Raw genomic sequence first — 459,487 nt, forward strand, 5'->3', positions numbered from 1 at the left:
CTGTACGGCCACGGGTTCGCGGGCCGGTCCAGCGCCGGGTCCGGGGTGCAGAAGATCAGCCGCGCCTTCTGCCGCGCCAGCGACGTCCGGGTCGGCCCGAGGATCCGCTCGAACAACCGGAGCGTGGAGGTGTGGATCTCCTTCACCATTCCGGTGCCGACGACCACGGTGCCCGCGTGCACGGCGGGCGCCAGCCGCAGCAGCTGGTCCTCCAGCATCGCCAGGCTCTTGGGCACCCTGACGAGCAGTACGTCCACGCGCTCCGGCGGCGGGTCCTGCGTGGTGAGGAGCCGTACACCCCCGGGTTCCACGCCGGCCCGCGCCAGGTTCGCGCGGGTCGCCTCCTGGCTCAGGAAGGAGTCCGTGATCTGGGTCGGCCGGTGCTCCGCCAACGCCGTGACCAGCGCACCCCACCGGTCCCCGACCACCACGACCGTGCCCGTGAGCGGCACCTGCTCCTCGGCCAGGTGACGCAGCAGATACGCGTCGGAGGCGTCCCAGGCACGCAGCCGGTCGCGGGGATCCTCGGGGAAACGGGTCAGCTCGACCTCGCCCCACGGTGTCGTCATACGGTCGCTCATCGTGCGTCCAGGCTAGCGGAGCCGCAGATCAGGGGTGGTGGGACGGGCATGGGGCAAGATGGAGCGCGTGGACGCGGAGCTGTTCGGCAGGGAGCGCGCGGAGGTCGCGCCGGGCGCCGTGCACGCCCCGGACTGGCTGGGCGCCGACCGGCAGCGCGAGCTGCTGGCCGCCTGCCGGGACTGGGCGCGGCCCCCGGCCGGGTTGCGCACGGTCCGCACCCCGGGCGGCGGCACGATGACCGCCCGGCAGGTCTGCCTGGGCTGGCACTGGCACCCGTACGCCTACGCCCGCACGGTCGTCGACGGCGACGGGACGCCCGTCAAACCCTTCCCGGCCTGGCTCGACGCGCTCGCCCGCGGCGCGGTGGCCGACGCCCTCGGCCCGGCCGCGGTGCCGGCGGAGCCGTACGACATCGCGCTGATCAACTTCTACGACGGCGACGCCCGGATGGGCATGCACCGCGACGGTGACGAGCGGTCCGACGCACCGGTGGTCTCGCTGAGCCTCGGCGACGGCTGCGTGTTCCGCTTCGGCAACACCGACACGCGCACCAGGCCGTACACCGATGTCGAACTGCGCAGCGGCGACCTGTTCGTGTTCGGTGGCCCCTCCCGGCTCGCCTACCACGGCGTGCCGCGCGTCCACCCCGGCACGGCGCCGCCCTGGCTGGGCCTGGCCGGACGGCTGAACATCACCCTGCGGGTGAGCGGCCTGTGACGGCGACGCAGGCCACCGATGATCCGGATCATGGGAGACTCCCCCTCATGAGCGGCAACGCGGATCCCCGGACGGCGGGGGAGAGGACCCCCTCGAGGGCACGGCTGGACCGGGGACGCGGTGCCCTGGGACCCGCGCTGGAGCTGGTGCACACCGGACGGGCGCCGACCCGTGCCGTGCTCACCGCCGAACTCGGCGTCACCCGTGCGACGGCGGGCGCGGTGGCCGCCGAACTGGAGGCGCTGGGCCTGATCCGGGTGGACGCCCGGCCGGGGGCGGCGGCGGGCTCCCAGGGCCGCCCCTCGCACCGGCTGGAGATCGCCGACGAGGGCCCGGTCGCCCTGGCGGCGCAGGTCCACGCCGACGGGTTCCGGGCCGCGCTGGTCGGGCTGGGCGGGCGGATCGTGGCTACCGCGCCCGGCTGCGAGACCGTCGACGCCGACCCGGCGAAGGTGCTGCGGTCGGTCGTCGAGGCGGGTGCCGAGCTGCTGCGCACCACCGGCCGCCACTGCGTCGGCGCCGGACTCGCCGTGCCGTCCGCCGTCGCCGAACCCGACGGTCTCGCCCTCAACCCGCTGCACCTCGCCTGGCCGGTCGGCGCCCCTGTGCGGCGCACCTTCGCCGAGTGCGTGCGCGCCGCCGGCATCGCCGGACCGGCGTTCGCGGGCAACGACGTCAACCTCGCCGCGCTCGCCGAGCACCGGCACGGCGCCGGCCGGGGCGCCCGCGACCTGCTGTGCGTGGCCACCGGGCACCGCGGCGTCGGCGGCGCCCTGGTCCTCGACGGCCGCCTGCACACCGGCAGTTCGGGCCTTGCCCTGGAGGTCGGCCACCTCACCGTCAACCCGGAGGGCCGGCCCTGCCACTGCGGCAGCCGGGGCTGCCTGGACGTCGAGGCCGACCCGCTGGCCCTGCTGGTGGAGGCGGGCCGGGAGCCGGGTCCCGAGGTGTCCCTGCTCCAGCAGGCCAACGACCTGCTGCGCACCCAGTACGGCGATCCGGCCGTCCGCCGGGCCGCCGAGGCCCTCATCGACCGCCTCGGCCTCGGCCTCGCCGGGCTGGTCAACATCCTCAACCCCGACCGCATCATCCTCGGCGGCCTGCACCGCACGCTCCTGGACGCCGACGCCGGGAGGCTGCGGGCGGTCGTCGCCGACCGCAGTCTGTGGGGCCAGAGCGGCGGCGTACCGATCCTGCCGTGCACCCTCGACCACAACAGCCTGGTCGGCGCGGCCGAGTTGGCCTGGCAGCCGGTACTGGACGACCCGCTGGGGGCGCTGACCGCCTAGACCGGGGACTCGCCGCCGGAGTGCGCGCGAGCCACCCGCGCGGGCGTGCCGGCCGTGCGCCGCGGCCGGGGCACCGGTTCGCCGCCGCAGTGGGGGCAGATCCGGTCCATGGCCTCGGCGCAGGGCACGCAGAAGGTGCACTCGGACGAGCAGACGCGGGCCGGTCCGTCCGCCGGCAGCGCGGTGGGCGTACGTACAGCGCTCGCATCGCTCACGCATCTGAAGCGACATGTGCTCGGGGTCTCCTCGGTCGGGGCCGGCCGGGGTCGGTCGGTGTCCGCCGGTCGCGGGCCGGCGGTGCTCCGCCTCCCCTCCTCCGGGGGCCGCCCCGCTCCGGAACCGCGCGGACGGGCAGGGATCCGCACGATCGGGCCACGCCGGCCGAGTCGCCCCGTGCGCCCGTCGTCGTAGACCGTACGCGCCCCGTCCACCACCGCCGGCCGTGCGGGAGCCGGGAGGCGGAGCGGCCCGCCGCCGGGGACGCGACCGTGCTCGCGGCGGACATGCCTCCCCGCGCACGTGTCGCGTGCCCGGTCCGCCTCCGTCGCACCGGCCCGTCGGCACGCCACGAGGAGCAGCGTGCCCGCTCCCGCCTACTCCCCGGGAGGTACGCGTACTGCCGCCGGCCGCACGACGACTCGGAGCCCCTTGCGGAGGGAGCCTCTTGGCATCACCCGAAGACCGACGCCGACGAGGGAGACGACCGACATGCAGACCCTGGCCGACTGGGACGGCGGACCCGGCCCCTGGATCCTGTTCTTCCCGCTGATCTGGGCGGCCGTCGTGCTCGGCGCCGTCAGCTTCCTGCGCCGCACCGGCCTGCGCGGCCGCGGCGGACCCTGGCGCACGCCGGACGGCGGACGCCCGGCGGGCGACTCGCCGCTCGCCGTCCTGGGCCGCCGCTTCGCCGCCGGAGAGATCGACGAGGAGGAGTACTGGCGCCGCCTCTCCGTCCTGGAGGAGCACTTCGGCCGCATCGGCAAGGGCGGTGCGGCATGACCACCACGACCGCACCGCGCGCCGCGGCCCGCGTGACCGACGCCGTGAAGGTGTACGGCGCCGGTGGCACCGCCGTACACGCCCTGGACGGCGTGGACGTGGCTTTCCCCGCAGGACGCTTCACGGCGATCATGGGCCCCTCGGGCTCCGGCAAGTCCACGCTCATGCACTGCGCGGCCGGCCTCGACACGCTCACCTCCGGGACCGCCCACATCGGCGACACCGAGCTCGGCGCGCTCGACGACCGCCGCCTGACCCTGCTGCGCCGCGACCGCATCGGCTTCGTCTTCCAGGCGTTCAACCTGGTGCCCACGCTGACCGTCGCGGAGAACATCACGCTGCCGCTGGACCTGGCCGGCCGGACCGGCGACCACGAGTGGATCGACGCGCTCGTCGACGTCGTCGGACTGCGCGACCGGCTGCACCACCGCCCCGCCGAGCTCTCCGGCGGTCAGCAGCAACGCGTCGCCGTGGCACGGGCGTTCGCCGGCCGGCCGGACGTCGTCTTCGCCGACGAGCCGACCGGCAACCTCGACTCCCGTTCCGGCGCGGAGGTGCTCGGCCTCCTCGGCCGGGCCGTACGGCACATGGACCGCACGGTCGTCATGGTCACCCACGACCCGGTGGCCGCCGCCCACGCCGACGAGGTGCTCTTCCTCGCCGACGGACGGCTCGTCGACCGGATGGAGTCCCCGACCGCGGACAGGGTCCTGGACCGCATGAAGGCCTTCGAGGTGCGGACATGAGCACGACGCTGCGGCTCGCCCTCACCTCCCTGCGCGCGCACCGGCGTCGCTTCGCGGGCACGTTCCTCGCCGTGTTCCTCGGTGTCGCCTTCCTGACCGGCACCCTCGTCATGGGCGACACACTGCGCGCGAGCTTCGGCAGCATGTTCGGCGAGGCCACCAGCGGCACCGACGCCGTGGTGCGCGGCGCCGACGCCATCACCACGCCCGGCGAGGCCCAGGGGGTCCGGCGGCCGGTTCCCGCCTCCCTGGCCGAGACGATCGAGCGCGTCCCCGGTGTGGCGGCCGCCGCCCCGGACATCCAGGGCGCGGGCCAACTCGTCGGCTCCGACGGGAAACCCGTCGGCGGTCAGGGCCCGCCCACCCTCGCCGGCAACTGGATCACCGACGCCGGACTGAACCCGTACCGGATCGCCGAGGGCCGTGCCCCGGCGAGGTCCGGTGAGGTCGTGGTGAACCGGGGCGCCGCGAAGAAGGGCGGCCTGAAGGTCGGTGACACCACCACCCTGCGCACCCCGGACCCGGTGCGGGTGACCATCGTCGGCCTCGCCACCTTCGGCGGGCAGGACGGCATGGCACAGGTGACCTTCACCGGCATGACCACCGCCGACGCCGGGAAATACCTCACAGCGCGCCCCGGACAGGCGGCGAGCATCGCGGTGCGGGCCGGGCCCGGAGTCGGCCAGCGGCAACTGGTCGACCGGCTGACTCCCGTCCTGCCCGCGGGTGTCGAGGCCATCACGGGTCAGCAGTCGGCCCGGGAGAACACCGACATGATCTCCAGCCAGTTCCTGACCGTCTTCACGACCTTCCTGCTGGTCTTCTCCGGCGTCGCCCTGCTCGTCGCCACCTTCTCCATCCACAACACGTTCGCGATCGTGGTCGCCCAACGCACCCGAGAGAACGCCCTGTTGCGCGCACTCGGCGCCGCGCGCCGCCAGGTCACCACCTCGGCCCTCGCCGAGGCCGCCGTGGTCGCGTTCGCCGCGTCCCTCACCGGTCTCGCCGGCGGCGTCGGCATCGCCGCCGGTCTGCAGGCCCTGTTTCCCGCGATCGGATTCCCCTTCCCCGACGGCGACCTGGTCGTCAAGACGCTCTCGATGACCCTGCCGCTCGCCGTGGGCGTGCTGGTCTGCCTGGGCTCCGCGCTGCTGCCGGCCAGGCGCGCCGGACGGACGGCTCCACTCGCGGCCCTGCGCGAGACGGCCGTCGACGGCTCCGGCGCCTCCCGCGCCCGCGCGATCGCCGGCGCCGCCCTCGGGGCGGCGGCCCTCGCCGCGACCCTCACCGGCGTCCTCGTCACCCCCTCGGTGTGGCTGGCGGGAACCGGCGCCCTGCTCGCCCTGGCGGCCTTCGTGGTCCTCGGCCCGGTCGCCGCCGGCACCGCGGTACGCCTGCTCGGAGGCCCCCTGGACCGGCTGCGCGGCGTCACCGGCGGCCTCGCCCGGCGCAACGCCCTGCGCAGCCCCGGGCGGACGGCCGCCACCGCGAGCGCGCTCATGATCGGCGTGGCCGTCGTGTCGCTGTTCACCGTGTTCGGGGCCTCGCTGAAGGCCACCATGGACCAGACGGTGTCGCGGTCCTTCGCGGGCGACGTGGCCGTCAGCACTCCGTCCTTCGGGGCGGGCGGCAGCGGACTCAGCCCCCGGCTCGCCCCGGCCCTGCAACGGCTGCTGGAGGTCGACACCGCGGTCGGCCTCGGCCGTGGGGTCGCCGAAGTCAACGGCAGGGGACGTGCGTTGACGGCCACCGACCCGGTGGCACTCGGCCGCACCTTCGACCTCGGTGGGGTCACCGGTTCACTGCGCGACCTCGGCCGCGACGGGCTCGCGCTGACCCGGAAGGAGGCCGACCGGCAGCACCTGCGCACCGGTGACACCGCCCGGCTCACCTTCACCGACGGCACGAGCGAGACCTTCACCGTCCGCGCCGTCTACGGCCGTTCCGAACTCGCGGGCGACTACGTCGTCACCCGGTCCGCCTGGGCCCCGCACCGCATGCAGGACTCGGACAACCTGATCGCCGTCACCTTCGAGGACGGCGTGGGCGCGGACGCGGGCAAGGCGGCCGTACGCAAGGTCGCGGCACAGTACGGCAACCCCGAGGTCCAGACCCGGGACGAGTACGCGCGGTCCTCGGCGGGCGGGATCGACATGATGCTGACCCTCGTCTACGCGCTGCTCGCCCTGGCGGTCGTCATCGCCCTGCTCGGCATCGCCAACACGCTGACCCTCGCGCTGCACGAACGCACCCGGGAACTGGGGCTCCTGCGGGCGGTCGGGCAGACCCGCGCCCAGTTGCGGGCCATGGTGCGCTGGGAGTCGGTCCTGGTCGCCGCCTTCGGCACGGTGGGCGGGCTCGGCCTCGGCGCCTTCCTCGGCTGGGTGCTGGTGAAGGCCTCCGACAGTGCCGGTGACTCCGCGTTCGTCTTCGCCCTCCCGCCGGTACGGCTCGCGGTGATCCTGCTCGTGGGCCTCACCGCGGGGGCCCTCGCCGCCCTCCGCCCGGCCCGGCGAGCGGGTCGCCTGGACATCCTGCGGGCGATCGGGACGGAGTGAGCACGGCCGGGACGCGGGGTGGACCCGGGGCCGCCCCGCCGCCCGGTCCCGGAAATGGTCACCGCCCGGTCGGGCGACTGCGGCCGACCGGGCGGAGGTCTGGCGCCCCACGAACGCGGGGCCGGGGTGGGGGAGCGGCTCCCGGCGGCGGCCCGCCTCCGGGGGAGCGGGCGGCTGTGACGTCCGGAGCCGCCGCGGCGGCCGTCGCGTCCGCCGGACCGGCGTCGGTCGATCCGATGCGGCACGGGGCAACAGTCTCAGGGCACCCGGTGCGCACCGCAGGCCGCTGTCACGGCTGCCCGGCCGTCACCCGAGTCGTGGTTCCGGAGTTCCCCGCACCGTCGTGCGAAGCGGACCTGGCGCCCGGAGCACCGGCGCCCACCGGAGCACGGACCGGAGTCCCGGCACCGGCCGGAGCCCCCGCGTCCACCGAGGCCCGGGCGCCCACCGGGGCGCCCGCACCGACCGGAGTCGAGGCACCCCGCTGAGCACTCGCGCCGACCGGAGCCGCCGCGCCCACCGGAACCCCAGCCCCCACCGGAGTCCGCGTCGCCCCGCCGAGGGGCACAGTCGTACCGATGACGACCGGAGGGCCGGTCCGTACGGGCTCGGTCGCCGGAGCCGGCCGCGTTTCCGGCCGGGCCGCCGCGGGCTGCCGCTCCGTCGCACGGTGCGGCGCGCGTTCCGCGTGGGTGCGCACCGCGGCCGGAGCGGGCAGCGTGAACCACACGATCTTGCCGTCGTCGCCGTCCGGCCGCGCTCCCCAGCTCGCGCTCACCGCGGCGACCATCGCCAGGCCCCGCCCGCAGGTGGCCAACGGGGTCGCGTCCGGCGCGTCCTCGGCGTCGGCCAGCACGGGAAGGCGCGGATCGTGGTCGCGCACCGAGACCGTGAGCCGGTCCGGCAGCAGCTCCAGCTCGACGGTGCACGACTTGTCGGGCCTGGCGTGCCGGTGGACATTGCTCAACAGCTCGGTCACACCGAGCGCGGCCCGGTCTATCAACGGGTCCATATGCCAGTAGCGCAACTGCGCAGATACGATTCTGCGGACCTGGCCGATCCGCGACGGCAGGGCTTGGAGCTCCACCGTGCAGTGCCTGCTTGGGTGACTGATCACGGCTGCGACTCCCCGATGTGAGGTCCGGAAGGAACCGAAATCCGGAGGACCGGAAGAACACGGAGAACAACGGATCCAGCAGGGTGCTTGCGTCCAAACGTCCGCCTGCTGTCGTGGCCGGCGGGCTGGTTCGCAGCGTTATCGCCGGTAAACCCAGAGTGACGTGGGACCAGCGTGACGCAGCGGAGGAACTCCCGCAACTCGCCGCGACCGACCGCTGCTCCGCGTACCCGCCCCGGCCTTTCAGCCGCCGCGGCCGGCCGCCCGGCGCACCGCCTCGATGAACCGCCACGCGGCCGGCGGACCCGCCTGGCCCGGCGCCGGATCGTGCTCGCCCAGCGTCAGCAGGTACCGGTTGCCGTTGAGGTCGGCCAGTGCCCGGTCGTCCGGCGCGAACCACGGCTTGGACGCACGCACCGCCTGCACGGGCGCGCTGTCTATCTCGCTGCCGTAGCTGGTGAGCAGCTCCAGCCTGCCGTCGTTGATCCGGACCTGTCCGGCCCGGGTGAGCGAACGCAGCCGTTTGCCGATCCGCACGCCCGTGGCCGTGAATTCCGGCTCCGCCATCCTTCGCCGCCCCCTTGCGCGTGTCTTGGTGGTTCCGTGCGCGCCCCTGTTCGGGGCGATCGTCCCGACGCGTGCAGTCTGCCCCGATGCGGCGTGGAGCACCAGTACGCACGGGGCCCGTGCGACGACCCGCCGGAGCACTCGCGCCAATGCGCCCCCGTAATCCTCGTACGTCTGTGCCTCAGGGCGTCTTTGAGTGGCTCAAAGATGCGTTTATGCAGGTGGGAAGCGGTATGAAAGATGCCTATGCTCGAAGGGTCGGGCGCGTGAAGCGCCGTCGGCGCCCAGCGTAAGGAGCACCGTCGTGAGCACCATCCCCCAGGCCCGGACCGGCGCCACCCTCGACGTCGACTGCAGTGACGCCGCCTACCGTGTGTGGCTGAAAGAAGCCGTCCGCAAGGTACAGGCGGACGCCAACCGGTCGGCGGACACGCACCTGCTGCGCTTTCCGCTGCCGGAGCGGTGGGGCATCGACCTGTACCTCAAGGACGAGTCGACCCACCCCACCGGCAGTCTCAAGCACCGGCTCGCCCGCTCCCTGTTCCTCTACGGCCTGTGCAATGGCTGGATCCGTCCGGACCGGCCGGTGATCGAGGCGTCCAGCGGCTCCACGGCCGTCTCCGAGGCCTACTTCGCGAAGTTGATCGGCGTGCCCTTCATCGCCGTCATGCCGCGCACGACGAGCGCCGAGAAGTGCCGTCTCATCGAGTTCCACGGCGGTCGATGTCACTTCGTCGACGACTCACGGAAGATGTACGAGGAGTCCGCCCGTCTCGCGGTGGAGACCGGCGGCCACTACATGGACCAGTTCACCTACGCCGAGCGGGCCACCGACTGGCGCGGCAACAACAACATCGCCGAATCGATCTTCCGGCAGCTGGAGTTGGAGCGGTTCCCGGAGCCGGCGTGGATCGTCGCCACCGCGGGCACCGGCGGCACGTCCGCGACCCTCGCGCGCTATGTGCACTACATGCAGCACGACACCCGCGTCTGCGTCGCCGACCCGGAGAACTCCTGCTTCTTCGAGGGCTGGACCACCGGCGATCCGGACGTCACGTGCGACTGCGGCTCCCGGATCGAGGGCATCGGCAGACCGCGCATGGAGCCGAGCTTCGTGCCCGGCGCGATCGACCGGATGATGAAGGTCCCCGACGCGGCGAGCGTCGCCGCGGTACGGGCCCTGGAGCGGGCCATCGGCCGCAAGGCGGGCGGTTCGACCGGCACCGGACTGTGGAGCGCGCTGAAGATCGTCTCGGAGATGGTGGCCGAGGGGCGCCGGGGCAGCGTGGTGACGCTGCTGTGCGATCCGGGCGACCGGTACCTCGACAAGTACTACTCGGACGCGTGGCTCGCCGGTCAGGGCCTGGACATCACCCCGTACTCGACGGCCATCGAGACCCTGCTCGCCACGGGCGTCTGGCCCGGCTGAGGCCGGCCGGGGACCGGGCACCCCGAGCGGCCTGAGTCCGTGCGCGCCCAAAGGGGAGCGGGGCTACCGCAGTCGCCGGTCCAGTGCCGTCATCGCGTTGCGGAACGCGCGGCCGACGCCCGGCCGGATCAGGCGGCAGACCAGGCGGAACGTGGCCGTGCCGTCGAGCGCGAAGGTCATCCGGACCCGGGTCCCGGTGCCCGCCGGGGCGAGCCGCCACTCCTCGACCCAGGCGCGGGCTCCCGGCGTGTTGGTCACGTCGACCCGGTAGGCGTACAGCTCGGGCGCCTTCGCCGCGAGGATCGTCTCCTCGAAGCGGGTGCCGCCGCGCAGCCGGACCTCACGCCCGCCCTCGGTCGGCCGGGCCGAGGACACGGCCGAGAACCACTCGGGCCAGCCGGCCAGGTCCTCGGCGAGGGCCCGGTGGACGGCGCCGGGGGCGGCGGCCAAGTCCCGGGTGAACACCAGCCGCACCGGCGCGGTCTCGACGAACTCCGGACCGACCGGGCGCAGACGCCGAGCCATGACGACCCACCCCTCATGAAGTCCCGTACGGGACAACGAATTGACGGCCACTATAATTGACGAGCCGTCAGATGTCGTCGTCGCCCTCGTCGGTGCCCTCGTCGTCCTGCTCGCCCGCCACGATCAGCCGCGGCAGATGCTCGGAGATCTCCGCGCGCGCGTCCCCCGGCAGGCCCGCGTCGGTGACGAGCGTGTCCACCTGATCCAGCGTCGCGAAGGAACTCAGGCCCACCGTCCCCCACTTGGTGTGGTCGGCGACCACCACGACCCGGCGCGCGGAGTGCACCAGCCGCCGGTTGGTCTCGGCTTCGGCGAGGTTCGGTGTGGACAGGCCGGCCTCCACCGATATGCCGTGCACACCGAGGAAGAGCACGTCGAAGTGGAGCGCGGCGATCGCCTGGTCGGCGACCGGTCCCACCAGCGAGTCCGACGGGGTGCGCACACCGCCGGTCAGCACCACCGTGGCCGCGCCCTGCCGCTGGCCCGAGGTCCGCTGCGCCGCATGGAAGACGTCGGCGACCCGCACCGAGTTCGTCACCACGGTCAGATCGGGCACCTCCAGCAGGTGCTGCGCGAGGGCGTACGTGGTCGTACCGCCGGACAGGGCGATCGCCGTACCCGGCGCGACCAGCCGCGCGGCGGAACGCGCGATGTCCTCCTTGGCGGTCAGCTCCAGCCCCGACTTCGCCTCGAACCCCGGCTCGTGGGTGCTGGCCTCGACCACCGGCACCGCGCCGCCGTGCACCTTCTCCAGCACACCCTGGCGGGCGAGCGCGTCGAGATCACGGCGCACGGTCATGTCCGACACGCCGAGCTTGCGGGTCAGTTCGTTCACCCGCACACCGCCCCGGCGCCGGACCTCGTCCAGGATCAGGGCGCGGCGCTGCTCCGCGAGGAGGTTCTGATTCTCGCTCACGTACGCTCCGGTCCTTTCGCCGACAACCGTCCGACACGACCCCGGCACCAGCTCCGACCAGGACCTTCCCGCCGCCCGGAAAGGCGCGGGCGTCCCATCTTTTCACGGGTCGGTACCGGTTGCGCCACCGCCTGACGCGACGCGCACATGCCAATCCGGTGGCTCCCGCCCCGCTTGCCCTTCACCCGGATCGGGGAGATTCCCTGACAACCGCTGTGCGCCGCCGGGCGACCCGAGATCCTGGAGCGCGCACGGACAGGCCTTCAGGTGTCACGGGGGAAGTGCGAGAACAGTGGAACGCGCGCGGGAAAGGACCACCGGGCAGCCGACGACCGGGACACCGGACGGACCCGTCCCCACCGGGCACCCGGCCGCCACGGCGCCGGGCGGGCCGGAGACCGATCTGGAACTCCTGGTGCACGGGGTCGGTGGCACGACCCCCGGGAAGATGCTCGGTGACCCGCGCACGGTCCGGATCACCGGCGACGACACGGCCGCCGTCTTCCGCCGCGCCGAGGACGCCGAGCCCGGGACGCGCCCTCGGCAGGGGCCCGTCCAGGAGGCGTACGTCTGGTGCAACCTCACCTCCGGCGACGGCAGCCGTGCCCTGTGGCTGTTGCTGCTGCCCTTCATGGTGGTGAACCTCGCCCACTGGATGCGTCCCGCCGCACCGGGCCGGCCACGCGTCGTCCGGCTCTACGGCCTCCTCGTGCGCCTGGCCGCCCTCACCCTCACCGTGCTGCTGGTCGCCGCCGCCTGCGAGGTGGCCCTGGACCTGGTGGCCTGGCAGTGCGCCGGTGTCCGCGCCTGCGCCCGCCGCCACTCCTGGCTGGGCTTCCTCGCGCCCGGCCCGGTGAGCGCCGCCTGGTGGACCGCCCCCGGCCGCCGGCTCGCCCTCGCCGCCACGATCCCGGCCACGCTCGTCGCCCTGCTCTGGTACCTCTCCCACCGCACCTGGCACGCGTACGAGTCCCACCAGCCGATGTCCCCGGCCCCGCTTCCGGCCGCCGAGGACATCGGCCCCGGCGGCACGGTGACACCCCCGCCCGGAGCGGCCCCGGGCGCAGGCCCCGTCCCGGGCCCCGAGGACGCTCAAGGGGGCGGCGCGAGCGAGGCGATCGGCGCCGAGCCCGCCGGTGACGGGAGCGCCCTGGCCCGGCCCGGGTTCTGGTACGGCCGGCGGCTGGTGGCACGGCTGCGGGCCGCGCACACCGCGGCCGGGCTGCTCACGGTGGCCTCCGCCGTGGCCACACCCGCCGTCCGCTTCGACCACCGGCCCGGTGGCCCCGCCGTCCCGGGCGTCCTGGGAGGGCTGCTCACCGTCGCGCTGGTGGCCTGGGCGGCGGCCGTGGTGGGCGTGGTCTGCGGACGGGGCCGCAGCGAGAACCGTCTCGACCGGCGCATCGACCGGCACCTCGTACGAGGCCTGCCGCTCGGCGCCCTCGGCCTGCTGCTGCTCACCCTGGTGTACGCCGGCTGGACCCGCCCCGGCTGGCAGTCCGCGGGCCGGCTGCCCGGGGACCCGGCCTTCGGCGCCCTGATGTCGGTCCAGGGGCTGCTCGTGGTCGCCCTCGCCGTCGTCGCCGGATACCTCCACCGGCGCCGTCCCGATCCGCGCGCCGGGATGCGCGGTCTCGGCGGCCCGGCCGTCACGCTGCTCGCCTGCGCCCTGGGGGGCGTGATGGCCGGCGGGGTCGCGCAACGTGTCGCCGACTGGCTGGACGGCACCCGCGCTTTGCTGCCCGGGCCGCCCGTCCTGCTCACCTGGCAGGCGTCCACGATCCCCGCCCTGCTCGCCGTCCTGCTGCTCCTGGCCGCCCGGCTCGCCGTGAGCACCGCCCGGCACGCCCGCGCCGAACGCGCCCGGGTCCGCCACGAGCACCCCGGCGAACCCGAGGACCCCGCCCGCACCCGCGCCATCGCCCACGCCCGGGCCATGGCGGGCCTCACCGACCGGGCGCCGCTCGTCCTCGCCGTGCTCACCGCCACCACCCTGCTGCTGGGCGCCTCGGCCCTGGCCGGCGCCCTGCTCACCGGCCGGACGCCCGACGGCGCGGCCCACCGCGCCCACCACGCCGTCCAGGCCGTCGCGCAGACCTCGCAGGCCCTCGGGTCCTGGCTGGTCGGGCTCGGCTTCCTGCTGTTCGTCACCTGGGGCAGACGCGCCTACAAGGACGCCGCCGCCCGGCGCACCATAGGCATCCTCTGGGACGTCGGCACCTTCTGGCCGCGCGCCGCCCACCCCTTCGCACCCCCCTGCTACGCCGAACGCGCGGTGCCTGACCTGACCTGGCGGATGGCGACCTGGACCCGGCGCACGGGAGGACGCCTGGTGCTCTCCGGGCACTCCCAGGGCAGCGTCCTCGCCGCCGCCGCGGCCTGGCAGCTGACCCCGCCGGCACGCGGCCTGGTCGCGCTGCTCACCTACGGCTCCCCGCTGGAGCGCCTGTACGGCCGTTGGTTCCCGGCCCACTTCGGCCCGCCGGCACTCGCCGCCCTGCACCGCGACGTGGCCTGCTGGCGCAACCTGCACCGACGCACCGATCCCATCGGCGGACCCGTCCGCGTCCCCGACGACAGCACCCCGGAGGTGGACCTCGAACCCCTGGCGGACCCCCTCGCCTACGGCCGGACCCCCGACCACCCGCTGCCGGCCCCGATCCTCGGTCACTCCGACTACCAGGCGGACCCGGTGTTCACCCGGGAACGCGCCCGGCTGCTCGTCCGGCTGCGCCCCGGACTGCCGGGTCAGCGCCCGGAGCCGGCCGCGCCGGACCCGGGCAGCGCGAACATGCCGACGGGCCAGGACGTTCAGGACAGCTCGGGCAGGTCCTCCGCGTAGAGCAGGGTCAGGTCGTCGGTGGTGGGGTCGGAGACCTGCGCGACACGGCTCGCGTGCCGTTCCACCATCGCCTCGAACGTCTGCCGGGCGGTACGGCCGTTGCCGAACGCCGGGCCCTTGGGAATCGCCGTGAAGTACTTCAGCAACGCCTCGGACGCGGCCGGCGTCAGCCGGTACTCGTGCTCGTCCGCCTGCTGGCCGACGATGCGCAGCAGCTCGTCCGGGCCGTAGTCGCCGAAGGTGATGGTGCGCGAGAAACGGGAGGCCACGCCCGGGTTGACGGACAGGAAACGGTCCATCTCCGCGGTGTAGCCGGCGACGATCACCACCACGGCGTCCCGGTGGTCCTCCATCAGCTTCACCAGCGTGTCGATGGCCTCCTTGCCGAAGTCCCGGCCGGCGTCCTCCGGCGAGAGCGCGTACGCCTCGTCGATGAACAGCACACCGCCGCGTGCCCGTTCGAACGCCTCCTGCGTGCGGATCGCCGTGGAACCGATGTGCTCGCCGACCAGGTCCACCCGGGAGACCTCGACCAGGTGTCCCTTCTCCAGCACCCCGAGCGAGGCGAGGATCTCGCCGTAGAGCCGGGCGACCGTCGTCTTGCCGGTGCCGGGGGAGCCGGTGAAGACCAGGTGCCGTTTGACCGAGGCCGCCTTCAGCCCGGCCTGCCGGCGGCGCCGGCCCACCTCGATCATGTCGGTCAGCGCCCGCACCTCGCGCTTGACGCTCTCCAGGCCCACCAGCGCGTCGAGTTCCCCGAGCACGTCCGTGGAGGTCCGGACCGGCTGCGCCGGCTCGGCGGTGGCCGCCGGCTCCTGTTCGGTGCTGCGCTGTCCCGGGATCGAGCCGAGCAGGCCGGGGGACTCCGTCACCGTCTGCACGGCCGTCTCGCGGGCCGCCGACGGCCGCAGGCTGCCGCTCTCGTCGCTGGTGCAGTCCTCCACGACCGGACCCGTACCGCTCCCGCCGCCGGAGCCTCCGTCGGCGAACTCGTAGCCACCGCGCGCACACCGCTCCGTACGGCACTTGCGCAGCGTCGTACGGCAACCGTCGATCACATGGAAGCCGTAGCCCCCGCTGCCGCTGACCCGGCAGTTCAGGAAACTGCCACGGCCGCCCGCCGACACGTAGAAGCCCGCCTCGGAGGGCGAGTCGACCGTGCAGCGCTCGATGGTCGGGTCGGCGCCCTTGGTCACGATCACACCGGTCTGCGTGCCGTCCACGGTGCAGTTGTTGAGCGTGCCGCCGCTGCCGTGGTCGCGGAACCACGCGCCGGTGGCGGCCTCCCTGATCCGGCAGTCGTCGAGCTGCGCGGTCGCTCCGTCACTGACCGACACCGCCGTGTTGCGCACCTGGGACAGATCGCTGTCCACGACGTCCGCGCGGGACCCCCGGTCCAGCACGAACAGCGCGTCGGGGACGTCGTGGACCCGGCAGGAGTCGAGCACGACCGTGGCGCCGTCGCTCACCCACACCGCCGGGTAGTCGCCGGTGCTGTCGAAGATCTCGCACTGGTTGGCGTCCACGCGGGTCCCCGGGTCCCACACCGAGAGGCCGTTGCGCCCGAACTGACGGACCGTCGTCCGCGTCAGGGTGAGCACCGACCGGGAACGCAGGTCGACCGCGTTCTCCGGGATGTCGTGGATGCGGCAGTCCGCGAGCGTGAGCACCGCGTCCGTGTCCAGCGTGACACCGTCGGCGGTGGTGCGGTGCACATCGCAGTCCGTCAGATGCGCGGTGGCCCGCTGGGTGACCTGCACCCCCGAGCCGCGGACCTCGTAGATCTCGCAGCCGACGGCCTCCAGGGCGGAGTTCTCGCCGGTCGCGGTCAGCCCGGTGCCCGAGGCGTGGTGCACCCGGCAGCGCTCCAGGCGCGGGTGGGCGCCGCCGCGGACCGCCACGCCCGCCTGGCCGGCGGCGACGACCTCGCACTCCTCGAACACCCCGCCACCGCCGTCGAGCACGGCGATGCCGATGCCGGCCGGGTTGTCGACGGTGCAGCGCCGCACGGTCGGACGGGCGCCGCCGCGCACCTCGATGCCCGCGGCGGAACGCGTGACGATCCGCACGTCCATCAGCTCGGGCGTGCCCTCCTCGACCAGCAGCGCGGGCGCGGCCGAGTCCTGGCCCTCCACGTGCAGGTCCTGCACCACCGCGGAAGCCCGCACGGTCAGCGGCACCCCGTCGGCGGGCGCGATCCGCACGGAGCCCGGGGACCCCTCGGGGCCACGGAGCGTCACCGCCCGCTGGACGACGAGGTTCTCCCGGTAGGTGCCGGGGGCGATGGTGAGGACGTCACCGTCGGCGGCGGCCTCCAGGGCGGCGGCGAGCGATGCGTACTCACCCGTGCGGCGCCGCCACCGCGAAGTACCGGTGTGCGTCACCTGGACCGTGCCCTGTGCCATGGCGTTGCCGTGCCCCCACTTGTCGTACTGATGGCTCGCTCCCGGCGGGGCGTCGCCGCCGGTGCCGGGACCGCGGGCGTGCCCGGCCCTCGGCCCGAACGCGTCCGTGCTCCCGCATACCTGCACGCCCCTGGGTTCGCTCACCCGCGGGTCCTCGCCGAAAGCGCTTCGGCCGGTCCACCGTAGCGTGTGCGTGCACGGTGGGTTGACCAGAGCCGGAAGGCCGTCAACTGCCGGTGCCCGCCTTGCCCCAGTCCGGACCCGCGCGGTCCCAGGCCTGGTCCCAGCGTGTGTACCGGCGGCGGACCATGCGCCAGACGGCCATGCGCCGACCGCATTCGACCAGGGCCGCGGTCACCAGGGCGGCGCCGATTCCGGCGAGCACCGCATGCGTCGTCGCCGTCGGGGAGTCCATCGGGCGGGTCGTCATCCGGCCGTGCCGGTCCGTCCAGAGCCGGAAGTGCTCCCCGGCGTGCGGGGACTTGAGGTCCACCAGGACCGGGCCGTGTCTGCGGGTGCCGTCCGGTGCGGTCCAGCCGGCGACGACGCGGCTGCGCGCCTCGTGGGCCGGTGTGGTGTCGGGGTCGGTGTCCAGCGGGGCCTCGCCCAGGTCCCGTATGACGGTGGCCGTGACGAGATGGCGGTCGTGCCGCTGCTCGCGCACGGACCGCTGCAAGGAGTCCTGGGCGGCGACGCCGACCAGACAGCCGAGCACGGGCGCGGCCACGGCGATCAGCACCAGTGCCACGAGGGCCACCCATGACTCGGCCAGATCGGTCGCACGGCGCAGCGGATTGTGCCGCCAGCGCCACAGCCCCCTCAGTGCACGCATCTCCCCAACCCCCTTTTCACGCCGTCAGGACACCCGGCGCAGGCGGTCGTCCCCGGTCCGGGCCGGGGGGTGAGCGGTCGATCCCGGCCGGGACCCGCGACGAACGCGGTCTCTCAAGAATCTCTCATGCCCTCCCAACGACCGGGGGCCGTTCCCGGGTTCCCGGTCGCGGGACCGACCGGCGGGCGGCCGGGGAGGCGCGGCCGTCCGTCACCCCAGGACCCTGACGGGGTCCCCGATCCTGATCGTGCCGGTGGAGAGGGGAACGAGGTTCTGGCCGAAGACCAGCCTGCCGTCGACCCTGCGGTGACGTGCCAGGGTGCGCAGCGGTTCCCGGCCGCGGACGCCGGTGTCCTGGTCGGTGGTGGTCACCACGCAGCGCGCGCTGGTCTTGGCGGCCCGCAGGACCACCTCGCCGATGGAGATCCGCGACCAGTGGTCCTCGGCCCAGGGCTCGGTGCCGGCCACGACGACGTTGGGCCGGAAACGGTTCATGGGCAGGGGCCCCTCGTGGGCGTGGTCGCCCTCGGCCACCAGAGAGTTCAGGGCGTCGAGGGAGGCCGTCGTGGTGACCAGCAGGGGGTAGCCGTCGGCGAAGCTCACCGTCTCGCCGGGCAGCGCGAACCCGGGGTCGACCGGGCGGCGGGTGGCCGGATCGTCCAGGTGGACGAGGCGGACCTCCGCCTCCAGATAGGCGCTGCACCAGGCGTGCGCGGCCGCCGCCGCGGGGACCGCCTCGACCTTCGTGCCGAAGATGTTCACCGGCACGGTCGCTACCGGTTCCGGGACCATGACGGTCAGCGGGGCGCGGCCGGGCGCGGACAGACGAACGCCGCCGCCGGCCAGAGGCTCGGCGGCGGCAAGCGCCAGGCGCGGCTGCTCGCGCTGCGTGACGACCTTTCCCCCGTCGTCGATCAGTGTCCAGCGCCGGTCGCCGGCCAACCCCCAGGGCTCCACCACGGCCTCGCGGGGCGACAGGCCCCGGAACGCTTTGACCGGATGGACGTGGATCGACTGCACTTCGGCGTTTCCCATGCCGTCATCGTGCCAGGCGGCACCGACGGCACGGGGCGCCGGTCAGTAGCCGCGGTACTGCTGGTTGTTGTACGGGTCCTGGTAGGGAGCCGGCGCGGGCCGCGGCGCTGCCGGGCGCATCGCCTCGTACCCCGTGCCCGCCGCCATCGGGCGCTGCTGCTGCGGGGCCTGCGGACCGGGGTAGCCCCGCGGCGCGCTCGCCTGCTGCGGGATGTACGCCGTGGGCGCCTGCTGGAAGGGAGCGGGCTGCTGCATGTGCGGGTAGCCGTAGCCCTGGGGCTGCGGGGAGGGGGCAGCCGGCAGGGCGGGCAGGGCCGACGGCAGGGCCGGAAGGTTATTGCCCGTGTCGTAGGCGGCGGGGACCCGGATCGGGGCGATCTGCGGGGTGCCCCGCTCGGCCACGAGGGAGTCGTAGATCGGGGTGTCCGGGAAGGAGGCGGAGTAGTAGCCGCCACCATAAGTGGAGCGGGGGGAGGTCATGGCACATAAGTTAAGCCCACGATGTGCTGGTTGGGGAGACCGATAAGAGGGTTGTTTTCCGTGTCGGCAGTGACCCGGGATCCCCAATCCGAGCGAACTTGGCAAAAAGGGACGGCGACCGGCCTTCAGATCGTATAAAAGGCCAAGTCTCAGCCGGGTTACCGGCGGTTGACCGGCGATCTTTCCTGTGCGGGCCGTGGGAGTTCCGGGTGCCGAGGAATACGTTGTGCGGGTAGGGATGCCCCGGACCGCCGGGGTGGCCCGGAAGCCGATCTGTGATGGGGGCGGACATGACCATGTCGAAGGGATCGAACGTGCCGGTGCCGACCACGGCCCTGCGCGTGGAACTGGGCTGGCGCCCCGGACCCGGCGTGCCCGACGCCGACGCGTCGGCGCTCCTGCTCGCCGGGGGAAAGGTCCGCTCCGACGGAGACTTCGTCTTCTACAACCAGCCCGCCCACTCCTCCGGCGCGGTCCGCCACGAGGGCAAGCGCACGGCCGGGGGGAAGGTCACCGACACGCTCACGGCCGACCTCGCGCGCGTGGAGGGCACCGTCGAGCGGATCGTCCTCGCCGCCTCCGCGGACGGCGGCTCGTTCGGGCAGGTGCCGGGCCTCTACATCGAGGTGGCCGAGGCCGCGACCGGCCAGGTGGTCGCCCGCTTCGACAACCCCGGCGCGACCGTGGAGACGGCCTTCGTGCTCGGCGAGTTCTACCGCCGCCAGGGCAGCTGGAAGTTCCGCGCCGTCGGACAGGGCTACAGCAGCGGACTCGAAGGCCTCGCAACGGACTTCGGTATCACCGTGGACGAACCGCAGCACACCGCGCCGCCCACGGCGACCGCCCCGCGGACCGCCCCGCCGGTCTCGCCGCCCCCGCCGGTCGCGCTCCCCAGGACCGTCCCGCCACCGCCCGCCGCCCCGCCGGCCGCTCCACCGTCGCCGCCGGTCCGCCTCTCGAAGGTCACCCTCACCAAGGCGGCCCCCTCCGTCTCGCTGGCCAAGCAGGGCGGCACGTCCGGAAACATGCGGGTGAACCTCAACTGGCAGACGCGCAAACAGACTCAGAGCCGGGGCGGCCGATGGGGCGCCCGGCAGAGCGACATCGACCTCGACCTGTGCGCCCTCTACGAACTCACCGACGGCCGCAAGGGGGTCGTACAGGCCCTCGGCAACGCCTTCGGCTCGCTGCACCGGCCGCCGTACATCCACCTCGACGGCGACGACCGCACCGGCGCCGTGACGAGCGGCGAGAACCTCACCGTCAACCTCGACCGCACCGGGGACTTCCGGCGCATCCTCGTCTTCGTCACCATCTACGAGGGCGCCAGCTCCTTCGCCGACCTGCACGCCACCGTCACCCTCCAGCCGCAGCACGGCGCGCCCATCGACTTCTCGCTCGACGAGTGCACCGTCCCCTCCACGGTGTGCGCGCTCGCCCTGATCACGAACACCGGCGGCGATCTCGTCGTCCAGCGCGAGGCGCGGTACCTGGTGCCGGACCGCGGCGTGAGCCCGCAGCGGACCGTGGACCGCGCCTACGGCTGGGGCATGAACTGGACGCCCGGCCGCAAGTAGCCGGGCTCAGCCCTCGTCGGGCACGGCGCCCGGGCGGGCGTAGGTGCGGCCCTTCCAGGCGGCGCCACGCCCGCGGTAGTGCTGCACGGCGGAGTCGACCGTCATCAGCAGATACAAGAGCGCGGTGAACGGCAGCAGCGGGGCGAGCCACGGCGGCTGCCGGTAGTAACGCAGCATCGGCAGGTAGGTGCCCGCCATCACCGCCCATGCCGACGCACCCAGCACCGCCGTCGCCGTGTCCCCGCCGGCCGCGCCCACGACCGCCGCGGCCGGCGGCACCAGGTACACCAGCGCCAGTCCGGCCACCGTGCCGAGGAGCAGCAGCGGGTGGTGCCGCAGCTGCGCGTAGGCGCTGCGCGAGACCATCCGCCACAGGTCGCCCAGCCGCGGGTACGGCCGCACGCTGTCCACCCCTTCGGCGAGGCCCAGCCACACGCGGCCGCCGGCGCCCTTGACCGCGCGCGCGAGCGCCACGTCGTCGATGACGGCGTGCCGGATCGAGTCGGGGATGCGCGCCGCCTCCGCCATTCCGGCGCGCAGCAGGACGCAGCCGCCCGCCGCCGCGGCCGTACGCGACCCCTTCCGGCCGATCCGGCGGAAGGGGTAGAGCTGCGCGAAGAAGTAGACGAACGCGGGGACCACGAGCCGTTCCCACGGACTCTCCACCCGCAGCCGCGCCATCTGGGACACCACGTCGTAGTCCCCGGTCCCGGCCGCCGCGACCAGGGCGCGCAGACTGTCCGGCGCGTGCGCGATGTCGGCGTCCGTCAGCAGCAGGAACTCGGGATCACGCGCGCGTGCCAGTCCGATGCCGTACCGCACCGCCCACAGCTTGCCCGTCCAGCCCGCCGGCGGCTCACCGGGCGTGCCCACCGTCAGCGGCAGTCCGCCGGACCGCCGGGACAGTTCACGGGCCAGCTCCCCGGTGCCGTCCGTGCTCCCGTCGTCCACCAGGAAGACCTCCGCCCGCCCCGGATAGTCCTGCGCCAGCAGCGACGGCAGGCTCGCGGGCAGCACGGCGGCCTCGTCCCGGGCCGGTACGACCACGCACACGGACGGCCACTCCCGTGGTTCCCGGCGCGGAGGCAGCCGGACGTCGGTGCGCCAGAAGAAGCCCTGGCACAGCAGCAGCCAGCACCAGGCGGCAAGCGAGACAGCGGTGATCCACATCAGGGCGCTCACGGCCGCAGTCTGCCCCACCGGACCGGCCCGCGGCGGCGCATCGTCTATCGTGACCGGGTGAAGATCGCGCTCATGGACTCCGGAATCGGCCTGCTGGCGGCCACCGCCGCGGTACGGCGACTGCGGCCCGACGCCGATCTCGTGCTCTCCCTCGACCCCGAGGGCATGCCCTGGGGGCCGCGTAGCCCGGAGGACCTCACCCGGCGCGCCCTGGCCGTCGCCGAGGCCGCCGCGGCCCGCCGGCCGGAGGCCCTGATCGTCGGCTGCAACACGGCCACCGTGCACGCCCTGCCCGCGCTGCGCGCCCGGTTGGAGCCCGGTATCCCGGTCATCGGCACCGTCCCCGCGATCAAGCCGGCCGCGGCCGGCGGCGGCCCCTTCGCCATCTGGGCGACCCCGGCCACCACCGGCAGCGCCTACCAGCGCAATCTCATCGAGAACTTCGCCGACGGGGTGCGGGTGACCGAGGTGCCCTGCTGGGGGCTCGCCGAGGCCGTCGAGCACGCGGACGAGGCGGCGATCGACGCGGCCGTCGCCGCGGCGGCGGAACTGACCCCGGACGACGTGACGACCGTCGTCCTCGGCTGCACCCACTACGAACTGGTGGCGGAACGTATCCGCACCGCCGTGCAGCGCCCCGGCGCCGCCCCGCTCGTCCTGCACGGCTCGGCGGGAGCGGTCGCCGCCCAGGCCCTGCGCCGCCTGGGTGAGCAGCCGGCCCCGGACGCCTCCGCGGACGGCACGCTGACCGTGCTGCTGAGCGGCCGCGAGGGCGTGCTCCCCGAGCCCGCGCTGCACTACGCCGAGGGCCGGCTGCTGCCCTCCGCGGTCCGGGTCGCCGACCGCGGCTGACAGCTCCGCCGTCCTTGTCCACCGGCCCGCCCCGGGTGGCCCGGCGGAGCGCTTCCGGCTGGGCCGCATGGAGCAGTCACCCTCCGCGAGCGGCTACCGGCGCAGCGAAACCTGAGTAACCTCATAGACATGAGGGACGACCCCCACGCCGGCGACACCCCGCATCCGGACGTCTGGACCGGTCGTGCGACCAACCGGGTCCAGTGGCTGCTCGCGCTGGTCGGCGCGGCCTGCATGGCGCTCGGCATCGAGCTGGCCGTCGAGTCGGCCTGGACCTCGGGCATCGCGCCCCTGGTGATGTCCGTCGTGGGCTGCATCGCGGCCGGCCTGCTGGTCCTGTTCGGCACGCTCGCCTTCGTGCACGTGGATCTCAGACTCGACAAGGAGTCCCTCGAAGTGCGCTGCGGCCACATCGGCGTGCCGCGGCGCCGCATCCCGCTGTCGCACGTGGCGGGAGCCGAGTTCGCCGCCTACGTCACCCCGCGGCAGTGGGGCGGGTGGGGTTACCGCTGGCGTCCCGAGAAGGGCACCGCCGTCGTCGTACGCTGCGGCGAGGGGATCGTGCTGAGCCTGTGGGACGGCCACACTTTCACGATCACCGTGGACAACGCGGAATCGGCGGTGCGGGCCATCAGGGAACGGCTGCGCACCATCACACCCGGCTCGGCCCGCTGAGGTCACCTCCGCGTGACGGCGCCGGCACCCGCCCGCACCGTCAGAGCGGGGGCTCCACGCTCTCACCGGTCCACGGCCGGGCCGTCGCCCATCCGGCCAGCAGCCCCGCGCCCACGGTCACCGTGGTGAAACTCAGCGCGTTGCCCGCCGAGGCCAGCCCGGCCAGAGCCGTCAGGGCCGCGCCGGCGGTGAGCGCGACCGGGGTGGAGCGCGGGCTGCGCCACAGTGCGTGGAGCACCCAGAAGAACGGGGCCATCAGCAGCAGGACCCCGATGAAGCCCTGCTCCGCCGCCTGCTGCAACAGGGCCGAGTGCGGCTTCCCGTCGGACAGCGGGGTGTGCGCGGCCGTGTCGCTCACCTCGCCGAACCGGCCCGGGCCCACGCCCAGGCCGTCGTCGCGCCCGGCCAGCCGCACGGCGTCCCGCCACAACAGGCTCCGGTGCGGGGCGAGACGGTCCGTGACCAGCGCGGAGACGCCGCCGGGCAGCCAACCGGCGGCGACCGCCCAGACGGTGCCCGCCGCAAGGGCCGCCACCACGGCCAGCGCCACCAGACACGGACCCCGGCCGTGCACCCGGCCCGCGGCGAGCGAGCAGAGCAGGACGGCCGCGCCGGCGCAGCACCCCGCCATCGATCCCAGGGCCGCGCCGCTCAGCACGATCACCACGGCCAGCACCCGCAGCACCAGACGCAGCGCCGGTACGGACGTCGCCCAGGCGGCACCGCACGCGGCTCCGGTGGCCAGCACCAGCAACGCGGCGGTGGCCCCGGCCTGCCCGAGCGGCGCGGCGTACCGGGGGCCCGGGGAGAGGGCGGGGAGGGCGACGGCGAGCGCGAGTCCGGCCGCCGCGCCGGCGCCCGGCGCGGCCACGGGCAGCAGCGCTCCCGAGACACGGCCCGCCGCGTAGCCGGCGGCCACGGCGAGTACGGCGAGGAGCACACCCTCGGGCCGGCCGCCCCGCGCGGCAGCCATGATCAGCGACCAACCGGCGCAGACCCCGAGCAGGATCATGCCCACACCGTCAGAAACGTTTCGTCTCGCGTTCGCCGCGTCCGTACCGGCCGCGGATCTCATCTCCGTCGCCCCCACCGTCGCCCCTCGTACACACGGTCCCCCGACCTGTGGCAGGCCAAGGCCGCGCGCCGGGTCCGGCCGCACCGCCGAGGCTGGGCACACCGTAACGGCTGTTGACCCGTTTGTGGACGAGGTGCGGAGGATCGTCGTGGTTTCCCCCGGGTCCGAGGGAGGCGGGTGGCCACCGGTGGTCCCGGCCGGCGGCCAGGCGGAGCGCGTACGTCCGGGGACGGCCGCGAGCGCGGTGCCGACCGGGCCTGCGCCGCGCGCCCCAAGCGCGTCATCGGGCCCGGAACGGGCGTCCACCAGTGGGAATCCCGGCCGCTCGGGGCCGGCTCCGGAGCCCGGCCGCGCTGTCGGCGGCCGGGCCGCCCGCCGTACACTCACCCGGGTGACCGTCACCGCAACTTCCGTCGACCAGCCGGAACAGCTCCAGCCGTCCCACGCGCCCGCCGCGCTCCGCGGCCGGCTCATGCGCCTGGTTCCGGCCGTCGTCTCCGCGCTCTGCGGGGTGCTGCTCTACGTCAGCTTCCCGCCGCGCGTCCTGTGGTGGCTGGCCCTGCCCGCCTTCGCCGGCTTCGGCTGGGTGCTGCGCGGCCGCAGCTGGAAGGCGGCCCTGGGGCTCGGCTACCTCTTCGGGCTCGGCTTCCTGCTGCCGCTGCTGGTGTGGACCGGCGTGGAGGTCGGTCCGGGCCCGTGGATCGCGCTGGTCGCCATCGAGGCGGTGTTCGTCGCGCTGGTCGGCGTGGGGGTCGCCGCCGTCTCCCGGCTGCCGGCCTGGCCGGTGTGGGCCGCCGCCCTCTGGATCGCGGGCGAGGCGGTACGCGCGCGTGTGCCCTTCCGGGGCTTCCCCTGGGGCAAGATCGCGTTCGGTCAGGCGGACGGCGTCTTCCTGCCGCTCGCCGCGCTGGGCGGCACCCCGGTGCTCGGCTTCGCGGTGGTCCTGTGCGGATTCGGCCTCTACGAGGCGGCGCGGCTGATCGTCGAGGGACGCCGCACCCGGGCCGTGCGGCGCGGCGCGGCGGCCGCCGCGCTGCTGAGCGTGGCCGTGCCGGTGGTGGGCGCGGTCGCGGCCCGCGCGCTGGTCAGCGACAAGGCCGAGGACGGTACGGCGACCGTGGCGGTCATCCAGGGCAACGTGCCGCGTGCGGGCCTGGAGTTCAGCGCGCAGCGCCGGGCCGTTCTCGACCACCACGTGCGCGAGACCCTGAGGCTCGCGGCCGACATCAAGGCGGGCAAGGTCGAGAAGCCGGACTACGTGCTGTGGCCGGAGAACTCCTCCGACATCGACCCCTTCACCAACCCCGATGCGGCCGACGTCATCGACGGCGCCGCCAAGGCGGTCGGCGTGCCCGTATCGGTCGGCGCGGTCGTCGAGCGGGACGGCAAGCTGCTCAACGAGCAGGTGCTGTGGGACCCGGTCAAGGGCCCGACGCAGACCTACGACAAGCGGCAGATCCAGCCCTTCGGCGAGTACCTTCCGCTGCGCGGGCTCGTCGGCGCGATCAACGAGGACTGGACCGGCATGGTCCGCCAGGACTTCAGCCGGGGCGCCACGCCGGGCGTGTTCGACTTCGACGGCGTCAAGGTCGGCCTCGCCACCTGCTACGAGGCCGCCTTCGACTGGGCGGTGCGCGACACGGTCACGCACGGCGCGGAGATGATCTCCGTGCCCAGCAACAACGCGACCTTCGACCGCAGCGAGATGACCTACCAGCAGCTCGCCATGTCCCGGATCCGCGCCGTCGAGCACAGCCGCACCGTCACCGTGCCGGTGACCAGCGGGGTCAGCGCGTTCATCATGCCGGACGGGCGGATCACCCAGAAGACCGGCATGTTCGTGCCCGCCTACCTCGTCCAGCAGGTGCCGCTGCGCACCTCCGAGACGCCGGCGACGAAGCTGGGCATCCTGCCGGAGATCGCCCTGGTGCTGGTCGCGGCGGGCGGCGTCGGCTGGGCAGTCGGCTCGGGTCTGCGCGGCCGGCGCACCGGTGGCGTGTAGCCGTACGAGCGCGTACGCCGACCGAACCTGCGGGGGAGCCGTGCACCGGCCCGTTAGGGTCGGGACATGGCTACCCCCGACTTCATCCGCACCCTGCGGGCCTCCATCGCCCACCAGCCGCTCTGGCTGCCCGGGATCACCGCGATCGTCTTCGACGACGAGGGCAGAGTGCTCCTCGGCCGGCGGTCCGACACCCGCAAGTGGGCGGTCGTCGGAGGCATTCCGGAGCCGGGGGAGCAGCCGGCCGCCTGCGCCGTGCGTGAGGTCTACGAGGAGACCGCGGTGCGCTGCGTCGCCGAGCGGGTCGTCCTCGTCCAGGCGCTGGAGCCGGTGACCTACCCCAACGGCGACGTCTGCCAGTACATGGACATCACCATCCGCTGCCGCGCGGTGGGCGGCGAGGCCCGGGTCAACGACGACGAATCGCTCGAGGTGGGCTGGTTCACCGTGGACGCGCTGCCGCCTCTGAACGAGTTCGGCCTCTTCCGGATCAAGCAGGCCATGTCCGAGGCACCCACATGGTTCGACCCTATGACTGCCGGCTGAAGTATGGGTGGTCACCACATGTGGGGAGGAGTGGGCTCCGCCTAGGGTCGCCCCATGACCTCGCCCACCCCCCTGCCCGGCCCGGGCCCCCACGTACAGCCCCTCAGTCTCGACCTCGGTGGCCGCACCGCGCTCGTCACGGGTGCCGCCAGCGGGATCGGCCGCGCCTGCGCGCTGCGTCTCGCCGCCGCGGGGGCCGAGGTGCGGGCCGTGGACCGGGACGAGGCGGGCCTCGCCGAACTCGCGCAGCAGGCGGAGAGGGCCGGAGAGCTCGCGGGCACCGTCCTCCCGCACGCCGTGGACCTCACCGACCTCGACGCCGCCGAGCGGGCCGCCGCCGGTGCCGACGTGCTGGTCAACAACGCGGGTCTGCAACTCGTACGGCCCCTGGAGGAGTTCCCGCCGGAGGTCTTCCACACCGTGCTGACCGTGATGCTGGAGGCACCGTTCCGGCTGATCCGCGGCGCCCTCCCGCACATGTACGCACAGGGGTGGGGCCGGATCGTCAACGTGTCCTCCGTCCACGGTCTGCGGGCCTCCGCCTTCAAGTCCGCCTATGTGGCCGCCAAACACGGCCTGGAGGGCCTGTCCAAGACCGCGGCCCTCGAAGGCGCCCCCCACGGGGTGACCTCGAACTGTGTGAACCCCGCCTATGTGCGCACCCCCCTGGTCGAGAAGCAGATCGCCGACCAGGCGCAGGCGCACGGCATCCCCGAGGAGCGGGTGCTGTCCGAGGTCCTGCTGAAGGACAGCGCGGTGCGGCGGCTCATCGAACCCGAGGAGGTCGCGGAGGCCGTGGCCTACCTGTGCAGCCCGCAGGCGTCCTTCGTCACCGGCACCTCCCTGGTGCTCGACGGCGGATGGACGGCCCACTGAGCGGTACGTCCGCGCCGGGACCGGGAGTTTTCCACAGGCCCGGCCGGCCGGGCGGCCGATGCGTAATCCTTTGACCATGTCCCGCGATCACGTTCAGCCGGCACCGAACGGCAGCGCCGAGGCCGAGTACCTCGAGCTGCTGACCCGTGACGCCTCCGTGGAGGCCTATGAGCGGCCGGTGCTGGTGGCCCGCGCCGAGGGCCGGTCCGCCGATCGCATCGCCGCGCTGGAGCAGGCGAAGCGGCTCGCCCTGCGCGTCCGGGCGGAGCTGGAAGGCCGCCGGCGCCGTGAGGCGGAGCTGTCTGCGCTCTTCGAGACGGCCCACGACCTCGCGGGCCTGCGGGACCTGGACGCGGTGCTGCAGGCGATCGTGCAGCGCGCCCGTTCCCTGCTCGGCACGGACGTCGCCTACCTCACGCTGCACGACCCGGCGCGCGGCGACACCTACATGCGGGTGACGGAAGGGTCCGTCTCCGCCCGCTTCCAGCAACTGCGCCTCGGCATGGGCGAGGGGCTCGGCGGGCTGGTGGCGCAGACCACCCGGCCCTACGTCACCGACGACTACTTCGAGGACGCCCGTTTCCAGCACACCCTCACCATCGACTCGGGCGTCAGCGACGAGGGCCTGGTCGCCATCCTCGGGGTCCCCCTGATGCTCGGCCCGCACGTGATCGGCGTCCTCTTCGCCGCCGACCGCAGGGCCCGCGTCTTCGAGCGCGAGCAGATCGCGGTGCTCGGGTCGTTCGCCGCGCTCGCCGCGGCCGCCATCGACACCGCCAACCTGCTCACCGAGACCCGGGCGGCGCTCGCCGAGCTGGAGCGCGCCAACCAGATCATCCGGGACGGCAGCGCGGTCATCGAGCGGGCCTCCGACGTCCACGACCGGCTCGCCGAACTCGTCCTGCGCGGCGGCGGGGTGCACGACGTGGCGGCCGCCGTCTCCGAAGTCCTCGACGGCACGGTGTGGTTCACCGAGGCCGGCGCGGCACCGGCCGAAGCCCTGGAGGCGTCCCGCGCCGAGGGCCATGCGGTACGGCACGGCGGCGAGTGGATCGCGGCGGTGGCCGCCGGCGGTGAACTGCTCGGCGCGCTCGTGCTGCGCGGGCAGCGGGCGCTGGACCCGGTCGACCAGCGCACGCTGGAGCGGGCGGCCATGGTCACCTCGCTGCTCCTGCTGGCCCGCCGTTCCGCCGCCGAGGCCGAGCACCGGGTGCGGGGCGAGCTGCTGGACGACCTTCTGGACGCCCGCGACCGGGACCCCCGGCTGCTGCGGGAGCGTGCCGTCCGGCTCCACGCCGACCTGGACGCCACCCATGTGGTGCTCGCCGCCCGTCTGGACGGCCCCGCGGCCGACGCCGACGAGGAGGCCGCGGCCCGCCGACGGCTGTGGTCCGCCGCGTCCCACCTCGCCGCCACCCGGCACGGCCTGGCCGCCGCACGCGACGGCGGCACCGTCCTGCTGCTGCCCCTCGGTGCCGGCGACACCGCCACGGAGCTGGCCGGCCGTACCGCCCGCCACCTGGGCACGGCCGTGCACCAGCCGGTCACGGTCGGCGCCTCCGCCCCCGTCACCGGCCTCGCCGCGCACCCGGAGACGGTGGCCGCGGCCTATGCCGAGGGCCGCCGCTGCCTCGACGCGCTGCACCTGCTGGGCCGGGCCGGGGACGGAGCCGCGGCGGAGGACTTCGGTTTCCTCGGCCTGCTCCTCGCGGGCGAACGGGACGTGGCCGGTTTCGTCGGCCGCACCATCGGCCCGGTCGCGTCGTACGACGAGCGGCGGGGCACCGATCTGCTGCGCACCATGGACGCGTACTTCGCCTGCGGGATGAGTCCGGCCCGTACCAAGGACGCGCTGCACGTCCATGTGAACACGGTCGCGCAGCGGCTGGAGCGGGTGGGCCGGCTGCTCGGCGAGGACTGGCAGACCCCGGCCCGCGCCCTGGAGATCCAACTCGCGCTGCGGCTGCACCGGCTGGCGGTCCCGGACAGACGGTGACCCCCGTACGGGCGTGCCGTACGGGGGCCGGGTCGCGCGCGGCCCGTGGGGGCCGCGTCGCTCAGACCGTCCGTGCCTTCCGTGCCTCGGCGGCCGGAGCAGCGTCGGCTGTTCCGTCCCGGCCCGTCGTGACCTCCGCCAGGTCCCGGTGCCGCGTCTCCCGCGAGACACCCACCGCGATCAGGGTCAGCACCACGGCGCCGATCACGTACAGGGAGATCGGGGTGGAGGTGCCGTAGCTCTCCAGCAGCGCGGTGGCGATGAGAGGGGCGGGCGCACCGGCCGCGACGGAGGCGAACTGGGCGCCGATGGAGGCGCCCGAGTAGCGCATCCTGGTGGCGAACATCTCGGCGAAGTAGGCCGCCTGGGGCGCGTACATGGCGCCGTGCAGCACCAGCCCGACGGTCACGGCCAGGATCAGGTAGCCGAACGAACCGGTGTCCACGAGCGAGAAGAACGGGAACATCCACAGGCCGACACCGGCCGCGCCGAGCAGGTACACCGGCCGGCGCCCGACCCGGTCGGACAGCGCGCCCCAGGCCGGGATGACGGCGAAGTGCACGGCGGAGCCGATGAGGACGGCGTTGAGCGCGGTCTGCTTGGAGACGCCGGCCGAGGTGGTGGCGTAGACGAGGATGAAGGCCGTGATGACGTAGTAGCTGATGTTCTCCGCCATGCGGGCGCCCATCGCCACGAGCACGTCCCGCCAGTGGTCCCGGAGCACGGAGACGAGCGGCAGCTTCTCCGGTTCGGTGGCCCGCCGGGACTCGGCGCGCTCCAACGCCTCCTTGAAGACCGGCGATTCATCGACAGAGAGACGAATCCACAAGCCGACCATCACCAGTACCCCGGAGAGCAGGAACGGTATGCGCCAGCCCCAGGTTCCGAAGGCTTCGTCGGAGAGCAGGGCGGTCAGCAGCGACAGCACTCCGGTGGCGAGCAACTGGCCCGCCGGTGCGCCGGTCTGCGGCCAGGAGGCCCAGAAGCCGCGCCGCCGGGCGTCCCCGTGCTCCGACACCAGCAGGACTGCGCCGCCCCACTCGCCGCCGAGCGCGAACCCCTGGATCAGCCGCAGCGTGGTGAGCAGCACGGGGGCGGCGGACCCGACGGTCGCGTGCGTGGGGAGCAGGCCGATGGCGAAGGTCGCTCCGCCCATCATCACCAGGCTGAGCACCAGGAGTTTCTTGCGTCCCAGCCGGTCACCGTAATGGCCGAACACGAGCGCCCCCAGCGGGCGGGCCGCGAATCCGACGGCGTACGTCAGGAACGAGAGCAGGGTTCCGACGAGCGGGTCCGAGTCAGGGAAGAACAGCTTGTTGAACACGAGCGCGGCCGCGGAGCCGTAGAGGAAGAAGTCGTACCACTCGATGGTGGTGCCGATGAGGCTGGCGGCGACGATGCGGGGGAGGCTGGCGGGGGGTGGGGGAGCGGTGGTTCCGGATGCCATGTGCGCCACTTCCTCGTGTGCGGTGGGGACGGGTACGTGTCGGCACACCGTAAGAAGACGCACGTCGGGCGCACATGTGGCGGGACAACATAGTTCGGGGGGTGGTTGTGCGTGTGGCCACCATGCCGACTCGCGAAGAGTGGGTCACGGGCGGGAAAGCGGCGCGTGGAAGGGCCTGGCGGATGCCTCGGCCCACCCAGGGCTACGGCGAGGTGGGCAGGTGCGGGGAGCGGAGCACGAGCAGGGTGATCTCGCTGGGGGCGAAGACGCGGAACGGCGGGCCCCAGAAGCCGGTGCCGCGGCTGGTGTAGAGGAGGGTGCGGGTGCCGTGGCGGCTGAGGCCGGCAAGGGCGGGCTGGTCGAGGCGGACCAGGTGGTGGAAGGGCCAGATCTGGCCGCCGTGGGTGTGGCCGGAGAGCTGGAGGTCGATGCCCTCGGCCGCCGCCCGGTCGACGAACTTCGGCTGGTGCGCCAGGAGCAGGACGGGCAGGTCGGGGTCGGCTCCGTCCAGGGCACCGGCGAGGTGGGCGCGGTGGCCTGCCAGGCCGGAGGACTCGGCGGTGACGTCGTCCACGCCCGCGACCACGAGGGTGTCGCCCCCGCGTTCGAGCAGCAGATGGCGGTTGCGCAGCGGCTCCCAGCCCAGCTCGTCCATCAGGTCGACCCAGCCCTGCGCCTCGCTGTAGTACTCGTGGTTGCCGGTGACGTACACACGGGCCCGGGTGGCCCGCACGGTGCCGAGTGGGAGGGCCTGGGCGCGGCGGCGTTCGGCCGTGCCGTCCGCGATGTCGCCCGTGTGGCACACCAGATCGGCTTCCAGCGTGTTCACCGTCTCGCACACCCGCTCCGACCAGCGAGCGCGATCGAGCGGACCGTAGTGGGTGTCGGTGACGAGGACGACGCGCAGGCCGTCCAACCCCGCTCCCAGCCGCGGGAGTCGCACGTCGAGTCGGCGCACGCGCGGCACGCGGCGTGCCTCGGCGTACCCCCAGGCGAGCAGTACGGCGCTCCCGCCGAGGACGGCCCAGGTGACGATGCGGGCACGGTCCTCGCTCCCGCCGACGCCGGCGACGGTCAGGGCGAGCCGCAAGAGGACGCCGAGCAGCACGGACCAGGTGAACAGGACCCAACTGGCGCCCAGCAGGGTGTCACCGACGATCGCCGCCCGGTCCCGCTGGCGCCGGCCGTGTCCGCGCACCATCGCGAGCGGCATGGCGACGAGGCCGAGGGCGAACAGGGCGGTGCCGGCCGACGTGACGGGCAGCGGCCAGCGCTGGCCGGTGTACAGGAGCACCCCGCAGGGCACGGCCCACAGCAGGACGGGGGCGATCAGGGGGACGTACCGCATCAGGCGGTGCAGCCGGCTCGGCCGCGGCGCTCGCGCCTCACTGCCGGTGGGCCGGATGTTGTCGGTGTCGGTCACGCTCGTCCTCCCTGACCAGGCTGCCGTCCCGCGCACTGTGTCCGGTGGTTCCCGGGCCGGCCGGACGGGCGTTCAAGGGTACGGCCCCCGGGGCGCGGGGTTCTCCGCGACGCATGGCACGGCCTTCGGGCGCCACGGCCCGGGACACCCGCGCAGGTTTTGCCGTTCCGTGGTTGCCGCCTTCAACGGTCCGTCGGATTCTTGGTCACCATGCCGTAGGGGCAGCTGGTTCTGCTGGTCACGGGGGTGCACGGACACCTCCGCGCTGAGCGGGGATGGTTCATGCACCTCGAGTTCCGGCACCTGCGTGTCCTGCTCACCGTCGCCGAGGCCGGCAGCATCCGCAAGGCCGCCGCACGGCTGCAACTGTCGCAGCCGGCCACGAGCGCCCAGCTGAAGCGGATCGAACAGGAACTGGGCGGCCCGCTCTTCGCCCGCGGCGCCGACGGGGTGCAACCCACCGAGAACGGGCAGTACGTCCTGCGCTGCGCCCGTGACCTGGTCGACGGCTTCGACCGGCTGCGCGAGCACGCGCGCTCGGCGGCGGAGGCGGACCGGCAGGCCACGGCCCCACTGAGGGCGGGCGGAACCGCCGGCCCCCTGGTCTCCCTGCTGGTCTCCGCGCTCTTCGAACTCGTCCCGGAACGACGGCTCACCATAGACGCCCGCCGGTCGGTGCACACCCTGGTGAAGTCGCTGAGCCTGGCGAAGTGCGACATCGCGGTGCTCGCCGAGTTCCCGGGCTTCCCCCTTCCGGTCGGCGAGTCGGTAGCGACCCGCACACTGCTCCGCGAGCCGGTCTTCGTGCTGCTCGCCGAGGATCATCCGCTGGCGCGTCAGGAGAGCGTCCGCCTGCATGAACTGGCCGGCGAGGACTGGGTGATGCCGGAGGCCGACGAGAGCGGGGTGCACGCGTACCTCCATCTCACCTGCCAGTCGGCGGGATTCACCCCGCGCATCGCCCATGTGACGCCGGACCTGTCCGTGGCGCAGCTCCTGGTCGCCGGCCGGCACGCGGTCTGCGGGGTGTGGCCGACCGCCGACGTCTCCGCCCGCGGCACCGTGCAGCGGCCGCTCGTGGACGTCCCGTTCCACCGGCGGCTGCTGCTGGCCTGGAACACGGAATCGGTTCCGCCGGAACTCGCCGACGCGGCGAGCGAGCGTCTGCTGGCCGCCTATCTGTCCCTGGTGCGGGAGCGGCCCCGGTATCTGGCCTGGTGGGAGGACGGGGGACGGGAGTTCGCCCTCGGCGAGGGCGGGTGACCGGCCGGGCCGGGGATCCGTGCGCCCTATAACTCCGCGGTTATAGTCCAGATGAAGTCACGTCAGGGGCATGTCACCTGTTGAACACTTCGCGTCAACGTCCAAGGACGTCGTCACCCCACGACGAGCGAAGGAACTCCCCCTCATGTCCCGTCCTCTTCTCGCCCTTTCCGCGATGGTCGCAGCCGGTGTCATCACCACGGGTGCGACGGCGATACCCGCGCACTCGCAGACGGACACGGCGCGGCACGCCGGCTCCCTCCACGACACGGCGATATCCAGAGCCAAGGCCAACGTGACCCGGCACGCAGGCACCTTCGGGTTCGGCGCGGGCCAGAAGCTCCAGGCGAAGGACGTCGTCATCGACGCCGACGGCACCCAGCACGTGCGCTTCGCGCGGACCTACCACGACCTCCCCGTCGTCGGCGGCGACTTCGTCGTCCACCAGAAGGCCGACGGCTCGCTCAAGGGATCGACCCGCGCCAAGGCCCACGGGATCGCACTCGGATCCCTTACCCCCGCCGTCGGCGCCAAGGGGACCGCGGCCGGCGCCCTGAAGCGCGCGCACGGGTCGGTGCGCAACGCCAAGTCCACCCCGCAGCTGATCGTGTGGGCCGCCGACGGCCACCCCCGCCTGGCCTGGCGCACCACCGTGCAGGGAGTGGGCGACAAGGGCCAGCCGCACGGCGAGGTCTTCGTCACCGACGCCTCCACCGGCGCCGCGATCGAGCACTACGACGCCGAGCGAGAGGCGACCGGCACCGGCCACTCCGAGTACACCGGTGACATCGGCATCGACACCACCCAGCAGGCCGACGGTACGTTCGCGCTGATCGACCCGGTGCGCGGCCACATCACCAAGGACGCCCACAACCTCTCGTCCTCCTCCGTGAAGAGCTCCTCCGGCACTCTGTTCACCGACGCCGACAACACCTGGGGCGACGGCCGGAAGTTTTCCACCGACCGCGCCACCGCCGCCGTCGACGCGCACGCCAACACCGCGAAGACCTTCGACTACTACAAGACCACCTTCGGCCGCAACGGCATCAAGAACGACGGCCGCGGCGCCACCGTCTTCGTCCACGTCGGCACCAACTGGGACAACGCCCAGTGGTCGGACACCTGCTTCTGCATGCTGACCGGCGACGGCGACGGCACCACCGACCCCGAGCAGGTCGACCTCGACACCATGGGCCACGAGATGACCCACGGCGTCACCTCCGCCACCGCCAACCTGCGCTACAGCGGCGAGTCCGGCGGCCTGAACGAGGCGACCAGCGACATCCTCGGCACCATGGTCGAGTGGTACGCGGCCAACCCGGTCGACACCCCCGACTACCTCTTCAGCGACCAGTCCACCCCGCCGTGGCTGCGCCGCTTCGACAAGCCGTCCCTGGACGGCCGTTCCGCCGACTGCTGGTCGAAGTCGGTCGGCCGGCTCGACGTGCACTACTCCTCGGGCGTCGGCAACCACTGGTTCTACCTGGCGAGCGAGGGCAGCGGCGCCAAGACCGTCAACGGCGTCTCGTACAACAGCCCCACCTGCAACGGCTCCACCGTCACCGGCATCGGCAACAAGAAGGCCTCCGCCATCTGGTACCGGGCACTGACCGTCTACATGACCTCCACCACGGACTACAAGGGCGCCCGCACGGCCACGCTGAACGCGGCCAAGGACCTCTACGGCGCCACCAGCCCCGAGTACGCCACCGTGGCCGCGGCATGGAGCGCGGTCAACGTCTCCTGACACACCGCGCCCACGCCGCGGGGACCGCCTCGCCCGCCGGTGACGGCGCAAGCGTCTGCCGCCGAACCGGCCGTCAGGGAACGGCCAGTTCGGCCCAGATCGTCTTCCCGGACGAGGTGTACCGCGTGCCCCAGCGCTGCGACATCTGGGCGACGAGGAACAGGCCGCGGCCTCCCTCGTCGTCCCGGCGCGCGCGCCGCAGATGGGGGGCCGTGTGCGCGTTGTCGGACACCTCGCACAGCAGACAGCGGTCCCTGATCAGCCGCAGCATCACGGGCCCGGTGGCGTACCGGATGCCGTTGGTGACCAGCTCGCTCACCACGAGTTCGGCGGTGAACGACAGTTCGGACAGGCCCCAGTCCGCCAGCTGGCGCCCGGCGAGCGTGCGGGCGCGCGCCACCATCGCCGGGTCGGGGGGCAGCTCCAGGTCCGTCACCCGGTCGGGGCCGAGCCGCCGGGTACGGACCAGCAACAGGGTGGCGTCGTCCGCCTGCGGTCCGGGGGGCAGCGCCGCCAGCGCCCGGTCGCACAGCTCCTCCACCGGGCAGCGCTGCCAGGCGAGGATCTGCGCCAGGTGGTCGATGCCGCTGTCGATGTCGGTGCGCCGGTCCTCCACGACACCGTCCGTGAACAACGCCACCACGCTGCCGCCGGACAGGCTCAGCTCGACGTTCTCGTACGGCAGCCCGCCCAGCCCCAGGGGCGGTCCGGGCGCCAGCGCGGACAGGGCCACCGCTCCGTTCGCGTCGGCCACGATCGGCGGCGGGTGGCCCGCGCTCGCCCAGACGCACCGGCCGCTGACCGGGTCGTAGATCGCGTAGAGACAGGTCACCCCGAGTGCCTCGGCGCTCATCCCGTCGTCCGCGCCGGACTCCGAGTCCTGCGCGACCAGGTCGTCCAGCCGGGTCAGCAGCTCGGCCGGATCCAGGTCCAGCAGGGCCAGCGTCCGTACGGTGGCCCGCAACCGGCCCATGGCCGCGGCCGCGTGTACGCCGTGGCCCACCACGTCGCCGACGGTCAGACCCACGCGGGCACCGGACAGCGGGATCACGTCGAACCAGTCGCCGCCCACGCCCACACGGCTGTCCGCCGGCAGATAGCGGTACGCCACGTCGACCGCGCTCTGCTCGGGCAGGCGCTGCGGCAGCAGGCTGCGCTGCAGTACCAGGGCCGCGGCGTGCTGGCTGGTGTAGCGGCGGGCGTTGTCGATGCCGACGGCGGCCCGCTCGGCCAGTTCCACGGCCAGCGCCTGCTCCTCGGCGCCGAAGGGGTCGGGATTGCTGCTGCGCCGGAAGGTGGCGAGACCCAGGACCGCGTCGCGGGTGATCAGCGGGACGAAGAGGCAGGAGTACGAGCCGTCCGATTCCGGACCGCCCAGCGAGCCGGGCGGGCCGACGTCGACGACGGGACGGCTGGTGGCCAGACTCGTGGCCTGCAGGGACGACGGGGGATAGGAGACGGGACTGGTCCGGAACTCCTCCGGGGTCCGGCCGTGCATCCGGAGCAGACTGTGCCCCGGGGCCGAGCCGGTGGGCGGCTGCCGTCCCTCGATGACCGCCGGCGGCAGGTCCACCAGCACCTCGTCGGCCAGCTGCGGCACGGCCACGTCGGCGAGTTCCGCGGCGGTGCGCCGGACGTCCAGCGAGGCCCCGATGCGTTTTCCGGCCCGCACGAGCAGGGACAGGCGCTCCTGGGCGCGGTAGCGGTCGGTGATGTCCAGGGACTCCTCGAACAGACCCAGCGGTTCGCCCCGGGCGTCCACCAGCCGGTGGTAGGAGCAGGACCACACGTGCTCACGCACCGGGTCGGCGGGGGCGCGGCCGCGATAGTGCATGCCCATGATCGGCTCCCCCGTCGTCATCACGTGCTCCATGATCTGGTCCTCGTCCGGAGGGTGGTGGCGGGAGATGAACTCGCCCTCGGGGAAGAGATCCGCCGCCGGCCGGCCGATGTACTGGGCGATCCCCGCGAGTTCCAGATCGGTGGAGACGTTCCCCCAGACGACGCGCATGTCGTTGTCGAAGATCGTCAGGCCCACGGGGGACTCGGTCGCCAGTCCCTGCAGCATGGCCAGCTGCACCTCCCAGCCGCGCAGCGTCTCCAGGCCGGCCGCGACGACGACGGTCGCGGCCTCGCCCCGGTGCGAGAGCGGGCAGAAGGTCACGGCCGCGCGCAGGGTGCCCCCGTCGACGCAGCGGAGGTCCAGGACCGCGCTGCGGGTACTGGGCGCCTTGCAGAGGGTGGACAGCCGAGGCGTGGGGGCCGCCGCCAGCAGCCGGGCGGCGGGCCGGCCGAGCACGTCCTCGGCCGCGTGTCCCAGGAGGCGCTGGGCCGAGGAGCCCCATCCGGAAACGCGGCCTTCGGCGTCCAGTACCGCCGTGGCGGCCTTGGAGAGGTCCAGCGGACTGCGGAAATCCACGTTGGCCGCATGCGGAAAACGATCCATGGCACCGCTTCCCTCCGTGCTCCCTCAGCATCCCGTGCCGCACGACGGACGACAACCGCACACGTGATCACCCCCGGGCCCGGCGGTCACCGGTCGGGGGACCGCCACCGCGAGGGGGCCGTGGCGGGGTGAGCCGCGTCGCATCGGGGCGGGCGACGCTTGCTATGCAACGAGTTGCATAGAAGTATCGGTGTCATGGCGCTCGAACACGCGATCCTGGTGTCGCTCCTGGAGAAGCCGGGATCCGGCTATGAGCTCGCGCGGCGGTTCGGCCGGTCCATCGGCTACTTCTGGACCGCGACCCACCAGCAGATCTACCGCGTGCTCAAGCGCATGCAGGACGACGGCTGGGTCGACGTCCGGGACGTCGCGCAGCAGGGCCGGCCGGACAAGAAGGAGTACTCCGTCGCCGATCTCGGCCGGGCCGCGCTGTCCTCCTGGCTGCACGATCCGATCGAGCCGGAGAGCGTCCGCCACGACCTGGCCGTGAAGATCCGGGGCGCCGCCTTCGACGACCCGGCCGCCCTGATCCGCGAGGTGGAGCGGCACCGGCAGGCGCACCGGGACCAACTGGCGCACTACCTCGCCGGTGAGGCGCGCGACTTCCCGGCGCCGGAGCCGGGCTCCGCCGCCGCGAAGGCGCCGCTCGACGCGGAACGCGAGCTCCAGCACGTCGTGCTGCGCGGCGGCATCGCCTACGAACGCATGATGATCGACTGGCTGGACGACGTGCTCGCCACGCTGGCCGGGTTCGGGCCCGGCCGCTGACCGCCGCACCCCCCGACCGCCGCGCCGGTCCGGCACCCGCGCCGCCGGACCTCCCCCTTCCCATCCGCCCACCGGCCGAAAGGCGTTACACCCATGGCTGACCAGCTGCTGTTCAACCCGCGCACGTACGACCCCGCGCACTTCGACCCCGAGACGCGCCGCCTGCTGCGGGCCACCGTCGACTGGTTCGAGGAGCGCGGGAAGCGGCGGCTGATCGAGGACTACCGCAGCCGCGCCTGGCTCGGCGACTTCCTCGCCTTCGCGGCGAAGGAGAACCTCTTCGCCACCTTCCTGACGCCGTCCTCCACCGCGGCGGAGGCGGAGCCGGACAAGCGGTGGGACACCGCCCGGATCGCCGCGCTCAACGAGATCCTCGGCTTCTACGGCCTCGATTACTGGTACGCCTGGCAGGTCACCATCCTCGGCCTCGGCCCGGTCTGGCAGAGCGACAACGCCGCCGCCCGCGCCCGCGCCGCCGAACTCCTCGCCGAGGGCGAGGTGTTCGCGTTCGGACTGTCCGAGAAGACCCACGGTGCCGACATCTACTCCACCGACATGCTGCTGGAGCCCGACGGCGACGGCGGCTTCCGCGCCACCGGCTCCAAGTACTACATCGGCAACGGCAACGCCGCGGGACTCGTCTCGGTCTTCGGCCGCCGTACCGACGTCGAGGGTCCCGACGGCTACGTGTTCTTCGCCGCCGACAGCCGCCACCCGGCCTACCACCTGGTCAAGAACGTCGTCGACTCCTCGAAGTTCGTCAGCGAGTTCCGCCTGGAGGACTACCCCGTGGCGGCCGGGGACGTGCTGCACACCGGCCGCGCCGCCTTCGACGCCGCCCTCAACACCGTCAACGTCGGCAAGTTCAACCTGTGCACCGCGTCGATAGGCATCTGCGAGCACGCGATGTACGAGGCCGTCACCCACGCCCACAACCGGGTCCTGTACGGCCGTCCCGTCACCGCCTTCCCGCACGTGCGGCGCGAGTTGACCGACGCGTACGTCCGGCTCGTCGGCATGAAGTCCTTCAGCGACCGCGCCGTCGACTACTTCCGCTCCGCCGGCCCGGACGACCGCCGCTACCTGCTCTTCAACCCGATGACGAAGATGAAGGTGACCACGGAGGGCGAGAAGGTCATCGACCTGATGTGGGACGTCATCGCGGCCAAGGGCTTCGAGAAGGACAACTACTTCGGCCAGGCCGCCGTGGAGATCCGCGGTCTGCCGAAGCTGGAGGGCACGGTCCACGTCAACCTGGCGCTGATCCTGAAGTTCATGCGCAGCCACCTCCTCGACCCGGCCGACTACCCCGCCGTACCGACGCGTCTCGACGCGGCCGACGACGACTTCCTGTTCCGGCAGGGGCCGGCCCGCGGTCTCGGCTCGGTGCGCTTCCACGACTGGCGGCCCGCGTTCGACGCCTACCGGCACCTGCCCAACGTGGTCCGCTTCCGCGAACAGGCGGACGCGCTGTGCGAGTTCACGACCACGGCCGCTCCCGACGCGGAGCAGAGCCGCGACCTCGACCTGCTCCTCGCGGTCGGACAGCTCTTCGCGCTCGTCGTGCACGGGCAACTCGTCCTGGAGCAGGCCGCCCTGACCGGACTGGACGAGGACGTCCTCGACGAGCTCTTCGCCGTCCTCGTGCGGGACTTCTCCGCGCACGCCGTCGAACTGCACGGCAAGGACTCGGCGACCGAGCCGCAGCAGGCCTGGGCGCTGGCCTCGGTCCGGCGGCCGGTCGTCGACGAGGCGCGCACGGAGCGGGTCTGGCAGCGGGTCGAGGCGCTGTCCGGCGCCTACGAGATGGCCCCGTGACCCGGTGAGGCGTCGGCCGGCGTGATCAGCACGCCGGCCGCCGCGAAGTACCCCTGCCCTCACCGCCGTTCGGGAGGCGGACGGGTCAGCGGAACTTGAGCAGGCCGGCGTCGACCACGGTGCGGCCGTAGGGGCGCGCGAGTTCCGCGAGGCGCTCACAGCCGGCGTCCCCGAGGGCGGCGTAGGCGGGCAGGGCCAGGCGGTCGGTGCGGTCCTCGATGTACGCGCGTAGGCGTTCGCCCTCCGGGCTGAGGCCGTCGCCGTCGAGGAGGCCGCGCTCGCGCAGCCGCTCCCGGGTGCCGGTCCACTCCTCCTCGGGCCAGGCGCGGGTCGCCTTGAGCGCGCTGACGGACATCTCCCCGGTCGCGGCGTGCAGGAGCAGCGCCTCCAGGCCGCCGACGCCCTCGCTCAGCAGGGACGCGACATGGCCGTCGCCACGGAACTCCCGGAGCAGCGTCTGGGCGTGCCACAGCTGCAGGAGCGGCTCCTCGGGCCAGGGCAGCGCGGCGTGCGCGGCGAACAGCGGGCGGCCCTGCGGGTGTTCGCTGGCCGCCTCGGCGGCGCGGCGGGCCAGCGCCACGACCTCGTCCAGGTGGGGCAGCTCGTGGACCCCCGCACGCCGCAGGGCCTCGTCCGCCGCCGCGTACCGCGCGTCCAGCACCTGCCGCGGTGTCGTCGTGTCCCAGACCCCGTCAAGGGCACCGCGCACCAGGCCGGGGTGGAAGTTGTAGAAGGCCGAGACGACCAGCTCGGCGGGCGCCGACCCGAACGCGGCGCTGCGCGAGGCGAAGTACCCGGCGGGTCCGCTCAGTCCGAGGTCCGCGTACCGCCGCCTCCCCTCGGGGACGAAGTAGATCATGGCGTGCACGGGCTCGAGGCGGCGCCAGGCGGCACGCGCTGTCTTCATGGGGTACCTCTTCGGTCGGTGGGCGAACAGGTCGGTGGCCGCGGATCAGTGCGCGTCGTGGGCGCGCAGGTGGTCGAGCAGCAGGCGGCTCAGCGCCTCGGGTGCCTCCTCGGGGACCCAGTGGCTGACGTCCCGTAGGGTTTCGAACCGGTACGGCCCCTCGACCCACCGCTCGGTCTCCCGGGCCGCCGCCGGGCCGAAGGCGATGTCCCCGGTGCTCCAGACGTACAGGGTGGGCACCTCGACGGCGCCGATCGCGGCGCCCTGGCGGCCGGCCCGGTACCAGTTCAGCGCCGCGGTGAGCGCACCCGGCCGGGACAGCCGGCGCAGGTAGGTCTCGGCGTGCTCGGGCGGGACCTTCCCGGCGTAGAGGCCGCGCAGCACCCGGGCGGCATGGGCGAGCATGCGCTCCTCGGTCGCGGGCGTCTCGCGCCAGTCGATCATGTACCGGGAGCGTTCGCGCTGGTCCTCGTCGGTGCGCAGGGCGGTGGCCAGAGCGCCGGGATGCGGGGTGGAGACGACCGTCAGGGTGCGGACGCGGCCGGGGTGTGCGTGCGCGGTCCACCAGGCCACCGCGCCTCCCCAGTCGTGGCCGACCAGGTCGAACGACGCCCAGCCGAGCGCGTCGGCGATCGCGGTGACGTCGTCGACGAGGAGGTCCATGCGGTAGTCCTCGGGCCGCTCCGGGCGGGCGCCGGGGGAGTACCCGCGCTGGTCGGGTGCCACGGCCCGGTGCCCCCGCGCGGCCAGTGCCTCGAGCTGCCGCCGCCACACCAGCCCGGTCTGCGGGAAGCCGTGCAGCAGCAGCACCGGGCGCCCCTCGGGCGGACCCACCGCGACCGCGTCGAAGACGCCCGTGCCGGTGGCGATGCTCAGCTCGGTCACGATCCACCTCTCCATACCTACTGGTCGGTAGCCTCCAGGTGCGGGGAGCGGCTGTCAAGGCGGCGGGCGCGTGCCGGGTCCAGATGTGTGCTGCCGGGTGTCCGGTACGACGATGGAGAGCGGCGGGCGAACCGTCGACGCGCACGAGCCGGGTGAGCCGGGCGAGCGGGAGGACAATGAGGCATGGGCACGACGGAGTCCTCCCTGACAGGTGACGGCCGGTCGGCGGCCCGGCCCGCCGCGCCGCCCAGCGGCCTGCTGGACCTGCTCAGCGTCGCCGCGGTGGTCCTGAACGCGGACGGGCAGGTGGTGTTCTGGAGTCCGAAGGCCGAGGAGCTGTTCGGCTACACCGCCGCGGAGGCGCTCGGGCAGCACGCCGCCGCCCTGACGGTCCACGAGGAGGACCGGGAGCGGGTGATCAGGCTGTTCGCCGAGGTCATGGAATCCGGCACCGACTGGGCCGGTGTCTTCCCCGTCCGGCACAAGGACGGCACGACGCGGCTGGTCGAGTTCCGCAACATGCGGCTGCTGGACGACCTCGGTGAGGCCTACACCCTGGGTCTCGCCGCGGACCGGGCCAGTGTGGCGCGGGTCGAGCGCGACGCGGCCCTGGCCATGCGCCTGGTTTCCCAGTCCCCGGTGGGGTTGGCCATCCTGGACCCCGACCTGCGGTACGTGGCCGTGAACCCCGCTCTCGAACGCATCACCGGCCAGTCCGCCGCCGACCGCCTCGGCCGGTCCGCCGGGGAGATCCTGACCTTCCTGAACACCGACCCCGAGGCACGTCTGCGCCGCGTCCTGGAGACGGGCGAGTCGGTGGTGAACCGGGAGATCGTCTGCCGTCCGCCCAACGACCCGGACCACGAGCACGCCTGGTCCGTCTCCTACTACCGGCTGGAGGACTCCGCCGGCAAGGTGCTGGGCCTCGCCTACTCGGTGATCGACGTCACCGAGCGTCACCGGGCCACCGTGGAGGCGGCCCGGGCACGGCAGCGGCTGGCGCTGATCGCCGAGGCCTCGGCCTGCGTGGGGAGCACCCTCGACGTGGTGGCGACGGCGCGTGAACTCGCCGAGATCGTCGTGCCGGTCCTCGCCGACGTCGCCGCGGTGGACGTGCTCGACAGCGCGCTCGACGGCCGGGCCGAGCCGGGCGAGGGGCCCGCCGTCTTCCGCGCCCTCGCCGTCAGCTCCGCCTGCACCTCCGACGCGGCCCGTGCTGCCGACCCGCCCGGAGGACTGGCCGGCTACGACAGCGACCGCCTGATCACCCAGTGCGTGCGGACCCGCAAACCGGTGCTGGTGCCCCGGACCACGCGCGGGGACCTGGAGCGCATCGCCCGGCACGGCGAGGCCGCCGCCCTGCTGGAGTCGGCTGGCGTGCACTCCTACCTTGCCGTACCCCTCATGGCCCGGGGCGAGGTGCTGGGCGCCCTCGACCTCGTACGCACCCGCACTCCCGCGCCGTTCGACGACGACGACGCCTTCCTCGCCTGGGAACTGGCCGCGAGGGCCGCGGTCTGCATCGACAACGCCCGTGGATACCAGGCACAGCGCCATGCGGCCCTCACCCTCCAGCGCAGTCTGCTGCCCGAACTCCCCTCGCACCTGCCGGGCCTGGAGGTCGCCTGCCGCTACCAGCCCGCCGGTGCGACGAGCGAGATCGGCGGTGACTGGTACGACGCCATACCGCTGCGGGGCGACAAGACCGCCCTGGTCGTCGGGGACGTCATGGGCAGCGGCATCAACGCCGCCGCCGCGATGGGGCAACTGCGCAGCGCCGCACGGGCCTTCGCCGAACTCGATCTCGCCCCCGCGGAGGCCCTGCACCACCTGGACCATCTGACCGAGGGCATCGAGCAGACCATCGCCACCTGCATCTACTGCGTCTGCGATCCGCACCGCGCCCAGTGCGACATCTGTCTCGCCGGCCATCTGCCCCCGGTCCTGAGACGCGCCGGCGGCGCGGCCCGGCTGCTCGAGCTGCCCACCGGAGCCCCGCTCGGCGTCGGTGGAGTGCCCTTCGAGGCCGCCACCGTCGCCTTCCACCCGGGAGACGAACTCGTCCTCTACACCGACGGCCTGGTCGAGACCCGGAGCGAACCCATCGACGCCCGCCTGGACGTCCTCCTCGACGCCTTCACCACCACCCGTGGCCACGAGCTGGAGGACACCTGCGACCGCGTCCTGGAGATCCTGCGCAGGCCCGGCGGCGAGGACGACGTGGCGCTGCTCATCGCCCGCGCGCGGCCCTGAGCGCGCGCGGGCTTCCGTGACGGACCGGCCGTCACTCCCCGCGGAGGTCCTTCACCCGGCGGAGCTTGCCGAGCGAGCGCTCCAGGGTCTCCGGCTCGACGATCGCCACGTCCACGGTGACGCCGACGCCGTCCTTGACCCCCTTGGCGATCAGCCCCGCGGCGGCCTCGCGCCGCTCGGGCGGGCAGTCGACGCGGGCCTCCACACGGACCGTCATGTGGTCCATGCGGCCGCGCCGGCCCAGCTGGATCTGGAAGTGGGGCGCGACGCCCGGCGTGCGCAGGACGATCTCCTCGATCTGGCTGGGGAAGACGTTCACCCCGCGCAGGATGATCATGTCGTCGCAGCGGCCGGTGATCTTCTCTACGCGGCGGAAGGCCGGGCGTGCCGTCCCGGGCAGCAGCCGGGTCAGATCGCGCGTGCGGTAACGGATGACGGGCAGCGCCTCCTTGGTGAGCGAGGTGAAGACGAGCTCTCCCGCCTCGCCGTCGGGCAGGACCTCGTCCGTGACGGGGTCGACGACCTCCGGGCGGAAGTGGTCCTCCCACACGTGCAGACCGTCCTTGGTCTCCACGCACTCCTGGGCCACGCCCGGCCCCATCACCTCGGAGAGGCCGTAGATGTCGACGGCGTGGATGTCCATGCGCTCCTCGATCTCGCGGCGCATCTCCTCCGTCCACGGCTCCGCGCCGAAGATGCCGATCCGCAGGGACGTGGAGCGGGGGTCCACGCCCTGACGCTCGAACTCGTCGAGCAGCGTGAGCATGTAGGACGGGGTGACCATGATGATCTCGGGCTGGAAGTCCTGGATGATCTGCACCTGGCGGGCCGTCATACCGCCCGAGGCGGGGATGACGGTGCAGCCGGCGCGCTCGGCGCCGTAGTGGGCTCCCAGTCCGCCGGTGAACAGGCCGTAGCCGTAGCTGATGTGCACCTTGTGGCCGGGGCGGCCGCCCGCGGCGCGGATCGAGCGGGCGATCAGGTCGGCCCAGGTGGAGATGTCGTTCTCGGTGTACCCGACGACGGTGGGACGCCCGGTCGTGCCGCTGGACGCGTGGATGCGGCGGACCTCGGACATGGGGACGGCGAACATGCCGAAGGGGTACGTCTCCCGCAGGTCGGCCTTCGTGGTGAAGGGGAAGCGGGCCAGGTCCTCCAGCGTCCGGCAGTCGTCGGGGCCGACGCCGGCGTCGTCGAACTTCTTGCGGTACAGCTCCACGTTGTCGTAGGCGTGCCTCAGCGTCGACCTCAGCCGGCGCAGCTGGAGATCCCGCAGCTCGTCCTGCGTCAGGTTCTCCGCGGCGTCCAGCAGTTCCGGGGGACAGGGCTCGCCGCGGCGCCCACCGGCGGCCGGGGTGGTCTTCAGCTCGATACTCATCGCGACTCCTCGGAAGTGCTGCCCCTCAGGACGCGGCTGCGGCCACGGAACTCCGCGACCACCTCGTCACCGCGCCTCACCGTCACGTCGTAGATGCCGCTGCGGCCGAACCGGGTGCGCTCCTCGGCGGTGGCCTCCAGGACATCACCCTCGTACACCGGGGCCACGAAGTCGATGCCGGCTCCCGCCGCCACCGTCACCGGGCCGTGGCTGTTGCAGGCGCAGGCGAAGGCGCTGTCGGCGAGGAGGAACACGTACCCGCCATGGGCGATCCTGTGGCCGTTGACCATGGCGGCAGTCACGGTCATGCGCAGCACGGCGGTCCCCGGGCCGTGCCGCACGAGTTCGATTCCCAGTCGCCGGGAGGCTTCGTCCGCGAAGAACATCGCCTCGACCGGTCCGTCTGCACTGCCGGCGGCCTGCGTCACTGTATCCACCATCTTGTGTCCCGACCGAACATTCGGTTAGCGTGCGGCACGGCCAAGTAATCCAGCAACATCCGGGCATGTCAAGAGGTGGCCGCAGGGCGCGGGGATCCGCTCCCGGCCCCGCTCCACGCGTCATCCACACCCACGTTCAGCACGTCTTCCGAGGAGGCCGTCCGTGTCCGACGAGGTATTCCTGATCGACGGTGCCCGCACTCCGCAGGGGCGCTACGGCGGCGCCCTCGCCACCGTGCGCCCCGACGACCTCGCGGCCCTGGTCGTCGGCGAGGCCGTACGACGCTCCGGCATCCCCGGGGAGGCCGTGGACGAGGTGATCCTCGGCGCCGCCAACCAGGCCGGCGAGGACAACCGCGACGTGGCCAGGATGGCGGTGCTGCTGGCCGGCCTCCCGCACACCGTGCCCGGCTACACCGTGAACCGGCTGTGCGCCTCCGGTCTGACGGCGGTGGCCTCGGCGGCCCAGGCGATCCGGGCGGGTGAGGCCGACCTGGTCGTCGCCGGGGGAGTGGAGTCGATGACCCGGGCGCCCTGGGTCATGGAGAAGCCGGGCACCCCGTGGGCCAAGCCGGGCGCGGTCCACGACACCGCCCTGGGCTGGCGCTTCACCAATCCCCGGTTCGCCGCGGCGGACCGCGAGGTGCCCCGCGGCGCGGGCCCGGAGACGGTCAAGGTCACCCTGTCCATGGGCGAGACGGCCGAGGAGATCGCGGCCCTGGACGGCATCGGCCGCGCCGAGTCCGACGCCTTCGCACTGCGCAGCCACCAGCGCGCCGTCGCGGCACAGCGGGCCGGGCACTTCGACCGGGAGATCGTCCCGGTCGCCGTCAAGGACGGCGAGGTCACGCGCGACGAGGGGCCGCGCCCCGGCACGACCCTGGAGAAGCTGGGCACGCTGCGCACCATCTTCCGGCCGGACGGCATCGTGACCGCGGGGTCGTCCTCGCCGCTCTCCGACGGGGCCTCCGCGCTGGTCGTGGCCGGTGCCGCGGCCGTGCGGCGGTACGGCCTCACCCCCCGGGCCCGCATCGTCACCTCGGCCTCCGCCGGTGTCCAGCCGAACGTCATGGGACTCGGCCCGGTGCCCGCCACCCAGAAGGCACTGGCCCGCGCGGGCTGGGAGACGGCGGACCTGGGCGCCGTCGAACTGAACGAGGCGTTCGCCGTCCAGGCCCTGGCCGTCGTCCGCCGGCTCAAGCTCGACGAGGAGAAGGTCAACGCCGACGGCGGTGCGATCGCCCTCGGCCACCCGCTGGGCTGCTCCGGCTCCCGCATCCTGCTGACCCTGCTCGGCCGCATGGAGCGGGAGGACGCCCGCCGGGGCCTGGCCACCCTCTGCGTGGGCGTGGGGCAGGGCGTGGCCATGCTCGTGGAGCGCCCGTGACCCCCGCCGGGTACGACACCGTCCTGCCGGCGGAGTCCGGGGACCGGCTCGTCGTCTCGCCGTGCCGTCCGGACGCCCGCAACGCCGTCGACGCGCGGCGCACGACCCGATTCCTGGAGAAGGGGACTGGAACATGACCGCAGCACCGGCAGTCGTGGGAGTGATCGGCGGCGGCCGTATGGGCGCCGGCATCGCCCAGTCCTTCGCGACGGCGGGATCGGCCGTCACGATCGTCGAGAGCGACGCGCGCTCGGCGGCCCAGGCGCTCGAACGGGTGGCCACCGGGCTGAAGCGGGCCGCCGAACGCGACCGGCTCACCGAACCCGCGGACCGGGTGCTCGGCCGCGTCACGACCGTCGCCTCGGTCGCGGACCTGCCCGCGCACGCCGATCTCGTCGTCGAAGCCGTTTTCGAGGACGCCGCCCTCAAGGCGGGCCTGCTGGCGGCGGCGGAGCAGGTCGTGGCCACGCGGACCGTCCTGGCCAGCAACACCAGCTCCCTCTCGGTCGCCGAACTCGGTGCCGCGCTCACCACGCCCGGCCGATTCCTCGGCATGCACTTCTTCAACCCGGTGCCGGCCTCCGAACTCGTCGAGATCGTCGTCGCCCCCGCCACCGGCGACGACACCCTGCGCAGCGCCCTCGACTGGACCCGCTGCCTGGGCAAGAAGGACGTCGTGGTCAAGGACTCCCCGGGCTTCGCCAGCAGCCGGCTGGGCGTGGCCCTGGGCCTGGAGGCGATCCGCATGGTCGAGTCCGGGGTCGCCGAGCCCGAGGCCATCGACGACGCCATGCAACTGGGTTACAAGCACCCGATGGGCCCCCTCCGGCTCACCGACCTGGTCGGACTGGACGTGCGCCTCGCCATCGCCGAGCACCTGCACGCCACCCTCGGCGAGCGCTTCGCCCCGCCGCGGCTGCTCCGCGACAAGGTGGCCCGCGGGGACCTCGGGAGGAAGACCGGGCAGGGCTTCTACACCTGGGAGTGACCGCCGGCCCGGCGGGCACGGCCCCGGCCGAACGGAACCCCTCCGGCCCGGCCGACGGGAACCTCTCCGGTCCCGCGGCCGGGTTGCGGGCGGTCACCACTTCCAAAATCGCGGGAACTCGTCATATCATGAACCGAACGAACGGTCGGTTGGGATTGGTGGTAGGGATGACTGCACGGCAGGCCGGGTCCCCGACGGCGGACGGAGCGCCGCCCGAACTCCAGGAGCGGTTCGAGGACACGATCGCCCGCGACCAGCGGATCGAGCCCCGGGACTGGATGCCGGACGGCTACCGCAAGACGCTGGTCCGGCAGGTGGCGCAGCACGCCCACTCGGAGATCATCGGCATGCAGCCCGAGGGCGAGTGGATCACCCGTGCGCCGTCCCTGCGCCGCAAGGCGATCCTGTTCGCCAAGGTCCAGGACGAGGCCGGCCACGGGCTGTACCTGTACTCGGCGGCCGAGACCCTCGGTGTCGACCGCGCCGACCTGACCGAGCGGCTGCTCGAAGGCCGTCAGAAGTACTCCTCGATCTTCAACTACCCGACCCGCACCTTCGCCGACGTCGGCGTCATCGGCTGGTTCGTCGACGGCGCCGCCATCTGCAACCAGGTGCCGCTGTGCCGCAGCTCCTACGGGCCCTACGCCCGCGCGATGGTCCGCATCTGCAAGGAGGAGTCCTTCCACCAGCGGCAGGGCTTCGAACTGCTGATGACGATGATGCGCGGCACCGACGCCCAGCGCGAGATGGTCCAGGACGCCGTGGACCGCTGGTGGTGGCCGTCCCTGATGATGTTCGGCCCGCCCGACGACGACTCGCCCAACTCGGCGCGGTCCATGGCCTGGAAGATCAAGCGGCACAGCAACGACGAGCTGCGCCAGCGGTTCGTGGACATGACCGTGCCGCAGGCCGAGAAGCTCGGCGTGACCCTGCCCGACCCGGAACTGCGCTGGAACGAGGACCGCGGCCGGTACGACTTCGGCACCCCCGACTGGTCCGAACTCAAGCGGGTGATCACGGGCGACGGGCCGTGCAACGAGGAGCGGATGGCGCGGCGCCGGGCCGCGCACGAGGAGGGTGCCTGGGTGCGCGAGGCGGCAGCCGCGCACGCCGCCAAGCAGGCCGCCAGGACGCAGAACGGAGCAGTGGCATGAGCGACACGCAGGCGAAGAAGGACGGGTGGCCGCTGTACGAGGTCTTCGTACGGGGCAAGCGGGGACTCAACCACGTCCACGTCGGCTCCCTGCACGCGGCCGACGACCGCATGGCTCTCACCCACGCCCGCGACCTGTACACCCGGCGCAACGAAGGCGTGAGCATCTGGGTGGTGCGCTCCGAGCACATCACGGCCTCCACCCGCGACGAGAAGGACCCCTTCTTCGACCCGAGCGCCGACAAGGTCTACCGGCACCCCACCTTCTACGACATCCCCGACGACGTCCCGCACATCTAGGAGCAGGTCATGAGCGACGATCACGTCTACCTGTCCCTGGCCGAGGGACACGAGGACAGCGACGCCCGCTGGGCCTTCGGCACGGGGTTCGAGGACCCGCTGTACGGCGTGAGCACGGACGTCCCCGAGGGCGTCGACCGGGCCGAACTGGCCGCGTGCTGCCTCGCTCTCGGCGACGACGCGCTCGTCACCGCCCAGCGGCTCGCCGAGTGGACCACCCGGGCCCCGGAGCTGGAGGAGGAGGTCGCCCTCGCCAACATCGGGCTCGACCTCCTCGGCCAGGCCCGGCTGCTGTACGCCCGCTGCGGCCAGGTCGACGGCACCGGCCGGAGCGAGGACGCCTACGCCTACTTCCGCGACGCGGACGACTTCCGCAACGTGGCCCTGGCCGAACTGCCCAACGGCGACTTCGCGTTCTCCATGGCCCGGCTGCTGGTCCTCGCCACCTCGCGGCTGGCCCGCTTCGAGCGCCTCGCCGGCTCCGCCGACCCGGTGCTCGCCGCCATCGCCGCCAAGGGTGTGAAGGAGCTGACGTACCACCGGCAGTACGCGGCCGAGTGGGTCGTCCGGCTCGGCGACGGCACCGCGGAGTCGCACCGGCGCATGCAGGCCGGACTCGACGCGGTGGCGCCGTACCTGCGCGAGGTGTTCGCGGCCCACGACGCCGAGGAGAGCGTCCTCGGCGTGCTGCACCAGGTCATCGAGGCCGCCACGCTGTCCCTGCCGGAGGTGCCGGAGGCGGCGGCCGGTTCCGGGCGCGACGGCGAGCACACCGCGCACCTCGCCCCGCTGCTGACGGAACTGCAGAGCGTGGCCCGCGCGCACCCGGAGGCGACATGGTGACCGTCCTCACCGACGTCCGGCGCGCCCGGCACATCGCCGAGCAGGTGCCCGACCCCGAGCTGCCCATGCTCACCCTCGCCGACCTCGGCGTGCTGCGTGAGGTGCGGGTGACGCCCGAGGGCACGGTCGTCGCCGACCTCACCCCCACCTACTCCGGCTGCCCCGCCATGTCCGAGATGCGGGCCGAGGTGTCCGCGCGGCTGAAGGGCGCCGGATACGAGCGCGTGGAGGTGCGCACGGTCCTGGACCCGCCGTGGACCACCGACTGGATCACCTCCGAGGGCCGCCGCAAGCTCGCCGAGCACGGCATCGCCCCGCCCGGGCCGGCGCCCCGCCCGGCGGCGGGCCCCGTGCCGCTGGTGCTGTCGGCCACCCGCAAGGCGGTGACCTGCCCGCGCTGCGGCGCCACGGACACGGAGGAGACCTCCCGGTTCGGCGCCACCTCCTGCAAGGCGCTGTGGCGCTGCCGCGCCTGCCGCGAACCGTTCGAGTACGTCAAGGAGATCTGATGGAGGACCTGTTGGCCCCCGCCGACGCGGCCCCCGCCCCGGTGCGGCGCACCCGTCGCCGCCCGGCGTTCCACACCTTGCGGGTCGCGGCGATCGAGCGGCTGTGCGAGGACGCGGTCGCGGTGAGCTTCGACATCCCCGACGAGCTGGCGCAGGAGTTCGCCTTCGAGCCCGGCCAGTCGCTCACCCTGCGCCGCGAGGTCGAGGGGCGCGACGAGCGGCGCTCGTACTCGATCTGCTCCGCGGCCGGTTCCCGGCCCCGGATCGGCGTCCGGGTGGTCCCCGGCGGCCTGTTCTCCTCCTGGCTGGTGAACGAGGTCGAGCCCGGTGACACCGTCGAGGTGATGGGCCCGGTCGGTGCCTTCACCCCCGACCTCACCACCCCCGGACACCACGTGCTCGTCGCGGCCGGCTCGGGCATCACGCCCATGGTCTCCATCGCCGAGTCGGTCCTCGCCGCCGACGAGTCCTCCCGGGTCACCCTGTTCTACGGCAACCGCCGCACCGGCTCGGTGATGTTCGCCGACGAGCTCGCCGACCTGAAGGACCTCCACCCGGCCCGGTTCCAGCTCGCCCACGTGCTGTCCCGCGAGCCGCGCGAGGCCGAACTGCTCACCGGCCGGCTGGACGCCGAGCGGCTGGCCGCCCTCATCGACGGCCTGGTCGACGTCTCCGAGGCGGACCACTGGTGGCTGTGCGGCCCCCACGGCATGGTCCTCGACGCCCAGCGGGTCCTGGCCGAGCTGGGCGTGCCGGACGACCGGATCCACCAGGAGCTCTTCTTCGCCGGGGACGAGCCGGTGGTGACGGCCCGCCACGAGGAGCCCCGCGCGGACGGCCCGGTCAGCCAGGTCACCGTCGTCCTGGACGGCCGCTCCACCACCTCCGCGCTCTCCCGCGAGTCCACCATCCTCGACGCCGCGGCCCGGGTCCGCCCCGACCTGCCCTTCGCCTGCAAGGGCGGCGTCTGCGGCACCTGCCGCGCCCACATCGCCGACGGCAAGGCGGACATGCGCCGCAACTACGCGCTGGAACCGGCCGAGGTGGACGCCGGATACGTCCTGACCTGCCAGACCTACCCGGTCTCCGAGACCCTGACCGTCGACTACGACAGCTGAAGGGCGGGGAGTCCGGGAGCGACGGCGCCCGTCAGTCCTCCCACGGCCGCCAGTCGTCGGCCTCGTCGTCCCTCCGCCACAGGCTGATGTCGCGGTCGCGCAGCGCCGTGCGTAGTTCGGGCGGTGTCAGCCAGGATCGGAGCGGGACGAGGCCGGCGGTGTGCAGCCGGCCCGTCAGCAGGTGCTCGACGGCGATACCGGCGAGCAGCGAGGGGATGCGGCCGCCGTCCTGCCGGGCCGTCATCCCCATCCGCCGGGTGACCGCACGCCCGTCCCGCCACCCGCTCACGGAGACCGTGAAGCCGCCCGCCTCGTCGCCGACCCGGCCGACGAGCCACGACAGCGCGCGCACCAGCGGGGTCCAGCGCCGGGCGGCGCGGGGCCGCCCGGTGCGCGCCCGCACCGCGGCGAAGAGCCCCAACGCCCGGTTGACGGCGGTGAATTCGGTGCCGGCCTTGAAGGCGATCGTACGGGCACCGTACAGCCCGGCCAGGACGTCCAGGTCCGCCATCTCGTACACCTGGTGGACCAGGCGGCGGCCGACCGGCGGCGGGAACAGCGTCCACTCGGGTTCCGACCAGCCGTGCACCACCGTGGGCACGCCCCCGCGGGGAGCGGTGAAGGGGAGTCCCGCGCCGTGCATCATCGCCTCGAACATCGCCGGCCCCCGGTGCCGGCGGGTGTCGGGGGCGGCACAGCACAGGACACCGTCGACGCGGTCCATGCCCCGGGCGAGGTCGTCGACGATCAGTGCCTGCAGGCCCGGTACGACGGACGCCCCGGTCAGGACGGGAGCCGTCGCCGGACCGGCAGCCGTGGCGGCCGCGCGCAGGAAGCCGCGGTCCTCACTGATGTCGACGTAGGGGACGCCCGCGGCCACCGCCGCGCGCAGCGGCCCGAGCGGATGGGTGCCGGGGCCGTCGAGGGCCTGGAACGGCCCCGCGCAGTGCACCACCGCGGCCGCGTCCCCCAGGAGGCCGGCCAGCCGCTCGGGCGCGTCGCGGTCCCCGGCGACCCAGTGGACCCGCTGGGAGGGGAAGGGAGGCCGCGGCGGTGTGCGGGAGACGACGGTGACGCGGACGTCGGGCCTGCGCAGCAAGTCGGCGACGACGTAACGGCCGTAGAAGCCGCTGCCCCCGACCACCACGATGTTCGATTCCCCCATGCGGCGGATGCTATCGGCGCGTGGACACGACAATAAGGCCGTGTTCACCTCATGTGAGACTTCTCCCGTTCCCCGCGAACGGCTGCACCGGCGGGTCTTCGCCGTGGCCGGCGTCTACAACGTCCTGTGGGGCTGCTACGCGGTCGTCGACCCGCAATGGGTGTTCCGCGTCGCCGGGATGACCCCGCAGAACCACCCGCAGATCTTCGTGACCCTCGGCATGGTGCTCGGCCTGTACGGGCTGCTCTACCTGGACGTGGCCCTGCGGCCAGCCGAAGGCCTCACCGTCGCCGCGGTCGGCCTGGCCGGCAAGGTCCTGGGGCCGCTCGGCTGGCTGTGGCTGTACCTCACCGGCCAGTGGCCCCTCGCCTCCGGACTCCTCCTCGTCACCAACGACCTGATCTGGTGGCTCCCCTTCACGCTGTACCTTCACGACTGCCTGCCGGGGTGGCGGGCCAGGTACCTGACCTCGAGGCGGGGGTAGTACCCGGGAGTCGGGGGAGCGAAGGGGGGCGGAGCCATGGCCGCACAGGTGTCGGGGACCTTCGAGTACCGGATCACGCACATCGTCGGCAAGGAGGCGCCGAACCGGGGGACCCGGACGGTCGCCGTCACCAATGCCGACGTCAGCCGGATCCGGCGGTCGGACGAGCGCGGCAGCGAACGCGCCGAGACGTGCGACCACTGTGGCGCGCGACTCCGGGTCGTCCTCCCGTCGTTCGCGGAGGTACGGCGCCGGCGGCGGCTGCACGCCGTGCTGTGGAAGGTGTGGGCCCTGCTGACCCTCGCCGGCCTCTACGCCTTCGTGCACGTGCTCCGCACCGCCGCCGGCACCGGGTACGGCCCCGGGATCGCCTTCGCCGTGACCGTGGCCGCGACCCTCTTCTTCGCCTACCGCACACTGGTCAGCGCACTGCTCTCGCGCAGCGACGGGGGGCCGGGCATCGCTCGCGTCGACGGCCGGGACCGCACGGGCGTGCGGCACGGCTGGACCGTCGTGGTGGAGGCCGCCGAGGAGTCGTGACACGCGGGGGCCCGCCGCACGGATCAGGCCGTGGCGGCCTCGTACTGGCCGAGGAAGCGGAAGCGGCCGCCGGACGCCCGGAAGAGGTAGAGCGCCTTCGTGGTGTACCCGGTGCTCGACGACGTGTAGCGCAACCGTTTGGTGATGCCCCGGTAGTCCGTCTCGCGCAGCCGTGCCACGAGTGCCCCCCGCTCCGCCCGGGCGGCCCCGAGCGTCGCCATCGCCCGGCCCACGAAGAGCATCGCGTCGTACGCCTCGGCGGAGTACCAGGGCGGGTCGGTCCCGAAGCGCTCGCGGTACGCGGCGACGAAGGACCTGGCGGCCGGCACACCGGACGGATCGAGGAAGGCGGCGGCGAAGACCCACCCTTCGGCGGCGTCACCGGCCGCCTGCAGGAAGGCCGGATCCAGGGCGCGTTGGGTGGCCAGCCGCGCACCGGACCAGCCGGCCGCGCGCAGCGCATGCGCCAGTCGCGCCGCGCGGGCGGGTCCGCCGGCGAACAGCACGGCGTCCGCGTGCGCGTCCGTCACCGACTCGGCGAGGGCACGGAAGGCCCCGGCCCCGTCCGCCCGGGCGGCGAGGGTGCGCCGGATCGTGGTGCGCCGTGCCGAGCCGACCGCCTCGGCGACGGCCGCGCAGATCCCCCAGCTGAAATCGCCCTCGGCCGCGTCGTCGATCAGCACGGTCCGCCGGGCCCGGACGGTGCGGACGAGGTGGGTCGCCAGGGGTGCGGCCAGGTTGCGATCGGGGGGCCGGGTGGCCGCGTACGCGCGATAGCTGCCGGCCGCCTTCGCGCCGAGCTCGTCGAGCCCGACCGACACGGACACCAGGGGCAGCAGCGCCCGCTGGTACTGCGCGCACACGGCCTCGGCGCAGGCATCGGTGGTCGGCCCGATCACCGCGCGCACCCGGCCGTCGGCCGCGAGCCGCCGCGCCACCTGCCGCGCCCGGGACGGGCTGCCCGCGTCGTCGTGCACCTGGAGGGTGAGGCCGAAGCCGCGCCCGGGACGGGAGTTGAGGTGCTCGACGGCCAGCCGGACCCCGTTCTCCTGCGCCAGCCCGGCCGCCTTCCGGTCACCCGTCAGATCCCCCTGCAGGGCGACCGTCAGACGCGGAAGCGGCCTGCCGCCGCGCGGCGAGGCGCGGCCGGGGCGATCAGCCGTCCACCAGGCCGCCGTGGCTCCCGCGGCCACCACCCCGGCGGCCGGGCCCAGCACCAGGAAACGGCGTCGTGTGGTGCCCGTCGGCCGTCCCGCGGCCACCGGCAGCGTGTCGGCGCCCGCCGGAGCGCCGGACCCTTCTGTCGCCCCGGCCGTCACCTGGGTCGCCTCGACGGCGGGCAGCGCGAGGACGGCGGCGGAACGCCGCGCGATCAGCCGGGTGACCGAGTCCGGGAGCCAGTTCCCGGCCCCGCTCCCGGCCTCCAGCGCCGCACGCACCTCGGACACGGCGGGGCGCGCGGCGGGCTCCTTCGCCAGACAGCCCCGCAGCAGCGGCACCAGCGACGCCGGCACGCCGTCCAGGTCCGGTTCGTCGTGGACGGTCCGTACCAGCACCTCGGCGGCCGAGCCCCGGCCGAAAGGGCGTTCGCCCGTCGCCGCGTACGCCAGCAGACAGCCGAACGAGAAGACGTCGCTCGCCGGTCCGATCTCCCGGCCCCGCCCCCGGGCCTGCTCGGGGGAGAGGAAGCCGGGGGAGCCGACCACCATCCCGGTGGCGGTGAGCGCGTTGTCCTCGGGCATCCGGGCGATACCGAAGTCGATCATCCGTGGGCCGTCGACGGCGAGCAGCACGTTGTCCGGCTTGACGTCCCGGTGCACCAGGCCCGCCCCGTGCACGGTGCCCAGCGCCTCGGCGAGCCGGTCGCCCAGGAACCGCACCGACGCCTCGGGGAGCGGTCCGCACTCCTCGACCGCCGCCGCCAGCGAGGGGCCCGGCACGAACGCGGTGGCGAGCCACGGCGGCGAGGCGTCCGGCTCCGCGTCGAGCAGGGCTACGACCCAGGGGCTGACGACCCGGCCCGCGGTCTCCACCTCCCGCCGGAACCGCGCCCGGAAACCCGGATCGTCCGCGTACGCGGCGCGGATGACCTTCACCGCGGCGAGCGAACCCGCACCCGACCGGGCCAGGTACACCACTCCCATGCCGCCCGCGCCGAGCCGGCGCAGCAGCCGGTACCCCCCGATCCCCGCCGGGTCGGCTCCGCGCAACGGTTCCATCAGCGGGCTCTCAGGTGGACACCTGGAAGGGCGCCACGCCCCGGTACCCGAACCGGCCGTCGACGACCTGCCACAGGTGGACGCCGGTGCCGTCGACGACGAGCGCTCCCGTCTTCGCGTCGAACGCCAGGTTCCGGCTGATCCCCCGGTACTTGGCCGAGCGCAGGGCCGTCGTCAGGTTCCCCCGGGTGCGGTGCCGCGCGGACAGCGAGCGCAGGCTCCCGAGGACGAGCTGCGCCACGTCGTACGCCTCGACCGCGTACCGTTCCGGCTCCGCGTCGAACCGCCCGCGGTACGCGGCCGCGAACGCCTTCGCGCCCGGCGCCACGGCGGCGTCCATGACGGGCGCGACGATCGTCCAGCCCTCGGCCGCGTCCCCGGCGGCGGCGAGGAACCGGTCGTCGAGCAGCCCCTGAGCGGCGGCCCGCGCGCCCGGGAAGTCACGGCGGCTCAGTTCCCGGGCCAGCAGCGCGGCCCGCTCGTGGTACCCGGCGAAGACGACGGAGTCGGCGCCCCCTTCCAGCAGGGCGTCCAGGGTCGGTGCGAAGTCGGTCCGCAGCACGCTGACCACCTTCGGCACGACGGGCCGCCGGTTGTTCCGCAGGATCTTGCCCAGGGTGCTGGCGATCTCCCAGCCGTAGGTGTCCGCCGCCCGGTCGTCGACGATCCCGACGGTGCGCGACTTGGCGGTGCCCCGCAGATACGCGTCGAGGTAGAACGGCAGGACGGTGTCGGTCACCCGGGCGTGCAGGAAGGAGCGGCTGCCCGTCACCGTCAGCACGGTGGCGCCCGGAGAGACCGCGATGAGGGGCAGCGACGCGGCGTCGTACGTGGCGAGCGACGCCAGTGCGGTGGCGTCCGTGGTGGGTCCGACCACCGCGAGGACGGCCGGGTCGGCGACCAGCCGCTTGGCCGCGGCCGCTGACCGAGTCCGGTCGCCGCCGTCGTCCACGGTCTTCACGGCGAGCGTGAAGGGCTTGTCCCTACGGGAGTTGAACTCCTCGACCGCCAGCCGGAGCCCGCGCTCCTGAGCCCGGCCGACCGCCTCCTGGTCCCCGCTGAGGTCCGCGTGCAGGCCGATGGTGTGCACGTGCCCGGTGCCCGTCCCGGCGGCACCGGCGCCCTTGCCGTCCCGGTCACCGGAGAACGCAGCCCAGGCGGCCGCACCGCCGCCGGCCGCCACCACGGCCGCGCCGCCTGCCAGGAGCAGCAACCGCCGTCTGCCGACGGCGCGGTCGGGCGGTGCCACCGCCTCCGTGTCCGCCGCGGCGGTGTCCCCGGCCACGACGTCCGCGGCCGCCGGGTCGACCTCCGTGTCGTCGACTCCGGGCAGCGCGATGCCGAGGGCGGCCCGTTCGGCGATCAGCCGCACCAGCGACTCGGGCAACCAGGCGCCGTCGGCCGGTACGTCGCCCGCGGTCACGGCGCCGGACGCGCCTGTCCCCTCCTGACTCGCGGGAGGCCCCGCGCGCAGGGCCTCCCGCGGGTCGGCAGGCGCGTCCGGCGCGGGAGCCGTGAGCGTGTCCCACAGCGCCGCAGCCGTGGGCCGCAGCCGCGGCTCCTTCTCCAGGCAGCCGCTCACCACCCCGGCGAGTTCCCGGGGCACCCCTTCCAGATCCGCCGCGTCGTGCACCGTGCGGTACAGCAGCGCGTCCAGCGAGCCGGTGCCGAACGGCGGACGCCCGGTCGCCGCGTGGGCGAGCACACAGCCCAGCGCGAAGACGTCCGCGGCCGGCCCCGGCTCCTCGCCGCCCCCGGCCTGTTCCGGTGCCATGAAGCCCGGGGTGCCCACCACCACGCCGGTCGACGTCAGCGCGGTGTCCCGCGGATCTCGGGCCACACCGAAGTCGATCAGCCGCGGCCCGTCGAGGGCGAGCAGCACGTTGCCCGGCTTGACGTCCCGGTGCACCAGACCCGCCGCGTGCAAATCCCGCAGCGCCCGGGCGAGCCGCGCCCCCAGCACGCGCAGGGTCCGTACGGGCAGGGGACCGTGCGCCGCGACGGCCTCGCCCAGCGAGGGCCCCGGCACGTACTCGGTGGCCAGCCACGGCTGCGGAGCCTCGGGGTCCGCGTCCACGAGGGCCGCCACCCAGGGACTCGTCATCCGGCGCGCCGTCTCCGCCTCCCGCCGGAACCGCTCCCGGAATCCCGCGTCCTCGGCGAACTCGGCCTGGATCACCTTCAGCGCGACCAGCGAACCACCGGACGAGCGGGCCAGGTACACCACACCCATGCCGCCCGCGCCGAGCCGGCCGAGCAGCCGGTGGCCCGCCAGCCGGGACGGGTCGGACGTACGCAGCGGCTCCATCACTTGCCTCCCAGCTGCTGCTTGGCGCGTGCCAGCATCCGGCCCAGGGTGTCGGCGCCCAGGGCCTGGAGCTCCTGCTCGCTGTGCCCCTTCCCGCCCGTCACCGAGACGGCCGCGACGATCGTGCCCAGCCGGGCGACCATCCACCGGTACGACTGCGCCTTGCCGCCCTTCTCGACGTACGTGCCGGCCTCCAGCACGGAGTCGTCGGCGTAGTCCTGCTCGCGGGCGCCGAAGGGGGTGCCGAGGGAGTTCAGGCCCGTGATCCGCTCGCCGTCCCGCGGCTGCTGCTCCGGGCAGCGCAGCACCTCCTCCAGGGTGGTGCTGAGCTGTTCGTCGGCGCCGAGAGCGGAGGAGTGCGCGGTGGCCGCCGCCGTCACCTTGACGGCACCGCGGCCCTTGCGGGCGGGCAGCACGCTGTACCGGGACAGACTGGTCAGCACCCCCTCGGGCGTCTTCCGCCGGGTCCAGCGGCAGTCGCCGTCCAGCACGGCCCAGGTGCCCGGGGTGCTCTCGGCCGGGTCCTGTGCGACGAACCCCCGGCCCCAGTCGTCCGCTGCGAACACGACCGAGTCCAGCAGCCTCCGCCCCTCCCCGGCCGTCCTGGGGACGAGGGCGGTGTCGGGCGTGAAGGCGGCCGTGGCGCTCGGGCCGCCCGACGGGGTCGCGTCCCCGGTGACCGCGGCCTCCCGGGGGACGGCGTGCGCGGATGCCCCGGCCCGTCCGGCCGGCCCGCCGTCGGCCCCCGCTGCCGTACACCCGGCCAGCAGACCCCCCGCCACCAGCAGTGGCATCCAACTTCCCCGCGCACTCCGGGCGTTGCCGCTCACACAGTCCCCTCTGAACCGCTCCGAATCCGTCCGACCGACCGAACGTAGACGCCGGCGGGGGAGCCGGCCTCCGGGGAAACACGTATCCGCCTACGTGTTCCGCGTGGCGCACCGGGCGGGGGCGGCGCTCAGGATCCGGTTCCCAGCCCGACGCGGGTCATGAGCCCGGCCAGGGCCGCACGCGACGGCACCGACGCCTTGCGGTAGATCGAGGACAGATGGGTCTCGACGGTGCGGCGGCTGAGGTGGAGCCGCGCGGCGATGTCCTGGTTGGCGAGCCCTTCCGCCACCAGCCGGGCCACCTCCAGCTCACGGGCCGTCAGCTCCGCGAGCTGCGGGGGTACCTGGGGTGTCTCCGCCAGCACCTGGGGACGGACGAGTTCGGCGAGGTCCACCAGCAGGCGGGCGCCGCCGCCGACGGCGATCCGGTGGGCCCGGTGCCACATCGCGGCGGCGCGCGCTCCCTGCCCCGCCCGCCGCACCAGGGGCGCCGCCCGCAGCAGGGTGTACGCCTCCCACAGGGCCTGACCGCAGGTGACGTACTCGCCTGCCGCCGCGTCGAGGAGCCGTACGGCACGGTCGGTCTCCCCGTGGTGCTCCGCCAGACCGGCCTCGGCGCGCAGGGCGGCCGCGCGCTGCCCGTCGAGGCCCAGCCGTTCGGCCTCGTCCGCCGCCTGGGCGACCCGGCGGGCGGCCTCCGCCACATCGCCGGCGGCGAGGGCCGCGGCCGCGAGGGTGTCGAGCTGGCCGGGACGGATCGACGGTTGCAGCGAGGGCAGTTCCGGACCGCCCCCGGCCCGGACGATGGCCTGCTGGGCGCCGTAGGGATCGCCGATCGCGTACGTCGCGTGCCCGAGCATGCACGAGGCCAGCGACGACCACCAGCCCTTGCCGCCGCCCGCCGCGGTGACGGCCTCCTCGCCGGTGGCCAGGGCGCTGCCGTCGCCCAGGGGACGGGCCAGCAGCAGCACCAGTGTCTTGACGGCCAGGGTGAATCCGAGCAGGCCGTCGCTGCCGGCCGCCCGGGCGATGGACTCCGCCTCCTCGGCGGCCTCCAGCGCGGACGGCAACCGGCAGGTGGTGACGTGGATGAACGCCCGGCACGTCAACAGGTGCGGCAGCACGTGCAGTTGCCCGGTTCGGCGGGCTATCCCGAGCCCCCGTGCGAGATGGCGCTCGGCGTCGCCGTACCGCTCCAGCAGGGTCTCCGCCCAGGCGAGCCACACCAGCGCGTCGCACGGATCGGTGAGACCGGGATCGGTCAGCGCGTCCGTGAGCGATGCGGCATCGTCGGCGAACCGGGCCGCCGTCCCCGTCTCGCCCTCGTACGCCTCGCCCAGCGCGGCAAGGGCCAGTGCCGCCGCCTCGCCGGCGGGATCGTCGTCGGCGCGGGCGAGCGCGAGGGCGTGCGCGACGTCCGCGCGTGCCTGCGGATAGGACGCGGTCAGCAGGGCGGACATGCCGAGGGCCAGCCGCAGCGACACCGCCTGGGCGGGGGACGGCCCCGGATCGCGGGACAGCTCCCGCCGCAGCAGTGCGCCGGCCTCGGGGGAGTGGCCGAGGTACCGCTCCATCACGGCGCACTGGGCGACGGCCCGGGTGCGCAGTTCGGGATGGTCCTTGCCGGACGTCTCGATCAGCGTGTGCAGCAGGTCCCGGCTCTCCCGGAGGTTCCCGCCGACGCCGAGCGCACGGGCGCGCGCCAGGACCAGCTCGCCGCGCCGGGCGAAGCGGTCGGGGGTGTCCGGCATGTGGGTCAGGACGACGCCCAGCAGATGGGCGGCGGTGGCGGGGGCGGTCGGCGCGAACCGTGCGGCGGCCTCGACGAGCACCTCGGCGGCCCGGGGGTCCCAGCCGGTCAGCGACGCCTCGACGTGGCGCGCCCGTTCGGTGGCGGGAGCGCCGCGCCGGGCCAGTTCCCGGGCGGCGCGGCGGTGGAGTTCGGCACGCAGCGCGGGTGCGGTCCGCTCGTGGACCAGGGCGCGGACCAGGGGATGGCGCAGGGCCCATCCGCCGCCCGGTCCGGCACGGAGCACGTCCAGCACCGCCAGGGCAGCGGTCTCGCCCTCCAGGTCCCCCGGGGAGAGCCCGGTCACCGAGCTCAGCAGGTCGGGTGTGGCGTGGTCGCCGAGTGCCGCCGCCGCCTCGACGACCCGGAGCTGCGGCTCGCTGAGCGTGGCCAGTTCCTCCAGCAGCAGCGCCGCGAGGCCGCCGGGCAGGCCGGCCGGGTCCAGGGCGGCGCGGTCCGGCCCTGCCGGGTACGGGTCGGCGGGGTGGGTGCCGGGGGTGAGGCCGCGCGGTGACGTCCCGGTGCGGTGCGCGTGCACCAGGGCGAAGAGATAGAGCGGGTTCCCCTCGCTCGCGGCGTGCAACTGCCTGGCCCGGTCCTCCGGGACGTCCGGCCCGAGCGCCTCGGCGGACTCCCGCTCGGAGAACGGCTCCAGGGCCAGGTGGAGCACGGTTCCGCTGTCGGCGGCGCGCGTCAGGGCCGCGGTCAGCGCCGTCGGTGTCTGCCGCTCCCGCCGGGCCACCACCAGCAGGACCTTTCCGCGGGCGGGGTGCCGGACGAGGTGGTCCACGAGCTCGCGGGACGCGGGATCCGCCCAGTGCAGATCGTCCAGGGCCAGCACCAGGCCGGGTCCGCCCAGGTCCGTCAGGAGTTCGGCGATCCTCCGGTGCAGCCCGAACCGCGCGGCGGCCCCGGCGGCGGACGGATCGCCCGGCGCGTGCCGGCCTCCGCCGTGCAGCAGCGAGCGCGCCCCGGCGAGGGCCGGTCCGGCGGCCGGGGTGCCGGGCCCGGTGTCGGCGAAGGCATCGCTGAACAGCTGGAAGGGGACGTGCTGTTCGTACTGCGTGGCCCGGCCGCGCAGTACGGTGAGCCCGGTCCGGCGGGCCCGCGCGCACACCTCGTCCAGCAACCTGCTCTTCCCGATGCCGGGTTCACCGACGACGTCGACGACCCGGGGCAGTTCGGGCCGCCCGGGCTCCGCGAGGAGGGCGTCCAGCCGCGCGAGTTCCGCCGATCTGCCCACCAGTTCCGCCACGCCCTCGTCCCCCCAGCCGGTGACCGACCCGCTTGCCCGCTTCGGTCTTCGTTCCCCCAGCTCACCTTATGGGGCACGGCGGTCGGCACCGTCGGGAACCGGACGGCCCGGCAGCACCTGGGGAGGAGCCGCCGGGCCGTCGCGGTCGCCGAAGCGGTGCCGGTGCCGATTCCGGTGCGGGCGGGGCTCAGTGAGCCCCGGCCCCCTCGGGACGGGCGTGGCGGGGCAGGAGGAAGGCGAGCAGGAAGGTGAGGGCGAGCATGCCGTCGACGATCCACAGCACCGTCTTCATGACCGATCCGAAGCCGCTCTGGAAGGCCGACGAGGCGGTGGACTTCAGCGCGCCGGGTATCCGGGCGGCGGCCTGCGGCGAGGTCACGGCCGACCGGGTGTCCTTCTCCAGGCGCACACAGGACGCCGGGGTCGCGGCGGGGTCCTTGGCGACGGCGCGGTCCGAGGCGCAGGTGCGCAGGTCCGCGACGAGGCGGTCCTGGGTGGCGGGCGCCACGTGCGCGGCGGCCAACTGCCCCCGCAGACCGGCCGAGTGGTGGTCCACGGCGGTCGCGATGCCGCCGCCGAGCAGGCCGAAGAAGGCGGTGCCGAGGACGGCCACGCCGAAGGCGCCGCCGAGCTGCTGCATCGCGGTCATCGTGCCCGAGGCCGAGCCCGTCTCGTGCTGCTCGACACTGGCGAGCACGATGTCGAAGAACGGCGCCATGAGCAGGCCCATCCCGATGCCGGTGAGGAGCAGGGACGGCAGGAGCTGCCAGGGCCCGACGCCCGAACCCACCATGTCGAGGGTCAGCCACAGGCCGAACACGCCGACCGCCATGACCAGCGCGCCCGCCTGGAGCACGGCCCGGCCGAAGCGGGCCACGCCCTGGGCGATCCCGAAGCCGACGATCATGCCGCCCGACCAGGGCACCATCACCAGTCCCGCCTTCAGCGGCGAGTAGCCGAGGCCGAGCTGGGTGTACAGGTTGAAGACCAGCATGAAGCCCTGCATGGTCGAGAAGAAGACGAGTCCGAGCGTCATACCGCCGCTGAAGCCGCGCTTGCGGAACAGGCTGGGGACGACCAGCGGATCCCGGCCGGCCCTGCTGCGGCGCGCCTCGTACCAGGCGAAGACGGCGAAGACGGCCACCGACGCGGCCATCATCGCGAACGTCCACCCGGGCCAGTCGTACTCACGGCCCTGGACCAGCGGGAAGATGATGAGCAGGGCGGCCAGCGAGACCAGCAGCATGCCGGGGATGTCGAGGCGCGGACGGTGCTCGGAGCGGCCCCTCGGCAGATAACGCAGGGCACCGAGGAAGGCCGCGGCACCCAGCGGCAGGTTGATCAGGAAGATCATCCGCCAGCCCGTGCCGAAGTAGTCGGCGTCGACCAGCCAGCCGGCCAGGATGGGCCCGCACACCGCCGACAGTCCCATGACGGGGCCGAACAGCCCGAAGGCCTTCTGCGACTCCTGCGGCGGGAACATCTCCTTGATCATGCCGAGGCCCTGAGGCAGCATCACCGCGCCGAACAGCCCCTGGACGACGCGTGCGCCGATCAGCATCTCGGGCGACGCGGATATCGCGCACAGCAGCGAGCCCACGGTGAAGCCGGCGGCACCCACCAGGAACATCCTGCGGCGACCGTGGATGTCCCCGAGCCGGCCGCCGGTGACGAGGCCGACGGCCATCGAGAGGGTGTACGCGGCCGCCAGCCACTGGAGGGTGGAGGCGCCGCCGCCCAGGTCGGCCCGCATCGAGGGACCGGCGATGTTCGTGACCACGGCGTCGAGGAGATCCATGACCTCGGCCGCGAGGATCACGAAGAGCGCGGCCCAGCGCCACCGGTAGGGCGCCGGGGAGTCGGTGGGCGCCTCGGCGGACGCGACACCGGTGGTGGACATCGGAACTCCTCGCGGAAGGGCCGCGCGCCGCGAGGGTGCGGGCGCGGGAATGGACGGAACGTGGCTCAGAACACTGTTCACCTTAACAGAACAGTGCTCACCCAGAGAACGCTGTTCATCAAGATATAGCGCGCACCGTGGAAGCGAACAAGATATATCGCGTGTCGAGGGGCGGGTCGGGGTCCGGGTCGTACGCCGCTCACCGGCGGAGAACACTGTTCTCCCGGCGCCTAGACTGAACGCATGACCGACGCGGACGCCGCCACCCCCGCACCCCTTCCGCCGTCCCCCTGGGAGCGCGAGCGGCCCACTCGCGAGCGCACCGCCCCGGCGCGCGCACCGCTGTCGCGCGAACGGGTCGTGGAGGCGGCCTTCACCGTGCTGGACCGGCAGGGACTCGACGGTCTGTCGATGCGCCAGGTGGCCGCCGAACTGGGCGTCACGGTCTCCGCGCTCTACGCCCACGTCAGCTCGAAGGACGACCTCCTGGAGCTGATGTACACCCGGCTCTTCGACGGCTTCAAGCTGCCCGAACCCGACCCCGAGCGGTGGCGCGAGCAGCTGCGGGACTTCGCCCGCTCCGTCCGGCGGCGCCTGCTGTCCCACCGGGACATGGCCAGGATCTCCATGGCCCACGTCCCCTTCACCGCCGAACTGCTGCCGCACGTCGAGTCGTTGCTCGCCGTCTTCCGCACCGCCGGACTGCCCGACCGCATCGCCGCCGAGGCCGGCGACCTCATCTCCACCTACATCGACGGGTTCGTCCTGGAGGAGGGGATGTGGCAGGACCGCGCCGCCCAGCAGCACACCGGCGCCTCCTCCCTGGCCCGCCCCGACTGGCGCGAGATGGCCGACGAGATGCAGAACTACTTCGCGTCCCTGCCCCCCGACGACTTCCCCCACCTGCGCGCCCTGTCCGGGCTGATGGTGACGGACTCCTCCGACGAGAGGTTCGACATCGGCCTGGAGATCATCCTGCGCGGCCTGGCGAGCTACCTGCCGGAGACGGGGGCCGAGGGCGGCCACCCGTCGGAGACGGGGGGCGAGGAGGGCCCGGACGCGTGAGGCGCCGCCCGCGAGCGCGGGCACGGGCGCGGGATCGCGGGCGGGAGCCGGGCGGGACGGGGACGGGAACGGGAGGCCCCAGGGTGCTGGAGTAGTTCTCTCCAGGAGGAGTCTCCAATGAAGCATCCCCCGGACCGGATCGACGTCGCCGTGGGGCTACGCCGCGTCCTTCAGGACCTGTCCGCCGTGGAACGGTGGGCCGAGGGTGACGCCGGGGCCGCGCCACCCGAGCCGTACGCGGACGAAGAACCGTGGGACGGGCCGGAGTTCAGTGTCGAGACCGTCAGTGACAGCAGCATGCACACCGTCGTGGACATCACTCTCCGGTGCGGCCACGACCGGTCGCTGCCCGGCCCGGACCGGCCGGGCGAGGACGAGGTCGCGGCGCTGCGCTCCACCGTGCGGGCGCTGCTGGATCTCGCGGGCGTCGGCTCCGGCCGTGCCTGGACCACCGTCGTGCTGACCGACCGAGGTCCACGGGTCGTCAGTTGCCGCCTCGACGCCGGCGAGACCGTGTTCGCCCGCGAGCCCGTACCCGGACGGGACTGAAGGGAGGGACAGGTCAGGTCGGGAGGAAGGTGGGCCGCGGGAGCCGGGGCGGGTGCCCGCCGACCCACGCGGGCCGAGCGGCTGTCCTGCCCCGGCCGTGGACTCCGCCGGACACCTCACCGGGATCACGTGCGCGTCCCCCCCCCGCACCGGTGCTGGGTCGGCGGGCATCGGCGCGGTGAGCCCGTCGGCCGAGGGCCGCAAGCAAGGCGGGCTGCCGGAGCGCGGGCGAGTGCCCGGCGACGGGTGCCGTCCGGCGAGCGGGAACGCGCGTGCGGCACCGCCGGCCCGTCATGGCCCCGGTACCGGCCGCTCGGTACCGGCACCGGCGTCAGCGTGCGCCGCCCCGCGCGCAAGGGCCGCCCAAGTGCGTGGTGCCCGCTGTCGATACCGGGCCTGACCTGCCGTTACCGTCCGCCTTCCCGGACCGGTCCGGCGGGCGGTATCGACGTGGGAACGGTCCGGGAACGGGCCCCGGGAGAGTTCGTGGTGTCGGGAAGAGGAACCGGGAGAAACCCGGGGACACCACGTAAAGGGGATACATCATGGGACGCAAGTCGGCCGGTCTCGTCGGAATCGTCGCCGCTGTCCTCACCCTCGGCCTGGGAGCCTCGATCGAGGCGGGTCACTCGCAGGACCGCCCCGCCGGTGCGCGGGTCGTCGCCGACGACCGCGGCCCCACCGTGATCACGCAGGGTTCCCCCACCGCCACCCCCGCCGACGACCGCGAACCGACCGGCACCGGCGCCTGATCCCCGGCACACACCACCGCGCCCCGCACCAGGACCCCGAGTCCGGTGCGGGGCGCGGTCGTACGCGCACGGCGCGATCGCGCGTCAGCGGCGCCGGTCCGCCGGTACGCCCATCGCGGTGAACAGCTCCTCCGCGGACCGCTCGTGCCCGGCCGCCACCTCGGTGCGGCCGAGCGCCGCCTGCGCCCGGGCCATGCCGGACAGCGCGTAGGCCACCTCGATCCGGAAGTCCAGTGAGGACGCCACCTCGTGCGCCCGCTCGTGCAGACCCAGTGCCGTCGTGTGGTCGCCCCGCCGGCACAGATACCGGCCGACCGTGTTCTCGACCTTGGCCCGACGCAGCGGAGAAACGTTTGCGCTGACGGTGTGCAGCGCCCGGTCCCCGTACTCGACGGCCTGCTCGGTACGGCCCAGCCGGTGGCAGACCTCCGCCGAGAGCGCGAGGGCGAGCGCCACCTGACCGGGATCCCGGTTCTCCTCGCACAGGGTCCGCGCCTGCTTGAGGCTCACCTCGGCCGACTCGTCGTCCCCGAGGCAGGCCTGGGCGAACGCCAGGTCCGTCAGCGCGACCACCTTGTTCTCGTGCCGCCCGAGTTCGTCGCAGAGCACGATCGCCCTGCGGGCCGCCGCCGCGGCCTCCTCGTGCCGTCCCCACTGCTCGTACAGCGTGCTGAGCAGCGTCAGACTCTCCGCCTCCGCGCGGCTCGCGCCCAGCTTCCGCTCGTGGGCGATCGACTGCTCCAGGTGCGACAGCGCCTGCGGGAAGTCCCCCAGCAGACTCTTGAGCTGCCCCAGCGTGCTCTCGCTGTGCGCCAGGGTCTGGAGGTCGCCGAGCCGCTCGGCGACGTCCCGGCCCTCCGTGGCGATCTCGACGGCCTCCGTGAACCGCCCCAGTTTCCAGCAGGCGACACCCAGGTTGGACAGGCTGACCCCGAGCAGCGGCAGTTCACCCAGCCGCCGCGCGGCGGACACCGCCTCCAGGCCCATCGAGCGGAACTCCTCCAACTGCCCACGGGCACTGAGCTGGAACGCCAGATTGCGGGTCAGGAGCACGGTGTGCCGGTCCCGCCCGAGCCGCCGGGAGAGGCCGACCATGCCCAGCAGCGCCCCCTGCTCCCGTGCGAACCAGTGCTCGGCCGGTCCGCGCCCGTCGAACCGCGGTGCCTGCGCCGGCCCTTCGTCCGTGCCGGTCGCAATCCGGCGCCGTCCCGGGAACATCACCTGGCACGCCGACTCCGTCGCCGTCAGGTAGTAGTCGAGCAACCGGTGCACCGACGCCTCGTCGTCGTCCTCCGTGGCCACCGACCGCAGGCTGTGCGCGAAGCTGCGCACCAGGTCGTGGAAGGTGTAGAGACCGATCTCCGGCTGCTGCAACAGATGCACGTCCAGCAGGATCTCCAGGATGTCCTCGGCATCGCGGGGGTCCGTGCCGAGCAGCGCCGCGGCGGCATGCACGTCGATCTCGCCGCCCGGGTGGAGCGCCAGGATGCGGAACGCGGTCCGGCACTCCTGGTCCAGGGCCTGGTACGACAGACGAAGAGTGGCTGCGACACTGCGCTGCCCCGAACTCAGCTCGTCCAGCCGCCGCGCCTCGTCGCGCAGCCTGTCGGCCAGGTAACGCAGCGTCCACCGCGGCCGGTTGCGCAGCCGCGCGGTGGCGATCCGCAGGGCCAGCGGCAGATGTCCGCAGAGGCGGGCCAGCTCGGCGGCGGCGTCCGGCTCGGCCGCGTACCGCTGCTCGCCCAGTGTCTCCGCGACCAGCTTCGCGCACTCCTCGGGCGACATCACGTCGACCGAGATCCACTGGGCCGAATCCAGGTCCACCAGCCGGGCCCGGCTGGTGACCAGCACCAGGCAGCCCGGCGCGGTCGGCAGCAACGGCCGTACACCGTCCGCGTCGGCGGCGTTGTCCAGCAGGAGCAGCAGCCGTCTGCCGGTGATCGTCGCCCGCCACAGCGCCGTACGCCCCGCGAGGTCCTCCGGGATCCGCTCGCCCGGCACCCCCAGCGCACGCAGCAGGCTGTCGAGCGCCCCGCCCGGGGTGACCGGCTGCTCGCCCGGGGTGTATCCGCGCAGGTCGATGTAGAGCTGGCCGTCGGGGAAGTCGCCCGCCAGACTGTGCGCCGCGTGCACGGCGAGCGAGGTCTTGCCGCTGCCGCCCATGCCGTCCAGCGCCACGATCCGCGAGTGACGCGCGTAGTCCCGTCCGGCGCAGTCGAGGAGTTCGCGCAGCTCGCGCTCGCGGCCGGTGAAGTCCGCCAGATCGTACGGCAGGGTGCACGGAGCGTCGGCGGGCGCGCTCACCACCGGCGCGGGGACGGGCACGGGGGCCGGCGGGGGAGCGGGCGCGGCCAGCTCCGGACTCTCGCGCAGGATCCCCTCGTACACCTTGGTCAGGCCGGGGCCCGGGTCGACGCCCAGTTCCTCCACCAGGAGTTCACGGACCCGGCTGTACTCCTCCAGCGCCTCCGCCTGCCGACCCGAGCGGTACAGCGCCAGCATCAGCTGGGCGCGCAGCGTCTCGCGCAGCGGGTGGCTCTGCACGAAGTCCCGCAGATCGACGACGAGTTCACCGCTCTCGCCGAGGCCGAGCCGCAGGTCGAAGAGGTGCTCGGCGGCGGCGAGCCGGCGCTCCTCGAACGAGGTGGCCGCCGCCTCGATCACGGGACCGCCCGCCCCGGACAGGATCGGGCCGCGCCACAGGCCGAGCGCCCGGCGCAGCGCCTCGACGGCCTCGGCGGGCCGGCCCTCTCCCGCGGCCCCCCGGGCGGCCTGCACCAGCATCCCGAACTCGGTCAGGTCCAGCTGTTCCTGATCGAGCGTCACCCGGTAGCCGGGGCCGTCGGTGACGATGACCTCGCCGCCCGCCGGGATACGCCGCCGCAGGTCGGCGACGGCCTTGCGTACCTGGTGGGACGCGGTCGCGGGCGGATCCTCGGCCCACGCCGACTCCACGAGCCGGCCGATCGGCAGCACCCGGCCGGTCTCCAGCAACAGCGTGCCGAGTACACGTTCCTGGATCAGTCCGCCCAGCCGGAGCCGGGAACCGTCCGCCCAACCCTCCAGCGGCCCGAGCACATTGAAACGCAGTGAACCCGCTTCGGCATCGGTCATGCCGGTGAGCCTCCCCCAGGTCACGAACTCCACCGATTCCGTCCGCGTCCCGGATCATAGCCCGTTCCCTGGCTCTCGGTAACGAGCCGGTACGCGTTCGGTAAGCACCGCCGCCACCTTGGGATCCAGCAGGCGGCACCGGATGCAAGGCACCGCCTCCAGGCCCTCGCCGTGCGGGCCCCACACGCAAGCCAAGGAGAGTGGTCATGACCGAGCAGGCAGCGACGGACGGACTCGCGAAACAGTTGCGGGCGGCACGCCGGTGGGCGGGAATCACCCAGGAACAGCTCGCCGGCCTGTCGACCGTCAGCGTGCGGGCCATCCGCGACCTGGAGCAGGGGCGGGTGCGGCACCCGCGCCGCGAGACGCTCCGGCTGCTCGCCGACGCCATGCGACTGGGCGACGCCCGCCGCGCGGCGCTGGAACTCGCCGTCGAGGGCGCCCCCGCCGACACCGTGATGCGTGAGGCGTTCGGAGCCGAACTGGCGCCCCCGCCGAAGCCGTTGCGCCGCCTGGTCGGCCGTACCGAGGAACTGCGCGCCCTGACCGGACTGCTGGCCACCGAGCACGAGCGGCTGCTGACCGTGGTCGGCCTGCCGGGCGTGGGCAAGACCCGGCTCGCCCAGGAGGCCGCCCTGCTGCTGCACACCCGCGACCGGATACCCGTCCTCTGGGCCGACATGAGCCAGACCGCGAGCGCACCGGCGGCCGGCGACGCCCGCAGCCCGCGCGCGGCACTGACCGGCTGGGCCCGTTCCCTCGCCACCGGCGGGCCGGGACTGGAGGAGCTGGCGTCCGTCGTACGGGGCCGCGCCGCCCTCCTGGTCCTCGACGGCCACGACGCCGTGCCCGGTCTCGTACCGCACCTCATGGAGCTGCTGCACAGCTGCGAACGTCTGAAGGTGCTGATCACCGCACGCGAACCGCACCGCACCCCCGGCAACCGGCTGCTGCCGCTCGCCCCCCTGCCGCTCCCCGCTCCGGAACCGCCCGCCGACGCCCCCACCCCCCTGCCCGGGGAATCCCTCACGGCCGGCGAACCCGCGCTGGAACTGATGCTGTCCTACGTCGGTCACATGCGTCCCGACCTGCTGCCCACGGACTCGGTCGTGCGCACGGTCGCCCGGATATGCCACGCCCTGGACGGGGTGCCCCGAGCAATGGAGTCCGCCGCGTCCTGGCTGCTGCTGCACTCCCTGGAGGAACTGCTGCGAACGGCCCGGACCAGTCCGCTCGACATCGTGGACGACGCCACCCTCCCGGACGCGAGCGGCGAGGGACTGGCCGCTCTCCTCGCCGCCGCCGTGGACCGCCTCGACGACGCGCAGACCACCCTCCTCGGCGACCTGGGCGCGCTGGCGGACGGCTGGACCGCCGACCAGGCCGCCGCCGTACTGGCGGTCCCCGCCACCACGGTGGCCCGCGAGGTGCACGCGCTGATGCTGCGGGGCCTGGTCCGCCGGCTGCCCGCCGCGGAGGACAGTGCCGGCCGGTTCGGCGTCCTCAACCTGGTCCGCCGGCTCGCGGCCGACCGCGCCGGGGCGGCGGCACACCGGACCGAAGCGCTCGTCCACTGAACCACCGACCCGCGCTCCCGCCCCCTCCCACGACCTCCCCCTCCCTTCTCCTCCCGCCTTCCTTCTCCTCCCCTCATCGAAAGGTCTTCGCCATGCGCAACCTGATCTCCCTCGCCGACCTCACGCCCGAGCAGCTCGCGCGGATCGTCGCCCGTGCCGTCGCGTTCGGCCGCGGTGACGTCGAGGACCGCCCGCTGACCGGGCGTCAGGTGGGTGTCTACTTCCGCAAGTCGTCCACCCGGACGCGCACCTCGTTCTGGAGCGGGGCCACCCGGCTGGGCGCCGACGTGATCACCTTCGGCCCGGACGAACTCCAGCTGACCACCGGCGAGACGGTGGAGGACACCGCCCGGGTCCTCGGCCAGTACCTGGACGCGCTCGTCGTCCGGACCAACGGCGACGTCGAGGAGATGCGCCGGCTCGGCGGCAGCCCGGACCTCGCCGTGGTCAACGCGCTCAGCCTGGACGAGCACCCCACCCAGGCCATCGCCGACCTGACCACGCTCAGCGAGCACTTCGGGGAGCTCGCCGGCCGCCACGTACTCGTCGTCGGTGAGGGCAACAGCTCCGGAGCGGCCCTCGCCCTGGCCGGCGCGCTCACCCCCGGTCTGCGCGTGACGCTGTTGTGCCCGGAGGGCTACGAAGTGGCCAAGAGCACCCTGGACCTGGTCGACGAACTCGGCGGCGGCGACCACCAGGTGCGCCAGATCACCGACCCGGCCGGGGTGGACGGCCCGGTGGACGCGATCTACACGAGCCGCTGGCAGACCATGGGCGTGCCCAAGGCCGACCCGAACTGGCTCGCGGCGTTCGACGGGTTCTGCGTCGACCGCGCGTTCTTCGACCGCTTCAGCGGCTCGCACACCGTCTTCCTGCACGACCTGCCCGCCGTGCGCGGCCAGGAGGTCACCGACGAGATCCTGGACGGCGAGCGCAGCCTCGCCTGGCGGCAGGCCCACCACAAGATGACGGCCGCGATGGCGGTCCTGGAGTGGTGCGTGGTGGGCACGCGGGACTGACGGCCCGCGGGCGGCCACACACAGCGGGGCGGCGTCGGTACGGCTCGTCAGAGCCGGTACCGACGCCGCCCCGCTGTGCGCCGGGCGGGTCAGCCGCCCATCGCGGCCACCACCGAACGAGGGCGCAGATCCGTCCAGTTGGCCTCGATGTACTCGGTGCACTCCTGCTTGCTGCCCTCCTCGCGCATCTGCTGCCAGCCCTCCGGGCGCCGGATGCGGGCCGGCCACAGCGAGTGCTGGCCCTCGTCGTTGACCAGGACGACGAAACGGCCGTCGGCGTCGTCGAACGGGTTGGTTGCCATGAAAGTCACCTCTGTCGGGTCCGTGGAACAGGGAATCGTTATCGCACCGCTGACTCGAAGCTAGGCGGCACGGCCGGGGAAATCGGGCAGCACGGGCGGCAGTTGGGCGGCACCCCGACGCCGGCCCGGGTCAGGCCGGCACGGCGGAGACCTGACGGGCCCGCGTCACCGCGACCCCGGCCGCGACCGCGGCGGCCCGCACCGAGCCGAGCGCCTCTCGCAGCAACTCCGTGCGCAGCTGCGGCTGGTCGGCCAGCTCGGGCCGGTCGGCGTCGATCAGCTGCACCGCAGCCTCCAGCACCGCGAATTGCGCCTCGCCGACGGGCTCACGGCGGTCGGCCCGGGACATGGCCTCACGCAGAGCCGCGGCCAGCAACTCGTTCGCGGCGGCGACAGGGGCGATCTGGGACATGGGTCCACTCCTTCGCAATTGGGGGATACGCCGGCCACCCGCGCGTGCGCCGTTCTTCTCGCCCGCGTCCGCCGGCTGTGCGGGCGGGCGCTGCATTTCGCCGCGACCGCGTTTTCTCCGCACCGGTGCGGCGCCGGAAAACGACTGTACGCCGGGCCGCCGGGGCCGCATCGACAGGCAATGACAACTGCCGCTCGGCTGCCGCCTCGGGCGCCGGTGAGCGGCCCGCCGCGTTCCTACGATCGATGGCGAAAGGAAGTTCCGAGCCATCCAGGACCTCCTTCTCCCATTGACATCCCATGATGTGGACGAAGTGATGACGCAGCCTGCGGAATTGGCGCCCCGAGATCCCTCCGGGACGCTGGACGTCGTGGTCACCGGACTGCCGTCCGATGCACACACCTGGAATCTCGTATTCATTCAATTGCTGCTCGAAGACCTCGGGCACCACGTCGTCAATCTGGGGCCGTGCATTTCTCAGGACGAAATCGTCGAGTCGTGCTGCAAGTACCAGCCCGACCTGCTGGTGGTGAGCAGCGTCAACGGCCACGGGGCCCATGACGCCGAACATCTCGTCCGGGCACTCAGGGCCCGCTGGGAACTGGCCGGGCTCCCGGCCGTCGTCGGCGGCAAGCTCGGCGTGCGGGGAGCCGACGGGCGTGACGGGCACGGCCGGCGACTGGTGGACGCGGGCTTCGACGCGGTGTTCCACGACGAGCAGGGCCTCGGGCCGTTCGAGGCGTTCGTCGGCGCGCTGGCCGCGGACCGAACCCCGTGCGGGTCGGCGCACCTCCCGGAAGGAGCGGCACGATGACGTCCTTCGGACGGTTCGTGGCCGCCGCCCGGGCCCGCGGCACCCTCGTGGTGCAGCCCCGCATGGGCTTCTCCGAACCCGCCCGCATGCGGGCCGGGCTGCTCGCCACCAAGCGCGCGGCCGACGCGGTGGCCGGCACCCTCACCATCGACAGCTACACCCGCGTCGGTGACGAGCCGGCCGCCGTACGCGCCCTCAACGAGGACGTGTCCCTCAACGGCTACCCCATCACCTCCTACAGCCCGCACACCTCCCACTGGGTCCTGGACGGCGTCCCCGACCCGTCCTTCCCCGTCCAGGTCCGGCACGGCTCGGCCGGCCCGCAGCGGATCGTCGCCGCGCTCGCCCGGCTCGGCCTGACCGCCACCGAGGGCGGACCCGTCTCCTACTGCCTGCCCTACGGCCGCACCCCCCTCGTCGACTCGGTCCGCAACTGGCAGGAGGCCTGCGAACAACTGGCCGCACTCCGCGCCGACGGGGCCGAACCGCACCTGGAGAGTTTCGGCGGCTGCATGCTCGGCCAACTGTGCCCGCCCGGACTGCTGGTGGCGATCAGCGCCCTGGAAGGGGTGTTCTTCCACCGGGCCGGACTGCGCTCCATCTCCCTGAGCTACACCCAGCAGACCAGCCCCGAGCAGGACCGGCAGGCGGTGCGCGCGCTGCGCCGGCTCGCGGGCGAACTCCTCCCGGACACCGACTGGCACGTCGTCGTCTACACCTACATGGGCGTCTACCCCCGTTCCCGGCACGGCGCCCGCGCCCTGCTGGAACGCTCCGCCGAACTGGCCGTACGGGCCGGCGCCCACCGGCTCATCGTGAAGACCGCCGCGGAGGCACACCGCATCCCGACCGTCGCCGAGAACGTGGAGGCACTGCGCATCGCCGCCCGGGCCGCCGCCCGCACCGCGGCGACGGCACCCGGCGACGCGGCGGCCGGCGACCCCGACACGGCGGACAACCCCGTATACGCCGAGGCCCGCGCACTCGTGGACGCGGTCCTCGACCTGGACGCCGACCTGGGCAGCGCGCTGCTCAAGGCGTTCGAGCGCGGCTATCTCGACGTCCCCTACTGCCTGCACCCCGACAACGCGGGCCGAACCCGCAGCCACATCGACGCCACCGGCCGCCTGACCTGGTCGGACATCGGAGCCCTGCCCATCGGCCGGGTCACCGCACGCCGCGGCGCCCGGCTCACCGCCGCCGGCCTGTACGACGCCCTGACGTACGTGCAGCGCCGGTACGACCAGACGCCCGACCACCGTTCCGCACCGGACCCGCACCGCGGACCCGCCGACGAGCACGCCCACGACCACGACCTCCTGGAGGTATGACCATGACCGTGACCACCACCGAGGCCGTGGACGAGGCACTGACGCCGTTCCCGTCCTCGCCCGACGCCCACCTCACCGACCCCCGCACCCGGGCCACCCTGCGCGTGCAGAGCCGCATGCTCACCGCCACCCGCGCCTTCCTGACCGCACGCGGCTTCCAGGAACTGCTGCCGCCCCTCATAGGCCCGGTCACCGACCCCGGCATCCGCGGCTCCAAGCAGGTCGACGTCGACTTCTACGGCCACAAGTACAAGCTGATGACCAGCGCCATCCTCTACAAGCAGGCCTCGCTGCTCGCCTTCGACAAGATCTTCTACATCGCCCCCAACGTCCGGCTGGAACCCGTCGAGACGGCCGTGACCCACCGCCACCTCGCCGAGTTCCACCAGATCGACGTGGAGATCCGCGACGCCCGCCGCGAGGACGCGATGGAGCTCGCCGAGCGGCTCGTCTCCCACGTCGTCGCCGACGCCGTCGTGGCCGTGCCCGCCGAGCTGGAACTCCTCGGCCGCGACACCGACACCCTGCGCCAGGCCGTCGCCGAGGCCTTCGGCCGGGTGGGACACGGGGAGGCCACCGCCGGCCTGATCGCCGCCGGGCATCCGCAGGACCCGGCCGCCGAGATCGACTGGCAGGGCGAGGAGATCGTGTCCGCCCGCGCGCACCGCCCCTTCTTCATCACCGACTACCCCAAGGGCTCCCGCGGCTTCTACGACAAGGAGAACGCCGAACAGCCGGGCGTGCTGCGCAACTTCGACCTCATCGCAGCCGAGGGTTACGGCGAACTCGCCAGCGGCAGCGAGCGCGAGCACGACTACGCCACCCTGGTCACCCGCATGCGCGAGACCGGCGAGAACCCCGCCAAGTACGGCTGGTACCTGGACCTGGCCCGCCGCGGCATCCCCGCCAGCTCCGGCTTCGGCATCGGCCTGGAGCGCTTCACCCGGTACGTCACCGGACGGCAGGCCGCCTGGCAGACCAGCGCCTACCCGAAGCTCCCCGGGGTGGTGTCCGCATGAGCAGCGCACTCGCCGCGAACGGGTTCCCCGAGGAGCAGGTCCGCGCCCGCGCCCGGCACGGAGCCGCGGCCGTCTTCCCCGCCGAGTCCGGCTACGGCAGCGGACTGCTCGGCGCGGCCCCGGCACCGTACTCGCCCGCCCCGGACGACGACCTGGAGCGCATCAGGATCGTCCCGCCGGTCTTCATGCCCGATCGGCTGAAGAAGCTCATCGACCTCGGCCGCGAACCCCTCTACAGCGACGTCGGACTGGAGACGGTCATCGGCGGGTTCACCAGCCGCCTGCCGGTCTACGTGTCCGCGTTCGGCTCCACCCAGGTCGCCAGCCACGACCTCGGCGAGGCCGCCGGCCGGCAGGCCGCCGAGCTCGGCATCCCGCTGGTCATCGGTGAGAACGTCGTCCCCGTCAACGGCTACCGCACCGCCGACGACGCCGGGGTCTCCCCGCTGCTCGGCCGGATCGCCGCCTACGCCGGGGCCGCCGACGACGAACACGGCGGTGTCGCCGTCCAGCAGTCCACCGAGGACGCCGACGCCGAGGTGTGGAATCTCGTCTACAGCGACCCCGTCAGCGAGCCCCTGCTCGCCACCGGCCGGCTCGCCTTCGAGCTGAAGGTCGGCCAGGGCGCCAAGCCCGGACTCGGCGGCCTCACCGTCCTCGGCCGCGACACCGCGAGCCGGGTCGCCGAACAGTACGCCATCGACGAGGTGTTCGGCGCCGACAGCGACAAGGTGCTGCGGGTCAGCAGCCCCGGCACCTTCACCGAGGAGATCCTGCGCCAGCAGATCCGGCTCATGCGCAACAACTTCCCCCGCGTCAGGGTGTGGGTGAAGCTCCACCCCGGCCGGGACGTGGCCCTCGCCGCCGCCACGGCCTGGGCGGCGGGCGCCGACGCGGTGACCGTCGACGGCGCCGAGGGCGGCACCGCCTGGGCGCCGACGGGATTCCTCGGCCACGTCGGACTGCCCCTCGCCGACTGCCTGCGCCGCGTCGGCCGCAAGGACCGCTGCCTCCTGGCCAGCGGCCGCGTGTGGGAGGGCACCCGGGCCGTCAAGGCCCTCGCCCTCGGCGCCCGCGCCGTCGGCCTCGGCCGCGCCGCCCTCCTCGCCGTCGACGAGGACCGCGAGGCCGGTCTGCGCCGCCTCGTCGAGGCGTTCGCCCTCGAACTGCGGATGCTGACCAGCGCGGTCGGCAAGTACCACGTCAACGCCCTCGATCCCGAGGACCTGTTCCTCCCGGCCGGCTGGTGCACGCCGCCCGCCGCGCCCGGCGCCGCCTGACCCGGCACCGCGCACCACCGCTTTTCCGCACCGCACACGCGCTTCCTCAGTCGTGGCAGCACCGGTTTCCCGGCACGCCGCGAGACCCGTGCAGGCCCCGAACTTTCGAGAATGGTGTCGAGAAGATGTCTCACCAGCACTCCGCCCAGGCCACTGCCGTCGACATCGACGCGTACAACAGCACCGCCGTGCGGCTGCCGGAGGGTGCGCTGCACGAGCTGTTCGCCGCGCAGGCCGTGCGCACGCCGGACGCGGTGGCGCTGGTGTGCGGCGACCGTGAACTGTCGTACCGCGAACTGGACACGGCCGCCGCCGTCCTGGCCCACCGCCTCCTGGCACGGGGCGTGCGCCCCGGCGACAGCGTCGGCCTGTTCCAGGACCGCTCCCTCGCCTATGTCGTCGCCGTCCTCGCCGTCCTCAAGACGGGCGGCGCCTACATCCCCCTCGACCCGCGTCAGCCCGAGGAGCGGCGGGCGTTCATCCTCGCCGACACCGGCGCCGTCCTCCTCCTCACCGACCGTGACGAGCAGGCCACCGCCTTCGCGGGCACCGTGCCCGTCCTGCGCATCACCGACGACGTCATCGCGCCGGCGGAGCAGGCCCCACCCCTAGAAGTAGCGGTCCATCCGGACCAGTTGGCGTACGTGATGTACACGTCGGGGTCGAGTGGGACGCCGAAGGGTGTGGCGAACACGCACCGCAATGTGGTGGAGCTGGCGCTGGACCCGTGGTGGGGTGCGGAGGGCCGGCATGCGCGGGTGCTGGCGTACTCGCCATTGGCGTTCGACTCCTCGACGTACGAGCTGTGGGTCCCGCTGCTCAGCGGCGGCACCGCGATCGTGCTGCCCGCACCGAAGCTGGACATCGCCGAGCTGGCCTCGGCGATCACCGAACACCGCGCCACGGCCATGTACTTCACGACGGCGTTGTTCGACGCGATGGCGTCGGAGGCGGTGGGTGCGCTGGCGGGGCTGCGGGAGATCTGGACGGGCGGGGACGTGCTGTCGGCGCCGGCGTTGCAGCGGGTACTGGACGAGTGCCCGGACACGACGGTGGTGCACGCGTACGGTCCGACGGAGTCGACGGTGTTCTGCAGCTATCAGGTGTTCGGTCCGGGGCAGCGGTCGGTGGAGCGGCTGCATCTGGGTGTTCCGATGGCGAACACCCGGATGTATGTGCTGGACGAGAGGCTGCGTCCGGTGGTGCCGGGTGTGGTGGGCGAGCTGTACGTGGCCGGCAGTCATCTGGCGTGGGGGTACGTGGGGCGGCCGGGGTTGTCGTCGGAGCGGTTCGTCGCCGATCCGTTCGGTCCTTCCGGTGAGCGCATGTACCGCACCGGCGACCTGGCGCGGTGGAACGAGCACGGCGAGGTCGTCTTCGAGGGCCGCGCCGACCAGCAGGTGAAGCTGCGCGGCTTCCGCATCGAACTCGGTGAGATCGAGACCGCGTTGGTCGCCCACCCCGCGGTGTCCCAGGCCGCGGTGATCGTCCGCGAGGACCGCCCCGGCGACAAACGCCTCGTCGCCTACGTCGTCGGGGAGGCCCACGCCGACACCCTGCACGACCACTGCGCCGAGCGCCTCACCGAGTACATGGTGCCCTCCGCCTTCGTCGTCCTCCCCGAACTGCCGCTGACCGCCAACGGCAAGCTCGACCGCCGCGCCCTGCCCGCCCCGCAGGCCGGCGGCGCCGAGGGCCGGGCGCCGCGCACCCCCGCCGAAGAGGTGCTGTGCGGACTGTTCGCCGACATCCTCGGCGTGCCCGCGGTCTCCATCGACGACGACTTCTTCCGCCTCGGCGGCCACTCCCTGCTCGCCACCCGGCTCGTCGGCCGTGTACGCACCGCCCTGGCCACCGAGCTGTCCCTGCGGGACTTCCTCCAGTACCCGACCGTCGCCCGCCTCGCCGAGCACATCGCCACCGGCGCGGGCCGGGCCCCGCGCCCCCAGCTCACGGTCGCCCCCCGCGCCGACGACCACCTGCCGCTGTCCGCCGCCCAGCGGCGGCTGTGGTTCCTCGACCAGATGGAGGGCCCCTCCGCCACCTACAACATCCCCCTCGCCGTCACGCTGAGCGGCAGCGTCGACCCCGAGCTGCTGCGGCAGGCCCTCGGCGACGTGATCGCCCGCCACGAGGTGCTGCGCACCAGCTACCCCGTGCACGACGGCGAACCCCGGCAGCACATCGCCCACCCCGACGAGGTGAGCGTGCCGCTGACCGTCGCCTCCGTCACCGCGGACGACCTGACCGACCGGATCGCCGGGGAAGCCGCCCACCTCTTCGACCTGGCGACCGAACTGCCGCTCCACGCCGCGCTGTTCCAGCTCGAGCCGACCCGGAGCGTGCTCGTCCTGGTGGTCCACCACATCGCCTCCGACGGCTGGTCCAACACCCCGCTGATGCGGGACCTCGGCACCGCCTACGCGGCCCGCGCCGAGGGCGACCAGCCGGGCTGGGAGCCGCTGCCGGTCCAGTACGCCGACTACGCGCTGTGGCAGCGGGACCTGCTCGCCGAGCACGCGGAGACGCAGCTCGACCACTGGCGTACCGCGCTCGCCGCCCTGCCCGCCGAGTCGACCCTCCCCGCCGACCGGCCCCGGCCCGCCGTCGCCTCCTACCGCGGCACCACCCACACCGTGCACTGCCCGACCGAGACCCACCAGGCGCTCACCGCCCTCGCCAGGGAATCCGGCGCCACGCTCTTCATGGTGGTCCAGGCCGCCACGGTCGCCCTGCTCTCCCGCTCCGGCGCCGGAACCGACATCCCGGTCGGCTCCCTCGTCGCGGGCCGCACCGACGAGGCCCTGGAGGACCTGGTCGGGTTCTTCGTCAACACCCTGGTCCTGCGCACCGACGCGGGCGGTGACCCCACCTTCCGCGAACTCCTCGACCGGGTCCGCGAGACCGACCTGGCCGCCTGGGCCCACCAGGACCTGCCCTTCGACCGGCTCGTCGAGGCGCTCAACCCCGAGCGGTCCGCCTCCCGCCACCCCCTCTTCCAGGTCATGCTCACCCTGGCCGAGGCCGCCGAACCCGCCCCCGCGCTGCCCGGCATCCGCAGCGAGACCGGTCAACCCGAGCTGGGCATCGCCAAGTTCGACCTCACGGTCAACTTCTACGAGCACCGCGACCGCGCCGGCCATCCGAACGGCCTGGACATCGTCCTCGAGTACGCCACCGACCTGTACGACCCCGCCACCATCGAGACGGCCGCCGACCGGCTGACGCGGGTCCTGGACGCCGTGATCGCCGACCCGGACGTCAGGGTTGCCGACATCGAACTGCTCACCACGGCCCAGCGCCGTGCCCTGCTCGACGACTACAACGACACCGCCGCCGCCCTGCCGGAGGGTGCGCTGCACGAGCTGTTCGCCGCGCAGGCCGTGCGCACGCCGGACGCGGTGGCGCTGGTGTGCGGCGACCGTGAACTGTCGTACCGCGAACTCGACCGCGCCTCCGACGCGTTCGCCCGCCGGCTGGCCGGCCGCGGTGTCGTCCCCGGCGCCGCCGTGGGCCTCTTCCTCGACCGTTCGACGGAGTACGTCGTCGCGGTCCTCGGCATCCTCAAGGCGGGCGGCGTCTACGTTCCCCTGGACGCACGCCAGCCCGCGGAGCGCCTGGCGTTCATCCTGGCCGACACCCGCGCCGCGCTCGTGGTCACCGACCGGGACGCCGCCCCGGCCGAGGGGCTCACCCTGCTTCCGCCGCCCGACGTGCGGAGCCTGCCGGACGAGAACGCCGAAGCCGTGCAGGTCCCGGTACATCCGGACCAGTTGGCCTACGTGATGTACACGTCGGGGTCGAGTGGGACGCCGAAGGGCGTGGCGAACACGCACCGCAATGTGGTGGAGCTGGCGCTGGACCCGTGGTGGGGTGCGGAGGGCCGGCATGCGCGGGTGCTGGCGTACTCGCCACTGGCGTTCGACTCCTCGACGTACGAGCTGTGGGTCCCGCTGCTCAGCGGCGGCACCGCGGTGATCCTGCCGGTGACCAAGGTCGACGTGGCCGAACTCGGCGACGCCCTGACCCGCCACGGCATCACCGCCGCCTATTTCACGACGGCGTTGTTCGACGCGATGGCGTCGGAGGCGGTGGGTGCGCTGGCGGGGCTGCGGGAGATCTGGACGGGCGGGGACGTGCTGTCGTCGCCGGCGTTGCAGCGGGTGCTGGACGAGTGCCCGGACACGACGGTGGTGCACGCGTACGGTCCGACGGAGTCGACGGTGTTCTGCAGCTATCAGGTGTTCGGTCCGGGGCAGCGGTCGGTGGAGCGGCTGCATCTGGGTGTTCCGATGGCGAACACCCGGATGTATGTGCTGGACGAGGGGCTGCGTCCGGTGGTGCCGGGTGTGGTGGGCGAGCTGTACGTGGCCGGCAGTCATCTGGCGTGGGGGTATGTCGGTCGTGCTGCGCTGTCGTCGGAGCGGTTCGTCGCAGATCCGTTCGGTCCTTCCGGTGAGCGCATGTACCGCACCGGCGACCTGGCGCGGTGGAACGAGCACGGCGAGGTGGTCTTCGAGGGGCGCGCCGACCAGCAGGTGAAGCTGCGCGGCTTCCGCATCGAACTCGGTGAGATCGAGACCGCGTTGGTCGCCCACCCCGCGGTGTCCCAGGCCGCGGTGATCGTCCGCGAGGACCGCCCCGGCGACAAACGCCTCGTCGCCTACCTGGTGGCCGCCGGTGACGCCCGCGTCGACACCGACGCCCTCCACCGGCACGCCGGCGCCGCCCTGCCCGAGTACATGGTCCCGGCCGCCTTCGTGGAGCTGGACCTGCTCCCGCTGACCGCCAACGGCAAGCTCGACCGGCGCGCGCTGCCCGAACCGAGGCTCGGCACCGGGCCCGGTGGCCGGCAGGGACGCACCCCCGTCGAAGAGGTCCTGTGCGGACTGTTCGCCGACGCGCTCGGCCTCCCCGCGGTCTCCATCGACGACGACTTCTTCCGCCTCGGCGGCCACTCCCTGCTCGCCACCCGCCTCGTCAGCCGGATCCGGCGCACCCTCGGCGCCCAGGTGTCGGTGCGGGACATGTTCCGCCACCCCACCGTGGCCCGGCTCGCGGTGTTCCTCGCCGACTCCGGCGACACGGACCGGCGGCCGGCCCTGGTGGCGGGCGAGCGGCCGGAGCGGGTGCCGCTGTCGGCGGCCCAGCGGCGGCTGTGGTTCCTCGACCAGATGGAGGGCCCCTCCGCCACCTACAACATCCCGGTCGCCGTACGGCTCACCGGGACACTCGACGCCGACGCGCTGCACCTCGCCCTGGCGGACGTCGTCGCCCGGCACGAGGCGCTGCGCACCGTCTTCCCGGCCGAACAGGGCACCCCGTACCAGCAGATCCTGCCCGCCGAGGACGCCCGGCCCACGCTGGCGCTCATCCCGGCGACCCGGGAGGCACTGCCGGCGGTGCTCCGCGACCTGTCCGCCACCACCTTCGACCTGGCGCGCGAACTGCCCGTGCGCGCCGACCTGGTACAGATCGCGGACGACGAGCACGTGCTGCTGCTCGTCACCCACCACATCGCCTCCGACGGCTGGTCCCACACGCCCTTCATGCGGGACCTGGCGGCCGCCTACACCGCCCGGGTCACCGGCGCGGCACCCGGCTGGGAGCCGCTGCCGGTCCAGTACGCCGACTACGCGCTGTGGCAGCGGGCCCTGCTCGCCGCGGACGAGGAGCGGCAGCTCGACCACTGGCGGCGGGTGCTGGCCGGGCTGCCCGACGAGGTGACACTGCCCGCCGACCGGGCGCGGCCCGCCACCGCCTCCTACCGCGGCGCCTCCCTGACCGTGCGCTGCCCCGCCGGCCTGCACGCCTCGCTCACGGCACTCGCCCGGGAGAGCGGCGCCACCCTGTTCATGGTGGCGCAGGCGGCCACCGCGGCCCTGCTGGCACGCTCCGGCGCGGGCAGCGACATCCCGATCGGCTCCCCGGTCGCGGGCCGCGGCGAGGAGGCCCTGGAGGACCTGGTCGGCTTCTTCGTCAACACCCTGGTGCTGCGCACCGACGTCAGCGGCAACCCGACCTTCCGCGAACTCCTCGACCGGGTACGGGAGACCGACCTGGCCGCCTGGGCCCACCAGGACGTGCCGTTCGACCGGCTGGTGGAGGACCTCAACCCCGAGCGGTCCGCCGCCCGCCACCCGCTCTTCCAGGTCATGCTCTCGGTCACCGACGCCGCCAACCCGGTGCCCGAACTGCCTGGTCTGCGCGCCGAGTCGGAGTTCACCGCCCTCGACATCGCCAAGTTCGACCTCACCTTCACCTTCCACGAGCACCGCGCCCCCGACGGCGGCCCCGCCGGACTCGGCATCACCGTCGAGTACGCCACCGACCTGTACGACCCGGCGACCGTGTCCGCCGTCACCGCACGCCTGGTGCGACTGCTCGGGGCCGCGGCCGAGACCCCCGACGTCCCGATCGGCGCCCTCGACGTCCTGGCCGACGACGAGCGCACCCGGCTGCTCGACACCTGGCACGGCACCCCGCGTACCGCTCCCGCGGCGGCGCTGCCGCAGCTGTTCGCCGAGCAGGCCGCCCGCACCCCCGACGTCGTGGCCCTCTCCCACGGCACACAGCGGCTGACGTACGCGGAACTGGACCGGCGCGCGAACCGGCTGGCCAACCGACTGATCGCCGAGGGAGTGCGGCCCGGCTCCCGGGTGGCCCTCTTCCAGGAGCGCTCGCCGGAGGCGGTCGTCGCGATCCTTGCCGTGGTCAAGGCCGGCGCGGTGTACGTGCCGCTGGACACCCGCTACCCGAAGGACCGCATCGACCTCGTCGTGCGGATGTCCGGGGCGCAGGTCTTCCTCACCGACCGCGACCTGACCGGCTTCGAACTGCCCGGCGGGGCTCGCGCCCTGTCCGTGACCGACCCGGCCGGCTCCGCGCCCGACACGGCCCCCGAGGTCGCCGTCCACCCCGACCAGCTCGCCTACGTGATGTTCACCTCGGGCTCCACGGGCGTGCCGAAGGGCGTCGCCGTCACCCACCGGAACGTCACCGAGCTGGCCGCGGACAACCGCTTCACCGGCGGCGCCCACCGCCGGGTCCTGCTGCACTCGCCGCTCGCCTTCGACGCGACGACCTACGAGCTCTGGGTGCCGCTGCTGTCCGGCGGGACCCTGGTGGTCGCCCCGCCCGGTCTGCTGGACACCGCCGCACTCACCCGCGTCCTCACCGAGGAGTCCATCACCGGACTGTGGCTGACGGTCGGCCTGTTCCGGCTGGTCGCCGAGGAGGACCCGGTCGCGTTCGCCGGGCTGCGCGAGGTGTGGACCGGCGGCGACGTGGTGCCTCCCGAGGCGGTGCGGCGGGTCATGGACGTCTGCCCGGGTCTCCAGGTCGTCAACGGCTACGGCCCCACGGAGACGACCACCTTCGCCACCTCGCACCTGCTGCACCGCCCGTTCGACTACGCGGGCGCGCTGCCCATCGGCCGTCCGCTGGACAACACTCGCCTCTACGTCCTCGACGAGCACCTGGAGCTGGTCGCCCCGGGCGTCCCCGGCGAGCTGTACATCGCCGGCACCGGACTCGCCCAGGGCTACCTGGACCGGCCGGCGCTCACCGCCGAGCGGTTCGTCGCCGACCCGTACGGTCCGGCCGGGTCGCGCATGTACCGCACGGGCGACCTGGTGCGCTGGTCGCGGGACGGCGAGATCGAATACCTGGGCCGCGCCGACCAGCAGGTGAAGCTGCGCGGCTTCCGCATCGAGCCCGGGGAGATCGAGTCGGCCCTGGCCGCCCACGCCTCGGTCGCCCAGGCCGCGGTCGTCGTCCGCGAGGACCGGCCCGGCGACAAACGCCTCGTCGCCTATGTCGTCGGCAACGGGGACACCCCCGTCGACCTCGACGCGCTGCACGCCCACGCGAGCGAGCGTCTGCCCGACTACATGGTCCCGGCCGCCTTCATGGCCCTGGACGCCCTGCCGCTGACCGTCAACGGCAAGATCGACAAACGCGCACTGCCCCAACCCCCGGCCTCGGCCGGCAGCGGCGGCCGGGCACCGCGCAACCCGCGCGAGGAAGTCCTGTGCGGCCTGTTCGCCGAGGTCCTCGGCCTGCCGTCCGTCTCCGTCGACGACGACTTCTTCCGCCTCGGCGGGCACTCCCTGCTCGCCACCCGGCTCGTGAGCCGGATCCGCACCGTCCTCGGGGCCGAACTCCCGGTCCCCGCCCTCTTCGAGAACCCGAACGTGGCCAGGCTGGCGGAGCGGCTCGACCGCGCCGAGAGCGCGCGCCCCAAGCTGCGGCCGATGCGCCGGATGGGAGCCTCCCAGTGATCCCCTTGTCGTACGCCCAGCAGCGCCTGTGGTTCCTCGCCCAGCTGGAGGGCCCCTCGGCGACCTACAACATCCCGCTGGCCCTGCGTCTGTCCGGCGATCTCGACACCGAGGCGCTGATGGCGGCCCTCGCGGACGTCGTCGCCCGGCACGAGAGCCTGCGCACCGTCTACCCCGAACGCGAGGGCACCCCGTACCAGCACATCCTGCCCGCCGAGGACGCACGGCCCGCCCTGCCCGTCCTGACGGCCGGCGAGGACACCCTCGCCGACGTCCTCGCCGCCGAGTCGGCGCACGTCTTCGACCTCGCCACCGAGCTGCCCCTGCAGGCACGGCTGATCCGGCTCGGCGAGCGGGAGCACGTCCTGCTCGTCGTCATGCACCACATCGCCTCCGACGGCTGGTCCATCGCCCCCCTGCTGCGCGACCTCGCCCACGCCTACCGGGCCCGCACGGAGGGCCGGGCGCCCGGCCAGGAGCCGCTGGAGATCCAGTACGCCGACTACACCCTCTGGCAGCAGGAGGTCCTCGGCGAGCCGGACGACGAGGACAGCCTCATGAACCGGCAACTGACCTACTGGCAACAGCAGTTGGCCGATCTCCCGGAGGAGGCGACGCTGCCCGCGGACCGGCCGCGCCCGGCCGTCGCCTCCTACCGCGGCGACACCGTCACCGTGCACTGCCCGCCCGGGACGCACACCGCCCTCGCCGACCTGGCCCGGGAGAGCGGCGCCACCCTCTTCATGGCCGCACAGGCCGCCCTCGCGACCGTGCTCGCCGCCTCCGGCGCCGGACCCGACATCCCCGTCGGCTCCCCGGTCGCCGGCCGCACCGACGAAGCCCTCGACGACCTGGTCGGCTTCTTCGTCAACACCCTCGTGCTGCGCACCGACGTCAGCGGCGACCCGACGTTCCGGGAGCTGCTGGAGCGCGTGCGGGCGACCGACCTCGCCGCCTGGGCGCACCAGGACCTCCCCTTCGACCGGCTCGTGGAAGTCCTCAACCCCGAGCGCAGCGGCGCCCGTCACCCCCTCTTCCAGGTCATGCTGACCCTGGTCCAGGCCGGCTCCACCGACCCGGGGGCCGACTTCCCGGGGCTCCGGACGCGGGCCGAGTACTCCGCCACCCGCACCGCCAAGTTCGACCTCACGATCGGCTTCGACGAACACCTCACCCCCGACGGCCGCCCCGCCGGTCTCGACATCACCGCCGAGTACGCCACCGACCTGTACGACCCCGAGACCGTCGAGGCGCTCCTCGGCCGGCTGCTCCGGCTGCTCGGCGAGGCCGCCACCCACCCCGACACCCCGCTGTCCGGACTCGACCTGCTCGACCCGGCCGAGCGCACCCTGCTGCTGGAGACCTGGACCGGCCGCACCACCCCCGTGCCGGACGCCTCCCTCGCCGGCCTCTTCGCCGAGCAGGCCGCCCGCACCCCGGACGCCGTCGCCCTCTCCCACGCCGGCCGCGGCTACACGTACGCCGAGGTCGACGCCGTGACCAACCGGTTCGCGCACCGCCTCGCCGGCCTCGGCGTCGGCCCGGAGACCGTCGTCGCCGTGCTGATGGAACGCTCCGCCGACCTGGTCCTCGCGCTGCTGGCCATCGTCAAGGCGGGCGGTGTCTACGCGCCCCTGAACGCCGTCGACCCGGCCTCCCGCCTCAGCCGCATCCTCGCCGACACCGCCGCCCCGCTCCTGCTGGTCGACCCGCACCTCGCCGACCACGAGATCGTCGGGGAAGCCGGTGACACCCGCGTCCTGCTGGTCGACGACCTCACCGCCGACGCCGAGACGGAGGCACACCCGGCGACCGCCCCCGAGGTGCCCGTCCACCCGGACCAGTGGCTGTACGTCATGTTCACCTCCGGTTCGACCGGCGTGCCCAAGGGTGTCGCCGTCACCCACCGCAACGTCGCCGAACTCGCCCTCGACCACCGCTGGACCGGGCCCGCGCACCGCCGTGTCCTCTTCCACTCCCCGCACACCTTCGACGCCTCCACCTTCGAGCTGTGGGTGCCCTGGCTGACCGGCGGGACCGTGGCCGTCGCACCGGCCGGCGTCCTGGACACGGCCGCCCTGGCCGCCGTCCTCGCCGAGGAGTCCGTCACCGGACTGTGGCTGACGGTCGGCCTGTTCCGGCTGGTCGCCGAGGAGGACCCGGCCGCGTTCGCCGGGCTGCGCGAGGTGTGGACCGGCGGCGACGTGGTGCCTCCCGAGGCGGTGCGGCGGGTCATGGACGTCTGCCCCGGCCTGCGGATCGTCAACGGCTACGGCCCCACGGAGACGACCACCTTCGCCACCTCGCACCTGCTGCACCGCCCGTTCGACTACGCGGGCGCGCTGCCCATCGGCCGCCCGCTGGACAACACCCGTCTCCACGTCCTCGACGACCACCTGAACCTGGTCGCCCGCGGTGTCCCGGGCGAGCTGTACATAGCGGGCGCCGGGCTGGCCCGCGGCTATCTGCGCCGCCCCGCCCAGACCGCCGAGCGGTTCGTCGCCGACCCGTACGGTCCGGCCGGGTCGCGCATGTACCGCACGGGCGACCTGGTGCGCTGGTCGCGGGACGGCGAGATCGAATACCTGGGCCGCGCCGACCAGCAGGTGAAGCTGCGCGGCTTCCGCATCGAGCCCGGCGAGATCGAGTCGGCCCTGGTCGCCCACGAGCCGGTCGCCCAGGCCGCCGTGGTCGTCCGCGAGGACCGGCCCGGCGACAAACGCCTGGTCGCCTACGTCGTCGGCGACGCCGTCGACCTCGCCGCCCTGCGCCGCCACGCCGGCGAGGCGCTGCCCGACTACATGGTCCCGGCCGCCTTCGTCGTCCTCGACACCTTGCCCCTGACCGGGAACGGCAAGCTCGACCGCCGGGCCCTGCCCGCACCCGACCTGAGCACCGACAGCGACGGCCGCGCCCCGCGCGACCCCGCGGAAGAGGTGCTGTGCGGGCTGTTCGCCGACGTCCTCGGCCGCCCCTCGGTCACCATCGACGACCACTTCCTGCGGCTCGGCGGGCACTCCCTCCTCGCCACCCGGCTCGTCAGCCGCATCCGCACCGCCTTCGGGGTCCGGATCACCGTCCGCGACATGTTCCAGCACCCCACCGTGGCCCAGCTCGCCGAACTGATCCAGGCGAGCAGCGGCGACCAGCGGCGCCCTGCACTCGTGGCGGGGGAGCGGCCCGAGCGACTGCCGCTGTCCTCCGCGCAGCAACGGCTCTGGTTCCTCGACCAGATGGAGGGCCCGTCCGCCACCTACAACATCCCCCTGGCGCTCCGCCTCTCCGGCCGGGTCGACACCGACGCCCTGCGCCGCGCCCTCACCGACGTCGTCGTACGCCACGAGGCCCTGCGCACCGTCTTCCGGGTCGAGGACGGCGAGGCGTACCAGCTCGTCCTGCCCGCCGACGGCGTCGACGTGCCTCTGCCGGTCGTCCCGGCCACCGAGGACACCCTGGCCGGACTGCTCGCCGGGGAGAGCGCGAAGGTCTTCGACCTGGCGGCCGAACTCCCGGTGCGGGCGGCCCTGCTGCGGTTGTCGGCCGAGGAGCACGTACTCGTCGTAGTGACCCATCACATCGCCTCCGACGGCTGGTCGAACGCGCCCTTCTTCAACGACCTCGCCACGGCGTACGCGGCCCGCACCGAGGGCGCCGCACCGCAGTGGGCGCCGCTGCCGGTGCAGTACGCCGACTACACCCTCTGGCAGCAGAGGCTGCTGGCGGACGAGCAGCACCCCCAACTCGACTTCTGGCGCGAGGCGCTGGCGGACCTCCCGGAGGAGGCGACGCTGCCTGCGGACCGGCCGCGGCCCGCCGTCGCCTCGTACCAGGGCGCGACCCTGACCCTGTCCTGCCCGGCGTCGACGCACGCCGCGCTGACCGGGCTGGCGCGCGAGACCGGAACCACTGTCTTCATGGTCGCCCAGGCCGCCGTCGCCACTGTGCTGGCGCGGTGTGGTGCCGGTGTGGATGTCCCGATCGGTTCGCCGGTCGCGGGCCGTACGGACGAGGCTCTCGACGATCTCGTGGGTTTCTTCGTCAACACGTTGGTTCTGCGGACGGATGTGGGTGGTGATCCCACCTTCCGTGAGTTGTTGGGCCGGGTGCGGGAAACGGATCTTGCCGCGTGGGCCCATCAGGACCTTCCGTTCGACCGGCTCGTCGAGGTGCTCAACCCCGAGCGTTCGGCGTCCCGGCATCCGCTGTTCCAGGTGATGCTCACCGTCGGCGACACGACGGTGAGCGAACCTGAACTCACCGGCCTGACAGCGCGGTTCGTCGCCCCCGAGATCCGCGTCGCGAAGTTCGACCTGACCTTCGCGTTCGGTGAGCGGCGTGCCTCCGACGGCAGCCCGGACGGGCTGGACATCACCGTCGAGTACGCCACCGACCTGTACGAGCGCGACACCGCCGCATCCGTCGCCGGCCGGCTGGTGCGCCTGCTCACCGCCGCCGTGACCACCCCCGACCTGCCCGTCTCCACCCTGGACCTGCTCACCGAGGACGAGCAGGAACGCCTCACCCACTGGTCCGGGCCGCGCACCCGGGCCCCGCGACTCGGCCTGGACGGGCTGTTCACCGGGCAGGCGGCGCGGTCACCGGAGGCCGTGGCGCTGGTTTTCGAGGACCAGGAGGTGACGTACGAGGAGCTGGACGTCTGGTCGAACCGTCTGGCCCGGTATCTGTCGGGTCGGGGTGTGCGGCCGGGTGATCTGGTGGGTGTGCACGTGGAGCGTTCTGCGCACATGGTGGCCGCCATGCTGGCGGTGCTGAAGGCGGGTGCCGGCTACACCATGCTGGACCCGCAGTTCCCCCAGGAACGGCTCAACGGCGTACTGGAACAGGTGCGGCCCGCCGCACTCCTCACCCAGTCCCATCTGCCGGCGCTGCGGACCGACGCGGTGTGCGTCGATCTGACGCGTGAGGTGGCGGAGATCAGTGCCGTGTCGGGTGCGGGGGTGGAGACGGGTGGGTCGCCGGAGTCGGTGGCGTGTGTGATGTTCACGTCGGGTTCGACGGGTGTGCCGAAGGGGGTGGCGGCTTCGCACCGGGCGCTGGCGGCGACTTTCGTGGGCCCGGACTATCTGGCCTTCGGTCCGGAGCAGACGTTCCTGCAGTGCTCTCCGGTGTCGTGGGACGCGTTCGCGCTGGAGGTGTTCGGACCGCTGCTGCACGGCGGACGGTGCGTGCTTCAGCCGGGGCAGCACACGGACCCGCATCAGATCGCCGAGCTGGTCGAGCGTCATGAGGTGACGACGCTCCAGATGTCGGCGAGCCTGTTCAACCACATGCTGGACGAACACCCCGCCGTCTTCGGCCGGATCACGGAAGTCATGACGGCGGGGGAGGCGGCCTCGCCGGCACATGTCGCCCGTGCCCTGGAGACACACCCTCGACTGCATCTGCTGAACGGGTACGGGCCTGCGGAGAGCATGGGCTTCACCACGACGTTCACCATCGAGCCCGGGTTGGCGGAGGGTGCGGCGAGTATTCCGGTCGGCGGTCCGTTGTTCGGCAAGCACGCCTATGTCCTCGACACCAACCTGGAGTTGGTGCCGCCGGGTGTTCCGGGTGAGTTGTATGTGTCGGGTCATGGCCTGGCCCACGGTTATATCGGTCAGCCGGGTCTGAGTGCGGAGCGTTTCGTGGCCGACCCGTACGGTCCGGCCGGCTCGCGGATGTACCGCACGGGTGACCTGGCGCGTTGGAACAAGCAGGGTGCGCTGGAGTACCTCGGGCGGGGCGACGAGCAGATCAAGCTGCGTGGCTTCCGTATCGAACCGGGGGAGATCGAGGCGGCGTTGGCCTCGCATCCGCAGGTGCAGCAGGCGGCGGCCGTGGTCCGCGAGGACCGCCCCGGCGACAAACGCCTGGTCGCCTATGTCGTCGGTGCCGGTGCCGACAGCGCTGCTCTGGTGCGGCACACCGCGGCCCGGCTGCCCGAGTACATGGTCCCCTCGGCCGTCGTGGTCCTGGAGGAGCTTCCTCGGACGGTCAACGGCAAGCTCGACCGCCGTGCCCTGCCCGCACCCGATGTGACCGCCGTGTCCGAGGGCCGTGCCCCGCGCAACCCGGCCGAAGAGATCCTGTGCAGCCTCTTCGCCGACACCCTCGCACTGCCCTGCGTCACCATCGACGACCACTTCTTCCACCGCGGCGGACACTCCCTCCTCGCCACCCGCCTGACGTCCAAGATCCGGGAGGCCTTCGGCGTACGACTCGGGGTGCGGGAGATCTTCCAGTACCCGACGGTCGTACGGCTGGCCGAGCTGATCGCGGTCAGCGGCGGCGCGGACGAGCGCCCGGCGCTGGTGGCGGGGGAGCGGCCGGAGCGTCCGCCGCTGTCCTTCGCCCAGCAACGGCTCTGGTTCCTCGACCAGTTGGAGGGGCCGTCCCCGACGTACAACATTCCGCTGGCCGTCCGGCTCACCGGCACGCTCGACACCGCGGCACTGCGCCGCGCGCTGGTCGACGTGATCGGCCGGCACGAAGCCCTGCGGACCACGTTCCCCTCCGAGACCGGCACGCCTCACCAGGCGGTCCGCTCTCTCGCGGAGAGAGACCTCGCGCTCCCGGTGACCCCGGTGACGGAGGAGTCCCTGCACCAGGCGCTGGCCCGGCTGGCCGGCGTCACCTTCGACCTCGCCGCCGATCTGCCCATCCGCGCGGATCTGCTGGCGCTGTCCCCCGAGGAGCATGTGCTCCTGGTGGTGATGCACCACATCGCCTCCGACGGCTGGTCGAACGGCCCGCTCCTGCGGGACCTCGCCACGGCGTACGCGGCACGCTCGCGGGACGCGGCCCCCGAATGGGCGCCGCTGCCGGTGCAGTACGCCGACTACAGCCTGTGGCAGCGGAGCCTCCTCGCCACCGAAGAGGAGCGCCAACTCGAATTCTGGACCGCGGAGTTGGCCGAGCTGCCCGAGGAGGCGACGCTGCCGGCGGACCGGCCGCGGCCCGCCGTCGCCTCCTACCGCGGGGCCACCCACAAGGTGACCGCCCCCGCGTCCACGCACGCCGCCCTGACCGGGCTGGCGCGCGAGACCGGAACCACCCTGTTCATGGTCGCCCAGGCCGCCGTCGCCACTGTGCTGGCGCGGTGTGGTGCCGGTGTGGATGTCCCGATCGGTTCGCCGGTCGCGGGCCGTACGGACGAGGCTCTCGACGATCTCGTGGGTTTCTTCGTCAACACGTTGGTTCTGCGGACGGATGTGGGTGGTGATCCCACCTTCCGTGAGTTGTTGGGCCGGGTGCGGGAAACGGATCTTGCCGCGTGGGCCCATCAGGACCTTCCGTTCGACCGGCTCGTCGAGGTGCTCAACCCCGAGCGTTCGGCGTCCCGGCATCCGCTGTTCCAGGTCATGCTCACCGTCGGCGACACCGCCGTCGACGTCCCGGACCTGGCAGGCCTCGAAGCGGCCTTCCTCGACCCGGAGCTGAGCATCGCGAAGTTCGACCTGACCTTCGCGTTCGGTGAGCGGCGTGCCTCCGACGGCAGCCCGGACGGGCTGGACATCACCGTCGAGTACGCCACCGACCTGTACGAGCCGAGGACGGTCGGACTCCTGCTGGAGCGTACCCTGCTCCTGCTGGAGTCGGCCGCGGCGGACCCCGACACCGCCGTGGGCTCGATCCCGCTGCTCGCCCCCGAGGAGCGGCAGTTGCTGGACTCCTGGTCCGGGCCGCGCACGCGGGCCCCGGAACTCGGCCTCGACGGCCTGTTCACGCGGCAGGCGGCACGATCGCCACAGTCGGCAGCCCTGATCCATGAGGACCAGGAGGTGACGTACGAGGAGCTGGACGTCTGGTCGAACCGTCTGGCCCGGTATCTGTCGGGTCGGGGTGTGCGGCCGGGTGATCTGGTGGGTGTGCACGTGGAGCGTTCTGCGCACATGGTGGCCGCCATGCTGGCGGTGCTGAAGGCGGGTGCCGGCTACACCATGCTGGACCCGCAGTTCCCCCAGGAACGCCTGAACAAGGTGCTGGAGCAGGTCGGAGCGGTAGCGGTGATCACGCAGACGCATCTGGCCGACCTGCGCACGGGGCCGTCGCTCGTCATCGATCTGACGCGCGAGGTGGTGGAGATCAGTGCGGTCTCGGGTGCGGCGGTGGAGACGGGTGGGTCGCCGGAGTCGGTGGCGTGTGTGATGTTCACGTCGGGTTCGACGGGTGTGCCGAAGGGGGTGGCGGCTTCGCACCGGGCGCTGGCGGCGACTTTCGTGGGCCCGGACTATCTGGCCTTCGGTCCGCAGCAGACGTTCCTGCAGTGCTCTCCGGTGTCGTGGGACGCGTTCGCGCTGGAGGTGTTCGGACCACTGCTCCACGGCGGCGTCTGCGTTCTCCAGCCCGGTCAGCACACCGATCCGCATCAGATCGCCGAGCTGGTCGAGCGTCATGAGGTGACGACGCTCCAGATGTCGGCGAGCCTGTTCAACCACATGCTGGACGAACACCCCGCCGTCTTCGGCCGGATCACGGAGGCCATGACGGCCGGCGAGGCCGCGTCCCCGTCCCACACGGCCAAGGCACTCGCCCACTTCCCCGGTCTGCGTCTGCTGAACGGGTACGGGCCTGCGGAGAGCATGGGCTTCACCACGACGTTCACCATCGAGCCCGGGTTGGCGGAGGGTGCGGCGAGTATTCCGGTCGGTGGCCCGTTGTTCGGCAAGCACGCCTATGTCCTCGACACCAACCTGGAGTTGGTGCCGCCGGGTGTTCCGGGTGAGTTGTATGTGTCGGGTCATGGTCTGGCCCACGGTTATATCGGTCAGCCGGGTCTGAGTGCGGAGCGTTTCGTGGCCGACCCGTACGGTCCGGCCGGCTCGCGGATGTACCGCACGGGTGACCTGGCGCGTTGGAACAAGCAGGGTGCGCTGGAGTACCTCGGGCGGGGCGACGAGCAGATCAAGCTGCGTGGCTTCCGTATCGAACCGGGGGAGATCGAGGCGGCGTTGGCCTCGCATCCGCAGGTGCAGCAGGCGGCGGCCGTGGTCCGCGAGGACCGCCCCGGCGACAAACGCCTGGTCGCCTATGTCGTCGGTGCCGGTGCCGACAGCGCTGCTCTGGTGCGGCACACCGCGGCCCGGCTGCCCGAGTACATGGTCCCCTCGGCCGTCGTGGTCCTGGAGGAGCTTCCTCGGACGGTCAACGGCAAGCTCGACCGCCGTGCCCTGCCCGCACCCGATGTGACCGCCGTGTCCGAGGGCCGTGCCCCGCGCAACCCGGCCGAAGAGATCCTGTGCAGCCTCTTCGCCGACACCCTCGCACTGCCCTGCGTCACCATCGACGACCACTTCTTCCACCGCGGCGGACACTCCCTCCTCGCCACCCGCCTGATCAGCCGCATCCGCACCGTCTGGGACACCCGGATCACCATCCGGGACCTGTTCCAGAGCCCCACACCGGCCCTGCTCGCCGAGCACATCGCGGCGGGCAGCGGGGGCAACCCCCTCGACACCGTGCTGCCCATCAGGGCGGCGAAGGGACGCGACGCGGGCGAGGCACCCCTCTTCTGCTTCCACGCCGTGTCCGGAGTGAGCTGGGGCTACGCCGGACTGCTGCCGCACCTCGGCGCCGGCCGGCCGGTCATCGCCCTCCAGGCCCGCCGGCTCGGCGGTACCGAGGGAGCGCCGGACTCCATCGAGGAGATGGCGGACGACTACCTGGCGGAGATCCGGGAGGCCCAGCCGCACGGCCCGTACCACCTCCTCGGATGGTCCTTCGGCGGACTCGTCGCGCACGCCGTCGCCGCCCGGCTGGAAGCGGCCGGCGAAGAGGTGGCCCTGCTGGCCCTCCTCGACTCCTACCCGCTGCCCGACGGGTTCCGGGCACCCGAGATCGACGGCAGACATGTGCTGACCGCCCTGCTCGGCAGCCGGGGCGAAACCGTGCCGGTGCGCTGCGCGGACGCCGCCCCGGACGTCGCCGAACTCGCCGAGGCCCTAAGGCGGTCGGACCCGGTGCTCGCCGGTCTGGACCACGCCCAGGCGGCGGCCGTGGTGGCGGCCACCCTCGACAACCTGCGCATGCGCTACCGGTACGTGCCGGACGTCCGGTACGGCGGCGACGCGCTGTTCTTCGACGCGACGGGCACACCCGCGGCACAGTCCGGCGCGGCGGCCTGGGCGCCGTACGTGACGGGCCGGGTCGAGGAGTTCGCCGTCGACTGCGAGCACGCCCGGATGACCGAGGCGGAGCCGCTGCGGACGATCGGGGAGGTGCTCGCCCGCCGGCTGCGGCCGGCCCGCATCTGACGCACCGCACCCACAGGGGCCCGTACGGCCGACTCCGGTCCGTACGGGCCCCGCCGCATGCCCGCACCCGCCCCGACAACGGCCGCGCACAAGGGTGTTCGGGCCGACCGGCCCGCTCGTCCGTCTCCCGCTTCCGTCCCCTCGACGCCGAACTGCCCGCATACTGCCGCTTCACCAGCCGGATCCGCACCCCGCCACTGCCTAGCGTGAAGGGGTCCGCATGATCGGCCAGGCCCAGTGAGCGGTCCGGTCCGGCCCCCAGAGGAAGTCAAGGACATGGTGGATCATTCCGGTTGGCGCGTCGGCGTCGCTTCCGCGCCGATACATCACGGCGAAATTCTCCAGGGCGTCTTTCCGCACCAGGGCCAGCTCACCCGGGGGCTGGTCACGATGCCCTGCACCGTCCACACCACCCAGGCGTCCTTCATCCCCGCCCGGGGCGAGGAACTGACCGTCTCCCCGGCCTGGAAGACCAAGGCGCGGCGCGCCGCGCAACTGGCCGTCGAGGCCTGTGTCCCGCCCGGTGACCGGCCGGTCGGCGGCCACCTCGAACTGACCGGCGACGTCCCGCTGTGCCGCGGCTTCGGCTCCTCCACCAGTGACGTGCTGGCCGCGATCTGGGCCGTCCAGGACGCCCTGGTCCGTCCGCTGCCGCCCGAGGAGACCGCACGGATCGCGGTGTGCGCCGAGACGGCCTCCGACTCCCTCATGTTCAAGGAGAGTTCGGTGCTGTTCGCGCAGCGCGAGGGCAGGGTCATCGAGGACTTCGGTTACCGGATGCCGGCCCTGCGCGTCCTGGGCTTCGGCTCCCGGCCCGAGAACGAGGGCAAGGGCGTCGACACCCTGGCCTTCCCGCCGGCCCGCTACGACGGCACGGAGATCGGTGTCTTCGCCGAACTCCAGGCGATGCTGCGGGAAGCCATCCACACCAAGGACGTCGCGCTGGTCGGCGCGGTGGCCTCGGCCAGTACCGAGATCAACCAACGGCACCTGCCCATCCCGCTCCTGGACGGCCTGCGCGCCATCGAGCGGGAGACCGGCGCCCTCGGCATCCAGACCGCGCACAGCGGGGACATCGCCGGACTCCTCTACGACCGCGACGACCCCGAGGTCGAGGCACGCACCGAGCACGGCCGACGACTGCTGCACAACATCGGCATCCACGAGCAGTGGATCTTCACGACGGGTGACTGACATGACTACGACCACGATCGCGGGCGCCGCGCGGGTGCACGACTCGGTGGTGGACGCCACCGAGCTGCCCCGCATCATCCAGGTGACCGAGAACCTCTACGCGGCCGCCTTCAGCCTGATGAAGCTGCTGCCCGCGCGCTTCATCGTCGACCGTGCGGAGGCCGCCGGGCAGCTGCGGCCGGGCACCCGGATCATCGAGACCTCGTCCGGTACCTTCGCGCTCGGCCTGGCCATGGTGTGCCGGCTGCGCGGCTACGACCTGACCATCGTGGGCGACTCCGCCATCGACCGGGACCTGCGCACCCGGCTGGAGATGCTGGGCGCCACCGTCGAGATCGTCGAGTACGCCGGCCAGCCCGGCGGCATCCAGGGCGCCCGACTGGCCCGGGTCGAGGAACTCCGCCGGCTCCACCCCGACAGCTTCGTGCCGGGACAGTACGACAACCCCGACAACCCCGGCGCCTACGCGGCCGTGGCCGAACTCGTCGGTGAGACCATCGGCTCCGTGGACTGCCTGGTCGGCCCGGTCGGCTCAGGCGGCTCCACCGGGGGCCTGGCGGCCGCGCTGCGCCCCGCCGACCCGGCCCTGCACCTGGTCGGTGTGGACACCCACGGCTCGATCATCTTCGGCACCCCCGACGGACCGCGCACCCTGCGCGGCCTCGGCAGCAGCATCCACCCCGGCAACGTGCGCCACGCGGCCTACGACGAGGTCCACTGGGTCACCGCCGCCGAGGCCTTCCACGCCACGCACGAGCTGTTCCGCACCCACGGGCTGTTCATGGGCCCCACCAGCGGCGCCTCCTTCCAGGTCGCCTCCTGGTGGGCCGCCCGCAACCCCGGGAGCAAGGTCGTCATGGTGCTGCCCGACGAGGGCTACCGCTATCAGTCGACCGTCTACAACACCGACTGGCTGCGCGAGCAGGGCATCGAGCCGGCCCCCGCCCCGGGCGGCCCCGTGACCGTCGAGCACCCGCTCGACGCCCCGCCCGCCTGGGCCCGGCTGGTCTGGGCGCGCCGCGGATTCGACGACGTGATGATGCCGGAGGCGGGCGCATGAACACCCCACTGCTGCTGCTCGTCGAGTCCAACACCACCGGTACCGGACGCCAGTTCGCGCAGCGGGCCCGTGCCTTCGGCGCCGAGCCCGTGCTGCTGAGCGCCGACCCCGGCCGCTACCCCTACGCGGCCGAGGACGAGCTGCGCACGGTGGTCGTCGACACCGCGGACGGCGACGCCCTGTGGGCCGCCGTACAGCGGCTCGCCGCCGGGTCGCGGATCGCCGGTGTGCTCTCCAGCTCGGAGTACTACGTCGCCACCGCGGCGGACCTCGCGGCACGGCTCGGGCTGCCCGGGCCGTCTGCCGACGCGGTACGCGCCTGCCGGGACAAGTCCGTGCAGCGCCGCACCCTGGCCGAGGCGGGCGTGCCCGTCCCCTGGTTCTCCGTGGCCGGCGAGGTCGCCGAGGCGGTCGCCGCCGCGCAGTGGCGGCGCGGCCCGGTGGTGGTCAAGCCGGTCCAGGGCTCGGGCAGTCTGGGCGTCCGCCTGTGCCGGGACACCGGTGAGGTCGCCGCGCACGCCCGTGGCCTGCTGGCCGCGACGGTCAACGAGCGCGGGCTGACCACGCCCGCCCGCGTCCTCGTCGAGCAGTACCTGACCGGTCCCGAGTTCTCGGTCGAGGTGTTCGGCGAGCACGCCGTGGTGACGGTCGCCAAGCACGTCGGCGCACCGCCCGTCTTCGTGGAGACCGGACACGACGTACCGGCCGTGCCGACCGCGCCCGACGCCGCGGCCCTCGTCGACAGTGCCGTGCACGCCGTCAAGGCGCTCGGCCTGGGCTGGGGCGCGGCCCACGTCGAACTCCGCCTCGACGCGGGCGTGGCCCGCGTCATCGAGGTCAACCCCCGCCTGGCCGGCGGGATGATCCCGGAGCTGGTGCGCCGCGCCCGCGGTGTCGACCTGGTCGGCGCCCAGGTGCGCGCGGGCCTCGGCCTGCCCGTCGACCTCACCGACGCGACCGACGCGGCGGGCGCCGCCTCGATCCGGTTCCTCACCGCCGGCACCGACGCCGTCCTCGCGGACACGGACGCCGGCGAGGCGGCGGCCCGCGCCGTGCCCGGCGTCGTGGACGCCGCCCTGTACCGCCCGCCCGGCACCCGTGTCGGACCGGCCGAGGACTTCCGCGGCCGGCTGGGGCACGTCATCGCCGCCGGAGCGACGCCGCAGGAGTCCGCGCGGGCGGCCGACACCGCCCTCTCCTTCGGCCTGTCCACCGCCCTGGAGCACACCCCGGCGCGGGAGGCGAGGCCGGTATGAGCACGACCCCGTACGCCGCCGACGCGGTCGCCGGCCCGGCACCGGACCGCACGCCGGACATCGGCGGAGTGGACACCGGGAGGCTGCGCACCGCTCTCGACGCGACCGCCCACCGCATCGTCTACGACCAGTACGGTTCCGGCGCCGACGACCCGATCGGCCGGGAACTGCGGCTGATCAGCGAGGTGGACCGGGCCCACCTGGTGATGCTCACCGAGCGCGGCATCGTCGACGCGGCCCGCGCCGGCGCGCTGCTCGACACCATCGACGCCCTGCGTGCCGCGGACTTCGGCCCCGTCCGGGACCGCCCGATGCCCCGCGGCCTGTACCTGGCCTACGAGGGCTGGCTCGTGGACCGGCTCGGCCAGCGGACCGGCGGTGTGCTGCACACCGGCCGCTCGCGCAACGACCTCAACGCCACCACCGTACGGCTCCGGGCGCGCGCCCCCTACGCCCGGCTGCTGGACGAGGTCCTGGAGCTGGCCGGGGTCCTGCTCGACCGGGCCGAGCGGTACCGCGACGTCGTCATGCCCGCCTACACGCACGGCCAGCCCGCCGTGCCGATCTCCTACGGCCACTACCTGTGCGGGGTCGCCGGCGCCGTACTGCGCTCGGCCGCCGGACTGCTCGACGCAGGACGGGAGATCGACGTCAACCCGCTCGGCGCGGGGGCCGTCGGCGGCACCTCGGTGCCCGTCGACCCGGCCCGCACCGCCGAACTCCTCGGCTTCACCGCCGCCACGCCGAACTCCGTCGACGCGGTCGCCTCCCGGGACTTCGCGCTGCGGATGCTGTCCGCCTCGGCCGTCCTCGGCGTGCTCATGGCCCGGGTCGCCCGCGACCTGACCTGGTGGACCACCGAGGAGTTCGGGCTGCTGCGGATGGCCGACGACCTGGTCGGCTCCAGCTCGATGATGCCGCAGAAGCGCAACCCGTTCCTGCTGGAGCACGTCCAGGGACGCTCGTCCGCCGCCCTCGCCGGCTTCACCGGAGCCGCCACCGCCATGTCCACCGCCGGCTACACCAACGCCATCGCCGTCGGTACCGAGGCCGTACGCCACCTGTGGCCCGGTCTCGCGGGCACCGAGGAGGCGGCGACCCTGCTGCGGCTCGTCGTCGCCGGTGCCGAACCCGACCGCGACCGCATGCGCGCCCGGGCCCGGGACGGCTTCACCTCGGCGACCTACCTCGCCGAACGCCTCGTCGTGGACGGCATACCCTTCCGCACCGCCCACCATCTCGTCGGGGAGACCGTCCTCGCCGCTCTGGACGGCGGTCTCCCGCTGTCCGAGGCGTCCCGTGCGCAGCCCGACGTGGCCGGCGCCGCCGCCGGATACCCCGCCGACTGGCTGGACCCGGAGACGGTGGCCACCGCCTGCGCCCACGGCGGTGGCCCCGGCGGCACCGCGCCGGACGCCGCGCTGATCCAGGCGCGCTCCGAACTCGCCTCCGTGGAGACGGAGTTCACCGCACGCCGGGCACGCTGGGCCGGCGCCGCCGACCGGCTGACCGACGAGGTCGCCAAGGTGGTGGCCGACCGATGAGCGCACCCACCGGAGCCACCGCACCACGGCCCCGGGGCGGACTGCTGCGGCAACGGGACTTCCGGCTGCTGTGGGCGGGGGAGACCGCGAGCCGGTTCGGCAGCAACGTCACCGGTGTCGCCATGCCACTGGTCGCCGTCGTCAGCCTCGACGCGAGCACCTTCTGGGTGAGCGCGCTGGCCGCGGCGGCCTGGCTGCCCTGGCTGCTGGTCGGACTGCCCGCCGGAGCCTGGGTGGACCGGCTGCCGCGCCGCCCGCTGATGCTGGTGTGCAACCTGGGCTCACTGGTGCTGCTGGCCAGCGTGCCCGCCACCGCCTGGCTGGACGCGCTGACCATGACCCAGCTGCTGGTGGTCGCCCTGCTCACCGGACTGGCGAACGTCTTCTTCTCGATCGCCTACCGCGTCTACCTGCCGTCCGTCGTGGAGCGCGAGGACCTCGCCGAGGCCAACGCCAGACTCCAGGGCAGCGAGTCCGCGGCACAACTCGCCGGGCTCGGCGGCGGCGGCATGCTGGCCGGGCTGTTCGGAGCGGTCAGCGGCCTCCTCGTCGACGCCGCGACCTTCCTCGTCTCCACCCTCTGCCTGCTCGGCATCCGCAGGTCCGAACCCCGTCCGGAGAAGTCCGCGGCCCCCCGGGCCCTGCGCCAGGACGTGCGCGACGGCCTCCGGTACACGGTGCGCGACCCGTACCTGCGCGTCCTCACGACGTACGGCACCGTCACCAACCTGCTCCTCACCGGCTACCAGGCCCTCCTCACCGTCTTCCTCGTACGCGACCTGGGCGTCGAGGCGGCCGCGGTGGGCTGGCTGCTGGCCGGCGCGAGCGTCGGCGGGCTGCTCGGCGCCGTCCTGGCCGGCGCGCTCTCCCGGCGCTTCGGCTCGGCCCGCGGCATGCTGCTGTGCAAGTTCGCCACCGCGCCGTTCGGGCTGCTCGTGCCGCTGGCCCAACCGGGGTGGCGGGTCGTCCTGCTCGCCCTCGGCGGGGCGGTCCTCGCCCTGGGCGTGGTGTCCGCCAACGTCATCCAGGGCACGTTCCGCCAGCAGTACTGCCCCCCGCACCTGCTGGGCCGGATCACCGCGAGCATGTCCGTGGCCAACTTCGGTGCCATCCCCGTCGGTTCGCTGCTCGGCGGTGCCCTCGGCGCCACCCTCGGCGTGCGGCCCGCGCTGTGGCTGCTCACCGGAGGCCTCGCGGTCAGCTCCGCGCTGCTTCTGGCGGGACCCCTGCGCGCGCACCGCGACCTGCCCACCGAACCACCCACACCACCCGAGGTCCAGGACCGGCCGGTCGGCGTCCTCGGACGGAGCTGAGCCGCCCCGGCGGCGGCCCGCGTATCGTCATCGAACAGGAGGGGTCCGGTGAGTGATCCCATGAGCGGTTCCCCAGCCCCCGCGAGCGGCACCCTGCTGCACGCGGCGGCGCCCCCGGGACTGGCACTGCCCCGGCCCGGTTCCCTGGACCTCTGGCTGCTCAGGGTCCCCGACGTCCGGGGGGCGGGACTCGACCCGACCGTGCTGGACGCGACGGAACGGCGGCGCGCCGCCGAACTGGCCCACGGCGGCGACCGGATCCGCTTCACCGCCGCCCATCTGGCCCTGCGCCGCCTGCTGGGCACCTACCTCGGCACCCGGCCGCAGGACATCCGCTACGGCCGTGAGACCTGCCCGTGCTGCGGTGGCCCCCACGGCCGGCCGACCGTGCTGGGCGCCACCCGCGAGCTGCACTTCTCCCTCTCCCACCGCGGCGATCTCGTCCTCATGGGCACCGCGGTGGCACCCATCGGCGTCGACGTGGACCTGGTCGCCGATCCGGGCAGCGCCGCCGAACTCGCCGCCATGCTGCACCCGGCCGAGCGGGCGGAGATCGAGGCGCTGCCGCCCATGCGCCGGCCGCGCGCGCTGGCCCGGCTGTGGACCCGCAAGGAGGCGTACCTCAAGGGTCTGGGCACCGGCCTGGGCCGGGACCCGGCGGCCGACTACGTGGGCTCCGGGCAGCCGGACGGCCCGTATCCGCCCACCGGGTGGACCCTCCTCGACGTGCCCGTCGACCGCGGCTACGCGGCGGCCGTCGCCGTGCACGGCAGGCTGACGGCACCCGTGCCCCGGGTGAACCGTCTCTCGGACCACGACATCCGCGGCGGGCCCCCACCGGAAGCACCGGAGCCTTGACCCGGAGCACCCGCGAGGGGCCGGCCCGGCACGCCGTCACGCGGCTGCCGGGCCCCGGCGATCCCCGCCGCCGACCGTCAGCGGGCGGGCCGGCCGAACCAGCGGCGGAGATGGTCGTCCAGGTCCCGCTGCTCGTCGCCGATCCAGGCGACATGGCCGTCGGGGCGCAGCAGGACGCACGGGACATCCAGTGCGGCGGTGGGATCCGCGAGCTGATCGACCCGGTCCGACCAGCCCCCTGCGGTCAGCCGTCCGGTGCGGTCCAGCAGCAGTCCGCGGCCGCGACGCAGCAGATCGTAGAGGCGGCCCCGGGCCACGTCGATGTCACGCAGTCGGCGGCCGAGCAGATCGGGGCCGTCGCCGAAGTCGTAGCGGACGCCGACAGCGGTGATCTTCTCGATCAGACGGCGGTTCACCTCGTCGAGGTCCATCAGTTCGGTGAGCAGCCGGCGCACCGCCCGCGGGCCCGGTTCGGTGGACAGCAGTTCCATCTGGGCGCGCGTGTTGTCCAGCACGTCCTCGGCGACCGGACGACGTTCGGCCTGGTAGGTGTCCAGCAGTGACGCCGGCGCCCAGCCGCGGATCCGTGCCGCCAGTTTCCAGCCGAGGTTGAACGCGTCCTGGACACCGAGGTTGAGGCCCTGCCCGCCGGCGGGCGGATGGATGTGTGCCGCGTCGCCGGCCAGCAGCACCCGCCCGACCCGATAGCGTTCGGCCAGCCGGGTGGCATCACCGAAGCGGGACAACCAGCGCGGGGAGTGCACGCCGAAGTCGGTTCCGGCGACCGCCCGCAGCCGTTCCCTGAAGTCCTCCAGGGTGGGCGGTTCCGCGCGCTCACCGACTGCCGCCCCAGGGACCACGACGCGATGGACCCCCTCGCCGAAGGGCCTGAGGCTGAAAGTCCTGTAGGTGTCCTTGACTTCGGCGACCTTGGCGGCGATCTCCGCCTGCGGCACACCCACTTCCATCTCGCCCATCAGCGTCTCGGTCCGCGAGGGCTCGCCGGGGAAGCCGACGCCGAGCAGTTTGCGCACGGTACTGCGTCCGCCGTCACAGCCGACGAGATAGCGCGAGCGCAGCCGTTCGCCGTCGGCCAGTTCGACGGTCACACCCTCGTCGTCCTGCTGGAGGCCGGCCACCGCACCACCGCGCCGGACCTGCGCGCCCAGTCGCCTCGCATGCTCTTCGAGCAGGCGAACGACGACCGGCTGCGGGATGCCCAGCAGATAGGCGTGTGCGGAATCCAGGTCCTTCGGCGCGGGTTTGTCGATGGCGGCGAAGAATCCGCCGGCCGGACGCCGCCGCCCGTGTTCGAGCATGCGGTCCAGCAGCCCGCGCATGGCCATCAATTCGATACTGCGCACATGCAGACCGACCACGCGGGCGAACGACACGGGCTCGGTCTCCTTCTCCAGAACGAGTACCCGCACATCGTGCAGCCGCAGTTCAGCGGCCAGCATCGCGCCGGTCGGCCCGCATCCGGCGATGATCACGTCGAACATAGGTGTTGCCTTTCGGGAGTGCCTTGTGGGCGGGGCACTCCCAACGACACCTACGTCGATCGCCCGACCGTGACGGAAAGGGGGAGCACCCACAGCGATACAGCGTTCATGGGTCTCACCTCCTCGGGCGGTGTCACGGACAGCCGCAAGCTACAAGCCGGCCATCACCGCGTCCAACCCTTTTCGGTCGGCGCGAGCTGAAGACCGGGGTCCAGCGGCCCGGGTGGTCGGCGCTCGCCCTGCGGGAGCCGCTCAGGGGCACCACCTCGCCGCTGCCGATCGTGACCAGCAGCAACTGGTTGTGGAACTCCCCCTTGCCGGAGCACTTCTCGGGATCGCACCCCCAGGCGATGAGACGGTCGTCGCCCCGGGCGAGGACCTGCCGTCATGTCGGCGGGGCCCTTCTCGTCCGCCGGCCGATCCGCCTTCGCGCCGTCCGGACTGTAGTAGTCGCGGAAGGGTTTCATCGGGGTCTCGGCGTGGACGCCTCCGTGGCCCACCGCTGTGCCCCCGAGACGCGTGCCACCGCGCCTGGCCATGCCTCCCGGGATGATCAGCGCCGAGAAATTTCCCGCGACCCCACAGCGTGCCATCACTACGAAATGTAAATGCTATGTAACAGTCTGTGCATGTTGCGTCCCAACCCTTTCACTGTGACCGGGAGCCGTCGCACCTCTCCGCGAGGACTGCGCACGGCTTTCCTCTCCCTGTCCGCCGTCGCGGCCCTCGCCACCGGGCCCACGGCGACCGCCCTGCCCTTCAGTCCCTTCGGTGCCGACTGGGACTCCATCGCCGCGTGCGAGTCCGGGGGCAACTGGCGGGCGAACACCGGCAACGGATACTTCGGCGGGCTGCAGTTCAGGCAGTCCAGCTGGGTGGCGGCCGGCGGTCTGAAGTACGCGAGCCGGGCCGACCTGGCCACGCGCAGGGAACAGATCGCCGTGGCCGGCCGTCTGGCCGCCATCCAGGGAATGTCCGCGTGGGGCTGCGCCTGAGCGGCGCCGCGTGCCGCGCCCTCGGCAGGGGAGGCCGCGGGTAGGGCGGGTACCCCGGCGGCCGGGAGGACCGGACACCCGGCACGTGCCTTTCCGTCCGTGATTCCTGGGTACACCGGTCCGTATGGACGGCCCGGCTCCCTGGGAGGCACCGTCGCGGCGGTTTCCCCCGCGGCCGGAAAGCGTCGTGTCGGCCCGGCGATTCGTACGGTCGGCGCTGGCCGGCACCGCACCGGAGGTGGCCGAGACCGCCGAGCTGCTGGCCGGGGAACTCGTGACCAACGCGGTCCTGCACGCGCGTACCGAGGTGGAGGTCCAGGTGGACCGCACCGCGGACCGGGTGCACGTCGCGGTCGCCGACCGGCGGCCGGACCGCGGACCGATACCGCACGCCTGGCTGCCGTACGCCGGCACCGGACGCGGACTGAAGCTGCTGGAGGAGCTGTCCGCCCTCCACGGCGTCCGCATCGGCGACAGCGGCAAGACGATGTGGTTCGAGCTGTGGCCGGACATGCCGGTGCCGCCGTCGTCCCCCTGGGACACCGTGCCGGCGGCCGGCCGTACCGTCACGGTCGCCCTGATCGACCTGCCCTACGCGCTCCACGCGGCGGCGCAGCAGCACCGCGAGTCCCTCCTGCGTGAGCTGGCCCTCGTCTCCTTCGCCCCGGCCGCACACGCCCTGCCCGGCGATCTGTCGAGGCAGGAGCTCCTCACCGCCCTGGACACGAGCAACTTGATCAGCGCCTGTACGACGGCCGCCGTGCAGGAGGAGGCCCCGGACAGCTCCACCCTCTGCCTGCGGGTGGCGTTCCCGGCGGACGCCGGGCCCGCCGTGGCCGCCCTGCGCCTGACACTCGACCTGGCCGACTCCGCGGCCCAGCAGGGAAGCCTCCTCACCCTTCCCGCGCTGCCGCAGGTGCGGTCCTTCTGCGGCTGGCTCTTCGACCAGATCGCCGGCCAGCTGTCCGGCGAACCCCCCACCGCCTGGACGCTCTTCCCCCACGCGCCGAGCGCCTCCTCCACCGAGCTGGCGCCGTGGGACGCCGCCGACGTGGAGGCGAGCAGGGTCCCGACGATCGCCGCCGACGACGGCAACCGCATCATCGCGGTGAACGCCGCCGCGGCGCACCTGCTGGGCTGGCAGCCGGACGACCTCGTCGGACGCCGGCTGACCGTGCTCGTCCCCGAACACCTGCGGGACCGCCATGCCGCGGCGTTCGGGTCCCTGCTGCTCACCGGGCAACCGCGCATCCTCGGCCGCTCCATACCGCTGCCCGCGCTGCACCGGGACGGCCGGCTGATCCCGATCCGGCTGCGGATCCAGACCCAGGAGGCCCTGGACGGCCGTACCGTGTTCGTCGCCCAGCTGGGTGCCCGCACGGCCCCGGCCGCGCCGCCGGGCGGCGACCACACCGGTCACCACGCGATCCGGCCGCAGCCGGGCCCCCCGCACCGGCCGGCCGTGCGGGCACGGGAACGGCCCGCCGGGAACCCGTACGAGGGCGACGCGACGCTGAACCGGCTGAGCCTGCTCGTGGACGCCACCAGCGCGCTCACCAGCACCCTGGACCTGACCGAGGGCCTGCACCGGGTGTGCCGGGTCCTGACCCGGCAGCTCGCCGAGTGGTGCGTGGTCGAACTGCTCGGCGAGCACCAGCGGGTGGAGCGGGTCTGCGTCGTCCACCGCACGCCCGAGGCGCTGAAACCGGGGGTACAGCTGGGCGCACTGCCGCCGATGTCCGACGAGACCGGGGGACCACTGCCCCGGGTGCTGCGCGGCGCGGGCCCGCTGCGGCTCGCGGACGTCTCCTCCCCGGCGCGGCTCGGCAGCCCGCTCGACGAGAGTCAGGAGGAACTGTTCCAGCAGCTGGGGGCCCGGACCGCGATCATCGCCCCGCTGCGGGCCCGCCGGGAGGTACTCGGCGCCCTCACCCTGGTCCGCGGCCGGGACGACCCGCCGTTCACCGACGACGACCTCCCGCTCGTCACCGACCTGGTCCGCGGCATCGCCCTCGGCGTCGACAACGCCCGCCTCCACGAGCACACCCGGCGCACCTCCGAACGCATGCAGCGCGCGCTCCTGCCCCACCTCCCGGACGTCGACCACCTGGAACTCGTCGCCCGCTACGCCCCGTCCGGGGCGGACGCGCAGATCGGCGGGGACTGGTTCGACGCCTTCGTCCTGCCCAAGGGCGACACGGCCCTCGTCATCGGCGACGTGACCGGGCACGACCTGCAATCGGCCGTCGCCATGAGCCAGTTGCGCAACCTGCTGCGCGGTATCGCCGTGGACCGGCAGGAACCCCCCGCGGAGGTCGTGCACCGCTTCGACCTGGCCTGCCACACCCTCTACCCGCACGCCACCGCGACGTGCGTGTACGCCGTGGTCAAGGGCCCGGAGGGCGGTCCGTGGGAGCTCCGCCACTCCTCGGCCGGGCATCCGCCGCCGCTGCTGACCACCGAGCAGGGTGACACCGGCTACCTCGACGGGGGAGCCGGACCGTTGATCGGCCTCGACCCGAACCTGCCCCGCGTCACCGCCGACGACCCGCTCCCGCCCCGCTCCACGCTGCTGATGTTCACCGACGGCCTCATCGAACGCCGGGGAGAGTCCTTCGGGGACGCCATGACCCGGCTGCGGCAGCACACCGCAGCCCTGGCGCGCGCCCCGCTCGACGTCTTCTGCGACGAGCTGGTCCTCGGCCTCGGCACCGACACCACGGACGACATCGCCCTGCTGGCCCTGCGCACCCCACCACCGGGCTGACCGGGCGCACCGGCCGACGCGGGCCGCGCGGAAACCCCGTGGACGGGCCGACGCGGTCCTGTACCAGGTTCCTTCCGGAACGCATCCGGTGAGGTGGGGGGAATCCGTGGTGACTGGGCCGACGCCGGCCGATCCGGCCGACGCGACGATTCCGGACACTCCCGCGGGCGGCACGGTCGTGCTGCTCAACGGCACGTCGAGTTCGGGGAAGTCCAGCATCGCCCGCGCCCTGCTCGACGTGCTCGACGGAACGTGGTTCCACCTTCCCGTCGGCGCCTTCCACGCCATGCGCTGCCACCGTCCCATCGCCGACGAGGACCTCCAGGCGGAGATCGACCGCGCCGTCAAGGGCTTCCACCGCGCGGTCGCCGGGATGGCCGCGGCGGGCAACAACCTCGTCGTGGACCATCCGCTGAGCCGTCGCTGGCGGCTGACGGACCTCCTCGGCCTGCTCGACCCGGCGGACACGGTCCTGGTCGGCGTCCGCTGCCCGCTGCCCGAACTCCGGCGGCGCGAGCGCGAACGCGGTGACCGGCAACCGGGACTGGCCGCACTGCAGTACGACCACGTCCACGCACCCGGACTGCACGACCTCGACGTCGACACCAGCCTGCTCTCCCCAGAGGAATGCGCCCTGCGCATCCGGGACTTCCTGCCGCACCGGCCCCGCCCCACCGCCTTCGAACAACTCCGGCCGGCCCTGCTGACGCCGCGGGAGCCCGCCGGGCAGCCGGGACCTCGATGACCGGGCGCGGGCGCCGGCAGCCGTTCCCGGACGGCTCGCTCCTCGCCGTACGGGCCCTGACCCGAGCGCCGTCGGAGGACGAGCGGGGAGCGGCGCGGGTCAGGGCCGCCAGGACGCGTCCTCGGGGGCCGGCGGCAGGGCCAGGTGGGCCAGGTCCCCGGGCGGTGGAGTGGTCACCGGCCACAAGGGCGCGGCGGTGCCGTCGGCCAGTGCGGCCGGCGCGTCGGTGAGGTTCATCCGCTCACGCAGCCGGCCGTAGAAGTCCATCGGACCCAGCCGGACCGCCTTGAGCCGTCGCGGAGCGGCGTACACGCCGATCCAGTCCCCGGGGCTCAGCACCCCGCGCAACTGGCCGTCGATGCTGACGGCGGCCTGTCCGGACCGCTCCAGCACCCGGAAGGCGATGGGCTCGTCCGGGGCGGCCACGACCGAGCGGTTGAACACCATGTGCGGGGCGACCGGTGTGAAGACCAGGCCCTCGGCGCGGGGCGAGACGACCGGACCGCCGGCGGCGAAGCTGTAGGCGGTGGAGCCCGTGGGCGTGGCCACCAGCAACGCGTCGGCGGAGTAGGAGGCGAGGAGCCGGCCGGCCAGGTAGACCCCGACCGACACCTGCCGGTCCCGGGCCAGCTTCTCCAGGACGACGTCGTTCAGCGCGGTGACGTTCAGGGCGACACCCCAGTCGCTCCCCGTCTCGCACTCCACGCGCACACGGGGCGGTGGCAGCATCGGACCACGGCCGTACCGCAGCAGCGTCTCCACCTGTGCGGGCACCTCCAGCCGGCACGAGGCCCGCATGGTGAGCAGCATCCGGCTCTCGACGTTGATCCGCTCCCCGAGCACCGCGTCCAGCGCCGCGCGCACCGCCTGCGCGGGCACCTCCGTCAGGAAGCCGACCCGGCCCAGGTCGACGCCGAGCACCATGGCGTCGTTCTCGGCGGCCAGCCGCGCACCGCGCAGGAAGGTGCCGTCACCGCCGAGCGTGACGATGAGGTCGGGATCGCCCGCGGCGTCGACCTCCTCCCGCGCGCTGTGCCGCGAGCCCTCCTGCCACACGTCGATGTCGGTGCACCCCACGGCGTGCTCGGCGCACCACTCGTGCACGGCGGCCGCGGCGGCCACCGCCTCGCCGCGGCCGCCGTGCACGACCAGACCGACCCGGTTCACCGTCATAGCCGCCTCCCAGCCGTCGCTCCGCACCTACCGTCATCCTCGTCGGGGACCGGGCCGTCCCGGCGCGCGCCACGCCGCCGGCGCCGCGGCACGACGACGGCCCCGGAACCGGGTGACGTACCCGCACGCTGGCAGGAAGAGGAACATCCACGACGTCGGGCCCGTCAGCAGGAACGCCCACACGGCGGCGAAACCGGGGTCCCCGAACAGCACGAGGCCCGCGATCCAGCCGAGGACTCCGGCACCACCGCCGGGTAGCCGAGCGCGAGCGGACTGAGCAGGTGGTGGCGCACCACCGTGCCGAAAGAGCGCCGCTTCCCCGCCCGGTCCGCTCCTGTGGCCCCGCTTCGGTCGTCAGCGCCCTCTTCCAGGCCGCGGTGCTCGGCGCCGCCCACCGCCGGCTCTCCGGCCGCTCCCACCGGCGGGCCGCCGGCCCGCACGGCGCCCGACGTCCGCCTTGCCCCCACGGCACGACGGCGGGCGCCGTGCGCGGCACCCTGTCGGTGCCGCGCACGGCGCCCGCCGTCACGTCCTGCTTCTTCCGGGACCGCGGCTCACCTGGCCGTGCCGAAGTCCTGGGTCCAGTAGCTGTTCGGCTGCGCGAGACCGACGCCGATCTCCTTGAACGAACAGTTGAGGATGTTGGCCCGGTGCCCCGGGCTGGACATCCAGCCGTCCATGACCTGCTCCGGGGTGGAGTAGCCGTAGGCGACGTTCTCGCCGTAGCTGCTCCAGGTGTAGCCGGCGCGCGTGATGCGGTCGCCCGGGGCCGACCCGTCGGATCCGGTGTGCGACATGTTCTGGTGGGCCGCCATGTCCGCGCTGTGCGCCTGCGCGGCCTTCGTCAGGGCCGAGTTCAGCGTCAGCGGCTGGCAACCGGCCTTCGCACGCTCGGCGTTGACGAGCTGCACGATCCGGGCGGTGACCCCGGACGCCGTGGCGGTCGGCTTGGGGGTGCTCGGTGAGGAGGGCGCCGCGTGGGTGGCCGGGGCCGTGGGGGCGGCCGGAGCCGCCGGAGCGGTGGGCACGGTGGCCCGAGGCGCGCTCGGAGCGGTGGTGTTCCTGGGCTCGGGTGCCTCGGCCTTCTTCGGCGCACTCGGATGGGCGGTGGCCGGGGGCGCGGACGACGCGGAGGACTGCGGCGCCGCGGGGAAAAAGTTGCGGTGGTGATGCCTGTGCGTGTGGTGCCACCGCGCCACGGGCGTACTCGTCGGGGCGGCGTACGACGGCTCCTGCGCGCCGGACGGCCACTCGGAGCACGCCAGGGCGACCGACGGCACGCCCACGGCTCCGATGGCGGCGGCGGTGATGACTATCCGCCGGTAGTGCTGCTTCCTTCGATGCTGGCCCATACGTCAACCTCACTCGGTGATCGCCGAGCGCTCATTCTCAGGACGGCCTCACAGCGAGCGCAAAGTGGTCCATCTACTACCGCGCTTCGTAGCCGCGCGCGCCCCTTGCCAGGCGTCGTCGGAGATGTGGGGTTCGCGTCCGCGACGTTTGCGAACTGCTGTCGGGTCGTCAGGAACGCGCATGCGGCGCAGAATGCGGAACGACGCCGGGCCGCTGTCGCGCTGACCCCGGAGAGCCGCTTGGCACGCCCGGCAAGACGGACAAATCCTTTATGTCAGCGGAGCGGCATCTACTAACCGTGGCGCCTAGTCGCCGCCGGGGCTGTGAGGGATGTCACCGCCAGGTCCTGCAACCTCTTGGCGAAGAGGCGGCTCATGTCTCCGCCGGGGGGCCGCAGACATGTGCGTTCCGGCCCGGGTCCGGCATCCCGGGCGGCGGTGGGGCGCGGGCGGGGTGGGTACCCGGATCTGGATGCCGAGAACGGACGAGGAGCGTGGGAGGCCCCATGAGTGAGAGCACCCCTTCCCTGGCCGAGGGCGAGCGGGACGGTCCGGAGCCGGATCAGCCGCCGCGCACCACTCCGTCGCAGGCGGAGGGCTCCGACACCGATGAGCAGGACGCCGGGGGCGCGCCCGGGGAGTGACAGGGGCGCGGTCCACCCGGCACCGGCGCCGGGATCGACTCCGGCCGGTGTCGGACGAGGTGAACGAGGAAACAGGAGGTCCCCCGCATGGCCCGTACCAGCGTCCCCGAAGTGCTGCACGCGCTGAAGGACGTCACCTACCCGGCCGACAGGGACCGGCTGGTCACGGCCGCGCGCGAGGCCGGCGCGTCCGGCGGGGTCGTCACGGCCCTGCGCGGGATCCCGGCCGAGGAGTACCCCAGCCGCGAGGCCGTGGCGAGGTCGGTCCGGGCGGCCCCGGACCCGGATCCCGGCCGCCGCCGCACGCAACGGGCGCGGCACGGCGGCAAGCCCGGCCTCTCGCAGCATCTGAGGGAAGAGCCGAGGACGCCGATCCAGGAGGAGTTCGGCCGCTGAGCCGACTCAACTCCACCCATGAGCGGCCCGGTTGATCGTTCAGCGGTCATGTTCTTGACGCTCTCCGGGCACCGACCTAGCGTGAGCACACTTGGCATGATCGGACAGGTCCGGACAGGCAGGGCAGGTGGGCGCCGCGATGACCCGACCGCAGGACTCCGGTGACGAAGGACCCGCCGACCGTCCCCTGCGGATGGAGACCCACGGGCTCGACGTGATCCGGGACGCGGAACGCAAGGGCACCCCCCGCACGTTGTTCTGGCCGTGGTTCGGCGCCAACGTCTCCGTCCTCGGGCTCAGCTACGGCGCCTTCGCCCTCGGTTTCGGCATCTCCTTCTGGCAGGCGCTCGCCGCAGGCGTGCTCGGCATCGTCGTCTCCTTCCTGCTGTGCGGCTTCATCGCGGTCGCCGGAAAGCGCGGCTCGGCACCCACGATGGTGCTCAGCCGAGCCGCGTACGGGGTGCGCGGCAACCGGCTGCCCTCCCTCGTCTCCTGGATGCTCACCGTCGGTTGGGAGACGGTCCTCACCGCGCTCGCCACCATGGCCACCGCGACCGTCTTCGGGCGGCTCGGCTGGGGCGGGGGCACCGGGACCCAGGCGGTCGCGCTCGCGGTGGTCGCCGCCCTGACCGTCGTCGGCGGGGTCATGGGCTTCGACCTGATCATGCGGCTGCAGACCTGGATCACCCTGATCACGGGCGTGCTCACCGTCGTCTACATCGCCCTGGTCGCCGACCACGTCCACTGGGACACGGTCCGCGCGATCCCGTCCGGCTCCGCCCAGCAGCTCATCGGCGCGCTGGTGTTCATGATGACCGGCTTCGGCCTCGGCTGGGTCAACGCGGCCGCCGACTACTCCCGCTACCTGCCCCGAAGCTCGTCCGGCCGGGGCGTGATCGGCTGGACCGCCTTCGGCGCCTCCGCCGCCCCGCTGCTCCTGCTGGTCTTCGGTCTGCTGCTGGCCGGTTCCTCGCCGGAGCTGAGCAAAGCCGTCGCGGCCGATCCCATCGGCGCGCTGACGACGATCCTGCCGACCTGGTTCCTCGTGCCGTTCGCCGTGGTCGCGGTGCTCGGCCTGGTCGGCGGGGCCGTCCTCGACATCTACTCCTCCGGCCTGGCGCTGCTCTCGGCCGGCCTGCGGGTGCCCCGGTACCTGGCCGCGCTTGTGGACGGCGTCCTGATGATCGCCGGCTCCGTCTACATCGTGTTCTTCGCCGACGACTTCCTCGGCCAGTTCATGGGCTTTCTCACCACGCTCGGCGTCCCCATCGCCGCCTGGTGCGGGATCATGCTCGCCGACCTGGCGCTGCGCCGCCGCGACTACGACGAGGGCGACCTGTACCGACCGCACGGCCGCTACGGCGACGTCCCCCCGGCTCCTCTCGTGCTCACCCTGACCGCCACGGCCGTCGGCTGGGGCCTGGTCACCAACACCGCCGCCGACTGGCTGACCTGGCAGGGCTACCTCCTCGGGCCGCTGGGCCTCGGCGGCAAGGACGGCGCTTGGGCGTACGCCAACCTGGGCGTCCTGGCGGCCCTGGTCCTCGCCTTCCTCGGCACCCTGGTGCTGAGCCGGGGCCGGGTGCGCGAGCAGGAGACGCAGGCGCCCAGCCCGGCCTTGGACGAGGGGACGTACCGCACATGACCCCCGCGCCCGGCCTGCTCGCCGTCATCGACATGCAGCGGGTCTTCGCCGACCCCGCGAGCCCCTGGGCCACGCCCCGGTACGCCGACGCGGCGGCCGGCGTACGGGCCCTGCTGCCGGCCTTCGCCGGACGCGTCACCTTCACCCGCTTCATCGCTCCCCGTGAGCCGAGCGGCGCCTGGCGCGCCTACTACGCGCGGTGGCCCTTCGCCCTCCAGCCGCCGGACGCCGGGCTCTGGCAGCTGACCGACGGGTTCGGGGACCACCCCGAGCATGTCGTGGACGCTCCCACCTTCGGCAAATGGACCCCGCGACTCGCCGCACGCCTCGCCCCGGACGAGCGTCTGGTCCTGGCCGGCGTCAGCACCGACTGCTGCGTACTGTCCACCGCCCTGGCCGCCGCCGACGCCGGTACCCGGGTGACGGTCGTGGCGGACGCCTGCGCGGGCGTCGACGACGACTCCCACCTCAGGGCCCTGCGGGTGATGGCGCTGTACGGACCGCTGATCGAGATCACCACCGTCGCCGACCTGCTCGCGGAGCCCGGACCCTGAGCACCGCCCGCCCGGGTCAGGTGCGCCCCGTGCCCCGGTAGAGGTCCAGCTCACCGTCGAGTTCCCCGGCGAGTCCGGTGGCGTACTCGTCCACGTCCGCCGCCGGCGCGTCGAGCCAGGTCACCCCCGGCACCTCGAGCAGTCCGCCGGTGGCCTCGTGGCCCAGCTCGGCACCCGTGCCAGCACGCTCACCCGGCGCACCCGGTTGCGCGGCCCGCGCACGGACACCGTCTCGCGCCGCACGTCGAAACCCAACCTGCTGCTCGGCGTGGGCCCGCGCGCCGACGGCACGATCCCGGTGGAGCAGACGGCACGGCTGGCGGGGCTGCCGCCCGCGCCGATCGTCTCCGTGAAGTGGCGCTCCAGCTGCCCGACCGACGTGTGCCGGTGGTCCCGGTGCTGGAGACCCCAGGAGTCGTTGACGGTCAGGCACAGTTCCCGTGGCGTAGTCGCCGTGGCGCAGCACGCGGGCGTTGAGGACCGTGTCCGGGTTGCCCGCCAGGTCCGGCCGGTACCGCTCGACCAGCTCACCGACCTGACCGTCCCGGCGGGTGAGGTACCGCGCCCAGGCCGCCGGGTCCTCCGCACCGGGGCGGGCGTACCGGACGCTCGCGTAGTCGGGATGGCTCCTGTCCGAGTGCGAGTAGTAGAGGCCCACGCGCAGCCCGCGCTCCCGCAGGGCTTCGGCGTACCCGGCGATCAGGTCGCGTCCGGCCGGGCTCCGGCGGGCCACGTCCAGCTCGCCGTGGGCGCTGTCCCACAGGGCCACGCCGTCGTGGTGTCGTGCGGTGAGCACCGCGTAGCGGGCGCCGGCCCGGGCGAACAGATCCGCCCAGGCGCGCGGGGTCGTGGCGGGACGCCGTGAAGCCGTCGACGACCAGGACTCCGGGGCTCCGTCCACCGCGGAGACGCCCCAGTGAACGAAGATGCCCAGCTCGACGTCGCGGAACCAGGACTGCATCGGCATACGGTCACGCTGGGCCGCGCCGCCGGAACGGCGCGGGGGCGACGGTCACCACCGCTGGTCGATTCTCACCGTCCCCGTCCCACCGGAACCGGCGTCCCCATCCGTCCCCCACGGGACCTCCCGCCGATCCTCACGCATGCCCCGGACCCCCTTGGGTACGCGAGGCGGAGCACGCCCGGCTCCAACCGTCCGGGTGGCCCGTACGACCGCCGCTACCAGGGGACCTGCCATGGAGACACCCGCACACGACGACCTGCCCACGCCGGCCCAGCAGGCGCTGGACGCGCTGACCCTGAACGCAGAGGACCAGGCCGCTCTGGACACCCTCGCCCACACCGACGTGCTCGTGCCCGTGCCGGACGACACCGTGGACGGTGAGGGTGCCGACGCCACCACGGTGGCGCTGCCCGTCCTGGAACAGCCCGACGGCGACCCGGTCGTCCCGGTGTTCACCTCGGAGGGCGAGATGGCCGAGCTGCTGCCGTTCGTCTCGCGCTACCGTCTGATCCCGCTGGGCGCGCTCGCCTCGCAGTGGCCGGAGGAGGACCTCTCCCTCGCCATCGACGGCAGCTCCGCCCACGCGCTGACCCTGACCTCACGGGGCGTACGCACCCTGCTGGCCCGCTGACACCGCGGGGTGAGCGGCGCCGACCTCCGCTCACCCCGTGCGGTGATCCCCCGATCACCGAGAGCCACACGGTAGGCGTAGCGGCCCCGTCTGGCTCGCCGAATCGCGCGGTACCTGTCCGCTTCCCGCACCGCCCCGGCGCCGCGGGAGCCGCCACCGGCCACCACGCCCTCGCCGCCGGCCGCGAAACCCGGGGGCCGCCAGCCGCGAAACCCGGGGAGCGGGCACTCGCGGCGCCAGAATGAGCGCATGGCATTGATCTCCGGCGTGGCCGGGGCCCTGATCCTCGCATCGGTGCTGAGCAGCATCCTCCGCACCCTCGTCGTGCCCCGGGGCCTCTACTCCGGGCTCGTCTTCCGTCTCTGGTGGCTGCTTCGCCGCGCGCTCCGGCTCGCCGCCCTGCGCGGCGGCTACGACGCCGTCGACCGCGCGCAGACCTGGCTCGCCCCGCTGATGCTCATCGGCATGCTCGCCGGCTGGCTGGCGGGTGCCCTCCTCGGATACGGGCTGCTGCTGTTCGCCCTGTCCCCGTTGTCCTGGGCCACCGCGTTCCGGGAGGCCGGCTCCAGCCTGTTCACGCTCGGTTTCGCCGGCGGCGCCCGCCTGAAGCTGTCGGCGATCGACTTCCTGGCCGCGGCCACCGGGCCGGTCCTCATCGCCCTCCAGATCGCCTACCTGCCCACCCTCTACGCCGCCTACAACCGGCGCGAACTGGAGGTCACCCTGCTCCAGGCACGGGCCGGCGAGCCCGCCTGGGGGCCGGAGATCCTCGCCCGGCAGTGGCTGGTCGAGACCGAGACCGCCCTGCCCGAGCTGTACCGGGCCTGGGAACGACTCGCCTCGGACATGGGCGAGAGTCACTCCACGTACCCGATCCTGCTGACCTTCCGCTCCCCGCGCCCGCACCGCAGCTGGCTGGTGGGTCTCGTCGCCGTCATGGACGCGGCGGCCCTGCAGCTCGCCCTGGACCCGCGGCTCGCCCCGCCGGAGGCCCGGCTGGTGCTGCGCGCCGGATTCACCGCCCTGCGGGACATCGCCCGGGTCCTGCGCATCCCCTTCGACGTCGACCCGTCGCCCGCGGCGCCCGTCCGCCTCACCTTCGCCGAGTTCGAGGCGGCGGTGGCCATGCTGGGGACGGCCGGGTTCCGCGCGCAGTGCTCACCGAAGGACGCCTGGCCGCAGTACCGGGGCTGGCGGGTCAACTACGAGGCGATCGCCTACGAGCTGTGCCGCCGCTGCGACGCCGTACCGGCCCTGTGGACCGGGCCCCGTGACTTCGGCGGCGAGCCGATCCCGCCGCAGCGCCCGGCGGACCGGCGGCCCGGCGAAGGACGGCCGGATCTGCCCCCCGTCCAGGGGTAGCACCCACCCCTCGGCAGGGAAGATCCCAGCGGAAGAAATGAAGGGAATCCGGGCGAGCGGGAAGGAGCCGATGGCCGTGAGGGTCGTCCTGTTGGGCACCGCCGCCGGCGGCGGCTTCCCGCAGTGGAACTGCGCCTGCGAGCCGTGCTCCGCGGCCCGTGGCGGCCGGCTGCCCTCCCGGACCCGTGAGTGCGCCGCCGTCACCGGCAACGGGCGCGACTGGTGGCTGCTGAACGCCTCACCCGACCTGCGCACCCAGCTGGCCGCGACCGGTGCCCTGTGGCCCGGACCCGGCCTCCGGGACACGCCGGTGCGCGGGGTGCTGCTGACCGACGCGGAGTACGACCACGTCACCGGGCTGACCGAGCTGCGCGGGGCGACGGGTCTGAAGGTGTACGCGGCCCCGCCGGTGCGGGCGGCCCTGGCACCGGCACGGGCCGCCCTGGACCGCCACACCCCGTGGGAATGGCCGGACAGTCTCGCCGACGGCGGCTTCGTGCTGGCCGGCGGGCTGGTCGTCACGGCCCGTCCGGTGGGCGCGAAGGTCCCCGCGTACGTTCCCGTGCAGGCACCGCTGCCCGAGCGCGCGTGGGTGACGGCGTACCGCATCGAGGATCTGGCCAGCGGGGGAGTCCTGCTCTACGCCCCGTGCGTCGGTGCCTGGAGCACGGAGTTGGACGACCTGTGCGCCGAGGCCGACTGCGTGCTGGTCGACGGCACCTACTTCGCGGCCGAGGAGGGGGGTTCGGCGGTCCGGGCCGGCGCCGGGTGGGCCGCCGGGACCCATCTGCCGGTCACGGGCCCGGGCGGCACTCTCGGCGAACTCGCCCGCCACCTCGGCGCACGCCGGATCTACAACCACCTCGGGCACACGAACCCCCTGCTGGATCCCTCCTCGCCGGCACGCGCGCGGGTCGCCGCGGAAGGCGTCGAGGTCCTCGCGGACGGAACGGAGCTGGTGCTCTAGGAGCGGGGCGCGGAGCCCTCCTGCTCGGCCAGCATGCGCTGGAGCACCGCCCGCTGGAGGGGCAGCACCCGGGCGTGCAGCTCGCGGCCCTTGCGGGTGAGGGCGACCCACACCCCGCGCCGGTCCTCCGCGCACACCGAGCGCTCCACCAGACCGTCCTTCTCCAGCCGGCCGATCAGCCGGGACAGCGCGCTCTGGCTGAGATGCACCCGCCCGACGAGGTTCTGCACCCGGCACTGGTCGCCCTCGGCGGAGGACTCGGACGCCAGGATGTCCAGCACCTCGAAATCGCTCGCGCCCAGCCCGTGCGGGTGCAGCGCGCGGTCGATCTCGCACATCGTGCGGGCGTGCACCGCGAGGATGTCCCGCCAGCGTTCCTCGAGCCGGGCGTCGGCCGTCTTGACTGCCATATCCGCACGGTAGCACCGATCCGGCCAGTCATTGAGTGTGCAACTAGTGCGCTGCGCAGGGGGCCGGGCGGGCCTCAGGCCGCGGGGTCCTGGAGCAGCCCCACCAGATTGCCGTCGGGGTCCTTCACCGAGGCGATGAGCCGCCCCCCGCCCACGTCCTGCGCGTCCTGGAGGAGCTCGGCACCGGCCGCCAGCAGGGCCGCGAGCCGTCCCTTCAGATCCGTCACGTGCCAGTACGGCACCGGACCGGTCATGCCCTTGGCGTGCCCGTTCGGGTCGAGACCGACGTCCTGCCCGGCGGCCTTGAACCCCACGTAGTACGGCTCGTCCGCGTACGGCTCGACGCCGAGCAGGGCGGCGAACAGGGGCTTGGCCCGCTCCAGGTCCTTCACGGGGTAGATGATCGTCTGCACGCCGGCGGTCATGGCACTCACTCCTTCTAGCTGCGGGAACCGACGGATTCCCCGTCGGTGCTCTCAACGTAGGGCCGGGGAGCCCGCCACGGCTTCTCCGATCCTGACCGGTTGGCGCCCCCGTCGCCGTCCGGCCATCGCCGCACCGCCCGGGCAGGCGACGGCAGCGGTGTGCGGCCGGGTCCTCCCCGTGTTTCCGGGGGGTGCCGCCCGCCTTCCGGTCGTACGGCCGTTCGGTACCGGACAACGGTCGCGGACTGCCGGACGCGACGGGGCCGGCCGCGCCACAGTGGGAGCAGCGTGTAGGAGGAGGCCGGGGACGGAGGGCGGACGGACGATGGGCATTCCCTCGGGCCGCGTACGGCAGACCATCCTCGAATGGCTCAAGGACCCGGCGGCCCACTTCCCGGCCGCGGGCCGGTGCCACCCCGCCGACACCGGCGTCACCGCCGGGGCCGTCGCCGCGAAGCTGGGCGTACCGCGCCGGACCGCCCTCGCCCACCTGGACCTGCTGACCCGCCTGGGCCTGCTGCGCACACGGCGGTTCCATTGCCGTACGTACTACCGGCGCGACGAGGTCCGCATCGCCGAGGTGGCCCGCATGTTCGAAAAGGGCTGGTGAGCGTCGAGTCTCCCGGGAACGCGGTCCCGCCCGCCGATCGGCTGCCAGGATGGGCCGACCGACGGCGAAGGGCATCGCACATGGACCGCTCCACGGAACTCGTCCCGCTGCACTACGTCTCCCTCGGCGCCCGCGGCCCCGAGGACGTGGTGGCCGACGCGCAGGGACGCGTGCTGACCGGAGTGGAGGACGGGCGGATCCTCCGCGTCCACCACCTCGGCGACCGGCTCACGGCCCGGGTGGAGGTGCTGGCCGAGACCGGTGGCCGCCCCCTCGGTCTCGAACTCCTCCCGGACGGCGGCCTCCTGGTGTGCGACGCCGAGCGCGGACTGCTGCGCGTCGACCCGGAGGACGGCACCGTGCGCGTCCTCGCCGACTCGGTGGCGGGGGAGCGGCTCCGCTTCTGCAGCAACGTCGTCGCCCTGTCCGACGGCACCGTGTACTTCACCGTCTCCAGCCGCCGCTACCCCCTCGGCCAGTGGCTGGGCGACATCGTCGAACACACCGGAACCGGGCGGCTGCTCCGGCTCGCCCCCGGGTCCCGCGAACCCGAAGTCGTGCTGGAGGGACTGCAGTTCGCCAACGGGCTCGCCCCGAGCGCGGACGGCTCCTTCCTGGTCGTCGCCGAGACCGGCGCCCGCCGCCTCACCCGCTACCACCTCACCGGTCCGCGCGCCGGGCACACCGACCTCTTCGCCGCCCTCCCCGCGATGCCGGACAACCTCTGGCGGGAGGGCCCCGACGGGCCGATCTGGGTGTCCCTGGCCGGCCCCCGCGTCCCCCCGCTCGACCTCCTGCACCGCGCCCCGGCCGCCGTCCGCTCCGCCGCCGCCCGTGCCGCCGTCCACGCGCCGTTCCGGCCGGGCCGGATCGTCGGCGTGCTGGCCGTGGACGACACCGGCCGGACCTTGCACCACCTCACCCGCCGCAGCTCCCGCTTCCGCATGGTCACGAGTGTCTGCACGGCCGGCGAGCACCTGATCCTCGGCAGCCTCTGGGAGCCCGGCGTCGCGGTGTGCGCGCGGCCCGCCGCGGGGTAGGCGGGCCCGGTCCGGCGGTACCCTGGTGCCCGGCCGTGATCACCCGTCGGGGCAGCCCGAACAGGAGACGTACGAGCATGACAGCCCCGGAAGCAGAGAACGTCCGCGTCCGCCCCGCACCTCGGCGGCGGTCCGAGTGGCGCACCCAGGCACCCGTCGTCGCGGTGGTCGCCGTCGGCGGTGCCCTCGGCGCGTCGGCCCGCTACGGGCTCACTCTCGCCTTGCCCACCCCCGAGGGCGGCTTCCCCTGGGCCACCTTCCTGACCAACGTCGTCGGCTGCGCCGTGATCGGTGTGTTCATGGTGCTCATCACCGACGTGTGGGCCGCCCACCGCCTCGTCCGCCCGTTCTTCGGCACCGGCGTGCTCGGCGGGTTCACGACCTTCTCCACCTACGCCGTCGACATCCGCAGGCTCGTCGGCGCCGGCCGCCCCGGCCTGGGGTTCGGCTATCTCGCCGCGACGCTGGTCGCGGCCCTCGCTGCGGTGTGGCTCGCGTCGGCCGCCGCCCGCCGGGTGCTCATCAGGAGGCAGCGATGACGTCACTCACCGGCCGCGCCCTCAGGCTGACCGTCTACATCGGCGAGGACGACACCTGGCACCACAAGCCCCTCTACTCCGAGATCGTGCACCGCGCGCATGCCGCCGGACTCGCCGGAGCCAGCGTCTTCCGGGGCATCGAGGGCTTCGGCGCCTCCTCCTGCGTCCACACCTCCCGGCTGCTGTCCCTCAGCGAGGACCTGCCGGTCGCGGTGGTCGTCGTGGACACCGAGGAACGGGTCCGGGCGTTCCTGCCGCAGCTGGACGAGCTGGTCGGCGAGGGCCTCGTGACGCTGGACGAGTGCGAGGTCGTCCGGTACGTGGGCCGCTCGCCGGGCCCGGACGAGGCGGATCCGAAGGGTGAGAATTCGTTGTGAACTGGCTGCTGGTCATCGCGGGTGCCGTGGTCGGCGCCCCCCTGCGCTACCTTACCGACCGGGCCGTGCAGGCCCGCCACGACTCGGTCTTCCCCTGGGGCACCTTCGTGGTGAACGTCACCGGCTGCCTGATCCTGGGAACGCTCACGGGCGCGGTCTCCGCCGGGGCCGCGGGCCCGCACCTTCAGCTCCTGCTGGGCACGGGCCTGTGCGGGGCGCTGACGACGTACTCGACCTTCTCCTACGAGACCCTGCGGCTGACCGAGGCCGGTTCCGGCCTCTACGCTGCCGTGAACGTCGTCGCGAGCGTGGTGGCGGGCCTCGCGGCCGCCTTCGCCGGGGTCGCGCTCGCCGGTGCGCTCTGGGCCTAGGCGGCTCGCGCACGGCCGGGCATAGTGAGTACTGTCTACAGCACTGTCGACCAACTACCTCTTTTCAGAACTGGATCCCATGAGCGCCATCTCCGTCGGTCAGGCCGTCGTCCTCGGGGTAGTCGAGGGGGTGACCGAGTTCCTCCCGGTGTCCTCCACCGGCCACCTGAAGATCACCGAGGGGCTCATGAACATCCCCGTCGACGACAAGTCGGTCGTCGGCTTCTCCGCCGTCATCCAGGTCGGCGCCATCGCCGCCGTGCTCGTGTACTTCTTCAAGGACATCAAGCGGATCGTCTCCGCCTGGTTCCGCGGTCTGACCAACCGCGAGGAGCGCTACCACCACGACTACAAGTTCGCCTGGTGGGTGATCGCCGCGACCATCCCGATCGTCGTGGTCGGCCTCGCGGCCAAGCCCCTGATCGACGGCCCGCTCGCCTCGCTCTGGGTGGTCGCCGGCTCGCTGATCGCCGGCTCGGGCGTCATGTGGGCCGCCGACCAGATGGGCCGCCACAAGCGTGGTGAGGACGACACGTCCTTCAAGGACGCCATGTGGGTCGGCTGCTCCCAGATCCTCGCCCTGCTCTTCCCCGGCTTCTCCCGCTCCGGCGCCACCATGTCCACCGCGCTCATCCTCGACCTGGACCGCGTCGCCGCCACCCGCCTGTCGTTCTTCCTCGGCATCCCGGCCCTGACCGGCGCCGGCCTGTACGAGCTCAAGGACGCCCTCGGCGCCGGTGTGGGCGCGGCCCCGCTGGCCGTCGGCACGATCGTGTCCTTCGTGGTCGCCTACGCCTCCATCGCGTGGCTGCTCAAGTTCGTCGCCAAGCACTCCTTCAACGCCTTCGTGATCTACCGCATCGTCGTCGGCGTGCTCCTGCTCGGCCTGCTCGGCACCGGCACGCTCAGCAGCTGAGCCGGCCCGCCGCCCACCCACGGGGTGCGGCCGCCCGACCCCGGGCGCCGCACCCCGTCGCCGTCTCCGCACCCCGCGGCTTGACACTCCCGGTCCGCAGCGCGCAGGATCGCTCCCGTGAACCTGTCAGACAGCCAGACAGGTGGTCTGGGTCCGCGGCGCGTCAGTGCCATGGAAGCGGTCCTCGCCCACCTGCGCGGCGCCATCGAACGTGGCGAGTACGCCATCGGCGACAAGCTTCCCTCCGAGGCCGAGCTGTGCCGGACCCTCGAGGTGTCCCGGCCCGTGCTCCGCGAGGCGCTGCGCGCGCTGCAGACGATGGGCCTGACCGTCTCCCGGACCGGCAAGGGCACCTTCGTCGTCGCCGGCTCGGTCGAGGACCCCACCTTCGGCGACTACGCGGCCAGCGACCTGCTCGAAGTGCGCCGCCACATAGAGATCCCGGTCGCCGGATACGCGGCCCTGCGCCGCACCCCGGAGAACCTGGACCACCTGGTGCACATCCTGGACCGCATGGAACGGGAGACGGACACCACCGCCTGGGTCGCGATGGACACCCTCTTCCACCTCGCCGTGGCCGAGGCCGCCCAGAACCCGGTCTTCCGCCGGGTCATCGAGGAGATCCGCGACGCCCTCGCGCGTCAGTCGGCGTTCCTCAACGAGCTGGGCGGGCGCCGCGAGCAGTCCAACCGCGAGCACCGGGCGATCGTCGAGGCGCTCGTCGACGGTTCCGAGCTCGACGCGGTGGAGGCCATGAGCCACCACCTGGACCGCGTCGAGACCTCCCTCACCGACATCGTGCGCCCCCGGCGCACCGACCTTCCCGCGCCGTCCGGACCTGAGACGTGAGCGGGCGGCACTTCGCGGACCCGCCACGGCTCCCGACCGGTGCCGTGGCGCTCCCCGCCCACACCCACGGCGCCGGGCGCACCACCGGGCCCGTTCCGCCGGCGATCGTCGCGGCGCCGCCCACGGGCCCGTACGGCCTCCCCGGCCGAATAACGCGCCAGTCCACCGGTGCGGACGCGTGACCCGCGTACCGGCCGAAACCGACCCCGAGATGCAGGCAGTGATGCTCAGCAGTTCCCCCGTGGACGCGCCCGTCGTCCGCGAACCCCTCCACGCCCCCGTCGCCCACCTCCTGCGCAGCGGCGTCGTCGAGGGCATCCACTACGGCTCGGTCGTCGTCCTCGACGGCGACGGCCAGGTGCGGTTCCAGCTCGGCGACATCGAGGCCGCCTTCTACCCGCGCTCGGCCGTCAAGCCCCTCCAGGCCGTGGCCATGCTGCGTGCCGGCCTGCCCCTCGACGGCGCGCTGCTGTCGCTGGCGGCCGCCAGCCACTCCGGCGAGGAGCGCCACCTCGACGGCACCCGCCGCATCCTCGCCCTGGCCGGACTCGGCGAGGACGACCTGCGCAACGTGCCGGACATGCCGTTCGACCCGGCCGTCCGCGACGCGTGGGTCCGCGCGGGCCGGGCGCCGTCCCGCCTCGCCCAGAACTGCTCCGGCAAGCACGCGGCCATGCTGTGGACCGCCAAGCTCAACGGGTGGACCCTCGGGGACTACCTCGACCCGGCACACCCGCTCCAGCAGGCCGTCGCGCGGACCGTCGAGGACCTCACCGGCCAGCGTGTCGCCCGTGTGAGCGTCGACGGCTGCGGGGCCCCGCTGTTCTCCATCTCGCTGCACGGCCTCGCCCGCGCCCTGGCCCGCATCACCTCGGCCGCGCCCGGCACGCCCGAGGCCCGGGTCGCCGACGCCATGCGCGAGCACGCCGAGATGGCCTCCGGCTCCGGCCGCGACGTGGCCGCACTCATGCGGGCGGTGCCCGGACTGCTCGCCAAGGACGGCTTCGAGGGCGTCCAGGTGGCCGCGCTGCCGGACGGCACGGCCGTCGCCGTGAAGATCGCCGACGGCGCGAACCGGGCGCGGATCCCGGTCGCCGCGGCGGCGCTCGCCCGCGCGGGTGTGGACCCCGGCCTGCTCACCGCCTTCGCGGGGGAGCCGCTGCTGGGCGGCGGGGAGCCGGTGGGGTCCGTACGGACGGTGCGCGCGCTGGACCCCGTCCCGACCCCCGCCTGCGTGTAGGGCTCCGCCGGGTGCCGGGTGCCGGGTGCCGGGCGTCGCGTGGCAGGTGGTGGGCGCCGACTGACGCTGACCGTCGGCTGCCGAGCCCAGCGCCGACGGCCACCGCCTGAGCCGGGCGCCGATTGCCGACCGGATGTCGACGCCGACGGCTCATCGCCCAGTGCCGGCCGCCGACGCCAATGGTCGACCACCCAAGTCCGTTCCCGATCGCCGACCGCCATCGCCCAACGTCGAACCCGATTGCCGACCGCCATCGCCCAACGTCCAGCGCCGACCCTCGATGGCCATCGCCCCAGCCGACAGCTGCCGCCGACCGTCGACGGCCGGCCGGACTGCCGGTTGCCGGTGCCGACGGCTGAACGCCCGAGGCCCAGCCCCGCCCCCGCCCCTCGACCGCCACCGCCCCGGCCGACTGCCGCCGCCGACCCGGGATGGCCGGCCGACTGCCGACGGCTGACCGCCGACCGCCCCCCTGAGCCCACTGCCCGACAGGAACACCGACCGCCTGCCCCCAACCGCCGACCGCGCCGCCCGTCATCACCAGCCGGTGGACATGCCGGCCGCGCAGTTCCCCGCGCCCTCCGAGAGGGCGCCGCCTTCACCTCCGTACCTCAGAAAGAGGCCCGTACCCTCATGCTCGCGCCCACCCGTTCCGAACACGATCTGCTCGGCGACCGCGAGGTGCCCGCCGACGCGTACTGGGGTATCCACACCCTGCGCGCGACGGAGAACTTCCCCATCACCGGCACCCCGATCTCCGCGTACCCGCACCTGATCGACGCCCTGGCCGCCGTAAAGGAGGCCGCCGCCCTCGCGAACGAGGAACTCGGCCTGCTCGCGCCGCCAAAGGCCGCCGCGATCGTCGCCGCCTGCCGTGGGATCCGCGCCGGCGGCCTGCACGACCAGTTCGTCGTGGACGTCATCCAGGGCGGTGCCGGCACCTCCACCAACATGAACGCCAACGAGGTCGTTGCGAACCGCGGGCTGGAGCTGCTCGGCCACGCCAAGGGCGAGTACACCCACCTGCACCCCAACGAGGACGTCAACCTCGGCCAGTCCACCAACGACGTCTACCCGACCGCCGTGAAGATCGCGACGGTGTTCGCGGTACGCGGCCTGCTCAAGGCGATGGCCGTCCTCCAGGACGCCTTCGCCCGTAAGGCCGTCGAGTTCCGTGACGTGCTCAAGATGGGCCGCACGCAGTTGCAGGACGCCGTGCCGATGACGCTCGGCCAGGAGTTCTCCGCCTTCGCCGTCATGATCGAGGAGGACCGCAGCCGGCTCGCGGAGGCCGTCGAGCTGATCCAGGAGATCAACCTCGGTGCCACGGCCATCGGCACCGGCCTCAACGCCCCGCAGGGATACGCCGAGGCCGCCCGCAGGCACCTGTCCGTCCTCACCGGCCTGCCCCTGGTCACCGCCGCCAACCTGGTGGAGGCCACCCAGGACTGCGGTGCGTTCGTGCAGATGTCCGGCGTGCTCAAGCGGATCGCCGTCAAGCTCTCCAAGAGCTGCAACGACCTGCGCCTGCTGTCCTCCGGGCCGCGCGCCGGGCTCGGCGAGATCAACCTGCCGGCGGTGCAGGCCGGTTCGTCGATCATGCCGGGCAAGGTCAACCCCGTGATCCCCGAGGTGGTCAACCAGGTCGCCTTCGAGGTCATCGGCAACGACGTCGCCATCACCATGGCCGCCGAGGCCGGACAGCTCCAGCTGAACGCCTTCGAGCCGGTCATCCTGCACTCGCTGTCCGAGTCGATCACCCATCTGCGGAACGCCTGCCTCACCCTGGCCGAGCGCTGCGTGTCCGGTATCACCGCCAACACCGAGCGGCTGCGCGCGACCGTCGAGAACTCCATCGGCCTGGTCACCGCCCTGAACCCGCACATCGGCTACACGGCGGCCACCGACATCGCCAAGGAGGCCCTCGTCACCGGCCGGGGCGTGGCCGAACTGGTCCTGGAGAAGGGTCTGTTGCCGGCCGAGAGGCTCGCCGACCTGCTCCGCCCGGAGGTCGTCGCGGGCAGCGGGGCCCGGCTCGCCTGACCAGCGGCGAGGCCCGCACGACTACGCTCGGGGACCGGCCCGGAGGCACAATGGTGATCATGACAACGACGTCGTCCCTCACCTTCCTGCCGGTCCTGGAGCGCATCGCCGAGGAGATGAGCCGCACCCCCGGGCGCGGCCGTCCCGCCGACTACATCCCGGCGCTCGCGGCCCGCGACCCGCGCAGCTTCGGCATGGCCGTCGCGGAGCTGGACGGCACGGTGTACGGGGTGGGGGAGTGGCGGCAGCCGTTCTCCACGCAGTCCGTCACCAAGGTCTTCACGCTCGCCCTGGACCTGGCCCGGGAGGGCGACGAACTCTGGGAGCACGTGGGCCGCGAGCCCTCCGGCAACCCCTTCAACTCCCTGGTGCAGCTGGAGTACGAGAACGGCATCCCGCGGAATCCTTTCATCAACGCGGGCGCCCTCGTCGTCACCGACCGCCTCCAGACCCGCACCGGTGACGCCGCAGGCGAGCTGCTGGCCTTCCTGCGCGCCGAGAGCGGCAACCCCGCCCTCGACTTCGACAAGGAGGTCGCCGCCTCCGAGACCGCGCACGGCGCCCGCAACGCCGCCCTCGCCCATTTCATGGCGTCCTACGGCAACATCGACAACGACGTGCCGGTCCTGCTCGACCAGTACTTCCGGCAGTGCTCCATCGCCGCCTCCTGCGCCGACCTGGCCCTGGCCACCGGCTTCCTGGCCCGGCACGGCATCCGCGCCGACGGCTCCCGGCTGCTCACCCGCAGCGAGGCCAAGCAGGTCAACGCGGTGATGCTGACCTGCGGCACGTACGACGCGGCCGGCGACTTCGCCTACCGGGTGGGCCTGCCCGGCAAGAGCGGTGTCGGCGGCGGCATCATCGCGGTCGTACCGGGGCGCTGCACCCTGTGTGTGTGGAGCCCGGGGCTGGACGAGCGCGGCAACTCGGTGGCCGGCGTGGCGGCCCTGGACCGCTTCACCACCCTCACCGGGCTGTCGGTGTTCTGACCGCCCGGGCGGTCAGAACAGACCGCCGCCCGACGGCCGGGCCACCGGCCTGGTGGTCCGCACGCGCCGGTCACGTCCGGGCCGCTCGCCGGTGGAGGGGGCGTCGCCTTCCGGCCATCCGGCGTCGACACGCTGAACCAGTGTTGGCCATGGCCTTTCCCGTCGATCTCCGCCGCTGCCAGGTGCTGGGGCTGGCCGGCACCGCCTCTCTCGCGCTGGGCGGTGAGACGGCCGGTGCCCTGCCCGTCCAGGACCTCCTGGCGCCGGCCTCGGTGCGGGCCGCGCTCGGCCTGGTCGGCGTGTACTTCGGCGTCGTCCTGCTGATCGCGGCCTGGGTCCTGCTCGGCCGCCTCGTCCGCGGACCCCGGCCGCCCACCCCGCGCGCCCTGCTCCTGGTGCTCGCCGTCTGGACCGCGCCGCTGCTGCTCGCCCCGCCGCTGTTCAGCCGGGACGTCTACAGCTACCTCGCGCAGGGCGCCATGGTCGACGCCCACATGGACGTCTACGCGCACGGGCCCGCCCAGCTCGGCGGCCCGCTCGCCGACGAGGTCGCCCCGATGTGGCGGCACACCGGAGCCCCCTACGGCCCGGCCTTCCTGGCCCTGGCGTCCGCCCTGTCCGGGCTGACCCGGGGCGAGCTGCCCGCCGGCCTGCTCGGCATGCGCCTGATGGCCCTGCTCGGCGTCGCCCTCATGGCGGTGGCGCTGCCCCGCCTCGCCCGGCACAGCGGCGCCGACCCGGCCGCCGCCCTGTGGCTCGGCGCCCTCAACCCGCTCGTCCTGCTGCACCTGGTCGCGGGTGCCCACAACGACGCGCTCATGCTCGGCCTGCTCGGGCTCGGCCTGGTCGCGGCACGCGGCCGCGGACCCGCCGTCGGCGCCGTACTCGTCACGCTCGCCGCCCTCGTCAAGGCACCGGCGGCGCTCGGCCTCCTCGCCGTCGTGGCCCTCCAGGTGCGCTCCGGCCGCCGCCCGCTGCCCGCCGTCCTGACCGCGGCGGCGGCCGCCGCCGCGACCACGGTCGCCGCCACCGCCGTGGCCGGCACCGGCTACGGCTGGATCGGCGCCCTGGACACCCCGGTCTCACCGCGGAACTGGGCCCTGACCAGCCTCCTCGGACGGGCCACCGGCGCCCTGCTCGACCACCTCGGCAGCGGCCTGGCACCGCTCGCCGTCCCGGCCTGGCACCTGCTCGGCCTCGCGGCCACCGCCGCCGCCGTCCTGCTGATATGGCTGCGGCTGCGCCCGAGACCGGTGTACGCGCTCGGCCTCAGCCTGCTGGCCGTCGCGGTGTTCGGTCCGGCGATCCGTCCCTGGTACGTGCTGTGGGGCCTCTTCCTCATCGCCGCCGGCGCGCCCAGTTCCTCCGTACGGCACCGGGTGGCCGCCCTGGCGGTCGTGCTCGCGCTCGCCGTGCTGCCCAGCGGCGGGCCCGCCGACCTCGGCCAGCTGGTGCTCGCGGTCTCCGGCGGGGTGCTCGGGGTGGTCGTCCTGTGGCAGGCGCACCAGGCGGCGCAGGCCCCGGCACCGGGACGCACGGCATGACCGGGCCGGCGGGGCGCCTGGCGCGGCTCGCCCCGCGTACCGACCGGGGCCGCCTCCTGCTCGTGTCGTGCCTGGTGGCCGCGGTGACGGTGTTCACGGCCACCGTGCCGCTGCTGCGCGACTTCTTCGACCTGCGCGTCTACTACGGGACCGTGCACACGTGGGCGCGCCACGGCGGCCGGATCTACGACTACCGGGTCCCCGGCACCGCGTACGGCTTCACATACCCGCCGTTCGCCGCCGTCGCCATGCTGCCGCTCGCCATGGTCGGCCGGAACACCGCGATCGTCGCCTCGCTGCTGGTGAACCTGGCCGCGCTGGCGGCGGTGCTGCGCGTCCTGGCAGGCCCCGAGTGGCGACGGTACGGCTGGTACCGCTGGTCGCTGGTGCTGTGCCTGCTCGCACTGTTCGAACCGCTGCGGGACACCTTCAGCTTCGGTCAGGTGAACCTCGTCCTCCTCGCCCTGGTGCTCGGCGACGCCCAACTGCTGGCCACCGGCCGGGGCCGCTGGGCGGGGGCGGGCATCGGGCTGGCCGCCGCCGTGAAGCTCACGCCCGCGCTCTTCATCGGCCTGCTGCTGCTCGCCGGGCGCCGGCGGGCCGCGGCGACCGCGACGGCCGTGGCCGCCGCGGCGACGGCGCTGGCCGCCTGGGCCGACCCGGGGGCGTCGCGCCACTACTGGACCCAGGCGCTGTGGGACACCGGGCGGGTGGGCCGGCTCGACTACGTGTCGAACCAGTCCCTGCAGGGCGTGCTGGCCCGCCTCGGCGAGCCCGGCCGCCCGCTGTGGGCGACGGCGGTCCTGCTGACCCTGTGCGTCTGGGCGTGGCGCAGCCGCCGCGCGGTCGCGGCTGGCGACTGGACGGCGGCCTTCGCACTCACCGGCGCGGCGGCCTGCCTCGTCAGCCCGATCACCTGGGTGCACCACCTGGTGTGGCTGCTCCCGTCCTTCGCCGTGCTGTGGCGCGCCGGGCCTCGGCGGGTCTCGGGCGCCCTGTTCGCGGTCCTGTGCACCAGCGTGGTGTGGCTGTGGTTCGACGACGCGTCCGGACCGGTCGGCTTCCTCGGCAGCAACGCCTACACGTGGATCGCGCTGGCCCTGCTGCTCCGCCTGCCCACGGGTCAGCTCCGCTCGGCCCGGTTGCCCTTGGACCGCAACGCCAGCGCCACGGCCACGGCGCCGAGCCCCGAGAGCCCTCCGACGACGGCGGTGCCGGACCAGCCCTCCTCCTCGTCGGTCGATCCGGAGGTGGCCGCTGCCACGGGGACGGCCGCCGGCCGGGACCTGGCGCGCAGTCCGTCCAGCGAGCCGACCGGGTCGACCCGCCCGGCCGCCTCGAATCCCCAGTCCAGCAGCTGCCGCGCCTCCTCGTACACCGCGAGTCCGCCGCCCTCCTGAGGGTTCATCACGGTCACCACCAGGGTGCGCCCGCCGCGGCGGGCGGCGGCCACGAGCGTGTTGCCCGCGTTGCTGGTGTAGCCGTTCTTGATGCCGAGGAGACCGGGGTACGGTGCCACGCCGTCCTCGCCGGTCAGCAGCCGGTTGGTGTTCTCGATCGCGTACGGCGACCCGTCACCGGGGAAGTCGGCCTGCGCGGTGCCGCAGTACCGGGCGAAGTCGGCGTTGTGCAGCCCGGCGCGACCGAAGACGGCCAGGTCGTACGCGGAGGAGACCTGTCCGGGGGCGTCGTAGCCGTCGGGGGAGACGACGTGGGTGTCCATGGCGCCGAGCGAGCGGGCCTTCTGCTGCATGCGGTCGGTGGTGGCCCGCCAGCCGCCGTTCAGCGAGGCCAGTACGTGCACGGCGTCGTTGCCGGAGCTGAGGAAGACCCCGTGCCACAGGTCGGCGACCCGGTAGGTGTGCCCCTCCTCGACGCCGACGAGGCTGCTGCCCTCGCCGACGTCGGCCAGCTCCTGGTAGCGCACGGTGTGCTGGAGGCCGCTGGGCAGCGCGGGCAGCACGGTGAGGGCGAACAGGGTCTTCATGGTGCTCGCGGGCGGCAGTTGGCGGTGTGCGTGGTTCGCCGCCAGCACCTCTCCGCTGTCGGCGTCCGCGACCAGCCAGGAGAGCGCCGAGACCTCCGGCACCTCGGGCGCGCCGCGGTGCGGCCGGACCTGCGTGTCGGAGCCGTAGAGCAGGGAGGGCCCGGGCATCGCCGTCCGGGGCTGCGGCGGCGCGGGTTCCCCGGCGCGGGGCCCGGCGGCGGCGGTGGCCGGCGACAGCGCCAGCACTCCGGCCACGCAGAGGGCACAGGTCGAGACAACCGCCCGATGAGAAAGTCCGGTGATCATATGATTCAACGTACGAACGGGAGCGCCGCCCAACGCGCTGCCAGGGCCGTTCGGCCCACGGGAGCAACCCGGACGATGCACCGGGCCGTCAGCCGGCGGGCAGCGTGGGCAGGATCCGCCGCAGGAACGTGGCGTTGTCCGGAGTGCTCCGCAGCCGCTCCAGGAGGGTGTCCAGGGGGGCCGGTCCGCCCTCGCGCGGGCGCAGGGCTCGGCGCAGTCCGTGTGCGGCGGCCAACTCGGCGGGTTCGAGGAGGAGTTCCTCGCGGCGGGTGCCGGTGGTGTCGATGTCCACGGCGGGGAAGACACGGCGGCCGGCGAGCTCCCGGTCCAGACGCAGTTCCATGTTGCCCGTGCTCTTCAGCTCCTCGAAGAAGTAGCCGTCGGCGCGGGATCCGGTGTCCACCAGCGCGGTGGCGAGGATGGTGAGGGACCCGCCCTCCTCGGCCTGGCGCGCAGCGCCGAAGAACCGCTTGGGGCCGAGCAGCGCGCCGGCGTCGACGCCACCGCTCAGGGTGCGCCCTCCGGCGGCGGAGGCGTTGTTGTGCGCCCGGCACAGCCGGGTCAGCGAGTCCAGCAGGACGACGACGTCCTCGCCGGCCTCCACCAGGCGTTTGGCCCGCTCGACGACGAGTTCGGCGAGGGCGATGTGCTCCTTGGCCGGCCGGTCGAAGGTGGAGGCGTAGACCTCGCCGCGTACCGACCGGCGCATCTCGGTGACCTCCTCGGGGCGCTCGTCCAGCAGCAGGACCATCAGCCGGCACTCCGGGTGGTTGCCCGCCACGGCGGCGGCGAGCTGCTGGAGCAGTACGGTCTTGCCGCTCTTGGGCGGGGCCACGACAAGGCCGCGCTGGCCCTTGCCGACCGGCGCGAAGAGGTCGGTGACCCGTCCTGCGAGGCCGGACGCGGGGTGTTCGAGGCGGAGCCGCCGGTGCGGGTGGAGCGGGGTGAGGTCGCGGAAGTGCCGACGGGAGCGGAGGTCGGCGGGGACGCGCCCGTCGACGCGGGCGATGTCGGTCAGGGCGCGCCGGGCGTCGTGGACGCCCTCGACCAGGTCGCCCTTGCGCAGTCCGTACCGGCGGATGAGTGCCACGGGGACCTGCGGGTCGGCGGGGGAGGGCAGGAGGCTCGCGCCCCGCAGGTGCCCCTTCCCTTGTGCGTCGACGTCCAGGGCGCCGGTGACGAGTCGGGCGGCCGGGGGCTGCGGGGCCGCGGGAGGGTGTTCGAGTGTGGTGGTCATGCGGTGTCCTTTCACGGACGGAAGGGAGGAGCAGAAGGGGGGGAGGCCGCGATCGGGAGGCGTGCACACCTGTCTCCGGCGGCGGGAACGGCACCTGGGGCACGGCGGCGAGAGCCCGCCGACGAGATGGTGCGAAAAAGCTGACGCGCCGAGAGCCGGAGATCCGGGACAACGGCGGAACGATCAGCGTGAAGAGAGGAACCTGCACCGGCGTCCATGGAGGGACGTTCACGAGTGCTTCCGGCACAGTACCACTGGACGGGTCGCTATGTCCGTGACTCTCCCAACAAGGCGCCGCACCGGGGTATTCCCGCGGTCGGGAGAGGCAGGCCGGGCGTACGACACCGCCGGCGCGGTCCCGGCGGCCTGCCGGTACCGCCCCGGCGACCCTACGATCGACCTGTCTTGTCATGGGAACGTCAGGAGATTCCGTGGAGCACCCGCCGGCCCGTACCCCGCACCGCCTCGACCCCTCCGGTGGCTGCCCGCACGCCGTCAACGCGCGCCTGCTGTCCGGGGGTGCCGTCGCCCCGGTCGAGCTGCCCGGCGGGATCGAGGGGATGGCCGTCCTCGGGCACGAGGCGCTGAAGGAGTTCCTGCAGCACCCCGAAGTCGCCAAGAGCGCAGCGCACTTCACGGCGCTGCGCGAGGGCCGGGTGGCGGAGGGCTGGCCGCTGCTGACCTTCGCGACGGTCCAGGGCATGACCACTGCGGACGGCGACGACCACCGGCGTCTGCGGTCGCTCGTCGGCCGCGCCTTCACCCCGCGCCGCGTCGAAGAACTTCGGCCCCGCGTCGCGGAGTTGACCGCTCAGCTCCTCGACGGGCTGGAGCGGGCCGCCGCGGCGGGCGGTGGCACCGCCGATCTGCGGCGGCACTTCGCACTGCCCCTGCCGATGGACGTCATCAGCGAACTGCTCGGCGTGGACGTCGAGTTCCGGGCGCGGCTGCACCAGCTGAGCAGCAAGGTCGTGGCCACCGACACCGAGCCCGCCGACGCCATCGCCGCCAACCGCGAACTCGTCGCCGTCCTCGGGGAGATCGCCGCGGCCAAGGCGGCCCGTCCGGCGGACGACCTCACCAGCGCGCTGATCGCCGCCCGGGACGAGGGCGGGGACCGGCTCAGCCACCAGGAGCTCATCGGCACCCTCGTGCTGATGATCATCGCCGGCCACGAGACGACCCTCAACCTCATCACCAACGCCGTCCGCGCGCTGTGCGCCCACCCGGCCCAGCTCGGCCTGGTACGGGCCGGCACGGCGAGCTGGGCCGACGTGGTGGAGGAGACCCTGCGCTGGGACGCGCCGGTCAGCTACTTCCCGTTCCGCTACCCGGTGCGGGACCTGACCGTCGACGGGACGGTCATCCCGGCCGGCACACCCGTGCTCGCCGGCTACTCCGCGGCCGGCCGCGACCCGGCGGCGCACGGCCCGGACGCCGACCGCTTCGACCTCACCCGCCCGGTGCGGCCCGACGCCGCACGCCATCTCTCACTCGGGCACGGCGCCCACTTCTGCCTGGGCGCGCCGCTGGCCCGGCTGGAGGCGACGGTCGCGCTGGAGCGGCTCTTCACCCGCTTCCCGGCACTCGAACTCGCCGTACCCGAGGCCGAACTGGCCCCCCACGCCGGTTTCGTCGGCAACAGCGTGCGCAGCCTGCCGGTCCGCCTCGCGCCCGCCGGAGCCTGAGCCGCGCACCGGCCACGCGCACCCCGGCCCGGTTCATGACCGCTGTGTCACGGAACGGCACCGGATGACCCCGGTCGTCGACGATCGCCGATCCCGGGGGACTTGACCGGCAACCGTCCACTATGTTCAGGACATGTCCACGCCACCGCAGTCCCCGCAGCCGGCCGACCAGACGCCGCAGCAGCCCGCTCCGCAGCCGGCCGTCCCGTCGCAGCCGACTGCCTACCCGTACCCCGGCCCGCAGTCCGCTCCGCCGGGGAACTTCTACGCGCAGCCCACGCTGGTCGGCCACCCCGGTCAGCCGCAGCCGCCGGCCAACCCGTACACCCAGGCGCCCCCGTACGGTCCCGCACCCGCCCCGCCGCCCGCGACCGGTGGTGGCGGGGCCGGAAGAGCCGTCCTGTGGGCGGCCGTCGGCGCGGTCGTCGCCTCCGCCGCGTGGGCCGGCGGGGTCTTCCTGCTCGGCGGCACCGGCGGCAGCGCGGACCTGCGCGGCTACTCGGCGCCCGCGAACATGTGCTCCAGCGCCGACTACTCCTCCTTCAAGGACGAGTACACCCAGGACGACTCCGCACCGACCCGTACCTCGCTCAAGGACCAGGCGCTGGACGAGAGTTACTGCAGCGTCAATCTGAAGAAGACCGGCTCCAGCTACGCCGACGCGTACCTGTACATGCAGCTGGACCTGCACAAGAAGACCGACCCGGGGCCCGAGTTCACCGCGACCTGGAAGAACTACGGGGACAGCCACAAGGACTACGACGTCGACCCGGTCGAGGGCATCGGCGACGAGGCCTACCTGGTCAGCCAGGACACCAGCAGCGGCTCCTCCAGCAGCGGCTCCCGGTACGCCACGCTCGCCGTCCGCGACGGCTGGGTGACGTACACGATGAGCTACAGCGCCTACCTGAGCTCCTACAGCCAGGACAAGACCCCGCCCGCCCTGACCGACGTCACCGACTGGCTGAAGACGGACGCCAGGGCGACCCTGAAGCAGCTCAGGGACTGACGCCCGCGTCTCCTCCGGTCGGCCGGCGCCGCGCTCAGGCCGACCGGGCCTCCGCCTCCTTCGCGATCTGCTCGAAGCGCGCGCCCATGGCCTCGGCCAGGGCGTGCGCGCCCGACAGCGGCCGAACCATGACCATGAAGTCGTCGATCAGGCCGTCCTCGTTCACGTGCAGGAAGTCGCAGCCGGTCAGCCGGCGGTCGCCCACCCGGGCGGTGAAGACCAGCGCATGGTCGTGGCCCGCCGGGTCGCCGATCTCCCGCTCGTACCGGAAGTCCTCGAAGACCTGGGCGACCGCGCGCAGGATCGCCGCGGTGATCGCCTTGCCCGGGTACGGCTTGAAGACGACCGGGCTGGTGAAGACGACGTCCTCGGCCAGCAGCGCCTCGGCGGCGTCCATGTCCCCGGCCTCGACCGCCTCGCGGAACGCGCGCATCGGATCACCTCGCATACTCAACTTTTTGAATAGGTGCGGATGACATTAATCAATGGCTGCTAGCCTGTCCACATGTCGCTCAGGTACGCCGTCCTGGCCGCCCTGCTGGAGGGCGAGGCCTCGGGCTACGAGCTGTCCAAATCGTTCGACGTCTCGCTCGCCAACTTCTGGCCCGCCACTCCCCAGCAGCTCTACCGGGAGCTGGAGCGGCTCGCGCAGGACGGGCTCGTCGAGGCGCGCACCGTGCAGCAGGAACGCCGTCCCAACAAGCGGATGTTCACGCTCACCGGGACCGGCCGGTCGGAGCTGGCCGCGTTCGCCGCGGATCCGCCGAAGCGGCCCACGGCCGTCCGCGATGAACTCCTCATCAAGATCCAGGCGATGGACGGCGGCGACCCCGACGTCACCCGGGCGCTGATCGAGGAGCGCATGGGCTGGGTGCGCGGCAAACTCGACCGCTACCGGCGGGTACGCGACCGCCTCCTCGAGGGGCGCACCGAGGACGAGTACCTGCGCACCTCCGACCGCGTCGGCCCGTATCTCACCCTCATGGCCGGGATCGGCTTCGAGGAGGAGAACCTGCGCTGGTGCGAGCGTGCCCTGGCGGTCCTCCGGCAGCGCGTGACCCTGGGCTGACGGCATGTACGGTCCCGACGGTCCCACCTTGCGCGAACTCGCCGTACAGGCGCTGTCCTCCGTCGAGCACGGGTACGACCTGCTGGCCCCGAAGTTCGACCACACCCCGTTCCGGACGTCCGACTCGATCCTGGAGTCCGTGGCAAGGGCGCTCGCCCCGGCGGGACCCTTCGAGGACGGACTCGACCTGTGCTGCGGCACGGGCGCCGGCACGGAGGTGCTCACCGGGCTCTGCCGGAACAGTGTCACCGGGGTCGACTTCAGCGCCGGGATGCTCGACGTCGCCCGGCGCCGGGTCCGGCCGGGCGCCGGGCCCGCGATCGCGTGGGTGCGCGGTGACGCCCGGGCCCTGCCCTTCACGGCCGCCTTCGATCTCGTCGTCTCCTTCGGGGCGTTCGGCCACTTCCTGCCCCGTGAACTGCCGACTCTCTTCCGTCAGGTCCACGCGGCCCTGCGCCCCGGCGGCCGCTTCGCCTTCCCCGTCCTCGCCCCGCCACGCCCCACGCACCCCGCCTACTGGACGCTGCTCGGCTTCGACGCGGTGATGCGGGTGCGCAACGCGCTGTGGCGGCCGCCGTTCGTCATGTACTACAGGGCCTTCCGCCTCGGGGTGGTGCTGGAGGAGCTGGGCCGCGCCGGGTTCGCGGTCGAGCTGTCCGCGCTTCCCGGGTACGGGCGGCGCGACGACGGCAGCCCGCGGGCCCGCCTGGTGGTGGCACGCCGGCTCAGCCCGCCGCCGGCAGCGTGAACTCGTAGACCAGGGCGTCCCGTTCGGCGTTCACCACCAGATCGGTGATCTCCAGTGGGCGGGCGTACTGGTCGTGCACCCGCCGCGTGACCCGGACCGAGGCCGTGTCCCCCACCTGCGAGATGGCGTCCCGGTGGTGCAGGGTCAGACCGGCCCTGCGCATCCAGTCGTAGGCCCGCCGCAGCTGCGCCGGGGTCGCGCCGTCCGCCCGGTCCCGGTAGCGGGCCAGCTCCGCCACCTCGGCCAACGCCACCGCCGAGAACGACGTCACCGCCGCCCGCAGCGAGCGACCGTCCGGCGCGACCGACCGGTAGCGGTGCACCAGGGTCGGCCGGTGCGGGGCCAGACCCAGTACCTCGGCGTGCCCCGCCGGGGGCACCTCCCAGGTCACCGTGGCCCGGTCGACCGCGCACGGGTCCGCCGAGCGGGCGCCCACCGGGAAGGCGAGCGACTCGGGGGCCTCGACCGGCCCGCCGGGCAGCGTGGCGTGGCTGCCCCGCCGGTCGGTGGCGACGACGCCGCTGCGGCGCAGCATCTCCAGCGCCTGCCGGACGGTCTCCCGGCTGACGCCGAAGTGCGTCGCCAAGTGCCGTTCGGACGGCAGTCGTTCCCCGGGCGGGACGACGCCGTCACGTAGTTCGTCGAGGAGCAGTGTCGCGACCTGCGCGTAGAGGGGCCGGTCGGTGCTCTGCGGGGACTGGTTCGGGGTGGTGCGGGCCATGCCGCGCCCTCCTGTGGTGACAAGACGTAGCCGTGCGGGCTCATTGCGCGACCACAATTAGCATTGGTCTAAACCACAAGGGAAGAGCGGCCGGGTGGTTCGGCCGAAAGAGACCCGCGCCCGGCTCGCGTCGGCCCCGGTGTCACAGAGCCTGGTACAGAGCCTCGACGAGTGCCGTCTTCCGTGGGTCGTCGGCGATACGGGGGCCCATCCGGTTCATGACGTAGCCCAGCGACACCCCCGCCTCCGGGTCGGCGAGCCCGCACGAGCCCCCGAACCCGTCATGACCGAAAGCCCGCGGGTTCGGGCCGTACGACCCGTGCGCCCCGCTGAGCCACAGCCCGAGTCCGATCTCCGTCTCGCCCTCGAAGCCGGCCCCGAGCACCAGATCGCGACAGCTTCCCTGCCCCTCGCGCACCCGCTCGGCCGCCTCGGGCGACAGGATCCGCCGGCCGCCGTACGTGCCGCGCCCGGCCAGGACGCCGTACAGCGCGGCCACGGCCCGGGCGGTGCCGTGCCCGTTCGCGGCCGGGATCTCCGCCGCCCGCCACTCGGGCGAGTTCGCCTCGGCGGCACCGACCAGCGGATTGGCCAGGGCCGCCAGAGCCGCCGGCGCCAACTGCTGGAACACCGCGCTCTGTTCGCCGGCCGTCGCGGGTGAGGGGCGCACCAGCTCGGCGACGCGGCCCGCCTCCTTCGCCGGCAGCCCGAACGTGAAGTCGATCCCGAGCGGCCCGGTGACCTCCCGTTCCAGGAAGGCCCCCGGCCGCAGCCCCGAGATGCGCCGGACGACCTCGCCGACCAGGAAGCCGTACGTCAGCGCGTGGTACCCGGACCGCGTGCCCGGCTCCCACCAGGGTTCCGTGCGCGCCAGCCGGGCGGTGGTCAGCTCCCAGTCGTACAGCTCGGACAGGGAGTGCGGCTCGCGCAGCCCGGACAGTCCGGCCCGGTGCGACAGCAGATGGCGTACCAGCACCCGTTCCTTGCCCGCCGCCGCGAACTCCGGCCAGTACGAGGCCACGGGGGCGTCCAGGTCGAGCAGCCCCCGGTCCGCGAGGATGTGCGCGCACAGCGCCACCGGGCCCTTGCCGGTCGACCACACGTTCACCAGTGTGTCCCGCGCCCAGGGCCGGGTGCGGTCCGCGTCCGCCCACCCGCCCCACAGGTCCACCACCGTCTCCCCGCCGACGGTGACCGCCACCGCGGCGCCGAGTTCGCCCCGCTCGCGGAAATTCGCCTCGAAGACCTCGCGGACCGCGGCGAACCGCGGGTCGCAGTGTCCCTCGACCCGGGCCCGCGCCGTCTCCTGCGTCTCGGTCCTCTGCGGTTCGTGCACCGACATGCGGCCTCCGTCGTCGCCGTGGAGCCCCGGCCGCGACGCTGCGAACGGGGCAGAGTGAACGTACCGACTGGTCGGACTGGAGGGAAGGGGGAAAGGGCGGCGGGGACCGCCCCCGCACTGCTCCGCGCTACGCGTACGACCGCAGCCAGTGCAGCTGCGCCGCCTCCTGATAGGGGCCGCCGCCCTAGTGGTCGTTGAAGTCGTAGACCTCGATCGCCTTGTCCTCGTGCGCCCAGGCGTTGAACGCGGCGAACACGGTCGACGGCGGGCAGGTCTGGTCCTCCAGGGCGGCCGAGAACAGGGCCGGGGCCCGGCCGCGTGCGGCGAAGTGCACCCCGTCGAAATAGGACAGGGTGCGCAGCACGTCCGCCGCGCGGCCTCGGTGCGTCTTCAGGAACAGGGCGATCTCCCGGTACGGATGACGGTCGGTCAGTGTCGCCGCGCGCGGGAAGTCGCACAGGAACGGCACGTCCGGGGCGACCGCGACCAGGTCCGGGACCAGGCCGCCCACCGCGAGGGAGATACCGCCGCCCTGGCTGGCGCCGAGCGCCACGGTCCGCGTCGCGTCGGCCGGCGGATGCGAACGGGCCGCCTCGACCGCGCGGACGGCGTCCGTGAACACCCGGCGGTAGTAGTAGTTCTCGGGGGCGTCCACGCCCCGGGTCAGGAACCCCGGGTAGGCCGGCGCCGCTCCCACCGGGTCCGCGGTGCCGCCACCGCCGTCCCAGGCGCTGCCCGCGCGTGTCCATCATGAAGTGCGCCCGGCCGCTCGACGCCCACAGCAGGTTCTCGTGCGGCAGCCCACGCCCGCCGCCGTAGCCGAGGAACTCGACGACCAGCGGCAGCGGTTCCGTCGCGCCGGCCGGCAGCCGCAACCAGCCCTTGACGGGGTGGCCGCCGAAGCCGGCGAACGTGACGTCGTACACCTCGACCGTGGACAGTCCGCTCTCCACCCGCTCGAAGCGGGCGCCCAGTTCGTGCTCACGCGCCTCCTGGAGGGTTCCGTCCCAGAACGTGTCGAAGTCCTCGGGCGCGGTGGACTCACCGCGGTACGCGCGCAGTTCGTCGAGGGGGAGGTCGAACAGGGGCATCAACAACCGCCTTTCAGGTACTTGCCGTCCGGGGCGAACGAGTGGGTGAAGGTGAAGGCGTGCGGCGCGGAGCCGTGGTCGTGGAGGTGCTCCAGCCGGGAGACCCCGTCCTGCCAGGTGGGTGTCGCGCCGTCGGAGACCCACCAGCTCACGTGACTCGGGTGCCCTGTCCTCTCGAACCAGTCGTGACGTGTGTTCAGCGCCGCGCGGTGCAGACCGGTGTAGACGGCGTCGAAGGCGGGGCGCAGGCCGGTCCAGAGCGAGAGGGTCGCGGCCAGGGCGGTCGTCTCCGCCGTACGGCCCTTGCCGTACCAGGTCGGTACGACGAACTCTCCCCACGCACCCCAGTCCGCGCCGAAGAGCACGCCCCGTTCCGCGTCTGCCGCTTCAGCACGCGCGAGGTAGCCGGGGTGCTGACCGATCATCTGGTAGACGGCCTCACCCATGTCGTAGAACTCTTGCGTGAGAGGTGCGGGATCGGCGAGAGGTGCCTTCAGGACGCCGAAGGTGTACAGCGCGAGATGGGGCATGCGTCTCTTCCTGGTCGGGGGTGCCTGGTGTGGGCTTACGTCCTGGGGGCGAGGATCCGCGGGGCGTGATGGACTCATCCCGTCGCGGGGGGCTCAGCCCGAAGGAACTCCTGTGTGAGCGTGGGCGATCGCCGAGGACCAGGTGAAGGTAGCTGCCTCCGCGGGCCATGTCGAAGTTGCGTTTTCCGGGTGCAAGTGGCCTCTCGCACCGGCCATCCCGGGGGCCGGGGCGGTGATGGTCGGGGCAGGCCGCGGGGTGCAAGTGACCCACTTCGCCGGGCGGTTCGCCCGCCCCGCCGGTCCGTCCACTTCTCCGCCGTCCGGTGAGTCAGCCCGCGTCGGCCCGCCGTACGCGGACGTGTCACGTCCTCGGCTGGGTCCACCTCGGGCCCGTCCTGGCCCATTCCCGCTCCCACTCGGCCAGCCGGTGGCGGAGCGCGAACCGCCGGGCGATCGCGTGCCCGAGGAGCACCGCGCCGGCCGCGCCGCCCGCCGCGCACAGGCCGAACGTCACCGAGTGCTGCCAGACCGCCACGTCGTCGGGCGGCGGTGCGACACTGCGGCCCCTGGAGTCGAGCCACACGGGAACGACCTCACCGGTGTGCGTCCCCGCCGGGACACGGGCCCACGCCGTTCGGGGTGCCTTTCCCGGCTCCGTCCAGCGCACCTGGGCGCGATGGGGATGCCGGCCGTCGCCCTGCTTGGAGGCCAGCCGATCGGGCGGGTCGCCGATCACCGTGGCCCGCACCTGGTGACGTTCGGCCCGCTGAGCCGCGGCGAGCGACCGTGCCTGATCGTGGGCGTGCAGTCCCGCGGCGATCCCGACCAGCGGTACGACCACGGACAGCAGGACGGCGACCACCAGCACCGTCCACGCCTCCACGACGTCCGACCGGCGTCGCAGCGGATTGCGCCGCCAGCGCCAGCCACGCACCCGGGTACGCATGTCCACCTCCTCGCCGGGGCGGGAGGGTTGGAGCGAGCCGGTCCTCGGGCCCGGCGCCCCCTCCGCCCGCGCACGCGCGTCCACACCCGTCTCGTACCCCGTACGGGGCAGCTCGCGCATGCCGCGAACCGCGAGTTCGAGCCCGCGTGAAGCACGGAACGCGCCATGCGCCCCACCATCGCGCGACCGACCTCCTCGCGCGACCGGAGTACAGGGCGCAGGCACGCGGCTACGGACAGTCGCTGGCTGCTGGGGTCTCCGGGCGGGGGCGAGCGACGGCTGCCGGCCGAAGGGCCGGGGTCTCGTCCCGGCGAGAACCCGGGGTGGCCGAGGGTCTGTGAGGGCGTCGGATTCCGGCTGAGGCAGGTCCCCAGCGGGCGGGAGCGTTCGGCTCGAAAGGGGGCTCGTCTCGGCGGAGATGTGCGGTGGTCGTCCGTGCCGAGGCGGTGCCGCGCTCTCTCCCGCGTCCTGGGACGCCGGAAGAGGTGCGGGATTCCCGTCCCGCGCGGGCGGCGGCCCGTGTCGGGAGGCTATGACGGCTCTGGTCCGAGGCGTCGAGCCGGGCGACCGACGCGGTCGGGGCCTTCGGCCTGCGCCCACGTCCTGGGCCGTGCGCGAGGGCCTCCGCCGCGCCCGCCTGATCTCGCCTGAGGCGACCGGCTGATCTCAGCCGAGGCCTCCGCTGATCTCAACTCAAGCGCCGGCCGGAGGTCGGCCGAAGCGCACAACTGCCTCAGCCGAAGCGTTCGATGCGGATGCGTTCCGCCGGCTGGCCCGCCTCGACCAGGAGGCGGGAGGCGTGTTCGGCGAAGCCGTTGGAGCCGCACACGTAGGCCTCCCAGCCGTCGGTCGGCCGCTCGGTCAGGAGCGATGCGACGTGTGCGGCCGTCATACGCCCCACCGGAACCCCCGCCGGGGCGCTGCGGGTGTACACCGGCGTCGTCTCCGTACCCAGTTCCCGCGCGTAGATCAGTGCTTCGGGGGTCCGCGCGGACACCAGCATCCGCAGCGGCACGGTGAGGCCGCGCCTGCGGTGGTGGCGGACCATCGACATCAGCGGCACGATCCCGGAGCCGGCCCCGAGCAGCAGCGCGGGTCGGTCGCCGGGCCAGGCGAAGAAGCCGCTCAACGGGCCGCGCACCTCGATCGTGTCGCCGGGCCGGGCCACCGTGTGGAACCACCCGGAGACCTCCCCGTCCGGCACCCGGTCCAGGGTCAGCTCGATGTGCCCGGAGTCGTCGGGCGCCGACGCGATCGAGTAGTGGCGCTGCGCCACATAGCCGTCCGGGGCGGTAAGCCGCAGCATCAGGTGCTGGCCGGGCAGATGGCCCGCCCACCGCGGCACCGCGAGCCGGAAGGTCGAAGCGTGGGGGGTCTCGCGCCGGATCTCCGTCAGGGTGGCGGTCTGCCACGTCGCGGCCACCTGACCGCTCACCTCGATGCGCCCGGGCACGGCGAACCGCGGCACGCCGGCGCCGGCCGGGGCGGGGGAGTTCGCGCTGCTCGTCACCGTCTCAGTCACCGGAGTACCGCTGCTCCTCCCAGGGGTTGCCGCGGGCGTGGTAGCCGTTCTTCTCCCAGAAGCCCGGCTCGTCGTGGTCGAGGAGTGTGATCCCCGCGATCCACTTGGCGCTCTTCCAGAAGTACAGGTGCGGCACCACCAGCCGCGCGGGACCGCCGTGCTCGGCCGGCAGCGGCGCGCCGTCGTACTCCCAGACGATCCAGGCCCGTCCGCCGGTCAGGTCGGCGAGCGGCAGGTTGGCGGTGTACCCCGTGTGGGAACGGGCGACGGCATGTGTGGCGGACCCATGGGGCCGCACCACATCGAAGAAGGCGTCCAGCGAGACACCGCCGAAGCGCACGCCGAACTTCGACCAGCCGGTCACGCAGTGGATGTCACCCTCGTACGCCGACGCCGGGAGTGCGTGCGCCGCGTCCCAGTCCCAGGTGTGCGGCTGCTCGACGAGGCCGTCGATGCGGAAGGACCAGTCGGTGGCCGCGAGGGCGGGCGTGACCTCGGCGGACAGGACGGGCCAGTCGTCGCGTGCGTCGTACTGCCCGGGCGGCAGTCCCGGGTCGTGGACGCGCGGACGGCCCGTGAAGCCTCGCGTGACGTTCATGGTTCAACCGTACTGTGTCGTTCCGCGTGCCCCGGCCCTGGTCATCGGTGTGCGCCGGCCGGATCATTGCGGCCGCGTGAACTCTCCCCCGGCGGGGGAATAGGGGTCCGCCGCTCCTGCTTGCCCTTCAGTGCGGCGCTCAGTGCCGGCTCCGGTGGCCGGTGACGATGCCGGAGGAGCGAGGAGAGGAAGAGGATGCGCAAGGCCCCCGTCTGCAGGACCGTGATCGAGGTGACCGCGTGAGCCTCACCACCGGTTCCGGCGACCCCGGCCCGAGTGCCGCCGGCGTCCCCCACGTCCTCGACAACCCCGCCCTCGCCTCCCTGACGGGCCCGCACGCCCATTTCGCCGAGCGGCGCGGCCGGGTGCTGCGCTACCCCGTCGACGTGTCGCCGTGGCTGGCGCTGCCCGCCGATCCGGACGCGCGGGACTGGGCGGACCTCGCCGCGCTGGCCGGTCCGGGGGCCGAGGTCCCGCTGCCCGGTTTCCGCGGTCAGGTGCCGGCGGACTGGGAGATCACCTTCCGGATCGAGGGGGTGCAGCTCGTGGACGACGGCCTGGCCGCCGCACCGGACGCGGAGGCGGTCCGGCTCGGCCCGGCGGACGTACCCGAGATGCTCGACCTCGTCGCGCGCACCCGGCCGGGCCCGTTCCTGCCCCGCACCGTCGAACTCGGCACCTACCTCGGCATCCGTCGCGACGGCGCGCTGATCGCCATGGCGGGGGAGCGGCTGCACCCGCCGGGCTGGACCGAGATCAGCGCGGTCTGCACGGACCCCGCGTTCCGCGGGAAGGGGCTGGCCGGCCGCCTGATCCTCGCGGTCGCCCACGGCATCCGGGAGCGGGGCGAGACACCGTTCCTGCACACGAGCGCCGAGAACGCGAGTGCCATCCGGCTGTACGAGTCCCTCGGCTTCCGGCTGCGCCGCCGTACGGCGTTCCTGGCCGCGCGGGCGCCCGAGCGGCTGGCGGACGGCCTGGCCGCGGTGCCGGTGGCGTAGCCGGACGCCGGGCGGGCTCCGTCAGTCGGAGTCCGCGCCGGCCGGCCCGGCGTTGTACCGCTCCAGATAGGCCGCGAACCGGATCAAGTCCTCCGCCGGCCAGGTGGCGAGCCGCTCCCGGAACGCGGCCCGGCGGCTGCGGGTGACCTGGGCGAGGATCTCCTCGCCGGCCCCGGTCAGATGCAGCACCTGGACCCGGTGGTCCTCCGGGTCCAGCCGGCGTTCGATCAGCCCGGCCCGCTCCAGCGCGGCCACCTGGCGGCTCACCGTGGACTTGTCCAGGGCGTAGTGGGCCGCCAGATCGGTGGCCCGGCAGCCGCCGCGCTCCTCCAGGTGCCCGAGAAGGGTGTACGACACCAGGGACAGCTCGGGGTGCATGCGTCCCGCCGAGGCGCGGGCCCGGCGCGCGAAGACCGTCATCTCGCGCTGGATGGTCTCGACGGCCGACTCCGACTCCGCTGTGCTCACGGGAATACCTCCTCCGGTGTTCTAGTTGTATAGTACAACTGAACTGAGAGTTGCATAAGCCAACCATTTGGAGGTCGTGCGCGATGAGGTCACCGGCACTGCGCCATGTGCTCACGCACCTGGTCACCCCGCTGCTGATGTGCATAGGCATGGGGCTGGCGTACATGGGGGCCTTCGTCACCCCCGAGCCGCACCACCTGCCGGTGGCGGTCGTCGGCAGCGGCCCCCGGGCCAAGGTCTTCGCGCAGACGGTGAAGGACACCGCGGGGGACAGGCTCGACGTCCGTACCGTCGCCACCCGTGCCGACGCCATCGGTCTGCTGAAGTCGCGCGAGGTGACCGGCGCCTACGTGACCAGCGCCAGGACCCCCGAGCTGATGGTGGCCACGGCCGCCTCCGACATGGGCGCGACGGCCGTGGAGAAGGTGTTCACGCCGGTCGCCGCGAAGGAGGGCGCGCCGCTGAAGGTCACCGACGTGGCCGCGCCGGTCGCCGACGACCCCACCGGGCAGGGGCTGTTCTTCCTGCTGATCGCCCTGAGCATCGGTTCCTACGCCTCGGTCGCCGCGCTCGGTGCCGCGGGTGCCGCCCTCGCGATGCGGGTGCGCGCACTGCTCGCCGTCGGCGTCTCCGCCGTGGTCAGCGGCATCGGCGCGCTGCTCGCCGGGCCGGTGTTCCACCTCGCGCACCACGATCTCGCCGGCGTGTGGGGGATGGCCTGGCTGTACTCGGCGGGCATCCTCCTGATCGGCGTCGGCCTGCACACCTTCCTCAAGCGCTGGACCACGCTGACCATGATGGTGCTGTTCGTGATGCTGAACTTCACGAGCTCCGGCGGGTTGTTCCGGCCCGAGCTGCAGAACGGCTTCTTCGGCTCCCTGCACGCCTTCTGGAACGGCGCGGGCCTCGTCGAGGGCGTCCGCAGCCTGCTGTACTTCGACGGTGACGGCCTTGCGTCCAACGCGTGGACCCTGGTGGTCTGGCTGCTCGTGGGCCTCGCGGTGACCGGCCTCGCGGCCCTGTACGAGCGGCCCCGCCGGGCTCGGCACGCGGCCGCGACCGGGAGCCCGCTCGTGCCCGGGACCACCACCGGGTCCCCCGAACCCGTCGCGGAGCCGGACGCCGTACGGGCGGCGCGGGCGGCCGAGGAAGAGGCCGAGGAAGAGGCCGAGGAGACGGTCGGCGTCTGACCTTCGGGCCGGCACCGGCCGGGAAGCCCGGCGCCCGACCTGCTGGCCGGCACCGGCCGGGACAGGGGTCCGCGCCCACCCGGGGCGGGCACCCTCGACGTCTCCGGCCGCGGCCCGGCCCCCCGCACCGGTGGCCGCGCCCCGTCATCCCCCCGTCGCCCCGATCGTCACCACCCGGGCCCACGCCGGGGGTGTGTCCGGCCGGTAGTCGGGGTTGTTCTCGTTCGGGGTGCGGCCGGTGCGGGGGAACAGGCCCACCACCGTGCGGCAGGGCGGGCGTGCTTCCGGCCATGGCGTCTGCCCGTCGGTCAGGACCACGATCACGTCGGGGCGTGCCTTCAGCGCGCGGGCGAACCCCTGGCGCAGATCCGTCCCGCCGCCGCCCACCAGCTCGATGCCCTCCGCCCGGCACAGGGGCAGCACGGTGCCGGCCGCGGCGTCGCACGACACCACACCGACCAGCTCCCGCCGCCCGCCCACGGCCCGGCAGATCGCCGTGACCTCCAGCAGCGCGCTGCCCAGTTCGGCGTCGCTGACCGATCCGGACGTGTCGACGACCACGCACACCCGCGGCGGCCTGCGCCGCAGGCTCGGCAGGACGACACCGGGCAGTCCGGCCGAACGCCGCGCCGGCCGGCCGTAGCTGTAGTCCTCACCCGCACCCGGGCCGGAGACCGCGGAGCGCACGGCCGCCCCCAGCAACTGCCGCCAGGGCTGCGGCGGATGGAACGCCTCCTCGGCCCAGCGACGCCATCCCCGCGGAGCGCTGCCCGGCCGGCCGTTGATGGCCTGCGCCACCCGGAACCGGACCGCGTCCCGCTCCTGGTCGCTCAGCCCGTGCGCGCCGTCCGGGCCCACGTCCCACTCCCGCGCGAGCCCGTCGACCCCGCTGCCGCAGTCCAGCCAGGCCAGCCGCGCCAGGTGCGGCCCCAGCCGGAACAGGTGCAGATAGTCCTCCATCAGCTCGCCCTCGGGCAGCCCCAGGCTTCCCGGGGTCACGGCTCCCTCAGGGCGCACGAGGCCGTCGCCGTACACGTCGTCGTTGATCTCGCAGTCCGCGGCGATGTTCATCCGCAGCCGCTCCCCGGCCCCGGTCAGCCCCCGTTGCCGGGCGACCCGGTCGCCGCGCCCGTGATGGTCGCGCAGCAGATGGGCGATCTCGTGCACCCACACCCCGGCCAGTTCCTCCACCGGCGTGCGGTCCACGAACCCGGGGGAGACGTAGCACCGCCAGTGCCGGTCCACGGCCATCGTCGGCACCTGCCGCGACTCCACGGGATGCAGTGCGAACAGCGCCGTCGCCAGATAGGGCCGTACCCGCGCCGCGTGCAGCCGTGCGGCGAACAGCTTGCCGAGGTCCAGCGCCCCCGCCGCCCCCGGTGTCATCGGCTTCCCCGGCCGGCGGCCGTTGTCCGGCGGGCGGCGTCGTCCGCCCGCCGGGACAGGGTCACGACCCCGGACAGCTGCTCGATCGCCGCCGGTACGTCCCAGTCGTCGCGGCGCAGGGAGGCCAGCGTGGACGCCGGTACGACCACCACGTCCGGCGCACCCGTCTCCATCGCCCGCACCAGCAGCTCCCAGGCCGCCTCCCAACGGGCGCGTTCCGGCCGGTTGCGGACCGCGTCCACCACCCCGTCCAGGACGGCCTGCCGCAGATCCCCGCGCTGGGGCAGCTCGGCGCCCGCCGGGTCGGCGAGCAGTGTCTCCGGGTCGGGCAGGTCCATCCGGTCGAGGGCGGCCAGCAACTCCAGGCCCGGACCGTCCCCGACGGTGCCCCGGACCAGCAGCGACAGCACATCGCGGGACGCGCCGGCGGCGGTCGCGAAGGCGAGCAGCCGCAGGGTCGCCTCCCAGCTGCGGGGCGACGGCCATGCACCGCCCCGGCGGCTCTCACCGCCGGGCAACCGGTGGACGAGCCCCGGACGTGCGGTGAGGAACGCGCACACCGCGCGCCGGGCGAAGGAAACGGCACCGGTCAGGCGCTCCGGCTGGAGCCGGGGCAGGGTGGCCCGCGGCCAGGTCCCGCCGAGCCCGCGTACGACGACGTCGTGGTCGTGGGTCCACTGAAGGTGCACGAACCGGTTGGCCAGGGGAGGGCTCAGCTCCCAGCCGTCGGCGGCCGAGGAACGCGGATTGGCGGCGGCCACGACGCGTACCCCGGGCGGCAGGCGCAGCGTACCGATCCGCCGCTCCAGCACGAGCCGCAGCAGGGCCGCCTGGACCGCGGGCGGGGCGGTGGACAGCTCGTCCAGGAACAGCAGCCCGCGGCCGGCGCGCACGAGCCGTACGGCCCAGTCCGGCGGGGCCATCGGAACGCCCTGGACGGCGGGGTCGTCGCCCACGACGGGCAGCCCCGAGAAGTCGGACGGCTCGTGGACGCTCGCGATCACGGTGGTCAGGGGCAGGTCGAGGGCCGTCGCCAACTGGGTCAGGGCCGCCGTCTTGCCGATGCCGGGCTCGCCCCACAGCAGTACGGGGAGGTCGGCGGTCACGGCCAGGGTCAGCGCCTCCAGCTGGATGTCGGCCCGCGGTTCGGTGGTGGTCTCGTGCAGCAGGGCCAACAGGGCGTCGGCCAAGCCGAGTTCGGTGGCTCCGGAGGGATCGGGCATCGTGGCGGAAGGAGTGCGTGAGGGCATGGGGGATCACCTTTGGGTGTGAAGTGGGCGGCGGGGGAGTGGAGTTCAGCGGGCGGAGGCCGCGTGGCGCGGGCGCCGGCGGGCCCGACGTACACGGCGGTCGGCGGCGCCCGGCGTGACGGGAACGACGCGTCCGGGGTCGTTCAGTCCGGCTCGGTAGAGGCCGTAGGCGATGTGCCGCTCGGCGGCCGTCGCCAGGGTGTCCCGCAGGGGGCCCTCGCGGAGTACCGCCTCGGGGCCCAGCAGGGCCTCGACCACCGCAAGGGCACCGGCGGTGTCGCCGTGGTCCAGCCGTTCCCGGACGCCGGAGAGGCAGTCCGGGTGCCGGTGCGCCGCGTCGACGGCCCGCAGGCAGGGCAGCGGAGGACCGCCGAGGGCGGCCAGCAGCTCCTCGCGCCGGATCTCGGCCGGGTCGTGGTCAAGCGCGGAGAGCACGCCGTCGACCGGACCGATCCGGTGCGTCGCTCCCCGGCACTCCACGAGCCGCGCCCCGTGCGCCGGATCCGGGTCATCGGGCGGACCGGGGGCCGGGTGACCGGGCGCGAGCGCGGCGGCGACCAGCGGGTGCAGCCGGCCCGGGGCGAGCAGTCCGGCCCGCAGGAGTTGCAGGTCGGGCGAGAGCCGGGTCGCGGCGTCCGGCAGGACGGGCAGTGCGCGGAACCCGCCCGCCGGGTCCCCGGCCACCACCGCCAGTCCGAAGCCACCGCCGTCCGGGACGAGTTGCAGCGCCACCCGGCCCGCCCCGCCGAAGCGCACCGCGAAGGCACCGGGGCCGCGCCCTTCGGCGCGGAGCAGGAGGGCCGCCTCCGCCGCCCAGCGGCCGACGGCACAGCCGAGGCCGGCCGGTACGAGCCCGAGGGGGTCGTGATCCGGAGGCGCCGGCCCGTCGGCCCCCGATCTGACCCCCAGTTCGGCGGCCCGGCCGGCGTCCCACAGATGGCGGTGCAGGTCGAGCCGGTACCGGCGGTTCGGCCGCGGGTGCGGATGGTTGCCGGCCTCGGGGCGGTCCGGGTCCCACAGGGCGAGACCGATCCGCTGGCCGGCGTCCGCCGAGGCGGGCGGGGTGCGCGCCACGAGGTGCACGGGAGACGCCCGGCCGGGCTCCCCGTAGCGGGCCAGCGAGAGGGTCAGGCCCGGGCGCAGCAGCCCGTCCGGCGCGATCCTCGGCATGTGCCAGCGCAGCAGGTCCGGGGCGAGCCGGCGGAGGTCGGACCGGACGCGGGCGGCGAGTTCCCGCCCGTGGACGCGGGCGACGGAACGCAGATCGAGATCGACGTCGACGCGGGCGGCGGCACAGGCGCCCGCCCAGTCGCCGGCGCCGCGGCGGACGGCCGCGGTCTCGATCATGGACGGCGGCACGGCGTACCGGCGTACGCGCAGCCACAGGGCGAGCCGGGAATCCCCGTACGCGGTCGAGGTGGGCATCAGCACTCACCTGGCGCGGACGGGACCCCCCATCGATATGAGGTCTGAGTCGTCATCGCGGCGAGCGTAGCCGCCCGCCCGGCGCGGGGCACGTGGTTTTCCCCGGACTCCGTTCGGTCGACGGTCCGTGCGGACCGCTGGGGTAAGGTGGCCGTCCGGTCGCGGACGTCGCGGCCCGACGAGCCATGACGAGGGGGAGGTGAGACCCATCACCGCTGTGTCAGCCCGGGTGCTCTCTCCTCATGACGGCGCGGTACACCGGCAGCGGTGACCGCGGGAGCGCCACTGGGCCCCGCGCTCCCGAAAGGCCTTCGGCTTCCATGCCTGCATCGCCCTCATCGTCTTCATCACCCGCGGATCCGTCCTCGCGTACGCCGTTGTCTCCCGCCCGGGTCGTCTCCGTGCTCCGCGCCGCCGGATGCGTCTTCGCCGAGGACGAGGCGGAACTCATCCTCGCGACCGCCCGTTCCCCGGAGGAGGCGGCCTCGATGGTGGACCGGCGCGCCGCCGGGCTCCCGCTCGAACAGGTCCTCGGCTGGGCCCTGTTCCACGGACTGCGCATCACCGTGGAGGCGGGGGTGTTCGTGCCCCGCCGCCGTACCGAGTTCCTCGTCGACCAGGCGCTGGCCGCGGCGCCGCCGGCGAGCGTGGTCGTGGACCTGTGCTGCGGTTCCGGCGCGCTCGGCGCGGCCCTCGCCGCCGCCCTGGACGGTGCCGAGGTGCACGCCGCCGACATCGACCCGGCGGCCGTCCGCTGCGCCCGGCGCAATCTCGCGGCCGTCGGCGGCCGGGCCCACCAGGGCGACCTGTACGACGCCCTGCCCGCCGGACTGCGCGGCCGCGTCGACGTCCTGGCGGCCAATGTGCCGTACGTCCCCACCGCCGAGGTCCCCCTGCTGCCGGCCGAGGCCCGCGACCACGAACCACTGGTCGCCCTGGACGGCGGCGCGGACGGTCTCGACGTGCTGCGCCGGGTGGCCGCCGGGGCGCACGAGTGGCTGGCACCGGGCGGCTGTCTCCTGACCGAGACCGGTGAGCATCAGGCGGCGGCGGCCGGGGAGGTGCTCACCCGGGCCGGTCTGACGACCCGTCTGGCGGTCTCCGAGGAGCTGTACGCCCATGTGCTGATCGGCGTACGACCCTGACCGGTGTGCGGCCCCGGGCCCGCTCCGCCGGGTCCGGAGACCCGCCGTGCCCACCCCGACGCCCGCTCGACGGCGCCTGCGCGGCCGTCACGGCAGCTGCTGCGCCCGGGCGATGAGCAGGGCCACGTCGTCGTGGTTGTCGGGGTGGTGCAGCGTCCGCAGGAGGAAGTCGCAGACGTCCTCCAGCGGGCGTTCGGGGTCGTCGAGCAGGGACAGCAGCAGGTCCAGCCGTTCGTCCAGCGAGTGGCGCCGGGTCTCCACCAGACCGTCGGTGTAGAACACCAGCTCGTCGCCCGGCTCGAAGTCGACGGTCACGGTGGTGAAGCCGACCCCGCCCACGCCGAGAGGCACCCCGGTGGGCAGGTCGAGCAGTTCCGGCGGGCGGCCGGGCCGGACCCGGACGGGCGGCAGATGGCCGGCGTTGGCGATCCGGCACTGCCGCAGATGCGGGTCGTGGACGGCGTAGACACAGGTCGCGATGGAGTGGTCCAGGGCCGACGTCGTCTTGTCCAGGTGCTCCAGCAGCAGGGCCGGGTCGAGTTCGAGCGAGGCCAGCGTGGTCGTGGCGGTACGGAGCCGGCCCATGGTCGCCGCCGCGCTGATGCCGCTGCCCATCACGTCGCCCACGACGAGCGCGGTCCGGCCGCCCTCCAGTGGGATCACGTCGAACCAGTCGCCGCCGACCTCGCTGGTGGCGCCCGCCGGCTGGTACCGGGAGGCCACCTCCAGGCCCGTGGTGACCGGCGGATGGCTCGGCAGCAGGCTGCGCTGGAGGGTGAGCGCGGTGTTGCGGGCGTTCTGGTACCAGCGCGCGTTGTCGATCTGCACGGCGGCACGGGACGCCAGTTCCCGTGCCAGCAGCAGGTCGTCCTCGTCGAACGGCGCCGGATTCCTGGTCCGCTTGAGGTCGAGCGCACCCAGCACCTCGCCGCGCGCGATCAGCGGCACCGCGAGGTAGGAGTGCAGGCCCGCGCGGCCCAGCAGCACGGCGGCCTCGGGAGAGCGGGCGATCCGGGGCAGGTCCTCGTCCTTGACCTGGGGCACCAGCACCGCCTCGCCCGACCGCACGCACTCGGTGACCAGACGGTCGGGTGCGTACCGGGCCATGTGGCCGGGCGGATCGGCGGCCCGTACGGCGTCCGAGCCGTCCTCCGGGCGGAGCGCGAAGGCCCGGAGCATCGCGGACTCCGAGGGTCCGAGCGTGCTGGGCCGGCCCTCCACCACCGCCTCCAGCAGGTCCACGGCCACGACGTCGGCGAGTTCCGGCACGGCCACCTCGGCCAGCTCGCAGGCCGTGCGGTCCAGTTCGAGCGTCGTCCCGATCCGGGCCGAGGCGTCCGCGATGACGGCGAGCCGGCGCCGCGCCCGCTCCGCCTCCACCGAGGCCCGGTACTGCTCCGTGATGTCGACGAGCGACACCGCCACCCCGAGCACGTTGCCCATGGCGTCCTCGAGCCGGTACAGCGAGTGCGACCAGATGTGGTCCTGGTCGGGATCGGCGGACGTGCGGCCGACGAGCGTGTCGTCGATCGAGGGCGTGCCCGTCTCCAGCACCCGCCGGGCGGCGGCCTCCAGCGCCTCGGTCTCCACCAGCGGCAGTACTTCGCGCGGCGTCCTGCCCACGTGCTCGGCGGCCGGCAGACCGCTGATCCGCTCCAGGGCCGGGTTGACCGAGACGAACCGCAGCCGGATGTCCAGGACGCCGTAGCCGATCGGCGCCTGCTTCACCATCCGCTCGGACAGCGCCACGTCCTGCTCCAGCCGCCGCACCGTCGACTGGTCGGCGGCGAGCCCGAGCGCGTACACCTCGCCGCGGTCGTCCAGCAGCCGCATGTTGCGGAACTCCACCACACGGGTGCTGCCGTCCTTGTGGCGGATCGGGAAACCGCCGGCCCAGCTCTGTCCGGTCCGCATGACGTCCGCGAAGAGCGTGCCGACCAGATCCAGATGCCGCTCGTGCACCATCAGCCGGGCGGCGAACTCGCCGAGCGCCTCCTGCGCGGTGTACCCGAACAGCTCCTCCGCCTGCGGGCTCCACAGAACGATGCGGCCGTCGGTGTCCAGCACCACCGAGGCGACGCCCAGCACGTCGAGCAGCCCGCCCGGCCGCATCGCGCCGCGCGCGGGCCCGTCGCCCTCGGCCACCGGAGCCTCGGCTGCACTCATGCCACGCACCGCCTTCGCCCGTCCGCACGGCACGCCGTCCCCCGTGCCGACTCCCCTTGTTCTACCGCGCTCACACCCGACTCTCCGAGGCCTTCGCCGTCCACCTCCACCATCTCTCGACACGACGGCGGACGTCCGCCGCGGCCGCCACGCCGGCGGTGGTCGCGGCGCGGGCCTCCTGCGGAGACCGTACAGGCCGGTTCCGCGGTCCGTGAGAGTTCACGCTCATGTTGCTGTATTGGCCTGTACATGACTACGACGCCACGCCAGACTGTCCGCCGACCGAGTGCCCCACACCCCCCGCGCCCGAGGAGTCGGCCATGCCCGCACGCATCCGGCAACGTCGTCACACAGCCCTCGCCGGACTCGTCACCCTCGCCACCGCAGCCACCCTGTCCCTCGCCCTGTCCCCGCCCGCCACCGCGGCTGGCACCTGGACCGAGACCGGCTCCGACCGCGCCGACCCGCTGACCGAGAGCCAGGGCCTGACCTCGGTGGAGGTGCCGGCGAACAGCCCCAACCGCTACACCGGCATCGGCACCATCCCCCTCGGAGTCTCCAGCCGCGGCTGGAACCACGTCGGCGACCCCGACGCCTCGTACAACGGCTACTACATCGAGCCCTACCAGCGGGACTCCGGCAACTCGAAGATGTACCGCGTGCAGGCGCCCGGTGGCACCTGGTCGGAGTACGTCCACACGCTCGGCCCCGGCGAGGCACTCAACAACTCCTGGGACGCCGTCTCGCCCGACGGCCAGTGGATGCTCTCGGGGGAGTGGGGCACGATGACCCGGCTGCTGGTCTTCCCGACCCCCGGGATCAACGCCGCCACCTCGCCCTCGGCGAACCTGCCGCAGGTCTCGACGGTCCGCCTGGACCACGCCGTGCGCGACGTCCAGGGCTGCGACTTCTCCGGCCCCACCACCCTGCTGTGCTCCTCCGACGACCCCGAGGGCAGCCTCTTCGGCATCACCAAGCCGCTGCTCCAGATCGACCTGTCGGCCGCGCCGAACGGTTCGTCGGACGTCACCGGCCATGTCACGGCCCTGCGGCAGCTGCCGCTGCGCAGCTCCTGCTCGGGCGGCTTCGAGGCGGAGGGCATCGACTACGACCGGCGCACCGGCGTGCTGCGCGTGATCGTGGTGTCGCCGGGCTTCTGCGTGCTGACCGACAGCAAGACGTACAAGTTCTCACGCGGCTGAGGTGTGCTCTCGGGACCGCGGTGCTTTCCTGGGGATGGACGCGGTTCGGCGGGGTACCCCGTTCTACCGCAGCGCGGCCACGAGAGGAGCGATCAATGGCAGACACGGAGCGGTCGCATCCGGAAAAGGTCACGGTGGAGATCAGCGGCTCCAAGGAAGACGCCCGGCTCGTCTTCGAGGCCCTGAGGTCCTGCTTCGCGTCCGACCGGGGCGCCGACGAGGATCCGCAGCAGCTCCACAAGACCCGTCCGATGGTATGGCTCGGAACGTACGACGTCGCGGACAGCCGTGAACACGGGTGTCCGCCGGTCCACCTCGACTCGTCCGTCCAGGCGGACATCCAGGGCGGCTACTGGGCCGTCGACCGGTTCCGCACCACCCTGGACTCGATGTTCACCGTCGAGGAGACCTGTGCGGCCTCCGGCGACCAGGAGAGGGACTTGCACCTCCGCCTGGAAAGCCGCTGACGCCACAGGTCCGTACGACGCCCACGCCCCGGTCCGGCCCACCGCCGGCCGGGGCGTCTGCGTGCCGTGCCGTGGCCGCCGTCCGGCGGGGAGTGGTCCGAGTCACCTCCACGCGGTTGTGCAACTAGTTGCATAAAGAGTCGGGGTTCCTCTACAACAAGAGGCGACGACACCGCGCACGGAGGGCCCCATGAGCCGTTACCCCCACCTGACGACCCCGCTCGACCTGGGCTTCACCACGCTGCCCAACCGCGTGCTCATGGGGTCCATGCACGTCGGCCTGGAAGAGGCCGAGCGCGGTTTCGAGCGGATGGCGGCCTTCTACGCGGCACGCGCGCGTGGCGGCGTCGGCCTCATCGTCACCGGTGGCATCGCGCCCAACGACGAGGGCCGGCCCTACGAGGGCGGTGCCAAGCTCACCACCGAGGACGAGGCCGGGCAGCACCGCACCATCACCGAGGCCGTGCACCGCGAGGGCGGCCGGATCGCCATGCAGATCCTGCACTTCGGGCGGTACGCCTACCACCAGGACCTGGTCGCCCCGAGCGCGCTCCAGGCGCCCATCAGCCCCTTCGTGCCGCGCGAGCTGTCCGACGCCGACGTCGAGCGGACCATCGACGACTACGCGCGCGCCGCCCGCCTCGCCCGGCAGGCCGGCTACGACGGCGTGGAGATCATGGGCTCCGAGGGCTACCTCATCAACGAGTTCATCGCCGCGCAGACCAACCGGCGCGAAGACCGCTGGGGCGGCTCGTACGAGAATCGGATGCGCTTCCCGGTGGAGATCGTGAAGCGGGTGCGCGAGGCGGTCGGCGAGGACTTCATCATCATCTACCGCCTGTCCATGCTGGACCTGGTGCCGGGCGGCTCCTCCCTGGCGGAGGTCGTCACCCTCGCCAAGGAGATCGAGGCCGCCGGGGCCACCATCATCAACACCGGCATCGGCTGGCACGAGGCCCGCATCCCCACCATCGCCACCTCCGTACCGCGCGGGGCCTACGCCTGGGTCACCAAGAAGCTCATGGGCGAGGTGTCCGTGCCGCTGGTGACCACCAACCGCATCAACACCCCCGAGCTGGCGGAGGAACTGCTCGCCGAGGGCTACGCGGACATGGTGTCGATGGCCCGTCCGATGCTCGCCGACCCCGACTTCGTCGCCAAGGCCGCCGCCGGGACGCCCGAGGCCATCAACACCTGCATCGGCTGCAACCAGGCCTGCCTGGACCACACGTTCAGCCTCCAGATCACCTCCTGCCTGGTCAACCCGCGCGCCTGCCACGAGACCGAGCTGGTGCTCGCCCCGACGCGGCTGAAGAAGCGCGTCGCCGTCGTGGGCGCCGGCCCGGCCGGTCTCGCCTGCGCGGTCTCCGCCGCCGAACGCGGCCACGCCGTCACCCTGTTCGACGCCGCGAACGAGGTCGGCGGCCAGCTCAACGTGGCCCGCAAGGTCCCGGGCAAGCAGGAGTTCGACGAGACGCTGCGCTACTTCCGGCACCAGCTGGACGCCCACGGCGTCGACGTACGCCTCGGCACCTGGGTCACCCCCGAGACCGTCGCCGACTTCGACGAGGTCGTCGTCGCCACCGGCGTCACCCCGCGCACCCCGGACATCCCCGGCACCGACCACCCCCGGGTCGTCGGCTACCTCGACGTACTGCAGGGCGGCGCCCCCGTGGGCGACCGCGTGGCGATCCTCGGCGCCGGCGGCATCGGCTTCGACGTCGCCGAGTTCCTCACCGACGGCGGCGACAAGGCGAGCGAGTCCCCGGAGACGTACTTCCGCCACTGGGGCGTCGACATGGACTACCGGGCGCCGGGCGGCCTCGCCGCGCCGCGGCGGCCGGCCCCGCCGCGCACCGTCCACCTGCTCCAGCGCAAGACCACCAAGGTCGGCGCGGGCCTCGGCAAGACCACCGGGTGGATCCACCGCGCCGAGCTGAAGCACCGCGGCGTGACCATGGTCCCGGGCGTGCGCTACGACCGGATCGACGACGCCGGCCTGCACATCACCGTCGGTGAGGAGAGCACGGTGCTGGAGGTCGACACCGTCGTGCTGTGCACCGGCCAGGAGCCGCGCCGCGACCTGTTCGACGCGCTGGTCGCCGCCGGGCGCAGCGCCCATCTGATCGGCGGCGCGGACATCGCGGCCGAACTGGACGCCAAGCGGGCGATCAAGCAGGGCACGGAGCTGGCGGCGGCGCTGTAGGGCCGCGAGTGACGTACCTAGGATGAGCCCATGTCACTCCCGCACGCGATCCTCACCGCCCTGCTGGAAAGGCCGTCGTCGGGGCTGGAGCTGACCCGCCGCTTCGACAAGTCGATCGGCTACTTCTGGTCCGCGACGCATCAGCAGATCTATCGCGAGCTGGGGAGGCTGGATGCCGAGGGGCTCATCCGCACCCTGCCGTCCCCGCAGCCGGCCCGAGGGCAGAAGAAGAGCTACGAGGTGTTGCCGGCGGGCCGTGCGGAACTGGCCCGCTGGACCGCAGCGGCCCAGGACCCCAAGCCGCTGCGGGACTCCCTCCTGCTGCGGCTGCGGGCGGCGGCCGTGGTCGGCACGGCGGGCCTCGAGGACGACCTGCGCCGCCATCTGGAGCTGCACCGGCGGCAGTTGGCCGAGTACCGGGAGATCGAGAAGCGGGACTTCCCACCGGACCGCGACGCCCCGCAGGACCGGATCCGTCATCTGGTCCTGCGGGCGGGCATCGACCTGGAGACGTTCTGGACGAGGTGGCTCGCCGACGCCCTGACCGACCTCACCGGTCCGGCCGGTCTCGGTGAACTTCCGGACGGCGTATCGGCGCCCGCCGATCCACCGGAGAACTGACGCGTTCCACGGGCCGGTTCGACGACCGCCGACCGTCGGGCCGACCGACGCCGGACGGCCGGCGGTGATCGCCGGCCGGCCGTCGGAACGGTGCCGCTTTCTCAGAGGCGGTACGGCCTGGAGCGGCGGCGCAGGTACCAGGCCGTCGCGACGATGCCGGCGCCGACCAGCGCCCCGCCGACCCCCAGGGTCAGCGGGCCGTAGTCACGGGACGCGCCGCCCAGACCGCCCGCGACACCGCGGGAGGGAGCCGCCGTCGCCGTCGACGAGGTCGTCGGCGGCCTCGCGGCGGAGGAGACGATCACCGACTGGCTGCCCGCGGTGCTGCCGCTGGAGCAGACCACCACCACGGTGTAGGTTCCGGGGCTCACGCCCGACCAGGCGGCGGACTGACTGATGGTGGTGCCCGCCAGGGCCACTTGACGGCCCTGCGAGAAGCTCGCCTGGCTGCTGGTGAGCAGCGCGGCGTTGCCCCAGCTGCCGTTGATCTGCGAGCACGCGCTGGTGACCACCGAGACCGTGGTCCCGGTGGTGCTGACCGAGATGCCCGAGGCGGCGGCGGACGTCCCGGCAAGCGCGGCCGGGAGGGTGGCGGCGGCCGCCAGGATCAGGCCGGCGCGGAGGAGATGACGCGTTTTGTCCATGGGCTTAGGCCTCCGGCGGCACGGTTGGCGGTACGTCCCATGCGCCGCCGAGGGTCGGGAAACGCCCGTGCTGCCTCCACCGCAGCCAACGCGGTCCCGGCCCCACCCGCACGCGGGAGGCGCCCGGTCAGGTGACGGGTTCCTACGTCCGGCGCAAGACGACACGCCGTGGAGGTGCGCCCGTCAGCCGCCCGTGGTCACCGTCCGTTCCGCCGAGTAGCCGCCCCAGGTCCCGTCCGGCAGCCGGGCCCGCAGCCGCACCCGGTGTTCCTCCCCGGCGGCCCGGCCCAGGTAGAAGCTGTACTTCGCCCGGCCGCGCGGCGGATCACCGCCCCAGACCAGCGAGGTGGCCGCAGCGCCGTCGAGCCGGATGCGGTACTCGGTGATCACGCCGTCCGTGCGCGGCGGATCCCAGGACAGATCGAGGTAGTAGGCCCCGCCGGTCCGGTGGGTCGCGGCCGTGAAACCGGTGGGCGCGGTGCCCCGGCCGTCGTCCGTGCCGGGGGTCCGCAGGCGGACCGCGGCGCTCGCGGCAGAGAGGTTGCCCGCGGCGTCCCTGGCCCGCACCGTGAACGCGTAACCGGTGCCCGGACGCAGCCCGGTGACCACGGTCGCCGTCTGGTTCCCGCCGACACTGTGGATCTTCGCCCCGCCCTGGAAGACGTCGTACGAGATCACGCCCCGGTCGTCCCGGGAGGGACTCCAGGACAGCTGGACCGCGCGGCTGCCGACGGCGCGCCCGGCGGCCGCCGGCGGCCTGGTCGGCGCCGCGCGGTCCGCCGCCACCCTGGCCGGTGTCCGCGCCCGCGCCGCCCGGCTGGGCGGGCCGAGCCGTCCCCGCGTGTCACGGGCCCGCACGGTGAACGCGTACAGGGTGGACGGCCTGAGCCTGGTGACGTCCACCATGTGCTGCGAACCCGGCACTTCCTTCACCTTCGTGGCGCCGCGATACACCTCGTAGAGACGGATTCCGGGGCCCGCCGGGACGGCGTTCCACATCACGTGCACGCTGTCGGCGCTGCCCGCCGTCGCGGTGACCCCGGTCGGAGCGCCGGGGGCCCGGCCCTCGTCACCCTCCGAGGAGGGGCTCCAGCCGCAGGCCGCGGCCATCAGAAGGACCGCGCAGACCAGTACGGGCGGAAGAGGAACGCGGCGCACGGCTCTGCCTCCCCGGGGACGGCGTGTGGGCGGCACGGCAAAGGTCCGGACCAATATGACGCCGCCGGTGCGGCGGCGGCAAGAGGGAGGCACGGACGAGTGCGCAAGTCGCCGTTCTCGGGGGTTTCTTGCCGGCCACCCGGCGCGGTTACGTATGCTGAACTCTCCTGTACGGCTGAACTGCCCCCGAAGTCAGGGAAGTTCACGCCTGTGGCGCGGAAACGCTGTCGTCGCCGAACCCGCGCCGACGCGGGCGGCCGAGGAACCCGGGCTTATCATCTGCCCGGATCCTCGGCCCCTGTTGTCCACTCCGCCCCGGTTCGCCCTGTTTTGCCGTCGACTTCGCGCGGTGTCCCCTCACGGGGTGTCAGAAACGTGCTCCATCCGGCCCCTTCGGTGCTGCCGTGACGGCCCGGTGCTTGCGGGCGCCCCACAGTGGGCTGGTCTTCCCCTGTGTCCCCGAGGAGAGGGTCCCCCATCGTGCGTGTGCGTGTCTCTTCGCTGACGCTGGCCGCGGCCGGCGCCGCCCTGCTAGCCCCGGCATCGCTGCCCGTCCCGGCAGCCGCCGTTCCGGCCCGGGAGGAGCCGGTGGCCCACAGTGAGAGCAAGGTCGCCGCCGCCGACCTGCTGGCCCGGCTGGCGTCGTGCTCCCAGGTCTCCAGAGGCCGCTACCGCACCGACGCCGACAGCGCCAAGAAGGTGCCCGTCTGCGGTACCCGGGACGCCGTGTACTGGAAGGCCGATCTGGACATCGACTGCGACGGGCAGCCCACGGCCCGCTGCAACCGCCGTACCGACCCGCTGTTCGCCGCCTCAACGGCCTTCCAGCAGTCCGACGGCCGCCACCTGAAGGCCGAGAGTCTGCCCTACATCGTCGTCCCGCCACCCAGCCGCATCTGGAACCACCGCGCCTCCGGTGTGAAGGGCGGCTCGGTGGCCGCCGTCGTGTACCGGGGGCGCGTGCAGTACGCCGTCGTCGGCGACACCGGACCGCGCGACATCATCGGCGAGGCCTCCTACGCCACCGCCCGCGGCCTCGGCATCCAGGCCGACCCGCGCTACGGCGGGGCGGCCTCCGGCGTCACCTACATCGTGTTCCGCGACTCCCGGCTGCGGCACATCGAGGACCACGCCGCAGCGGTGGCCGTGGGCCGGCGACTGACCGCCCGCCTCATGGCGAACCTCTTGGCGAGGAAGTAACGGGCCGAGCCCGGACGCCCCTTGGCGGCCGCGGTGCGCGGTGGCGGCAGCCGCCACGGAGGCGCACGGCGCCGGGCAAGCGGCCTGTCACCACGCCCACGGAGCGCTGCGCGGGCGGGCGTCCGCGACGGCGGTGGCAGGCCGCGCCCCTCTCGTGGTTCCCTTCGTCACCGGGCCTGCCGTCCTCCGGATGCCCGGCTGGGTGTCAGACCTTGCGGTAGCCGTACGCCTCCGTGGCCGCCGCCTCCACCGCGGCCAGGTCGGCACCCGTGGCCGCGGTGACCACCGCGGCCACCGCGCCCTCCAGGAAGGGGGCGTCCACCAGCCGCGTGCCGTCCGGCAGTTCGTCGCCCTCGGCGAGCAGCGCCTTCACGGTGAGCACGGCACTGCCGAGATCCGTGAGCACCGCGACCCCGGCACCCCGGTCCACGGCGGCCGCCGCCGCGGCGATCAGCTCGGCACTGGTGCCCAGTTCGCCGCCCTCCGTGCCGCCCGCGGGCGCCACCGGCACCGACGCGGCCCCGCCCGCCAGCCCCTTGGCGAGCTCGGCCACCGAGGCGGCGACCTGCGCGCTGTGTGACACCAGCACGATCCCTACCCGCTTGTCGTCGCTCAAAGGTCAGCCCTCCACCCCGGCGGCCGCCTCCTCGAGCGCGGCGATCAGCAGCGCGGAGGAGGTCGCCCCGGGATCCTGGTGGCCGATGCTGCGCTCGCCGAGATAGCTCGCCCGGCCCTTGCGCGCCTGGAGCGGGGTGGTGGCCACCGCGCCCTCCTCGGCGGCGGCCCGCGCCGCGGCGAATCCGTCCCCGAGGGCGTCCACGGCCGGCACCAGGGCGTCCAGCATCGTCTTGTCACCGGGGGCCGCCCCGCCCAGAGCCATCACCCCTTCCACGCCCGCGCGCAGCGCCTCGGCCAGCCCGGCCAGGTCGACCTCGGCGCCCTCCCCGAGCGCCTTGCCGGTACGGCGCAGCAGGGTGCCGTACAGCGGACCGGACGCGCCGCCGACCGTCGAGATCAACTGCCGGCCGGCGACGGTCAGGACGGCTCCGGGGGTGTCCGGCGCCTCCTTCTCCAGGGTGGCGGCCACGGCGCGGAACCCGCGCTGCAGATTGCTGCCGTGGTCGGCGTCCCCGATGGCCGAGTCGAGGGCGGTGAGCCGTTCCGCCTCGCGGTCGACGGACGCGGCGGCCACCATCATCCAACGGCGGAAGAAGTCGGCGTCGAGCACTGGATCTCCTTGCGTGGTAGGGCTGTTGACCGGTGCGCTGACCCGGCGTGCCGGGGAAGGTGAACGCCGCGTCCGCGCGCTCACATCCCCCAGCGCAGCGCCGGGGTCCGCACCGGCGCGTCCCACAGCCGCAGCAGTTCCTCGTCGGCCTGGCACAGCGTCACCGAGGCGCCCGCCATGTCCAGGGAGGTGACGTAGTTCCCGACGAGTGTGCGGGCCACGGCGACCCCGCGCTCGCCCAGCACCCGCTGCACCTCGGCGTTGAACCCGAACAGCTCCAGCAACGGGGTCGCGCCCATGCCGTTGACCAGGACCAGCACCGGGTTGCGCGGAGGCATGTCCTCCAGGATCGCGTTCACCGCGAAGTCGGCGATCTCCCCGGAGGTCATCATCGGCCGCCGCTCCCGGCCCGGTTCGCCGTGGATGCCGATACCCAACTCCAGCTCCCCGTCGGGCAGATCGAACGTCGGGCTGCCCTTGGCCGGGGTCGTACAGGCGCTGAGCGCGACACCGAAGCTGCGGGAGTTCTCGTTCACCTGGCGGCCGATGGCCTCCACCTGCTCCAGCGGCCGGCCCTCCGCGGCGGCGGCTCCCGCGATCTTCTCCACGAACAGCGTGGCGCCGGTGCCGCGCCGGCCGGCCGTGTACAGGCTGTCGGTGACGGCCACGTCGTCGTTGACGAGCACCTTGGCGATCTGGATGCCCTCGTCCTCGGCCAGCTCGGCCGCCATGTCGAAGTTGAGCACGTCGCCGGTGTAGTTCTTCACGATGAACAGCACTCCGGCGCCGCTGTCCACGGCCGCCGCGGCACGGGCCATCTGGTCCGGCACCGGCGAGGTGAAGACCTCCCCGGGACAGGCGGCGGACAGCATGCCGTGGCCGACGAACCCGCCGTGCAGCGGCTCGTGCCCCGACCCGCCGCCCGACACGAGGCCGACCTGCCCGGCCACGGGTGCGTCCCGGCGGACGATCACCCGGTTCTCCACGTCGACCGTCAGGTCGGGATACGCGGCCGCCATCCCCCGCAGCGCGTCCGCCACGACGGTCTCCGGCACGTTGATCAGCATCCTCATCGGTATCTCCTAGTGAGCCTGGCTTGTGGGCTGCGTGGTCCGACGTCGGGCCGAGTTCGCCGATAGGGCTAATGGCAGTATCGACCTTGCACCAGTCGTGGTCACGTGCAAGCGCCCGTCGTCACGGTGCGCGACGGCCGGGGCGCCGTGGCCGCCTCCCGACCGGCCCCCCGCGCTACACAACGTGAGGAGAACCGGCGGCCGCGTGAGACCCCGCATCGGCCGGGCCGCGCGGGGAACCCGGGGGGCCGGGGCACGGAGCCGCCGGGCGGTGGAGGAGGTGCCGTAGCCGTGGACGACTGGGAGATGTGGGACATGCACGACGAGGTGCGGCTGTCGCCGCGCGAACGCATCACGCTGCTGCAGATGGAGGCGGTCCTGCGCAAGGACCGCCGGCTCACGCGCCGCATGGCCGCCGTGCGCCGGCCCGGGCGACGCGAGATCTGGCTGCCGGTGTCGGCGCTGCTGCTCGGCGCGGCGTCGGTGTTCGTGGCCGTCATGGGTATCCGTACGTCCGACACCACGCTGCTGTGGTGCTTCGCGCTGCTGTGGCCGCTGACCCTCTTCCAGGCGTTCCGTCTGCTGTGCCGCGCGGCCGGCCGCGGCCCCCGTGCGGGCGGCCGGACCACACCCTGGCTCTGAACCGGACCCCGCACCCGGACCTGTCCCGCCTGTCCCTGCCCCCGTGACCCACGGAAAGCCTCCGTGACACGGAAAGCCTCCCGGTACCCGCCGCCCCGAGGGCCCGCTGGTACCGGGAGGCCGGTCTCGCTCCGGCGCGGCGGCCGGAGCCGCCACGCTCGGCCTCCCCCGCGCCGCCCGCGCCTCAGCTCTCCTTGCCCCGGCCCGAGAGCGCGTCACGCATCCGGTCGACCAGCCCCATGCCCGGCGCCAGCAGCTTGTTGGCCGGGGGAGTGTCGGGCGCCGACGGGTGCGGCCGGGTGGGAGCCGTCTTCTTCGCGCGGCGCACCTTGTCGCCGAGGTCCATCAGCGCGTCCGGGGGACAGGCCTTCTGCAACTGCGGGAAGAGGTTCTGCTCCTCGTCCGCCACGTGGGACCTGATCTCGCTCATCAGCTGCGCCATGAGCGTGTCGAACCGGGGGTCGTCCGCCTGACAGCCTTCGAGATCCTTCATGATCTGCTCGGCCTTGGCGTGGTCCTCCAGTTCCTTGTCGGCCAGGGCGTCCCCACCCGTGATGTGCTCACGCACCGCCGGGTAGAGGTAGGCCTCCTCCGCGACCGAGTGGCGCACCAGCTCGATCGTGACCTGGTCGGCGATGTCCTTGCGCTCCTTGGCGCCGGACGGCAGTGCCTCGATGCGGGCGAACATCTCGTCGACCTCGCGGTGATCGGTCGTCAGCTCCTGGATGACGTTTCCGCCGTGACCCATGTCGATACCTCCTGCGAGAATCGCGGCGGCCGTGACCGGCCGACCGTCGCCGCGCCGAGTGCCCCGGCCCCGCCGCGTTACACGGCTCCCGGGCCCGTTCGGCCCCCCCGGGCGCCCACGACCACCCGTCCGGCCCGCTCACCGGCGCCGAGGGCGGGCACCGGTGCGCGGTGGGCTGCGGACGGCGGTCCGCCCAGGGACCAGCGGTCCGGCGACCGGGCCCGTACCGCCGTGCGGGGAGCGTCCGACGGCTGCGGACCCCGCCGCTCCAGCGCCGCCGTGGTGTGAGGTTCTCCCCGCCGTGATATCAGCTTCTCGAAGTCGCGCGAGCAGCCCCCGTTCCGGACAATAGGGGTCAACGTGTGAACCCAACCGGCAGGGGAACCCTGCCTGCCGGTGCCGTCCAGCCAGTGGCGGCCGACCAGGGCGGTCCTCCGGATCAGTGGGGCCCGGGCCCTGTCCTCTGTTCCCCCTCGGGCCGGCGACCGGCCCGCGGACGCGACGCGCGCCGAAACGCCCAGGCAGGAGCGTTTCCAGCGGCGCGGGCGACGCGCATGACGCGGACGAAGGAATGGACCTCATGACTGGTGACACACCGTTCTCCTGGCGACGCGCCCTCGTGACCGGCGGCGCCGGCTTCCTCGGCTCCCACCTGTGCGAACGGCTGCTGGATTCGAACGTCGAAGTCGACTGTGCCGACAACCTGGCCTGCGGACGCCGCGAGAACGTCGCACACCTGGAGGACCGGCCCGGCTTCCGCTACCTGCACTGCGACGTCTCCGACCCCCACTGCCCGCGGGAGCTTCCCGGCCCCTACGACCTGGTGCTGCACTTCGCCTGCCCGGCCTCACCCGCCGACTACCTGCGCCTGCCCCTGGAGACCCTGGACGTCGGCAGCCTGGGCACACGCAACGCCCTGGCGGTCGCCGAACGCGACGGCGCCCGCTTCCTGCTCGCCTCCACCTCCGAGGTCTACGGCGACCCGCTCGTGCACCCGCAGCACGAGGGCTACTGGGGCAACGTGAACCCGGTCGGCCCGCGCAGCGTGTACGACGAGTCCAAGCGGTTCGCCGAGGCCCTGGTCACCGCCCACGCGGGCACCAGGGGGACGAACGCCGGGATAGTGCGGCTGTTCAACACCTACGGCCCGCGCATGCGCGCCCACGACGGCCGGGCCGTGCCCACGTTCATCAGCCAGGCCCTGGCCGGGGAACCCCTCACGGTCACCGGCGACGGCAGCCAGACCCGCTCGCTGTGCTACGTGGACGACACGGTCGACGGCATCCTGCGAGTCGCCGAGAGCCGCTCCGTGCGCCCGGTGAACATCGGCGGCAGCGACGAGATCACCGTCGCCGAACTGGCCCGCCGGGTGGTCGCCCTCACCGGCTCCCGTTCGCCGATCGCGTTCGTCGACCGCCCCGTCGACGACCCCGGCCGGCGCCGCCCCGACACCACGCTCGCCCACGAACTCCTCGGCTGGTCGCCCCAGATCCCGTGGGAGGAGGGCCTGAAACAGACCATCGCCTACTTCGCGGCGCTGCCGCCGCTTCCCCTCCGGCCGGAGGGGGACAGCGCCCCGCGGCAGACCTGACCGCCCCGCCCACCGTCGTACTGGAGACAGCGCATGCACGTCCTGGGTGTCAACGCACTCTTCCACGACCCCGCAGCAGCCCTGATCACGGACGGCAGGGTCGTGGCGGCGGCGGAGGAGGAGCGGTTCTCGCGCCGCAAGCACGGCAAGCGGCCCGTTCCCTTCTCCGCCTGGGAACTGCCCGAGCAGGCGGCCCGCTGGTGCCTGGAACACGCCGGCCTCACCCCGTCCGACCTGGACGCCGTCGCCTACTCCTACGACCCCGCCCTCGCCCGCCCCGCCGACCGGATGAGGCTCGACGACCCGTGGGACCACCTGCGCCAGGAGTACGCCCGCCGTGCCCCCGCCTTCCTCGCGGAGGCCCTGCCCGGACTGGACCCCGCCAAGGTCTGCTTCGTGCCCCACCACGTGGCGCACGCCGCCTCCGCCGGACCGGTCTCGCCGTACCCCGACTGCGCCGTCCTCGTCCTCGACGGCCGCGGCGAGTGCGGCTCCCACCTGGCCGGCCGCTACACCAACCGTGAACTGACCGTCCTCGGCGCCCAGGAACTGCCCGACTCCCTCGGCCTCTTCTACGAGGACCTCACCCAGCACCTCGGATTCCTGCGCAGCAGCGACGAGTTCAAGGTCATGGCACTCGCCTCCTACGGCACCCCGTGCTTCGCCGGCCGGCTGCGGGAGTACGTCCGGCCCGACGGCCGGGGCGGCTTCCGGGCCCGTCCGGTCCCCTGGGCCGACCTCGTGCCGCCACGCCCGGCGGGGGGCGCCTGGCACCAGGACCACGCCGACCTCGCGGCCAGCGCCCAGCTGTGCCTGGAGGAGACGATGCTCGCCCTCGCCCGGTGGCTGCGCGAGCACACCGGCGAGGACGCGCTGACCATGGCCGGCGGCGTCGCGCTGAACTGCGTGGCCAACACCCGGTTGTGGCGGGAGAGCGGCTTCCGGCACATCTGGGTGCAGCCGGCCGCCGGGGACGCCGGCACCGCCCTGGGCGCGGCCGCGCACGTCGCCGGCCGGAAGGACACCCTCGAACCGATGCCGACCGCGGCGCTCGGCCGCGGCTGGAGCGACACCGAACTGCGCGACTGGCTGGAGCGGGCGGCCGTACCGTACGAGGAGCCCGCGGACGTCGCCGAGACGGCTGCCGAGGCACTGGCCGCCGACGGCATCGTCGCCTGGTTCCAGGGCCGCGCCGAATACGGGCCGCGTGCGCTCGGCCACCGCTCCCTGCTCGCCCACCCCGGCCGGGCGGAGAACGTGGAACGCCTCAACGCGGTCAAGGGCCGCGAGGAGTTCCGGCCCGTCGCCCCGATGGTCCTCGCGGAGCGGGCGGCCGAGCTGTTCGACGGACCGCTGCCCAGCCCCCACATGCTCTTCGTGCACGACGTGGCCGCCGACTGGAGGGCCCGCGTCCCGGCCGTCGTCCACGTCGACGGCACGGCCCGCATCCAGACCGTGGACCGCGCCGAGGAACCGCTCGTGGCCCGCATGATCGACGGCTTCGAACGGCGCACCGGGCTGCCCGTCGTGGTCAACACCAGCCTCAACACCGCCGGACGCCCCATGGTCGACGACCCCCGGGACGCCCTGGAGTGCTTCGGCTCGGCACCCGTGGACCTGCTGGTGCTCGGCCCGTTCGCGATCCGCCGTGGAAGGGCGTACGCATGACCGACGCTCCCGCCTACACCGTCGTCGTGCCCACGATCGGGCGCCCCTGCCTCGCCGAGTGCCTGCGGGCCCTCGCCGCGGCCGACGACCACGCCCCGCACGAGGTGATCGTCGTGGACGACCGGCCCGAACCGGACGGCGACCTGCCGCTCCAGTCGGCCGGACCGCTCCTCGACCGGGTCCGGACCCTGCGCACCTGCGGCAAGGGGCCGGCCGCCGCCCGCAACGCCGGCTGGCGGACCGTCCGTACGCCGTGGACGGTTTTCCTGGACGACGACGTCCAGGTGCTGCCGGACTGGTCCCGGCTGCTCGCCGAGGACCTGCGGGAGGCCGGCGAGGACGTCGGCGGCATCCAGGGGCGGCTGCGTGTCCCCCTGCCCCCGGACCGCCGGCCCACCGACTGGGAACGCAACACCAAGGGCCTGGAGAACGCGGCCTGGGCCACCGCCGACATGGCCTACCGCACCCAGGCGCTGACCCGGGCCGGCGGCTTCGACGAACGCTTCCCGCGGGCCTTCCGTGAGGACGCCGACCTCGCCCTGCGCATGCAGCGGGCGGGCTGGTCCCTGATCCGGGGCCGGCGCGTCACCCGGCACCCGGTCCGCGCCGCCCACTGGTGGGCCTCGCTGCCCGCCCAGCGCGGCAACGCCGACGACGCCCTGATGAACCGGCTGCACGGCCGCGACTGGTGGGACCGCGCCCAGGCACCCCGCGGCCGGTTCCGCCGGCACCTGCTGGTCACCGGCGCGGCGCTCGCCGCCGCCTCCTGCGCCCTGACCGGCCGGCGCCGCGCCGCGACGGTCTGCGCGGCGCTGTGGACGCTGGGCACCGCCGAGTTCGCCCTCGCGCGCATCATGCCCGGCCCGCGGACCGCACGCGAGATCACGGGGATGCTCGGCACCAGCGTGCTCATCCCGCCCCTCGCCGTCCGGCACTGGCTGCGCGGAGTCGTCCGCCACCGGCACGCCGAGCCCCTCGGGGGTGCCGGATGACGAACGTGTCCGCCGTCCTGTTCGACCGCGACGGCACGCTCGTCGCGGACGTGCCGTACAACGGCGAACCCGGCCGGGTCCGGCTGCTGCCGGGCGCCGCGGAGGCCGTCGCCCTGGCGCGGTCGCACGGCCTGGTCACCGGGGTGGTCAGCAACCAGTCCGGCATCGGGCGCGGGCTGCTCACCACCGAGCAGGTGCTCCGCGTCAACCGGCGCGCCGACGCGCTCCTGGGCGGTCTGGACGCCTGGGTGTTCTGCCCGCACGCCCCGGACGCCGGCTGCGGGTGCCGCAAACCCCGGCCCGGCCTCATCCTCGCGGCGGCCGCCCGACTGCGCGTCGCACCCGCCGCGTGCGTGGTGGTCGGGGACATCGCCGCCGACGTCCTGGCCGCCCACGCGGCCGGCGCCCGGGGGCTTCTGGTCCCGAACGCGGTCACGGCACCCCAAGAGGTGGAACGTTTCTCCGATCTGACCGCCCCGGACCTGCCCACGGCGGTACGCCGAGTCCTGGACCGGTGGCACCGCCCGGCGCCGGAACCCGGTCGCCGGGACGGCGCTCGTCCGGCCCCCGGTCGCGGGCGCACGCACCGCCCGGACGCCCACGGCACGCCGGTCACCCCGGCCGGCAGGCGGTCGCCGTGAGAGCCCTGGTCGTGCGCCTCGACAGCTTCGGCGACGTGCTGCTCGCCGGCCCCGCCGTGCGCGCCGTCGCCGCCCGCTCCGCGCACGTCACCCTGCTGTGCGGCCCGCGCGGCGCCGACGCCGCCCGGCTGCTGCCCGGCGTCGACGAGGTGCTCGTCTGGGAGTCGCCCTGGGAGGGCTTCGACCCGCCCCCGGTCGACCCGGCGGACATCGACGCACTCCTGGGCCGGCTGCGCACCGGGTCCTACGACACCGCTCTGATCCTCACCTCGTTCCACCAGAGCCCCCTGCCCACCGCGCTGCTGCTGCGGCTCGCGGGCATCGGGCGCATCGGCGCCGACAGCATCGACCACCCCGGGCGGCTGCTGGACGTACGCCACCGCAGGGCGGCGGACCGGCACGAGGTGGAAGCGGCGCTGGACACGGCCGCCGCCCTGGGTTTCCCGGCACCGGCCGGGGACGACGGGCGGCCGCGGACACTGCCGCCCCCCGACACCGCCGAACTCACCGGTCACGGCCCGTACGTGGTCCTGCACCCCGGGGCCAGCGCCCCCGCCCGTGCCTGGAGTCCCGACCGCTGCGAGGAGGCCGTCGCCCTGCTCGCCGACGCCGGGCACCGCGTCGTCGTCACCGGCGGCCCGGGCGAGACCGCCCTCACCCGGCGGGTCAGCGGGCACGTGGCCGTCGACCTCGGCGGCCGGACCGATGCGCACACCCTGGCCGGGGTGCTGCACACGGCCGACGTCGTGATCAGCGCCAACACCGGCCCCGCCCATCTCGCCGCCGCGGTCGGCACCCCCGTGGTGTCGCTGTTCGCGCCGGTGGTCCCGGCCGGACGCTGGGCGCCGTACGGCGTCCCCGTCATCCTGCTCGGCGACCAGTTTGCGCCGTGCGCGGACACCCGGGCCCTCACCTGCCCGGTGCCCGGCCATCCCTGCCTGGACGAGGTCACCGGACAGGACGTGGTGCGCGCGGTCCACAAGCTCATCCAGGAGCGGCCCTCATGAACATCCTCGTCTGGCACGTGCACGGATCGTGGCTCACCGCCTTCGTGCAGGGCCCGCACACCTACCTGGTCCCGGTCACCGGGGACCGCGGGCCCGACGGCCTCGGCCGGGCCCGGACCTGGGACTGGCCGGAGAGCGTGCGGGAGCGGACCCCGGCGGAACTCCGGGACTGCGACATCGACCTGATGGTTCTTCAACGGCCGCACGAACCCGGCCTCGCCCGGCGCTGGACCGGCCGCCGGCCCGGCGTCGACGTGCCCGCGGTGTACGTCGAGCACAACAGCCCCGACGAGTCGCCCGACCGGCAACGGCACCCGCTGGCCGGGCAGTCCGCGATCCCGGTCGTCCACGTCACCCACTTCAACCGGCTGATGTGGGACACCGGCCGGGCCCCGACCGACGTCGTCGAGCACGGCATCATCGACCCCGGCCCGCTGTGGACCGGCACCGAACGGCGCGCCGCCGTCGTCGTCAACGAACCCGTGCGCAGGGGCCGTACCACCGGCACCGACCTGCTGCCCCGGTTCGCCCGGTCCGCGCCCCTGGACGTCTTCGGGATGCGCACCGAAGGACTCGCCGATCACCTCGGCCTGCCGCCCGAGCGCTGCCGCACCCGAGACCTGCCCCAGCACGAACTCCACCGAGAGATGGCCAGGTGTCGCGTCTACCTGCACCCCGTGCGCTGGACCTCGCTCGGCCTGTCCCTGCTGGAGGCGATGTTCCTCGGCATGCCGGTGGTCGCCCTGGACACCACGGAGGTCCGGGAAGCGGTCCCCGACGGCGCCGGGGTGGTCTCGAACCGCCTCGACGTACTGGAGGACGCCCTGCGGGCGTACCTCGCCGATCCCGAACAGGCCCGCCGCACGGGCGGGACGGCCCGGGCCGCGGCCCAGGCCCGCTACGGAGAGCGGCGCTTCCTGGACGACTGGGAGCGCCTGATCAAGGAGGTCACCCGATGAGCCGTATCCCGCACACGGCCGGGCGTGTCGCCATGGTCTCCGAGCACGCCAGCCCTTTGGCCGCGCTCGGCGGACCGGACGCGGGCGGCCAGAACGTGTACGTGGCACAGGTCGCCAGGCAACTCGCGAGAAAGGGCTACCGGGTCACGGTGTACACCCGGCGGGACTCGGCGGGCCTGCCGGACCGGATGACCCTCATCGACGGGGTGCAGGTGGTGCACGTGCCCGCCGGGCCGCCCGCACCCGTCCCCAAGGACGAACTCCTGCCGTACATGGCCGAGTTCGGCGACTTCCTGGCCCGGCAGTGGTCGCTGGGCCCGCCCGACGTCGTGCACTCCCACTTCTGGATGTCCGGCCTCGCCGCCCTGGCAGGCGCCCGGGGCCTCGGCATCCCCGTCGTGCAGACGTACCACGCGCTGGGCACCGTGAAGAAGCGCTACCAGGGCACCGCCGACACCAGCCCGCCCGAACGGCTCGCGATCGAGGAGGCCGTCGGCCACGACTGCGCCCGCATCATCGCCACGTGCAGCGACGAGATGGCCGAACTCAAGGCCATGGGGCTGCCCGAGGACCGGATCAGCATCGTGCCCTGCGGCGTCGACCCCGACCAGTTCAGCCGCGCCGCCGACACCCGGCTGCCCGGCGCGCGCCGGCGACTGCTGTCCGTCGGCCGACTCGTGCCCCGCAAGGGCTTCGACCGGGCCATCCGCGCCCTCGCGGGCGTCCCCGACGCCGAACTCCTCATCGCGGGCGGCCCCGAGGCCGACCTGCTCGGCACCGAGCCCGAGGCCGCGCGCCTCCACGCCGTCGCCGGCGAATACGGGGTCGCCGACCGGGTGACGCTGCTCGGCGGGGTGGGCCGGGCCCGCATGCCGCGGCTGATGGCCGGCGCCGACCTCGTCCTGTCCCTGCCCCTGTACGAGCCCTTCGGCATCGTCCCGCTGGAGGCCATGGCCTGCGCGACCCCGGTGGTGGCCACGGCGGTGGGCGGCCAGCTCGACACGGTCGTGGACGGCTCCACGGGCGTCCTCGTCCCCGCCGACGACGACTACGACCTCGGCGCGGTCGTCCGCTGTCTGCTCGCCGACCCCGACCGGCTCGCCCGCTACGGAGCCGCCGGCCGCGAACGGGTCCTCGCCCACTACACCTGGGACCGCGTGGCCGACGGGGTGGCAGGTGTCTACGGCGAGGTGTCCCCGATCCGCTCGCTGTCGGGAGTCGTCCGATGAAGACCGTCACCGACACCACCCACTGCGACGACCTGGTCAAGGCGCTGGAGACGTTCCGCGACAGCGGTCCGCTCATCGCACGCTGGGGCACCGAACTCGCCCGGCGCCTCGGCGGCGGCTCCCGGCTGCTGGTGGCCGGCAACGGCGGCAGCGCGGCGCAGGCACAGCACCTGACGGCCGAACTCGTGGGCCGCTACCGGGAGGACCGGCCGCCGTTCTCCGCGGTCGCCCTGCACGCCGACACCTCCTCCACCACGGCGATCGCCAACGACTACGGCGTCCAGGAGGTGTTCGCCCGCCAGACCGCCGCCCACGGCCGCCCGGGAGACGTCCTCCTGCTGCTGTCCACCAGCGGGGCGAGCGCCAACCTGCTGGCCGCCGCCGAACGCGGCCGCCGGCTCGGCATGGCCGTGTGGGCACTGACCGGACGGGCGCCCAACCCCTTGCAGCTCGGCGCGGACGACTCGCTGTGCGTGGACGCACCCGTCGCGGCCACCGTGCAGGAACTGCACCTGGTGGCCGTGCACATGCTCTGCGAGGCCTTCGACGAGGCGGTCGAGCGGGGCGAGGCCGACCGGGCCGCCGCCGACGCGGACGACCTCCCCGCCCCCGCCGGCCGACCGGAAGCCCATGACCCGACAGCTGTCGACGGCACGCCCTGCCCCGACGGCAAACCGGGTGTCGTCGGCCGGCTCGTGGGCCGGGCCCGCACCGTCGGCCGGGCCGCGCCCCACCGGCCCGCGGCCCCCGGGAAGGGACACGCATGAGCACCCCGCGCACGCCCCTGGTCGTCGTGGGCGACGCCCTGCTCGACCACGACCTGTGCGGCCGGGCCGAGCGGCTGGCCCCGGACGCGCCCGTGCCGGTGGTGCACGGCACCCGGCGCAGCTCGCGCCCGGGCGGCGCGGCCCTCGCCGCCTGCCTCGCCGCCTCGGACGGCCGCCCCGTCACCCTCGTCACCGCGCTCGGGACCGACCCGGCCAGCGACACCCTGCGCGAACTGCTGTCCGGCCGGGTCACGTTGGTGGAAGTACCGCTGGAAGGCGCGCTGAGCAGCAAGACGCGCGTCCTCGCCGGGGACCGGCCGCTGCTGCGCCTGGACGACGGCGACGGACGCGCCCGCGAGACGACCGGTCCCGCCGTGGCCGCCGTGACCGGGGCCGGCGGCGTCCTGGTCGCCGACTACGGCCGTGGCACCGCCGACGTCCTCCGGGCGGCCCTGACCACCGCCGCCGCCGAGGCGCCCGTCGTCTGGGACCCCCATGTGCGGGGCCGGGCGCCCGTCCCCGGCGTCCGCCTGGCCACCCCCTCGGCCCAGGAGGCCCGCGCCTTCGCCCGCCGACTGGAGGACGGCTGGGACTCCGACGAGCAGGCCGGGCTGCGCACCGCGGCGCGGGACGCCCGCACCCTCGTCCGGGCCTGGCGGGCCCGGGCCGTCGCCGTGACCCTCGGCGAGCGCGGCACCCTGCTGTCCCACGGCGAGACCCCCCTGCTCGTGCCGACCCCGGCGGCCGCCGTCGGCGACCCGTGCGGAGCGGGCGACCGGTTCGCGGCGACCGCCGCCGCACTGCTCGCGGACGGCGCCCTGACCGAGGCCGCCGTGCAGGAGGCCGTGCACGCGGCGACCCGCTACGTCGCGGAGGGCGGCGCCCGGGCGCTGGCCGTGCGGGAACAGCCCGACGCGCCCGAACACGTCCCGGCCGACGGCGACACCACGGCGGACGCCGTACGCACGGCCACCCGGGTCCGGGCGGCGGGCGGCACGCTCGTCGCCGCGGGCGGCTGCTTCGACCTGCTGCACGCCGGTCACGTGGCCCTGCTGCAGGCAGCCCGCCGGGCCGGCGACTGCCTGATCGTCTGCGTCAACTCCGACGACTCGGTGCGCCGCCGCAAGGGCGGCGGCCGGCCGCTCGTCCCGGTCGCCGACCGGGTCCGGGTGCTGCGCGCCCTGGAGTGCGTCGACGCCGTGGCCGTCTTCGACGACGACACACCGGAACGCATCCTCGGCGAACTGCGCCCGCACATCTGGGCCAAGGGCGGCGACTACGCCCGCACCCCGCTGCCCGAGCAGCCCCTCGTGGAGAGCTGGGGCGGACAGGTCCTCCTGCTGCCCTACCTCGACGGCCGCTCCACCACCGGCCTCGCCCGCCGTGCGGCCCTGTCCCCGGCACCCGCCACGGGACCGGCGCGATGAGCCACCGCACGCGCGAGCCGGCTCCGGCGCCCGCACGCCGGCCGCCGCGACCGGCGCCCCGGATCGTCCCGCCGACCGGGGTACCCGGGCGCCACCGCCACCCCACCCCGGCATCCACACCTACCGGAGGTCCGACCCGGTGACCCGAACCCCGCACCCCCCGACCGTCCTGGTGCTGCGTGCGCTGGGGCTCGGTGACCTGCTGGCCGGAGTGCCCGCGCTGCGCGGTGTCCGCCGCGCCTTCCCCGGCCACCGCATCGTCCTCGCCCAGCCGGCGGGCCTCACCGAACTCGCCCTGGCCACCGGTGCGGTCGACGCCGTTTTCCCGGCCGAGGCGCCCGGCCGTGCGGTGCCCTCACTCGCCCACTGGGCCGCACCCGCACCGGACGTGGCGATCGACCTGCACGGCAACGGTCCCGAGAGCCGCGACGCGCTCGCCGCCCTGCGCCCGCGCCGGCTGCTCGCCCACGCCTGCCCGGACGGGCCGCCGTGGCGCGGGCACGCCAACGAGCGGGACCGCTGGTGCGCCTTCCTGCACGGCTACGGCATCCCGGCCGACCCCCTGGACCTGAGGCTGCCGCCGCCCACCGCGCCGTCCCCGGCGCCGGGCGCGGTGCTCGTGCACCCCGGGGCCGCCTCGGGCGCCCGCCGCTGGCCGGGGGGGCGGTACGCCGCCGTCGTACGGTGCCTGCGCGCCGCCGGACACCATGTGGTGCTCACCGGCGGCCCCGGCGAGGAGGCACTCGTGCACTCGGTCGCCGAGCGCAGCGGTCAGCACGCCCGCGACGTGCTGACCGGCGGCCTGCCCTTCGCGGAACTGTCCGCCCTGGTCGCGGGCGCGTCCCTGGTGCTCAGCGGCGACACCGGCCTCGCCCATCTCGCGGTGGCCCACGGCACCCGCTCGGTCACCCTGTTCGGACCGGTCTCCCCGCGGCTGTGGGGCCCGCCCCCGGGCCCGCACCACCTGGCCCTGTGGAAGCCCGGCCCCCCCGGCGACCCGCACGGCCGCACCCCCGACGCCCGCCTGCTGCGCCTGCGCACCGGCGAGGTCGCCGCGGCCTGCCTCATGCTGCTCCGGCCGGTCCGTGCCGAAGCCCGGCGGCCCGGACCGGACATCGCGCACGCCCGCTGAGCACGCCACCGGCCGCACCCGCCGCCCCGCCCCGGAGGACGGCCCACGCGTCGGCCACCCGCGGCCCGGCCTGCTCGCCGCCCGCACCCTGGTCGGCGAGCGGGCCGCCGGGGATCCCCTCGAACAGTCGCCTGCGGGGCCGTACAGCCGTGACGGTCTCGTGGCCCGGAGCCCCGGGCGGATGGCCCCCGAGCCGGGTCGGGCCGGTCGGTCGGTCAGGGGTGCTCGGGCTTCTGCGCCGGGGGCACTCCGCCGCCCTCGCCCCCGCCCTTGCGGCCCTTGTCCGAGCCGTGCGGGTGACGCCGTCCTCGCCGCGTCGCCCCCGCCGCCGGAGCCGGACCTGCCCGCCCGGCGCTCGGCTTGCCCCTCTGCGCCCCGTGGGGCACCGACAGTCCCTCCTGAGCGCGGGCGGCATCCACCCGCCGCTCCTGCCCGCGCACGACTCGGCCGCCCGGGGCCGGGGCGTCTTTGGGCCTTTGCGCGCCCTCTCGACACGGACGCGCCGGAACTCACCCGCCCGGCGGTACGCCCGCCGACTTCCTGGACCCGGAGCCCGCCACGGCGGCACACGGACGCGACGCGGGCCGGGCGGGCCGCGCAGGGCCCGGCCCGACACGCCCGGGTGACGTCGTTGCGTCCGGCCCGCGCCCGGAGGCACAGTGATGCCCCGGTCAAGACGCGGCCGGCTGGTCCTTTCCCGCCCAGGAAGCCGGATCCCCATGGAAAACGGTCAGCTCTCCCATGCCCGCGTCCGCCCCGGCGGGCCCTCCCCGCTCCTGCTGCGGACCGTGCGCGAGCACCGCCCCGAGGCCGGGGACGTCAGCGTCCTCAAGGCCCGCGGCACGGTCGACACCTCCAACGCCGCGGACTTCTCCGCGGCCCTCGCCGGGCACATCGGCCACGCCGACGACACCGGGGAACACCCCGTGCTGGACCTGACGGAGGTGTACCTGGCCTGCTCGGACGCCATGCGCGCCCTGGAGCGGGCGACCGCGTTCCTCGCCGTGTCCGGCCGTGTCCTGCCCGTCGTGGAACCGCGACCCCACGTGCGGGATGCGCTGCGCACCGCCGGACTGCCGGGTGTCCGGGTGCATGCCACGATGGCGTCGGCCCTGAACACGCTGGAACCCCGACCGGCACCGGAGCCACCCGGCGACACCCACTGACACCGGCGCGGGACGATCCCCCGCCTCCGCCCCCGGGGCCCGCGGGCCCCGGTCGGCAGCCTGCCGTACGAAGTGGTTCATCGAGGTCGGGAAGAGGCCGACACACTTCTGCGCGACGTCCTGACTGGTGGTGCGATGAAAGCCTCTTCCGACCGTCCCGGCGCACCGGCCCCGCTCGTCATCGAGTCCTCGGTGGTCGAGGGACTGCCCGCCGAGGGCGCTCTGCTCCTGCGCATGTCCGGCAGCCTGGACGCCCAGGGGGCCGAAGCCTGGGCGGAGGAGCTGCGCGGCCACCTGGACCAGGCGGACCGCGCCGGGCTGCGGCCCGTCCTCGACATGGCCCATGTGCAGCTCGGCGGTGCCGCGGTGCTGCGCACCCTCAGCGAGACCACCCGCGTCCGCACCGGACGCCCGGACCTGATCATCGTCCGCGCCCGGCCGGGGGTGCGCGAGGCGGTGCACCTCGCCCGCCTGGACGGCGTCCGGCTCTTCGCCACCCTCGACGAGGCGCTGCGGGAACTGGCCCGCACCGCCACCCGGGTCGAGGAGCTGCCCGCGTGGCGGTCGCAGATGTCGGACCCGCTGCGGCCCTCGTACGAGGAGCTGCACAAGGAGGTCCGGGCCCTGCGCGCCCGGGTGCGCACCGCCCCGGTGATCGGCATGGCCCAGGGCACGCTGATGGTGCGCTACGGCCTCCCGGACTCGGGAAGCGCCTTCCGGGTGCTGCGGGAGACCTCGCAGCGGTTCAACGTGCCCCTGCGGGTGCTCGTCTCCGCCGTGGTCGCGGCCCGGCCCCCGGACGGCGAGGAGTGGTTCCCGGGCCGCCTCCCGCTTCCGGTGCCCCAGCTGCGGCTCCTGGGACGCGGCGGCCGTGATCCGCGCTGCCGGCGGCAGATGATCGACGCCGTGCTGCACGAGTCGCTGGCCGTCGGACGAGCCCCCGCCGGGTACGTGCAGTTCGTGGACCCCGCCGTCGGCACGCTGGCGCCGGAGACCCACTACGGCTGTGCCGAGACGTTTCTCGACCATCTGGTGCGGGGCCGGGACGAGGGCACACCGGACGCGCTGGCCCGGACGCGGCGGCGCCGGGTGAGCGTCCCCGACGTGGCCGCCGACACGCTGCTCTCCGAGGACTGGCGGCGCGTCCTGCTGACCACGGGCACCCGCGCCCTGCACAGCGTCCCCGTCCTGTCCTCGGCCGGTTCCTGCACCGGCGTGATCACCCTGCACTGGGCCGAGGCCGGGCACCGGCCGACCGCCGCCCAGGCCGAGACCGTCGCCCTGCTGGCCGCCGAAACGGCCGCCTGGCTGAGCTGGTACCACCGCTCCGTCCTCCTCGATGCCCTGGAACACCTCCACCGGGTGCTGAGCGACTCCGGGTGAGGCGATCCGCCGGCGGTGCGCGTCACCGGGGCCGTGCTGGGAATCCGGACCCCGCAACGATCACGCACCACCCGGAGGGAGTCCGGCGCACGTCCCGTCCGCAGCAGCCCGAACAGCGGCGCAGGGACAAGGGAGGCGCCCCCCAGGACAGCGGCAGGCTCAAGGCGGGCCAGCCCACCGACCGCGGCCCGGGCGGCCACCCGCACGGCTCGGACAAGGGCCGCAAGGGCGGGGGCGAGGGCGGCGGAGTGCCCCCGGCGCAGAAGCCCGAGCACCCCTGACCGACCCGACCGGCCCGACCCGGCTCGGGGGCCATCCGCCCGGGGCTCCGGGCCACGAGACCGTCACGGCTGGGACCGTCACGGCTGTACGGCCCCGCAGGCGACTGCGGGGCCGTTCTCCGTGGGCGGTCCGTCGGCGCCCGGCAGGGGCTACGCTCCGCGGTATGCGGATCTCCGTCTCCTCCGACATGGACGAACCCGTGGCCCGCCTCCTCGTCGAGGAGCTGCGCGAACGCGGCCACGAAGTGCGCGTCCACGGGGCGCTGCGGCCCGGCGCCGACGCTCAGTGGGCGGTCTGCTCAGCGGCGGCCGCCCGGGACGTCGCCGAGGGCGCGGCCGACCAGGCGGTGGTGTGCTGCTGGACCGGCACCGGCGCGTCCATCGCGGCCAACAAGGTGCCGGGCGTGCGCGCGGCCCTGTGCACGGACGCCGCGACGGCGGACGGCGCCCGCCGCTGGAACGACGCCAACGCTCTGGCGCTGAGCCTGCGACTGACCTCACAGCCGCTGCTGACGGAGATCCTCGACGCCTGGTTCGCGGCCGAACCGAGCCGGGACGCCGAAGACGTGCAGAACGTGGCCCGCGTCGGCCGCCTGGACGCCGCCCGGAAGAATTCCTAGGGGCGTCCGGCGGGCCGGGGGGACCGGATTCGTCGAAGGGTTCTAGGGTGGGGGTCGTCCGGGCGCCATGGACTCGGGCCCGGCCGCCGGATCAGTGGGCGCCGAGTCCGCCGCCGCCGAACGAGCCGCTGGATCCGCTGCTCCAGCGCCGGCGTTCCTTGGAGGCGCTGGGTTTGCTGTCCATGTTGCTCAGCTCGTACGGGGTGAGTGGGCGACCACCCTTGGGCATCTGCGGAACCTCCTGGGATTCCCTGTTCTCCCGGACCTCGTGCACCGGTCCTTCCGGTGGCAGCTGGGGCTGCTCCTCGGGCCTCGGGCGGGGGGACTCGCGGTACTTGACGCGGGAGTTCATCCAGAATCCGCCGGCGAGCAACGCGAGCAAGGCCACGGCCACGAGGAACAGCACCAGGCTCATGAGGCCGCTCGCCGCGGCCAGCTGCATCGATGCGGTACTCATAAAACAGGGATACCCCACCCAGAACAGGGCGAACCGGACACTTTACGTGACCAGGTGCCGACAGGCGGCGACTCGACAAGCCTTCGTCCCGCGGAGGGTCCTACCCCGTCGCCGCGGAGTGTTTGCCGCTCCCCGCCCCGGCTACCCGCACGGTGTGACGACGCCGACTTCGCAAGCCCAGCTCTACCGGTTCCTGGAGGACCGCTTCACCTGTGCGCAGGCCTGCACGGAGTGCGCCCGGGCCTGCGCGGTGCGGGCGAGCCTGGTGTACCCGGACGGCACCGAGCGCCAGGAACGGGTGCGCCGGCTGGGCATCATGTGCGCGGAGGTGTGCGACGCCACCTGCCGTGTGCTCTGCGAGGAGAACCACCAGGACGAGGAAGGCATCCGGGTGCGGCTGGAGTGGTGCCGTTCGGTGTGCCTCGAAAGCGCCAAGGCCTTCGACGAGTACCCCGGCGCCGAGTCCGCGGCCGCGACCTGCCGGGCCTGCGTCGACGCCTGCTCGGACTTCCTGGACATCCTGCGCTGACCGCTTCCGCACGGCCGTACGGCCTTCCCCGGCCCCAACTCGCCGGAACCCCGGCATTCCCAATTTCTGGAACACGTTCTACGGTATGCGCCGTCAGGACCGCCCTTGGGGACCCTGGAGGCGCCGTGCACCTCGATCACACGCCCGAGCAGCAGCGACTGCGCGCCGAGCTGCGCGCCTACTTCGGCCGGCTGGTCCCGGACAACGCCTACGCGCGCTACGCCGACCCGGCCGCCCAGAAGCGGTTCTACCGTGACACCGTCCGCCGGCTCGGCGCGGACGGCTGGCTCGGCGTCGGCTGGCCCCGGGAGTACGGCGGGCGCGGCATGACGGCGATGGAACAGTTCATCTTCTTCGACGAGGCGGCGCAGGCCGGCGTACCGCTGCCGCTGATGGCCCTGAACACGGTCGGTCCGACGCTCATGCGGTTCGGCACCGACGAGCAGAAGGCGTACTTCCTGCCGCGCATCCTCTCCGGCGAGATCGACTTCGCCATCGGCTACAGCGAGCCGGACGCCGGTACCGACCTGGCCGCCCTGAAGACGCGGGCCGTGCGCGACGGCGACGAGTACGTCGTCAACGGGCAGAAGATCTGGACCACCAACGGCGACACCGCGGACTGGGTGTGGCTCGCCGTGCGCACCGACCCCGGGGCGCCCGCGCACCAGGGCATCACCATGCTCCTGGTGCCGACCTCCGACCCCGGCTACTCCTGCACGGTCATCAACACCCTCGCCTCCCACGACACCACCGCGAGCTACTACGAGAACATCCGTGTCCCCGTCTCCCGCCGGGTCGGCGAGGAGAACCAGGGCTGGCGGCTGATCACCAACCAGCTCAACCACGAGCGGGTCACCCTCGCCGCGCACGGCACGATGGCCGTCCGCGCCCTGCACGACGTGCAGCGCTGGACGCACGAGACCAAGCTCGCCGACGGCCGGCGGGTCGCCGACCTGCCGTGGGTGCGCCGGCTGCTGGCCCGCACCCACACCCGCCTCGACGCGCTGAAGCTGCTCAACCGGCGGATGGTCTCGGCCGTCGAGAACGGCACGCTCACCCCGCAGGACGCCTCGGCCGTCAAGGTCTACGGCTCCGAGGCTCGCCGGGACGCCTACGCCTGGCTCATGGAGATCGTCGCCGCCGCCGGCCCGCTGAAGGAGGGCTCCGCGGGCGCCGTCCTGCACGGCGAACTGGAGCGCGGCTACCGCTCGGCGGTCATCTTCACCTTCGGCGGCGGCAACAACGAGATCCAGCGCGAGATCATCTCCTGGATCGGCCTGGGAATGCCGCGCGTGCGGCGGTAGCCGGCATCAGATCTCAAGCCCAGTCGCTTCGCCCCTGGGGGCTCATGCCGATGTGGGACCGGCCGACCGGCCGCTAGCGCTGACGGCCTCCAACCCCAGCTCCCAGTGCAGGCGTTTCCCGTAGACGATCAACGGCCGCCGTCACTGCCGGCCGGGGGAGGAACCTCGTGATGGCGACAGCGGCGTACGTGTGGCGGCGCCCGACGTGGCGGGGAGACTGCTTGCCGCTTCCCCGGAGGCGAGGCGCTCCCCATGTCCGACTTCGTCACCCACCACGGTGCACGGGTCGTGATCCGTCACCTTCCGCCGCCTCGGCGGCCCGCACCCGCTGCTCCTCGCGAGCAGAGCCGACGTCCCGTTCCAGGGGGGTGCGGCTCACGGCTGTCGCGAGGTCCTCCAAGGCCCGTTTTTGCAGTTCCGCCTCGCGCCGCACGACCGGGCTCCCATTGCCGGCGGCGGCGTCCTCCCACGCGTGGAGCGCCTCCTCCACGCGTCCCCAGTCCGGATTCCTGTGCTCGCGCACGGCGACTGCTGCCTTCTCGGTGTCCGTCTCCACGGCCTCGGCGAATCGCTCCGCCTCGGGGACGAAACGGCTGTCGGCCCGCGGGACGTGGCTCTCCATGAGCATCGCTGCCCGGCCGAACCCCTTGAGCGCCTCCTGCGCCTCCTGCGCCTCGCGCGACGTCAGACCCCGGGGGCGCACCGGTTCCTGCCTTGCCCGGTCGTATGCCTCCTGCCAGGCGGCACGTGCCTCCCTGCTCTCCAGCAGTGCCCTGCGCATGTCGGCGTGATGCTCCTGGGTCGGTTCGGCGTAGTTGCGGAGCACCGCGGCCGCGTAGCGGCCGTTGGCGGCGAGCCAGTCCGCAAGCCGACTCGGCAGTCGGGGTGTCTCCCATGCGGGGAACACCACGTACGCCAGCATTGCCAGGGCCCCGCCGAGCAGGGTGAGTACCACCCGCTCCGGGACCGTCTGCTCCCATGCCTGGCCGCCCATGCCGAGCAGGAAGACGACGTAGGCGGCGGTGAAGCACTGGGAGTAGGCGTAGCCGGTACGGTTCAGCGTGTACGACAGGCCCGCCGAGACCACCGCCAGCGCGCCGGACACATGGGCGTCCGTGCCCAGGGCCCGCACCATGCCGGTGGCGAGTGCGACCCCCGCCAGGGTCCCGGCGAGACGGGCCACCGCACGCGCGTACGTCCGGTGGAAGTCCGGCCGCATCACCATCACCGAGGCGATGGGTCCCCAGTAGCCGTGGCCCAGGGGTAGCCGGGCGGCGATCAGATAGCCGAGCGTGGCCACCGCCGCCAGGCGGACGGCGTGCCGGAACACGGGCGAGTCCCGGCGGAGCTCACGGCGGACCGCCCGGACGACGACCGGGACCAGCCGGAGCATTGTCGGGCGCACCAGGAACGGGGCGCCGGCGGGGCCGGGCGGCGTGGCCTTCCTCCCGCGCGCGCAGCCGCTTTCGGCGATCTCCAACGCCTCGCCGAGCAGTTCCACGAGCCGCTCGGCGGCTTGCCGCGCGGGGCCCTGAAGCACCTCGTGCTCCTCGTCGACGCGCAGGACGTCCGTGCTCTCGGGCCGCACCTCGGCGGGAGTACCGCGTCGGATCGAACGGGCGGCCGCGTCCAGGACGTCGGCGGCCGCGTCGAGCAACTCCCGCGCGCGGTCCCGCCCGGCTCCCTCCGCCGGGGCGCCGACGTCCGGGTCGGCGAGCGCGGCGACCACCGGCCGAATGCGCTCGGCGAGTCCCCGAGGGCCGTGCAGGACGGAGGGACGGGTGCGGGCCTGCGACGGCGTCACGGCGGCCGCGTCCCGGGCCGTCATCAACGGCTCCGGGTCGAACGGGGCGGTCGGGTCGTGCCGCAACCGGCGGGCGTAGTCCGCCACGGCGGCCAAGGCGTCGGCGAGCGCGTCACGATGCGCCCCCAACGCCGGATCGGGAACAGCAAGATCAGCACGGCCTGCGTCACGCCTCCGAGCGCGATGACCCCGGCGTGCTCCAGGGCTCGCCCGACGCTCGTGGGCAAGGTGATGGTCACGGGCATGCTGCCCACGGTCGTCGCTGCGACGATCCCAGCGGTCGATCCGACGGCCCACGCCATCCCCGCGGCAAAGGCCCATACGGCCAGCAGCGGCAGGAACGTCACGAGTCGCCCCGCCGCCAGGTAGCCCACGAGGGTGCTGAGCGCCAGGCCCGCGCCCGCGCCGAGCGCGACCACCTTGCGCGGACGCCAGCTGCGCTGGAAGGTGGCCCCACCCGCGGAGTAGGCGCCGAGGGCGGCGGACGCGGCGTACGCAGGGGAGACCAGCCACAGCGTCGGCCCGATGACGATCGCCACCCCAGCGGCCGTGCGCAGCGCGAGCAGGGGCTCCAGCCGCGTCTCCTCGATGGTGAGCCCGGATCGCACGACCTCCCCGAAGGCCCGCAGCCACGTCACGGGTGTCCGCCTGGCCGGAACGCCCTGCCGGGTCGCGGGGGCCTGGTTGAGGTGCGGCAACCGTCGGGCAAGGAAGCCTCCCACACGGCCCGCGAACTGACGGGCGGCCGCAGCCGCTGGACGGGGTCCTGCCACTGCGGACACCGCTGAGCGTCCGCCGTCCGTCCTCCGGGCCGGAGCGCGAGCAGTTGTCGTTGGTTCAGGTCCGGCCGGTGCGCGGCGATTGCTCCAAGCCCCGTCCGGGGGACGGGCAGATCGCCACCCGTCCCCCGGACCGGTCGGGGGAAACAGGGGGCACGGCGGCCCCGAGTCTCTTAACGCTTGTGGCCGTTCCCGTGTCCGTTCGGATGCAGGACCACCTTGGTCCAGCCCTCGTCACGGGCGTCGAAGTGCTCGTAGGCGGTGGGGGCCTCGTCCAGGCTGAGCTCGTGCGAGACGACGAAACTCGGCTTGGCCTTCCCGCCGGCGATCAGGTCCCGCAGGGCCCGGTTGTACCTCTTCACCGGTGCCTGCCCGGTTCCCATGCGCTGGCCCCGAGCGTCAACGAGCTGCTCGCTCCGCGAGCGAAGATCGCGGGCATCGTCGTCCAGGCGGTCTCCGGCACCGTCCCGCAGATCATCCGCGAGCGCTGGGCCGACATCGTGGGCGAGGACCTCGCCGACCGGGTGGAGCCCGTCATGCTCGGCGCCCAGGGACAGGAGCTGTGCACCCTCGCGGACTCCGCCCAGGCACGCGACGACGCCGCCCGGCGCGCCCCCGAGATCCTGGCCCGGATCCGCGAGGTGATCGGCGAAGGCTGCGCCATCACCCGCTGGGTCCCCAGCTCGCTGCTCCCCGTCGTGGTTGCCGTCACCGGTTCTCCAACGGTCACCGACCGGCGGGCTGTCGAGGACGTTCTGCTGCAGACCTGGCACGACGCCATCGAGGCCTGCGGGACTGAGCACACGCTGATCCTGGAACACGGCTGCGAGAGTGCGGTCGACCGCTTCGTGAGCGAATGGGTCGCACGCCTTCAGCTGCCGGACAAGGCAGGCCTGGTGTCAGCCCCGCGGGCCGCCGACACAGCACGCCACTACGACCAGGCCACCGCGGTCCGCGACCAGCAGCTGGCGGCCCGTCGTCCCGACCTGTGCCTGTCTTTCGTCACCCGCACCAGCGACTTGCTTCGTCTGGAGGAGCAGGCGAGCGCTGCCGGGATCCCAGTCCAGCGAGTCCTCCTCCCGTAGACCGGCCCCGGCCTCCCGCCCGGACTGCTTCCCGCAGCCAGCTCGCTCCGCCGAACCCTCGCAGGGGCGCCCGGTCACCTGGGGGTCAGGGTGAGCAGGCACCGCCCGGCGAGGTGGGCGGCGGAGGGGCGGGCGGCGTGGATGGTGTGGACGGCGGACCAGGAGTGCCCGAAGCACAGCAGTTCGGTGGCGGTGACCGCGGCGTCGGTGTCGAACGCCTCGATGCGGATGAACCGCAGGCCTTTGATGTAGCTGAGCAGGCCGGGCCGCCGGCCGTCAGGGACAGCACCGGCGCGTACAGGCGCCGAGTCCGCCGGAGGCCTGGACGTAGACCGCGGCGACCGCTTCGTCGAACGGGTCCTTCGGGTCGTTCAGCGCGGTGGCGGTCGTGTGGTCGAGGACGACCGCATCGCTGCCACTACGCGGCTGCCTGCGGGCTGGGCGCGGCGCCGCCCAGACGCTCGAGCACGGCTGTCGCCTTCGCCGGGTCCGGGCCGGTCCCGCGGGGACGTCCGACCCCTCGCGTGCACCGATTCACAGTCCTCGCGTTTCTACGGGATCGCAGATTCGCAGGACGGGCAATGTGACCGCATTGCGTGGGCCCCGAAGGGCCCGACCGAGAGGCGAGCTCGCTGGCCCCCGATCAACCACTCCGGGCACCTCTCCCCGTCTTCGGCACCGGCCCTTTGCACCGCTGCCGTTTGCCAGTCGGCCGCCGGGCCCGGCGGATGGGCTGTTTTGGCCCTCTGCCCAATGTGCTCGCGGCACCTTTGGCCGATCCGTACAACCGTGGGTCTTCGCCCCTCCGCATCATCAAGGGCCAGACAAAACCCGGAGGCGGAGGAGCGGTGTGATGGGAAGTGTGGGGACCCGGCCATCGGCCGGACAGGAGAGAACACGTACCGGCCGGCTCACCCGGCGGCAGGCCATGGGAACGCTGGTCGGAGAAGCGGCGGCGAGCCCCCTGAAGCGGACCATGGGCGTCGCCCAGCTGACCCTGCTCAGCGTGGGGGCGACCCTCGGCACCGGCATCTTCGTGGTGCTCGGGCAGGCCGTGCCCGAGGCGGGGCCCGCCATCGTCGTCTCCTTCGTCCTCGCCGGTGTCACCGCCCTGTTCTCGGCGCTGTCGTACGCCGAGCTGGCAGGAATGATCCCCGGCTCTGGATCGTCCTACAGCTACGCCTACGCCACCCTCGGGGAGCTGGTCGCCTGGGTGTGCGGGTGGTGTCTGATCCTGGAGTACGGGGTGTCGGTGGCCGCCGTCGCCGTGGGCTGGGGGCAGTACGTCAACGAGTTGCTGAGTCTCGTGTTCGGCGTGACCCTTCCCGACTCGCTGAGCGCCCCGCCCGGCACGGGCGGCGTGCTCAACATCCCGGCCGCCCTCATCGTCGTCCTCGCGATGGTGGTGCTGCTGCGCGGCGCGAGGGAGAGTGCCGTCGCCAACACCGTCATGGTCGCCGTCAAGATCGCCGCGCTCGTGCTGTTCTGCGCGGTCGCGTTCACCGCCTTCCGGGCCGGGAACTTCCATCCCCTCTTTCCTCTCGGCGCCGCCGGGATGAGTGCCGGAGCGGCCTCCCTCTTCTTCTCCTACATCGGCTTCGACGCGGCCTCCACGGCCGGCGAGGAGGCCCGAAACCCGCAGCGGGACCTGCCCCGCGCCATCATCCTGTCCCTCGTCCTCGTCACCGCCCTGTACGTGCTCGTCGCAGTCGCCGCGCTCGGCGCGATGCCCTGGAAGCAGTTCGCGGGGACGGAGGCGACGCTGAGCGAGGTACTGGTGCGGTCCGTCGGCGGTGGGAACCTGTGGCCGATCCTGCTGTCCATCGGGGCCGTGGTCGCCACCACCAGCGTGGTGCTGACCGTGCAGTACGGGCAGATCCGCATCCTGTTCGCCATGTCCCGGGACGGCCTCGTGCCCCCGCTGTTCTCCCGCGTCCACCCGCGCACCGGTGTGCCCCGCGCCAACACCGTGATCGTCTCTTCGTTCATCGCCGTCCTCGCCGCCCTCGTCCCGCTCGGCAGCCTCGCGGACGCCACCAGCATCGGCACACTCTTCGCGTTCATGCTGGTCAACCTGGCCGTCGTGCTGCTGCGTCGGCGCAGCCCCGATGCCCCGCGCTCCTTCCGGGTGCCGTTCTCCCCGTTCACCCCGCTCATCGGGGTCGGCTTCTGCGTCTACATGCTGGGCAGCCTCGGCACTGACACCTGGGTGGCGTTCGGGGCGTGGATGGCGGCCGGGCTCGTGATCTACGGCCTCTACGGCATCCGGCACTCCAGGCTCGACCGGCAGCAGGACCTCGCATGACCCACTCCCTGGACCTCACCGCCGGCGTGGTCACCCTCACCCGCGCCCTGATCGACCTGCCGTCCGAGAGCGGCCGGGAGGCGGAACTGGCGGACGCCGTGGAGGCGGCCCTGCGGGCGCTGCCCCACCTCACTGTGGGGCGGGTCGGCAACTCCGTCGTCGCCCGCACCGGTCTCGGCCGCCCCGAACGGGCACTGATCGCCGGGCATTTGGACACCGTCCCGGCCGCCGGGAACCTGCCGTCCCGGCTCGCCGACGGCAGCGTGCACGGGCTCGGCGCCTGCGACATGAAGGGCGGGGTCGCCGTGGCGTTGCGGCTGGCCGCCGGGATCCTGGAGCCGGTCCGCGACGTCACGTACGTCTTCTACGAGTGCGAGGAGGTCGAGGGCGACAGGAACGGGCTCGCCCGCATCGGCGCCGAGCGCCCGGCCCTGCTCGCCGACGCCGGCCTCGCGATCCTCATGGAACCGTCCGACGCCGGCGTCGAGGCCGGCTGCCAGGGCACCCTGACCGCCGACATCGTGGTCGAGGGCGCCCGCGCGCACACCGCCCGCGCCTGGCAGGGGGTGAACGCCGCGCACAAGGCAGCCCGGGTGCTGCAGCGGTTGGACGACCACACGCCCGAGCGGGTGGTGATGGACGGGTTGGAGTACCGGGAGGGGCTGAGCGCGGTCGCCGTGCGGGCCGGGGTCGCCGGGAACGTCGTGCCCGACGAGTGCGTCGTCACCGTCAACTGCCGCTTCGCACCGAGCCGTTCGGCCGAGGAGGCGGAGGCGTACGTGCGCGGGCTGTTCCCGGAGTACGAGGTCCGCGTCACCGAGGTCGTTGCGGGGGCCCCGCCCCACCTGGACCGGATCGGCGGGCTGGCCCGCGCGCTGGGCGCCGAGCCGAGGGCCAAGCTCGGGTGGACGGACGTGGCCCGCTTCGCCGCGCTCGGCGTGCCCGCACTCAACTACGGCCCCGGGGACCCGTCGCTCGCCCACACGGCCGGGGAGCACGTCCCCGTCGAGCATCTCGAGCGGTGCGAGAGCAGGCTCAGGGCGTGGCTGAGCTGAGCCCCGCGAGCGCCCTCAACTGAAGCCACAGCAGCAGTCGTTCGTCGGGGTCGTCCAGGTCGACCCCGGCGTGCTGCTGCAGCTGCCGGAGGCGGTAGCGGCAGGTGTTGGGGTGCACGGCGAGGAGTCGCGCCGCGCCCGCCATGTCACAACCGGCGTCCAACCAGCAGACCAGCGTGCGGGCGTACTCCGTGCCGTGCTCAGCGTCGTACGCCAGCACCCGTCGCCACGCCCCCGCGTTCAACTCCCGTTGTTCGCCCATCACTTCGGCCAGACGCAGCAGCGTGACCCGGGGCCGGACCTCGTCCACGGTGGCCACCGGCAGCCGGGCGTCCAGCACTCGCAGCACCAGGTCGGCGTCCGCCCGCGAGCCGGGCAGCCCGGCCGCGCCCGGCACGACCTCGCCCAGCGCCGCCCGCACCGGCACGCGCAACGCCTGTCCGGCCCGAGTCACGATGTCCTCGGCCAGCTTCCTGTGCCGCTCGCCGGGACCGGGCAGTACGGCGTACACCACCCCGTCGAGCAGCACGCACGCGTGCCGTCCGTAGCGGGCCTCGCACTGCAGGCGCACGACGTCCAGCAGACGCAGCGCGGTGCGCTCGGCGTCCGGGACGCTCGCGGCGGAGTCCAGGACGAACGCGGCCGCCCGGGCCGGGCCGTCGACGCCCAGGCGGGCGGCGGCGGTCGCCGGGTCCGGTGCCGTGCCGTCCAGCAGGCGGCGCAGCAGGTCGCTGCCCCGGTGCCGGGCCAGCTCCCGGGCGGCACGCGCCCGCAGCAGGAGCAGCGCGGCCGTGGTGGCGCCCTGGGCAAGGGTGTCCTCCGCGTCCGGCGCGAGCGAGCCGCCGTCGACCACCCACACCGAGCCCAGCGTCTCCCCGCCGGCCCGTACCGGCATCGCCAGCCGGGGCAGGTCCGAGCCGGTCAGCGCGGGCAGCCGCAGCGGCCGGTCGGCGGCGAACAGGCGCCGGTACTGCTCGGTGTTGTCCGCGCTGGCCGGCACCTGGCGGCCGAGGATGCCCTGCCGGCGGTCCTCGTCCACCGGCTGGCCGGAGACGGTCGAGTAGGCGAGGATCCGCTGGCGTGGGTCCTCGACGGCGGTGGCGCCGCCGGTGGCCGTGGCGATGGCGTCGGCCAGCGCGAACAGGTCGCCGAGCCCCAGGTCGGCGGTGGCCGCGGCGGGCCGGGCGGCGATGGCGGAGGCCAGCAGCAGGTGGACATGGTGCCAGGCGGCGTCCTCGGCGACCGACAGCAGCGCCACGCCGTGGGCCTCGGCCTCCGCGACCGGGCCGTCGGCCCCCCGCACCACCACGCCGGTCAGCTCCGCCTGCGCGGCCGCCCGCAGCAACGGGCCCGCGTCCGCCGCCCGTGTCCCGACCGCCAACAGCAGCGCTCCGGGCAGCCGAGGGAGCGGGGTGTGACCGTCGTAGAGCAGGACCTCGGTGACCGGCGCTCCGCAACCGGCCGGGGCGGTGTGCAGGCGCAGGGTGGGGCCGCCGACGACGTCCAGAAGATCGCCGAGGGTGCAGGCGTCCATGGCGGGTCCTTGGAGAGGTGATTGGCTGATGGTGAAACGACAGTACGCATCTGTTGGCTGCTCCCACAACACTGCGGGTGCGTCGCCTGGCGACACTCGTGCCATGACAGCAGGAGTCACCATCCGTACCGTCCACAACGTCACCGGGTTCGCGGCCGTGTCCGACTACTTCAGCGACGTCTGGCAGACCCCCCGCACCGCCCCGCCCTATCCGGCCGAGGTTCTGCACAGCCTGGTGCATGCCGGGGGTGCCGTGCACGCGGCCTACGACGGCCCGCGCCTCGCCGGGGCGTCCGTGGCCGTGCTCGGTCCCGAGCGCAGCACGTACTCGCTGGTCGCCGCCGCCGACCGGGGGCTCGGACGGCAGGTGAAACAGGCCCAGCGGGACTGGGCGGCCGGGCTCGGCGCCCACACCATGCGCTGGACGTTCGACCCGCTGGTCGGCCGCAACGCCCGCTTCAACCTGGTCAAGCTGGGTGCCGTCGGCACGGAATACCTGGTCGACTTCTACGGCCCCATGGCTGACGGCGTGAACGACGGCGACGAGAGCGACCGGCTGACGGTGACCTGGGACCTGACCGCGCCGAGCGAGCCGTCCGAGCCGTCCGGCGTCGACAGCCACGGGCCCGTCGTCCGCATGGCTCCGGACGGCGGCCCGCTCGCCCGCCGGGACCCGGACGGCCGGCACCTGTGGTGCCGCGTCCCCGACGACGTCGTCAAGCTGCGCGCCGCGGAGCCCGCCCTGGCGCTGCGCTGGCGGTACGCCGTGCGCGAGGTGTTCCTCGATGCCTTCCAGGAGGGATTCCGGGCCACCGGGATGTCCCGCGACGGCTGGTACACGCTCTCGCACGAGGAGGCCGCGGCGTGAAGCTCGAACGCGTCGACATCGTGCACGTCGCGATCCCGCTCGTGACCCCCTTCCGCACCTCCTTCGGCACGATGACCACGAAGGACACCTTCCTGCTGCACGTCGTCACCGACGAGGCGGAGGGCTGGTCGGAGTTCGCCGCCGACCCGGAGCCGCTGTACTGCTCGGAGTTCGTCGCCGGAGCCGAGATCGTGCTGCGCGACTTCCTGCTCCCCCGGGCGGCCGCCCTGCCGCACCTCACCACGGTCGCACTGGCCCCGGCGCTGGCGAAGGTCAAGGGGCACGAGCTGGCGAAGGCGGCCCTGGAGACGGCGGTACTCGACGCCGAGCTGCGGGGCTACGGCATGCCGCTCGCCACCTACTTGGGCGCCGTACGGGACCGAGTGCCCGCCGGAGTCTCCGTCGGCATCAAGAACTCCGTTGCCGAGCTGCTGGACGACGTCGAGCGCTACCTCGCCGAGGGCTACGTCCGCATCAAGCTGAAGATCGAGCCGGGCTGGGACGTCGAGCCCGTCCGCGCGGTCCGCGAGCGCTTCGGCGGCGCGCTGCCCCTGCAGGTCGACGCGAACACGGCCTACACCCTCGCGGACGTGGAGCATTTGCGGCGGCTCGACGAGTACGGGCTGCTGCTGATCGAGGAGCCGCTGGAGGAGAACAACCTGCACGCCCACGCCCAGCTGCAGAAGCGGCTGCGCACCCCGGTCTGCCTGGACGAGTCCCTGCACCACGCACGGGACACCGCCGCCGCGATCGCCATGGACGCCTGCCGGGTGGTCAACGTCAAGCCGGCCCGGGTCGGCGGCTACCTGGAGGCCCGCCGCGTCCACGACGTGGCGCAGGCGCACGGGGTGCCGGTGTGGTGCGGCGGCATGCTGGAGACGGGCATCGGCCGCGCTCCCAACCTCGCCCTGGCCGCCCTGCCCGGATTCACCCTCCCCGGCGACACCTCCGCCTCCTCTCGCTACTTCGCCGAGGACATCACCGAGCCGTTCGTCCTCGACGGCGGCCATCTCCCGGTCCCGGACACCCCCGGCATAGGCGTGGAGCCGCTGCCCGGGGCCCTGCGCCGGTTCACCAGGGAGCGGCGGCCCCTGTACCCGGCATGAGGCGATGCCCAGGCGGCCGGTCAGATCGATCCCGTGCTCTCGCGTCTCACAGTTCCCAGGCCGTCGCCGTCTGCGCCGTGCCCGTCGCGGCCGTGATCGCCGTCCTCAGTCACCTGGATGGCCATGTGGCATGGGAGTCACGCCGTCCCCCTGCCGTGACGTCCGACGAGAGCCCGATGGCACTCGCCCGGCTCGTGCGTGAGTTCCACGACCCGACGGCCGGAGACCAGGAGTGCGTGTGTCACAAGGATCCGTCGCCCCGGCACACCGCCTGTCAGTCATGCCGTGCTCCGACCAGCGGCGTTCATCGACTGGGACCTTTCTGCGCGGGGCGCGCGTATCCACGACAGCGCTCATGTCTGCCCGCGCCCTCCATCACCGGACCTGTCGGGGCGGGCCCCGGCCGTCGCACCACCGCGGCAAGTGCACCCCGGGGCCGGGAGCCGGGCGTTCACGGACGTCGCCGGAAGACCTGTGGGCGTTGTTCCGGCAGGTGGTGTTGCCGGCGCCGGTTCGCCCGCAGGGTGGAGGGCACCGTCGGCGAGGGGACCGCGAGGTGCCGGCCGCCATCACCTTGGCCACCTCCGCCTGCACCTGGAGTCAACTGCCGCCGGGCTCGGCCTGTCGGGCGTGACGGCCTTCCGGCGGTTCACCGAGTGGACCGAGCCTTGCCCGTCGCGGGCAAAGTGGCCTTGTACTGCGTGTCCAGCAGGTCGGTGTCCGCGCTCTCGGGGCCCCGTTCCATGTACTTGTGCAAGGTTCGCTTGCCGGCAACGGTGCTGCTGTCGGCCGGTTCGAAAACATAGGTGGGCACCGAGAAGGTGGTGCAGGTGGCATCGGCTGCAAAGCCCGCGTGCCCGGGGATCAGTGCCTGCGGGCAGGTGCTGGCCGGCGGCCAGCAGGCCGGTGGATCGCGAGCGCCGGGCAGAGCCCCAAGCACCGACGGCATTGCCTGAGCCCGGGGAGCGCCCAGCGCGGAGTCCTCCACCATGCTGCCGGGGAGTGCCGCACGTTTCCGTTCAGCGACCTGCACATTCGATACACGCTAGTAGCGGTCCAGGCGATGGGCGTACGGCGTCGGCAGGGACGGACTGCCGCCGCCGGGAAACCAAGCTGCGCAAAGGTCGCGGTACCGGTCGGGCATCGCCACGCCCGCCGCATCCGCGTCATCGGACGACCAGTGGCCCAGAAGCAGCCGGACGAGCGCCGTGCCATCGGGAATCAGATCGCCGCGCCGCAGTGCGGCGAGCGCGGTGTCGTAACCCTGGTCCGGCCACTGTCCAGCGGCCCGGCGGCGTAGCTCGGGCTCGAGCTTGCGCACCAGCTCCGACCGGTTCAGAACGGCCGCCATCATCCCGCCGCTCGACCAGAACCTGCGCTGCTCGGTGCAGCCCATATGGCGTGCCACGCGACCCACCAGGCTGTCGGCCGGCTCCCGGACCGTGAACTCGCTCAAGCGCCTCTCCCAGCACAGCCGAGCGAGGGCCGCGAGCAGCAGGGCGGCCGCGGACGCGTCTTCGGCCACCAGCTCGTCCGCGACCACCGACCCCAAGGGATCACCGAAGGCCCGGCCCTGCAGCACTGCATAGCCCGTGAGGGCGCCGTGGTTGTGCAGAACCAGGGTCTGCGACCCGGGCTTCCACGTCGACGGGGGAACGAGCCGGTTCCAGCCGACGTGCCGCTCGTGCGTCCAGGGCCGCTGGGCGTGAGCGGTGTTGTACAGACGGACCATGGCCGGCAGATCCGCCGCCAAGCCGTTGCGGACGCCCGGGACGGCAGCTCCCGGATCGTCCCCGGACGCGCGTTCCACGTTGCGCACCGGAACGACCAGAGCCCCTTCTGCCACAGCGCCGACAAAACCGAACCTCTCGTACACTCCCTCGACACCGTCGGACACGAAGGCGACGTCCACCCGCTGCGCCATGCCGGCCAATGCCTGGCGCAGGAGCCGGCTCATGTGTCCACGCCGCCGGAATTCGGGCTCGGTCTCCACGCCGCCGATGCCCTCCGCGGCGACGGCTACCCCGCCGAAGCGGACGCGGAAGGAGACCGCCTCGAGTTCGGCGACCGGTGCGCCTGCGTCGGTGCGCAACCGGCAGTAACGCGTCCGCAGACTGCGCACATCCTGGTCCGCGACTTCGGTGTAGCGGACGGCTGGCTCATGGTCCGACACGATTGTTCCTCGGCCTTCCCGGTCGCACGGCATCGCGTGGCGCCGTGTTGTTCGGCGCGGAGCAAGCGAGACCTATTCAGTGTCCAGTCGCTCCGCGGACTGAAGCAGGTACTTGGGCAGTTTTGAACTGGCCGCCAACACCTCGATGCCGATGAGGCGGCCCTGCTCGTCGAAGTCGAGGTTGATCATGCCGTCGACACTCGCTGGGTCGCAGGGATACATGTGCGCGGACTTCACGCGGGCCTGCGGTTCGCTGAGGTATATGTACGCTGCGTTCGCGGTCTTGTCGTAGGTGACTCTGACGTCTGCCACGGTGAGCGGCCTCCTTGCTGTCGTCGATGGTGGCGGTGTCCTGGTCCATGCCTCCGGTCACAGCGACCTCAGGCTGCCGTGCCAAGGTGCAAGGCAGGCCAGGACGGCTTTGACGATGTCGGTGATGCGTGCGGTGCTGCGACGGAGTTTGTGCAGCAGCCGCCAACTTTTCAGGTGGCGTCGGCCTGCTCTCCGACGCCTCGGATCCTGGCGTGGGAGGAGTTCACCGCTCGCTTCCCGGTCGGGAGGAGCGTGCTTCAGCGGCCCCGGTAAGGCACCCAGACCGTCCCCTCAGCTTCCCAAGCTCCCTGTATCGATGAAGGCGTGGGTCTACCAGCTCGAGGTGGTGCAGGTTCAGCGCCTCGGGTGTACTGGCGCAGAGCGCATGGCTCCGTGCTGTGGGAATTCGCTGGTCGAAATCGTGCCCGTACGGGATGTTGCACGCGTGATCGAGCGAGAAGCCGCCGTTCGGGCTGTCGAAGAGGTCGCACGTACTGCAGACCCGGCACATCGTCTTCGCCCACCGGCAGATCCGACAGAGCCGAGCAAGCTTCGAAGGACCGCTCCCCATGAACGTGACGTGCATCAGGTGCGGTTCACAGGACGTGCCTGCTTCCGCAGGCAGGGGCATCCAGCCGCCCCTGCTGTGCACGTCTCGTGGGGCCCCGCGCGCAGTGGCTGGTCGGTCTGGTTTCACCGTCTGTTTGTGTCGTGGTCCTGGCCGCCCTGATCGTCTTGGTTCTTCTTGGAGAGAGGGTGCAGCGTCAGGAGGTCTCTGGCTGCCTTCCCGCGTGCGCCGTTGGGTTTGATCAGCACGATCAGTACGAGCAGCGCGTACGAGCCTGCGATGGTGCAGGTAAGGATGAGAGCGGCGTTGGCGCCGCCGTGCAGAAGCTCATGAAGGGTCATCGCTAGCTTGGCGCGCAGCCCCCGGAGAGGCGCCCGGGACAAGCGTCGGGGGTTAGGGAGGGGAGCGACCGGGCGCAGGGTCGGTCGTGACCATGAGGAGATCGAAGCGTGTACTCGTAACAGTCATTACGGTGAGTCCTTGAGCAGGGGGCGGACTGGGAGTGGGCGATAGGCACTGCCGTGTCTTCGCTCTGTCCTCCATTACGTCCTGCTGGCGGTCACAGGTCATGTCACGGGGACTCGTACCTTGACAACCGGCTGTCTCTAATGCGTCTGCCTACTGGCTGCATGCCGTCCCACCTGCCGGGTGGGTGGCGGTGGTCCGCCCTGTAAACCTCACATTTAGCCCGGCTGGCGAGCCGCGTGCCGAGCCAGACCCTGTCTCGGGGGGCCGCCCGGGCGCGGCACGACTCGGCGTCCACGCCTACCCGTGTGACCTGGACAACGTGCCGAAGGCGGCGCCTGGTGCCGCTGGCAACGTTTCGCGTACCAATCGCGCACATGCGCCGTACCCCGACAGGGGTGCGAGGTGGATTCCTGCGGGCCGGCCTTACCCGGAGTGCGAGGACCGCGGCCCTCATCCGGCTCGGCATCGGCGCAGCCCTCTCGCGCTCAGACGACGGAGGGGCGCTGGGGATCGACCGGGTCGATCGCCCGCTCGTCGAAGAGGCTCTCGAGCGCCTCAAGGCCCTGTTCGCGCCGGTAGTCCTTCTCGGCCTTGGTGATCGGCAGCAGCCAGAGGATCCGCGCGTGGGCTGTGTCGTCCCATGCGCAGACTTCGTAGTCGGGGCCGTAGGGGTAGGGCAGGCTGATCAGGTAGTGGTCGCAGCGGGAGTCATCCAGCCACGGCCGGCCGATGGGGACGGTGTGTCCGACATCCAGTCGCTGGTGGTTCGGTCCGCAGTGGTAGTAGGCGTTCATGGAGACGCTCTCCAGGTTCAGCCACTCATCGCGTGGTGCTGCGAGGAAGAACTCCGTCCCGTGACCGTCCTGCTGGGTCGCAGCCCAGCAGCCGGACGTCACATAGACCCACCAGCCGCCCGGCCTGTTCGGGTGTACCCGGAACACACGAAAGTCGGGCACGCGCTCCGCGATCGGGCCTTCGGCTCCTGGGAGTTCATCGATGACCTGGCCGGGGAAATGCTGGTGCAGGTGCTCACGCAGGGCTGCTCGTGCTGCGAGGGCGGCGTCAACGGGCATGACCCGATCATGACAGCACCACGAACTATCGAGCAGGCCGGGCGCATGGTGGTTCCTGCTGCGAGTTCGGTGTGCCGGCTCACGCTACGCACCCCCAGCGACAAAGCAGCCCCGCTGCGCACCGCCTGTGAGGTCGCGGGCCCGGGCAGCACGTGTGTTGCTGCTGGTCAGTGGTGGCTGGAGGGGGTGGGGCGAGATGGCTGTGGGGTGTCGCTGTTGCAGGGGTGTTGTTGCATGAAGGGCGACGCTGTCTCAGTCGTAGGCGCGCGGGTGTGGGACGGTGGAGGGACAACGAGACCGGCCGACCGCCCCTTCGGGAGATGTCGGCCTTGTGGGGAGCGGGGCGTTGCCCCCATCACGGGCACCCGGCCCCCCGCCATCGTCGTTCACCCCTCTTGCTCGGGAGGGTGTTTCGCCTTTGGGCTCATCAACCCCCGGAAAGGGGCGCGCCCAGCATGAACATCACCACCACCATCGACGGCACCACTGCCTGTATCACTCCGCGCGGGGACATCGACTTTGACACCCTGCCCCCGCTGCGCACGGCGGCCGACACGCTCCCGGCACACGTGAGCGACCTGCTGTGGGACCTGAGCCACACGCCCTTCATGGACCTCGCAGGCCTTCACCTGCTGTTCACCCCGACCCTGGCAGCGCCTTACGGCCGCGGCCGCCGCACGAGCGTCACGGGCCTGCGCTCACAGCCCCTGCGCCTGCTGCTCCTGGCCGCCGACACGAACCCCGTCACCTTCGACCTCGCCCGTCTCCTGCCCGACACGCCTCCCACCGACGTCGGGTAGCCGGCCCCGAGCCCCGTTGATGCCGACCGGACGCCCGCCCGGCGGTCATGCGCGAAGCTTCGTGCCTCTTGCGAACGCAGCGAGGCTGACGTGTTGACCACCTCAGCGACATCTGACCGCAGGCCTGGAACTCCAGTTGAGAAGCTGGCTGCGTCAGCGAAAACACCGGAGGTGGACTACCAGCCGGACCTCCGGTCGTCGGCTGCGGGGTAGCTCCGGCGTGTCGTACCGCGCCCGGTCCGGCTGGTTCGGGATGACCGTCACAGACAGCGGCACCACCCCGTACATGTGGGTCAACGACGCCGACCGCGGACCTCGTTGGCCGATCACCTGAAGAAATGTGCCCGCTGCCATTCTGTTCGTCGTGTAGGCGGAGCTTGTCGGCGGCCTCTGGCCCTCATCCCTAGGGAGAGGGCCAGAGGCCGCCCTGGCATGGCAGGGCGATCACCGGTTGAGGAGGCCGCGGGCTGCTGACGAAGGCGAATCGCCGACGGCGCCCGGTGCGCGCATGCCGTATCGGGAAACGATCATGTCCGGCGCCGGTCACGGCCTCGTTCAGTGGTTCCAGCGGTGTTGCTCGGCTTCTCGGCGCCGGATCACGTACAGGTCGGCCATGGCCACGGCGGTGGATGCCGCGCAGAGCGCGGCCAGGGCGACGAACAGCGTCCGGTCGGGCTGGGAGGCCGGCTCTGCCTGCCAGGCGAGGACGGCGAATCCGGCGGCGCCCAGCACGAACAGCACCGCGAAGAGGCGAGACAGGAGGCGTCGGGCGGCCAGGTCGCTCTGCGCCCAGCGCGGTTCGCTGCCGGTGTGACGCCACCGGCGTGCCGCGGCCCGCGCCCGCCGGTCGGCCGCTCGCGCGTGCCAGCGCTGTGTCAGGTGATGGTGCGGGTGGTGCGGATAGGCCATGGCCTGGTCCTTTCCGGTGTCTCACCTGGCGGTGTCGTGGGTGCGCCTGGCGCCGGTTGGCCGGTGCCGTCATTCCTCGGCCGCCGGGCCCGGTTCGTCGGGCTGTGTGCGCCCGGGAGGCTCGATCGAGGCGAGTGCCTGGTCGGGGCTGGCGCCGCTCAGCAGGTCGGCGGTGATCTCGGCAGTGGCGCGCTGCCATGCCTGTTCGCGCTGCGTCTGCTGGAACAGCCGGGCGTTGTCGATGGCCAGCCCAGCAGCACAGCCCAGGGCCAGAGCGAGCTCCTCGTCCTCGTCGCTGAACGGTGCCGGCCTGGCCTGCAGGCCCATCTTGTCGCCCAGGCACAGGGCGCCGACAGTCTGCCCGCGGGTACGGATCGGCACGCCGAGGGAGGTACGCAGCGGTCCGGGCCCAGGTGCCCACCCGATAGGGACTGGGTGGGCAGTGAGGTCGTCGATCCGCAAAGGCTGATGGGCGTCGGCGATCTGCTGCACAATGCCTTCCTCTCCCAGGCGGCAGTCCTCGACGGCTCCGGAGCCCGCACCGTGGGCGCCTGCCTGGAAGAACCGAGTGAGATCACCGGCGGAATCGAAGACGGCGAGCGCGGCGTAGCGGGCTTGCAACAGGTCCGCAGGCCGTGGTCAGCAGGAGGTCCTGGACCGACGGCAGGAGAGGTGGTGTCGGCGCTGACGGCGAGCACGGCGCGCAGCAGTTCGCGAAGCCGGCCCTGCGTTCGGAGGACCTCGCCCGCGCGGTCGACCAGAACCTGGACTGCACGGTCCAGTTCTAGGCGCGACAGATCCGAAAAACGCAGCAGGTCGGATATGCCGTCGGCTGGGCCGGATCCCGATCCGGCCGGACCTGAGGCCGGGGACCGTGCCATCGGTTCCTCCGAGAGATGCACGGATTTAACTAATAAAGTGAATTTTAGTACCGATTATTCCGGTTCTGGCTGCAGACACTCGGTGTCTGCCCTTGCTGCAGCGACGCTGTGCCAGGGCAGCCGGCCAGCGTTCTCGCTCCTCCGCTTCGGTGGCAGAGTGTGCGTATCCGGTGACGCACACGTGCCATGCGGTATCGCTCGCCGCATCCGTCCCGTCGGCGTCGAAAGCCGCCACGTTCCCATCGAGTATCTGGTGCAGGTGTGCATTCGAACCGCCGACGACCACGATGCCGTCGTCCATCAGGTAGTTCACGGGCACGATTGCCGGCAGAGCACGTTCGGCTACTCGCCCATAGCCGCCCCGCTCGAGCAGTTCCAGGCACCGCTGCTGGTCGAGCCGGTCCATCGACGGCGCACTTCCGTGCATGCCTCAGTGTCCCTCAGTCTCCGCCGGTTCCCACCGGGCTGAATGTCCCTCTTGCCTGCCAGGCGGCCCCATGCGTCTGCCCGCTTATTTTCAAGCGTGGGCGCACTGTCGTGGCGACGGCGGCTGCGACCGTGAGGACCGCATCGTGCCTGCCCCGTCAAGGACCGCCCAGTTTGCGCCCATTGCGAGCTGCGAGAACAGCTTGGGGCGGTTCGTCCCGATGGCCAGAGGGGGCAGGCCTCTGCCGGTGCGGGCCGCACCGCCATGCATTGGCGGTTCGGGCCGAAGCCCGCGCCATACGGACCGAGGTCGATGCCCACGATGACTTCGTCTCGACAGCAGGAACGCTACGTATAGGGGGAAAACGTGTTCGGCCAGGGCCGGTACTGGGCGATGATGTCCGGCGACGTACCCGGCGGGGGCGGCGTATCTGCAAGGTGTGGGAGGGCGTGGGCGCATGGGTGGGTTCATAAGGAGCTCTTTGTTCTATGGCGCAGGCCATCAGCAGGTGTACGAGGCCCTGAGAGATTTCTGGGAAGCGGAGGATTACCGGCTGGCGGATGCCTCGCCCGTCGAAGACGCCTTCACACTGCACCAGACGCGTGACGCGTGGACCGCGCTGAACTGGACGCGCGGCTGGGAATGGGACCTGCGGCGGCGCGCGCAGTTCCACGTCTCGGGCGTACTCGACTGCCCTGGCCTGCTGACCTTCATGTACGACGGTGACAACTGGGGTTACGAGCTTTTCCACCATGGCACTCCGATCGACCAGTTCCTGCAATGGGCGGTCCCTGGTCAGCAGTACTTTTCGAGCGGCTCCGTACAAGGCAACCCGGCTCTGGTGGTCGCTCAATTCCCCATGCTGAACCTGGACCTCGACCATGCACGCGGTTATCTGACCAGCGTGGACGTGGCGGACCCCGCGTACGAAGACTTCGACTTCGAGAGTGACGACCCCAGAAACCGTCGGGTCCGTGCTGGTGACTGGTGGGGGCGTCTGGAGGCCGAGGTGATGTTCGACTTCTGGCGCTTCCTGGGGGTGGAGCCAGCTCCACCGGATGGCAAGTACCTCTTCCCGGCCCCTGGTCTCTTTGAAGCTCCAGCCTGGCGGCGGTTTACGACTCAGCGCGCCGAGCTGCTGTAAACCTGGACTCCGCGGTCACCCAGGCGCGCCAGGCTCCATAAGGCGGGGCGGTCTCTTCTCCTCGTCGGTGAGGATCTCCACCGGCGGGGTCACCGTGACCACGGTGTCGGGTGAGATCGACCAGAGGAGCGCCGGCCCTCTCATCCAAGCCCTTGACCCCGGTTCGCTGGCTGAGAGGGCTCGTGTGGTGGTCGATATGCGGCGTGTGTCCTTCAGGATTCCAGCGGTATCAACGTCTTCCTCATCGCCGGCCGTGACCTTGGCCGGACGGGTGGCTGGCTGCGCCTGGCCGGCGTCCCCGACCCCATCCTGCGCCTCCAGCAGCTGACCGGCATCGACACCGTCCTCGACTGCCGCGCCAGCCTTCGCGATGCTTTGAACGCCTGAACACGCGCGGCAGCACGGCACGTGCGCCAGGGCGGGCCAGGTCGTTGGGCCGGCTGCGTCCGCGATCTGGCTGTGCTCATTGGCGACTTACGGCACTTCCAGGGTGGCCGGGAACGGTGTCGATGAGTTTGGAGGTCGCTGCGGTTCCCGAGCCTGTGCTGGAGTATCGGCGCTCGTCGGGCCGGGCTCTCAGCTGTGGTCGTTGAGGTGATCGCGGGCCGCCTTGGCGAACGTATCGATCGCAGTGCCCATCATTTGGTGTGCCTCGTAGAACCCAAAGGCATCGCTGTTGAGTTGCGAGTCGTCGGCAGCCGCCCAGTGCCCCAGGATGTTGCGGACAAGTAGCCCCGAGTAGGCGATGGGAGGGATCGTGACTACGACTGGTTCGGGACCTTCCATCTGAACAGCCGCTCCGGGGCGCCGGAGATCGCCAAGTGACGTGGTGAGTGCATCGTTGATGGCGATACGCAGGATTTCGTTGCCTGTTGCGCTATCGGGAATGTCGAGCGGCGGTAGGTCGACGGGAAGGCGGCCGTGTGAGCCGGCCCGCACCGGCACGTTGAGTGCGTCGTGGTACTTGGTCGCGGCGGTGTGGAATGTGGCGTAGGCCTCGCGCTGATGCTGGCGGCGTACGGCGTCGATGGCACCTCGGTGGGCAGCGCGGGCTTGTGCGTGGCCGGCAGCGTAGGCGGCGATGGACGCTATGAGAGCCGTAGGGGTGGCTATGAGCGCGGCTGCGATGGCGGGGTCCATGACGGAGCATCCTGCCCGGTCTCCCTGGCCGGTAAGCCGCGCTCTCAGAGCTGGTCGGACGGACGTTTCCACCAGTGCCCACCGCTCACTGCACCACCAGTGCGCACCTTCCCGAAGCGGCGTTGTGGCCGTCCCTAATCCGCGAGCTGGGTACAGAGTCGGATGGATCGGCCGCGGGTGGCTGAGCTGCGGGATTCCGCGCGGCGGCGGCCTCGCCCCGTCCTGCCAACCGGGCACCGCGGATTCTCTCAAGCATGCTGCTGCGCCGCCTCATGGCGCTTTCCGCATCGGCCTGAGCGCTCGGATGGTCGGCGACCGCCGGGCCTGAGAGCGAGGTGCCGTCTCCCGTCTGCACTGCATATCGTGCGCCCAACCTCACGCGCGACGCTTTGGTCATTGAGTAGGCGGTTCGATGGGTGAGCCGCCGAATTGCTGCCACAGCCGCAGGAGTTCCGGGTCGGTCAGCACCGGACGATACGCGATCTCGTCGTTCTGTCCGGTGGTCGGTCTGGCGGGGGCGATCCGTGGGGGAGCGATGTACGGCGGCGCCGGTTCACCTCCGCTGGCGCGGAGAGGACGCGGTGCCGACGGCGGACGGCGTGACCGCGGTGTTCGACCGGCTGCTGTAGCAGTCGCGCCCCGGTGCATGTCACCGACCTGAACTGACATGCCGGGCGGGAGCCGGAAGGTGGAGGCGGGAGCCTTCACCGAGGCCAGGGTCGCGCCGCAGATGCTCGAGGATTCGCGATTGCCCTCTCAGCGCGGCTGGTCTCCTGGCCAAGAAAATCACGCCCGATTTCCTCCCATGCAACGGCCTGTGACTCGGAATGCCGTTTCGGGGAGGCAGAGGAGCTGTCCTGGTTCAACGAACTCCTGTCGGACAAGGCAGCAGACGGATACCAGCACTTCGACGCCCGCGACGACGGCTGGACCGAAGTGTGTCCCTGCCGCGCCCGTCGTACCAACCAGCGACTCGTGAAGGGAGCCGCACCATGACACAGGAACTGCAGGGGATGCGGGTGGGGATTCTGGCCACCGACGGCGTCGAGCGCGTGGAACTCGACCAGCCGCGCGGTGCGCTGCAGGGCGCAGGGGCGAAAACCGAGATCGTCTCGCTCCATCCCGGCGAGATCCAGGCCCGCCAGTTCGACCTCAACGCGGCAGGAACCTTCCCCGTGGACCGCCTGGTCGCCGACGACTACCACGCCCTGCTCCTGCCCGGCGGCACCATGAACCCCGACCGGCTGCGCATGGACCGCGACGCGGTGCAGTTCGTCAGGGACTTCATGGCCAGCGGGAAACCGGTCGCATCGATCTGCCACGGGCCGTGGACCCTGGCGGAAGCCGACGCCGTGCGCGGCCGCCGCCTGACGTCCTGGCCCAGCATCCGCACCGACCTGCGCAACGCCGGCGCGGAGGTCGTCGCCGACCAGGAGGTGGTCGTCGACGGGCAGCTCGTCACCAGCCGCGGCCCGGCCGACCTGCCTGCCTTCTGCGCCGCCGTCGTGGAGCAGTTCGCCCGGGCGCACCACCCCATGCCCGGCTGAACCCGAAGGCCTGGCTGCGGAGAGAGCAGGTGGTGCACGGTGGAGGCGAACCCGCTCTCCACCCCACGGGCCGGTCGGCCGTGGCGGTCGCCTCCGTACGGCCGCCGGTTCGTGGCGTCGCGCAGCCGCGTCGAATGTCGCCACGCCCAGATCAGCCTTCCGCTGGAGGCGGCCGGTCTCCATCCCAAGGACGAGGACCACTACGTGGTGGCGTTCGCGGACGGCAGACAGATCGCCGCCCGCGCCGTCGTCCTGGCCATGGGTGCCCGCTACCGCCGGCTCCAGGTGCCCGGCATCGAACGCCTGGAGGGAACGAGCGTGCACTACTCGGCGACCGTCTACGAGGCCCAGCAGTGCCGCACCGACCCGGTGGCCGTCGTCGGCGGAGGCAACTCGGCGGGCCAGGCGGTGCTGTTCCTCGCCGGGTTCGCGCCGAAGGTGCACCTGCTGGTCCGAGGAGCCGGCCTCGAGGCCAACATGTCCCGCTACCTGGTCGACCAGGTCGAGCGCCATCCGCGGGTGGAGGTCATGCTGCACACCGAGGTCACCGAGGTCATCGGACAGGAGGTGCTGGAGGAGCTCGACGTGGTCGACAACCGCACGGGCGGGCACCGCCGACTCGCGGTACGAAGCCTGTTCGTGTTCACCGGAGCCGACCCTCACACCGAGTGGCTCGCCGGCATGATCGCCCTCGACTCCCGCGGCTTCGTCCTCACCGGGCCGGAGGCCCAGGAAGCCTGCGCCTACCCCGAGGTGTGGCACGGCCGCGGGCGCTCGTGCATGACCCTGGAGACCAGCCTGCCCGGGGTCTTCGCGGTAGGGGACGTCCGCAGCGGCTCGGTGAAGCGGGTGGCCTCGGCGGCCGGTGAGGGCGCGATGGCCATCCACTTCGTGCACCGGCACCTGGGGCACTCGGCCGTACCCGGCACCACGGGCACGTCAGCTGTCGCGGGCCACTCGGACGTCTCCCCACGCATACGCCACAAGGAATCCGCATGGCTCGCATGACGAATGGCGCGCGTCCGGCGCCACGGCGGTAGCGCCCTGCTGGATGGACACTCCGTGCGGGCGCGAGAGGCCGCCGGGCCGGGACGCCACATGCCCGGGGCCGCGTGCCGGCCGCCCGGTGGTCCGGTTGTCGTTCGGCGGCCTGCGTGCCGGTCGATGACGGCGCCGGTGGCTCCGCCGGCCAGGCCCAGGCCCCCTGACTGGTCGCGGCCCGCGGCATCCGGTCTCGGCCGACACCAGGCGACTACCTGCACCGCTCGCGACGCGCTCCTCGAAGTGGTCGACATCGCGATCACCGCCCGGTACTACGCGCACAACGCCGCCAGGTATCCGGAGTCCAGGCGCAGGCGCAGGCGCGGCGCGATCCCGCTGCCGACCCACACCACCGAGCTGGGCCCCAGGTGGTCGCCGTGAGCGACGAGCACCCGGGGCCCTTCGGCGGGCACGGTCACGCGGCGCCCTGCGAGGCGGACAGCCAGGCGCGGTAGCGGCGCAGGGCCCGTCGCTGCTTGCGCTGTTCGGAGACGAGGGCGAACGCCGGGTGGGTGCGGGGTGTGGGGCGGCTCCCGCGGGCGATGCGGCGCATCTGGTGGCGGACCTGTGCCATGCCGGCGGCCGACGCGAGGACCTTGTCGGACCAGGTGACCGGCCGGAGCCGCTCGCCGGCCTCGCGGCCCTGGCGCCAGCGGTCGGGCAGGTCCGGGGTGACGGCGAGGGCCGTGCCCATCCCGACGAGCGCCACGCCGCTGTCGAGGACCCTCTCGGCGGTGTGGCGCCGGGTGATGCCGCCGGTGAGCATCAGCGGCAGCGGGCTGGTCCTGACCAGGTCTTTCGCCAGGTCGAGGAAGTACGCCTCGCGCGCCTGGGTGCGCGCGTCGGCGGGGCGGCCCGACATCGCCGGGCTCTCGTAGCTGCCGCCGGACAGTTCGACCAGGTCGACGCCGAGCGGCGCGAGCATCGCGATCACCTGCCGTGCGTCGTCGGCGTCGAAGCCACCGCGCTGGAAGTCGGCGGAGTTGAGCTTCACGGCGACCGCGAAGCCCGGGGAGACGGCGGCGCGCACGGCGCGGACGACGTCCAGCAGCATCCGGGCCCGGTTCTCCAGCGATCCGCCCCACTGGTCCGTGCGCTTGTTGACCAGGGGGGACAGGAACTGCGACAGCAGGTAGCCGTGCGCGGCGTGGACCTCGACGCCGTCGAAGCCCGCCTGTTCGGCGCGCCGCGCCGTGACGGCGTACCGCGCCACGGTGGCCTGGATCTGCTCGGGGGTCATGGCGACGGGGCGGCCGAAGCGGCTGCTGTGCTTGCCCAGGTCGACGGCGACCGCGGACGGTCCCCACACGACTCCGGGCATGTCGGATCCGACCTGGCGGCCGGGGTGGTTGATCTGCATCCAGATCGCCCCGCCACCGGATTTGCCCGCCTCGGCCCACGCGGTGAACGGCTCCAGGGGAGCGGCGGCGTCGAGGACCACGCCGCCGGGGCCGGTCAGCGCCTCGGCGTGGACCATGACGTTGCCGGTGATCAGCAGTCCGCTGCCGCCGGCGGCCCAGCGCCGGTACAGACCGGACAACTCCTCGTCCGGGAGCTGGCCGTCGCCGGCCATGTTCTCCTCCATGGCCGCCTTGGCGATCCGGTTGCCCAGTGTCTGCCCGGAGCGCAGGGTCAAGGGTGTGAACAGCTCGCTGGTCATCGGAGTTTCCCTCTCGATCTCGATCGCCTAGAATGTGTGCAGCGTTCACATTAGGTGAACGATGTAAGCAACGTAAACATGAGGGAGTGTGAGCTGTGTCCCAAGCGGGCGGCACCTATCACCACGGCGATCTGCGCGCCGCCTGCCTGCGCGCCGCGCGGGAGCTGCTCGAGGAGGACGGCAGCGCCGGGCTGTCCCTGCGGGCGGTGGCGCGGCGGGCCGGCGTGTCGGCGACGGCTCCCTATCGCCACTACGCGGACCGTGACGCGCTCGTCTCCGCGGTCGCCGCGCAGGGGTACCGCGAACTCGCCGAACATCTGGCCGCGGCGCACCCCTCACCCACGGCTCCCGACGAGCTCGCGGCGGTCGCCGTCGCCTACGTGCGCTTCGCGCTGGAGCGCCCGGCGCTGTTCCGGGTGATGTTCGCGGAGCCCTGCGATCCGCACAGCGAGGAACGGGTCGCCGCGACCGCCGCGATCTCCGAGTACGTCCGCGGGATCGTCCGCGGCGCCTTCCCCGGGGCCGACGCGGAGGCGCTGTCGACCACGGTGTGGGCACTCGTCCACGGCCTGGCGTTCCTGCACCTCGACGGCAAGCTCGACACCTCGACCCCCGAGGTGGTCGCCGACCAGGTCCGCGCCGCCGTCCGCGCCCTGTTCACCGCCCCGGCCGGGCTGTCACGGGCGAGGAAGTAACTGCGCCCGGGCGGCCCGTCCGGGGCGTGGCGGCCCGGCAGGGGCGTGGGGCCGGCAGCGCCCAGCCGGGCGACGGGCCGGCGCCGGTTCGTGTCTCGTACTTCCGGGCGGCCGAGGCCGTCGGTATCGGCGCGGCTCGTGAAGGTTGCCTTGTGCCCACCGGCGAGCCCGGTCAGACTGCGGGCATGGGCGACCCCGGGTTGTTCACGCCGAACTCCGTGACCTGGCAGATGCACGGCGACCCCATGATGTGGGTCGCGGGCATCCGCGCGCTCTACCTCCAGGCCCTGCACCCGCGCGCGGTCCGCGGCGTGATGGAGAACTCCGACTTCCGGCGCGACGCCTGGGGGCGGCTGATGCGCACCGCGGACTTCGTCGGCACCACGACGTACGGCACCACCGACGCCGCCGAACGCGCCGGCGCCCGCGTGCGGAAGATCCACAGCAGGCTCGGAGCGACCGACCCGGGCTCCGGTGAGCGGTTCGGCGTGGACGAGCCCGAGTTGCTGCTGTGGGTGCACTGCGCGGAGATCGACTCCTATCTGCACGTCCTGCGCCGCTCCGGGTTCCCGCTCACGGACGCGCAGGCCGACCGGTATCTCGCCGAACATCGCGTCAGCGCCCGCCTGGTGGGCCTCGACCCCGCGGCCGTGCCGGCTGACCGGGCGGAACTGGCGGCCTACTTCGAGCGGGTACGGCAAGAACTCGCCGCGGGAGCCGACGCACGCGCGGTGGACGATTTCCTGCTCCGTCCGCCGACGCATCCGCTCCTCGTCCCGGCGCGCGCGGTGCTGTGGCGGCGCGTGGCACATCTGGCGTACGCCGCTCTGCCCCCGTACGCCCACGAGTTGTACGGCAGACCCGCCCCCGCACCGGCCGTCGTCACCCGCAGGCTACGGGCCACGGGTGCCGTCCTGCGGCACGTCCCCGCACGTGTGCGCTGGCAGCTGCCGCCCAAACACATCCTGCGGGCGATGGCGAGGCTCGGCCCCGACGCCCGTCCCGCACCGTACAAAGTCGGGCGATAGGCCGCCATACTGGACGGGCAGGGGGGTGTGTCACGGACCGGGACGACCGGACACGGTCGTGCGCGGTCCGGTGACGGTTCTCCGGATGCTGGGCGGACGGCGACGGGGGCGGCGGATCGCTATGGGGGAGAACGGACTTGTCCAGGGCAGGTACCGGCTGCTGGACCTGATCGGGCGCGGCGGGATGGGCGAGGTGTGGCGGGCCAGGGACGAGCGCCTGGGCCGGCAGGTGGCGGTCAAGCGTCTCAAACCGCTCGGCCCGCACCGTGATCCGTCCCTCGGCGGGGTGCTGCGGGAGCGGTTCCGCCGCGAGGCGCGGGTGGCCGCCGCGCTCTCGCACCGCGGGGTGACCGTCGTCCACGACTTCGGCGAGGACGGCGGAGTGCCCTATCTGGTGATGGAGTTGCTGCAAGGACGCGACCTGAGCCGGCTTCTGGAGGACGGCAAGGGGCATCCGCTGCCCGTGGACGCGGTGGCCGACATCGCCGGGCAGATTGCCGCGGCCCTCGCGTACACGCATCGCCAGGGCATAGTCCACCGGGACCTGAAGCCCGCCAACATCGTGCTGCTGACCGACGGCACCGTGAAGATCTGCGACTTCGGCATCGCCCGCCTCGGCCACGACATCGGCTTCACCGCCCGGCTGACCGGCACCGGGGTCGCCCTCGGCACCCCGCACTACATGTCCCCCGAGCAGATCGGCGGCGACGCGGTCGACCAGCGCAGCGACCTGTACTCGCTGGGGTGCGTGCTGTACGAGATCGCCACCGGCGTACCGCCGTTCGACCTGGAGGACGCCTGGGCGATCCTGATCGGCCACCGTGACACCGCGCCCCGGCCGCCCCGTGAACTGCGCACCGAACTGCCCGCGTACCTCGACCGGATCATCCTCGACCTGCTGGCCAAGCATCCCGCGGAACGGCCCTACGACGCGGAGGAGTTGAGCGGCCGGATCCAGGAGGGACGGGCCGGGGCCGCCTTCCCACCCCCATCGCCGTACCGCGCACCGGAGTCCAGCCACCGGCTCCGGGCCGCCGTCGTCCCCACGTTCCCGCTCCCGCCGCCGGACCTTCGGGGCGAAGGCCGCCTGCCGTCCTGGAGCCAGGGCATGACCACCGGCCACAAGGCGGTCGGTGCGGGCCCGCGCGCCCTGCCCCCGGACCCCGGGGCCGCTCTGACCGGCCGGTGGGCCGAGCCGGCGGCCCCGCTCGACGGCCCGTCGACGCAAACCGTCGCCCCTCCGGCCGCACGGCACACCGAGGGCGTCCTGCCCGCCGGGCAGGGACGCCGGCCGGACACGGACGAGGCGCACCTGACCATGCCCGCCGAACGCGCCGCCCTCCGGGGCCCGCATCACCCCCATGTCCTGGCGGCGCGTCACGACGTCGCCGTGGCGTTGCTGCGGTGCGGCCGGGCCGCCGAGGCGCTGGCGGCGTTCGGGGAGGTCGCCGGGGGCTGGGGCCGGGTGCTGGGTGCGGAGCATCCGGAGACCTTGGCGGCGCGTCATGACGTCGCCGTGGCGTTGCTGCGGTGCGGCCGGGCCGCCGAGGCGCTGGCGGCGTTCGCTGAAGTCGCCGGGAGCAGGGCCCGGGTGCTAGGCCTCGATCATCCCGACACGCTCGCCTCGCGTCAGGAGACCGCGTACGCCCTGGGCCGGCTGGGCCGTCACTCGGAGGCCCGGCGGACCTACCGCGAGGTGCTGGACGCGCGGGAGCGCGCCATGGGCCCCGAGCACCCGGACACCCTGCGCTGCAAGCACAACCTGGCCTGCACGCTGGGCCGGCTGGGGCGGCCGGCCGACGCCTGCCGCATGGCCGGCGAGGTGGCCGCCGCCCGGACCCGGCTGCTCGGCCCGGACCATCCCGACACACTGGCCTCCCGCTGCGAGGTCGCCCACGCGCTGGGCCAGTCCGGCCGCTGGGAGGAGGCCCTGCACACCTACCGGGAGGTCGCCCGGACCAGGGCGCGGGTACTCGGCGCCGACCATCCCGGCACCCTCGCCGCCCGCTACGAGACCGCGCTCAGCCTCGGCCGGCTCGGGCGCAGCGCGGACGCCCTCGGCGTCTACCGCGACCTGATCGTGGACCGCACCCGGGTGCAGGGTCCCACCCACCCCGAGACCCTGCGCGCCCGGCACGGTCTCGGCGTCCACCTCGGCCGGCTGGGACACCGGGAGGACGCGCTGACCGAGGCCCGCGAGGTGTGGGCGCTGCGGGAGCGGTTGCTGGGCGCGGATCATCCCGACACGCTGGTCAGCCGCCGCGAGGTGGCCGTCGCCCTCGGCTGGCTGGGCCGCTGGGCGGACGCCCTCGGCGAGTACCGGCGGGTCGCCGCCAGCCGTCAGCGGATCCTCGGCCCGGACCATCCGGACACCCTCGCGGCCCGCGACGACGAGGCCCACTGTCTGAAGCGCCTCGGCCGCGCCCCGGAGGCCGGAGAGGTGTGCCGCGGCGTCGTGGTACGCCGCCACCACCTTCCCTCGAACGGCAGCTGACGGACGCCGGCCGCGGCGAGTCGGGGAAGGGCCCCGACCCACCCGCGCGGACCCGCCTCTGGCCGCCGTGGATCACCGCGTGTTACGAAGAACCATGCCTGCTGACGAGGGAACCCACGCGTACGACGCCGTCATCGTGGGCGGTGGCCACAACGGACTGGTCGCCGCCGCCTACCTGGCCCGGGCCGGCCGCTCGGTGCTGGTGCTGGAGCGCCTGGACCACACCGGCGGCGCCGCCGTCTCCACCCGCCCCTTCGCCGGTGTCGAAGCACGCCTGTCGCGCTACTCGTACCTGGTGAGCCTGCTCCCGCGGAAGATCCTGCGCGACCTCGGGCTGGACCTCCGCCTGAGCTCCCGCACCATCTCCTCCTACACCCCGGTGGAACGGGAGGGGCGGCCCACCGGGCTTCTCGTCGGCGGGGGCGAGCAGCGCACCCGGGAGGCCTTCGCCCGGCTGACGGGCGGCGAGCGCGAGTTCGAGGCCTGGCAGCGCTTCTACGGCATGACCGGCCGGGTCGCCCAGCGCGTCTTCCCGACCCTCACCGAGCCGCTGCCCACCCGCGACGAACTGCGCCGGCGCATCGACGACGACAGCGCGTGGCGGACCCTGTTCGAGGAACCGATCGGGGTCGCCGTGGAGGAGAACTTCGCCGACGACCTGGTCCGGGGGGTGGTCCTCACCGACGCGCTGATCGGCACCTTCGCCGACGCCCACGACCCCTCCCTGGCCCAGAACCGCTGCTTCCTCTACCACGTCATCGGCGGCGGCACCGGCGACTGGGACGTGCCCGTCGGCGGCATGGGCGCCCTCACCGACGCACTCGCCGCGGCCGCCCGCTCGGCGGGCGCCGTCATCGCCACCGGTCACGAGGCGATCCGGATCGACACCGACGGACGCACCGCCGAGGTGACCTTCCGCACCGCCGACGGCGAGGGCGTCGCCGTCGCCCGCGACGTCCTGGTGAACGCCTCCCCGCAGGAGCTGGCCGTCCTGACCGGTGGCGCGGCGCCCGAACCGGCCGAGGGCGCTCAGCTCAAGGTCAACATGCTGCTGACGCGGCTGCCGAAGCTGCGCGACCCGGACACCGACCCCCGCGAGGCGTTCGCCGGCACCTTCCACATCGCCGAGGGCTACCGGCAGCTGGCCACCGCCCACGCCCAGGCCGCCGCCGGTGAACTGCCCGCCGCGCCGCCCTCGGAGATCTACTGCCACTCCCTGACCGACCCGACCATCCTCGGCCCCGAACTCGCCGGGCGCGGCTACCAGACGCTCACCCTCTTCGGCCTGCACACCCCGGCCAGGCTCTTCGACCGGGACAACGACGGCGTCCGCGAGGAACTGCTGAAGTCCACCCTCGCCCAGCTCGACGCCCACCTCGCCGAACCGCTCGCGGACTGCCTGGCCACCGACGCCGACGGCCGGCCCTGCATCGAGGCGAAGACCCCGCTCGACCTCGAACGGGACCTGCGGCTGCCCGGCGGCAACATCTTCCACCGGGCGCTGTCCTGGCCGTACGCAGCGCAGGACGCCGGCCGTTGGGGCGTGGAGACCGCCCACACCAACGTCCTGCTGTGCGGCGCGGGCGCCGTACGCGGAGGAGGGGTGAGCGGAGTGCCGGGGCACAACGCGGCGATGGCCGTGCTGGAGCGGGACTGACCGCCGCCTCCCGGCCGTTCACTCGGCCGACGGCTCCCAACCGGCGGCCGTGATGCGCGCCGTGTCCGCCGGACGCGCCCCGTCGAACAGCACCGCCCGGCCCGCCTCCACGCGCAGGGCGTCGACGTAGGCGCCCCGGCCGACGTACGACCGGTCGGTGGTGTACCGCCACCGCAGCGTCAGGCGCGGGTCGGCCGGAAGGGACGCGGTCACCCGGTGCCAGACGCGCCCCGACCAGCCCGTGACCGCGCCCGACGGATGGTCCTCGGCGTCCTCGCCGCGGCGGGAACTGGTGAACGGGACCGGCGTCCAGGTGGTGCCGCCGTCCGTGGTGGACTCCAGTACCAGGGCGTCGGACGCGGGCTCGGTGTCCCACCACAGGGCGCAGCGCAGTCGGGCCGTGCCGGGGGAGGTGTCCAGCGGCGGGAGGGCGAGCGTCGCGGACGTGCCGCTCGCCATGCCCGAGAACCATGCCGTACGGCCCCGCGCCGGCCGGACCGGGACCGCGCGGGCCAGGTGGTTCCCGGCGGCGACGCGTGGCGCGGACCCGGACCGCCACGTGCGCACCGGGTGCACCGAGTTGCCGAGGACGACCAGGAAGGAGTCGGTCGTGGGATCGAGCACGAGCGAGGTGCCGGTGAAGCCGGTGTGGCCGGCCGTGCGCGGGGTGGCCAGCGCGCCCATGTACCAGTGCTGGTAGAGCTCGAAGCCGAGGCCGTGCTCGTCGCCGGGGAAGGCGGTGTTGAAGTCGGTGAACATCAACCGCACCGACTGCGGGCGCAGCACGCGGGTTCGGCCGTAGGAGCCGCCGTTGAGCAGCGTACGGCCCAGGACGGCGAGGTCCCACGCGCACGAGAAGACCCCGGCGTGCCCCGCCACCCCGCCGAGACTGTACGCGTTCTCGTCGTGCACCTCGCCCCACACCAGCCCGCGGTCCAGGCCGGACCAGGGTCTGCGCGCGTCCTCGGTGGCGGCGATCCGCGGCTTCCAGGAGGCGGGCGGGTTGTAGCGCGTGCTGTGCAGGCCCAGCGGCCCGGTGATCTCCTCGCGCAGGAGCACGTCCAGGGTGCGGCCGGTGATCCGCTCCAGCACCAGCTGGAGGGAGATCATGTTCAGGTCCGAGTAGAGGTACGTGCTGCCGGGCGGGTTCTGCGGCGCCTCGGCGTAGATCCGCCGCAGCCTCTCCTCGTGCGTCGGCGCCTCGTAGAGCGGGATCCACGCACGGAACCCCGAGGTGTGCGTCAGCAGCTGGCGGACGGTCACGTCCTGCTTGCCGGCGGCGCCGAACTCCGGGACGTACGCCGCGACCTTCCCCTCGAGCTCCAGCGCGCCCCGCTCGATCTGCTGCACCGCGAGGAGCGAGGTGAACAGCTTGGAGACGGAAGCCAGGTCGAAGACGGTGTCCCGGGTCGTCGCGAGCCGCTGGTCGGGCGGGAACTCGACGCCGGTGTCGGTCTTCTCGTCGTACGACGCGTAGCGCACCGCAGACCCGATCGGCTCGTGCAGGGCCACGGTGCCGCCGCGCCCCGCCAGCAGGACGGCACCGGCGTACCACGGATGCTTGGGGGAGGGACCGAGGAACGTCTCCGCGTCAACGACGAGTTGCCGCAGATGGGCGGGGAGCAGCCCGGCGCGTTCGGGCGAGCCGTGGCGCAGCGTCGGGCGCCCCCGGGCGGGAGCCGCGGCCGCGGGGCCCGCGGGAAGCGCGGCCAGGGCCAGCGCGCCACCGGACGCGAGTCCTCCCGCCACGATCTGACGACGTGTCATGCCGTCCGCCCGTCCGCCTGTCAGGTCCTCCGCCATCGCGCGGCCTCCCGTCTGAAAGTATCTTTCGGGGCTTGCCCTGCACGGTGAAACTTTCCGGTCAGGCGGGCGCCGTGTCAACGAGGCGTGCGACTGCCGTCGTCGCGTCGGACGGTCCGTCAGCCGACGACGTCCTGCCCGCCGACCAGGTCGGCCACTCCACGTTCGTACAGCGATCGGGCGAGGGCGGTGACGGCCTGGGCGTGGTCGGGTCGGGCGATCGCCTGTTCCAGGCGGAAGGGCCTGCCCGCGGTGAGGTGTTCCACCAGGAGGGTGACGTGGGCGGCGTCGGGCTGGCGGCTCATCCCGCCGAGGACGAAGAGCAGGCCCGTACCGTCGCCCGTGCGCAACAGGACGACCGGGCTGTCCGCGCGACCGCGCAGGACGCTGTCCGCTGTCAGTTCGGGCGCTTCGCGGAGTGCTCCGCCACCGCCGATGACGCCACTGGACGTGGAGCGGGCGAGATGGTGCACGGTGAGGCTGTCGCGAATGGCCTGCAGGAGGGCTTCGGCGTGGGCGGGCAGTTCGACGTCGGCCAAGGACGTGAGGACACCGCCGGGCAGGCGGGGAGGCGACTCGGCGCGCTCATTGAACTGCGGCATCTGGAGCGCGGCCTTGATGGCCGGCTGGAACGCCGCCGCGGGTGTGCCGTTGCTGAACACGCCGATGGACAGGGCGAGGCTGGTCTCCGCGGAGGGCAGCTGGTTGTAGTGCCACCAGTTCTCGGGGATGAAGAGGATTTCGCCGGGTTCGGCCTCGAGGACCAGGGCATCGGCCGCGTAGGGGGCGACGTCGACGTGACCGAAGCAGATCCCGTTGAAGGCGGCCTTCTCCTCCAGCCCCTTGTCGGCGAAGTAGCCCGGCTCCCAGAGCATGATCTTCTTTCGCCCGTGCACCGGCACGAGGAAGGTGTTGCACCAGTCGTTGTGCAGACCGATCCAGGTCTCCTGGTAGTGCCCCGCGATGTAGACGACGTTGATACCCGGTGCGGGGATCCCTCGGCGGTCCACGAAGCCGCTGATGAACGAGCGGGTCATCATCGCTACGCGGTCGGAGTGCCGCAGGCAGTAGTCACGGGTGTAGGTGACGGCCTCGGCCTGGTTCCGTGCTGCCAGGTCGGCGAGGTATCGCTCGAATTCCGCGACGTTCGTCGGCGGGGTGCCGGGCAGTTCGGGGTTCTTGAGGAGGACCCCGTCGACGTTCACGGACACGTCGCCGGCGTTGAGGTTGCTGGCGCCGAGTTCGAGGACGTCCTCCATGCGGAACAGGCGGCCGGAGGGGTCGGGAACCGGGAGGACGGCGGGACGGGTGCAGTCGGCGGTGGCCTGGAGGGCCTGCTGCTCCCAGAAGTCGGCGGGGACCTCCGGGAAGCGGATGGCCGAGGGGTCCGCGGGGGCGGTGGTCATAGGGCTTTCTCCTGGGGGAAGGCGTGCGGGTACAGCCGGGCGTAGGCGTCCGGGATGCCGTCGTCGGGCAGTGTCAGGACGGTGCGCAGGTCGGGGCTGAAGGCGCCGACGGCGGTCGCGGCGAGGATCGCCAGGCCGAGCACGGCCATGCCGGGTCCCTCACCGAGGTGTTCGGCGAGGAATCCGCCGAGCAGGTTGCCGATCGGAATGGCCAGGCCGGACAGGAAGGCGACGCTGGCGGTGACACGGTTGCGCATGCCGGCGGGAGTGGCCAGAACCCGCACGGTGGAGTTGGTGACAGTGATCATGATGAGGCCGACGCCGCCGATGAGGAAGCTGACGGCGAGTGCCGCGGCCAGGACGACGGGGTGGTCGGTGATCGAGGCGGCGGCGATCCCGCCGGCGAGAATCGAGAGCCCGGTGATGGTGAAGCCGGCCATCACCGTGGTGAAGCGGGTGGTCCTGCCTCGCGTGCGGCGGGCGACCGGCCCGGTGCTGCCCAGCAGCAGTCCCACGCCGAACGCGGCCTCGGCGACTCCGATCAGCCAGGTGTCGTCAGGGAAGGAACGGCGGGTGAGCGCGGGCAGCAGGACGGCGAAGACGGGGAAGAGCGCGAGGTTGACGGCGAGAGCCAGCATGGCGAGCTGGAACTCGGACCGGATCCGGTAGATGGCCCGCCAGCCGTCGAGGGTGCTCCGGTACCGCGTCGACAGGGGAGGCTGCTTCGTCTTCTCCGCGCCTGGTGCGTCGTCGGGATTACCAAGCGTCAAAAGTCCACAGGTTCCGTCAAGCATGCGACTCGCGCGGCGTCGGACCCGCGGACCGCCCCCGCCGCGCCGACAGGGGAAGGGGTCGAGTACCGGTAGCCCCAACCTGATCTGACGACCCATCAGAAAAGGTCTTCCGTCCGCCGGACGGCTACGGCATCCTGCGCCCATGCAGACGGAGCTGAGCAAGCGCCTGGGAATCGAGCACGCCGTCTTCGGCTTCACGCCGTTCCCGGCCGTCGCCGCGGCCATCAGCCGCGCCGGCGGTTTCGGCGTGCTCGGCGCGGTCCGCTACACCGTCCCCGACGAACTCGCACGCGATCTCGACTGGCTCGACGCGCACGCCGAGGGGCGGCCCTACGGGCTGGACGTGGTCATGCCCGCCAAGAAGGTGGAGGGCGTCGGCGAAGCGGACGTGGAGGCGATGATCCCGGAAGGGCACCGCCGGTTCGTACGGGACACCCTGGCCCGGCACGGCGTGCCGGAGCTGGCCGAGGGAGAGGCGTCCGGGTGGCGCATCACCGGGTGGATGGAGCAGGTCGCCCGCGGCCAGCTCGACGTCGCCTTCGACCACCCCATCAAGCTGCTCGCCAACGCCCTCGGCTCCCCGCCCGCCGACGTCGTCGCCCGCGCCCACGACCGCGGAGTGCTCGTCGCCGCGCTCGCCGGCAGCGCCCGGCACGCCCGCAAGCACCAGGAGGCGGGCATCGACATCGTCGTGGCCCAGGGCTACGAGGCCGGCGGCCACACCGGGGAGATCGCCTCCATGGTGCTGACCCCGGAGGTCGTGGAGGCCGTGGACCCGCTCCCTGTGCTGTCGGCGGGCGGCATCGGCAGCGGCCCGCAGGTGGCGGCCGCCCTCAGCCTCGGCGCCCAAGGGGTGTGGCTGGGCTCCCTCTGGCTCACCACCACCGAGGCCGACCTGCACTCGGCCGCCCTGACCCGCAAACTCCTCGCCGCCGGGTCCGGGGACACCGTCCGCTCCCGCGCCCTGACCGGGAAACCGGCACGACAGCTGCGCACCGGGTGGACCGACGCCTGGGACGACCCGGCCGGCCCCGGCACCCTGCCCATGCCGTTGCAGGGCCTGCTGGTAGCCGAGGCCGTCTCCCGCATCCAGAAGTACGAGGTCGAGCCGCTGCTCGGCACGCCCGTCGGCCAGATCGTCGGCCGGATGACCAGTGAACGCAGCGTCCAGGCCGTCTTCGACGACCTCACCCGCGGCTTCGAACAGGCCGTGGACCGCATCAACCGCATCGCCGGAAGGAGCGGCCAGTCGTGAGCACACCCCCCGCCGGGTTCTGGGCACAGGCGGCCCAGAACCCCGACCGCACCGTCCTCGTCGACCCCGACGGCGAGGAGTGGACCGCCGGACGCCTGCACTCCGCCGCCAACCGGCTCGTGCACGGGCTGCGCGCGGCCGGCCTGGAACGCGGCGACGCCTTCGCCGTCGTCCTGCCCAACGGCGTCGAGTTCCTCACCGCCTACCTGGCCGCCAGCCAGGCCGGCCTCTACCTCGTCCCCGTCAACCACCACCTGGTGGGACCCGAGATCGCCTGGATCGTCGCCGACTCCGGCGCCAAGGTGCTCATCGCGCACGAGCGGTACGCCGCCGCGGCCCGCGCCGCCGCCGACGAGGCCCGCCTCCCGGCGGCCCACCGCTACGCGGTCGGCACGGTCGAGGGCTTCCAGCCGTACGACCGGCTCCTCGACGGCCGGCCCCCGTCGGCCCCGGACGGACGAGAACTCGGCTGGGTCATGAACTACACCTCCGGTACGACCGGACGCCCGCGCGGCATCCGCCGCCCGCTGCCGGGCAGGACGCCCGAGGAGGCCTACCTCGGCGGATTCCTCGGCATCTTCGGCATCCGGCCGTTCGACGACAACGTCCACCTGGTCTGCTCGCCGCTGTACCACACCGCCGTCCTGCAGTTCGCCGGAGCCTCCCTGCACATCGGCCACCGCCTGGTGCTGATGGACAAGTGGACCCCCGAGGACATGCTGCGGCTCATCGACACCCACCGGTGCACCCACACCCACATGGTCCCGACCCAGTTCCACCGGCTGCTGGCCCTCCCGGACGAGGTCAGGGCCCGCTACGACGTCTCCGCCATGCGGCACGCCATCCACGGCGCCGCGCCCTGCCCCGACCACGTCAAGCGTGCCATGATCGACTGGTGGGGGAACTGCGTGGAGGAGTACTACGCGGCCAGCGAGGGCGGCGGCGCCTTCGCCACCGCCGAGGACTGGCTGAAGAAGCCCGGCACCGTCGGCAAGGCCTGGCCCATCAGCGAACTCGCGGTCTTCGACGACGACGGCAACCGGCTCCCACCCGGTGAACTCGGCACCGTCTACATGAAGATGAGCACCGGCGGCTTCCAGTACCACAAGGACGAGGCCAAGACCCGCAAGAACCGCATCGGCGACTTCTTCACCGTCGGCGACCTCGGCTACCTGGACGAGGACGGCTACCTCTTCCTCCGCGACCGCAAGATCGACATGATCATCTCCGGCGGGGTGAACATCTACCCGGCCGAGATCGAATCCGCGCTCCTCGCCCACCCGGCCGTCGCCGACGCCGCCGCCTTCGGCATCCCGCACGACGACTGGGGCGAGGAGGTCAAGGCCGTCGTCGAACCGGCCCCCGGGCACGAACCGGGACCGGACCTGACGGCCGCGCTGCTCGCGCACTGCGCCGGCCGGCTGGCCGGCTACAAACGGCCGCGCACCATCGACTTCATCGAGGAGATGCCCCGCGACCCCAACGGCAAGCTGTACAAGCGGCGCCTGCGGGAGCCGTACTGGGAGGGCCGCACCCGACCGGTGTGACCGGCGCGCCAGCGGGCGGACGGGCCACGCCCGGTGGCCCCTCGGCGCGGGACCGGCCCGAACCCCGGGGCCCGGTCCTTGACCGGTACGGCCGGTGGGCCGAGGATCGGCTGTCATGATGCAGGGACACGGCAGCACGGTCGACGGGGTCCTGCGACGCAGCGCCCGGCGCACCCCGGCGCGCGTCGCGGTGGAGTACGGCACGCGCAGATGGACCTACGAGGAACTCGACGACGCCGTCTCCCGCGCGGCCGCCGTGCTGCTCGCCGAGGGCCTCGTGCCCGGCGACCGGGTCGGCGCCTACGGCCACAATTCCGACGCCTATCTGATCGGGTTCCTCGCCTGCGCCCGCGCGGGCCTGGTCCATGTGCCGGTCAACCAGAACCTCACCGGCGAGGACCTGGCCTACCTCGTCGTCCAGTCCGGCAGCTCGCTGGTGCTCACCGACCCGGGTCTGGCGGCGCGACTGCCGGACGGGGTACGGCGGTTGCCGCTGCGGGACAGTGAGGACTCACTGCTCGCCCGGCTGCCGGACACACCGCCGTACGACGGGCCCGAGCCGCGCACCGAGGACCTGGTGCAGCTGCTCTACACCTCCGGCACCACGGCCCGGCCCAAGGGCGCGATGATGACCCACCGGGCCCTCGTGCACGAGTACCTGAGCGCCATCACGGCCCTCGACCTGAGCGCCGGGGACCGGCCGGTGCACGCACTGCCGTTGTACCACTCGGCGCAGATGCACGTGTTCCTGCTGCCCTACCTCGCCGTCGGCGCGACCAGCATCCTCCTGGACGCGCCCGACGGCGACCGGCTCTTCGACCTGATCGAATCCGGCCGCGTGGACAGCCTGTTCGCACCGCCGACCGTGTGGATCGGCCTGGCGAACCGGCCCGACTTCGACACCCGCGACCTCGGCGGCCTGCGCAAGGCCTACTACGGCGCCTCCATCATGCCGGTGCCCGTGCTGGAGCGGCTGCGGGAACGCCTGCCTGAGCTCGCCTTCTACAACTGCTTCGGCCAGAGCGAGATCGGCCCGCTCGCCACCGTGCTCGGCCCAGGCGAGCACGAGGGCCGACTGGACTCGTGCGGCCGGACCGTGCTGTTCGTGGACGCCCGGGTGGTCGACGACAAAGGCGCGGACGTGCCCGACGGCACACCGGGCGAAGTCGTCTACCGGTCACCGCAGTTGTGCGAGGGCTACTGGGACAGGCCCGAGGAGACCGCCGACGCCTTCCGGGACGGCTGGTTCCACTCCGGCGACCTCGCGGTGCGCGACGCCGACGGCTACCTCACGATCGTCGACCGGGTGAAGGACGTCATCAACTCCGGTGGCGTGCTGGTCGCCTCACGTCAGGTCGAGGACGCCCTCTACACCCATGAGGCGGTCGCCGAGGCCGCCGTGATCGGTCTGCCCGACGAGCGGTGGATCGAGGCCGTCACCGCGGTCGTCGTCGCGCGCGGCGAGGTGACCGAGGACCAGCTGATCACCCACGTGAAGGAGCGGCTCACCGCCTTCAAGGCGCCCAAAAAGGTGCTGTTCGTGCCCGAGTTGCCGCGCAACGCCAGCGGAAAGATCCTCAAGCGCGACCTGCGCGACCGCTTCCGCGACCAGGCACCCTGACCGCCGCGTCGCCTCGTTCCCGGGAAAGGCGTTGCCGGCCCACGGGACCGCCCGGGATGATCGGCGCCATGCCCACCTTCCTGACGACCGACGGCACCCGGCTCGCCTACCACCTGCGCGGCGACGGCGAACCCCTCGCGGTGCTGCCCGGCGGCCCCATGCGCGCCTCCGCCTACCTCGGCGACCTGGGCGGGCTGACCGCGCACCGCCGGCTGGCCCTGCTGGACCTGCGGGGCACGGGCGACTCCGCGGTGCCGGCGGACCCCGCGACCTACCGCTGCGACCGGATGGTCGAGGATGTGGAGCTGTGGCGCGCCCACATGGGGCTGGAGCACATGGACCTGCTGGCCCACTCGGCGGGCGCCGCTCTCGCCATGCTCTACGCGGCCCGAAGGCCGCACCGGATCCGGCGGCTCGTGCTGATCACCCCCAACCCGTCCGCCCTGGGCCTGCGGGCCACCCCCGAGGACCGGCTGGCGGCGGCGGAACTGCGCAAGGGCGAACCGTGGTTCGCGGACGCCTTCCCCGCCTTCCGGGCCTGGCTCGCGGGCGAGGCCGGGTTCGACGACGTCTTCCTGCCGTTCTTCCACGGCCGCTGGGACGACACCGCACGGGCCCACACGGACGCCGAGCTGACGCAGACCAACGAGGAGGCCGGGGAGCGCTACTTCGCCGACGGCGCCTTCACCCCGGACGAGACCCGCGCCGCCCTGGCCGGACTGACCGCCCCGGTCCTCGTGTACGCGGGCGAACTCGACGGCGGACCACGCCCCGACCTCGCCCGCCGGGCCGCCCGGGCCTTCCCGGACGCCGAGACGACCGTCCAGCCCGGCGCCGCCCACTACCCCTGGCTCGACGACCCGGAACACTTCCGCTCCCGCGTCCTCGCCTTCCTGGACGGGCCCGCGCCCGCCGCTCTGCCGTCGGCAGAGCGGGCGCCACGCCACCGACCGCACGACTAGCCTGGCCGGCATGGACACCTCGCCGCCGTACGCCGTCGAGGCGAACGGGATCACGCTGGCCTGCCGCGCCTGGGGGCCGGCGGACGCAGCGCCCGTCGTCCTGCTGCACTGCCGGGGCGCCGACGGCGCGGACTGGACGCGGATCGCCGAACGGCTCGCGGCGCCACCGCGACCGCGCCGCGTGTACGCCCCCGACCTGCGCGGCCACGGGCACAGCGACCGCGCCGCTGACTACACGGCGGAGACGATGAGCGAGGACGTCCGCGCGCTCATCGCCTCCCTGGGAATCCGCGGTGCCGACGTCGTCGGCCATTCCCTGGGCGGCCTCGTCGCGTACCTGCTGGCCCAGCGCCACCCCGCGGCCGTACGGCGCCTGGTGCTGGAGGACGTGTGCGCCCCGGTTCCGCTCGACCCGCCCCGGCCGCCCGCCGAACGGCCCGACGGCGAGCTGCCGTTCGACTGGGCGATGGTGCGGGCGACCGACGTCCAGCGCAACATGCCCGATCCGGTGTGGCGGGACCACATGGACCGGATCACCATGCCGACGCTGGTGATCGGGGGCGGTCCCACCAGTCTCGTCCCGCAGGACCAGGTGGCGCTCCTCGCGGAGCTGATCCCGGACGCCCGGCTGGTGACCGTCGACGCCGGTCACCTGGTGCACGAGAGCCGCCCGGCGGAGTTCCTGGCCGTCCTGGCGGACTTCCTCGACCGCTGACCCCGGCCGGCGATCCGCGGAGCCGGTGTCCGCGGCTACCGGTGGTCGGCCGCGACCGCCACCTCCCGTGCCCATCGGTAGTCCGCCTTGCCGCTCGGTGACCGCTGGACCAGCTCGGTGATCACCAGCTGGCGGGGGATCTTGTACCCGGCCAGCCGGGTACGGCAGTGGCTCTGGATGTCCGCCAGCGACGGCCGCGGAGCTCCCTCCCGCAGCTGCACCACGGCGGCCACGTGGTTGCCCCACGTGGCGTCCGGCACGCCCGCGACCAGCGCGTCGTACACGTCCGGATGCGCCTTGAGTGCCTGCTCGACCTCCTCGGGGTACACCTTCTCGCCCCCGGTGTTGATGCACTGCGAGCCCCGGCCGAGCACGGTGACCACGCCGTCCGCGTCGACCGTCGCCATGTCGCCCAGCAGGACCCAGCGCCGCCCGTCCTTCTCGAAGAAGGTCTCGGCGGTTTTCCGCGGGTCGTTGTAGTAGCCGAGCGGGACGTTGCCGCACTGGGCGACCCGGCCGACCTCGCCGACGGCGACCGGCTCGTGCGTGGCCGGATCCACCACCAGCGTGCGGGAGTTGACCCGGATGCGGAAGCCGCGCTCGGGTCCGGAGTCGTCGGTCGCCGTCCCGTTGAAACCGGACTCGGAGGACCCGAAGTTGTTCAGCAGCAGGGCGCTCGGCACCAGCTCACGGAACTGCCGGCGGACCGTCTCCGACATGATCGCGCCGGACGAGGAGACGCTGAACAGGGCCGAGCAGTCGGTGCCCTTCATCGGTCCGTTCAGCGCGTCGATCAGCGGCCGCAGCATCGCGTCCCCGACCAGGGACACGCTGGTGACCTTCTCCCGCTCGACGGTCCGCAGCACCTCCTCCGGCACGAACTTGCGGTGCAGGACGACGCGCTGGCCGAAGTTGAACCCGATGAACGCGGTGAGGGTCGAAGTACCGTGCATCAGCGGGGGAGTGGGGAAGAAGGTGATCCCGGAGCCGCCCGCGGCCACCCGCCGGGCCAGCTCCTCCGGTGCCTTCACCGGCTCCCCGGTCGGCGCCCCGCCACCCAGCCCGGCGAAGAACAGGTCCTCCTGACGCCACATCACCCCCTTGGGCATGCCCGTGGTGCCGCCGGTGTAGATGATGAACTGGTCGTCCCCCGACCGCGCCGGAAAGCCCCGCCCGGGCGAGCCGGCGGCCTCCGCTTCGGCGAAGGGCACAGCGCCGGGCACCCGGGACTCGCCCGTGCCGACCCGCACCAGGTGCCGCAGGTCCGGAGTGCGCGGCAGCGCGCCCGCCACCCGCTCCTCGAACTCCGCGTCGAATACCAGCGCGACAAGGTCGGCGTCCCGGTAGAGGTAGACCAACTCCTCCTCGACGTACCGATAGTTGACGTTGACCGGGACGATCCGCGCCTTGAGGCAGGCCAGTACCGTCTGCAGGTACTCGACCCCGTTGTACAGGTGCAGACCGAGGTGCTCCCCGGGCCGCAGGCCGCCGGCCGTCAGGTGGTGCGCGACGCGGTTGGCGGCGGCGTCCAGCTCCGCGTAGGTCAGCCGGCGCTCCGCGCCCGTGCCGGGGTGGTCGAGGTACACGAGCGCCTCGCGGTCCGGGACCACGTCGACGACCGACTCGAACAGATCGGCAAGGTTGTACTCCACCGCTCCTCCTGACCCCGGCAGCCCGGACAAGAAAGGCGCATCCGTCGGTTCGCCGGTCATCAGAGCAAAGGGGGCCCCAACTGGGAAGGCCCCGCACCAATAAATCTGACTGACTGTCAGAAAACCCTTGAAGTGGTCCTCCGCCTCCTGCAACCTGTTCTCGTTCTCACCGAGGGGAGATGGCCCATGGGCGGGACGGAACACCTCACCGTGCGGCGCGAGGGCGCCACACTGGTGCTCACGCTGAACAGGCCCGACGCCAGGAACGCGCTCTCGCTCCCGATGCTCGTCGGCCTGTACGACGGCTGGATCGAGGCCGACAGGGACGACACGATCCGCTCGATCGTGCTCACCGGGGCCGGCGCCGCCTTCTGCGCCGGAATGGACCTGAAGGCACTGGCCGGCGACGGCATGCAGGGGGAGCACCACCGCGACCGGCTCAAAGCCGACCCCGACCTGCACTGGAAGGCGATGCTGCGCCACCACCGCCCCCGCAAACCGGTCATCGCCGCCGTCGAGGGACACTGCGTCGCCGGTGGTACCGAGATCCTCCAGGGTACGGACATCAGGGTCGCCGGCGAGTCCGCGACCTTCGGCCTCTTCGAGGTCCGGCGCGGACTCTTCCCCATCGGCGGCTCCACCGTCCGGCTGCAGCGCCAGATCCCCCGCACCCACGCACTGGAGATGCTGCTCACCGGCCGGCCGTACAGCGCCCGGGAGGCCGCGGACATCGGCCTGATCGGCCATGTGGTGCCCGACGGCACCGCGCTCGCCGAGGCTCTCCGGATCGCCGAGCGGATCAACGCCTGCGGCCCGCTCGCCGTGGAGGCCGTCAAGGCGTCCGTCTACGAGACCGCCGAGATGACGGAGACCGACGGGCTCGCCGCCGAACTCGCCCGCGGCTGGCCCGTCTTCGACACCGCCGACGCCAAGGAAGGGGCCCGCGCCTTCGCCGAGAAGCGGCCCCCCGTCTACAAGCGCGCCTGACCCGAGGAGCCACCCGATGCCCGAAGTCCTCAAAGCGCCACTCGTCGTCGAGTTCCCCTTCACCCGGTCCCTCGGCCCCGTCCAGAGCGCCTTCCTCACCGGTCTGCGCGAAGGCGTCGTGCTCGGCGTGCGCACCACCGACGACCGTGTCCTCGTACCGCCCGTCGAGTACGACCCCGTCACCGCCGACGAACTCCGCGAGCTGGTGGAGGTCGCCCCCACGGGCACCGTCACCACCTGGGCCTGGAACCACGATCCCCGCCGCGGCCAGCCCCTCGCCACCCCGTTCGCCTGGGTCCTGGTCCGGCTCGACGGCGCCGACACCGCCCTGCTGCACGCCCTCGACGCCCCCGGCCCCCACGCCGTGCGCACCGGCATGCGGGTCCGCGTCCGCTGGGCCGCCGAGCGCACCGGCGCCATCACCGACATCGCCTGCTTCGAGCCGTACGAGGGTGAACCCGTGCGGCCCGGCACGCACTCCGGCGTCTTCGCGGACCCGCTCACCGGGATCGTCGCACCCGCCCGCCTCGACTACACCTACTCACCCGGCCGCGCCCAGACCGCCTACATCGGCGCCCTGACCGAACGGCGCACCGTCGGCGAACGCTGCCCGTCCTGCCGCAAGGTGTACGTCCCGCCCAGGGGCGCCTGCCCCACCTGCGGACTCGCCACGCACGAACAGGTGGAGGTGGGCCCCTGCGGCACGGTCACCACCTACTGCATCGTCAACATCAAGGCGAAGAACCTCGACATCGACGTGCCCTACGTCTACGCACACATCGCCCTCGACGGAGCCGACCTCGCCCTGCACGCCCGGATCGGCGGCATCCCCTACGACCAGGTCCGCATGGGCCTGCGCGTGGAACCGGTGTGGACCGAGGGCGCCCGCCACCCCGACCACTACCGGCCCACCGGCGAGCCCGACGCGGACTACGAGACGTACAAGGAGCTGCTGTGACCAGCGACCACCGCGCCGCCCGGGACATCGCCGTCGTCGCGTTCGCCCAGACCGACCACCGGCGCTCCACCGAGGAGTCCTCCGAGGTCGAGATGCTCCTGCCCGTCCTGCACGAGGTCCTGGACCGGACCGGACTGAAGACCGCCGACATCGGCTTCACCTGCTCCGGGTCCAGCGACTACCTCGCCGGCCGGGCCTTCTCCTTCACCCTCGCCCTCGACGGGGTGGGCGCCTGGCCGCCCATCTCCGAGTCGCACGTCGAGATGGACGGCGCCTGGGCGCTGTACGAGGCCTGGACCAAGCTCCTCACCGGGGAGGCCGACACCGCGCTCGTGTACTCCTACGGCAAGTGCTCACCCGGCTCGGTCCGGGACGTGCTGACCCGCCAGCTCGACCCCTACTACGTCGCCCCCCTGTGGCCCGACGCCGTGGCCCTCGCCGCCCTCCAGGCACAGGCCCTCATCGACGCCGGGCACACCGACGAGCCCGCCCTCGCCGCCGTCGGCGCCCGCAGCCGGACCGACGCGGGCGCCAACCCGCACGCCCAGCTCAAGGGCCGTGTCCCGCAGGGCGACTACGTCGTACGGCCCCTGCGCACCGGCGACTGCCCGCCCATCGGCGACGGCGCCGCGGCGGTCGTCCTCGCGGCGGGGGAGAAGGCCCGGGAACTGTGCGAGCGTCCCGCCTGGATCCGGGGCATCGACCACCGCATCGAGGCCCACGCGCTCGGCGTCCGCGACCTGACCGACTCGCCGTCCGCCCGGCTGGCCGCGGAACACGCCGGGGCCTTCGAACGGGCTGTGGACACAGCCGAGTTGCACGCCCCGTTCACCTCGCAGGAGGTCGTCCTGCGCAAGGCCCTCCGCCTCGGCGACGACGTACGCGTCAACCCCTCGGGCGGAGCGCTCGCCGCCAACCCGGTGATGGCCGCCGGTCTCCTGCGCATCGGCGAGGCCGCGGCCGCCGTCCACCGCGGCGAGTCCGACCGCGCCCTCGCCCACGCCACCTCAGGCCCCTGCCTCCAGCAGAACCTGGTCGCCGTACTCGAAGGGGATCCGCGATGAGCAAGGAACCCGTGGCCGTCACCGGCGTCGGTCAGACCAAGCACGTGGCGGCGCGCCGGGACGTGTCGATCGCCGGACTCGTCCGCGAGGCCGCCCACCGTGCCCTGGAGGACGCCGCGTTGACGTGGGCCGACGTCGACGCGGTGGTCATCGGCAAGGCGCCCGACTTCTTCGAGGGCGTGATGATGCCCGAGCTGTACCTCGCCGACGCCCTCGGCGCGGTCGGCAAACCCATGCTGCGGGTGCACACCGCCGGCTCCGTCGGCGGGTCCACCGCCCTCGTCGCCGCGAACCTCGTCGCCGCCCGCGTCCACGGCACGGTCCTCACCCTCGCCTTCGAAAAACAGTCCGAGTCGAACGCCATGTGGGGGCTGTCCCTGCCCATCCCCTTCCAGCAGCCCCTGCTCGCCGGCGCCGGCGGATTCTTCGCCCCGCACGTGCGCGCGTACATGCGGCGCAGCGGCGCCCCCGACACCGTCGGCTCCCTCGTCGCCTACAAGGACCGGCGCAACGCACTCAAGAACCCCTGGGCCCATCTCCACGAACACGACATCACCCTGGAGAAGGTCCAGTCCTCGCCCATGCTGTGGGACCCGATCCGCTACTCCGAGACCTGCCCGTCCTCGGACGGCGCCTGCGCCATGGTCCTCACCGACCGTGCCGGAGCCGCCCGGGCGCCCCGCCCGCCCGCCTGGCTGCTCGGCGGCGCCATGCGCAGCGAGCCCACCCTGTTCGCCGGCAAGGACTTCGTCTCCCCGCAGGCCGGCAAGGACTGCGCCGCCGACGTCTACCGGCAGGCCGGCGTCACCGACCCGCGCCGGGACATCGACGCCGTCGAGATGTACGTGCCCTTCTCCTGGTACGAGCCCATGTGGCTGGAGAACCTCGGGTTCGCGGAGGAGGGCGAGGGCTGGAAGCTCACCGAGTCCGGCGTGACCGCACTCGACGGCGACCTGCCTGTCAACATGTCGGGCGGCGTGCTGTCCACCAACCCCATCGGCGCCTCCGGGATGATCCGCTTCGCCGAGGCCGCCCTCCAGGTCCGCGGCCGGGCCGGGGAGCACCAAGTGGACGGCGCGCGCAGGGTGCTCGGCCACGCCTACGGCGGAGGCTCGCAGTTCTTCTCCATGTGGCTGGTGGGATCCGAGCCCCCCGATTCCTGAAAGGTCCCCGGAACGTGGCCTGTCGGCCGTCGAGAGCGGTCGCTAGGCTGACCGCGGACGACGAACCGGGAGGAGCACGGACGTGGCCGAGAGCACCATCCAGCAGCAGCCGCTCACAGGCTGGGACAAGCCGGAGCTGGATCTCAGCAGGGCCGACTGGCAGTCCAGCAGCCGAGGTCTGGGGGATGTCCAGATCGCCTTCGTCGAAGGCTTCATCGCCATGCGGAACAGCGGCCGTCCGGGAGGCCCTTCCCTGATCTTCACCCCCGCCGAATGGGGTGCCTTCGTCTCCGGCGCGCGTGAGGGCGAGTTCGATCTGACCTGAGCGGGGGGTGTTCCGGCCGGATTTCCGGACACGCGACCGACAGCGCCCTGTCGGGGCCACGCCTGAGCGAGGCTGGCCCCAGCAAGGGGAAGGTCGTGTTCCGGAGGTGGGCAGGGATGAGCACTGCGCCGGTCATCGCCGCGGTCGACGGTTCCGAGGACAGCCTGCGGGCCCTGGAGTGGGCCCTGGAGACCGCCGGCCGCCGCGCGGCACCGCTGCGGGTGGTGCACGTACGGCAGTACGCCGCCTGGGGCCAGGCCGACGTGCTGGTCGCCGCACCACCGGAGGCCGAGGGCGATCCGGTGCTCGACGAGGTACGCGCCCGGCTCGCGGGCCGCGTGCGGGAGCCGGCCGTCGAGTACGTCGCCCTGGAGGGCGTACCGGGCGCCGTCCTGCCCGAACTCGGCCTGGATGCCGAGCTGCTGGTCCTCGGCTCGCGGGGCCGCGGCGGCTTCGCCAGCCTGCTGCTCGGCTCCAACGGCCTCGCCGTCGCACGGGACGCCGAGTGCCCGGTGGTCGTCGTACCCGCACCCGGCCGTGAGGTGCACGGGGACGGAGCCGAGGAGCCGGGGCCCCGGGTGGTCGTGGGCCTGCACGCCGACAGTCCCGACGACGCCGTCCTCACCTTCGCGTTCACCGAGGCCGCCCTGCGGGGCGCCCGGATCCAGGTGATCGCCGCCTACCCGTGGCCGGTGCAGACGTGGTCCGCCCCCGGCCAGCTCGTGCCGCCCCCGGTCGACCGGGACGCGATCGAGAACGAGACCCGTGCCCTCGCCGAGGGCTTCCTCGCCCCGCACCGAAAGCGGCGTCCCGAGGTCCGTGCCGACGTGCAGGCGCTCCCCGGCGACGCGGCGGGCCTCCTCGTCGCCGCCTCCAAGGACGCCGAGCTGGTCGTCGTCGGCCGGCACCGGCGACGGCTGCTCGCCCCGGCCCGCATGATGGGCTCGGTCACCCAGGCCGTGCTGCTGCACGCGGCGAGCCCGGTCGCGGTGGTGCCGCCGGGGGCGCCCGAGGAGTGAGGCCGGGCCGGGCGATAGCAGAGCGCACGGCACCCCGCAAGGCGTCCGGAGCCGACCGGTCCGGCCGTGGCTGTGGTGCCGCACGCCATGGCGGCACCCCCTGCGGGAACCTACGGTTCCGCCACGCCCGGTGCTCCAGGCGCCCCCGCGCCGGAGCGGCCGGGACCGTGCGCCCACCGAAGGAGCCGCCATGCGCCAGCCCGCCGCGTCGAAGGAACCACCCGCAGCCCACCGCGAACCCCTCACCCGGACGACCGCGCCCGGGCGGTCCCCCCGCCGCCCGCGACGCCTCCTGGCCCGCCTCCTGGCCGTCGGGGCCGTCGTCCTCGGCACCGCCCTCGCCGGCCCCCTGCCCACGGCACACGCCTCCGTCACCCTCACCCGGGTGAGCGGCTTCGGTTCCAACCCGGGCGCCCTCACCATGTACGTGTACCGGCCCGCGTCCCTCACCGCGCATCCACCGGTGGTCGTGGCCCTGCACGGCTGCACCCAGAGCGCCCAGGTGTACGCCGACAACTCCGGGCTCCCGCAACTCGCCGACCAGGACGGGTTCCTGCTGGTGCTCGCCGAGACCACCACCGCCAACAACGCGAACAAATGCTTCAACTGGTTCCAGAGCACCGACAACCGGCGCGACCAGGGCGAGGCCCTCTCCGTCCGGCAGATGGTGGGCCAGGCCGTCACCGCCTACGGCGCCGATCCCCGACGGGTCTACGTCACCGGCCTGTCCGCGGGCGGCGCCATGACCTCGGTCATGCTCGCCACCTACCCCGACGTCTTCACCGCCGGCGCGGTCGTCGCCGGCCTGCCCTACGACTGCACCAAGGACAACAGCCCCTACCTCTGCATGAATCCCGGCGTCGACCTGACCCCCGACGCATGGGCCCAGCGCGTACGCGACGCACACCCGTCGTACCAGGGGCCCTGGCCGCGCACCGCCATCTGGTACGGCGACCAGGACACCACCGTCGCACCACGCAACGCCACCGAACTGCGCGACCAGTGGACGGCCCTGCACGGACTCTCCCAGACCCCCACCCGCACCCGCACGATCGGATCGGACGCCACCCGGCAGGACCAGTACCTGGCCGCCGACGGCACGGTCGCCGTCGAGGTCGACCGCGTCCCCGGCATCGGCCACGGCACCCCGGTCGACCCCGGCACCGGCACCGAGCAGTGCGGTGCCACCGGCGCCCCCTACTTCCCCGACTCCATCTGTTCCAGCCGCTGGATCGCCCGCTTCTTCGGCCTGGACACCACCGACCCGGGCGGCTCCGACCCCGGCGACGGCGGCACCGCCGCCTGCTGGACGGCGAGCAACTACGCCCAGGTACAGGCCGGACGGGCCACCACCAGCGGCGGCTACGCCTACGCCGTCGGCTCCCGCCAGAACATGGGCCTCTACAACACGTTCGTCACCCACACCCTGAAGGAGTCGCCCACCGGCTACTACACCCTCGCGGACAGCGGCTGCCCCTGACAACAAGTCAGCCAATGACGGGTCGCCATGGTGGCCGGCAACGCTGTAAGGGCCGCCATCATGGCGGCCCCACACATGTCCGGCGCCACCACCACGCCCCTAACCTCCAGCGCGTCCCCGTACACCCGACCCGCCGGAGGCACCGCATGCTCCCACACCGCACCCCACCGCTCGGACGACCGGCACGGCGTGCCGCGCTCGGCGCGCTCTCCCTCGCCGCCGCCTGCTCCCTCCTGGTCACCCCGGCCACGGCGGCACCCACCGCGGCCGGGGCACCGGCCGGCCACTGCACCGGCCAGGAGCGGCTCCGCGTGCCCGGCGCCGCCCTCCAGCAGACCGACTGCCTGGACGAGCTGACCACCGCCGGGACCGTGGCCTCCGGCCACACCGACCCGGCCGACTACGCGGGCCTCACCCCGAAGGACCTGGCCACGCCCAGCGGAGTCCCCGGCATCCAGATCGACGGCTACTTCCCCGACACCTCCACCACCAACACCGACCACGGCTGGCAGCACGACTCCCAGTTCGTCGTACGTCTGCCCGACCACTGGAACGGCGGCCTGGTGGTCGCCGGCACCCCGGGCAACCGCGAGCAGTACGCCAACGACCGCGCGATCGCCGACTGGGTGCTGGCCCGCGGCTACGCCTACGCCGCCACCGACAAGGGCAACACCGGCACCGCCTTCCACCGCGACGGACGCCGGCCCGGCGACGCCATCGCCGAATGGAACACCCGCCTCACCCAGCTCACCCGCGCGGCCCGCGCCGTCGTCGCCCAGCGCTACCACCGGCCCCCGGCCCGCACCCTCGCCACCGGCATGTCCAACGGTGGCTACCTGGTGCGCTGGCAACTGGAGAACCACCCCGAGCTGTACGACGGCGGAGTCGACTGGGAGGGCACCCTCTGGCGCGGCGACGGCCCCAACCTGCTGACCTCCCTGCCGGCCGCGCTGCGCCACTACCCGGCCTACGCCGCCGGCGGCCCCGGAGCCGCCGAGGCCCGGACGGCCCTGCACCGGGCGGGCTTCCCGGCCGGCTCCGAGTTCCTGTGGCCGTACCACTACCAGGTCTACTGGGACCTCACCCAGCGCATCTACCGCGAGGAGGTCGACCCCGGCTACGACGGCGCCACCGAGGCGGGCACGCCGTACTGCGCCTCCGGCACACCCGCCTGCGACGCCGACTACGACTACGCGGCCCGCCCCGCCGCCGTCCACCGCGCCGTCGACCGCATCGCCCTCACCGGACGCATCGGCAAACCCCTGATCACCCTCCAGGGCACCCTCGACGTGCTGCTGCCGATCAGCGAGGACTCCGACGTCTACGCCCGCATGGTCCACGCGTCCGGGCGCGGCGGCCTGCTGCGGTACTACCGCATCGAGGACGGCACGCACACCGACTCCCTGGTCGACGCCTTCCCCGGCCGGCTCCGCCCGCTGGTGCCCTGCCACCGCGCGGCGTTCACGGCCCTCGAAGGGTGGATCACCTCGGGCAGCCGCCCGCCCGCCGACCACACGGTGGCGCGGCCGGCCGGCGCGGACGCGACGACCCTGCTCACCAGCTGCCCCCTGGGCTGACGTCCGCCACCCGGTGGTGCGCCACCCCGCGCCCGCAGGTCACCGACCCGAGCCCGGGCACGTACCATGGCCGCATGTCGTTCCTCCGCCGCCGCAGCGCCACTCCCGCCGGACCCGACTTCGACGTGCTGGCCATGGACCCGGGCGACTGGCCGGGCAATCTCGGCGCGGGTCTGCTGCCCGCCCCCGACGGCACCTGCCAGGGCGTCTTCCTGCGCTACGACCTGTTCGGCGGCCGCGGCCCCGCGATGATCATCGGCAACCTGCCGGAGGGCTCCCCGGCCCGCGACGTCGCCGAGGACGAGATCCCCTTCGAGGTGGGCCAGCTGCTGCTGGCCCTGGAGAACGACGAGGAGATCACCGTCGTCGAGACCGAGGACACGCCGGTCCTCCAGGGCGACAACCTCCTCATCGTGCGCCGTCTGAAGCTGTCCGAGAGCCGGATCTCCTGCGTGCAGTTCGACCGCAGCGACGGCGTCCTCGTGACCATCGCCGCCTGGGACCGCCCCATCACCGACGACCTGTACGCCCTGCTGAAGCCGCTCCCGGCGGAGCTTTTCCAGCAGGGCTGAGACACCGGACCCGCTAGCGGGCCGAGCCCTCCAGCGTCACGTCCGCCGCCCGGACGAACCCGACGCGGTGGCCGTACTGGATCTCGTAGTACAGGTCCTCGCCCACCACGACCTGGTGCGAGTCGGTGGTGAAGGTGACCGCGTAGTAGTACTCGCCCGGCATCTCGTCACCGACCACGTACCGCTGGCCGGCCGGAATCGTGTACGGCAGCGGCACCACCGACTGGGCGGGCACTCCCGCCGGGTAGGCCTCCTTCTCCGGATAGGCGCGCCCGTAGACCGGGATGCTCGCCAGGCCGTCCTTCGGGGTCACCATCAGGCCCTTCGCGGACACCGCCGCCGGGTCCTTGCGCGGGTTCTGGAACCAGGCCTTCTGCCCCAGGTACCAGATCGCCGTCCAGTCGCCCCAGCGGTCGGCGACCGCGTACTGCTGGCCGGTGGAGACCCGCGAGGACAGGTCGTTCACCCCGTCGGTCGGCTCGGTCTTCAGCCCGATGTCCTTGATCAGGGGCGCGCTCACGTCGTGGTCCGAGTACAGCCGCACCTCGCTGGAGCCGTGCGCCGTGCAGGGCTCGCCCTTGGTGGTGCAGCCCGTGTAGACGGGCCGGTTCGACGCGTAGTCGGGCAGGATCGTCACCAGCCCGGACCGCTTGCCGCCCGTCCGCTCGAAGGGGCGGCCCAGCAGCTGGAAGTAGTGCCGCCAGTCCCAGAACGGGCCGGGGTCCGTGTGCATCCCCGGGATGGTGGACGTGGTCGGCCCGGGCACGTTGTCGTGGCCCAGGATGTGCTGCCGGTCCAGCGGGATGTCGTACTTCCGGGAGAGGTACTTCACCAGCCGGGCCGAGGACCGGTACATCGCCTCCGTGTACCAGGCGTCCGGGTCGGCGAGAAAGCCCTCGTGCTCGATGCCGACGGACCGGGCGTTGACGTCCCAGTTGCCCGCGTGCCAGGCCACGTCCTTGGCCTTGACGTGCTGAGCGATCAGCCCGTCGGTGGAACGGATGGTGTAGTTCCACGACACATAGGTGGGGTCCTGGATCAGGTTCATCACCCCGTCCCAGGCGCCCTCCGTGTCATGGACGACGATGTACTTGATCCGCTGCGACGCCGGGCGGTCGCCCAGGTCGTGGTTGCCGTAGTCGTCGTTCCCGAACTGCGCGTAGGGCGCCGGGACCGACTCGCACGACACCGACTTCGGGCACTCGACGCCGTCCGTCGGCAGGGTGCGCAGCCCGGCCCGCCCCAGCTGGGCCCGGTCGGGGACCAGCCGCGGCCGGGCAGCCAGCGCGACCTGCTGGCCGTCGTCCGTGGTGCGCTCCTCACCCGAGCGCAGCACGTCGTACACGTCGTCCGCGTACGCGGCGGCGGTCGCCGTGTCGTCGGCGCCCGAGAAGCGCGCCACCGCCCCGTACCAGTCCGCCGGGTCGGCGCTCAGCGGCTCGCCGAGCTCCTTCTGCGCGGCGGCGAGCAGGGCGGCGCCGCCGGACACGTTCGCGGCCGGGTCGGTGCGCAGGTCCGCGGCCGGGATGCCGGTCAGCTCCGCCGCCTTGCGCAGCGTCCGAAGCCGGGCCGGCACCGCCGACTCGGCCGGCACCTCGACGCGGTGCCGGCGGGCGGCGCGTGCCGAGTCGCCCCGCGCGTCCTCCGTGCCCTCGGCGAAGTGCTCCGTGGTCGCGACGGCGGCCCTGGCGTCGGTGAGGTGCATGGGGCCGTACCCGCCGGTGACGCTGGGCGCCCCGCCGTGCCCGTCCCAGCGGGACTGCAGATAGGAGACGGCCAGCAGAACGCTCTGCGGAACGTGGTGGTCGGCCGCGGCGGTGGCGAACGCCTGCTGCAACCGGTCGGCGGAGGAGTCGGTGGCGCCGTGCGCCGGTGCCGCGCCGAGCAGCGGCAGCAGCAGGGCCGCGGAGGCGAACGGGCCGGCGGCCCGCCGCAGATGTCTGTGGCCGGGCGTGGACGTGGGATCGGTGGCGGGACCTCGCAATGCGGCCTCCTGTGACGGGCGGGCGTGGCGGGGCGTGCGGTGCCGAACTGGGTCAGTGCTACCCGCTTGCCGACGATCCGTCAATAATGCCTAGGCCACAGCGATTTCCCACGTCACGATGGGTCTCGGCGAGTTTCGTCGCGGCGGCGGCCGGGCCTGCGGAGCGTCACTGGCGTACACCAGTGGACGCGGCGGTCCGGTCCTCGCCGGTACCCGCGCGGATTCAACGCCGGACCCGGACACACGAAGGTCCGCGGTGCGCCGCCGCTCCGGGCGCACCGCGGAACCGTCGTCCCCGTCAGCGAGTGCCGACCGCCGCGCGGACGGCCCGGCGGGCCATCTGGCAGTCGTCGTGCAGCCGCCTGAGCAGCAGCCGCTGTTCCTCGCCGGACGGCACAGCACCCGGGTGGGCCGTGCCCGGGGCCGCCGGGGCCGTATCGTGCATCGAACGCTGCACGGCCGTCTCGTACGTACGGATCTCCCGGGTGAGCAGCAGCATCAGGTTCACCAGGAAGGCGTCCCGGGAGGCCGGACCCGCCGACTGGGCGATCTGGCTGATCTGCCGCCGGGCCACCGGCGCGTCCCCGAGGACGAGCCACAGCGTGGCCAGGTCGTACCCCGGCAGGTACCAGCCCGCGTGCTCCCAGTCCACCAGCACTGGACCGGCCGGTGACACCAGGATGTTCGAGAGCAGCGCGTCGCCGTGGCAGAACTGGAGCATGCCGTGCCGGCCCACCTCATGGGCGATGCCGTGCAGCAGCTTCTGCAGATCGCCGAGGTCCCGGTCGGTGAGCAGACCCAGCTCGTGGTACCGGGAGATCCGGGCCGCGTAGTCCAGCGGCATGTCGAAGGTGCCCGCCGGGGGCCGCCAGGCGTTCACCCGGCAGACGGCGCCGAGCGCGGCCCGGATGTCCGCGCGGGGCGGGGCCTCCAGCGGATGCCGCTGAAGTGCCAGCGTCCGGCCGGGGGTCCGCTCGATGACCAGCGTGCAGTTGTCCGGGTCCGCCGCGATCAGCCTCGGCACACGGACCGGAGGCCGGTGCCGGACGAACGAGCGGTACACCGCTATTTCGTGGCGGCTCCGCTCGGCCCAGGCGGGCGAGTGGTCCAGCAGGCACTTGGCGACGGCCGTGCTGCGCCCCGTCGTCCCGACGAGCAGGACGGACCGTCCGCTGCGCCTCAGCACCTGCACCGGCGCGAACTCCGGACAGATCCGGTGCACCGCGGCGATCGCGGTGCGCAGCTGCGCGCCCTGGGGGCCGGACAGATCCAGTCTGCCGCTGAGCTGCTGGGCGCCGGGCTGGCCCGGCACCCGCCGGGGCCGGCCCGCACCGAGCACGGGGCCGCCCGGCCGCACCGCCGGGTCGAGATACGGTCCGCCGCCCGCCGGGCGGGAGCGCAGCGGCCGGGGCGGGGCGGACACGGAGGACGATGCTGCGTACATGGGAGATACAGATCCCTTCGTGTGCCTGCGTTGCCTGCCTGTAAGTCCTTGCGCACAACCCGGCCCGGTCACCCGGGAACACCCTGGGGAATGTGCCCGTCGCACCTGGCGGAACCGCTGGGGGACCGCCGTACGCCCTCCGCCGGGAGGGCGGCGACCGGGTCGGGGTGGCGCATTCCTACCTGACACCCGATGCCCAGTGGCACACCATCTGGCGGACCCTGGCGAACCGTGGCGAATAGTCGCCCGGCAACCTCCGGCGGGCTACTGTCAACTCAGCCGAGAACCTGGGGGCTTGACGTGAGCGGACAACCCAACACCCGCCTTGCGGACCTGTTCGGCCTGGCCGGCTGGTCCAAGGGCGAACTCGCGAGACTGGTCAACCGGCAGGCGGCGGCCATGGGCCACCCCCAGCTGTCGACCGACACCTCCCGGGTGCGGCGCTGGATCGACACGGGAGAGATCCCGCGCGATCCCGTGCCGCGGGTGCTGGCGGCGTTGTTCACCGAGCGTCTCGGCCGTGTCGTGACCATCGAGGACCTAGGTCTGGTACGGCACGGGCGTGCGGGGAAACGGCAGAGCGACGGGATCGAGGAACATCCCGACGGTGTGCCGTGGCCGCCCGAGCGGACCGCCGCGGTCCTCACCGAATTCACGGGAATGGACCTCATGCTCAACCGACGCGGCTTGGTGGGCGCGGGTGCCGCGCTCGCCGCGGGATCCACACTCAGCAGCGCCATGTACGACTGGTTGCACACCGACCCGGCCCTCAAGGCCGACGCCCCCGTCCTCGACGACCCCCTGCACGCCGACCCCGCTGGGTTCGACCGCTATGAGGCCGCCCCCATCGGATCGCAGGAGGTCGAGGAACTGGAGCGTTCGGTCGAGGTGTTCCGCGCCTGGGACGCGGCCCGCGGAGGCGGGCTCCAGCGCAAGGCGGTCGTGGGCCAGCTGAACGAGGTGGGCGGCATGCTCGCCTACCACCACCCACCCCATCTCCAGCGGCGCCTGTGGGGCGTCGCCGCCAATCTCGCCGTCCTCGCGGGCTGGATGTCGCACGACGTCGGCCTGGAGCCCACGGCCCAGAAGTACTTCGTCATCGCCGCCCACGCCGCCCGCGAGGGGGGCGACCGGCCGCGCGCCGGCGAGGCCCTGTCGCGGGCGGCCCGCCAGATGGTGCACCTCGGCCGGCCGGACGACGCGCTGGACCTGATGAAGCTCGCCCACTCCGGCTCCGGCCACCGCCTGCAGCCGCGTACGCAGGCGATGTTCCACACCATCGAGGCCTGGGCGCAGGCGTCGATGGGCAAGGGCCAGGCGATGCGCCGCACTCTCGGCCGGGCGGAGGACCTCTTCGTCTCCGACCGGCAGGACGTGGAGCCACCGGACTGGATGCAGACCTTCAAGGACGAGGACCTGTACGGCATGCAGGCCCTCGCCTACCGCACGCTGGCCGAGTTCGACCCGACGGCGGCCACGCACGCCCAGTACTACGCGGAGAAGGCCCTGGCCCTGCGCGTGGACGGACGGGAGCGGTCGAAGATCTTCGACCACCTGTCCATGGCGTCGGCCTGCTTCATCGCCAACGACCCCGAGCAGGCCGACCGTTACGCACGGCTGGCGCTGATGTCGATGGGCTCGAACTCGTCCCGGCGCACCTGGGACCGGCTGCGCGAGATGTACCGGCTGACCGCGGAGTACGCCGGCTACCCGAGGATCAACGAACTGCGGGAGGAGATCCGGCTCGCCCTGCCCAAGCCGCGGTCGAAGGACAACAGCGCACAGGCGTAACGGGCCTGGGCGCCACGGTCCCGGGATTTCGCTCGTGGAGTCCTGACCCGAAGTCCGTCCCGCGTACCGATCCGCGTCCGTGTTCGCTCGCGCCCGCGTGCCGGTTCAGCCGGTGACCCTGGCGACGAGCACACACCCGTCGTCGGCGCGCCCGGCCTCGCCGAACTCCTCGACGACCGCCCGTACACAGTCCTGCGCGGTGGCCGCCGCGCCGAACCGTGGGGCGAGGCCGAGCAGTCGGTCCACGGCCACCGACGTGCGGCACCCGGCCGCCAGCCCGTCGGTGTACAGCAGGAGGAGGTCGCCGGCCCGGAGGTGCTCGACGGCCTGCCCGTAGGCGGCTCCGGTGGTCGCGCCGAGCAGGACACCGTCCGGTGCGTCCAGCGCACACCCCGTCCCGTCGCGGTACAGCAGCGGGGCGGGGTGTCCTGCCTGTGCCCAGAGCAGGGTGCGGGTCTCCGGCCGGTAGCGGCAGCACAGGGCGCTGCCGAGAACCGGCTGCACGGTGGCGTCCAGTAACTGGTTGAGCAGCGCGAGCAGATGGCCCGGCTCGGTGCCGGCCATCGCCATGCCGCGTACGGCGCCGAGCAGCGTCGCCATGCCGGAGGCGACGGCGACCCCCTGTCCGGTGAGGTCGCCGACGCTGAGCAGGGTCTGCCCGTCGGACAGGTCCAGCGCGTCGTACCAGTCCCCGCCGATCAGCCGGCCGGTCGTCGCGGGCAGGCGGTGGCCGGCGAGGTCGAGGGCCGGTGGTGCCCGGTGCGGGAGCCGCAGGGAGCCACGGTCCGACGGCAGTACGGCTTCCTGCAGCTCGGTCGCGATCCGCTGCTCGGTCTCCTCCTGCCGGCGCTGGTGCCGCAGCGAGTCGCGGCTCTCGCGCACGTCCCGCCGGCGGCGGCGCAGTTCGCTGACGTCCCGCAGCACGGCCCACATCGAGGCGGTGCCGCCGTCGGCGCCGAGTACGGGCTCCCCCATCATGTGCACGGTGCGCACGGTGGTGTCGGGCCGCAGGACGCGGAACTCCCCGTCGATCGGCTTCCCGTCGACCAGGCAGTCCGTCACCATCGCGGTCAGCGTCGGCCGGTCCTCGTCCACGACCAGGGAGGGCATCTCGTCCAGAGTGAGGGCGGGTTCGGCCGGGTCGCGGCCGAGGATCTGGTACAGCTCCCCGGACCAGGTGGCCTCGTCCGTCAGCAGATTCCACTCCGCACTGCCGACGCGGCTGAGCAGCGACCCGCGCGGGGTGCCGACCGGCGGCCGGACGGCCGGGGGAGCGGGGGGCTCGGCCGGAGCGGGCTCCGGGCCGTCCCGCAACTGGGCGAGGTGCGCGTCCAGGTCGTCCAGCTGGTGCAGCGCGAGGTCGTACAGGGCGCGCTGCCAGCGGTCCTCCGGGTCCGAACCGTCGCTCCTGGTGTCCCGCCGTACGGCGTCCACGTCCCCCTTGAGGCGCCGCGCCTGCGTGATCAACGCCTCCACCGAGCCGCGTCCGGGTGGCTGGGCGGCTGAGCGGTCCGCGGAGACTGGGGACGGCATGACGACTCCGAAGGGGGACGATACGGCCAGGGAGGACAGGTGGGGGCCGTTACGACTGTGGCACAGCCCGCGACGCCCCGTAAGGGATTTGGCAACACACGATACGGTGGTGCTTCCGGCATATGCCAGAGTCTTCCCGGACTGTTCCGCGTGTACGAATGGTGTAGGCGTTGCGCCCATGAAGTCGTAGACGGTCTACGGGAGTTGCCCCCTGCCGACGGTCATCGTGCGGTGATCACGCAGGTGTTCGACGCTCAAGTGTTCCCTCACCTGGACGAAGGCCGGTACCGGCCGAATTCTGACCGGATTTGGCGCCATGCGAGGGGCCCCGACAGACTCCATTAAGGCATGGACATCTGCATCGAACAGCCCGCCCACGCACGGCTCATCACGGCGGAGGACCGGGAGGTCCCGGTGACGGCCACCCTTCGCTACTCCGCCGCCGATCCGCTCGCCGTCTTCGTGGACTTCCCCGCCGAGGCCGCCCTGGACGGTGAGGAACTCACCTGGATCTTCGCGCGTGCCCTGCTCGACCAGGGACTGCGGGCCCCGGCCGGCCACGGGGACGTGCAGATATGGCCGTGCGGCGGCACGCGGACGGTGCTGGAGTTCCACTCGCCCTACGGACTGGCCCTGCTGCAGTTCCAGGCCTCGGCGCTGCGCCGCTTCCTGCTGCGGACCTATGAGCTCGTCCCGGCCGGGCACGAGGACCTGGCGGCCGTGGTGGAGCGGGGGCTGAGCGCCCTGTTCGGTGGGGTGTGAAGCGCCGGGCGGGAGGCTCCCCCGTGCCTCGCCTCCTAGCGTGGGCGGGGGCGCGGGGCGAGATCGACGGCGACCCGGCCGCCCGTTTCGAGGGACCGCACGCCCGCCTCCGCCACGGCGGACGCGGCGTAACCGTCCCAGACGCCCGGTCCGGTGACCTCCCCGCGCCGGGTCGCGTCGACCCAGGCCTGCACCTCGCGGTCGTAGGCGCCGGCGAACCGCACGAGATAGTCCTGCGCCACCTCCTCCGCGGCGCCGCCCCGGGTGGTGACCACCATGGTGTGCGCGTCGCCGATCCGGGCGCTGCCCTTCTCGCACACGGCCTCGCAGCGCACCTGGTAGCCGAAGCCGCTGTTGACGAAGACCTCGACGTCGACGAGCGCGCCCCGCTCGGACTCGAACAGCACGAACTGCGGATCGATCAGGCCCTCGGGAGCGTCCGAGGACGGGGCGGGCCGCAGCACGGTCACCGCAGTCAGCTCCTGCCCGAGCAGCCAGCGGGCCGCGTCGATCTCGTGCGAGACCGAGCTGTTGACCAGCATGGCGCTGGTGAAGTGGTCGGGGGAGGAGACGTTGCGGTGGGTGCAGTGCAGCATCAACGGCCGGCCGAGGCGCCCCCCGTCGAGGAGTGCCTTCAGTCGCCGGTACTCGGCGTCGTAGCGGCGCATGAACCCGATCTGCGCGAGCCGCCGGCCGAGTGCGGCCTCCGCCTCAACGACCCGCAGCGCGCCGGCGGAGTCCGGCACCATGGGCTTCTCGCACAGCACCGGCAGCCCGCGCGCGAAACAGGCGAGCAGCGCCTCCTCGTGGGCCGGACCGGGGGAGGCGACGAGGACGGCCGCCACACCGGGCGCGTCCAGGGCGGCGAGGTGATCGGTGTGCACGGTCACCCCGGTGAGGCCCGCCGCGGCCTCCTTCGCCCGTTCGATGTCAGGGTCGGCCACGGCCGCGACCCTGGCGCCGCTGACCACTTGGTCGAGACGGCGTATGTGGTCGGCGCCCATGTGACCGGCACCCAGTACCGCCACACCCAGCAGGTCACCCATGTGTGAACTCCCTCCCGCCGACGATCACGCCGTAGCGTACGCCGGCGGGAGACGGCGTCCCCGGGTGGCCCGGCGGGGCCGCCTCGGGGTCCGGGCAGGGGCAGGGGCAGGGGCAGGGGCTTCAGTACCGCAGGACGCCCGCGATGCCGTCCGAGTCGCTCAGCGTGCCGTCGGGGACGAACCGCACCTCGGCGCCGGTCTCCAGGCACTGCTCGACGATCTCGTCCACGATGTCCTCGCGGGCGTCCGGGTCGCCGGGCTCGGCCGGCACCAGGTGCTCGCCGTAATCACGGACGACGGCGCGGTAGTTCTCCTCCACGGCGAGCAGCCGGACCCGGCCTTCCCGGGCGTTCTGCCACAGCTCGTCCAGACCGGCCGCGTAGTTCCGGTGCCCCCGCGCGGAGGTCAGCTCGCGGACCACGGACGAGGCGCCCCTGGTCGACTCCGCCTCCAGGACGGGGCCGACGGCCTGCCACACGGCGTCGGGCCCGCCGTGCGCGAGACCTCCGTGGCGGACGTGCACGCCGCACCTGGCGACGCTGCCGACCTCCTCCATCAGGGAGAGCGCCGCCTGTTCGCCGGTGATGTACAGCGGACGGGGCTGCTCGCGCAGGATCGCGGTCATCGCGGTGTCCGCCTCCCGCAGGAACTGCCGGGTGCCCTCGTCGCTGAAGGTGCTCGGTGAATCGCCGATGCGCATCTGGCGTTCGGCGTCGAAGTTCGGCCGGGCGCGGTCGAGCGGGAAGTCACCGTGGTTCGCCTCGACGACGCGGTCCGGTCCGCCGCTCCACAGCGTGACGCGGTCGGCGGAGACCGACAGCACCCAGAAGGGCCGTTCCGCGGCCTGCGCGGCGACCAGGTTGCGGGTGAGGAAGGTGTCCGACAGCACCACGCGTTCGGGGACGGGGCGGGCCAGCGACCACACCTGATGCTCGCCCGGCGCGGCGAAGATGACGAGGCCGTCCTCGGCGTGCGTCAGGTCCACCTCCGACAGCGCCCGGTCGAGTTGCGCCTCGACGTCGGCGCGCCGGTCGCGGCTGACCGCGGGATCGGACTCCAGACGCTTGCGGGCCTCGGCCACGACGTTGCGCAGCCGGACCGGATCCTGGCCGCTCCCGCGTTCACGGCGGTGCGTGGGGGTCAGCACGGACACCGCCGGGTAGGGACGCGGGCGCCGCAGTCGGGCAAGGGTTGCGGGACTCAGTGCGTGCTCCATGACACGACGATAGGGCCGATTCGCTGTTACGGCATTCGGGCTAATCCGAGGTGGAGGCGCTCTGCCCCTCCATGCCGCACGCCGGTGACGCGGTGCCCCGCGCACCGCTACCGTACCCGTCAGTAACCGGACCGTACCGCGCCCCAGGAGGCCCCCATGCCGCAGCTCGAACTCGACGGAGCGGCCCTGACGTACGACGACGAGGGGCCCCGTGACGCGGCGGACGCGCCCCTGGTGTTCGTCCACGGCTGGACCGCGAACCGGCACCGCTGGGACCACCAGACGGCACACTTCTCCGGCAGACGCCGGGTGATCCGCCTGGACCTGCGCGGACACGGGGACAGCACGGGCGCCGGGGTGCGCACGGTCGCCGAGCTCGCCGAGGACGTCCTGGCCCTGCTCGACCATCTGGAGGTCGAGCGGTTCGTGCTGGTCGGCCACTCGATGGGCGGGATGATCGCGCAGACCATCGCCCTCGCCCATCCCGGGCGGGTGGAGCGGATGGTGCTGGTCAACTCCATCGGCCGGATGACGTACAGCCGCGGCCGGGGCCTGCTGATGGCGGCGTCCACCCTCGTGCCCTTCAAGCTGTTCGTCGCGGCCAACATCCAGCGGGCCTTCGCGCCCGGGTACCCGCGCGAGGAGATCCGCGAGCACGTCCGTGCCTCCGCCGGCACTCCGCGCGAGGTCGTCATGACGCTGTACGGCGCCATGCGGGCCTTCGACGTGCTCGACCGGGCCGGGGAGATCCGCGTGCCCACCCTGATGGTGCACGGCTACCACGACGTCCAGCTGCCGGTGCGGCAGATGCTCCGGATGGCCAAGGCCTACCCGGACGCGGAGGTGCGCATCCTGGACGCGGGCCACGAGCTGCCCCTGGAGAAGCCGGCGGAACTGACCGCGGCGCTGGAGCGGTTCGTGACCGTGAAGGCGTGAACCACAGGGTGTTTGGAGAAGTCTTTGCCCGTGGCCGGTTCCGTTCGGAGCCGGCCCGACGGCGCGGGCCCCGCCGGATTTCGCGATGGCAAAACGCGGCCGGAACCACGGGGGTGAAGGGGCCGTCCGGCGGACGGCCGCGTTGACCGCGCGCGAGCACCGACGGAGGCTCGTCATATAGGTGCTCGATACATCTGGTTATGTCACGGGCTCCCACCCGCCTGAAGGTGCGGGCGGGTGGCGGTCCCGGGGCGGGCCGGAGGCAGGAGGTAGCGCATGTGCGGCATCACCGGATGGGTCTCCTACGACCGCGACCTGACCGCCGAGGCACCCACCTTGCATGCGATGACCGAGACGATGGCCTGCCGGGGCCCGGACGACCGCGGCATCTGGGCCGAGGGGCCCGCCGCGCTCGGTCACCGCCGGCTCGCCGTCATCGATCTCCCCGGCGGCCGTCAGCCGATGTCCGTGCAGACCCCCGGGGGGACCGTCGCCCTGGTCTACTCCGGGGAGGCGTACAACTTCACCGAGCTGCGCCGGGAGCTCGAGGGCCGCGGCCATCGGTTCACCACCGACTCCGACACCGAGGTCGTCCTGCACGGCTACCTCGAGTGGGGTGACGCGGTCGCCGAACGCCTCAACGGCATGTACGCGTTCGCCGTCTGGGACGGCCGCCACGACAAGCTCGTCATGATCCGCGACCGCATGGGCATCAAGCCCTTCTACTACCACCCGACCCCCGACGGCGTCCTCTTCGGCTCCGAGCCCAAGGCGGTCCTCGCCAACCCGCTGGCCCGCCCCCGCGTCTCACTGGACGGCCTGCGCGAACTGTTCGTCCTGGTCAAGACGCCCGGCCACGCGATCTGGGACGGCATGCGCGAGGTGGAACCCGGCACCGTCGTCACCGTGGACCGCTCCGGCCTCACCACCCGCGCCTACTGGCGGCTGGAGACCCGCCCGCACACCGACGACCGCGACACCACGATCGCGACCGTGCGCACCCTCCTGGACGACATCGTGCGCCGGCAGCTCGTCGCCGACGTACCGCGCTGCACCCTGCTCTCCGGCGGCCTCGACTCCTCCGTGATGACCGCGCTCGCCGCCCGCCGGCTCGCCGAGCACGGCGAGAAGGTGCGCAGCTTCGCCGTCGACTTCGTCGGCCAGGCGGACCACTTCGTCGCCGACGAACTGCGTGGCACCCCCGACACCCCCTTCGTGCACGACGTGGTCGGGTACGCCGGCACCGACCACCGGGACATCGTGCTCGACGCGGACTCCCTCGCCGACCCCGCCCTGCGCGACCAGGTGATCCGCGCCCGCGACCTGCCCGCCGGCTTCGGTGACATGGACACCTCGCTGCTGCTGCTCTTCCGCGCCGTCCGTGAGAAGTCCACCGTCGCCCTGTCCGGCGAGTCCGCCGACGAGGTCTTCGGCGGCTACCTCCAGTTCTTCGACGAGGAGGCGCGCGCCGCCGACACCTTCCCCTGGCTGGTGCACATGGGCCGCCACTTCGGCAACGACTCCGACGTGCTCCGTCCCGACCTCGCCAAGTCGCTGGACCTGGCGGGGTACGCCGCCGACGGCTACCGGGCCGCCGCCGCCCGGGTCGACCGGCTGGAGGGCGAGAGCGACTTCGAGTACCGCATGCGGCGCATGAGCCATCTGCACCTGACCCGCTTCGTCCGTGCCCTGCTGGACCGCAAGGACCGGATGAGCATGGCCGTCGGCCTGGAGGTCCGGGTGCCGTTCTGCGACCACCGGCTGGTCGAGTACGTCTACAACGCCCCCTGGGCGCTGAAGTCCTTCGACGGCCGGGAGAAGAGCCTGCTGCGGGAGGCCGCGGCGGACGTGCTGCCGCGCTCGGTGTACGACCGGGTCAAGAGCCCCTACCCGTCCACCCAGGACCCGCGGTACGCCCGCGCGCTCCAGGAGCAGGCCAAGGACCTGCTCTCCCGGCCCTCCCACCGCGTCTTCGACCTGGTCGACCGGGACCGCGTCCGCCGGGCGGCCGAGCGGCAGGAACCGGTGGGCAGCCAGTGGGCCCGGCGCGGCCTGGAGCGCACCCTGGACCTCGCCCGCTGGCTCGACCTGTACACGCCCGAGCTGGAGCTCAGCTGAGGCCGATGGCCCGGTCGGCGGCCGCCGCCGACGCCTTCCACCACGTCGTCACCGGTTCCCACACCAGGACCTTCCTGCCCGTGCCGAGCCGCGCGGCGGTGAAGGAGCGGCCCCAGTGCGCGGCCGACGCGGCGACGGTCAGCGAGTCCGTCCGGCGGGCCTCGGGGTCCGCCGGGTCGCCGATGGTGCGGACGTCCGCGTAGGCGGTGCCGCCCGCCGCGAGCCGGTAGGCGGCGGCGCCGCCCGCCGGCACGGGCAGCGCGGCCCCGTCCAGGTCCCCGAAGGTCACCGTGGGTACCCGGTCCACGGCACAGGCGCGGGCACCGCGGTTGGTGACGCTCATCCGCACCACGGTCCGGTCGGCGGCGACGGCCTTGGCCCGGACCGTCAGCGCCTTCTCGGCGCAGGGCGAGGCCGGGGCCCGCCCGGTGGCGGCCTGACTCTGCGGCGCGGTCAGCAGCAGGGCGGCGGTGGCGGCCGAGGCGGCGGACACGGCGATGGTGGCGCGCAGGTGCATGGTGTTTCCCCCTGTCGGGTCACGTACGGGAACGGGCGGCCGAGGCTCGCCTGCCCGGTGAGACCGCCGGGGAATCCGGACGGTTGTCACGGATTCGCGTCCGATACCCGCTCGGGTGGTTCCTGTCACTCGTCGGGGTGTTCGCCCCTCTCAGTCGGAGGTGCCCACGCCGGCGCTCCAGTCCTTCCCGTTCGCCGGGCAGGAGCTGCCGTTCGGCGGCAGGGATCCGTAGAGCAGGAAGTCGTTGATCCTGCGGTGCACACAGGTGGAGGACGAGTACCCGGTGTGGCCCTCGCCCTTGTTGTCGAGGACCACGGCCGACGGACCGAGCCGCTTCGCCGTCTCGACGGTCCACCGGTACGGCGTCGCCGGGTCGCCGCGTGTGCCCACCAGCAGCATCTTGGCCGCGTCGACGTCCTTGACCCGGTCGCGGATGAAGTCCGTGCCCCGGGGGCGGCCGAAGCACATCAGCAACTGGGTGAGCCGGTAGCGGCCGAAGACCGGTGACGCCCGGTCGTAGGCGGCCCGCAGTTCCCGCAGGTCCGCGGTGATCCGCTGCTCGTCGGGCCGGTCGGGGTCGTCCGCGCAGTTGATCGCCATCAGGGCGGCCGACAGGTTGTCCGCCGGCACCTCGTCGGCGTCCACGAGCCCGCCGTCACCGCGGTGCCGTGCCCCGTGCACGCCGATGCCGCCGCCGGCGAAGTTCAGTACGCCCCGGGTGTCGCCGTCCTCCACCAGCGAGGCCAGCGCCCGCTCCAGGGAGGGCCACAGGTCCCGGCTGTAGAGGGCCTGCGCGAGGGCGCCCACCAGGTCCTGGCCGGAGAACGAGCCGCCGAGATCCGTCGGCACCGGGTTCTCGTCGAGCGAGCGCACGATCCGGACCACCTCGTCGCCCGCCGCACGCCGGTCGGTCCCGAACGGACACGCGATGTCCGTCGTACACCAGTCCAGGAAGTCGTCCAGCGCGGTCTGCTGCCCCTGGGCACCCGCCACTCCCTGCTCGGACAGCGACTCGGTCAGGGTGTCCACCCCGTCCAGGACCAGCCGGCCGACGTGGTGCGGGAACTGCGCCGCGTACACCGCGCCGAGCCGCGTTCCGTAGGAGAAACCGAGGTAGTTGAGCTTCTTGTCACCGAGTGCCTGGCGGATGACGTCCATGTCGTGGGCGGCGTTCACGGTGCCTATGTGCGGCAGCACCGGGCCCGAGTGCCGGGCGCACGCGTCGGCGGCCCGCCGCAACTGCTTGAACAGCGCCTGCGGATGATCGATGTCCGGCTGCCGGCCGGTCGGCGCCGCGGTGTCGTCGGTGCCGTCGCCGCAGCTGACGGGGGAGGAGCGGCCGACCCCGCGGGGGTCGAAGGTGACGACGTCGTAGCCGTTGGTCAGGTCCATGAACTGCCGGCCGTCGTCGGCGAGTTCGTTGACGCCCGCACCGCCCGGGCCGCCGAAGTTCAGCAGCACCGAGCCGCGCGACGTGCCGGTGGCGCGGTAGCGGGCCAGCGCCACGTCCAGGGTGCCCGCGCGCGGGTGGGCGTAGTCGACCGGCACCGTGACCTTGCCGCACTGGAGTTCCTTCGGCACGTCGGGCGTCTCGCAGGCGGCCCACTTCACGTGCTGCCGGTAGAAGCGCGACAGGTCCGGCTGCGGCTGTTCGGCGGCGGCCGCGGGCAGCCCGGCCCCGACGAGCGCCAGGGCGAGGGCCCCGGCGCCCGCGCAGCGCCGCACAGCGGGCCGAGGGGACAGCTTGACCAGCATCGATCGCCTCCCGGGGCGCCCCCGCGGACCGGGACCGCGCCCTCGGATCACCATAAGCGGGCCCCGCGGGACCCGCCTCCCGACGAGCGGAGTGGCACCCGGTGCCGTACCCTTCGCACCCTCCGTCCCGGCCTTCCGGTTGGTGATCATTGGTCGGCTTTCCCTCCAGTTCGATAAGCCCGCCACTCGATGGGGTGAAAGGCCGATAAGCCATAACTCGGATGGTGCGTCTGCGTTTGAAGAGGTGCGGGTGAGTGCCCGCGACGATGTCTGGAAGGCAGGGAACCTATGAGACGGGCTACCCGAAACGGTGTGATCGCCGTCGCCGCCGCGTCCGGCGCGATGGCCATGGCGCTCCCGGTGTCCGCCGCCTTCGCGGCGGACGGCGCCTCGGCCGACGGCGCCGCGGTCGGCTCGCCCGGGCTGATCTCCGGCAACGGCATCCAGCTCCCGGTGGACGTACCGGTGAACGTCTGCGGCAACACCGTGGACGTGGTGGGGCTGCTCAACCCGGCGGCGGGCAACACCTGCGCGAACGCCGGTGGCGCCGGAAAGAGCGGATCGTCCTCGTCCGGCGGGGCGTCCGCCCACGGCGCGGCGCAGGACTCGCCGGGAGTGGCGTCCGGCAACGCCGTCCAGCTCCCCGTCCACCTGCCGGTGAACATCAGCGGGAACAGTGTCGACGTCGTCGGAGTGGGCAACCCCGCGACCGGCAACCAGTCGGTCAACGGCCCCGTCGAGCAGCCGCGCACCCCGCGCCACCCGCACACCCCGGCGCCGAGGCCGCCGGCCCCCGTGAAGGCGCACCCGCATCGTGCCCCGCGGCCGGCCGGGGCCTCGCTGGCCCACACCGGTGCGGATCTGACGGCGCCCGCGGTCGCCGGCAGCGCCGCGCTGCTCGTCACGGGCGCGGTCCTCTACCGCCGCTTCCGCCCGGACCGCACCCGCTGATCGGTCAGGCTCCGAGGCCCCACCCCGGCCGCGGCCCGGTGGGGCTTCGTCGCGCACCGGGCACGACGGCCGAACTCCTCATGGCGCCGCGGTCGTTGATCGGAAAGGATGCCGTGCGGAGCGGCCCCGGCCGGGGCCGCTCCGCACGGCATCCCGACCCCGAAGGAAACGGAGCGCACCGATGACCTCTGCGGCCCCCCACGACCTCGTCGTCACACAGGCCACCCTCGCCGACTGGCCGGTGATCAGCGGGTGGGCGGCGGCGGAGGGCTGGAATCCGGGACTGTCCGACGGGCCCGCATTCTTCGCCCAGGATCCCGACGGATTCTTCCTCGGCCGGATCGACGGCGAGCCGGTGTCCGCCGTCTCCGTCGTCAACCACGGCCCCGACTACGCCTTCCTCGGCTGCTACCTCGTCCGGCCCGACCTGCGCGGCCACGGCCACGGCCTCACCACCTGGAAGACCGCCCTGGCCCACGCCGGCAACCGCACGGTGGGTCTGGACGGCGTCGTCGCCCAGCAGGACAACTACCGCCAGTCCGGCTTCGAACTCGCCCACCGCACCGTCCGGTTCACCGGGATCACCCACGAGCCGCGGTCGGCACCGGGAGTACGGCCCGCGGGTCCCGCCGACCTCGCCGACATCGTGGTCTACGACGGTGCCTGCTGCCCGGCCGACCGTCCGCGTTTCCTCGCCAAGTGGCTCACCGGCCCCGGCCACCGCGCCTTCGTCCGCCACGTCGGCGGCCGGCTCGCCGGGTACGGCGTGATCCGCCCCGGCGTCGACACCCTGCGCATCGGGCCCCTCTTCGCGGACACCGCCGAGGACGCCCGTGCCCTGTTCTCCGCCCTCGTCGCCGACGCCGCCGGACGCGAGGTCGCCGTCGACGTGCCCGAGCCGAACGCGGCCGGTGTCGCCCTCGCCGAAGAGGCCGGACTGCGGCCCTCCTTCGAGACCGCCCGCATGTACACCGGCCCGGTGCGGGCGCACGCGCGGGAGCGGGTGTTCGGTGTCTCCACGCTCGAACTGGGCTGACCGCGGCCGGTGTCACCCGCGCGGTGCCCAGCACCGGCGGTGCAGTTCCCGCACCTCGGCCACCGGCTCCGGAACCGGGCCCTCGACGGCCACACCGGGCGCGACCTCCCGCACGGGCAGGGGTCGCACCGGCGGCGCGGGCACGCCCAGCTCGGCCAGCCAGCCCGTGAGCTGCTCCGCGGAGGCGACGTAGACGATCCGGCCGAGCCCCACCCAGGCGTGCGCCGCCGCGCACATCGGGCAGTGCTCGCCGGAGGTGTACACGGTCGCCGCCGCACGCTCGCCGGGTGCGAGACGCTCGGCGGCCCAGCGGGCCAGTTCGAACTCGGGGTGCCGGGTGCGGTCGCCGCCGGCCACCCGGTTGCGGTCCTCCGCCGGCACCGTCCACTCGCCGGCCACGAGCACCGAGCCGAAGGGCTCGTCCCCCGCCTCCAGCGCCTCGGCCGCCGGCTCCACGCAGCGGCGCAGATGTCCGAGCTCACTGTCCCGCACCATCGGGGCACCTCCTCACGGCATGATCTCCGGCCGGGCGGGTTACGGCCACCGAGGCCGCCCCGGCCCCCGGCCCTGCCTCCGCGACGACCCCGCGCCGCCGCGCGGGAAAGGCGTGCCGTCGTGCGGCGAGGACCGTTGCGAGCGCCAGCAGGGCCGGGGGCAGGGCGGTCCAGGGCAGTGCCCCGGGGCCCGCCGTGTCCAGGGCCAGGCCGCCGGTGAGCGAGCCGGCGGCGATGCCCATGTTGTACACCGTGGTCTGCAGCGAGGTCGCCACATCGGCGTCGGCCGGACCGGAGGCGTCGACCAGCGCGGTCTGGATCAGGGTCGGCGCCCCGCCGAAGGCCACGCCCCACAGCGATACGGCGGCGACCAGCGGAACGGGCCGCCCGGCGCTCGCGGCCAGCACCGGCAGCACCCCGGCGAACAGGGCCAGCGCCCCGAGCAGGGTGCGGCGCGGCCACCGGTCGACCAGCAGGCCCGTGACCCAGATCCCGGCCACCGTCGCGCCGCCGAACACCGCGAGCAGCAGGTCCGTACGGCCGTATCCGGAGTGCGCGGCGAACGGGGCGACGTACGTGTACATCACCTGGTGCCCCAGCAGCAGGAACAGCGTCACGGCCAGCACGGGGCGGATTCCCGGACGCGTAGCGACGCGGGCGACCGGCACGCGCGCGTGCGCGGGTTCCCCGGGAAGGCCGGGCACCCGTGCCCGCACCCAGCCGACGAGCAGCACGGCGAGCAGGGCCGGCACGGCGAACGCGGCCCGCCAGCCCAGCGCGCCCGCCAGCGCGGTACCGGCGGGCAGCCCGCACGCCAGGGCCAGGGTGATCCCGGCGAGGACGACGGCGATCGCCCGGCCGCGCCGCTCGGCCGGCACCATACGGGCCGCGTAGCCGACCAGCATCGCCCACAGCGTGCCGCCCGTCGCCCCGGCGAGCAGCCGGGCCGCGAAGGTGAGCGGGTACGACCCGGAGAGCGCGACCAGTGTGTTGCTCAGGGCGAGCCCCAGCAGCGCACCGCACAGCACCCGCCGCCGCGGCAGTCCGCGCAGCGCGGCGGTCAGCGGGACCGCGGCCAGGAAGGAGGCGGCCGCGTAGGCGGTGACGAGGAAGCCGATCCGGGATCCGGTGACGCCGAGGGCCGGTGCCATCGTGGGCAGCAGGCCGGCCGGAAGGAGCTCGGTCAGAACGGCGGTGAACGCGGCGCAGGACAGGGCGAGCAGCCCCGGCCACGGCAGCGCACCGCCCTTGACCTGGGAGGACACAGTCATGCGACCATGGTGGAAGTCTGACATCAGTGTGAAGGTCAAGCGGGTCCCAGGAGGTCGGCATGCGGATCGGTGAGCTCTCGCGCCGGACGGACGTCCCCACCCGGCTGCTGCGCTACTACGAGGAGCAGGGACTGCTGTCCCCGGACCGGGGCGGCAACGGCTACCGCAGCTACCCCGAGTCCTCGGTCGCCGACGTCCGGCAGATCCGCGGCCTGCTCGACTCCGGACTCACCACCGAGATGATCCGCGCGATCCTGCCGTACCTCTCCGGGCCCGGCGAACTGCACCCGCCCGCGGAGTGCGTGACCCCGCGGACGGCCGCTCTGCTCCAGGACCACATCGACCGCATCCAGGCCCGCATCGACTGCCTCGCCCGCAACCGTGACCGGCTCCGCACCTATCTGGCCGCCGTACGGCCGGGGGCGGGCACGTCCGGTCATCCCTGACTCCGTTGCCCGGCGCGGGACGGGCGTGCTGGAGTGGGGCGCATGGATCACACGGCGGTGCTCGCACTGTACGACCGCGACATGCGCGAGGGCGCCCGGCCCGACGGCCCCACCGCACGGATCGAGCGGACCGGCGCGGTGGTACGGCAGATCGCGGACGAGCGGGGCTGGAACGGCGTGCTCTGGTCAGGCCTGGACGAGGCCGGCGCGGACCGGGCGATCCACGACCAGATCGCCTGCTTCACCGGCCTCGGCCGCGACTTCGAGTGGAAGCTGTACGGCCACGACCGGCCCGCGGACCTCGGCCGCCGGCTCGCCGCCGCGGGCTTCCGGGCCGAGCCCGAGGAGACGCTGATGATCGGCGAGGTGTCCCGGCTCGTCCTGGACGGCGAACCGCCCGACGGCGTACGGCTCGTGGCGGTCACCGACCCGGCCGGGGTCGACCTCGTCGTGGACGTCCACGAGCGGGCCTTCGGGACCGACGGCACCCGGCTGCGGCACCGGTTGCTCGACGGCCTCGCGGCCGCCCCCGAGGCGGTCGTCGCCGTGGTCGCGCTCGCGGGTGGCGAGGCCGTCAGCGCCGCGCGCATGGAGTTGGTGCCCGGCACCCGGTTCGCCGGGCTGTGGGGCGGCGGCACCGTCGAGGCCTGGCGGGGCCGGGGTGTCTACTGCGCCCTGGTCGCCCACCGCGCCCGCGTCGCCGCCGCCCGCGGGTACCGCTACCTCCAGGTCGACGCCTCACCCATGAGCCGCCCGATCCTGGAGCGCCTGGGCTTCCACGCGCTCAGCACCACCACCCCCTACCTGTACGGCGGTTGACCGCCCCCTAGCGGCGGACCCGGGCCCGGTCGAGGGCCGCGACGCCCACGGCCGCCAGGGCGATCTGGACGAACCACTCGATCCAGTCCGGCCCGTTGGTGTCCGCGACTCCGAGCCCGGCGGCGATCGCCGCGCCCAGCAGCGCGGCGACGATGCCGACGGCGATGGTCCACAGCACGCCGATGTGCTGACGTCCCGGCACGACCAGCCTGCCCAGTACGCCGATGACGAGCCCGATGACGATGGCGCTGACGACGCCCGAGATCTCCATGGCTCTCCCCTTCCACGCTCCCGGCGGCGAACCCCGCTGCCGAGGATGTGCCCGCTGCGGGCCGAGGGCACGCCGCCCCGAATGCCGCCACGACTTCTGTTCACCGCGCCTTCATGCCATGTACCTTTCAACCAATCGACGCGTGTAGAACCCTCAAGCGGGTTCTACGCGCGCAGACTTGGCGCCCCCACCGCCTTCTCCCCACCCCTCATGGAGGTTCGCCGGATGCTTGGATCCAGGAGATCCCGCCGCAGACTCACCACCGCCCTCGCCGGCTTCGGGCTGCTCCTCACCGGAGCGGCCCTCCAGGTCGGCACGGGCGCCCCCGCGCACGCGGCGACGACGCACCGCATCCTGTTCGACAACGCCCATGCGGAGACGGCCGGCAACGCCGACTGGATCATCTCCACCAGCCAGCCCGACCCGCTCGGGCAGAACTCCACCCCGTCCGCCGAGACCGACTGGACCGGCGCCCTCTCCTCGTGGGGCGTCGCCCTGCAGAAGGCCGGCGGCTACAGCCAGAAGACCCTGCCGTCCGGCTCCAGCCTGAGCTACGGCGGCGCGTCGGCGACCGACCTGTCGAACTTCGACACGCTGGTCCTGCCGGAGCCCAACACGATGTTCAGCAGCGCCGAGAAGACGGCGATCATGAACTTCGTGAAGAACGGCGGCGGCCTCTTCATGATCTCCGACCACACGGGCGCCGACCGCAACAACGACGGCTACGACGCGGTCGAGATCTTCAACGACCTGATGTCGAACAACAGCGTCGACTCCACCGACCCGTTCGGCTTCTCCGTCGACACGCTGAGCATCAGCTCCGACCACCCGGCGGCCATCAGCGACAGCAGCGACCCCGTCCTGCACGGCGCCTTCGGCACGGTCACCAAGAGCCTGATCGCCAGCGGCACCACCGCCACCCTCAAGCCCGCCGACAACCCGGCCGTCAAGGGCCTGCTGTACCGCACCGGTTACTCCGGCAACACCGGCGCCTTCTTCGCCACGTCCGCCTTCGGCAGCGGCCGGGTCGCCTTCTGGGGCGACAGCTCCCCGATCGACGACGGCACCGGCCAGTCCGGCAACACCCTGTACGACGGCTGGCACGACTCCACCGCCACCAACGCGCCCCTCGCCCTCAACGCCACCGCCTGGCTGGCCGGTTCGGGCACCACCGGCGGCGGCGGTGGCGGCACCTGCACCGCCGCCCAGCTCCTCGGCAACAGCGGCTTCGAGTCCGGCGCCACCACCTGGACCGCCTCCAGCGGCGTCATCACGAACGACACCGGCGAGGCCGCCCGCACCGGCTCCTACAAGGCGTGGCTGAACGGCTACGGCTCGGCCCATACCGACACCCTCGCCCAGACGGTGACCGTCCCCGCCGGATGCACGAGCGCCGACCTCGGCTTCTACCTTCACGTCGACACCGACGAGACGACCACCTCGACGGCCTACGACACCCTGAAGGTCCAGGTCCTCAACAGCGGCGGGACCGTGCTGTCGACCCTCGCGACGTACTCGAACCTGAACGCGGCGAGCGGCTACACCCGGCGCGGCTTCAGCCTCGCGGGCTACGCGGGCCAGACCGTCACGATCAAGTTCACCGGCACCGAGGGCTCCACCCTCCCGACGTCGTTCGTCATCGACGACACGGCGCTCGACGTCGGCTGAACCCCGAGGGGGTGGGCCCGCCCGGCCCACCCCCGCTCCGGTCAGGCGGCCGGTACCGTCCGCTCCGCCGTGTTCCACCCGGAGACCCGCACACCCGGCGCCGAGCCGTGCAGATCGGCCGTCCGGTAGGTGGCGGTCAGCGTCACCGACTCGCCGGGCCACAGGCTCACGTCGTTGTCGGACCAGCGCACCGGCAGGACCGGACCGCCCTGCCCGCCGACCACACGGACGTCCGTGAGCAGCGACGGCGTCGTGCCGGCCACCGTGTTGCGGAGGGTCACCGTGGTCGTCGACGTACCGCCGGACGACTCGGTCGAGGCCGTCGCCTCCACCGGCACCCGTGCCATCGAGGCCAGCCCGGTGAGATCCGCCGAGCTGGTCGTCGGCGTGTAGTACCAGGTGGTGCCGTTCCAGTCGAGGGTGTCGGCCTTGCCGGAGAGCCAGTAGACATTCCGGCTCACCTCCCGGCCGGCCGCGTCCGTCAGCACCAGGCGGAGCAGATACGTCGGCTTCAGACCGCTCACCGAGGACGGCAGCGTGAGGGGCTTCGCGTGCGCCCCGTCGCCCTCCACCGAGACGCCCGTGACGGTGCGGTCGTACCTCTGGGTGCCGTCCGGGTCGAACAGCGTCGCCCGTGCGGTCAGGCCCTGGGCGGGGGTGTGCAGGTTGTTGACCACCACGACCGAGCGGTCGTCGTAGGAGTACTGGACGTGCAGCGGCTCGTTCGCCTTCTTCGCCCCGAAGTAGGCGCCGTTCTGGTCGAGATAGCGGTCCACCAGCTGCCAGTGCAGGGACGTCCAGCCGCTGTTGAACATCCAGTGGATCACCCCGGTGGCGGGGCGGTCGGTGTCGGCGGCGTTGCGGCCGTAGGCCTCGAACTGGGCGCGGACGTTCTCGTACTGGGCGAGCTGCGCCTTGCGCACGTAGTCGGTGAGGCTCGTGGGTGGGCCGTAGCGGTGGGCGAGGGCGTCGTCGTAGATCTTGAGCGTGCCGAACGTCGTGGACGGGGAGCGGTGGTACTGCCGGGCGCCCGGATCCTTCCAGAGGGTGTCGAGCTCCGCGGGCGTCATCATCCGGCGCAGGGTGTCGAGCGTGGGGATGCTGGGGCCGGCGCTGGTCTCGGAGTTGAAGCCGGTGGCCCCGCCCTCCCGCTTGGCGTACCAGTAGCCGGGCGGCACCCAGTCGTACGGCCCGGTCATCTTCATGCCCGACGCGCCCAGCTGGGGCGAGGAGGCGTCGGACGCGGCGGGCACGACGGGGACCGGCCAGTCGGCGGCCTTCAGGGCGTCCAGGTAGCCCTTCTCGATCGCCGCGTCCGGGGCGGAGTCGCTGCCGATCAGGAAGGAGAGCACGCTCGGGTGGCCGCGCAGCCGGGCGGCCTCGGCGGCCATGGACGCCTTCGCCACGGAGTGGTCGGCGTCGGTCCACTTCTTCCCCGACCCGCTGGGGTTGACCTGCCCCTCCCACTTGTCGCAGCACTCCCAGCCCGGCAGCGTCAGCACGCCGTACCGGTCGGCCAGGTCGAAGAACTCGTCGGGCTCCAGGTGGCCCTCCAGCCGGAGGGTGTTCAGGCCCAGGTCGACGGCGTACTTCAGGCGGTCCTCGACATAGGTGCGGTCCCAGCGCAGGAACTCGTCCGGTGACCAGCCGCCGCCCTTGACCAGCAGCTTGCGGCCGTTGATCCGGTACTGGCGGGCACCGGCGGAGTTCAGCGGCGCCCGCACGTCGCGGATGCCGAAGGTCCGGTGCGCGGTGTCCGACGTCCCGCCGGCGACGTCGGCGGTGAGATCGAGGTCGTACAGCGGCTGCCCGCCCATGCCGGCGGGCCACCACACCCGCGGCGAGGTGAGGTGCAGGCCGGGCACGTCGGCGGGGGAGAAGGTGACGGTCTTCGTCTCGTGGGCGGCCAGCGGCACGCTCCGGGTGAAGTGCGTCCCGCCGACGCTGCCGGAGATCTCCGCGGTGACCGGCGCGCCGGAGTCGTTGCGGGCCTGGGTCTTCACCGTCAGGTCGGCGGTGGCGAGCGAGGGGACGGCCAGATCGGTGACCACGTGCGCGTCGCGCAGCGCGACCGGGCCGCCCCTGCGCACCAGGACGTCGCGGACGAGCCCCATGTTCCGGTCGGGGGGCGGCTGGAGCCAGTCCAGCCAGCCCATCGTCAGGTCCTGGTCCGGGTCGTTGGGGCGCACGCGCAGGGCGACCGTGTTGGTGCCGGACCTGACCAGCGAGGTGATGTCCAGCTCGTGGTGGGTGTAGGCGCCCGTCACGTCCGCGGCGGCCGCGACCCGGTCGCCGTTGACGTAGACGTCGGCCGCCGAGACGACCCCGCTGAAGTCGAGGGAGGTGCGCCGGCCGGTGTCCTCGACCGTGAAGTCCGAGCGGTACCACCAGGGGACCTGGAAGTCCGCGCGGGGAATCTTCTGCAGGTTCGTGGAGTGGAACGGGTCGGCGTACACGCCGTCGGCGAGCAGTGCCGCCAGGACCGTCGAACGCGGACCCGCCGGGTGCCAGCCGGCCGCCCGGTAGCCCGGGGAGGAGACCGCCTCGGGGGAGTCGCTCACCTTCGCCGTGGACTGGACGGCGAAGCCGGCGAGCGGGGTGGCCGAGCCGGCGGCGGAGGGGACGCGGGTGGCCGCGACGTGCCCGTGCGGTGCGGCCGGCTGCCGGTTCCCGGCCCAGGCGCCGGAGGTCAGCGTGGAGAGCAGGCCGACGACCAGCGCGGTGGTGGTGTACCGGCGTCGGTGTGGGGGGCGAGGGAACACGAGGGGTCTCCAGCCGGTAAAGTTAGGAAACTTTACTAATCCGGGTCACGCTAGGTGTCCCCGGTGGCTCAGTCAACGACCCCGGCCGTGACGGGCGCCGCGAGGGTCAGGATCCGGCCGTCCGGCGCTCGAACACCACGTCCCGCGCGGTGTCCAGTGCCGTGGCCACCGCGCCCAGCAGCACCGCGTCCTCGCCGAGCCGGCTCGGCACGATCCGCGGGCGCAGCGGGGTGAGGGCGCGCACGTGCTCCCGGACCGGCCGCAGCAGCAGGTCGACACTGTGCCCGACACCGCCGCCGAGCACCACCAGATCCGGGTCGAGCACGGCGGCGGCCGCCGCGACGGTGTGCGCGATCCGCTCGCCCTCCAGCTCCACGGCGCGCGCGGCGGCCGGATCGCCCCGCCGGGCCGCGTCGAACACGGCCTTCGCGGTCAGCTGCCCGCTCATCCCGAACTGCCGGGCGCTCTCCACCACGGCCACGCCCGACACCGCGTCCTCCAGCCGCTCCGGCTTCTGCCGGCCCGGCCAGGGCAGGAAGCCGATCTCCCCGGCCAGCCCGTGCGCTCCCGTGAACAGCCGCCCCTCGCTGACGACCCCCATGCCCAGGCCGGTGCCTATGAGGATGTACGCGAAGAGCCGGCTGCCCTCACCGACGCCGTACGTGTACTCGCCGAGCGCCGCCAGATTGGCGTCGTTGTGCACCTCCAGGGGTACGCCCAGCTCCTCGCGCATCCGGTCGACGATCCCGGTGCGCCCCCAGCCCGGCAGGTGCATCGCGTACCGCACCCGGCGCTGCCGCTCGTCGTACACACCGGGCGTACCGACGACGCCGTGCACCACCTCGGCCGGGTCCACGCCCGAGTTCTCCACCACCTGGCGGGCCGTCCCCACGACCAGGTCGGCGAGCGCGGCGGAGGCGCGGGCCCGGTTGCGCACGTCGGCCCGGGCCGCGACCGTGCCGTCCAGGTCGACCACGGCCACCCGCAGCCAGCCCCGGCCGATGTCCACGCCGAGCGCGTACCCGGCGGCCGGATCGGGGGCGTAGAGCACGGCGGTGCGCCCGCGCTCGGGGGCGTGGGTGCCGGCCTCGCGGACCAGGCCGGCCGCCTCCAGGGAGGCCAGCGCGCTGGAGACCGTCGGCTTCGACAGGCCCGTCTCCCGGGCCAGTTGCGCACGCGACGCGGCACCGGAGCTCCGCAGCCGGTCCAGCAGCAGCCGCTCGTTGGTACTGCGCAGGCGGCGGCGGCTCCAGGGCTGTTCCTGCTGCTCCACGGCGTCGCTGACGGGCATCGCACCATTCTCGTGCATTTCTGACGCATACTTGACGCCTCTAGTAAGGCTCCTTAACTTTATCGGCCAGTCGGCCCCGCCGGGTGCCGTCGAGCGCCCGCCGCGTCAGGAGTCCCCATGTCCGGTAGCCCGCCACCCACGGGTGGCTTCGTCCGTCGCGTCGGCCAGTTCCAGGCGACGGCCATCAACATGAGCCAGATGTGCGGCATCGGCCCGTTCGTGACGATCCCGCTGATGGTCGCCGCGTTCGGCGGCCCGCAGGCGGTCATCGGTTTCCTCGCCGGCGCGCTCCTCGCGCTGTGCGACGGACTGGTCTGGGCCGAGCTGGGCGCCTCGATGCCCGGCTCCGGCGGCAGCTACGTCTATCTGCGCCAGGCCTTCCAGTACCGCACCGGACGCCTCGTGCCGTTCCTGTTCGTGTGGACGGCGATGCTGTTCATCCCGCTGATCATGTCCACCGGCGTGGTCGGTTTCGTCCAGTACCTCGGCTACCTCGCCCCCGACCTCGGGCGGACGTCCGGCGACCTGATCGGACTGGGTGTCATCGCCCTGGTCGTCGTCCTGCTCTGGCGCGGCATCGAGCACATCGCGCGCATCACCGCCGTCATGTGGACCGTGATGATCGCCTCGGTCCTGCTGGTGATCGCCGCCGCCGCGACGGACTTCAGCCCGCACCGGGCCTTCACCTACCCGGCGGGCGCCTTCGACCTGACGAGCGACCACTTCTGGCTCGGTTTCGCCGCGGGCCTGACCATCGGCATCTACGACTACCTCGGCTACAACACCACCGCCTACATGGGCGCCGAGATCAAGGACCCGGGCCGCGTCCTGCCCCGCTCCATCGTCTTCTCGATCCTGGGCATCATGGCGATCTACCTGCTGCTCCAGATCGGCACGCTCGGTGTCGTCGACTGGCACCGGATGGCCGACCCGCACGACATCGCCTCCACCTCCGTGGCCTCCGCGGTGCTGGAGGAGACCTGGGGCAGGGGCGCGGCCGACGTGGTGACCGTACTCATCCTGATCACCGCGTTCGCCTCCGTGTTCACCGGCCTGCTGGGCGGCTCCCGAGTGCCCTACGACGCCGCACGCGACCGGGTCTTCTTCCGCCCCTACGGGAAGCTGCACCCCCGGCACCGCTTCCCGATGCTGGGCCTCGCCACCATGGGCGTGATCACCGCGGTCGGCTTCCTGATCGGCCGCCACACCGACCTCGCGACGCTGATCCAGCTGCTCACCACGGTGATGGTCCTCGTGCAGGCGCTGGCCCAGATCGTCGCGCTGACGGTGCTGCGCAGGCGGCGGCCGGAGATGCCCCGCCCGTACCGGATGTGGCTGTACCCGGTGCCGAGCGTCCTGGCCTTCGCCGGCTGGTGCGTGATCTACGCGTACGCCGACAAGAACTCCCCGGGGCGCCACCCCGTCGAGTGGTCCCTGGCCTGGCTGGCCCTCGGCTGCGTGGCCTTCCTGGTCTGGGCCCGGCTGGAGAGGGTGTGGCCGTTCGGGGCGAAGGAGATCAGCGAGGAGTACACCGTCGTCGCGGTGAGTTAGGCCCTGCGCGGCCGATTGACATGCAAGTAATTGCCTGCATAACGTTGAGTGTGCGATCGGAGAGCGACAGCGAGATGGACAAGGTCTTCAAGGCGCTTGCGGACGACACCCGCAGACGCCTGCTGGACCGGCTCCACGAGAACAACGGCCAGAGCCTGGGCGAGCTGTGCGAGCACTTCGCCATGTCCCGCCAGTCGGTCACCCAGCACCTGGCCCTCCTGGAGGCCGCCAACCTGATCGGTACGGTGCGGCGGGGGCGGGAGAAGCTGCACTACCTCAATCCGGTCCCGCTCCACGAGATCCAGGAGCGGTGGATCGACAAGTTCGAGCGCCCGCGCCTGCAAGCGCTCGGCGCCCTCAAGCGACGAGCCGAGGAAGCCATGACCGACAAGCCGAGTTTCGTGTACGTCACCTACATCGCGAGCACCCCCGAGAAGGTCTGGGAGGCGCTCACCGACGCCGACCTCACGGCCGCCTACTGGGGCCACCGGAACGTCTCCGACTGGCGGCCCGGATCCCGCTGGGAACACGTCCGCACGGACGGCTCCGGCATCGCCGACGTGGTCGGCCGGGTCGTGGAGAGCGAGCCGCCCACCCGGCTGGTCACCACCTGGGCGGCACCGGACCGGAAGGAGCAGGAGGACCGGCACTCCCGGGTCACCTTCGAGATCCGGCCCTACGAGGACATCGTCCGGCTGACCGTCGTCCACGAGGACCTCAATGACGAGGGGGAGCGCTCCGACGTGGCCTCGGGCTGGCCGGCCGTGCTGTCCAACCTCAAGTCGCTGCTGGAGACCGGCCGCACCCTGCCGCAGGAGCCCTGGCTGGTCCCGGGCCACTGAGCGGGCACGTGAAAGGCCGGTCCGCACGGGCGGGCCGGCCTTCCGGGATTCCTGTTCTGTCGTGTGCCTGTATTTCCAGTGTTTCGTGTCCTTCCTTCCCTCGGTCCTCGCTTCTACGGCCTGGGGGGGCTCTTCATCGCCGTGACGGCGCACACCAGTCCAAGGGCGAGCGCGAGCGCGCCGATGACGATGTTGTTGACGATCACCCCGGCGTCCGGGCTGCTGCCCACGATCCACGGAGCGATGATCATCCAGATGCCCATGGCGCACATGGCCCAGCTGAGGCCGTACATCCGTTCGGGGGCCCTGGTGAATCCCAGTGCGAGCAGGCCTATCGCTATCCCCATGATCAGGTTGTGGGTCATGAGTGCGGGCTGGCTCGACGAGTAGTGCACGATCCACGGAGATGCCGCGCAGTACAGACCGAGCAGGAAGACCGGCCCGTCCACGAGCGCCACATCACGACCGCCGAGCATCCGGGCGTACCGCGCCCGCATCTCGGACACATCGGGGTGGGTCGACATATCACCCCTGTGAGAGACGTCGGCCATGACTCGTCTCCTTTGACTTTGCAGGCCAGACCACGTCTGGTGTGAGTGCGACAAGCACTGCCTACCCAGTTTGCGCTTATTGAGCCTTTATGTGTAGGCCCGAGTCCAGTTGTCGTTCCTGCGCGACGGTCGATGCCCGTCCCGGGGCCGGACCCGGCCGCCGCGCCCCGACGCGCAGCGTTTCTGCGTCGTATCGTCGGGGCCATGGACGACCAGCAGGGCCGCGCCGCACCGGACGCCGCGTCTCCCGTACCGGCCCTGACCACCGGCGCCCTCGCCCGCAGGCTCGGCCTGTCACCGACCACCCTGCGCTCGTGGGACCGTCGCTACGGCATCGGCCCCGCCCGCGCCGACGGGCGCCACCGGCGCTGGACCCCGCACGACGTGGCGATGCTGGAGACGATGTGCCGGCTGACCTCGGCCGGCGTCCCGCCCGCGGAAGCGGCTCGCGCCGCGCGGGAGGAGGGCCCGGCCGAGGGAGGGGAGGCGCGTCCCGGCGCACCGGACACGGCCCCGCCGGCGCGCGACACGCCGGACGGGACGGCCGCCGCGCGCACCCGGTCCGGCGGGGTGCTGCCGCTCGGCGCCGCCGTCCGCACCGAGTGCCGCGGCCTCGCCCGTGCCGCGGTGCGCCTGGACGCGCCCGCGGTCGAGGAGCAACTGGCCGCCGCCGTCGCCGAGTACGGCGTCGTCAACGCCTGGCAGGAGGTGATGATGCCGACGCTGCACGCGGTGGGCCGCAAGTGGGCGTCGTCCGGGGACCGTTACGTGGAGGTGGAGCATCTGCTGTCCTGGCACGTCTCCACCACCCTGCGCCGCCACACCCGGCCCGCCGCCGCGGTGGGCGGACCGCCCGCCCCGGGACCCGTGATCCTCGCCTGCGTACCCGGCGAGCAGCACACCCTCCCCCTGGAGGCGCTGCACGCGGCACTGAGTGAACTCCGGGTGCCCGCGCGGATGTTCGGCGCCGCCGTCCCCGCGGAGGCGCTGGTCGCGGCGGTACGGCGGCTGGGACCGGCCGCCGTGGTGCTCTGGGCGCAGGCACGCTCCACCGCGAGCCCGCCCCTGGCCCGGCACATCGGGGACATGCGGTGGGGAGTGAAGGGCGCCCGCGCGCACCCGCTGGTCGTCCTCGGCGGCCCCGGCTGGGCGGGCCGTCCGGCCCCCGGCCTGTTCCGCCCCACCACTCTGACGGAAGCGCTGGACCTCCTGTCGAGCGGTTCGGGCTGACCACCCGGCGCCGGCCGGTGCGGTCGGTGCGGCATCCGGGCCTGCCGGGCGGGTTCCGGTGGCCCGCCGTTCGTCACTCGCGGCCCCGGGCGCGGCGGAACCGGGCGAGGCCCTCCGCGAGGTCCACGACCGGGTCCGGGTAGCCGGCCGCCGCCGACCGGTCCCGGCCGCGCAGTTTCCAGGGTTCGTGCACCGCCCCGCCCCCGATGTCCGCCAGCTCCGGCACCCATCGCCGTACGTACGCGCCGTCGGGGTCGTGCCGCTTGCCCTGTGTCAGGGGGTTGAGGACCCGGTTCGGGCGGGTGTCCGTGCCGGTTCCCGCCACCCACTGCCAGTTCAGCTGGTTGTTGGCGATGTCCCCGTCGACCAGCAGGTCGAGGAAGTGCCGGGCCCCGATGCGCCAGTCCACGTAGAGCGTCTTGGCGAGGAAGCTCGCGGTGAGCAGCCGCGCCCGGTTGTGCATCCACCCCTCGTGGCGCAGCTGCCGCATCGCCGCGTCGACCACCGGGTATCCGGTACGGCCCTCCCGCCATGCCTCCAGGTCCTCCCGCGCCGTCCGCGCGGACCGCCAGCGGTCGTGCTTGGTCCGGTAGTCGGCCGTGGCCGCGTCCGTCCGCGCCGCGAGCACCTGGCGGTGGAAGTCCCGCCAGGCGACCTGCCGCACGAACGCCTCCGCCCCGGGACCGCCCACCCGGCGGACCCGGTGGACGACCTCGACCGGGGACAGCGTGCCGAAGTGCAGGAACGGCGAGAGCCGGGAGGTGGCGTCCCCGGCCATGTCGTCGTGCCGGTCCTCGTAGGCGGCCACCCCCGAGCGCAGCCAGGCGGCGAGCCGCTTGCGGCCCAGGGTCTCGCCGCCCTCGGCCAGCCCCGGCGACACCCCCGCCGTGGACCGGGACGGCAGTTCCTCGGAGCCGACGCCCGCCGGCACGCGTACCGCCCGGGGCGCACCGAGCGGGTCCCGCAGCCGCCGCCCCGACCACTGGCGGAAGTACGGCGTGAACACGGCGAAGTGGTCCGAGGAGGCGGGCGTCACCGCGCCGGGCGCCACGGCCGTCGTCACCGTGTCGTGGACGTGCAGCCGCCGTCCCTCGGCCTCCAGTGCGCTGCGCAGCCGCCGCTCCCGCAGGTGCGCGTAGGCGCTCACGTCGGCTGCCATGTGCACGTCGTCGGCGTCCGCCTCGGTGACCGCCTTGCAGACCTCCTCGACGACGTCCCCGGAGCGCACCACCAGCCGCCCGCCACGTCTGCGCAGGCCGGCGTCCAGGTCGCGCAGGCAGTCGTCGAGGAAGGCCAGCCGGTTGGGCGCGCCGCGGAACGGGTCCGCGATGCCGCTGTCGCGCACGAAGAGCGGCACCACCTCGTGGCCCCCCTCCAGGGCGGCGCGCAGCGGCGGGTGGTCGTGCAGGCGCAGATCGGCGGTGAACAGGACGACGGAGGTGGGCATGGGATGGCTCCGGGGGCGGTGCGAGGCTGTCGGGTGCCGGTGGGCGTCGGTCAGACGGGTGTGCGCGCCGCCCGGGCGGACGCGGCGGCGGCCCGGGCGATGTTGCGGGCCATGCCGCCGAACACGAGGGCGTGGAACGGCGAGATGCACCACCAGTAGGCGTGGCCCAGCAGGCCGTGCGGATGGAACAGGGCGCGCTGGCGGTACAGGCTGCGGCCCGTGCCGTCCGGCTCGGCGCACATCTCCAACCAGGCCAGCCCCGGCAGCCGCATCTCGGCGCGCAGCCGCAGCAGGTGCCCCGGCTCGATCTCCTCCACCCGCCAGAAGTCCAGCGAGTCGCCGACGCGCAGCCGCTGCGCGTCCCGGCGTCCCCGGCGCAGTCCGACCCCGCCGACCAGCCGGTCCAGCACCCCCCGCAGGTTCCAGGCGAGCGGGAAGGAGTACCAGCCGTTCTCCCCGCCGACGCCCTCGATCACCCGCCACAGCGCGGGCACGTCCGCGGCCACCGAGGCCGTGCGCCGGTCGGCGTAGAGGCTGCCGCCCGCCCAGTCGGGGTCGGTGGGCAGCGAATCGCTGGGGGCGCCCGGCACCGCGGCGGACGACCAGCGGGTGGTCACACGGGCCTCGCGCACCCGGCGCAGGGCCAGCCGTACGGACTGGTCGAAGCCGAGCGGATGCCCCGGCGGGTCCGGCACGTACCGCGCGATGTCGTGTTCGTGGCAGACGACCTCGTGGCGCAGCGACTCCGTGAGCGGGCGGGCGATGCCGGTGGGCACGGGGGTGACCAGGCCGACCCAGAGGCTGGACAACCGCGGGGTGAGCACCGGCACCGAGAAGATGAGCCGACGGGGGAGATTCGCCACGCGCGCGTACCGGATCATCATGTCGCGGTACGTCAGGACGTCCGGTCCGCCGATGTCGAACGTCCGGTTCACGTCGGCGGGCATGTCGGCACTGCCCACGAGGATGCGCAGCACATCCCGTACCCCGATGGGCTGGATACGGGTGCGCACCCAGCTCGGGGTGATCATCACCGGGAGCCGTTCGGTGAGGTAGCGCAGCATCTCGAAGGAGGCCGAGCCGGAGCCGATGATCACCGCGGCGCGCAGCACGGTGGTGGGCACGCCCGAGTCCAGCAGGATGCGGCCGACCTCCGTCCGGGACCGCAGGTGAGGGGAGAGCTCGCCCTCGGGAACCCCCTTCGGTGTGAGGCCGCCCAGGTAGACGATGCGGCTCACCCCGGCGGCCCGGGCCCGATCCCCGAAGATCTGGGCGGCGCGGCGGTCGGTCGCCTCGAAGTCCCTGCCCGTGCCGAGGGCGTGCACCAGGTAGTAGGCCACGTCCACGTCCCGCATGGCCTCGGCCACCGAGGCGGAGTCGGTGACGTCGCCGCGTACCACCTCCACCTCGCGCGCCCACGGCTGGTCGCGGAGCTTGCCGGGGGAGCGGGCCAGACAGCGCACCCGGTGGCCGGCGGCCAGCAGATCGGGTACGAGGCGGCCGCCGATGTATCCGGTCGCGCCCGTCACCAGGCACAGCCGCCCGTCCGTGGGCTCGTCTTCCCGCATCGCTTCCGTCCTCCGGCTCGGCGCTTCTTCTGCCCTTTCCGGTTCCGTGCGGGATGCGGATGCACTCCTCGTCCCCGGTCATGGGACCGGTACGGACGCACCGTTCGGGTCACGCCGGGCGGGCTTGGGTGACATGTCCGCAGCGATCCGGGGCAGCGGAGATGTACAGGACGCACATTCCGTCCGACGGTGGAACGCTGGAGGTGACCGGCCGTCATGAGTGCGAAGGTGTTGGAACGGTTCCCCGCCGGGGCGCCACGTGGATCGTGGCCGGCGGAGGAGTACGCGGCGGCCCGCCGCGCCGAGGGTGAACCCGCGACCGTGGTGATGGATCTGAGGTCCGACGCCTTCCTGGTGGTCGTCGAGGGGCAGGAGGACGACGCGCGCCCCTGACGCCCACCCGTCCACGACCGGGCAGCGGCGCCGAGGACGGGGACAGCGGTGTGGCCGTCCTGGCAGGATGGCGGCATGGAACGTGTACTGGGAATCGGTGGGTACTTCCTGCGGGCGGCCGACCCGTCGGCGCTGAACGGGTGGTACCGCGACTGCCTGGGTCTGGACGCCGACGAGCACGGCCTGTGGCGTCAGGGGGACGGGCCGACGGTCTTCGCGACCTTCGAGTCCGGGACCGACTACTTCGGGTCGCCCGCCCAGCGGACCATGCTCAACTTCCGCGTCCGCGACCTGGACGCCATGCTCGCCCAGTTGCGCGCCAAGGGGGCGGACGTCGCCGAGGAGACGCAGGAGATGGAGGGCGTCGGCCGCTTCGGCTGGGTCACCGATCCCGAGGGCAACCGGATCGAACTGTGGCAGCCCGTCTGACGCCCCGCTGCCGCTGACCTCGGCCGCCCGGGCTCGCATCGACCGACCCCGAGCCTGGCTCCGGACCGACGGCGCGACACCGGACCACCCGTGGCATCGGGGGGGACCGGCCTCGGGCGCGAGGCGTCAGCGCCCCCGGCGATGCCGCCGGCGGGTCTCTCGCAGAGGCGTCGGCGCCGCGCTCGGCAGTCTCGCTCACGTTCCGGCCGGGCCACGGTCGGGTGCGTCGCGTGGGGCTCGGCTATTTGTGGGCCCCGCGCCAGTCGGCCGCCTGCCGCGCGAGGCGTCAGCGACACCTCGGCAGCGCCGCCCCTACCCTCGGCAGGCCGTCAGGGCTTCGTCGCATCGGCCTCGCTCACGCCCCCGTCAGCGCGGCCAGGTGGGCCGTGCGGGACTCCGTCGTCTGGCCTTGTACCAGCAGGAACAGGGCCTCCCGTGCGAGACGTTGGGCCCGGCTCGTGAGGGCCATCGCGCGGCCGCCCCCGGCGACCACCGCCGCCGTCGTGGCCGCACCCAGCACCTGGTACGCCTCCGCGCGTGCCGCCAGCCGTTCCACGGCCCGCTCGTCCGGCGCCGGATCGTCGGCGAGGGCGTAGGCCCGGCGGCGGACGTCGGCCACACGGGCCCGCAGCGGCCCGGCCGTCGCCTCGTCCAGCAGTGACAGGGCGGCCTCCGCGACGCCGAAGACCGCCGGACCGGCGTCCAGCGTCCTGGCCCGGTCCCCGGCCGCCCACCGCGCGTAGGGCGTCCGCAGGGCCACCGCGTCGTCCGGCAGCCACAGCCCGTCCAGCTCCAGCGACACCGTACGCGCGGCGGTGAGCGCCGCGAGCCGCATCGGCGGCGAGGCCTTCAGCCCCGGCTGGTCGTGCGCCTCGGCGAAGGCGAACAGCGCCTCGTCCGCGTCGGTCACCCCGGCCAGCAGCATGACGTCGTTCAGGCCCCACCCGGTGTACCAGGGAACCGTGCCCTCGAACCGCCAGCCCCCGTGCCACCGGCGGACCCGCACCGGGACCCGCGGGAACGACCGCAGATGCGCGTACGCCACCCCGGACAGCAGCTCCCCGCGCGCCAGCGGCCCCAGCAGTCGTTCCCGCACCGGCAGTCCGCTCCGTGCCAGGGTCTGCACCGGCGTATGGTGCTGGGTCTGCACGAACCACGTCGAACAGCACGCCCCGGCCAGGATCTCCGCGGTCTCCCGCAGCACGGCCGCCGACGCCCCGGAGCCGCCGTACTCCACCGGCGCCACCACCCCGAGCAGCCCGGACCGCTTCACCGCCTCGACATGACTCGCGGGCACACCCTCCTGGTCCACCCGCTCGGCCTCGGGGACCAGCAGATCCGCCGCGAGTCGGCGGGCGCGGACGACCAGGGGGTGCGCGTCGGCGTTCATGCGGAAGATTCTTCCGGACTTTTTCCGCGCCGCTCGGCGCGCGGTGTCGATCCGAGGCCCGGCCGTTCGTGTAGGAGGTGACGGACAGCCCGACACGGGCACGACGCCATGGAGGATGTCATGAAGCACTACCTGCTCAGCGTGGTCCAGCCGGCCGACGGCACGCCGCCCGCCACCGAGGAACTCGCCGGGATCATGCGCGACGTCGAGGCCTTCAACGACGAGCTGCGCGCCGCCGGCGCCTGGGTCTTCGCGGGCGGCCTGCACGGCCCCGAGACCGCCACCATGCTCCGCCCGAAGGACGGCGACGTCCTCATCACCGACGGCCCCTACGCCGAGGGCAAGGAGTACCTGGGCGGACTGTGCCTGATCAAGGCGGCCGACCTGGACGAGGCCCTGGAGTGGGGCCGCAGGGCCGCCCTCGCCACCACCCTGCCCATCGAGGTACGGCCCTTCGTGGACCAGCACTGACGCCGGAGCCGCACCGATGACCGCCCCCGACGTCGAGGCCGTCTTCCGCGCGGAGTACGGGCGTGCGGTCTCCGTCCTCATCCGCTTCCTCGGCGACATCGACCTCGCCGAGGAGGCGGTGCAGGACGCCTTCGCCACCGCCGTGCGCACCTGGCCGGAGACCGGCCCGCCACCGAGCCCGGCCGGCTGGATCATCACCACCGCCCGCAACCGGGCCGTCGACCGGCTGCGCCGCGAGTCCTCCCGGCAGGCCCGGCATGCCGAGGCCGCCCGCCTGTACGCGCCCGACCCGACCCCGGAGGAGGGCCCCGTGCGCGACGACCGGCTCCGTCTGATCTTCACCTGCTGCCACCCCGCGCTCGCCCTCCGGTCCCGCGTCGCCCTCACCCTGCGCCTGCTGGGCGGCCTGAGCACCGCGCGGATCGCCCGCGCCTTTCTGGTCCCCGAGCCCACCCTCGCCCAGCGGCTGGTCCGCGCGAAGGCCAAGATCCGCGACGCGGGCATCCCGTACCGCGTGCCCCGCGACGCCGACCTGCCCGGCCGGCTCGACGGTGTCCTCGCCGTCGTCTACCTGATCTTCAACGAGGGCCACACCGGCGACGCCGCCCTGTGCGCGGAGGCCCTGCGCCTCGGCCGCCTCCTCGCCGAGCTGATGCCCGACGAGCCCGAGGTCACCGGCCTGCTCGCGCTGATGCTGCTGAGCGAGTCCCGGCGCCCGGCCCGGCAGGCCCCCGACGGCGCCCTCGTCCCGCTGCCCGAGCAGAACCGCGCCCTGTGGGACCGGGCCCTGGTCGCCGAGGGCCAGGACCTGGTCCGCCGCTGCCTGCGCCGGAACCGGCCGGGGCCGTACCAGATCCAGGCCGCGATCCACGCGGTGCACAGCGACGCGCCCACCGCGGCAGCCACCGACTGGCACCAGATCCTGCGCCTGTACGACCAGCTCATGGCGGTGGCGCCGTCCCCGGTGGTCGCCCTGAACCGGGCCGTGGCCGTGGCCGAGACCGAGGGCCCCGCATCCGCCCTGGCTTTGGTGGACGCGCTCGGCCTGGACCGCTACCACGTGCTGCACGCCGTACGCGCCGACCTGCTGCGCCGCCTGGGCCGCCCTTGCGAGGCCGTCGCCGAGTACGCCGTCGCCGCCGAGCTCGCCGGGAGCGCGGCCGAGCGGGCGTACCTGGAGCGCCGCGGCCGCGGAACGGCCGCCCCGCCGACGTGACCCGCGTCACCGGTGATCACCGGAATGAACTTGAGAACCTGAAAGGTTGGCATATACACCTGACCTTTCGATCATGGCCCGGGCCGTACCGGCCCGTGCCGCACCAGCGAGGCACCCGTGAACCTCTCCAGCACCGAGCAGCCCGCCGACCTCGTGGCCCGGCTGCGCGCCACCTTCGCCACCGGCCGCACCAGGCCCGTGGCATGGCGCACCGCCCAGCTGCGCCGCCTGCGCGCCCTGCTCACCGAACGCGGCGCCGATCTCGCCGCCGCCCTCCGCGACGACCTCGGCAAGAGCGAGACCGAGGCGTACCGCACCGAGATCGACTTCACGGTCCGGGAGATCGACCACACCCTGGAGCACCTGGACGCCTGGCTGCGCCCGGAGCCCGCGCCCGTCCCGGCGCACCTCGGCCCCGACGCCACCGCGTGGACCCAGGTCGACCCCCTCGGCGTGGTCCTGGTCATCGCCCCCTGGAACTACCCGGCCCAGCTCCTGCTCGCCCCGATGGTCGGCGCGCTCGCCTCCGGCAACGCGGTCGTCGCCAAGCCGAGCGAGCTGGCCCCGGCCACCTCGGCCGCACTGGCCGAGCTGATCCCCGCCTACCTCGACACCGACGCGGTCGCCGTCGTGGAGGGCGGCGTCCCGGAGACGACGGCCCTGCTCGCCGAGCGCTTCGACCACGTCTTCTACACCGGCAACGGCACCGTCGGCCGGATCGTGATGCGCGCCGCGGCCGAGCACCTCACCCCGGTCACCCTCGAACTGGGCGGAAAGTCACCGGTGTTCGTGGACCGCGGCACCGACCTCGACACGGTCGCGGACCGGCTCGCGCGGGGCAAGTTCCTCAACGCCGGCCAGACCTGCGTGGCTCCCGACTACGTCCTGACCGACCCCGGGACCGCCGCCGCCCTGGAGGCCGCCCTGGTCCGCGCCGTCGAATCCCTCTACGGCACCGACCCGGCCGCCTCGCCCGAGTACGGGCGGATCATCAACGAGCGGCACTTCGACCGGCTGTCCGGTCTGCTCGGCTCCGGCCGCGTGGCGGTCGGCGGCGTGAGCGACCGCACGGCCAAGTACCTCGCGCCCACCGTCCTCGCCGACGTCGATGCCGACTCCCCCGTCATGCGGGAGGAGATCTTCGGCCCCATCCTGCCGATCGTCACCGTGGCCGGCCTGGACGAGGCGATCGCTTTCATCAACGACCGCGACAAGCCCCTCGCGCTCTACGTCTTCACCGAAGCCGACGAGACCCGCGCCCGCATCGCCGCCGAGACCTCCTCCGGCGGACTCGGATACGGCCTGCCGCTCGCCCATCTCACCGTCTCCGACCTGCCCTTCGGCGGTGTGGGGGAGAGCGGCATGGGCAGCTACCACGGCCGCTACTCCATCGAGACCTTCAGCCACCGCAAGGCGGTCCTGTCCAAGCCGCTGGCCTGACCGGCCGCACCCGCGACGCCCGGGGGCCGGGCGGGCCGTAATGCCGGTGCCCCGGCCGGGTGCCCTGTGCGACACTCCGCCGATGACTACAGAAACGATCACCGCGGACGCCTCCGGAACCTGGAAACTCGGCGACCTGCCCGTCCACCGCATCGGCTTCGGCGCGATGCGGCTGACGGGCAGTGCCGCCTTCCACCACGGCACCCCGAGCGACCGGGAACGGTCGCTCGCCGTCCTGCGCAGGGCCGTGGAGCTCGGGGTGAACCACATCGACACGGCGGCCTTCTACTTCTCGTCGCTGCGTTCCGCCAACGAGCTGATCAACAGCGCCCTTTCGCCGTACCCCGACGACCTCGTCGTCGTCACCAAGGTCGGCCCCCACCGTGACCACCAAGGCGAGTGGGGGACCGCGGCGCGCCCCGACCAACTGCGCGGACACGTCGAGGAGAACCTGCGGCAACTCGGGCGCGACCACCTCGACGTCGTCAACTTCCGCCGCCAGCGCCAGGATTCCATCGCGGAGCACTTCGGGGCCCTCGCCGAGTTGCGGACGGCGGGTCTGATCCGGCACCTCGGCGTCTCCGCGGTGGAGCCGCGGCACCTGGCCGAGGCGCTGGAGATCGCGCCGGTGGTGTGCGTCCAGAACCGGTACGCCGTGGACCGTCCCGACCCCGTGGGCGACGAGGTCCTGCGGCTGTGCGGTGAGCACGGCATCGCCTTCGTCCCCTTCTACGCCGTGGCCGGGGACGCCGGGGAGCACGGTGCGACGGCCGCCCACGACGACGCGGTGCTCTCCGTCGCCCGGGCGCACGGCGTCGGCGCGGCGCAGGTCCGGATCGCCTGGACGCTGCACCAGGGGCCGCACGTGCTCGCGATCCCCGGCACCGGCAACCCCGCTCACCTGGCCGAGAACGTCGCCGCCGGCGCGATCGAGCTCACCGGCGAGGAGCTGGCCCGGCTCGACGCGGCCCGCACGCAGACCGGCTGACGTCGGCGCCGCAGGACGTCGGCCGTGGTCCGGCCGTGGGCGCCGAACTGCCGGCGGGAGACGCCGCGCCCGTACTCCGGCCTGTCGGGCGCCACCGGGTCCTCGGTCCGCGGGCTCCGCAGCCATGGCCGCCGGCGCGCGGTGCCGAGGACCGGGCAGGGCCGTCCGGCCGGCGCGCGGGCGGTGCCGCTGCACGGAGCCCTGCGACCGGGGTGCCGGGAGGGTGAGGTCGTGGCCGCCGTGCGGCGGAGCCCCGTCGGACCTAGGGGGGCGGGCAGCCGGGAACGGGTCGGTGGCGCGGCGAGCGGCTAACTACAATCGTGTAGACGGGACCGCAGACGACGACGGGGTGAGGGACCTTCCCATGACCGAGGCCAAGGACGAACGCCGGCCGGCCGGTGAACTGGAAGCGAGCGTCATGGCCGCGCTGTGGGCCGCGGGCACGCCCCAGACGCCCGGCCAGGTCCAGCGCAGCCTCGGGACGGAACTCGCCCGTACGACGGTGACCACGATCCTCTCCCGCCTGCACGACAAGGGTGTCGTCGACCGGCGGCGCCAGGGCCGCGGCTACGCCTACCAGCCCGTGCGGGACGCCCAGGACACCCACGGCCTCACCGCCCGCCGGATGCACAGCGAACTGAACCGGGACAGCGACCGCGAGACCGTCCTCGCCCGCTTCGTCGCCCAGCTCAGCCCGGACGACGAGCGCATCCTGCGGGACCTGCTCGAATCCGACGGCTGATGACCGCGCCGCTCCTGCTGCCCCTGCTGCTGCCGTTCGCCCTGCCCGCGGCGGCCCGCCGGACCCTGGACCGGCTCGAACCGGCCGCGGCCTGCGGGCCGTCACGGTCTGCTCGGTCCTCCTCGCCGGCTGCTCGCCGGCCGCGCTCGGCGCATACGCCCTCGCCGGACTCCTCGAGGTCCCGTTCCTCGCCGCGCTCGGCGAGCTGATCCGTCCCCTGCGCACGGTCTCGGACGCGTTCGTCGTCCCGGCCGCCGCCACCTCGGTCGGCGCCCTCGCCCTGTGCGGCCGGGCCCTCACCCGCTCGGTGCCGCGCCGGACCCGCGCCCTGCGGGCGGCCCGGACGGAGGCCGGACGCGAGCCCGCCGCCGGTGACCTGTGCGTGGTGGACTCGCCCCGTCCCGTCGCCTACGCGCTGCCCGGCCGCCCCCACCGCATCGCGTGACCACCGCGATGCTCGCAGCCTGGACGGGCCGGAGCGGGAGGCGCTGTTCGCGCACGAGCGGGCGCACAACGAGGGCGGCCACCACTACTACCTCGCCGCCGCCGAACTCGCCGCCCACTGCCACCACCCACTGCGCGCGGTCCGGGAGACGATCCGCCGCGCCGCCGAGCGCGCCGCCGACGAGGCGGCGGCGGCCTCGGTCGGCGACCGCCGTCCGACCGCCCGGGCGACCGCCCTGGCCGCCCTGGCCGCCCCCACCCGCCCGGGCTTCCCCGCGGCGGCGACCGGCGGGCCCGTGCCGCGACGCGTCGAGGCCCTGCTGAGCGCCGTGCCCCGAAGGCCCCGCGCCGGCCGCGCTCCTCGTCGCCTGCACCGCCGTCTCCTGCGTGGCCTCGGTCACCGCGACGGCCGACTTCCACCGCCGTGTCGAAGTGACCCCAGGGCGACGAGCCGCCCTGACGGCAATCCTGGCTCCGCCCGGGTAGCAACGCGCGTAGAACAGAGACTGGCGTCCGCGTAGTTTTACGTATAACCTCACCGGCTAACCACCCCCACCGGAAGGTTCCGATGCGACGCGTCGCTCTGGTCACCCTCGTCGTCGACGACTACGACGAGGCCATCCGCTTCTACACCGAGGCCCTCGGCTTCCGCCTGGTCGAAGACGCCCCGCGGCCCGACGGTTCCCGCTGGGTCGTGGTGGAACCGGGCGGCGGTGCGACCGCGACCGGACTGGTCCTGGCCCGCGCCAAGGGCGAGGGCCAGCGCGCCCGCGTCGGCGACCAGACCGGTGGACGCGTCGGCTTCTTCCTGCACACCGACGACTTCGCCCGCGACCACGCCCGGATGACCGCCGCCGGTGTGACCTTCCTGGAGGAGCCCCGGTACGAGCCGTACGGCACCGTCGCCGTCTTCCGGGACCTGTACGGCAACCGCTGGGACCTGCTCCAGCCCGCCGCCTGATCTCTCCGTGAACCACCTGCCGAGGAAAGACCCTGCCATGACCGCGCCCCGCATCGACACCGAGACCCTCCGCCGGCTGCCCAAGGCCGTGCTCCACGACCACCTCGACGGCGGCCTGCGCCCCGCCACCGTCGTCGAGCTCGCGGCCGCGGTCGGCCACCAGCTGCCCACCACCGACCCCGACGAGCTGGCCGCCTGGTACTTCGAGGCCGCCAACTCCGGTGACCTGGTCCGCTACATCGCCACCTTCGAGCACACCCTCGCCGTCATGCAGACCCGCGAGGGCCTGCTGCGCGTCGCCGAGGAGTACGTCCTCGACCTCGCCGCGGACGGTGTCGTCTACGCCGAGGTGCGCTACGCCCCGGAGCTGAACACCAACGGCGGGCTGACGCTCGCCGAGGTCGTGGAGACCGTCCAGGAGGGTCTCGCCGCGGGCATGGCCAAGGCGGCCGCCGCCGGCACCCCGGTCCGCGTGGGCACCCTGCTGTGCGGCATGCGGATGTTCGACCGCGTCCGCGAGGCCGCCGAGCTGGCCGTCGTCTACCGCGACGCCGGTGTCGTAGGCTTCGACATCGCCGGCGCCGAGGACGGGTTCCCGCCCGCCGACCACCTCGCGGCCTTCGAGCACCTGCGCCGCGAGAGCGTGCCGTTCACCATCCACGCCGGCGAGGCGCATGGCCTGCCCAGCATCCACCAGGCCCTCCAGGTCTGCGGCGCCCAGCGCATCGGCCACGGTGTCCGCCTCACCGAGGACATCGTGGACGGCAAGCTCGGCCGCCTCGCCGCCTGGGTGCGCGACCGCCGGATCGCCCTGGAGATGTGCCCCACCTCCAACCTCCAGACCGGCTGCGCCACCTCGATCGCCGAGCACCCGATCACGGCCCTGAAGGACCTCGGCTTCCGGGTCACCCTCAACACCGACAACCGTCTGGTGTCCGGTACGACCATGACCCGGGAGATGTCCCTGCTGGTCGAGGAGGCCGGCTGGACCGTCGAGGACCTGCGCACGGTCACGGTGAACGCCCTCAAGAGCGCGTTCATCCCGTTCGACGAGCGCAACGCCCTCATCGAGAACGTGGTCCTGCCGGGTTACGCCGCCGCGCTCTGAATCAGCCCCCGCAGCTAGGCGGCCTGTCCGACGTGCTGAAGGTCGTCGGACAGGACGCTCACCAGGCGGACCCCCAGGGTGACCGGGGGGTCCCAGCGTTCGTCCACCACACGTTCCAGGTCCTTGGCAGTGAGCCCCCGCAGGGCGCCTAGGGTCTGCTCGTGCACGGCGTCGTGGTACCCGGTCAGCAGGTCAGCCGAGTCGACCCGCACCTTCGCGACCTCGGCCGGACTGTGCCCGTAGCCGGTGTCGTGCCGGGGCAGGCCCAGGTCGAGGCGCTTGTCCCAGCCCTGGGAGAGCCACACCTGCTCCAGGCCGAAGGCGTCGGCGAGGTGGTCGTCCTGCACCCGGGTGAGGTGCCAGACGAGCCAGGCGACGGAGTTGGCGTCGGGTGCGGGGCGCCGGTGGAGTTCGTCCGGTCCGAGGCCGTCGAGGGCGGCATGGACTTCTTCCCGGATGCGGCCGAAGCCGTCGATGAGGATGTCCTTCGCATGCATACCGTCCACCATCGCAAACCGCGGCCGCTCACGCGTCCGGTCTCCGCAGACCCCCCTCGGGTGCCGTCGTACCGCCGGTTTCGAGGAGTGTGACGAGCGCGCGGGCGGCGGGGCTGGTGGACCCCTCCGGCGGCAGGAGGGCGACCGTCTCGTACTCCGTCTCGCTCGTCCCCTTGATCGGCAGCGCCGTCAGCGAGGGCCGCTTGTGCCGGAAGTGCCGGGGTACGACCGCGATTCCGAGGTTCTCGTCCACCAGGTCGAGCAGGCTGTGCACGTCGTTGACCTCCAGCGCCACCGTGCGCCGGACACCGGCCGCGGCGAACGCGGCGTCGGTGGTGCGGCGCGGCCCCCAGTCCGGATGGAAGTCGACGAAGACCTCGCCCAGCAGGTCCTCCGGGGCGAGGACGGCCGCGGCGGAGGCCAGACGATGGCTGGGGTGGCACAGCACGGTCATCGGCTCGGCGGTCAGCGACACCGACCGCAGCTGGTCGCTGTCCGCCTCGGTGCGGTAGGCGAAGGCCAGGTCGAGCCGCCCGGCCGCGACGTCCTCCGCCAGCGCGCCCGAACCCGCCTGGCGCAGCCGGATCTCGACGTCCGGGTGGCGCCCTCGGAACGCGGCCAGCAGCCGGGCCACGTGCACCCCCGCGATGCACTGCTCGGTCCCCAGGGCCAGCGTGCCGCGCAGCACGCCCTGGACCGCGGCCACCGCCTCGTGCGCCGACCGCACCTGTGCGAGAATCCGCTCGGCCTCTCCCAGCAGCGCGCGCCCCGCCTCGGTGAGTGTCACCCGCCGGGTGGTCCGCACGAACAGCGGCGCCCGCAACTCCCGCTCCAACGCCCGGATGGACGCCGACAGACCCGACTGGGACACCATCAGGCGCTCGGCGGCCCGGGTGAAGTGCTGGTCCTCGGCGACGGCGACGAAGTGCTGGAGATGGCGCAGTTCCATGATTGAGAAGCCTAACCGCACAATCGCATCGGATTCTTCTGTTGGACCGCTGCCCGGCGGCCGCGCCAGAGTGGAAGCGTTCCCGGGCGGCCGACGCCCGACCGGACCGGACGCCGCCGGGAGCCGTAAGACCGTGTGCCAACCCCTCTGGAGTCGCGTTGTACACCGCACACCCCGCCCGATACGCCGACATGCCCTACCGGCGCGCCGGGCGCAGCGGACTGAAACTCCCCGCGCTGTCGCTCGGCCTGTGGCACAACTTCGGGCCCGACCGGCCCGCCGAGACCCAGCGCGCCATCCTGCGCCGCGCCTTCGACCTCGGCGTCACCCACTTCGACCTCGCCAACAACTACGGTCCGCCGCCCGGTGCCGCCGAGTCCGCGCTGGGCGACGCGCTGCGGGCCGACCTCGCGCCGTACCGCGACGAGCTGGTCATCTCCACCAAGGCCGGCTATCTGATGTGGCCCGGCCCGTACGGCGAATGGGGCTCGCGCAAGTACCTGCTGTCCTCCCTCGACCAGAGCCTCACCCGGATGGGCCTGGATTACGTCGACGTCTTCTACTCGCACCGCCCCGACCCGGACACTCCGCTGGAGGAGACGATGGGCGCGCTGCACTCGGCCGTGCAGCAGGGCAAGGCGCTCTACGTGGGCGTGTCCAACTACTCCGCCGAGCAGACCCGTGCGGCCGCCCGCATCCTCGCCGACCTCGGCACCCCGCTCCTCATCCACCAGCCGCGCTACTCGATGCTGGACCGGCGTCCCGAGGACGAGGGTCTGCTCGACGCCCTCGACGAACTCCAGGTGGGCTCCATCGTCTACTCCCCGCTGGAGCAGGGCCTGCTCACCGGCCGCTACCTCGACGGCATCCCGGAGGACTCCCGGGCGGCGAGCGACAGTCCCTTCCTGAACTCGGACGCGGTCACCGAGGACCTCGTGGGCAGGCTGCGGGCCCTCGACGAGGTCGCCAAGTCCCGCGGCCAGACCCTGGCCCAGCTGGCCCTGGCCTGGGTGCTGCGCGGCGGCCGGGTCACCTCCGCCCTCGTCGGCGCGAGCAGTCCCCGGCAGCTGGAGGACAGCGTCGGCGCCATCCGCGCCCTCGACTTCGACGCCGAGGAACTGGCGCGCATCGACGCCATCGTCAAGGGCTGAACGGCTCGGGCGGAGGCGCGGTCAGGCGGTGAGCCCCTCGCTCACCGTCCACAGCCGCGCCGCCGCCTCCGGGTCGACCGCGTAGGGCAGCACACCGGGCAGCTCGGCCGTGGCGTACCAGTCGGCCTCCGCCTCCGGGGCGACCAGCGGGCTGATGTCGCAGTTCTCGCAGTAGACGCCGCCGAGTCCGTCGAGCCGCGGGCTGGTGGCGCACCACACGCCGGTGGCCGCTCCCTGCTGGACGGTCTTGAGCTGCCGGGCGGGGTCGATCACGACACGGCCCTCGCCGTCCACCGCGCCGGCCGCCCGCAGGGCCTCGGCGGAGACGTGCTTGGCGAGACCGGTGTCGACGACGGTGCCGGGATGCACGGCGAAGGCCCGCACGCCGTGGGCCCGGCCCCGCCGGTCCAGTTCCACGGCGAACAGCGCGTTGGCGGTCTTCGACTGGCCGTAGGCGACGAACGGTTCGTAGGGCCGGTGCTCGAAGTGCAGGTCCTCGAAGACGACGGGGGAGAAGCGGATGCCCCGGGACGACACCGCGACCACCCGCGCCCCGCGGGCCGCCACCAGGGCGGGCCACAGCCGGGCGGTCAGCCGGTGGTGACCGAGGTGGTTCGTCGCGAACTGCGCCTCGTGTCCGCGCGCGTCGCGGGTCAGCGGGGTCGCCATGATCCCGGCGCTGTTCACCAGGATGTGCAGCGGACGGCCGGAGGCCAGGAACCTCGCGGCGAAGGCGTCGACGGACGCCGGGTCGATCAGGTCCATCTCCGCCACCTCGACGCCGTCGAGGTTCCTCAGCGCGGCCCGGGCCCGCTCCGGGTTCCGGGCCGGTACGACGACCCGGGCGCCCGCGGCCCGCAGGACGCGGCTGGTCTCCAGGCCGATGCCCGAGTAGCCGCCGGTGACGACGGCGACCCTGCCGGTCAGATCGATGCCCTCGATGACGTCGCGCGCCGTGGACGCGGCGCCGAAGCCGGAGGGGAGGGGCTGCTGTGCGGTGGTCATGGTGGGTGTCTCCTCGTGCCGGGCCATGACTCCACCGTAGGCAGCGGTCCTCGTACGGAGAATGCTTGAGAGTGCGCCCTACTTGCGCGATAGTTCGAAACATGTCCGTCGATCCGCTCTCCGACGCGCTCGCCGTGGCCGACGCCCGCGGGGTGTTCTCCGGCGGTTTCACGGCCGGTGGCCGCTGGGCCATCCGGCTGCGAGGGCGCGACAAGCTCAAGGTCAACGTCCTCGCGCGGGGCTCCTGCCTGCTCGTCGCCGAGGGCGGAGCCGGGCCGGTGGCGCTGGCCGAGGGCGACGTCGTCGTTTCCGACGGCCGGCGTTCCTACGTGCTGTGCAGTGATCCGGCGGTCACCCCGCTGGACCCGGCCGAGGTCGCCGTGGACCCGGACACCGCCGTCGGCGCGCTCGGCGGCGGAGAGGAGGTGCTGTGCGTCTCCGGGCACATCGACCTCAGCCGGGACGGCGGCGATCTGCTGCGCCGGGCCCTGCCGGACCTGATCCACGTGCGGGCCGGCGCCACCGAGGCACCCGTGCTGCGCTGGCTCACCGGGCAGCTGATGGCGGAGATGAGCGGTGGCCGGGCCGGTTCCGCCTTCAGCTCCGACCACCTGGCCCAGCTGATGTTCGTCCAGGTGCTGCGAGCCTGCCTGAACGAGGCCGCGGGGCTGCCGCCCGGCTGGCTGCGGGCCCTCGCGGACGAGCGGCTGGCACCGGCCCTGCGGCTGATGCACGCCGACCCGGCCCGGCCGTGGCAGCTGCGGGAGCTGGCGGGGGCCGCCGCGATGTCCCGGACCACCTTCGCCGTCCGGTTCCGCGAGGCCGCCGGAGTGCCACCGCTCACCTACCTGCAGAACTGGCGCATGAGCCTGGCCGCCCGCGCGCTCCGCGAGGACGCCACCCCGGTGGCGGAACTGGCCCGCTCGGTCGGCTACGGCTCCGAAAGTGCCTTCAGCAACGCCTTCAAACGCACGGTCGGCGTCGCGCCCCGCCGCTACCGGGACGCGGTCAGGGGCTGAGCCCGCCCGTGCGGGCACAGGGCCGCCGAGCCGCCGGTCCGCCCCGGTACCGACTTGTCGCCATGTTGTTCCCTCCGTGCGCGGTGACCCCGGTCCGTCCCACCGGGGCCGACCGCCACACACGGCGGAACCCCTCCGCGGACAGGCGGTGTCAGGCGCCCGCCGGCACCCGGTCGAGGAAGCCGAGCACCTGCCGGATACGGCCCTCCTCGTCCAGCGTCACCACGTCGAACCCGGCCACCGGCGCCGAGCCGTCGGCCTCGTTCACCAGCTCCCAGCCGAAGCGCGCGGTGTCGTGGTGCCCGTCCACCGCACCGAGCGGACGGAACACGAAGCCCGGGAACTGCTCGTGGACCGCGGCGATCACGGCCGCGATCCCCGCGTGCCCGCGCACCTCGGCGAGCGGGTCGGTGTACCCGCCGTCCGCGGTCCACGCGGCGGCGACCGCCTTCTCGACCGCCGCCGGCTCGGTGGCGTTCCAGGCCTCGAAGTAACGGGCGGCGGCACTCTCGTAACGGTTCGTGTTCGCGGACATGGTGATGCACCCTCCATCGAGGTCGTCATTCCTGTTCCGGGCCCGGATCCAGGTCTCGCCGATCCGGTGGGACCACCATGCCCGGGGCGCCACGGGCGGGTCGATTACCTCGGGCGTCATGCCCGCACCCCGAACGTCCGGTGTATTTCCGGCCAGAACGGACGGTGAATATGCCAACAGACTGGCCGGAAAGTCGTGGTGACTCTGTTTCGGCAGTGGCGATACTCGAACGTCAGGGGCACTTCACCGCACAGGGGCCGCGCGGAAAGCGAGGACCGGCCGGCCACCAGGCGAGGCGACGGGGGAGTGAGACGTGCACGACGAATTCCTGTGCCATGTCACGGCATACGGCATGTGCGACGGACGGCGCATCGGCGTACCGCTCGGCACCTACCGCGCGCCCACCCTGGCACTGGCGCTGTGGTGGCTGCGGGACCGGGCCTCGTGGATCGCCGAGCGGCTCGATCCGAGCCCCGGGGACGGGACCTACCCGGCGGGCGCGCTCGTGCCGGTGGCGGACACGGTGGCCGACGTGCCTGCTCTGCTGCGGGCCTGGTGCGCCGACGACGCCCGGCAGGAGCTGGTCGCCGACGAGCTCGCGGGCGGCCGCCTGGTGCGGATCGCCGCCAGTGACGACACCACCGAGTACGAACTGCTCGCCGAGTCCGTCGACGCCCTGCGCATGCAGCGCACCCTCCCGGCCCTCGTCATGCCCGTCGCCTGACACGTGTCCGTGGGCCGGGCCACCTCCCGCGCATCTCCGTGGGCAGGCCCGAACGCGGATGAATCGGTAGAATCCTGACCATGGCGGAGCGGCCGGTCGCCCCGACGGCGCCCGAACTCGTCCTGGAGACCGACACGGGCTGCACGGTCATGAGCCCGGGTCACGACTATCACGTCGGACGTGACCCGCTGAGCGACATAGTCCTCGACGACGCCCGGGTCTCCTGGCACCACGCGGTCCTGCGGTGCGCCCACGACCGGTGGACCCTGGCGGACGAGCGGAGCACCAACGGCACCTACGCCGACGGACACAGGATCGAGCACTGGGACGTACTGCCCGGCAGCGAGATCCGCTTCGGCAATCCCACCGACGGCCCGCGCGCCGTCCTGACCGGCGCCCCCGAACCCGCCCGGGACCGGCCCTCCGCGGTGTCGATGCCCGAACTCACCGGCACCTTCCGCCGGCCCACCAACGTCCGGCCGCTGCCCGCGCGCACCATCCGCATCGGCCGGGCCCCCGACAACGACCTCGTGGTGGACGACCTGACCGTCTCCCGCCGGCACGCCGAACTGCGCGCGCACACCGACGGCACCTACGACATCGTCGACCTCGGCAGCCACAACGGCACGTACCTCAACGGCCGGCCCACCACCCAGGCCCCCGTCGGCCCCGGCGACACCATCGGCGTCGGGCACTCCGTGTTCTGCCTGGTCGGCGACGAACTCCAGGAGTACGTCGACACCGGCGAGGTCTCCCTCGACGTCCAGGACCTCACCGTCGCGGTCGACGACGGCGACACGGTCCTGCTGGACCACGTGTCCTTCCCGGTCGGGGAGAAGTGCCTGCTCGCTGTCGTCGGCCCGAGCGGCGCCGGCAAGTCCACCCTGCTGAACGCCCTGACCGGGCAGCGCCCCGCCGACCGCGGCACCGTCCTGTACGACGGCCGCGACCTCTACCACGACTACGCCGAACTGCGCGGACGCATCGGTCTGGTCCCGCAGGACGACATCCTGCACCCCCAGCTCACCGTCCGCGCCGCCCTGTCGTACGCCGCCGAACTGCGCTTCCCGGAGGACACCGCGAAGACCGAACGGCTCGCCCGGGTCGACGAGGTGATCCGTGAACTCGGCCTCGAACAACGCGCGGAGCAACCCGTGCACACCCTCTCCGGCGGCCAGCGCAAACGCGTCAGCGTCGCCCTGGAACTGCTCACCAAGCCCTCCCTGCTCTTCCTGGACGAGCCCACCTCCGGTCTCGACCCGGGTATGGACCGCTCGGTGATGAACATGCTCCGCGGCCTCGCCGACGACGGCCGCACGGTCATCGTGGTCACGCACAGCGTGCTGAGCCTGGGCGTCTGCGACCGCCTCCTGGTGCTGGCCCCCGGCGGCAAGGTCGCCTACTACGGCGCGCCCGGCGACGCCCTCGCCTTCTTCGGCTTCGAGCAGTGGCCGGAGGCCTTCGAGGCGTTCGACCGCGACCCGGAGCGCGACTGGGCCCGGGAGTACCGGGAGTCGCCGTTCCACCGGCACTACGTCACCGAAGCCACCACCCGGCCCCACCACCCCGGACCGGCTCCCGTCGCGCCGGCGCCACCGCCCCGCCCCCGCGGTGCCGCGGCGCAGTTCGGCACCCTGGTCCGCCGGTACACGGCCGTCCTCGGCGCCGACCGCACCTTCCTCATGATCATGATCGCCCTGCCGTTCGTCATGGGCGCCATGGCCCGGGCCCTGGCGGGCGGCGCGCTCGTCCGGGACACGGCGATGAACACGCTGCTCATCCTGTGCGTCGGGGCGGTACTGACCGGAGCCGCCAACGCGGTACGCGAACTGGTCAAGGAACGCGCCGTGTACCGCCGCGAACGGGCCGTCGGTCTGCCCAGATCCGCCTACCTGATGTCCAAGGTCGCGGTGCTCGGCACGATCACCGTCGCGCAGGCCGTCGTCCTCACTCTGGTCGCGCTGCTCGGCGTCGACCTCGGCGCCCCCGAAGGCAAGGGCGTCCTGCTGCCCCCGCTCGCCGAGATCACCCTCGCCGTCGCGCTCCTCGCGTTCACGGCGATGATGCTCGGCCTGCTGGTCTCCGCGCTGGTGCGCAAGGAGGAGGTGACGATGCCGCTGCTGGTGCTGCTCGCGATCGTCCAGGTCGTCTTCTGCGGTGCCCTGCTCCCCCTGGACGGCATGCCCGGCCTGGAACAGCTCGCCTGGCTCGTGCCGTCCCGCTGGGCGCTCGGCGCCATGGCCGGCACCGTCGGACTCTCCCGGATCGTGCCCGGCGACCTCACCGCCGACCCCCTGTTCCGGCACTCCGCGGGCGTCTGGCTGCTCGACCTGGCCATGCTGCTGGTGCTCTCCGCCCTCTACGGGTTCGCGGTCGCCCGGCTGCTGCGCCGGCACGAGCCGGCCGTGATGCGGAAGCGGGCGGCCCGATGACCAAAGTGCCCGGCCCCGGATTCCGGCCCACGCATGTGGTCCCGGCGCACGGACTGCCCGCCTGGGAGGCGCCCGACCCGGCCCGGCCCACCGTGCCCCTCGACCCCCTGCTGCCCGTCCAGCTCGTGGAACGGCGCGGCGACTGGGGGCACATCCTGTGCGCCAACGGCTGGGGTGCCTGGGTCGACGGCCGGCTCCTGGTCGCCGTCCCCGAGGACCCGCCGGCCGGCGACGGCCCGGTCGGCGCCGCCGATCCCCGGCCCCTGCTGGCCCGCGTCGAACAGGCCCTCGCCGACTACCGGTCCGCGGTGGAGCAACTGGCCGCCGGCGACCTGGACGGCGAGGACTTCCAGGACCGCACCGAGGGCCTGCGGATCGGGATCGTCGTCGACGGCGAGTCCATGTGGATCTACGACGCCCGGGAGGAGCGGTGGATGTACGGCGACGGAAGCCGGCTGAACGCCTACGCCACCGACCGGGAGATCACCGACACGGAGGCCGCCGGGCACGCCTCGACCCGGTTCGCCGCACCCGAGGGTGAGCGCTGATGGCCGGGGAGACCAGCCTGTTCCGCGGGCGCCCCTCCGAACTGATCGGCCGCCGGGTGGCCGGCTACCTCATCGAGAGCGAGGTAGGCCGCGGCGGCATGGCCGTCGTCTACCGCGCCCGCGACCTGCGACTGGACCGCACGGTGGCGCTCAAGCTGCTCGCGCCGGAACTCGCCCGCAACGACACCTTCCGCCGACGCTTCACCCACGAGTCCCAGGTCGCCGCCGCGATCGACCATCCGCACATCGTGCCGGTGTTCGAGGCCGGCGAGACGGACGGCCTGCTCTACATCGCCATGCGCTACGTCCCCGGCAGCGACCTGCGCCATCTGCTCGACCAGCGCGGTCCGCTGCCGCTCGCTGACACCGTGCGGATCAGCGCCCAGGTCGCCTCCGCCCTCGACGCCGCCCATGAACACGGTCTGGTGCACCGGGACGTCAAACCCGGCAACATCCTGATCGCCGCGGGCACCGACAGCGACCACCCCGAGCACGTGTACCTCACCGACTTCGGGCTCACCAAGAAGTCGCTCTCCCTGACCGGCTTCACCAGCGTCGGCCAGTTCGTCGGCACCCTCGACTACGTGGCCCCCGAGCAGATCTCCGGTCGCCCGGTCGACGGCCGCTGCGACGTCTACGGGCTGGCCTGTGTCGTCCACGAGGCCCTCACCGGGCGCCCGCCCTTCCAGCGCGAGGACGACATGGCGCTGCTCTGGGCCCACCAGTACGACGATCCGCCGCCGCCGAGCGGTGCGCGGCCGGGCCTCCCCGCCGCCGTCGACACCGTCTTCGCCCGCGCCCTCGCCAAGAGCCCCGACGCCCGCTACGACACCTGCCTCGACTTCGTCGCCGCCCTGCGCGCGACCGGCACGCCCGTACCGGCCACCCCGCCCGCCCCCGCCGCCCCGCAGGCGACCGCCAAGCCGACGCCCGTACCCACACCCGCGTCCCCGCCCGCGGCGAGCGGACCGGACCGTCCGGCGCCGACCGCGCCCGCGCCCCCGCGCTGGGCCGACCCCGTGTTCCGGGGCTAGGACCCGCCCGTTCCGCGTCTGCGGCGCACCGGGTGGGCCGGCAGCGCCCCCAGGAAGCCGGTCACCAGCCCCCACAGCGCGCCCAGAGCCACCGCCTGCCACAGGTGGGGCAGGAGGAACAGTTCCCCGGACAGTCCGCCGCCCAGGTCGCCGATGCCGAGCAGGGACAGCGCGTAATGCGCCGAGATCCGCCCGGTCAGACAGATCATCAGCATCGTCAGGGCCAGCGCGACGGCCAGCCGCACGGCGTGCTGCCACGGACGGACCCGGGCCGGTGAGCACACCGCCGTCCGGAACGCGACGGCGAGCAGCAGAAGCGCGTCCACGACGACCAGCCACACGTACCGGCCGTCGTAGTCGGTGAGGGAGCCCAGGTTCAGTTCCGAGACGTCCGGGGTGCGCAGGACGGCGTCCAGGACGTGTGGCAGCGGCAGCCCGAACGGACCGTCGACGCGGCCGTCCCAGGTCGCCCCGAGGCCGAGACCGAAGCCCAGCCAGGCCACATTGGGCAGGCCCAGCAGGATCAGCGCGAGGGTCGTGGTCACGTGCCCGCGCGTGGCCGCGACGATCAGTGCCGTGACGAGGCCGATGGCGACGCAGGCGAGGAGCAGGACGACCATCGCGTGCGCCGCCGGGCGCACCGACTCCCGGAAGCGCAGCAGCCGCCCCGGCAGCGGCGCCCCGCGCGCGACCGCCAGCGCCAGTACGAGCACTCCGGCGAGCCACAGCAGCCCGAACAGCACGGTCAGCGGGACGTTCGCGGCGAAGCCCACCTTCGGCGCCGCGCCGAACAGCTCCGCGAGATCGCTGAGTGTGCCGCTGCCCATGTCGACGGCGAAGGTCTGCCGGGCGCCGAGGGCCAGACCGACCAGGGCGAGCACCCACAGCACCGCGATCCTCGCGGCCCACCCGGCCAGTTCCCGCACCGAGGCGACCGCCCGGTGCCGCAGCGGGCGCAAAAAGCCGCCGCCGATCAGCAGCGCGCCGGCGAGGGTCACCGACAGCGGCATCACGGTGACCCCGGCCCGTGACTCTGCGAGCGCGCCCGCGTCGCCCGCCAGTTCGATGCTGCCGCCGACCGCCGTCACCAAGGTGGCCGCGACGACCCTCGGAAACGCGCCGTCCGGCAGGTCGGCGGCCCCGGCCGCCCACAGCCCGAGCGCCGCCAACAGCGTCATTACCGCGAGCGCGACCAGCACGGTGCCCACGGCCTGGACCCAGCCGTGACGGGCGACCGTGCGCTCGGAGACGGTGGGAGGGCTCACGCCTGCCACGCTAAGCAGCTTCCGGGCGCCGCGCCCGCCGGGTGGGCCGGCCGTCCGCGTCGGCTTGCGAGCGTCACCCGACTGCGACACACAATGGGATCAACGTGCACCCGAATGCAGCAGACAGGGTGTGACCGCCAAGAAGCCGCACGAGCCGCGCAGCGCGACGACCGCGACGGGAAGAAGGCCTCGTGAGCGTCGACCCTCCGTCCTCCGGCCACCCCACCGGGCCGCCCTCAGGGCCCCTGTCGGGATCCAACCGGCCGCCCAGCGGGCCGCCTCCCTCGCAGCCGCCCGGCAGGGGCACCGGCCCCGGGCAGCCGCACGGGCCGTGGTGGAAGTCCGTGCCCCGCATGGTCGCCGCCACCGCGGCGGTGATCGTCGCCGTCGTCCTGGCGGTCGTCTTCACCCGCGGTGGCGGCGGTTCCTCCGCCAAGGGCGGCGAGGTCTTCCTGCAGTCCGCCGGCAGCACGGGCCAGGACCCGTACACGCCGTCGACCGCCCGGCAGAACTCCGCCGCTCCGGAACCGGCCGTCTCCGCCATGCCCACCACGGGAGCGGCCAACGAGGTACGCGGAGTGGAGGGCGGGGCGCCCGGTCTGTACACCGGCACCAAGAACGTCCCCGCCTGCGACGTGGACAAGCAGATCACCTACCTGCGGGCGGACCCGGCCAAGAACCGGTCCTTCGCCTCCGCCTCCGGTGTCCAGCCGTCGGGCGTACCGGCCTATCTGCGCTCGCTGACCCCCGTCCAGCTGCGCGTCGACACCCGCGTCACCGACCACGGCTACCGTGCCGGATCCGGCACCGCCCGTCAGGCCGTGCTCCAGGCGGGCACCGCCGTCCTGGTCGACGGACACGGCGTGCCCCGGGTGCGCTGCGCGAGCGGCAACCCGCTGACCCCGCCGGTCGCCCAGCGGGCCACACCGAAGATCGTGGGGCAGCGCTGGGCTGCGTACAGCCCCGCGCGCGTGGTCGTGGTGACGCCTGCGGCGAAGCCCGTCAAGGTCTTCGTGCTCTTCGACACCCGCCACGACGACTGGATCCACCGGCAGCGCGGCGACCACGACTGCCGGCACGACCGGCACGCCGCGCCGCCGGTGCTGCCGAACCCCTGGAACGCGCCGAGGCCGAGCGGGTCCCCGACCTCGCCGCCGAACTCCTCCACGTCCCCGTCGTCCCCGCCGTCCACCTCACCGTCCGAGTCCAAGCCCTCGGGGTCCAAGCCGTCGGAGTCCAAGCCGTCGGAGTCCAAGCCGTCGGGATCGAAGTCCTCCGAGTCGAAGTCACCGGAGTCGGGATCCAAGACCCCCGAGTCGAAGACGCCCGAGTCGAAGACCCCGGAGAGCAAGCCGGAGTCGAAGACCCCCGAGTCCAAGACACCCGAGTCCAAGACACCCGAGTCCAAGACGCCCGAGTCCAAGACACCGGAGAGCAAGCCGGAGTCGAAGACCCCCGAGTCCAAGACACCCGAGTCCAAGACACCCGAGTCCAAGACGCCCGAGTCCAAGACCCCGGAGAGCAAGCCGGAGTCGAAGACCCCCGAGTCGGCCAGCCAGGCGCCGACCTCGCAGCAGCAGTCCGCGACCGAGTCGGTCGCCCCGACCTCCGGCTCCGCGCCGGCCGAGACGTCCACGTTCACCACCCGGTCCGGTAACGTCACGCCGCCGGAGTCGCCACGGAGCGTGTCGCCTACGGTATGAGCGGCGGATTCACACGCCCGGCCGTCGCCGTGAGCATCGCCACTGTGCGCGCTGGGCGAACGTGGGACTGCCGGGCCGGGCTCGGGGTAAGGGGACTGGTGCAACAGCGAGCGGCCGGCCGGAGCGGGCCTACCGAGAGAGACAGCATGACCGAACACCTGGGCGGGGCAGTGATACCGACTGGTTTCGACGTACCCGTGGAGCCGCTGCGACGCGCGGCGCACTACACCGGCGAGCCCGGATGCATCGCGGAGGCGCGCGCGTTCGCCGCCCAGTTCCTGGAGCAGCTGCGCACGGAGTGGTGCGCCGCCACCAACAGCCGTGCCGACGGTGAGCTGCTCCTCATGGTGAGCGAGCTGGTGACCAACGCCGACCGACACAGCGACGGCCCGTACATCCTGGAGCTGGAGGGCACCGACAGCTCCGTCACGGTGTCCGTGTACGACAGCAGCGGCACCCTGCCCCGGCGCTACCCGAAGGACCCGCAGCGCGTCGGACGGCACGGTCTGGAGATCGTGCACGCCCTCGCCTCGGCGGTCACCGTGGAGCGCGTGCCCGTGGGCAAGTGCGTGCGCGCAAGCTTCGAGCTGAAACGCTGACCTGCCGGACACGGCCGAGGAACGGACGAAGGGGCGGACCGGCCGGTCCGCCCCGAACCCGTGTCTCAGGCGCAGCCGAGTTCGCCGAGCATCCCCTGGCGCAGCCGGGTGATGATCCGCTTGATCAGCCGGGAGACGTGCATCTGGGAGCAGCCGAGCCGTTCCCCGATCTCCGCCTGCGTGGCCTCCTCGACGAAGCGCATGTGGATGATCTGCCGGTCGCGGTCGCTCAGCTCCGCCATCAGCGGCGCGAGCGCGTGGAAGTCCTCGACGAGCCGCAGGCCCTCCTCCTCGACGCCGATGAAGTCGGCGAGGACGGACTCGCCGTGCTCGGGACCGTCACCGGTGAGCGCGGCGTCCAGGGAGGCGGAGTTGTAGCCGTTGGAGGCGAGCTGGGCCTCGACCACCTCGCCCTCGGAGAGGTTCATGAGCGTGGCGAGTTCGGCGACCGTGGGGTCCCGGTCCAGCCGGCTGGACAGCTCCTCGCGCGCCTTGGCGAGTTCCACCCGCAGTTCCTGGAGCCGGCGCGGTACGTGCACCGCCCAGGTGGTGTCCCGGAAGAACCGCTTGATCTCACCGACGATGTACGGCAGCGCGAAGGAGGTGAACTCGACCTCGCGCGCCAGCTCGAACCGGTCGATGGCCTTGATCAGCCCGATCATGCCGGTCTGGACGATGTCCTCCATGTCGTCGCCGCGGTTGCGGAACCGGCCCGCGGCGAACCGCACGAGCGACATGTTCATCTCGATGAGGGTGTTGCGCGCGTACTGGTACTCGTGCGTCCCCTCGTCCAGTTCGGTCAGCCGGCGGAAGAACTGGCGGGACAGCTCACGTGCGTCACGCGGAGCGACGGTCTTGGGGTCCGCGATCCCAGGCAGTGATCCCTCGCCCGTCCTGTGCTGCTCGGTCTTCTCGGTGACCTCTGCTTGCGACCGGATCCCGGCGGTTTTCATTACCTCTCCCACGAAAGTCACGGTTCGACGACTACTGCACCTGCGGCCTCGGTGTCCGTTTCTTTCCGAATTCTGCTTAAGGCGCGTGTTCCCCGGTACCCCTCATCCGGAGGACCATGCCTTCTCGGCAGAGTGCTCACTCCTCGGGTACCCCCGGTGACGCCGAGCATGCGCCCCGGGGATTTCCCTCTCGGCGCAACGCCCGCCCCTTGATCCGGCGGCCCCGGCTCCTAGGCTGACCCGGGTGAGCGATCAGGTGAGCGACGAAGCCCGGGTGATCCCGCTGCGACCTGCCCCAGCCCGCCCGGACGCGGGCCGGCCGGCGCCCGGGGAACCGGGGCCGAGAGAACCGCTGTGGCGCGATCTGGTCGGCGAGGTGCTGCGCCGGGAGCGCCGGGCACAGGAGCGCACGATCAAGGACGTGGCCGAGGCGGCCCGTATCTCGCTGCCCTATCTGTCCGAGGTCGAGCGCGGCCGCAAGGAAGCCTCCTCGGAGGTCCTCGCGGCCGCCGCCCACGCGCTCGGCCTGGGCCTCGGCGACCTGCTGTCGCTGGCGCACGGCGAGCTGACCCGCCGGACGACCCCGCACCGCCGGCCGGCCGCCGTGCCGCGCCGCCCGTACGACGGGCTCGCCCTGGCCGCCTGACGTCAGGTGCGGCGCAGCTGCCGGAAGAACGCCCGGACGTCGTCGACCAGCAGGTCCGGTTCCTCCATGGCCGCGAAGTGGCCGCCCCGGTCGAACTCCGTCCAGCGCACGAGGTTCTCGGTCCGCTCCGCCTTGTGCCGCAGCGCGATCTGCGGTTCGGCCGGGAACAGCGCGAGAGCGGTCGGCGCCGCGGACGGCTCCGTCGGCCGGGCGGCCCGGCCGACGGCGTGCGCCCGCTCGTAGTAGATACGGCCCGACGACCCGGCCGTACCGGTCAGCCAGTACAGCATCACGTTCGTCAGCAGCCGGTCCCGGCCGACCGCCTCCTCCGGCAGTTCCTCGGAGTCCGACCACTCCCGGAACTTCTCCACGATCCAGGCGAGCTGGCCGACGGGGGAGTCCGTCAGGGCGTACGCCAGGGTGTGCGGCCGGGTGGACTGCAGGACGGCGTACCCCGTGCCCTCCCGCGACCACTCCGCCCAGCGCCGCCAGGACCGCAGCGTCCGCTCCCGCTCCTCGGGGCCGAGCCCGGCCAGCTCGTCCTCCGTCGGCTCGGTCGCCGCCTGGCCGCCGGGCAGCAGATTCAGATGGACGCCGATCACCCGGTCGGAGTGGGCCCGTCCCAGCTCGCGGGAGACGGCCGCCCCCCAGTCGCCGCCCTGCACCCCGAACCGTTCGTGACCGAGCCGCCGCATCAGCTCCGCCCAGGCGTCGGCCACCCGGCCCGCCTCCCAGCCCGGCTCGGTGGTGGGGCCGGACAGCCCGAAGCCCGGCAGGCTCGGCACGACGACGTGGAAGGCGTCCGCCGCGTCGCCGCCGTGCGCCACCGGGTCGGTGAGCGGGCCGACCACGTCCAGGAACTCCACGATCGAGCCCGGCCAGCCGTGGGTCAGCACCAGCGGGGTAGCGTCCGGCTCGGGGGAGGGCACCTGGGCGAAGTGGACGTTCGCCCCGTCGATCGTGGTGGTGTACTGCGGCCACCGGTTCAGTTCCGCCTCGGCGGCACGCCAGTCGTAGGTGTGCCGCCAGTACCGCACCAGGTCCCGCAGGTAGCCGGCCGGGACGCCGTACTCCCAGCCCGCGCCGGGCAGCTCGGCGGGCCAGCGGGTGCGGTCGAGGCGGTCGTACAGGTCGTCGAGGTCGCTCTGCGGGACGGACAGGCGGAAGGGCTCGATGCTCTCGGCAGGCGAAGAGGTCATGATCCGGATGCTAGGCGGACCCGCCGTTCACCCGCCCGGGTGTTTCCGGCGGACGGCCGATGAGTTCCGCACCGGGAACGGGTCGATACAGGCGAACGCATTCCACGCCCAGGAGGTGCCCATGACCACCGACGGATTCACCACGTGTCTCTGGTTCGACGGCCAGGCCGAGGAGGCCGCCGAGTTCTACGTGTCCGTCTTCAAGAACTCCAGCATCGGCCGGGTCAGCCACTACAGCGACTCCGGGTACGGAGAGACCGGCTCGGTGCTGACGGTCGAGTTCACCGCCAACGGACAGCGGTTCGTCGCCCTCAACGGCGGACCCCAGTTCACCTTCAACGAGGCCGTCTCCTTCCAGATCCTGTGCGCCGACCAGGCGGAAATCGACCACTACTGGGCCAAGCTCACCGAGAACGGCGGACAGCCCGGCCCGTGCGGCTGGCTCAAGGACCGGTACGGCGTCTCGTGGCAGGTCGTCTACGCCCGGCTGGCCGACATGATCCACGACCCTGACCGGGCGAAGGTCGACCGGGCCACGAAGGCCATGATGGCCATGGGCAAGCTGGACGTCGCCGCGCTCGACAGGGCGTACGCGGGGGAGTAGCGGGGATCAGGACGCCCGTCCGGCCTCGTCGAGGATCTCGGCGATCACATGCCGGGAGTTCTCCGCGAGCGCCGGATTGGTGTCCCGGTAGTACGGCAGCTGGATCAGCGAGATCGACAGCGCCCAGCCCCGTCCGCGCGCCCACTCGGCGTCGTCCGCGCCCACGGCCGCGCGGAAGATGCCGCGGGAGCTCGCGGGCAGCAGGTTCCAGGCGACGACGAGGTCCACGGCCGGATCGCCGGTCCCGGCGGTGCCGAAGTCGATCACGGCGCGCAGCCGGCCGTCGCCGCCGACCAGCACGTTCCCGGGAGACAGGTCGCCGTGGGCCCACATCGGCTCCCCGGTGTGGGCGGGGGCGTTCAGCGCCCGCTCCCACAGGGCCGTCACCGCGCCGGTGTCGACGCTGCCCGCCAGTGCGGCGACGGCCGCACGCGTGGGCTCGTCCCGGTCCGTCAGGGGCCCGCCCCGGTAACCGGGCGGACCGTCCTGCGGGTCGGCGTCGCGCAGCGCGCGCACGAACGCCCCCAGGTCCTCCGCCAGCCGCTCCGGCTCCGCCACGGCTCCCGCGACGGGGTTGCGGCCGTCGAGCCATCGGTAGACGGACCAGGGCCACGGGAAACCCGCATCCGGCTCGCCCACCCCCAGCGGCTCGGGCACGGCCGCCGGCAGCAGCGGACCGAGCCGGGGCAGCCACTGCTGCTCCCGCACCACGTCCGGTACGGCTCCGGGGCGCCGGGGGAGCCGGACCACCAGCTCGGAGCCCAGCCGGAACATGGCGTTCTCGGTCCCGGAGGACGCGAGACGCCTTACCGGCAGGCCGGCCCACTGCGGGAACCGGCGGGCGATCAGGCGCTGGACCAGCGGGGCGTCGAGGTCGGGCTCGTCCGCGTGCATCTTGCGCGGCGGCCCGCTGTGGAAGGCACTCATCGGCACCCATTCCAGCGCCTCGACGCCCGTGCTGTCGACGGGATTTCGCGGGACTCAGACCCGGTCGGCCACGATCAGCAGATACTGGAAGCTGCCGTTGCGGTAGGCGTCGAGGAAGGTGTCCTCGATGCCCGTGACCAGGTGATCGGCCTTCTTGCGCAGGTCCCAGTAGGGGATCGTGGCCTGGGTCAGATCCTCGACGTGGACCGGTACCAGACGGTTGCGCGCCATTGCCCGGAAATACTCCGAGCGCGGGTGGATGTCGCAGATGTAGTGCGCGTTGATCAGCGACACCTCACGGGAGGCCTGCCCGTAGGTGTCGTTGTAGCAGCCGGTGATCACGACGTAGCGCCCGCCGCGGCGCAGCAGCCGGGCGTGCTCGGCGAACAGCAGGTCCAGCTCGACGTACATGGTCGACTCGTTGTTCCACGAGGCCGCGTACGCGCCCGACTCGAAGCCCGTGTCGAGCATGTTGCGGTGGTGGTAGCGCACCTTGTGGTCGATGCCCCGCGCACGGGCCTGCTCGTTGGCGAACTCGGCCTGCTTGGTGGAGAGGGTGACGCCGTCCGCGTGGCAGCCGTAGCGCAGATGCGCCGTGACGCTGCCGCCGCCGCGGCCGCAGCCCGCGTCGAAGACCCGGTCGGTGGGGGAGAGCGGGCCGAGATGGGTGGCGAGCAGCTCGGCCTGGGCGTGTTCCAGGCGGTGCAGCTCGGTGGTGATGCGCTCCCGGCGCACGTCGGGGTCGGGCTCGTCGAGCACCGACAGATCGGCTCCCCCGATGCCGTAGTGGTGGTGGTACAGATCGTCGATCCTGCCGAGTTCGAGGTTGACCGGGTTCTCCTCGGCGTTCCAGTAGTCCGCGACGCGGCTCTGGTACGTGGACTGGGCCGGCACCGGGGCGGATGCGGTCCGGGCGACGGGGGCGGTCGTCAACGCTGACTCCTCGTGGTGCATGTGCCTGTTCTTCGTTCGCTGTGCGGGACTGCCACCCGAAGGGGCGGTCACCAGTAGTCGGGCAGGTGGTAGCGGTGGCTGTTGGTGGCGTGCCACTCGTGGTTGCCGGACACCCAGGCGGCGAGCCCCTGGGCGTAGCGCTCCACGAGGGGCGAGGTCGCGGACAGGACGGCCGACTCCTCCTCGAAGGCCTCCATGATCCGGTTGTGGATCTCGACCGACTTCAGATAGGCGGCCTTCAGCCCGCACCGGTCGTTGGCGGCGACGACCTGCGGGAGGTTCAGATGGGTCGGATCGCTCGCCAGTTCCTTGGTGAAGGAGTAGAGGTCGTTCACGATGGTGGTCGCGTTGCACGCCAGCGCGGTGATCCGCTGGATCTCCGGGCGGGCGTAGATCTGCTCGGGCAGTTCGTAGCCGTCCACCGCGTCCACGATCGACAGACACGGACGGAAGTTGTTGAACTGCCGCATCACCAGGTACTCCCACACCCTCGGCACGTACCGGGTCTCGGCCCAGGCCGCCTCCGCGAGATAGCCGAGGTGGAGCCGGGCGATGTCGTGCACGAACCGGCCGGTCTGGCTGGGGGTGGCGAAGGCGCCGAAGTCGGCGAGGGCGAAGTGGTACGAGCGCAGCGGACCGTCGGCCCGTACGCCCTCGCGCCACTCCTCCTCCAGCTCCGGGACGCCGTGGTAGGGGTCGATGGCCGACTGGGCCATGATCAGCCGGCCGCCGAGACCGCGGCGCGCTCCGCCCCGGCCCTCGTCCTCCTCGCAGTAGCAGGAGTCGACGACGTTCTCGGCGAGCAGCAGCTGGCCGGCCACCGTCAGACGCTCCAGGTCGAGGGCGCCCGGATGCTGGAGCACGACGGCCCGGCCGAACTGGAACCCGGCGAAGTCCCCCTTCCAGGCCTCGGGGAACAGGTCCAGGCCGCGGGCCCAGGTCTCCAGCCGGCGGTCGATCTCGGCGGCCTTCGCGGGGTCGGCGGGGACGGCCGGCCGGTGGTGCAGCCCGGGGACGGCCCCGGTGCGCCGCTCGCGGCGCAGGCTCCGGGCGATGTCGGGCGGCCCGGGCAGCGTGTAGGAGGGGGTGGGTGTGCTCATGGCGCGCTCCAGGCCGTCAGTCGGCGGTCCGGCCGAGCTGGACGTTCTCCAGGATCCCCGCCGCGTCGGGGACCAGGATGGCCAGCGAGTAGTAGGCCGTGACGAGGTAGTTGATGATGGCCGCGCCGTCGATGCCCATGAAGCGGACGTTCAGCCCCGGCTGGTACTCCTCCGGGATACCGGTCTGGTAGAGGCCGACGACGCCCTGGTCGGCCTCACCGGTGCGCAGCGCGATGATGCTGGTGGTGTGGTTCGCGCTGATCGGGATCTTGCTGCACGGGAGGATCGGCACCCCGCGCCAGGCGGGCATCTCGTGGCCGTCGACGCTCGCGGTGCCCGGCACCAGGCCGCGCCTGTTGCACTGCCGGAAGATGGCCGCGATCGCCTTCGGATGGGCGAGGAACACCTTGGTCTTGCGCCGCATGGACAGCAGTTCGTCCATGTCGTCCGGCGTCGGCGGCCCCGTGTAGGTGCTGATCCGCTGGCCGTAGTCGACGTTGTGGAGCAGCCCGAACTCCCGGTTGTTGACCAGCTCCCATTCCTGCCGCTCGCGGATCTCCTCCACGGTCAGCCGCAGCTGCTGGGCGGTCTGGTCCATCGGGTCGTTGTAGAGGTCGGCCACCCGGGTGTGCACCCGCAGCACCGTCTGGGTGAGGGACAACTCGTATTCGCGCGGGGTCACTTCGTAGTCGACGAAGCCGCCGGGCAGCGTCGGCTCGCCCACATGGCCGGCCTGCACCGGGACCTCCGCCTCGCCCTTGCGGTTCATCGGCCTGCGCTGCCGCTCGACATAGGCCTGGAGGTGGGCGGCGAGCGACGGCGCCCGCTCGGTGAGCTCCTCCACCCCGTCCCAGGGCAGCGCCAGCACCACGCCCGCGGTCTCGGCGCGCACCGAGGCCAGCCACAGCGGATCGGACTGCCCGACCGCCTCGTCCCCCATCTGATCGCCGCCGGTGACGACCCCGATGATCTCCTCCTCCCCGTACTTGCCGGTCGTGTAGCGGGTGAACCGCCCGTGCACGACGAGATAGGCCTCGGTCACCGGCTGACCCGCCTCGAACAGCACCTGGCCGGCGCGCACGTCCCGGGACCGGAAACGGCCGGCGAGCTCCCGCAGCACCTCCGCGTCGTCGTAGCCGCGCAGGATCGGCAACTCGGTCAGCGTCTGCGGGACGACCCGGATGTCGTCGGCGCCGTGGTGCTCGAACTGCACGCGCCCGCGGCCGGTGCGCAGCTGGAGCCGCCGGTTGACCCGGTAGGCGCCGCCCTTGACGTCCACCCACGGCAGGGACTTCAGCAGCCATCGCGAGGTGATGGCCTGCATCTGGGGTTCGGTCTTGGTGGTGCTGGTGAGCTGGCGGGCCGCTCGGGTGCTCAGGCTGGTGAGCTGCCCGTCGGCCGGGGCCTCGGGGCCCGGTTCATCGACTGCTGGACCGGTGGCGATGTCCGGAGTGGACACATTCCCTCCTGCGAAGTGGCGGACAGGGGTGATGCGGATCGGTCGGTGGTGCGCGGGGTGCCGGTGCGCTCGGACCAGCCAAACAGCACTCGTGAGCCGGGGGGTACAGCGCGCGGGGGGCGGTTTTGATCAAGAGGTGGTGCAAACCAGCCGGTGAGGGCGTCCGGTGCCGTGCGCCGTGATCGCGCGCCGGTCGGCTGCTCCCGCGCCCCTGTGTGAACGAGGTCCGCGCCGTTCGCCGCGCGGGCCCGGCACAGGATGGCTAGCGTGATGTCCCGGGAGAGTCCGTGCGATCGAGAGGGCCCCGGCCATGGCCGTGCAACCTGAAGGAAAGCCCTGCTGGGCCGATGCGATGTTCGGCGACCTCGAGGGCGCCAAGCGCTTCTACGGCGAGGTCCTCGGCTGGACCTTCGGCGAGTCGTCGTCGGAGTACGGCCACTACACGCAGGCCTACGCGGACGGCAAGGCGGTGGCCGCCGTCGTCCCGCCCATGCCCGGCCAGGAGGGGCAGTCGCAGTGGTGCCTCTACTTCGCCTCGCCGGACGCCGCCGCCAGCGCGGAGAAGATCCGTGAGAACGGCGGCGAGGTGCTGATGGAGCCGATGCAGGTCGGCGATTTCGGCACCATGTGCCTGGCCCGGGAGCCCAGCGGGGCCGTGTTCGGGGTCTGGCAGGGAGGCACCCACGAGGGCTTCGAGGCCGTGGCCACCCCGGGCGCCTACTGCTGGGCCGAGGTCTTCACCCGCGAGCCGGAGAAGGCCGACGGCTTCCTTTCCGGGGTCTTCCCCTTCCGGATGAAGGAGATCGAGGACCACGCCATCGACTTCCGCATGTTCGACATCGGTGAGGAGACCGTCCTCGGCCGGATGAAGATGACGGACGACTTCCCGCCCGAGGTGCCCTCGTACATCAACGTCTACTTCACGGTCGACGACTGCGACGAGGCCGTCGCACGGGCCACCAAGCTCGGCGGGATCCTCCGCTTCGGGCCGATGAGCAGCCCCTTCGGCCGGTTCGCGGCGCTCAGCGATCCGCAGGGCGCGAACTTCTCGGTGATCGACATCACCACCACCGAGGGTGAGATGCCGAGGGTCAAGGAGGTCTGACCGGGGCCGGAACGCCGGCCTGCCGGGCCATGGCATGATCGAGCGCATGCGTGAACGTGTGGTGGCCGCGTGCGACGGGGCTTCGAAGGGAAACCCCGGACCGGCCGGATGGGCATGGGTGGTCTCCGACGACGAGCGGACCGCGGCCCGCTGGGAGGCGGGCCCGCTCGGCCGGGCCACCAACAACGTGGCCGAGCTGACCGCCCTGGAGCGTCTGCTCGCGGCCGTGGACCCGGACGTACCGCTGGAGATCCGGATGGACTCCCAGTACGCGATGAAGGCCGTCACCACCTGGCTGCCCGGCTGGAAGCGCAACGGCTGGAAGACGGCCGCCGGCAAGCCCGTCGCCAATCAGGACCTGGTCGTCCGCATCGACGAACTCCTCGACGGCCGGTCCGTCGAGTTCCGCTACGTCCCCGCCCACCAGGTCGACGGCGACCCGCTGAACGACTTCGCCGACCGTGCGGCCAGCCAGGCGGCCACCGTGCAGGAGGCGGCGGGCAGTGCCCTCGGCTCCGCGGAGCCGCCGCCGTCGCCGGACACCCCGGCGGCGGCCGGGGCACCGCGCAAGAAGACGCCCCGCCGCACCGGCGGCGGAGCGTCCTCCCGCACCATCAAGGCCAAGTTCCCCGGCCGCTGCCCGTGCGGCCGCTCCTACGCGGCCGGCGAGGCGATCGCCAAGAACGCGCAGGGCTGGGGCCACCCGGAGTGCCGTACGGCCGGGGCCTGATCAGACGTCGAACGTGTAGTGCTTCGTGTGGTCCAGCAGCTCCACCGGGCGCACGTCGTTCCACGGCTTCATCGTGTCGTTCAGGTCCACGACGTCCGCGGTGCCGCCCGTGGGCACGTAACCGGCGCCCGGGTGCCGGCGCTGCCACTCGGCCCACAGCTTGTCGACGAAGGCGTGGTGCAGCCAGAACACCGGGTCGTTGGGGGAGACCCCGGTGGCCATCTGCCCGCCCACCCATACATGGACCCGGTTGTGCAGGTTGACCCCGCGCCACCCCTCCAGGTGGTTGCGGAAGCCGTCCGAGGCGCTGTTGTACGGCGGCATGTCGTACGTCTCCATCGCCAGTACCGACTCCACCTCGGCCCGCGTCGGCAGGTCACGCACGGACGTGCCGAGCGAGCGGCGCAGGAAGGTCCGGCCGTCCACCCGCACGTTGATCGGCCAGTTGCCGGTGGACGCGGCGAACGGGCCGTCCGTCACCCGGCCGTCCGAGCTGCGCCCGGTACCGCCGAGGAAGTCCGGCGCCCACAGCGAGGCGCGGACCGTGCGGTCGGTGCTCCAGTCCCAGTACGGCAGCGCCACCGAGGAGTCCACCGACTGCAGCGCCGCCTCGAAGTCGAGCAGGAATCTGCGGTGCCAGGGCAGGAAGGACGGGGAACGGTGGCCGGTGCGCTCACCGCCGTCGGTGTCGGACATGATGAACTCGTTGTGCGTGCGGACGAAATCATCGTAGCGTCCGTCGCGCTTGAGCGCTATGAAGGCGTCGGTGAGCCGCTTCTTCTCGGTGGCGGTCAGGGCGGCCTGGTTCTTGCGTACGGTCATGGTGCGGGTGGCTCCGTAGATCCTTGCGGGGGCGGTCAGTTGGCGGGGAAGGGCAGCAGGGCCGCGCCCTGCAGCTCGTCCACCGCGGCACGGGCGGCGGCACGCGGGTTCGGCACCGGGTCGTAGTGGCTGACCACGCTGATCCAGGTGCCGTCGGCGTTCTGCATCAGGTGCAGCTGCACGCCGTCGACGAACACCGCGTAGCCGCCGCCGTGTTCGTGGTGGTGACCGCCTCCGCTCGACGGCCGGCCCTGTATCCGGCGGCCCTTGTAGACCTCGTCGAAGGTGTCGGGTGCGGTGTGGCCGTGGTCGTGTCCGGCGGCCGAGGCGGCCGGCGCGACCAGCGCGGCGGCCGAGGCCGTCGCGGCCAGGGCGGCCGCCGTGGTGAGCGCGCGGCGCCGGGTGATGTCGGGCATGCGGGTCCTCCAGGAGGGTGTTCCGGTGGTGACGACGCATGCCTATCGGGGGGTTCGGGGGCGCGGGAAATTCCGCGCGCCCGGTTGGCTACGATCCGGACAATTACCCACATGCGGTACGGATTTGAACCAAGATGATCTTGCTGTGGAGTCGGTCGGATCGGCCCGGAACGGGGAGTTCCTTGCCGAAGCACCCGGATTCGCGGTGGTCCTTGCCGGGCATGGCGCGCCAGGGTGGCACGGCTCACCGCGCCGAATTGACGTGATCGCGCGATCCCGGACCCTGCTACCCTGCGGTGCCGTTCGGACACGTTGGGTGACTGTCAGGGGTGTGCGCGGTGAAGGTCGTCTGTGTCGGAGGGGGCCCCGCGGGCCTGTATCTCGCCATCCTGCTCAAACGGCAGGACCCGGCGCACGAGATCACGGTCCACGAGCGCAACCCGGAGGGCTCGACCTACGGCTGGGGTGTGACGTACTGGCGCGGTCTGCTCGACAGGCTCCAGGAGCACGACGTCGCCTCGGCCCGGGCGATCGAGGAGGCGTCCGTCCGCTGGCACGAAGGGGTCGCCCGGGTGGGGGACCTGACGGCACGTCAGCGCGGGGACGAGGGTTTCGGCATCGGCCGCCACCGGCTGCTCGACCTGCTCGCCGACCGGGCCCGCACCCTCGGGGTGCGCCTGGAGTACGAGAGCGAGATCGGCGCGCCGCCCGCCGGCGCCGACCTCGTCGTCGCGGCCGACGGGGTGCACAGCGCCCTGCGCGCCCACCACGCCGGGCACTTCGGCACCGAGGTCACCGCCGGCCGCAACCACTACATCTGGCTCGGCACCACCAAGGTCTTCGACGCCTTCACCTTCGCCTTCACCGAGACCGGGCACGGCTGGATCTGGGCCTACGGCTACGGCTACGGCGACGGTCACAGCACCTGTGTCGTCGAGTGCTCCCCGGAGACCTTCACCGGCCTCGGGCTGGACCGGGCCGACCGGGGCGAAGGCCTGGCCCTGCTGGAGAAGCTCTTCGCGGGCGTCCTGGACGGCCACCCGCTCATCGGCCGCGACGGCGCCTCCTGGCTGAACTTCCGCACCCTCACCAACCGGGCCTGGCACCACGGCAACCTCGTCCTGCTCGGCGACGCGGCCCACACCACGCACTACTCCATCGGCGCCGGCACCACCCTCGCACTGGAGGACGCCATGTGCCTCGCCGGCGCCCTGCGCGAGCACGGCCGGCTGCCCGGGGCCCTCGCCGCCTACGAACGCCGGCGCCGGGCCGAGCTGCTGTCCGCGCAGAGCGCGGCCCGCTACAGCGCCCGGTGGTACGAGAACCTGCCCCGCTACATCCACCTGCCACCGCACCGGATGTTCGCCCTGCTCGGTCAGCGCCACTCGCCCCTGCTGCCCTACGTCCCGCCCCAGCTGTACTACGGCCTCGACAAGGCGGCCGGGCGACTGGAGGTGCTGCGCAGGCTGAAGCGCTGGCTCGGCCCGAGAGCGGCACGAACCCTGCAGGCCCGCTCCGCGGCCCACCGGGACTGAGGGCCCTCACCGGCCGGACCGCCCCCGCCTCCGGGGGAGCCGCCCCGGCGCAGTCCACAGCCCGCCCCGCCCCCGAAGGAGCCCCTGCCCATGGCCGTACCCGTCGACTTCGACCACTCCGCGTCCGGCTACAGCCTGCGGCGTGCCTACTGGCTGGCCCGCGCGGCCGACCTCGCCTACCGGGACCGGGCCGACATCGAGGAGCAGGCCGCACGGTGGGGGTTCGACCGGGTGCGGCACCACGAGACCCGGTTCACCCCGCCCTTCCCGCTGGCGGACACCCAGGCGTACACCCTCGCGAGCGACCGCATGATCGTCACGGCGTTCCGCGGTACCGAACCGGACGAGATCAAGGACTGGCTCTCCGACGCCACCACCCCGCCCCGGCCGGGACCCGGGGGCAACGGCTACGTCCACCACGGCTTCGCCGAGGCCCTGGACGCGGTCCACCCCGCCGTCGCCGGCGCCCTCGCGGAGCTGCGCACCGACGGGCAGAGCCTGTACTTCACCGGCCACAGCCTGGGCGGCGCCCTCGCCATGCTGGCCGGCGCCCGGCTGTACCTGGAGGCCCCGCACCTGACGGCGGACGGCGTCTACACCTTCGGCCAGCCGCGCACCTGCGACCGGCTCCTCGCCGAGGCGTTCCACCAGGGATTCGGCGGCCGGATGTACCGCTTCGTCAACAACAACGACATCGTGGCCCAGCTGCCGCCCGAGCCCGCGTACACCCATGTCCGGGCGCTGCGCTACATCGACTCCCGCGGAAAGCTGCACGAGACCATGCCCATGTTCTCGGCCCTCTCCGACCGGGCGCGAGGACTCACCGCCGACGCCCTGGCGCCCGCCTCGGACGGCGTCCGCGACCACTTCATGCGCAGCTATCTGACGGCCCTGGAGAAGAACCTGACATGACCGTGCAGGCCCGGCGACCGGGACGGACAATGTTGGTGAATGGCCATTCACTCGATAAGGTGAATTGTTATTCACCACGTCGCCACGCCGTCCCCAGGAGCGCCGATGGACCACCCCGCCCCGATACCCACGCCGCCCGGTAACCCGCCCGCGGCGGCACCGCTGCGGGACCGGCTCACCATCCCGGTGCTGGCGTCGGGCGGCATCCTCATGGCGGTCATGCAGACCGTGGTCGTCCCCCTTCTGCCGGACCTGCCCCGGCTCACCGGCGCCTCGGCCGCCGCGGTCTCCTGGATGGTCACCGCGACCCTGCTCTCGGGCGCCGTGCTCACCCCGGTGCTGGGCCGCGCAGGCGACATGTACGGCAAGCGCCGGGTGCTCTCGGGCGCGCTCGCCCTGATGACCGTCGGCTCGGTGCTGTGCGCCCTGTCCTCCGACATCGGCGTGCTCATCGCCGCCCGCGCGCTCCAGGGCGCCGCCGCCTCGGTCGTCCCGCTGTCCATCAGCATCCTGCGCGACGAACTCCCGCCCGAGCGCCGGGGCTCGGCGGTGGCCCTGATGAGCTCCACCGTCGGCATCGGCGCCGCGCTCGGCCTGCCGCTCGCCGCGCTCGTCGTGCAGTACGCCGACTGGCACACCATGTTCTGGCTGACCAGCGCCCTGGGCGCGCTGGGCGTCGCGGCCACCTGGTGGGCGGTCAAGGAGTCCCCGGTGCGGGAGCCCGGACGGTTCGACACGCTCGGCGCGCTCGGCCTCGCCGCCGGACTGGTGAGCCTGCTGCTGGGCGTCTCCCAGGGCGGCACCTGGGGCTGGGCCGGCCCCCGCGTCCTCGGGCTGTTCGCCGTCGCCGTCGCCGTGCTCGCGCTGTGGTGGTGGCAGCAACTGCGGGCCGAACGGCCGCTGGTCGACCTCAGGCTGGTGACCCGGCCGCGCGTCGGTCTGTCGCACGTGGCGGCCCTGCTGACCGGCTTCGCCTTCTACGCCAACTCCCTGGTCACCGCCCAGCTGGTGCAGGCGCCGAAGGCCACCGGCTACGGCCTCGGACTGTCGATCGTCGCCACCGGTCTGTGCCTGCTGCCCGGCGGCGTGACGATGCTGCTGTTCTCACCGCTGTCCGCGCGCATCTCGGCCTGCCGCGGCCCGCGCATCACCCTCGCCCTCGGCGCTGCCGTCATCGCCTGCGGCTACGCCCTGCGCATCGCCGACAGCCGGGACCTGTGGATGATCATCCTCGGGGCCACCGTGGTGGCGACCGGGACGACGCTCGCCTACTCGGCGCTGCCGACCCTCATCCTGCGTGCCGTGCCGGCCGGGCAGACCGCCTCGGCCAACGGCGTCAACGTCCTCATGCGCACCATCGGCCAGGCCACCTCCAGCGCCGCCGTCGCCGCCGTCCTCGTCCACCACAGCAGCCCCCTCGGCGGCATCCCGGTGCCGACGCTGCACGGCTACCTGCTGGCCTTCGCGATGGCCGGTGCCGTCGCCCTGGCCGCCTGCGCCGCCGCCCTGACCATCCCGGGCGACGCCCCCTCGGGAGGGAGCCGCCGCGCCCGGGACGCCGCCCGGGATGCCCGCGACGAGGCACTGGAAGGAGCGTGAGGACCCTGAACACCGCATCGGAGCACGAGGCGACCGGGTCGGGCCCCGCGGGTGCCGCACCCCTGACGGCCCGGTCCGCCGCCCCGGAACCACCCGTCCCCGCCCGCCGCGACGCCGAGGCCACCAGGGCGGCGATCCTCAAGGCCGCCCGCCATCTCCTCGCCCGGCACGCACACGCCGACATCACCCTCAAGGCCGTCGCCGAACGCGCCGGTGTCAGCCCGCCGTTGATCCTGAAGTACTTCGGCAACAAGGACACCCTGTTCGCCCGCGTGATGTCCTTCGAGACGGACGCCGACGCCCTGCTGGCCGCCCCCGTGCCCGGCCTCGGCCGGCACATGGCCCGGCACGTGCTCGCCAGCCAGCGCGACCGCGGCGCCGACCCCCTGGTGCGCATCGCCTTCGCCCCGCTGCACGGCGACCACGGCGACATCCTGCGCGGCAACTTCCGCGCCCAGGTGACCGAACGCCTCGCCGCCCGGCTCTCCGGCCCCGACGCCGGACTGCGCGCCGAACTCGCCGTCGCCGCCCTCGTCGGCCTCGGCGTGATGTACGGCGTGGCCCGCGGCCCGCACCTGCGCGAGAGCGACATCGACACCATCGCCGACCGCTACGGTCCCCTCGTTCAGGCACAGTTGACGCCGACGGGCTGAGCGCCGCCGCCACGCCCGGAGCGGCCCGTTCCGCGGGACGGCGGAGCGGGTGACAGACTGACGGCATGGACGAACGGGTAATCGGCAGGTCGGGTCAGTGGGCATCGGTCGTCGGCCTCGGCACGTGGCAGCTGGGCGCCGACTGGGGCGACGTGGACGACAAGGAGGCCCTGTCCGTCCTGGAGACGGCCGCCGAGTCGGGGGTCACCTTCTTCGACACCGCCGACGTGTACGGCGACGGCCGCAGCGAAGAGACCATCGCCTCGTTCCTGAGCAGCCGGCCCGACCTGCACGTGCTGGTGGCCACCAAGATGGGCCGCCGGGTCGAACAGCTCCCCGAGAACTACGTCCTGGACAACTTCCGCGCCTGGAACGACCGCTCGCGCCGCAACCTCGGTGTCGACCGTGTCGACCTGGTCCAGCTCCACTGCCCGCCCACCGCGGTCTACTCCTCGGACGCGGTCTTCGACGCCCTGGACACCCTGGTCGAGGAGGAGCGCATCGCCGCCTACGGGGTGAGCGTGGAGACCTGTGCGGAGGCGCTGACCGCGATCGCCCGTCCGAACGTGGCGAGCGTGCAGATCATCCTCAACCCCTTCCGGATGAAACCGCTGACCGAGGTCCTGCCCGCCGCCCGCGAGGCCGGCGTGGGCATCATCGCGCGCGTGCCGCTCGCCTCCGGCCTGCTGTCCGGCAAGTACACCAAGGACACGGTGTTCGCGCCCGACGACCACCGCACCTACAACCGGCACGGCGAGGCCTTCGACCAGGGCGAGACGTTCTCCGGCGTGGAGTTCGGCACCGGTGTGGAGGCGGCCGCCGAGTTCGCCGCCCTCGCCCCCGAGGGCTTCACCCCGGCCCAGCTGGCCCTGCGCTGGATCATCGAGCAGGACGGCGTGACCACCGTGATCCCCGGCGCGCGCAACCCCGGGCAGGCCCGCGCCAACGCCGCCGCGGCCAAGCTGCCTCCGCTGCCCTCCGAGACGGCCGCCGCGATCCGGGAGCTGTACGACCGCCGGATCAAGGACCAGGTGGAGCACCGCTGGTAGAGGCGGCGACGCCCCGGCGTGCTGGAGCACCGCACCCCTCGTTTGAACGAACGGCCGGACGGTTACACGCAACCGCATGACGGAGGACGGGCGGCGCAGAGGCCGCGACGAGACCGAGGAGGAACGGGCCGACCGGATGTGGGGTGAACTCATCCAGGAGGTCCGCGTGGCCCAGACGGGCGTTCAGATCCTGTTCGGTTTCCTGCTGACGGTGGTCTTCACGCCGAAGTACTCGCAGCTGGCCTCCACCGACAAGGCCATCTACATCGGGACCGTCGTCCTCGGCGCCTGCGCGACCGGCGCCCTGATCGGACCGGTCTCCCTGCACCGTCTGGTCTCCGGCCGCCGGGTCAAGCCGCAGGCCGTCCGGCTGGCGTCGAGGATGACGTTCGTCGGGCTGGTGCTGCTGCTCGCCACGATGACGTCCTCCCTGCTCCTGATCCTCCGGGTGGCCACCCACGACGGTTATGTGCCGTACCTGGTGTCGGCGGTCGTCACCTGGTACCTCGTCTGCTGGTACGGACTGCCCCTGTGGGCCCGCCGCCGGCACACGAGCGAGCCCGGCGAACGGCCGGCGCCCCAGACGGTAGACGGCGGGCCGGGCCGCCGGTAGGCAGGCGGCCCCGGTGCCCTCACCGGCCGGCGCGTACCTCGGCGGCGGCCTCCAGGGCCCGCAGCCGGCGGTCGTGGACGCGGCTCAGCAGCAGCAGGGACAGCACGGACCCGATGAGAGCGCAGAACATGTCCCACTGGGTGTCCCACACATCGCCCTGGGTGGCGAGGAACGCGTCCGCGCCGTGCCCGCCGATCTCGGCCGCTGCCCACTCCAGGAGCTCGAAGCACGCACTGAAGGCCAGGCACGCGCAGACGGTGAGGGGCGCCAGCCAGCGGCTGCCACGCAGCGGAGAGGTACGGACGAGCAGTTCGCGCACGAGGACGGCCGGGACGAAGCCCTGCATCAGGTGCCCGAAGCGGTCGTACGGATTGCGGGCCAGACCGAAGGTGTCGCGCACCCAGTCGCCGAGCGGGACCTGCGCGTACGTGTAGTGGCCGCCCATCGCGAGAACCAGCGCGTGCACCGCCAGCAGCCCGTACAGCAGACCCGTCAGGGGGAAGCGCCGCCGGAGCAGCACCAGCAGGGGCAGGCCGATCAGTGCCCACACGGTCTCCAGGAACCAGGTGGTGCGGTCCCGCACCCCCCATGCGGAGACGGCGAGTCCGGCGGCCGCCACGGCGGCGTACACGGCGGGCGGCACGCGGCGCGGCGCGGCGTACGGGACGGGGTGCACTGCGGTCACGGCGGGGCTCCTTGGCTCGGGAGCCCCCATCGTGGCGCCGGCCCCGGGCGGCCGGCATGAGTACGGCTACTCAGCCCCGGAGAGGATCTCCTCGAGCAACTCGTCGACCGCGACGCGCTCCTGCCCGCGCGCCACGACCTGGAGGGTGTCCCGCAGGAACGCCGCGACCGCGGGCGCCCAGGCGAACACCACCGCGTGGTGGCGGCCGCCGTCGGGCCGGTAGTCCCCGAGGAACTCCATGCGCAGCTCCCGCCACATCCCGTCGGCGGTCGGCCGCAGCCGCACGTCGCCGATGCCGACCGGCCCGGTCAGCCCGTCGAAGAGCATCTCCCGGTCCAGCCGCCACCGCGCCAGCACCCGGCCGTCGTGGCCGAACACGGCGGTGACGGCGAACGGGTCTTCCACGTCGTAACTGAGATGGGCGAGCACGGGACACCGGGCGGTACCCCCCGCGTGGAGCTGCACCACCAGGGTCTTGTGCACGAACGACTTCACGCGAGGGCCTCCGGGAACAATCGGTTCAGGGCCTCCTAGTACCCCCGTCCCGCAAGGAATGCTCACCCGTGCGAATGATGCGCGCCCGCGCCCCGCAAAGCGGACAGACAGGTGCCGATCGCCTGCTGGAGCTCCTCCAGCCGCCGGACCATGTCGTCCTCGTAGTAGTCCTGGGCGTCGTCGAAGGTCAGCTCCTCGAACGCCCGGGTCGCCTTCTGCAGGCTGCTGTAGAACCGGGTGCGCCGTTCCTGGACGCGCAGCTCGGGGTCGGCCTCGACCGTCTCGGCGACCAGCGACTTCATGGTGCCGTACGCCTCGGTGGCCCACTCGCCGGTGTCCTCGCCGTCCTCCAGCTCGTCGAGGAGGGACAGGTGCCGTTCCGCCTCCTCGCGCAGCCCGGCGGGGGCCTCCACCGTCTGTCCGGCGGGCGTCCTGATCTGCCCGGACTCGGCGATCTGGCGGACGTAGCCGATCCGGTCGGCGGCCCGGCTCTCGGTCGCCACGGCCTTCTTCAGATCGTCGGTCCGTACGACGTCCCGGGCCAGCTCGGCCTGGAGCCCGGGGTCCTCGCGGACCCGGTCCAGCAGGGCGGCCCGGGCCGCGCGGGCGGTGGACGGGTCGGCGAGGATCGCGGCCCGAAGGGCGGTCGGGTTCTCGGCCACCTCCAGCGCCTTGGTGGGGCGGATGCCCTCGGCCTCGGCGGCCTGGGCGATGGCCGTGCCCCGCTCGGAGGTGGCGCTGTTGCGCGAGACGTAGTAGCTCAGCCAGACGTCGGCGTCCGGGAGGTCGGTCTCCTGGCCCGGCGCGAGGGTCTCGAAGTGCGGCACGAGTCCGTCGTCGGCGGCCCGGTCCCAGGCCTTGTAGTGGCGCATGACCCGCTCCGGGGAGCAGCCGGCCAGTTCCGCGAACTCCTTCGCCGAGACCTTCGGGGTCTCCCCGGCGGCCTGTCCGCCCGGCCGCACACTGCGCGCCACCATGAGGGCGAAGGCCCAGCCTCCGGTGCGCGCGTACACGCCGAACTCGCGGGCGTCGCGCGCCACGAGGTCGGACAGGGGTTGCGCGGCGGGGGCGGACGGCTCGGGCGACGACTCGACGACCAGGGTCACGGACGACTCTCCTGCGGGTGCGTTCTCGGGGCCCGCACCCGGGGCCGGGTGCGGACAGGAAAGCCTATATGGGCCCATTGGCCGTGCTTTGGCAGGCCCGCTCCGTGCGGCCCCCGCGGACGCGCGGAGCGGGGGAGCGGCGGGCCTCAGCCGAACGCCTCCCGCAGGGCGGGCAGCAGGGTCCTGGCCGACCACTGCAGGTACTCCGCTTGCGTGTCACCGCCGATCTGCACCAGGGCGATCTCCCCGAAACCGGCCTCGGCGTAGGGCCGTACCGCCTCCACGAAGGCGTCCGGGTCGTCACCGCAGGGAATGGCGGAGGCGACGTCGTCCTCGGTGACGAACTGCGTCGCGGCCTCGAAGGAGTCGGGGTGCGGCAGCTCGGCGTTCACCTTCCAGCCGAGGCCGAACCAGCGGAACTGGGAGTGGGCGCGCTTGATCGCCGTGTTCCGGTCCGGGTCGTAGCACACCGGCAGCTGGCCGATCCGTGGCTTGCCGGTGCCGCCGTGCCGGTCGAAGGCCTCCAGCAGGCCGGCCTTGGGCTCGGTCGCGATGACCAGATCGGCGAGGTGCCCGGCGAGCTTGCAGGACTGCTCGCCCGACACGGCGATGCCGATCGGCGGAGCGTCCTCCGGGAGGTCCCACAGCCGCGCCGAGTCCACGTCGTAGTGCTGTCCGTGGTGCGTGACGTGACCGCCCTCGAAGAGCGCGCGGATGATCTGGACCGCCTCCTCGAGCATCTCGTGCCGGACGTCCGCCGGCGGCCAGCCGCCGCCCACGACGTGTTCGTTGAGGTTCTCGCCGGCGCCGAGGCCGAGCCGGAACCTGCCCTCGGACAGCAACTGCATGGTGGCCGCCTTCTGCGCCACGACCGCCGGGTGGTAGCGCACGAGCGGGCAGGTCACGTAGGTCATCAGCGGAATCCGCGAGGTGGCCTGGGCTGCCGCGCCCAGGACGCTCCACGCGTACGAGGAGTGCCCCTGTGTGCGCAGCCACGGAAAGTAGTGGTCCGAGGTCACCGAGAAGTCGAACCCGGCCTCCTCGGCCCCCACCACGTGCTCCACGAGGTCCCGGGGGCCGGCCTGCTCGGTCATCATCGTGTATCCGATTTGCACCATAGGGGGCGAGTCCCCGGGGCGGCGGCGGGAAAACGGCCGGAGTGGTCCGGGTCAGCTCCCCGGCGCCGCGAACGTCCGCAGGAACGTCTTCCGCGCCTGCTGGTTGACCGCGTCGTCCCAGGTTCCGGCCGGGGTGGTGAAGCGCAGGGAGAACCCGCGCCGGCCGCCCAGCAGGAAGCCCCGCCCGAAGGTGTGCACCCGGTCGTCTCCCGATCCCGCCAGCCACTCGATGTCGGCGGCCCTGCGGCCCTGGTAGGTGGTGGCCCGGACGTCCCCGATGCGCCGGTACCCGGGAAGCTCGCGCAGGCCCGGCTCGACGTCGTCCCGCCAGACGGCGACCGGGTCCGGGCCCACCCGTTCGCTGTAGGTGACGGCGAGGGTGGGGGAGCCGCCGCCGCGGCCGAAGGTGACGCGGTAGGCGAGGTCGTCCGCCCGTGAGGTGGTCAGCCGCTTCCAGCCCTCGGGCAGCGCCACGGAGAAGCCCTCGGGCGCGCTGTAGGTGCGGTATCCCGCCGGCAGAGCGGGGGAAGCGGGGGAGGCCGGGGCCGTCGGTGCGGGGGTGCCGGAACCGGTGTGGCGCCCGTCGGGGGTCGCCGGGGCGGTCGCCTCGGGAGGCGCGCCCGCCGTGTCCGTGCCGGGCAGCCGGTGGGTCGCGGCCAGCACGGCGGCCGTCACGGTGACGCCGGCCAGCACCGTGCCCGCGATCAGGAGCCGTCGGCCCCGCCCGGTCCCGGCGAGCCGCACGCCCCGGTACGCGCCGCGCACCCGGGGGACCGGCGCCGGCTCCCGGTCCTCTTCGGTGTCCCCGGTCAGAGCCCGGGTCAGGGCCTCGTGCACCACCGGCCGGGCGAGCCGGTCCACCGAGCTCTTGCGGAGCAGCCCCTGCACGGCCTGGGTGAGCGGGCCCGTCCGCAGCGGGGTGCGCAGCGGCAGCCGGTCCACGGCCTTCAGGGTGGCGTCGGGCCGGCCCCGGTCACGGAACGGCGGCCTGCCCTCGACCATCGTGTACAGCAGCGCGCCCAGCGCCCACAGGTCGGCGGCCGGGCCGATCCGCTCGTCGCGGGCCTGCTCCGGTGAGGCGTACGACGGGGCCGCGAGCCGCGGGACCAGCGTCGCGCCCGCCAGCCCGAACCCCGTGACGACCACCGGGCCCCCCTCGCGCACGAACAGCTGGCCGGGGCTCAGCTCGCCGTGCGTGATGCCCTCGTCGTGGGCGGCGCGGAGCACGTCGAGCAGTTCCAGACCGATCCGCGCCGCCCGCGCGGGGGTGAACGCGCCCTCGCGGTCGAGAAGTTCGCTCAGCGGGGTGCCGTCGATCCACTCCGTGACCGTCCACAGGGTGCCCGCCTCCACCACGGCGTCCACGACGGTGGCGACCGCGCCGGGGCGCAGCACCCGCATGGTCTCGGAGGTCCGCACGACCCGGGCGGTGACGCGGCGCGCGGTGTCGTCGTCGGACGGCTCCGGCAGCGCGGTCTGCGCCACCAGCCGCGGCTGCTCCGCCGCCACGTCCTCGGCGTACCACCACAGGCGGTTCGTCTCGCGGGCGAATACCTCCAGCAGCCGGTACCGCCCGGCGACCCACTCGTGTGCGGAGACGTGCGCCTTGGCCATGGTCATCCCTCGCTGCAACCCCTGCCTGGTGTTTCCCAGAGGTACGCGGGGTGCGCGGGGGTGCGTTCAAAGAATCCTCAACTCGGAGCGCTTCCTGCCTTTTATTCAATCGCCGGAACGCGCGTCCGAGTTAAGGATGGCCGCACCTACGGGTGTTCGACCTGCGGGTAACCGAGGGTAAAGCAGGTGGCCGGCCGTGCCTCACAGCCCGAACCGGTCGGCCCAGCCCACGAGTTCGCGGAGGGTGACGTTGCCGCCGCAGACCACGAGTCCGATCCGGGCGTCCTCGCCGGCGCGTGCCACCACCTGCCGGGCCGCCGGCAGCAGACAGCCCGCGGCCGGCTCGGCCCACACCTTGGCATGGTCGGCGAGGTCCAGGCAGCCCCGCACGGCGTCCCGGTCCGGCACCACCAGCACCTCCTCGACCAGCGCGGACACATGGTCGTACGTCAGCTGCGAGGCCGAGGGCGCGCTGAGCGTGGTGACCAGGGACGTCAGCGGCACCGGTACCGGACCGCCCGCCGCGAGCGCGCCGGACAGGGCCTCGGCGCCCGCCGTCTCCACGCCCCACACGCGGACCCCCGGCCGCCGGGCGCGCAGCGCCGCCGCGACCCCGGCGATCAGCCCGCCGCCGCCGATGCTGACGACGACGTCCGTCAGCTCGTCCGCGTCCTCGGCCAGCTCCAGCCCCACCGTGCCCTGCCCGGCGATCACCACCGGGTCGTCGAACGGGTGCACCAGGGTCAGACCCTCGTCCCGCAGCCGCGTCACCAGCTGGAAGGCGCTGTCCATGCCGTCGGTCAGCCGGACCGACGCACCCGCCTCCTCGGCGATCCCGACGGACCGGGCCGGCGCGGTACGGGGCATCACCACGGTCGCCTTCACATCGAGGGCCGCCGCCATCACCGCGAGCGCGATCCCGTGGTTGCCGCCGCTGACCGCGACCACACCCGCGGCCCGCTCGGCCTCGCTCAGCGACAGCAGCTTCGCCGTGGCGCCGCGGGCCTTGAACGAGCCGGTGCGCTGGAGCAGTTCGAGCTTGGCGGTGACCGGGACACCGAGCAGGGCGGACAGGCCCGGGCTCGGCACGGTCGGCGTCCGCACGACGTGTCCGGCGATCCGCTCGGCGGCGGCTTCGATGTCCGAGATGCCGATCAAGGTGCCTCACCCTTCCGGCGCGGGGGTGGGAACCGCGCCGATCGCACCTTCACCCGCCGGGGCGGCCGCGGTCAACGCGGTTCCGGATCATGGTCACCGCTCGCGGTCGAGCAGCAGGTCCAGCAGACCGTTCAGCTCACTCACGGCCCCGGCCGCCAGGGGCGCCCGGGCGAGAGCCGAGCGGGCGGCGGCCGTGTGCGCCCGGGCCTCGGCCAGGGTCGCCGTACGGCCGCCCGCCTCCGCGATCAGCGCCGCCGCCTCCGCCTCCCGGCCGGGCGCGCCGAGCAGCGCGGGCAGGCCACGGGCATCCGGGGAGCCGAGCGCGACGAGCACCGGGAAGGTCTTCTTGCCCTCCCGCAGATCGCCGCCCGCCGGCTTCCCGGTGACGGCCGGGTCGCCCCAGATGCCGAGCACGTCGTCGACCAGCTGGAAGGCGACCCCCAGATGCCGCCCAGCCCGGTCCAGCGCGCCGATCGCGGACTCGGGTGCCCCGCCGAGCGCGGCCCCCAGGGCCGCGGCGCAGCCCAGCAGCGCGCCGGTCTTGCCCTCCGCCATCGCCCGGTACTCCTCCGGCGTCACCCGCTCGGGGCCGGTGCCGGGCCTGGTGGTGAACAGCAGGTCGTCGGCCTGCCCGCGCACCAGATCGGCGAGCGCGCCGGAGAGCAGCCGTACCGCGCCCGGCCCCTGGGGCGCGGCGGCGAGGGTGTCCACGGCCAGCGCGAACAGGGCGTCACCGGCGAGCACCGCGGGCCCCGTGCCGTACGCCTTCCACACGGCGGGGCGGCGGCGCCGGGTCGCGTCGCCGTCCATGATGTCGTCGTGCAGCAGCGAGAAGGCGTGCACCAGCTCCACCGCGACCGCGGCGGGGACACCGGCGCGCCCGTCGGCGCCCGCCGCCTCGGCGCCCAGGACCGCCAGCGCCTGCCGGACGCCCTTGCCGCCCGGGGCGCTCGCCGGCGCCCCGCCCACCTCGCACCAGCCGAAGGAGTAAGCGGCCATCTCGGCGACCCACGGATGCAGCCGCCCGACCGCGTCCGTCAGTGCGGGCCGGACCAGTTCGCGGCAGCGGGCGAGGGTCCGGGAAGCCGCGAGCGGCGGGCGTACCGCCGCGGGGAGGACGGTCACCGTGCGACCTCCAGGGGCGCCACCGACTCCACGGACTCCGCGGGAGCAACCGACCGGGCGGGTTCCGCAGGCGCCACCGACTCCGCGGGCTCCTCGGCGAGGCCGAACTCCCGTTGCGCCCGGGTCACCATCTCCCGTGCGTGCTTGAGGCCGCTGCGGTCCAGCGTCCGGGCGAGATCCGCGAGTTCGGCCGCCGTCCCGTCCCGGTCCCGGCCGAGGTGGGCCTGCGACTTGGCGAGGCCCAGCCGGGCCAGGGCCTCGCCGCGCGGCTCGCTCATCGCCCGGAACTCCTCCAGCGCCAGCTCGTACAGGTCGCGTGCCTCGGCGTACCGCCCGGCACGGTAGAGGACGTTGCCGCGCATCTTGTGGTTGTAGGCGAGCGCGCTGGACAGGTTCATCACACGGCAGGTGGCTTCGGCCTCGGACAGCAGCTCCAGGGCCCGGGGCGTGTCGCCGTCGCGCACCGAGACGATGTCCGCGAGGCCGCGCAGTGCCCAGGCGTGCCCGCGCCGGTCGTCGGCCCGCCCGGCTATCTCCGCGGCCTCCTCGAACAGCGCGTACGCCTCGTCGTAGCCGCCGGTGTTGCGGTGCATCTGCGCGATGCCCTCCAGCGCCCACACCGTGTGCCGGGCCTCACCGCGCCTGCGGGCCTCGGCCAGCAGTTGCTCGTGCAGCCGGCCGACCGCCTCGTAGTCGCCCTGGATGCGGCCGGTCTCCGCCAGGCCGGCCAGCGAGTAGCCGCGGACCACCACGTCGCCGCCGCGCTCGCCCAGTTCGGCCGCGAGCCCCAGCAGTCGCCAGGCGAGCGGGAACGCCCCGCGCTGCCGGGCCAGGGTGCCGCCGCTCCACAGCGCCCAGGCCATGGCCGCCGTGTCGGCCGCCTCCCGGGCGGCGCGGTAACTGGCCTTCCAGGCCCGGTCGGCGTCCCCGACGTGGCCGAGGCGCCGGTGGGCCTCGGCCACGGCGAGGCCGCAGCGCGCCGCCTCGACGGGGCGGCCCGACCGTTCGGCCTCGCGCAGCCGCTCGGTCGCCTCGGCCAGTACGTCGACCAGGGAGGAATTCACGGACAGGTTGGTGAGGGCGCCCTGGTACTCCGGGGCGGATGCCTTGCCGTACATGCGTACCCTTCTATACACGGAGTGTATACATGCCGTGTATAGCATCTCGGAAATGCGCCCCGGCCCTGAGGGGCCGGGGCTTCGGTCTGTTGTCGATCAAGACGCGGGTACGGCGACGCGGGTTGCCCGCCCCGCCCGGGTCACTTGTGAAGGTTCAGTGCTGCTGTGCCTTCTGGGGCGTCAGCTCGCTCGGCCGCACCACGACGTACCCCTCGCCCTGGAGCATCAGCTGCACGGCCTCGCCGGAGCCGCCCCGCAGCATCGAGCCGATGGACTGCGAGCGGTGCAGCGAGGTCTGCAGATGCGCGGTCCAGCCGACCACCGCGTCCGTGTCGACGTACACCGGGGCGTGCGCGGAGACCGGTATGACCAGCGGATTGCCCTCGCACACCAGGCCGAGCCGGCCCTGTCCGCTGAACACGCTGTTGAACAGCCCGCCGCCCGCGATGCCCGAACCCTTGACCGTCTTTATCTCGTAGGACAGCGAGGCGTCGAAACACAGCACGTTGCGGCCGTTGACGGTGAACCGGTCGCCGGGCTCGACCTCGACGACGAAGCAGTTCTGCGCCTCGTGCGCGAACCAGGCCTCGCCCTGACCGCGCACCGCCATGAGGGGCAGTCCCTCACCGGTGACGGCGCGCTTCAGCATGCCGCCGACGCCCTGCCCCTTGCGTTCGAACTTGAGGTCGCCGCGGTAGGCGACCATCGCGCCCTGGCGGGCGTGCATCTCGCCGTTCACCGCGTACTTGAGGCACTTGGCGTTCTCGACGGACATTCCCGGCTCCACGGCCGGCTGCACGACGTGCTGACTGGAAAAGAGATCACCCTTCATGCCGGGCATGGTGTCCCGGACGATGTGGTTCCGCCAAGATCGCCGAACCGGTCCGTCCGGCTCCGAACCGGGCGCCCGTGCGAACACGTTGGCGACGCCTCGCTGAGTCGTGTGACAAATCTCCCGCACCTGCACCGAATTCGGTGGGAATGCCCAAGGGGTCGCCCACGTGGGTTGCGTCCATGGGGACCCGTGCGGGACGGTTGTCAGAGGACATCTGTTTTCCATGGCAGGAAGGTGGTGAGGTGCGCACGACGCGTGCCTCCGGTTGTGTCATTCTCCCCCGGTTCCTCCGCCCGCCCACCCGACGCCGACCTCAGGGTCGGCGTGACGTGGGCCGAGGCCCCCTATCCGGTGCTGGTCGTCGACCGGCACGGCGGTCTGGTCCGGATCAATGAGGCCGCCCGACTGATACTCCCCGACGCGGCGAGCGGCGACTGGCTGCACGAACAGGTGCCCTCCTGGCTCTGGGGAGCGCACCAGCGCATCGACGCCGGCACGCGCGGCGCCTCCGAGGGCCCGCCGACGGGGCGTATCAACGGGCGTCTGTTCGAGGCCCATCCCACGCAGGCCGGCGACGGCGACGTGGTCTGGTGGCTGGTCGACGAGACCGACCGGCGCCTGGCCGAGACGGCGCTGAGCGACGCCCAGATGCGGACCGAGGTGCTCTCCGAGGCCTCCAGCGCGCTGCTGTCCACCCTGAACGTGCCGCGCTGCATGGAGGTGGCCGCTTCCATGGCCGCAGAGCACCTCGCCGAAGCCGCAGTCCTGATCGCACCGCCCCGCGGACGCCGCTACCCGCTGACCTACGCACGCCAGGGCGGCCCCGTCACCCAGACCACGCGCAAGGTCGACGTCGCCGGCGTACCGGGCCTCGCCGAGGCGCTCCAGGGCTTCCCGCCCGTACCGGCCCGTTGGATCGACCCCGCCCTCATCCCCGACTGGGTTGTCCCGGACGGCTTCTCCGGCCCCGTCGGCTCCGTGATCGTCACCCCGCTCCCCGGCCATGGAGTGCCCGCCGGCGCCCTCGTCCTGCTGCGGTCCAGCACCGAGCAGGCCTTCACCGAGGGCGAGGAGGTCTTCGCCCGCCTGTTCGCCGCCCGCGCCGGTGCCGCCCTCTCCGCCGCCCGCCTGTACACGGAACAGACCACCATCACCGACACGCTGATGCGGGAACTGCTGCCGCCCGCGCTCGACAGCGTCCACGGAGTGGAGTACGCCGGCGGCTACCGCGCCGCCAAGGACCACGAGCGGGTCGGTGGGGACTTCTACGACGTCCACCCGGGCGCCGACCCCTCCCAGGAGACCCTCGTCGTGCTCGGGGACGTCGCGGGCAAGGGCCTGGACGCGGCGGTGCTGACCGGCAAGATCCGCAACACGCTGCAGGCCCTGCTGCCCCTGGCGGAGGACCACCAGCGGATTCTCGGCCTGCTCAACGGCGCCCTGCTGACCTCCCATCACACCCGGTTCGCCACCATCGTGCTGGCCTCGGTGCGCCGCCGCGGCGGCCGCGCGCAGGTGCGGCTGACCAGCGCCGGACACCTGCCGCCGCTGATCGTCCGCAACGACGGCAGCGTCGAGGAAGTCCCGACGCACGGCACCCTGGTGGGCGCGCTGCCGTCGGTCAAGGCGCACACCGTGGAGACGGTGCTCGCGCCGGGCGAGACGTGCCTGCTCTACACCGACGGCATCACCGAGGCGCGCGGCGGCCCGCTGGGCGACGAACTCTTCGGTGAGAGGCGCCTGCAGCGGGCGCTCGCCGAGTGCGCGGGCATGCCCGCCGAGGCGGTCGTGGAACGGGTGCAGATGCTGGCGGCGCAGTGGCTGGGCGCGGGCCGGCACGACGACATGGCCGCCGTGGCCATCAGCGCGCCCCGCAACGGCTCGCTGAAGGTCGTCAACGGGCGCGCGGGCGGCACCAGGAGCAGGAGGAGCATGTGAGTCGTCGCACCGCGACGGCCCCCCTCGTCGACCGGCTGTGGGACGCCGTGACCGATGGCGACGAGTACTGGGCCGCCGACGTCGTGCACGGCGCCCTGGACGAGGGCGCCGACGACGAGACGCTGCTCCTGGAGGTCATCGCGCCGGTCCAGGAGAAGGTGGGCGTCGAATGGGCCGCCGACCGGCTCAGCGTGGCCCAGGAGCACGCCGCGACGGCCATCAACGAGCGGGTCGTCGCCTCCCTCGCCCACCGGCGCGCCGAGAAGAGCGCGGCCCCGCCGCGCGGCCGGGTGACGGTCGCCTGCGTCGACGGGGAGTGGCACGCCTTCCCCGCCCGGCTCGTCGCCGAGGTCCTGCGGCTGCGCGGCTGGCGGGTCGACTTCCTCGGCGCCCAGACCCCCACGCCGCACCTCGTGGCGCATCTGCACCAGACCAACCCCGACGCCGTCCTGCTGTCCGGCTCGATCCCGACCCACCTGCCCGTCGCGCACGGCGCCATCACCGCCTGCCAGGCCGTCGGTGCGCCCGTGCTGGCCGGCGGCCGCGCCTTCGGCCCCGACGGGCGCTACGCCCGGACCCTGCGCGCCGACCGCTGGGCACCCGACGCCCGTGCCGCGGTCGCCGTGCTCGACGAGGGCATGGCGCGGCCGGACGCCTCGGCGAGCCGGCAGGCGGTGGACGACCTGCCGCACCTGGCCGACCAGGAGTACACGATGGTCGTCCAGACCCGGGCCCAGCTGGTCAAGCAGACGCTGTCCGACCTGGAGGACCGTTTTCCCGCCATGCGGGGCTACAGCGAGACCCAGCGGGAGCGCACCGCGGAGGACCTCGCCCACGTCGTCGGCTTCCTCGCGACGGCCCTCTACGTCGACGACGCCGACCTGTTCACGGCGTTCCTCACCTGGACCGCGGACATCCTCGAGGTCCGTCACGTGCCCGCCCACTCGCTGGTGACCGGCCTGGAGGCCCTGGCCGGCCAACTGCGCGACTTCCCTCGGGCCTCTCACCTGATCCACGAGGGCTCCGCCGCCCTGAGCGGCCGCCCCGCCCGTCCTGTCCCCGGCCCCGACACCCGCGCATGACCAACCTGCCACCATCCGAGTTCACCCTCGTCGTCCTCAGTGAACCCGCCACGCTCACGGTGCGCGTGGCCGGCGAACTCGACTACGACACCAGCGACGATTTCGTGCAGACCGTCGTCGAGCACCTGGCGAGCGGCCAGCCGCCGCCTCGCGATGTCCGCCTGGACTTCGCCGATCTGACGTGGATCGACTCCTCGGGCCTGTCCGCCCTGCTGATGGTCCACCGCCGGACCAGCGCCACCGGGGCCACCCTGCACCTGGACAACCGGCCCGAGGTGCTGGAGCGCGTCCTCCGCCTGACCAACGTCCTGGACCACCTCACCGCTGTGGCGGGCGGCGTCCACGAGTCCGAGGACGACGACGGCCTGACCGGGGCGGGCGCCACCTGACCGCGGCGATGCCGACGTCCGGTCCCTGACGGCCGCCTCGTGGGCGGGGCGACTCCACCGGGCGCGTTCGCCCCGGTATGCGGGCCGTGTCGCGTGTCACGGCCCGCGCGGCGCCGTGGCGCGCCCGCCTAGCCCTCGGCCGCTGTCCTCGGGGCGCCGCAGAACGCCGCGTCCAGCGTGCGCGCCAGCGTGCCGAGGACCTTGCCGTTGTTGGACGTGTCGGCCACGGCCGTGATGCTGCGGCTGCCGTCCTTCGTCGCGAAGGCGTAGGTGTAGTACCCCTGGACCGCGCCCGTGTGGCCGTACACCGAGACCCCGCACGACAGGTCGCGGCGGCGCAGGCCGAGTCCGTACGCCGTCGTGCTGTTGACCGGGGTGAAGCGCTCCATCTCGGCGAGCCGCGCGGACGACATCAGCCTGCCGCCCAGCAGCGCGGAGTAGAAGGTGTTCAGGTCCCGCGCGCTGGAGATGATGGCGCCCGCGCTCTGCGCCCACGACACCGTCTGGGCGGTCGCGTCGACCAGCTTGCCGCCCGCCGTGTCCGGGGTGAGGTATCCCCGGGCGTACCGGCCGGGGATCGTGGTGTCGGGGTGCACGTAGAACGTGTCCCGCAGACGCAGCGGCTCGAAGACGCGCTTCTCGTACTCCGTCCGCACGGAGTGACCCGTGAGCTTCTCGATGAGCAGGCCGGCCACGACGAAGTTGGTGTTGGAGTACGCGTAGGCGGCGCCGGGCGCGTTGGTGCGGGGCTTCTTCAGGGAGAGCCCGACGAGCTGGCGGTAGGTGTAGACCTTCTTGCGCACCGCCTCGAAACCGGACACGCTCTCGGCGAACATGTCGTTGGTGTAGTCGTACAGGCCGCTGCGGTGGCCGAGCACCTGGCGCACCGTGATCCGGTCGTCGGGCAGGAGTCCGGGAAGGTACCGGTTGACCGGGGCGTCGAGCGTCAGCTTCTTCTCGTCGACGAGCTGGAGCAGGACCACCGCCGAGAAGGTCTTGGTGACGCTGCCCACCCGGAACCGGTCGTCGGCGGCGATGGCCCGCCCGGTGACGCGGTCGGCAACTCCCTGTGTGGACCGGTATGTCCGGCCCTGGTCGTCGATCCGGGCCAGCGCACCGGGTGCGCCCTGGTTCACGGCCGTGCGCAGCACCGCCGCCAGGCCCGCCGTGTCGGGCGCCGGAAGCGCCGCCGCCACGGGGGTACCCGCCTCCGCGGTCGCCGCGCGCGCCGGGACCGCGAGCAGCGACAGTACGACCGCCCCGAGGACCGCGCCCCTGCCCACCGTTGCTGAGACCATCCGGCATCCACTCCCATCCGTACGGTTCCTGATGCGATATCGGTCACACTCAGGCCTCGGAACCTAGGGGATCGGGGCAACGTCTCCGCTGTCGACACACAGTTGAGGGACCCGTGATCACCCTGTGGCGCCCATTCGTAAAGGATTCCTCTAGAAATCCGCGAAATGGATCATTCCGGCTTTACGGGGACATGACTGATCCGAAAGGGTGACCCCGGGGCCCTACCAGCCCCCGTGGCGCGTCAACTGCGCCATGTGACAAGGCGGTTGGTGACCCCTGCCGTCTTCGCACGAAGGAACTTTGATCAGATTGCGTAGACCGCACATACGCTCCCTGGCGATCGCCGTCACTGTCGCGACGGCCGCGACGGGACTGGCCGGTACGGCCTTCGCGGGCCCCTCCACGACGGGGGTGGAGCGGACCGCCGCGTCCTCCGCCACGAACGCCACGGCGGTGGTGGAGGCGGCGCGCAGCGCGGCCTTCGCCCACGCCTCGGCGACCGGCGTCTCCAAGGGCGACGCGCTGCACGCCCAGGACGTCATGGTCGACCCCGAGGGTGCCCGGCACGTCCGTTTCGTCCGGACGCACGGAAACCTGCCGGTGCTCGGCGGTGACCTCATCGTCCACCTCGACCGCAAGCTGGCCTACACGGGCGTGACCCGCGCGGCCGACCACGCGGTCAAGCCGGCGGCCACCTCGCAGGCGAAGCTGACCGCAGCGCAGGCCGCGGCCAAGGCCGCCAAGGCCGCCAAGGGTGACGCGAGCAGCGCCCAGCTGGTCGTCGACGCCCGTGGTGGCGCGTCCGCCCTCGCCTACCAGGTGACGGTGGCCACGCAGGGCAGCTCGCACACCGTCGTCGTCGACGCCGTCAGCGGCAAGGTGCGCAGCAACACCCCCGACAGCGACGAGTTCCTGTCGCCGAAGCTGCTCGACACCCTGCGCAAGCGCGGCGAGACGGCCGACCCGGCCACCGGTGTCGGATCCTCCGCCCCGTCGGGCCTGCTCGGCTCGGGCTCCTCCGCCGCGGCGGCGTACCCGTCGGCTGCCAAGGGCACCGGCAAGACCCTCTTCGTCGGCAACGTCGGCCTCACCACCACGCAGACCTCGCGCGGCCACTACCAGCTGAAGGACCCGAGCCGGTACGGCACCGAGACGCGTGACGCCAAGGGCTCGATGACGGAGAAGTTCAGCTCCGGCTCGAAGTTCACCAACACGACCAACGTGTGGGGCAACAACAAGACCACCAGCCGGGTCAGCGCCGCTGCCGACGCCCAGTACGGCATCACCAAGACGCTGGACTTCTACAAGTCCACGTTCAAGCGCAAGGGCATCGCCAACAACAGCAAGCCCGCCCAGGCGATGGTCCACTGGGGCAAGAAGGTCGCCAACGCCTTCTGGGACCCGACCTGCAACTGCATGCTGTACGGCGACGGCGACGGCCAGATGTTCAAGAAGCCGCTCGTCGTCCTCGACGTCACCGGTCACGAGCTGACCCACGGCGTGGTGGAGGCGACCGCCAACCTGCAGCCGACCTTCGTCGACGAGTACGGCAACCAGTACGGTGAGCCGGGTTCGCTGAACGAGTCGCTGGCGGACATCTTCGGCTCCAACGTCGAGTTCTACGCCAAGAACGCGAAGGACACGCCGGACTACCTGGTCGGCGAGAAGCTGGGCCTCGCCCAGAAGTTCCTGCGCCGCCTCGACCACCCGTCGCTGGACAAGCTCGAGGGCACCATCGACTACTGGTCGTCGGACGTCTACTACACCGAGGTGCACGCCGGTTCGGGTGTCTCCTCGCACGCCTACTACCTCCTCGCCGAGGGCAGCGGCAAGAAGAAGATCGGCACGGTCACCTACAACTCGCCGACCTACCACAACATCGCGGTCAAGGGCATCGGCCGGACCAAGGCCACCGCCATCTACTACCGCGCGCTCACCCGCTACATGGTCTCCACGACCGACTTCCACCAGGCTCGCGTCGCGACCCTGAAGGCGGCCAAGGACCTGTACGGCGCCAACAGCACCGAGTACAAGACGGTGGACAAGTCGTGGTCCGCGGTGAACGTCACCGCCGCGAACACGCCGCGCGCCCACCGCTGACACCCGGCAGCACAGTTCGGCACAGCACGGCACAGCACGACCGGATGCCCCGCCGCGCGCGGGGCATCCGCATGTCCGGACCCGGGCGGCGGCCCCAACTGCCTCCGTAACAGCCGCTGTTTCTTTTATTGACAGCGGAAAATAAGGGCCCTAGGTTCCCGGCCATGCGCTCGACCCCGCACGCCGAGACGTTCCCGGCGCACACACCGGCCGCCGCCCAGGTCTTCACGACGGTCCTGTCCCACGGCCCCCTGACCCGCCTGGAGGCCGGCCGCCGGGCGGGCCTCTCCCCGGCGGCGGTGACGAAGGCCGTACGGCCGCTGCTGGCGGCCGGATACCTGGCGGAGGGTGCCGACGCGGAGGCCCGCCCCGCCCTCGGCCGGCCCGCCAGCCTGGTCCGGGTCAACGCCGAACGGGCCCTGTTCATCGGGGTCAAGGTCACCGGCGGTGAACTGATCGCCGTCCTGACCGACCTGCGGTGCCGGATCCGGCTCGCCCGCCGCACCCCCCTGCCTAACCGGGCTCCCGGACCCGTACTGACCGCGATCACCGACCTCGTGCACGAACTCCTCGCGCGGGCGGCGGAGTCGGCGGCACCCGTGGCCGGCCTCGGCATCGCCGTCTCCGGCGACGTCGACCGCGCCGAGGGGGTCGTACGCTACTCGCCGTTCCTGGACTGGCGGGACGTGCCGCTCGCCGAACTGGCCGCCACGGCCTGCGGACTGCCGGTCGTCGTCGACCACGACGTGCGCGCGCTGACCGTCGCCGAGCAGTGGTTCGGCGCCGGGGTGGGGCTCAGTGACTTCGCCTTGGTGACGGTCGGCGCGGGCATCGGCTGCGGACTCGTGGTGCACGGCCGGGTCGTCTCCGGTGCCCACGGTGTGGCCGGCGAGATCGGGCACGTCGTCGTCGACCCCGCCGGGCCCCCGTGCCACTGCGGCAACCGCGGCTGCGTCGAGGCGATCGCCGGGGAGGCCGCCGTCGTCGCCCGCATGCGCAAGGTGACGGGGCGCCAGGTCGAGGACAGCGCCGCGGCGGTACTCCTCGCGCACCAAGGGGCCCCCGGGGCCCGCGAGGTGTACGCGCGGGCCGGGGACGCCATCGGGCGGGGCATCGCCACCGTCGCCAACCTGCTCGGCCCCGCACGCGTGATCATCTCCGGCGAGGGGCTCGCCGCCTACGACCTCTTCGCCGAACAGATCCGGGAGGCGTTCACCACGGCCGCCTTCGGTTCCGCCGCCCGGTGCGACGTACAGACCCGCCCACTGCCCTTCGAGGAGTGGGCGCGCGGCGCGGCAGCAGCCGCCATCCAGTCCTTCATCACCCAGTCCACCAGTTCCGGAGCGGGCTGAGCCGCCCGACCCGGACCCACCCAGGAGGTACGGCCCATGCGGTCACCCTCGCACTCCGTCCCGCCCGCACGCGCACTCGGGGCCGCCGTCGTCCTGGCCCTCACCGCGGGCCTCGCCACGACCGCGCCGGCCACCGCGCACGCGCGCACCGCCCGCGCGGACACAGCGTCTGCCGGCTCCGCGTCGGCCGTGGCCGCGCGGCCCTTCATGGGCTGGTCCAGCTGGAGCATGCAGTCGTCCAAGTACCCCGGCCTCAACCCGGACGGCGACTACAGCTACCTGACCGAGGCGAACGTCCTGAAACAGGCCGACGCGCTGGCGGCCCGGCTCAAGCGGTTCGGCTACGAGTACGTCAACATCGACTCCGGCTGGTGGCGGGACAAGGACTGGAAGCCCGGGTTCGACGCCCACGCCCGCCAGCAGGCCGACCCCGTGCGCTTCCCGCACGGCATGAAGGCGGTCGCCGACCACATCCACCGGCTCGGCCTCAAGGCCGGCATCTACCTGCCCGTCGGCCTGGAGAAGGAGGCGTACGGCGACGGCACGGTGCCCCTGTGGCACGGCGACGGCTGCACCACGGCCGACATCGTCTACGGCGACCTGCGCACCACCAACGGCTGGGACAGCGCCTACAAGATCGACTTCGGCAGGCCCTGCGCCCAGAAGTACATCGACTCACAGGCCCGGGCGATCGCCTCCTGGGGCTACGACTTCCTCAAGCTCGACGGCGTCGGACCCGGCTCCTTCAAGAGCGGCGACAACTACGACAACGTTGCCGACGTGGCCGCCTGGCAGAAGGCGATCGCCGCCACCGGCCGCCCCGTCCACCTGGAGCTGTCCTGGTCGCTGGACATCGGCCACGCCGCCGACTGGAAGAAGTACGCCGGTGGCTGGCGGGTCGACACCGACGTCGAGTGCTACTGCAACACCCTCGTCGGCTGGGAGAACTCCGTCGACGACCGCTTCGACGACACCCCCGGCTGGACCCGGCACGCCGGTCCCGGCGGCTGGAACGACCTGGACTCCCTCGACGTCGGCAACGGCGCGATGGACGGCCTGACCAAGGCCGAACGGCAGACGTACGCCACCCTGTGGGCCATCGCCAAGTCCCCCCTCTACACCGGCGACGACCTCACGAAGCTCGACGACTACGGCGTGCGGCTCCTCACCAACCGCGAGGTCATCGCCGTCGACCAGGGCGACGGCCCGCCCGCCCGGCCGGTCACCCCCTCCGACCCCCAGCAGGTGTGGGCCGCGAAGAACCCGGACGGCACCCACACCGTCGCGCTGTTCAACCTCGCCGACGCCCCCGCCGCCGTCACGGCCGACTTCTCCTCCCTCGGCTTCACCGGCAACGCGGCGGTCCGCGACCTGTGGAACCACGAGGACCTCGGCTCCCGCAGGAACCGGATCACCGAGGCGCTGCCCGCCCACGGCTCCCGCCTGTTCACCGTCACCCCGCACGGCAGCGCCCTCAGGAGCACCGGCTACGAGGCCGAGGCCGGCGGCAACACCCTCGGCGGCAAAGCCTCCGTCGCCGACTGCTCCGCCTGCTCCGGCGGCAAGAAGGTCGGCGACCTGTACCTGGGAGGCACCCTCCGCTTCAACGACGTCGTCGTGGACCGGCCCGGCACCTACCTGATCGAGGTGACGTACATCAGCGGCGACCCGCGCCCGGTGAACGTCTCCGCCGGCTCGGGGGCGGCGATCCGCCACAGGTTCCCCTCCACCGGCGACTGGGGGACCCCCGAGACGGTCAGCGTCCCCGTCACCCTCAAGGCCGGCGCCAACACCGTCACCTTCGACAGCGGTTCGGACTACGCCCCGGACATCGACCGCATCGACGTCCCCTCGTCCCCCCGGCAGTGATCGGAGCCCGCCATGGAGCACCCGCCCAGCAGACGCGGCTTCCTGACCCTCGCGGCCGCCACCGGAGCCCTCGCGTCACTGCCCGCCTTCACCGCGACCGCGGCCCCGCGCCGGCCCACCGAGCTGCCGCCCTCCGACGACCGCCACCGGCTGTGGTGGCGGGCCCCCGCCGACGAGCACTCGATGATCGAACAGGGCCTCCCGGTCGGCAACGGCCGCCTCGGCGCCCTCGCGAGCAACGACCCCGGTCGTGAACTCCTCCTCGTCACCGACGCCACACTGTGGACCGGCGGCCTCAACGACACCCTCGACGCCGACGGCCAGTTCCCCTACGGCCGCGCCGACTTCGGCTCCCTCACCCTCCTCGCCCGGCTCACCGTCGACCTCCTCGACCACGACCTGTCCGCCGTCACCGGCTACCGCCGCACCCTCGACCTCGCCCAGGGCGTGGTCACCACCTCCTACGTCCACTCCGGGGTCACCTACCGGCGGCAGCTGTTCGTCAGCCGCCCCGACGACGTCCTCGTGCTGCACCTCGAGCAGAGCGGCGGCGGGCGTCACACCGGCACCCTCACCCTCGAAGGCACCCATGGAGAGACCGGAGGAGAGGCGGACTCGTTCGCCGGGTCCTTCGCCAACGGCCTGCGCTACGGCGCGGCGATCACCGCCCACGGCAGCGGCGGCACCGTCCGCGTGGCCGGTCCGCACATCGAGTTCTCCGGCTGCCGGGAGCTCACCGTCCTGCTGAGCGGCGGCACCGACTACGCCCCCGACCCCTCGGCCCACTACCGGGACCCCTCCGTCGACCCCCGGGCGCTGGCCCGCACCAAGGTCCGTGCCGCCGCCCGCCACTCCGTCGACTCCCTGCTGCGCACGCACGTGGCCGACCACCGCGCCCTGTTCGACCGGTTCGGCCTCGACCTCGGCGCCTCGAGCGCCGGACAGCGCTCCCTGGACACCTGGGAACGCGTCAGGGCCCGCGCCGACGACGGCGCACCCGACCCCGAACTGGAGGCAGCCTACGTCCAGTTCGCCCGCTACCTGATGATCTCCGGCTCCCGCGGCAGCCTGCCGATGGGACTCCAGGGTCTCTGGCTCGACGGAAACGACCCGGACTGGATGGGCGATTACCACACCGACATCAACATCCAGATGAACTACTGGATGGCCGACCGGGTGGGCCTGCCGTCCTGCTTCGACGCCCTCACCGACTACTGCACGGCCCAGCTCCCCGCCTGGACCGACCTCACCCGGCGGCTCTTCGACGACCCCCGCAACCGCTACCGCAACTCCAGCGGCAGGACCGCCGGCTGGACGGTCGCGATCTCCACCAACCCCTACGGCGGCGGAGGCTGGTGGTGGCACCCGGCGGGCAACGCCTGGCTGTGCAACTCACTCTTCGAGCACTACGAGTTCACCGCGTCGCGCGCCCACCTGGAGAAGATCTACCCGCTGCTCAAGGGCGCCTGCGAGTTCTGGGAGGCCCGGTTGATCACCCACACCCTGCCGGGCACCTCCGAGGAGGTGCTGATCGCCGACAGCGACTGGTCACCGGAGCACGGCCCGCTGGACGCCAAGGGCATCACCTACGCCCAGGAACTGGTGTGGGCACTGTTCGGCAACTACCGCACCGCCGCCGCACTGCTGCGGAGGGACGCCGGGTACGCGGATACCGTCGGTGCACTGCGCGAGCGGCTCTACCTCCCGGTGGTGAGCCCGAAGACCGGCAGGCTGGAGGAGTGGATGTCCCCCGACGACCTGGGCGAGACCACCCACCGGCATCTGTCGCCGCTCGTCGGCCTGTTCCCCGGCGACCGCATCCGGCCCGACGGCTCCACCCCGGCCGGCATCGTCACCGGCGCCACCGCCCTGCTCCTCTCGCGCGGCATGGACAGCTTCGGCTGGGCCAACGCCTGGCGGGCGCTGTGCTGGGCCCGGCTGAAGAACGCCGACAACGCCTACCGGCTCATCGGCAACAACCTGCGCCCGTCGACCGGCGGCGGCAACGGCACCGCACCCAACCTCTTCGACATCTACCAGACAGAGCCGGGCCGGGGCATCTTCCAGATCGACGCGAACCTCGGCACCCCGGCCGCCGTGGCCGAGATGCTGCTGTACTCGCGCCCCGGGCACCTCGAACTGCTGCCGGCCCTGCCCGGCGCCTGGGCCGCCGCCGGCTCCGTGACCGGCGCCGGAGCCCGCGGTGGCTTCCTCGTCGACCTGAGCTGGCGGGACGGCAAACCCACCGAGGTGCGGATCCGCAGCGTCGGCGGCACCATGACCTCCGTGGGATACGCAGGGACGTCCCGGACGGTCCGGATGCGGCCGGGCGGGTCCGTCACGATCCGGGACCTCGTCCGGTGAGCGGCCGTCTCGCACGCGGTGGCCGCGTCGTCGCGGCGCTGCTGGCCGCCGTCGCCTGCCAGACCGCGCCCGCGCGGGCGGCCGGCCCGCTGCCCGACTCCACCACGCACGCCACCGGCGTCGTCACCTGGGCGGCGAGCGCCGACCTCATGGGCGAGGGCACCGCCGGCCAGGGCTACCGGCTGATCGTCCACACCAGCGTCGGCGGCAGCGACCTGCGCGTCCGCTTCACGAACGCCTTCGGCGACCGCCCGCTGACCCTGGCCGGTGTCCACGCCGGACTGCGGGAGACGGGAGCCGCGCTGCGGCCGGGCAGCAACCGGCCGGTGACCTTCGGCGGAGTCCCCACGGTCACCGTGCCCGCCGGCGCCGCGGCCTGGAGCGATCCGCTGCCCGGCAGGTGGCCCGCCGGAGCGGACCTCGTCGTCAGCCTGCGCACCCCCGACGCGGCGGGACCCGCCTCCGGCCACTGGATGGCCATGCAGACGTCGTACACCGGCGGGGGCGACCACACCGCCGAGGAGAGCGGCGCCGCCTGGACGCGCACCACCGGTTCCTGGTGGTACCTGGACGCCGTCTCGGTACGGCCGGCCGGCCGGGCCACCGGCGCCGTCGTCGCGCTCGGCGACTCCATCACCGACGGCTGGCAGTCCACCACCGACCTGAACCGCCGCTGGCCCGACTACCTGGCCCGCCGCCTCGGCACCCTCGGCACGCCGATCAGGGGGGTGGCCAACGAGGGCATCTCCGGCAACAAGATCCTCGCCGACGGCGCCGGGCAGAGCGCCCTGCACCGGCTGGACCGGGACGTCCTCTCACAGCCCGGAGTGCGCACCCTGTTCCTGTTCGAGAGCGTCAACGACATCAAGGCGCACACCGGTGTCACCGCGGCCGACCTGGCCGCCGGCTACCGGGAGATCGCCCGGCGGGCCCACGCGGCCGGCATGTGCGTGGTCGCCGCCACCATCGCCCCGTTCAAGGGCTGGCCCGAGTGGGATCCAGCCGCCGAGGCCGTGCGGCAGGACGTCAACCGGTTCCTGCGCGGCAGCGGCGACTTCGACGCCGTCACCGACTTCGACCGGATCCTGCGCAGCCCGTACGACCCCACGCGGATCCTGCCCTTCCTCGACGGCGGCGACCACCTGCACCCCAACGACAAGGGCATGCAGGCCCTGGCCGACGCCGTCGGCACCGGCAGCCTGGACTGCGGACGCTGAACCGCGCCGGCCGCCTCAGCGCAGTGTCTGCGCCCAGTTGGCGGGCACCCGCCCCACCGGGCCCGGGGCCGGCTGTTCGGCGGGATGGCTGCGCGGGGGCGCCAGATCGGGCCCGGAGCTGTACAGCTCGTCCGTGGCGAAGTTCCAGAACCAGCTCTCGCCCGGCTCGTAGCTCTGGATGACCGGATGCCCCGTCTCCCGGAAGTGGGCGGTGGCGTGCTTGGCGGGAGAGTCGTCGCAGCAGCCGACGTGCCCGCACTGCGCGCAGCGGCGCAGGTGGAACCACCAGCCGCCCGCCGCGTCGCACTCCACGCAGCCGGTGCCGCTCGGCGGGACGCTCGGGTCGATTCCCTCGACGGTGCTCATGCGTTGTCCTCCGCTTCCTCGGCGGGCGTCTCGGCGGTCAGGGGGAGCAGTACCTGGAAGCGGGTGTCGCCGGGCACCGACTCGACCCGCAGGGTGCCGTGGTGCTTGTTGACGACGATCCGCCAGGAGATGTCCAGGCCGAGACCCGTGCCCTCGCCGACGGGCTTGGTGGTGAAGAACGGGTCGAAGATCCGGTCCTTGATCTCCGGCGGCACACCGGGCCCGGTGTCCCGGAACTCCACCAGCACCCGCTCGTGATCGAGGGCGGTCCGCACCGTCAGCGTGCCCTCGCCGCCCGCGCCGTTGATGGCCGAGACGGCGTTGTCGATGAGATTGGTCCACACCTGGTTCAGCTCCGCCGGGTAGGCGGGAACCGGCGGGAGCGTCCGGTCGTACTCCTTGACGACCTTGATTCCGGGGCCCCTCTTGCCCGACAGCATCAGCAGCGTGCTGTCGAGGAGTTCGTGCACGTCCACCACCCGGTACGGCGCCCGGTCCAGCTGCGAGTACTGCTTGGCCGCGTCGACGAGGTGCGAGATCCGGGTGGTGGAGTCCTCGATCTCGTTCATCAACAGCTCGGTCTCGACGGTGTAGTTGAGCCAGCCGACCGCGTTGGGCAGGATGTCCGTGTGCACGGCCGCCGCGACCTGCTCCAGCCAGTCGACGTCGAGCCCGGCCTGTACGAAGGTCGGGGAGACCTGCCAGCCGTAGTCGATGCCGTGGTCCTCCAGCCAGTCGGTGAGCATGTCCTCGCGGTCGGACGCCTCCAGCGGACTGAGCGCCGGTGCCTTGGCGACCCGCTCGGCGGTGCGCTCCTGGATCTCTATCAGGCCGGCCATCACCTCGCGGGTGAACGGCGCCTCGGCGATCAGGGCGAGTTTGTGCCGCATCTTCGCGACGCGTTCCCGCAGCGTGGCGGTGGCCCGGACCGCCGCCGCCGCCGGGTTGTTCAGTTCGTGGGTGAGCCCCGCCGACAGCGAGCCGAGGGCGAGCAGCCGCTCCCGCTGCCCGATCGCGGCCTGGGTGTTCTTCGAGCCGAAGAACAGGCCCTCCAGCAGGTGCACGGCCATCGGGAACCACTCGCTCATGACGTCCGCGAAGATGTCCGCGGGCAGCACGAAGAAACGGGTCGGCTCGGTGACCCGCATCGAGTTATTGTACACCTGCCGCACCCGGTCGCCGAGGTACGCCTGCATCGCGCCCGCGTACACGCCGCGCTGCGATGTCCGGCTGACCTCCACATCGTCGCCGCCGACCCGGCGGGAGAGCACGACCGTGCCCTCGAGCATCACGAAGAAGCAGGTGGCGGGGTCGCCCTCGGTGTACACCGGGCCGGCCTCGAACAGCTCCACCCGTCCCTCGCTGCACAGCCGCCCCAGCTGCTCGGGGCTCAGCTTCTCGAAGAGGAACAGGGAGCTGATCTCCCGCGGGTTGCACGGCATGAGCTGCCCGCTCATGACTGCTCCAGGTACCGGTGGACGAGCATCACGGCCATGGCTCCCTCTCCTACGGCGGACGCGACGCGCTTGGCGGACTCGGCGCGCGCGTCGCCCGCCACGAACACGCCGGGAATGCTGGTCTCCAGGTGGTACGGCGGCCGGTCCAGCTCCCAGCCCGCCGGCGGCCGCCCGTCGGCGGTCAGGTCGGGCCCGGCCAGGATGAACCCGCGCCCGTCACGCAGTACCGTGTCGCCCAGCCAGTCGGTGAGCGGGGCCGCGCCGATGAACACGAACACCCACTGGGCGTCGACCCGTTCGCGCTCGCCGGTCACCGTGTGACGCAGCGTCAGGCTCTCCAGGCGGTCCCCGCCGTGGGCCGCGTCCACGACCGTGTGGGAGCGGACCGAGATGTTCGGCGCCTCACCGATCTGCTGGATCAGGTAGTACGACATGGACGCCGACAGGTCCGCGCCGCGCACCAGCAGCGTCACCGACTTCGCGCCCCGGGACAGGTACATCGCCGCCTGGCCCGCCGAGTTGGCGCCGCCGACGATGTAGACGTCCTGCCCCTGGCAGGAACTGGCCTCCGTCAGCGCCGAACCGTAGAACAACCCGCACCCGGTCAGGTCGGTGCAGCCCTCGGCCTCCAGCTGCCGGTACTGCACGCCCGTCGCCAGGATGATGCTGTGCGCCGCGATCGCCGAGCCGTCCGCGAACCGCACGACCCGCGCGGCGCCGTTGACCTCCAGCCCGGTCACCTCGCGCGCGGTCAGGATCTCGGCGCCGAACTTGGCGGCCTGCCGCCGCGCCCGGTCGGTGAGCTGGGCGCCGGAGACTCCGTCGGGGAAGCCCAGGTAGTTCTCGATCCGGGAGCTCTGCCCGGCCTGCCCGCCGGTCGCCGACCGCTCCACCAGCACGGTCCGCAGCCCCTCCGAGGCCCCGTACACGGCGGCACCCAGCCCGGCCGGACCGCCGCCGATCACGATGAGGTCGTAGAAGTCGGCCGTCGGCGTGGTCGCCAGTCCCACCCGCGCCGCCAGCTCGGGCGCCTCCGGCTCCACCAGGACCGTGCAGTCCGGGGTGATCACCAGCGGCAGCCGCTGCCCGTCCTGCCCGGCGGCCGCCAGCAGCCGCTGCCCCTCCGGCTCCTCCACCGAGTACCAGCGGTACGGCACCTGGTTGCGGGCCAGGAACTCCCGCACGTCCGAGGAGCGTGCCGACCAGCGGTGCCCCACGACCTTGGTGCTGGGCACCGGCTTGTAGGCGCTGGAGCGCCAGGCGTCCAGCAGGTCGTCCAGGACCGGGTAGAGCTTCTCCTCCGGCGGGTCCCAGGGCTTGAGCAGATAGTGGTCCAGGTCGACCACGTTGATCGCGTCGATGGCCGCGTTGGTGTCGGCGTACGCGGTCAGCAGCACCCGCCGCGCGCCCGGGTACACGTCGAGCGCCTGCTCCAGGAACTCGATGCCGTTCATCTGCGGCATGCGGTAGTCCGCCAGGATCACGGCCACCAGGTCGCCGCGCAGCTTCAGCTCGCGCAGCGCGTCCAGCGCGGACTCGCCGGACTCCGCGCGCACGATCCGGTAGGACTCGCCGTAGCGCCGCCGCAGGTCGCGGGCGACGGCGCGGGAGACCCCCGGGTCGTCGTCCACGGTCAGGATGACGGTCCGCGCTGCCTCGGCGGCCTGTGCCATACGTCTCCCACCCCGAGAGTCGGCTCACACGGCCCGGTGTCGTGGGGACCACCGCACCGGTTCGAAGCCCATCGTATGTTCGATCGCCCGGGTTCGCTCCGGGTATCCGGCACCGGCCGTGACCGGCCGCGGGGATCAGCCGCGGCGCTCCCCGAGCACGCAGAACTCGTTGCCCTCGGGGTCCGCGAGCACCACCCACGGCCGCTCGCCCTGTCCGACGTCCGCGTGCCGGGCGCCGAGCGCCAGCAGCCGAGCCACCTCGGCGGCCTGGTCCGTCGGCCGGAAGTCCAGGTGCAGCCGGTTCTTGACCGTCTTCCCCTCGGGCACGGGGACGAACAGCAACCCGGGCAGCCGGTCCGGGGCGGCCCTGATCTCGAACTCGTCCGCCGTGTCGGCCACCACGACCCAGCCGAGCGCCTCGGCCCACCAGTGGCCGAGCGCCACCGGGTCCGCCGCGTCCACGTCGACCTGCTCCCACTCCAACGCCATGACGGCAGGGTAGCGGCGGACCGGTCACGGACACCCCGGCCGCACGGCATGATCGTGGCCGTGCGCATCCCCGCCCGACCGGGGGCATGCGCACCACGAGGACACGGCGACGACGAGGAGGCCCACGCATGACACGCCCGATCACGGCAGGGGTGGACGGTACGGAGGAGAGCCTGGCCGCACTGGACTGGGCGGCCCGGGAGGCCGTACGCCGGGACCTGCCCCTGCGGGTGGTGCACGCGTGGCGCTACGCCGAGGCGCTCGCCACCGCCGACCGCGACACCCAGCACGGATGGGTGTCGGAGGGCGTCTCCGCGGCCGTGCGCGGCGTCTGCGAGCGGCATCCGGAGCTCCGGGTGAGCGTCGACGTGGTCGAGGGCGGCGCCGCGGACGCGCTGGCGACCGCGGCGGCGGAGGCCGAGATGCTCGTGCTCGGCTCGCGCGGGCACGGCCCCGTCCTCGGGTTCCTGCTGGGGTCCGTCGGTCAGCAGGTGATCGCCGAGGCGGCCCGCCCCGTCGTCCTGGTGCGCGCCGGTGACCGGCCGACGTCGGAGGCGGCCGGCCGGGACGTCGTGGTCGGCCAGCACGGCGGCGCCGAGGACGGCGCGGAGGCGCTGCGGTTCGCGTTCGAGACGGCGGCGGCGCGCGGCGCCACCGTCCGGGCCGTCCGGGCGTGGACCCTGCCGCCCGTCTTCGCCTACAGCCCCGGCTCGATGAAGCTGCTGGACGACGTGGGCGGTCTGGAACCGTACGAGAAGCAGGCACTGGCCGACGCGCTCCAGCCGTGGCGGGAGCGGTTCCCGGACGTGCCCGTCGCCGAACACGTCGAGATGGGCAGCGCCGGCCAGGTGCTGCTGTCGGTGGCCGGCCGGGCCCAGTTGGTGGTCGTCGGCCGCCGGGCGCACCGCAGTGCCGTCGGCGCCCGTATCGGCTCGGTCGCGCACGGGGTGCTGCACCACGCGGACTGCCCGGTGGCCGTGGTCCCGCACGAGTGAGCTACTCCGGGGTGGTCGGCTCCACCGGGCCCCGGGCCCGGGGCAGCACGTTCTCGACATAGTCCGTGACGGCGGTGTCGAGACCCATGTCCTGCTGCGCCCGCTCGGACAGGTACCAGCGGTGTTCGAGCAGCTCGTGGTAGATCTCGGCCGGGTCCATGGAGCCGCGCAGTTCCGGCGGCACCGCCCGTACGGTGGGCCGGAACACCTCCCGCACCCAGCGGTGGGCGAGCACCTCGGGACGGGCGGCGAGGGGGTCGCCCGGGGCGTGGTCGTCCTGGGTGGCCATCCAGCCCTCCAGGTCGTTCAGCAGCCGCCGCGCCTGGTTCTCCTCGGTGTCCAGGCCGGTCAGCCGCAGCAGCTGTCGCTGGTGGTGGCCGGCGTCGACGACCTTCGGCACGAAGGTGACGGTGTCGCCGCCGGAGGAGTGCTCGATCTGCATCTCGGCCACGTCGAAGCCGAGTTCGCCCAGGCGGCGGATCCGGCGCTCGATGTAGTGGTACTCGCCCGCCGGATACACCGACGTGCGGGTCAGTTCCCGCCACAGCCCCTGGTAGCGGGTGCAGATCTCGTGGCCGAACTCGATCGGGTCGACGGACGGGTGCAGCGCGCCCGATGCCTCCAGGTCGAGCAGTTCGCCGCTGATGTTCACGCGGGCCAGGTCGAGGTCGTACTCCCGCTGCCCCGGGCTCAGCCGGGGGTGCAGGTCGCCGGTCTCGGCGTCGACCAGGTAGGCGGCGTAGGCGCCCGCGTCCCGCCGGAACAGGGTGTTGGACAGCGAGCAGTCGCCCCAGGCGAACCCGGACAGGTGGAGCCGGACCAGCAGGACGGCCAGGGCGTCCATCAGCCGGTGCATGGTGGCGGGCCGCATGGTCGTCTCGAACAAGGACCGGTACGGCATCGAGCCACGCAGATGCCGGGTGACCAGCACCGGCTCCAGCGGGGCGCCCGAGCCGTCGGTGCGCCCGGTGACGACGGCGAGGGGGTCGACGGCCGGGATGCCGAGCCGGTCGAGATCGCGCAGCAGCTGATACTCGCGCAGCGCGGGCCGTTCGGCGAGTTCCTTGACGGCGATCACCTCGTCGCCGGCCCGCGCGTAGCGGACGACGTGCCGGGAGATGCCGCGGGGGAGCGGCACGAGGTGTTCCTCGGGCCACTCCTCCAGGGGCACGTCCCAGGGCAGGGCGAGCAGGAGCGCGGGGTGCTCCGGGTTCGTGGCGCTGATCTGCAAGGCCATGGCAGAAACCCTAAGGCCCCGCGCGGGTGTTCTAGGAGGCCCGTTCCCTGGCCTGTTCCGCCGCGGCGCGCACCGGGCCATGGTGGACGGGCCCGTGTCCGGGCAGCAGGGTGTCGGCGTCGAGCGCGCCGATGACGTCCAAGGAGGCGAGCGCCCGCGCCCGCTCGTGGTGGAAGAAGTCGTGGAGCAGCTGCGGGCCCTTGATCCGTGAGGTCGCGTGCCCGCTGACCAGGGCGTCCCCGGAGATCACGAGGCCGGCCCCGGGCAGGTGGTAGACGCAGTGGCCGTCCGTGTGACCGGGGGTGTGCACGGGCACCGGGCGGCCGGGCAGGTCCAGCGGGCCCTCGGCCGGGAACGGCTCGGGCGCGGCGACGGGGTTGTGGTCGGTGCCGCCGACCTTGAGGACGTGCACGGCCCAGGGCAGCACACCCGGCCGCCAGGCGTTGCGGACCACGTCGCCGATGGTCGCCTGCTGCAGGAAGTCCCGCCGGGCGTGCGGTACTTCGGCCGGGTGCAGATACACCGGCGTGCCGTGGCCGGCGCGCAGGTACTCGGCCGAGCCCAGGTGGTCGTTGTGCGCGTGGGTGATCAGCACGGCGGCGACCGCCTCCGGGGCGCTGCCCACCTCGGCGAGGGAGCCGAGGAGCCCCTCGCGGTCGCCCGGATAGCCGGTGTCGACGAGCGTGACCGCGTCACCGTCCTTCAGGATGACCCAGTTGACGTGGTGGCCGTGCACCAGATAGGTGCCGTCGGCCACTTGCTGTACCTCTGCCCGCATGATCTCTCCGAGCCCGTGTCCGGCTGATCGTCGGGGGACAGCCAACCAGATCCGGCAGCGCCGTGCGCAGGGGGCCGGGCGGTCAGCGCACGCCGTCCGGCCGGAACTGGACGCTGATGCGCGGGCCCGCGGCCCGCGCGGTCTTGGGCACGCAGTGCTCCCAGGTGCGCTGGCAGGAGCCGCCCATCACGATCAGGTCGCCGTGGCCGAGCGGCCGCCGCACGGTCCGGTCGCCGCCGCCCGCCGGGCGCAGCAGCAGGTCCCGGGGTTCGCCCACGGACAGGATCGCGACCATGGTGTCCTGGCGAGCGCCCCGCCCGATGCGGTCGCCGTGCCAGGCCACGCTGTCCCGGCCGTCGCGGTAGAAGCACAGCCCGGCGGTGGTGAACGGCTCGCCCAGCTCCTCGGCGTAGTGCCGGGACAGCGCGGTGCGGGCCTCGTCCAGCACGGGGTGGGGCAGCGGTTCGCCCGCCCTGTAGTAGGCCAGCAGGCGGGGTACGGCCACGACGTTGTCGTACATCTTCCGCTGCTCGGCCCGCCAAGGGACCTCGGCGGCGAGCTGTTCGAACAGGGCGTCGGCGCCGCTCAGCCAGCCCGGGAGGACGTCGATCCAGGCACCGGCGCCCAGCGCGGTCCGGCTCAGTCCGTCGAGCCGGCCGAGCCGCAGCTCGTCGGTCTGGTCGAACAGGGAGCCCTGGAGGTGCGTGGACATGCGCCCAGCGTACTCCTTAATCGAAAGTACGTTCCCATTGGATCAGGAGGGTCGCGGGAGAGTGCTGTGCGAACCCTTTCGATACATCGGTGTATCCGATACGTTCGTGCATCGAACGGAGGGCGAGGCGTATGGAAGAGACGGCGAAGCGGGTCACCCGGCGGCGGGTCCGCACCCGGGCCAGGCTGCTCGACGCCGCCTTCGAGGTGTTCGCGGGAAAGGGCTTCGGGCGGGTCTCGATCGAGGAGATCTGCGAGGCCGCCGGGTTCAGCAGAGGCGCCTTCTACTCGAACTTCGCCACCCTGGACGAGCTGTTCTTCGCGCTCTACCAGGAGCGCGCCGACCTCATCGCCTCCCAGGTGGCCGAGGCCCTCGCCCAGGACGGACCCGACCTCGACGTGCCCGCCTCCGTGGACCGGGTCACCGACGTGCTGCTGCTCGACGTGGACTGGCTGCTGGTGAAGACCGACTTCCTGGTGCACGCCGCCCGCGACCCGGACGTCGCCCGGGCCCTCCTCGACCACCGCACCCGGCTCCGGGAGGCGATCGCCGACCGGCTCCGCAGAGCCCGGGGCCACACCGCACTGCCCGCCGTGCTCGGCGGTGTCGACGGAGCCGCCCACGCCGTGGTCGCCGCGTACGACGGTGTCACCACCCAGCTGCTGCTCGACCGGGACGTCGAGACCGCACGCCGCTGGCTCAAGCAGCTGCTCACCGCGCTGCTCACGGACGGCGGCGGCACCCCCGGCTGAGCGGCACCGCCCGGGCCGGCCCCCCGTCCCCTCTCCCGAACCCCCTCCCCGAGCCCCCCACTCCGAACCCCCTCGCTCCGAGCCCTCACTCCGAGCACCGTCAGGAAGGACACAGACGCCATGGACGCGGACGTCATCGTCGTCGGAGCGGGCCTCGCCGGCCTCGTCGCGGCGCACGAACTCACCAGCCGGGGCCGCCGGGTGGCCCTGGTCGACCAGGAGAACGCCGCCAACCTCGGCGGCCAGGCGTTCTGGTCCTTCGGCGGGCTCTTCCTCGTCGACTCCCCGGAGCAGCGCCGCCTCGGCATCAAGGACTCCTTCGACCTGGCCTGGAACGACTGGCGCGGCAGCGCGGGATTCGACCGGCTGGAGGACGAGGACTCCTGGGCCGTGCGCTGGGCCCGCGCCTACGTCCAGTTCGCGGCCGGTGAGAAGCGGACCTGGCTCCAGGGGCACGGCATCGAGCTGCTGCCCACCGTCGGCTGGGCCGAGCGCGGCGACCTGCGCGCGGACGGGCACGGCAACTCCGTACCCCGCTTCCACGTCGCCTGGGGCACCGGTACCGGGGTCGTCGAACCCTTCGTCGGACACGCCCGGCAGGCCGCCCGGGACGGGCTGCTGACCTTCCACCACCGCCACCGGGTCGACGAGCTCGTCATCGAGGACGGCGCCGCCCGCGGAGTGCGCGGCACGCTCCTCGCCGCCGACGACGCACCCCGCGGCGTCGCCTCCAACCGCGACCGGATCGGCGACTTCGCCCTCACCGCCCAGGCCGTGATCGTCACGACCGGCGGCATCGGCGCCGACCACGACATCGTCCGCCGCTACTGGCCCGAACGCCTCGGCACACCCCCCGCCGAGATGGTCACGGGCGTCCCCGCCTACGTCGACGGCCGGATGCTCGACATCAGCGCCGAGGCCGGCGTACGGCTGGTCAACCGGGACCGGATGTGGCACTACACCGAGGGCCTGCAGAACTGGAACCCCGTCTGGCCCGGCCACGGCATCCGCATCCTGCCCGGCCCGTCCTCCATCTGGCTGGACGCGCTCGGCCGCCGGCTGCCCGACCCCTGCCTGCCGGGCTACGACACCCTGAACACCCTCAAGTACCTGCGCACCACCGAGGACATCGCCGCGTACGACCACTCGTGGTTCGTCCTCACCCGGAAGATCATCGAGAAGGAGTTCGCGCTCTCCGGCTCCGAGCAGAACCCGGACATCACCGCCAAGGACCGCAAGGCCGTGCTGCGCGACCGGCTGCTCGGCAAGGGCGCCCCCGGCCCGGTGCAGGCCTTCCTCGACAAGGGCGCGGACTTCGTCACCGCGGACACCCTGGAGCAGCTGGTCGGCAAGATGAACGACCTGACCGGCAAGCCGCTGCTGGAAGCGGCCGAGGTCCGCCGCCAGATCGAGGCCCGCGACCTGCAGATGGCCAACCCCTACAGCAAGGACGCTCAGGTCCAGGGCATCCGCAACGCCCGCCGCTACATCGGCGACCGGCTGGGCCGGGTGGCCGCGCCCCACCGCATCCTGGACCCGGCGGCCGGCCCCTTGATCGGCGTGCGGATGCACGTGCTCACCCGCAAGACCCTCGGCGGCATCCAGACCGACCTCGACTCCCGGGCCCTCGGCACCGACGGCACCGCCATCGACGGACTGTACGCGGCGGGCGAGGTGGCCGGCTTCGGCGGCGGCGGGGTCCACGGCTACAACGCCCTGGAGGGCACCTTCCTCGGTGGCTGTCTCTTCTCAGGACGCGCCGCGGGCCGGCACGCGGCCCGCCAGACGGGCTGACCCGGACCGGCCGCCGGGGGGCCTCAGCCCTCCAGCAGCCCCGCCAGCACGTGCGCATGGCTCGAGTCCGGGTTCTTCGACGCCGTCAGCAGGGTCACGTGCCCCTCGCGGGCCGACTTCCTGAGGCCGTCGAGCAGTTCGGCGGGCTCGGGGGCGTCGAGTTCCGCCTCGTAGCGGCGGCGGAACTCGTCGTACGAGCCCTCGCCCGCGTGGTACCACTGGCGCAGCTCGGTCGACGGGGTGAGCCCTTTCGGCCACTCGTCCACGTGGGCCGCCTCCTTGGCGAGGCCGCGCGGCCACAGCCGGTCGACCAGGACCCGAAGTCCGTCGTCCGGCTCGGGCGGTTCGTAGATCCGGCGCACGCTCACGCTCACGGTCGGGCCCTTCCTCGGCTCGCGGACGGTCCCGCGAGCCTACTGCGAACAGCCCGGCCCACCGGGCGGCGACGCGGCGTGACTTGACCTGAACAAGGGGGAAAACAGGCCCCCGGCGCCCCTAGTCTGGCGGTCAGTCGATCATCAGCCACCCCCTTTTCAGGAGCGCCCGTGACGCCACCGAGCAGACAGCCCGCCCGACGCCGGACCGCCGGGCTCCGCCGTGAGGCGGTCCTCGCCACCGTTCCCGTCGCGATAGCGGCACTCCTCTCCGCCGCCGGGCCCGCGGCGGCGAGCACCACCGGAACGTCCGGCGCCGGCGACCCGTACTTCCCGCTCGCCGGCAACGGCGGCTACCACGTCGGCCACTACGACCTGACGCTCCGTTACGACACCCGGGAACGCCGGCTCGACGGCAAGGCCGTGCTCACCGCCCGCGCCACCCAGCGGCTCACCCGCTTCGACCTCGACCTCAAGGGCCTGAAGGTCACCTCGGTCACCGTCGACCGCACCGCGGCGGCCTTCCGCCGCTCCGGCCAGGAACTCGTCGTCACCCCGCGCCACGCCCTGCCCGCGGGCCGGTCCTTCCGTGTCACCGTCGCCTACCACGGCACCCCGAAGCCGGTCACCGACCCGGACGGCTCGGCGGACGGCTGGATCCCCACCGACGACGGCGCGTTCGTCGCGGGCGAGCCACAGGGCGCGATGACCTGGTTCCCGGCGAACAACCACCCGAAGGACAAGTCGTCGTACGACTTCACGATCACCGTGCCCAAGGGACGCACCGCCGTCGCCAACGGCCGTCTGCTCGGGCGGAGCACCGCGCACGGACGCACCACCTTCCGCTGGCGCGAGACCCGCCCCATGGCGGCCTACCTGGCGACCGCCACCGTCGGCACGTTCAAGGTCGAGCAGTACACCACCCCCGACGGCATACAGGTCTACAACGCCGTCGACCCGCGCGAGGCGCGGGCGGCCGCACCGGTGCTGAAGAAGCTGCCCGCCGTCCTCGCCTGGGAGAGCAAGCTGTTCGGGCCGTACCCGTTCCGGGCCGCCGGATCGATCGTCGACCACGCCCCGGACGTCGGCTACGCCCTGGAGACCCAGACCCGGCCCCTCTACGACTCCGCGCCCGACCTGAGCACCCTCGTGCACGAGAGCGCCCACCAGTGGTTCGGCGACTCGGTGTCCCTGACGGCCTGGAAGGACATCTGGCTCAACGAGGGCTTCGCCACCTACGCCGAGTGGCTCTACGCCGAGCAACACGGCGGCCCCAGCGCCCAGAAGACCTTCGACGCCCTCTACGCCCGCCCCGCGGGCGACGACCTGTGGGCCTACCCGCCCGGGAACCCGGGCAACGGCGGGAACCTCTTCGGCAGCCCCGTCTACGCCCGTGGCGCGATGACCCTGCACGAACTGCGGCGTGCCGTCGGCGACGTGACGTTCTTCCGGATCCTGCGCGCCTGGACGGCCGCGCACGGCGGCGGACACGGCACGACCGCACAGTTCGTGAGGCTTGCCGAGGAGAAGTCGGGGAAGCCGTTGGACGCTCTGTTCCACACCTGGCTGTACACGAAGGGCAAGCCGACCGGCGCCTGAACCTGACCGGTTCCAAACAACTGTCGGCCAAGGTCGACCCATGATCCAACGCCGAACCGCCGTCGCACTCCTCGCCTCCCCGCTGCTGCTCACCGGCTGCGGCGGAGCCGAGGCGACCGAGCGCCGGACGCCGACCGGGCGTCCGGCGCCCACGGACACCCCCGTCCCCGAGATCACGGCGGAACAGGCTCCGCAGGGCATACCCGGCCTCGGCCCCGAGCGGTCGGCGGCGATACCGGACCGCTGCGAGCAGGCCGTCGTCGTCACCGGACGCGGCCGGAACTCCCCGCTGTGCACGGTCGTTTTGCACCAGCGCTCCGCCACCGGCTGGCAGCCGGGCCCCCGTTGGCCGGGCCACAACGCGCTGCGCGGCTGGAGCGCCCACCACCTCTCCGGCGACCTGCGCTCCCCGCTCGGGGTCTACACCCTCTCCGACGCCGGCGGCCTGCTCGCGGACCCCGGCAGCAGGCTGCCGTACCACCACTCCGGCGGATTCCACTCGCCCGGCACCGGCTTCGAGGGCGAACCGCTCGACGGGTCCTTCGACTACGTCGTCGCCATCGACTACAACCGCAGGCGCGGCACCTCGCCCCTCGACTGGACCCGCCCCCTGGGCCCGGCCCGGGGCGGGGGCGTCTGGCTGCACGTCGACCACGGCGGGCCCACGCACGGCTGCGTCAGCGTCGCCAAGGCGCACATGAAGGAACTCCTGCGCACCCTCGACCCGCACCGGCACCCGGTCGTCGTCATGGGGTACGCCGACTGGCTCGCCGGCTGAGCGGCCTAGGATCCGCACTCGTGTGCGCACATGTACTGGTCGCCGAGGACGACGAGAAGCAGGCCGAACTGATCCGCCGCTCCCTCCTGGCCGAGGGACACACCGCCACGGTGGTGCACGACGGCGCGGCGGCCCTCGACGCCGTCCGCCGCCTCAGACCCGACCTGGTCGTCCTCGACCTGATGCTGCCGGTCGTCGACGGCTTCGGTGTCTGCCGGGTGCTGCGCGGCGGCGAGGACCCGGACATCCCCGTGGTGATGCTCACCGCCCGCTCCGCCGAGGACGACGTGCTGCTCGGCCTCGAACTGGGCGCCGACGACTACATGACCAAGCCGTACAGCCCGCGCGAGCTGATGGCCCGCATCCGCACGGTCCTCAGGCGCGGCGGGCGGGGCGGCGGCACCCGGGACGAGGGCCCCGTGGTCCAGGCCGCCGGGATCAGCGTCGACCCGGTACGGTACGAGGTGCGGCGCGACGGCGTACCGGTGGAGTGCACACCGGCGGAGTTCCAGATCCTGCTGGCCATGGCCGGGGAACCCGACCGGGTGTTCACCCGGCGGCAGTTGCTGCAGTGCACGCGCGGCCTCGACCGGGCCTCCACCGAACGGGCCGTCGACGTGCACATCATGAACCTGCGCCGGAAGATCGAGGCCGACCCGCGCAGACCGTCCCGGCTGCTCACCGTGTTCGGCGTCGGCTACAAGCTGAGCGGTGCCCGGCCGTGAGGCGCCGGGCACCGGACGGCCGGCGCGGACGCCGGATACCGCTGCGCAAACGGCTCCTCGTGCGCCTGCTGTTCGTCTCCGCCCTGATCGCGGTCTGCTCGGTGGCCGCCACCGCCTGGCTCGCGGTGACCACCACCACCAGCGCCCTGAAGGAGGAACAGGGCCAGGACCTCGCCGCCGACAACAGCATCCTCGCGCAGCTGAGCGGTTACGCCGCCACCCACGCGGACTGGGCGGACGTCCGGCACACCGTGCGGGACCTGGCCGCCAGGACCGGACGCCGGATCGCCCTCACCACCGCGGACCGGACCCTCGTCGCCGACTCCGCGCCGCGCGGCACCCCGCTGCCGCCCCGGCCCGCCGCCACCGTCGACCCGCTGCGCACCGACACCTACACCGAGTCCGGCGCCCAGCTCAGCGGCATCGACCCCCGTGTGGTGGGCCCCTACCGGCTGCCGGTGAAGGAACGCCGGAAGCTGGAGGCACTGGCCGCCCGGCGCAAGCAGTGCTTCGCACGCCACGGACTCCAGCCCGCCGTCGAACGGATGGCGAACGGGCGGCCGGTGGTCACCCTCGGCGACGGCACCGACGCGGCCGACTACGGCGCGACGGAGTGCGAGGACGGGCGGCTGAACATCCCCACCCCGACCGAGGAGAAGGCCATCGGCACCCTCTCGGAACTCGCCCGGCCCTGTCTGCGACAGGCCGGGCTGGACTTCGGCGGACGCCTCTTCCTCACCTTCGACCCCAGCGGGAAGGACCCCTTCGGCGGCGGATACCTGCTCGCCAAGTACGCCGCCCTGAAGAAGGGCGAGGTCGCGAGGACGGCCCAGCACTGCATCCTGGCCGCCCGCCGCACCCAGCTGGAGCCGTACGTGGCCCCGGTGACCGAGCTGTTCCTCGGCATCGGCGACCAGACGCCCTCCCGGTTCGACATGTCCCCGGCCAACAAGGCCAAGGTGGTCGGCGCCGCGGGTCTGGTCCTCGCCGTGACCGTCGCCGTGACGGCCGTCGTCGCCGTGCGGCTGGTACGGCCCCTGCGCGCACTCACCGAGGCCGCCGGAGCCCCGCCCGAACTGCACGTACGGGTACCGGTCACCACCCGGGACGAGACCGGCATCCTCGCCGAGGCCTTCAACGACCTGACCGAGCGCCGCGCCCGCCTGGAGGCTCAGCGCAAGGCGATGGTCAGCGACATCGCGCACGAGCTGCGCAGCCCCCTCACCAACATCCGCGGCTGGCTGGAGGTCGTCCGCGACGGCGTCGTCGAGCCCGAACCCGCCCTGCTGGACTCCCTGCACGAAGAGGCGCTGGTCCTCCAGCGGATCATCGACGACCTGCAGGACCTCGCCGCAGCCGACGCCGGCACCCTGCGCCTGCACCGCGAACCGCTGCGCGCCGGGGACCTGTTCGACCAGGTCGCCGCCGTCCACCGGGTCGCCTTCGACGCGGCCGGGGTCACACTGCGCACCGAGGCCGACCCCGCCGCCTGGCTGGACGCCGACCCGGTGCGGATGCGCCAGGCCCTCGGCAACCTGGTCTCCAACGCGCTGCGCCACACCCCCGCCGACGGCACCGTCGCACTCGCCGCGCGCCGGGACGGGGACGAGGTCGTCCTCACCGTCACCGACACCGGCCCGGGCATCGCGGCCGAGGATCTGCCGCACGTCTTCGAACGGTTCTGGCGGGCGGAGAAGTCCCGCAGCCGCCGCACCGGGGGCAGCGGCCTCGGCCTGCCGATCGTCCGTCACCTGGTGGCGGCCCACGGCGGTACGGCCGAGGCGGGGGGCGAGCCCGGTGAGGGCGCGGTCCTCACCCTGCGGCTGCCGGCCACGAGGCCGCCGCGGGAGGAGCCCTGACGACAGGGGGCTCGCCGGACCGGCACGCAAGCAGCGAAAGGGGGCCCGGCGCCCACAGGCGTGCCGAGCCCCCACCGCGGTGCCGGTTCAGCCGGAACGCGGCCGCGAGCGGGCGCGGCGGCGCAGCGCACGGCGTTCCAGCTCGGTCGTGCCGCCCCAGATGCCGATGCTCTGGCCCGTGTCCAGCGCCCAGTCCAGGCACTGCTCCCGGACGGGGCAGTGCCCGCACACCGCCTTCGCCTGCTGGGCCTGCACCTGAGCGGGTCCGGTGGTGCCGATGGGGAAGAACAGATCGGGGTCCTCGTTACGGCACGCGGCGTCGGTGCGCCAGTTCTCCATCGAAGTCTCCTGGATTCGCATCGAGGTGGTTCGTGGTCCAGTTGTGCGTACTCGGGTTCGGGTGACCGGTCGGGGCGGTGTGAAACGACGCAACCGGCAGGGAATCCGGCGCGGACCGCGATCCGGGCACGGGCACGCCTGCGACCTTCGGGGGTGCCGGGCGCGATCGACAGGCCGGGGGAGGGGACTTCGGGGTCCGAAAGCCTGTGCCCTGCCGGGCACCGGGGCAGGGAATCCGGGGCGCCGCACGGGGGGGCGGGCGCCGGCCGTCCGCCGGCGCGCGACCACCGTACTGCGCGGCGGGCCCGAGGGAGCCCGTGCGGACGGGACGGAGTTCAGCGGCGCAGCGCCCGCGCCGCCGTCTGCGCCACCGAGTCCGCCAGCGCCGCGAGCGCGGGGGAGTCGAGCCGCCACTGCTGCCAGTGGAGCGTGACATCCACCCACTCCCCGGGATCGATCAGGGCCAGCCGCCCCTCGTCGAGCAGCGGGACGGCCTGGGCTTCGGGGACCATGCCCCAGCCGAGCCCCGCGGCGACCGCGGCCACGAAGCCCTCCGAGGTGGGCACCAGATGCCGTGACGATCCCGCGGACACCCCGCCGAGCCGGCGTACGAAGCCGTCCTGGAAGTCGTCCTTGCGGTCGAAGGCCACGACGGGAGCCTCGGACAGCGCGTCCTGCAGCGGCCGGCCGTCCAGCCGGTCGCGGGTGAACTCCGGTGCCGCGACGGGCAGATAGCGCATCCGGCCCAGCGGGCGGACCGTGCAGCCGGGGACCGGCTCGGCCGACGAGGTCACCGCCGCCATCACCAGCCCCTCCCGCAGCAGGGCCGCCGTGTGGTCCTCGTCCTCCCGGTGCAGTTCGAAGCAGAGTCCCGCGACCCGGGGCAGCGCCGGCAGGAACCAGGTCGCCAGCGAGTCGGCGTTCACCGCGACGGACACCCGGGTCGGCTCCCCGGCGCCGCTCAGCCCCAGCTCGCCCCGGGCGTCCCGCTCCAGCCGGGCGAGCTGCCGGGCGAACCGCACCAGCACCGCGCCCGACTCCGTGGGGCGCACCGGTTTGGTGCGCTGGAGCAGTACCCGGCCGGTCCGCTGCTCCAGGGCCTTGACCCGCTGGCTGACGGCTGACGGCGTCACGTGCAGGGCCGCGGCCGCCGCGTCGAAGGTGCCCTCGTCGACCACGGCGAGCAGGGTCCGCACCTGCTCCAGGGGAAGCTCCGTCATCACGAACGCTAAGGATACGTAAAAATCTTTAGCTGTACTTGCCGAGCGCCGGTCCGTAGCGTCGAGCGCATGAGCAACGCCCTTACCGCCGCGGTCGCCGGATTCGGCACCGGCCTGTCCCTCATCGTCGCCATCGGCGCCCAGAACGCCTTCGTCCTGCGGCAGGGGGTGCGCCGCGACGCCGTCCTCGCCGTGGTCGGCATCTGCGCGCTGTCCGACGCGTTGCTCATCGCGCTCGGCGTCGGCGGCGTCGGGGCGGTCGTGGTGGCCTGGCCCGGCGCGCTCGAGGCGGTCGGCGTCGTCGGCGGTGCCTTCCTCCTCTGCTACGGCGCCCTCGCCGCACGCCGGGTGCTCCGGCCCGGTACCGGGCTGCGGACCGACGGCGAGGCGGCCGGTTCCCGCCGGCGGGCGGTGCTCACCTGCCTCGCGATGACCTGGCTCAACCCGCACGTCTACCTGGACACCGTGTTCCTGCTCGGCTCCCTCGCCGCCGACCGGGGTCCGCTGCGCTGGACCTTCGGGCTCGGGGCGGCGGCCGCCAGCCTGTGCTGGTTCGCCGCGCTCGGCTTCGGGGCCCGGCTGCTCGGCCGGTTCCTGGCGCGGCCCGGATCCTGGCGGGTGCTGGACGGCCTCGTCGCCGTGACCATGCTGGCGCTGGGAGCGATGCTCGTCATCGGATCCTGAGACCACGGGGTCGCTGTGCACGGGGGTTCCTGAGATGGTTAGGCTCGCGAAGAGAAAAGATGTAACGAGCAACCAGGACATCCGTGGACACGAGCGAGAGCAGTACCGGCACCGACACCGACACGCCGGCGGCCGAGGCCCCGCCGGGGCGCGGCTGGCGCCGCTGGGCGATGGACACCCGTCCCCTGCGTGTCCCCGCCTTCCGGCGCCTGTGGTCGTCGACGATCGTCACCGCCGTGGGCAGTCAGCTCACCGCCGTGGCCGTGCCCAAGCAGATCTACGACATCACGCACTCCTCGGCCTGGGTCGGCTACGCGAGCCTCGCGGGCCTCGTGCCCATGGTGGCCTTCGCGCTGTGGGGCGGAGCCGTCGCGGACACCGTGGACCGCCGCAAGCTGCTGCTGGTCACCAACGGCGGTATCGCGGTGACCTCACTGCTGTTCTGGGCGCAGGCCCTCACAGGGCTGGACTCGGTCGTCGTCCTGGTGGTGCTCCTGGCCGTGCAGCAGGCGTTCTTCGGCCTCAACTCCCCGGCCCGCAGCGCCTCCGTCGCCCGTCTCGTCCCGCCCGCGCAACTGCCCGCCGCCAACGCCCTCGGCTCCACGGTGATGCAGACCGGACTGGTGGCGGGCCCGCTGCTGGCCGGCGCCCTCATACCCGTCATCGGGCTGCCCGAGCTGTACCTGATCGACGCCCTGGCGCTCTGCGCGACCCTGTGGGCGGTGTACCGGCTGCCCGCGCTGCCGCCGCTCGGCGGCCCCGCCGCGCGCCGGGCCGGGCTGCGCGAGATCGGGGAGGGGTTCCGCTACCTCCTCCTGCGCAAGGTGCTGCTGCTCTCCTTCCTCGCCGACATCGTCGCCATGGTCTTCGGCATGCCCCGGGCGCTGTTCCCGGAACTCGCCGCGCAGACGTACGGCTCCTACGGCGAAGGTCTGGCGCTCGGCGTGCTGTTCGCGGGCATCCCGGTGGGCGCGGTGCTCGGCGGTCTGTTCTCGGGCGTGTTCTCGCGGGCCCGCCGCCACGGCTGGATGGTCATCGGGGCGGTGGTCGGCTGGGGCGTGGCCATCGCCGGGTTCGGCCTGAGCGGCAATCTGTGGATCGCCATGGCCTTCCTCGCGGCGGCCGGTGTCGCGGACATGGTCTCGATGGTGTTCCGCGGGGCGATCCTGCTGTCCGCGGCGACCGACGAGATGCGCGGCCGGATGCAGGGCGTGTTCACGGTCGTCGTCGCCGGCGGTCCGCGCCTGGCCGACGTGCTGCACGGGACCGCGGGTTCCGCCTTCGGCCCCCGCGCCGCCGTCGCGGGCGGCGGCGTCCTGGTCGTCGCCGCCATGCTGACGCTGGCCTTCGCCATGCCGGCACTGCGCCGGTACCGGATCTGACGGGGATCGGCCGACTGACCAGGAGGACGGCGGACCCCGCTCAGAGGGGTCCGCTGCGGCGGCGGGACGTGTACTGGTCCATCAGCTTGCCGCGGGTGGTCTCCAGGCGGTGGGCGAGGATCTCGGCCACCGTGCGCACCACGGAGAGGCCCAGCAGCGGGTCCTCCACGCACAGCGCCAGCACCGAGGGCCCGTCGAACTCGTAGGCCCGTACGTTGCTGAAGGCGACCGCGCCGAAGTCCCACTCGTACGGAGGGAACAGCCAGGACCAGCCGAGCATGTCGCCGGCGCCGAGCGAGGCGACGGTCACCCGCTGCCGGGAGGTGACCTGCTGGTCCAGGTGGACCGCGCCCGAGCGGATCACCCAGAACCGGTCGGCCGTGCCGCCCGCCTCGAAGATGCGGCTGTCCTCCGCGAAGGACACCTCCTTGGCCAGCTCCATCAGGCGCTCCCGCTGGGGCTGGGGCAGGGCCGTGAGCAGTTTGATCGCTTTGGTCATGGCGCGGGGCTCCTCGCCGGCGGCGGATGGGGTGCGGTGCTCAAGCCCATTTCAGCCGCTACGGCCGCCCCGGGCACCTCGAAGGACGCCCGCCCCGGCCCGTCCGCCCTGCCGCGGACGGCAAAAAGCCCTGGCTGGACGGGGGAGACCAGCCAGGGCCGTATGCGGTGACGCGCGAGGAGGGAGGAAGGACGGTTCCGGTCCGCTCCGGCATCACGTATGTATGAACGATAAACCATCTGGCGTACTAACCGGTAATCGGACACGCCTCATGTGACCTGCCTCACTCCGCCAGTAGTCGGCGGGGCCGCGCCAGGGTTCACGATCTCCTCCAGGACCAGCTGCACCGCCTCGTACGCCCGGGCCCGGTCCGCCGCCTCCCGGGCGCCGTCCGGATCGGTGGCCGTCAGGCTCTGCGCGCGCTCCCGCCAGGCACGTTCCTCATCGGCGGCACGCTCGCGGCCCCGCTGGATACGCCGCAACAACTCGTCCGCGTCCACGACATCGGTCATGACCACCGCCTACCCGGCCGGGCCCGGGTGATGACAACCACGCCGACCGTGTTTGACCCCGCCCACAGAGGTCAGCCGACAGAGGAGGGACCACACCATTCCGGGCAGCGTTCGAGGAGGAAGGGATGCGCGACAACCACCGGGCCGGCGCCATCGCCGCACCGAGGGAACCGCGTCCGCTGCCGTGCCGGCCGGCCGACGCGCGCAGAACGGTACGGTCGGCGGTCACCGAAGGGTGCCGGGCCCGGGCCGTGCAATGCGCTCCGAAGGCCATGGAGGACGCCCTGCTGGTCACCTCGGAGCTCGCGACCAACGCCATCCTGCACGGCGGCGGCATCACCGGCTTCGACGTGGACGTCGACTCCCACGGCGTACGGGTCTCGGTGAGCGACGGCAGCGATGAGGTCCCCGTGGCGCTCGCGACCGCGGACGAGCACGGCCGCTGCCTGCCGCACGGCCGCGGCTGGCCCATCATCTGCCGGCTGGCGCGGGACGTCAGGGTCGCCGAGCTGCCCTTCGGCGGCAAGCGCATCACCGCCGTCGTACCGCTCGACTGAAGCGGTCGGCGAAGTTCCGCTCACCGGCGTTTGCCGCCAGGGCCGGGGGGCAGACGGAATCTCGTGCTTCGGACCGGAGGCGCGCGCCCAGCGGGAGCTGCACGACCGCCTGGGCCCCCTTCCGGCGGGCCAGGTGGTTGTCACCCGGGGCGAACCCTGACACCACCGTTCGGGCCGAGACCCGGAACCTGTGTTCCGCCCGTGCCCTGAAACCCGTTCAGGAGCGATCCGCATGCTGACCGACCTGTCGACGAGCCGTTCCGGCACGCCCGCCACGACCACCGCCGCGGCCCCCGCCCGGCGGAGCCACGACGACGCCCCCGACACCGCGGAGCTGTTCGCCCGGCTTGCGGAGCTGGAGGACGGCCCCGAGCGGGACGCCGCACGCGACGAACTCGTCAACGCCTGGCTGCCCATGGCCCACCGGATCGCCGGCCGCTTCCGCGACCGCGGCGAGTCCGTCGAGGACCTGCGCCAGGTGGCCGCGCTCGGGCTGGTGAAGGCGATCGACCGGTTCGACCCGTCCCGGGGAGCCTTCGAGAGTTACGCCGTGCCGACCATCACCGGAGAGGTCAAGCGGCACTTCCGCGACCGGATGTGGGCCCTGCGGGTGCCGCGCCGGGTGCAGGAGCTGCGCAACAAGGTGCGCGTCGCCCGCCGGGAACTGACCCAGCACCCGGGCAGCCCCGAACCCACGACCGCCGCCGTCGCCGCGCACACCGGGCTCACGGAGGAGGAGGTGACCGCGGGCATGGAGGCGCTGGAGAGCTTCAGCACCCTCTCCCTGGACGCCGAACTCTCCTCGGGCGACGACGGCTACAGCCTCGCCGACACCCTCGGCGCGTCCGACACCTCCTACGACGTCGTGGTCGACCGCGAGGCCGCCAAGGAGGGGCTGCGCCGCCTGCCCGAACGCGAACGGGCGATCCTCTACATGCGCTTCTTCGAGGACATGACGCAGAGCCGGATCGCCGACCAGCTGGGCATCTCCCAGATGCACGTCTCCCGGCTCATCAGCCGCAGCTGCGCCCGCGTCCGCGACGAGGCGATGGGCCGCCGCGCGGGCGGCGACGGACCCGTATGAAGCCCGCCGCCCGCCTCCGCGGTGTCACTTTGCCGGCTGCGCCGCCGTGCTGACACCCAGTGGCCGCCCCAGACCGGACACCGCCTCGTCCAGCCGCTGCAGATGGCGCAGCACCCGGTCGGTCACCCGCCCGTAGCGCGGAGTGCGCAGGGTTCCCGGCTCCAGCATCGACGCGATGCTGGGGCCGGTCCGCGTCCGGGCCTCGGACCGCGGATCCGCCACGTGGCCGGCGATCGCCTCGATGTTGTGCACGATCCGCCCGCACGCCTGGCGCAGCCGGGGGTCCGCCGCGATCGTCGGATGCGTCGGCAGCAGCTCGGCCGTGGCCGCGAGCGAACGCGCGTGGTAGGCGCACGTCTCCAGCAGCGCCACCACGTACCGTGCGGTGGCCCGGCGGGCGCGCATCGGAGTGATCGGATGCGTCAGCGGCTGGATGGCCGCGCGCAGGTCCGCCAGCGCCTGGTCCAGCTCCCGGGCCTGCTCCACCAGATCGGCGCCGGTGCCGCCGCTCAACTGCTCCACGGCGCCCCGGGTGACGTCGGCGAGCCGCTCCAGGACCGTCACGAGGAGCTCGTTGGTCCGGCGGTCGGTGTGGATCGGCAGCACCAGTGCCGCCGCGAACACCCCACAGGCCGCGCCCAGCGCCGTCTCCTCCACCCGTAGCACCAGCACCGCCAGCGTGTACGTGTTCAGCAGGGTGTACAGCAGTCCCAGCATCGCCGTGACGAAGAACGACATCAGCGTGTACGACAGCGGTGCGGTGTAGAACATCGCGAAGACGAACAGCAGCACCAGCCCGAACGCCGTCCAGGTGTGGTTCCCCACCAGCCCGGCCAGCAGGATGCCGGCCACCACGCCGAGCATCGTGCCCAGCAGCCGCCGGTAGCCCTTCACCAGGATCTCCCCGGTGGACGCGGTGTTGATGAACACGATCCAGCAGGTCAGTACCGCCCAGTACCAGCGCTGGCTGGACAGCAGTTCACCGCCCGCGATGGCCAGCGCCGAACCGATCGCCACCTGCACGGCGGCCCGGGTGGTGGGCCGGCCGAGCCCGGTCGGCTCCGGCTCCTTCGGCTCGTCCTCCTCGCTGCTCTCGATCGCGGCGTCCTCGGCCTCCAGTTCCTCCCGGGAGCGGGCCGTCGCCGGCGTGTCGTCCGACTCGTCCTGCGGCCCCTCCAGCGCGGTCCGCAGGCCGAGCACGGCCCGCGCCGCCTCACCGAGGCCGCGGAAGACGTCCTGCACGGCCGGGGCGGCCTTCGGCAGGTTCTCCTCCTCGCGGTAGCCCAGCAGCTGGTTGCGCATGTGCGCCAGCGCCGTCCCCGACGCCTCGCCCAGCGGCCGCAGCACCAGCAGCCGCAGCGCCTCGAGGTCCCGGCGCAGCACGGTGGTCGCCTCGTCCCGCACGGGCAGCTCGCCGCCCGTCGGCAGGGGAGCGCCGGGCAGGTGCAGGGTCAGGGTGTCCGTCCGCTCGGCACTGCGCGCGGTGAGCAGCAACAGCCCCAGCCGCTCGGCGGCGATCTCCGCGTCCGCGATCCTGCGCTGCAGCAGCCGTGCCGTCGCCTCGTCGGAGGTGCCGTCCTCCAGCCGCCCCTGGATCATCAGCGCCGTCTCGTGCAGCCGGGCCGTGCGGGTGCGCAGGTCCTCCAGGACCTTCTCCACGTCGCCGGGTCCCGCGTCCAGCAGCTCGACCTGACTGGCGATCAGCTGGCCGAGCCGGGCGCGGAAGGCGCGCCGCAGCCGGTCCAGGGTGCCCGTCGGGGTCTGCGGCAGCAGGACGAACCGGACGACGGCGCTGCACACGAACGCCACCGTGAGCACGCCGTAGAGCGCGGGCAGCGACGCCGGGGCGGCACCCACGAACAGGGAGAGGAAGTAGACCTGGAAGCCGATCAGGCCCAGTGCCGTGCCGCGGTCGCCGAAGCGGCGGCTGTAGACGGCGCAGAAGATGAGGGCCACGAAGAACAGGTCGCCCGCGACGACCCGTTGGCTCAGCAGCGCGCCGAGCGACACCGAGGTGAGCGCCACGGGCAGGCCGAGCGCGAGCGTGACGGCCTGGCCCGAGCGCTCCTTCTCCCGGATGGCGAAGGTCGAGACCATAGCTGCGATCGCGCCGGCGACCAACTGGGGTGTCGGCACTCGCAGCAGCCCGAGCACGGCCAGCGTGAGGGCGATGGCGGCGACCGTGCGCAGCCCCGCGGTGAGTCTGAGCAGCCCCGGATCGGACGCGGCGAGCCGGTCCCATGTACGTGCCCACCCGGACCGAACCGCTTGCCTCACGCTGTCGTGCTCTCTCCCGTGCCGTCGAACGATCTACGACCCAGCATGGCACGAGTGGCCGGGCCGCCCGTCGTCGGCCGGGGTCGCCGGGCCCGGCGCGCTGCCGTGACCCGCGGGACGCCGGCACCGCGGAAGGCCGCCGGCCCGGTGGAAAGGGTCGGCGGCCTCCCGCCGGTCCGCGTCAGCTCACGACTGCTCGAGCGCCTTGCCCTCCACCCGGGCCCGCACCTGCTCCGGCGTCAGGTACGAGTCGGTGAACTCGAAGTCCTTCAGCCGGGCCGGCTTGCGGGCCTGGAAGCCGGTGCGGACGAAATCGTCGCCCGCCACCGCGTTCAGCAGCCAGTTGGTCATCACGCGGGCCTTGGCGACATTGGTGCGCAGCGCCCCCCAGTGGTAGCCGCGGGCCACCAGCTGGGCGGGCAGACCCCGCAGTTCGATGCCGAGCGGCTTGGACACCGCGTCCTTGCCGCCGAGGTCGACGACGAGGCCCAGGTCCTTGTGCACGTAGGGCGCCATCGGCTGGTTGCGCAGGGTCGCGATGACGTTGTCGGCGACCTTGCGGCCCTGCCGCATGGCGTGCTGTGCGGTGGGCGGGCAGACCGCGCCCGGCACGCCCTTCGCCTCGTCGGGCACGGCGGCCGCGTCCCCGAGCGCGAACACCCCGTCGTGGCCCGGCAGGCACATCTCGGCGGTCACCGCCAGCCGGCCCTTGATCGTCTCCGCGCCGAGCGTGGCGATCAGCGGGCTCGCGACCACACCCGCCGTCCAGATGAGCGTGTGCGTCGGCACCACCCGGCCGTCGGTGAACGTGACCTCCTCGCCAGTCGCCTTGTCGATCGACACGCCGAGCGAGACGTCGATGCCGCGCCGCTTGAGGATCTCCTGAGCGCTGCGGCCGAGCTTGTCGCCCAGCTCCGGCATGAGCTTGGGCGCGATGTCGATCAGATGCCACTTGATCAGGCCCGGATCCAGCCGCGGGTAGCGCTGTACGGCGGCGTGCGTCAGCCGCTGCAGGCAGGCGGCGGTCTCGGTGCCGGCGTAGCCGCCGCCGACGACCACGAACTGCAGACGGGCTGCCCGCTCGGCCGGGTCGTCGCTGGCGTCCGCGAGGTCGAGCTGCGAGATGACGTGGTCACGGACGTACGCGGCCTCGGCGAGGGTCTTCATCCCGAAGGCGTGCTCGGTCAGCCCGGGGATGTCGAAGGTCCGGGTCACGCTGCCCGGCGCCAGCACGATGTAGTCGTACGGTTCGTCGACGATCTTGTCGGTGATGGTGCGGATGACGCACACCTTGGCCTTCAGGTCCACACCGATGGCGCCGCCCGGAATGATCCGGGTGCGGTACTTCTTGCTGCGGCGCAGCGAGAGGGCGATCGACTGCGGCGTCAGCACGCCGGAGGCGACCTGGGGCAGCAGCGGCAGATAGAGCTGGTAGGCGTAGGGCGTCACCAGGGTGACGGCGGCCTCGTCCGGGGACAGCTTCCGCTCCAGGCGGCGGACGCAATCGACTCCGGCGAAGCCCGCGCCAACCACCAGGATCCTGGGTCGTGTCACGGTGTTCATCCCTTTCTGCGGCTCCAGGCGGTCCGACTTGACGCCGTTCGCGTGCCCCGGATCGCTGCGCACCAACACCGATCCCACCGTGATCCCAGCCGTTCCGCCAGCGGGGGTGCGGCAGGCAGACGAACGCGTGGGCACCAGCATGCCCCCACTCGGCACGGAGTAACCGGTTGTCGGACGGATACACGTCGTACACGCGTCGGATCCGCCGGAGCGCCGCGGTGTCACCAGGGCAGGAAGACGTGGATGTCCTTGCCGTGGTCGTGTACGACGACGCTGACCTGGGTGCACAGCGTGTGCACCAGATGCCAGCCGATGCCGCCGCCGCCCGTGCGCGGGTGGAAGGGGCGCGGCTCAGGCTTGGTCGTGCTCGTGTCGCGCATCGTGACGTGCACTCCGTCGAAGGTGCGGCGCATCCGCAGGTCGAACGGCCCGGGCGCGTACTGGATCACGTTGGCGGCCAGCTCGGTGACGACCAGCAGGATGTCGTCCCAGTACTCGTGCGCGCCCGGCGGGGCGCTGCCGGCCAGGACGCCGAGGAAGTCCTCCGCGGCGGACCGCGCCTCCGTGACGTTGCGCAGCTCACCCGCGAAGGAGAACGTACGCTCGTACGTCTCCTCCGCAGGAGGTGTGTCGTCCCAACGCGGCTCCGTCGCCATCTCGCATTCTCCGGTCCCGGCGGCAAGGGATTTTCGAACCCCTCCGACCAGGAGGTCGTCGTTGCTGATCTCCTCGTGTGTGGCGGGTTCCCACAGCGGCACAGGCTATCCGTTCACCCGTGCCCGGTGTTCGGGAGGATCGCACCCGATCAGCGGAAGACGTCGTCCGGCTCGTCCCAGTCGGCCTGCTCCCGAGGCCCCCTCCGGGCCTGCGACCGGGCCTCGTACATCGCCTCGATCTCTGCGGCGCAGTGCCGCACGATAGCGTCCCTGCGCAGTTTCATCGACGGAGTGAGCAGTCCGTTGTCCGGGGCGAACGGCTCCGGCAGGACCCGGTAGACCCGGATGGACTCCGCCCGGGACACCGCGCTGTTCGCCGAGGCCACGGCCCGCGCGAGCTCCTCCCGCAGCGCGTTCTCCTCCCGCGCCTCACGGCCCGGCAGATCGCCCGGCAGCGCCAGCACGGCCCGCCAGTGCGTCAGGAACTCCGGGTCCAGGGTGATCAGAGCGCCCACACAGGGCCGGTCGTCGCCGATCACCACCGCCTGGTGGACCAGTGGATGCATGCGCAACCGCTGCTCCAGCGGGGCCGGGGCCACGCTCTTTCCGCCGCTGGTGACGATGATGTCCTTCTTGCGCCCGGTGATCGTCAGATAGCCCTCGGAGTCCAGCCGCCCGATGTCCCCGGTGGCCAGCCAGCCACCGCGCAGCGCGAAACGGGTGGCCCCCTCGTCGCTGACGTAGCCCTGGAACACCGACGGCCCCCGTACCAGGATCTCCCCGTCGTCGGCCACGTGGACGTCGGTGCCCGGCAGCGGCCGGCCCACCGTCCCCGACTTCTCCCGGCCCAGCGGCTGCATGGTGATCCCGCCGGAGGACTCGGTGAGTCCGTAACCGTCGTGGACGTACACGCCGATGCCCTCGTAGAACAGGGACAGTTCGCGGCTGAGGGAGGAGCCGCCGGAGGTGCCGCGCAGCACCCTGCCGCCGAGGGCCGCGCGCAGTCGGCGGTACACCGTCCGCTCGTACAGGGCGTGTTGCAGTCTGAGGTCGAACCCGGGCCCCGCGCCGCCGCCCAGCCGACGGCGTTCCTCGGCCGCGGCGAAGTCCCGCGCGGTCTGCGCGGCCCGCTGGAACAACGCGCCCCGGCCCGCCTGTTCGGCGGCGCGCAGGAAATTCTTGTACAGCTTCTCGAACACCGACGGCACCCCGTACAGGTACGTCGGCCGGAACGTGGTCAGCGCCGAGGACAGGGCTGCCTCGGTCATCTCCGGCTCGTGCGCCATCAGGACCCCGCCGCGCACACACGTCAGCATGATCATGATGCCGTAGACGTGCGAGAACGGCAGGAAGGCCAACACCGACGGCTGTTCGCCCGGCGGGGCCGCGGTGTGCAGCCACCCGGCCAGCAGGACGTCACAGGGGTAGGCGAGCCCGCGGTGGCTCAGCGCGCAGCCCAGCGGGCGTCCCGAGGTGCCGGAGGTGTACACGATGGCCGCCGTGGAGTCCGGCAGCACGATCCGGCGCAGCGACTCCACGGTCGTGTACGGCACGACCCCGCCCCGCTCGGTGAGTTCCCGCAGCGCGCCCGCGTCGAGCTGCCAGACGTGCCGCAGCCGCGGCAGCCGGGTGCACACGGTCCCCACGGTCATCACGCCCTGCTCGTCCTCGACGACCACGGCCACGCAGCCGGCGTCCCGCAGGATCCACTCGACCTGCTCCCGCGCCGACGTCGGATGGATCGGCACGACCTCGGCGCCGACGGCCCACAGCGCGTGGCAGAGCACCGTCCACTCGTAGCGGGTACGGGCCATCAGGGCCACCCGGTGCCCGGGCGAGATCCCGGCGGCGACCAGCCCCTTGGCCAGGTCGGTCACCTCGTCCCGCACCTCGACCGCGGTCACCTCCTCCCACACGGTGGCCGCGGGGTCCGCGCGGCGCGCGAGGAGGGGCAGGGTCGGATCACGGTCCGCGAGGTCGAAGACGCTGTCGGCGAGGCCGCCGGCGATCGGCGAGGTGACGTCTGGAGCGAGGGCGACGTCCCGCATGCGCTGCTCCCGGGTGTACGGAGGGTCACGCCGCCGAACGGCTCGGTGTCGGCGGTGCTCGAATGTAGCCCAGGTGACCGCGTTCGGTGACGGGAACGCCGAAGTCGTGATCGGCTGATGATGTGGGCGTGTCCTGGGGACTCGGCAGGCATGAGCCATGTGAACCCCGATCCGGAACCCGAACGCACCACAGGGCTGGAACCCGGAGGAGGCGTCCCGCCGGGCGAGACGCCGCCCGCCGAGAGCAGCATGCCCGAGGCCGGGCCCAGGGAGCCGCAAGCGCGGAGCCGGGGCTGGGCCAAGGCGCCGATGACGCTGATCCTCGTCCTCGTCGCCCTGATCGCGGCCTTCTTCCTGGTGTACGCCCTGGTGCTGATCCTGTGAGCGCGCCGCTCAGGCCTGGGTGAGCCGGACGCACCCGGTGACGACGTCGCGGAGACTGTCGGTGCGGGCCAGGAGCCGGCGCTGCTCACGGGCGCCGTTCCCGGTGCGCAGCAGTTCCCGGACGGCCCGGTCGGCGCGGTCCGCGTCGCCACTGCCGGTGAGCGCGTCCCCGCAGTGCTCCAGCAGGGAACGCACGACCTGCTCGGCAGGCTTCGGCAGCAGCGTCACCGGGTCCAGCAGGTCGCCCTCCAGACCGAACCGGGCGGCCTGCCAGTCCGCCAGCCTGAGCAGGCTCACGCTGGGGTCCGGCGCCGGCCGTGCCGCCCGCCAGTCCCGCGCGGCGGTCTCCACGAGGGCGCGGCTGAGCGTGGCGATCAGCACGGCGGTGTTCGCGCACAGGCAGACGTCGGCCACCCGGATCTCCACCGTGGGGTAGCGGGCCGACAGCCGGGCGTCGAAGTAGACCATGCCCTCGTCCAGGATGGCCCCCGTGGCGACCATGTCGGCCACCCGCCGGTGATAGCGCTCGGCGGTCTCGAACGGCTCCGTGGGACCGGCCGACGGCCAGCGGTTCCACACCCGGCTGCGGTAGCTGCCGTAGCCGGTGTCCTGGCCCTCCCAGAACGGGGAGTTGGCGCTGATCGCGCGGAGCACCGCCAGCCACGGGCGGATCCGGTCCAGGACGGCGACGCCCTCCTCGTCGGACTCCACCGACACATGGACGTGGCAGCCGCACACGAGCTGCTCCCACGTGGGTATCCCGTACCGCTCGGCCAGCCACCGGTACCGCTCGTTCATGCTGAGGGAGGGGCTGACGGGCAGGGGGGACGAGGCCAGCGCGGCGACCGCGCACCCGATCTCGCCGGCGTGCCGGGCCGCCTCCTTGCGGCAGCGGACGATCTCGTCCCCCAGGTCCGCCATGTCCGCCTGCGGATGCGTGGCGAACTCCAGCATCTGCCCGAACAGCTCCTTCTCGAAGACGTCCTGGCCGGGATCGTCCTGGGCCGCCCGGGCGAGGACGGGCGCGGCAAGCGCCCGCGGATCGCCGGTGTCCGGATCCACCAGGAGGAGTTCCTCCTCCACTCCGACGGTGCGCACGTGGTGCCGCCCTTCTGCCAGTGCCACGAGGGGCAGTCGCGGGTCGTTACGACCCCCGAATGCCCCTGGCGCGGCAGCCGACACCTACGGCCGTCAGTGCTCCGGTGCCAGCCAGACGGTGGCGAGCGGCGGGAGGGTGAGTTCCAGGAACCCGTCCTCGGGCTTGAGCGGTCCGCCGGAGCCGACCCCACCGCCGCCGTAACGGACGTCGTCCGTGTTCAGCTCCTCCTGCCAGGCGGGTACCTCGTCGGGCACCCACACCCGGTAGCCGTGCCGGACGACGGGGGAGAAGTTCGACACCGCCAGCAGCGGGCACCCCTCACGGTCGTAGCGCAGGAACGCGAACACGTTGTCGTCGGCGGCGTCGCACAGCACCCAGCGGAAGCCGGCCGGGTCGGTGTCCCGCTGCCACAGCGCGGGTGTCGCCCGGTACCGCTCGTTCAGGTCCCGCACCAACTGCTGGACACCGCGGTGGTCGCCGGCCGAGTGGTAGCCGTCGTCGAGCAGCCACCACTCGGGGCCGTGTGCCTCCGACCACTCCGCTCCCTGGGCGAACTCCTGCCCCATGAAGAGCAGCTGCTTGCCCGGGTGCGCCCACATGAAGCCGAGGTAGGCACGGTGGTTGGCGCGCCGCTGCCACCAGTCGCCCGGCATCTTCGACACCAGGGCCTGCTTGCCGTGGACGACCTCGTCGTGGGAGATCGGCAGGACGTAGTTCTCGCTGTAGGCGTACACCATCGAGAACGTCATCTCGTTGTGGTGGTACTTGCGGTGCACCGGCTCCTTCTGGACGTACTCCAGGGAGTCGTGCATCCAGCCCATGTTCCACTTCAACCCGAACCCGAGCCCGCCGCCGTCCGTCGGCCGGGTCACGCCGTCCCAGGCGGTGGACTCCTCGGCGATGGTCACCACGCCCGGGCAGCGCCGGTACACCGTGGCGTTCATCTCCTGCAGGAAGGCCACCGCGTCGAGGTCCTCCCGCCCGCCGAAGACATTGGGCTCCCACTGGCCGGAGTCCCGCGAGTAGTCGAGGTAGAGCATCGAGGCGACCGCGTCCACGCGCAGCCCGTCGATGTGGAACTCCTCGCACCAGTACACGGCGTTGGCGACGAGGAAGTTGCGCACCTCGGTCCGCCCGTAGTCGAACTCGTAGGTGCCCCAGTCGGGATGCTCGGCCCGCCGCCAGTCCCCGGGTTCGTACAGCGGGTCGCCGTCGAACCGGCCCAGCGCCCAGTCGTCCTTCGGGAAGTGCGCGGGCACCCAGTCCATGATCACGCCGATGCCGGCCCGGTGGAGCGCGTCCACCAGGTACCGGAAGTCGTCCGCGGAGCCCAGCCGGGGCGTCGGCGCGTAGTACGAGGTGACCTGGTAGCCCCAGGAGCCGCTGAACGGATGCCCGGCGACCGGCATCAGCTCGACGTGCGTGAAGCCCATCGCCCTGACGTACGCGGGCAGTTCGTCCGCGAGCTGCCGGTACGACAACCCCGGTCGCCAGGAGGGCAGATGCACCTCGTACACAGAGAACGGCGCCTCGTGCACGGGCGTGTCCCCGCGGTGCGCCATCCACTCCCCGTCCCCCCACTCGTGGCGCGAGGCGGCCGTCACGACCGACGCCGTGTCCGGCGGCATCTCCGTGCCCCGTGCCATCGGGTCCGCCTTGAGGAAGCGGTGGCCGTAGCGGGAGGTGATCTCGAACTTGTACCGGGCGCCCTCGCCGATCCCCGGCAGGAACAGCTCCCACACCCCGGACGCGCCGAGCGAGCGCATCGGGTACTGCGTGCCGTCCCAGTACGTGAACTCCCCGGCCACCCGCACGCCCTGGGCGTTGGGCGCCCACACGGTGAAGCGGGTGCCCGCCACGCCCTGGTGGGTCATCGGCTCGGCGCCGAGCGCCCGCCACAGCTGCTCGTGCCGGCCCTCGCGGATCAGGTGCAGGTCCAGCTCGCCGAGGGCGGGCAGGAAGCGGTACGGGTCGTGCACCTCCTGCTCCGCGTCGTCGTACGCCACCAGCAGGGTGTACGACGGGACCTCCGGGTGCGGGAGCACGGCCGCGAAGAGCCCGTCGCCCTCCGACTCCAGAGCGGTGCGCCTGCCGTCGATCACGACGGACACCGCGCGGGCGTTCGGGCGCAGGGCGCGGAACAGGGTGCCGCCCGGGACCGGGCGGGCGCCCAGCAGGGCGTGCGGATCGTGGTGCGCACCGCCCAGCAGACGGCCGCGGTCGGCGGGGTCCAGCGGGGCGGCCGCGGCCGCCTTGGGGCCGGCGGCCTCGGGACGTGTGGTGTCGCGCAGTGCCATGACCTCAGCCTCCCCACACGGCGAGTCGCTTGATCGCCGCCATCGGTACCGGCAGCCAGTCGGGCCGGTGTCTCGCCTCGTACAGCACCTCGTAGACCGCCCTGTCCGTCTCGTGCGCGCGCAGCAGCGCGTGCTTCTTCCGTGGATCCCAGCCCGCACGGGCCGCGTAGCCCGCGCAGAACGCCTCCCGGCAGCGGCGCGCCCATTCGGGTCGCCAGGGGCGGCGCTGCCGGGCCGCGTAGTCGAAGGAGCGGAGCATCCCCGCCACGTCCCGCACCGGGGACTGGGGGGCCCGCCGCTCGGACAGCGGCCTGGACGGCTCGCCCTCGAAGTCGATGACGAACCAGTCGCGGCCGGCCCGGAGCACCTGTCCGAGGTGCAGGTCGCCGTGGATGCGCTGGGCGGCCGGCCCGGTGTCGCACGTGGCCAGCGCCCCGAAGGCGGTCCGCAGACCCGGTACGAAGGGCCGCAGCCCGGGTACGGCGTGCGCGGCGGCGTCCAGCCGCGCGCACATCGCCTCGGCCGTCCGGCCGTTCTCGCCGGGCCCCGCCGGCGGGAAGGCCTCCGCCAGCGCCAGGTGCACCTCGGCCATGGCCCGGCCGAGTTCGTGGGCCTCGCCGGTGAAGTCGTCACCCGCGGCGAGCGCGCGCAGCGCCAGGGTCCAGCCGTCGGTGGCGTCCGGCAGGAAGGGCTGGAGCACGCCGAGCGTCGCCGGCTGCGGCTCGGTCGTGCCGAACCAGGCCACCGGCGCCGGCACCCGGGTGCAGCCCTGGGCGGACAGCGCGGCCGACACCTCGAGGTCCGGGTTGACGCCGGGCTGGATGCGGCGGAACAGCTTCAGGATGTACGCGTCGCCGTACACGATCGACGTGTTGGACTGCTCGGCGTCCAGCAGCCGCGGCGGCAGCCCCCCGGGCAGGTGCGCGCCCGGATCCGCCTCGAAGCGCAGCGGGCCCGCCGCGCCGGGCTGCCGCAGCCGCTCCAGCAGCAGGTTCGCCGAGCGGGGGTCGTGCAGCGCGTCGTAGACCGCGAGCCCCGCCAGCGGGCCCTCCACCGCCCGCCCGATGTACGCCCGTTCCAGCCGCGGCACCGGGTTCTCGCGCAGCCCCAGCAGCAGCTGGTAGCAGTCCCCGGGCGGGGGAGTTCCCCCGGGCGTGGGCACGGGCGCGTGGGAGGCGTGCACCAGCAGGTGCAGACAGCCGGGGAACAGCTCGGTCACGGACAGCACCGACAGCTCGGTGACCGGCCGGTCCTTGCCCGCGAACCAGCGTTGCCTGGGCAGCCACTCGCGCAACAGCGCCCCGAGCGAGACCAGGGGGCCGTCGACGCCGACGGCGGTTCTCGGTCGGGGAGTGATGGTCTTCGGCATGGTGACGCGTCCTTTCCTCGGCGCCGGGGTTCAGCGGCGGCGGCCGATGCGGGATGCGACTCGGGTGAGCCGGAACCAGTAGAAGCCGTGGCCTTGCAGGGTGAGCAGGTAGGGCAGTTCACCGATCGCCGGGAAGCGCACGCCGCCGATCAGCTCGACGGGGTGCCGTCCGTCGTAGGCCCGCAGGTCGAGCTCGGTGGGCTGGGCGAAACGGGAGAAGTTGTTCACGCACAGCACGAGGTCGTCGCCGTACTCGCGCAGGAACGCCAGGACCGCCGGGTTGGAGGACTGCAGCTCCGTGAACGACCCCAGTCCGAAGGCAGGGTTCTGCTTGCGGATCTCGATCATGCGGCGTGTCCAGTGGAGGAGGCTGGACGGGGAGGACATGGAGGCTTCCACGTTGGTGACCTGGTAGCCGTAGACCGGGTCCATGATCGTGGGCAGGAACAGGCGTCCGGGGTCGCTGGAGGAGAATCCGGCGTTGCGGTCGGGTGTCCACTGCATGGGGGTGCGGACGGCGTCGCGGTCGCCGAGCCAGATGTTGTCGCCCATGCCGATCTCGTCGCCGTAGTAGAGGATCGGCGAGCCGGGCAGGGACAGCAGCAGGGCGGTGAACAGCTCGATCTGGTTGCGGTCGTTGTCGAGCAGGGGCGCGAGGCGGCGGCGGATGCCGATGTTGGCGCGCATACGCGGGTCCTTCGCGTACTCGGCCCACATGTAGTCGCGTTCCTCGTCGGTGACCATTTCGAGGGTCAGCTCGTCGTGGTTGCGCAGGAAGATGCCCCACTGGCAGCCGGCGGGGATCGCCGGGGTCTTGGCCAGGATCTCCGAGACGGGGTAGCGCGACTCGCGGCGGACGGCCATGAAGATGCGCGGCATGACGGGGAAGTGGAACGCCATGTGGCACTCGTCGCCGCCGGAGGCGTAGTCCCCGAAGTAGTCGACGACGTCCTCCGGCCACTGGTTGGCCTCGGCCAGCAGCACGGTGTCGGGGTACTGCGCGTCGATCTCCTTGCGCACCCGCCTCAGGAAGTCATGGGTGGCGGGCAGGTTCTCGCAGTTGGTGCCCTCCTCGGCGTAGAGGTAGGGGACCGCGTCGAGGCGGAACCCGTCGATGCCCAGGTCCAGCCAGAACTTCAGCGCCGCCAGGATCTCCTCCTGCACGGCCGGGTTCTCGTAGTTCAGGTCCGGCTGGTGCGAGAAGAAGCGGTGGAAGTAGTACTGGCCGCGGACCGGATCGAAGGTCCAGTTGGAGGCCTCGGTGTCGACGAAGATGATCCGGGCGTCCTGGTACTGCTTGTCGTCGTCGGCCCACATGTAGTAGTCGCCGTAGGGTCCCTCGGGGTTCTTGCGGGACTCCTGGAACCACGGGTGCTCGTCACTCGTGTGGTTCATGACGAAGTCGATGATGACGCGCATGCCGTGCTGGTGGGCGGCGTCCACGAACTCCACGAAGTCGGCGAGGTCGCCGAACTCGGGGAGCACCGCGGTGTAGTCGGAGACGTCGTACCCTCCGTCGCGCAGCGGCGACTTGAAGAACGGCGGCAGCCACAGGCAGTCCACGCCGAGCCATTGCAGGTAGTCGAGTTTGGCGGTCAGGCCCTTCAGGTCGCCGACACCGTCGCCGTTGCTGTCCTGGAAGGACCGCACGAGGACCTCGTAGAAGACGGCTCGCTTGAACCAGTCCGGGTCCCGGTCCTTCGCCGGAGTGTCCTCGAACGTGTCCAGTACCGGTTCGTTGACGGTCATGAGGCTGCGGGCCCTCCGTTCTGGGGCGTCGATCGCCCGACGTGGAGCACGTGCGCCGGCGCGCTGCCGGGCGTCAGGCGCACGTAGTTGGTCCTGCCCCAGTGGTACGTCCCGCCCGTCAGTTCGTCGTGCACCGACAGGGCGTCGTGCCATTCCAGGCCGAGTTGCGGCATGTCCAACGAGACCGTGGCCTCCTGGGTGTGATGCGGGTCGAGATTGACGACCACGATGACCGTGTCCGTGCCCGTGCTCTTGCTGTAGGCGAGCACGGCGTCGTTGTCGGTCCGATGGAAGCGGAGGTTCCGCAGGCGCTGTAGCGCGGGGTGCCGCCGCCGGATGTCGTTGAGCCGGGTGATGAGCGGGGCGATGGTCCGGCCCTCCCGTGCGGCGGCCTCCCAGTCGCGGGGCTTGAGCTGGTACTTCTCCGAGTCCAGGTACTCCTCGCCGCCCTCTCGCAGCGGGGTGTTCTCGCACAGTTCGTAGCCGCTGTAGATGCCCCAGGTGGGGGAGAGGGTGGCGGCGAGGACGGCGCGGGCCTCGAAGGCGGGCCGGCCGCCGTGCTGGAGGTGGGCGTGCAGGATGTCGGGGGTGTTCGGGAAGAAGTTGGGGCGCATGTAGGCCGCCGCCTCGCCCGACAGCTCCGTCAGGTACTCCGTCAGCTCCTGCTTGTCGTTGCGCCAGGTGAAGTACGTGTACGACTGCTGGAACCCGACCTGCGCGAGGGTGTGCATCATCGCCGGCCGGGTGAACGCCTCGGCCAGGAAGATCACGTCCGGGTCCTTGCGATTGATCTCCCCGATGACCCGTTCCCAGAACACGACCGGCTTGGTGTGCGGGTTGTCCACCCGGAAGATCCGCACCCCGTGGTCCATCCAGTGCCGCAGCACCCTCACGGTCTCGGTGACGAGCCCGTCCATGTCCGCGTCGAAGGCGATCGGGTAGATGTCCTGGTACTTCTTCGGCGGGTTCTCGGCGTAGGCGATGGTGCCGTCGGGACGGTGGTGGAACCACTCCGGATGCTTCTCCACCCAGGGGTGGTCGGGGGAGCACTGCAGGGCGAAGTCCAGCGCGATCTCCAGGTTCAGCTTCCGCGCCTCACCGACGAAGAAGTCGAAGTCCTCGATCGTGCCGAGGTCCGGGTGGACGGCGTCGTGCCCGCCCTCGGGGGAGCCGATGGCCCAGGGCACGCCCACGTCGTCCGGGCCGGCGTGCAGCGTGTTGTTGCGGCCCTTGCGGAACGTCGTGCCGATCGGATGGACCGGCGGCAGGTAGACGACGTCGAAGCCCATGTCCGCGATCGCCCTCAGCCGGCGGGCCGCCGTGCGGAACGTGCCGTGCGGCCGCTCCGCCGTGCCCTCCGAACGCGGGAAGAACTCGTACCAGGAACCGAACAGCGCCCGCTCCCGCTCCACCAGCAACGGCATCGCGTCGGAGGCCGTCACCAAGTCGCGCAGGGGGTACCGGGTGAGGAGTTCCTCCACCTCCGGGGCCAGGGCGGCCTTCAGACGGTCGTGCACCGACAGCGAGTCGTCGCCGAGGGCGTGCGCGGCGGCCAACACCAGGTTCCGCTCAGGGCCCTTGGGGACGCCCGCCGCCGCACGCCCGTACAGCTCGGCGCCCTCCTCCAGCACCAGACCGGTGTCGATGCCGGCCGGCACTTTGATGGACGCGGTGTGCCGCCAGGTGGCCAGCGGATGACTCCACGCCTCCACCCGGTAGGTCCAGCGGCCGGTGGCGTCCGCAGTGATCTCGGCGCCCCAGCGGTCACTGCCCGGGGACAGCTCCCGCATCGGAGTCCAAGGGCCTCGGCGGCCCTTGGGATCGCGCAGGACCACATTGGCACCCACGGCGTCGTGCCCTTCACGGAACACGGTGGCCGTGACCTCGAAGGTCTCACCGGTCACCGCCTTCGCCGGGCGCCTGCCGCACTCCACGGCCGGCCGGACGTCGCGTACCGGTACACGGCCGATGGCCGGGGTCCTGCGCATGTATCTCACCTCCGCCGTGCGCGAAGCCGGGCACGCGGCCCGGCTTCGCGATCCGAGACGGGCCGAATCGGATCGGTCCCGTGGGGGAACGCCTTGTACGGTGCCAGGTCAGGGGCTTGGCGCCGTGGAACGCCGCTCCGGTGGCTGCGCTCTTCTGGCCGTCCGGCGCGGCTGCGGCCGTCCGTCCTGCTCGCGCAGGTAGGTGACCAGGCTGGTGCGCAGATAGCGCTCGGCCGCGTCCGCGGCCTCGCGGGCGCACCGTTTGCCCATCAGAACGCACAGCGTGTAACCCGAGTCCTCGAAGGCGGCCCGGACCGTGCGGTCGTGGGGCGAGGCGAGCATCACGCGCTCCCACGCCCGGTAACGCCGCAACTGCCGGGCCACTTCGGCCTTGGCGGGTAGCAGCATCGCCCTCTTCACCCTCCACGCTCTCGACTGGGCGCGTTCCCGACGGTCGGGTGGTGTCCGCGCACGGGAAGGCGCGGCACCGTTACGGCGATCGAGGCTTTCACTTATGGTGCATGCACGATGACGCAGCGTCTTGTTGGAGCTTCAACCATTGCGGGTGTCGGGTGCTCGTGTTGCACGAATGGCGTAGCGCCCCCATCGTGAAGGTGACTCAGAAGCGATAACCGCTCACGCTATGTGTCCGGGATCCCTCCCGGACGGGGCAAGGGGAGCGAGAGCTTCGCCGGTGAGGAGCGAGCGACGATGAAGACCGCAGTGCCCTGCTACTACCACCTCGATGTGGAAGTCAGTCCGGAACGAGTGGTACAGGTCAGCCGCATCCTGGCCGCCCACCTCCGCTACTGGGACCTCGAGAACCTCGTGGCCCCGGTCTGCCTCGGCGCGGAACTGCTGCTGAGGGCGATCGACGAGCACGCGACCGACAAGCACACCTCGATCGAGATGTGGTGGAACGGCCAGCACCTGATCACCGCCTTCGGCGACGACGACCCCGATCTGCGCCCGGACCAGGACCTGCGGTCCTGCCTGGCGGACATCGCCGCGATGAGCGACGGCTGGGGGTGCTGTGCCTCCGACACCGGCAGCAAGATCATCTGGTTCTCGCAGCGCGCCCGTTCCGGCGAACGCGTCCCGCTGGTGCCCACCGCACCCGACCCCGCTCTGCGCACGGGCCTCCGCGTGCCGCGCGCCCTGCGGACGGCGGTGCTGGCCGCGCCCGCGCCCGCCGGTGACGGCGTCCTGGAGGGCAGCCGGTGACCGCCCGCAAGAAGCGTGCAGGGGTGCCCGTGTGGAGCGGGCACCCCTACCCGTTGGGCGCCTCGTTCGACGGACAGGGCACCAACTTCGCCCTCTTCAGCGAGGTCGCCGAGCGCGTGGAGCTGATCCTGGTCGACGAGTCCGGCAAGGAGACCCCAGTACGGCTGCACGAGGTCGACGGCTTCGTCTGGCACGCCTACCTGCCCGGCATCGGCCCAGGTCAGCGCTACGGGTTCCGGGTGCACGGCCCCTGGCAGCCCGCCCTCGGCAACCGCTGCAACCCGGCCAAGCTGCTGCTCGACCCGTACGCCCGTGCCGTGGACGGACAGATCGACAACCACGCCTCCCTGTACGAGCGCGCCCCGGACGGTCCCGCCCCGGCCGACAGCGCGGGCCACTCCATGCTCGGCGTGGTCACCGACCCGTTCTTCGACTGGGGCGACGACCGCCCGCCGCGGACGCCGTACGCGGAATCGGTCATCTACGAGGCGCACGTGCGCGGCATGACCCGCACCCATCCGGACGTGCCCGAACGGCTGCGCGGCACCTACGCCGGACTCGCCCACCCCTCGGTCGTCGAGCACCTCACCTCGCTCGGCGTGACCGCGGTGGAGCTGATGCCGGTCCACCAGTTCGTGCAGGACGGTGTCCTCCAGGACCGGCAGCTTTCCAACTACTGGGGCTACAACACCATCGGCTTCTTCGCCCCGCACAACGCCTACGCCGCCTTCGGCAGCCTCGGCCAGCAGGTCAACGAGTTCAAGGCGATGGTGAAGGCGCTGCACGCGGCCGGCCTCGAAGTCATCCTCGACGTGGTCTACAACCACACTGCCGAGGGCAACGAGATGGGCCCCACGCTGTCCTTCCGGGGCATCGACAACGCCTCCTACTACCGCCTGGTCGACGGCGACTGGGCGCACTACTACGACACCACCGGCACCGGCAACAGTCTGCTGATGCGGCACCCCTACGTACTGCAGCTGATCATGGACTCGCTGCGGTACTGGGTGACCGAGATGCACGTCGACGGCTTCCGCTTCGACCTCGCGGCCACGCTCGCCCGGCAGTTCCACGAGGTGGACCGGCTCTCGGCGTTCTTCGACCTGATCCAGCAGGACCCGGTGATCAGCCGCGTCAAGCTGATCGCCGAACCCTGGGACGTGGGCGAGGGCGGCTACCAGGTGGGCAACTTCCCGCCGCTGTGGTCGGAGTGGAACGGTAAGTACCGGGACGCCGTACGGGACTTCTGGCGCGCGGAGCCCGGTTCCCTCGGCGAGTTCGCCTCCCGGCTGACCGGCTCCTCCGACATCTACCAGCACAGCCGGCGCCGGCCCCGCGCGAGCGTCAACTTCGTCACCGCGCACGACGGTTTCACGCTGCGCGACCTGGTGTCGTACAACGACAAGCACAACGAGGACAACGGCGAGGACAACCGGGACGGCGAGAGCCACAACCGGTCCTGGAACTGCGGCGCGGAGGGCGACACCGGCGATCCCGCCGTCCTCGAACTCCGCGCCCGCCAGCAGCGCAACCTGCTGGCCACGCTGCTGCTCTCGCAGGGCATCCCGATGCTCTGCCACGGCGACGAACTCGGCCGCACCCAGCGCGGCAACAACAACGCCTACTGCCAGGACAACGAGATCTCGTGGGTCGACTGGGAGCTGACGGCGGAGCAAAGCGCCCTGGTGGAGTTCACCCGGCACCTCATCGGCCTGCGCGCCGCGCATCCGGTGCTGCGCCGCCGCCGCTTCTTCCGCGGCGAGACCGCGACCAACGCCGAACAGCCGCTGCCCGATCTCATGTGGCTGCGGCCGGACGCCCGCGAGATGACCGACCGGGACTGGCAGCGCGGCGACGCGCACTCGGTCGGCGTGTTCCTCAACGGCGACGCCATCGCCGAACGCGACCCGTACGGGCGCCGCATGACCGACGACAGCTTCCTGCTGCTCGTCAACGGCTACTGGGAGCCGGTCGACTTCCGGCTGCCGGACGGCTCCTTCGGCGAGCGCTGGACCACCCTCATCGACACCGCGGATCCCGACGGCGTCCCCGACGAACGCGAACGCAAGGCGGCCACGAAGCTCCCCGTGGAGTCGCGCAGCCTGATCCTGCTGTCCAGGCCGTCGAGAGCGGCCGGCTAGGCGCGGCCCCGGCCACCGGGGCCCGGCCGGCTCGCGGCGGGCGGAGGACCACCCTGCGGTCCGGTCACCGGTGGCTGCGGGACGTCACCGTGAACTGCGCGCCGTCCGCGTCGCGCAGCACCGCCTCCTGCTCGTCCTCGCTCAGGACGCTGCCGCCGTGCTTCTCCGCGGCACGGGCGCAGGCCGCCACGTCGGACACGGCGAAGTGGATCTGCCAGTGCGGGCGCACGGAGGGGTCCGGGGCGGCTTCCACGGCGCCGGAGTCGATGCGCGCGACCACGTCCCCCTGGTAGCGCAGCAGCACCTCTCCGCCCGCGTACTCGACCTCGCACCCCGACACCTCGGACGCCCAGTCGAGGATCTCGCCGTAGAAGATCGCGGAATCGAAGGCGTCGCGGGTGTGCAGCCGGATGAAGGCCGGCGTGGCCCGCCGCCACGCCTCCCAGTTGTAGACCAGCTCGCCCTGCCAGATGCCGAAGGTCGCCCCGTCGCGGTCCGCGAGGAGCGCGGCACGGCCGGGCGGGAAGGACAGCGGTCCCACGGCCGCCGTGCCACCCCGCTCGCGGGCCCGGGCCACGGCCACGTCGGCGTCCGGCACGGCGAAGTACGGCGTCCAGGCCACCGCCATCTGCCACATGGCGGCGACGGCGGCGATCCCGGCCACCGGCACCCCGTTCGCGAGGGCGATACGGAAGTGCTCGCCGAGTTTCGCGCCGCGCCAGCGCCAGCCGAGGACGGCCGTGTAGAAGTCCTGCGTGGCCTCCAGGTCCCGGCTGGTGAGACTCACCCAGCACGGCGCACCGAAGACCGAGTGGGTGGAGACGACATCCCGGCGCCTCGGCGCGCCTTCGGTCCGTCCGCCGCTGACAGGGGGGTCTTGGTTCATGGCAGTGCGTCCTGCTCTCGGGGCGGGGCCGGGCGGCCACCGGTCTTGCACCAGTGTCCGGCCGGAGGGGGGAGGGCTGCCTGTCGAGTACCCCGGGTGGCGGGGGGTCAGTACCCCGGGGGTGGCCCACTGCTGGGCCGTTCGCGCACCATGGGAGGCATGGGAGAGAGCGAAGCGGACCGCATCGCCGAGCTTCAGGCGGAGGTCGACCAGTTGAAGGAGGCCGTGGCCTCGCACGCGGTGGTCGACCAGGCGATCGGGATGATGGTGGCCTTCGGCCGGGTGAGCCCGGACCAGGGCTGGGAGGTGCTCAAAGACGTCTCCCAGCACACCAACATCAAACTGCGGAACGTCGCTGAACTGATCCTCGTCTGGGGGCGCCGGGGTGACATACCGCCCGAGGTGCGGGCCGAACTGGAGGACGCCCTGGACCGCTACGGCCCCACGCAGGTGCCCGGCGCGGACGCGTGAGGGGCCGGCGGCTCGCCGGGGGGGGGGGGTGCTCAGCGGGCCTCGGCGAGCAGTTCCTCGCGCAGACGGTCGAAGCAGCTGCTCAGCAGCCGGGAGACGTGCATCTGCGAGATGCCGAGCTGGTCGGCGATCCGGCTCTGGGTCATGCCGCGGAAGAACCGCAGGTAGAGAATGAGGCGCTCGCGCTCGGGCAGGGCGTCCAGGCAGGGCCGGACGGCGGCCCGGTCGACCACCAGGTCGAAGCCGGGGTCGGACGCGCCGAGCGAGTCGCCGAGGGCGTAGCCGTCCGTACCGGCCACCTCGGCGTCCAGCGACAGCGCGGAGAAGCACTCCAGGGCCTCCATGCCGGTGCGCACCTCGTCCTCGGTGAGCCGGGTGTACGCGGCGATCTCGGCGATCGTGGGGGCCCGGCCGGACGTGGTCTGCGCCAGCTCCTTCGCGGCGCTGCGGACCCGGTTGCGCAGGTCCTGCACTCGGCGCGGCACGTGCAGGGTCCACATGTGGTCGCGGAAGTGGCGTTTGATCTCACCGGTGATCGTCGGCACGGCGTACGCCTCGAACGCCCGGCCGCGCTCCGGATCGAAGTGGTCGACGGCTTTCACGAGTCCGAGGGCGGCCACCTGGTACAGGTCCTCCAGGGCCTCGCCGCGGCCGCGGAACCGCACGGCGATCCGCTCGGCCATGGGGAGCCACAGTTCGATCAGCTCGTCGCGGAGCGTCCGGCGCTCGGGACCGTCGGGCAGCTTCGCGAGCCGCTCGAAGGATTCCACCGTGTCGGGGGCGTCGTCGTGGGGGTGGGGCTTGCTGCTGCTGCCGGTGACAGGCATCGTGCGCACCTCTCTCAGCAGGTGCTGAATGGACAGACACCGCGGGAGGTGCGCTCGGACCGGGAAATGGGCACGGGGGCGTCCGGCGGCACCGGGTCCCACGGACGTGCCTCCTGTCCGAAGCACTTCCGTTTGCTTTCCCCCTCGCGGACATCTCTAAACAATTGAGTACATAAAGGACTTTACGAATTCCGGAGGTGGACTTGGGGGTATTACCTCTGTCACAGAGGTAATTTCCGAGGTGTGGCGAACGACGCGTTCACGGAGGAACTGGCCGACGCGCTGGTACGCATCCAGCGGCTGATCCGGCGCCGTCTGCGGGGCGGGCTCACCGTCCCCCGGCTGCGCGGTGCCGAGGTGGAACTGCTGCGGCTGGTCGAGGCCCGGCCCGGCATCGGCATCTCGGAGGCGGCCCGGCGGCTGCACCTGGCGGGCAATTCGGTGTCGACCCTCGTCAACCAGCTCGTCCGGGAGGGATACCTGGTCCGGGAGACCGATCCCGCCGACCGCCGCGGCGCCCGCCTGCTGCTGACCGGCGCCGGCGAGAAGCGGCTCGGGGACTGGCGGCGCCGCCGGGCCGAGCTGGTGGACCGCCACGTCTCCCGGCTCGACGACGCCGACCGCGAGGCCCTGCGCGCGGCCCTCCCGGCCCTGCGCAAGCTGGCCGCCACCCTGCACGAGGAGGCCGAGGAATCATGACGAGAAACCCACCGCACAACCCCGGCCCACCGGCCAAAGCCCTGGACTCGGCCTCGCGCGCGGCGGAGCCGGCAGCGCCTGCGGGCATTCCGGGTACGGCGACCGGGGCGGCCGCGGGGCCGGGAGCAGAGGCCGAGGGCGCGACCCCGCGCGCCGTGGGGGGTGTGGTCGGGCCGGAAGCGGCGGTCGGTGGGGGCGGTTGCGGTGCGGCGGTCGGGGCGGTCGCGGGAGGGGGTGGGGCGGCGGTGCCGGGGCCGGTGGCCTCAAAGGCGGCCCCGCGCGCGATGGGCCGCTCGCAGGGGGCGGGCGCGGCGCTCGGGGCGGAGGCCTCGGGTGTGGGGCCGTGCGGGGCGGGGGTGCCCGGTGGACTGGACGGGGTCGCGTCGGGCGTGGGGGCGAGCGGGCCCGGGGCCGCGTTCTCGGCGGGCCGGGCGGGCCACCGCCTGTCGATCCCGGAAGCGGTCGGTACGGGCGGTGGCGTGCCCTCCGCCGCGGGGGACCCGGCCTGGGCCGTCGCGTGTGTGGGGCTCACCCATGCCTTCGGGGAGACCCGTGCCGTCGACGGGCTGGATCTCGGCGTCCGGGAGGGAGAGGTGTTCGGGCTGCTCGGGCCCAACGGCGCGGGCAAGACCACCGCCATCCGCTGCCTCACGACGCTCCTGCCCGTCCCCTCCGGCACGGTCCGCGTCTTCGGTCACGACGCCGCCAGGGAACGCATGGCCGTCCGGCGCCTGCTCGGCTACGTCCCGCAGCAGCTCTCCGCCGACAGCGGCCTCACCGGCCGGGAGAACGTCGCCCTCTTCGCCCGGGTCTTCGACGTGCGCCGCCGCGAGCGCGCCGAGCGGGTCGCCCAGGCCCTCGCCGCCGTCGGCCTCGCGGACGCCGCCGACCGGCTCGCCGGCACCTACTCGGGCGGAATGGTCCGCCGCCTCGAACTCGCCCAGGCCCTGGTCAGCGCACCGCGGCTGCTCATCCTCGACGAGCCCACCATCGGCCTCGACCCGATCGCCCGCACCGGCGTCTGGGAGCACATCAACGCCGTCCGCGCGGCCACCGGCATGACCGTCCTGGTCACCACCCACTACATGGACGAGGCCGACCAGTACTGCGACCGGGTCGGCCTGATGCACCGCGGCCGCATCCACGCCCTCGGCACGCCCGCCGAGCTGCGCCACGGTCTCGCCGAACGCCACGGCACCGACGTCCTGCCCACGCTGGAGGACGTCTTCCGCGAGGTCGCCGGCAGCGGCCTCGACGACCACTGCGGAGGAGGTTTCCGCGATGTCCGAAGCACCCGCCGCACCGCCCGTCGCGTCGGCTGACGGCACGCTCGAGAACACCGCGCTGCTGCTCAGCCCGCCCGTACCCCGCGCCGGCCGGCTGCTGCTGCCCGCCCGCGTCGGCGCCCTGTGCGCGGTCGAACTGCAGAAGCTGCGCCACGATCGCACCGAGCTGTACACCCGCGCGGTCCAGCCCGCCCTCTGGCTGCTGATCTTCGGTCAGACCTTCACCCGGATCCGGGCGATACCCACGGGCGGCATCCCGTACGTCGACTACCTGGCGCCCGGCATCATCGCCCAGTCCGCCATGTTCATCGCGATCTTCTACGGCATCCAGATCATCTGGGAACGGGACGCGGGCATCCTGAACAAACTCCTCGTCACCCCGACCCCGCGCTCGGCCCTGATCACCGGCAAGGCGTTCGCGGCCGGGGTGAAGTCCCTGGTGCAGGCGGTCGTCGTCATCCTGATCGCGGCCCTCCTCGGCATCGCCCTCACCTGGAACCCGCTGAAGCTGCTCGGCGTCGCGCTCGCGGTGGTCCTCGCCGCCGTGTTCTTCTCCTGCCTGTCCATGACCATCGCGGGCATCGTCCTCAGCCGCGACCGGCTCATGGGTTTCGGACAGGCGATCACCATGCCGCTGTTCTTCGGCTCCAACGCCCTCTACCCCGTTTCGGTGATGCCGGGCTGGCTCCAGGCCGTCAGCAAGGCCAACCCGCTGAGCTATCAAGTCGACGCCCTGCGCGGCCTGCTGCTGGGCACGCCCGCGCATCTCGCGGTCGACTACGGCGTGCTCGCGGTGGCCGCCGCCCTCGGCATCACCGCGGCCTCCTCGCTGCTCGGCCGGCTGGCCCGCTGATCTTGCCGGCGACGTGATGTGCGGCACGCCCGCCCCGCCCGCCGGACGGCGCCGGGAGGGGATTGTTCCTGCGCAGCGCTTGATCACCGATCAAAGCGGGTGAATTCCCTGGCCACAGCGCATTCTGCTCATTTGACAGTGCGCTGAGCACACAGATAAACAGCAGCTCTCGAAAGGCGAGAGGGGCACTGTGTACGAGCCGAACGTGGTCGGGGACTGGCAGGAGTACGACGAGCATGCCGGTCTGCGCGTCCGCGTCCACCGTCTGGAGGCCGCCGAGCCCCCGCGCGGACGCGACGACGCCGCCGTCGGGCTGACGTATTTCAGTGTCCGGGTGACCATCGAGAACCGCGGAGCCCGGCACTACGGCATCCACCTGGAGGACGGCCAGATCGACGTGCGGGTCGGCCCCGACGGCGAGGGCGCCTTCATCGACTGGCGCAGCTCGCAGTTCATCGAGGGCTTCGACGTCTATCCGCTGCGCCGGGCCACCGCCGTGATCTACGCCGCCGCCCCCGAGGGCGCCCTCAGTCAGGTGGACGTGCAGGTGCAGCTGCGGGTCGACGAGGAGTGGGCCGACCGCCGGCTGTGGGCGGGCGGCATCGGTGTCTCGGAGTCGGCGACGGCTGCCGCTTCCACGGCCACCGCGCAGGCGGGCCTCGCCCACCAGGTGAGCGCCTTCCTCAAGGACCAGACCGAGCCCGGCACCGCCTGACACGAGCGGCGGTGCCGTACGGCCCGAGGCTGAACGCGGGTCAGTGCGCGATGCCGTCGATGATCTCCCGGGCGCCCTGCCGCAGCAGCGCCACCGCCACCGAGGTGCCGAGCGTGGCCGGATCCAGCCGGCCCGCCCACTCGTGGGCGTTCAGCCGGGTCTTGCCGTCCGGCGTGAACACACAGGCCCGCAGCGAGAGTTCACCGCTGCGGTCCATGCGCGCGTAACCGGCGATCGGGCTGTTGCAGTGGCCCTGCAGCACATGCAGGAACATCCGCTCGGCCGTGGCCTCCCGGTGGGTGGCCGGGTCGCCGAGCCCGCTGACCGCGTCGATCAGCGCCCTGTCGTCCTCCCGGCACTGCAGGGCCAGGATCCCCGCGCCGATCGGCGGCATCATCGTCTCGGTCGACAGCACCTCGCTGATCACGTCCGTGCGGCCGATCCGTTCCAGGCCGGACACCGCCAGCAGCAGCGCGTCCGCCTCGCCGGCGGCCAGCTTCTCCAGCCGGCGGTTGGCGTTCCCGCGGAACGGCACGCACTCCAGGTGCGGGTGCGTGGCGGCCAGCTGCGCGATCCGGCGCACCGAGGAGGTGCCGATCCGGGTGCCGGCCGGCAGCTCGTCCAGACCGAGCCCGCCCGGGTGCACCAGCGCGTCCCGGACGTCGTCCCGCTTCAGGAACGCGGCGAACACCGTGCCCGCGGGCAGCGGCCGGTCGGCGGGGACGTCCTTGACGCAGTGCACCGCGAGGTCGGCCTCCCCGGCGAGCAGGGCGGCGTCCACCTCCTTGGTGAACGCGCCCTTGCCCTCGACCTGGGACAGGTCGCCCATCCACTTGTCACCGGTGGTCTTCACGGGGACGACCTCGGTCCGCACTCCCGGGTGCAGTACGGCCAACTCGGCGCGTACGCGCTCGACCTGAGCCAGCGCCATGGGCGAGTCGCGGGAGACGATACGGATGAGTTCCGGCACAGACATGGGGGACACGATAGACCCTGGGGCCGGACCCCCGTCACAGCATGACGTGTTTCACCTGGGTGTAGTCGAGCAGGCCGGTGAGGGAGAGGTCACTGCCGTATCCGGAGTGCCGTACGCCCCCGTGCGGCATCTCGGACACCGTCGTGCCATGGGTGTTGACCCAGACGATGCCGGTGTGCAGCTCCCGGCTCGCGCGCATCGCGCGGTCGTGGTCCCGGGTCCAGACACTCGCCGCGAGCCCCTGGGGCACGCCGTTGGCCAGGCGGAGGGCCTCGGCCTCGCCGGTGAACGGCTGGACGGTGACGACCGGTCCGAACACCTCGCTGCGGACGATCTCGTCCTCCTGGCGGGCCCCGGCCACCACCGTCGGCCGGTGGAAGTAGCCGGGCCCGTCGAGGGCCGTGCCGCCCGTGACGACCTCGGCGTGGTCCGGCAGCCGCTCCAGCAGGCCCCGCACGGAGGCGAGTTGCACGGCGCCGGCCAGCGGACCGAAGTCGGCCCGCGCGTCGTCCGGGGCGCCGGGCACCCGCTGGGCGGCCCGGCGGGCGAAGGCGTCCAGGAAGGTGTCGTGGATCCGCTCGTGGACCAGAATCCTGGTGGCGGCCGTGCAGTCCTGCCCCGCGTTGTAGAAGGCCAGTGACGACAACTGTTCCGCCGCGTCGTCGAGATCGGCGTCCTCGTGGATCAGGACCGGCGCGTTGCCGCCGAGTTCGAGGTGCAGCCGTTTGAGGTCGGCCGCCGCCGCGGCGGCGATCTCCTGTCCGGCGCGGACGCTGCCGGTGACGGCCACGAGCCGCACGTACCGGTGGGCGACGAGGGCGCGCCCGGTGTCCCGGTCGCCGCAGACGACGTTGAGCACGCCGGGCGGCAGGTGCTCGGCGGCCAGCCGGGCGAGGAGCACGGCCGAGGACGGTGTGGTGTCGGAGGGCTTCAGCACGACGGTGTTGCCGGCGGCGAGCGCGGGCGCGACCTTCCACACCGCCATCATCAACGGGTAGTTCCACGGGGTGATCTGGGCGCAGACCCCGACCGGTTCGCGGCGCAGCAGTGAGGTGCGGCCCGGGGTGTACTCGGCGGCCGCGGCGCCCGGCAGGTTCCGGGCGGCTCCCGCGAAGTACCGCAGCACGTCGGTGATCGCGGGCAGTTCGTCCGCCAGGAACAGGGCGCGTGGCTTGCCCGTGTCGGTCACCTCCGCGTCGGCCACGGCCGCGGCCCGACGCTCCAGGGCGTCGGCGATGCGCAGCAGGGCGGTCTGCCGCTGCGCGGGCGTCGTCGACGACCAGCCGGGGAAGGCCTCCTGAGCGGCCCGGCAGGCCTCGTCGACGTCCTCGCGCCCGGACAGCGGGGCCGTCCCGTGCAGGCGCCCGGTGGCCGGGTCGACCAGCCGCAGGGTGGCCCCGGAGGCGGCCGGCACCTCCTTGCCGCCGATGTGGTTGAGCACGGTCGTGAGGTGTTCGGGGTCAGCCACGGCGCAGTGCCTCCTCGGCGGCGGCGCGCCCGGTGCGGACGGCGCCCTCCATGTATCCGGCGACCCAGTGGTCCGAGCCGCAGACGTAGAACGGGGGTTCGTGGCGGCCGTGCAGCGGGCCGACCGCCATGACCTCGCCCGGCGGCCACTGGGTGACGTAGCCCCGGGTCCACGGGTCGGTGCCCCACAGCCGCAGATGGCAGGCCGTCGGCCGCAGCGCCTCGTCGCCGAACATGCCGGCGATCTCGGCGAGCAGCTCGGGCGTGCGCAGAGCGGGCGGGGTGCCGAGCAGGACGCCGTACCGCTCGGGCGGGATCAGCGCCGACAGCACGCCCTCGTTCTGCGGCCAGGTGCTGCCCAGCACCCCCTCCGCCTCGGACAGGCCGTTGAGGCCGCCGTCCCGCCAGAAGGGACGGTCGTACACGGCGGCGAACTTCGCGGCCGTCGCCTGCCGCTGCCGGTGCAGGGAGGCGAGCCGGGCCTCGCTCACTCCGGTGACGGCGACGTCCCGCAGTGGCCCCACGGGCAGCGCGCTCACCACGGCGGTGGCGGTGAGGACCTCGCCGGTGACCAGCCGGACGCGGCAGTGGCCGGGCCGTACGTCCAGGGCGGCGACGGGTGAGCCGAGCCGTACGCGGGGGCCGAGACCGCGGCCGAGGACCTCGGCGAGGGTCGCCGAGCCGGCCGCAAGCTTCAACCCCTCCCAGTCGTCGTAGTCGTAGTCGCCGCCGCCCGAGCCGGGGACCGCCGCGCTCTTGCGCAGCGCTGCCAGCAGGGAGATCCGTTCGTAGGAGCCGCCGGCCAGGGCGAGCTGGCCGATCTCCCACAGGCGGACCACGGCCGGGGTGGCGTGCCGGGAGCGCAGCCAGCCGGCCACGGACAGCCGGTCCAGGGCGGCGGCGTCGGGGTGCGACCAGGGGTCGTCGGGGTCGACGCCGGCGGCCAGGGCGCCGAACTCCGCGCCCAGCTTGTCGTGCAGGGCGGCGTCCCCGGGGCCGAACCAGTGCGGCGGATCGCCGGCCGAGCGGCCCTCCGGTGTGGCCCGGGTGATCCGGCCGGGCTCGGCCACGTAGCTGGGGACGAGTTCGAGGCCGAGTTCCCCGGCGAGTCGCAGATAGGCGGTGTGCCCGCGGCCGACCACCTCGCCGCCCAGCTGGACGGTGCGGCCGTCGGGGGTGCGGGTCTGCTCGACCCGGCCGCCGACGCGGTCACGGGCCTCCAGGACGAGTACGTCGGTGCCGGCGGCCGCCAGGTCCCGGGCGGCGGCTAGGCCGCCCAGTCCGGCGCCGAGCACGATCACGTCGTGATGCATCAGTTTCGCTCTCCGGTTCGGGCGCGGTCAGGCCATGACCAGGCAGTGCTCGGGGCGCCAGGCGAACTCCACGGTCTCGCCGCCGCTCCAGCGGTCCTCCATGCGGGCGCGGTCCGTGTTCTGCTCCAGCACCGACAGGGTGACGCCGGGGGCGAGCTCGATGAGGTAGGTGGTGGTCGCGCCGCTGTAGACGGTCTCGCGGATCACCCCGCTGAGCACCGACATGCCCGGTTCGAAGTCGGACAGCCAGATCTTCTCGGGGCGGACGGAGACGCTGACGGCGGTCCCCTCCGTGATGCCGGAACGGTGGCCGACCGGCAGGGCGGGGCCCTTGTCCAGGGCGACCTCGCCACCGCGGTAGGTGCCCGTCATCAGGTTGGAGGTGCCCATGAAGGAGGCGACGAAGCGGCTCGCCGGGTGCTCGTAGATGTCCTCGGGGGTGCCGCACTGCTCGACCCGGCCGGCGTTCATCACGGCGATCCGGTCGGACATGGTGAGCGCCTCGTCCTGGTCGTGGGTGACGAAGACGAAGGTGATGCCGACCTCGCGCTGGATCTGCTTCAGCTCCACCTGCATCTGCCGGCGCAGCTTCAGGTCGAGGGCCGCGAGCGGCTCGTCCAGGAGGAGGACGGCGGGCCGGTTGACCAGGGCGCGGGCCAGGGCGACGCGCTGGCGCTGGCCGCCGGAGAGGGTGCGGGGCTTGCGCTCGGCCAGGCCGCCGAGCTGGACCAGGTCCAGCATCTCGGCCACCCGCCTGCGGGTCTCGGTCCGGTCGACGCCCTTGCGCTTGAGGCCGAAGCCGATGTTGTCGGCGATGCTCAAGTGGTCGAAGAGGGCGTAGCTCTGGAAGACGGTGTTGACGTTGCGCTTGTTGGGCGGCAGCCCGGTCACGTCCTCGCCGGCCAGCAGCACCGAGCCCTCGGTGGGGTCGGTGAACCCGCCGATCATGCGCAGTGAGGTGGTCTTGCCGCAGCCGGAGGGGCCGAGCAGCGAGAAGAAGTGGCCGGCCTCGATGTCGAGGTCGAGGTCGCGCACGGCGAAGGAGTCCGCGTACTGCTTGGAGACGCCGTCGAGCCGGACGGCCGGGGTCGCGTCGGTCGCGTCCATGGGGTCACTCTCCGGAGAGGATGTCGAGGCCGCCGCGGCGGCCGAAGAGGCGCGGGATGAACAGCGCGAGGGCGATCAGGCAGATGGATCCGGCGAGCATCAGGGTGCCGACGGCGTTGATGGTCGGCTGCACCCCGAAGCGGATCGCGGAGTAGATCCGCACCGACAGCGGCTGGGGGTCGACGCCGGTGGTGAAGTAGGCGAGCACGAAGTCGTCGAAGACGAGCGCGAAGATCAGTACGGCGCTCGCGAGCACGGCGGGCAGCAGGGCCGGCAGGGTGACCAGGCGGACCGCCTGCCAGCGGGTGGCCCCGAGGTCCATCGCGGCCTCCTCCACCTCCGGGTTCAGCGCGGCGACGCGGGAGCGGAGGATGACGGTGACGTAGGAGATGGAGAAGGTGATCTCCGACAGCATGACCGTGCCCGTGGACAGGGTCACGCCGAGGCCCTTGAACAGCAGCATCGACGCGACGCCGGTGACGATCTCGGGGGTGATCAGCGGGACGAGCATGACGAGTCCGGCGAGCGAGCCGAGCCGGGTGCGGGAACGCACGAGGCCGAGCGCGAGGGCCACGCCGAGGAGCACCGAGCCCGCCATCGCCACCAGCGCGATCCGCAGGCTGGTGCCGAGCGAGGCGAGGAGCACGTCGTCCTGGGCGAAGGCGCGGTACCAGCGCAGGCTGAACCCGCCGAACACGGTCAGGGACTTCTTGGAGTTGAAGGAGAACAGCGCGACGACCGCGATGGGCAGGTACAGCAGCGCGAAGAACAGCCCGGTGACGGCGAGGAGGACGCGCGGCCTGCGTTCGGCGCGGCCGCGCCGCGAGCGGGATTTCGCGGCGGTCCGGGCGGGAGCGGCGGCCGGGGGCGGTTTGATCAGGGTCATCGGCGCGCCTCCGCCTCGTCCTTGCGGGTGCGCCGCAGGTAGCCGAACATCCCGAGCAGCAGCACCAGCATCAGCAGCATGGTCAGCGCCGAGCCCAGGGGCCAGTTCTGGCCCTGGAAGAACTTGTCCTGGATCAGGTTCCCGATCATGATCTGGTCCGGGCCTCCCATGAGCTGCGCGCTGACGAAGTCGCCCATGGCGGGCAGGAACACCAGGACCAGCCCGGCGGCGGCGCCCTGCCGGGTGGCGGGCAGGGTGACGAAGAAGAAGGTCCGCACCGGTCCGCCGTACAGGTCGCGGCCGGCCTCGATGAGAGAGACGTCCAGCCGTTCCAGGGCCGCGTACAGCGGGATGATCATGAAGACGACGAAGCCGTAGACGAGGCCCGCGACCACGCCGATCCCGGTGTTGAGGATCCTGGTGTCGTCGTCGGCGAGGCCGATCGCGCGCAGGGCGCGGAGCAGGGGCCCGTCGTCCGAGAGGACGACCGACCAGCCGTACATGCGGACCAGGTAGTTGGCGAAGAACGGCACCACGATCGCGGCGATCAGCGCGTTCTTGTACCGGCCGCCGTGCAGGGCGATGGTGTACGCCACCGGATAGGCGATCAGCAGGCAGATCAGGCAGGTCAGCAGCGCGTAGCCGAGGGAGCGGGCGAGGACCTCGGTGTAGGCGGGGTCGGCGAGGGCGCGGACGCCGGCGAGGTCGAAGCCGAAACGCGGGTTGCCGAGTTCGTCGGTGGTGCCGACGGCGAGTACGGCGACGAGGATCAGCGAGGCGACCAGGAAGCCGGTCATCCACAGGGTGCCGGGCAGCATGAACCAGGTCCACATGCGGCTGCCGCCGGTGTCCGGTTTGCGGCGCCGGGTGCGGGAGGAGGGGCGGAGCAGTGTCATGTCTCAGCCCGCCTTCACATGGGTCCAGGCGGTGTCGCGGGCGTCCTCCGCCGCGCGGTCGCCGTTGCGGAAGAACAGGTCCGCCTTGAGGTCGGCCTCGGTGACCAGGCACTCGGGGAAGGGCTCGACGAGGGCGGCGTAGACCTTCTCGGTGCCGGCGACCGGCATCGGGTAGCCGATGTACTCGATGTTCTTCTTCACGTTCTCCGGCCGGAGCATGTAGTCGATGAAGAGCATCGCGGTGCCGGGGTGTGGGGCGTTCCAGGGGATGGCGTAGCAGTCGGAGTTGATCGGTGTCCCCTCCCTGGGGGCCTGGAAGCCGAAGACGGAGGGGTCCTTGGCCTGGTTGAGCATGGCGGCCATGTCACCGCTCCAGGCCTGGGTCATGACCGCGTTACCGTTGAGGAGGTTGTTGTAGCTGTCGCTGGAGAAGCCGCGCAGCCGGGGCCGCAGGGTGCCCAGCAGGGACGTGATGCGGTCGAGGTCGCCGGTGTCGCCGGTGCTGACGGGCAGGCCGAGTTCCAGGGCGCCCATGCCGAGGACCTCGTCGCGGTCGTCGAGCAGGAACACCTTGCCGCGGGCCTTGTCGCTCCACAGGTCCTTCCAGGACCCGGTGAGCTCGCCGATCCGGTCGCGGCGCCAGCCGATGCCGGTCTTGTAGGCGGTGAAGGGGACGGTGTGCGCGGAGCCCGGGTCGTACCACGGGTCCGCGAAATAGCCGTAGGTGCCGAAGATCGCGTGGGCGTTGGTGAGCCGGCTGTGGTCGATCCGGCGCAGCCGGCCCCCGCGGACCAGGCGCTGGGCCCACTTGGCGGTGGGGAAGACGATGTCGTACCGGTTGCCCGCGTTGAGCTTGGCGACCATGCCCTCCATGGAGTCGAAGTTCGACTGCACGACCTTGACGCCGTACTCCTTCTCGAAGCCCTTGAAGACGGAAGGATCCACGTAGTCGGCCCAGTTGAAGTAGACGAGGTCGCCGTCGACGCGGGGCCGGACGGGGGCGAGGTCCTTCGCGTCGGGTTGGCGCGCGGGCATGAACCCGCAGCCTGCGGCCGCGGCGCCCAGCAGTCCGCCGGCGCCCGCGCGCAGAAGGGCGCGGCGGGTCGGTGGGATGGGTGGAACGGGGGACATGAAGCGTCCTCTCCGTCGAGGAACGGCACAAGTCCAGGGCGGACCGGCTGGTCGGCTCGCTGCGGGCCCTGACTCCGCAGTGAAGACCGGTCTGGGGTGGTGCGGACGCGCGTCAGCGGGGGAGGGGTAAGCCCGGCGGGAGGCGCACCGGACGTGGGCGCGGGGCGGAGGGCGTCACGGGGCGGTCCCCTCGGGGGCGAACGGCGCGGTCCCCTCCAGGTCGTCCCGGACCCGGCGGGCGAACCAGCCGACGGCGGCCTCGCGGCGCGAGAGCGGTCCCGGTTCGAAGCCGGGCGTGGTGAGGCCGGCCTGTACGCGTTCCACCAGCTCTGCGTCCTCGTCGTTGGTGACCCAGCCGATGTGGATGTTGAGCCGGCGGGCCAGCCGGGTGCGGACGCCCGCCCCGTGCCTGGTGTAGAAGGCGCCGGGGATCGCCGCCCGGTCCTGGGCGGTGGGCAGGGCGGTCCACGCGAGCACGTGGTCAGGGTAGAAGTCGATGAGCGTGTTCGGGTAGATCACGGCGTACCGCCAGACCCGGCGGTCGGCCTCGGTCAGCCCCGGCATCGGGGAGGCGAGGCGCTGGTAGAGCCGCTCGGTCCAGTTCGAGGACGGCTTGTCGCGCAGCGGGGACTCGAACAGGACGTAGTTCTCCTGCACGTCCACCGTGTACGCCTGGTAGTCGAGCAGGCGCATCAGCGCGGGGTGGGCGACGGGGACGTGGTAGCCCTCCAGGTAGTTGTCGACGATCACCTTCCAGTTGGCGTTCTGCTCCTCGCCGTCGGCGAGGTCGTGGATGCGGTGCTTGCCGACGGGCACCAGGTCCGCCCCGGCGTAGCGGCCGACGGCCTCGGCGAGTCCCTTGCAGGATTCGGCGAGGGGTGTCGCCTCCATGTCGAGGTTGACGAAGACGAAGCCGAGGAACGACTCGACGTTGACCGGGTGCAGTCCGAGGCGGGGCTTGTCCAGGCAGGGGATCCGGCGGGCTTCCGGGGCGCCGACCAGGCGTCCGTCCAGTTTGTAGGTCCAGCCGTGGTAGGGGCAGCGGATCGCCCTGCCCTCCGGTTCCGGGGCGGTGACCAGGCGGGTGCCGCGGTGGCGGCAGACGTTCAGGTGGGCGGCGAGGCCGCCGTCCTCGGTGCGGACGACCAGGACCTCGCGGCCGGCGACCGTGGCGGTCAGACGGGCGCCCGGCCCGGGCAGGTCGGACTCGTGGCAGGCGAGCTGCCAGGACCTGGCGAAGATGTGCTCGGTCTCGGCCGCTCTGACGGCCGGATCGGTGTAGTAGCGCGCGGACAGCGCTTTCCCGGGATCCTCTTCGGGTGCCTGGGGCGGATTCACCGGTGCGGTGTCGGCCCGGGTGGTCGAGGGGTGCATGGGGTCCTCCTCCGCGCCGCGGCGACGGCGATGGGCGGTGAGGCTGCGGGCGGGACGACGGCCCACGGTGCCGTTGCGCACCTGGCGTGTCCCGGCTGACTAATTGGTTAGTCAGAGTGGGACCGGCGGGGGGCCAAGTCAAGACTTGTGGCCTGACTAATCAGTTAGTTAGTGTCGGTGGCAGGTCGGACGCGTCGGCTCCAGCAGAGGGCTGCCCGGACGCGTCCCGTGATTCCGCGGCCCTCGTGCGCCGCCCCGCTCCCACCTCCCCGCAGGGACCGGAGCACCCCCTACCCGCCATCGCCGCGCCACCCCGTTCCCGGCCCCGGGACCGGTGCGCCCCCCCGGAGGCACGCATGAGCGCTCGCCGCAGTCTGGTATGGCTCGGCCTCACACCGGAGCCCGAACAGGAGCTGCCCGCCGTGGTGGCCGCCCTGCGGAGCGCCGCGGACGACACCCCGCCGCCGGGACTCGTCGCCGCCGAGCGCCGCCGCGTCGAGCGGCTGGTGCTGCGCGGCACCCAGCGCGGCTGGCTGCGCTACCTCGGCGAGGTCACCGACCTCGTCGTGGAGGCGGCCGCCGAGTCCTCCCCGGCCTCCGACCCGCGCCCGGCCCTGCTCGCCGGCGAGGTCGTCCTCGACCACCACCGCATGCTGATCGGCCTGCCCGGCGACGGCTACCGGCGCACCGACGGGCAACGGCAGGCGCTCGAACGGGCGCTGGTCCGTCTGCGGTCCCTCCCCTTCCGCCACCCCGAGCCCCGGAGCACCGTATGACCGGCGTCCTCTCGCTGCTTCCCGAAGGACAGCACGGGCTGCTCACCACCCCGGCCACCGCCGACCTGGTCGCCTATCACGCGGCGGGCGGCTACGCCCCCCTGCCCGAGCCCGCCGAACTGCTCGACCGCGTCGCCGCAGCCGGGCTGCGCGGCCGGGGCGGAGCCGGCTTCCCGGCCGCCGTCAAGCTGCGCTCCGTCCGCGACACCCCCGGCCGCCCCGTGGCCGTGGCCAACGGCGAGGAGGGCGAGCCCGGGTCCGTCAAGGACCGATGGCTGCTGCGGCACCGCCCCCACCTGGTCCTGGACGGCCTCCGGCTGGCCTCGGCCGTCACGGGCGCCGCACGCGGCGTCGTCTACCTCTCCGACCCCCGCGCCGAGCGAGCCGTACGCCGGGCGCTCGACGAGTGGCCGGGTGAGCTGCCGGTCGACGTCGTGCGCACGGAGCCCGCGTACGTCGCGGGCGAGGAGAGCGCGGTCGTCCGCCGCATCGACGGCGGCCCGGCGCTGCCCACGGCCAAGCCCCCGCGCCCGTACGAGAGCGGTGTCGGCGGCGCCCCCACCCTCGTCGCCAACGTGGAGACGCTGGCCCGCATCGCGCTGCTGCACACCCGCCCCGACGGCGCGGCCGCCGACGCCCACCTCGTGACCGTCTCCGGAACCGGGGGAGCGGCCGCACTGGTCGAGGCGCCCGCGGGCACCCACCTGAAGGTCCTCGCCGACCTGTGCGGGCACGGCACCTCCGAGGCGGTGCTGCTGGGCGGGATGTTCGGCGGACTGTACGGCGCCGGCTGGCGGGACCTCCCGCTCGACCAGGACTCCCTGGCCGCCGCGGGCGGCGCCCTCGGCTGCGGAGCACTGCACTTCCTGCACCCCGAGGCCTGCCCCGTCGCGGTGGCCGGCGAGGCGGCCGCCTACCTCGCGGCGCAGAGCGCCCGGCAGTGCGGCGTGTGCGTCTCCGGCACCGGAGCCCTGGCCGACGCCCTGGCAGCCGTCGCCCGCGGCGAGGCCGGCGCCGAGACGTCCGAGAAGCTGCTCCGCTGGTCGCGCGGGCTGCCCGGACGCGGCGCCTGCGGGCTCCTCGACGCCGCCGCCGGCGTCGCCGGCTCCCTCCTCGCGCACTTCCCCGACCGCGTCGAGGACCACCGCGCCTCCGGGTGCCCCGCCTGTGCGGGCGCGGCACCCGGGGACGGACGCCGGTTCACGGTGCCGGTGCCCTGACCCGGCTCCCGGTTCCTTCCCGTACCCCCACCTCCCCGCCGCACCGAAAGGACCGTGTCATGAAACTCCTGCTGGACTCCACCCTCTGCCAGGGTTACGGCCTGTGCCAGGAACCCGCGCCCGAGCTGATCGACCTCGACGAGTGGGGCTACGCCCGGGTGGGCGGGACCACCGTCCCCGAGGGCGGCGAGGAAGCCGCCGCCGCTGCCGTGGCCGCCTGCCCCAACTCCGCGCTGCGGCTGGTGAAGTGACATGGGACGCGATCTCTCCGCCCTCTTCGACCCGGTCTCCGTCGCGGTCGTCGGAGCCAGCGACGACCCCGCCAAGTACGGCCACGCCATCGCCGTCCAGGCCCTCCGCGCCGATGGACGCCGCCCCGTCCACCTCGTCAACCGGCGGGCCGGCACGGTCCTCGGCCGCACCGCGGCGCCCAGCCTGAGCGCGCTCGGCGAACCGGTCGACCTCGCGGTGGTCTCCGTGCCCGCCGCCGGCTTCGAGGACGCCGTCGACGAGGCCCTGCGGTGCGGGGCCCGGGCGATCGTCGCCATCACCGCCGGTTTCGCCGAGACCGGCGCCGCCGGCCGGGCCCGCCAGCACGCCGTCGCCGAACGCGTGCGCGCCGCCGGAGCCGTCATGGTCGGCCCCAACTGCCTCGGCATCGCCGACAACACCACCGACCTCTTCCTGGCCTCCGACTCCTTCACCCCCGGCGGAGTCGCCCTGCTCAGCCAGAGCGGCAACCTCGCCCTCGAACTGCAGCTCCGCTTCCGCCCGCACGGCCTCGGCTTCTCCCGCTTCGTCTCGCTGGGCAACCAGGCCGACGTCACCCTCGTCGACCTGCTCGCCGACTGCGCCCGGCACGAGGGCACCCGGGCGATCGCCGTCTACGCGGAGGACTTCGGCGACGGGCGCGCCTTCGCCGAGGCCGCCGCCGAGGCCGGCAAGCCGGTGGTGCTGCTGACGGCCGGCCGCGGCGACGCCTCCGCGCGCAGCGCCCAGTCGCACACCGGGGCGCTCACCACCTCCGCCGACGTGGTGAGCGCGGCCTGCCGCGACGCCGGCGTGGAACTCGTCGGCACACCGCGCGAACTCACGGTCGTCCTCGCCGCGTCGGAAGGCGCGCGGCGCGCGGCGGGCCGGCGGGTCGCGGTCCTCACGGACGGCGGCGGCCACGGTGTCATCGCGGCCGACTCCGTCGAGACGGCGGGCCTGACCGTGCCCGAACTCGCCGAGCCGACCCGGCAGCACCTGCGCGAGGCGCTGTGGGAGCAGTCCGCCGTCGCCAATCCGGTCGACCTCGCCGGCATGGGCGAGCAGGACCCCGGCTCGTACGCGGCGACCGTGGCCGCGCTGCTGGCGGCCGAGGACACCGACGCCGTCCTGATGACGGGGTACTTCGGCGGCTACGCGGCGGCCGAAGGCGGACTCGGCGGCGGCGGTACGGCGCTCGCGGACGGCGAGCGGGAGGCCGCCCGGCTCATCGCGGGACGGCACCGGGCCACCGCGAAGCCGCTCGTGGTGCAGTCGATGTACCCCGAGTCGCCCAGCTGCCGCACCCTCGCCGCGGCGGGCATCCCGGTCTTCGCCGCCACCGAGGACGCCGCCCGCGCGCTCCTCGCCACGGCACCCGCGACGGCGCACACCGGCGTCACCCCCCTCCCCGCGCCCGCCGCACCGATCCCCCGGACCGGCTACCTGGAGACCCGTAAGGCCCTCGAAGCGGCCGGACTGGCCTTCCCCGCCGCCCGGGAGATCCACGACGAGGCGGAACTCCTGGCCGCGACCGCCGAGTTCACCGGGCCCTACGTCCTCAAGGCCCTGCACCTGCTGCACAAGTCCGACGCGGGCGGGGTCGCCCTGAACCTGGCCGACTCGGCCGAACTCCTCGCCGCCTTCCGGCAGATGCACGCCCGTCTCGGCGCCCCCTCCTACTCCGTGGAGGCCATGGCGGACCTGTCGGACGGCATCGAGCTGATCGTCGGAGTCAACCGCGACCCGCGCTTCGGACCGGTGGCCATGGTCGGCCTGGGCGGAGTCCTGGCGGAGGCACTGCGCGACGTCGCCTTCTCCCTGGCACCCGTGCCCGCGGACCGCGCCGAGTCGCTGCTGCGCGGCCTGCGCACCGCCGCCCTGCTGGACGGCGTACGCGGCAGACCGGCCGCGGACGTCGCCGCGGCCGCGGCCGCCGTCGAGACGATCACCACCTTCGCCGCCGAACACCCCGAGATCGCCGAGATCGAGGTCAACCCCCTCCTCGTACGGCCCCGGGGCGTCCTCGCCCTGGACTCCCGCGCCGTTCTCGCCTGACCGGACCGCAACCCGACCACCGGACCGCACCCACCGGCCCGGACCACCCGCCCCGCACCCCGTCTCCCGGAAACAAGAGGCACCCATGGACCTGCGCTACACCCCCGAACAGGCCGATCTCAAGCGCCGCGCCGCCGACTACGCCCGCCTGCTGATGCGGTACGAGGAGCAGTCCGAGCAGGCCGGCGGGCCCCTGCCGCAGGAGCTCGTCGCCGAGCTGACCCGGGCCGCCATGGACGCCGGCGTCTACGCCATCAACATGCCCGCCGAGTGGGGCGGCGCCGGACTGAGCCTGCTCGACCAGGTCATCGTCGAGGAGGAGTTCGGCAAGGTCACCAACTGCCTGTGGGACATCCCCTGGCGGCCCGCCAACGTTCTCGCCTACGGCGACGAACGGCAGCGCGAGAAGTACCTGCTGCCCGTGATCCGGGCCGAGAAGTTCGACGCGTTCGCCGTCACCGAGCCCGGCGCCGGATCCGACCCCTCCTCCGGCACCTCCACGGCCACCCGGACCGACGGCGGCTGGCTCCTCAACGGCGAGAAGTGGTTCATCACCTGCGGCGACGTCGCCGACTTCCTGCTGGTGCAGGCCGACGCCGGCCCCGAGCGGCTGCCCACGCTGTTCTTCGTCGACAAGGCGGCACCCGGCGTCGAGATGACCCGGCTGCCCCGCTTCATGCACTCCGCGGTCAACGGGCACCCCGAGTTCACCTTCACCGACGTCTTCGTCGCCGACGAGGACGTGCTCGGCGGTGTCGGCAAGGGCTACGAGCTGACCAAGGAGTGGTTCACCGACGAGCGCCTGATGATCGCGGCACGCACGGTCGGCGCGGCCGAGCGCGCCCTGGAACTGGCCCGGGACTGGGCCGTGGAGCGCGAGCAGTTCGGGTCGCCGATCGCCTCCTACCAGCTGATCCAGGGGATGCTCGCCGACTGCGCCGTCGACATCGCCGTCAACCGCGCCTACACCCACCAGGTCGCCTGGGAGGCCGACCAGCCCGGCACCGACCGCAAGACGCTGCACGCCAAGGCCTCCACCGCCAAGCTCGCCGCCAGCGAGGCGGCCGGCCGGGTCGCCGACCGCTGCCTGCAGATCTTCGGCGGACGCGGCTACGACCGCTCGTACGCCGTCGAGCGCATGTACCGCGAGCTGCGCGTCGACCGGATCTGGGAGGGCACCTCCGAGATCCAGCGGCTGATCATCGCCAACGAGCTGATCAAGCGCGGCACCGGCGCCCTGGCCCTGCCCACGCCCTGACCATCACCGAGCCCCCGTCGCACCCCATCACCTTCACAGCGAGGACTTCCATGGACTTCCGTCTCACCCCCCGCCAGGTACAGCTCAAGGCCGACGCGCGTGCCCTCACCGACCTCATCGCCGCCTACGAGCTGGAGTGCGAGGAGAACAACGGCCTGCCCGCCGACGCCCACGCCAAGATCCGGGACGCCGTCCTCGCCGCGGGACTCCAGGCCGTCAACATGCCGGCCGAGTGGGGCGGCGCCGGCCTCACCATCGCCGAACAGGTCACCGTGCAGGAGGAACTGGGGCGCCTCACCGGGGCCCTGTGGGACATGGTGTGGCGGCCCGCCAACGCCCTGCGCTTCTGCACGCCCGAGCAGCGCGAGCGCTTCCTGGCCCCGGTGATCCGGGGCGAGCGGCGGGACTGCTACGCCGTCACCGAGCCCGGGGCCGGTTCCGACCCGCAGAACCTCGCCACCACCGCCACCAAGAACGACCGGGGCTGGGTCCTGAACGGCGAGAAGTGGTTCGTGACCGTCGGCGACCACGCCGACTTCATGATCGTCCTCGCCGCCGCCGGCCCCGAGCGCGCCCCGACCCTGTTCCTGGTGGACAAGGACACCCCCGGCATCGAGATGACGCGTGTGCCGCGCTTCATGCACACCTTCGTCTACGAGCACCCCGAGTTCACCTTCACCGACGTCCAGGTGGACGAGGACGCGGTGCTCGGCGGCATCGGCGAGGGCTACGACATCACCCGCTCCTGGTTCACCGAGGAGCGCCTGATGATCGCCGCCCGCACCACCGGCGCGGCCGAGCGGGCCCTGGAGCTGTCCCGGGACTGGGCCGTGGAGCGCGAGCAGTTCGGGTCGCCGATCGCCTCGTACCAGCTGATCCAGGGGATGCTCGCCGACTGCGCCGTCGACATCGCCGTCAACCGCGCCTACACCCACCAGGTCGCCTGGGAGATCGACGGCGCCTCGGCCGAGGACCGCAAGCGGCTGCACGCCAAGGCCGCCATCGCCAAGCTCTCGGCCAGCGAGGCGTCCGGCCGGGTGATCGACCGGTGCCTGCAGATCCACGGCGGGCGCGGCTACGACCGCTCCTACGCCGTCGAGCGCCTCTACCGCGAGCTGCGCGTGGACCGCATCTGGGAGGGCACCTCCGAGATCCAGCGGCTGATCATCGCCAACGAACTCGTCCGCCGCGGTACCGGGGTCCTGGACCTGCCCACCGCCTGACACACCGGCCGACACAGATCGAAGGGAAGCTCGGATGACCGACATCGAACGCGTCGGAGTCGTCGGCTGCGGCCTGATGGGCGCGGGCATCGCCGAGGTCTGTGCGCGGGCCGGCCTGCCGGTGACCGTGGTGGAACGCGACGCGGAGGCGGCCCGCTCGGGCCGCCTGCGCATCGCCCGCTCGCTCGACCGGGCCACCGCGCACGGCAGGCTCACCACCGAGGGACGCGAGGCCGCCGGCGCCCTGATCGCCGTCGTCGACGAGCTGGAGGCGCTGCACGACAGCCCGCTGGTGGTCGAGGCCGTCGCGGAGGACGAGCGCCTGAAGACGGACGTCTTCACCCGCCTCGACGCCGTCCTCACCCGCGACGACGTCCTGCTGGCCACCAACACCTCCTCCATCCCGGTCATCCGGCTCGCCGCCGCCACCTCGCGCCCCGAACGCGTCGTCGGCGTGCACTTCTTCAACCCCGTACCGGTCCTGCGGCTGGTCGAGCTCGTGCCGTCCCTGCTCACCTCGGCGGACACCCTGAGCCGCGCCGAGGCCTTCGTCACCGGCAGGCTCGGCAAGGAGACCGTCCGCACCCGGGACCGGGCCGGATTCGTCGTCAACGCGCTGCTCGTGCCGTACCTGCTCGCCGCGATCCGCATGGTGGAGGCGGGCGGCGCGAGCGTCGAGGACATCGACCGGGGCATGGTCCTCGGCTGCGCGCACCCCCTCGGCCCGCTGGCCCTGACGGACCTGATCGGCCTCGACACCACCCGGGCCATCGCCGAGTCGCTGTACGCCGAGTTCCGCGAGCCCCTGTACTCGCCGCCGCCGCTGCTGTCCCGCATGGTGGAGGCGGGGCTGCTCGGCCGGAAGTCGGGGCGCGGCTTCCACACGTACCCGGCACAGCCGCGGCACGGGACGGCCGTACCGGCGGAGGGGATGTGAGGGAAGATGGTCCCGGCGCAGGACCACCGGACGAGGGGAGCCGCAGGGTGACGACCAAGGTGCGCGGCACGGCCGACACACGCGAGCGCATCCTGACCGCGGCGTGCGAGGTCATCGCCGAGATCGGCTTCGAGAAGATCCGCATGCGGATGGTCGCCGAGCGGGCCGGGGTGTCGACCGCACTGCTGCACTACCACTTCGACACCCGCGAGAAGCTGTTCACCGAGGCGATGACCCACTCGTTCGCCCACACCGCCCTGGACGCCGAACGCGACGTGGACACCGCGCCGGCGGCGGTCGTCCTGGCGCGGATCCTGCGGAACCTGCTGCCGACCGACCCGGAACTGCACCAGGACTGGCGGCTGTGGCAGGAGCTGTGGGCGCGGGCGCTGCGCGACGAGACGACCCGTGTCTTCGCCGTCGATCTGTACGCCGAGCTGCACGCGTGGGTGACCGGCGCGATCCGCCGGGGCATCGACTCGGGCGAGTTCGCCCCGGCCGACGTGGACGACCTCGGCACCCTCGTGCTCTCCCTCAGCGACGGCTACGGCATCCGGTTGATGCTGCGCGACCCCGCCGTCACGCTGGACACGGCCCTGGCCGCCGTCTGGCGCCATGTCGCCGGGGCGCTCGGCCTGCCGGCGGAACTGCCCGAGGAGCCGTCGGAGACCTGAGGGCGGTCTCCGACGGCCGGGCCTCGCGGCACCCGCTCAGGCGTTGGGGTCGAACGGGATGCCGGACGGCTTGGCCGACGCCAGGTGGGAGGCGAAGCTGTCGTCGCGCAGACCGAAGTGGGCGCTGCCGAAGTCGTAGGAGCTCAACTTGTCCCGCACACCGGCCGGGTAGCCGTTCCAGCCGACGAGCGCCGGGTACTGCCAGGTGTGCCGGTGGTTCTCCGGCGGCTCGTCGTTCGCGTTGGCGAGCCGGAAGCAGTGCGTGCCGATGCCGTCCTTGTGATAGACGACCTTGGGGTGCCCGTCCTCGAAGCGGACCTCGGACGCCGGGTGCACGGTGAACGAGCCGTGGTTGGACGTCGACACGTACCGGATCTGCCCGTCCTGCACCCACACCGCGACGTGCTCCCAGTCGTTGCGGTGCCCGCCGATGCTGCTGCCGGGCAGCGCCTGGTCCTTCTCGAAGTACAGGCCGTAGACGTAGGCGCACCAGCCGTTGTTGCACTTAAAGCGGGAGTAGCTGTTCGTGTTGTCGAGGTCGGAGGCGTCGTGGCAGTTGCCGTTGAGGGCGCCGGTCGGGTTCAGGCCCCCGTTGACCGTGCCGTCGGGGCCGATGGCGGGAGTCGGGTAGCAGCCGTCCGTGTCGTAGTCGAACGCGGGCTGGTACGCCAGTTCGGCCGGCTCCGCGTTCTTCGGCAGCGCCAGGGGCGGCGCGGCGAAGGCGACGGCGGGGAAGGCGATCACGAGGGCGGCCGCGCCGGCGAGCGGGGCGAACCATCGGCCGCGCCGCGGGCGCAAGGCGAGCGAGGACACCGATTTCCTCCAACGGCGGTGGGGTGCAGGGGAGTTCAGCATCCCGGTCACGCACCGCGCTGCCAAGAGGTCACACGCGTCCCAGGAGTTGAGCGCAGGTGAACTCCTGCCGCCGGCCCGCGTGCGAGCCCGCGGGGGCGCCGTCCGCCGCTAGACGAACTCTTCCGGCAGGTCCGCCGCCGACTGCTCCGGTGTGAGGTCCGGGCGGAGCCGGAGCCAGGAGGGCTGGCGCAGCAGCCCGTTGCGGGTACGGGTGCTGTAGCTGACCTCGCCCACCAGCCGCGGCAGCACCCAGCGGGCGCCGGGGACGCGCGGCGCCGGGGTGAACGGACAGCGGTCGCTCGCCGCCTCCCCGAGCAGCCGCGCCAGTTCCGTCCGCTCGGCGTGGCTCCAGCCGGTGCCGACCCCGCCCACGTACCGCAGCCCGCCCGCCGCGCGCTGCCCGACCAGCACCGCGCCGGGCAGTCCGGTCAGCCGCCCCTTGCCGGGCAGCCAGCCGCCGACGACGACGTCCTCGGCACGCATGTTCCGGATCTTGATCCAGGCGCGGGAGCGCACGCCGGGCTCGTACACCGAGTCCAGCCGCTTGCACACCAGGCCCTCCAGGCCGTGCTCGCGGGTCGCCGCAAGCGCCTCGGCGCCGTGCCCGGTCACGGCGCCGGGTGTCGACCAGTGCGATCCGGTCAGCCCCAGCTCCTCCAGGTGGGCCCGGCGCCGCGTGTACGGCAGCCGGACCAGGGGTTCGCCGAGGAACGGCACGTCGAACAGCACCAGGTGCACCGGCACCTGGGCGGCCCGGCGTGCCGCTCGCGCGGGGGCGTGCGCGAGGCCCATCCGCTTCTGCAGCAGCTGGAAGTCGGCCCGGCCCCGCTCGTCCAGGGCCAGCACCTCGCCGTCCAGGACGGCCGCGGTGCCGCCCAGGGCGGCGCCCAGCGGCCGGAGTTCGGGATAGGCGCCGGTGATGTCCTCGCCCGAGCGGGCGCGTAGCTGCACCGTTCCGTCGCCGGGCAGGTAGACCATCACCCGCTGCCCGTCCTGCTTGGTCTCGTACGCCCACCGGTCGTCCTGGGCGACGGGCGGCAGCCGGCCGGGTGTGGCGAGCATCGGCGGGATGAGCGGCAGCGTCACGACGGTCACGGCAAGAGCCTTCGACCACGACGTCCGGCATCACGCCCACAGCGATCCGGTTTCCCCTGAACGGTCCTCCGGCGGGCCGGCGCCGACGGTCCGTCCGGAGCCGGAGCCGGGGCCGGAGCCGGGGCCGGAGTCGGGGACGCGGCCGGGGCCGCACGGCTGGCGCGGTGGCGACCCCTGGATCGCCATGGGCCTCGCGCCCGCGGCTGTCGGCCGGGCCGGGATTCCGCTCGCTCCGCCTCCGCCCTTCGGTACTTGGCCGGTTCTCGCTCGCGCCACCGCCACCGCCACCGTCCCCGCGTCGGCGCCGCCACCCCGTCGGTCCGGTGGCCCGGCGGTGATCGGCGCCGACCTCCCCGGCGGTGGCCGGGCGGGCGTACGAGCCGGCGCCGGGCAGTGGGTTGCTCAGCCCACCGCCTCGGCCGACGGCTCCTCGGCCGACGGCTCCTCGGCCGTCGGTGCCGGAGCCGGGGTGGCCGAACGGTGGCGGGGGAGGAACGCGGCGAGGACGAACGCGAGGGCCGCCGCGCCCGCGCCGATGGCCATGACGGCCTGGAAGCCGTTCTCCGACGGCAGCGCGTGACCGCCGAGGCTGATCGTCGCTCACCGACGCGATCGTCGGCCTGTGGCTGGCACCGGTGAGCGCCACGCGCTGACCGCCCGCCCGGAGCGGGGCGGTCAGCGGCGCGCCGTGGCGATGCTCACCGCGTTGGCCGCCACCACCGCCCCGATGCCCGCCCACTCCGGGCCGCCCAGCTCCTGGCCGAGCACCACCAGGCCGACCAGGGCGGCCAGGACCGGATTGACGCTCATGAACAGGCCGAACGTCTGCGCCGGCACATGGCGGAGCGTCAGCAGGTCGGCCAGGTACGGTACGGCGGAGGAGAGGAGACCGGCCGCCACGGCGCACAGCACGGCCGCCGTCGTCGGCGGATGGCGCAGCGCCACCAGGACGCCGAGAGGCAGGAAGGCCAGGGCCGACACGGTGGAGGCCGCCGCCGCGCCCTGCGCGCCCGGGATGCGCCGGCCCACCACACGGTTGAGCAGGATGTACGACGCCCAGCAGCACGCGGCGACCAGACCGAGGGCCATCCCGGTGTAGTCCGCGGACGGACGCGGCCGCATCAGGACGACGACCCCCGCCCCGGCCAGCAGTGCGCAGACGGCGTCGAGCCGGCGCCGGGACGCGGCCAGCGCGATCGTCAGCGGCCCGAGGAACTCCAGCGTCACGGCCAGGCCCAGGCCGATCCGGTCGACGGCGGTGTACAGGCTCAGGTTCATCGTGCCGAACACCACGGCCAGCAGGAGCACCGGCCACCACTGCCGCCGGGTGAAGCCGCGCAGCCGCGGCCGGGCCACCGCGAGCAGGACGACGGCGGCGACGTACTGCCGTACCGCCACCACGCCCAGCGGGCCGAGGACCGGGAAGGCCAGGGCGCCGACGGCGGCGCCGGTCTGGTTGGAGAGCCCACTGCCGATCATGGTGGCCACCCCGGTGAGCCGCCCGGGCGTGGGCGGGGGCGTCGTCGCTGCCACGGGCGCGGTCCCCGCCGGGCGTTCGAGAGCTCTTCGCATGCCCGGATCGTGCGCCCGCCCGTTCCTTGCGCAAAATGCATGCGTCGGCCGATCTATACGCTGCACGTATGCACGACATCGACCTGCGACAGCTGCGCTGTCTCGTGGCCATTGTCGACGAGGGGACGTTCACCGACGCGGCGATCGCCCTGGGCGTCTCCCAGGCCGCCGTCTCCCGCACGCTCGCCTCGCTCGAACGCGCCCTCGGAGTGCGCCTGCTCCGGCGCACCTCCCGCGAGGTGACCCCCACCGCGACCGGCCTGCGGGTGGTGGCGCAGGCCCGGCGGGTGCTCGGGGACGTGTCCGCACTGGTCCGGGAGGCCACCTCGGGGCACACGCGGTTGCGCGTCGGGTACGCCTGGTCGGCGGTGGGCCGGCACACGGTCGCCTTCCAGCGGCGCTGGAGCGCGGCCCAGCCGGAGACCGACCTGCACCTGGTGCGCGTCAACTCGCCCTCGGCGGGCCTCGCCGAGGGCGCCTGCGATCTGGCGGTGGTCCGGCGGCCGCAGGACGACCGGCGTTTCGACACCGCGATCGTCGGCCTGGAACGGCGGCTGTGCGCCCTGGCCGCCGACGATCCGCTGGCCCGGCGCCGCTCGGTGCGGCTCGCCGAACTGTCGGACCGCCTCCTGCTGGTGGACCGCCGTACCGGCACGGCCACGCCCGAGCTGTGGCCGCCGGACGCGCGGCCGGCCACCGAGGAGACGCACGACGTCGACGACTGGCTCACCGTCATCGCCGCCGGCCGGGGCGTCGGGGTGACGGCCGAGTCCACCGCGAACCAGTATCCGCGCCCCGGGATCGTCTACCGGCCCGTGCGCGACGCCGAACCGGTCGCCGTGCGGCTCGCCTGGTGGCGCGACGATCCGCACCCGGCACTCCAGTCCGTCCTGGAACTGCTCACCGAGCTGTACCGGGCGGCCTGAGGAAGTGGCACGGGGGTGCGGCGCCGTGCCGCTCTCACCCCTGCTCCTCCAGGTCCGCGTCCAGGCCCGTGCAGGCCACCTTCCCGTCCGCCTCGGCGCACGCCTCCACTCCCCGGGGCGAGGGCACGAAGAGCATCGGGCTGCTGTCGTCGGCGGTGTCGTGGGCGGAATAGCTCGCCGAGAGCACGTCCTGCCCCGCCCGGACCGACACCTCCCGGGCCCGCGGCGAGCGGATCCGCACCTCGGACCAGGCCGTGCCGCAGGCGGGGGACCAGCGCAGCCGGACGGTGTAGCCGCGGGCGTCGACCGAGCTGCGGGTCTGCGCGTCCCGGGCGCACGCAGAGACGTCGGGCAACTCCCCCTGGCAGGCGCGCCCGTGGCAGCGGGGCACCGCGGGGAGGGTCTGTGCGGCGGGCGCGGTTCCCGGCCCGCCCGACAGGCCGAGCGTGGCGCCCAGGGCTGCCGCCGCTCCGCACAGGACGACCGCGGACAGCGGCAGCCAGGAGCGCCGGCGGTTCGGGCCGGGCGGGGGCGGCGGGCTCGCGGAGGGCCGCGCGTCGGCGGCGTCCCACAGGGGCAGGACGGCCTCGGGGGCGCCGCCCGCCAGCCGGCACAGCGCCTCCACGGCGGCCCGGGGCGGCCGCTGGGCGCCGGACAGATAGCGGTGCCAGGCGGACTTGCTGTACGGGGTGCGCGCGGCCAGCGCCGCGAGACTCAGCCCCGTGCGGTCCCGCAGTTCGCGCAGGCCGGCCGTCAGGCGTTCGTCCGGAGTGGTGGATCGTTGGGGGTGCCCCATCGTGCGTTCCTCGACTCCCATCCGCTATGGGCGGTTTCGCCCCTGATGTTCGGAATGACTTCCCCGTCATGAGGTGGCTGCAACGCGCGAGAGGTAGGAGGAAGGTGAGGCCCGGGCAGGCCGAAGGCCCGTTCGGGGGTCGTCGAACGGGCCTTCGGTGTTCAGGGGACGGGGTGGTGAGGGGGCGTCAGCACCAGGGGAGGGTGCGGTACGGACGCACGTAGCGGGCCGACACGTAGCCCCGGTGGTGCGGCAGGCGGTACCAGACGCGGTTGCCGCGCACCCACGAGCCGTGGGTCCGGCAGGCGAGCCGAACGGTCCGGTACGCGTGCCGGTGGCCGATCACCCGGTAGCCGGTGCCGGGGCCGGAGCGGACGTTGAGCCGGGTGCCGTGGGTGACGACACGGCCCGTGGCGGGAGAGGCGACGCGGTGGCCGGTGGAGCGGAGCGGGACTCCGGGGACGGTGAAGCGGTGGATGTGGTGGTGCCGGGCCGGGTGGGTGCGGTGGTGCCGCGCGGTGGCGCCGGGCGCCTGTGGTGCGGCCGCGCCCGCCGTGACGGCCCCGGCCGCCGTCGGCAGGAACGCGAGCAGGGACACCGCGGCCACCAGGCCGCCCTTGAGAGTCCGTCGGATCATGGAAACCTCCGGCTGTCGTTCTCGTGACCACGAGCAGTGATCACGAGGGCCAGCCTTGCCGCGGCGGGCCCGGGAAATGCCGTGCCCGCGTCCCGTGGGACGTCCGGGACGTCCCCCGGGACGCGGCTGGGCGCCCCACCAGGCCGGTGCGGGGGAGGCGTCTCGGCGTTCCGCCCGCCCCGGTGGAGGCCGGTGCGACCCGGCCGTACGAGGCGGGGGGAACGGCTCGCCCGTGCTTACCGTCCAGTAATATCCGGCGGCAGATCACCAGAGGAGGAACCGTGCCCCGGTCCGAACGATCACCCCTGCTGCTAGCCGGGCTCCTGGCCACCGCCGGAGTCGCCCACTTCGCCGTTCCCCGGCAGTTCGACGCCACGATTCCCCGGATGCTCCCGGGCTCGCCCCGCACCTGGACGTACGGCAGCGGGGTCGTGGAACTGGCCCTGGCGGCCGGGATCGCCGCACCCCGCACACGCGCCGTCGCCGCGAAGGCGGCGGCGGCGTTCTTCGTCGGCGTCTTCCCCGCCAACGTGCAGATGGCCGTGGACTGGCGCCACCGGCCGGCGCCCCTGAGGACCGCGGCCCTGGCCCGCCTGCCGCTCCAGGTCCCCCTGGTGCTGTGGGCCCGTGGGGTCGCCCGCAAGGGGGAGGGGCGGTCATGACCGAGCGCATCGAGATCGGGGACAAGGCCGACGACTTCGCCCTGCCCGACGAGACGGGCACGGTCCGCCGGCTCGGCGAGCTGCTGGCCGACGGGCCGGTGGTCCTCTTCTTCTACCCCGCCGCCCTCACCCCCGGCTGCACCGCCGAGGCCTGCCACTTCCGCGACCTCGCCGCCGAATTCGCCGAGGCGGGCGCCCGGCCCGTGGGCATCAGCGGGGACACCGTCGAGAAGCAGCAGGAGTTCGCCGGACGGCACACCCTCGGCATGCCGCTGCTCTCCGACGCCGACGGCGCGGTCCGGGAGCGGTTCGGCGTCAAGCGGGGCTTCTCCCTGGCCCCGACCAAACGCGTCACCTTCGTCATCGCCGAGGACCGCACGGTGCTGGAGATCGTCCGCAGCGAGCTGCGCATGAACACCCACGCCGACCGGGCACTCGCCGCCCTGCGGGCCCGCCGGGGCTGAGCCGGCCGGTCCCGCGCTTGATGCACCGGACCGATCGGATCATCCTGGGCGTATGGAGCATGTCGCCGCCGTGGCGTTCATCGACGCCCGAGGCCGGGTGACCGGATGGAGCGAGGGCGCGCGGCTGTTCACGGGCCACCCGGCCGGGGACGTCGTGGGCCGGCCGGCGGCCGGCCTGCTCGCGGAGGACGTCACCGCCGACGTGCTCGCCACCCGCTGCGGCACCGTCGCCCTGCGGCACCGCGACGGCCACCGTGTCGAGGTGGCCCTCACCGCCTGCCCGGTCCTCGGGCAGGACGGTGAGGCCACCGGGTACGCGGTCACCGCCGACCAGGAAGCCGCGCCCGCCCCGACCCTGGCCGCCCAGGCCTTCGAGCAGGCGTCCATGTCCATGTCGGTCTTCGACCTCCGGCAGTGCTACCTGCGGCTCAACGAAACCGCCTGCAAGGTCATGGGTGTCTCCGAGGCCGGGCTGACCGGCCGCTTCTTCTCGGACACCGTCGAGGACGGCGAAGCCAACCGGGGCCTCCTGCGCCACCTCGAAGAGGTGGCCGAGACCGGCAGGCCGATCCGCTACGAGAGCTTCGCCCGCGCCCCCGCGCTCAACCGGGAACATCTCTGGAGCATCGAGATGTGGCCCCTGCGCGGCGACTCCGGCGAGATGACCGGCGTCGCCATGGCCGCCTTCGACAACACCGAGCAGTACTGGGCGCGCCGCCGCCTCGCCCTGCTGAACGAGGCGGCGACCGGCCTCGGCACCACCCTCGACGTGGTCCGCACGGCCGAGGAACTGATCGAGATCCTGGTCCCGCGGTACGCCGACTTCGCGAGCGTCGACCTGCTCGACTGGGTGCTCGGCGCCGAGGAGCCGCCGATCACGGCCGAATACGGAGCCCTGCTCCAGCGCGTGGCCCACGGCTCCACCCGTCCGGGCAGCCCCGGAGCGGCCATGCGCATCGGCGAGACCGACGCCTACCCGCCGCTCTCCCCGCCCGCCCGGGCGCTGCGCGAGGGCCGGGCGGTACTGGCCCAGGCCGGCGAGCCCGCCTTCGTGGAGTGGATGGCCGAGCGCAACAGACGCTCGCCCGCGGGCCGCGATCTCCGCCTGGGCGTCCACTCCATGATCGCGGTGCCGCTCCGGGCCCGCGACACCACCCTCGGTGTCGCGGTCTGCGTCCGCGTGGTCCACCCCGACGGCTACGGCCCGGACGACGCCGTGTTCGCCGAGGAACTCGCCAGCCGCGCCGCCGTCTGCATCGACAACGCCCGCCGCTTCGCCCGCGAACGAGCCACCGCCCTGGCCCTCCAGCACAGCCTGCTCCCGCGGGGCCTGCCCGGACAGGCCGCGGTCGAGGTGGCCCACCGCTATCTGCCGTGCGGATCACTGGCCGGCATCGGCGGTGACTGGTTCGACGTCATCCCGCTCTCCGGCGGCCGGGTCGGCCTGGTCGTCGGCGACGTCGTCGGCCACGGCATCCAGTCCTCGGCCACCATGGGCCGGCTGCGGACGGCCGTGCGCACCCTCGCCGACGTCGACCTGCCGCCGGACGAACTCCTCACCCACCTCGACGACCTGGTCACCCACCTGGCATCCGAGGGCAGCGCCGAGGAGGTGGCCGAACTGGGCGCCACCTGCCTGTACGCCGTGTACGACCCCGTCTCGCGCCGCCTCGCCCTGGCCGCCGCCGGTCACCCGGCCCCGGCCGTCGTGCTGCCCGGCGGTGCGGCCGAGTTCGTCCCGATGGCCGCCGGGCCGCCGCTGGGCGTCGGCGGTCTGCCCTTCGAGGCGACCGAACTCGAATTGCCCGAGGGCTCCGTCGTCGCCCTCTTCACCGACGGGCTGATCGAGGACCGCGACCGCGACGGCGACCGGGCCACCGAGGAACTCCGCCGCGCGCTCGCCGCACCGAGCGACTCCCTGGAGTCCCTCAGCGACAACGTGCTCAAGGCCGTCATGCCCGAACAGCCCATCGACGACGTCGCCCTGCTCCTGGTCCGCACCCGTGCCCTCGGCGCGGACCGGATCGCCACCTGGGACGTCCCGCCGGACCCGGCCGAAGTCGCCACCCTCCGGCAGGCCACCGGCCGGCAACTGGCCGCCTGGGGCCTGGAGGAAGCGGCCTTCGTCACCGAACTCGTCGTCAGCGAACTGGTCACCAACGCCATCCGCTACGGCACCCCGCCCATCAAGCTCCGCCTGATCCGCGACCGCGCGCTCATCTGCGAGGTCTCCGACGGCAGTTCCACCTCCCCGCACCTGCGCCGGGCACACGTCTACGACGAGGGCGGCCGGGGACTGCTGCTGGTCGCCCAGCTCACCCAGCGCTGGGGCAGCAGGCAGACGGGCAGCGGCAAGACCATCTGGGCGGAACAGCCGCTGCCCGGCACCTGATCACTGGAACGAGCAGCCCGGGTTCGGCGCGTCCTCCGAGAAGGGGGCGCCGTGCGGCAGCACGTAGAGCACGTCGAGGACGACCGGGATGTCCCCCAGATTGCGGCCTATGTGGACGTTGCCCGGCCCGGCCGGCTCCTTTATCGAGGCGCCCGCGCGGTACACGCCGTCCGAGGCGCAGCCGGAGTCGAAGTGGCTCAGAGTGCCCTGCTTCACCACGCCGTACAGCGGGCCGTCGTGGTAGTGCCAGCCGGTGCTCTGACCGGGCGGGACGGTGATCTCCCGCAGGGTGTAGTCGGTGCCGCCGACGGTGTACTGGGCGAGAAGCCTCGCCGTCACCCCGGGCCCCGGAGGGGTCGCCCCGGCGGTGCCGCAGGTGAGGGTGGTGACGGCGGTGAGCATGCCGACGACGGCCGTGCGGAGTGCGATGCGCATGCGGGAGCCTCCGGAGACGCGAGCGGGTGTCGCCGCGAACATAGAGGCCGCGTAGGCGTGTTGTGGCCGGAACCCGATGATCCGGATTCAGCCGTCGGCCGGCCGCGCCCGTGGCGCGAACCTCACTCCTCGCCGGCGGCCGCCGCGACCTGGGCGAGCGTGCGTCCCGTGCGCACCGAGCGGGCCCGCCGTGGATCCGGGGTGCCGTGCCCGGCCGGCCGCGCCGGTCCCTTGCGCACCAGCAGCCAGGCCTCCTCCTCGTCCGGGCCGCCGCGGAAGCGGGTGAGGGCGTACTCGCCGCGCAGCTTCGTGCCGTGCAGCCGGAAGGTGGCGTGCCCGTGTGCCAGGGACTCGGCGAAGTCCACCGCCCGCCCGCGCCGGTCATGGCTGAGGGGCTCGTAGGTACCGTTGTCCCACACGATCACCGTGCCGCCGCCGTACTCGCCCTCGGGGATCACACCCTCGAAGTCCTCGTAGTCCAGCGGATGGTCCTCGGTGGGTACGGCCAGCCGCTTGTCCGCGGGGTCGCCGGACGGGCCCTTGGGGACCGACCAGGACTTCAGGACGTCGTCGACCTGGAGCCGGAAGTCGAAGTGCATCCGCCGCGCGTCGTGGATCTGGACCACGAATCGGGGCTCGTCCGCGCCGGCCCGGGCGGTTCGGCCCGAGGGTTCGCGGGTCCGCTCGAAGTCGCGCTTGCCGCGATACGCCCGCAGCCGGTCCTCCGCCGCCACGTGCGGCTCCTTCCGTGCGTGGGTCCGCCTCACGCGCCCCGGGTACCCCGGGCGGGGCGCGTTCAGCCCGCGATGCCGTCCAGCTCGGCCACCGCGTCGTCCGGCAGCACCAGGGCCGCCGCGGCGATGTTCTCCCGCAGGTGCGCGACGGAGGAGGTGCCGGGGATGAGCGCGATGTTCGGCGACCGGCGCAGCAGCCACGCCAGCGCGACCTGCTGCGGCGAGGCCTCCAGACGGGCGGCCACCTGCGCCAGCGTCTCGGACTGCAGGGGCGTGAAGCCGCCGAGCGGGAAGTACGGCACGAAGACGATGTTCTCGGCCGCGGTGCGCCGCAGCAAGGCCTCGTCCCGCCGGTTCGCCAGGTTGTACAGGTTCTGCACGGTCACCACCGGCGCGATCGCCCGGGCCTCGGCCAGCTGCGCCACGGAGGCCGCGCTCAGCCCCAGGTGCCGGATCAGCCCCCGCTCGCGCAGCTCGGCCAGAGCGCCGAACTGCTCGGCGACGGAGTCCTCGTTCGGGATGTCGACGTCGCCCAGCCGCAGATTGACCACGTCCAGCGTCTCCACGCCGAGGTGCCGCAGGTTGTCGTACACCTGCGCCTTCAGGTCCTCGGGGTGCCGGGACATGATCCAGCCGCCGTCGACGCCGCGCCGGGCACCGACCTTGGTGACCAGGTGCAGCCCGTCCGGGTAGGGGTGCAGGGCCTCCCTGATGATCTCGTTGACCACCACGGGGCCGTAGAAGTCCGCCGTGTCGATGTGGGTGATGCCCGCCTCCACCGCCGCGCGCAGCACCGCGACCGCCCGGCCCCGGTCCTTCGGCGGGCCGAAGACGTGCGGACCGGTCAGCTGCATGGCGCCGTAGCCCATCCGGGTCAGGGTCGGTCCCCCGGCCGGGGTGACGGTGCCGCCGAGCTGTGCAGTCATGTCGTACCTCTCATGTTCTCCGGGCCACCGGCCCTCCCGGTCGCCCCACCTCCACCCTGCGCCCGCCGTCAACGGGGCAGCAGTACCCCCGCGATCCTGGGAGTGACAGGGCCAGCCATCGGCGGCCGGGCGCCCGTACGGTGGTGCCATGGACGGTTCGAACGCGCTCGGTGAGTTCCTGCGCGCCCGCCGGGCACTGGTGCGGCCCGAGGACGTGGGGCTCCCCGGCGGCGGCCTGCGCCGGGTGCCGGGGCTGCGCCGCGAGGAGGTGGCGATGCTGTCCGGCATCAGTTCCGACTACTACCTCAGGCTGGAGCAGGGCCGCGACCGCAACCCGTCCGTGCAGGTGCTGGAGGCCGTCGCCCGGGTGCTGCGGCTGGACGCCGACGCCACCGCCCACCTCGTCGGGCTCGCCCGGGAACGGCCCGCGTCGGGCGCACGGCCCGGGCGCCGGACGCCGCAGGTCCCGGCCAGCCTCCTGCAGCTGATCGACGGCTGGCCGCGCACCCCCGCCTACCTCCAGAACCGCTACACCGACTGCCTGGCCGCGAACGCCCTGGCCACCGCGATCACCCCCAACTACCGGCCCGGCGTCAACCTGTTGCGGGCCGTCTTCCTCGACCCCGCCGAGCGCGCGCTGCGCCGGGACTGGGAAGACCTCACCGCGGAGGGCGTGGCCGCCCTGCGCTCGGGGGCCGGGGCGGACGCGGACGACCCGCGCCTGCGCGACCTGGTCGGCGAGCTGTCGCTGCGCAGCGAACGTTTCCGCGTCCTGTGGGCCCGCCACGAGGTGCGGCCCCGGCGCGGCCGGGTGAGCCGGCTGACCCACCCGCAGGTCGGCGACCTCGACCTGCACTCGGACAAGCTGTCCGTGGAGGGCGCCGACGGGCTCACCCTCGTCGTCTTCCACGCCGAGCCCGGCAGCCGCAGCGCCGAACTGCTCGACATCCTCGGCAGCCTGAGCGCGCCCGCGGCCGGCAGTGCCCAGGAACGCGTCGACGGACAGTAGCCCGCCGCCGCGGCACGGCCGCGTTCCGGACACGGGCCGTACGGGTGTTCGCCGTCCGGGGGCCGAAGGTGCCACGATCTTCGGGGAGCCGGTACGGACGAGCATCGGAGCGCGCATGACGACGCACAGGGCCACCGAGGACCACACGGAACGGGTCGCGGGGGTGGAGGTGAGTCCGGTCGCCGGGCACATCGGGGCCGAGATCACCGGGGTCGACCTGGCCGGACCCCTCGACGACGCCGTGGTGGACCTGATCCGGCGGGCCGTGCTGCGCTGGAAGGTGGTCTTCTTCCGCGGGCAGGAGCTGGACCACGCCGGGCACGTCGCCTTCGCCCGCCGGTTCGGGGAACCGGTCGTTCTCGGCCGGCGGGGGAGCGCCTCACCCGCGGGCTTCCCCGAGGTCGAGACCACCGCGGACCGGCTGGAGCTGGGCGGCCGGTTCGGCATGGAGCACGAGGAGTGGCTCCAGCGGCGGCGGCACACCCTGCTGCGCGGCTGGCACTGCGACCACGGCGCCCGGATCGACCCGCCGGCCGCGACCGTCCTGCGCGCCGAGACGGTCCCGCCGTACGGCGGCGACACCACCTGGGCGAACCTGGCCGCCGCCTACGCCGGTCTGTCGGCGCCGGTCCGCGCCTTCGTGGACGGGCTGCGCGCCGAGCACCGTCTCGGCGTCGGCTACCAGGCACGGCCCGGCGACGACGCGTACCTCCGGCACCTCCTGGACCACCAGGTCGCCTCCGTGCATCCGCTGGTGCGGGTGCACCCGGAGACGGGTGAGCGGGTGCTGTTCGTCAACGGCTACTACCTGGAGCAGATCGTGGACGTCTCCCGTCCCGAGAGCGCCGCGCTGCTGGAGATGCTGCTGGAACAGGCGGTGCGGCCCGAGTACACGGTCCGCTTCCGCTGGGAGCCCGGCAGCGTCGCCTTCTGGGACAACCGGGCCACCATCCACCTGGCCCCGAGCGACAACGCCCACCTCGGCCTCCCCCGGGTCATGCACCGGGTGATGCTCGCCGGGGACGTGCCGGTGGGGGTGGACGGCAAGCCGTCCGAACCGGTCACGGGGACCGCGCCCGGCCGCTGGTGAACCCCGGCCCAGGGACGGCGGCCGGCGCGGCTCAGCCCGCCGGCCGCCACCCCAGGGCCGGGCCCAGCTCCGTCGCCATGTCCGTGAGGATCTGCACGTAGTCCTCGTGCTCGAAGGCGAACGGCAGCGCGAACGCCACCTCGTCGACCTCGCGGAAGGCGGCGTGCGCGTGCAGCCGCTCCGCGAGTTCCGCCGAGGTGCCCACCAGGTCCGGGGCGAACAGCAGCCGCGCCGGGCCCTGCGGGGCGGTCGTGCGCGGCAGACGCCTGTCCGCGTACGCGGCGTACTTGGCCCGCTGCTCCGGCGTCGCCGAGTCGGTGGGGATCACCACCAGGCCCTGGGACACCCGGGCCGCCTCGCCGTCGGGGTGGCGGGCCCGGAACTCCCGGATGTGGGACAGCTGGATCGCGGCGAAGTCAGCCGGTGTGTCCGTGCCCTCGGCCTTGACGACGCTGCTGGTCAGGAGGTTCATCCGGTGATCGCCCGCCCAGCGTGCCGAGCCCAGGCTGCCGCCGCCGTACCAGAGCCGCCGGCCGAGGCCGGGGGAGTGCGGCTGCACGACGTCGGAGAACGTCTCGAAGCCCACCGCACCGCTGAAGCCGGTGGCCGGCTCGCCGCGCACCAGGTCCAGCAGCCGCCGCACCCGCTCGTAGCCGAAGTCCTCCGTGTCGGAGGTGTCCGGGTACAGGGCCTCCCTGACCTGCTCGTAGTGTGTCGGCGGGCCCACGCTGACGCCCGGGTTCAGCCGGCCGCCGGACAGGATGTCGACGGTGGCCAGGTCCTCGGCCAGGCGCAGCGGGTTCTCCCAGCCGAGCGGTGTCACCGCCGTGCCCAGTTCGATGCGGCGGGTGCGCTGCGAGGCCGCGGCGAGGACGGCGACCGGGGACGAGATGCCGTACTGCAGATGCCGGTGGCGGACCCAGGCGCTGTCGAATCCGAGCCGCTCGCCCAGCTCGATGATCTCCAGCGTGGACTCGTGGCCGCGGGCCGGGTCCGCCGGGTCGAACAGGCCGATCGTGAGAAAGCCCAGCCTGCGCAGCGGGCGAGAGGCGGTCGGCACGGGCTCCTCCAGCGGTCGTACGTCGGTTCTGCCGCGATTGTGGCAGGCGAGTGTGACAGCCGTGTGATCGTTCCCTTGCGCTCAGTTCAGCGGGATCGTCACCTCGTCCTCGACCGGCGGATCGAGCTCCTGGGCACGGTTGCCGGTCGCGGCGAAGCAGCGCAGCCGGATCGCGTCGGCGCTGACGTCCAGGCGCAGGAAGCACTTGAAGAACGGCGGGCTGTAGGTGGTGGAGGACGGCGAGAACAGCTGGGTGTAGGTCTTCCGGACCGGCAGCCGGAACCGTGACTTGCTCTCGGGGCGGCTTCCGGTGCCGAGCAGGCCCGCGACCAGCCGGGTGCGCCGGGTGATCCGGGCGCCGGCTCCGGGCGCGCGGCCCGGCTCGATGCCGAGGCGCTCGGAGACGACCGCCGTGGCCTCGTCCTCGGTGAGCGTGAAGAAGCGGCGCAGCCGCAGCCGCCGGCCGTACAGCCGGCTGTAGAACGACAGGGAGTCGCCGCGCAGCGGGTAGCAGCGGAAGTCGCGTTCGGTGACTCCTGCCACCGACACCCGCGGGATGGTGTGCGTGGCGTGCATGAACGCGCCGCCGCCGCCCGCCACCACGTACTGGACGGTGCGGCCGGCCACGTCGACCGGGTACCGCTGGTAGTTGTGGATGTCGCCGCCGATCGCGGCCACGTAGTTGTGCTCGGGGTCTCGGACGATGTCGTCGACGAAACCGCCGCCCTCGACGGCGCAGGGGTGGTGCTCGCCGTCGACGTACAGCGGCGACCCGGTGATCAGGACCTTCGGCTTCGGCCCCCGGGACACCTCCCGCAGCCAGGCGCCCTGTTCGGCGTCGATCGTGCCCAGCAGACCGGTGTCGATGCCGACGATCCGGACCGGACCGGCGTCGATCGCCCAGTACGGGCCGGGCTGCTCGGCCTGCTGGGCGGGCGCCGGCCGCAACCCCCGTGCGGCGGCGAGGCGTTGCTCGTCCGTGGGGCCGGGCCGGTGCCAGAGGAGGTCGCGCCACCAGGCGCGGGTGAGCGCGCGGGGGCGGGGCGCGGCGCCGAGCGGCGGGGTGTCGGCGCAGAAGACACGCATGAAGGCGCCGAGGTCCTCGTACCAGTCGTGGTTGCCCGGAATCGCGTACATCGGCGCCGGATAGCCCTGGTACGGCCGGAAGAACTTGTCGCCGTAGTCGCCCGCGGCGCCCACCGGGTAGATGACGTCGCTGGCGATCACCGCGAACTCGGTGTCCTGACCGGTCCTCAGGAAACCGGGCACGACGGCGTACTGGGAGTCGTCGCCCTCGCCGGTGTCGCCGATGACCATGAAGGAGAACCGGTCCGGGACCTCGCGCCGGATCACCTTGTCGGCGGGAGCGCCCGCCGCCTGCCGCCGTGCCACCCAGCGGCCGCGGGTGCGCCCGGTCGGATCGCCGAACCAGGAGGCCAGCACGCCGTTGCGGGCGGCCCACAGGGTCCTCGGGTTCAGCCACGACAGCTTCTCGACGTGGTCCGGCATCAGCTGCTGGTAGGCGCCGCGCTCGGCCGCGCCCCAGCCGGCGCCCTGGGCGGTATCGCGTGAGGAGTCAGACACGCGCTGCACCGTAACAACGCGCCGGTCACCAGGGGTATGCGGGGCCCCGTACGCCCACCTCCGTGACGGCCAGGGGGGTTCTGCGCCGGGGTACGCTGAGCGCGCGGCCCGGCTCCTCGGGAGGCCGGGCCCTCCGGCCGGCAGGGGCCCCGTCGAGGAACGGAGCGGATCTGTGGAACTCGCCTTCGCGGGACCGGTGATCGAGTGGCGGGGTCCGTCGCCGTACTACTTCATCGCCGTCCCCGACCCGGAGGCCGCCGACATCCGGGAGGTGGCCGCCGTGGCCACGTACGGCTGGGGGGTCATCCCCGTCGAGGCACGCATCGGCGCCATCACGTTCACCACGTCGCTCTTCCCGAAGGACGACGGCTATCTGCTGCCGCTCAAGAACGCCGTGCGCACCCCGCAGGGCCTCGCGGTCGGCGACGACGTGGCCGTGGAGATGACCGTACGACTGTGACCCCCGGTCGTCGGCGAACCGCCCCGCGACCGGGACACCCCGGCCCGCCCGGCACCGGCCGGCCGCCCTCAGGCGCTCCGGGGGCGCGCGGCGAGAGCCTTCAGCATCTCCCGCTGGTGCCGGTGGCCGACCGTCTCGTACCCGACCACCGTGACGAAGGGCGCGAGCATCACCACCAGCAGGCACACCGCCGTCGGCGCGCCCGCCGCGGAGAGCAGCACGGCGGCGGCCAGCACTCCGAGCGTGAGGGAGATCAGCAGCAGGTGGAAGCGGTCCGTCGCGGAGAGCAGCAGCGTGTGCAGCAGGTAGACCATGAGCAGGAAGAGGCCGACCGGCAGGGCCAGCGACAGGATCACGGCGACGCCGCCGATCTCGGCGTGGTGCTCCAGATGCAGTCCGGCCACATGGAGTCCCGCACCCGCTCCCGCGATCCCGACGAACACCGGGATGTGGCCGTAGCCGAAGACGTATCCGCGACTGCGGCGGTACACGAGGAGGTCGCCGAAGGGCACGGCGAAGTACACCCACCACATGCCGAAGGTGAGACCCACGCCCGCCACGACGACGGCGATCGCGTTCCCGGTCCAGTGCGTCCCGCCGGCGCCGCCGAGGAGGTCACCGGAGGAGGCGACCGTGCCGACGACCCCTTCGCCGAGGGTGATGATCGCGAACAGGCCGTACCGCTCCGCGACATGGTGCGGATGCCAGGGGGTGCCCCCGGCGCCGCCCTGACTGAACACCGGCAGCAGCAGCTCGACCGCCCCGAGCAGGGCGAACGCCACGAACGTGACGGCCGGCGGCAGCTCCGCGAAGCCGACCACCACCCAGCCGGCCTGCGCCAGGACCGTCCAGCGGATGTTCGCCGTGCCGACCAGGTGGAACGGAGGCGACTCCCGGGACGCCCGCCACCACTGGAGCACCATGGCGACCCGCATCACGACGTACCCGATCACCATCGCCCGCAGTTCGAGGTGACCGCCCTCCTTGATCGAGTCGAACATCGCCGGGAGCCCCAGGGAGAACACCACGACCCCGATCATCTGGAGCATGGTCAGGCACCGGTAGTGCCAGTCGTCGGTGTCGAAGGCCGAGGCGAACCAGCTGAAGCTGATCCACGCGACGCTGATCGCGAACATGGCCAGCACGAACCCGGTGAGCGCCTTGCCGGGCTGCCCCTCGGCGATCATCTCGGCGTAGTCCGACGCCGCGGTGCCCACCGCGACCACGAACGTGAGGTCGAACAACAGCTCCAGAGGTGACGAGACCCGGCCGGGCTGTTCCGGATCACGGCCGCTCATGGGCACTCGGCTGTGGGCCAGTCTGCCGCCACCGGGACCGCCGGTCCGCTTCGTTCCGCTCATGCGCAGCATGATGCCGCCTCGGCGGCCCCTCGGCTCACACGCAACGGCATCGCCGAAGCGGTGATCCCGGGCGAGGCCGCCACGGGTCTGCCCGATCACGACTACGTGGACCGGGAGGCCGCCAGGAGCGTGCCGGCCCGCGTGGTGCCCAACGGCGAGGGGAGCGAGTTCATGATCACGTTCTTCCGGCCCCCGGGCTTCACCGACGACTACTTCGACCAGCAGATCGCGCTCGTCGACAAGGAGATGGCGGCGCTGAAGAGGGAGCTGGAGGTGACCACCTGATCCTCCGTCACCTCCAGAATCAGCGATGGACCCGCGGCGACTCCTCCTGCGTCGCGGGCGCCGCCATGGGGTGAAAACCCCCCGCGGGGACCTGGAACCGCCCCCTCCGCGCCGCCCGGTATAGGGAAAACCCTTGAATGCCCCCGGCGTGACTGACATGCGCGAGTCAAAGCTGGAATTCTCCCCCCAGCACATCGCACTTCCATGGTGTGCGCACGGATCACGGTCCCGCACAGCTCAGCTCGCCCGGGCAGCAGACCCGTCTGCCCGGTCTGTCACCGGCCGCCACCCCGCGGCCGCAGCAGGAGGAGTACGAGTGAGACGCTCTCCCCACAGACCCCTTCCCCACAGAGGTCACAAGCGGGCCACGGTCGGAGCCGCCCTGCTCTCCACCGCGGCCTTCCTCGCCCTCGGCATGCAGGCGGTCCCCGCGTCCGCCACGCCGGCCGCCCCCCACCCCACCCCGCTGCGCACCGGCGGCCTCGAGGCCAAGCTCTCTCCGGCCCAGCACCAGGCACTGGTCAAGAGCGCCCAGCAGAAGACCTCCACGACCGCCCGCACCCTCGGGCTCGGCGCGAAGGAGAAGCTGGTCGTCAAGGACGTCGTCAAGGACAACGACGGCACCCTGCACACCCGGTACGAGCGCACGTACGCCGGCCTGCCGGTCCTCGGCGGCGACCTCGTCGTGCACACCCCGCCCGCCTCGCAGGCCTCGGGAACCGTGAGCACCACCTTCGCCAACAAGCGGGTCATCAAGGTCGCGAGTACGTCCGCGACCTTCACCAAGTCCGCGGCCGAGACCAAGGCCCTGAAGGCCGCCAAGGCCCTCGACGCCGAGAAGGCCACCACCGACAGCGCCCGCAAGGTGATCTGGGCCGGCACCGGCACCCCGAAGCTCGCCTGGGAGACCGTGATCGGCGGCTTCCAGGACGACGGCACGCCCAGCCAGCTGCACGTCGTCACGGACGCCGTCACGGGTGCCGAACTCCACCGCTACCAGGCGGTCAAGACGGGTATCGGCAACACCCAGTACAGCGGCCAGGTGTCGCTGACCACGACGCAGTCGGGCTCGAACTACACGCTCACCGACGGGGCGCGCGGCGGTCACAAGACGTACAACCTCAACCACGGCACGTCCGGCACGGGCACGCTGTTCTCCCAGACCAGCGACACCTGGGGCAACGGCACCACCTCGAACGCGGCCACGGCCGGCGCCGACGCGCACTACGGTGCCGCGACCACCTGGGACTTCTACAAGAACACCTTCGGCCGCAGCGGCATCCGCAACGACGGCGTCGCCGCCTACTCCCGTGTCCACTACGGCAACGCGTACGTGAACGCGTTCTGGGACGACAGCTGCTTCTGCATGACCTACGGCGACGGCTCCGCCAACGCGGACCCGTTGACCTCGCTCGACGTCGCCGGCCACGAGATGAGCCACGGCGTCACCTCGGCGACCGCCAACCTCAACTACACCGGTGAGTCCGGCGGCCTGAACGAGGCGACCTCCGACATCTTCGGCACCGGTGTGGAGTTCTACGCCAACAACAGCACCGACGTCGGCGACTACCTCATCGGCGAGAAGATCGACATCAACGGTGACGGCACGCCGCTGCGCTACATGGACAAGCCGAGCAAGGACGGCGGTTCGGCGGACAGCTGGTACTCCGGCGTCGGCAACCTGGACGTGCACTACTCCTCGGGCCCGGCGAACCACATGTTCTACCTGCTGTCCGAGGGCAGCGGCACCAAGGTCATCAACGGCGTGACCTACAACAGCACGACCTCCGACGGCGTCGCCGTCACCGGGATCGGCCGGGCCGCGGCCCTGCAGATCTGGTACAAGGCACTGACGACGTACATGACGTCCACCACCAACTACGCGGGCGCGCGCACCGCCGCCCTCAACGCGGCGGCCGCCCTGTACGGCACCAACTCCACCGAGTACGCCGGGGTGGGCAACGCGTTCGCCGGCATCAACGTCGGCGGGCACATCAACCCGCCGGCCAACGGTGTCACGGTCACCAACCCGGGCAGCCAGTCCTCGACCGTCGGCACGGCGGTGAGCCTGCAGATCCAGGCGACCAGCACCAACAGCGGCGCGCTGACCTACAGTGCCTCCGGTCTGCCGTCCGGGCTGTCGATCAACAGCTCGACCGGCCTGATCACCGGCACGCCCAGCGCGGCGGGCTCGTACAGCACCACGGTCACGGTCACCGACTCCACCGGCGCGACCGGCACCGCGAGCTTCAGCTGGACGGTCAGCACGACCGGCGGCGGATGCACCTCCACCCAGCTCCTGAAGAACCCGGGCTTCGAGTCGGGCAGCACGAGCTGGACCGCCACCAGCGGTGTCATCACCACCGACAGCGGTGAGGCGTCCCACAGCGGGTCCTACAAGGCCTGGCTGGACGGTTACGGCTCCTCGCACACCGACTCCGTGTCCCAGTCGGTGACCATCCCCGCGGGCTGCAAGGCGACCCTGACCTTCTACCTGCACATCGACACCGCGGAGACCACCAGCAGCACCCAGTACGACAAGCTGACGGTGACCGCCGGTTCCAAAACCCTGGCCACCTACTCGAACCTCGACAAGGCCTCGGGTTACAGCCAGAAGTCCTTCGACCTGTCCTCGCTGGCGGGCTCGACGGTCACCCTGAAGTTCAACGGCGTGGAGGACTCCTCGCTGCAGACCAGCTTCGTGGTCGACGACACGTCCCTGACCACCGGCTGACGACGGACCGAGCCGTACGACAGCGGTCCCGCACCCCGTTCGACGGGGTGCGGGACCCTTGCCGTGTCAGCTCAGCGGATCCAGCGTCAGATACGCCTGCTGCGGGTTGCCGTCGTGCACCAGGGACTCCTGGTTGCCGACGTCGTCGAAGGCGAACGCGTACGCCTTGCCGTCCGCCATCTGCGCGTGAACGGCGCGCGCGTAGTGGTTGGTCACCGCGTCCTTGTAGAAGTTCGCGGTCGTGGTGTCCGGCTGGTTGGGGTCGACCAGCAGGGTGGAGCGGTTGAAACCGGCGCACAGGGTCCGGGAGATGGGCCCGCGGACGTTGTCGTTCGGTGCGTCGAGCAGCTTGTGGCAGCCGAAGACGCTGTCCGCGTCGGGCTTCTGGAAGCTGGTGACGACCGCTCCGGAGGAGTTGGTGAAGTTCATGACGTTGCCCGAGACCCGGCCGTAGTACTTGGTGTTCGGCTGGTCGGTGAACGGGGTGACGGTCAGCGTCGAGGTCGTGTACTTCTGCCAGACCCGGTTGACGTAGTCGTCCATGACGTTCGCCGGCAGCGCGCCGGTCTCCACGCCGTACAGCGGGGAGAGCGCGCGCAGCACGGTTCCGTCGGAACGCGTCTGGATCAGCTTGCCCCAGCCGCCCGACTGCCCGCGCAGGGCGTTGAAGACACCCGTGTAGCCGCCCGACTTGAGGTGTCCGGTGCTGCCGGTGCTGCCGTCCGCCCGCTGCACCCCGACCGCGTAGGGCGCCGAGAACATGTCCACCTGGGTGCTGTTGAACCACAGCCCGGCGTCGTTGAGCGTGTATTCCGACCAGTTGAAGAGGATGTCCCGGTTGGGGTCGGAGGGGTTCTGCACGGCCGGCTGCACCAGCCCGCCGGTGGTCAGTCTGAAGTCGAGCTTGCGGCCGTAGGAGAAGTAGATCCGGCCGGAGAACTTGGGGATGCGAATGGTCCTGGACTGTCCGGCGGCCGGTCCGGGGATCGCCGCGTCCGGTGCGGGGGTCGGGGGGTTGCCGCCTGCCGGCCAGGCGTGGAAGGTGCCGTTCGCGTCGGCCCAGCCCTGCCTGCCGGAGGACAGCTGGGTGCCGAGGTCGTAGACGTAGACCGGGTCGGAGCGGCCGGAGTTGTTGGTGATCTTCAGGGGGACGGTGTCCGGTACGGCGGCGTCCGCGCGTTCCGTTGCGCCGAGCGCGAGCAGTCCGCCGACGAGGGCCGCCGCGGCCGCCAGGGGCAGCGCGGGACGTGTGAGCCGGTGAGGCACTCTCCACCTCCGTGTGGGGTCGGGGTCGTACGGACTTGGTCCGTACCTGTTTGAGAGCGCTCTCAGCGTCGTGCGAGGACGCGTCCATGTCAATGATGTGGACGGGATCGGCCCGGCGCCCGCCGTGCGGCGGACGCCGGGAGCCGGTGCGGGGCGGTGACGGCGAGTCCGTCCCCGGCAGGTCAGGGCCTCGTGTCAGAAGGTGCGCGCCAGCAGGCCGAGGAGTGCCGCCCAGTGCCGTTCGTCCCCCTCGCGCTGGTAGGCGCTCGTGTCCGCCTGCGTGTAGCCGTGCGGAGCACCCGGGTAGACCTCGCAGGTGTGCCGTACCCCGGCCGCCGTCAGGGCCTCCTCGAACCGGGCGATCTGCTCCGGCGGCAGCGACGGATCGTGGTCGGCGTGCCCGAAGTACAGCTCCGCGGTGATGGCCGGAGCGCCCAGGTGCGGGCTGCCCGGATCGTCGGTGGCGAGCCGGCCGCCGTGGAATCCGGCCCCCGCCGCGACCCGGTCCGGGTGCGCGGCCGCCGTCCACAGGACGAGCCGGGCGCCCATGCAGTACCCCGTCAGCGCCACCGGGCCGTCGGCGGCGAGCGGGCTGTCGGCCAGCCAGCGCAGGTAGGCGGCCGCGTCCCGCTCCACCAGATCGGGCGTCAGTGAGGCCACGACCGGGCCGAGCCGCTCCCAGATACTCGGATCCGCGGCCGGGTCGATGAAGTCGGGCAACCCGACGACCGGGGCCCGGCCCAGGCGGTAGAACACGTTCGGAACCAGCACGGTGTATCCGGCGCCGGCGAGCCGGTCGGCCATCGCCCGCAGATGCGGGCGCAGGCCGTACGCGTCCTGGTAGAGCAGCACGGCCGGGCGGGGCCGCCCGTCGGCGGGGTGGACGAGATAGGCGTCGGCGACACCGTCCTCGGTGGGGACGTCGACGGCGGTTCCCTGGACATCGGACATGTGAGAAGGCCCTCCCTGATGGGCGGCGGGCGGCGGTGGTGTCCGCGACGCCGCGGCTGCGGCCCATGCTGTCACGCAAGATCACGACCGCCGCGGCCGGTGCGCCGTGTCCTCACTCGAAGCGGGTCGTGTCTCCCGCCCCCCGCCGGACGATCTCCGCCTCCCCACTGGAGAAGTCGACCACCGTCGTCGGCTCCGTACCGCAGTCGCCGGAGTCGACGACCGCGTCCACCGCGTGGTCGAGCAGGTCCTTGATCTCCCAGCCCTGGGTCATCGGCTCCTCCTCGTCCGGCAGCAGCAGCGTGCTGGACAGCAGCGGTTCGCCCAGCTCCGCCAGCAGCGCCTGGGTGACCACATGGTCCGGGATGCGCACGCCCACGGTCTTCTTCTTGGGGTGCATCAGCTTGCGCGGCACCTCGCGGGTGGCCGGCAGGATGAAGGTGTAACTGCCGGGTGTGGAGGCCTTCACCGCCCGGAACACGTCGTTGTCCACGCGGACGAACTGGCCGAGCTGCGCGAAGTCCCGGCACATCAGCGTGAAGTGGTGCCGGTCGTCGAGATGGCGGATCGAGCGGATCCGGTCCATGCCGTCCCGGCTGCCCAGCCGGCAGCCCAGGGCGTAGCAGGAGTCGGTCGGATACGCGATGAGCGCCTCCGACCGGACCGCGTCGGCGATCTGGGCGATGCTGCGCGGCTGGGGGTTCTCGGGGTGCACGTCGAAGTACTTCGCCATTCACCGAGCTTATGCCGTTCCGGGCCGTCGCACGCGCAGGGCGGGTACCCGGTCGCCGTACCCCGGGAACAGCGGCCGCACGGCCCCGCGAAATTCTCCCGAATTCCCGTGTGTATGCCGTGGATTCCGGGGCAACCGACGGAAGAGTCGCCCGGAGCAGTCCCCCCGCCCGGGCGCGGCGTCTCCGCCGGCGAGCCCACACCCCCCCCGGGCCGCCGGCGGAGCCATGTCTGCCTCCGGCCCGCATGGGCACCCGCACGGTCGGGTAACGTCCTGGGACGTATGCCCAGGTCAACGCGGAGACGAAGGAGAACGGCACGTGGCCGGCCGATCGGAGGGGGGCCAGGTGTCCCCGCAGCGCTACGGCGGTGACGGCGACTGGGCGGAGCAGTTGCTCGGCCATCTGCGGCCCGCCGGACGCGACCTTCGCCGGCTCGTCGCCTGGCTCGCCCGGACGACCCACGCCTCGGTCTGCCTCGAGGACGCGGCCGGCGGTCTGCTCGCGGGGGAGCGGATACCGCTCGACGCCCCGGTGGCCGTCGACGTCGCGACCGGCAGGGTCTCCGCCGCGGCCCTGCAGGACGGGGCGCGCCATGTCCGCCTGGTCGGCATTCCGCATCCCCGGCCGGGCTCGGCCGCGGGAGCGGTTCTCGTCGTGGCCCGGGCCGATCCCTTCGACCGGCACACCGCCGAGATCCTCGGCCACACCGCCGGAGTGCTGGAACTGCTCCTGCGGGAACGGGAGCTGTCGGACACCGGGCACCGGCTGCGGCGGGTCACGGCCGACCTGCGGCTGGCCATCCTGCAGCTGCTCATGGTGGAGGACACCGTCTCCGCCCGCCGGGTCGCCGCCGGTCTGTGGCCCGGCCTGCTGGAGGAGGACACCGCCCGCGTCTACGTCATGGAGGGGGCCGCCGCCGCACGCGACGCGCTGGCCGACGCATGCGGCGACGCCACCGACGGCCTGGCCCTCGTCGTACGCTGCCCCGCGATGGACGGCCACGTCATCGTCGTCGGCCCGTCGGGCGAGGTGGAGGAGCGGCTGCGGTTCCTGGTCGCCGACCGGCCGGGCACCTTCCTCGGCGGCAGCACCCGGCAGCGCCTCGCCCTGACCGCCACCGCCTACACACAGGCCGTCACCGCCCTCGCGGTGGCCCGCTTCCACCCCGCCCGGTTCGCCGTCTACGCCGAACGGACCCGCCCCGAGCGGCTCATGGACCCCGCCGTCCTGCGGGCCTGGTCCGCGGCTCTGCTGCGCCCGCTCGACACGCTGCCGCACCATGTGCGCGCCGAACTCGTCGCCACCACCCGCCTCGGCCTGGAGTTCACCGCCGTGAGCACGGCCAAGGTGCTCGGCGTCAGCCGCAACACCGTCCGCGCCCGCATCGACCGGGTCGCGGCGCTCATCGGCGCCGACGTCTCCGCCCCGGCCGTCCGGGCCCTCGCCCAGTTGGCGCTCAACACCGAGGCGGCACACGGCCCCTACGACCCCGGCGGCACCGCACCCCACCCGCGGGAACCCGTCCGCCTCCCGGACCTGCTCGGCACCGGCGCGCTCCGCGACTGGGCCGGGTCCCTCCTCGGCCGCCTCGACGGGGACGGCCGGGATTTGCGCGGAACCCTGCGCGCCTGGATCGACGCCGACGCGAACGCCGAGAGCGCCGCCCGGGCTCTCGGCGTGCACGCACAGACCGTACGGGAACACGTCCGGGCCGCCGAACCCGTCCTGGAACGCCGGCTGCTGTCCGGCGGCACCGACCTTCACGAGGTCGTCCTCGCGTTCCTGATCACCGGTGAGGTCGCCACGCCCCGCCTGGGCCCGGCGAACCCGGAACAACCGGACGCGCCTGTGCACCGGTGAGTGCCGCGCGGGACGCACCTGTGCACCGGTGCGCTACCCCCGGCGTGGCACCGCACGTACCTTCGGCATTCCGCGGGGCACGACCGGAACGGGGGACCGGTCGCGGCCCCGCGCTCCGACCCGTCGCCGCGCCCCGCTCATCCCCCGAGCCGGGCCGGGATCTCCTGCCAGCCGTGCGCGATGAACGACGGAACGCGCCGCAGATCGCCGGTGCCGACCGCCAGGCGCAGCCCCGGGAAGCGGGAGAAGAGGGCCGGCAGCGCCGTCAGCGCCTCCAGCCGGGCCAGCGGAGCCCCGATGCAGCGGTGCACCCCGATCCCGAACGCCAGATGCTCCCCGGCCTCGCGCGCCGCGTCGAACACCGCCGCGTCCTCGCCGTACCGTGCGGGGTCCAGGCCCGCCGCCGCGTACGTCGTGATGATCGCGTCCCCGGCCGGGATGGTCACGTCCCCCACCGGCAGATCGTCGACCGCGAAGCGCAACGGCAGCGCCGCGATGGACGGATGCACCCGCAGCGTCTCGTCGACCACCGCGTCCCAGCCGACCGCTCCGGAGCGCACCGCCGCGAGCTGCGCCGGGTCGGACAGCAGTGCGACCACCGCGTTGCCGATGAGGTTGACGGTCGTCTCGAACCCGGCCCCGACCACCAGCAGCAGCGTGTGCAGCAGCTCCTCGTCGGTGAGCCGGTCCCCGTCGTCGTCGCGGACCGCGATCAGTTCCGTGGTGATGTCGTCGCCGGGACGCGCGCGCCGGTACGCGATCAGCGCCCCCAGCACCGTACCGATCCGCTCCTGTACGGACGTGGCGTGTTCCGGACTCATGTCGGAGGTGTCCATGATGTCGGCGATCAGCCGCACGGCATCGGCCCACAACTCCTCCGGCACACCGAGCAGTTCGCAGATCATGCGCATCGGCAGCGGATGCGCGAGCCCCGCTCGCAGGTCCACGGTGCCGCCGTCGTCACCCGCATGCTCCAGGGCGTCCAGCAACTCGCCGGTCAGGGCGGCCACGCGTGGCCGCATCGCCTCGGTACGCCGGTGCGTGAAGCTCGGCGCCACCAGCTTGCGCAGCCGGGTGTGGTCCGGACCGTAGGTGGACAACATGTTGACCACACCCACCCAGGTGGCCATCCAGCTCCAGGACGGATGCCGGCCCAGCTCTGGCCACAGCCGCCAGTGCCGACGGGCGTCCTTGCTGACCCGCGGGTCGAGGACGAGTTCGCGAAGGGCGTCGTAGCCGGTGGGTGCCCAGGCGGGGATCCCGCCGGGCAACTCGACCGGTACGACCGGGCCGAGGGCGCGCAGCCGTGCGCTCTCGGCCACGATGTCGCTGCCGAAGGGGTCGAGGGCGAGGCGGTCGGTCACGGTCACGACGGTCTCCAGACAGGTCGGCATCTCGTGAGGCGCTCGCCGCCCAGTACACCCTGCCGACGCCCCGGGGCCCATGGTGCGGGCCGGTTCGGCCGCCGAACTGGCCGAGTTGTCACCTCACCTGGCCGAAGGCTGCGCCGGCAGGTCGAAGACGTGCTGCGGAGAGATGACCCGGGTGACCGCCTGGCCGAACAGGGTGCTGGGTTCCTCGTCGTCGTGGCCGATGTCGGTGTTGAGGAGCACCACGACGCTCGTCCGCGTCGACGGGAGGTAGATGGCCAGGGACTCGTAGCCCGGCAGGGAGCCGTTGTGCCCGATCCAGCCCTGCACGTCGAAGATGCCCAGTCCGTACCCGGCGCCCGGGATGGGGGTCGCCGGCGTGACGAGCCGCTGCTTCTGCATGGCGGGGCTGATCATCCGCTTGCCGTCGGGCAGTCGGCCGGTGGCGACCGTCGGCGCCCAGGTGTGCAGGTCGTCCAGGGTGGAGATCATCGCTCCGGCCGCCCAGCCCCAGGACGGGTTCCAGCCGGCGGTCTCGGCCACCTTCCCGTCGGCCGTCTGGTCGGTGTAGCCCTGTGCGTGCGGCGCGGGGAACTCGCTGCCCGTCGGGAAGACGGTGTCCTTCATGCCGGCCGGGCCGAGGATGTGCTGCTCGAAGTAGTCCCCGAGACGCTGACCGCTCTCCTTCTCCACGACCAGCCCGAGCAGGATCAGGTTGGTGTTGGAGTAGAAGAACTTCTGCCCCGGCTCGAAGAGCACCGGATGCCTGAACGCGTAGCCGAGCAGCTGCTGCGGGGTGAAGGGGCGCTGCGGGTCGGACGTCAGGGCCTTGAAGAAGTCGTCGTCCTCGGAGTAGTTGAACAATCCGCTCCGCATGCCGGCCAGTTGCCGCAGCGTGATCCGGTCGCCGTTCGGCACGCCGTCGATGTATTTGCCGATCGGGTCGTCCAGGCCGACCTTGCCCTGGTCCGCCAGCTGCAGCAGCGCGGTCACGGTGAACGTCTTGGTCTCGCTGCCGATGCGCATGAACAGGTCCGGTGTCATCTTCCGGCCGCTCGCCTTGTCGGCGACCCCGAACGAGCGGACGTAGTCGGGCTGCCCCGGCGTCCAGATGCCGACGGTGACTCCGGGGACGTTCGCCTCGCGCATCACCCGCTCCACCGAGGTGTCGAGTTGGCGTGCCACCGCGGGGGTGAGCGCCCGGACGTCGGGTCCGGAGGGGGACGGTGCCGGCGAGCCCGCGGTGGACGCGGCGGGCGGGGCGGCCGGTACGGCGCCGGCGGCGGTCGGCGCCAGCAGCGTCGCCGCCGTCACGGCGACCAGGGCCCCCCTGCGCAGGTGTGCGGATCGATGCGACATGGGCTGACTCCAAAGCACGTGAGACGCGAACGTGCGGTGAGCGGGACGTCAGGGGCCCGAACCGTCACACAAGGATAGGAGCGGCCCTCCCGCCGCGCCCGTCGGAGCGGGTGCCCGCGCCCGTGCGCGCCGAGCGGGATGCTTGTCCGACAGGCGGAAGGTCCCGTTCGGGCGATGGCCTCACCCGACCCGGTGAGGCGCCGGGGCGGGGCGTACCGGGGACCGCCCGTGCGCGTTGCCCCGGCATGAACCGCTTGGAACGGACGGACCGCCCGCAGCGGGCCGACATCCCGGGCCGTCGGGTGGACCGGAACCGTCGGACGGACGGGACGGGGGAACCGATCTACGACCGGCTGGTCGCGGAGTGGCGGGCACAGGGACGCGCCGTCCCCACCGAGCCGGACCCGCCGAGCCCGTCCCCGTCCTGACCCCGGACGCGCGTTCCGCGAACGAACGCGCTCGTCCCGCCGGTCCTACTGCCCGTGCACCGGTGTGAGGACGGTCAGGGTGGCGTTGGCCTGCCTGAGGGCGTCCTCCAGGGTGCCGGGGGAGTGCAGCGCCCCGGTGCCGTCGGGCGGCACCAGCCATTCGAGGAAGCGGGCCGGCCGGTACGGCGGCGGGACGGCGACCCAGGATCCTTTGCCCGCGTAGCGCAGGCCCGCGCCCACCCAGCTCTCCGACGGGTCCGGCGGTACGAGGAAGCCCACCCGGCCCGCCGCGGTGTCCACCAGGGTCGGTCCCGGCACCGGCAGCTCGGGCCGCCACAGCAGGTCCAGGGTGAGCAGCCCCAGTCGCTCGGGAACGCTGAGCACGTCCCAGAAGCGGCCCGCCTCCAGCAGCGCGATGCCCTCACCGTGGTCCCACTCCCACTTGCAGGCGCGCGGGTCGGCCGCCGCCGCGGCCAGCCATTCGATGCCCCGCATCCACATCGTGTTCGTCATGCACTGCTCCGGAAGTCCTCGCTCGCCTGCTCTGGGCGCAGGGAGCGGCGGTGCCGGGCACATCGTGCGTCTGCACAGCAACCCGGCATATGCATGCTCGTAGATATTTCTACGTGGCGGAAGGGGTGGCGCGGCCTGGCGTTTGAGCCGACGCTTTCGAACTCCGCGCGAGGGTTCGTCGGTCGAGCCAGGGGGGATCCGTGACCCTTTCGATGGTCCATTCGCCGAGCGCAATCGAATCGTTCGTCGCAACAGCGGATTCGATCGTCGACTCTTGAGGTCTTCGCCGATTCAGTCGTACAGTCGGGTCATTCGCCGTCTCCTCCAGCGAGGTACTTCATGGACCGCACGCGACTGCACGCCCTCCTGGCCCGCGAGAGCGCCGAGGCCGAGCGCCGCAACCCGCGCTCGCGGGAGGCCTACGCGCGGGCCGACCACCTCTTCGGCCGGGTGCCGATGACCTGGATGAACAAGACCGCCGGCGCCTTCCCGCGCTATCTGGCCGGCGCGCGCGGCGCACGTGTGACGGACGTGGACGGGCACGAGTACATCGACTTCTGCCTCGGCGACACGGGTGCGATGGCCGGCCATTCGCCCGCGCCGGTCACCGAGGCGGTGCAGCGGCGCTTCGCGGAACTCGGCGGGGCCACCGCCATGCTGCCCACGGAGGACGCCGAGTGGGTCGGCGCCGAGCTGACCCGGCGCTTCGGCCTGGCGCGGTGGAGCTTCTCCCTCACCGCGACCGACGCCAACCGCTGGGCGATCCGGCTCGCGCGGGCCGTGACCGGCCGGCCGAAGGTCCTGGTGAACAGCTACTGCTACCACGGCAGCGTGGACGAGTCGCTGATCGTCGTCGGCCCGGACGGCGACGGCACCGCCCGCGAGGGCAACGTCGGCGCGCCCTGCGACGTGACGCTGACCAGCCGGGTCACCGAGTTCAACGACCTCGCCGGACTGGAGCGCGAGCTGGCCCACGGCGACGTCGCCGCCGTCCTCATGGAGCCCGCACTGACCAACATCGGCATCGTGCTGCCCGAACCCGGCTACCTCGCCGGTGTCCGCGAGCTGACCAGGCGGTACGGCACGCTGCTCATCAACGACGAGACCCACACCTTCTCCGCCGGCCCCGGCGGCTGCACGGCCGAGTGGGACCTCGAACCCGACCTGCTGACCATCGGCAAGGCGATCGGCGGCGGCATCCCCGCCGGCGCCTACGGCCTCTCCGCCGAACTGGCCGAGCGGCTGCTGGCCCGCGCGGATCTGGACCTCGTCGACATGGGCGGGGTCGGCGGCACCCTGGCGGGCAACGCGCTGTCGGTCGCGGCGACCCGGGCCACGCTGGAACACGTGCTCACCGACGCGGCGTTCGCCCGGATGACCAAGCTCGCCGAGCGCTTCGAGGCGGGGGTCCGGGCCGGTGTCGAGGCGCACCGGCTGCCCTGGTCCTTCAGCCGGCTCGGCGCCCGTACCGAGTACCGTTTCACCGCACCGGCACCCCGCACCGAGTCCGCGGCGGCCTCCGACCCGGAGCTGGAGGACTTCCTGCACCTGTACCTGGCCAACCGGGGCATCCTGCTCACCCCGTTCCACAACATGGCGCTGATGTGCCCCGACACCACCGAAGGGGACGTCGACACCCACACCGCGGTCTTCGCCGCCGCCCTCGACGAACTGAACGGCTGAACCACGCGGCTGCCGCGCGGGACGACACGGAAGGAGACGCGTGGACGAGATCGACCGGGCCATCCTGCGCGAGCTGCAGACCGACGGCCGGATCGCCTACGCCGACCTCGGACCGAAGGTCGGCCTGTCCGCCTCGGCGGCCCGGCAGCGCCTGCAACGCCTGCTCGACTCCCGGGCCGTGCAGGTGGTCGGCGTCACCGATCCGATGGCCATGGGCGGCCAGGCGATGGCGCTGCTCGGCATCCGGGCCGACGGCGACCCCCGCACGCTCGCCGACGCCCTCGCCGAGCGCCCCGAGGTCGTCTACTCGGTGCTGACCTCGGGCGGATTCGACCTGTTCGCCGAGGTCGTGGCCCCCGGCCCCAAGGCGCTGCTGGACTTCGTCAACGACGTGGTCCGCCCGATCGACGGCGTCCGCGAGATCGAGTCCTTCCCGTATTTCGGCATCCACACCCACCGCTTCCTGTGGGACGTGGGCTGACCGTCCGGGACCGGGAGTCCGGGCCGGGTCACGTGACCTGCGGCCCGGGCACCAGCACCAGCATGGTGGCGTCGTCCCGGACCTCGTAGCCCAGAGCCAGCAGGTCCCGCCAGACCGCCGCGGGCAGCTGGGCGGACGCCGTGGACGCCGTACCCGCCAGCGCGGCCAGCCGCTCGGGCAGCGGATAGAAGGAGTCACCCGCGTCCCGGGCCTCCCACACCCCGTCGGAGGCCAGGACCAGCCGGTCGCCCGGACCGAGTGCCAGGGCGACCTCCTTCGGCGGGTCGTCGCCGAGCAGCCCCAGCCCCAGCGGCGGACAGGGCGGGACGGTCACCTCCACGGCCTTCCCCTCGCGCAGCAGAACCGGCGTCGGATGACCACAGGTCACCACCCGCACGGTCCGCGCGTCGGGCGAGAACTCCAGCAGCACCCCGGTCGCGAACAGCTCCGCGTGCCGCACACCCGCCGAGTCCACCGCCAGTCTGCGGTCCATCCGCCACGCCACCGACCGGAGGTCCGGCTGGTCGAGCGCGGCCTCCCGGAACGCCCCGAGCAGCGAGACCACCGTCGACACCGCCGCCAGCCCGTGCCCCTGCACGTCCCCCATCACCGCACGGACCCCTTTCGGCCCCTCCCGCACGTCGAAGAAGTCACCGCCCACCAGCGTCCCGTCCTGCGCGGTCCGGTAGAAGCCCGTACAGCCGATGCTCCCGACCCGCTCCGGCAGCGGGGGCATGACGGCGCGTTGCACGGCCTCGGCGATCGTCCGCTCGGTGTCCAGCTGGGCGTCCCGGCGACTGCGCACATAGGAGACGAACACACTCAGCGCGGCCACGAAGGCGATGGTCAGCAGATCGGTCTCGCCCGGGCGGTTCAGATGGGTGCCCGGAAGGTGCAGCACCAGGAGCACCGCCACACCGAGGAACGCGGTCGCCACCGGGCCGTACGACAGGACCGCCAGCGGTGGGATGGCCCCCAGCAGGAAACCGAGATCGCTCGCGTGCGGACTCACCAGCGCGGCCGCCGTGACACCGGCGAGGAGCAGCAGCGGCAGCGCCCGGACCCACCACGGCGGGGGCGCGCCGCGCAGCCAGCCGCGATCCTCCTGGTCCCGGGGAGAGGACCTGCCGCGCACCGCACTCACATCCCCAAGCTACGCCGACGACCGGGCCGCGGCCTCCCTGCCGGCGGGCCGGGACGGGCACCGGCGAAAAGCGGTGGACAGCCCCGTCGCGGCCCGCCTACCGTCTGACCGCACGCCCGAGACGGACGGAAGGAGGCGAGCGTCATGGCCACAGTCATCCTGCGCTCCCCCCTCCCCGTCGTCCGGGTGTGCCACGCCTGACCGGGAGCGCGCCACTTCGCAGAAGCATCCCGGAGGATCCGTGACCGACCTGGTCGTCCGCACGCTCGACGAGAGCAGTGCCCACCTGTTCGACACCATGCCCGACCCGCTGGCCTTCCGTGAGAAGCACCGGCGGACCCGCTACCGCGCCGACTGGCGCCGCATCGCCGTCCGCGGGGGCCGCACCGTGGCCCGCGCCGCCTGGTGGGGCCGGCCCGAGGACACCGAACCGCTGCTGATCAACTGGTTCGACGTCGCCGAGGGCGAGGAGGACGCAGGGGCCGAGCTCCTGCGGACCGCGCCCTGGCACCCCGACGAGATGGATCTCGACCTGCCCGCCGGCTGGCGGGACGACCCGCTGCTGCGGGCCGCCGTGGACACCCGCACCAGCGCCGCCCGCAAGGGCGGCTACGCACCGCTGGTGGAGCGCTTCCTCTACCGCTGGACGCCGGAGCGGGGGCTGCCCGAGCGCCCCGGACGCCTGGTCTTCGGCGGGGAGCCGGACGACACCGTCTTCCTCGACCTGCTGCGCCGCATCCACTCCGAGACCCTGGACGCGCACGCCCTGCGTGCCATCGCCGAGGGCGGGGTGGACCAGGCCGCGCGGGAGGAACTCGACGTCTTCCACTGGATGCCCTCACCGCGCGACTGGTGGCAGATCGCCCGCACACCCGGCGGCGAGCCGGTCGGTGTCCACATCCCCGCCCGCAACCCCTCCGGGCCGTGCGTCGGCTTCATCGGCGTCGTACCCGAACAGCGCGGCCACGGCTACGCCTACGACCTGCTCGCCGAGTGCACCCACTTCCTGACCGGACACGGCGCCGAGTTCATCGCCGCCGCCACCGACCAGGGCAACCTCCCCATGGCCGCGCACTTCACCAGGGCCGGCTACCCGGTCGTACGGGAGCGCGTCAACTTCTGGGCCGAGCGCGGCTGACGGACCGGGGTGCCGGGGCCCGTGCCCCGGCACCGCACGGCGGGGAGGTACGGCGGGCGCACCGGCCTAGTCGGCACCCTCGGCCAGCCGGGCCTCCGCCGCCGACAGGATCTCGGTGACGCGGAGGCCGAACGAGGCGTCACAGGCGTGCGGACGTCCCGTGCGCGCGGCCGTCACCAGCGCGTCCGCGGCCCGCGACAGCGCGGGGACCGCACCCTCGGAGCTGCCCGGCATGACCGACACCCCCGCCTCCCCCCGCAGCTCCACATCGGCACCGGCTGCGGCGGGCGGCGCCGTCAGGCTCAGCGTCAGGGTGCTCGACGCACCCGTGGCATGGTCGAGCACGAGGTGCACGGTGTCCGCGGGGCCGTGCACCGCCGCCACGACCTGGCGTACGTCCCCGAGGACGGGGAGCAGCACGGACAGGGCGTGCGGGCCGACGTCCCACAGCGCGCCCTTCTCCCGCCGCCAGGGCGAGGCGGCGAACGGGCTGTCGGTCGTGAACACCGCTCCGAGCCACTGGTCCCGCGCCGTGAACCAGCCCGCCTCGGCGGCCTGTTCGTCTATCCAGGCCTCCGGCTCCTTCTGGAAGCGAGCGGTGAAGAACACCACCGACGCCACACCGGCCCGCTCCGCCGCCTCCGCCACCTCCCGGGCCCCGGCCACGGACAGCGCCAGCGGCTTGTCCAGCAGCAGATGCCGGCCGGCCCGTGCCGCGCGCACCGCCAACTCCGGCTGCACGGACGGCGGCAGAGCGACCGCCACCGCGTCCACGTCGGCCAGCAGGGCGTCCACGTCGGCATAGGCGGCGACGTCGTACTGCTCCGCGAGCTCGGTGGCCGCCTCCGGCCGGCGCCCCCACACTCCCGCGAACTCCAGGCCGGTGTGCCCGGCCAGGGCGGGGGCGTACGCCGCCCGGGCCCACGGGCCCGTGCCCAGCAGTCCGATGCGCATGTCGTGATCCTCTCTCCGAACCGTTCCCAGCACCCTCAAGATGCTGTGCTCCGCTCGCCGTCCGCACACGTGCGGCCCGCGTCCTCCTGACCGGCCAGCCACTCGGCGATGGTGGCGGCGATCGGCTGTCCGGTGTCCATCTCGACGAAACCGAACTGGCCGGACTGGTTGCACTCCAGGAACCACCAGATCCCGTCGGCGTCCTCGACGAAGTCGAAGGCCCCGTAGGCCAGTTCGGCCTCCCTCAGATAGCGCAGTACGCCCTCCGCCACACGTGGGGGCACGTCCACGGGCAGCCAGGGGGAGACCGACGGCGCGAAGCGGACGTCCACGTCGTCGGGATGGGCGTCCGGGTCGGTCGGCTTGCGCGCGGCGAGCAGCGTGCCGCCCACGGCCGTGAGCCGGACGTCCGCCCGTTTGGGAACCCGCCGCTGGAGCAGCGTCGGGCCGTAGGCGACCGCCGTGAAGTCGGCGTCCGGCGCGACCCGGCTGGTGGGCACCGCACGCGGCGGCTCCTGCGGATGGGCGCCGGAGACGGGCTTGACCACCAGGTCCGGGAACCGCTCCGCGAACTCCCGCGCGGCCTGCGGGAACGTCGTGATCAGGGTGGCCGGCACGGCGAGGTTGCTGCGCTGGGCGAGATGCAGTTGCCAGGGCTTGTGGCGGGCGCGGCGGGCGGCGTCCGGATGGTTCATCCAGCGCGCCCCGGTGGCGCGCAGCATGCCGTACAGCGCCTGCGACGACTCCTCCGTCAGCCAGGCGGACGGCTGGGGCGCGCGGGCGGCCGCGTCACCGGGCCTGCGCACCCAGACGGAGCGCAGGCCGTTCATGCTCACCAGGCGCCCGCCCACGGACAGATGCCCACGGCAGGCGCCCCGCACGTACTCGCCCGACAGCGCGACCCCGTTGGTGAGATCGGCGGGGTCGAGCCGGACGACGGGCACGCCCGCCTCGCCCAGCCGGAGGACCACCATGTCCGCCGTCACGTCCTCTTCACTGGTCAGGATGAGCACGGTCATCTTCCAGGGCCCGCGGTTCAGTCGTCGAAGTGCGTCTTGGAACCGGCGGTCGACGTCGTGGTTCCGAGAGCTCTCAGCGTGGCGTGGTCGGTGGCGGCTATCCGACCGTCCGGGAGGACGTTCAACTGCAGTCCGGAGTCGTACGCATACGGAGTGGTGACGTCCAACTCCACAGCGGGCCGCGCGTAGTTGAGCGTGAACGGTTGCATGTTCTCTCCCTGATTCGGCTTTCACGTCCTTATACGATTCGAACGGGTGATTGGTTTCCTTACGCTGCGTGATCGCCGCCCCGGAGGCGGCCCGGCAAGGGTCCCGCAAGCAAGGAGACAACGGAACGTCGGCCGGTTGCGACGGCGCCCGGCGGGCGCGCGACGGTGCATGGCCGACGGGTCGTTGGTGACGGAGTGTTGTATGTCACAGTCGGTGAGGCGGTGGCCCCTGCGCCCCGCGGGTCACCTCGCGAGCGCGTCCCGGGCGGCCTCCAGGGCCTGTTCCGCGTATCCGCGCCCGAACAGCACCGCGTGCACCAGCAGCGGGAAGAGCTGGTGCACACCGACCCGCTCCCGCCAGCCCTCGGCCGGTGGCGCCGCCTCCTCGTAGCCGGCGAGCACCCGCTCGAGGTGGGGACAGCCGAACAGCCGGAGCATGGCCAGGTCGGTCTCCCGGTGCCCGCCGTGCGCGGCCGGGTCGATGAGCCGGACCGATCCGTCCGCGCCCCACAGCACGTTCCCGTTCCACAGGTCGCCGTGCAGCCGGGCGGGCGGTTCGGCGGGCCCCGCCAGGTCCGGCAGCCGCTCGCAGAGCCGCTCGAACACCGTCGCCTCGGCCGGACGCAGGGTGCCGCGGTCGACCGCGCCGCGCACGTACGGCAGGACCCGGTGCTCGGCGTACCAGGCCGGCCAGTCCGTCCCCGGCACATTGCGCATGGGGGCGAGGCCGATGTAGGCGTCCTCCGGGCCGCCGGGCGGGGGCATCCCGAAACGGGCCGCGCCGGCCGCGTGCAGGGCGGCCAACGCCTGGCCGAAACACATCGCCGCTTCGGGATCGGCGGGCCCCGTGGGCACCCGCTCGGTCACCATCCAGCGCTCGTCGTGACCGAGTACCGCGGGCACCCCGACCGCATCCGCGGCGGCCAGCCAGCGCAGCCCGGCCACCTCGGCGCGAACGGCCCCGGGCGCGTCGCCGCGCTTGACCATCACCGGAGTCCCGCCCTCCAGCGTCACTTCGGCGGGCGATCCGGGCGCCGTCCCGCCGGCGACCACCGGGCGGCCGGTGAGCCGGGCCGCCGCCTCTCCTGGTCCCTCGTACCCCTGGGTCACGGCCCCAGAGTACGGCCCCGAAGTCACGCCCCGCGCCCGGCACTTGGACCATTACTACGACTGTTTCCAGCCAAACCCCGGCAGTAACTACCCGTGCTGATCCCGTACGGCTAGCGTGAGTGCGCCGCGACGCCACACCAGGGGCACCGGGCCCCGCAGGGACTTGCGCGCGGCGGAGGATCTTCCCCGTGACCACAGCATCCGTGCTGATGGCCGACGTATTCGAAGTCCAGCCCTTCACCTCTCACTGCGAGATCATCCTCGATGAGGGTGCGCACGCCGTGATCGGTGTGTCCCCGGGCAACAGTTACTTCTCGGCCCGGCGCCTGCACGATCTCGCCGGCTGGGGACTGGACCGCTTCGAGAAGGTCGACTTCGTCTACACCGACCTGTACGTGGCCGAGATGTACGAGGCCTCCGGCTATCCACCCGACGAGGCCCGCCGCAAGGCGGTGAAGAACCTGCGCGGCGTACGCGCCAAGGTGCGCGAGGCGGTGTCGGCGGCCGACCCCGAGGGGCTGCGACTGGACTGGCATGCGATGTCGGAGTTCCGCACCAACCCCGCCTACCAGGAGATCCACCGGCAGCTGACGGCGCGACTGGCCTCCGACGGAGCCTTCCGGGCCGTCTGCGACGCCCTGGTGAATCGTTTCCTCGCCGCGCGTGGCGAGGAGCCGACCGAACGCCTGCGGGCCGTGTGCCTGGAGTACGTGTGCGCGGAGGCGCCGCTGTTCCTGGACACCCCGGCCATCCTCGACGTGCCCTCCTCGCTCAACTGCTACCACCAGCTGCTGCCGATGGCCGAGCTCCTGTACTCCCGCGGGGCCGGCCTGCGCGCCTCCCGCAACCAGGGCCACGCCGTCGTCACCCCCGCCGTCCTGGAAGGAGCCGCGGCATGACCGCCGCCCCCGGCGTCCGCGCCGACCACCCGCCCCTGCTCGACTTCCCCTTCTCCTGGGACGGCACCCGTGTGCCCGCCGAGGTGGAGGAGCTGCGCGCCACCGCCCCCGTACGGCGGGTGCGGACCATCGCCGGCGACGAGGCCTGGCTCGTGTCGTCGTACGAGCTGTGCCACCAGGTCCTCAAGGACGACCGCTTCTCCCTCAAGGACACCTCCGCGCCCGGGGTGCCGCGGCAGTACGCGCTCACCATCCCGCCCGAGGTCGTGAACAACATGGGCAACATCACCGGGGCCGGGCTGCGGCGCGCGGTGATGAAGGCGCTCAACCCGAAGGCGCCCGGCCTGGTGGAGTGGCTGCGCGGCGAGGCGCACCGACTGGTCGACACCCTGGTCGCCGCCGGGCCGACGGCCGATCTGCGCGCGGGGTTCTGCGAGCCGTACTCGGCGGGGATGCACTGCCTCCTCCTCGGCATCCCGCAGGGCGAGGCCCCGGCCTTCCTGCGCAGCCTCGACATCGCCTTCATGAACTCCGCGTGCCCGGTCACCGGCGCCCGGATCAACTGGGACCGGGACATCGCCCGGATGACGGCCCTGCTCGACGACCCGTCCACACATGGTCTGATGGGCGAACTGGCCGCCCTGCGCCACGACCCCGACTACGCGCACCTGTCCGACGAGATGCTGGCCACCGTCGGCGTCACCCTGTTCGGCGCCGGTGTCGTCTCCACCTCGGGCTTCCTCGCCATGGCCCTGGTGTACCTGCTCACCCACCCCATCGCCCGGGACCTCCTGCGGGACCGCCCCGACCTGATCGGCCCGGGCGTGGAGGAGCTGCTGCGCGTCAACCTCTCCATCGGCGACGCGCTGCCCCGCCTCGCCGTGGAGGACACGAGGCTCGGGGACGTCGAGGTGAAGCGGGGCGAACTCGTCCTGGTCCTCGTCGAGGGCGCCAACCTCGACCCGGCGAAGTTCCCCGACCCGCACCGCTTCGACCTGCACCGTGACAACACCGCCGACCACCTCGCCTTCGGCGGCGGAGCCCACTACTGTCCCGCGACCGGGCTCGGCCGCACCCACGCCCGCATCGCCCTGGAGGTCCTCCTCGAGCGGCTGCCCGACCTCGCGCTCGCCGTGCCGTCCGGACAGCTCGTCTGGCGCACCGGCTTCATGAAGCGCATCCCCGAGCGGCTGCCGGTGACCTGGTAACCCGCGAGGCCCTGCCTCCCTACGGCGTCCCCGGCCCGGCACCCCGGGCGGGGCCGCCGACGGCGCAGCCGGCCGTCAGCGCCGGGCGGCGTCCGACCTCCGGGTCAGGCCCACGGGGTTGCCGGCCGGCAGCAGTCCCGCGCCCTCGACCGCACGGGCCAGGGGCTCCAGCAGAGCGGCGAGGCGTGCGGTGCGGTCGGCCCCGAGCCCGGTCCACGGGCCTTCGGCCGCCGCGTCGGTCAGCGCCTCCACCTCCGCGCGCAGGGCGGCCCCGGCCGCGGTGAGCGTGCCGTCCGCCGCGAGCCGACCCCGGTCCCGCTGCCGTGCCTCGGCAGCCGCCCAGTCGGCCTGCTCCCACTTCCGCGTCTCGCGCAGGAACGGCCCGTCGGACTCGCCGGCCGCCGCCTTGAGCACCATGGCGTCGACAGGGCCGAGCCCCCGGCTCACCAGTGCCGCGACATGCCCGTCCCCCCGGTGCTCGCGCAGGGTGGTGACGGCCTGCCACAGCCGGGCGGTGACCCGGTCCGGGCGTTCCAGCGCCTGATTGGCCGCGGCCAGCACCCTGCCGGCGGTGTCCGCTCCGGCCGCGGCCTCCCACGCCAGGTCCGCCGCCTCGGCGAACTCCGGAGAGCCGACGGCCGCCGGCCCGAACAGGCCGGTCATCGCCGCGTCCATGGCCTCCCACCGGGCCGCCAGCACGTCCGCCGGAGCCGCGTACCCCCAGGCGTCCGGCAGCGCCCGTGCCACGCGGGCGGGGTGGAAGACGTAGAAGCAGCTGGTCACCACGGACGGGGGAGTCGTGCCGAGCGGCGCGGCGCGCAGGGCGAAGTAGCCCATCCAGTACCCGCGCATCCCGAGCGCGTCCGCCGCCCGGCGTGCCTCCGGTGCGAAGTACACGAGATCGTGCACCGGCTCGTAGCGCTCCCACAGGGCCCGCGCCCCCGCGTCCGCCACCGCTTCCTCCCACCGCGTCGTCGCCCTGCCGTGCTGTCGGCACCAGCCTGCGTTATGACGACCGTCATAACAAGGGGGTGCGCCCACCGGCGGCCAATTGCGTTGCCGGACCGACGGTTTGGCCGTAGGACCGCCCCGGACCCGGCCCGGCCCGCCCCCCCGCGGGAAGGAGGGGCGGTGGCGGGCTCCGCGGCGCTCGGGCCCGCCGGGCGGTGGGCCGGCAGGCGCGCCGGACGATTGGCCCGGACGGGGGCCCCGGGGGGCCGGCCGCTGGGTCAGACGGGTGGTGCGGTGCCCCCGGCTGGGCGGCTCGGATGGTGCGAGTGGATGGCCTCGCTGACGGTGGTTCATGTCGAGGCCGGGTCCATCCAGCTGATGAGGTATCCGCTGGCCCGGTCACGTCGGAAGGACATCACTATGCGCTCTGCCCGCATGCTCCTGGCCACGGCGGCCGCTTCGGCCGCCCTGGCCCTGGCCACCCCTGGCGCCGCGTTCGCCTCCCACGGCGGGGGCGAAGGAGGCCATGACGACTCCTCGTACAGCAAGGAGCAAGGCTCCGACGGTGACCACGACAAGGGCTCCGGCGAGGACCACGACAAGGACTACAGCAAGGAGGACGGCGGCGGCCGCGATCACGACAAGCCGCGCGGCGGAATGCACACGGGTGGCGGAGCGCTCGCCACGGTGCTGACGAGCGACGACTGGGGCTCGGGCGGCGACGACAGCCGCTTCGACCCTGACAGCTACCGCGACAAGGGTGACAAGGGCGATAAGGAAGAGAAGGGTGACAAGGGAGATAAGGGCGGCAAGGGTGACAAGGGCGACCGGGACGAGGACAGCGGTCGCGACAAGGACGACTGGGGCGGCGGCGGTGGCGGCGGTGGCGACCACGACAAGCCGCGTGGTGGCATGCACACCGGTGGTGGCGCGCTCGCCACGCCCGGTGTCACCACGGGAGGACTGGCCGTGCTGGCCGTAGGGGCCACCGGCATGTACGCGCTGCGTCGCAAGAAGGCCGCTCAGCCGGCGTCCTGACGGGGCGGCAGCCCAGGGGCTGCGGACGCCGCCGGCGCGACACCGTGCCGGCGGCCCGCGCCGCCTGAGACCCCCTCCGCGCCGCCCGCGGCGTACCGTCCTCCCCGCCCCGATCCCCGCGCTGCCGTGCCCGAGTGAGGTGGTTTCCGATGGCAGCAGACCCGTCCTCCCCGAACCCCGCCGAACCGGCACCCGACGAGCCGGACGCCGGCCGCGGTGGGCGGCTGGCCCTCTGGGGCGTGGTGATCGCCGTGCTCGCCGTGAGCGTGTTCGGCGGCCACCGCTCCTCCGGCGACACGCCCGAACCACCCCGGGCCCAGGGCTCCAAGGCCGCCGTCCAGGACGACCCGCGCCAGGCGGACAAGGCCCTGTCCCACTCCGCCCCCACCCGGCTGCTGATCCCCAAGATCGCGGTGGACGCTCCGTTCACGACCCTGTCGATCGGCCCCACCGGCCAGCTCGAACCCCCGCCCGCGGGCGACACCAACCTCGTGGGCTGGTACGCCAAGGGCGCCTCACCCGGCGAGCAGGGCACCGCGATCATCGCCGGACACGTCGACACGACGACGTCCGCGGCCGTCTTCGCCAATCTCGACGAGCTGGAGGAGGGTGACACGTTCACGGTGGACCGCGCCGACGGACGGACGGCGGAGTTCGTGGTGGACGACGCCGAGAACTTCCCGAAGGACGACTTCCCCAGCAAGCGGGTCTACGCCGACACCTCGCGCCCCGAGGTCCGGCTGATCACCTGCTCCGGGGACTACGACCACTCCGTGCGGGACTACACCGAGAACCTGGTCGTCTTCGCCCACCTGGTGTGAGCCGGCCGGCACGGCCGCGGCTCAGGCGGCCCGTTCGGCGAAGGGGCCGCCCGCCGCGAAGGCCCGGTCCGCGAACCGCTCGCCGATGCGGCGGTGGGCCGCCGCGTCCGGGTGGAGGCCGTCGGGCAGCGGCAGCTCGGCGAAGTCGGCCTCGCCGTACAGCTCACGGCCGTCGAGGTGGTGCAGCCGCGGGTCGTCGGCCGCGCGCTCGCGGACGATACGGGACAGCTCCTCCCGGATCACGCCCAGGGTGAGCTTTCCGGCGGCCCTCTCCGCCGGGTCGCCCGCCGCCCGGAACCGCAGCCGCCCCTCGCTCAGGGCGGACAGGTCGGGGAGGGTCGGGCCCGGGGTGTCCTCGTGGATGGGGCACAGGATCGGTGAGACGACGAGCAGCGGAGTTGCGGGGTGCCCTTCCCTGACGGTGTCGAGGAAGCCGTGCACGGCGGGGCCGAAGGCCCGCAGCCGCATCAGGTCGGTGTTCACCACGTTGATGCCGATCTTGACGCTGATCAGGTCGGCGGGGGTGTCGCGCAGCGCGCGGGCCGCGAACGGATCGAGCAGGGCGCTGCCGCCCAGCCCCAGGTTGATCAGTTCCACGCCGCCGAGGGACGCGGCGAGCGCCGGCCAGGTGGTGGTGGGACTCGCCGCGTCGGAGCCGTGGCTGATCGAGCTGCCGTGATGCAGCCACACCTTCCGGCCGCGGTCGGGTACGGGCTCCACGGGCGCGTCGGTGCGCAGTGCGACCAGTTCGGTCGTCTCGTTGTGCGGCAGCCAGATCTCGACGTCCTTGACGGCGTCGGACAGCCCGGCGAAGCGCACGGTGGCGACCGGGCCGGGGCGGTGCTCGGCCCTGCCGGTGCTCATGTCGATCGTGAGCGTGTTCCCACCGGTGACCGTGGCACTGCCGGTCGCGCGTCCGTCCACGAGCAGGTCGTAGACGCCGTCCGGGCGGGCCGGCGCGCCCGCGTACACCCGCTTGGTCGGCAGGGTGTCCAGCTCGACGGCGGTGGCGCGGGTCCGGAAGGCGAGCCGGACGCCGGAGGGCTGAGACTCCGCCAGGGCCAGCTGCGGATCGGCGCACTGGGCGCGGGCCCGGGCGGGCAGCCGGTGCGGCAGCAGTCCGTGTGCGGTGCGCTCCAGGTCGAGGGCGCCGCGGACGAGCTCGGGGGTGAGGGGAGTGGTGTACATGGTGTGTGCCTGTGTCCGGTGGGTCAGGGTGTGGTGGCGCCGGGCCAGTTGCGCAGCAGGGCGTCGAGGGCGTCGAGGATCCGGGTCCACGACTCCTGCGAATCGGGGGCGCTGTGGCTGAATCCGCCGGCGCTCTCCAGGCTGACGTAGCCGTGGAAGACGCTGCCGAGCAGCCGGACCGCATGGGTCTGGTCCGGCTCGGACAGGTCGTAGCCCCGCAGGATCGCCCGGGTCATCTGCGCGTGCCGGCCGCCGGCGCTCGTGGCCGCCGCCTCCGCGTCCAGCGGGTGGCGGGCCGCCGCGTAGCGGCCGGGGTGTTCGCGGGCGTAGTCGCGGTAGACGTCGGCGAAGGCGGTGAGGGCGTCCTTGCCGGCCCGGCCCGCGAGCGCGTCGGCGGCGCGGTCCGCCAGCTCCGCCAGCGCGAGCAGGGCGATCCGCGTCTTGAGGTCCTGGGAGTTCCGCAGGTGCGAGTACAGGCTGGCCACCTTGACGTCGAAGCGCCGGGCCAGGGCGGAGACGGTCACCTGGTCGAATCCGACCTCGTCCGCCAGCTCGGCGCCCGCACGGACGAGGCGGTCGGTGGTCAGGCCTACGCGGACCATAAGAGATCTCCCCTCTGACGTAAGGGATTATGCAGCTTCCTAAAGTCTTTAGGCAAATGTTGGCTGACCTGCGACTTGATCCGCTCGGGGCACAATGGAACGCTTCCCTCGCCGGCCGTGACCCCGGCCGGAGAAGGCAGTGGGCACCGGTGCGGGGCGGAAACGGGGAGTGGACGGATGGAGCTGGAGCTTCGGCATCTGCGGGTGCTGTGCGCGATCGCCGACGCGGGCAGTGTGGGCCGCGCCGCCGCACAGCTCGGTTACTCGCAGCCCGCCGTCAGCACCCAGCTGCGCCGCATCGAGCGCCATCTGGGCGAGCCGCTCTTCGAACGCGGCACGAGCGGCGTGCGCCCGACCCGCTACGGCGCCGAGGTGGTGGCCCAGGCCCGTGACGTGCTGGCCCGGGCCGACGCCATCGGTCACCGCCCGGCCGCCGAGCGGCCCCGCAGCACCCTGCGCGTGGCGGCGACCAACTCGCCGATGCTCTCCGGCACCCTGTCCCGCGTCCGTGCCCGGCTGCCGGAACTGTCCCTGTCGGTCCACAGTGTCTACGCCTCCTCCCGCATCGTGGAACTCCTGGAGGAGGGCGCCGCGGACATCGCCATCGCCGCCGACTATCCGGGCATGGAGCTGCGGCATTCGGGCGGGGTCCGGCACCGGGGGATCGTCACCGAGCCGACGTTCGTCGCGCTGCCGTCCCGGCACCGGCTCCGGCAGAGCGCCCAGGTGCAGCTCGCCGACCTGGCGGCCGACGAATGGTTCGTGACCCCGGACGACGGCGCCGGCTGGCCCGGGGTGTTCTACGACGCCTGCGCCGCCGCCGGATTCACCCCGGTGACCGTGCACGAGTTCCTCGGCGACCAGACCCAGCTGCAGAGCATGATCGCCGACGGGCTCGGGGTGTCGCTGGTGCAGCCGACGCTGCGGCCCATCCCGCACGTCGTCGTGAAGCCGCTGGCCGGCTCCCCGTTGTGGTGCCGCTATGTGCTGGTCTGGCGGCCCGGCAGGGTCACCGAAGACGTGGTGGAGACGGTGTTCCAGTCCGCCACGGCCGCCTACCGCGATCTGGTGGCGCAGGCGCCTCATCTGCGGACGTGGGCCTCGCGGATCTGGAGCGTGGCCGGGGCGTAGCGGCACGGCGGCGGGCGCCGCGATGTTATGAGCGGTCTGTGTCATGTGCTATGTCACACGCCATTGTTGGGTGGACCGTCCGCTGAGACAGTGCCTCACACGCCTCAACACCCCACAGAGGCGCGCCCCTTCGTGGAGGAACCCCAGATGCGCCATCACTTCGCGCTGCCCGGAAGCGGGCCCGGTCGCACGGTCAGACGCGCGGCCGGGGCCGTCGCCGTCTGCGCCACCGTGGCCGGCCTGCTGTCCGGCCCGGCCGTGGCGGCACCCCAGCCCCCCGCCCGCACGGCCGCCGCACCCGGCAGGAACGCGGTCGCCCAGCCGTCACCGGCCGGTGCGACCACCCCCGCCTCCGAGCGGCCCGGCACCCCGCCCCGGCGCCCGAGCCCGGCCCAACTCCCGCCCCAGGCCTTACCTCTGACGGCACCCCCGGCGAAGGGGCACGGCGTCAAAGCGGCCTCCTGCACCCCGGCCGACTTCGGCAGCCGTACCGGTCCTGCCCTCGTCGCCTTCGTGAAGGCCGCCACGACGGACTGCGTCAACACCCTCTTCGCGGTCACCGGCAGCAGCGGGCACGACGTGTTCCGGCAGGCGCAGATGCTCACCGTGGCGAACGCGTACACGAGCACGGCCGCGCGGTACCGCGGTGACAACTCCGGCAGCCTGGAGCAACTCGTCCTGTTCCTGCGGGCCGGCTACTACGTGCAGTTCAACCATCCCGCAGACGTGGGCCCGTACACCTCCCGGCTCACCGGCGCCGTCAGGGCCGGCCTGGACACCTTCTTCGCCCGGCCCCGCTCCCGTGACGTCAGCGCCGCCAACGGCGACATCCTGGGCGAGACGGTCGTCCTCACCGACAGCGCCGACCAGCAGGGCCGCTACCTGTACGTGTACCGGCGGCTGCTGAACGACTACGACAGCTCCTACGACTCGCTCGACAGCATGGTCAGGGCGGTCAACGACGTCTACACGCCCCTGTGGCGCGGCAACTGGAACCCCGCGTACGTCCAGGCGGTCGAGGCCGACCCGCGGGTCATCGACACCCTGTACGACTTCGCGCTGGCCAACACCGACCAGCTCGGCACGAGTCTGGCCTTCCTGGACTCCAACGCCGGGATGAACGTGGCCCGTTACGTCGAGCACACCGGACTACGGGACCTGGCTGGCCCGTTGGCCAAGGATCTGCTGGACCGGACGGCGATCACCGGTCCCACGGCCGGGCTGTGGGTGGCGGTGGCCACGCAGGCCGCCTACTACGACGCCGCCGACTGCGCCTACTACGACGTCTGCGGCCTCCCCGACAAGCTCGACAAGGCCGTCCTGCCCGTCACCCACCGATGCGACGGCGACGTCAGCGTCCGCGCCCAGGCGCTGACCGCCGCCGACCTCGACGCCGCCTGCGCCAGTGTGCTGCGCCAGGACGCCTACTTCCGCTCGCTCGTGCGGGCCGGCGGTCCCATACCCGGCCAGTACGCCTCCACCCTCCGGCTCGTGGTGTTCGCGAGCCGCGCGGACTACCAGATGTACGCCGGCGCGATGTACGGCATCAGCACCGACAACGGCGGCATGACGCTGGGCGGCGACCCGTCGGACCCGGCCAACCGGCCCATGTCGATCATGTACCAGAAGGACTACGACGACGGCTTCCCGGCGCGCGTCTGGAACCTCAACCACGAGTACACGCACTTCCTCGACGGCCGCGACGACATGAAGGGCGACTTCGGCCGGCAGATATCGGTGCCGGACGTGTGGTGGATCGAGGGCCTCGCCGAGTACGTCTCCTACGGCTACCGCGGCATCGCCGACGACCAGGCCGTCCAGGAGGCCGGCCGGCACACGTACCGGCTGAGCACCCTGTTCGAGAACACGTACGACAACAGCGACACCACCCGCGTCTATCCGTGGGGCTACCTCGCCGTGCGCTACATGCTGGAGCGGCATCCCGACGACGTCCAGCGCATGCTCGCCCGCTTCCGCGTCGGTGACTACGCCGGCGGATACGCCGTCTACCACGACGGCATCGGCACCCGCTACGACGCCGACTTCGACCAGTGGCTCACGGCGTGCGCCGCGGGCGCCTGTGCCAGGCCGGCCGCGGCCTGACCCACGCGCGCGCAACGGAACGGCCGCCGACCGGAACCCCGGTCGGCGGCCGTACGTGTACGCGGAGCGGGCGGATCAGACCGCCGTCGCCGGGTACGTCGGGTACTCCACGCCGGAGACGTGCTGGACGACCCGGACGACCTGGCACGAGTAGCCGAACTCGTTGTCGTACCAGAGGTAGAGGATCGCGTTGTCGCCGTCGACCTTGAGGGCGCCGGCGTCCACGATCGAGGCGTGGCGCGAGCCGATGAAGTCGCTGGAGACCGCGTCGGGCGCCGTGATGAAGTCGATCTGGCGCTTGAGCGGGGAGGTCAGCGACACCTCGCGCAGGTAGTCGTGGACCTCCTCACGGGTCGCCTCGCGGGCCAGCTGCAGGTTGAGGATCGCGATCGAGACGTCCGGCACCGGGACACGGATCGAGCTGCCGCTGATCTTCGCCTTCAGGTCCGGCAGGGCCTTGGCGACGGCCGACGCGGCACCGGTCTCGGTGATCACCATGTTGAGCGGCGCGGAACGGCCCCGGCGCTCGGACTTGTGGTAGTTGTCCAGCAGGTTCTGGTCGTTGGTGAACGAGTGGACGGTCTCCACGTGTCCGCGCAGCACGCCGTACTCGTCGTCCATGGCCTTCAGCGGCGGGACGATCGCGTTGGTGGTGCAGGAGGCGCAGGACAGGATCTGCTCGTCCGGCTTGATGGTGTCGTGGTTGACGCCGTGCACGATGTTCGGGACGTCGCCCTTGCCCGGCGCGGTCAGCACGACCTTCTCGATACCGGGACGCAGGTGGTTCGACAGGCCCTCGCGGTCGCGCCACTTGCCGGTGTTGTCGATGAGGATGGCGTCGCGGATGCCGTACTCGGTGTAGTCCACGTGCGACGGGTCGTCGGCGTAGATCACCTTGATCTCGTTGCCGTTGGCGACGATCGTGCTGCTGTCCTCGTCCACGGTGATCGTGCCCTGGAACTGGCCGTGGATGGAGTCGCGGCGCAGCAGCGAGGCACGCTTGACGATGTCCCGGGCACCGCCCCCGCGCACGACGATGGCGCGCAGCCGCAGACCGTTGCCGGAGCCGGCCTTCTCGATCAGGAGGCGGGCGACGAGCCGGCCGATGCGGCCGAAGCCGTACAGGACGACGTCCCGCGGCTCGCGGCGCTCGATCTTGTTGGCGCCGGTGGCGCCGGCGACGGCCTCGGCGGTGAACTCCGCCACGCTCAGACCGCGGTCGTCGGCCTGGTGCAGGGTGGCCAGCATGCCGAGGTCGATCTGGGAGGGACCGAGGTCGAGGGCCGTCAGGGCCTCCAGGTACGGCATGGTCTCGGTGACCGAGAGCTCCGCGCCCGCGATCTGCCGGGCGAAGCGGTGCGTCTTGAGGATGCTGACCACCGACTTGTTCACCAAGGAGCGGCTGTGCAGCAGGACGGTCACGTCCTGCTCGCGGTGCAGCTTCCCGATGAGCGGGATCATCGACTCCGCGATCTCCTCGCGGATCTTCCAGTTGGTGAACGAGTCGTCGTTGACAGTCACAGGTCCATCTTTCGAGCTAGGCAGCGCTCATATGCTAACCGCACCCTGTTTCGATCATTCCGGGGGCCCGTCACCGGACCCCGTCACGAGGGCCGGCACGGCGGTGGCGCGAGCGAGGATCCGCCCCGAATCCCGAGCCCGTTCCTGAATCAGGGTGGAACTCGGCGAGAAAGCCGGGTCGCGATTGCACCCGCTCACGGGCGTGCCCAAGGTCGACCGCGTGAGCACCTCCTCCGTACCCCGGCCCGAGCCCGCCGCACCGTCCGGTCCCGCCCGCCGCCCGACCCTGCCGAGGATGGCCCGGCGCGGGGTTCCCGAGGGGGCGCTCCCGGCCCTCGCCCTGTTCGCGGCCGTCCGGCTCGCCGGGGTCCTCCTGGTGATCCTCACGAACGACCTCAGGGGCCACCCGCTCGTCCGCAACCTCGCGCACTCCTGGGACTCCCGCTGGTACCTGCACATCGCCGCCCACGGCTACGGCCGGCTCATCTGGATCACCCCCGAGGGCGCCGTCCAGAGCGACTGGGCGTTCTTCCCCCTGTACCCGGCGCTCATCCGCGCGGTGACCGTCGTCCTGCCGCTGACGCCGGCCCAGGGGGCGATGCTCGTCGGCTGGGTCGCGGCGGGCGTCGCCGCCCACGGCGTCTTCAGCGTCGGGCACCACCTGTACGGCCGTGGTGTCGCCACCGCGCTGGTCGCCCTGTGGGCCGCCCTGCCCCATGCCGTCGAGCTGACCATCGCCTACACCGAGTCGCTGTTCGCCGCGCTCGCCGCCTGGTCCCTGTGCTGCGTGCTCAAGTCCCGCTGGCTGTGGGCGGGCGCCCTCGCGGCGCTGGCGGGCCTCTCCCGGCCCAGCGGATTCGCCGTGGCCGTCGCCGTCGCCCTCGCCGCCGTCCACGAGGCGCTGCGCCGGCGCGGCCGGGTCCCGGCGAGCCTGTGGGCCGGAGCGGCACTGGCCCCGATGGGCTGGCTCGGCTACGTGCTGTGGGTCGGGGACCGCGCGGGCGATCTGCTCGGCGGCTATCTGAAGGTCCAGAGCGCCTGGGACTCCCGCTTCGACCTCGGCGCCGGCTCGCTGAGCTTCCTGCGGGCCCTGCTGCTGCACGGCGGGCATGTCGTCTACCCGGTGGCTCTCCTGATCGTCGCCGCCGCGGTCCTGCTGTTCGGGCTGCTGTGCCTGGACCGCGCCCCGCTGTGCCTGGTGGTCTTCGCGGGGGTGCTCATCCTGCTGGTGGCCGGCGGCGCGGGCTCCTTCTCGTCCAAACCCCGCTTCCTGCTGCCGGCCTTCCCCCTGCTCATCCCGATGGCGCGGGCCCTCGCCCGGACCTGGCGGCTGCGCCGGGCCTCGGCGGTGCTCGTCTACGGCGCCCTCGCCGCCGTGTCCCTGCTGTACGGCGCCTATGTGGTGGCGGTCGCCCACTCCCCGCTGTGAGGCGGTGAGGCGGTGGGCCCGTGAGGCGCTCGCTGTCCGTCCGCCCTCGCGCACCCGGACCGGCCGCCCGCGCCCACGGTGCGAAGTCGGCGAATCGGGGTAGGCGAGGGGCCCGAGGAAAGGATCGTCATGACGACCTACGTGATCAGCGTCCCCGGCACCTTCACCACGGGGATCGCGGACGACACCCGGAGCCGGCTCGCCCGGGCGCTCCGGCCCGCGGACCCCCACGGCACCCGCATGGGCAGCGCCGAGGACCTGGACGTGCTCAGCGTCAACGAGGACAACACCTTCACCCTCCGCCTGACCGTGGACGCGGACACCGGCCCGCATGCCGAGCAGGAGGCCCGCCGGGTCGCGGACTCCGCCCTGCGCGACGCCGGCCTGGACGAGGGAAGCGCACCTCTGGGACCCGCCGTGATCACCGGAATCGACTCCGAGATCCGCTGACCCCGGGCCGCACCGGGGGGCGCACCTGCGGCGAGATCATCCCTCATGGGTAAAATCTAGGCATTTGCCGAACATGCCGGCGGCCGACCGGCACGGCCACCGCCCTGCCGGAAGTGATCGATGCCCCGCAAGCGCTCCCCGGACGACGGCGACGAGCTGCTGGTCAGGCTCGGCTCGCTCACCGCCCAGGCGCGCCGGCGCGCGGAGCTGCAACGCACCCAGGTCGAACTGGCCATCGCCCTCCAGCGGGGCATGCTCCCCAGGGACCTGCCCAGCGCCTCGGGCGTGCACCTCGCCGTGCGGTACGCACCCGCCAACCTCGGGCTCAACGTCGGCGGCGACTGGTACGACGCCTTCGCCATGCCCGACGGCCGGATCGGGCTCTCCATCGGCGACGTCCAGGGACACAACATCGAGGCCGCCGCCTTCATGGGCCAGGTCAGGGCGGGACTGCGCGCCCTCGCCTCCGTTGCGGGCGAGCCCGGTGAACTCCTGACCCGCACCAACGACCTGCTGCTCTCCCTCGGCAGCGATCTCTTCGCCACCTGCACCTTCATGCGGCTCGACCCGGCCAACGGCGTGCTGGAGAGCGCCCGGGCCGGCCACATCCCCTTCGTCCGGGCCACGGCGGACGGCAGGTCCGGCATCGTCGAGGACGAGGGCGGCCCGCCGCTCGGCGTCCAGCACGGCGCTCGGTACCCGGTGACCCGGCACCGGGTGACCGGCGGCGGGGTGTTCGTCCTGGTCACCGACGGAGTGGTGGAGGGGCCGTCGCTGCACATCGAGGACGGCCTCGACCAGGTGATGCGCCTCGCGGGCATCGCGGCCGTCGCCGGCCTGGAGGCCCACGCGCTGGCCGGCGCGGTCATCAAGGGCGCCGAGAGCGTCGGACACGAGGACGACGCCGCCGTGCTCGTCGTGAGCCTGGACGCGCCGGGCGGCCCGTGAGCCGGTCCGGACGGCGCCGCGCGACCGGGCCGCCGTCCGGCCGTCGGCCGCACCGCGCCGCCTCTCGCCTCGCCGACCCGGGGCCACCGGTGTGAGATGGCTGCTGTGGTGGGTTACGAGGAACCGCGCCGGCCGGGCGGCCACGCCGTCCAGATTCTGGCCGTCGCGGTCTGCTACTTCGCGGCGGGCCGGCTCGGCCTGCTGCGCGAGCTGTCCGTCGAGGGCGCCGTCGTCACCCCCATCTATCCGCCGACCGGCGTCGCCGTCGCCGCCCTGCTGGTCTTCGGCCTGGGCTGCTGGCCCGGCATCATGCTCGGCGCCTTCTTCGTCGTCCTGTCCCTCACCACCCCCAGCCCGGAAGTGCTCGGCGTCCTCGTCGGCAACACCGCCGCGCCGCTGTGCGCCGCGCTGCTGCTGCGCCGGGCACGCTTCCGCAGCGACCTGAGCAGGCTGCGCGACGGCCTCTCACTGGTGTTCCTGGCCGCCCTGGCCGCCATGATGATCAGCGCCACCCTCGGTGTCGGACTGCTGGTCCTGTCGAACAGACTGGCCGGCCACAGCTTCTGGCTCGTCTGGCTGGCCTGGTGGGTGGGCGACGCGATGGGCGTCCTGATCGTCACCCCGCTGCTGCTGATGCTGTACCGGGTCCGCTGGCCGCCGCCGATCGGCCGCTGGAAGGAAGCCACCGCGCTGGCCGTCGCCGCCTGCGCGCTCGTACCGCTGGCCACCTACAGCTCCATGAGCCTGCTCTTCATCGTCTACCCGCTGCTCATCTGGGCGGCCCTGCGCTTCCAGTTCCTGGGCAGCGTCCTGTGCGCGCTGCTGACGTCCGTCGTGGCCACCGTGGCCGCGACCAACGGTGTCGGGGTCTTCGCGAAGCTGACCCGCGTCGAGGTCATGGTGCAGTTGCAGGCCTTCAACGGCGCGATGGCCCTGACCGCGCTGCTCCTGTCCGCCGTGATCACCGAGCAGCGCACCACCCGGCGCTCGGTGGAGAAGGCCTGCCAGGAACTGGTCGAGGTGCTGGAGCACCTCAACGCGGGCCAGGCCCCACCACCCCGGCAGCCGCCGGGCGAGGACGACACCGACGACCGGCCCTCGCCCACCGGAACCTCCTGAGCGCTCCCGAGCCGGTCCGCCGGCCTCGCCCGCTCACGCGTCCGGGCGGCCCACCGGCCGGTCGTCGTCTCCCGGCTCCACGGCCGCCTCGCCGGTGTCCCGGTCCGAGCGGACGGGCGGCTCGGGCGGCACCTCCGGGAGGGGCGGGCGGGCGTGGCCGGCGGCGCCCGGCCGGCCCCCACGGGTCGTGCCGTAACCACCGGGAATCCCCGGCGGCACGTCCGCCACGGCCTGGCCCCCGCCGCTGTGGCGCCTGGTCCGGGGCGGCCCGTCCAGCTGCTCCGGGAGCGGCGGGCAGGACGGCTCGGCCCCGGCACGCCCGGCCGGCTCGTCGTCCGTCGCGTCCGCCCGCCGGCGGCCGCGATCCTGCGTGTTTCCTTCGGGGTCGCTCATGCGACGGCGGGTACCCGGGCGGGCGCCGGGGCCAACGTCCCGTCCCGGCGTGTCGATCGTGCGGCCCGGGGCACTGGGAGACGATGGGCGGAGCCCTGTACAGGCACGGGCCCTACCGGAGGAACAGGGGCGGCATGGAACAGCGGGCGGCACCGCGCACGGCGGGTGCGGCGGACGGACGGGCGGACACGGCCAGAACGGCCGAGGAGGCGGTCACGCACGACCGGAGCGCCGGAGAGACCGTACGGCCGCCCGGCGGCACCGGCGACGTCCGCCGCCGAGTCCCGCGCACCGACCTGCTCCTGCGCGACCCCCGGCTGTCCGAGGCCGTGCGGCGGCTCGGCGCGGGTGTGGTCAAGGCCGCGGTCAGGCAGGCGCAGGACCAGGCCCGGCGGGGCGGCGTCGCACCGGAGCGGGTGGCGGAGACGGCCCTCGCCCTGCTGCCCGCTACGGCCGGCGGACTGCGCCCGGTGCTCAACGCCACCGGCGTGCTGCTGCACACCAACCTCGGCCGCGCCCCGCTGTCGGCGGCCGCCCGGCAGGCCGTCCAGGAGGCCGCCGGGCCCACGGACGTGGAACTCGACCTGACGACCGGTGTGCGGGCGCGCCGCGGGCGCTCCGCGCTCGCCGCGCTGCACGAGCGGGTGCCGTCCGCCGGTGCCGTGCACGTCGTCAACAACGGAGCCGCCGCACTCGTGCTGGCCGCCACCGCACTCGCCGCCGGCCGGGAGATCGTCGTCAGCCGCGGCGAGATGGTGGAGATCGGGGACGGCTTCCGGCTGCCCGACCTGCTCGTGTCCACCGGCGCGCGACTGCGCGAGGTCGGCACGACCAACCGGACGACGGCCGCCGACTACGCCGACGCGATCGGCCCCGACACCGGGTTCGTACTGAAGGTGCACCCGTCCAACTTCCGCATCACCGGCTTCACCCGGGCCGCCGACGTCGCCGAACTCGCCGGTCTCGGTGTCCCCGTCGTCGCCGACATCGGCTCCGGGCTGCTCGCCCCGCACCCCGGCCTGCCCGAGGAACCGGACGCCGACACCCAGCTGCGCGCCGGCGCCGCACTCGTCACCGCGAGCGGCGACAAACTGCTCGGCGGCCCCCAGTGCGGACTCCTGCTCGGAGACGCGGACCTGGTGCGCACCCTCGCCCGGCACCCGCTGGCCCGCGCCCTGCGCGTCGACAAGCTGACCCTGGCCGCGCTGGAGGCCACCCTCACCGGCCCGCCCACCCCGACCGCCCTCGCCCTCACCGCCGACCCGGCACGCCTGGCGGCCCGCGCCGGCCGGCTCGCGAGCACCCTCGCCGCCGACGGGATCGACGTCCTGGCCGTCGGCTCCCGTGCCACCGTCGGCGGGGGAGGCGCCCCCGGTGTCACCCTGCCCAGCGCGGCACTGTCCCTGCCCGAGCCGTACGCCGAGGCGCTGCGCACCGTCCGTGTCCCGGTCGTCGGACGCCTGGAGGCGGGCCGCTGCCTGCTGGACCTCCGGGCGGTGCCGGAGGAGGACGACGAACGCCTCGCCGAGGCCGTCCGGTCGGCCGCCCCGGGGCACGGCGGCCCGTCGGCCCCGGCCGGCGCGGAAGGCAGGTGACCGTGATGCGCGTCCTCGCCACCGCCGGGCACGTCGACCACGGCAAGTCCGCCCTCGTGCGGGCCCTCACCGGCATGGAACCCGACCGGTACGTGGAGGAGCGCCGCCGCGGCCTCACCCTCGACCTGGGCTTCGTGTGGACCCAGGTCGTCCCCGGCGGCGAACACCTCGCCTTCGTGGACGTACCGGGGCACGAGCGGTTCGTCGCGACCATGCTGGCCGGGGTCGGCCCGGTGCCCGCCGTGCTGTTCGTGGTCGCCGCCGACCAGGGCTGGCAGCCCCAGTCGCAGGAGCATCTGGCGATCCTCGACGCGCTCGGTGTGCGCCACGCGGTCCTCGCGGTGACCCGCAGCGACCTCGCCGACCCGGAACCCGTACGCGCCGACGCCGTCGAGCGCCTGGCCGCGACCTCCCTCGGCAAGGTGCCGTCGGTCGCCGTCAGCGCCGTCACCGGTGCGGGGCTGGACGAGCTGCGCCACGAACTGGCGCGGATCGCCGAGGAGCTGCCGCCCGCCGACCCGCGCGCCGACGTCCGCCTGTGGCTCGACCGGGCCTTCACCGTCCGCGGTCACGGCACCGTGGTGACCGGCACGCTCGGCGCGGGCACCCTGCGCGTCGGCGACCGGCTGACCACGGCGGACGGCACGGCCGTGCTGCGGGTGCGCGGGCTGCAGAGCCTGCACGAGGACCTGGAGACCGTCAGCGGGGTGGCCCGCGTGGCCGTCAACGTGCGCGGTCAGGGCGACGGCACCCTGGGCCGCGGCCAGGTGCTGCTCACCCCGGACCGCTGGCTGCACAGCAAGGTGACCGATGTACGGATCACCGGTGAGCCGGCGGCCGACCTGCCCCGGTCCCTCACCCTGCACATCGGCACCGCCGCCGTTCCGGTGACCGTGCGCCCGCTCGGCGAGGACACCGCCCGGCTCACCCTCGGCCGGGGCCTGCCGCTGCGCGTCGGCGACCGCGCCGTGCTGCGCGAACCCGGTGGCAGCCGGACACCGTGCGCCGTCACCGTCCTCGACGTACAGCCGCCCCGGCTGGCCCGGCGCGGTGCCGGCCGCGCCCGTGCGGCCGAACTCGCCGGCATGACCGGCCGTCCCGACGCCACCGCCGAACTGCGGCGCCGAAGACTGATCCGGCGCGCCGACCTCCGGGCGATGGGCGTCCCACCGCCCGGGAACGGGCCACGGACCGGTGCGGACCGGTTCCCCGTCGTCGACGTCGCCGGGGACTGGCTGGCCGACGCGGCGTACTGGAACACCCTGAAGGACCGGCTGGCCACCGAGGCCGGACGGCACGCCCGCGCCCACCCGCTGGAGCCCGGCCTGCCCACCGAGGCGGCCCGCCGGCTGCTCGGCCTGCCCGACCGCGCCCTGGTCGACGCCCTCGCCGGGACGACACCCCGACTCCAGTCCCGTCAGGGCCGCTTGTACCCCGCCGACAGCCCCGGGCCCGCCCTGCCCCCGCCGGTGCGCGCCGCCGTCGACGCCGTACGCCGGGACCTGGCGCGGGCGCCGTTCCGCGCACCCGAGGCCGGCCGCCTCGCCGAACTGGGGCTCGACCGAAGGGCACTGGCCGCCGCCGTGACCGCGGGCAGCCTGCTGCGGATCGCCGAGGGGATCGTGCTGCTGCCCGGCGCGGAGGCGGACGCCGTCGCCGTACTGCGCGCCCTGCCCCAGCCGTTCACGCTCAGCGAGGCCCGGCGCGCGCTCGACACCACCCGCCGGGTGGCCGTACCGCTGCTGGAGTTCCTGGACGCCCGGGGCCGCACGGAGCGCGTCGACGAGCAGCGGCGGCGCTGCCGGGCCGGGACGGGGGACGGAGGCGGACGGGAATCGAACCCGCCTGCCCGAGATCCTCGGGCACCTCGGTTTTGAAGACCGGGAGGGCCACCAGGCACCCACACGCCTCCACCGCTCGTCAGGCTACTGCCCCAGGAGACCGGTATGACACCGACCCGCCAAGCCACCGTACGCCTCACGCAGTTCGCCCACGGCGGCGGTTGCGCCTGCAAGATCCCGCCCGGCGAACTGGAGGACGTGGTGGCCGGGCTCAGCCGGCCGCCGGCCGCCGCCGGCGCCACCCCGCTGCTCGTCGGGCTCGCCACCGGCGACGACGCGGCCGTGGTCGAGCACCAGGGCACGGCCGTCGTCTGCACGGCCGACTTCTTCACCCCGGTCGTCGACGATCCCTACGACTGGGGACGCATCGCCGCCGCCAACGCCCTGTCCGACGTGTACGCCATGGGCGGCCGGCCCGTGCTCGCCGTCAACCTGCTGGCCTGGCCGCGCGACCGGCTCCCGTTCGACCTGGCCCGCGAGGTGCTGCGCGGCGGACTGGACGTCGCCACCGAGGCGGGCTGCCACGTCGGCGGCGGGCACAGCGTCGACGACCCGGAACCCAAGTACGGCATGGCCGTCACCGGCATCGCCGACCCCCGGCGGCTGCTGCGCAACGACACAGGCCGGCCCGGCCTGCCGCTGTCCCTGACCAAACCGCTGGGCCTCGGCGTACTCAACAACCGCCACAAGGCCACCGGTGAACGCTTCGAGCACGCCGTCGCCACCATGGTGGCCCTCAACCGGGAGGCATCCGAGGCGGCACTGGCCGCCGGAGCCGACTGCGCCACGGACATCACCGGGTTCGGCCTCCTCGGCCATCTGCACAAGCTGGCCCGGGCCTCCGGCGTCACCGCCGTGATCGACACCGCGGCCGTGCCCTACCTCGACGGTGCCCGGGAGGCCGTACGCGACGGCTACGTCAGCGGCGGCACCCGGCGCAACCTCGAATGGGTCGCGCCGCACACCGACTTCGGCGCGACCGACGACGACACCCGGCTGCTGCTGGCCGACGCGCAGACCTCCGGCGGCCTCCTCGTCGCCGGGGAGGTTCCCGGAGCGCCGGTCGTGGGGGAGCTGGTGCCGCGCGGAACCCACTCCGTCGTGCTGCGCTGAGACCCGTCCGGCCCTCTCACACCTCGGTCCCGGTGTGCTCGTCGATGCCCGCCCGGGCCCGGTACGCCCGCACCAGCTCCAGCGAGGCCGGACCCCGCGGCCGGCGGCCCGGACGGATGTCCACGGCGAACGCCTTCGCCTCCTGGATGTGGGTGTTCGGGTCCAGGGACAGGTGCAGCAGCTCGTTGGCCGCGTCACCGGTGCTGTAGCCGTTCGGACCCCAGTGGTAGGGCAGGCCCACCTGGTGCAGCCTGCGCCCCTGCACGCTCAGCGGCGCCATCCGGTCGGTGACCAGTACCCGTGCCTCGATCACGCCCCGCGCGCTGACGATCGTCGCCCACCCGGTGTGTGCGAGGTTCCGCTCGTCGGCCAGCTCCGGGGACACCTCGCAGAAGAACTCCGGTTGCAGTTCCGCCAGATAGGGCTGCCAGCGGGACATGCCGCCCGCCGTGTGGTGCTCGGTGAGCCGGTAGGTCGTGGCCACGTACGGGAAGACCTGCGAGCCGGGCTCGTCGCCGCTCGGCTGGTAGCGGTTGTCCGGCGTCGACGGCAGCAACTGCCGTACCGGATTGCGCTGCTGGTCGTACAGCAGGTTCGGGAACGGGGAGTCCTGCGGCTCGTAGTGCGCCGGCAGGGGCCCGTCGGTGAGCCCGGACGGCACGTACAGCCAGGCCTTGCCGTCCGCCTGCATGATGAACGGGTCCGTGCCCGACAGCGCGTCCGGACCGGTGGCGCCCTCCGGCGGCCGGTGGTCCGGGGACTTGTCCTTCTTGAAGTCGGGTACGTCGTGCCCGGACCACTCGCCCTTGTCGGCGTCCCACCACACCAGCGCCTTGCGCGCGCTCCACGGCCGGCCCTGTGGGTCGGCGGAGGCCCGGTTGTACAGGATCCGCCGGTTCGCCGGCCAGGCCCACGCCCACTCGGCCGCCACCCAGTCCTGCTCGCGTCCCGGCTTGCGGCGGGCCGCCTGGTTGACGCCGTCGGCGTGGACACCGCAGTAGATCCAGCAGCCGCAGGCCGTCGAACCGTCCGGCTTCAGCTGCTCGTACGAGGAGAGCGGCCCGCCCTCCGCGTCATGGCCGTTGATCTCCGCGAGCACGGCCTCGGCGTCGGGCTCCGCGAGCGGTCCCCTGGTCGGGTAGTCCCACGTCAGGTCGAGCAGCGGCCGGTCCATCTCGTCGGTGGACCCGGCCAGCTTCTCCCGGAGCCGGCGCCCGAGGTGGTAGTAGAACCACAGGTCGCTGCGTGCCTCGCCCGGCGGCTCGACCGCCTTGTGATGCCACTGGAGCAGCCGCTGGGTGTTGGTGAAGCTGCCGTCCTTCTCGGTGTGCGCGGCGACCGGCAGGAAGAACACCTCGGTGCCGATGTCCTCCGTACGCAGCTCCCCGGTCTCGATCTCCGGGCCGTCCTTCCACCACGTCGCCGACTCGATCAGCGAGAAGTCGCGGACCACCAGCCAGTCCAGGTTCGCCATGCCGAGCCGCATCAGCTTGGAGTTGGCGTTGCCCACCGCGGGGTTCTCGCCCACCAGGAAGTAGCCCTTGCAGACGCCCTCCAGCTGGGCCATCGTCGTCTCGTACGTCGAGTGCGAACCGGTCAGCCGCGGCAGGTAGTCGAAGCAGAAGTCGTTCTCGGCCGTCGCCGCGTCGCCCCAGTACGACTTGAGCAGGCTCACCAGGTACGCGCGCATGTTGCCCCAGTAGCCCTTGTGCGCGGCCTCCGCCTCGATGAAGGCCTCCAGGTCCTGTTGCTGGTGGGCGTGCGGCATCGGGATGTAGCCCGGCAGCAGGTTGAACAGGGTCGGGATGTCCGTGGACCCCTGGATGGAGGCGTGTCCGCGCAGCGCGAGGATGCCGCCGCCGGGGCGGCCGATGTTGCCGAGCAGGGTCTGCAGGATGGTGGCGGTGCGGATGTACTGCACGCCCACCGTGTGCTGGGTCCAGCCGACCGCGTACGCGAAGGCGGTGGTCCGGTCACGCCCGGAGTTCTCCGTGATCAGTTCGCACACCTGGCGGAACCGGTCCTGCGGCACCCCGCAGATCTGCTCGACCATTTCCGGCGTGTACCGGGCGAAGTGCCGCTTGAGCACCTGGAACACGCAGCGCGGGTGGGCCAGCGTCTCGTCCCGCTCGGGCTCGCCCTCGCCGATCACCGCGCCGCCGGAGCCGTGCGCCTCGCCGCGTGCCGCCTCGGTCACCGAACTGCCGGCGTCGGTGCGCTTGTCGTACTCCAGGTCGCGTTCACCGGAGGGCGCCTGCATCTCGGTGCCCTCGTACTGCCAGCTGCTGTTGTCGTACGAGCGGCTCTCGGTGTCCAGACCGGAGAAGACCCCGGCCAGGTCCTCGGTGTCGCGGAAGTCCTCCCGCAGGATCACCGGGGCGTTGGTGTACGCCACGACGTAGTCGCGGAAGTACTTCTCCTCCCGCAGCACGTGGTTGACGATCCCGCCGAGGAAGGCGATGTCCGAACCCGCCCGCAGCGGCACGTGCACATCGGCGAGCGCGCTGGTGCGGGTGAACCGCGGATCGACGTGGATCACCTTCGCGCCCCGCGCCTTGGCCTCCATCACCCACTGGAACCCGACCGGATGGCACTCGGCCATGTTCGAGCCCTCGATGACGATGCAGTCCGCGTTCTGCAGGTCCTGCTGGAAGGTGGTCGCGCCGCCGCGGCCGTACGAGGTTCCCAGACTGGGAACGGTGGAGGAGTGTCAAACACGCGCCTGGTTCTCGATCTGGATCGCTCCCAGGGCGGTGAACAGCTTCTTGATCAGGTAGTTCTCTTCGTTGTCCAGCGTGGCCCCGCCGAGACTGGCGATGCCGAGCGTGCGCCGGGTGCGGGTCCCGTCGACCTCCCACTCCCAGCCCGCCCGGCGGGCGTCGATCACCCGGTCGGCGATCATCTCCATCGCGGTGTCGAGGTCCAGCCGCTCCCACCCGGTGCCGTGCGGGCGCCGGTAGAGGACCTGGTGCTCGCGGGCGTCCCCGGTGGTCAGCTGAAGGCTCGCCGAGCCCTTGGGGCACAGCCGGCCGCGCGAGATCGGCGAGTCCGGGTCGCCCTCGATCTGGGTGACCCGCTCGTCCTGCACGTACACGTTCTGGCCGCAGCCCACCGCGCAGTACGGGCAGACGGACTTCACCACCCGGTCGGCGGTCGCCACCCGGGGCTCCAGCCGCTCGCTGCGCCCGCTCTTGGCGGCGGCCCCCCGGCCCAGCGGGTCCGTGCCCGTCAGCTGGCGGTAGACCGGCCAGGAGTCGATCCAGGTGCGCACGCCCACGGCCGCTCCTCACGCTCCGTACCCGACATTGTCCCGCGGTTCCACCGGCCCGGCGTCACTCGCCGTGCCGAGCCGCGGAGTACCCCCGTCTCCAGGGGTCAAACCGGCGCGGCAGGTGTGAGGCGGCCCGTCCGGGGGGACTCCGCCGCTGCGGCGCGCCGGCGTACGGACCCAGCGGGCGCTCCCGCGGACACCGAACCCGAGTGGAGGTGATCACGTTGCCCGGTGACGGCCGTCCCCATGTGCTCGTTCTCGACGTCAACGAGACGCTCACCGACCTGTCCCCGCTCGCCGCCCGCCTGGCGGAGGCCGGCCTCCCGGACCACCTGCTGCCGGCCTGGTTCGCCGGGGTGCTGCGCGACGGAGTGGCGCTGACCCTGGCCGGCGGCGAGGCGGCCTTCGCCGCCGTGGCCCGCGACGGGCTGCGGACGCTCGCGGCCCGCGCGGGGACGGGCACCGACCCCGAACAGGCCGCCGACCACGTCCTGGCGGGACTTCCCCTGCTGCCCCTGCACCCGGACGTGCCCGACGGTGTACGCGCCCTGCGCACCGCCGGATACCGCCTGGTGACCCTGACCAACGGCTCGGCCGGCACCACCCGTGCGGTCCTGGACCGGGCCGGCCTCACCGACTGCTTCGAGGCACACCTCGACGTCGAGGGCGTGGGCCGCTGGAAGCCCGCGCGGGAGGCCTACGCCCACGCGCTCGACACCGTCGGCGTGCCGCCCGACGAGGCGGTCCTGGTGTCGGTGCACCCCTGGGACATCGACGGCGCCGCCCGGGCGGGTCTCGCCACCGCCTGGCTGCGGCGCACCCCCCAGCCCTACCCGGCGACCCAGCTCCCCGCCGCCCTGGAGGCGACCGGGCTGACGGATCTCGCGCACCGGCTCGACGCCGAGCGGCGGCTCCTGGACCCGGGCGGGGAAGGGGAGGACGCGGACCGCCCGTGAAGGGCCGGTCGGGGGCGCCCCCGAGGGGTCGGCGGAACGCTCCTCAAAGGTCAGCGGCCGCGCGCCGCCATCCGCTCCCGCTGCGGTACGACCGTGTACTTCGGGTCCTCGGCCGAGGCCACGCCCGCGTGGAAGACGCCGAAGCGCAGCGCCGCCGAGCCGGTGAGCAGGGCGGCACCCGCGGCCACGGCGAGGCGGCGGTCGCGCAGGGTGCCGGACAGCAGCGCCAGCGCCGCGCCGCCGGCCGTCAGGGCCTCGGACGCGCGCAGCAGCGTGCGCGGCCTGCCCCGGTCGAAGGGCTCGGCGAGCAGGCCCATGCGCCGCTTCATGGTCCGGAAGGCGCCCAGCTCCAGGGCCGCCCCCAGGACGGCCAGGCGGCGCGCGGGGCCCGCCTCGGCGGCCGGAGCCGTCACGAGGGCCAGTCCGGCCGCCGCGGAGGCGGCTGATCCCGCGAAGACGTACGGCAGTTCCCGGTACCCCTCGTGCCAGGAGGGCACCGCCGTGTCCGAGAGCAGCACCGCGGTGTACGTCGCCACGGCCGGACCGAGGACGGCGGCCGCCGCCGTTGCGGCCGAGCCCAGCAGCCGGTAGCGGCCCGCCACCTCCGTGGCCGCGGCGGTCAGGGCCAGCGGTGCGTACCCGCTCAGCACCCAGGAGCCGACGCTCATGGGGGAGGTGGGCTTGAAGACCCGCAGCATGTTCAGGAAGCGGGCCGGCCGGCCCAGGTCGTGCACGAGTGCCGCCAGCGAGAGGGAGATCGCCCCCGCCGCCCCGAGTTTCGCGGGCGCGGCGAGTCCCGGCCGCCCCGTGGCCTGGCCCCCGGCCGCCAGCAGCGACGAGGCGCCCGCCAGCCCGCCGAGGTACAGGTAACCGGCGATGTCCAGCGGTTTCCACGTCGGCTTGTTCAGCACGGGTTTGCCGTAGTACGACGAGAACGCGGCGTCCGGAACCATGGGCTGCTCGCCGCGCCCGCGACCGCGCCTGCGTCGGCCCGCCTGCGCACCGGTGAGCGCCTCGCGACCGGGTCGCGCGCCCCGCACACCCTCACGGGTGACATCGGATCCGGTCGTCGTGGCGTCGTCGCGGCCCTGCCGGGGCTCCTCGGCGCCGCTCGCGGGTTCGGGGCTCATCGCGGCCTCCTC

Annotated in this window: 394 protein-coding genes, 1 tRNA gene and 11 pseudogenes (2 of these 406 only partly in view); 227 read left to right on the forward strand and 179 right to left on the reverse strand. The window is 73.2% G+C overall.

What is annotated here, in order from left to right:
- Positions 1-569, reverse strand: partial view of a methyltransferase gene (locus BLW57_RS33990; RefSeq protein WP_093479542.1) — the 5' portion only. It extends 565 nt beyond the left edge of the window; 569 of the gene's 1,134 nt are visible here — the first part of the coding sequence; the start codon lies at positions 567-569; the stop codon falls past the left edge of the window.
- Positions 570-648: 79 nt separating this feature from the next.
- Between BLW57_RS33990 and BLW57_RS33995 the strand changes: the two genes are divergently transcribed.
- Together BLW57_RS33995 and BLW57_RS34000 are read left to right on the forward strand one after the other, a co-directional pair.
- On the forward strand, positions 649-1,299 hold the full coding sequence (locus BLW57_RS33995; RefSeq protein ID WP_093481027.1) for an alpha-ketoglutarate-dependent dioxygenase AlkB family protein: 651 nt from the start codon (positions 649-651) through the stop codon (positions 1,297-1,299).
- Positions 1,300-1,346: 47 nt separating this feature from the next.
- Positions 1,347-2,588: an ROK family protein gene (locus BLW57_RS34000; RefSeq protein WP_093479543.1), complete on the forward strand. Its 1,242-nt coding sequence runs from the start codon at positions 1,347-1,349 to the stop codon at positions 2,586-2,588.
- Here BLW57_RS34000 and BLW57_RS34005 read toward each other — a convergent pair.
- The gene (locus BLW57_RS34005) at positions 2,585-2,803 is read right to left on the reverse strand and encodes a DUF1272 domain-containing protein (protein WP_306822922.1); all 219 of its coding nucleotides are present in this window, start codon (positions 2,801-2,803) and stop codon (positions 2,585-2,587) included. The genes BLW57_RS34000 and BLW57_RS34005 overlap by 4 nt on opposite strands.
- 493 nt (positions 2,804-3,296) lie before the next feature.
- Here BLW57_RS34005 and BLW57_RS34010 point away from each other — a divergent pair, with 493 nt between their 5' ends.
- Genes BLW57_RS34010 through BLW57_RS34020 form a run of 3 tightly spaced genes read left to right on the forward strand, consistent with a single transcriptional unit; the run spans position 3,297 to position 6,891 of the window.
- On the forward strand, positions 3,297-3,587 hold the full coding sequence (locus BLW57_RS34010; protein WP_093479544.1) for an SHOCT domain-containing protein: 291 nt from the start codon (positions 3,297-3,299) through the stop codon (positions 3,585-3,587).
- Positions 3,584-4,333, forward strand: coding sequence for an ABC transporter ATP-binding protein (locus BLW57_RS34015; protein ID WP_093479545.1), 750 nt, complete (start codon positions 3,584-3,586; stop codon positions 4,331-4,333). Before BLW57_RS34010 ends, BLW57_RS34015 begins: the two co-directional genes overlap by 4 nt.
- Positions 4,330-6,891, forward strand: a complete 2,562-nt coding sequence (locus BLW57_RS34020) for an ABC transporter permease (RefSeq protein WP_093479546.1) — start codon at positions 4,330-4,332, stop codon at positions 6,889-6,891. The genes BLW57_RS34015 and BLW57_RS34020 overlap by 4 nt, the downstream gene beginning before the upstream one ends.
- Before the next feature lie 697 nt (positions 6,892-7,588).
- On the opposite strand, the pseudogene BLW57_RS42610 reads toward BLW57_RS34020, so the two are convergent.
- Both BLW57_RS42610 and BLW57_RS34030 read right to left on the reverse strand, forming a co-directional pair.
- Positions 7,589-8,008 (reverse strand): annotated as a pseudogene (locus BLW57_RS42610) (ATP-binding protein); the annotation flags it as partial.
- Between the two features lie 243 nt (positions 8,009-8,251).
- Positions 8,252-8,575 carry a hypothetical protein gene (locus BLW57_RS34030; RefSeq protein WP_093479547.1) on the reverse strand — a complete coding sequence of 108 codons (324 nt, stop codon included), beginning with the start codon at positions 8,573-8,575 and terminating at the stop codon, positions 8,252-8,254.
- Positions 8,576-8,879: 304 nt separating this feature from the next.
- Here BLW57_RS34030 and BLW57_RS34035 point away from each other — a divergent pair, with 304 nt between their 5' ends.
- Positions 8,880-10,004, forward strand: a complete 1,125-nt coding sequence (locus tag BLW57_RS34035) for an L-cysteine desulfhydrase Cds1 (protein ID WP_093479548.1) — start codon at positions 8,880-8,882, stop codon at positions 10,002-10,004.
- Positions 10,005-10,067: 63 nt separating this feature from the next.
- Here BLW57_RS34035 and BLW57_RS34040 read toward each other — a convergent pair whose 3' ends face one another.
- Both BLW57_RS34040 and BLW57_RS34045 read right to left on the reverse strand, forming a co-directional pair.
- A complete protein-coding gene (locus BLW57_RS34040; protein ID WP_093479549.1) occupies positions 10,068-10,529 on the reverse strand; it encodes an SRPBCC family protein in 462 nt (153 codons plus the stop codon).
- A gap of 67 nt (positions 10,530-10,596) precedes the next feature.
- The gene (locus tag BLW57_RS34045; protein ID WP_093479550.1) at positions 10,597-11,445 is read right to left on the reverse strand and encodes a DeoR/GlpR family DNA-binding transcription regulator; all 849 of its coding nucleotides are present in this window, start codon (positions 11,443-11,445) and stop codon (positions 10,597-10,599) included.
- A 292-nt stretch (positions 11,446-11,737) separates the two neighbouring features.
- On the opposite strand from BLW57_RS34045, the gene BLW57_RS34050 reads away from it, so the two are divergent.
- Positions 11,738-14,287: a hypothetical protein gene (locus BLW57_RS34050; protein WP_093479551.1), complete on the forward strand. Its 2,550-nt coding sequence runs from the start codon at positions 11,738-11,740 to the stop codon at positions 14,285-14,287.
- Here the strand turns inward: BLW57_RS34050 and BLW57_RS34055 are convergent.
- The 4 genes from BLW57_RS34055 to BLW57_RS34070 all read right to left on the reverse strand — a co-directional run bounded on the left by BLW57_RS34055 (position 14,257) and on the right by BLW57_RS34070 (position 19,039).
- Positions 14,257-16,692: a right-handed parallel beta-helix repeat-containing protein gene (locus BLW57_RS34055; protein ID WP_093481029.1), complete on the reverse strand. Its 2,436-nt coding sequence runs from the start codon at positions 16,690-16,692 to the stop codon at positions 14,257-14,259. The genes BLW57_RS34050 and BLW57_RS34055 overlap by 31 nt on opposite strands.
- 226 nt (positions 16,693-16,918) lie before the next feature.
- Positions 16,919-17,524: an Rv1733c family protein gene (locus BLW57_RS34060; protein ID WP_093479552.1), complete on the reverse strand. Its 606-nt coding sequence runs from the start codon at positions 17,522-17,524 to the stop codon at positions 16,919-16,921.
- Positions 17,525-17,734: 210 nt separating this feature from the next.
- Positions 17,735-18,559 carry an MOSC domain-containing protein gene (locus BLW57_RS34065; protein ID WP_093479553.1) on the reverse strand — a complete coding sequence of 275 codons (825 nt, stop codon included), beginning with the start codon at positions 18,557-18,559 and terminating at the stop codon, positions 17,735-17,737.
- Between the two features lie 42 nt (positions 18,560-18,601).
- The gene (locus BLW57_RS34070; RefSeq protein WP_093479554.1) at positions 18,602-19,039 is read right to left on the reverse strand and encodes a DUF6643 family protein; all 438 of its coding nucleotides are present in this window, start codon (positions 19,037-19,039) and stop codon (positions 18,602-18,604) included.
- A 296-nt stretch (positions 19,040-19,335) separates the two neighbouring features.
- On the opposite strand from BLW57_RS34070, the gene BLW57_RS34075 reads away from it, so the two are divergent.
- On the forward strand, positions 19,336-20,616 hold the full coding sequence (locus BLW57_RS34075) for a TerD family protein (protein WP_256339861.1): 1,281 nt from the start codon (positions 19,336-19,338) through the stop codon (positions 20,614-20,616).
- A gap of 6 nt (positions 20,617-20,622) precedes the next feature.
- Here BLW57_RS34075 and BLW57_RS34080 read toward each other — a convergent pair whose 3' ends face one another.
- On the reverse strand, positions 20,623-21,786 hold the full coding sequence (locus BLW57_RS34080) for a glycosyltransferase (RefSeq protein ID WP_093479556.1): 1,164 nt from the start codon (positions 21,784-21,786) through the stop codon (positions 20,623-20,625).
- A gap of 69 nt (positions 21,787-21,855) precedes the next feature.
- Between BLW57_RS34080 and BLW57_RS34085 the strand changes: the two genes are divergently transcribed.
- Positions 21,856-22,650, forward strand: a complete 795-nt coding sequence (locus BLW57_RS34085; protein ID WP_093479557.1) for a glutamate racemase — start codon at positions 21,856-21,858, stop codon at positions 22,648-22,650.
- Positions 22,651-22,779: 129 nt separating this feature from the next.
- A complete protein-coding gene (locus BLW57_RS34090) occupies positions 22,780-23,325 on the forward strand; it encodes a hypothetical protein (protein ID WP_093479558.1) in 546 nt (181 codons plus the stop codon).
- A 40-nt stretch (positions 23,326-23,365) separates the two neighbouring features.
- On the opposite strand, the gene BLW57_RS34095 is transcribed toward BLW57_RS34090, so the two are convergent.
- Positions 23,366-24,337, reverse strand: coding sequence for an O-antigen ligase family protein (locus BLW57_RS34095; RefSeq protein ID WP_093479559.1), 972 nt, complete (start codon positions 24,335-24,337; stop codon positions 23,366-23,368).
- Between the two features lie 454 nt (positions 24,338-24,791).
- Here BLW57_RS34095 and lnt point away from each other — a divergent pair, with 454 nt between their 5' ends.
- From lnt to BLW57_RS34115, 4 genes are all read left to right on the forward strand, one after another.
- Complete coding sequence (gene lnt / locus BLW57_RS34100) at positions 24,792-26,402, forward strand: apolipoprotein N-acyltransferase (RefSeq protein ID WP_093479560.1); 1,611 nt, start codon at positions 24,792-24,794, stop codon at positions 26,400-26,402.
- Positions 26,403-26,468: 66 nt separating this feature from the next.
- Entirely contained in the window at positions 26,469-26,948 is a 480-nt protein-coding gene (locus BLW57_RS34105) for an NUDIX hydrolase (RefSeq protein ID WP_093479561.1), read from the forward strand.
- Between the two features lie 54 nt (positions 26,949-27,002).
- Entirely contained in the window at positions 27,003-27,824 is an 822-nt protein-coding gene (locus BLW57_RS34110) for a 3-hydroxybutyrate dehydrogenase (RefSeq protein WP_093479562.1), read from the forward strand.
- 76 nt (positions 27,825-27,900) lie between these two features.
- Positions 27,901-29,820, forward strand: a complete 1,920-nt coding sequence (locus tag BLW57_RS34115; protein ID WP_093479563.1) for a helix-turn-helix domain-containing protein — start codon at positions 27,901-27,903, stop codon at positions 29,818-29,820.
- 61 nt (positions 29,821-29,881) lie between these two features.
- Here the strand turns inward: BLW57_RS34115 and BLW57_RS34120 are convergent, their stop codons facing one another.
- Entirely contained in the window at positions 29,882-31,267 is a 1,386-nt protein-coding gene (locus BLW57_RS34120; protein WP_093479564.1) for an MFS transporter, read from the reverse strand.
- Positions 31,268-31,469: 202 nt separating this feature from the next.
- The gene (locus BLW57_RS34125; RefSeq protein WP_093479565.1) at positions 31,470-32,690 is read right to left on the reverse strand and encodes a metallophosphoesterase; all 1,221 of its coding nucleotides are present in this window, start codon (positions 32,688-32,690) and stop codon (positions 31,470-31,472) included.
- Positions 32,691-32,972: 282 nt separating this feature from the next.
- Here BLW57_RS34125 and BLW57_RS34130 point away from each other — a divergent pair, with 282 nt between their 5' ends.
- Together BLW57_RS34130 and BLW57_RS34135 are read left to right on the forward strand one after the other, a co-directional pair.
- Positions 32,973-33,953 (forward strand): LysR family transcriptional regulator, encoded by a 981-nt coding sequence (locus tag BLW57_RS34130; RefSeq protein ID WP_093479566.1) that lies wholly within the window; start codon positions 32,973-32,975, stop codon positions 33,951-33,953.
- A gap of 145 nt (positions 33,954-34,098) precedes the next feature.
- A complete protein-coding gene (locus BLW57_RS34135) occupies positions 34,099-35,700 on the forward strand; it encodes a M4 family metallopeptidase (RefSeq protein WP_256339650.1) in 1,602 nt (533 codons plus the stop codon).
- 73 nt (positions 35,701-35,773) lie between these two features.
- Here the strand turns inward: BLW57_RS34135 and BLW57_RS34140 are convergent, their stop codons facing one another.
- Positions 35,774-38,146 (reverse strand): SpoIIE family protein phosphatase, encoded by a 2,373-nt coding sequence (locus BLW57_RS34140; protein WP_093479567.1) that lies wholly within the window; start codon positions 38,144-38,146, stop codon positions 35,774-35,776.
- A gap of 195 nt (positions 38,147-38,341) precedes the next feature.
- Between BLW57_RS34140 and BLW57_RS34145 the strand changes: the two genes are divergently transcribed.
- Both BLW57_RS34145 and BLW57_RS34150 read left to right on the forward strand, forming a co-directional pair.
- The gene (locus tag BLW57_RS34145) at positions 38,342-38,914 is read left to right on the forward strand and encodes a PadR family transcriptional regulator (RefSeq protein ID WP_093479568.1); all 573 of its coding nucleotides are present in this window, start codon (positions 38,342-38,344) and stop codon (positions 38,912-38,914) included.
- Between the two features lie 93 nt (positions 38,915-39,007).
- Positions 39,008-40,732 carry an acyl-CoA dehydrogenase family protein gene (locus BLW57_RS34150; RefSeq protein WP_093479569.1) on the forward strand — a complete coding sequence of 575 codons (1,725 nt, stop codon included), beginning with the start codon at positions 39,008-39,010 and terminating at the stop codon, positions 40,730-40,732.
- An 85-nt stretch (positions 40,733-40,817) separates the two neighbouring features.
- Here the strand turns inward: BLW57_RS34150 and BLW57_RS34155 are convergent, their stop codons facing one another.
- Complete coding sequence (locus BLW57_RS34155; protein WP_093479570.1) at positions 40,818-41,639, reverse strand: SCO6745 family protein; 822 nt, start codon at positions 41,637-41,639, stop codon at positions 40,818-40,820.
- A gap of 45 nt (positions 41,640-41,684) precedes the next feature.
- Positions 41,685-42,524: an alpha/beta fold hydrolase gene (locus tag BLW57_RS34160; RefSeq protein ID WP_306822921.1), complete on the reverse strand. Its 840-nt coding sequence runs from the start codon at positions 42,522-42,524 to the stop codon at positions 41,685-41,687.
- Between the two features lie 183 nt (positions 42,525-42,707).
- Here BLW57_RS34160 and BLW57_RS34165 point away from each other — a divergent pair, with 183 nt between their 5' ends.
- Complete coding sequence (locus tag BLW57_RS34165; protein WP_093479571.1) at positions 42,708-44,777, forward strand: SpoIIE family protein phosphatase; 2,070 nt, start codon at positions 42,708-42,710, stop codon at positions 44,775-44,777.
- A 31-nt stretch (positions 44,778-44,808) separates the two neighbouring features.
- On the opposite strand, the gene paaK is transcribed toward BLW57_RS34165, so the two are convergent.
- Both paaK and paaI read right to left on the reverse strand, forming a co-directional pair.
- Positions 44,809-46,155 carry a phenylacetate--CoA ligase PaaK gene (paaK, locus tag BLW57_RS34170; protein WP_093479572.1) on the reverse strand — a complete coding sequence of 449 codons (1,347 nt, stop codon included), beginning with the start codon at positions 46,153-46,155 and terminating at the stop codon, positions 44,809-44,811.
- Positions 46,152-46,595, reverse strand: a complete 444-nt coding sequence (gene paaI, locus BLW57_RS34175; protein ID WP_093479573.1) for a hydroxyphenylacetyl-CoA thioesterase PaaI — start codon at positions 46,593-46,595, stop codon at positions 46,152-46,154. Before paaI ends, paaK begins: the two co-directional genes overlap by 4 nt.
- Before the next feature lie 163 nt (positions 46,596-46,758).
- Here paaI and BLW57_RS34180 point away from each other — a divergent pair, with 163 nt between their 5' ends.
- The 8 genes from BLW57_RS34180 to paaE all read left to right on the forward strand — a co-directional run bounded on the left by BLW57_RS34180 (position 46,759) and on the right by paaE (position 52,893).
- Positions 46,759-47,982, forward strand: a complete 1,224-nt coding sequence (locus BLW57_RS34180) for a thiolase family protein (protein ID WP_093479574.1) — start codon at positions 46,759-46,761, stop codon at positions 47,980-47,982.
- On the forward strand, positions 47,979-48,119 hold the full coding sequence (locus BLW57_RS41600) for a hypothetical protein (protein ID WP_176985830.1): 141 nt from the start codon (positions 47,979-47,981) through the stop codon (positions 48,117-48,119). Before BLW57_RS34180 ends, BLW57_RS41600 begins: the two co-directional genes overlap by 4 nt.
- Complete coding sequence (locus tag BLW57_RS34185) at positions 48,116-48,970, forward strand: 3-hydroxyacyl-CoA dehydrogenase family protein (protein WP_093479575.1); 855 nt, start codon at positions 48,116-48,118, stop codon at positions 48,968-48,970. The genes BLW57_RS41600 and BLW57_RS34185 overlap by 4 nt, the downstream gene beginning before the upstream one ends.
- A 167-nt stretch (positions 48,971-49,137) precedes the next feature.
- On the forward strand, positions 49,138-50,124 hold the full coding sequence (paaA, locus tag BLW57_RS34190) for a 1,2-phenylacetyl-CoA epoxidase subunit PaaA (protein WP_093479576.1): 987 nt from the start codon (positions 49,138-49,140) through the stop codon (positions 50,122-50,124).
- Positions 50,121-50,423: a 1,2-phenylacetyl-CoA epoxidase subunit PaaB gene (gene paaB, locus BLW57_RS34195; protein WP_073894717.1), complete on the forward strand. Its 303-nt coding sequence runs from the start codon at positions 50,121-50,123 to the stop codon at positions 50,421-50,423. The genes paaA and paaB overlap by 4 nt, the downstream gene beginning before the upstream one ends.
- A gap of 9 nt (positions 50,424-50,432) precedes the next feature.
- On the forward strand, positions 50,433-51,266 hold the full coding sequence (gene paaC, locus BLW57_RS34200; protein ID WP_093479577.1) for a 1,2-phenylacetyl-CoA epoxidase subunit PaaC: 834 nt from the start codon (positions 50,433-50,435) through the stop codon (positions 51,264-51,266).
- A complete protein-coding gene (gene paaD / locus BLW57_RS34205) occupies positions 51,260-51,775 on the forward strand; it encodes a 1,2-phenylacetyl-CoA epoxidase subunit PaaD (RefSeq protein ID WP_093479578.1) in 516 nt (171 codons plus the stop codon). Before paaC ends, paaD begins: the two co-directional genes overlap by 7 nt.
- Entirely contained in the window at positions 51,775-52,893 is a 1,119-nt protein-coding gene (paaE, locus tag BLW57_RS34210; protein ID WP_093479579.1) for a 1,2-phenylacetyl-CoA epoxidase subunit PaaE, read from the forward strand. The genes paaD and paaE overlap by 1 nt, the downstream gene beginning before the upstream one ends.
- A gap of 31 nt (positions 52,894-52,924) precedes the next feature.
- Here the strand turns inward: paaE and BLW57_RS34215 are convergent, their stop codons facing one another.
- A complete protein-coding gene (locus BLW57_RS34215; RefSeq protein ID WP_093479580.1) occupies positions 52,925-54,058 on the reverse strand; it encodes a saccharopine dehydrogenase NADP-binding domain-containing protein in 1,134 nt (377 codons plus the stop codon).
- A gap of 40 nt (positions 54,059-54,098) precedes the next feature.
- Between BLW57_RS34215 and BLW57_RS34220 the strand changes: the two genes are divergently transcribed.
- Both BLW57_RS34220 and BLW57_RS34225 read left to right on the forward strand, forming a co-directional pair.
- Positions 54,099-54,542, forward strand: a complete 444-nt coding sequence (locus tag BLW57_RS34220; RefSeq protein ID WP_218138122.1) for a hypothetical protein — start codon at positions 54,099-54,101, stop codon at positions 54,540-54,542.
- A gap of 36 nt (positions 54,543-54,578) precedes the next feature.
- Complete coding sequence (locus tag BLW57_RS34225) at positions 54,579-55,082, forward strand: hypothetical protein (RefSeq protein ID WP_093479581.1); 504 nt, start codon at positions 54,579-54,581, stop codon at positions 55,080-55,082.
- Positions 55,083-55,105: 23 nt separating this feature from the next.
- Here BLW57_RS34225 and BLW57_RS34230 read toward each other — a convergent pair whose 3' ends face one another.
- The 5 genes from BLW57_RS34230 to BLW57_RS34250 all read right to left on the reverse strand — a co-directional run bounded on the left by BLW57_RS34230 (position 55,106) and on the right by BLW57_RS34250 (position 65,383).
- Positions 55,106-57,301: a bifunctional serine/threonine-protein kinase/ABC transporter substrate-binding protein gene (locus BLW57_RS34230; RefSeq protein WP_093479582.1), complete on the reverse strand. Its 2,196-nt coding sequence runs from the start codon at positions 57,299-57,301 to the stop codon at positions 55,106-55,108.
- Positions 57,302-57,311: 10 nt separating this feature from the next.
- Positions 57,312-59,609, reverse strand: coding sequence for a bifunctional serine/threonine-protein kinase/ABC transporter substrate-binding protein (locus BLW57_RS34235; RefSeq protein ID WP_093479583.1), 2,298 nt, complete (start codon positions 59,607-59,609; stop codon positions 57,312-57,314).
- Positions 59,609-60,403: a hypothetical protein gene (locus BLW57_RS34240; RefSeq protein ID WP_093479584.1), complete on the reverse strand. Its 795-nt coding sequence runs from the start codon at positions 60,401-60,403 to the stop codon at positions 59,609-59,611. The genes BLW57_RS34235 and BLW57_RS34240 overlap by 1 nt, the downstream gene beginning before the upstream one ends.
- A gap of 164 nt (positions 60,404-60,567) precedes the next feature.
- Complete coding sequence (locus BLW57_RS34245) at positions 60,568-63,483, reverse strand: helix-turn-helix transcriptional regulator (protein WP_256339651.1); 2,916 nt, start codon at positions 63,481-63,483, stop codon at positions 60,568-60,570.
- Positions 63,484-63,670: 187 nt separating this feature from the next.
- Positions 63,671-65,383, reverse strand: coding sequence for an MFS transporter (locus tag BLW57_RS34250; protein ID WP_093479585.1), 1,713 nt, complete (start codon positions 65,381-65,383; stop codon positions 63,671-63,673).
- A 243-nt stretch (positions 65,384-65,626) separates the two neighbouring features.
- Between BLW57_RS34250 and BLW57_RS34255 the strand changes: the two genes are divergently transcribed.
- The 3 genes from BLW57_RS34255 (at position 65,627) to BLW57_RS34265 (ending at position 67,749) form a co-directional block, all read left to right on the forward strand.
- Positions 65,627-66,448 carry a TetR/AcrR family transcriptional regulator gene (locus tag BLW57_RS34255; RefSeq protein WP_093479586.1) on the forward strand — a complete coding sequence of 274 codons (822 nt, stop codon included), beginning with the start codon at positions 65,627-65,629 and terminating at the stop codon, positions 66,446-66,448.
- A gap of 117 nt (positions 66,449-66,565) precedes the next feature.
- Positions 66,566-66,997, forward strand: coding sequence for a hypothetical protein (locus tag BLW57_RS34260; protein WP_093479587.1), 432 nt, complete (start codon positions 66,566-66,568; stop codon positions 66,995-66,997).
- 545 nt (positions 66,998-67,542) lie between these two features.
- On the forward strand, positions 67,543-67,749 hold the full coding sequence (locus tag BLW57_RS34265) for a hypothetical protein (RefSeq protein ID WP_093479588.1): 207 nt from the start codon (positions 67,543-67,545) through the stop codon (positions 67,747-67,749).
- A gap of 84 nt (positions 67,750-67,833) precedes the next feature.
- Here the strand turns inward: BLW57_RS34265 and BLW57_RS34270 are convergent, their stop codons facing one another.
- Positions 67,834-70,863, reverse strand: coding sequence for an AfsR/SARP family transcriptional regulator (locus tag BLW57_RS34270; protein ID WP_093481034.1), 3,030 nt, complete (start codon positions 70,861-70,863; stop codon positions 67,834-67,836).
- 206 nt (positions 70,864-71,069) lie between these two features.
- Between BLW57_RS34270 and BLW57_RS34275 the strand changes: the two genes are divergently transcribed.
- Both BLW57_RS34275 and BLW57_RS34280 read left to right on the forward strand, forming a co-directional pair.
- Entirely contained in the window at positions 71,070-72,440 is a 1,371-nt protein-coding gene (locus BLW57_RS34275; RefSeq protein ID WP_093479589.1) for a helix-turn-helix domain-containing protein, read from the forward strand.
- 92 nt (positions 72,441-72,532) lie between these two features.
- On the forward strand, positions 72,533-73,459 hold the full coding sequence (locus BLW57_RS34280; RefSeq protein WP_093479590.1) for an ornithine carbamoyltransferase: 927 nt from the start codon (positions 72,533-72,535) through the stop codon (positions 73,457-73,459).
- 89 nt (positions 73,460-73,548) lie between these two features.
- Here BLW57_RS34280 and BLW57_RS34285 read toward each other — a convergent pair whose 3' ends face one another.
- Both BLW57_RS34285 and BLW57_RS34290 read right to left on the reverse strand, forming a co-directional pair.
- A complete protein-coding gene (locus BLW57_RS34285) occupies positions 73,549-73,761 on the reverse strand; it encodes an MbtH family protein (RefSeq protein WP_073894699.1) in 213 nt (70 codons plus the stop codon).
- Between the two features lie 130 nt (positions 73,762-73,891).
- Positions 73,892-74,173: a hypothetical protein gene (locus tag BLW57_RS34290; RefSeq protein WP_093479591.1), complete on the reverse strand. Its 282-nt coding sequence runs from the start codon at positions 74,171-74,173 to the stop codon at positions 73,892-73,894.
- Positions 74,174-74,477: 304 nt separating this feature from the next.
- On the opposite strand from BLW57_RS34290, the gene BLW57_RS34295 reads away from it, so the two are divergent.
- The 12 genes from BLW57_RS34295 to BLW57_RS34350 all read left to right on the forward strand — a co-directional run bounded on the left by BLW57_RS34295 (position 74,478) and on the right by BLW57_RS34350 (position 104,377).
- Positions 74,478-74,987 (forward strand): cobalamin B12-binding domain-containing protein, encoded by a 510-nt coding sequence (locus tag BLW57_RS34295; protein ID WP_256339652.1) that lies wholly within the window; start codon positions 74,478-74,480, stop codon positions 74,985-74,987.
- A complete protein-coding gene (locus BLW57_RS34300; RefSeq protein ID WP_093479592.1) occupies positions 74,984-76,318 on the forward strand; it encodes a methylaspartate mutase in 1,335 nt (444 codons plus the stop codon). Before BLW57_RS34295 ends, BLW57_RS34300 begins: the two co-directional genes overlap by 4 nt.
- Positions 76,315-77,337: an asparagine synthetase A gene (locus tag BLW57_RS34305; RefSeq protein ID WP_093479593.1), complete on the forward strand. Its 1,023-nt coding sequence runs from the start codon at positions 76,315-76,317 to the stop codon at positions 77,335-77,337. Before BLW57_RS34300 ends, BLW57_RS34305 begins: the two co-directional genes overlap by 4 nt.
- Positions 77,334-78,617, forward strand: coding sequence for a glutamate synthase-related protein (locus BLW57_RS34310; protein ID WP_093479594.1), 1,284 nt, complete (start codon positions 77,334-77,336; stop codon positions 78,615-78,617). The genes BLW57_RS34305 and BLW57_RS34310 overlap by 4 nt, the downstream gene beginning before the upstream one ends.
- Positions 78,618-78,742: 125 nt before the next feature.
- Positions 78,743-86,899 (forward strand): non-ribosomal peptide synthetase, encoded by an 8,157-nt coding sequence (locus BLW57_RS34315; RefSeq protein ID WP_093479595.1) that lies wholly within the window; start codon positions 78,743-78,745, stop codon positions 86,897-86,899.
- Positions 86,896-97,152: a non-ribosomal peptide synthetase gene (locus BLW57_RS34320; protein WP_093479596.1), complete on the forward strand. Its 10,257-nt coding sequence runs from the start codon at positions 86,896-86,898 to the stop codon at positions 97,150-97,152. Before BLW57_RS34315 ends, BLW57_RS34320 begins: the two co-directional genes overlap by 4 nt.
- 276 nt (positions 97,153-97,428) lie before the next feature.
- Positions 97,429-98,346 carry a GHMP family kinase ATP-binding protein gene (locus BLW57_RS34325; RefSeq protein WP_256339653.1) on the forward strand — a complete coding sequence of 306 codons (918 nt, stop codon included), beginning with the start codon at positions 97,429-97,431 and terminating at the stop codon, positions 98,344-98,346.
- A gap of 1 nt (position 98,347) precedes the next feature.
- A complete protein-coding gene (locus BLW57_RS34330; protein ID WP_176985831.1) occupies positions 98,348-99,406 on the forward strand; it encodes a PLP-dependent cysteine synthase family protein in 1,059 nt (352 codons plus the stop codon).
- Positions 99,403-100,662 carry an ATP-grasp domain-containing protein gene (locus BLW57_RS34335; RefSeq protein WP_093479598.1) on the forward strand — a complete coding sequence of 420 codons (1,260 nt, stop codon included), beginning with the start codon at positions 99,403-99,405 and terminating at the stop codon, positions 100,660-100,662. Before BLW57_RS34330 ends, BLW57_RS34335 begins: the two co-directional genes overlap by 4 nt.
- Positions 100,659-102,206: an argininosuccinate lyase gene (locus BLW57_RS34340; protein WP_093479599.1), complete on the forward strand. Its 1,548-nt coding sequence runs from the start codon at positions 100,659-100,661 to the stop codon at positions 102,204-102,206. Before BLW57_RS34335 ends, BLW57_RS34340 begins: the two co-directional genes overlap by 4 nt.
- The gene (locus BLW57_RS34345) at positions 102,203-103,519 is read left to right on the forward strand and encodes an MFS transporter (protein ID WP_093479600.1); all 1,317 of its coding nucleotides are present in this window, start codon (positions 102,203-102,205) and stop codon (positions 103,517-103,519) included. Before BLW57_RS34340 ends, BLW57_RS34345 begins: the two co-directional genes overlap by 4 nt.
- A gap of 60 nt (positions 103,520-103,579) precedes the next feature.
- Entirely contained in the window at positions 103,580-104,377 is a 798-nt protein-coding gene (locus BLW57_RS34350; protein WP_093479601.1) for a 4'-phosphopantetheinyl transferase family protein, read from the forward strand.
- A 77-nt stretch (positions 104,378-104,454) separates the two neighbouring features.
- Here the strand turns inward: BLW57_RS34350 and rox are convergent, their stop codons facing one another.
- The gene (gene rox, locus BLW57_RS34355; protein ID WP_093479602.1) at positions 104,455-105,879 is read right to left on the reverse strand and encodes a rifampin monooxygenase; all 1,425 of its coding nucleotides are present in this window, start codon (positions 105,877-105,879) and stop codon (positions 104,455-104,457) included.
- 653 nt (positions 105,880-106,532) lie between these two features.
- On the opposite strand from rox, the gene BLW57_RS34360 reads away from it, so the two are divergent.
- The 3 genes from BLW57_RS34360 (at position 106,533) to BLW57_RS34370 (ending at position 110,386) form a co-directional block, all read left to right on the forward strand.
- On the forward strand, positions 106,533-106,874 hold the full coding sequence (locus BLW57_RS34360; RefSeq protein ID WP_305657100.1) for a transglycosylase family protein: 342 nt from the start codon (positions 106,533-106,535) through the stop codon (positions 106,872-106,874).
- A 124-nt stretch (positions 106,875-106,998) separates the two neighbouring features.
- Positions 106,999-109,641: a SpoIIE family protein phosphatase gene (locus BLW57_RS34365; RefSeq protein WP_093479604.1), complete on the forward strand. Its 2,643-nt coding sequence runs from the start codon at positions 106,999-107,001 to the stop codon at positions 109,639-109,641.
- A 109-nt stretch (positions 109,642-109,750) separates the two neighbouring features.
- Positions 109,751-110,386 (forward strand): phosphotransferase-like protein, encoded by a 636-nt coding sequence (locus tag BLW57_RS34370; protein ID WP_256339654.1) that lies wholly within the window; start codon positions 109,751-109,753, stop codon positions 110,384-110,386.
- Positions 110,387-110,485: 99 nt separating this feature from the next.
- Here BLW57_RS34370 and BLW57_RS34375 read toward each other — a convergent pair whose 3' ends face one another.
- Positions 110,486-111,559 carry an NAD(+)/NADH kinase gene (locus tag BLW57_RS34375; protein WP_093479605.1) on the reverse strand — a complete coding sequence of 358 codons (1,074 nt, stop codon included), beginning with the start codon at positions 111,557-111,559 and terminating at the stop codon, positions 110,486-110,488.
- Positions 111,560-112,113: 554 nt separating this feature from the next.
- Positions 112,114-112,911: a CAP domain-containing protein gene (locus tag BLW57_RS34380; protein WP_093479606.1), complete on the reverse strand. Its 798-nt coding sequence runs from the start codon at positions 112,909-112,911 to the stop codon at positions 112,114-112,116.
- Between the two features lie 506 nt (positions 112,912-113,417).
- On the opposite strand from BLW57_RS34380, the gene BLW57_RS41605 reads away from it, so the two are divergent.
- From BLW57_RS41605 to BLW57_RS34395, 4 genes are all read left to right on the forward strand, one after another.
- Positions 113,418-113,555 carry a hypothetical protein gene (locus BLW57_RS41605; RefSeq protein WP_176985832.1) on the forward strand — a complete coding sequence of 46 codons (138 nt, stop codon included), beginning with the start codon at positions 113,418-113,420 and terminating at the stop codon, positions 113,553-113,555.
- 87 nt (positions 113,556-113,642) lie between these two features.
- Positions 113,643-113,951, forward strand: a complete 309-nt coding sequence (locus tag BLW57_RS34385; protein ID WP_093479607.1) for a DUF2795 domain-containing protein — start codon at positions 113,643-113,645, stop codon at positions 113,949-113,951.
- A gap of 139 nt (positions 113,952-114,090) precedes the next feature.
- Entirely contained in the window at positions 114,091-115,596 is a 1,506-nt protein-coding gene (locus tag BLW57_RS34390; RefSeq protein WP_093479608.1) for a purine-cytosine permease family protein, read from the forward strand.
- On the forward strand, positions 115,593-116,150 hold the full coding sequence (locus tag BLW57_RS34395) for a cysteine hydrolase family protein (RefSeq protein WP_093479609.1): 558 nt from the start codon (positions 115,593-115,595) through the stop codon (positions 116,148-116,150). The genes BLW57_RS34390 and BLW57_RS34395 overlap by 4 nt, the downstream gene beginning before the upstream one ends.
- Before the next feature lie 16 nt (positions 116,151-116,166).
- On the opposite strand, the pseudogene BLW57_RS34400 reads toward BLW57_RS34395, so the two are convergent.
- Positions 116,167-117,117 (reverse strand): annotated as a pseudogene (locus tag BLW57_RS34400) (alpha-L-fucosidase).
- Positions 117,118-117,346: 229 nt separating this feature from the next.
- Here BLW57_RS34400 and BLW57_RS34405 point away from each other — a divergent pair.
- From BLW57_RS34405 to pqqB, 3 genes are all read left to right on the forward strand, one after another.
- A complete protein-coding gene (locus tag BLW57_RS34405; RefSeq protein WP_093479610.1) occupies positions 117,347-117,745 on the forward strand; it encodes an SseB family protein in 399 nt (132 codons plus the stop codon).
- 249 nt (positions 117,746-117,994) lie between these two features.
- Positions 117,995-119,107 (forward strand): hypothetical protein, encoded by a 1,113-nt coding sequence (locus BLW57_RS34410; RefSeq protein ID WP_143051633.1) that lies wholly within the window; start codon positions 117,995-117,997, stop codon positions 119,105-119,107.
- A gap of 70 nt (positions 119,108-119,177) precedes the next feature.
- A complete protein-coding gene (gene pqqB / locus BLW57_RS34415; RefSeq protein WP_256339655.1) occupies positions 119,178-120,074 on the forward strand; it encodes a pyrroloquinoline quinone biosynthesis protein PqqB in 897 nt (298 codons plus the stop codon).
- Here the strand turns inward: pqqB and BLW57_RS34420 are convergent.
- Both BLW57_RS34420 and BLW57_RS34425 read right to left on the reverse strand, forming a co-directional pair.
- Entirely contained in the window at positions 120,071-120,484 is a 414-nt protein-coding gene (locus BLW57_RS34420; protein ID WP_093479611.1) for a MarR family winged helix-turn-helix transcriptional regulator, read from the reverse strand. The two genes, pqqB and BLW57_RS34420, sit on opposite strands and share 4 nt — an antisense overlap.
- A gap of 74 nt (positions 120,485-120,558) precedes the next feature.
- A complete protein-coding gene (locus BLW57_RS34425) occupies positions 120,559-120,909 on the reverse strand; it encodes a VOC family protein (RefSeq protein WP_093479612.1) in 351 nt (116 codons plus the stop codon).
- A gap of 325 nt (positions 120,910-121,234) precedes the next feature.
- Between BLW57_RS34425 and BLW57_RS34430 the strand changes: the two genes are divergently transcribed.
- The 12 genes from BLW57_RS34430 (at position 121,235) to BLW57_RS42615 (ending at position 132,827) form a co-directional block, all read left to right on the forward strand.
- A complete protein-coding gene (locus BLW57_RS34430) occupies positions 121,235-121,519 on the forward strand; it encodes a helix-turn-helix domain-containing protein (RefSeq protein WP_093479613.1) in 285 nt (94 codons plus the stop codon).
- A gap of 80 nt (positions 121,520-121,599) precedes the next feature.
- Positions 121,600-122,559 (forward strand): SMP-30/gluconolactonase/LRE family protein, encoded by a 960-nt coding sequence (locus tag BLW57_RS34435; protein ID WP_093479614.1) that lies wholly within the window; start codon positions 121,600-121,602, stop codon positions 122,557-122,559.
- 77 nt (positions 122,560-122,636) lie between these two features.
- Positions 122,637-123,098, forward strand: a complete 462-nt coding sequence (gene crcB, locus BLW57_RS34440; RefSeq protein ID WP_093479615.1) for a fluoride efflux transporter CrcB — start codon at positions 122,637-122,639, stop codon at positions 123,096-123,098.
- On the forward strand, positions 123,095-123,475 hold the full coding sequence (locus BLW57_RS34445) for a DUF190 domain-containing protein (protein WP_093479616.1): 381 nt from the start codon (positions 123,095-123,097) through the stop codon (positions 123,473-123,475). Before crcB (BLW57_RS34440) ends, BLW57_RS34445 begins: the two co-directional genes overlap by 4 nt.
- Complete coding sequence (crcB, locus tag BLW57_RS34450; protein ID WP_093479617.1) at positions 123,472-123,846, forward strand: fluoride efflux transporter CrcB; 375 nt, start codon at positions 123,472-123,474, stop codon at positions 123,844-123,846. Before BLW57_RS34445 ends, crcB (BLW57_RS34450) begins: the two co-directional genes overlap by 4 nt.
- A 79-nt stretch (positions 123,847-123,925) precedes the next feature.
- Complete coding sequence (locus BLW57_RS34455) at positions 123,926-124,762, forward strand: undecaprenyl-diphosphate phosphatase (RefSeq protein ID WP_093479618.1); 837 nt, start codon at positions 123,926-123,928, stop codon at positions 124,760-124,762.
- A 171-nt stretch (positions 124,763-124,933) separates the two neighbouring features.
- Positions 124,934-125,611, forward strand: coding sequence for a FadR/GntR family transcriptional regulator (locus BLW57_RS34460; protein ID WP_093479619.1), 678 nt, complete (start codon positions 124,934-124,936; stop codon positions 125,609-125,611).
- 223 nt (positions 125,612-125,834) lie between these two features.
- Positions 125,835-126,851, forward strand: a complete 1,017-nt coding sequence (locus tag BLW57_RS34465; RefSeq protein WP_093481039.1) for an asparaginase — start codon at positions 125,835-125,837, stop codon at positions 126,849-126,851.
- A gap of 633 nt (positions 126,852-127,484) precedes the next feature.
- Complete coding sequence (aspA, locus tag BLW57_RS34470; protein ID WP_093479620.1) at positions 127,485-128,894, forward strand: aspartate ammonia-lyase; 1,410 nt, start codon at positions 127,485-127,487, stop codon at positions 128,892-128,894.
- Between the two features lie 50 nt (positions 128,895-128,944).
- Positions 128,945-129,883: a glutaminase gene (locus tag BLW57_RS34475; protein ID WP_093479621.1), complete on the forward strand. Its 939-nt coding sequence runs from the start codon at positions 128,945-128,947 to the stop codon at positions 129,881-129,883.
- A gap of 149 nt (positions 129,884-130,032) precedes the next feature.
- Positions 130,033-131,427 carry a polyprenol phosphomannose-dependent alpha 1,6 mannosyltransferase MptB gene (mptB, locus tag BLW57_RS34480; protein ID WP_093479622.1) on the forward strand — a complete coding sequence of 465 codons (1,395 nt, stop codon included), beginning with the start codon at positions 130,033-130,035 and terminating at the stop codon, positions 131,425-131,427.
- On the forward strand, positions 131,424-132,827 hold the full coding sequence (locus tag BLW57_RS42615; RefSeq protein WP_093479623.1) for a glycosyltransferase 87 family protein: 1,404 nt from the start codon (positions 131,424-131,426) through the stop codon (positions 132,825-132,827). Before mptB ends, BLW57_RS42615 begins: the two co-directional genes overlap by 4 nt.
- Positions 132,828-132,886: 59 nt before the next feature.
- Here the strand turns inward: BLW57_RS42615 and BLW57_RS42620 are convergent.
- Positions 132,887-133,720 (reverse strand): annotated as a pseudogene (locus tag BLW57_RS42620) (D-alanyl-D-alanine carboxypeptidase family protein); the annotation flags it as partial.
- 88 nt (positions 133,721-133,808) lie between these two features.
- Positions 133,809-134,957 carry a transcription termination factor Rho gene (gene rho / locus BLW57_RS34495; protein ID WP_093479624.1) on the reverse strand — a complete coding sequence of 383 codons (1,149 nt, stop codon included), beginning with the start codon at positions 134,955-134,957 and terminating at the stop codon, positions 133,809-133,811.
- Positions 134,958-135,367: 410 nt separating this feature from the next.
- Between rho and BLW57_RS34500 the strand changes: the two genes are divergently transcribed.
- Complete coding sequence (locus BLW57_RS34500) at positions 135,368-136,645, forward strand: cytochrome P450 family protein (protein WP_176985833.1); 1,278 nt, start codon at positions 135,368-135,370, stop codon at positions 136,643-136,645.
- 133 nt (positions 136,646-136,778) lie between these two features.
- Positions 136,779-137,654, forward strand: coding sequence for a hypothetical protein (locus BLW57_RS34505; RefSeq protein ID WP_256339656.1), 876 nt, complete (start codon positions 136,779-136,781; stop codon positions 137,652-137,654).
- Between the two features lie 34 nt (positions 137,655-137,688).
- Here BLW57_RS34505 and BLW57_RS34510 read toward each other — a convergent pair whose 3' ends face one another.
- Entirely contained in the window at positions 137,689-138,087 is a 399-nt protein-coding gene (locus BLW57_RS34510; protein WP_093479626.1) for a nuclear transport factor 2 family protein, read from the reverse strand.
- 72 nt (positions 138,088-138,159) lie between these two features.
- On the opposite strand from BLW57_RS34510, the gene BLW57_RS34515 reads away from it, so the two are divergent.
- Together BLW57_RS34515 and BLW57_RS34520 are read left to right on the forward strand one after the other, a co-directional pair.
- Positions 138,160-138,723 carry a PadR family transcriptional regulator gene (locus tag BLW57_RS34515; RefSeq protein ID WP_093479627.1) on the forward strand — a complete coding sequence of 188 codons (564 nt, stop codon included), beginning with the start codon at positions 138,160-138,162 and terminating at the stop codon, positions 138,721-138,723.
- A 4-nt stretch (positions 138,724-138,727) separates the two neighbouring features.
- Positions 138,728-139,471 carry a class I SAM-dependent methyltransferase gene (locus BLW57_RS34520; protein ID WP_093479628.1) on the forward strand — a complete coding sequence of 248 codons (744 nt, stop codon included), beginning with the start codon at positions 138,728-138,730 and terminating at the stop codon, positions 139,469-139,471.
- On the opposite strand, the gene BLW57_RS34525 is transcribed toward BLW57_RS34520, so the two are convergent.
- From BLW57_RS34525 to BLW57_RS34555, 7 genes and pseudogenes are all read right to left on the reverse strand, one after another.
- A complete protein-coding gene (locus BLW57_RS34525) occupies positions 139,449-140,192 on the reverse strand; it encodes a GntR family transcriptional regulator (RefSeq protein WP_093479629.1) in 744 nt (247 codons plus the stop codon). The genes BLW57_RS34520 and BLW57_RS34525 overlap by 23 nt on opposite strands.
- A gap of 142 nt (positions 140,193-140,334) precedes the next feature.
- Positions 140,335-141,534: a serine hydrolase domain-containing protein gene (locus BLW57_RS34530; RefSeq protein ID WP_093479630.1), complete on the reverse strand. Its 1,200-nt coding sequence runs from the start codon at positions 141,532-141,534 to the stop codon at positions 140,335-140,337.
- A gap of 184 nt (positions 141,535-141,718) precedes the next feature.
- Positions 141,719-142,625, reverse strand: a pseudogene (locus BLW57_RS34535) (acetylxylan esterase).
- On the reverse strand, positions 142,625-143,155 hold the full coding sequence (locus tag BLW57_RS34540) for a DUF3291 domain-containing protein (protein ID WP_093479631.1): 531 nt from the start codon (positions 143,153-143,155) through the stop codon (positions 142,625-142,627). The pseudogene BLW57_RS34535 and the gene BLW57_RS34540 overlap by 1 nt, the downstream one beginning before the upstream one ends.
- Before the next feature lie 361 nt (positions 143,156-143,516).
- Complete coding sequence (locus BLW57_RS34545) at positions 143,517-144,101, reverse strand: Rv1733c family protein (protein ID WP_176985985.1); 585 nt, start codon at positions 144,099-144,101, stop codon at positions 143,517-143,519.
- Between the two features lie 733 nt (positions 144,102-144,834).
- Positions 144,835-145,554: a ferredoxin reductase gene (locus BLW57_RS34550; protein WP_093481041.1), complete on the reverse strand. Its 720-nt coding sequence runs from the start codon at positions 145,552-145,554 to the stop codon at positions 144,835-144,837.
- A gap of 61 nt (positions 145,555-145,615) precedes the next feature.
- The gene (locus tag BLW57_RS34555) at positions 145,616-146,221 is read right to left on the reverse strand and encodes a sulfite oxidase-like oxidoreductase (protein ID WP_093479633.1); all 606 of its coding nucleotides are present in this window, start codon (positions 146,219-146,221) and stop codon (positions 145,616-145,618) included.
- Between the two features lie 239 nt (positions 146,222-146,460).
- Between BLW57_RS34555 and BLW57_RS34560 the strand changes: the two genes are divergently transcribed.
- Positions 146,461-147,222, forward strand: a complete 762-nt coding sequence (locus BLW57_RS34560) for a GNAT family N-acetyltransferase (protein ID WP_093479634.1) — start codon at positions 146,461-146,463, stop codon at positions 147,220-147,222.
- Between the two features lie 21 nt (positions 147,223-147,243).
- Here the strand turns inward: BLW57_RS34560 and BLW57_RS34565 are convergent, their stop codons facing one another.
- On the reverse strand, positions 147,244-147,642 hold the full coding sequence (locus BLW57_RS34565) for a MarR family winged helix-turn-helix transcriptional regulator (RefSeq protein ID WP_073895328.1): 399 nt from the start codon (positions 147,640-147,642) through the stop codon (positions 147,244-147,246).
- Positions 147,643-147,773: 131 nt separating this feature from the next.
- On the opposite strand from BLW57_RS34565, the gene BLW57_RS34570 reads away from it, so the two are divergent.
- The gene (locus tag BLW57_RS34570; RefSeq protein WP_093479636.1) at positions 147,774-148,880 is read left to right on the forward strand and encodes an ABC-2 transporter permease; all 1,107 of its coding nucleotides are present in this window, start codon (positions 147,774-147,776) and stop codon (positions 148,878-148,880) included.
- Between the two features lie 144 nt (positions 148,881-149,024).
- Here BLW57_RS34570 and BLW57_RS34575 read toward each other — a convergent pair whose 3' ends face one another.
- From BLW57_RS34575 to BLW57_RS34585, 3 genes are read right to left on the reverse strand one after another with little or no spacing between them, the layout of a single operon-like run.
- Positions 149,025-150,266: a vWA domain-containing protein gene (locus BLW57_RS34575; protein WP_093479637.1), complete on the reverse strand. Its 1,242-nt coding sequence runs from the start codon at positions 150,264-150,266 to the stop codon at positions 149,025-149,027.
- Positions 150,263-151,516: an AAA family ATPase gene (locus tag BLW57_RS34580; protein WP_093479638.1), complete on the reverse strand. Its 1,254-nt coding sequence runs from the start codon at positions 151,514-151,516 to the stop codon at positions 150,263-150,265. The genes BLW57_RS34575 and BLW57_RS34580 overlap by 4 nt, the downstream gene beginning before the upstream one ends.
- Positions 151,517-151,561: 45 nt before the next feature.
- Positions 151,562-152,941 (reverse strand): hypothetical protein, encoded by a 1,380-nt coding sequence (locus BLW57_RS34585; protein WP_093479639.1) that lies wholly within the window; start codon positions 152,939-152,941, stop codon positions 151,562-151,564.
- A gap of 320 nt (positions 152,942-153,261) precedes the next feature.
- Here BLW57_RS34585 and BLW57_RS34590 point away from each other — a divergent pair, with 320 nt between their 5' ends.
- The gene (locus BLW57_RS34590) at positions 153,262-154,086 is read left to right on the forward strand and encodes a putative protein N(5)-glutamine methyltransferase (RefSeq protein WP_093479640.1); all 825 of its coding nucleotides are present in this window, start codon (positions 153,262-153,264) and stop codon (positions 154,084-154,086) included.
- Between the two features lie 87 nt (positions 154,087-154,173).
- On the opposite strand, the gene BLW57_RS34595 is transcribed toward BLW57_RS34590, so the two are convergent.
- Positions 154,174-156,252, reverse strand: coding sequence for a SpoIIE family protein phosphatase (locus BLW57_RS34595; protein WP_176985834.1), 2,079 nt, complete (start codon positions 156,250-156,252; stop codon positions 154,174-154,176).
- Positions 156,253-156,572: 320 nt separating this feature from the next.
- On the opposite strand from BLW57_RS34595, the gene BLW57_RS34600 reads away from it, so the two are divergent.
- The 4 genes from BLW57_RS34600 to BLW57_RS34615 all read left to right on the forward strand — a co-directional run bounded on the left by BLW57_RS34600 (position 156,573) and on the right by BLW57_RS34615 (position 160,748).
- On the forward strand, positions 156,573-157,454 hold the full coding sequence (locus BLW57_RS34600; protein WP_093479641.1) for a hypothetical protein: 882 nt from the start codon (positions 156,573-156,575) through the stop codon (positions 157,452-157,454).
- Positions 157,455-157,549: 95 nt separating this feature from the next.
- Positions 157,550-157,921, forward strand: coding sequence for a hypothetical protein (locus BLW57_RS34605; protein WP_093479642.1), 372 nt, complete (start codon positions 157,550-157,552; stop codon positions 157,919-157,921).
- Positions 157,922-158,111: 190 nt separating this feature from the next.
- Positions 158,112-160,127 carry an NADPH-dependent 2,4-dienoyl-CoA reductase gene (locus BLW57_RS34610; RefSeq protein ID WP_093479643.1) on the forward strand — a complete coding sequence of 672 codons (2,016 nt, stop codon included), beginning with the start codon at positions 158,112-158,114 and terminating at the stop codon, positions 160,125-160,127.
- 30 nt (positions 160,128-160,157) lie between these two features.
- On the forward strand, positions 160,158-160,748 hold the full coding sequence (locus BLW57_RS34615; RefSeq protein ID WP_256339657.1) for a PadR family transcriptional regulator: 591 nt from the start codon (positions 160,158-160,160) through the stop codon (positions 160,746-160,748).
- 101 nt (positions 160,749-160,849) lie between these two features.
- On the opposite strand, the gene BLW57_RS34620 is transcribed toward BLW57_RS34615, so the two are convergent.
- Positions 160,850-161,392 carry a hypothetical protein gene (locus BLW57_RS34620; RefSeq protein WP_093479644.1) on the reverse strand — a complete coding sequence of 181 codons (543 nt, stop codon included), beginning with the start codon at positions 161,390-161,392 and terminating at the stop codon, positions 160,850-160,852.
- 183 nt (positions 161,393-161,575) lie between these two features.
- Positions 161,576-162,550 (reverse strand): fibronectin type III domain-containing protein, encoded by a 975-nt coding sequence (locus BLW57_RS34625; RefSeq protein WP_093479645.1) that lies wholly within the window; start codon positions 162,548-162,550, stop codon positions 161,576-161,578.
- A gap of 486 nt (positions 162,551-163,036) precedes the next feature.
- On the opposite strand from BLW57_RS34625, the gene BLW57_RS34630 reads away from it, so the two are divergent.
- Positions 163,037-163,750 (forward strand): glycoside hydrolase family 75 protein, encoded by a 714-nt coding sequence (locus BLW57_RS34630; protein WP_093479646.1) that lies wholly within the window; start codon positions 163,037-163,039, stop codon positions 163,748-163,750.
- A 205-nt stretch (positions 163,751-163,955) separates the two neighbouring features.
- On the opposite strand, the gene BLW57_RS34635 is transcribed toward BLW57_RS34630, so the two are convergent.
- From BLW57_RS34635 to dhaK, 3 genes are all read right to left on the reverse strand, one after another.
- Positions 163,956-164,366 (reverse strand): PTS-dependent dihydroxyacetone kinase phosphotransferase subunit DhaM, encoded by a 411-nt coding sequence (locus BLW57_RS34635; RefSeq protein WP_093479647.1) that lies wholly within the window; start codon positions 164,364-164,366, stop codon positions 163,956-163,958.
- A gap of 3 nt (positions 164,367-164,369) precedes the next feature.
- Positions 164,370-164,978, reverse strand: a complete 609-nt coding sequence (dhaL, locus tag BLW57_RS34640; protein ID WP_093479648.1) for a dihydroxyacetone kinase subunit DhaL — start codon at positions 164,976-164,978, stop codon at positions 164,370-164,372.
- Positions 164,979-165,058: 80 nt separating this feature from the next.
- On the reverse strand, positions 165,059-166,051 hold the full coding sequence (dhaK, locus tag BLW57_RS34645) for a dihydroxyacetone kinase subunit DhaK (RefSeq protein ID WP_093479649.1): 993 nt from the start codon (positions 166,049-166,051) through the stop codon (positions 165,059-165,061).
- A 291-nt stretch (positions 166,052-166,342) separates the two neighbouring features.
- Between dhaK and BLW57_RS34650 the strand changes: the two genes are divergently transcribed.
- Entirely contained in the window at positions 166,343-166,693 is a 351-nt protein-coding gene (locus BLW57_RS34650) for a DUF3040 domain-containing protein (protein WP_093479650.1), read from the forward strand.
- 184 nt (positions 166,694-166,877) lie between these two features.
- Here the strand turns inward: BLW57_RS34650 and BLW57_RS34655 are convergent, their stop codons facing one another.
- Entirely contained in the window at positions 166,878-167,441 is a 564-nt protein-coding gene (locus tag BLW57_RS34655; RefSeq protein ID WP_093479651.1) for a hemerythrin domain-containing protein, read from the reverse strand.
- Positions 167,442-168,021: 580 nt separating this feature from the next.
- On the opposite strand from BLW57_RS34655, the gene BLW57_RS34660 reads away from it, so the two are divergent.
- The 13 genes from BLW57_RS34660 (at position 168,022) to BLW57_RS34730 (ending at position 182,304) form a co-directional block, all read left to right on the forward strand.
- On the forward strand, positions 168,022-169,032 hold the full coding sequence (locus tag BLW57_RS34660) for an NAD-dependent epimerase/dehydratase family protein (protein WP_093479652.1): 1,011 nt from the start codon (positions 168,022-168,024) through the stop codon (positions 169,030-169,032).
- Between the two features lie 33 nt (positions 169,033-169,065).
- Positions 169,066-170,700 carry a carbamoyltransferase family protein gene (locus tag BLW57_RS34665; protein ID WP_093479653.1) on the forward strand — a complete coding sequence of 545 codons (1,635 nt, stop codon included), beginning with the start codon at positions 169,066-169,068 and terminating at the stop codon, positions 170,698-170,700.
- Positions 170,697-171,692: a glycosyltransferase family 2 protein gene (locus BLW57_RS34670; protein WP_093479654.1), complete on the forward strand. Its 996-nt coding sequence runs from the start codon at positions 170,697-170,699 to the stop codon at positions 171,690-171,692. Before BLW57_RS34665 ends, BLW57_RS34670 begins: the two co-directional genes overlap by 4 nt.
- Entirely contained in the window at positions 171,689-172,333 is a 645-nt protein-coding gene (locus BLW57_RS34675; protein ID WP_093479655.1) for a D-glycero-alpha-D-manno-heptose-1,7-bisphosphate 7-phosphatase, read from the forward strand. The genes BLW57_RS34670 and BLW57_RS34675 overlap by 4 nt, the downstream gene beginning before the upstream one ends.
- On the forward strand, positions 172,330-173,340 hold the full coding sequence (locus tag BLW57_RS34680; protein ID WP_093479656.1) for a glycosyltransferase family 9 protein: 1,011 nt from the start codon (positions 172,330-172,332) through the stop codon (positions 173,338-173,340). The genes BLW57_RS34675 and BLW57_RS34680 overlap by 4 nt, the downstream gene beginning before the upstream one ends.
- Positions 173,337-174,299, forward strand: coding sequence for a glycosyltransferase family 4 protein (locus tag BLW57_RS34685; RefSeq protein WP_093479657.1), 963 nt, complete (start codon positions 173,337-173,339; stop codon positions 174,297-174,299). Before BLW57_RS34680 ends, BLW57_RS34685 begins: the two co-directional genes overlap by 4 nt.
- On the forward strand, positions 174,296-175,528 hold the full coding sequence (locus BLW57_RS34690; RefSeq protein ID WP_093479658.1) for a glycosyltransferase: 1,233 nt from the start codon (positions 174,296-174,298) through the stop codon (positions 175,526-175,528). The genes BLW57_RS34685 and BLW57_RS34690 overlap by 4 nt, the downstream gene beginning before the upstream one ends.
- On the forward strand, positions 175,525-176,295 hold the full coding sequence (locus BLW57_RS34695) for a D-sedoheptulose-7-phosphate isomerase (RefSeq protein ID WP_093479659.1): 771 nt from the start codon (positions 175,525-175,527) through the stop codon (positions 176,293-176,295). Before BLW57_RS34690 ends, BLW57_RS34695 begins: the two co-directional genes overlap by 4 nt.
- Positions 176,292-177,722 (forward strand): PfkB family carbohydrate kinase, encoded by a 1,431-nt coding sequence (locus BLW57_RS34700; RefSeq protein ID WP_093479660.1) that lies wholly within the window; start codon positions 176,292-176,294, stop codon positions 177,720-177,722. The genes BLW57_RS34695 and BLW57_RS34700 overlap by 4 nt, the downstream gene beginning before the upstream one ends.
- A gap of 139 nt (positions 177,723-177,861) precedes the next feature.
- Positions 177,862-178,854 (forward strand): glycosyltransferase family 9 protein, encoded by a 993-nt coding sequence (locus tag BLW57_RS34705; protein WP_093479661.1) that lies wholly within the window; start codon positions 177,862-177,864, stop codon positions 178,852-178,854.
- A 719-nt stretch (positions 178,855-179,573) separates the two neighbouring features.
- A complete protein-coding gene (locus tag BLW57_RS34715) occupies positions 179,574-180,020 on the forward strand; it encodes an STAS domain-containing protein (protein ID WP_093479663.1) in 447 nt (148 codons plus the stop codon).
- 135 nt (positions 180,021-180,155) lie between these two features.
- Positions 180,156-181,403, forward strand: coding sequence for an ANTAR domain-containing protein (locus BLW57_RS34720; RefSeq protein WP_093479664.1), 1,248 nt, complete (start codon positions 180,156-180,158; stop codon positions 181,401-181,403).
- A 445-nt stretch (positions 181,404-181,848) separates the two neighbouring features.
- On the forward strand, positions 181,849-182,304 hold the full coding sequence (locus tag BLW57_RS34730) for an RpiB/LacA/LacB family sugar-phosphate isomerase (protein WP_093479665.1): 456 nt from the start codon (positions 181,849-181,851) through the stop codon (positions 182,302-182,304).
- 91 nt (positions 182,305-182,395) lie between these two features.
- Here the strand turns inward: BLW57_RS34730 and BLW57_RS34735 are convergent, their stop codons facing one another.
- A complete protein-coding gene (locus tag BLW57_RS34735) occupies positions 182,396-182,761 on the reverse strand; it encodes a DUF6479 family protein (protein WP_256339659.1) in 366 nt (121 codons plus the stop codon).
- A 154-nt stretch (positions 182,762-182,915) separates the two neighbouring features.
- Between BLW57_RS34735 and BLW57_RS34740 the strand changes: the two genes are divergently transcribed.
- Together BLW57_RS34740 and BLW57_RS34745 are read left to right on the forward strand one after the other, a co-directional pair.
- On the forward strand, positions 182,916-183,290 hold the full coding sequence (locus tag BLW57_RS34740; RefSeq protein WP_093481044.1) for a four-helix bundle copper-binding protein: 375 nt from the start codon (positions 182,916-182,918) through the stop codon (positions 183,288-183,290).
- Positions 183,291-183,415: 125 nt separating this feature from the next.
- Complete coding sequence (locus BLW57_RS34745; protein WP_093479667.1) at positions 183,416-184,594, forward strand: acyl-CoA dehydrogenase family protein; 1,179 nt, start codon at positions 183,416-183,418, stop codon at positions 184,592-184,594.
- Positions 184,595-184,859: 265 nt separating this feature from the next.
- Here BLW57_RS34745 and BLW57_RS34750 read toward each other — a convergent pair.
- Positions 184,860-187,036, reverse strand: a pseudogene (locus tag BLW57_RS34750) (FUSC family protein).
- A 314-nt stretch (positions 187,037-187,350) separates the two neighbouring features.
- Positions 187,351-187,572, reverse strand: a pseudogene (locus BLW57_RS41000) (aldehyde dehydrogenase); the annotation flags it as partial.
- A 105-nt stretch (positions 187,573-187,677) separates the two neighbouring features.
- Between BLW57_RS41000 and BLW57_RS34755 the strand changes: the two are divergent.
- The 3 genes from BLW57_RS34755 to dapE all read left to right on the forward strand — a co-directional run bounded on the left by BLW57_RS34755 (position 187,678) and on the right by dapE (position 191,622).
- Positions 187,678-188,262 carry a hypothetical protein gene (locus BLW57_RS34755; RefSeq protein ID WP_306822968.1) on the forward strand — a complete coding sequence of 195 codons (585 nt, stop codon included), beginning with the start codon at positions 187,678-187,680 and terminating at the stop codon, positions 188,260-188,262.
- A gap of 853 nt (positions 188,263-189,115) precedes the next feature.
- The gene (locus BLW57_RS34765; RefSeq protein WP_093479669.1) at positions 189,116-190,567 is read left to right on the forward strand and encodes an amino acid permease; all 1,452 of its coding nucleotides are present in this window, start codon (positions 189,116-189,118) and stop codon (positions 190,565-190,567) included.
- A complete protein-coding gene (dapE, locus tag BLW57_RS34770; protein ID WP_093479670.1) occupies positions 190,564-191,622 on the forward strand; it encodes a succinyl-diaminopimelate desuccinylase in 1,059 nt (352 codons plus the stop codon). Before BLW57_RS34765 ends, dapE begins: the two co-directional genes overlap by 4 nt.
- Here the strand turns inward: dapE and BLW57_RS34775 are convergent.
- Positions 191,603-193,156: a PucR family transcriptional regulator gene (locus BLW57_RS34775; protein WP_093479671.1), complete on the reverse strand. Its 1,554-nt coding sequence runs from the start codon at positions 193,154-193,156 to the stop codon at positions 191,603-191,605. The two genes, dapE and BLW57_RS34775, sit on opposite strands and share 20 nt — an antisense overlap.
- 103 nt (positions 193,157-193,259) lie before the next feature.
- Between BLW57_RS34775 and BLW57_RS34780 the strand changes: the two genes are divergently transcribed.
- The 3 genes and pseudogenes from BLW57_RS34780 to BLW57_RS34790 form a co-directional block, all read left to right on the forward strand.
- Positions 193,260-194,024 (forward strand): chorismate synthase, encoded by a 765-nt coding sequence (locus BLW57_RS34780; RefSeq protein ID WP_093479672.1) that lies wholly within the window; start codon positions 193,260-193,262, stop codon positions 194,022-194,024.
- Complete coding sequence (gene menC / locus BLW57_RS34785; protein WP_093479673.1) at positions 194,021-195,130, forward strand: o-succinylbenzoate synthase; 1,110 nt, start codon at positions 194,021-194,023, stop codon at positions 195,128-195,130. Before BLW57_RS34780 ends, menC begins: the two co-directional genes overlap by 4 nt.
- Before the next feature lie 472 nt (positions 195,131-195,602).
- Positions 195,603-195,796 (forward strand): annotated as a pseudogene (locus BLW57_RS34790) (transposase); the annotation flags it as partial.
- On the opposite strand, the gene BLW57_RS34795 reads toward BLW57_RS34790, so the two are convergent.
- The 6 genes and pseudogenes from BLW57_RS34795 to BLW57_RS34820 form a co-directional block, all read right to left on the reverse strand.
- Positions 195,780-196,163 (reverse strand): hypothetical protein, encoded by a 384-nt coding sequence (locus tag BLW57_RS34795; protein ID WP_143051635.1) that lies wholly within the window; start codon positions 196,161-196,163, stop codon positions 195,780-195,782. The pseudogene BLW57_RS34790 and the gene BLW57_RS34795 overlap by 17 nt on opposite strands.
- Positions 196,164-196,175: 12 nt before the next feature.
- The gene (locus tag BLW57_RS34800) at positions 196,176-197,303 is read right to left on the reverse strand and encodes a GNAT family N-acetyltransferase (RefSeq protein ID WP_093479675.1); all 1,128 of its coding nucleotides are present in this window, start codon (positions 197,301-197,303) and stop codon (positions 196,176-196,178) included.
- 72 nt (positions 197,304-197,375) lie between these two features.
- A complete protein-coding gene (locus BLW57_RS34805; protein ID WP_093479676.1) occupies positions 197,376-197,615 on the reverse strand; it encodes a DUF2283 domain-containing protein in 240 nt (79 codons plus the stop codon).
- Between the two features lie 57 nt (positions 197,616-197,672).
- A pseudogene (locus BLW57_RS34810) lies at positions 197,673-197,914 on the reverse strand (hypothetical protein); the annotation flags it as partial.
- 394 nt (positions 197,915-198,308) lie between these two features.
- Entirely contained in the window at positions 198,309-198,524 is a 216-nt protein-coding gene (locus tag BLW57_RS34815) for a hypothetical protein (protein WP_093479677.1), read from the reverse strand.
- A 612-nt stretch (positions 198,525-199,136) separates the two neighbouring features.
- The gene (locus tag BLW57_RS34820; protein ID WP_093479678.1) at positions 199,137-199,724 is read right to left on the reverse strand and encodes a suppressor of fused domain protein; all 588 of its coding nucleotides are present in this window, start codon (positions 199,722-199,724) and stop codon (positions 199,137-199,139) included.
- A gap of 455 nt (positions 199,725-200,179) precedes the next feature.
- Between BLW57_RS34820 and BLW57_RS34825 the strand changes: the two genes are divergently transcribed.
- Positions 200,180-200,524: an STAS domain-containing protein gene (locus BLW57_RS34825; RefSeq protein ID WP_093479679.1), complete on the forward strand. Its 345-nt coding sequence runs from the start codon at positions 200,180-200,182 to the stop codon at positions 200,522-200,524.
- Positions 200,525-201,079: 555 nt separating this feature from the next.
- Here BLW57_RS34825 and BLW57_RS34830 read toward each other — a convergent pair.
- Together BLW57_RS34830 and BLW57_RS34835 are read right to left on the reverse strand one after the other, a co-directional pair.
- Positions 201,080-201,433, reverse strand: coding sequence for a hypothetical protein (locus tag BLW57_RS34830; RefSeq protein WP_093479680.1), 354 nt, complete (start codon positions 201,431-201,433; stop codon positions 201,080-201,082).
- Between the two features lie 69 nt (positions 201,434-201,502).
- Positions 201,503-202,054: a GAF domain-containing protein gene (locus BLW57_RS34835; protein ID WP_176985835.1), complete on the reverse strand. Its 552-nt coding sequence runs from the start codon at positions 202,052-202,054 to the stop codon at positions 201,503-201,505.
- A gap of 14 nt (positions 202,055-202,068) precedes the next feature.
- Here BLW57_RS34835 and BLW57_RS41610 point away from each other — a divergent pair, with 14 nt between their 5' ends.
- Positions 202,069-202,221 (forward strand): hypothetical protein, encoded by a 153-nt coding sequence (locus BLW57_RS41610; RefSeq protein WP_176985836.1) that lies wholly within the window; start codon positions 202,069-202,071, stop codon positions 202,219-202,221.
- Between the two features lie 118 nt (positions 202,222-202,339).
- Here the strand turns inward: BLW57_RS41610 and BLW57_RS34840 are convergent, their stop codons facing one another.
- Positions 202,340-202,720, reverse strand: coding sequence for a pyridoxamine 5'-phosphate oxidase family protein (locus BLW57_RS34840; RefSeq protein WP_176985837.1), 381 nt, complete (start codon positions 202,718-202,720; stop codon positions 202,340-202,342).
- A 502-nt stretch (positions 202,721-203,222) separates the two neighbouring features.
- Here BLW57_RS34840 and BLW57_RS34845 point away from each other — a divergent pair.
- On the forward strand, positions 203,223-203,885 hold the full coding sequence (locus BLW57_RS34845) for a hypothetical protein (RefSeq protein WP_101376940.1): 663 nt from the start codon (positions 203,223-203,225) through the stop codon (positions 203,883-203,885).
- 576 nt (positions 203,886-204,461) lie between these two features.
- On the opposite strand, the gene BLW57_RS34850 is transcribed toward BLW57_RS34845, so the two are convergent.
- Complete coding sequence (locus BLW57_RS34850; protein ID WP_093479684.1) at positions 204,462-205,025, reverse strand: hypothetical protein; 564 nt, start codon at positions 205,023-205,025, stop codon at positions 204,462-204,464.
- Between the two features lie 992 nt (positions 205,026-206,017).
- On the opposite strand from BLW57_RS34850, the gene BLW57_RS34855 reads away from it, so the two are divergent.
- On the forward strand, positions 206,018-206,572 hold the full coding sequence (locus BLW57_RS34855; RefSeq protein WP_093479685.1) for a type 1 glutamine amidotransferase domain-containing protein: 555 nt from the start codon (positions 206,018-206,020) through the stop codon (positions 206,570-206,572).
- A 144-nt stretch (positions 206,573-206,716) separates the two neighbouring features.
- Positions 206,717-207,580 (forward strand): annotated as a pseudogene (locus BLW57_RS34860) (NAD(P)/FAD-dependent oxidoreductase); the annotation flags it as partial.
- Between the two features lie 305 nt (positions 207,581-207,885).
- Here the strand turns inward: BLW57_RS34860 and BLW57_RS41615 are convergent.
- Positions 207,886-208,032: a hypothetical protein gene (locus BLW57_RS41615; RefSeq protein WP_176985838.1), complete on the reverse strand. Its 147-nt coding sequence runs from the start codon at positions 208,030-208,032 to the stop codon at positions 207,886-207,888.
- Positions 208,029-209,273 (reverse strand): NADH:flavin oxidoreductase/NADH oxidase family protein, encoded by a 1,245-nt coding sequence (locus BLW57_RS34870; RefSeq protein WP_093479687.1) that lies wholly within the window; start codon positions 209,271-209,273, stop codon positions 208,029-208,031. The genes BLW57_RS41615 and BLW57_RS34870 overlap by 4 nt, the downstream gene beginning before the upstream one ends.
- Before the next feature lie 95 nt (positions 209,274-209,368).
- Between BLW57_RS34870 and BLW57_RS34875 the strand changes: the two genes are divergently transcribed.
- From BLW57_RS34875 to BLW57_RS34890, 4 genes are all read left to right on the forward strand, one after another.
- Positions 209,369-209,968: a TetR/AcrR family transcriptional regulator gene (locus tag BLW57_RS34875; protein ID WP_093479688.1), complete on the forward strand. Its 600-nt coding sequence runs from the start codon at positions 209,369-209,371 to the stop codon at positions 209,966-209,968.
- A gap of 185 nt (positions 209,969-210,153) precedes the next feature.
- Positions 210,154-210,996 (forward strand): oxygenase MpaB family protein, encoded by an 843-nt coding sequence (locus BLW57_RS34880; protein WP_093481045.1) that lies wholly within the window; start codon positions 210,154-210,156, stop codon positions 210,994-210,996.
- Between the two features lie 121 nt (positions 210,997-211,117).
- Positions 211,118-213,490, forward strand: coding sequence for a serine/threonine-protein kinase (locus BLW57_RS34885; protein ID WP_093479689.1), 2,373 nt, complete (start codon positions 211,118-211,120; stop codon positions 213,488-213,490).
- Positions 213,491-213,584: 94 nt separating this feature from the next.
- Positions 213,585-215,147 carry a phytoene desaturase family protein gene (locus tag BLW57_RS34890; protein ID WP_093479690.1) on the forward strand — a complete coding sequence of 521 codons (1,563 nt, stop codon included), beginning with the start codon at positions 213,585-213,587 and terminating at the stop codon, positions 215,145-215,147.
- Positions 215,148-215,165: 18 nt separating this feature from the next.
- On the opposite strand, the gene BLW57_RS34895 is transcribed toward BLW57_RS34890, so the two are convergent.
- The 3 genes from BLW57_RS34895 to BLW57_RS34905 form a co-directional block, all read right to left on the reverse strand.
- Entirely contained in the window at positions 215,166-216,914 is a 1,749-nt protein-coding gene (locus BLW57_RS34895) for a serine hydrolase domain-containing protein (protein WP_371127822.1), read from the reverse strand.
- A 155-nt stretch (positions 216,915-217,069) separates the two neighbouring features.
- Complete coding sequence (locus tag BLW57_RS34900) at positions 217,070-218,356, reverse strand: cupin-like domain-containing protein (RefSeq protein WP_093479692.1); 1,287 nt, start codon at positions 218,354-218,356, stop codon at positions 217,070-217,072.
- Complete coding sequence (locus tag BLW57_RS34905) at positions 218,353-219,126, reverse strand: MFS transporter (RefSeq protein WP_093479693.1); 774 nt, start codon at positions 219,124-219,126, stop codon at positions 218,353-218,355. The genes BLW57_RS34900 and BLW57_RS34905 overlap by 4 nt, the downstream gene beginning before the upstream one ends.
- A 166-nt stretch (positions 219,127-219,292) precedes the next feature.
- On the opposite strand from BLW57_RS34905, the gene BLW57_RS34910 reads away from it, so the two are divergent.
- The 5 genes from BLW57_RS34910 to BLW57_RS34930 all read left to right on the forward strand — a co-directional run bounded on the left by BLW57_RS34910 (position 219,293) and on the right by BLW57_RS34930 (position 225,250).
- Positions 219,293-220,405, forward strand: coding sequence for an NAD(P)H-dependent flavin oxidoreductase (locus tag BLW57_RS34910; protein ID WP_093479694.1), 1,113 nt, complete (start codon positions 219,293-219,295; stop codon positions 220,403-220,405).
- Complete coding sequence (locus BLW57_RS34915; RefSeq protein WP_093479695.1) at positions 220,402-221,952, forward strand: acyl-CoA synthetase; 1,551 nt, start codon at positions 220,402-220,404, stop codon at positions 221,950-221,952. The genes BLW57_RS34910 and BLW57_RS34915 overlap by 4 nt, the downstream gene beginning before the upstream one ends.
- Positions 221,953-222,067: 115 nt before the next feature.
- Positions 222,068-223,573 (forward strand): acyl-CoA synthetase, encoded by a 1,506-nt coding sequence (locus BLW57_RS34920; RefSeq protein WP_093479696.1) that lies wholly within the window; start codon positions 222,068-222,070, stop codon positions 223,571-223,573.
- Positions 223,574-223,641: 68 nt separating this feature from the next.
- Positions 223,642-224,535 carry an alpha/beta fold hydrolase gene (locus tag BLW57_RS34925; protein WP_176985839.1) on the forward strand — a complete coding sequence of 298 codons (894 nt, stop codon included), beginning with the start codon at positions 223,642-223,644 and terminating at the stop codon, positions 224,533-224,535.
- Positions 224,536-224,545: 10 nt separating this feature from the next.
- A complete protein-coding gene (locus BLW57_RS34930) occupies positions 224,546-225,250 on the forward strand; it encodes an alpha/beta fold hydrolase (protein ID WP_093479698.1) in 705 nt (234 codons plus the stop codon).
- Positions 225,251-225,285: 35 nt separating this feature from the next.
- Here BLW57_RS34930 and BLW57_RS34935 read toward each other — a convergent pair whose 3' ends face one another.
- A complete protein-coding gene (locus BLW57_RS34935) occupies positions 225,286-226,902 on the reverse strand; it encodes an acyl-CoA synthetase (RefSeq protein ID WP_093479699.1) in 1,617 nt (538 codons plus the stop codon).
- A gap of 186 nt (positions 226,903-227,088) precedes the next feature.
- Here BLW57_RS34935 and BLW57_RS34940 point away from each other — a divergent pair, with 186 nt between their 5' ends.
- From BLW57_RS34940 to BLW57_RS34980, 9 genes are all read left to right on the forward strand, one after another.
- The gene (locus BLW57_RS34940) at positions 227,089-227,889 is read left to right on the forward strand and encodes a crotonase/enoyl-CoA hydratase family protein (RefSeq protein ID WP_093479700.1); all 801 of its coding nucleotides are present in this window, start codon (positions 227,089-227,091) and stop codon (positions 227,887-227,889) included.
- 16 nt (positions 227,890-227,905) lie between these two features.
- Complete coding sequence (locus tag BLW57_RS34945; RefSeq protein ID WP_093479701.1) at positions 227,906-228,847, forward strand: Zn-ribbon domain-containing OB-fold protein; 942 nt, start codon at positions 227,906-227,908, stop codon at positions 228,845-228,847.
- Complete coding sequence (locus tag BLW57_RS34950; protein WP_093479702.1) at positions 228,844-229,911, forward strand: thiolase domain-containing protein; 1,068 nt, start codon at positions 228,844-228,846, stop codon at positions 229,909-229,911. The genes BLW57_RS34945 and BLW57_RS34950 overlap by 4 nt, the downstream gene beginning before the upstream one ends.
- The gene (locus BLW57_RS34955) at positions 229,908-231,074 is read left to right on the forward strand and encodes a thiolase domain-containing protein (RefSeq protein ID WP_093479703.1); all 1,167 of its coding nucleotides are present in this window, start codon (positions 229,908-229,910) and stop codon (positions 231,072-231,074) included. The genes BLW57_RS34950 and BLW57_RS34955 overlap by 4 nt, the downstream gene beginning before the upstream one ends.
- Positions 231,075-231,156: 82 nt before the next feature.
- Positions 231,157-231,399: a DUF397 domain-containing protein gene (locus BLW57_RS34960; RefSeq protein ID WP_093479704.1), complete on the forward strand. Its 243-nt coding sequence runs from the start codon at positions 231,157-231,159 to the stop codon at positions 231,397-231,399.
- A gap of 116 nt (positions 231,400-231,515) precedes the next feature.
- Complete coding sequence (locus BLW57_RS34965; RefSeq protein ID WP_093479705.1) at positions 231,516-232,418, forward strand: universal stress protein; 903 nt, start codon at positions 231,516-231,518, stop codon at positions 232,416-232,418.
- A gap of 190 nt (positions 232,419-232,608) precedes the next feature.
- On the forward strand, positions 232,609-233,898 hold the full coding sequence (locus tag BLW57_RS34970) for an extracellular catalytic domain type 1 short-chain-length polyhydroxyalkanoate depolymerase (RefSeq protein ID WP_093479706.1): 1,290 nt from the start codon (positions 232,609-232,611) through the stop codon (positions 233,896-233,898).
- A gap of 146 nt (positions 233,899-234,044) precedes the next feature.
- Complete coding sequence (locus tag BLW57_RS34975; RefSeq protein WP_093479707.1) at positions 234,045-235,475, forward strand: 3-hydroxybutyrate oligomer hydrolase family protein; 1,431 nt, start codon at positions 234,045-234,047, stop codon at positions 235,473-235,475.
- A 74-nt stretch (positions 235,476-235,549) separates the two neighbouring features.
- Positions 235,550-236,047 (forward strand): hypothetical protein, encoded by a 498-nt coding sequence (locus tag BLW57_RS34980; RefSeq protein ID WP_093479708.1) that lies wholly within the window; start codon positions 235,550-235,552, stop codon positions 236,045-236,047.
- A 13-nt stretch (positions 236,048-236,060) separates the two neighbouring features.
- Here the strand turns inward: BLW57_RS34980 and BLW57_RS34985 are convergent, their stop codons facing one another.
- Positions 236,061-238,031 (reverse strand): N-acetylmuramoyl-L-alanine amidase, encoded by a 1,971-nt coding sequence (locus tag BLW57_RS34985; RefSeq protein WP_093479709.1) that lies wholly within the window; start codon positions 238,029-238,031, stop codon positions 236,061-236,063.
- A gap of 298 nt (positions 238,032-238,329) precedes the next feature.
- Positions 238,330-239,475 carry an aminoglycoside phosphotransferase family protein gene (locus BLW57_RS34990; protein WP_093479710.1) on the reverse strand — a complete coding sequence of 382 codons (1,146 nt, stop codon included), beginning with the start codon at positions 239,473-239,475 and terminating at the stop codon, positions 238,330-238,332.
- 300 nt (positions 239,476-239,775) lie between these two features.
- On the opposite strand from BLW57_RS34990, the gene BLW57_RS34995 reads away from it, so the two are divergent.
- Positions 239,776-241,266, forward strand: a complete 1,491-nt coding sequence (locus BLW57_RS34995; protein WP_093479711.1) for a DNA-binding protein NsdB — start codon at positions 239,776-239,778, stop codon at positions 241,264-241,266.
- Between the two features lie 105 nt (positions 241,267-241,371).
- Here the strand turns inward: BLW57_RS34995 and BLW57_RS35000 are convergent, their stop codons facing one another.
- The gene (locus tag BLW57_RS35000) at positions 241,372-242,799 is read right to left on the reverse strand and encodes a PP2C family protein-serine/threonine phosphatase (RefSeq protein ID WP_093479712.1); all 1,428 of its coding nucleotides are present in this window, start codon (positions 242,797-242,799) and stop codon (positions 241,372-241,374) included.
- A 348-nt stretch (positions 242,800-243,147) separates the two neighbouring features.
- Between BLW57_RS35000 and BLW57_RS35005 the strand changes: the two genes are divergently transcribed.
- Positions 243,148-243,561: an SsgA family sporulation/cell division regulator gene (locus BLW57_RS35005; protein WP_093479713.1), complete on the forward strand. Its 414-nt coding sequence runs from the start codon at positions 243,148-243,150 to the stop codon at positions 243,559-243,561.
- 35 nt (positions 243,562-243,596) lie between these two features.
- Here BLW57_RS35005 and BLW57_RS35010 read toward each other — a convergent pair whose 3' ends face one another.
- Both BLW57_RS35010 and BLW57_RS35015 read right to left on the reverse strand, forming a co-directional pair.
- Positions 243,597-244,607, reverse strand: coding sequence for a Gfo/Idh/MocA family protein (locus tag BLW57_RS35010; RefSeq protein WP_093479714.1), 1,011 nt, complete (start codon positions 244,605-244,607; stop codon positions 243,597-243,599).
- A gap of 121 nt (positions 244,608-244,728) precedes the next feature.
- Positions 244,729-245,823: a baeRF3 domain-containing protein gene (locus BLW57_RS35015; protein ID WP_093479715.1), complete on the reverse strand. Its 1,095-nt coding sequence runs from the start codon at positions 245,821-245,823 to the stop codon at positions 244,729-244,731.
- A 156-nt stretch (positions 245,824-245,979) separates the two neighbouring features.
- On the opposite strand from BLW57_RS35015, the gene BLW57_RS35020 reads away from it, so the two are divergent.
- Positions 245,980-246,759: an alpha/beta fold hydrolase gene (locus BLW57_RS35020; protein WP_093479716.1), complete on the forward strand. Its 780-nt coding sequence runs from the start codon at positions 245,980-245,982 to the stop codon at positions 246,757-246,759.
- A gap of 276 nt (positions 246,760-247,035) precedes the next feature.
- Positions 247,036-248,877 (forward strand): asparagine synthase (glutamine-hydrolyzing), encoded by a 1,842-nt coding sequence (gene asnB / locus BLW57_RS35025; protein WP_093479717.1) that lies wholly within the window; start codon positions 247,036-247,038, stop codon positions 248,875-248,877.
- On the opposite strand, the gene BLW57_RS35030 is transcribed toward asnB, so the two are convergent.
- Complete coding sequence (locus BLW57_RS35030) at positions 248,870-249,394, reverse strand: DUF4232 domain-containing protein (protein ID WP_093479718.1); 525 nt, start codon at positions 249,392-249,394, stop codon at positions 248,870-248,872. The genes asnB and BLW57_RS35030 overlap by 8 nt on opposite strands.
- Positions 249,395-249,544: 150 nt before the next feature.
- Positions 249,545-251,149, reverse strand: coding sequence for an alpha/beta hydrolase (locus tag BLW57_RS35035; protein WP_093479719.1), 1,605 nt, complete (start codon positions 251,147-251,149; stop codon positions 249,545-249,547).
- Positions 251,150-251,461: 312 nt separating this feature from the next.
- Here BLW57_RS35035 and BLW57_RS42915 point away from each other — a divergent pair, with 312 nt between their 5' ends.
- Both BLW57_RS42915 and BLW57_RS35045 read left to right on the forward strand, forming a co-directional pair.
- Positions 251,462-252,100, forward strand: a complete 639-nt coding sequence (locus tag BLW57_RS42915) for a chaplin (protein ID WP_093479720.1) — start codon at positions 251,462-251,464, stop codon at positions 252,098-252,100.
- 181 nt (positions 252,101-252,281) lie between these two features.
- Positions 252,282-253,136 (forward strand): GNAT family N-acetyltransferase, encoded by an 855-nt coding sequence (locus BLW57_RS35045; protein ID WP_093479721.1) that lies wholly within the window; start codon positions 252,282-252,284, stop codon positions 253,134-253,136.
- A gap of 12 nt (positions 253,137-253,148) precedes the next feature.
- Here BLW57_RS35045 and BLW57_RS35050 read toward each other — a convergent pair whose 3' ends face one another.
- Together BLW57_RS35050 and BLW57_RS35055 are read right to left on the reverse strand one after the other, a co-directional pair.
- Positions 253,149-253,631: a nucleoside deaminase gene (locus tag BLW57_RS35050; RefSeq protein ID WP_093479722.1), complete on the reverse strand. Its 483-nt coding sequence runs from the start codon at positions 253,629-253,631 to the stop codon at positions 253,149-253,151.
- The gene (locus BLW57_RS35055) at positions 253,615-254,901 is read right to left on the reverse strand and encodes an MFS transporter (RefSeq protein WP_093479723.1); all 1,287 of its coding nucleotides are present in this window, start codon (positions 254,899-254,901) and stop codon (positions 253,615-253,617) included. The genes BLW57_RS35050 and BLW57_RS35055 overlap by 17 nt, the downstream gene beginning before the upstream one ends.
- Positions 254,902-254,960: 59 nt before the next feature.
- Here BLW57_RS35055 and BLW57_RS35060 point away from each other — a divergent pair, with 59 nt between their 5' ends.
- Both BLW57_RS35060 and BLW57_RS35065 read left to right on the forward strand, forming a co-directional pair.
- Positions 254,961-255,347 (forward strand): MerR family transcriptional regulator, encoded by a 387-nt coding sequence (locus BLW57_RS35060; protein WP_093479724.1) that lies wholly within the window; start codon positions 254,961-254,963, stop codon positions 255,345-255,347.
- A gap of 42 nt (positions 255,348-255,389) precedes the next feature.
- Positions 255,390-256,166 carry a GNAT family N-acetyltransferase gene (locus BLW57_RS35065; protein ID WP_093479725.1) on the forward strand — a complete coding sequence of 259 codons (777 nt, stop codon included), beginning with the start codon at positions 255,390-255,392 and terminating at the stop codon, positions 256,164-256,166.
- A 7-nt stretch (positions 256,167-256,173) separates the two neighbouring features.
- Here BLW57_RS35065 and BLW57_RS35070 read toward each other — a convergent pair whose 3' ends face one another.
- Entirely contained in the window at positions 256,174-256,437 is a 264-nt protein-coding gene (locus BLW57_RS35070; RefSeq protein ID WP_093479726.1) for a GlsB/YeaQ/YmgE family stress response membrane protein, read from the reverse strand.
- Between the two features lie 225 nt (positions 256,438-256,662).
- On the opposite strand from BLW57_RS35070, the gene BLW57_RS35075 reads away from it, so the two are divergent.
- On the forward strand, positions 256,663-258,105 hold the full coding sequence (locus BLW57_RS35075; RefSeq protein WP_093479727.1) for a hydrolase: 1,443 nt from the start codon (positions 256,663-256,665) through the stop codon (positions 258,103-258,105).
- Positions 258,106-258,146: 41 nt separating this feature from the next.
- Here the strand turns inward: BLW57_RS35075 and BLW57_RS35080 are convergent, their stop codons facing one another.
- Together BLW57_RS35080 and BLW57_RS35085 are read right to left on the reverse strand one after the other, a co-directional pair.
- Positions 258,147-260,867 (reverse strand): glycoside hydrolase family 2 protein, encoded by a 2,721-nt coding sequence (locus BLW57_RS35080; RefSeq protein WP_093479728.1) that lies wholly within the window; start codon positions 260,865-260,867, stop codon positions 258,147-258,149.
- A 106-nt stretch (positions 260,868-260,973) separates the two neighbouring features.
- The gene (locus tag BLW57_RS35085) at positions 260,974-262,158 is read right to left on the reverse strand and encodes an ROK family transcriptional regulator (protein ID WP_093481046.1); all 1,185 of its coding nucleotides are present in this window, start codon (positions 262,156-262,158) and stop codon (positions 260,974-260,976) included.
- 117 nt (positions 262,159-262,275) lie between these two features.
- Between BLW57_RS35085 and BLW57_RS35090 the strand changes: the two genes are divergently transcribed.
- Both BLW57_RS35090 and BLW57_RS35095 read left to right on the forward strand, forming a co-directional pair.
- Positions 262,276-263,709: an APC family permease gene (locus BLW57_RS35090; RefSeq protein ID WP_093479729.1), complete on the forward strand. Its 1,434-nt coding sequence runs from the start codon at positions 262,276-262,278 to the stop codon at positions 263,707-263,709.
- Positions 263,710-263,783: 74 nt separating this feature from the next.
- Entirely contained in the window at positions 263,784-264,551 is a 768-nt protein-coding gene (locus BLW57_RS35095; RefSeq protein ID WP_093479730.1) for an ArsR/SmtB family transcription factor, read from the forward strand.
- A 113-nt stretch (positions 264,552-264,664) separates the two neighbouring features.
- Here BLW57_RS35095 and BLW57_RS35100 read toward each other — a convergent pair whose 3' ends face one another.
- Positions 264,665-265,102, reverse strand: a complete 438-nt coding sequence (locus tag BLW57_RS35100; RefSeq protein WP_093479731.1) for an SPW repeat protein — start codon at positions 265,100-265,102, stop codon at positions 264,665-264,667.
- 204 nt (positions 265,103-265,306) lie between these two features.
- On the opposite strand from BLW57_RS35100, the gene BLW57_RS35105 reads away from it, so the two are divergent.
- Positions 265,307-266,332, forward strand: coding sequence for a MerR family transcriptional regulator (locus BLW57_RS35105; RefSeq protein WP_093479732.1), 1,026 nt, complete (start codon positions 265,307-265,309; stop codon positions 266,330-266,332).
- 73 nt (positions 266,333-266,405) lie between these two features.
- On the opposite strand, the gene BLW57_RS35110 is transcribed toward BLW57_RS35105, so the two are convergent.
- The gene (locus BLW57_RS35110; RefSeq protein WP_093479733.1) at positions 266,406-267,779 is read right to left on the reverse strand and encodes a cryptochrome/photolyase family protein; all 1,374 of its coding nucleotides are present in this window, start codon (positions 267,777-267,779) and stop codon (positions 266,406-266,408) included.
- Between the two features lie 50 nt (positions 267,780-267,829).
- The gene (locus tag BLW57_RS35115; protein ID WP_093479734.1) at positions 267,830-269,347 is read right to left on the reverse strand and encodes an SDR family oxidoreductase; all 1,518 of its coding nucleotides are present in this window, start codon (positions 269,345-269,347) and stop codon (positions 267,830-267,832) included.
- Between the two features lie 216 nt (positions 269,348-269,563).
- On the opposite strand from BLW57_RS35115, the gene BLW57_RS41620 reads away from it, so the two are divergent.
- Together BLW57_RS41620 and BLW57_RS35120 are read left to right on the forward strand one after the other, a co-directional pair.
- Positions 269,564-269,740, forward strand: coding sequence for a hypothetical protein (locus BLW57_RS41620; protein ID WP_176985841.1), 177 nt, complete (start codon positions 269,564-269,566; stop codon positions 269,738-269,740).
- 75 nt (positions 269,741-269,815) lie between these two features.
- Positions 269,816-270,169: a VOC family protein gene (locus BLW57_RS35120; RefSeq protein ID WP_093479735.1), complete on the forward strand. Its 354-nt coding sequence runs from the start codon at positions 269,816-269,818 to the stop codon at positions 270,167-270,169.
- A 355-nt stretch (positions 270,170-270,524) separates the two neighbouring features.
- Here the strand turns inward: BLW57_RS35120 and BLW57_RS35125 are convergent, their stop codons facing one another.
- Positions 270,525-271,559, reverse strand: coding sequence for an acyl-CoA dehydrogenase family protein (locus BLW57_RS35125; protein ID WP_093479736.1), 1,035 nt, complete (start codon positions 271,557-271,559; stop codon positions 270,525-270,527).
- A gap of 120 nt (positions 271,560-271,679) precedes the next feature.
- Between BLW57_RS35125 and BLW57_RS35130 the strand changes: the two genes are divergently transcribed.
- The 8 genes from BLW57_RS35130 (at position 271,680) to BLW57_RS35165 (ending at position 278,929) form a co-directional block, all read left to right on the forward strand.
- A complete protein-coding gene (locus tag BLW57_RS35130) occupies positions 271,680-272,030 on the forward strand; it encodes a YciI family protein (RefSeq protein ID WP_093481047.1) in 351 nt (116 codons plus the stop codon).
- A gap of 16 nt (positions 272,031-272,046) precedes the next feature.
- On the forward strand, positions 272,047-273,246 hold the full coding sequence (locus BLW57_RS35135) for an RNA polymerase sigma factor (protein WP_093479737.1): 1,200 nt from the start codon (positions 272,047-272,049) through the stop codon (positions 273,244-273,246).
- Positions 273,247-273,363: 117 nt separating this feature from the next.
- Entirely contained in the window at positions 273,364-274,686 is a 1,323-nt protein-coding gene (locus BLW57_RS35140; protein ID WP_093479738.1) for an aldehyde dehydrogenase family protein, read from the forward strand.
- 82 nt (positions 274,687-274,768) lie between these two features.
- A complete protein-coding gene (locus BLW57_RS35145) occupies positions 274,769-275,674 on the forward strand; it encodes an aldo/keto reductase (protein ID WP_176985842.1) in 906 nt (301 codons plus the stop codon).
- Positions 275,675-276,038: 364 nt separating this feature from the next.
- Positions 276,039-276,416: a BlaI/MecI/CopY family transcriptional regulator gene (locus BLW57_RS35150; protein WP_093479739.1), complete on the forward strand. Its 378-nt coding sequence runs from the start codon at positions 276,039-276,041 to the stop codon at positions 276,414-276,416.
- Positions 276,417-276,723: 307 nt separating this feature from the next.
- Entirely contained in the window at positions 276,724-276,861 is a 138-nt protein-coding gene (locus BLW57_RS43180; protein WP_306822918.1) for a hypothetical protein, read from the forward strand.
- A gap of 567 nt (positions 276,862-277,428) precedes the next feature.
- Positions 277,429-277,821 (forward strand): VOC family protein, encoded by a 393-nt coding sequence (locus BLW57_RS35160; RefSeq protein WP_093479740.1) that lies wholly within the window; start codon positions 277,429-277,431, stop codon positions 277,819-277,821.
- A 37-nt stretch (positions 277,822-277,858) separates the two neighbouring features.
- Entirely contained in the window at positions 277,859-278,929 is a 1,071-nt protein-coding gene (locus BLW57_RS35165) for an adenosine deaminase (RefSeq protein WP_093479741.1), read from the forward strand.
- Positions 278,930-278,943: 14 nt separating this feature from the next.
- Here the strand turns inward: BLW57_RS35165 and BLW57_RS35170 are convergent, their stop codons facing one another.
- Both BLW57_RS35170 and BLW57_RS35175 read right to left on the reverse strand, forming a co-directional pair.
- Positions 278,944-279,426 carry a mycothiol transferase gene (locus tag BLW57_RS35170; RefSeq protein WP_093481049.1) on the reverse strand — a complete coding sequence of 161 codons (483 nt, stop codon included), beginning with the start codon at positions 279,424-279,426 and terminating at the stop codon, positions 278,944-278,946.
- Between the two features lie 28 nt (positions 279,427-279,454).
- Entirely contained in the window at positions 279,455-280,375 is a 921-nt protein-coding gene (locus tag BLW57_RS35175) for a LysR family transcriptional regulator (protein ID WP_093479742.1), read from the reverse strand.
- Between the two features lie 158 nt (positions 280,376-280,533).
- Here BLW57_RS35175 and mgrA point away from each other — a divergent pair, with 158 nt between their 5' ends.
- Positions 280,534-281,526 carry an L-glyceraldehyde 3-phosphate reductase gene (mgrA, locus tag BLW57_RS35180; RefSeq protein WP_093479743.1) on the forward strand — a complete coding sequence of 331 codons (993 nt, stop codon included), beginning with the start codon at positions 280,534-280,536 and terminating at the stop codon, positions 281,524-281,526.
- A gap of 21 nt (positions 281,527-281,547) precedes the next feature.
- Here mgrA and BLW57_RS35185 read toward each other — a convergent pair whose 3' ends face one another.
- Positions 281,548-282,558, reverse strand: coding sequence for an oxidoreductase (locus BLW57_RS35185; protein WP_256339662.1), 1,011 nt, complete (start codon positions 282,556-282,558; stop codon positions 281,548-281,550).
- A gap of 74 nt (positions 282,559-282,632) precedes the next feature.
- Here BLW57_RS35185 and BLW57_RS35190 point away from each other — a divergent pair, with 74 nt between their 5' ends.
- Positions 282,633-283,550, forward strand: coding sequence for an AraC family transcriptional regulator (locus tag BLW57_RS35190; protein ID WP_093479744.1), 918 nt, complete (start codon positions 282,633-282,635; stop codon positions 283,548-283,550).
- Between the two features lie 151 nt (positions 283,551-283,701).
- Here the strand turns inward: BLW57_RS35190 and BLW57_RS35195 are convergent, their stop codons facing one another.
- Positions 283,702-284,085 (reverse strand): nuclear transport factor 2 family protein, encoded by a 384-nt coding sequence (locus BLW57_RS35195; RefSeq protein ID WP_093479745.1) that lies wholly within the window; start codon positions 284,083-284,085, stop codon positions 283,702-283,704.
- A gap of 313 nt (positions 284,086-284,398) precedes the next feature.
- On the opposite strand from BLW57_RS35195, the gene BLW57_RS35200 reads away from it, so the two are divergent.
- From BLW57_RS35200 to BLW57_RS35215, 4 genes are all read left to right on the forward strand, one after another.
- Positions 284,399-284,809 (forward strand): hypothetical protein, encoded by a 411-nt coding sequence (locus BLW57_RS35200; RefSeq protein WP_093479746.1) that lies wholly within the window; start codon positions 284,399-284,401, stop codon positions 284,807-284,809.
- Between the two features lie 80 nt (positions 284,810-284,889).
- Positions 284,890-287,241: an FHA domain-containing protein gene (locus tag BLW57_RS35205; protein ID WP_093479747.1), complete on the forward strand. Its 2,352-nt coding sequence runs from the start codon at positions 284,890-284,892 to the stop codon at positions 287,239-287,241.
- Between the two features lie 5 nt (positions 287,242-287,246).
- Entirely contained in the window at positions 287,247-287,789 is a 543-nt protein-coding gene (locus BLW57_RS35210; RefSeq protein ID WP_093481051.1) for a hypothetical protein, read from the forward strand.
- Positions 287,789-288,823, forward strand: a complete 1,035-nt coding sequence (locus BLW57_RS35215) for a serine/threonine-protein kinase (RefSeq protein ID WP_093479748.1) — start codon at positions 287,789-287,791, stop codon at positions 288,821-288,823. Before BLW57_RS35210 ends, BLW57_RS35215 begins: the two co-directional genes overlap by 1 nt.
- On the opposite strand, the gene BLW57_RS35220 is transcribed toward BLW57_RS35215, so the two are convergent.
- Positions 288,820-290,088 (reverse strand): streptophobe family protein, encoded by a 1,269-nt coding sequence (locus BLW57_RS35220; protein ID WP_093479749.1) that lies wholly within the window; start codon positions 290,086-290,088, stop codon positions 288,820-288,822. The two genes, BLW57_RS35215 and BLW57_RS35220, sit on opposite strands and share 4 nt — an antisense overlap.
- A 191-nt stretch (positions 290,089-290,279) precedes the next feature.
- Here BLW57_RS35220 and BLW57_RS35225 point away from each other — a divergent pair.
- A pseudogene (locus tag BLW57_RS35225) lies at positions 290,280-291,443 on the forward strand (DUF6777 domain-containing protein); the annotation flags it as partial.
- Between the two features lie 494 nt (positions 291,444-291,937).
- Positions 291,938-292,390, forward strand: a complete 453-nt coding sequence (locus BLW57_RS35230; protein ID WP_093479750.1) for an ATP-binding protein — start codon at positions 291,938-291,940, stop codon at positions 292,388-292,390.
- Between the two features lie 65 nt (positions 292,391-292,455).
- On the opposite strand, the gene BLW57_RS35235 is transcribed toward BLW57_RS35230, so the two are convergent.
- Positions 292,456-293,343: an RNA polymerase sigma factor SigF gene (locus tag BLW57_RS35235; protein ID WP_093479751.1), complete on the reverse strand. Its 888-nt coding sequence runs from the start codon at positions 293,341-293,343 to the stop codon at positions 292,456-292,458.
- Between the two features lie 244 nt (positions 293,344-293,587).
- Between BLW57_RS35235 and BLW57_RS35240 the strand changes: the two genes are divergently transcribed.
- On the forward strand, positions 293,588-293,989 hold the full coding sequence (locus BLW57_RS35240) for a helix-turn-helix domain-containing protein (RefSeq protein ID WP_093479752.1): 402 nt from the start codon (positions 293,588-293,590) through the stop codon (positions 293,987-293,989).
- A gap of 2 nt (positions 293,990-293,991) precedes the next feature.
- On the opposite strand, the gene BLW57_RS35245 is transcribed toward BLW57_RS35240, so the two are convergent.
- Entirely contained in the window at positions 293,992-295,188 is a 1,197-nt protein-coding gene (locus BLW57_RS35245) for an epoxide hydrolase family protein (RefSeq protein WP_093479753.1), read from the reverse strand.
- Positions 295,189-295,309: 121 nt separating this feature from the next.
- Between BLW57_RS35245 and BLW57_RS35250 the strand changes: the two genes are divergently transcribed.
- Positions 295,310-295,792 carry a VOC family protein gene (locus tag BLW57_RS35250; protein ID WP_093479754.1) on the forward strand — a complete coding sequence of 161 codons (483 nt, stop codon included), beginning with the start codon at positions 295,310-295,312 and terminating at the stop codon, positions 295,790-295,792.
- Between the two features lie 6 nt (positions 295,793-295,798).
- Here BLW57_RS35250 and BLW57_RS35255 read toward each other — a convergent pair whose 3' ends face one another.
- The 4 genes from BLW57_RS35255 to BLW57_RS35270 form a co-directional block, all read right to left on the reverse strand.
- Positions 295,799-296,719 (reverse strand): aminoglycoside phosphotransferase family protein, encoded by a 921-nt coding sequence (locus BLW57_RS35255; protein ID WP_256339663.1) that lies wholly within the window; start codon positions 296,717-296,719, stop codon positions 295,799-295,801.
- A gap of 54 nt (positions 296,720-296,773) precedes the next feature.
- Positions 296,774-297,652, reverse strand: coding sequence for a geranyl diphosphate 2-C-methyltransferase (locus tag BLW57_RS35260; RefSeq protein ID WP_093479755.1), 879 nt, complete (start codon positions 297,650-297,652; stop codon positions 296,774-296,776).
- Between the two features lie 68 nt (positions 297,653-297,720).
- The gene (locus tag BLW57_RS35265; RefSeq protein ID WP_093479756.1) at positions 297,721-298,773 is read right to left on the reverse strand and encodes a family 2 encapsulin nanocompartment cargo protein terpene cyclase; all 1,053 of its coding nucleotides are present in this window, start codon (positions 298,771-298,773) and stop codon (positions 297,721-297,723) included.
- A gap of 16 nt (positions 298,774-298,789) precedes the next feature.
- Positions 298,790-300,232, reverse strand: coding sequence for a family 2B encapsulin nanocompartment shell protein (locus BLW57_RS35270; protein ID WP_093479757.1), 1,443 nt, complete (start codon positions 300,230-300,232; stop codon positions 298,790-298,792).
- Between the two features lie 310 nt (positions 300,233-300,542).
- Here BLW57_RS35270 and BLW57_RS35275 point away from each other — a divergent pair, with 310 nt between their 5' ends.
- Together BLW57_RS35275 and BLW57_RS35280 are read left to right on the forward strand one after the other, a co-directional pair.
- Complete coding sequence (locus tag BLW57_RS35275) at positions 300,543-301,337, forward strand: VOC family protein (protein ID WP_093479758.1); 795 nt, start codon at positions 300,543-300,545, stop codon at positions 301,335-301,337.
- A 34-nt stretch (positions 301,338-301,371) separates the two neighbouring features.
- Positions 301,372-302,067: a ribonuclease H family protein gene (locus tag BLW57_RS35280; protein ID WP_093479759.1), complete on the forward strand. Its 696-nt coding sequence runs from the start codon at positions 301,372-301,374 to the stop codon at positions 302,065-302,067.
- Here the strand turns inward: BLW57_RS35280 and BLW57_RS35285 are convergent, their stop codons facing one another.
- Together BLW57_RS35285 and BLW57_RS35290 are read right to left on the reverse strand one after the other, a co-directional pair.
- On the reverse strand, positions 302,068-302,889 hold the full coding sequence (locus tag BLW57_RS35285; RefSeq protein ID WP_093479760.1) for a tyrosinase MelC2: 822 nt from the start codon (positions 302,887-302,889) through the stop codon (positions 302,068-302,070).
- Positions 302,890-302,924: 35 nt separating this feature from the next.
- Positions 302,925-303,305 carry an apotyrosinase chaperone MelC1 gene (locus BLW57_RS35290; protein WP_093479761.1) on the reverse strand — a complete coding sequence of 127 codons (381 nt, stop codon included), beginning with the start codon at positions 303,303-303,305 and terminating at the stop codon, positions 302,925-302,927.
- A 338-nt stretch (positions 303,306-303,643) separates the two neighbouring features.
- Here BLW57_RS35290 and BLW57_RS35295 point away from each other — a divergent pair, with 338 nt between their 5' ends.
- From BLW57_RS35295 to BLW57_RS35320, 6 genes are all read left to right on the forward strand, one after another.
- Entirely contained in the window at positions 303,644-304,840 is a 1,197-nt protein-coding gene (locus BLW57_RS35295) for an FAD-dependent monooxygenase (protein ID WP_093479762.1), read from the forward strand.
- A gap of 90 nt (positions 304,841-304,930) precedes the next feature.
- The gene (locus BLW57_RS35300) at positions 304,931-305,752 is read left to right on the forward strand and encodes a lipase family protein (protein ID WP_176985845.1); all 822 of its coding nucleotides are present in this window, start codon (positions 304,931-304,933) and stop codon (positions 305,750-305,752) included.
- A 105-nt stretch (positions 305,753-305,857) separates the two neighbouring features.
- Positions 305,858-307,351, forward strand: a complete 1,494-nt coding sequence (locus BLW57_RS35305; RefSeq protein ID WP_093479763.1) for an MFS transporter — start codon at positions 305,858-305,860, stop codon at positions 307,349-307,351.
- A 62-nt stretch (positions 307,352-307,413) separates the two neighbouring features.
- Positions 307,414-308,004, forward strand: coding sequence for a TetR/AcrR family transcriptional regulator (locus BLW57_RS35310; protein ID WP_093481054.1), 591 nt, complete (start codon positions 307,414-307,416; stop codon positions 308,002-308,004).
- Between the two features lie 65 nt (positions 308,005-308,069).
- Positions 308,070-309,053: an aldo/keto reductase gene (locus BLW57_RS35315; RefSeq protein WP_093479764.1), complete on the forward strand. Its 984-nt coding sequence runs from the start codon at positions 308,070-308,072 to the stop codon at positions 309,051-309,053.
- A gap of 76 nt (positions 309,054-309,129) precedes the next feature.
- Positions 309,130-309,666, forward strand: coding sequence for a DUF6328 family protein (locus tag BLW57_RS35320; RefSeq protein WP_093479765.1), 537 nt, complete (start codon positions 309,130-309,132; stop codon positions 309,664-309,666).
- A 19-nt stretch (positions 309,667-309,685) separates the two neighbouring features.
- Here the strand turns inward: BLW57_RS35320 and BLW57_RS35325 are convergent, their stop codons facing one another.
- From BLW57_RS35325 to BLW57_RS35365, 9 genes are all read right to left on the reverse strand, one after another.
- On the reverse strand, positions 309,686-310,381 hold the full coding sequence (locus BLW57_RS35325; protein WP_176985846.1) for a DUF2238 domain-containing protein: 696 nt from the start codon (positions 310,379-310,381) through the stop codon (positions 309,686-309,688).
- Positions 310,382-310,417: 36 nt separating this feature from the next.
- A complete protein-coding gene (locus BLW57_RS35330; protein WP_093479766.1) occupies positions 310,418-310,846 on the reverse strand; it encodes an SsgA family sporulation/cell division regulator in 429 nt (142 codons plus the stop codon).
- Between the two features lie 62 nt (positions 310,847-310,908).
- Positions 310,909-312,030 (reverse strand): hypothetical protein, encoded by a 1,122-nt coding sequence (locus BLW57_RS35335; RefSeq protein WP_371127823.1) that lies wholly within the window; start codon positions 312,028-312,030, stop codon positions 310,909-310,911.
- A gap of 68 nt (positions 312,031-312,098) precedes the next feature.
- The gene (locus tag BLW57_RS35340) at positions 312,099-313,070 is read right to left on the reverse strand and encodes an LLM class F420-dependent oxidoreductase (protein WP_093479768.1); all 972 of its coding nucleotides are present in this window, start codon (positions 313,068-313,070) and stop codon (positions 312,099-312,101) included.
- A gap of 51 nt (positions 313,071-313,121) precedes the next feature.
- Positions 313,122-314,690: a serine/threonine protein kinase gene (locus tag BLW57_RS35345; RefSeq protein WP_093479769.1), complete on the reverse strand. Its 1,569-nt coding sequence runs from the start codon at positions 314,688-314,690 to the stop codon at positions 313,122-313,124.
- Between the two features lie 195 nt (positions 314,691-314,885).
- Complete coding sequence (locus tag BLW57_RS35350) at positions 314,886-315,842, reverse strand: threonine/serine dehydratase family protein (protein ID WP_093479770.1); 957 nt, start codon at positions 315,840-315,842, stop codon at positions 314,886-314,888.
- Positions 315,843-315,935: 93 nt separating this feature from the next.
- Positions 315,936-316,967: a polyprenyl synthetase family protein gene (locus BLW57_RS35355; protein ID WP_093479771.1), complete on the reverse strand. Its 1,032-nt coding sequence runs from the start codon at positions 316,965-316,967 to the stop codon at positions 315,936-315,938.
- Positions 316,964-318,085: a tetratricopeptide repeat protein gene (locus BLW57_RS35360; protein ID WP_093479772.1), complete on the reverse strand. Its 1,122-nt coding sequence runs from the start codon at positions 318,083-318,085 to the stop codon at positions 316,964-316,966. The genes BLW57_RS35355 and BLW57_RS35360 overlap by 4 nt, the downstream gene beginning before the upstream one ends.
- Positions 318,086-318,239: 154 nt before the next feature.
- On the reverse strand, positions 318,240-318,917 hold the full coding sequence (locus tag BLW57_RS35365) for an AIM24 family protein (protein WP_093481056.1): 678 nt from the start codon (positions 318,915-318,917) through the stop codon (positions 318,240-318,242).
- Positions 318,918-319,244: 327 nt separating this feature from the next.
- Here BLW57_RS35365 and BLW57_RS35370 point away from each other — a divergent pair, with 327 nt between their 5' ends.
- The 3 genes from BLW57_RS35370 to BLW57_RS35380 are packed head-to-tail and all read left to right on the forward strand — an operon-like array spanning position 319,245 to position 322,329.
- The gene (locus BLW57_RS35370; protein ID WP_176985847.1) at positions 319,245-320,858 is read left to right on the forward strand and encodes a PP2C family protein-serine/threonine phosphatase; all 1,614 of its coding nucleotides are present in this window, start codon (positions 319,245-319,247) and stop codon (positions 320,856-320,858) included.
- Complete coding sequence (locus BLW57_RS35375) at positions 320,855-321,940, forward strand: cobalamin B12-binding domain-containing protein (RefSeq protein WP_093479773.1); 1,086 nt, start codon at positions 320,855-320,857, stop codon at positions 321,938-321,940. Before BLW57_RS35370 ends, BLW57_RS35375 begins: the two co-directional genes overlap by 4 nt.
- Complete coding sequence (locus BLW57_RS35380; protein ID WP_093479774.1) at positions 321,937-322,329, forward strand: STAS domain-containing protein; 393 nt, start codon at positions 321,937-321,939, stop codon at positions 322,327-322,329. The genes BLW57_RS35375 and BLW57_RS35380 overlap by 4 nt, the downstream gene beginning before the upstream one ends.
- A 128-nt stretch (positions 322,330-322,457) precedes the next feature.
- On the opposite strand, the gene BLW57_RS35385 is transcribed toward BLW57_RS35380, so the two are convergent.
- The gene (locus BLW57_RS35385; protein WP_093479775.1) at positions 322,458-323,627 is read right to left on the reverse strand and encodes a serine hydrolase domain-containing protein; all 1,170 of its coding nucleotides are present in this window, start codon (positions 323,625-323,627) and stop codon (positions 322,458-322,460) included.
- A 310-nt stretch (positions 323,628-323,937) separates the two neighbouring features.
- Here BLW57_RS35385 and BLW57_RS35390 point away from each other — a divergent pair, with 310 nt between their 5' ends.
- From BLW57_RS35390 to BLW57_RS35410, 5 genes are all read left to right on the forward strand, one after another.
- Positions 323,938-325,728 carry a M4 family metallopeptidase gene (locus tag BLW57_RS35390; RefSeq protein WP_176985848.1) on the forward strand — a complete coding sequence of 597 codons (1,791 nt, stop codon included), beginning with the start codon at positions 323,938-323,940 and terminating at the stop codon, positions 325,726-325,728.
- Between the two features lie 164 nt (positions 325,729-325,892).
- Positions 325,893-327,080 carry an ROK family transcriptional regulator gene (locus BLW57_RS35395; RefSeq protein WP_093479776.1) on the forward strand — a complete coding sequence of 396 codons (1,188 nt, stop codon included), beginning with the start codon at positions 325,893-325,895 and terminating at the stop codon, positions 327,078-327,080.
- Positions 327,081-327,116: 36 nt separating this feature from the next.
- Entirely contained in the window at positions 327,117-328,949 is a 1,833-nt protein-coding gene (locus BLW57_RS35400) for an alpha-galactosidase D (protein WP_093479777.1), read from the forward strand.
- A 12-nt stretch (positions 328,950-328,961) separates the two neighbouring features.
- The gene (locus tag BLW57_RS35405) at positions 328,962-331,313 is read left to right on the forward strand and encodes a glycosyl hydrolase family 95 catalytic domain-containing protein (RefSeq protein ID WP_093479778.1); all 2,352 of its coding nucleotides are present in this window, start codon (positions 328,962-328,964) and stop codon (positions 331,311-331,313) included.
- A complete protein-coding gene (locus BLW57_RS35410) occupies positions 331,310-332,530 on the forward strand; it encodes an SGNH/GDSL hydrolase family protein (RefSeq protein WP_093479779.1) in 1,221 nt (406 codons plus the stop codon). The genes BLW57_RS35405 and BLW57_RS35410 overlap by 4 nt, the downstream gene beginning before the upstream one ends.
- 15 nt (positions 332,531-332,545) lie before the next feature.
- Here the strand turns inward: BLW57_RS35410 and BLW57_RS35415 are convergent, their stop codons facing one another.
- The 4 genes from BLW57_RS35415 to BLW57_RS35430 form a co-directional block, all read right to left on the reverse strand.
- Entirely contained in the window at positions 332,546-332,896 is a 351-nt protein-coding gene (locus BLW57_RS35415; RefSeq protein WP_093479780.1) for a UBP-type zinc finger domain-containing protein, read from the reverse strand.
- Positions 332,893-334,353 (reverse strand): ATP-binding protein, encoded by a 1,461-nt coding sequence (locus BLW57_RS35420; RefSeq protein WP_093479781.1) that lies wholly within the window; start codon positions 334,351-334,353, stop codon positions 332,893-332,895. Before BLW57_RS35420 ends, BLW57_RS35415 begins: the two co-directional genes overlap by 4 nt.
- Positions 334,350-336,026, reverse strand: coding sequence for an NAD(P)/FAD-dependent oxidoreductase (locus BLW57_RS35425; RefSeq protein WP_093479782.1), 1,677 nt, complete (start codon positions 336,024-336,026; stop codon positions 334,350-334,352). Before BLW57_RS35425 ends, BLW57_RS35420 begins: the two co-directional genes overlap by 4 nt.
- A gap of 135 nt (positions 336,027-336,161) precedes the next feature.
- On the reverse strand, positions 336,162-336,515 hold the full coding sequence (locus tag BLW57_RS35430) for a VOC family protein (RefSeq protein ID WP_093479783.1): 354 nt from the start codon (positions 336,513-336,515) through the stop codon (positions 336,162-336,164).
- 128 nt (positions 336,516-336,643) lie between these two features.
- On the opposite strand from BLW57_RS35430, the gene BLW57_RS35435 reads away from it, so the two are divergent.
- Positions 336,644-337,510 (forward strand): universal stress protein, encoded by an 867-nt coding sequence (locus tag BLW57_RS35435; RefSeq protein ID WP_093479784.1) that lies wholly within the window; start codon positions 336,644-336,646, stop codon positions 337,508-337,510.
- 1 nt (position 337,511) lies between these two features.
- On the opposite strand, the gene BLW57_RS35440 is transcribed toward BLW57_RS35435, so the two are convergent.
- The 3 genes from BLW57_RS35440 to BLW57_RS35450 form a co-directional block, all read right to left on the reverse strand.
- The gene (locus tag BLW57_RS35440; protein WP_093479785.1) at positions 337,512-338,747 is read right to left on the reverse strand and encodes a DUF4032 domain-containing protein; all 1,236 of its coding nucleotides are present in this window, start codon (positions 338,745-338,747) and stop codon (positions 337,512-337,514) included.
- A gap of 31 nt (positions 338,748-338,778) precedes the next feature.
- Positions 338,779-339,525: an MBL fold metallo-hydrolase gene (locus BLW57_RS35445; RefSeq protein ID WP_093479786.1), complete on the reverse strand. Its 747-nt coding sequence runs from the start codon at positions 339,523-339,525 to the stop codon at positions 338,779-338,781.
- Between the two features lie 82 nt (positions 339,526-339,607).
- Positions 339,608-340,237, reverse strand: coding sequence for an alpha-ketoglutarate-dependent dioxygenase AlkB (locus BLW57_RS35450; protein WP_093479787.1), 630 nt, complete (start codon positions 340,235-340,237; stop codon positions 339,608-339,610).
- Positions 340,238-340,368: 131 nt separating this feature from the next.
- On the opposite strand from BLW57_RS35450, the gene BLW57_RS35455 reads away from it, so the two are divergent.
- Together BLW57_RS35455 and BLW57_RS35460 are read left to right on the forward strand one after the other, a co-directional pair.
- Complete coding sequence (locus BLW57_RS35455) at positions 340,369-340,989, forward strand: TetR/AcrR family transcriptional regulator (RefSeq protein ID WP_093479788.1); 621 nt, start codon at positions 340,369-340,371, stop codon at positions 340,987-340,989.
- Positions 340,990-341,109: 120 nt separating this feature from the next.
- On the forward strand, positions 341,110-342,783 hold the full coding sequence (locus tag BLW57_RS35460) for an FAD-binding dehydrogenase (protein ID WP_093479789.1): 1,674 nt from the start codon (positions 341,110-341,112) through the stop codon (positions 342,781-342,783).
- A gap of 23 nt (positions 342,784-342,806) precedes the next feature.
- Here the strand turns inward: BLW57_RS35460 and BLW57_RS35465 are convergent, their stop codons facing one another.
- Positions 342,807-343,157: a DUF488 domain-containing protein gene (locus BLW57_RS35465; RefSeq protein WP_176985849.1), complete on the reverse strand. Its 351-nt coding sequence runs from the start codon at positions 343,155-343,157 to the stop codon at positions 342,807-342,809.
- 171 nt (positions 343,158-343,328) lie between these two features.
- On the opposite strand from BLW57_RS35465, the gene BLW57_RS35470 reads away from it, so the two are divergent.
- The 4 genes from BLW57_RS35470 to BLW57_RS35485 are packed head-to-tail and all read left to right on the forward strand — an operon-like array spanning position 343,329 to position 348,118.
- Positions 343,329-344,756 carry a M1 family metallopeptidase gene (locus tag BLW57_RS35470; RefSeq protein ID WP_093479790.1) on the forward strand — a complete coding sequence of 476 codons (1,428 nt, stop codon included), beginning with the start codon at positions 343,329-343,331 and terminating at the stop codon, positions 344,754-344,756.
- 40 nt (positions 344,757-344,796) lie between these two features.
- Positions 344,797-345,534 carry a L,D-transpeptidase family protein gene (locus tag BLW57_RS35475; protein ID WP_093479791.1) on the forward strand — a complete coding sequence of 246 codons (738 nt, stop codon included), beginning with the start codon at positions 344,797-344,799 and terminating at the stop codon, positions 345,532-345,534.
- Between the two features lie 20 nt (positions 345,535-345,554).
- Entirely contained in the window at positions 345,555-346,259 is a 705-nt protein-coding gene (locus BLW57_RS35480) for a response regulator transcription factor (protein WP_093479792.1), read from the forward strand.
- Positions 346,256-348,118 carry a sensor histidine kinase gene (locus tag BLW57_RS35485; RefSeq protein WP_093479793.1) on the forward strand — a complete coding sequence of 621 codons (1,863 nt, stop codon included), beginning with the start codon at positions 346,256-346,258 and terminating at the stop codon, positions 348,116-348,118. The genes BLW57_RS35480 and BLW57_RS35485 overlap by 4 nt, the downstream gene beginning before the upstream one ends.
- Before the next feature lie 87 nt (positions 348,119-348,205).
- Here BLW57_RS35485 and BLW57_RS35490 read toward each other — a convergent pair whose 3' ends face one another.
- Positions 348,206-348,457, reverse strand: coding sequence for a WhiB family transcriptional regulator (locus BLW57_RS35490; RefSeq protein WP_093479794.1), 252 nt, complete (start codon positions 348,455-348,457; stop codon positions 348,206-348,208).
- A 335-nt stretch (positions 348,458-348,792) separates the two neighbouring features.
- Positions 348,793-349,680: a LysR family transcriptional regulator ArgP gene (locus tag BLW57_RS35495; RefSeq protein ID WP_176985850.1), complete on the reverse strand. Its 888-nt coding sequence runs from the start codon at positions 349,678-349,680 to the stop codon at positions 348,793-348,795.
- Positions 349,681-349,746: 66 nt separating this feature from the next.
- On the opposite strand from BLW57_RS35495, the gene BLW57_RS35500 reads away from it, so the two are divergent.
- Together BLW57_RS35500 and BLW57_RS35505 are read left to right on the forward strand one after the other, a co-directional pair.
- A complete protein-coding gene (locus tag BLW57_RS35500; RefSeq protein WP_093479796.1) occupies positions 349,747-350,361 on the forward strand; it encodes a LysE/ArgO family amino acid transporter in 615 nt (204 codons plus the stop codon).
- 83 nt (positions 350,362-350,444) lie between these two features.
- Positions 350,445-351,743 carry an MFS transporter gene (locus BLW57_RS35505; protein ID WP_093479797.1) on the forward strand — a complete coding sequence of 433 codons (1,299 nt, stop codon included), beginning with the start codon at positions 350,445-350,447 and terminating at the stop codon, positions 351,741-351,743.
- A 40-nt stretch (positions 351,744-351,783) separates the two neighbouring features.
- Here BLW57_RS35505 and BLW57_RS35510 read toward each other — a convergent pair whose 3' ends face one another.
- Positions 351,784-352,242: a cyclic nucleotide-binding domain-containing protein gene (locus tag BLW57_RS35510; protein ID WP_073894352.1), complete on the reverse strand. Its 459-nt coding sequence runs from the start codon at positions 352,240-352,242 to the stop codon at positions 351,784-351,786.
- A gap of 269 nt (positions 352,243-352,511) precedes the next feature.
- Complete coding sequence (locus tag BLW57_RS35515) at positions 352,512-352,754, reverse strand: hypothetical protein (RefSeq protein WP_093481060.1); 243 nt, start codon at positions 352,752-352,754, stop codon at positions 352,512-352,514.
- Between the two features lie 125 nt (positions 352,755-352,879).
- On the opposite strand from BLW57_RS35515, the gene BLW57_RS35520 reads away from it, so the two are divergent.
- Entirely contained in the window at positions 352,880-353,311 is a 432-nt protein-coding gene (locus BLW57_RS35520) for an ATP-binding protein (RefSeq protein ID WP_093479798.1), read from the forward strand.
- 232 nt (positions 353,312-353,543) lie between these two features.
- On the forward strand, positions 353,544-354,395 hold the full coding sequence (locus tag BLW57_RS35525) for a SigB/SigF/SigG family RNA polymerase sigma factor (RefSeq protein ID WP_093479799.1): 852 nt from the start codon (positions 353,544-353,546) through the stop codon (positions 354,393-354,395).
- A 24-nt stretch (positions 354,396-354,419) separates the two neighbouring features.
- On the opposite strand, the gene BLW57_RS35530 is transcribed toward BLW57_RS35525, so the two are convergent.
- The 4 genes from BLW57_RS35530 to BLW57_RS35545 all read right to left on the reverse strand — a co-directional run bounded on the left by BLW57_RS35530 (position 354,420) and on the right by BLW57_RS35545 (position 360,939).
- Positions 354,420-356,672: an FUSC family protein gene (locus BLW57_RS35530; protein ID WP_093479800.1), complete on the reverse strand. Its 2,253-nt coding sequence runs from the start codon at positions 356,670-356,672 to the stop codon at positions 354,420-354,422.
- 186 nt (positions 356,673-356,858) lie between these two features.
- The gene (locus BLW57_RS35535) at positions 356,859-358,235 is read right to left on the reverse strand and encodes an NAD(P)/FAD-dependent oxidoreductase (protein WP_176985987.1); all 1,377 of its coding nucleotides are present in this window, start codon (positions 358,233-358,235) and stop codon (positions 356,859-356,861) included.
- A gap of 221 nt (positions 358,236-358,456) precedes the next feature.
- A complete protein-coding gene (locus tag BLW57_RS35540; RefSeq protein WP_093479802.1) occupies positions 358,457-358,891 on the reverse strand; it encodes an ATP-binding protein in 435 nt (144 codons plus the stop codon).
- A gap of 149 nt (positions 358,892-359,040) precedes the next feature.
- A complete protein-coding gene (locus BLW57_RS35545; RefSeq protein ID WP_093479803.1) occupies positions 359,041-360,939 on the reverse strand; it encodes an AMP-dependent synthetase/ligase in 1,899 nt (632 codons plus the stop codon).
- Positions 360,940-361,089: 150 nt separating this feature from the next.
- On the opposite strand from BLW57_RS35545, the gene BLW57_RS35550 reads away from it, so the two are divergent.
- Positions 361,090-361,323 carry a DUF6480 family protein gene (locus tag BLW57_RS35550; RefSeq protein ID WP_093479804.1) on the forward strand — a complete coding sequence of 78 codons (234 nt, stop codon included), beginning with the start codon at positions 361,090-361,092 and terminating at the stop codon, positions 361,321-361,323.
- A 9-nt stretch (positions 361,324-361,332) separates the two neighbouring features.
- On the opposite strand, the gene BLW57_RS35555 is transcribed toward BLW57_RS35550, so the two are convergent.
- The 6 genes from BLW57_RS35555 to BLW57_RS35580 form a co-directional block, all read right to left on the reverse strand.
- Positions 361,333-362,421 (reverse strand): glutamate--cysteine ligase 2, encoded by a 1,089-nt coding sequence (locus BLW57_RS35555; RefSeq protein WP_093479805.1) that lies wholly within the window; start codon positions 362,419-362,421, stop codon positions 361,333-361,335.
- Positions 362,422-362,514: 93 nt separating this feature from the next.
- Positions 362,515-364,719: a 1,4-alpha-glucan branching enzyme gene (gene glgB / locus BLW57_RS35560; RefSeq protein WP_093479806.1), complete on the reverse strand. Its 2,205-nt coding sequence runs from the start codon at positions 364,717-364,719 to the stop codon at positions 362,515-362,517.
- Between the two features lie 4 nt (positions 364,720-364,723).
- Positions 364,724-366,088 carry a maltokinase N-terminal cap-like domain-containing protein gene (locus BLW57_RS35565; RefSeq protein ID WP_093479807.1) on the reverse strand — a complete coding sequence of 455 codons (1,365 nt, stop codon included), beginning with the start codon at positions 366,086-366,088 and terminating at the stop codon, positions 364,724-364,726.
- 30 nt (positions 366,089-366,118) lie between these two features.
- A complete protein-coding gene (treS, locus tag BLW57_RS35570) occupies positions 366,119-367,837 on the reverse strand; it encodes a maltose alpha-D-glucosyltransferase (RefSeq protein ID WP_093479808.1) in 1,719 nt (572 codons plus the stop codon).
- On the reverse strand, positions 367,834-369,825 hold the full coding sequence (locus tag BLW57_RS35575; RefSeq protein ID WP_093479809.1) for an alpha-1,4-glucan--maltose-1-phosphate maltosyltransferase: 1,992 nt from the start codon (positions 369,823-369,825) through the stop codon (positions 367,834-367,836). The genes treS and BLW57_RS35575 overlap by 4 nt, the downstream gene beginning before the upstream one ends.
- 108 nt (positions 369,826-369,933) lie before the next feature.
- Entirely contained in the window at positions 369,934-370,233 is a 300-nt protein-coding gene (locus tag BLW57_RS35580) for a DUF5133 domain-containing protein (RefSeq protein WP_093479810.1), read from the reverse strand.
- 303 nt (positions 370,234-370,536) lie between these two features.
- On the opposite strand from BLW57_RS35580, the gene BLW57_RS35585 reads away from it, so the two are divergent.
- Both BLW57_RS35585 and glgX read left to right on the forward strand, forming a co-directional pair.
- Positions 370,537-371,049, forward strand: a complete 513-nt coding sequence (locus BLW57_RS35585; protein WP_093479811.1) for a pep a2 — start codon at positions 370,537-370,539, stop codon at positions 371,047-371,049.
- Positions 371,046-373,190 carry a glycogen debranching protein GlgX gene (gene glgX, locus BLW57_RS35590; protein WP_093479812.1) on the forward strand — a complete coding sequence of 715 codons (2,145 nt, stop codon included), beginning with the start codon at positions 371,046-371,048 and terminating at the stop codon, positions 373,188-373,190. Before BLW57_RS35585 ends, glgX begins: the two co-directional genes overlap by 4 nt.
- Before the next feature lie 64 nt (positions 373,191-373,254).
- Here the strand turns inward: glgX and BLW57_RS35595 are convergent, their stop codons facing one another.
- Complete coding sequence (locus tag BLW57_RS35595; RefSeq protein WP_093479813.1) at positions 373,255-374,076, reverse strand: VOC family protein; 822 nt, start codon at positions 374,074-374,076, stop codon at positions 373,255-373,257.
- A 159-nt stretch (positions 374,077-374,235) separates the two neighbouring features.
- Between BLW57_RS35595 and BLW57_RS35600 the strand changes: the two genes are divergently transcribed.
- Positions 374,236-374,547: an ANTAR domain-containing protein gene (locus BLW57_RS35600; RefSeq protein ID WP_093479814.1), complete on the forward strand. Its 312-nt coding sequence runs from the start codon at positions 374,236-374,238 to the stop codon at positions 374,545-374,547.
- Between the two features lie 32 nt (positions 374,548-374,579).
- Here the strand turns inward: BLW57_RS35600 and BLW57_RS35605 are convergent, their stop codons facing one another.
- Positions 374,580-375,374, reverse strand: a complete 795-nt coding sequence (locus BLW57_RS35605; RefSeq protein ID WP_093479815.1) for an RNA polymerase sigma factor SigF — start codon at positions 375,372-375,374, stop codon at positions 374,580-374,582.
- Positions 375,375-375,617: 243 nt separating this feature from the next.
- Between BLW57_RS35605 and BLW57_RS35610 the strand changes: the two genes are divergently transcribed.
- The 4 genes from BLW57_RS35610 (at position 375,618) to BLW57_RS35625 (ending at position 378,927) form a co-directional block, all read left to right on the forward strand.
- On the forward strand, positions 375,618-376,073 hold the full coding sequence (locus tag BLW57_RS35610; RefSeq protein WP_093479816.1) for a MarR family winged helix-turn-helix transcriptional regulator: 456 nt from the start codon (positions 375,618-375,620) through the stop codon (positions 376,071-376,073).
- A gap of 479 nt (positions 376,074-376,552) precedes the next feature.
- Complete coding sequence (locus tag BLW57_RS35615) at positions 376,553-377,395, forward strand: ABC transporter ATP-binding protein (protein WP_093481061.1); 843 nt, start codon at positions 376,553-376,555, stop codon at positions 377,393-377,395.
- Positions 377,355-378,212: an ABC transporter permease gene (locus BLW57_RS35620; RefSeq protein WP_093479817.1), complete on the forward strand. Its 858-nt coding sequence runs from the start codon at positions 377,355-377,357 to the stop codon at positions 378,210-378,212. The genes BLW57_RS35615 and BLW57_RS35620 overlap by 41 nt, the downstream gene beginning before the upstream one ends.
- A gap of 190 nt (positions 378,213-378,402) precedes the next feature.
- Positions 378,403-378,927: a hypothetical protein gene (locus BLW57_RS35625; RefSeq protein WP_093479818.1), complete on the forward strand. Its 525-nt coding sequence runs from the start codon at positions 378,403-378,405 to the stop codon at positions 378,925-378,927.
- 40 nt (positions 378,928-378,967) lie between these two features.
- Here the strand turns inward: BLW57_RS35625 and hemC are convergent, their stop codons facing one another.
- The 8 genes from hemC to BLW57_RS35665 form a co-directional block, all read right to left on the reverse strand.
- Positions 378,968-379,903 (reverse strand): hydroxymethylbilane synthase, encoded by a 936-nt coding sequence (gene hemC, locus BLW57_RS35630; RefSeq protein WP_093479819.1) that lies wholly within the window; start codon positions 379,901-379,903, stop codon positions 378,968-378,970.
- 34 nt (positions 379,904-379,937) lie between these two features.
- Positions 379,938-381,371, reverse strand: a complete 1,434-nt coding sequence (locus tag BLW57_RS35635; RefSeq protein ID WP_093479820.1) for an aminobutyraldehyde dehydrogenase — start codon at positions 381,369-381,371, stop codon at positions 379,938-379,940.
- Positions 381,364-382,683 (reverse strand): flavin monoamine oxidase family protein, encoded by a 1,320-nt coding sequence (locus tag BLW57_RS35640; protein ID WP_093479821.1) that lies wholly within the window; start codon positions 382,681-382,683, stop codon positions 381,364-381,366. The genes BLW57_RS35635 and BLW57_RS35640 overlap by 8 nt, the downstream gene beginning before the upstream one ends.
- A gap of 27 nt (positions 382,684-382,710) precedes the next feature.
- Complete coding sequence (locus tag BLW57_RS35645) at positions 382,711-383,790, reverse strand: ABC transporter ATP-binding protein (RefSeq protein ID WP_093479822.1); 1,080 nt, start codon at positions 383,788-383,790, stop codon at positions 382,711-382,713.
- A 4-nt stretch (positions 383,791-383,794) separates the two neighbouring features.
- A complete protein-coding gene (locus BLW57_RS35650; RefSeq protein WP_093479823.1) occupies positions 383,795-384,676 on the reverse strand; it encodes an ABC transporter permease in 882 nt (293 codons plus the stop codon).
- Complete coding sequence (locus BLW57_RS35655) at positions 384,673-385,572, reverse strand: ABC transporter permease (protein ID WP_093479824.1); 900 nt, start codon at positions 385,570-385,572, stop codon at positions 384,673-384,675. The genes BLW57_RS35650 and BLW57_RS35655 overlap by 4 nt, the downstream gene beginning before the upstream one ends.
- A gap of 3 nt (positions 385,573-385,575) precedes the next feature.
- A complete protein-coding gene (locus tag BLW57_RS35660; protein ID WP_093479825.1) occupies positions 385,576-386,703 on the reverse strand; it encodes a polyamine ABC transporter substrate-binding protein in 1,128 nt (375 codons plus the stop codon).
- Positions 386,704-386,877: 174 nt separating this feature from the next.
- Positions 386,878-388,077, reverse strand: coding sequence for an aromatic ring-hydroxylating oxygenase subunit alpha (locus BLW57_RS35665; protein ID WP_093479826.1), 1,200 nt, complete (start codon positions 388,075-388,077; stop codon positions 386,878-386,880).
- Positions 388,078-388,433: 356 nt separating this feature from the next.
- Here BLW57_RS35665 and BLW57_RS35670 point away from each other — a divergent pair, with 356 nt between their 5' ends.
- The 8 genes from BLW57_RS35670 (at position 388,434) to BLW57_RS35705 (ending at position 396,472) form a co-directional block, all read left to right on the forward strand.
- On the forward strand, positions 388,434-388,853 hold the full coding sequence (locus tag BLW57_RS35670; protein WP_093479827.1) for a hypothetical protein: 420 nt from the start codon (positions 388,434-388,436) through the stop codon (positions 388,851-388,853).
- Positions 388,850-390,073: an NADH-ubiquinone oxidoreductase-F iron-sulfur binding region domain-containing protein gene (locus BLW57_RS35675; RefSeq protein WP_093479828.1), complete on the forward strand. Its 1,224-nt coding sequence runs from the start codon at positions 388,850-388,852 to the stop codon at positions 390,071-390,073. Before BLW57_RS35670 ends, BLW57_RS35675 begins: the two co-directional genes overlap by 4 nt.
- A 59-nt stretch (positions 390,074-390,132) precedes the next feature.
- Positions 390,133-390,324, forward strand: a complete 192-nt coding sequence (locus BLW57_RS35680; RefSeq protein ID WP_093479829.1) for a ferredoxin — start codon at positions 390,133-390,135, stop codon at positions 390,322-390,324.
- A 1-nt stretch (position 390,325) separates the two neighbouring features.
- Entirely contained in the window at positions 390,326-392,380 is a 2,055-nt protein-coding gene (locus BLW57_RS35685; RefSeq protein ID WP_093479830.1) for an acetate--CoA ligase family protein, read from the forward strand.
- 85 nt (positions 392,381-392,465) lie between these two features.
- A complete protein-coding gene (locus BLW57_RS35690) occupies positions 392,466-393,638 on the forward strand; it encodes an acyl-CoA dehydrogenase family protein (protein WP_093479831.1) in 1,173 nt (390 codons plus the stop codon).
- A gap of 50 nt (positions 393,639-393,688) precedes the next feature.
- Entirely contained in the window at positions 393,689-394,861 is a 1,173-nt protein-coding gene (locus BLW57_RS35695; RefSeq protein ID WP_093479832.1) for an acyl-CoA dehydrogenase family protein, read from the forward strand.
- Positions 394,862-394,895: 34 nt separating this feature from the next.
- Entirely contained in the window at positions 394,896-395,798 is a 903-nt protein-coding gene (locus BLW57_RS35700; RefSeq protein ID WP_093479833.1) for a 3-hydroxybutyryl-CoA dehydrogenase, read from the forward strand.
- A gap of 47 nt (positions 395,799-395,845) precedes the next feature.
- The gene (locus tag BLW57_RS35705; RefSeq protein ID WP_256339665.1) at positions 395,846-396,472 is read left to right on the forward strand and encodes a TetR/AcrR family transcriptional regulator; all 627 of its coding nucleotides are present in this window, start codon (positions 395,846-395,848) and stop codon (positions 396,470-396,472) included.
- A gap of 36 nt (positions 396,473-396,508) precedes the next feature.
- On the opposite strand, the gene BLW57_RS35710 is transcribed toward BLW57_RS35705, so the two are convergent.
- The 4 genes from BLW57_RS35710 to BLW57_RS35725 form a co-directional block, all read right to left on the reverse strand.
- Entirely contained in the window at positions 396,509-397,285 is a 777-nt protein-coding gene (locus tag BLW57_RS35710) for an NPP1 family protein (protein WP_256339666.1), read from the reverse strand.
- Positions 397,286-397,435: 150 nt separating this feature from the next.
- Positions 397,436-398,413 (reverse strand): ATP-dependent DNA ligase, encoded by a 978-nt coding sequence (locus BLW57_RS35715; RefSeq protein WP_093481063.1) that lies wholly within the window; start codon positions 398,411-398,413, stop codon positions 397,436-397,438.
- Between the two features lie 411 nt (positions 398,414-398,824).
- The gene (locus BLW57_RS35720) at positions 398,825-398,965 is read right to left on the reverse strand and encodes a hypothetical protein (RefSeq protein ID WP_306822917.1); all 141 of its coding nucleotides are present in this window, start codon (positions 398,963-398,965) and stop codon (positions 398,825-398,827) included.
- A 132-nt stretch (positions 398,966-399,097) separates the two neighbouring features.
- Entirely contained in the window at positions 399,098-399,910 is an 813-nt protein-coding gene (locus BLW57_RS35725) for an EamA family transporter (RefSeq protein WP_093479835.1), read from the reverse strand.
- A 152-nt stretch (positions 399,911-400,062) separates the two neighbouring features.
- Between BLW57_RS35725 and BLW57_RS35730 the strand changes: the two genes are divergently transcribed.
- Complete coding sequence (locus BLW57_RS35730; RefSeq protein ID WP_093479836.1) at positions 400,063-400,920, forward strand: LysR family transcriptional regulator; 858 nt, start codon at positions 400,063-400,065, stop codon at positions 400,918-400,920.
- A 34-nt stretch (positions 400,921-400,954) separates the two neighbouring features.
- Here BLW57_RS35730 and BLW57_RS35735 read toward each other — a convergent pair whose 3' ends face one another.
- Complete coding sequence (locus BLW57_RS35735; protein ID WP_093479837.1) at positions 400,955-401,716, reverse strand: helix-turn-helix domain-containing protein; 762 nt, start codon at positions 401,714-401,716, stop codon at positions 400,955-400,957.
- Between the two features lie 187 nt (positions 401,717-401,903).
- On the reverse strand, positions 401,904-402,353 hold the full coding sequence (locus tag BLW57_RS35740; protein ID WP_093479838.1) for an SH3 domain-containing protein: 450 nt from the start codon (positions 402,351-402,353) through the stop codon (positions 401,904-401,906).
- A gap of 281 nt (positions 402,354-402,634) precedes the next feature.
- Here BLW57_RS35740 and BLW57_RS35745 point away from each other — a divergent pair, with 281 nt between their 5' ends.
- Genes BLW57_RS35745 through BLW57_RS35755 form a run of 3 tightly spaced genes read left to right on the forward strand, consistent with a single transcriptional unit; the run spans position 402,635 to position 405,871 of the window.
- Entirely contained in the window at positions 402,635-403,015 is a 381-nt protein-coding gene (locus tag BLW57_RS35745; RefSeq protein WP_093479839.1) for a DoxX family protein, read from the forward strand.
- Complete coding sequence (locus tag BLW57_RS35750) at positions 403,012-403,479, forward strand: peroxiredoxin (RefSeq protein ID WP_093479840.1); 468 nt, start codon at positions 403,012-403,014, stop codon at positions 403,477-403,479. Before BLW57_RS35745 ends, BLW57_RS35750 begins: the two co-directional genes overlap by 4 nt.
- A gap of 52 nt (positions 403,480-403,531) precedes the next feature.
- On the forward strand, positions 403,532-405,871 hold the full coding sequence (locus tag BLW57_RS35755; RefSeq protein ID WP_093479841.1) for an ATP-binding SpoIIE family protein phosphatase: 2,340 nt from the start codon (positions 403,532-403,534) through the stop codon (positions 405,869-405,871).
- On the opposite strand, the gene BLW57_RS35760 is transcribed toward BLW57_RS35755, so the two are convergent.
- The 3 genes from BLW57_RS35760 to BLW57_RS35770 all read right to left on the reverse strand — a co-directional run bounded on the left by BLW57_RS35760 (position 405,872) and on the right by BLW57_RS35770 (position 407,966).
- Positions 405,872-406,306, reverse strand: coding sequence for a cupin domain-containing protein (locus tag BLW57_RS35760; protein WP_093479842.1), 435 nt, complete (start codon positions 406,304-406,306; stop codon positions 405,872-405,874).
- A gap of 122 nt (positions 406,307-406,428) precedes the next feature.
- Entirely contained in the window at positions 406,429-407,040 is a 612-nt protein-coding gene (locus tag BLW57_RS35765) for a DNA polymerase ligase N-terminal domain-containing protein (protein ID WP_093479843.1), read from the reverse strand.
- A 62-nt stretch (positions 407,041-407,102) separates the two neighbouring features.
- Positions 407,103-407,966: an oxidoreductase gene (locus BLW57_RS35770; RefSeq protein ID WP_093479844.1), complete on the reverse strand. Its 864-nt coding sequence runs from the start codon at positions 407,964-407,966 to the stop codon at positions 407,103-407,105.
- A gap of 148 nt (positions 407,967-408,114) precedes the next feature.
- On the opposite strand from BLW57_RS35770, the gene BLW57_RS35775 reads away from it, so the two are divergent.
- Together BLW57_RS35775 and BLW57_RS35780 are read left to right on the forward strand one after the other, a co-directional pair.
- Positions 408,115-408,975 (forward strand): helix-turn-helix domain-containing protein, encoded by an 861-nt coding sequence (locus tag BLW57_RS35775; protein WP_093479845.1) that lies wholly within the window; start codon positions 408,115-408,117, stop codon positions 408,973-408,975.
- A gap of 115 nt (positions 408,976-409,090) precedes the next feature.
- Positions 409,091-410,065 (forward strand): TauD/TfdA dioxygenase family protein, encoded by a 975-nt coding sequence (locus BLW57_RS35780; RefSeq protein WP_093479846.1) that lies wholly within the window; start codon positions 409,091-409,093, stop codon positions 410,063-410,065.
- A gap of 31 nt (positions 410,066-410,096) precedes the next feature.
- Here BLW57_RS35780 and BLW57_RS35785 read toward each other — a convergent pair whose 3' ends face one another.
- Both BLW57_RS35785 and BLW57_RS35790 read right to left on the reverse strand, forming a co-directional pair.
- Positions 410,097-411,125 (reverse strand): LLM class flavin-dependent oxidoreductase, encoded by a 1,029-nt coding sequence (locus BLW57_RS35785; RefSeq protein ID WP_093479847.1) that lies wholly within the window; start codon positions 411,123-411,125, stop codon positions 410,097-410,099.
- An 81-nt stretch (positions 411,126-411,206) separates the two neighbouring features.
- A complete protein-coding gene (locus BLW57_RS35790) occupies positions 411,207-412,709 on the reverse strand; it encodes a metallophosphoesterase family protein (protein WP_093479848.1) in 1,503 nt (500 codons plus the stop codon).
- Positions 412,710-412,881: 172 nt separating this feature from the next.
- On the opposite strand from BLW57_RS35790, the gene BLW57_RS35795 reads away from it, so the two are divergent.
- Positions 412,882-413,169, forward strand: a complete 288-nt coding sequence (locus BLW57_RS35795; protein ID WP_093479849.1) for a DUF1905 domain-containing protein — start codon at positions 412,882-412,884, stop codon at positions 413,167-413,169.
- 68 nt (positions 413,170-413,237) lie between these two features.
- Here BLW57_RS35795 and BLW57_RS35800 read toward each other — a convergent pair whose 3' ends face one another.
- A complete protein-coding gene (locus BLW57_RS35800) occupies positions 413,238-414,467 on the reverse strand; it encodes a low temperature requirement protein A (protein WP_093479850.1) in 1,230 nt (409 codons plus the stop codon).
- A 123-nt stretch (positions 414,468-414,590) separates the two neighbouring features.
- Here BLW57_RS35800 and BLW57_RS35805 point away from each other — a divergent pair, with 123 nt between their 5' ends.
- Positions 414,591-414,815, forward strand: coding sequence for a hypothetical protein (locus BLW57_RS35805; protein ID WP_093479851.1), 225 nt, complete (start codon positions 414,591-414,593; stop codon positions 414,813-414,815).
- 415 nt (positions 414,816-415,230) lie between these two features.
- Complete coding sequence (locus BLW57_RS35810) at positions 415,231-417,549, forward strand: M4 family metallopeptidase (RefSeq protein WP_176985989.1); 2,319 nt, start codon at positions 415,231-415,233, stop codon at positions 417,547-417,549.
- A gap of 66 nt (positions 417,550-417,615) precedes the next feature.
- Here the strand turns inward: BLW57_RS35810 and BLW57_RS35815 are convergent, their stop codons facing one another.
- The 3 genes from BLW57_RS35815 to BLW57_RS35825 form a co-directional block, all read right to left on the reverse strand.
- The gene (locus BLW57_RS35815; RefSeq protein WP_093479853.1) at positions 417,616-418,815 is read right to left on the reverse strand and encodes a glycoside hydrolase family 64 protein; all 1,200 of its coding nucleotides are present in this window, start codon (positions 418,813-418,815) and stop codon (positions 417,616-417,618) included.
- Positions 418,816-419,010: 195 nt separating this feature from the next.
- Positions 419,011-419,766 (reverse strand): dienelactone hydrolase family protein, encoded by a 756-nt coding sequence (locus BLW57_RS35820; RefSeq protein WP_093479854.1) that lies wholly within the window; start codon positions 419,764-419,766, stop codon positions 419,011-419,013.
- Between the two features lie 112 nt (positions 419,767-419,878).
- Positions 419,879-420,499 (reverse strand): L-threonylcarbamoyladenylate synthase, encoded by a 621-nt coding sequence (locus BLW57_RS35825; protein WP_176985852.1) that lies wholly within the window; start codon positions 420,497-420,499, stop codon positions 419,879-419,881.
- A 319-nt stretch (positions 420,500-420,818) separates the two neighbouring features.
- On the opposite strand from BLW57_RS35825, the gene BLW57_RS35830 reads away from it, so the two are divergent.
- Positions 420,819-422,360 carry a helix-turn-helix domain-containing protein gene (locus BLW57_RS35830; RefSeq protein ID WP_256339668.1) on the forward strand — a complete coding sequence of 514 codons (1,542 nt, stop codon included), beginning with the start codon at positions 420,819-420,821 and terminating at the stop codon, positions 422,358-422,360.
- 137 nt (positions 422,361-422,497) lie between these two features.
- Here the strand turns inward: BLW57_RS35830 and BLW57_RS35835 are convergent, their stop codons facing one another.
- The 3 genes from BLW57_RS35835 to BLW57_RS35850 all read right to left on the reverse strand — a co-directional run bounded on the left by BLW57_RS35835 (position 422,498) and on the right by BLW57_RS35850 (position 426,030).
- Positions 422,498-423,730, reverse strand: coding sequence for a cytochrome P450 family protein (locus BLW57_RS35835; protein WP_093481065.1), 1,233 nt, complete (start codon positions 423,728-423,730; stop codon positions 422,498-422,500).
- Between the two features lie 117 nt (positions 423,731-423,847).
- Entirely contained in the window at positions 423,848-425,089 is a 1,242-nt protein-coding gene (locus BLW57_RS35840) for a serine hydrolase domain-containing protein (RefSeq protein WP_093479856.1), read from the reverse strand.
- Positions 425,090-425,562: 473 nt separating this feature from the next.
- The gene (locus BLW57_RS35850) at positions 425,563-426,030 is read right to left on the reverse strand and encodes a hypothetical protein (protein ID WP_093479858.1); all 468 of its coding nucleotides are present in this window, start codon (positions 426,028-426,030) and stop codon (positions 425,563-425,565) included.
- A 339-nt stretch (positions 426,031-426,369) separates the two neighbouring features.
- Here BLW57_RS35850 and BLW57_RS35855 point away from each other — a divergent pair, with 339 nt between their 5' ends.
- Together BLW57_RS35855 and BLW57_RS35860 are read left to right on the forward strand one after the other, a co-directional pair.
- The gene (locus tag BLW57_RS35855; RefSeq protein WP_093479859.1) at positions 426,370-427,713 is read left to right on the forward strand and encodes a transaminase; all 1,344 of its coding nucleotides are present in this window, start codon (positions 426,370-426,372) and stop codon (positions 427,711-427,713) included.
- Positions 427,714-427,753: 40 nt separating this feature from the next.
- Positions 427,754-428,194 (forward strand): Lrp/AsnC family transcriptional regulator, encoded by a 441-nt coding sequence (locus tag BLW57_RS35860; protein WP_093479860.1) that lies wholly within the window; start codon positions 427,754-427,756, stop codon positions 428,192-428,194.
- 28 nt (positions 428,195-428,222) lie between these two features.
- Here BLW57_RS35860 and BLW57_RS35865 read toward each other — a convergent pair whose 3' ends face one another.
- The gene (locus tag BLW57_RS35865; protein ID WP_093479861.1) at positions 428,223-429,338 is read right to left on the reverse strand and encodes a PP2C family protein-serine/threonine phosphatase; all 1,116 of its coding nucleotides are present in this window, start codon (positions 429,336-429,338) and stop codon (positions 428,223-428,225) included.
- 241 nt (positions 429,339-429,579) lie between these two features.
- On the opposite strand from BLW57_RS35865, the gene BLW57_RS35870 reads away from it, so the two are divergent.
- The gene (locus BLW57_RS35870; RefSeq protein WP_093479862.1) at positions 429,580-430,476 is read left to right on the forward strand and encodes a GNAT family N-acetyltransferase; all 897 of its coding nucleotides are present in this window, start codon (positions 429,580-429,582) and stop codon (positions 430,474-430,476) included.
- A 66-nt stretch (positions 430,477-430,542) separates the two neighbouring features.
- On the opposite strand, the gene BLW57_RS35875 is transcribed toward BLW57_RS35870, so the two are convergent.
- The 4 genes from BLW57_RS35875 to BLW57_RS35890 form a co-directional block, all read right to left on the reverse strand.
- The gene (locus BLW57_RS35875; RefSeq protein WP_093479863.1) at positions 430,543-431,430 is read right to left on the reverse strand and encodes a Gfo/Idh/MocA family protein; all 888 of its coding nucleotides are present in this window, start codon (positions 431,428-431,430) and stop codon (positions 430,543-430,545) included.
- Between the two features lie 35 nt (positions 431,431-431,465).
- Positions 431,466-432,449 (reverse strand): ATP-grasp ribosomal peptide maturase, encoded by a 984-nt coding sequence (gene tgmB / locus BLW57_RS35880; protein ID WP_093479864.1) that lies wholly within the window; start codon positions 432,447-432,449, stop codon positions 431,466-431,468.
- Positions 432,450-432,466: 17 nt separating this feature from the next.
- Positions 432,467-432,658 (reverse strand): putative ATP-grasp-modified RiPP, encoded by a 192-nt coding sequence (gene tgmA / locus BLW57_RS35885; RefSeq protein WP_073894229.1) that lies wholly within the window; start codon positions 432,656-432,658, stop codon positions 432,467-432,469.
- 243 nt (positions 432,659-432,901) lie between these two features.
- Entirely contained in the window at positions 432,902-433,768 is an 867-nt protein-coding gene (locus BLW57_RS35890) for a fructosamine kinase family protein (RefSeq protein WP_093479865.1), read from the reverse strand.
- Between the two features lie 188 nt (positions 433,769-433,956).
- Here BLW57_RS35890 and BLW57_RS35895 point away from each other — a divergent pair, with 188 nt between their 5' ends.
- Together BLW57_RS35895 and BLW57_RS35900 are read left to right on the forward strand one after the other, a co-directional pair.
- Positions 433,957-434,667 (forward strand): cyclodityrosine synthase, encoded by a 711-nt coding sequence (locus BLW57_RS35895; protein ID WP_256339669.1) that lies wholly within the window; start codon positions 433,957-433,959, stop codon positions 434,665-434,667.
- The gene (locus BLW57_RS35900; protein ID WP_093479867.1) at positions 434,664-435,875 is read left to right on the forward strand and encodes a cytochrome P450; all 1,212 of its coding nucleotides are present in this window, start codon (positions 434,664-434,666) and stop codon (positions 435,873-435,875) included. The genes BLW57_RS35895 and BLW57_RS35900 overlap by 4 nt, the downstream gene beginning before the upstream one ends.
- Positions 435,876-435,950: 75 nt before the next feature.
- On the opposite strand, the gene BLW57_RS35905 is transcribed toward BLW57_RS35900, so the two are convergent.
- Positions 435,951-436,829, reverse strand: a complete 879-nt coding sequence (locus BLW57_RS35905; RefSeq protein ID WP_093479868.1) for an SCO6745 family protein — start codon at positions 436,827-436,829, stop codon at positions 435,951-435,953.
- A gap of 417 nt (positions 436,830-437,246) precedes the next feature.
- Here BLW57_RS35905 and BLW57_RS35910 point away from each other — a divergent pair, with 417 nt between their 5' ends.
- Together BLW57_RS35910 and BLW57_RS35915 are read left to right on the forward strand one after the other, a co-directional pair.
- Positions 437,247-437,864, forward strand: a complete 618-nt coding sequence (locus BLW57_RS35910; RefSeq protein ID WP_093479869.1) for a hypothetical protein — start codon at positions 437,247-437,249, stop codon at positions 437,862-437,864.
- Positions 437,865-438,013: 149 nt separating this feature from the next.
- A complete protein-coding gene (locus BLW57_RS35915; RefSeq protein WP_093479870.1) occupies positions 438,014-438,685 on the forward strand; it encodes a class F sortase in 672 nt (223 codons plus the stop codon).
- A 21-nt stretch (positions 438,686-438,706) separates the two neighbouring features.
- Here the strand turns inward: BLW57_RS35915 and BLW57_RS35920 are convergent, their stop codons facing one another.
- A complete protein-coding gene (locus tag BLW57_RS35920; protein WP_093479871.1) occupies positions 438,707-439,873 on the reverse strand; it encodes a GDSL-type esterase/lipase family protein in 1,167 nt (388 codons plus the stop codon).
- Between the two features lie 23 nt (positions 439,874-439,896).
- A complete protein-coding gene (locus BLW57_RS35925; RefSeq protein ID WP_093479872.1) occupies positions 439,897-440,475 on the reverse strand; it encodes a TetR/AcrR family transcriptional regulator in 579 nt (192 codons plus the stop codon).
- Positions 440,476-440,652: 177 nt separating this feature from the next.
- On the opposite strand from BLW57_RS35925, the gene BLW57_RS35930 reads away from it, so the two are divergent.
- A complete protein-coding gene (locus BLW57_RS35930; protein WP_093479873.1) occupies positions 440,653-441,606 on the forward strand; it encodes a LysR family transcriptional regulator in 954 nt (317 codons plus the stop codon).
- 155 nt (positions 441,607-441,761) lie between these two features.
- Here the strand turns inward: BLW57_RS35930 and BLW57_RS42635 are convergent, their stop codons facing one another.
- Entirely contained in the window at positions 441,762-442,133 is a 372-nt protein-coding gene (locus tag BLW57_RS42635; protein WP_256339670.1) for a hypothetical protein, read from the reverse strand.
- Here BLW57_RS42635 and BLW57_RS35935 point away from each other — a divergent pair.
- Complete coding sequence (locus BLW57_RS35935) at positions 442,120-443,709, forward strand: collagenase (protein WP_256339671.1); 1,590 nt, start codon at positions 442,120-442,122, stop codon at positions 443,707-443,709. The two genes, BLW57_RS42635 and BLW57_RS35935, sit on opposite strands and share 14 nt — an antisense overlap.
- A gap of 75 nt (positions 443,710-443,784) precedes the next feature.
- Here BLW57_RS35935 and BLW57_RS35940 read toward each other — a convergent pair whose 3' ends face one another.
- A complete protein-coding gene (locus BLW57_RS35940; protein WP_093479875.1) occupies positions 443,785-445,230 on the reverse strand; it encodes a glyceraldehyde-3-phosphate dehydrogenase in 1,446 nt (481 codons plus the stop codon).
- 220 nt (positions 445,231-445,450) lie between these two features.
- Here BLW57_RS35940 and BLW57_RS35945 point away from each other — a divergent pair, with 220 nt between their 5' ends.
- From BLW57_RS35945 to BLW57_RS35960, 4 genes are all read left to right on the forward strand, one after another.
- Positions 445,451-446,659: a hypothetical protein gene (locus BLW57_RS35945; RefSeq protein ID WP_306822916.1), complete on the forward strand. Its 1,209-nt coding sequence runs from the start codon at positions 445,451-445,453 to the stop codon at positions 446,657-446,659.
- 129 nt (positions 446,660-446,788) lie between these two features.
- Positions 446,789-447,109 carry a hypothetical protein gene (locus BLW57_RS35950; protein WP_093479876.1) on the forward strand — a complete coding sequence of 107 codons (321 nt, stop codon included), beginning with the start codon at positions 446,789-446,791 and terminating at the stop codon, positions 447,107-447,109.
- A 120-nt stretch (positions 447,110-447,229) separates the two neighbouring features.
- Entirely contained in the window at positions 447,230-448,057 is an 828-nt protein-coding gene (locus BLW57_RS35955) for a PP2C family protein-serine/threonine phosphatase (protein WP_093479877.1), read from the forward strand.
- A gap of 105 nt (positions 448,058-448,162) precedes the next feature.
- On the forward strand, positions 448,163-449,176 hold the full coding sequence (locus BLW57_RS35960; RefSeq protein WP_093479878.1) for an MASE1 domain-containing protein: 1,014 nt from the start codon (positions 448,163-448,165) through the stop codon (positions 449,174-449,176).
- A gap of 33 nt (positions 449,177-449,209) precedes the next feature.
- On the opposite strand, the gene BLW57_RS35965 is transcribed toward BLW57_RS35960, so the two are convergent.
- Positions 449,210-449,569 carry a hypothetical protein gene (locus tag BLW57_RS35965; protein ID WP_093479879.1) on the reverse strand — a complete coding sequence of 120 codons (360 nt, stop codon included), beginning with the start codon at positions 449,567-449,569 and terminating at the stop codon, positions 449,210-449,212.
- Positions 449,570-449,703: 134 nt separating this feature from the next.
- On the opposite strand from BLW57_RS35965, the gene selA reads away from it, so the two are divergent.
- Positions 449,704-451,164, forward strand: a complete 1,461-nt coding sequence (gene selA, locus BLW57_RS35970) for an L-seryl-tRNA(Sec) selenium transferase (RefSeq protein ID WP_093479880.1) — start codon at positions 449,704-449,706, stop codon at positions 451,162-451,164.
- A 5-nt stretch (positions 451,165-451,169) separates the two neighbouring features.
- Positions 451,170-452,948, forward strand: a pseudogene (locus tag BLW57_RS35975) (SelB C-terminal domain-containing protein); the annotation flags it as partial.
- A 35-nt stretch (positions 452,949-452,983) separates the two neighbouring features.
- Here the strand turns inward: BLW57_RS35975 and BLW57_RS41625 are convergent.
- Positions 452,984-453,076, reverse strand: a tRNA-Sec gene (locus BLW57_RS41625).
- Positions 453,077-453,110: 34 nt separating this feature from the next.
- Here BLW57_RS41625 and selD point away from each other — a divergent pair.
- Entirely contained in the window at positions 453,111-454,118 is a 1,008-nt protein-coding gene (selD, locus tag BLW57_RS35980) for a selenide, water dikinase SelD (RefSeq protein ID WP_093479881.1), read from the forward strand.
- A gap of 16 nt (positions 454,119-454,134) precedes the next feature.
- Here selD and fdh read toward each other — a convergent pair whose 3' ends face one another.
- Entirely contained in the window at positions 454,135-457,395 is a 3,261-nt protein-coding gene (fdh, locus tag BLW57_RS35985; RefSeq protein ID WP_176985854.1) for a formate dehydrogenase, read from the reverse strand.
- Between the two features lie 209 nt (positions 457,396-457,604).
- Between fdh and BLW57_RS35995 the strand changes: the two genes are divergently transcribed.
- The gene (locus BLW57_RS35995; protein WP_256339672.1) at positions 457,605-458,345 is read left to right on the forward strand and encodes a haloacid dehalogenase type II; all 741 of its coding nucleotides are present in this window, start codon (positions 457,605-457,607) and stop codon (positions 458,343-458,345) included.
- A 50-nt stretch (positions 458,346-458,395) separates the two neighbouring features.
- Here the strand turns inward: BLW57_RS35995 and nrfD are convergent, their stop codons facing one another.
- Positions 458,396-459,298 (reverse strand): NrfD/PsrC family molybdoenzyme membrane anchor subunit, encoded by a 903-nt coding sequence (gene nrfD / locus BLW57_RS36000; RefSeq protein WP_093481069.1) that lies wholly within the window; start codon positions 459,296-459,298, stop codon positions 458,396-458,398.
- Between the two features lie 173 nt (positions 459,299-459,471).
- Positions 459,472-459,487, reverse strand: partial view of a 4Fe-4S dicluster domain-containing protein gene (locus tag BLW57_RS36005; protein WP_093479884.1) — the 3' end only. It continues 1,022 nt past the right edge of the window; 16 of the gene's 1,038 nt are visible here — the last part of the coding sequence; its start codon lies beyond the right edge, outside the window; it ends in the stop codon at positions 459,472-459,474.

It is taken from the genome of Streptomyces sp. 1222.5 (assembly GCF_900105245.1).
Lineage (GTDB): Bacteria > Actinomycetota > Actinomycetes > Streptomycetales > Streptomycetaceae > Streptomyces > Streptomyces albidocamelliae.

Bases quoted from the DNA above. Each gene is read 5' to 3' on its own strand.
- BLW57_RS34000 (WP_093479543.1), top strand. From the start codon at position 1,347: ATGAGCGGCAACGCGGATCCCCGGACGGCGGGGGAGAGGACCCCCTCG.
- BLW57_RS34010 (WP_093479544.1), top strand. From the start codon at position 3,297: ATGCAGACCCTGGCCGACTGGGACGGCGGACCCGGCCCCTGGATCCTG.
- BLW57_RS34015 (WP_093479545.1), top strand. From the start codon at position 3,584: ATGACCACCACGACCGCACCGCGCGCCGCGGCCCGCGTGACCGACGCC.
- BLW57_RS34020 (WP_093479546.1), top strand. From the start codon at position 4,330: ATGAGCACGACGCTGCGGCTCGCCCTCACCTCCCTGCGCGCGCACCGG.
- BLW57_RS34030 (WP_093479547.1), bottom strand. From the start codon at position 8,575: ATGGCGGAGCCGGAATTCACGGCCACGGGCGTGCGGATCGGCAAACGG.
- BLW57_RS34040 (WP_093479549.1), bottom strand. From the start codon at position 10,529: ATGGCTCGGCGTCTGCGCCCGGTCGGTCCGGAGTTCGTCGAGACCGCG.
- BLW57_RS34055 (WP_093481029.1), bottom strand. From the start codon at position 16,692: ATGGCACAGGGCACGGTCCAGGTGACGCACACCGGTACTTCGCGGTGG.
- BLW57_RS34060 (WP_093479552.1), bottom strand. From the start codon at position 17,524: ATGCGTGCACTGAGGGGGCTGTGGCGCTGGCGGCACAATCCGCTGCGC.
- BLW57_RS34065 (WP_093479553.1), bottom strand. From the start codon at position 18,559: ATGGGAAACGCCGAAGTGCAGTCGATCCACGTCCATCCGGTCAAAGCG.
- BLW57_RS34070 (WP_093479554.1), bottom strand. From the start codon at position 19,039: ATGACCTCCCCCCGCTCCACTTATGGTGGCGGCTACTACTCCGCCTCC.
- BLW57_RS34075 (WP_256339861.1), top strand. From the start codon at position 19,336: ATGTCGAAGGGATCGAACGTGCCGGTGCCGACCACGGCCCTGCGCGTG.
- BLW57_RS34080 (WP_093479556.1), bottom strand. From the start codon at position 21,786: ATGTGGATCACCGCTGTCTCGCTTGCCGCCTGGTGCTGGCTGCTGCTG.
- BLW57_RS34090 (WP_093479558.1), top strand. From the start codon at position 22,780: ATGAGGGACGACCCCCACGCCGGCGACACCCCGCATCCGGACGTCTGG.
- BLW57_RS34095 (WP_093479559.1), bottom strand. From the start codon at position 24,337: ATGATCCTGCTCGGGGTCTGCGCCGGTTGGTCGCTGATCATGGCTGCC.
- BLW57_RS34105 (WP_093479561.1), top strand. From the start codon at position 26,469: ATGGCTACCCCCGACTTCATCCGCACCCTGCGGGCCTCCATCGCCCAC.
- BLW57_RS34110 (WP_093479562.1), top strand. From the start codon at position 27,003: ATGACCTCGCCCACCCCCCTGCCCGGCCCGGGCCCCCACGTACAGCCC.
- BLW57_RS34115 (WP_093479563.1), top strand. From the start codon at position 27,901: ATGTCCCGCGATCACGTTCAGCCGGCACCGAACGGCAGCGCCGAGGCC.
- BLW57_RS34120 (WP_093479564.1), bottom strand. From the start codon at position 31,267: ATGGCATCCGGAACCACCGCTCCCCCACCCCCCGCCAGCCTCCCCCGC.
- BLW57_RS34130 (WP_093479566.1), top strand. From the start codon at position 32,973: ATGCACCTCGAGTTCCGGCACCTGCGTGTCCTGCTCACCGTCGCCGAG.
- BLW57_RS34135 (WP_256339650.1), top strand. From the start codon at position 34,099: ATGTCCCGTCCTCTTCTCGCCCTTTCCGCGATGGTCGCAGCCGGTGTC.
- BLW57_RS34140 (WP_093479567.1), bottom strand. From the start codon at position 38,146: ATGGATCGTTTTCCGCATGCGGCCAACGTGGATTTCCGCAGTCCGCTG.
- BLW57_RS34145 (WP_093479568.1), top strand. From the start codon at position 38,342: ATGGCGCTCGAACACGCGATCCTGGTGTCGCTCCTGGAGAAGCCGGGA.
- BLW57_RS34150 (WP_093479569.1), top strand. From the start codon at position 39,008: ATGGCTGACCAGCTGCTGTTCAACCCGCGCACGTACGACCCCGCGCAC.
- BLW57_RS34155 (WP_093479570.1), bottom strand. From the start codon at position 41,639: ATGAAGACAGCGCGTGCCGCCTGGCGCCGCCTCGAGCCCGTGCACGCC.
- BLW57_RS34165 (WP_093479571.1), top strand. From the start codon at position 42,708: ATGGGCACGACGGAGTCCTCCCTGACAGGTGACGGCCGGTCGGCGGCC.
- paaK (WP_093479572.1), bottom strand. From the start codon at position 46,155: ATGAGTATCGAGCTGAAGACCACCCCGGCCGCCGGTGGGCGCCGCGGC.
- paaI (WP_093479573.1), bottom strand. From the start codon at position 46,595: ATGGTGGATACAGTGACGCAGGCCGCCGGCAGTGCAGACGGACCGGTC.
- BLW57_RS34185 (WP_093479575.1), top strand. From the start codon at position 48,116: ATGACCGCAGCACCGGCAGTCGTGGGAGTGATCGGCGGCGGCCGTATG.
- paaA (WP_093479576.1), top strand. From the start codon at position 49,138: ATGACTGCACGGCAGGCCGGGTCCCCGACGGCGGACGGAGCGCCGCCC.
- paaB (WP_073894717.1), top strand. From the start codon at position 50,121: ATGAGCGACACGCAGGCGAAGAAGGACGGGTGGCCGCTGTACGAGGTC.
- paaC (WP_093479577.1), top strand. From the start codon at position 50,433: ATGAGCGACGATCACGTCTACCTGTCCCTGGCCGAGGGACACGAGGAC.
- paaD (WP_093479578.1), top strand. From the start codon at position 51,260: ATGGTGACCGTCCTCACCGACGTCCGGCGCGCCCGGCACATCGCCGAG.
- paaE (WP_093479579.1), top strand. From the start codon at position 51,775: ATGGAGGACCTGTTGGCCCCCGCCGACGCGGCCCCCGCCCCGGTGCGG.
- BLW57_RS34215 (WP_093479580.1), bottom strand. From the start codon at position 54,058: ATGGGGGAATCGAACATCGTGGTGGTCGGGGGCAGCGGCTTCTACGGC.
- BLW57_RS34225 (WP_093479581.1), top strand. From the start codon at position 54,579: ATGGCCGCACAGGTGTCGGGGACCTTCGAGTACCGGATCACGCACATC.
- BLW57_RS34230 (WP_093479582.1), bottom strand. From the start codon at position 57,301: ATGGAACCGTTGCGCGGAGCCGACCCGGCGGGGATCGGGGGGTACCGG.
- BLW57_RS34235 (WP_093479583.1), bottom strand. From the start codon at position 59,609: ATGGAGCCGCTGCGTACGTCCGACCCGTCCCGGCTGGCGGGCCACCGG.
- BLW57_RS34240 (WP_093479584.1), bottom strand. From the start codon at position 60,403: ATGCCACTGCTGGTGGCGGGGGGTCTGCTGGCCGGGTGTACGGCAGCG.
- BLW57_RS34250 (WP_093479585.1), bottom strand. From the start codon at position 65,383: ATGTCCACCACCGGTGTCGCGTCCGCCGAGGCGCCCACCGACTCCCCG.
- BLW57_RS34255 (WP_093479586.1), top strand. From the start codon at position 65,627: ATGACCGACGCGGACGCCGCCACCCCCGCACCCCTTCCGCCGTCCCCC.
- BLW57_RS34260 (WP_093479587.1), top strand. From the start codon at position 66,566: ATGAAGCATCCCCCGGACCGGATCGACGTCGCCGTGGGGCTACGCCGC.
- BLW57_RS34265 (WP_093479588.1), top strand. From the start codon at position 67,543: ATGGGACGCAAGTCGGCCGGTCTCGTCGGAATCGTCGCCGCTGTCCTC.
- BLW57_RS34270 (WP_093481034.1), bottom strand. From the start codon at position 70,863: ATGACCGATGCCGAAGCGGGTTCACTGCGTTTCAATGTGCTCGGGCCG.
- BLW57_RS34275 (WP_093479589.1), top strand. From the start codon at position 71,070: ATGACCGAGCAGGCAGCGACGGACGGACTCGCGAAACAGTTGCGGGCG.
- BLW57_RS34280 (WP_093479590.1), top strand. From the start codon at position 72,533: ATGCGCAACCTGATCTCCCTCGCCGACCTCACGCCCGAGCAGCTCGCG.
- BLW57_RS34285 (WP_073894699.1), bottom strand. From the start codon at position 73,761: ATGGCAACCAACCCGTTCGACGACGCCGACGGCCGTTTCGTCGTCCTG.
- BLW57_RS34290 (WP_093479591.1), bottom strand. From the start codon at position 74,173: ATGTCCCAGATCGCCCCTGTCGCCGCCGCGAACGAGTTGCTGGCCGCG.
- BLW57_RS34300 (WP_093479592.1), top strand. From the start codon at position 74,984: ATGACGTCCTTCGGACGGTTCGTGGCCGCCGCCCGGGCCCGCGGCACC.
- BLW57_RS34305 (WP_093479593.1), top strand. From the start codon at position 76,315: ATGACCATGACCGTGACCACCACCGAGGCCGTGGACGAGGCACTGACG.
- BLW57_RS34310 (WP_093479594.1), top strand. From the start codon at position 77,334: ATGAGCAGCGCACTCGCCGCGAACGGGTTCCCCGAGGAGCAGGTCCGC.
- BLW57_RS34315 (WP_093479595.1), top strand. From the start codon at position 78,743: ATGTCTCACCAGCACTCCGCCCAGGCCACTGCCGTCGACATCGACGCG.
- BLW57_RS34325 (WP_256339653.1), top strand. From the start codon at position 97,429: ATGGTGGATCATTCCGGTTGGCGCGTCGGCGTCGCTTCCGCGCCGATA.
- BLW57_RS34330 (WP_176985831.1), top strand. From the start codon at position 98,348: ATGACTACGACCACGATCGCGGGCGCCGCGCGGGTGCACGACTCGGTG.
- BLW57_RS34335 (WP_093479598.1), top strand. From the start codon at position 99,403: ATGAACACCCCACTGCTGCTGCTCGTCGAGTCCAACACCACCGGTACC.
- BLW57_RS34340 (WP_093479599.1), top strand. From the start codon at position 100,659: ATGAGCACGACCCCGTACGCCGCCGACGCGGTCGCCGGCCCGGCACCG.
- BLW57_RS34345 (WP_093479600.1), top strand. From the start codon at position 102,203: ATGAGCGCACCCACCGGAGCCACCGCACCACGGCCCCGGGGCGGACTG.
- BLW57_RS34350 (WP_093479601.1), top strand. From the start codon at position 103,580: ATGAGCGGTTCCCCAGCCCCCGCGAGCGGCACCCTGCTGCACGCGGCG.
- rox (WP_093479602.1), bottom strand. From the start codon at position 105,879: ATGTTCGACGTGATCATCGCCGGATGCGGGCCGACCGGCGCGATGCTG.
- BLW57_RS34365 (WP_093479604.1), top strand. From the start codon at position 106,999: ATGGACGGCCCGGCTCCCTGGGAGGCACCGTCGCGGCGGTTTCCCCCG.
- BLW57_RS34375 (WP_093479605.1), bottom strand. From the start codon at position 111,559: ATGACGGTGAACCGGGTCGGTCTGGTCGTGCACGGCGGCCGCGGCGAG.
- BLW57_RS34380 (WP_093479606.1), bottom strand. From the start codon at position 112,911: ATGGGCCAGCATCGAAGGAAGCAGCACTACCGGCGGATAGTCATCACC.
- BLW57_RS41605 (WP_176985832.1), top strand. From the start codon at position 113,418: ATGAGTGAGAGCACCCCTTCCCTGGCCGAGGGCGAGCGGGACGGTCCG.
- BLW57_RS34385 (WP_093479607.1), top strand. From the start codon at position 113,643: ATGGCCCGTACCAGCGTCCCCGAAGTGCTGCACGCGCTGAAGGACGTC.
- BLW57_RS34390 (WP_093479608.1), top strand. From the start codon at position 114,091: ATGACCCGACCGCAGGACTCCGGTGACGAAGGACCCGCCGACCGTCCC.
- BLW57_RS34395 (WP_093479609.1), top strand. From the start codon at position 115,593: ATGACCCCCGCGCCCGGCCTGCTCGCCGTCATCGACATGCAGCGGGTC.
- BLW57_RS34405 (WP_093479610.1), top strand. From the start codon at position 117,347: ATGGAGACACCCGCACACGACGACCTGCCCACGCCGGCCCAGCAGGCG.
- BLW57_RS34410 (WP_143051633.1), top strand. From the start codon at position 117,995: ATGGCATTGATCTCCGGCGTGGCCGGGGCCCTGATCCTCGCATCGGTG.
- pqqB (WP_256339655.1), top strand. From the start codon at position 119,178: ATGGCCGTGAGGGTCGTCCTGTTGGGCACCGCCGCCGGCGGCGGCTTC.
- BLW57_RS34420 (WP_093479611.1), bottom strand. From the start codon at position 120,484: ATGGCAGTCAAGACGGCCGACGCCCGGCTCGAGGAACGCTGGCGGGAC.
- BLW57_RS34425 (WP_093479612.1), bottom strand. From the start codon at position 120,909: ATGACCGCCGGCGTGCAGACGATCATCTACCCCGTGAAGGACCTGGAG.
- BLW57_RS34430 (WP_093479613.1), top strand. From the start codon at position 121,235: ATGGGCATTCCCTCGGGCCGCGTACGGCAGACCATCCTCGAATGGCTC.
- BLW57_RS34435 (WP_093479614.1), top strand. From the start codon at position 121,600: ATGGACCGCTCCACGGAACTCGTCCCGCTGCACTACGTCTCCCTCGGC.
- crcB (WP_093479615.1), top strand. From the start codon at position 122,637: ATGACAGCCCCGGAAGCAGAGAACGTCCGCGTCCGCCCCGCACCTCGG.
- BLW57_RS34445 (WP_093479616.1), top strand. From the start codon at position 123,095: ATGACGTCACTCACCGGCCGCGCCCTCAGGCTGACCGTCTACATCGGC.
- BLW57_RS34455 (WP_093479618.1), top strand. From the start codon at position 123,926: ATGAGCGCCATCTCCGTCGGTCAGGCCGTCGTCCTCGGGGTAGTCGAG.
- BLW57_RS34460 (WP_093479619.1), top strand. From the start codon at position 124,934: ATGGAAGCGGTCCTCGCCCACCTGCGCGGCGCCATCGAACGTGGCGAG.
- BLW57_RS34465 (WP_093481039.1), top strand. From the start codon at position 125,835: ATGCTCAGCAGTTCCCCCGTGGACGCGCCCGTCGTCCGCGAACCCCTC.
- aspA (WP_093479620.1), top strand. From the start codon at position 127,485: ATGCTCGCGCCCACCCGTTCCGAACACGATCTGCTCGGCGACCGCGAG.
- BLW57_RS34475 (WP_093479621.1), top strand. From the start codon at position 128,945: ATGGTGATCATGACAACGACGTCGTCCCTCACCTTCCTGCCGGTCCTG.
- mptB (WP_093479622.1), top strand. From the start codon at position 130,033: ATGGCCTTTCCCGTCGATCTCCGCCGCTGCCAGGTGCTGGGGCTGGCC.
- BLW57_RS42615 (WP_093479623.1), top strand. From the start codon at position 131,424: ATGACCGGGCCGGCGGGGCGCCTGGCGCGGCTCGCCCCGCGTACCGAC.
- rho (WP_093479624.1), bottom strand. From the start codon at position 134,957: ATGACCACCACACTCGAACACCCTCCCGCGGCCCCGCAGCCCCCGGCC.
- BLW57_RS34500 (WP_176985833.1), top strand. From the start codon at position 135,368: ATGGGAACGTCAGGAGATTCCGTGGAGCACCCGCCGGCCCGTACCCCG.
- BLW57_RS34505 (WP_256339656.1), top strand. From the start codon at position 136,779: ATGTCCACGCCACCGCAGTCCCCGCAGCCGGCCGACCAGACGCCGCAG.
- BLW57_RS34510 (WP_093479626.1), bottom strand. From the start codon at position 138,087: ATGCGCGCGTTCCGCGAGGCGGTCGAGGCCGGGGACATGGACGCCGCC.
- BLW57_RS34515 (WP_093479627.1), top strand. From the start codon at position 138,160: ATGTCGCTCAGGTACGCCGTCCTGGCCGCCCTGCTGGAGGGCGAGGCC.
- BLW57_RS34520 (WP_093479628.1), top strand. From the start codon at position 138,728: ATGTACGGTCCCGACGGTCCCACCTTGCGCGAACTCGCCGTACAGGCG.
- BLW57_RS34525 (WP_093479629.1), bottom strand. From the start codon at position 140,192: ATGGCCCGCACCACCCCGAACCAGTCCCCGCAGAGCACCGACCGGCCC.
- BLW57_RS34530 (WP_093479630.1), bottom strand. From the start codon at position 141,534: ATGTCGGTGCACGAACCGCAGAGGACCGAGACGCAGGAGACGGCGCGG.
- BLW57_RS34540 (WP_093479631.1), bottom strand. From the start codon at position 143,155: ATGCCCCATCTCGCGCTGTACACCTTCGGCGTCCTGAAGGCACCTCTC.
- BLW57_RS34545 (WP_176985985.1), bottom strand. From the start codon at position 144,101: ATGCGTACCCGGGTGCGTGGCTGGCGCTGGCGGCGCAATCCGCTGCGA.
- BLW57_RS34555 (WP_093479633.1), bottom strand. From the start codon at position 146,221: ATGAACGTCACGCGAGGCTTCACGGGCCGTCCGCGCGTCCACGACCCG.
- BLW57_RS34565 (WP_073895328.1), bottom strand. From the start codon at position 147,642: ATGACGGTCTTCGCGCGCCGGGCCCGCGCCTCGGCGGGACGCATGCAC.
- BLW57_RS34570 (WP_093479636.1), top strand. From the start codon at position 147,774: ATGAGGTCACCGGCACTGCGCCATGTGCTCACGCACCTGGTCACCCCG.
- BLW57_RS34575 (WP_093479637.1), bottom strand. From the start codon at position 150,266: ATGACACCGGGGGCGGCGGGGGCGCTGGACCTCGGCAAGCTGTTCGCC.
- BLW57_RS34580 (WP_093479638.1), bottom strand. From the start codon at position 151,516: ATGCCCTCACGCACTCCTTCCGCCACGATGCCCGATCCCTCCGGAGCC.
- BLW57_RS34585 (WP_093479639.1), bottom strand. From the start codon at position 152,941: ATGCCCACCTCGACCGCGTACGGGGATTCCCGGCTCGCCCTGTGGCTG.
- BLW57_RS34590 (WP_093479640.1), top strand. From the start codon at position 153,262: ATGCCTGCATCGCCCTCATCGTCTTCATCACCCGCGGATCCGTCCTCG.
- BLW57_RS34595 (WP_176985834.1), bottom strand. From the start codon at position 156,252: ATGAGTGCAGCCGAGGCTCCGGTGGCCGAGGGCGACGGGCCCGCGCGC.
- BLW57_RS34600 (WP_093479641.1), top strand. From the start codon at position 156,573: ATGCCCGCACGCATCCGGCAACGTCGTCACACAGCCCTCGCCGGACTC.
- BLW57_RS34605 (WP_093479642.1), top strand. From the start codon at position 157,550: ATGGCAGACACGGAGCGGTCGCATCCGGAAAAGGTCACGGTGGAGATC.
- BLW57_RS34610 (WP_093479643.1), top strand. From the start codon at position 158,112: ATGAGCCGTTACCCCCACCTGACGACCCCGCTCGACCTGGGCTTCACC.
- BLW57_RS34615 (WP_256339657.1), top strand. From the start codon at position 160,158: ATGTCACTCCCGCACGCGATCCTCACCGCCCTGCTGGAAAGGCCGTCG.
- BLW57_RS34620 (WP_093479644.1), bottom strand. From the start codon at position 161,392: ATGGACAAAACGCGTCATCTCCTCCGCGCCGGCCTGATCCTGGCGGCC.
- dhaK (WP_093479649.1), bottom strand. From the start codon at position 166,051: ATGAGGATGCTGATCAACGTGCCGGAGACCGTCGTGGCGGACGCGCTG.
- BLW57_RS34655 (WP_093479651.1), bottom strand. From the start codon at position 167,441: ATGGGTCACGGCGGAAACGTCATCCAGGAGCTGACGACCGATCACCGC.
- BLW57_RS34660 (WP_093479652.1), top strand. From the start codon at position 168,022: ATGACTGGTGACACACCGTTCTCCTGGCGACGCGCCCTCGTGACCGGC.
- BLW57_RS34665 (WP_093479653.1), top strand. From the start codon at position 169,066: ATGCACGTCCTGGGTGTCAACGCACTCTTCCACGACCCCGCAGCAGCC.
- BLW57_RS34670 (WP_093479654.1), top strand. From the start codon at position 170,697: ATGACCGACGCTCCCGCCTACACCGTCGTCGTGCCCACGATCGGGCGC.
- BLW57_RS34675 (WP_093479655.1), top strand. From the start codon at position 171,689: ATGACGAACGTGTCCGCCGTCCTGTTCGACCGCGACGGCACGCTCGTC.
- BLW57_RS34685 (WP_093479657.1), top strand. From the start codon at position 173,337: ATGAACATCCTCGTCTGGCACGTGCACGGATCGTGGCTCACCGCCTTC.
- BLW57_RS34690 (WP_093479658.1), top strand. From the start codon at position 174,296: ATGAGCCGTATCCCGCACACGGCCGGGCGTGTCGCCATGGTCTCCGAG.
- BLW57_RS34695 (WP_093479659.1), top strand. From the start codon at position 175,525: ATGAAGACCGTCACCGACACCACCCACTGCGACGACCTGGTCAAGGCG.
- BLW57_RS34700 (WP_093479660.1), top strand. From the start codon at position 176,292: ATGAGCACCCCGCGCACGCCCCTGGTCGTCGTGGGCGACGCCCTGCTC.
- BLW57_RS34715 (WP_093479663.1), top strand. From the start codon at position 179,574: ATGGAAAACGGTCAGCTCTCCCATGCCCGCGTCCGCCCCGGCGGGCCC.
- BLW57_RS34720 (WP_093479664.1), top strand. From the start codon at position 180,156: ATGAAAGCCTCTTCCGACCGTCCCGGCGCACCGGCCCCGCTCGTCATC.
- BLW57_RS34730 (WP_093479665.1), top strand. From the start codon at position 181,849: ATGCGGATCTCCGTCTCCTCCGACATGGACGAACCCGTGGCCCGCCTC.
- BLW57_RS34735 (WP_256339659.1), bottom strand. From the start codon at position 182,761: ATGAGTACCGCATCGATGCAGCTGGCCGCGGCGAGCGGCCTCATGAGC.
- BLW57_RS34765 (WP_093479669.1), top strand. From the start codon at position 189,116: ATGGGAAGTGTGGGGACCCGGCCATCGGCCGGACAGGAGAGAACACGT.
- dapE (WP_093479670.1), top strand. From the start codon at position 190,564: ATGACCCACTCCCTGGACCTCACCGCCGGCGTGGTCACCCTCACCCGC.
- BLW57_RS34775 (WP_093479671.1), bottom strand. From the start codon at position 193,156: ATGGACGCCTGCACCCTCGGCGATCTTCTGGACGTCGTCGGCGGCCCC.
- BLW57_RS34780 (WP_093479672.1), top strand. From the start codon at position 193,260: ATGACAGCAGGAGTCACCATCCGTACCGTCCACAACGTCACCGGGTTC.
- BLW57_RS34815 (WP_093479677.1), bottom strand. From the start codon at position 198,524: ATGACCCTTCATGAGCTTCTGCACGGCGGCGCCAACGCCGCTCTCATC.
- BLW57_RS34820 (WP_093479678.1), bottom strand. From the start codon at position 199,724: ATGCCCGTTGACGCCGCCCTCGCAGCACGAGCAGCCCTGCGTGAGCAC.
- BLW57_RS34825 (WP_093479679.1), top strand. From the start codon at position 200,180: ATGAACATCACCACCACCATCGACGGCACCACTGCCTGTATCACTCCG.
- BLW57_RS34830 (WP_093479680.1), bottom strand. From the start codon at position 201,433: ATGGCCTATCCGCACCACCCGCACCATCACCTGACACAGCGCTGGCAC.
- BLW57_RS34840 (WP_176985837.1), bottom strand. From the start codon at position 202,720: ATGGACCGGCTCGACCAGCAGCGGTGCCTGGAACTGCTCGAGCGGGGC.
- BLW57_RS34850 (WP_093479684.1), bottom strand. From the start codon at position 205,025: ATGGACCCCGCCATCGCAGCCGCGCTCATAGCCACCCCTACGGCTCTC.
- BLW57_RS34855 (WP_093479685.1), top strand. From the start codon at position 206,018: ATGACACAGGAACTGCAGGGGATGCGGGTGGGGATTCTGGCCACCGAC.
- BLW57_RS34870 (WP_093479687.1), bottom strand. From the start codon at position 209,273: ATGACCAGCGAGCTGTTCACACCCTTGACCCTGCGCTCCGGGCAGACA.
- BLW57_RS34880 (WP_093481045.1), top strand. From the start codon at position 210,154: ATGGGCGACCCCGGGTTGTTCACGCCGAACTCCGTGACCTGGCAGATG.
- BLW57_RS34885 (WP_093479689.1), top strand. From the start codon at position 211,118: ATGGGGGAGAACGGACTTGTCCAGGGCAGGTACCGGCTGCTGGACCTG.
- BLW57_RS34890 (WP_093479690.1), top strand. From the start codon at position 213,585: ATGCCTGCTGACGAGGGAACCCACGCGTACGACGCCGTCATCGTGGGC.
- BLW57_RS34895 (WP_371127822.1), bottom strand. From the start codon at position 216,914: ATGACACGTCGTCAGATCGTGGCGGGAGGACTCGCGTCCGGTGGCGCG.
- BLW57_RS34900 (WP_093479692.1), bottom strand. From the start codon at position 218,356: ATGACCACCGCCCCCGCGGACCCCTCGGCCATCCGCTTCCCGGAGGTC.
- BLW57_RS34910 (WP_093479694.1), top strand. From the start codon at position 219,293: ATGCAGACGGAGCTGAGCAAGCGCCTGGGAATCGAGCACGCCGTCTTC.
- BLW57_RS34920 (WP_093479696.1), top strand. From the start codon at position 222,068: ATGATGCAGGGACACGGCAGCACGGTCGACGGGGTCCTGCGACGCAGC.
- BLW57_RS34925 (WP_176985839.1), top strand. From the start codon at position 223,642: ATGCCCACCTTCCTGACGACCGACGGCACCCGGCTCGCCTACCACCTG.
- BLW57_RS34930 (WP_093479698.1), top strand. From the start codon at position 224,546: ATGGACACCTCGCCGCCGTACGCCGTCGAGGCGAACGGGATCACGCTG.
- BLW57_RS34940 (WP_093479700.1), top strand. From the start codon at position 227,089: ATGGGCGGGACGGAACACCTCACCGTGCGGCGCGAGGGCGCCACACTG.
- BLW57_RS34945 (WP_093479701.1), top strand. From the start codon at position 227,906: ATGCCCGAAGTCCTCAAAGCGCCACTCGTCGTCGAGTTCCCCTTCACC.
- BLW57_RS34955 (WP_093479703.1), top strand. From the start codon at position 229,908: ATGAGCAAGGAACCCGTGGCCGTCACCGGCGTCGGTCAGACCAAGCAC.
- BLW57_RS34965 (WP_093479705.1), top strand. From the start codon at position 231,516: ATGAGCACTGCGCCGGTCATCGCCGCGGTCGACGGTTCCGAGGACAGC.
- BLW57_RS34970 (WP_093479706.1), top strand. From the start codon at position 232,609: ATGCGCCAGCCCGCCGCGTCGAAGGAACCACCCGCAGCCCACCGCGAA.
- BLW57_RS34975 (WP_093479707.1), top strand. From the start codon at position 234,045: ATGCTCCCACACCGCACCCCACCGCTCGGACGACCGGCACGGCGTGCC.
- BLW57_RS34980 (WP_093479708.1), top strand. From the start codon at position 235,550: ATGTCGTTCCTCCGCCGCCGCAGCGCCACTCCCGCCGGACCCGACTTC.
- BLW57_RS34990 (WP_093479710.1), bottom strand. From the start codon at position 239,475: ATGTACGCAGCATCGTCCTCCGTGTCCGCCCCGCCCCGGCCGCTGCGC.
- BLW57_RS35000 (WP_093479712.1), bottom strand. From the start codon at position 242,799: ATGCCGTCCCCAGTCTCCGCGGACCGCTCAGCCGCCCAGCCACCCGGA.
- BLW57_RS35005 (WP_093479713.1), top strand. From the start codon at position 243,148: ATGGACATCTGCATCGAACAGCCCGCCCACGCACGGCTCATCACGGCG.
- BLW57_RS35010 (WP_093479714.1), bottom strand. From the start codon at position 244,607: ATGGGTGACCTGCTGGGTGTGGCGGTACTGGGTGCCGGTCACATGGGC.
- BLW57_RS35015 (WP_093479715.1), bottom strand. From the start codon at position 245,823: ATGGAGCACGCACTGAGTCCCGCAACCCTTGCCCGACTGCGGCGCCCG.
- BLW57_RS35020 (WP_093479716.1), top strand. From the start codon at position 245,980: ATGCCGCAGCTCGAACTCGACGGAGCGGCCCTGACGTACGACGACGAG.
- asnB (WP_093479717.1), top strand. From the start codon at position 247,036: ATGTGCGGCATCACCGGATGGGTCTCCTACGACCGCGACCTGACCGCC.
- BLW57_RS35030 (WP_093479718.1), bottom strand. From the start codon at position 249,394: ATGCACCTGCGCGCCACCATCGCCGTGTCCGCCGCCTCGGCCGCCACC.
- BLW57_RS35035 (WP_093479719.1), bottom strand. From the start codon at position 251,149: ATGCTGGTCAAGCTGTCCCCTCGGCCCGCTGTGCGGCGCTGCGCGGGC.
- BLW57_RS35045 (WP_093479721.1), top strand. From the start codon at position 252,282: ATGACCTCTGCGGCCCCCCACGACCTCGTCGTCACACAGGCCACCCTC.
- BLW57_RS35050 (WP_093479722.1), bottom strand. From the start codon at position 253,631: ATGGTGCGGGACAGTGAGCTCGGACATCTGCGCCGCTGCGTGGAGCCG.
- BLW57_RS35055 (WP_093479723.1), bottom strand. From the start codon at position 254,901: ATGACTGTGTCCTCCCAGGTCAAGGGCGGTGCGCTGCCGTGGCCGGGG.
- BLW57_RS35060 (WP_093479724.1), top strand. From the start codon at position 254,961: ATGCGGATCGGTGAGCTCTCGCGCCGGACGGACGTCCCCACCCGGCTG.
- BLW57_RS35065 (WP_093479725.1), top strand. From the start codon at position 255,390: ATGGATCACACGGCGGTGCTCGCACTGTACGACCGCGACATGCGCGAG.
- BLW57_RS35070 (WP_093479726.1), bottom strand. From the start codon at position 256,437: ATGGAGATCTCGGGCGTCGTCAGCGCCATCGTCATCGGGCTCGTCATC.
- BLW57_RS35075 (WP_093479727.1), top strand. From the start codon at position 256,663: ATGCTTGGATCCAGGAGATCCCGCCGCAGACTCACCACCGCCCTCGCC.
- BLW57_RS35085 (WP_093481046.1), bottom strand. From the start codon at position 262,158: ATGCCCGTCAGCGACGCCGTGGAGCAGCAGGAACAGCCCTGGAGCCGC.
- BLW57_RS35090 (WP_093479729.1), top strand. From the start codon at position 262,276: ATGTCCGGTAGCCCGCCACCCACGGGTGGCTTCGTCCGTCGCGTCGGC.
- BLW57_RS35095 (WP_093479730.1), top strand. From the start codon at position 263,784: ATGGACAAGGTCTTCAAGGCGCTTGCGGACGACACCCGCAGACGCCTG.
- BLW57_RS35100 (WP_093479731.1), bottom strand. From the start codon at position 265,102: ATGGCCGACGTCTCTCACAGGGGTGATATGTCGACCCACCCCGATGTG.
- BLW57_RS35105 (WP_093479732.1), top strand. From the start codon at position 265,307: ATGGACGACCAGCAGGGCCGCGCCGCACCGGACGCCGCGTCTCCCGTA.
- BLW57_RS35110 (WP_093479733.1), bottom strand. From the start codon at position 267,779: ATGCCCACCTCCGTCGTCCTGTTCACCGCCGATCTGCGCCTGCACGAC.
- BLW57_RS35115 (WP_093479734.1), bottom strand. From the start codon at position 269,347: ATGCGGGAAGACGAGCCCACGGACGGGCGGCTGTGCCTGGTGACGGGC.
- BLW57_RS41620 (WP_176985841.1), top strand. From the start codon at position 269,564: ATGAGTGCGAAGGTGTTGGAACGGTTCCCCGCCGGGGCGCCACGTGGA.
- BLW57_RS35120 (WP_093479735.1), top strand. From the start codon at position 269,816: ATGGAACGTGTACTGGGAATCGGTGGGTACTTCCTGCGGGCGGCCGAC.
- BLW57_RS35125 (WP_093479736.1), bottom strand. From the start codon at position 271,559: ATGAACGCCGACGCGCACCCCCTGGTCGTCCGCGCCCGCCGACTCGCG.
- BLW57_RS35130 (WP_093481047.1), top strand. From the start codon at position 271,680: ATGAAGCACTACCTGCTCAGCGTGGTCCAGCCGGCCGACGGCACGCCG.
- BLW57_RS35135 (WP_093479737.1), top strand. From the start codon at position 272,047: ATGACCGCCCCCGACGTCGAGGCCGTCTTCCGCGCGGAGTACGGGCGT.
- BLW57_RS35145 (WP_176985842.1), top strand. From the start codon at position 274,769: ATGACTACAGAAACGATCACCGCGGACGCCTCCGGAACCTGGAAACTC.
- BLW57_RS35150 (WP_093479739.1), top strand. From the start codon at position 276,039: ATGACCGAGGCCAAGGACGAACGCCGGCCGGCCGGTGAACTGGAAGCG.
- BLW57_RS35160 (WP_093479740.1), top strand. From the start codon at position 277,429: ATGCGACGCGTCGCTCTGGTCACCCTCGTCGTCGACGACTACGACGAG.
- BLW57_RS35165 (WP_093479741.1), top strand. From the start codon at position 277,859: ATGACCGCGCCCCGCATCGACACCGAGACCCTCCGCCGGCTGCCCAAG.
- BLW57_RS35170 (WP_093481049.1), bottom strand. From the start codon at position 279,426: ATGCATGCGAAGGACATCCTCATCGACGGCTTCGGCCGCATCCGGGAA.
- BLW57_RS35175 (WP_093479742.1), bottom strand. From the start codon at position 280,375: ATGGAACTGCGCCATCTCCAGCACTTCGTCGCCGTCGCCGAGGACCAG.
- BLW57_RS35185 (WP_256339662.1), bottom strand. From the start codon at position 282,558: ATGGCCCGGCACGAGGAGACACCCACCATGACCACCGCACAGCAGCCC.
- BLW57_RS35190 (WP_093479744.1), top strand. From the start codon at position 282,633: ATGTCCGTCGATCCGCTCTCCGACGCGCTCGCCGTGGCCGACGCCCGC.
- BLW57_RS35195 (WP_093479745.1), bottom strand. From the start codon at position 284,085: ATGTCCGCGAACACGAACCGTTACGAGAGTGCCGCCGCCCGTTACTTC.
- BLW57_RS35205 (WP_093479747.1), top strand. From the start codon at position 284,890: ATGGCGGAGCGGCCGGTCGCCCCGACGGCGCCCGAACTCGTCCTGGAG.
- BLW57_RS35215 (WP_093479748.1), top strand. From the start codon at position 287,789: ATGGCCGGGGAGACCAGCCTGTTCCGCGGGCGCCCCTCCGAACTGATC.
- BLW57_RS35230 (WP_093479750.1), top strand. From the start codon at position 291,938: ATGACCGAACACCTGGGCGGGGCAGTGATACCGACTGGTTTCGACGTA.
- BLW57_RS35235 (WP_093479751.1), bottom strand. From the start codon at position 293,343: ATGAAAACCGCCGGGATCCGGTCGCAAGCAGAGGTCACCGAGAAGACC.
- BLW57_RS35245 (WP_093479753.1), bottom strand. From the start codon at position 295,188: ATGACCTCTTCGCCTGCCGAGAGCATCGAGCCCTTCCGCCTGTCCGTC.
- BLW57_RS35250 (WP_093479754.1), top strand. From the start codon at position 295,310: ATGACCACCGACGGATTCACCACGTGTCTCTGGTTCGACGGCCAGGCC.
- BLW57_RS35255 (WP_256339663.1), bottom strand. From the start codon at position 296,719: ATGAGTGCCTTCCACAGCGGGCCGCCGCGCAAGATGCACGCGGACGAG.
- BLW57_RS35265 (WP_093479756.1), bottom strand. From the start codon at position 298,773: ATGAGCACACCCACCCCCTCCTACACGCTGCCCGGGCCGCCCGACATC.
- BLW57_RS35275 (WP_093479758.1), top strand. From the start codon at position 300,543: ATGGCCGTGCAACCTGAAGGAAAGCCCTGCTGGGCCGATGCGATGTTC.
- BLW57_RS35280 (WP_093479759.1), top strand. From the start codon at position 301,372: ATGATCGAGCGCATGCGTGAACGTGTGGTGGCCGCGTGCGACGGGGCT.
- BLW57_RS35285 (WP_093479760.1), bottom strand. From the start codon at position 302,889: ATGACCGTACGCAAGAACCAGGCCGCCCTGACCGCCACCGAGAAGAAG.
- BLW57_RS35290 (WP_093479761.1), bottom strand. From the start codon at position 303,305: ATGCCCGACATCACCCGGCGCCGCGCGCTCACCACGGCGGCCGCCCTG.
- BLW57_RS35300 (WP_176985845.1), top strand. From the start codon at position 304,931: ATGGCCGTACCCGTCGACTTCGACCACTCCGCGTCCGGCTACAGCCTG.
- BLW57_RS35305 (WP_093479763.1), top strand. From the start codon at position 305,858: ATGGACCACCCCGCCCCGATACCCACGCCGCCCGGTAACCCGCCCGCG.
- BLW57_RS35315 (WP_093479764.1), top strand. From the start codon at position 308,070: ATGGACGAACGGGTAATCGGCAGGTCGGGTCAGTGGGCATCGGTCGTC.
- BLW57_RS35320 (WP_093479765.1), top strand. From the start codon at position 309,130: ATGACGGAGGACGGGCGGCGCAGAGGCCGCGACGAGACCGAGGAGGAA.
- BLW57_RS35325 (WP_176985846.1), bottom strand. From the start codon at position 310,381: ATGGGGGCTCCCGAGCCAAGGAGCCCCGCCGTGACCGCAGTGCACCCC.
- BLW57_RS35335 (WP_371127823.1), bottom strand. From the start codon at position 312,030: ATGGGCCCATATAGGCTTTCCTGTCCGCACCCGGCCCCGGGTGCGGGC.
- BLW57_RS35340 (WP_093479768.1), bottom strand. From the start codon at position 313,070: ATGGTGCAAATCGGATACACGATGATGACCGAGCAGGCCGGCCCCCGG.
- BLW57_RS35345 (WP_093479769.1), bottom strand. From the start codon at position 314,690: ATGACCATGGCCAAGGCGCACGTCTCCGCACACGAGTGGGTCGCCGGG.
- BLW57_RS35360 (WP_093479772.1), bottom strand. From the start codon at position 318,085: ATGTACGGCAAGGCATCCGCCCCGGAGTACCAGGGCGCCCTCACCAAC.
- BLW57_RS35365 (WP_093481056.1), bottom strand. From the start codon at position 318,917: ATGAAGGGTGATCTCTTTTCCAGTCAGCACGTCGTGCAGCCGGCCGTG.
- BLW57_RS35380 (WP_093479774.1), top strand. From the start codon at position 321,937: ATGACCAACCTGCCACCATCCGAGTTCACCCTCGTCGTCCTCAGTGAA.
- BLW57_RS35385 (WP_093479775.1), bottom strand. From the start codon at position 323,627: ATGGTCTCAGCAACGGTGGGCAGGGGCGCGGTCCTCGGGGCGGTCGTA.
- BLW57_RS35395 (WP_093479776.1), top strand. From the start codon at position 325,893: ATGCGCTCGACCCCGCACGCCGAGACGTTCCCGGCGCACACACCGGCC.
- BLW57_RS35400 (WP_093479777.1), top strand. From the start codon at position 327,117: ATGCGGTCACCCTCGCACTCCGTCCCGCCCGCACGCGCACTCGGGGCC.
- BLW57_RS35405 (WP_093479778.1), top strand. From the start codon at position 328,962: ATGGAGCACCCGCCCAGCAGACGCGGCTTCCTGACCCTCGCGGCCGCC.
- BLW57_RS35415 (WP_093479780.1), bottom strand. From the start codon at position 332,896: ATGAGCACCGTCGAGGGAATCGACCCGAGCGTCCCGCCGAGCGGCACC.
- BLW57_RS35420 (WP_093479781.1), bottom strand. From the start codon at position 334,353: ATGAGCGGGCAGCTCATGCCGTGCAACCCGCGGGAGATCAGCTCCCTG.
- BLW57_RS35425 (WP_093479782.1), bottom strand. From the start codon at position 336,026: ATGGCACAGGCCGCCGAGGCAGCGCGGACCGTCATCCTGACCGTGGAC.
- BLW57_RS35430 (WP_093479783.1), bottom strand. From the start codon at position 336,515: ATGGCGTTGGAGTGGGAGCAGGTCGACGTGGACGCGGCGGACCCGGTG.
- BLW57_RS35435 (WP_093479784.1), top strand. From the start codon at position 336,644: ATGACACGCCCGATCACGGCAGGGGTGGACGGTACGGAGGAGAGCCTG.
- BLW57_RS35440 (WP_093479785.1), bottom strand. From the start codon at position 338,747: ATGGCCTTGCAGATCAGCGCCACGAACCCGGAGCACCCCGCGCTCCTG.
- BLW57_RS35445 (WP_093479786.1), bottom strand. From the start codon at position 339,525: ATGCGGGCAGAGGTACAGCAAGTGGCCGACGGCACCTATCTGGTGCAC.
- BLW57_RS35450 (WP_093479787.1), bottom strand. From the start codon at position 340,237: ATGTCCACGCACCTCCAGGGCTCCCTGTTCGACCAGACCGACGAGCTG.
- BLW57_RS35455 (WP_093479788.1), top strand. From the start codon at position 340,369: ATGGAAGAGACGGCGAAGCGGGTCACCCGGCGGCGGGTCCGCACCCGG.
- BLW57_RS35460 (WP_093479789.1), top strand. From the start codon at position 341,110: ATGGACGCGGACGTCATCGTCGTCGGAGCGGGCCTCGCCGGCCTCGTC.
- BLW57_RS35475 (WP_093479791.1), top strand. From the start codon at position 344,797: ATGATCCAACGCCGAACCGCCGTCGCACTCCTCGCCTCCCCGCTGCTG.
- BLW57_RS35490 (WP_093479794.1), bottom strand. From the start codon at position 348,457: ATGGAGAACTGGCGCACCGACGCCGCGTGCCGTAACGAGGACCCCGAT.
- BLW57_RS35500 (WP_093479796.1), top strand. From the start codon at position 349,747: ATGAGCAACGCCCTTACCGCCGCGGTCGCCGGATTCGGCACCGGCCTG.
- BLW57_RS35510 (WP_073894352.1), bottom strand. From the start codon at position 352,242: ATGACCAAAGCGATCAAACTGCTCACGGCCCTGCCCCAGCCCCAGCGG.
- BLW57_RS35515 (WP_093481060.1), bottom strand. From the start codon at position 352,754: ATGACCGATGTCGTGGACGCGGACGAGTTGTTGCGGCGTATCCAGCGG.
- BLW57_RS35520 (WP_093479798.1), top strand. From the start codon at position 352,880: ATGCGCGACAACCACCGGGCCGGCGCCATCGCCGCACCGAGGGAACCG.
- BLW57_RS35525 (WP_093479799.1), top strand. From the start codon at position 353,544: ATGCTGACCGACCTGTCGACGAGCCGTTCCGGCACGCCCGCCACGACC.
- BLW57_RS35535 (WP_176985987.1), bottom strand. From the start codon at position 358,235: ATGAACACCGTGACACGACCCAGGATCCTGGTGGTTGGCGCGGGCTTC.
- BLW57_RS35540 (WP_093479802.1), bottom strand. From the start codon at position 358,891: ATGGCGACGGAGCCGCGTTGGGACGACACACCTCCTGCGGAGGAGACG.
- BLW57_RS35545 (WP_093479803.1), bottom strand. From the start codon at position 360,939: ATGCGGGACGTCGCCCTCGCTCCAGACGTCACCTCGCCGATCGCCGGC.
- BLW57_RS35550 (WP_093479804.1), top strand. From the start codon at position 361,090: ATGAGCCATGTGAACCCCGATCCGGAACCCGAACGCACCACAGGGCTG.
- glgB (WP_093479806.1), bottom strand. From the start codon at position 364,719: ATGGCACTGCGCGACACCACACGTCCCGAGGCCGCCGGCCCCAAGGCG.
- BLW57_RS35565 (WP_093479807.1), bottom strand. From the start codon at position 366,088: ATGCCGAAGACCATCACTCCCCGACCGAGAACCGCCGTCGGCGTCGAC.
- treS (WP_093479808.1), bottom strand. From the start codon at position 367,837: ATGACCGTCAACGAACCGGTACTGGACACGTTCGAGGACACTCCGGCG.
- BLW57_RS35575 (WP_093479809.1), bottom strand. From the start codon at position 369,825: ATGCGCAGGACCCCGGCCATCGGCCGTGTACCGGTACGCGACGTCCGG.
- BLW57_RS35580 (WP_093479810.1), bottom strand. From the start codon at position 370,233: ATGCTGCTACCCGCCAAGGCCGAAGTGGCCCGGCAGTTGCGGCGTTAC.
- BLW57_RS35585 (WP_093479811.1), top strand. From the start codon at position 370,537: ATGAAGACCGCAGTGCCCTGCTACTACCACCTCGATGTGGAAGTCAGT.
- BLW57_RS35595 (WP_093479813.1), bottom strand. From the start codon at position 374,076: ATGAACCAAGACCCCCCTGTCAGCGGCGGACGGACCGAAGGCGCGCCG.
- BLW57_RS35600 (WP_093479814.1), top strand. From the start codon at position 374,236: ATGGGAGAGAGCGAAGCGGACCGCATCGCCGAGCTTCAGGCGGAGGTC.
- BLW57_RS35605 (WP_093479815.1), bottom strand. From the start codon at position 375,374: ATGCCTGTCACCGGCAGCAGCAGCAAGCCCCACCCCCACGACGACGCC.
- BLW57_RS35620 (WP_093479817.1), top strand. From the start codon at position 377,355: ATGTCCGAAGCACCCGCCGCACCGCCCGTCGCGTCGGCTGACGGCACG.
- hemC (WP_093479819.1), bottom strand. From the start codon at position 379,903: ATGTCTGTGCCGGAACTCATCCGTATCGTCTCCCGCGACTCGCCCATG.
- BLW57_RS35640 (WP_093479821.1), bottom strand. From the start codon at position 382,683: ATGCATCACGACGTGATCGTGCTCGGCGCCGGACTGGGCGGCCTAGCC.
- BLW57_RS35645 (WP_093479822.1), bottom strand. From the start codon at position 383,790: ATGGACGCGACCGACGCGACCCCGGCCGTCCGGCTCGACGGCGTCTCC.
- BLW57_RS35650 (WP_093479823.1), bottom strand. From the start codon at position 384,676: ATGACCCTGATCAAACCGCCCCCGGCCGCCGCTCCCGCCCGGACCGCC.
- BLW57_RS35655 (WP_093479824.1), bottom strand. From the start codon at position 385,572: ATGACACTGCTCCGCCCCTCCTCCCGCACCCGGCGCCGCAAACCGGAC.
- BLW57_RS35660 (WP_093479825.1), bottom strand. From the start codon at position 386,703: ATGTCCCCCGTTCCACCCATCCCACCGACCCGCCGCGCCCTTCTGCGC.
- BLW57_RS35665 (WP_093479826.1), bottom strand. From the start codon at position 388,077: ATGCACCCCTCGACCACCCGGGCCGACACCGCACCGGTGAATCCGCCC.
- BLW57_RS35670 (WP_093479827.1), top strand. From the start codon at position 388,434: ATGAGCGCTCGCCGCAGTCTGGTATGGCTCGGCCTCACACCGGAGCCC.
- BLW57_RS35675 (WP_093479828.1), top strand. From the start codon at position 388,850: ATGACCGGCGTCCTCTCGCTGCTTCCCGAAGGACAGCACGGGCTGCTC.
- BLW57_RS35680 (WP_093479829.1), top strand. From the start codon at position 390,133: ATGAAACTCCTGCTGGACTCCACCCTCTGCCAGGGTTACGGCCTGTGC.
- BLW57_RS35685 (WP_093479830.1), top strand. From the start codon at position 390,326: ATGGGACGCGATCTCTCCGCCCTCTTCGACCCGGTCTCCGTCGCGGTC.
- BLW57_RS35690 (WP_093479831.1), top strand. From the start codon at position 392,466: ATGGACCTGCGCTACACCCCCGAACAGGCCGATCTCAAGCGCCGCGCC.
- BLW57_RS35695 (WP_093479832.1), top strand. From the start codon at position 393,689: ATGGACTTCCGTCTCACCCCCCGCCAGGTACAGCTCAAGGCCGACGCG.
- BLW57_RS35700 (WP_093479833.1), top strand. From the start codon at position 394,896: ATGACCGACATCGAACGCGTCGGAGTCGTCGGCTGCGGCCTGATGGGC.
- BLW57_RS35720 (WP_306822917.1), bottom strand. From the start codon at position 398,965: ATGGCCATCGGCGCGGGCGCGGCGGCCCTCGCGTTCGTCCTCGCCGCG.
- BLW57_RS35730 (WP_093479836.1), top strand. From the start codon at position 400,063: ATGCACGACATCGACCTGCGACAGCTGCGCTGTCTCGTGGCCATTGTC.
- BLW57_RS35735 (WP_093479837.1), bottom strand. From the start codon at position 401,716: ATGGGGCACCCCCAACGATCCACCACTCCGGACGAACGCCTGACGGCC.
- BLW57_RS35740 (WP_093479838.1), bottom strand. From the start codon at position 402,353: ATGATCCGACGGACTCTCAAGGGCGGCCTGGTGGCCGCGGTGTCCCTG.
- BLW57_RS35750 (WP_093479840.1), top strand. From the start codon at position 403,012: ATGACCGAGCGCATCGAGATCGGGGACAAGGCCGACGACTTCGCCCTG.
- BLW57_RS35755 (WP_093479841.1), top strand. From the start codon at position 403,532: ATGGAGCATGTCGCCGCCGTGGCGTTCATCGACGCCCGAGGCCGGGTG.
- BLW57_RS35760 (WP_093479842.1), bottom strand. From the start codon at position 406,306: ATGCGCATCGCACTCCGCACGGCCGTCGTCGGCATGCTCACCGCCGTC.
- BLW57_RS35770 (WP_093479844.1), bottom strand. From the start codon at position 407,966: ATGACTGCACAGCTCGGCGGCACCGTCACCCCGGCCGGGGGACCGACC.
- BLW57_RS35775 (WP_093479845.1), top strand. From the start codon at position 408,115: ATGGACGGTTCGAACGCGCTCGGTGAGTTCCTGCGCGCCCGCCGGGCA.
- BLW57_RS35780 (WP_093479846.1), top strand. From the start codon at position 409,091: ATGACGACGCACAGGGCCACCGAGGACCACACGGAACGGGTCGCGGGG.
- BLW57_RS35800 (WP_093479850.1), bottom strand. From the start codon at position 414,467: ATGAGCGGCCGTGATCCGGAACAGCCCGGCCGGGTCTCGTCACCTCTG.
- BLW57_RS35810 (WP_176985989.1), top strand. From the start codon at position 415,231: ATGCAGGCGGTCCCCGCGTCCGCCACGCCGGCCGCCCCCCACCCCACC.
- BLW57_RS35820 (WP_093479854.1), bottom strand. From the start codon at position 419,766: ATGTCCGATGTCCAGGGAACCGCCGTCGACGTCCCCACCGAGGACGGT.
- BLW57_RS35825 (WP_176985852.1), bottom strand. From the start codon at position 420,499: ATGGCGAAGTACTTCGACGTGCACCCCGAGAACCCCCAGCCGCGCAGC.
- BLW57_RS35840 (WP_093479856.1), bottom strand. From the start codon at position 425,089: ATGTCGCATCGATCCGCACACCTGCGCAGGGGGGCCCTGGTCGCCGTG.
- BLW57_RS35850 (WP_093479858.1), bottom strand. From the start codon at position 426,030: ATGACGAACACGATGTGGATGCGGGGCATCGAATGGCTGGCCGCGGCG.
- BLW57_RS35855 (WP_093479859.1), top strand. From the start codon at position 426,370: ATGGACCGCACGCGACTGCACGCCCTCCTGGCCCGCGAGAGCGCCGAG.
- BLW57_RS35875 (WP_093479863.1), bottom strand. From the start codon at position 431,430: ATGCGCATCGGACTGCTGGGCACGGGCCCGTGGGCCCGGGCGGCGTAC.
- tgmB (WP_093479864.1), bottom strand. From the start codon at position 432,449: ATGACCGTGCTCATCCTGACCAGTGAAGAGGACGTGACGGCGGACATG.
- tgmA (WP_073894229.1), bottom strand. From the start codon at position 432,658: ATGCAACCGTTCACGCTCAACTACGCGCGGCCCGCTGTGGAGTTGGAC.
- BLW57_RS35900 (WP_093479867.1), top strand. From the start codon at position 434,664: ATGACCGCCGCCCCCGGCGTCCGCGCCGACCACCCGCCCCTGCTCGAC.
- BLW57_RS35910 (WP_093479869.1), top strand. From the start codon at position 437,247: ATGCGCTCTGCCCGCATGCTCCTGGCCACGGCGGCCGCTTCGGCCGCC.
- BLW57_RS35915 (WP_093479870.1), top strand. From the start codon at position 438,014: ATGGCAGCAGACCCGTCCTCCCCGAACCCCGCCGAACCGGCACCCGAC.
- BLW57_RS35920 (WP_093479871.1), bottom strand. From the start codon at position 439,873: ATGTACACCACTCCCCTCACCCCCGAGCTCGTCCGCGGCGCCCTCGAC.
- BLW57_RS35925 (WP_093479872.1), bottom strand. From the start codon at position 440,475: ATGGTCCGCGTAGGCCTGACCACCGACCGCCTCGTCCGTGCGGGCGCC.
- BLW57_RS35930 (WP_093479873.1), top strand. From the start codon at position 440,653: ATGGAGCTGGAGCTTCGGCATCTGCGGGTGCTGTGCGCGATCGCCGAC.
- BLW57_RS35950 (WP_093479876.1), top strand. From the start codon at position 446,789: ATGACGACCTACGTGATCAGCGTCCCCGGCACCTTCACCACGGGGATC.
- BLW57_RS35955 (WP_093479877.1), top strand. From the start codon at position 447,230: ATGCCCCGCAAGCGCTCCCCGGACGACGGCGACGAGCTGCTGGTCAGG.
- BLW57_RS35965 (WP_093479879.1), bottom strand. From the start codon at position 449,569: ATGAGCGACCCCGAAGGAAACACGCAGGATCGCGGCCGCCGGCGGGCG.
- selA (WP_093479880.1), top strand. From the start codon at position 449,704: ATGGAACAGCGGGCGGCACCGCGCACGGCGGGTGCGGCGGACGGACGG.
- selD (WP_093479881.1), top strand. From the start codon at position 453,111: ATGACACCGACCCGCCAAGCCACCGTACGCCTCACGCAGTTCGCCCAC.
- nrfD (WP_093481069.1), bottom strand. From the start codon at position 459,298: ATGGTTCCGGACGCCGCGTTCTCGTCGTACTACGGCAAACCCGTGCTG.